The organism is Rathayibacter sp. AC182, assembly GCF_979253875.1.
The window spans coordinates 54564-497457 of record NZ_CEEDEK010000005.1 but is presented as its reverse complement, the minus strand read 5'-3'; the positions used below and the strand labels follow the sequence as shown (position 1 = coordinate 497457).

The following is a 442894-nucleotide window of genomic DNA, read 5'->3' as shown; positions in this document are numbered from 1 at the left end:
CATCGAGCACGGACGGTTCTATTCGAAGCTGTTAGCACTGCAGATCGCGGCGCAGGAAGCGGGGAGTCCTCTCGCGCCCGTGACCGCCCGAAGCGCGGCGTGAGCGGCGGCTGGCGCCGTCGACGCGCCGTGATCACCTCGAAACGTCTTATCTGGCGCAGTGCCCCAGACTGTCACTTCGCGGCTGGGCGCCGACGATGTGACAGCCTTCGGGCCCTCTGCTTCAGCCATGGTCAGCCGGTCAGTCCCGCGCCGACGGCTCGGGTGAGCCGGTGGAGCGCATCGGCGTCGAAACGGGCGTGGTCGGGGCTGGGCGCCGATCGAAAGCACTGGCAGTCGACGTCGCGCAGCAGTGCGGTGAGGGCCGTCGTGAGTCGCCAGTTGTCGTCGCGACGGAGCTGCGCCCGGCCGTGCTGTCCGCGATCGGCGCGTCCATGAAGTCGTGCACGCCGACGTCGACGTGCACGAGGTATGTCTCCCCTCGCCGATCCCATCCCACGCGGCGGTCGCAGCGTCGACGGGCGCCGCGAGTGAGGTCGGCCTGGGCGATGATGCGCCGCAAGTCGCTGCTCGGTGACCCTGTGCCGTTTCCCTGTCGGTGCTCTCTCGCGGGATCAACCGACGAAAAATGAGTGCGGTTTTTTTTTTTTTTTTTTTTCGGTCGGGAACGAGGAGCGACTCCACGTCGAGGATATTGAGGAGTTCGGGCTCGGCGCCTTTCAGGGCCAGCGCGTGCGCGACCCCCGCCTGAATCTGCAGCACCGGCCTTCGTGCTAGACCGGATTTTCCTGTCGTAGTGACGGTCGAGACACACCCGCCTCCTGGTCGTGCCCCGCGCGGTGTGCGCGCCCGAGCGCGCCGAGCGCCGGTGTCGCAGCAGCAGTGCTCGAGGCCGTCGCGACACCTGAACTACAGTGTCGGGACGGGTGCAGGATCGTCGACGGGCCGGAATCAGGCGCTTCTAGCGGTGCGGCTGGACGGATCGGTCGTCGACAGCCGCCTCACGGTCGGCCTCACCGCGCGGGACCAGCCGGGAGAGGGCGGCACCGACCACAACCATGCCAGCGGGGACCAGGAAGCGCGGCATGTCCGGCCGCTTCTCCGGATGAAATCCGCGAGGCCGGCGGACCGACGAGAAAAGCCACGTATCCGATCGTGGCGGTCACCGCAACACGCTGGGCCTGGCCAGGGCCTGGAGTCGCCGGCGGCGGACAGCGCGACCGGGAAACCGAGGGCGACGCCAAGTCCCCAAAGGATGACCGGACGCTCCCGCAACGATTCGATCATCGACGAAGATGATGCCGAGATGAGCCCGGCCGCGGCGGCCAGCGCACTGTACGCGTCAGAATCGCGGAGCGCCCGTACCGTTCAACGAGCCTCCCTCCCAAGAAGCGCGCGACCATCATCGACAGCGAGAAGATCGCGCAGATGGCGGAGCCTGGCAGGCGGCGCCGGAAGCCGCGACTCAATCGACCATTGGGAGGGGCAGCCAGTCGTCGGCGGAGCCTTCAGCGGATAGCCATGGCCAGCACGACTCCGCCGATCACCAGGAGAACGGGATCGCGGAGCGGTGCCGAACACCCGCGCGGAAGAAGCATCCTGAGCGTCGCTGCGGCCGGCCACCGCCCGATCGACACGCGGAATATGGGCGGGCGATCGTCGATAGGAGGACCGATCCCACCACCGCGACCAGAGCGAGGTGAAGGACGACCGGTACATCGAACGCTGCGGGAGATGATTCCGGCGGCCGCTCCGATGCAACCGTTCCCGGTGGCCGAGCGAACCCATGAAGCGCGGGAAGCACCGACCGACCGAGGAGGGACTCGATCTCCGCCCCTTCGACGTTCATTGCGACCTCGCCTCCGCCCATCCCGAGGCCGCCGAAGAGACCGAGCCCGATCGCGGCCAGGAGCGGCGATCCCGCACCAACGTGGCGGACGCCGATCATCACCATGCTGAGGGCGATGCTGCTGACGCCCGCCGTGATGACCACGCGCGCTCCCCATCGCGAGACGAGCGGCCCGGAACACAGGATGCCGAGCATTGGAGCCGACCGAGAGTCCGAAGAGGATCAAACCCATCCTCGGCAGTCGTCGCGCCGAGTCGATCCCCTGCACATCGGGCGTCCGGGCCACCCATGATGCGAGACCCGATCCTGGAACGAGGAAGAGCGCAACAGCCTGACGGCGACGAAAGGTGGCGGCGATCACGAGTGTCCTCCCTGGCGTGTACATCCACAGACGAATCCGTGTACGGGAATGTACATGCCTCATCTGGTTCAACGGGCTGCCAGATGAACGAGGCGACGATCGAGGAGGAATGCAGATGGTGGCAGCGGTCTCGGACTCGACACGACCCCAAGTCATCATCGTGGGCCACCTCGCGTGATCATCGAGCACGGTGTGCACCACACGACACCGACTGATCGCCGAAGCCGCGGAGGTCCTGCCCGGGTCGGTCACCACTTCGCGTCACCGAGATCCTCCGACGTGAAGCTTTCCGCTCGCTCATGGAGTCGATGTCGGCGCAACTCGAATCCGCTCCTCAGCGGCGCGCGCGATCGAGGAATCCTGCATTCGCATCCTGGCCGATCTGATCTTCGACAGCGACTACGTCGGCGCCGAGTCGATGGCGCGCTGTATGAGATGTACTCGTTGGCATCCCATGATCCCGCGGTTCGGCGAGTTGTCCTGCACGTGGCTTCGTGTCCGGCGCGCAAGCTGGAGCAGCACTGATCCCGTGACCAGCGCGTCCATTGATGCGTTCGTCGAGGGGTGGCTATTCACCAGTTCGCCCGCGAAGCCTTCGCGCAGAGGTTGATACGGTGCTCCGCAGAGTTGCTGCGCCCGAGCTGAGTTCCACGGAAGCCCCACATGATAATGATCGGCCACGAGGCGGCCGGCCGAGTCGAGGACTCCACGGCTGTCCTGATGGGTGTCGATGCCCGGCGACGATCTCGCGGACGACTGCGCTTCGAACGGTGTTTGTTGTCGCTGACACGTCCTGGGCGGTCACGCGTCCGATCAGGGTGATGGACAAATCGGTGATGAGACCACAGGCCGCTGGGCTTCATCAAGTAATGACTGCCGATCGGACGCTTCAAACGGTGTCGGGTTCGATAATTCAGACCAAGACAGCCCGGCTAGCGCCGATACGCGATCGAGCCGAACCCCCGCGACACCACCAAGGCAATCACCGATATTGCTGCGCGGCTACTCGACCAGCAGGTACCTTGCTGATCGAGGGCAGTTCGCGCAGCGGGCGTCCGGAGATCCGCCCTCCCGGCGACGGCGTGCTGGGCGCGCAGCGCCAGGAACTCGTCGGCCATCGCCAGCTGCTCCTCGAGCTTCAGCTCGGCGGGCGGCGCGGCGATGAAGGCGTCGAGGCGCGGATCCCGGCCGCCTCCTCCGGGGTGGCTGCGCCCGAGGCTGTCGGCGACGCGCAGCAGCTCGGCCATCGCGTCGAGCGAGAAGCCCAGCGGCTTCATCCGCCGGATGAGCAGCAGGCGGTCGACGTCGCGCTCGGTGTAGAGGCGGAACTCCGCCGACTGTGCGCCCACTGGCCGCAGCAGCCCGATCTCGCCGTAGTGGCGGAGGGTGCGCAGCGAGCGATCGAGGAGCGGGTCGGCGAGCTCGCCGATGCGCAGGGTCGCCTCGACCTCCCTGGCCGTCCGCTCGTCCGTCATGCGCTCCGCCGCCGCCCCGGGGTGCGCCCGCACCTCCCCCACGCCGCGGGGTCGCGCCGATCCGCCCCGCCCCCATTCTCCGGCATTGCCGGAGCGCTCCCGCGCGATGTGGCGCTCCTCCCCGACAACCGCTCGACAGAGCTGACCCGCCCCGGAGCCACCCCATGGCCTCACCGCCCCCAGCCCAGCACTGGGCCGTCACCGTGCTCGACGCGCTGCGCTCGCCGCGGCAGCTGTCGCGCGAGGTGCTCGCCGGTACGGCGACGACACTCTCGCCCTCGTGCCCGGTGATCTCGCCCTCGGTGGTCGCGGATCCGATGGTCAGCCTGGTCTCGTCGACGATCGTGCTCGCGCTCACCATGTCGATCCTCGGCGGGCGGCCCGGAGTGATCACGGCGGCGGCCGGATCCGTCGCGCTCGTCATCGCCCCGCTCGTGAGCGAGAACGGGGTGCAGTACGTGCCGCTGACCGTGATCCTGGCGGCGATCCAGACCGTGTTCGACCGCGGCCTCGCGCGGCTGATGCGGTTCATCCCGCGCTCGGTGATGATCGGCTTCGTCAACGCGCTGGGGATCCTGATCTTCCTCGCGCAGGTGCCGCACGTGATCGGGGTGCCGTGGGTCGCGCACGTGCTCGCGGTGACGATCGCGATCATCCTGGTGCTGCCGCGCTTCACGCGGGCGGTGCCGGCTCCGCTCGTCGCGATCGTGGTGGTGACCACCGCGGACGTCGCCGGCCTGGACGTGCCGGACGTCGCCGACGAGGGTCCGCTCACCGGCCAGCTGCCCGGCATCACCCTGTTCCTGGTGCTGCTCACGCCTTCGAGACGCCGCAGCTGATCCTGCCGACCGCGCTGAGCGTGGCGTTCGTGGGCCTGGAGACCCTGCTGACGGCGAAGCTCGTCGACGAGATGACGGACACCCTGTCGCACAAGGGCCGCGAGTCGTGGGCGCTGGGCGTCTCAACATCCTCGCGGGCTTCTATGGCGGCATCGCGGGCTGCGCGATGATCGGGCAGACCGTGCTGAACGTGAAGACGGGGCGCGGCGCAACCCGCCTCTCGACGATCGTCGCGGCGTTCCTCCTGGCGCTCGTGACCGGGCTGAGCCTGCCGATGGGGCGGATCCCGATGGTGGCGCTCGCCGCGGTGATGATGGTCGTGGCGATCACACGGTCGACCGGCACAGCCTGTCCGTCGACGCTGCGGGAGGATGCCGGCTCCGGAGACGCTTCCATGGTGGTCACGGTGGTCGTCGTGGTGGCGACCGACAACCTCGCGCTTCGGCGTGCTGGTGGGAGTGGTGCTGGCCGGCGATCCTGTTCGCCCGCCGGGTCGCCCACGTGATCGCGGTCGAGCGCGTCGTCGCGGAGGACGGCGGGTCGGTGCGCTACGACGTCACCGGTCCGCTCTTCGGCAGCAACGACCTGGTCGACTGCTTCGCCTACGCCGACGACCTGGCGCACGTGGTGGTCGACCTCCGGCACGCGCAGATCCGGACGCCCGACTGCCGCGGCGCTTCCACCCTGGACGAGACGCTACCGCGACCACGGCGCGACCGTGTCGATCGAGCGCTGGACGAGCGCAGCATTTATTCCACCAGGCCGAGCCGGACGCCCTGGAGCAGGGTCAAGCCCCTGGGGCCGCGCCGTCGGAGCCGCTGGATGGTCGGGAACGGAAGGAGCACCATGTCGACCGAACCCTCCCGAGGAGCCGCTGCCCGACTGGAACGACATCCCGCTCGGCACGATCGCCGAGCGCATCCGCCCCTGGACGAGGACGGCGCCTACCGCCCCGCCGAAAGCTGAAGCAGGCGGCGCACGGACCGCGCGCCGATCATCCTCCGCTCAAGTGGCTCGTTCAGCTCCGCGAGGGCGCCGAGCCCGCCGGCCGCGTCTGGAGTCGCTGCCCGAGACGTCGCAGGGGTCCACCGGGTCGCCGGTGTCGCCCGCCACCGGGCCGCCCATCAACTCCGCCGTCGCACGGAGGCCGTGATCATCCCGGCGCAGCCGCGCTGACTGCACACGGTCCGCCTGAAGCAGCCGCCAGAATGGGGACAGCCGATGACGGCGACCGGACGAGGGAGCAGTACCTGGACAGCGACAGGACCGACCTCGATGGTCGCCGCGTCCTTGATCGCCCTCGTCGTCTCGGAGTCCTTCGAAGCCGTGCGGGCCACCGCCTCGGCAGGTCGGAGGGCTTCACCCGCGTGGGCCTGACCGCCCTCGGCGTCGCGGTGGTGGCCAGCGGCCGCCGGCTCGGCGATGGAGCTGCCCACCGGCACCGCCTACGCGGTGTGGGTCGGGATCGGGGCCTCGCCGACCGTGCTGTACGGCGCATGTCCTTCGGCGGCGAGGGCTTCGCTCGCTCGTGCGCACGCTGCTGGTGTTCGGCATCGTGGCGTGCGGATCGGCCCGTGTCCCGCACCGATCCCGGCGATGCCACTCCCGGTGCGCGACACGCCGGGGAGGCGTACCGAACCGGCATCTCGCTGCGCGCACCCGGGGGATGGTTGCAGTGGAGCGCACGGGCTCGTAGGCTCGTGTCACTCAGGGAGAACGGTCGTTCTACCGTTCTGCTCTCCCGTCTTGAGGAGGAACCATGCCTACCGTTCTGCATCAGCACCGCCTGAACGGCTCGCCCGAGACCGGCGAGGGCCGAAGTCGAGCCCGAGCTCGAAGTCGGCACCTACGACGTCTCGTTCCCCAAGCGCGCCGCCGACGACGCCAACGGCGCCACCAGCCCCGAGGAGCTCCTCGGCGCCGCGCACTCCGCCTGCTACGCCATGCAGTTCTCGGCCGTGCTCGGGCAGGCCGGCGGCACCGTCGAGGCCCTCGACGTCCGCGCCGACGTCTCGCTCGGCCCGACTCCGTGGGCGGCTTCCGCCGACCGATCCACCTCGTCGTCAGCGGAGAGGTCTCCGGCATCGACGAGGCCGCCTTCAAGGCGGCCGACGAGGCCAAGGCCACGTGCCCGGTCTCGAAGGCGCTGACCGGAGTCGAGATCACCCTCGACGCCACCTTCGAGAGCTGAGCCCCGGCTCCACGCACCCGAGCACCCCGTCGCGCACCGCGGCGGGTGCTCGCACCAGGCTCCGCGTGCTGATCGAGCAGCCCGCCCCGCGGGCGTCCGGAGACTCGCCGAGGATGCGTGCCGTTCCTCCCGGGCAGCTCGGTCTCGGTGCCGCCTCGCGGGTCTCGGTACGCGCCCCTGCGGGGCTACTCGACCAGCGGAACGGGGTGTCGTCGACTCCGGCAAGGAGCCCGCCCGCGCCGGACAGGGAAGACTGTGCAGATGCCTCCCGATGACGAGCGACGAGAGCGGTTCGAGGCGCTCGTGGCCCGGACCGCGATCCGGTGCGCCGCCACCTCCGGGCCGCCGGACCGACGAGGCGACGGCCGACGACGTCCTGTCCGAGACGATGATCGTGCTCTGGCGGCGGATCGACGCCGTGCCCGAGGAGGAGATCGCCTGGGCGATCGGGGCCGCGCGCCTGCAGCTCGCCAACGCCGAGCGAGGCCGCCGCCGGCAAGGACAGCTGGCGCACCGCATCCTGGTCGTCGATCCGCGCGAGGCGTGGCCCGAGGTCGACGACGGCACCGCCGACGCGCCGGCCCCGCGCGCGCTCGCGCAGTTGACGCCCGCCGACGCCGAGCTGCTCCGGCTCGGTGTGGGAGGAGCTCGCGCCCCGCGAGATCGCGCAGGTCCTCGGAGCGACTCCGGCGCCGTCTCGGTGCGGCTGTACCGGGCCCGCGCCAGATTCGCGGCTCTCTGGAGGGCACCGGCGGCGCCGGACATGCAGGAGGAGGGGAGCGGACGACCGATCCCGACGCGCAGGAGCTGCGCCGGCTGATCCGCGCCGCCGACCCCGCCTCGTCGCTCGCGCCCTTGCGCGACGACCAGCTCGCCCGACTCGCCCAGCACGCCATCGCGGAGGACGCCATGACCCAGAAGCCCGCCATCACCCTGCCCGCCCGGCCGCCCGTCGCCGGGCGCCCTCGACTCGGCGCGCCCGCCGGAGGGCTCGCGGCCGCCGTCGCGCTGACCCTCGCGCTCGGCCCCGGTACCGCGCCGACCCGCCTCGACCAGCCGCTGGCCGGCAGCGGCCTCAGCGCGATGTGCGCCGTGGTCACCGCCGAGGCGATCGCCGACCTCGACACCGCCCGCGCCGAGGCGACCGGGATCGACGGCGACGTCGTCACCCTGTCGGTCCTCGACGTGCTGCACGGCGACGTCGGCGACACGGTCACCGCCACGCAGGGCGGCGGCATGGCGACGACGGCGAGCCACGGTTCGACGAGGGGATGACCTATCTGCTCGCCACCCGCGACGGCGTGATCTCGACGTGCGGCCGAGCGGCGAGGATCGCCCGAGCCTTCATGCAGGCCGCACACGGAGGCGTTCCTGGGCTGACTGCCTGACGCGGGTTCACAGTAACGAAGGAAGGCGATGCGGCGTAGCCCCCGGGATCCGCGTGATCCGAGCGGCGGACGCGAATCCTTCCTTCGTCGTGAACGCCGCCCCGGCCCTCAGCTGTCCGGGCGCAGTGGCGAATCGCGCTTCCACCGGCCGATGATCCGCGGCATCGGGACCTGCACGTTCGCCGATCGCCGCCAGGACGCCATGACCGCCGCACCCTCCTCCGCGCCGCCACCCTCGTCGGGACGGGCGCGGCCGTCGCCCACCCCCACGCGCAGGTCCCTCGCCACCCGCGCCGACGTGCGGATCGTCGCGGCCGACGACGCCGATCCGGCCCGCGCCGCCGAGTTCGCCGCCGAGCGCTACGGCATCGCCGCGCACGGCACGAGCATCGACGACCTCCCCGGAGATCGACGCCGCGCCGGCCTCTGCGCCCTGCCCGTCCACGCGGCCCAGGCCGAGGCGGCCTTCTGCGCGGGACGCCGGCACGTCGTCGTCGAGGAAGCCGCCGGCGCTCTCGCTCGCCGAGGTCGGTCGGGATGTCGAAGCCGCGGCCGACGCCGCCGGCCGCCCTCCTCGCCGTGGTCTTCCAGCAGCGCACCGGCACCGCCGCTCGCGCACGCGAAGCGGCCGCTCGACCTCCGGAGCGCTCGGCCGGGTGCTTCGTCGCCCGCCGCGACACCCTCTGGTACCGCGACCCCGCTCTACTTCGCCGTTCCCCTGGCGCGGCACCCGGGGAGTTCGGAGCGGCGCGGCACCACGCCCGGCCACGGCATCCACCAGATCGACCTGCTCGCGCACCTCGTCGGCGACGTGGTCGAGGTGACCGGCCAGGCCTGGCGCGAGGCGCGCGACATCGAGACCGAGTGACGTCTCGACCGGCGTGCTCCGGTTCGCCCCCGGAGCCGTCGCCTCGGTGCTCACGTCGGCGGTCTCGCCGCGCGAGGTCAGCGCGATCCGGGCCTCGACACCGAGCGCGCCACGATCGAGGTCGAGCACCTCGACGGCCACGGCCGCACCCACTGGCGCATCACCCCGTCGCGCGAGGTCGCGCCCGAGGAGGCGGGAGGCCTGGGCGTTCCCCGACGGCGAGGACGTGGCCGAGCGGCCATGCGCCGTACCTCGACGCCGTCTACGACGCGATCGCGACCGGTGGACCGCTGCCGGACAGCCGCCTCCGGACCGGCCTTCGTGCTCGCCCGAGATCGTCGCGGCGCTGTACCTCGAGCAGCCGCGGCTGCGCCTGGTGCGGATCGACTGAGCTGGCCGATCCCGCCCTCCGCGGCCCGATGCGCGCCAAGCCGTGCAGGACCAGCGTCCGCGAGCGCCGTCGAGCTCGCCGCCGGCCTCGGGACGCTCGTGCTCGCGGAGGACGCACCGCGCCACGTCGAGTCGCCGCGGCCCTTCGTGCATCCGCTGCGCACCCTCCGGCGCGGTGTGTCTCGGACCTGCGCCCGCCGGATCACGACTGGCACCACGGCCTCTCCCTCGCGGTGTCGAACATCCGCGTCGGCGACGACCCCGACGAGATCAACCTCTGGGGCGGCGTCACCTGGGTCACCGGCGACGGCTACCGGCAGCTCGACAACGGCTCGCAGCTCGTCGAGTCGGTGACCCGCGAGCACGACTCGGTGCGCCTGCGCCTGGGCTGGTACGACGCGCACGGCCGGCGGTTCCTCGAGGAGGAGCGACGCTTGAGTGTGCACGAGGGCTCGACGGCGACGCTGCTCGAGATCGTCAGCGAGTGGACGTCGCTGACCGACCGTCCGCTCGGCTTCGGCTGCGACCACGGCCGGGCGGCCGGGTGCGGCTACGGCGGGCTGTTCCTCCGTGCCGCACCGCGCCTCGAGGGCGCCCGCGTGCTCGCTCCGCACGGCGAGAGCGACGAGGCGATGGGCCGATCGGAGGAGTGGCTCGCGCTGGTCGGCGCGGGCGTCACCGTCGCGATGCGCGCCGATCCCGAGAACCCGGTGGCGCCGACCCGTGGTTCGTGCGCAGCGAGGGCACGCCGATGCTGTGCGCCGCGCCGTTCTTCCACGAGGTCTGGACCCTGCCGCCCGCCTCCTCGGCGCGCTGGCGCTGGCAGGTTCTCGTCGCCGACGGCGAGCCCGAGCCGCCGCGATCGGGGCCGCCTGGTGACGGCGCTGCGCCCCGACGCCTTCAGCACCCCTACGAGGATCCGCTGCTCGACGGCCCGACCGACCCCGTCGTCGTGCCGGCGCCCGACGGCTCGTGGCGCCTGTTCTACACGCAGCGCCGGGCCGCCCTCGATCTGCCGGGCGTCGAGTGGGTGCACGGCACGCGCATCGGAGTCGCGGAGTCGGCGGACGGCGCGCGGCGGTGCGCGGTCACGGTCGACGGCCTCGATCCCGCCGGCGCCCCCGGATCCGTCGACGCAGTGGGCGCCCGACATCGTGCGGATCGACGGCCGCTACCTGATGACGCTGAGCTGGATCGAGGGCGTGCGCCCGGACTGGACCGGCCGCGCCTCGCTCGTGCAGTTCGCGAGCGACGACCTGGCCCCGTGGCGGCGCCTGGGCACGATCGACGTCGGCTCGGACCGGGTCATCGACGCGGCGATCGCCCGGTGCGGCGACGGCCGTTGGCGGCTCTGGTACAAGGACGAGGAGCAGGACTCGACGACGCGGGCGGCGGTGTCGGACGACCCGTTCGATCCGGAGTCGTGGCGCGTCGAGGGGCTTGCGATCGGCGGCCGGCCGCACGAGGGGCCGAAGGTGTTCGTGCTCGGCGGGCGCTACTGGATGATCACCGACGAGTGGCGCGGGCTGGCCGTGCACTCCTCGCGAAACGGGGTCGGCGGCTGGGAGCGGCGGGGCTGATCCCGACGGCGCCGGAGCGGGCTCGACGGGCGTCCGGCGGTGGGGCGCCACGCCGACGTCGTGACCGCTCGACGCGGAGTCGGCGCTGATCGTGTACTTCACCCATCCGGGGTGGGACGGGTCGAGCTGGCCGATGCGCCGGCCGACCGCTCGCGGCGCCGCAGCCACGTGCGCGCGGCGGTGCTGCGGGTCGACGCGGGAGTGCTGCGCTGCGACGCGGACTGAGGCGCCCCAGGCCGGGAGACCTCCGGCTCGCGGGTTCTCGCGAGCCGGAGGTGATCCCGGAGGTCAGGCCGGGGTCGCTGCCCGGTACCGGAAGCCCGCGCCCAGGTGCTCGGACGGCAGGCGGTCGCCGCGCCCGTGCAGCTTGTTGCGGAGGCTCCCCGACGTACTCGTCGGGTACGCGCCGCGGCGGCGCAGCTCCGGCACGATGAACTCCACGACGTCCTCGAAGGTGCCCGGCGTGATCGCGTAGGCGAGGTTGAAGCCGTCGACGTCGGTGTCCCTCGACCCACTCCTGCAGGTGGTCCGCCACCTCCGTCGGCGAGCCGACGACGAACGGGCCGAGTCCGCCGATCACGCTGAGCTTGGCGATGTCGCGGACCTTCCACTCGCTGCCGTCCTCGTTCGCCTCCTGGAAGTTGGCGACGGCCGACTGGATCGCGTTGCTCTTCACGTTGCCGATCGGCTCGTCGAGGTCGTACTGCGAGAGGTCGATGCCCATCCAGCCCGACATGAAGACCAGCGCGCCCTCCTCGCTCGTGTACGAGAGGAAGTCGCGGTGCTTCACGTGCGCGGCCTTCGCTCGTCTCGGCGGTGATGATCGTCAGCAGCGTGTAGATCTTGGCGGAGTAGCGGTCGCGGCCCGCGGCTTCGAGCGCGTCGCGGATCCTCGAGACCGTGGCCTTCAGGCCGGCCTTCGTCGAGGACGCGACGAAGATCGCCTCCGCGTTGCCCGCCGCGAAGCGGATGCCGCGCGGCGACGCCCCGGCCTGGTAGATCACCGGGGTGCGCTGCAGCGACGGCTCCGAGAGGTGGATGCCGGGCACGGTGAAGTTCTTGCCGCGGTGCCCGATCTCGTGCACCTTCGACGGGTCGGTGAAGACTCCGGAGTCGCGGTCGCGGATGACCGCGTCGTCCTCCCAGGAGCCCTCCCACAGCTTGTAGAGCACCTCGAGGTACTCGTCGGCCACGTCGTAGCGGTCGTCGTGCTCGAGCTGGTCCTCGTGGCCCATGTTGCGGGCGGCGCTGGGCAGGTAGCCGGTGACGACGTTCCAGCCGACGCGGCCCTTGGTCAGGTGGTCGAGCGTCGACATGCGGCGCGCGAACGGGTACGGGTGCTCGTAGGCGGTGCCGGCGGTGATGCCGAAGCCGAGGTGCTCGGTCGCGGCGGCCATCGCCGACACGAGCAGGATCGGGTCGTTGACGGGGACCTGCGCGCCGTGGCGGATGGCGGCCTCGTTGGAGCCTCCGTACACGTCGTAGGTGCCGAGGACGTCGGCGATGAAGATGCCGTCGAAGGTTCCGCGCTCGAGGAGCTTCGCGAGCTCCGTCCAGTACGAGAGGTCCTTGTAGCGCCAGGACTGGTCCTGGGGGTGGCGCCACATGCCGGAGGACTGGTGGGCGACGCAGTTCATGTCGAAGGCGTTGAAGCGGATCTGGCGGGTCATGGGCACGATAGTGCCCGACGCTCCGGAGGACTCGGCTGGTGCCCGACGCGGGGCGTCATACAACGACGAGTGTCGGGCGTCGGTGGTGCGTCCACAACCCGAATCATCGCCCGAGATAATTCGGGTTGTAGAGTCAACCCGAATCATCTCCCGCGATGGTTCGGGTTGTGAGAGGGCGTGTCCATGGCACTGACGACCGAGTGGCCCGCGCATCGATACGAGACGCGGCCGTGGCGGCAGGCCGCTCGCGCCGGATCGCGCGCGGGACAGGACGCTGTCCGAGGTCGTCGTCTCGCTCCCGCCGCTCCTCGCCGGGCTGACCTGGGACGCCGGAGTCGAGCTGCAGCAGGAGCTCGACGCGGCGCGTCGGGCCATCATCGGTCTCGACGCCCGGCACGGGACCTGTCTCGGAGCACTCGGCCGGCTCCTGCTGCGCACGGAGGCCGTCTCGTCGTCGCGGATCGAGCGGGTCGACGCGTCCCTGGAGGACTACGCGCGGGCGACGGTCGGCAGTCGTGCGAACGCGGGAGCGCTGTCGATGGTGGCCGCGACGGAGGCGCTGACGACGATGGTCGACCGTGCGGGCCGCTCCGGCGCGATCGAGGAGGAGGCCCTGCTCGCGGCGCACGGGACGCTCCTCGCGGACGATCCGATGGACGGACGGTACGCGGGCGCCTACCGGACGATGCAGAACTGGATCGGCGGGAGCGACTACTCGCCCCGCGGCGCGATCCACGTCCCTCCGCCTCCGGGGACCGTGCCCGAGTACATGACGGATCTGCTCGCCTTCGCCAACAGGGACGACGTCGACCCGATCGTCCAGGCGGCCGTCGCCCACGCGCAGTTCGAGTCGGTGCATCCCTTCACCGACGGGAACGGGAGGATCGGCCGGGCGCTGATCACCGCGATCCTGCGCCGACGGGGTCTGACGACCGTGGTCGTCGTGCCGATCGCGTCCGCGCTCGCGGCTCGGCGATCGCGGTACTTCTCGCTGGTGAACGAGTACCGCCAGGGATCCCTCGCCCCGTTCGTCCAGGAGCTCGCGACCGCGGGTCTCGTCGCAGCGGAGGAGGCGGGCCGCACCCCGCCGAGCAGATCGAGCGGCTCCCCGATCTCTGGGCTCGGGAGGTCGCTCCGCGCGCAGCGAGCTCGGCGGCGCTCCTGCTCGACGCGCTCCTCGACGACCCCGTCCTGACGACGGTGCGCGCACGGGCGATCACCGGTCGGGCGGCGTCCAGCGTCGGCTCCGCCGTGAAGCAGCTCGTCGACGCCGGAGTCCTCCTCCCGGCTCACCGAGAGGACTCGCGATCAGGCGTGGGTCGCCACCGACGTCCTCCTCGAGCTCTCGGATCTGGAGGAGCGGATCGGCGCTGCGATGCGGCTCCGGGCGTCCCCCTCGACCCCTCAGCCCAGCTGACGCCCGAGGAACGCGATGTGCTCCGCGATCTGGAACGCCTCGCCCTGCTCGTGCCCGTTGTACGGGTAGATCCGCATCTCGCGCGGGCCGGTGTAGCGGTTGTAGGAGGCGTAGACCGTCGAGGGGCGGGCAGATGTCGTCGAGGAGGCCCACCGAGAACATCGCGGGGATCCGCGCGCGCGGGGCGAAGGACGTGCCGTCGAAGTAGGCGAGGGTGGCGAAGACGCGCTCCTCGGAGCCGCGGTGGATCCGCAGGTACTTCACGATCTCGCCGTAGGGCATCGTGTCGATGATCCGCGTGGCGTGGCGCATGTGGCTGAGGAACGGCACGTCGATGATCGCGGCCTGCGCGGAGTCCGACTCGTCGAGCATCCCGAGGATGCCCGCAACGGCGAGGCAGATGCCGCCGCCCTGGCTGCCGCCCGAGATCGCGACGCGCGACGGATCGACGGCCGGGTGCGCCCGCAGCACGTCGAGCGCGCGCACCGCGTCGGTGAAGATGCGACGGTAGTAGTACTCCTCGGGCGAGGCGATGCCCTGGGTCATGAAGCCGTTGGCGTGCGGTCCGCTGCCGACGGGGTCGGGGGTGTCGCCGGTGCGGTGCCCGGTGCCCTGGCCGCGCGGTGTCCATCACGAAGTGCGCGTAGCCGGCGGCGCCTCATGGTGGTCCACTCGGTGAGGTGCCCGCGCCCGCCGCCGTAGCCGATGTAGCTCACGAGGGCGGGGAGGGGCCCCTCGATGCCGCGCGGGAGGATCAGCCAGGCGCGGATGGGGTGGCCGCCCCAGCCCGAGAACGTGACGTCGAAGGTGTCCAGCAGCGGGAATCCGGCGTCGACCTGCTCGAGGACGGGCTCGGTCGCGAGGGCGCGGCCTCGGCCACGGTGCTGCGCCAGAACTCCGCGAAGCCCTCGGGCTCTGCGAGTTCGGGCGCGTACTCCTCGAGGAGCTCGAGGGGCAGGTCGAACTGGGGCATCGGGGTCTCCTTCCGCGGTGCGGCGACGGTGCCGCGGATCCGCTACTTGACGTCCATCCGATATCGAACCTATCGTAGGCAAACGCTTTCCCGGAACGTTTCACATGCCGATGCGAACCCCCGACAGATGTCGGGTAGGTTCTCCTCGAATGCTCCGGGACTGGAACGAGGAAGTTCACGAGAGGACGATGATGTTCAGCACCAAGCGCACACGACTCGCCGCCGCGGCGATCGCCGCCGCCGCCGCGATCAGCCTGACGGCATGCTCCGGAGGGTGCTCCGGCTCTCCACCGTCGACCCCGACGAGGAGATCACGCTCGACTACACCTTCTGGGGCAACGACGACCGGGCCGCCCGCTACGACCAGGCCATCGCGCTGTTCGAGGAGGAGTACCCGAACATCACGATCAACTCCACCTTCACGGACTACCCCGGCTACTGGGAGAAGCGCCAGACCGAGGCCGCCGGCGGCGGACTCCTCGACGTGATGCAGTTCGACTACACCTACCTCCGCCAGTACGGCGACAACGGCCTTCTGGGCGACCTCAGCGAGTACTTCGGCGGCGTCGTCGACGAGAGCACCATCTCGGAGGACCTCCTCGCGACCGGCGAGCTCGACGGCGCGACCTACGCGATCCCCACCGGCTACAGCGCCTGGGCGGTCTTCCAGAACCAGGACCTCCTCACCGCGAACGGCCTCGAGCCCTACGCGGGCGGCGGGAGCTGGGAGGACTACGCGGCCTACGTCGCGGACGTCACCGAGAAGACCGGCGGCGCCGTGTACGGCGGCACCGACTACACCGGCCGCATCCAGAACTTCGAGCTGCAGCTGCGCGCCGAGGGCAAGGAGCTGTTCACCGAGGACGGCGAGCTCGGCTTCTCCGAGGACGACCTCGCGGCGTTCTGGGAGCAGGGCGACGAGATGCGCACCACGACCGGTGTGCCGGCCGCGCGCCTCCAGGAGCTGCTGCCCAAGTCCGGCTTCGGCGCCGGCATCGCCTCCAGCGAGATGAGCTGGAGCAACTTCCTCGGCGGCTACATCGGCGACCTCGGGAGCCTCCGAGATCGTCATGACCGCTCCGCCCACCGCGGACGAGGGGTCGAAGGACCTCTACCAGAAGGTCGGCCTGATGCAGGCGATCTCCTCGGCCACCGAGCACCCCGAGGCCGCGGCGACGTTCCTCGACTTCCTCATCAACAGCCCCGAGGTCGGCGAGATCTTCGGCGCCACGCTCGAGCATCCCGGCCTCGTCGGCGCAGCTCGAGGGCGCGAACCTCGAGGGCCCCGACAAGCAGGTCGCGGACTACCTCGAGTCGGTCTCGGACCGCATCGGAGAGGCCCCGGCCGCTCCGGTCGCCGGCTACGGCGCCATCGAGGCGAACTTCCTCGACCTCGGCACCAGCCTCGGCCTCGGCGCCGTGAGCGTCGACGAGGCGGTCCAGCAGTTCTTCGACGAGACCGCCGTCACGCTCGACAACTGATCCCCTAGACGGCCAGGAAAGGCATCTCTCATGACGACGACGTCGACCCCGAGCGGCACCGCCGCAGCCGGTCGCGTCGCGCCCACCGCCGGCCGGACGAGCACTCCTCGTCCGGCCGGTGACGGGCCGCGGCGCCGCCCGAAGAGGGACACCCTGGCCGGATACGCCTTCCTGTCCCCTGGCTCATCGGCTTCGTCGGGCTCACGCTCGGCCCGATGCTGATGTCCCTCTACTTCGCCTTCACGGACTACAACCTCTTCACGGCGCCGGAGTGGGTCGGCCTGGCCAACTTCGAGCGCCTGATCGGCGACCCGAAGTTCCTCCAGTCGGTGCAGCTGACCCTCGCGTACGTGTTCATCGGGACGCCGGTCAAGCTCGCGGCGGCGCTGCTCGTCGCGATGCTGCTCAACTACTCCGGCCAAGGGCACCGGATTCTTCCGCTCGGCCTTCTACGCTCCGTCGCTGATCGGCGCGAGCGTCAGCATCGCGATCGTCTGGCGCGCGATGTTCTCGACCGACGGCCCCGTCGACTCCGCGGCCTGCAGGTCTTCGGCATGGACTTCGGCGGCTGGGTCGGCGTGCCGGCCCTCATCCTGCCGATGATGATCATCCTCGCGGTGTGGCAGTTCGGCGCCCCGATGGTCATCTTCCTGGCCGGTCTCAAGCAGGTCCTGGCCGAGCTCTACGAGGCCGCGATGATGGACGGCGCGGGACCCTGGCGCAAGTTCAAGAGCGTCACCCTGCCGATGCTCTCGCCGGTCATCTTCTTCAACCTGCCGCTCGAGATGATCAACGCGTTCCAGGTCTTCGCCTCGGCGTACATCATCGGCAACGGCACCGGCGGCCCCGCCGGGGCGACCAGCTTCTACACGGTGTACCTCTACACCCGTGCGTTCACGAACAACCAGATGGGCTACGCGTCCGCGATGGCCTGGGTCCTCCTGCTGTTCGTCGGGATCCTCGCCTTCGTCCTCTTCAAGACTCAGAAGAGCTGGGTGCACTACTCGGGAGACACGCGATGACCACGTTCGACACCACCCTGCCCTCGGCCGACACCCAGGTGCTGACCGAGCCGGCGCCGCGCAGGCGCCCCGCCCGCAAGCGCCCGAAGCCGGCGACGATCGTCTGGATCGTCGCGATGATCGCCCTGACGGCGATCGTCCTCTACCCGCTGGTCTGGATGGGCGCCGCGGCCTTCGGCCGAACAGCGAGTTCGGCGGTCCAGACCTCGCTCCTGCCGCAGAACCCCACGATCGACAACTTCGTGAAGGTCTTCGCAGGGGTGGGAGGAGTTCCGCTCTGGCAGTTCTTCCTCAACTCCACGATCCTCGCGGTCGGGTCGGTCATCGAGTCGTGATCTCGTCGTCGATGGCGGCCTACGCCTTCGCGCGGCTCGACTTCCGCGGCCGTCCGCTCTACTTCGCGCTGATGATCGGCACGCTGCTGCTGCCGATGCACGTGCTGCTGATCCCGCAGTGCACGATCTTCCGCACGCTCGGCATGATGGACACCTACTGGCCGCTGCTGATCGGGAAGTTCCTGGCGACCGAGGCGTTCTTCGTCTTCCTGATGGTGCAGTTCATCCGCAACCTGCCCCGCGAGCTCGACGAGGCCGCGCGGATCGACGGGGCCGGCCACGTCCGGATCTTCGGCTCGATCACGATCCCGCTGATCCGCCCCGCGCTGATCACGTCGTCGATCTTCGCGTTCATCTGGAGCTGGAACGACTTCCTCGGCCCGCTGCTCTACCTGAACACCCCCGACAAGCAGCCGCTGCCGCTGGCGCTGCGCGTCTACAACGACCAGACCTCGGCGTCCGACTACGGAGCGACGATCGCCGTCTCGGTGCTGGCGCTGCTCCCGGTGCTGATCTTCTTCATCATCTTCCAGCGCTTCCTCGTCGACGGGGTCGCGACGCAGGGTCTGAAGGGCTGACATGACGCTCCAGCGAGGGGAGTCGAAGCGGCGCTCGCGCGCGACGGCATCGGCCCGGCGCGCGGCGGCCGACGGCAGCGGGCTGCGCTGGCCCGGCGCCGCCGACCGCTTCGCCCTCCTCGCGGAGGTCCTGTTCACGGGGCTGATCGTCGCGGTCGTCTCCCTGGGGGGTCGTCACGATCCCGCTCGCGCTGGCCGTGGGCATCCGCCACCTCCGCCGCTTCGTGCTGGCCGAGGCGACCGGGCTCGCGCTGGTGTGGGCCGATGTGCGTGCCGGATTCGTCCGGGCGCTGCCGGTGGGCGCGGGTGTCGCGCTGGCCGCGCTGGTGCTCGGAGCCGACCTCGTGCTGATCTCGTCGGGCGTGCTGCCCGGCGGAGTCGCGGTCGCGGTCGTCTGCACCCTGCTGCTCGCCGCGATCGCGGTCGCGGTGCTCGTCGCCGCCACCGACTGGGAGCCGGGGGAGCGCTGGGCGCTCGTCCGCGCGGCGGCGCGGCGCTCGGTGCGCGACGTGCGCGGCTCCGCTCTGCTGGCCGGAGGGCTGCTGATGACCGTCGTGTCGGCGTGGCAGCTCGCTCCGCTCGTGGTGCCGGCGCTGGGCTGCCTGGTGTTCGCGGCACTGGCCGTGCGGCTGTCGGCGGAGGCCCGCTCGCGCTGACCCTGGGTGCCGGGTGGAAGATCCCCGGGATCGGGAACACCTCCGGACCCTGCGCGTTGAAGCCCGTATGACGACTTACGGAATCATCGGAGCAGGCAACATCGGCAGCCAGATCGCCCGCGCGGTCATCGGCCAGTGGCGACGACGTGGTGATCGCGAACTCCCGCGGACCCGAGACCCTCGCGGACCTCATCGCGGAGCTCGGCCTGAAGGCGCGCGCCGCGACCGCGCAGGAGGCCGCCGAGGCGGCGGACGTCGCCGTCGTGACGGTGCCGCTGAAGAACCTCGACCAGGTGCCGGTCGCGCCGCTCGCGGGCAAGATCGTGCTCGACACGAACAACTACTACTTCGAGCGCGACGGGCGCATCGAGGCGCCTCGACCGCGGCGAGACCACGACGGCCGAGATGGCGCAGGCGCACCTGCCGGAGTCGAAGATCGTGAAGGCGTTCAACCACATCATGGCCGCCGACATCACGACCGACGGCTTCCCCGCGGGCGACCCGCAGCGCCGCGCGCTCGTCGCGTCGAGCGACTACCCCGAGGCGCTGCACTTCGTGACCGACCTCTACGACCGGCTCGGCTTCGACACCGTGACCGTCACTCCGCTGTCGGAGTCGTGGCGCGTCGAGCGCGACCGCCCCGCGTACGGCGTGCGCCAGTCGAGCGCGGAGCTCGAGGCGAACCTCGCCAAGGCGCCGCGCACGGTCTAGGCACGACCCGGCGCCGTCCGGTCCGAGCCTGCGCGGCTCTGCCGCACCCTCCTGCGAGAGTAGAGGGGGCGCTGACGAGCCGCCCGGCTCGGACCGGAGGGAACCGCCATGTCATCCGACGCCCGTCGCACCCGCACGAGAGGCGCGCTGTCGCGGCGCGGCATCGTGCTCGGCCTGACCGCGCTGCCGGTCCTGCCGCTGCTGAGCGCCTGCACCCCCGGCGCCGACGGCGGCGAGCGGCAGCCGTCCGACACCGCTCAGCGCCCTCCGGACCACGACCGCGGCGCCCGCCGGGCCCGTCGTGCTCGCCGCGGATGCCGCCGCGACCAGCGCCGCATTGTTCACGAGCGCCCCGCTGGTCGTCGTCGTCGAGGAGGCGCCGACGTCGGTGGTCCTCGCCGCGCAGCTCGCGATCACGTGGGGCGTGCCGCTGCTGGTGGCGCCGGCCGCGGCGTCCACGACCGCCTCCGCTTCCCCCGGGCCGGGGCCGCTCGACGCCGAGCTCGCTCGCCTGGGCACCTCGCGGGTGGTCGCCGTCGGCTCGGTCGCGGCACCCGCGGACATCGAGACCGTGCAGACCGAGGCGACGCCCGAGGCGATCGCCGAGGCCACCGGAGTCGAGGTGTCGGCTCTCGCGATCGCCGACCTCGCCGGGTTCGCTCCCGGTCCGTCGGCCGAGCCGCCCTTCGGCGCCGTGCCCGAGCGAGCGGAGCCGCTCACCGGCGTCCTCGCGCTCGCGCAGCCGGTCGACGCCGACGTGCCCGCGCTCGCGACGGCCCGCGCCGCCGGGGTGCCGGTGACGCTCGTCGAGGGCGCCGACCTCCTCGCCTCGGGAGCCGCGGTCACGGCCGTGGCCGAGGCCGCCCCGACGGCGACCCTGCTGCTGGGTGCCGGGCTCGCCGCGCAGACCGCGCCGGAGTGGTCCCTCCGGGCCGCCGCGACCGGCTGGCAGCTGCCGGGCGGCGGGCAGCGCCTGTTCGGCGGGCACCTGTTCGTCGCGATCTACGGCACTCCGGGCGCCCCGGTGCTCGGGATCCTCGGCGAGCAGGGCCTGGAGGCGACCATCGAGCGCGCCGCGACCGTCGCCGAGCCGTACCGCGCGCTCACTCCGCTGCAGGTCGTGCCGAGCCTCGAGATCATCACGACGGTCGCGGCGGGCAGGTGCGGGCGGCGACGGCGACTACTCCAACGAGCTGCCGCCCGACGGCATCCGCCCCTACATCGACGCGGCGGCGGCGGCCGGCATGTACGTCGTGCTCGACCTGCAGCCGGGCCGCTCCGACTTCCTGACGCAGGCCCGCGCCTACGAGGAGCTCCTGCGGCTGCCGAACGTGGGCCTCGCCCTGGATCCCGAGTGGCGGCTCGCCCCCGACGAGGTGCCGCTCGTGCAGATCGGCCGCGTCTCGGCCGCCGAGGTCGACAGCGTCACGACGTGGCTCGCCGACCTCGTGCGCGACGCCGGGCTCCCGCCGAAGATGCTCGTGCTGCACCAGTTCCGCTCGTCGATGCTGCAGGACCGCCCGAGCATCCGCCGCGACCGCCCCGAGCTCGAGTTCCTCGTGCACGTCGACGGCCAGGGGGCGCAGCCGGACAAGCAGGCCACCTGGAACGCGCTGCACCGCGACGCTCCGGAGGACTTCGCCTGGGGCTGGAAGAACTTCTACGACGAGGACCTGCCGATGCTCACCCCCGCCCAGACCATGGCGGAGGTGTCGCCGCTGCCGGACCTGGTCACGTACCAGTAGTGCGCTCCGGCGCTCAGCCGGTGACCAGGAACGCGTCCAGGAGCAGGGTCCGTCCCTCGGGCCGCGGGATTGCGGTCGGCGGTGCTCCGGATCGAGACGGTGTGCACTCCGGCGGGCAGTGCGGCACTGGTCCACACCGTCTGCCGGTACTTCGTCGTGCTGCTGTACCGGTCGATCCGGGCGACCTTCCACGCCGTCGACGAAGACCTCGTTGATCCCACCGGACGGCGAGAGCCGGCTGATCCACTGCACTCCGGTCCCGGTGAACGTCAGCGTCGCCGATGCGGTGGACCTCGGAGCTGTAGGCGGAGCCGCCTCCGTCGTCGGCGGAGGCGCTCAGAGCCGTCCACGTGCCCGAGTACGCGACGGCGGAGGACGTGTTCTGGTACCGCCCGGGTCCGTTGGTGCCGGAGCCGGCGTGGCGGTCGGCCGGGGCGTGAGAGTCGGCGTCGGCGTGGGCGTGGCGGTCGGCGTGCGGGTGGGCGTGGGCGTGGCGGTCGGTGTGCGGGTCGGCGTCGGCGTGGCGGTGGGAGCCGCGTTGGCGATGGTGAAGCGGACGGTCGGGCTGACACCCGTGTTGCGGGCGGGATCCTTCGCCTTGGCGGTCATCTGGTACGAGCCGTCGGCGTACGCCCTCGAGTCGAACGAGTAGGTGTAGCTGCCGTTCGCGCCAGGGACGCCTCGCCCGATCGCCGTCGAGCCGAGGTAGAAGCTCATGCTGTGGATACCGGAGGCATCGGTCGCCGTCGCGGTGAGTGCGACCGTGCCCGACACCGTCGCGTTCGCCTGCGGAGCGAGCAGGACGACCTTCGGCTTGACGGTGTCCGGCGCTGCGGGCGCGGTCGACGTCGGGGTGGCCGAGGGCGTGGCGCTGGGTGCGGCCGTCGCCGTCGCGGTCGCAGTGGGCGTCGGCGTCGGCGTCGGTGTCGGCGTCGGCGTCGTTCTGGTTAAACGCCGCGATCGCGCTCCCGGCGAGCAGGAACGCTCCCACGCAGAAGGGGGGCGAGTCGGTGAGCAGGTGCCGGTCGAGGCGGCTGTCGGCGCGGTCCGGGGAGCGGCGGCCGTGTAGTTCCGCGCGGGCTGGAACCCGACGGCCTGGCCAGCCGCTCACGAAACCGCTCGGCTGCAGCGAGACGGTGGTCAGTCCCTCCCACGCCCGGGTGACGGACGGCAGGTACGTCGCCCGGTCGAGGGTCCCGGACGGATCCCGGCGGCGAGGGCGTAGGGCGGTGAGCGCGGTGACGCTGGTCTCGGGAGCAGGGAAGAGGGCGGTGTTCAGCAGGCTCGATCGCCAGAGTCCGTCCGAACCCTGCAGCCCGACCATGCGGGCGGCCATCGTCCGCAGCATGTCCTCGTAGGGATCGGCGCGGGAGTCTCCGGCGGGCAGCGCTGCGATCACGTCGGCCATGCCGGCCATCACCCAGGCGTTGCCGCGTCCCCAGAAGACCTTGCCGCCGCTGGAGTCGGTGGCGCCGACGTACCGGCAGTCCCGGTACCAGAGGTCCCTCCGCGGCGTCGAAGAGCCCGGGCTGCGGGACCGCTGCACCCGCGCAGCGGTCGCTCAGACCGCCTTCGTCGCGCGACCACCGGTAGAGGGCGTCCATCTTGTCGAGGTAGGCCGGGTCGCCCGTGCGCTTCGACCAGTAGGCCCAGTTGGCGAGGCCCATGAAGTGCGCGTCCGACCAGTCGTACTGGTCGATCGGGAGGGTCGCCAGGCTCCCGCGCCATCCGGGCGTCCATCGAGGTCAGCGAGGCGCGCGGATCGAGGCGTTGAGGAGTGGTGGACCTGGCCGGCCTTGGCGGTCGTCGGGATCCAGTCCGGAGGTCGAGATCTTCCACCGAGGTGAGGCCTCCCCAGGTCATGCCGTCCGCGAGGTAGGCCGGCTCGCGGGTCTGGGCGTAGAGCGCGTTCTCGCCCTGCGCGAAGGTCGCCCACGACCAGCCGGGGAGGCTCAGCGGAGGCGCGAGGTGGATCATCGGGCGGTAGTAGTCGGTCGCCAGGGCCGTCGACGACAGGATCGTCGAGGAGGCGGGCAGCAGTCGCCGCGGCAGCGGGCGCGGCGGCCGAGAGACTCCGCCAGCAGCACGGGCGCGAGGAGGATGGCGAGGGCGGTGCGCGCAGCTGTCACGGTCGGTCCAGACGTCGAGCTCGATCGGGCGGATCGGCCCTGATCCGCTCGGGTGCCGACGGTGCGTCCGCGGCGATCCCAGGTGATCGCGCGACGTCGGGGAGCCGGCGAGCCCGACGTTAGTCCTCGCCGTCGTCGACCGCGTGTCCCCGCCGCTGGGTCACCTGCCCGTCCCGCGCGCTCGCGCTCAGACCGGCGCGTCGACCAGCGTCGGCGCGGGCAGCTGCACGGAGGCATCGGCGCTCCACGCGGCGAGGACGCGCGCGGCCCGAGGTCGGCGCTCGCCGCGAAGCCCGCGTCGAAGCGGATCGCCGACAGCGCGAACGTCGTGCCGTCGACGTCGAGCGGCTCCCAGTCGCCTCCGGTCGCGGCGAGCGTCGTCGACCGCGTCGAGACCGCCTCCATCGTCGCGCGGTTCTCGGCCCGGGACCCGGCGAACACCGTCGTCTCGAACAGCAGGCCCTCGACGGCCAGCGTCGCGGTGCTCACGCGATCCGTGCGGGTCCCCAGGACGACGCCGCGCACCCACCGCGTCCCGGTGCGCTCCATGGTCCGCAGCACGACGCCGTCGAACGCGACCGACACGTCCGTCAGCCGTCCGTCGTCCTCACTGCCGCCCACGATCTCCAGGGACGGTCGACGGGGACGAGGATGCGCACCGTCGCATCCTGCCACGTCGTGCGGCGGGGTCGGCCGGGCAGCCGCGCCGTGATCTCGGCGGCGGCCACGACCGCGCGCTCGTACGCGGCCCGCGCCGAGAACAGGGCGTGGGCCAGAACAGGAGCGTGGGCCAGAACAGGAGCGTGGGCCAGAACAGGAGCGTGGGCCAGAACAGGAGCGTGGGGGAGACGAGCAGGAAGTCCAGCGGCCGCGGCGGGTTCTCGTCGGTCCACACCGCGATCCGCTCGTCGTTCACGGAGAGCACGTAGTACATCGAGGACGCAGAGCGCGGAGCCTGCGTCTCGGAGACGGTCGGTGAGGTCCTTCGCCCCCGTGTCGCTCGTCGACTCGTGATCTCGGGCCGAGAACAGCACCGCTGCGGGCAGGAGCGCGCCGAGCCGACGCTCCGTCGGTCGGGACTGCGCGTCGGAGGAGGTACCAGAGCACCCCGCCCAGGATCAGCCCGCAGAGCGCGGCCGCCCAGCGGGCGCGGCCGACGGCGAGCAGTGCCAGAGCACCCGCGACCACCGGCAGGCAGATCGCGAGCGTCGCCCAGCGCTCGATCCGCTCGCGTCGCGAGGAGGACGCGGGGCCGCTCGTCGGCGTGCGACCACGCCACCGGTGCAGACGCCCGCGCCGAGCTCCTCGAGGGTGCGGGAGGCGGATCCGCCGGTGGTCGCGGTAGGAGAGGTCGCCCGGCGATCCTGGCAGGTCGGCGAGCCCGCTCGGAGGGTGGTGGCGGCGGAGGTGCGCGTCAGCGCACCGCGCGCGTCGACGCCCGCACGATCAGCTCGGGCTCGAAGCCCGCCGACCGCACGTCCGCGTCGCCGCGGATCGCCGCGATCAGCAGCTGGGCCGCGCACTCGCCCATGCGGTGGGTGGGCTGGCGCACCGAGGTCAGCGGCACGACGGCCGCGTCGGCGAACGGGATGTCGTCGTAGCCGACGATCGCGATCTCGCCCGGGATCGAGACTCCGCCGCGGACCAGGCTCTGCATGACGCCCAGCGCGAGCTCGTCGTTGGCCGCGAAGATCCCGTCGGGCCGCTCGTCGGCGGGCATCGCCAGGATCCGCTCGCCCAGCTCGCGTCCGAGCCCGGGGCCCATCGACACCGTCTCGATCGAGGAGAACGCGGCACTGGAGGGCCGGACCGCCTCGACGAACCCCTCGAAGCGGTCGCGCACCTGGGGGATCCGGAAGGTCCCGCCGAGGAACAGCAGGCGTCGGCACCCGCTCGCGAGCAGGTGCTCGGCCGCCGTCCGGCCGCCCAGGACGTCGTCGAGCGCGACCGACAGCAGCTCGCCCCGCGGGTCGACCTGGTCGACCAGCACGACCGGCACGCCCGCTGCGCGAACGCGTCGAGGTGGTCGAGCGAGGAGGCGATCGGAGCGAGCAGCACCCCGTCGACCCGCTGGCGGGCGAAGAGGTCGAGGTAGCGCAGCTCGCGCGCGGCCGAGTCCTGGGTGGCGCCGAGGACGAGGGAGTGCCCGCCTCCTCGGCGCCGTGCTCCGCCCCGAGCGCGAGCTCGGCGTAGAACGGGTTGCCCAGGTTCACGACGGCCATTCCGACCGCCATGCTCTTGCCCGCCCGCAGCTGCCGCGCCGCCACGTTCGGGATGTACCCCAGCTCGGCGACCGCGTCGGCGACCGCCGCCATCGCCGCGCTGGAGACCCGGCTCGGGGCGGTTCAGCGCGTACGAGGCGGTGGTCACCGAGACGCCGGCGCGGGCGGCGACGTCGCGGATGCCGATCTGGGGCACGGTGTCAGTCCGTGCTCGAGGAGCGGCGGCGGGAGTGCACCAGCAGGGCCGCACCGCCGAGCAGGAGCGCGAGCACCCCGGCCGGGAGGAGCGACAGGTCGACGCCCGTCGAGGCCAGACCGGTGCCCGAGCCCGTGCCGGAGTGCGATCCGCCGGAGGCGCCGGGCGCCGCGGTGTGCGTCGGAGCGGCGGTCGGCTCACCGGGAGCGGAGCGGGAGCGGGAGCGGGCGCCGGCGCGGTCGCCGTCGGCTCGGGAGTCGGCTCCGCGGTCGGTCCGGGAGTCGGCGCGGTGGTGGGCTCCGTGGTCGGCGCGGTCGTCGGCTCCGGAGTCGGCCCCGGGTCCCCGGCTGCGCGAGCACCGGCACGGTCGACCAGTCGATGTCGCTCGCCAGGCCGTACGAGGTGTACGACGGCTGGTTGTACGCCGTGTTCTGGCGCGCGACCTCGACCCGGTACTGCGGGTCGTGCATGAGCGTGGTCAGCTTGCGGTCGGTGACCTCGGTGCTCGAGTAGACGCGGATCGCGCTCGAGTCGGCGGTCGGCAGCAGGAGCTCCTCGCGCCAGTCGCCGAGCACGTCCGCGACCAGCGACGGGTTGCCCTTGGTGCCGTTGTTGGTGACGGTGCCCTCGGCCGAGAGCAGCACCTCGCCGTCGCCCGTGACGATCGTCGGGGTGACCGGAGTGGCGTCCTGCATCGTCGTGCTCGCGACGATCTGCGTGGTCACGTCGGCCGCCCAGCGGATGCTCTGGTTGGTGCCCGGCTGCGTGTCCGAGAGCGGCTCGCCGCTGCTCGAGAACTCGCCGACCGCCCAGACCTCCTGGCCCGGCAGGGCGGGGTCGATGTCGCCGATCATGCCGCGACCGGTGTCCTTGCCGGTGTAGCCGCCGAAGAGCAGCTCGCCGGTGGCGGCGTCGCGCATTGCGTAGCCGTAGGGGGCGTAGGCGCCGCCCTCGTGCACCGTGAAGATCTCGAGACCGGGGTTCGCGGGATCGATGTCGGTGACGTGCATCGCGTCGCCGTGGCCGAGCTTGGCCTCGACGCCCGGTCGGCGCTGCCCTCGGGCAGCGTGTCGTAGGAGCTGTAGAGCAGGCTGCCGTCGTCGTCGAGGGTGGCGGAGCCGTAGACGATCTCCTGGCGCCCGTCGCCGTCGACATCGGCCGCGCTGAGCGAGTGGAAGCCCTTGCGTGGTCAGGCGGCCCCACTCCTCGCTCGTGCCCTCGCGGCCGTGCGGGCCGTCGTTGAAGGGGTTCGTCATCGGCACGCGGCCGCCGTCGGCCTTCCAGCGCTGGGTCAGCTCGCGGCCGTCCCAGTCGTAAGCGACGACGACGGCGCGCGTGTAGTAGCCGCGGGCGAAGACGGCCGACTGGGTCTCGCCGTCGAACGACGCGACTCCCGCGAGGAAGCGGTCGACGCGGTTGCCCGGCTCGATGCGCGACATCGCGTAGTCGCCCCAGAGCAGGCCGTCGTCCCCGCGACCCGGCTCGTAGGCCGCGGTCTCGAGGCTCGGCTCCGGTCTCGCCGTCGAACACGGTGAGGTACTCGGCCCGGTGAGCACGAAGCCCTCGAAGGTGGTGAGGTCGTTGCGGTCGCTGCGGCCGGTGCGTAGACGTCGATGAAGTAGTCGACGAGCTCTTCGGCGCCGGCGCGGTCGAGCGGGTACTCGTGCGTCGGAGCGGTGCCGAACGCCTCCTCGAGGGTGGCGGGCCACTGCCTCGCTCGACCATCCTCGCGCTCGCCCCAGCCCTGGAAGACCCCGACGAGGTGCTCGCGGTAGTCGGCGGCGGACATCCGGTAGTCGTCGTCGGCGGTGACGCCGGCCGCGACGTCCTCGGGCAGCAGAGTGATCGACTCGGCCTCGGAGGCGTCGCCACCGGGCAGCACGCGGGTGCCGGGTGCCGTCTTGGTCATGATCTCGGAGCGCGCCGTCGCCGTCGAAGTCGGACACCATGAACTGCGTGTAGTGCGCACCCGAGCGGATGTTGACGCCCAGGTCGATGCGGTGCAGCAGTGTGCCGGTCGGCCTCGTAGGTGTCGAGGTAGGTGCTCCCGGTGTAGCCCTTCTGCGAGACGTCCTTGGCGTTCGAGGGGTACCACTTCACGACGTACTCGTAGTCGCCGTCGCCGTCCATGTCGCCGACGCTCATGTCGTTGGCGCTGTAGGTGTACGCCTCGCCGGCCGGAGTGACCCTGTCGGCGGGCTTCTGCAGCGGCAGGGTCTCGAAGGCATCGGCCGACGCGGTGGCGGGCGCGCTGGGCTCGCCCGGCTCGCCGTCGACGATCGGCACGACGCGGTACTCGTCGCCTGGAGCGCCGTCGGCATCGTGCAGGTTGGTGCTGTCGGTGACGACTCCGACCTTCTCCGCTCCGCGGAAGACGGCGAAATCGGCGCCGACCATGCCGCTGTCGGAGGAGCCGGTGACCTCGGTCGCCAGCAGGCGCCAGCTGACGAAGACCCCTCCGTCGGGCGAGGCGAGCGCCACGACGCCGCGGTCGAGGTCCTCGAGCTGCGCGGTGAGGACGGGGCTGCCGGACGCGGCGTCGAGCGGCGCGGCCGAGGCGGGGATCGCCGCGGCGAGCGAGACGCCGGCGACGAGGGCGAGGCAGACGCCGGAGCGCACCGCCCGCCGGGAAGGAGCGTGACCGGACGAGGTCGCGCGCGGACGTAGGAACGAATTCGGCATTGAATCCCTCGGCATCGATGGACCAGGGTGCTGGAATGCGTTTTCCTGGCGGTCCGCCAGCCTAGGCGACCCCTTTCGCAGGGGTCAACAGCCCGCCGACAGGTGGCGGACAGCCCGCGTCGTCTCGCGCCGACCGGCCCGCGGCGCAGGCGGCCGGGCGCGGCCACCCCGTACCGTGGGGCGGATCGTCCCTCGTCCGGTGCAGGCGGCGGTCACCGATGATCGGAGCACCACAGGTGTCAGCTGTTCCCTCTCTCCCCGCGGTGCGACGTTCCGCGGCGACCTCCTCGCCGAGCTGACGCGGCTGGAGGACTCCCAGGTCGAGGGCTGCATCCTCGTCGAGGGCATCACCTTCACCGACGACTCGACCGGGCTCGCCCTCGCCTCGCGACGATCCGTCGACGTTCCGGCCTTCATCAGCGCCGACGGGCTCTACCGGGTGCTCCGTCCGCACCTGGATCTCCGGCCCGTCAGCGAGAGGAGCTGGTCGAGCTACCCGGACGCCTCCGTGCACGGGCACTGGCGGATCCTGCTCTACGACCTCGCCCTCCCCGAGAGCAACATGGCGGAGGAGGTGCCCGGTCTGCACTACACATCGGTGGTCCGGGACGGTGAGGAGGCCACGGTCTCCGGTCGCGGTCGGGCCGCACCGGCAGCGGCTGGCGGTGCCGCTCACGACGCATCCGCTGGGCGTCCCGATCGATCTCGCGCACGCCGTGATGGAGGCACACGCCACACCCGACCGCGCCTAGCGGCCGGCGACCTCTCGTGCGAGGACGCCGCCCTCAGAGGTCGGCGAGCAGCCTCTTCGGGGCGCGGGCGCGGAACGCCTCGTGCAGCACCTGCTCGAGGTCCCCGACCGAAATGCTCTCCAGCCGGACGATCACGCTCGCGTGCCCGTCGTAGTGCGGAGTCGTCGTGAACGTCTCCGGGTCGCGGTGCAGCAGCGCCTCGCGCTCGGCGAGATCGGCGCACCAGCAGAGCAGGTCGCCGGGCGTCCCGAGCAGTCGCGCGAAGATCGAGCGACCGGCGTACCAGGCGGGCGTGCCGCAGGAGGTGCGCTCCTGGACGCCGGGCAGCGCGAGCGCGATCCGCCGGGCATCGTCTTCGGTGCTCATGTCTCGGCGCTCACGCCTTCGTGCTCAGCGCGCCCTCGCGCAGGCCCTCCTCCTTGGCCTCGCGGACGAGCTCCGCGACGCGGCGGCGCGAGCGGAGGCGGCCGGCGAACAGGGCGCCGAGGATCAGCAGCACGCCGAGCAGCGAGAGGAGCTGCGGCACGGGGATCGCCGTCACGGTCGCCGACTGCGAGACCGGGGCGATCTCCACGAGCTCCTCCGATGGGGTGACGACCGTCGGGGCGACGGTGAAGTCGACTCCGACCGCGAAGAGCGGCCAGACGCCGTCGAGCACGACCGAGACCGTGCGGCGGTCTCCCGGGAGCAGCTCCTGCTGCGTGCCCTCCTCGGGCACGAGCGGGGCGGAGGCGCCGCCGGCGCTCACCGTGCCGTCGAGCAGCAGCCGGACGTTGCCCGTGTTGACGATCTCGGCGTCGACGGCCACGGAGCCGGGGTGCAGCGGGTTCCAGTCGAGGCGGTAGTCGCTCCGCACGTTCTCGACGGCGACGCCGGGGGAGACCTCTCCGCTCACGCGGGTCATCACGCGGAAGCCGACCCGGCTCTCGACGCCCACGGAGGCCGCCGCCCTCCTCGGTGCCGACGGAGGTGATCGAGGCGGCGATGCCGGCGGCGTGATCGCCCGGCTCGGCGTCCTCGGGAACGGTGACGGTGAAGGGGACGACGGCCGTCGCGCCCGGGTCGACCGTGACGGACTCGGGAGCGTCGATCCAGGTGCCCGCCTCGACGGAGGGCTCCGAGGACGGGAGCATGCTGAAGCGGCCGGTGTCGGTGAAGTAGCCGTCGGCCGCGGTGATGCGGAAGGTGACCGTCTGAGCGCTGAGATTGCTGACCGCGGCCTCCTCCTGCACCTCGGCGCCCGGATCGAGCTCGAGCTCGATCCACGAGCGCTTGTCCGCCTCGCCGCCGGAGGCGGGGCGCATGGCCCAGGAGACGTCGCCGGCGGTCTCGGCGGAGGCGGGCGGAGCCGCGGCCAGCGTCGGCACGGCGAGGGCCAGCGCGAGGAGGGCGAGGAGCGCGGCGCGCGGCCGACGGGAGGATCGTCGCTGATCGGTCATGAGAATCCCAGGATGTCACGTGCAGAACAGGGAGGCGCGGCCGAGCGGATGCCCGGCCGCGCCTCCCACGGGTCACTCGAAGAGCGACAGGGTGAGGGTGGAGGAGTACTCGCCGGCTTCGACGGTGGGCTCGGTGCGGAGGAACAGGTCGGCGTTCGCGGTGAAAGGCCCGGTGGGAGCCACCTCCGCGGACTCGTTCGTGAGGAACAGGAGCTCCTTGTCGACGAGGCCGACGTTGTTCGGGCCCTCGTCGATCGCGGTGTCGACGCGGTCGCCCTCGGCGACGAGTCCGGTGTCGCCTCCGTCGATGACGTTCGGCTGCCAGCCGAGGTTCTCGGCGCCGATGACGTCGCCCTCGGCGTTGGTGAAGTCGGACGCGGTTCCGACGACGTACCAGCCGGGGGTGGCGGGGATGTCGGCGGGATCGCGGGTGTCGGTCACCGTGACGGTGGGGAGGGTGCCGGTGAACTGGCGGATCACGGCGGCGGAGCCGCTCCGACCAGTTCTGCGGAGGTGCCGGCGACGGTCATCGAGCGCGCCTCCTCCGGGCAGAGGGGCGATGTCGACGTTGACGTCGACGTCGTCGTTGCCGTACTCGAGTTCGGCCGCCATCGCGGTCTCGGCGGTGCCGAGCAGGAGCAGGCCACCGGCGAGGCCGGCGGTGGTGCGGATCAGGAGCGATCGGGTGTTCATTGCGGGTGTTCTCCGTTCTCCGCGGCGGCGCCGTCGCCGCCGCGGTTCTGTGTGTCGGTCGGATCCCGTGGTCAGCCGCAGCTGGCCGCGGAGGTGGGGGTCGTGGTGGTCGCCGAGGCGGGCTTGCCCGCGACGAACGCCGTCGAGGTGGTGGTGGCCTCACCGGCAGGGACGCTCGCCGTGCGGGCGGTGAAGGCCGCCGTGACGGTCTTCCCGGCGCCGACCTCGGCGAAGGACTTGGAGCCGTGGGCCGTGGTGATCGTCGTCTTCACCGGGAAGGCGTTCGGGTTGGTCGCGGTCACGGTGACCACGATCTTCCCGCGACGCAGCGGGTGCTGGTCGTGGTCGTCGCCCCGACGATCCCGGCTGTGCCGGTGACCGCGCTGGTCTGCGCCGTCGCCGTGGCCGGCGACCAGCCGGGCTTCGTGGCCGTCACCGCGACCGAGACCACGGTGCCGCGGTCGGCGGCGGTGAGGACGTACGACGACGCGGTCGCGCCGGCGATGTCCACCCCGCCGCGCTTCCACTGGTACGCCGTGGCGGTCCAGGGGGAGGAGGCGGTCGCGGTCAGCGTGCTGCCGACGGTCGCCGCTCCGGTGATCGCCGCTCGCAGCGGCGCCGGGTCGGTGATCGTCTGCGCGGGCACACTCTCGAGGGTCGGCGTCACCTTCTGCATCAGCCCGGTCGTCGCGTCGAAGGTGACACGGTCGATCGTGGTCTCGCGGTGCTGGCCGTCTCCGCCCGGGATGGCGAAGCGGTGGTAGGCGATGTACCAGTCGTCCGTGCCGGGGACGTTGACGATCGAGTTGTGACCGGTGGCGAGGATCCCCAGCGCCGGGTTCTTCTCGAGGATCACACCGCGGTAGGTCCACGGGCCGTCGACGCTCGTCGAGGTCGCGTAGCCCACCTTGTAGTTCTCGGATCCGGTGTCGTCGATCGAGTACGTGAGGTGGTACAGCCCCTGGCGGTAGTTGACGAAGCTGCCCTCGCGGTAGTCGGTCAGGCCGCTCATCCGCTTGATGGTGCCCGCCTTGATCGAGAGCATGTCGTCCGAGAGCTCGCCGTAGACGGGCGATCCGTTGCCCCAGAAGAGGTAGCTCTTGCCGGTGGCGGGGTCGGTGAACGCGGCCGGGTCGATGGCCTGACCGGACGTCACGGACTCGCCGTTGGTGATCATCGCGGTGGGCTGCGCGGTGAACGGGCCGACGGGGCTGTCGGCGACGGCCACTCCGATCGTCTTGCGGTCGAGCGACGCGTTGTGGCCCGAGAAGTAGAAGTAGTACTTCCCGCCCTTCTCGGTGATCGTCGGCGCCCAGGCGTTGCCCACGGCCCACGGGACGTTCCCGTTCGCGCCGTCGAGGGTGAGGATCGGCTGCGCGGAGCGCGTCCAGTCCACGAGGTTCTTGGACGACCAGACGTAGAAGGTCTTCCCGCCCCAGCCGGGGAAGCCGTCGGACGTCGCGTAGATGTAGAAGGTGTCGCCGAACGCCGCGATGTTGGGATCGGCGTAGAGACCCGGGATGACCGGGCTCTTCATCTCGATGGCCTTCATCGTCCAGGTCGCGGTCGCGCCACCCGCCGCCGTCAGTGTGTAGGTGACGGGCGTGCGAAGGTCGCGCACGGTCCCGGAGGCGGGGAGGCGGTCGTGCCGGTCGCCGTGGTGAACGTCGGGGCCAGCTTCGAGCGGTCGGTGCCGGGCTTCACCGCGAAGGTGACGGTCCGAGCGGCCGAGTCGACGATCGGAGCGACCTTCAGCACGTCGGGCGTGGTGAGCGAGACTCCGGCGATCTGGTCGGCCGACCCGGAGCGGGTCAGCACCTCGCTCTCGGTGAGGGCGCGGTTCCAGAGCGCGAACTCGCGGTACTCGCCTGTGAAGAGCTTGTCGCCGCCGTAGAGCGAGCGGCCGAGGTGGTTCGCCGTGGTGCGTCCGCCGCCGAGGTCCGCCGGCACGGTGGTGACTCCGGTCTTCGTCGCGACCTTCGCCCCGTTCAGGTAGATCGTGGCGGTGCCGTTCGAGAGCGTGTAGGTCAGCTTCGCCCACTGCCCGCGGGGCAGGTTCGAGCCGGAGCTCGCGGTCTGCTCGGTCGTGTAGTTCCCGGAGGCGATGCTCGTGCGGTACGCGTTGCCCGTGGTGAACAGGTAGCCGTCGCCGGCGTTGTTCGACGAGTTGCCGAGTCCGTAGAGGAAGTACGGCGTGCCCTGGGCGGGGTCGATCTTCACCTCGGCCTCGATCGTGATGTCCTCGACTCCGGCCAGGACGTCGTCCGGCAGGTCGACGTGGTCGTCGACGCCGTCGAACGCGAGGGCGCCGGACCTCCAGGCCGCGCCGCCGACGATCGTGCCGTCGCGGTCGTTGCCCGAGACGTCCTCGAGCGTCGTGCCCGAGCCGTTGTCGAAGGAGTAGCGGAGGATCTCGCCGGCCGCGTTCGCGGTGACCGGGGTCGGTCCGGCGGGCTCGGCCGCACGCAGCGCGGCGAGCTCGGTGGCCGTCACCGGGAGCACCGTGCCGTGGCGCGGGCTCGCGGGGAGGTCGTAGTCCGGGGCGACCTGCCAGTTCGGCGCGTTCAGGTCGGCGGTCTGCAGCGGGATGTAGCCGCGTCCGCCGTACTCGTCGACGAAGAGGTAGTTCTTCTGCCCGTTGACGTCGCCGGGGTTGGCGGCGAAGGCGGTGGGGCCCTCGACGGCGCCGGTGCCGGCGTCGCGGCCGATGCAGCTGTCGACGGTGGTCCAGCCGGTGAGCGGCGCGCGGAGCGACGTCGACTTCTCCTGGATGATGTCGGAGCAGCCGGTGCCGCTCGCGCCCTCGTCCTTCGTGAAGCGGTGGAAGGTGCCGTTCTGCTCGAGCACCGTGGAGTCGATGCGCGAGGTGTTCTGCCAGACCTGCGGGGTGCTGAAGGTCGTGAAATCGCGGGTGGTGGCGTACATCATGACGTTGTTCACGTTGCCGGTGTGGTTCGGGTCGTTCTCGGCGTAGAGCTTCGAGGCCCAGTAGACGACGTACGCGCCGATGCTCGCGTCCCAGTGCGCCTCGGGCGCCCAGGTGTTGCCGGCGGTCTCGGGCGAGACCAGCACGTGGCGCTGCTCGGACCAGTTCACGAGGTCGTGCGACTCCCAGACCTCGAGGTAGCGGCTGCCCTGGCGCTGCGAGCGGTCCCAGTCGCCGTTGCGGCCGATGGAGAGGTCGGTCGCGATCAGGTAGAAGGTGTCGCCCTCGGGAGAGCGGAGGAGGAACGGGTCGCGCAGGCCCTTCTCGCCGAACGTCGAGGTCAGCGTCGGCTGCCCGCCGTTGAGCTCGTCCCAGGCCAGGGCGTCGTTGCCCTTGCTCGCGGCGAAGAAGATGTTCTCGCCCTCGACGCTGTTGCCGGTGAAGTACGCGAAGGCGTAGCCCTCGAGAGCGCCGAGCTCCTTCGAGGCGCGCACGGTGGCGACGAGGTCGCGCGTGGCGGTGGCCGAGTTCTTGGTGACCGTGGCGCGGAGCGTGACGGTGCGGTCGGCGGACTGGCGGGTGACGACTCCGGTGGTCGAGATCACGGCCGGGTCGCTGGAGGTCCAGCTGATCGACGTGCCGGCGGGAGCCGCGGGGATCGTGATGTTGCCGCGCACGTCGCCGAGGTCCGGGATCGCGAGGCCGGCGGCGGCCGCGTCGACGACCTGCTGGTCGCCGGCCTGCGAGAGCACGGTGGCGGTGAACGCCTTCGTGCGCGACTCGGAGCCGCTCGTGATCGTCGCGGTCAGGGTGACGGTCGCGTTGCCCGCGGAGGCGGCGGGCCGGGTGACGACTCCGCTCGTCGAGATCGTCTGCGGAGCGCTCGAGGCCCACGTGATCGTGGATCCGTTGGCGCCCGTCGTGGGCAGTGCGAGGTTCGCCTGGACGGCCGAGAGGTCGCCGAGCGCCAGCGCGGACGCGTCGCGGGCGGCCTTCGTCGCCGCGGTCGGCTGCAGGGCGGCGACCTCGGCGGCGGTGAGCGCGTTGTCGTAGATGCGGAAGTCGCGCACGCTGCCGGCGAGCGTGCGGTCGGCGGCGTAGTTGGAGCGGCCGATGAAGTTCGCGGTGGTCGTGCCGCCGCCGATCGAGGCGGGGTCGTGGTGACTCCCGTCTTCACGGCGACCTGGCTGCCGTCGAGGTAGAGGCGCGCGGTGTCGCTCGCATCGTCGAGCGTGTAGGTGAGGGTCTTCCAGACGCCGCGGGAGAGCGGCGACGCGGTCTCGACGTTCTGCTCACCCTGCCAGTTGCTCGGCGTGATCGTGGTGCGGTACCGGTTGTCGGCCAGGGTGGCGAGGTAGCCGGCGCCGGAGTTGCTCGTCGCGGCGGTGCCGAGCCCGTAGACGAAGTAGTTGCCCGTCTGCTCGGGACGCACCAGCACCTCGGTGCTGACGGTGATCGAGTTCAGCCCGGCGAGGACGTCGTCGGGCAGCTTCACGTGGTCGTCGGTGCCGTCGAGCCGCAGGCCCGCGTCGCCGCCCGGGGTCGCTCCGCCGACGATCGTGCCGTTGCGGTTCCTGCCCGAGCTGTCGACGGCGACGGTGCCGCTGGTCTCGGTCAGCTGGTAGCGCAGGACGAGGTTCTCGGGGTTCGCGGCGGCCTGGGCGGGCGGCGAGGAGAGGAGGGGGACCGCCAGGGCCACGGCTGTCGCCATGACGAGGGGTCGTAGGAAGGGCTTCATCGCGCTTGCTCCTAGGTCGGCACCATTGCTGAGTGGAGGGGGCCGACACACGTCGGCGTGTTCACGGTAACACGATGTTGACGTCAACGTGAAGGGGTGCGGGCACCTCCGGCGCACTCTAATCCGCAGCGCTCGCAGCACAACGACGAACGGCACCCCCGGACCCGTGAGGGGCTCGAGGGTGCCGTCGGAGTCGGTGCGTGGAGGGTGCGCGCTACGTCCTGCTGCGCCGCATCACGGCGCGCTGCAGGAGGACGAACACGAGGAGGATGCCGCCGGTGATGATCGTGGTCGCCTCGGGCGGGATGCCGCCGTCGCGGGTGATCAGGACGTTCATCAAACCCAGGACCAGCGCGCCGACGACCGAGCCGAGCACGAAGCCGACGCCTCCGGTCAGCAGCGTGCCGCCGATGACGGTCGCCGCGATCGCGTCGAGCTCCCATCCGGTGCCGGTGATGTTCTGGGCGCTGCCGAGGCGGGCCGTGCAGACCACTCCGGCGAGACCGGCGAGCGTGCCGCTGATCACGTAGATCGAGAGCTTGGTCCGCAGGACCGGGAGGCCCATGAGCGCCGCCGACTGCTCGGAGCCGCCCATCGCGTAGACCGTGCGGCCGAGCCGCGTGCGGTGCAGGACGAAGAACGCCCCGGCCACGACGAGCAGCGCGATGACGACGCCCGGGCTGATGACGAAGTCGTTGACCTTGGGCCCGTCGATCAGCTTGATCGGCGTCGCGAGCGAGAGCACCGCCGAGTCCTCGGGGAGGCGCTCGGGCACGGTGCTCAGCATCGAGGCGAGCCCCCGCGCCAGGAACATCATCGCCAGCGTCGCGATGAACGGCTGGACGTCGAAGTACTGGATCAGGATGCCCGAGATCAGGCCGAACGCGGAGCCGATGACGATCATCAGGACCATGACGATCCAGGGGTTCCAGCCGGCGTTGATCAGCAGCACGCCGCTGACGCTGCTGAAGGCGATCACGGCGCCGACCGAGAGGTCGATGCCCCCGGTCAGGATCACGAAGGTGAGCCCCACCGCGAGGATGATCAGGTGCGCGTTGTTGACCAGGAGGTTCGACAGCGTGCTCGCCTGGAGGATCCGGCCGTAGGCCGCCTCGCCGTAGACGATCATGCCGACGAAGATGACGAGCGCCGCGAGGGTCGGCAGCTTGTCGAGGTGCTGGCTGAAGAAGGACCGGGCGCTCGTGCGCTCGGAGCTCGCCGGAGGGGCGGAGCGGGTCAGCAGGGCGCTCATGCGGGGATCGCCTCTTTCTGCGGGGCGCGACGACGCGCTTCGCGACGGTGGGAGAAGGCGGAGCGGACGCGCTCGGACTGCAGGAGGCAGAGAGCGACGATCACGATCGCCTTGAAGGCCGGCGTCGCGGAGGAGGAGACGCCGAGGAAGACCACGGTCTTGTCGAGGGTCGCGATCAGGATCGCTCCGACCGCGGCTCCGGCGATGTTGAACTTGCCGCCCGCGAGCGACGTGCCGCCGATGACGACCGCGAGGATCGCGTCGAGCTCGAGCTGGTACCCGGTGCGGGAGGTGTCGACGGTCATGACGCTCGCGGTGGCGAACACGCCCGCCACTCCGGCCAGCACGCCGCTGCTGATGTAGGCGGTGAGGAGGAGGCCGCGGCGGTTGATGCCCGCGAGGCGGGCGGCCTTGGCGTCCATGCCGATGGCCTCGATCATGAGGCCCAGCGCGCTGCGGCGGACCAGGAGGCCGACCGCGACGACGATGGCGATCGCCAGGAGGAAGACGACCGGGAGGCCGAAGACGTAGCCGTTGGCGAGCCAGCGGAACGGCTCGTTGGTGGCGGCGGTGTTCTGGCCGCCGGTGATCACCTTGGCGAGACCGCGGCCGGCGAGCATCACGACGAGCGTGCTGATGAAGGGCTGGAGGCCCACCACCGAGACGAGCACGCCGTTGACCGCTCCGAGCACTGCGCTGACGAGCAGCGCGAGGCCGAAGGCGGCGGCCGCGGCGCCGAGGGAGTCGGGAGCGCCCTGGGCGTTCAGGAACTCCATCGAGACGGCTCCGGCGACGACCATGATCGAGCCGACCGAGAGGTCGATGCCGCCGGTCGCGACGACCAGGCACATGCCGACGGCGATCATGAGGATCAGAGCCGCCGCTCGGGCGATGTCGATGACGTTGCCGACGAGGTAGCCGGTGGTGGGGCTCATCGAGACCGCGAGGTAGCCCGGGTCCTTGACGACGTTGATCAGCAGGAGGAGGACGATCGCGACCGCTCCCCAGAACCACTGCCTCCGGATGAGGCCGGTCAGGAACGAGGTCCTGCCGGCTCGGGTGTCGCTGCTCATGATGCGGCCTCCTGCGTGGCGCCTTCGAGAACGACGACGTCCTCGTCGACGACTCCCTCTGCGGCGATGGTAGTGACGATGGACTCCGCTGTCACCGCGGGTCCGTTGAGGATCTCGGCGATGACCCGGTGATCCTTGAGCACGATGATGCGGTCGCTCAGGCGGACCACCTCGTCGAGCTCGGAGGAGATGAAGATCACGGCGACGCCCTCGCCGGCGAGCGCGACGACCTTCTCCTGGATCTCGGCCTTGGCGCCGACGTCGATGCCGCGGGTGGGCTCGTCCAGGATGAGGATCTCGGGGTGCGTGGCGAGCCAGCGGCCCAGGAGGACCTTCTGCTGGTTGCCACCGGAGAGCTTGCTGATCGGGCGATCGGGGTCGGCCGGGCGGACGTTGAGCTCGACCAGGTACTTCGCGACGATGTCGTCCTTCTCCTTCTTGGAGAGGGGACGGGCCCAGCCGCGCTTGGCCTGGACCGCGAGGATCAGGTTCTCGCGGACCGAGAGGTCGCGGATGATTCCCTCGTCGCGGCGGTTCTCGCTCGAGAACGCGATCTTGTGCGCGAGGCCCGCGGTGGGCGTCGGCACGTCGATCTTCTTGCCGTGCAGCGTGATCTCGCCCGTCTCGGGCTTGTCGACGCCGTAGATCAGGCGCGCGAGCTCGGTCCGGCCGGAGCCGAGGAGCCCGGCGAATCCGACGACCTCTCCGCGGTGCAGGGTGAGGTCGGTGGGCTCGATCGAGCCCTTCCGGCCGATCCCCTTGGCCGTGTAGAGCGGCGCGTCGCGGTAGAGGTGGTCGCTGTTCTCGCGCTCGGAGTCGAGGGAGCGCAGCGCCGCGATGTCCTTGCCGATCATCTTCGAGATGAGCGAGGTGCGGTCGAGATCGGGCGTGAGGTACTCGCCGATGAAGGTGCCGTTGCGCAGCACGGTCAGGCGGTCGCTGATCGCGTACACCTGGTCGAGGAAGTGCGAGACGAAGAGGATCGCGACGCCCTCGGCCCGCAGGCGCCGGATGACGGTGAAGAGGTTCTCGACCTCGTTCGCGTCCAGGCTCGAGGTCGGCTCGTCGAGGATGAGGACCTTCGAGTCGCTCACCGTCGAGCGGCTGATCGCGACCAGCTGCTGCATCGCGATCGAGAGCGAGGAGAGCGACTGGCGCGTGTTGAGGTGGTCGAGCCCGAGCTTGCCGAGGGCGACCTTCGCCGCCGCGTGCGTGGCCTTCCAGTTGATGCCGAAGGGGCCGCGGACCTCGTAGCCGAGCATTACGTTCTCGCCGATGGAGAGGTTCGTGACCAGGTTCACCTCCTGGTACACCGTCGAGATGCCGGCCGCCTGCGCGTCGGCGGTGCCGCCGAGGCGCTTGGGGGAGCCGCCGACCAGGATCTCGCCGCTGTCGATGCGGTAGACGCCGGTCAGGGCCTTGATGAGCGTGGACTTGCCGGCGCCGTTCTCGCCCATGAGCGTGTGGACCTCGCCCGGGAAGAGGCGGTCGACGCCGTCGAGCGCTTTGACACCGGGAAGCTGATCGAGATGTTCTTCATCTCGACGATCGGAGGCGAGCCTGTCATGTCGCGTCCTTCCGTTCTCGAGCAGGGCGGACCGGAAGCGGTGACGCCGAGGGATGGAGACGCGGGGCCCGGAGATCGTCCGGGCCCCGCGTGTTCCGCAGGGGAGGGTGTGAGCCCTAGGGCTGCGGTCGGGCCCTAGAACTTGCGGTCGGGCAGGACCTCGGCGGCCACCTCGGGCGAGTCGAAGGTCTCGCTCGGGACGACGATGGAGGACTCGACGGTCTCGCCGGCCAGCGTCTTCTCGACGGCGTCGAGGGCGGTCTCGCCGAACAACGGGTTGTACTCGGCGACGAAGCTGAGCTCGCCGTCGGCCAGGGCCTGCAGCGCGTTCTTGGTGCCGTCGATCGTGGCGATCTTGACGTCGGTGCCGGGGGTGAGGCCGGCCTCCTGGACGGCCTGGACGGCGCCGAGGCCCATCTCGTCGTTCTGGGCGAAGACGAGCTGGACGTCGTTGTTGTTCGACTTCAGGACGGTCTCGAAGACGCTCTTCGCCTCTTCGGTCGACCAGTTGGCGGTCTGCGCGCCGAGCTTCACGAACTTCGAGTCGGCGCCGATGACCTCGTCCCAGCCCTCGTTGCGCTCGTTGACGACCGAGACGCCCGCGGGGCCCCTCGAGCGTGAAGTAGTTCGCGCCGTCGGGGAAGGTCGTGGTGGCCCAGTCGGCGACCGAGGTGCTGACCGCGATGTTGTCGGGCGCGATGCGGGTGACGTAGAGGTCGGAGTCGTCCGGCTCGATGCCGCGGTCGATCAGGATGACCGGGATCTCGGCCTCCCGAGCGCGCTCGAGCGAGTCCTCCCAGCCGGAGCCCTCGGTGGCCGACAGCAGGATGATGTCGACGCCCTCGTCGACGAACGACGTGAAGGAGTCGATCTGGGACTTCTGGTCGCCGTTGGTGGCGGGGGCGTACTTGAGCTCGTAGCCGGCCTCCTCGGTGAACGTGTCCTCGATGTTGGTCTCGTTCGCCTGGCGCCACGCGCCCTCGGGGCCGACGGCCACGAATCCGATGGTGGTCAGGTCGCCCTCGCCGCCGGCTCCCGCCTCCGAGTCGCCGCCGGAGCAGCCTGCGAGGCCGAACGCCATCGCGCCGACCGCTGCGAAACCCAGGAACTGGCCGATACGCCTCTTCGTGGACATGTGTCTCCTCCTTGAGACCGCGGGCGCGCCGAAGAGCGCCCGGGATGGGGTGGGCGCGAAGGCCCGGTGGTGGTCGGGCCTAGCGGCCCGAGGTGCAGTGAGTGCAGGATGTGCTGTGGACGCCGAGTGATCGCGTCCTCTGCTCGGATGTTACCGTGAACAAAACTTGTGACGCAACAGCGTCCTCGCGCTGCCGTGTAACGATCCGGTACCCCGGTGCGGCGGGCTCGCTCCTCCCGACGGCGCCGCTGCACCCCTGCGCCCCGCTGCCGGGTCGCGCTGCCGCACTTCGCCCCTGGATTCCGCCGCCGCGTCTCGCCGCGTCTCTCCGCGGCGGCGCCTCACCGCCTCTCTCCGCCACCGCCCCTCGCCGCTTCGCCGCCGCCGCCTCTCACTGCCACCGCCCCTCGCCGCTTTTCCGCTGCCGCCTCTCGCCGCCCCTCCGTCGCCTCGCCTCGCGTGGCCGCCTCTCTCCGTCGTCGCGCCTCGCCGTCGCGCCTCGCCGTCGCGGGGGTCGACCGGTCAGAACGGCGGCGGGGCGTCCTCGAACCTCGGTCCGCCCGAGAACGCGCGAGCGGCGCCGGGGACCGGGGCCGGACGGGTGGTCACGCGCCGTCCGGTGGGAGTGGTCCAGTCGGCGGTGCCGTCGGGATGCAGGACGTAGGTCCAGCGGTCGCCGTGGCGGACGTGGTGGTGGGCGACGCAGAGCGACGCGAGGTTGTCGAGCGCGGTCTCGCCGCCGTGGCGCCATTCGATCGTGTGGTCGGCCTCGGCGGTGGCGGCGGAGCGGGTGCAGCCCGGGAATCGGCACGTCCGATCCCTCAGCTGCAGGTGGAGCCGCATCCGAGCGGGCGGGACCCGGTGGGTGCGGCCGACGGACGCGACACCGCCGGACACCGGATCGACCAGGACCCGGGTGAAGGAGGCCGCCGTGCCCACCAGCTCCCGCGCAGCACGGGCGGAGATCGGTCCGTAGCCGTCGAGGTCGGCCGGAGCGTCGTCGAGGCCCGCGGCGGTGCTCGCGGCGATCGTGAGGCGCACCTCGGCGCGCACCCCCGGCACGAAGGCGCGTGAGGCGACGACCCCCTCCTCGGTCGGGGCGGTGCCGGAGACGTCGCCGTCGCAGAGCAGATCGGCGAGCGCGTCGGCCCGCAGCTGCGAGAGCGTGCGCTCGTCAGTCTCCGCGCCGGCGTCGGCGTGCCGGACGTCGCTCCCGGGGCGCCGTCGCGGAGGGTCCGTGCGATGCGATCCAGGCGGGCGAACGCGCCCAGCGCGACCGGTGCCGGGAGGAGCGCGCACAGGGTCGCCATGCCGTCGACCTCGGGCACGATCCAGACCGCCCTGTCCTCGCGAGCGCGGACGTGCCGCCGCTCGAGGGGCTCCTCGTGCACCTCCTCGCGGAGCCGTGCGACGGCGCGGCGCAGCTGAGTGGGGGTCATCGAGACGGCGAGCCCCGCCGCCCGCTCGTCGAAGACCGCCCGGGAGGAGGAGGGCAGGGTCTGCGCGACGGCGCAGATCAGCCGCCCCGCCTCCCAGCGGATGAGCGCTGCGGCCAGCGCGGCCTGCGTGCACGGCAGCTCCTCGACCAGCAGCTGCGCCTCGTCGAGCTCGCGCGACGCGACCCGCTCGGACACGCCCAGTGCGACTGCGAACTCCGCTCGGATCGACCGCTCCACCAGCTCGTCGGTCTCGCTGCGCGACAGGCCCCGGGCGAACGCCTCCGGGTGTGCGAGTGCCGCCCGGTACCCCGCGTGCAGCTCCTCGGCCGCCGCCAGCAGGACCGGTGCCGCGGAGCGCGCGAGCGCGCCGGCGCGATCACCGCGCTCCTCACCTCCGCGAGCGCCGACTCGGAGGGATCGTCTTCTCGAGTTTCTCTCATGTCCACGAGTCAACACGCGACCACCGACATCCTCGTCCGCCCGGCGGTGAGCGGGGGACGGATCGGACGCGGGCACCCTGGGGAGGAGGGGGACTGCGGGTCGGCCCTCCGATCCGCGATCCCGGCGGAGGTCAGGACTTCTGCAGCATCAGCAGCGAGGGAGCCCGTCCCTTCTCGATGTGCGTGAAGGCGATGGATTCCGCGAGGCGGTCGTTGCCCGACCGGATCGCCTCGAGGAGACCGTGGTGCTCGTCCGACCGCTGTCGCTGGTCACGGGCGCTGGTGAGGTAGAAGAGCCACGTCATCCTGCCCGTGACCGCGCGCATCAGCGAGGCGAGGAGGGCGCTCCCGGCGACTTCGACGACGGCCTCGTGCACGACGGTGGAGGTCTCGGCGACGTCGAGCCAGTCCTCGCTGTCGAGCGCGCGGTGCTCGGCCTCGATCGCCTCGAGCAGGGGCTGGAGGGACGCGCCGGCCGCGACCGCGCGGGCCGCGAGACGCGCGGCGAGCGTCCTCGAGGCTGAGGCGGACGTCGAAGAGCTCGACCACGTCCTCCTCGCTCCACTGGGCGACGCGGGTCGAACGGCGGGGGGACATGCGCACGAAGCCCTCGTTGGCGAGCTGCGGGACGGCCTCCCGGACGGGGAGGCGCGAGACGTGCAGATCGGCGGCGAGCGACGCTTCGACGAGTCGCGAGCCCTGCGGATAGTGGCCGAGGATGATCCGCTTCCGGAGCGACCGGTAGGTCTGGCTCGCCAAGCGATTCCTCGGGGGTGACGAGGGTCATGGGGTCCTCCTAGCGACGGCCGCTCCATTCAACACGCTCACCCGCCCGGCCAGCTCCGCGCCTTCGGAAGAGGACGGGCGTAACTGTCGATCCGGCTGGTGCCCAGACGGTGGCGGACCAGTGTCTCGACGAGGGCGGCCGCGGCGGCGACACCGTCCACGACCGGCACGGGCAGGCGTGCGCTGACGTGCTCCTCGAGTCCCGCCATCCCCGCGCAGCCGAGGCAGATCACCTCGGCGCCGCGGGCGACGGCGCGCACGCCCGCGGCCACGAACGCCTCGAGGGTAGCCTCCGGGTCGACGTCGAGCCCGAGGACGCCCAGCCCGGTGTCCTCGATCGCAGCGCAGTGCGCGATCAGTCCGGCGGTGGTGAGGCTGTCCTCGATCTGCCCGACCGCGCGGCGAACGGTGGTGACCACTCCGTAGCGACGGCCGAGCAGCATGGCGAGGTGCGCGGAGGCCTCGGTGATGTCGACGACGGGGACGTCGAGCAGCTCCAGGCCCTCGCGGCCGTGCTCGCCGAAGCCCGCCATCACGACGCCGTCGATGTCGGCGGGGAGGCGCTCGAGGGTGTGCAGGACGGCCGCGGCGCTCAGGGAAGCTGTCGTACCAGCCCTCGGCCGAGGCGACTCCCAGCTCGGGGTGACCGGGACGATCTCGGTGCCGGGCCCCACGGCGAGCCGGCACGCGCCGCGGCCGTCTCGGTCATGGACTCGGTGGTGTTGCAGTTGACGACGGCGATGCGCATCAGGACCATCACCGCCGCGGGCGAGAGGCGGATCTCGGTGCCGACGTCGCGCAGGCGCGCGAGGTCGATCCAGTGCTGCCGCGACGGCGAGGTCCTGGGCGGCGAGGCCGACAGAGTCGAAGACGGTGATCTCCTCGACGCTCGTGCGGCCCGGAGCGGTTCCGACGACGACGTCGCCGAGCTCGCGCAGCTCGGCGACCGGGTCGATCGCGCCCTCGGCGGTCGCGCGGACGAGATCGCCCGACTTGGCGCGGGCGGTCGCCGCACTGTCGACGACGAGAGTCCCGATCGTCATCGCCGCCGAATCGAGCTCGCGATGCTCCGGTCGGGGCCGGGCGCCGACGGCATTCACGTGCTCACCGGGGTGGAGCCACTCCGCGCACGATCGGGTCGATCGAGGGCGTGAGCGTGCAGAGCACATCGCAGCGCTCGGCCACGACCTGAGGAGACCCGGCGAGCGTCACCGGCCGCCCGACCGCCTCCGAGAACCGGTCGAGCGTCGCCTCCGACCTCGACCAGACGACGATCTCGTCGACGTCCATGACCGCGCTCAGTGATCGAACGTGCTCGACGGCCAGGTTGCCGGCGCCGACGAGCCCGAGGATCCGGCTGCCCGTCCTCCCGAGGTGGCCGCGTGGCGACCGCCGATGCAGCGGCGGTGCGGGCCCCGCGTGATCAGCGCACCGTCCAGCACTGCGACGCACTCGCCGGTCTGCAGGGAGGTGACCAGGATGGTCGAGCGCTGAGTGGGGAGTCCCGTGCCGCATTCGCAGGCAGGTCCGCCATGAGCTTGACGGCGGCGAGTCCGAGGGCGTCCGAGCGGGCCGCCATGGGGAGGACGAGTCCGTCGTCCTCCCAGGAGGTGCTGTCGGGGCCGGCTGACTCAGAATCCCGGACCCCAGGTCGGCGAACACCTGCTCGACGGTCCCGAGGACGTCGACAGCGGGGAGCAGTGCGGCGATCTGCTCGGAGGCGAGGACGAGCGTCATCAGCGGGCGCCGACCACGGCGGTCCCGGTGAGCTCCGCGAGCGAGGGTGCCCTGGTGACGAGGCCCGCCTCGGCGAGGATCCTCATCCACCTGTCGGAGGCGGCCTCGTCGATGACGGTGGTGTCCGCAGACACCGCCCGCCGCCATCTCGTCGGCCGCTTCGCGCAGCAGCACCGGATCCTGGTCGGGCCAGCGAGCGGCGAGCACCGCGTCGATCTCGGGCCCCGCCTCGCCCGCGGTGATCTTCTGCATGGCCGTCTCGATCGCGTCGACGAAGCGCTCGGTGCGGTCGGCGAGCTCCGCGACCCGCTCGGTGCGGGTGTAGTAGACGCTGTTGGGCATCACGCCCGTGTCGAGGTGCTGGAACACGATCCGACCTCCCCTGACGCGACCAGCTCCTTCGCCGAGAGCAGGTCGAGCACGATCGCGTCCCCGAGGCCGCCGCGGTAGAGCTCCAGCATCATGGCCGTCGACAGGTCGCGGGCCCAGCGGGTCGCCGAGGAGTCGAGCCCGGCCTCGCGGATCAGGCCGGCGGTGTACTCGTACGGCGCGCTGCCACCGGCGCCCGGGGCGAGGGCCACCTTGCCGGCGAGCCAGTCGAGTCCGACGGGGCCGGGCGCGTCGCGGGCGACGATCGTCATGGGGAAGCGGTGGTTGAGCTGACCGACGACGGTCAGCTCCCGACTCGTGCCTGCGTACATCCCGGGCACCCAGAGACCGCCGAGGGCGAGGTCCGCTGCGCCGGAATCGAGGTCGTCGAGCACGCCGGTCCAGGGATCGCGCGCCGTGGCGGTGACGGAGAGACCTCGGTCGGCGAAGAGGCCGCCGACGTCGGCGACGTACTCGGGGAGGTAGTTGAGTCCGTTGGCGGTGGCCGAGACGGTGAGGGTGTCCATGGTGCTCCTTGTGGGTTCGCGCCCCGGCGCCGGAGCGCCGGGGGCGTGGGTCAGTGGGCGGCGGCGATGGCGTTCTCGTTGACGTCCTCGAGCGAGCGCCCCGTGTCTCCGGGGCGAATCGGGAGGCGACCACCAGCACCGCATACATCACGGCGGCGAGTCCGAAGACGCCGGCGAAGGCGAACGAGCCGTACAGTGCGACAGCGAGGAACGGCATGACCGCACCGGCGATGTTGCCGATGCCGTTCACGATCGAGGCTCCGGAGGCGCGGATCGCGGTCGGGAAGATCTCCGCGGTCCACGTCGCGAGAGTGGTGTTGGTGACCATGGTGAAGAACTGGAAGAGGACGCCGAGCACCAGGATCGCCCCGGTGCCGCTGCCGAAGCCGGCGAAGGCGAGCGCGGTGAGACACCCCAGCACCTCCTGCGGCGCCCACTGCGGTGCCGCCGTCCGACGCGGCCGGCGATGAGGGCGGCAGTCGTGGCTCCGAGGAGCGATCCGATGTTCATGATCATCGTGTAGAGCAGGCTCTCCGAGACGGAGTAGCCGCGCTCGACGAGCAGGGTGGGCATCAGGAAGTTCAGCGTCACCTGCGAGCCGAAAGCCATCCACGACGCGACGCCGAGGGCGGCGGTGCGGCGGATCACGGGACGGCTGAAGACCGCGGCGGGGGAGGCGGACATCTGCACGGGCGGCAGATCCGCCTGCGTCAGCTCGATCGGCGGACGGGCGCCGGTAGGGGTGAGCGAGTTCGAGGAGAGGATCGCGAGCGAGCGGTTGGCATCCTCCGTGCGACCCTGCGAGAGCAGCCAGCGCGGCGTCTCCGGCAGCTTGCGGCGGTAGAAGACCACCAGCAGTGCGGGGACGGCCAGGATCACGAACGACCAGCGCCAGACCGTGTCCGGCCCGCCCAGGGGCGTCTCCAGCGGTCCGAGCAGCAGGAGGAAGAGACCGTAGGAGAGGAAGTTGCCCAGCCCACCGGCGCCGACGTTGACGGCGCCGATCGCGGTGCCGCGGAAGCGGGTGGAGACCATCTCGGACAGCATGACGAGGCCGATCATGAACTCGCCGCCGATGCCGATGCCGACGATGAGCCGGCTGACCAGCAGCATCTCGTAGTTCATCGCGAGGGCGCTGATCAGGCCGCCGAGCGTGTAGATCAGCAGGTTGAGGCTGAGCGAGAAGCGGCGGCCGTAGCGGTCGGCGAGGTAGCCGGCGAGCACACGGCCGATCAGTCCGCCGATGACCGTGGCGGTGTTGATCGTCGTGAGCTGGATGTCGCCGATCTGCAGCGTCTCCTTGATGTGGCTGCCCATGGCGCCCACCGAGTTCTGCTCGAGCGTGTTGAAGAACTCCCCGGCCAGGATCAGCAGGAACACCCAGAACTGCGCACGGGTGAAGCCGATGGAGTCGAGGACGGAGGCGACCGTGTGGCCTCGAAGCGGGCGGAGCGGTGGTGCGGGATACAGCAGTCATGTGTAGCTCCCAGCAGGGCGAGGGGTGAGGCGGCTCCAGAGTGGTGGTCACCGCGAGGACTCCTCGTTTGTATCCCAAATGCTGTTCCGGCAAGTTTCAACCATGCTACATCTTCTGGCAGCCCCGTTAATATGGGCCATCTGCGGCGCCGCCACTGGGTGTCCGGTCAGATCGGTATACAGAATTACGTCGCGCGGAGCGGCGAGCCCCACCGCTCTGTACCCTCTCGAAGCCGGTTGTGCGGGCTCCGCCGAGGACGGCGGTGCGATGCGCAGCTCCGCCTGCAGTCGGTCGCGCCGTCATCGCTCGAGCGCGCTGCGGCATGGCGGATCACCGTGCGACCCTGCGCAGTGAGGGAGGATCCCGCCTCAGTACCCGTCGTCCTCGTCCGCGTCCGGCTCCGCGTCGGCCGCGATCATCTCGACGATCGTGTCGACCGTCAGCCACGGGCCGTTGCTGACCTCGCCGATCTTCTCGCGGTCCTTGAACACGACGATGCGGTCGCTGAGGCGCACCACCTCCTCGAGCTCCGAGGAGATGTAGACGACCGAGACGCCCTCCTTGGCGAGCTGCGAGATGTGGGCCTGGATCTCGACCTTCGAGGCCACGTCGATGCCGCGGGCGGGCTCGTCGAGCACGAGCAGCCGCGGCCGGGTCGCGAGCCAGCGCGCCAGGACCACCTTCTGCTGGTTGCCTCCGGAGAGGTACTTGACCGGGAGGTCCGGGTCGGCCGGCGTGATGTTGAGCGCCTCGATGTACGTCGAGACGAGGTCGTCGGTCTCGGCCGCTGAGAGGGTGGGCCCAGCCGCGCAGCGCCTGGATGCCGAGCACGATGTTGTCGCGGAGGGAGAGGTCGCCGATGATGCCGTCCTCGCGGCGGTTCTCGCTCGAGTGGGCGATGCGGTTGCGCAGGCCGGAGCCCGGGTCGGTGATCAGCGCCGGCTCGCCGTCGATCAGCACGCGGCCGGTGTCGGCGCGGTCGACGCCGCTGAGCAGCGACGCCAGCTCGGTGCGCCCGGAGCCGCGCAGACCCGCGAAGCCGACGATCTCGCCGCGGTGCAGCTCCAGATCGGTCGGGGCGACGGCTCCGCGGCGGCCGAGGCCGAACGCCCGGTAGATCGGCGGGCCGCTGGGCTGGCGGCGGTGCTCGCGGCGGTCGGAGCCGATCTGCCGCAGCGCGTCGATGTCCTTGCCGATCATCTTGGCGATCAGCTCGGCGCGGTCCATGGAGTGCGCCGGGTACTCGCCGACGGTGCTGCCGTCGCGCAGCACGGTGAGGCGGTCGCTCAGCGTGAGGACCTGCTCGAGGAAGTGCGACACGAAGAGGATCGCGACGCCTCCGTCGCGCAGCCGCCGCAGCACCGCGAAGAGACGGGCGACGTCGCCGAGGTCCAGGCTCGAGGTGGGCTCGTCGAGCACGAGCACGCGCGGCCGGTCGACCATGGCGCGGCTGATCGCGACGAGCTGGCGGATTGCCGGCGAGAGCGAGCGGAGGGGGAGCCGCGGATCGAGATCGCCGAGGCCGAGCTCGCCGAGCATCTCGGCGGCGCGCTGATGGGTGCGCGACCACGAGATGCCGAAGCGGCCGCGGATCTCGTGGCCGATCATCATGTTCTCGCCGATGCTGAGGTTGTCGGTCAGCCGCTCGTCCTGGAACACCGCGGTGATGCCGGCGGATTTCGCGTCGGCGGGGCCGGTGAAGCTGCGCTCCACCCCGTCGATCACGATCACGCCGGCCTCGGGCCGGTGGATGCCGGTCAGGGTCTTGATCAGCGTCGACTTGCCGGCGCCGTTCTCGCCCATGAGGCCGTGGATCTCGCCGGGGAACAGGCGGAAGCGCACGTCCTCGAGGGCCGGTCCGGACGCGAACGACACGGTGATGCCCGACATCTCGACCACGGGAACGGCTCCGCGCTCCGTCGTCCTCGACTGAACTGCCACGTGCCGCCCTCGGTTCGTGTCGCGCGCGAGTGCCTGCCTCGACGCTGATGGGTGCCGCCGATGATACGCGAGCACGGGGACCGGGGTGGTCCCGGAAGGGTCACGACCGGGGCGGCGCCGTCGACTCGCGCACGACCAGCTCGGTGGGGATCCGCGTGCGCTGCGGGATCTCCTGGCCGCGGATGCGGGCGTGGATCACCTCGGCGACGGTCGAGCCGAGCTTGTCGAAGTCCTGCTTCACCGTGGTGAGCGGAGGGAGGAAGTGCCGCGCGGTCGGCAGGTCGTCGAAGCCCACGATGCTGACGTCCTCGGGCACCCGGATGCCGCGCGAGACCAGGCCGTGGATCACTCCGAGCGCCATCTCGTCGTTCGCGACGACCATGGCGGTGAAGTCGGGGACCGAGCGCAGGCTCGTGGCGAAGTCGTAGCCGGAGTCGGGGTCCAGGTCGCCCACGACGATCGGCCGCTCGTGCATGCCCCACGCCTTCGCGCGGGTGTGGAAGGCGCGCTCCCTGGCGCGCGCGTCGAGCCAGTCGAGGGGGCCGGACATGTGCAGCACGTCGCGGTGCCCGAGCGAGGCGAGGTGGTCGACCGCCTGGGCCATGCCGCCCTGCTGGTCGACCGAGACGGTGAGGAAGTTGGGGTCCTTGTCGGACTTGACCACCAGGGTCGGCACGCCGATCCGGACGGTGCGCAGCGTCGCGACGGAGGAGGAGCGCGGGGCGATGACGCAGAGCGCGTCGATCCCGAGTCCGGTGAGGTGGTTGATCGCGTCGACCGCCGTCATGTCGGCGTCGCTGCGCAGGGCCACCGAGGTGATGGAGTAGCCCTTCTCGCGGGCCGCGCGCTCGATCGCCCGCAGCGTGCTCGAGGGGCCGAACTCGGCTCCGCTCTCGACCATCACGCCGATGCGGTCGGTGCGCTGGGTGACCAGCGAGCGCGCCGCGATGTTGGGCCGGTAGTTGAGCTCGTCGACCGCCTCGAGGACCTTCTGCCGGGTCGACTCCTTGATGTTGGGATGACCGCTCAGCACCCGCGACACCGTCATGTGCGAGACGCCCGCGACGGCGGCGACGTGGCGCAGGTTGGGCCGGTCGGCCATGTGCACCCCCTCCGGTCCCCGGGCATCGGAGTCGCGAGCCCGCGACCGGCGAGGGCTCGCGGGTCGTAGGTGCTGACAAGCATAGTCAGGCGGTGCGGCGGGGAGCGGCAGGGCGGGGTCGCGCTCTCACGGCGGCTCCGGACGGGGTGCGGGCTGCGCCCCGCGCTCAGCCGGACCCGGCGAGGAAGCGGCCGCGCTCCTCGATGAGGCGGCGCAGGTGGCGCGCGAGGACGGTGTGCTCGACGAGCCGGCCGAGGGGGCCGAGCGGCGCGGTGAACTCGATCCGGTCGGTCATGACGCAGCCTGCTCCCGTCCGCCTCGAAGAGGTGCTCGTGGCGGAAGCGGGCGAAGGGGACCGCGGACCTGCTCGTCGACGAAGCGGTGCGGGGCGTCGAACGCGGTGACGCGGCTCGTGAGCGAGAACGGGAGGCCGAAGTGGCGGGCCCGCCACGTCACCTCCTCGCCCGGTCCGATCAGGCCGGTGACGACTCCGCCCACCGCCCGCTCGCCGGCGGCGGCCTGCGAGGCCGTGTGCACGCCGATGTCGCGGGCGAGGTCGAAGAGCTCGGCGGGCGAGCGGGAGGAGCGGGTGCGGCACTCGAACGACACGGTCACGGAGTCGATCCTCGCGCAGGCGGGTCCGAGTCGCTCCCGCGGTGGAAGCGGCATACCCTCGGAACGCACGCGCCGTCGCAGCCCGCGGGCACCGAGGTCCGCGCCCCCGAGGGCGACCGCGGCGGCGTCACCGGGATGATCCATGTCTGCTCGCACTCCTCCTCCACCCCGTCCGGTCCCTCGCGCGTCGAGCGGTCGCGGCGGTGCTGGCCGGCCTCCTCGTGCTCGCCCTCGCGCCGACGACGGCGGCCGCGGCGCCCGCTCCGGCGGCGTCCGCTCCGGTCGTCGACCTCGACGCCATGCGCGAGCGGATCGTCGCGGGCCTCGTCGGGACGGTGCCCGGGAGCGACGCCGTGGGCGACCTGTCGGCGGCGGCGGAACGGGTGGCCGAGCAGGCGCGCTCGTACCGGGCCGCGCTGGACCCCGCGGGCACCGAGCCGTGGGCCGACCTCTCGACGGGGGAGTCGATGATCGAGGTGTGGCGGGCGTACCAGCGCCTGGTGGTGCTGGCGCGGGCGGTGAAGACCCCCGGCTCGTCCCTCTTCGAGGACCGGGCGCTGATCCGGGACGTCGTCGCCACTGCCGACCGGCTGCACGCGACCCGCTACAACGAGGGCACCGTCGCGGACTCGAACTGGTGGCAGGCCGAGATCGGCGTGCCGAGGGAGCTCAACCACCTCGTGGCCCTGCTGCACGACGACCTCTCGGACGAGCAGGAGCGGGCGTACCTCGGGGCGGCCGCGCACTTCTCGGACTCCGTCCAGCGCACGGGGGCGAACCGGGTCTGGTCCGCCTCGGTGCTCGCGCTGCGCTCAGTGCTGCTCGGGCAGGCGGACCGGATCGGCGAGGCCGTGGAGGCCGTCGCGCCGGCGCTGCGGACGGCTGCGGGCGGTGACGGCTTCCACGCCGACGGCTCGTTCGTGCAGCACGGCGTGTTCGCGTACACCGGGGGCTACGGCCTCTCGATGCTCGAGACGCTCGCCGAGCTGCACTCGGTGCTCGACGGCTCGCCCTTCTCGATCCGCGGCCAGGACGGGTCGACGATCCACGATCGCGTCCTGGACGCGTTCGGACCCGTGACGTGGTGCGGAGCCCTGATGTCGACGGTCCGCGGGCGGGAGATCGCCCGCGCCGACCAGGAGGACACCGAGGCGGGGGTGCGGGTGCAGGCGGCCGTGCTCCGGCTGGCCGACAGCGCCGGGCCCGCTCTGCAGTCGAGGCTGCGCGCCCTCGCGAAGTCGTGGCTCGAGTGCGCCGGCGACCGCGCCGCGACCGTCGAGTCCCAGGGCGGAGTGGCCGATGTGGTCCGCGCGCGGCTGGTGCTCCAGGACGCGGCGATCGAGCCGGCCCCGATCGGATCGGGCGCGGTGTCCTTCACCGGCATGGACCGCTTCGTCCGCAGCACCGACGACTGGGCCTTCGCGGTCGGGATGTCGAGCGAGCGCATCGCCGGGTTCGAGACCCTGAGCGGGGAGAACGGGACGGGGTGGAGCACCGGGAACGGGGCGACGTACCTCTACTCCGGGTCCGCCGAGCAGTACGACGGCGGCTACTGGGCCACGGCGGACCCCTACCGGGTGCCGGGCACGACCGAGGACACGATCGTGCGCGCGCCCGGAGACGGCGGGAACGAGACCGTCCCCGGATCCGCGGCCGGGAGCATCGCGACGGCGTCCGAGGCGGGAGTCGCCGCCTTCGTGCACCGCGATCCGGCGACCGGCCTCGTCGCGCAGAAGGCGTGGTTCGCGTTCGACGACGAGATCGTGGCGCTGGGCTCCGGGATCACGTCGACGGGGATGACCGGCACGGGCTGGGACGGCGCGCCGCGGCGCGTGGAGACGACCGTGGACTCCCGCCGCGCGCTGGGCGAGGACGCGGTCCTGCGGGTCGACGGTGCTCCGGTGGCCGCGGGCTCCTCGTCGACGACGACCGCCCGCTGGGCGTCGATCACCGGATCGGGCGAGTCGGTCGGGTACGTGTTCCCCGAGCCGGCGTCCGTCACCGCCCTCGACGAGACCCGGTCGGGAGAGTGGTCGGGCGAGGACCGCTCCCCGGCGGCCGCCCGCTTCGACACGCTGACCCTCGACCACGGCACCGACCCGACGGACGCGGGCTACGCCTGGACCGTGCTGCCCGGCAGCGACGAGGCGGCGACGGCGGCGTACGCGCTCGACCCGGACGTCGACGTGCTGGCGAGCACCGCGCAGCTCGGCGCGGTCCGGGACGGCCTCGAGCGGGACCGTGAGCGCGGTGACGTGGAGCGACGAGCCCCAGCGGATCGTCGCCGACGGCCGGACCTGGGGCGAGATCGACGGCCGCGCGCTCGTCAGCGTGCACGAGGACGAGCGGACGATGACCGTGACGGTGAGCGATCCGGCGCAGCTCGGCGGCGGCGCCGCGGGGCTGACCGCGCCCGTGACCGTCGACCTCGCGCGCGACACCTTCGGCACGGTCGGAGGAGCCGATGCGGCGGTGAGCGTGTCGGCGTCGCCCGGGCACACGGTGGTGACCGTGGCGCCCTCCGGTGAGCGCGGCGCGACCGCGTCGATCACGTTCGAGAAGGAGCCCCGGTCGTTCGCCGAGCTCCCGGTGATCGTCCTGCTGGTGCTGGCGATGCTGGCGCTGCAGCTGCTGCTCGTCGAGCGGCCCGGGTCGGCGAGGCGCCGCGGGCGGCACGCGGGGTGAGGCGTCAGCCCTCGGACGGGAGGACCGCGAAGAGCGAGTGGATGTTGCCCTCCGGATCGGCGAAGAAGCCGGTGAGGTGGCCCCAGTCCTGACGCACCGGTTCGGCGATCGCGACGGCTCCGGCGGCGACGATCGCGGCGAACTCCTCCGGGAGCTCGGCCGCGCTCGCGCACTCGAAGTTGAGCTCCACGGCCTGGCCGCCACGCGGTGCGCGGAAGGAGGTGGTCGCGGGTGTAGCGCGCCGAGACCGGCGCGGTGGAAGACGGCGAGGCGGACGCCCTCGTTCTCGAGCTGCACGTACGACTCCTCCCGCACGACGACGGCGAAGCTCAGCGCGCGCTCGAAGAAGGCGGCGAGCCCCTGCACGTCGTCGGCGAGCAGGGTGATGCCCTCGAGGGCGATGCGGGTCATGGTCGAGGACGGCAGCAGCCGGGTCGGACGCCGGAGGGCGGCGCGGTCCGGCCTACCGCCTCGCCCGGGCGTCTGCGAGGCTCGCCGGATGACCGCTCCTCCCGTCTTCGCCGACCCGCGCCGCACGGGGGCCCTGATCGGGCTGGCCGGTGCGGCGGTGTTCGTCTTCTCGTACACGCCCGCCGGGCCGCTGCCGCTCGTCGTCCGGGTGGGGGTGGTGGCGGTGATCGCCGCGACGCTCTGGTTCCTCTTCGTGCGCCCCCGCGATCTCGGTCCGTTCGTCCCTCCGAGCCGCGTCGGCATCGCCGTCTACCTCGCGTGCGTCGCCGGGGAGCTGGCGCTGATCGCCGCAGGCACGCGCCTGCTCGAGGGGCGGGTGCCGGCGAGCTGCGCCCCGCCCTGATCGCGCTGGTCGTGGGACTGCACTTCCTGCCGTTCTCGTGGGCGTTCCACGAGCGCATGTTCGCGCTGCTGGGCGGGCTGCTCGTCGTGCTCGGTGCGCTCGGGCTGGTGACGGGCGCCGCCGAGGCGCTGGCGGTCGCGTCCGGAGCAGTGATGGCGCTGCTGCTCCTGGCGTACAGCCTCGGGCTGTTCGGCGCCGACGCTGACTCCGTCGGGTGGGGGCGGGGTCGACCCTGGACGACCCCGCCCGGGGACGGCCCGGTCGGAGCGGCGTACCCGAAACGCGTGCTCGACCCTGAGGCCCGTCCCGATCTCGGAGACGCGGGGTCCGCCGTCGTCCGGGAGCTGGAGGCGAGACGGGTCCGGGTCTCGTGATGACGTTCAGGATGCCGGAGAGGAGGGGCGTGTCCAATCGCGCGGCTGGCCCGACGGAGCCGGGCGGGCGTGCATCCGGCTCAGGGATCCTTCGTAGACTCGGGATCCGCTCCGGATGAACGCCGCGTCCTGAAGTGACGTACCTCCTCGACGGACCGACCGGTCCGCGATCGAGGAGGTGCCGATGGCATCCGCGGCACCACTGGCGCGACGACACGAGGAGCCCGCGATGACCCGGTCCTCCCGCGACCGCGATCGCGCGCCCGCCCCGGTCGCCCGACTCCGACCTGGACCGGCTTCGACCTCGCCGAGGCCTTCGACGCGCACGGCTCGGCCCTGCTCGGCTTCGCGGTGAACGCGCTGCGCGACCGCGGACTCGCCGAGGACTGCGTGCAGGAGACGTTCCTGAGGGCGTGGCGCTCGCAGGCGAGCTACTCGCCCGAGCGCGGCAGCCTGCGCACCTGGTTGTTCGCGATCGCGCGGAACGTCGTCGTCGACGTCCACCGCTCGATGCAGCGGCTGCCCCGCCTGGTCGCGGCGGACGTGCTCGAGGACGTCCCCGGCGACGAGCGCGACCCCTCGATCCGCTCGCGATGGCGGAGGCGCTCGCGCGGCTGTCGGAGCCGCACCGCGCCGTCGTGGTCGCGATCCACCTCCGCGGCGAGAGCTACTCCGAGCTGTCCGCGGCGACCGGGGTGCCGGTGGCGACCCTGCGCACCCGCGCCTTCTACGCGCTGCGGGCGCTCCGCGACCACCTCGCGGCGCCCGACGGCATCGATTCGACCGACCCGACCGACCAGGAGCGACCGGCGACAGGCACCGAGCAGTCCGGCGGACGCCGCGAGGAGCTGATCGCCGCGGCTTCGCGGGCGAGCTGTCCGCGGGCGAGGCGGCCGAGCTCGACCGCCTGCGGTCCGAGGACCCCGCGATCGATCGCGAGCTCGCCTCCTTCGGAGTCGTGCTCGAGGGCCTCGGAGCGATCGGCGGGTGGGAGGAGCCGGAGGCCCTGGCCGCGCTCCGCTCGCGGGTGCTCGGCCTCGCGGACCAGCCGCCGACGCGCGACCGCGTCCGCCGCGCGGCCCTCGCCGTGGGAGCGGCTGCGGCGTGCGTCGCGATCGGCGCCCTCGGCGCGACGGCGCTGCAGGGCACGGAGGAGCGACCCGTCGCGGGTCCGCCCGGGACGCTCGGCGCGGTCGAGACGATCGCCTTCGAGGAGTCGTCGGCGATCGATGTCGAGGGCTCCGTCATCGCCCACACCTGGGGCACCGAGACCGTGCTGCGCGCCTCCGGCTTCACCGCGGGGGAGAGCTTCGACCTCGTCCTGGTGACCGACTCGGGCGAGCGCCTGGCCTCGGGGTCGTTCCTCGGCAGCGCGGTCGAGATCGACTGCGAGATGAACGCGGCGGTGCTGCGCGAGTCGGTGGCCGCCGTCGAGATCGTCGCGACCGGCGGCGCTGTGGTGGCGAGCGCGGAGCTGCCCGTCGTCGAGAGCTGAGGGCGGCGCTCCGGGCCTGCAGAAGCGAGGCTCAGCGGGCGTTCCGCGCGAGATCCGTGGATCCTGAGCCGTTCAGCCTTCGTTGCGACGGCGTCCGCCGCGCGACGCCCACCGAGTGCCCGCCCAGAACGCGAGCACGAGCAGACCGAGGACGGCGAGCGCCGCGGCGACGAGCTGCTCCCAGCGCACGAGGAGCGTCCCCGGCGGCGGGAAGAGGCTGTCCGACAGCGGGGCGTAGGCGAACCAACCGAACGAGATCTCGCGCGGAGTCGCCAGCGCGACGACGACTCCGGCGGTCAGCAGCAGGACGCCGAGGGCGGGGACGAGGATCGCGGGCCTCCGACTCACCCCGGGCCCCACTTCTCGAGGAACTCCGCGGTGGTCGTCGTCTCGAGGTCGAGCCGCACCAGACCGAGCAGGTCGTGGGGATCGCCGATGTCGGCCGCGGTGCGGATGACGACGCCGCCCGTGTCCAGGCGGGTGACGACGAGATCGAACACGGTGATTACGCCGCCGCCCAGCGCGGCGTCGAGGAGTCCTCGGAGCCGGCCGCCACGGGTGTACTGCAGGTCCGCAGCCAGGTGATCGGCCGCGACCTCTGGCTCCTCGCCGTGCTCCGTCTCCACCCCTCGACGCTACCCCGGGTCGCTCGCGTAGGGTCCCCTGATGACCTCTCGACCTGTGCAGGCGTGGCGGGCCGCGACGGCCGGGCCGCGACTCCTGCTCGCCGCGAAGACCGCCGTCGCGGTCGGCCTCGCCTCGGGCGATCGCGCCGCACGTGCCCGGGGTGGCCGAGCAGTACCCCTACTACGCGCCGCTCGGGGCGCTCGTCAGCATGTACCCCACGCTGATGGGCTCGGCCCGCACCGGCCTGCAGACGCTCGCCGGGCTGGCGACCGGGATCGGTCTGGCCGCGCTGGTGGTCGCGACGGTCGGGCCGACCTGGTGGACGATCCCGCTGATCGTCGGGATCGGCGTGCTCGTCTCGGGCACGGGCTGGTTCGGCGCCGGCAAGGAGTACGTGCCGATGGCGGCGCTGTTCGTGCTGATCATCGGCGGGGCGCGGGCCGAGGACTACTCGCTCGGCTACCTGGTGCAGATGGCGGTCGGAGTCGTCGTCGGGCTGCTCGTGAACCTGGTCGTGGTGCCCGGGCTGACGAGCGAGGCGGCGTCGGCGCGCGTCGACGAGTTCCAGGAGCGGCTCGCGGGGGTGCTGCGCGACACGGCCGTCGCGCTCGCCGAGCCGTGGCCGCCCGAGCAGTCGTCGTGGGCGAGCACGGGGAAGGAGCTGGCCGCGACGTCGGAGGACGTGCGCGCCGCTCTGGTCGAGGCGGACGAGAGCCGCAAGGGCAACCCGCGCGCACTGCTGCACCGCCGCGACTCCGGCTCGGACCACGCCCGGCTGGCCGCGCTCGACACGATCCTCTTCCACGTGCGCGACCTGACGGCGGCGCTCGCCGACACGATGTGGGACCGGCCGGGCGCCCTGCGGTTCGACGCCGAGCTCACGCATCCGCTCGCCGAGGCCTGCCGGGCCGTCGGCGACGCGATCGACCGGCACGGCGACGAGACCCTGGAGGCGCACCGCCGGCTCGGCGAGGCGGTCCGCGCGGTCAGGATCCTCGTGCAGGCGGTCGACGAGCGCTCGGTGGCGGCGGGGAGCGCGCTCGGGCCCGGTGTGCTCGTCGCGCTGCACCTGCGGCGCATCGTGGTGCTGCTGGCGCACCGCGGGGACGAGGAGCCGAGCAGCTAGGGCCTGGCGAGCGCGAGCACGCCCGCGAGTCCCTCCGGGGTCCCGCTCCAGTGCCGGCGGATCGCGTCGGTGCCCGAGCGGCGGATCGCGAAGCGCAGCACGAGGGCGACGACGATCACGTCGTCGGCGATCCCCAGCACCGGGATCACGTCGGGGATCAGATCGATCGGGAGGAGCAGGTAGCCCAGCAGCCCGATCAGCGACCAGCGGACGGAGCGCGGAACGGTGCCGTCCCGGATGAGCGCGCGGAGCAGGCGCACGACGTCGGGGACGAGGCGCAGCGCCTCCCGCCAGTCGACCGAGCGGCCCATCCGCCTCTGCTGGATCCAGAGGACGGCGAGCAGGGCGCACCAGACCAGCGCGAGGCCGCCGAGCACGGCGAGGGCGACGCCCCACCAGCTGTCGGGCGTCACGGGTGCGGGTCTCGGTGCGGGTCATCCGGCCACCGTAGCCGCGCGGTCTGCGGGTGCTCGCGCGGTCTGCAGGTGCTCGCACGGTCTGCAGGTGATCCGCGCGGGAAGGCGCTCGCCGCCGGATCGAGCGGTGGGGTGGGCGGAGGATCCCCTGCAGATCGCACGGCGGAGCCCCGGCGGTGCGCCCGGGCGGGCCAGCGGCGGTGCTACTCCGCGTCGCCGTCGAGCCGGTCGCGGATCGAAGTCTGCACGTCGACGCGCTCCTTGTCGACGGAGTCGGTCACGGTCCGCATCTGCACGATCCGGTCGACGAGCACGCTCACGCGCTCGGTCGGCACGATGCGGGTGGTGAGGACCGGCTGCTCGGCGTGGAGCACGAGCGTGATCGGCGCGGGCGGCTCGGAGTCGTCGGCCTGGATGGGGGCGTCGAGCGGCTCGCGCTCGATCACGAGCTCTTCGCGGCGCAGCTGCACCGTGATCGTGCGCTCGTCGGTGACGACGACCTTGCGGATCCGCACCCTCTCGGTGGCGGTGCGGACGGTCGTCGCGCTGAGCCGCTCCTCCGAGCGGATCACGCTCACGCTGTCGTCCGGGGGAGGTCGGTCGAGGATCGGCTGTCGGGCACGGGGCTCCTCACGAGCGCAGGGGGTCGGGGTGCCGGCGGCGGGTGGGGGTCTCGCCGCCGGCGGGGTGGATCAGAGACCGTCGCGGTCGCGGCGCGTGGTGGTGCCGTCGTCGTCGACCTCGATCTCCTCGTGGCGGACGTCCTCGGTCACCTGCTGCTGCTCGGTGACCGTCTCGGTGCCGAGCGAGACGCGCTCGACGGGGACCGTCTCCTTCGCGGCGACGACGCGGTCCTCGGTGAGGACGACCTCGTGCTCCTCCTCGCTGAGGTCGGGTCCGGCGGTGGCCGAGTCGACGTTCGCGTCGGTGATCGGCTCGCGGACGACCCGGACCTCGTCGTGCGAGACGGGGACGGTGACGCTCTCGCGCTCGGTGACGATGTGCTTGCGCAGGCGGGCGCGGCCGGTGGTGACCTGCTCGGTGCCCACGTGCAGCTGCTCCTCGGAGCGGGTCATCGCGTCGTCGGTGGTCGGCCCGGAGGTGTCGCGTCCGACGTTCGTGTCGACTCCGGTGGTGCCGGTGCCGGTCGTGCCGTCGGTGTAGCCGGCCGAGCTGTCGACGTTGCCCGAGCCGGAGTAGGAGGCGGCGCCGGAGAGGTTGTAGTAGCGGTACAGCTCGGCCTCCTCCTCCTCGGTGAGGGCGCCGTCGGCGTCGATGCGCGGCGCGTCCTTGACGAAGGACTTGTCGTAGGAGACGGTCAGGCGGTCGCCGTCGAACGAGGCGCCCTCGAGTGGGACGAACGACTCCTTGGTGCCGAAGAGACCGGTGCGGACGGTGGCCCAGACGGGGGTTCCGGTGTCGTCGGCGAGATAGACCTGCTCGACGGAGCCGATCTTGTCGCCGTCCGATCCGTAGACGTTCGAGCCGTAGATGCTGTCGATAGCGGTGGTGTCGATCATGGGACTTCCTTGCTTCTCGAGTACCGGTTGGGGGCGGTCGAGGAGGGCCGGGGTGGCCGACCTCGCGTCCGACGCTAGGCACAATGGCCGTCGAGCGAACGCCCATTGACAGCGCGCGAGAGCAGGGGAGTATGCTCCCGCGCCTGCCCGTGGGGCGAGTGTCGCGGAGCGCAACCCTCTGGAGCGCGTCCGGCGAGCCGCGCACACTGTCCAGGAACGATCGCGGCGACGTGTCGACCGATCCCGTCGACCGATCCCGCCATCACCCGATACCGCCGTCCACCGATCCCGCCGTCAGGAGGACCCGATGCCCCTCTCCGTCGCCGACCGGCACCCCCGGATGAACGACGGGCCGGCTCCTCCGAGGTGGAGGGCCGGCCCGTCGGGGAGAGCGGACGCTACTTGAGCGTCACGGTCACGGGAGCGCTCGCCGTGGTGTTGCCCGTGGCGTCGGTCGCCCGGGCGGTCAGCGGAAGGTGCCCCGCATGCCTCCCGTGCTCGTGGTCAGCGACCAGGTCGACCCGGTGGTCCGGACGCCGTCGCCGACCTTGAGGCTGCCGATGTAGAACGCCACGCCGGTCACCTCGGTGTCGTCGGTGGCGCTGACGGTGGCGGTCGTCGTGCCGCTCAGGACGGCGCCGGGCAGCGGCGAGGTGATCGCGACGGTCGGCGCCGTGGTGTCGGCGACCGGTGCGGCGGGCTCGTCGGGCTCCTCCTCCTCGGCGGGCGCCTCGTTCCCGGGAGCGGTCGGCGAGGGCGTCGGCGTCGCGGTCGGGGCCTCGGTCGGCGTCCCGGTCGGAGTCGGCTCCGGGGTGATCTCGGGCGAGGGGGCCGGAGTGGGCTCGACGGTCGGCTCCGGGGTCGGCTCGGGAGTGCTCGGCTCCTCGATGTCGTCCCAGATCGCGGCGAGGTACGCCGTGGTGGGCGGCGTGCTCATCGCGTCGAGACCGGCGGCGGTCGTCGAGGAGAGGGTCGGGTCGACGGTGAAGCCGCCCGTCCTCGCCGTCTTGCCGGCCATGTTCGTGCGCGTGTTCACGACGCTGTCCCACACGGGCTGGAGGGAGCCGATGAGGGTCGAGTCGGAGGCGTCGACGTTGCCGCCGCCCGAGCCCTGGACGGCACTGAGGCTGCCCGGTCCGTTGATCGCCCCCGCGGCCCGGCGCCGCCCCGCAGGAAGGGGTAGCGCTGCACGGTGGTGCTGCCGCCGACGACGAGCGACTCCTCGAACGCGACGTTGCGCACTCCGCCGATGATGACGGCGCTGTTGTTCGAGCTGAACACGACGGTGTCGCGGAGGGTCACCTGGCCGGTCACTCCGCCGCCCTCGATCTGGAGGGTGTCGGTGTGGGGTCGCGCCGGGCTGGATCCGCCGTACAGCGCGTCGACGTAGTAGGACGGGGCGAGGTACGCGCCCTCGACCAGCACGTCGCTCATCACGTTGGGAGCGAAGGCCTTGATCTGGGCGGTGTCGCCGCTCTTCACCATGGACTGCGGCACGACGACCTCGATGAGCTCGACGTCGCGCACGGGGACGTTCGCGGAGGCGGCGAGGCCGATCCAGTTCTCGTTGATGCGCAGTCGGGCGAAGGAGGAGGGGTGGCGCCCTTCACATCGAGCGAGTCGATGTCGAAGCGCAGGAGCGTGATGCCGGTGACCGCCCGGAGGGCCCAGTCGCCGCCGGTGACCGACTGGAAGCCGTCGCGCGCCGTGACCAGCACCTTGGTGGCGCCGGTGTTGCGGTAGCCGCTGACCGCGGACAGGTCGGAGATGTGCCCGGGAGCGACCCCGATGACGGCTCCCGCCGCGATCTCGGCCGGCTTCAGGGCGTCGAGCGCCCGGCGGATCGCGGGGCCCGACGCGGCGACGTCGACGACCGTGAAGCCCTCGAACCCGGAGCGGATGTCGGGGGTGTCGGACGGGCAGTGCGTGCCGTCGGGCCCGAAGGCGGTCTCGGCGGCCGAGGCGGCCGGAGCGCTTCCTGGAGGGACAGACCCGTCACGGCGATCGTCACCGCGGCGGTGAGCGCCAGGGCCCGCAGCAGGGTGGTCTTCGCGCGACCCGCGGTGCCGAGGGAGAAGGCGTCCGCGCTCGGGACGGGCGGCGGCAGGGTGTTGGACGGGGTGGCTCTGGCCATGGGTGACTTCCGATCGGCTCGTGCTGCGGGGACGGGGCGCCCGGAGCACGTCGCGGCGGGCGCCTCGACACTCCACGGACCGGGCCCCTCCACAAGGGAGTGCCGCGGCTGCACGCGTCGCTGCGTTCCGGGCTGATGGTGCGGGGAGCAGCGGTGGTCGGAGCGCTGCTGCCGCCGCAGGAGGCCTCTGCGACGACGGTGCACGTCGCCTCGGCCGGACACGGCTGCAGCTGCTGGACGAGCGCTCCGCGGCTACAGCCGTGACGCTATCCGTCAAGGGGTTGTCTGCGGCCCGGATGAACGGAAGCTCCGCTGACCGGGCCCTCGAAGAAGGGTGGTGGTGGAGTGGGAACGCCCCCTGCCCGCCGATCGGGCGGAGAGGGGGGCGTCGACGTGCGTCAGCGCGGCTACTCGTTGACGGTGAAGCCCTGCGAGGCGCCGTAGGTCACGAGGTTCTCCTGCCACGCCTCGAGGCCGGCGTTGAGGTCGGTCCCGTTCGCGTAGGCCTGGCCGACGGTGTCCGGGAACACGCTGTTCGCGTAGACCTGGAAGGGCAGGTACTCGAAGCCCTCGACCACGTTCTCGGAGGCGTCGACGAGGACCTTGTTGATCTCCTGGCCGCCGAAGTACTCGGGGGTCGCGTTCAGGAACTCGTCGTCGTTCAGCTGAGCGGTGGTGGAGGGGAATCCGCCGCCGTCCAGGAACACGCCGATGCTCTCGTCGGAGTTGTTCAGCCAGCGGAGGAAGGCCGCCGCGAGGGCCGGGTCATCGGTCTGCTCGATGACCGACTGCGCGCTGCCGCCGTTCTCGGCGGTGGCCGCCGAGCCGTCGTAGCTGGGCAGCGGCGCGACGCGCCAGTCACCGGCTCCGTCGGGCACGGAGCCCTCGAGGATGCCGGGCATCCAGGCGCCGGTGATCAGCGTGGCGATCGTGCCGTTGCCCAGCGCCGTGAACCAGTCGTCCGACCAGGTCGGGATCGGCGAGAGCAGGCCGGGCTCGTGGAGCTCGTTCCACGTGTCGGCCCACTTCTTCGAGCCCTCGTCCTGCAGGTCGATGGTGACGTTCGTGCCGTCGGTCGTGAAGGGCTGCCCGCCCGCCTGCCAGATCAGCGGGTCGGCGAAGCCGGGGTCGCCGGCGTCGTTGGTGATGAACTTCGACGGGTCGGCGGCGGTGAGCTTCGCGGCCTCGGCGATGTACTCGTCCCAGGTGGTGGGCACGGCGAGGCCGTACTGGTCGAAGATCGCCTGGTTGTAGAGCATCACCATGGGGCCCGAGTCCTGCGGGAGGCCGTAGAGGCCGCCGTTGAGGTTGACGGCGCTCCACGTCGACGCGGTGTAGTCCTCCTCGAGGTCCGCGAGCCCGTAGGGCGTCAGGTCGAGCAGGCCGTCCGACAGGGCGAACTGCTGCATCGCGTAGTACTCGATCTGGGCGACGTCGGGGGCGCCCGAGCCGGCCTTGATCGCGTTCTGCAGCTTGGTGTACTCGTCCGTCGCGGTGCCGGCGTTGACGACCTCGACCTCGACGTTCGGGTACTCCTCCATGAAGGCGGCGGCCTGGTCGGCGCCGGTGGGCGTCCAGGTCCAGTAGGTGAGCTCGCCGCCGCGCTCGAGGGCGGCGTCGAGGTCGGCGGCCGACCCAGAGGAGGCGGATCCGGTTCCGGAGTCGGAGCTGCAGGAGACGAGGGACATCGCGGAGATGCCGGCGACGACGAGCCCGGCGAGCACGCGGCTCCGGGTGCCTCGGCGGAGTTCGAACATGGTGGTCCTTTCACTTCTTCGTGGTGGGGAGGGAGTGCTGTGCGGGAGGGTGGTGCAGGTGCGCGGGGCGGACCGGGGGTCAGCCCTTGACGCTTCCGGCGCTCAGGCCCGACTGCCAGAAGCGCTGGAGGAACAGGAAGATCACGACGATCGGGACGATCGTGATCAGGGAGCCGGTGATGACGAGGTTGTAGATCGGCTCGGCCGAGACGCCGCTGGCCTGCGAGCTCCACTGGTTCAGACCCACGGTGAGCGGGTACCAGGTCGGGTCGCTGAGCATGATCAGGGGCAGGAAGTAGTTGTTCCAGGTGGCGACCACCGAGAACAGCGCGACGGTCACGACTCCGGGGTCAACAGCTTCAGCGAGATGGTGAAGAACGTGCGCATCTCGGTCGCGCCGTCCAGCCGGGCGGCCTCGAGCAGCTCGGTCGGAACGGAGTCGATCGTGTAGACCCAGACCAGGTACAGCCCGAACGGCGTGATCAGCGACGGCAGGATGATCGCCCACGGCGTGTTCGTCAGGCCCAGCTGGCTGAAGAGCAGGAACGTCGGCACGGCCAGCGCGGTGCCCGGCACGGCGACCGCGCCCAGCACGACCGCGAAATAGGCCTTCTTGCCCGGGAACCGGAACTTCGCGAGACCGTAGCCGCCGAGGGTGGCGAGCAGAGTCGCTCCGCCCGCGCCGACGACCACGTAGAGCAGCGTGTTGCCGAGCCAGCGGAGGAAGATGCCGTCGTCGTAGGCGAACGTCGCGACGATGTTCTCGCCCAGCACGAAGCTGTCGCCGAAGCCGAGTCCGAAGGAGCTGAAGAGGTCGGCCTGCGTCTTCGACGCGTTGATGACGAGCCAGAGCAGCGGCACGAGCGCGTAGAGGAGGAACGCCAGCATGACGAGCGTCAGCGCGACGGACTTGCGGGGCCGGCTGATCGAGCCGGCGCGGCGGACCCGCGGGTTCAGGGTGCGGAGGGTGGTGCTCACTGGTCTTCCTTCCGGCTGCCGCGCAGCTGCACGACGTAGGCGATCGTGGCGGTGATGACGCCCATGACGATGGCGACCGTGGCCGCGGTGTTGAACTGCTGGCCGGCGAACGAGAGGTTGTAGGCGTACATGTTCGGAGTGAAGTAGGACGAGATCACGTTCTCGGCCAGCGGCTTCAGCACGTTGGGCTCGTTGAAGAGCTGGAAGCTGCCGATGATCGAGAAGATCGTCGCGATGACGATCGCGCCGCGGGCGGCGGGCAGCTTGATCGCGGTGATGACCTGGAAGCCCCGGGCCCCGTCGATCTCGGCGGCCTCGTAGAGCTCGGCGGGGATCGTCTTCAGGGCGGAGTAGAAGATCAGCATGTTGTAGCCGATGTACTCCCAGGTGACGATGTTGCCGATCGAGGCGAGGATCCACTGGCTCGAGAGCGGTCGCAGCACCTCGGCCCCGAGCAGGTCGTTGATGTTGGCCGTGAGCCCGAAGTTGTTGCCGTAGAGGAAGCCCCAGATCAGCACGGCGACGACGGCCGGCACCGCGTAGGGCAGGAAGATCACCATCCGGAACAGCCCCGACGCGTAGAGCCGCGCGCTGTCGATGGCGAGGGCCGCGATCAGCGAGAGGAGCAGCATGACCGGCACCTGCACGAGGAGCACGATTACGACCCGGACGAAGCCGTCCCAGAACTGCGGATCCGAGAGCACCGCGACGTAGTTGTCGAGGCCGACGAAGCTGTTGCCGCCGATGATCCGGTTCTGGAACAGGCTCAGCCAGAGCGCGTAGGCCAGCGGGGCGAGGAACACGAGCACGAACACGGCGGCGAACGGGCCGACGAACTGCCACCCGCGCCAGTCGCGCGTCGCACGCGCGGGTGTCGGAGGCGACTGCCGCCGCCGCGCGTCGGTCGTCCCGAGGCGCTCCATCATGGTGGTCATCGGCCGGTCTCCTCTGCCTCGGTGCGGAGCACCCGGACGTCCCAGGGCTCCAGGTCGACGCTCGTCCCGGCGTCGAGCTCCGCTCCGGAGAGCGCGTCGACCGCCGCTCGCCGCAGCGTCGCGGTGCGGGGGGTCCAGCCCCAGTTGAAGACGAAGGTGAACCGCGATCCGGAGGCGGTGCCCGAGGACACCGTCACCGCGCGGTCCTCCGCCGTGACGACGGCGTCGGGCTCCGGGAGTGCGAAGCGCACGACCTCCCGGGCGAGCTCCGGGTCCGGGATCGTCCCGACGACCGTGAGGTCGCCACGGCCGTAGCGCGCGGTGGTCACGGCCGGGAAGTCGCCGAACCGCGGGTGCTCGTAGGTCGCGAGCGTCACCGCCCCCGTCGAGCGGAGTCCGTCGATCCACAGGGTGGCGTGCGCCGCGGACGACAGCGGCAGGGCTGCGGAACCCGTCACGCGGACGGGCGTGCTCACGGTGCTGAACTCCTCGTAGCCGACCTGCGCCGGTCCCGCGAGGCGGGCGGGTGCCCGCTCGATGCGGGCTCGCGCCTCGTCGTCGCCGTAGGCGGTGCGCGGACCCAGGACGAGGTGCCCGCCTAGCGCGGCGTAGTCGCGCAGCAGCTCGAGGTCGTCGTCGGTGCAGACGTAGAGCGCGGCGGCGACGATCACGGGGAAGCGGCGCGCGAGCTCCGCGGCGCCGAGGTCGCGCGCCTGCTCGACGTGGAGGAAGCGCGACTGCCCGCCGGCGTCGACGATCCCCCGCGAGAAGGAGTCGACGATCCGCTCGTAGGACTCCTCGTCGGGCCGGCCGTCGCGCGAGAGCGGAGGCATGAACTGCAGCGCGTACCGGCTCGAGGTCGACCAGAGCACGGCGGCGTCCGCATCCGGGACGTAGCCCTCGAGCGCGTCGCCGAGGGCGGCGAGGTCGCGTCCGATCGTCGAGACCTCGGAGTAGACGCGGCCCGGGACGAGGCTGTGGGAGGACCCCGCCCCAGTAGGTCTCGGCGCCGAAGGGCAGCGTGTGCCAGTGCCAGTACTCGATCATCGCGGCGCCGCGCGAGACGAACGCGAGGGCCGACTGGCGCAGCTGGCCCGGGTAGGGCGGGAGGTTGTTGTCGGCCGTGTCGATCGCCTGCGCGTTCGTCTCGGTGACCAGGTAGCGCTGCTGGCGCGAGGCGTAGAGGCGGTCGGCCTGGCGGAGCAGGCCCGGGACTCCGGAGGTCGTCCAGTAGTTCGGGTGCTCGTGCTCGACCCCGATCTCGAGGTGGTCCTGCATGCCGTAGTAGGGGTTGCCGGCGGCGATGTCGAGCGCCTCGAACACCGCGCGCTCGTCGACGCCGCGGCGCGGGTACTGGAGGCAGGTGGTGACGAACTGGTCCTCGCGGGAGTACTCGCGGACGAGGCCGGCCTGCCACGAGATGAAGTCGGTCGTGACCGCCGACTGGTAGCGGCGCCACGCGAGGTCGTACTGCGGGAAGGTGTTGCCGTCGGGACGCCAGAGCTCGCTCCAGTCGTCGATGCGGTGGGACCAGTAGGTGAGGCCCCACTCGCGGTTCAGGGTCTCGACGTCGCCGTACTGCTCGCGGAGGCTGCGCACGAAGCCGGTGAACACGCCGTGGTTGTGCAACAGCTCCAGGCCCGGCTCGTTGTCGACCTGGTAGCCGATGATCGCGGGGTGCGAGGCGTAGCGGCCGATGATGCGGCGGATCACGCGCTCGGCGTGGAAGCGGAACGCGGGGTGCGAGTAGTCGACCTCCTGGCGGGCGCCCCAGGCGATGCGCTCGCCCGTGCGCCGCTCGCCGGCGATCTCGGGGTACGCGGTCTGCAGCCACGGCGGCACGGCATAGGTGGGGGTGCCGAGGATCACCCGGATGCCGCGCTCGTGGGCCTCGTTGAGCACCCGCTGCATCCACTCGAGCTCGAAGCGGCCGTCGCTGGGCTCCCACGTCGACCAGACGGACTCGCCCACCCGGATCACCGTGATGCCGGCCGCGACCATCAGGTCGAGGTCCTCGATCAGGCGGTCCGTGACGTGGTACTCGGGGTAGTAGGCGACGCCGAGCAGGATCTGCGGCGGGAGGGACTGCGGGGCGGCGGTCATGACGTGAAGCACTCCATCGTGGTGAACTGTTCTCGATAACAGTTGGCAGGAGCGATTGTGATCGACAACATTGGGAAAAGCAAGACCGAGCCGATGAGGACCCCATGACGAGCGACCCCGCGCCCACGACCGGCACGATCTACGACGTCGCCCGGGTGGCCGGCGTCTCGCACGCCTCGGTGAGCCGCTACATGCGCGGGCTCGACATGCGCGCCTCGACGAAGGAGAAGATCGAGGCCGCCCTGACGACCGTGCACTACCGGCCGAATCTCACGGCCCGTGCGCTCATCTCGGGCCGGTCGATGCGGATAGGTGCCCTGACGCACGCGGTGGACCAGGTCGGGCCGAACCGGATCATCCAGGCCGCGACGACGGCGGCCCGCGAGGCGGGGTACCTCCTGGACGTCGTGACCCTCGACATGGCCGACACCGCGGAGGTGCAGAGCGCACTCCAGCTGCTGACCCGGCACGATCTCGCGGGACTGCTGGCGTTCGCCTCGACGGACAGCGTGCGGGACGTGCTCGAGCACACCGGTTTCGGGGTGCCGGTGGTCATCGCCGCGGAGGCGGAGGCGGACGGGGAGGGGCCCGACTCCGGGATCGGAGCGCTCGTGGACCACCTCGTCGGGCTCGGGCACGAGGAGTTCGTGCACATCGCGGGCCCCGAGACCTGGTCGGCGGCGAGGAACCGGCTGCGCGCCGTGCACGCCGCTCTCGAGCGCCACGGTCTGCCGCCCGCGAGGATCCTGCACGGGGACTGGTCGGCGCGCTCGGGCCACGAGGCGGTCGCCGCCCTCGAGGACCTGCCGACGGCGATCCTCGCGGCCAACGACCAGATGGCCCTCGGTGCTCTGCACGCCCTCGACGCCCGCGGTGTCCGCGTGCCCGGCGACATCAGCGTGACCGGGGTCGACGACACTCCCGAGGCGGCGTACTTCACGCCCGCGCTGACCACCGTCCGGCTGGACTTCGACGCTCAGGGACGGGAGGCGCTCCGGGCGCTGCTGGCTCGGATCGACGACCCGGCCGCGGAGTTCGGCGCCGAGGGCCGCGCCCCACGCTGGTGCTCCGCTCCTCCTCCGGTCCGGCGCGACGGCGGGCGTGAGGGCCCGGGGTCGGTGGGGAGCGGGTCCGGAGGAGCGCCGCTGCACGAGCTCGGCGGCGAGCGTCACGTGCGGTGCGGCGACGGTCCCGTCGATCAGCGCGAGCAGTTCGGCCAGCGCCGAGCGGCCCTGGCCCGGGAAGTCGACGCGGAGCGTGGTCAGCGGGGGTCCGAAGTACGCGGCCTCGGGGATGTCGTCGACTCCGGTGACGCTGACGTCCTCGGGCACCCGCAGTCCGCGGTCCGCGAGGGCGAGGATCGCGCCGAGCGCCATCTGGTCGTTCGCCGCCACGATCGCGGTGGCGTGGACGTCCGGCAGAGCGCGGATGAGCTCGTAGCCGGAGCGCGCCGACCAGTCGCCCTCGAGGACGCCGGTCGAGTGCAGGCCGTGCTGCGCGACGGCGGCCTCGTAGGCCCTGCGGCGGTTGCGGGCGGCCGACCAGGCGGAGGGGCCTGCCAGGTGCAGGATCTCGCGGTGCCCGAGGTCGGCGAGGTGCGCGACGAGGGCCGGGAACCCTGGGTCGTCAGCTGCGACGGTGAGCGGGTCGCGTCGTCGTCCTCCTCGACGGCCAGGTGCGCCGGGACGCGGAAGCGGGTGGTGCGGAAGGCGCGCGTCATCTCGTCGGTCGACGCGAGGGCGAGCACTCCCGCGAGCTCGTGCTGCGTGACGAGGTCGAGCGCCTCCTCGATCGCGGTGGAGTCGCCCATGTCGAGCGAGACGATGTCGAGCACGTAGCCGGCCTCGCGGGCGGCGGTGCTCGCTCCCTGCAGGATCTTGCTCGGCCCGACCTGGTCGATCTCGTGGGTGAGGGCGCCGATGCGGTGCGAACGGCGGGCGCGCAGCGAGCGCGCGGTGAGGTTGGGTCGGTAGTCGAGCTCGGCCAGTGCCGCCTCGACGCGGGAGCGGGTGGCGGGACGGATGCCCTCGAAGCCCTGCAGGAAGCGGGTGACGGTCTGGTGCGAGACGCCTGCGACGCGGGCCACGTCGTAGATCGTCGCCTGGCGACCGGTCTCGCGTGCCGGTGCCGATTCCTCCGCCATGGACTTCCCCTCCGCCGCCGCCCCGCGGGCCGATGCCGAACCAGTGTGCCGCGAAGGCTTGCGCTCACCCGCGCTGTTGTCGATAACATCGACGAAAGCCCCGCGAAGTGATCGACAACATCGCGCGGCAGAGGGACTCAGGGGCGAGGACCGGGCCGGCGACGACTCGAGCTCCGCTTCGTCCGCCAGCCACGACCGAAGGAACGAGAACGATGAGGTTCACCACGAAGTCCCGGCGCTCCGGGATGCTGCTCGGAGCCGTGGCGGTCGCCGCCGCGCTGCTCGCGGGCCCGGCGATCACGGCCCAGGCGTACACGCCGCAGGGAGGCGTCGTCTACGAGCTCGGGAACGAGCCGTGCCTGAAGGGGCGCGGCAACTGCATCGTGTACCCGAAGTCGGTCCAGCTGCCGAGCGGGCGGATCGTCGCCGCGTTCGAGAAGGCGACCGTCGTCGACTACCCGGCACCGGACTCCATCGGCGGCGCGATCGGCGAGAAGATGCCGATCTACAAGAGCGACGACAACGGCGACACGTGGCAGCCGCTGACCGAGCTCGGCTCGCCCGCCGAGCTCTCGAGTGACCCGGCCATGGACAAGTACTCGAGCAACTGGACCAACCCCTACTTCTACGTCATGCCCGAGACCGTCGGGGACATCGCCGCCGGCACCCTCCTCCTGGCGACCGTCGTGTCGGGCGAGGACGAGTTCTACCGCGAGCAGAAGGCGGCGAACCCCGCGTGGGTGCCCGACAACGACGGCGACCGCCGCGATGTGTCGATCGCCCTCTACGCGAGCACCAACGAGGGCGCCGACTGGCGGTTCGTCAACATCGTCGCCGCGGGCGGCTGGCAGGGCGGCAGTGCCGGTGCCGGCGGCCGCAACGTCTCGCAGGCGAACGCCACGCGCCAGCAGGATCCCCTGTGGGAGCCGCACCTGCGCGTGCACCAGGGGAAGCTCCTCGCCTACTACTCGGACGAGAACGACTACCTCGACTACGACCGCGCGACGGGTGTGCCGATCGGCACCTCCGACAACGCGACGGGGCGCGACGACCAGAGCCAGATCCTCGCTCACAAGACGTGGGACGGCCGCTCGGCGTCCTGGAGCGCTCCCGTCGTGGACGTCTCGGGTCCGAGCTTCTCGTTCGACGGCCGGCAGCACATCGGATTCGCGCGCCCCGGCATGACCACCGTCGCTCCCACGAACGACGGCAAGTGGATCATGACCTTCGAGTACTTCGGCGGCGGCGACAACGTCCGGTACAAGATCGCGGACGATCCCGAGCGGTTCTTCGCCGACGGCGACCCGGACGGCACGGACATCAGCCAGCTCCCGGTCACCCCGGGCTCCAGGCCGCTGTCGACCGGCGGCAGCCCGGTGCTGATGCACCTGCCCGACGGGCGGATCGCCTACAACGCGGCCGGCAGCGGCAACGTCTGGGTGAACGACGGCGCGAGCTTCGGCCGCTGGACCGAGTACCAGACGCCCCTCGGCGGCGGCTACAGCCGCAACCTCCAGTACGACAGCGAGACGGGCCGCGTTCTCATCCTGCAGTCGGCCTGGGGCGGACCGACCGAGCAGCCGGTGATCCGTCACGCCGATGTCGACTTCGGCCGCTCGGCGGGCGAGTACTACCAGCTGGTCAACCGACGAACCGGGCAGGTGCTCGGAACGAACTCGAACACCACCGACGCCGTGATCGGCAACGGCGACCAGCCGGACGTGCGCGCGGAGGCGGCCGACTCCGCCGCGAACCCCGCCACCCAGCTCTGGCACCTCACCGCCAAGCCGGCCGGCGGCACGACCCTGCTCAACAAGGCGGGCGGGCGCGCGGCGACCGTGTGGACCGGCAATGCCACGACAGGCCAGAGGATCGGCCAGTGGATCGACGACCGCGCCGAGGGGCAGTGGAACATCGTGCAGGTCGACGGCACCCACGTCCGGCTCCAGTCGCGGCAGAACACGTCGCTGTTCCTCACGGCGGCCTCGGCAGGATCTCCGGCAACGCTCCAGGCCTCGGTCGCCGACCAGTCGCAGGAGTGGCGGCTCGTGCCCCAGGGGCAGCTCGCCGGCAACGCCCGGCTCGTGAACGCGAACAGCGGTCTCTGCGCCGACGTCCTCGGCGCGAGCCAGAGCGACCGGGCCGCCGTGAACCAGTGGACCTGCAACGGCGGCGCCAACCAGCAGTGGCGGGTTGTCCCGCGCGGGACGAACGTGGCGCTGGTGAACGCGAACAGCAGCAAGTGCCTCGAGGTCTACGGCTTCAGCACCCAGAACGGCGCCGCCGCCACGCAGTACTCCTGCAACGGCGGAGCCAACCAGCTCTGGACGCGCACCGTCGCCGCCGACGGGACCTCGACCTACCGGAACGCGCACAGCGGCCTCTGCCTCGAGGTGCAGAACCGCTCGACCGTCAGCGGTGCGGCCCTGAACCAGTGGACCTGCAACGGAGGGACCAACCAGCAGTGGCGCCCGTGATGCGGTGAGAGCAGCCGCGCCCGTTCGGGTCGGGCGCGGAAGGACGGCCGTCGGGTTCCCGGCGGCCGTCCTTCGTCGTCTGCGGGAGGCCGTGCGCTCAGCCGTCGATCGAGGCCATGTTGGCATCGTCGTGACGGGCGCCCGCGGCGGGCTCGAGCTCCTCGAGGCGGGTGATCTGCTCCGGAGTGAGCTCGACCGCGTCGGCCGCGGTGTTCTCCTCGACGCGAGCGACCCGACGGGTGCCCGGGATCGGTGCGATGTCGTCGCCGCGGGTGAGGATCCAGGCGAGCGCCGTCCGAGCGGGAGTCGCGCCGATCTCGGCTCCGATGGCCCTGACCTCGTCGGCCAGCGCGAGGTTGCGCTCGAAGTTCTCGCCGGTGAAGCGCGGGTTGGACTTCCTCCAGTCGCCGTCGGGGAGGTCGGCGGCCGAGCGCAGCTGCCCGGTGAGCAGCCCGTGGCCCAGCGGCGAGTAGGGGACGAAGCCGATGCCCAGCTCGCGCAGCAGCGGCAGGATCTCGTCCTCCACGTCCCGGGTCCACAGCGAGTACTCGGTCTGCAGCGCCGAGACGGGCTGCACGGCGTGCGCGCGGCGGATCGTCTCGGGCGAGGCCTCCGAGAGGCCGAAGTGCAGCACCTTGCCCTCGGCGATCAGCGCGGCGACGGCTCCCGCGGTCTCCTCGATCGGCGTGCTGCGGTCGACCCGGTGCTGGTAGTAGAGGTCGATGTGGTCCGTGCCCAGGCGCCGGAGGGATCCCTCGACGGCTGCGCGGACGTTGGCGGCGCTGCTGTCGATGGTGCCGGGGCCGCCGCCGGAGTGCGAGACGAGTCCGAACTTGGTGGCGACGACGACGTTGTCGCGGCGGCCGCGGAGGGCGCGGCCCACCAGCTCCTCGCTGTGGAACGGTCCGTAGATCTCGGCGGTGTCGATGTGGGTGACGCCGAGGTCGAGGGCGCGGTGGATCGTCCGGATCGACTCGCCGTCGTCGAGGCCGCCGCCGGTCGTGTAGGTGCCGGCCATGGTCATGGCGCCGAGGCCGATGCGGGAGACGCGGAGGCCTCCGAGGTGTGCGTTCTTCATGCTGTCGGGTCCGTTCGAGGTCAGGCCTGCGAGGTGGGCATGGCCCACAGCTCGGCGATGGAGGAGCGGCGGTTCCGGGTGACCATGTAGAGGATGCTCTCGGCGATGTCCTCGGGCTGGAGCCGCTCCGGGATCGCCTCCGCGTCGGAGGCGGCGAGCTGCTCCTGGATCTGATCGCTGTTCTGCGCGACCAGCTCGGTCGCCACGGCACCGGGCTGCAGCAGTCCGACGCGCACGTTCTTCTTCGTGACCTCCTGGCGCAGCGCCTCGCTGAAGCCGGACACGCCGAACTTCGTCATGGAGTACGCGGCGAAGTCGGCCCAGGCCTGTCGCCCGGCGATGGAGGAGATGTTGACGATGTCCGCGACACCGCGCAGGTCGTCCTCGGCAGCCGCCAGGAGGTGGGGGAGGGCCGCCTTCGTCGTGTAGAGCAGGCCGAGCTGGTTGATCGCGATCATCCGCTCCCACTCCTCGACGTCGGTGCCGGCGACGGGGCCCAGCAGCATGAGGCCGGCGTTGTTGACGAGCACGTCGAGGCGGCCGAAGCGCTCGACGACGGTCGCGATCGCGGCGTCGACCTGCGCGCGGTCGGCGATGTCTGCCGGGAGGGCGAGCGCGGTGCCGCCCAGGCCCTCGATCTCGGCGACGAGCTCGTCGAGGCGGTCCTTCCTCCGGGCCAGGACGGCGACCGAGGCGCCCTCCGCGGCGAGTGCGCGGGCGGTGGCGCGGCCGATTCCGCTGGAGGCGCCGGTGACGACGGCGACGGTTCCGGTGAGGGTGGAGGTCATGGGTGAGTCCTTCCTGTCGGTGCCGGCGTGCGGGGAGCGGGCCGGGACGGGGCCGGCTCCTGCCGACCGCCTCCACTCTCCGCCGGGCGCTCGAGAAGGTGGGAGTCCCTGCCGGAAGGGTCACCAGCGGGGCCCCTCTGACCGTCCGGGGCGCCCGTACGGTCGACGGCATGGACACTCCGATCCAGATCAGGGACTTCCTGGTCTCGCGCCGCACCCGGCTCTCGCCGGAGCAGGCGGGACTGCCGGACTTCGGCGGTCGACGGCGGGTCCTCGGTCTGCGCCGCGAGGAGGTCGCCCTCCTCGCCGGCCTGAGCGTCGAGTACTACCTCCGCCTCGAACGGGGCCGCGTCGGGCGGGTCTCGGAGGACGTCCTGGACGGACTCTGCCGGGCGCTGCAGCTGGACGACCCGGATCGGGACCGGCTCTTCGAGCTGGTCCGCACCGCCAACGGGGGCGAGCCGCCCCGGCGTCGTCGAGCGGCACCCCGACCCGTCGGTCTGCGGCCGCTGGTGCAGCAGCTGCTCGACGCGATGGGCGACGTGCCCGCGCTCGTGCAGAACGGACGCCTGGACGTGGTCGGCACCAACGCCCTGGGGGCCGCCCTGTTCTCGGCCGCCCTCGAGCGCCCCGGGCCGAATCTCGGACGCTTCGTCTTCCTCGACGAGCGCGCCCCGGTCTTCTTCCGCGACCGGGACCGGATCGCGCGGCAGTGCGCCGCTCTGCTGCGGGCGGAGGCCGACCGGCGTCCGTTCGACCGCTCGCTGACCGACCTGGTCGGCGAGCTCTCGACGCGCAGCGAGTGCTTCCGCCGGCTCTGGGCCTCCCGCGAGGTCGGCGAGCACGCCGCAGGGCCGACGCTGCTGCGCCACGCGGTGGTGGGCGACCTCGACCTCGACCGTGAGGTGCTGGAGCTCACGAGCGCTCGCGGGCTGCTCCTCGCCGCCTACTCCGCCGCCCCGGGCTCGCGGTCGGCCGAGAGCCTGCGGCTGCTGGCGAGCTGGGCCGCGGCCCCGGCGCCGGGCGAGCCGCTCTGACTCGGCGGGACGCGGTCGCCCGCACGCGGAGGGAGGGGAGCGAGCGTGTGAGGGGTCAGCGGCTGGCGGAGGCGCTGGTCGCCGTCAGGCTGCCGAGGAGCCGCAGAGCGTCGTCCGAGGCGCTGCCGGGCTCGGCGGTCCAGCCCAGGAGCAGCAGGCCCGGATCCCCGGTGAGCTGCAGCGCCTCGTAGCCGAGGTCGAGGTCGCCGACATCCGGGTGGCGCAGGCGCTTCGCCCCTGTGCCGTGCTCGTCGACGTCGTGCTGTGCCCAGAGGCCGCCGAATTCGACGCTCTCGGCCCGGAGCTCCTCGATCAGCGCGACCAGGACGCCGTCCCGCGGGGAGCGGCCGCTCTCGGCGCGCAGCAGCGAGACGATCTGCCTGGCGGAGTCGTCCCAGTCGCGGTAGAAGTCGCGCGCCCGGAGGTCCAGGAACAGGAATCGCGCGAAGTTCGCCGGCCGGCCCGGTCGGGCGTCCAGCCCCGTGAACAGCGCGCGCCCCAGCGCGTTGATCGCGACGACGTCCATCCGCCCGTTCTGCACCAGTGCCGGAACCCCCGTCATCGCGTCGAGGAGCCGCTGCACACCGGGTCCGACCCGCTGCTCGTGCGCCGGTGCGCGGCGCCGGGACGATCGGGCCCCTCCGTCGCGGCCCGCACGAGGTCGTCGAGGTGCCGTCGCTCGGCGGCGTCGAGCTGCAGCGCCCGGGCGATCCCGTCGAGGATCTCGACGGAGACGCCGAGCGCGTTCCCGCGCTCGAAGCGGACGTAGTACTCGACGCTCATCCCCGCGAGGAGGGCGACCTCCTCGCGGCGCAGCCCGGGAACGCGCCGCCGACCGCCGTAATCGGGGAGGCCGGCCTGCGCCGGCGTCAGTCGGGCGCGCCTCGTGGTGAGGAACTCGCGGATCTCGGCGGCGGCGTCCATGCCCTGACGCTACGGCAGGGCGTCGGTTCCAGGGGGACCCTGCTGGTGACCCTCACGAGCGGGTCTGTCTCGACCCGTCGCGCCCCTCGTTGACTGGCCTCAGCGCCCGGCCGACCCCCGGTCGGGCCCGCACGGAAGGACACACGAGCATGGCTGACACGAACGTCTGGTTCATCACCGGAGCAGGACGAGGACTGGGCGTCGATCTCGCCCGCGCCGCCCTCGCCGCAGGGCACGAGGTGGTCGCGACCGGTCGCGACGCCGACCGCGTGCGCACCGCGATCGGCGAGCACGAGAACCTCCTCGCAGTCGCCCTCGACATCACCGATCCCGCCGCCGCCGAGAAGGCCGTCGCGGCGGCCGTCGAGCGCTTCGGCCGCGTGGACGTGCTCGTCAACAACGCGGGCAACTTCTACGCCGGCTTCTTCGAGACCCTCAGCGACACCCAGATGCGCGCGCAGTTCGAGACGAACTTCTTCGGAGCCCTCTCGGTCACCCGCGCCGTCCTGCCCCTCCTCCGCGCACAGCGGTCGGGGCGGATCATCACGGTCACCTCGACCGCCGGCCTGGTCGGGGGCGGGTTCACCTCGGCGTACGCCGCCTCCAAGTTCGCGCTCGAGGGCTGGATGGAGTCCCTCCAGCCCGAGGTCGCGCAGTTCGGCGTCTCGACGATGTCCGTCGTGCCCGGCTTCTTCCGGACCGACCTGCTCGTGGAGGGGTCCTCGACGATCCACCCCGAGATCGCGATCGACGACTACGCGGAGGCGACCGAGCAGACCCTCGCCGCCTTCTCCGGCATGAACGGGCAGCAGCCCGGCGACCCCGCGAAGCTGGCGCGCGATCGTGACCCTCTCCGACTCCGGCGACCTCCCCCTGCGCTTCGTCGCGGGAGCGACGCGGCGGCGTCGATCGAGCAGAAGCAGGCCCTGGTCCAGCAGCAGATCGACGCGCACCGGGAGCTCTCCGAGTCGCTCTCGCACGACGCCTGATCCGGCGACTCCGCACGACGACCCGCATCACGAAGGACACCACCATGAGCACACCCTCGGCATCATCGGCTCCGGAGCGATCGGCGGCACGCTCGCGCGTCTCGCGATCTCCGCCGGCCTGGACGTCGTCCTCAGCAACTCCCGCGGGCCCGAGAGCCTCGCCGCACTCGTCGAGCAGCTCGGGCCCCGCGCTCGCGCGGCCACCGTGCGGGAGACGGCGGAGCAGGCCGACGTGGTGATCGCGGCGATCCCGCTCATCGCGCACACCGACCTGCCCGCCGACGCCCTCGCCGGCAGGATCGTGCTGGACACCACGAACTACTACCCGCAGCGCGACGGCCGGATCGCCGCGCTGGACGGCCGGGAGTCGACGGCCAGCGAGCTCGTCCAGGCGCACCTGGCCGACTCCTCCGTCGTGAAGGCGTTCAACAGCATCACCTTCGCGAGCCTCGGCAACGGAGCTCGCGCAGCGGGAGATCCCGAGCGCAGCACCCTGCCGATCGCGGGGAGGACGCCGCAGCGAAGGCGCGGGCCACGGAGATCCTCGATGCCCTCGGCTACGACGCGCTCGACACCGGCGGTCTCGCGGAGAGCTGGCGCAGCGAGCCCGGGACCCCGATCTACTGCGACCCGTACATGCCGGCCTGGCCGGCGGAGACGCTGCCGTTCGACGAGCTGCTCGCCTGGCTCCTCGCGGCGCCGGTCGTCCCGGTGTCGAGGAGCGCGCGGCCGAGCTGATCGCGAGCGCCGTCCGCGGCCCGGCGGGCGGGTACTTCCCCGAGACGGCGTGAGACGCCCGCCGTCGGATCAGAGCGCCGCTCTGCTCGATCCGGCGGCGGTGTCGGCGAGGCCGACGGGATCGCTCTCTCCGGCCCAGCTGCCGAGCAGGGTGAGCGCGTCGTGCGACGCGCTCCCGGGCGCCGCCGAGAACACGATCATCTGCAGGCCGCGCTCCGAGGCGAGGTCCATCGACTCGAACGCGAGGTCCAGGTCGCCGACCAGCGGGTGGTGTAGGCGCTTCACGCCCGTCCGGTGCTCCTTGACGTCGTGTGCGGACCAGATGCCGCGGAAGGTCTCGCTGCGGGTCGAGAGCTCGCCGATCAGCGCGGTGAGCCGCCGGTCGGAGGGGTCCCGCCCGGCTTCGCGGCGCAGGAGTGCGACGGACTGCCGTCGCGAGTCGGCGAGGTCGCGGTAGAACGTCTCGGCACGCGGGTCGAGGAAGCCGAAGCGCGCCGCGTTCATCGGCGCCTGCTGGTCGGCGAACATCTCCGAGAACACCGCGCGGCCGAGCCGGTTCGTCAGGACGCAGTCCAGCCGTCCGTTCTGCACGTAGACCGGCACGGTCGACATCGCGTCGACCATCTGCTGGACGGAGGAGCGGACGCGGGTGGTCCGCGGTGCCGCCCGGCGCTGCATCGGGTGCGCGATCGAGTTCGCCGCGCGCACCAGATCGAGGAGGTGCTCGTGCTCGGCCTCGGTCAGCTGCAGGGCCCGGCTGATGCCCTGGAGGACCGACTCGGAGACCCCTGCGGCATTGCCGCGTTCGAGGCGTTTGTAGTACTCCGAGCTCATCCCGGCGAGCAGCGCCACCTCCTCGCGGCGCAGGCCGGGCACGCGCCGGCGCCCGCCGAAGTCGGGGAGCCCCGCCGCCTCGGGCGTGAGCCTGGCGCGTCTGGACGTGAGGAACTCGCTGATCTCGGCGTGGCTGTCCATGGCAGCGACGCTACGCGCCAGGGCGGCCGGGAGGGGGTCCCTCCCGTTAACCCCCGCAGCAGGGTCCCGCCGGGGCACCTCACGGGCGGGACTGGCTGGGATCCGGCGGTGCGGATCGACTGGTGGCATGAGAAGAATCACCGCCGTCCTCGCCGCGACCGCAGTCGTCGCCCTGCTCTCCGCCTGCTCGACCGGATCGACGGACGAGGGGGCCGGCATCCTGTCCACTCCGACCACCGCGACCAGCCCGGGCGCGACGACTCCCGACGCGACGACGCCCACCGAGCCCGCTTCCGCTGCGACGACTCCCGCTGCCGACGCTCCTGCGGGGTCGACCGCGATCACCCTGACCGCGGGGGACGAGGTCGTCACGGCTGTGCTGAACGACAGCCGGGTCTCACAGGACCTCCTCGCGATGCTCCCCGCGCAGCTGCCCTGGTTCCGCAACCTCGGCATCGAGTACATCACCGAGCTCGACGCGCCCCTCACCGAGACCGGCCCGTTCTTCACCGACGTCCAGCCGGGCGACATCGTCTACTACAACCCGGCCGACAGCCTCACGATCATCTACGAGGAGACGAGCTCGGTGCCGACGCTGACGCTCATGGGCGAGGTGACGTCCGACCTGTCGGTGCACCGGAGTCTGCCCGACGACGTGGTGTTCACGGTCGAGGTCGCGGAGTAGGACTGCGCGGTGCCCGCCGTCCGCCGGCCCGGTCGCGGCGCCGAGCGCAGCGGACGGGGCGCCGAGGAGGCCGTGGCCCGCTGTCGGGAGGGGCTCAGCCGACCTGGACCTCGGCCGTCTCGGACCGGCTCCGCGCAGCTCTCGCTGCCAGGTAGGCGTCGGTCTCGTCGCGCACGTCGTCCAGGAGCGACCGCTCCACCGTGCGATGGCCCCGTCGATGTGGTGGCGGACGACGCCTTCGAGGTCGATCCCCGGATCGACGAGCCAGCCGAGCTCGACGCCGTCGAGCACGCCGATCATCAGCCTGACCTCGCGTTCGATGAGACCGGGGAGAGCGGACCCACCGTCCCGTCGTCCACGAGGCGCTGGAGCTCGCCGGTCATGACGCGGTGGGTGCGCTGCTGGCGTGCGCGCATGAAGGGCCGTGCCGGGTGGTCCTCCTGCGTCGCCTCGGTGGACATCGTGAGGAACAGCTGGATCAGGCCGGGATGCGCCACGTGGTACCGCATGAGCGGGATGTTCGCCCGGAAGTAGTCGAGCCCTCGCTCGCCCTCGGACTGCGAGCTGACGACGTTCCAGTTCTCGAGCACCGCGACCAGGAGCAGCTCCTTGCTCGTGAAGTAGCTCACCAGGGTCGCCGGGGTCGTCCCCACCATCTCGGCGATGGTGCGCAGGGATCCGCCGTGGTAGCCGTACTGCCCGAAGACCACCGTCGCCGCTTCGACGATCTCGCGGCGGCGTCTGAGCCCGTTCTTGTAGGGCCCTCTCGGCTTCGTTCCCCGGTCCTCACGCGATGTCATCGGCTGCCTCCGCAGTCAGTGTATTCGGTCGTTGCTTAAACCTGAACGCAGATGTATGTTTCATGAAACGTGACCGGTCGATCAACTTTCGACCGGCGCGCTCGACGACGAGGAGAACCGATGCCGAGACCCAGGAGCGACCTCGCGCCGTCGCCGAGCCCGTGCGTCGGGCTCGAACGCGTCGACGGAGTCCGCACGTGATCGGCGTCGGGATCCTCGGCGCCGGCCCCGTCACGCAGGCGATCCACCTCCCGGCGCTCGCGCGCCTCACCGAGACCTTCCGGGTGGTGCGCGTCATGGACGTGAGCGCCGAGGTCGCCCGCGCCGTGGCGTCCTCGAGTGGGCGCGGCCTGGACGACCGACGTGGAGCAGCTCCTGTCCGACCCCGCGGTCGAGGTCGTGGCCATCTGCTCCCCGCATCGGTTCCACGCCCAGCAGGTGATCGCCGCGTGCCGCGCCGGGAAGAAGGCGGTCCTCTGCGAGAAGCCGTTCGCAATGACGAGCGAGGAGGCGGAGCGGATCGCCGCCGTGAGCGCGGAGACGGGCGTGCCGATCCTGGTCGGCGCGATGCACGCCTACGATCCCGCGTGGCTCGCGGTGTCGGACCGCCTCGCCGTAGGTGACGTGCACACCCTCCGATCGTCGATCGTCCTGCCGCCGAACCCGCGCTTCGAGGACGTCGCCACCGAGGTGGAAGGCCGACCCGAAACGGGGGAGGCGGCTCGATCCGGACTCCCGAGGAGGCGGCTGAGGACCTCGTGGGCGGGGTGATGGGTCTCGCGATCCACGATCTCCCGCTGATCCGCGCACTGGTCGGCCCCGGCTGGGACGACATCGCGGTGCACTCGGCCGAGCTGCTGGAGCCGTTCGGCTACCTCATCGTGCTGACGGCAGGCGAGGTGCAGATCGAGCTGCATGCGCTGATGAGCGACAACTGGGCCCTCGACTGGCGTCTGACCGCGATCGGCGACGACACGATCGCTGAGATCGAGTTCACTCCCTCCTATGTCCAGGCAGGCTCGGGGACCGCCTCCGTCGTGCGGGGCGGCGTCGTGCAGACCTTCCTTCCCGCTGATCACAACGGCTATGAAGGCGAGTGGCGCGAGATCGCGCTCGCGGTGGACGGCGCCCCGCCTCGGATCGCGCTGGACGCGTTGATCGACGACCTCCGCTTCGCTCTGGAGATCGCTCGCCGTGCCGGCGATCGCGTCCGGGCGGGGGAGGGGATCCTCGTATGACCGCCCTGTCTCTCACCGCCGCTGGTGCTGCGCGCCAGACGGGAGCGGTCGAGGCCGTCGTCGCGTCCCTCCCGGTCTCGCTGGCCTTCGGCCGCGGAGCTGTGGACCTGATCGCGGTGGACGGCTCATCGGGATGGACCGCCGAGGTCCTCCGAGCTCGCGACGTCGGCGCTCGAGGCGTGCTGGTCGTCGATCCCGTCGCGGAGGACGTCCGTCCGCTGCTCGCTCTCGATCTCCCGGTCGTGCTCGACCGTCCTCTCGCCGGGAACCCCGGTGTCCATCAGGTCAGGTCCGCTCTGATCGGCTTCGACGCACGCGCCCTCCTCGAGGCCCGCGTCGTCGTGCCCCCCGCTACGGCTCTCCGACACGCCCTGCTCGAGCAGCTCGCCCTCGTCCGCACCGCGCACGCGCCGCTCGAGTCCGCCGTCGTCCTGCTCAGCACCTCGCACGGATACACCGTCCGGGGCCGCCTGCGCACAGGTCGCGCCGTCCTCCTCACCTGCACCGTGACCGACGCCGTCCCAGGATCCGCCTCCCTCCGAGCCGTCGGTGCCGACGCGATCGTCGACGCCCGCATCCCCTCGCCCGAGGCGGCTCGGCCGCTCCGGGCGACGATCACGACTCCGACCGGCCAGACCGTGCTCCCGACTCGCTACGAGACCTCCCACCGGTCTAGCTGGCGCCGTCTGGTCGATCTCGTGCGGACGGCGGGGTCCTCCAGTGACCTCGAGGACTTCGCGGCGGATCTGCGCGTCGTCGCCTCGCTCCAGCTCCGACCCGCGCCCCCCGCGCCTTCCACCGACCCCTCACTCAAGGAGACATTGCAATGACGCAAACACACATCTTCCAGAGCTCGGCCTTCTCGCGCCGCGGCTTCCTCGGGGTCGCCGGAGGCGCTGCGGCCCTCGCGACCCTCGCTGCGTGCTCGTCCGGCGGCGGGAGCTCGTCCTCCGATGCCCTGAAGTTCTGGGACATGCCCTGGGGGCCGGCGGAGTACAGCACGGCCGCTCAGCGACTCACCGAGTCCTACGCTCCGAGCGGTTCTCTCCCGCCGCCGAGTACCAGGTGATCCAGTGGTCGAACTTCTCGCAGACGTTCTCGTCGGCCATCGCGTCCAGGACCGGCCCGGCAGTGTCCACGGGCGGCGGCTTCCAGGCGTTCCAGTTCGCCGAGCAGGGTGCGATCGCCTACGCCGACGATCTGCTCGAGAAGTTCAAGGCCGACGGCACCTACGACGACTTCCTCCCCGGGACCGTCGAGAGTCTCAACACCCCCGACGGCTACGCGGCGATCCCCTCCGCTCTCGACATGCGCGTCTGGTGGTACAACAAGCGCATCTTCGACGAGAACGGCCTCACCGTCCCGACGACGTGGGACGAGTACTTCACCGTCGCCCAGGCGCTCAAGGCGCAGGGCCACTACGCCTTCGGCAGCGGAGCGGGCGCGAACAACAACATCGGCCTGCACAGCATGCTCGTGATGATGATCAACAACGGCGGTGGTCTCTACAACCCCGACGGCGAGCTCGACGTCGTGAACGAGCGCAACATCCAGGCGATGGAGTTCGTCCGCCAGCTCTCGCTGGAGGGCATCATCGACCCCGCTTCGCCGAGCTACTCGACCGACAACCTGACCGCGCAGTGGGCGAACGGCACGATCGCGATGGGCATCAACACCCCGGGGCTGAACGCGACCCTCGGCGACACGAACGCCGACGTGGTCGTCGCCGAGCCGATGGCCTCGCCCAGCGGCGAGCAGGGCACGCTCCAGTTCGTGAACAACCTGATGATGTACGCGAACACCCCCTCCCAGGAGGGATCGGAGGAGTTCCTCACCTACTGGATCAAGAACATGACGCCGCTGTTCCAGCAGAACCTCCAGTCGAACCTGCCCATCCTCAAGTCGCTCACCGCTCTCCCGGAGTTCCAGGCGGACACCGAGAAGACGAAGATCATCAACGACTGGCAGCCGGTCGCCAAGACCTACGCCGCCCGGTCCTCGTTCGTCGACGCGCGACTCGCGTCCATCGACGGCGGCCAGGGTCTGCGCGCCTTCGCGCAGACCATGCTCGCCGGACAGACCGACCCGCAGGTCGCCCTCGAAGCACTGGGTGCCTCGCTCGGCGAGCTGTAGGCGAGCACGATGACCTCCACCAGCATCACGTCATCGCTCAAACGAGCGGCGACCGGCGTCGGCGCGAGCGGGCGGGGGCCTCCCAGCCCCTCCGCCCGCGGCGCCGCCGCTCCCGCGGAGCGCTGACCCTGGTACTCCTGGTCGCACCGTCGGTGTTCCTGCTCCTGCTGATCAACGCCTACCCCGTGGTCTACGCCGGGATCCAGTCCGTGCACAACGGCTCCCTGATCGCCACGGGGGACTTCGTCGGCCTCGCGAACTTCACCGACGTGCTCCAGGCGCCCTCGTTCTGGAAGGCGGCCGGCTTCACGCTGGTCTTCACCGTGGTCGGCGTCTTCGGGTCGTGGGTCATCGGGCTGGCCCTCGCGCTCCTGCTGCGGACGCGGGTCCCAGGCGCCGGCACTTTCAAGGTCCTGCTCCTGCTCCCCTGGATCATCCCGGTGGTCGTCTCGGCGACCGCCTGGAACTACCTGGTCGCGACGCCGGACTCCCCGGTCCCCGCGATCTTCCGGGCACTCGGCTGGGGGACGCCCCTCTTCCTCGCCGATCCCGCACTCGCGGCGGTGATGGTGTGCGTCTTCAAGGTGTGGGTGTCGTTCCCGTTCATGATGCTGATGACGTCCGCGTCGCTGGCGGCTGTGGACGGGAACGTCTACGAGGCATCGGGGATGGACGGTGCCTCGAAGTGGCAGCAGTTCCGGCTGATGACGCTTCCGCTGATCGCCCGGTCGACGTACATCTCCTGGATCCTCATGACGATCTTCTGCGTCAACGACTTCCCGACCATCTACCTGCTCACCGGCGGTGGCCCGGTCGACGCGACGACCTCGCTCGTCGTCCTCGCGTACCGGAGGGTCTTCCAGGACTTCCAGACAGGACCCGGGGTCGCGATCGCCTTCCTCATGACGATCACCCTCGTCATCGTCTCCGTCGTCCTCTACCGCCAGATCAGAAAGTCGGCCATCGAATGAGCACGTCGATCCTGCACGAGAACGTGCGCGCAGCGCCGTCGCCCGCACGCCGGCAGAAGGCCGCCGTTGCGCAAGGTGACCGCGGCAAGTGGGGCGCTTCGCGCTGCTGCTCGTCGTCACCGCGATCATCCTCATCCCGATCATCGTGACGCTCATCCTCTCCGTCCGACCGGGAACCTACTCGAGCGGAACCGGCTTCACCCTCGAGAACTTCACCTACGTCTTCACCACGACCGCCACCCTCACCTGGCTGGGGAACTCGGTCGCCGTGACGCTGGCCTCGGTGCTGATCTCGGTCGCAGTCGCGGCTCCCGCCGGCTACGTGCTCTCGCGCGGGCGCAGCAAGCTCGTCTCCGGCTACTCGCTGCTGCTGTTCGTCGTGCAGTCGCTGCCGGTCATCACCTCGGTGGTGCCGCTGTTCATCCTGTTCGCGAACTTCGGCCTGGTCGACAACCTCGTCGGCATCACGATCATCTACGTCGGATCCGCGATGTCGGTCGCCACGTGGATGATGGCGGCCTACTTCGACACCATCCCTATGTCGCTCGAGGAAGCGGCCTGGATCGACGGCGCCTCGGTCTTCGGCGGCTTCATCCGCGTCGTCCTGCGCAACTCCCTCCCCGGGATTCTCTCGACCGCGATCTTCACGTTCTTGCTCGCCTGGAACGACTACCTCGTGGCGATCGTCTTCCTGCGCTCGACGGACACCTTCACTCTGCCGATGGGCGTGCAGTCCTTCTTCCAGCAGAACGCGACCGACTGGGGATCCGTCATGGCCGTCGCCGTCGTGATGATGCTGCCGCCGGTGATCATGTTCGCCTTCCTCAACCGGTACTTCTCCGTCGGCGGGATCGGAGGGTCGCTCGCGGGCCGCTGATCGCGGCGGGAGCAGCGGATCCGGGTCCGGCGGTCGAGTCGGAGCCGGGTCGGCTCCGACCGTCGTCGGCGCGAGCCCCGCTGCGGGAGGATCCCGGCGTGACCGCTCGGTCGGGGAGCCTTCCGCGCAGCACGGAGGCCTGAGCCGACGGTCCTCACGATCGCCGTCGTCGCATCCGCACCCCCATCGGCCCGGGGAAGGCCGCGTTCCTCTCTCGGCGTCCTCTTGCGAACGAGCCCTCGGCCCGGGATACTCAAAACCGCACGCTGCTAGGTTTTGCATCCTGATCCTCCGCGGCGTCGGCACTCGACGGTGAGAGGAACCGGACATGACCACTTCCAGCGGATCCGCGGCGGGAATGCCCTCGGGCATGACGACGTCCACGGCGACAGTGCGGAACCACGCCTGGTTCCCCGAACCGACGGAGCCTGCGAAGAAGGGCTACGTCTTCTGGCTGCTCGCCGCGCAGCTCGTCTTCTTCATCGCCCTGCTCGGGCCGGCGATCGTCGGCATCGGCCTGAAGATCCAGTCGCTCGTCGACGCGGGCGAGATCGCGCAGGACGGCGCCACCGGAGCGGCCGCGGTGCTCGGCGGGTTCGGCGCCCTGTTCGCGACCATCGCCAACGTCGTCTTCGGCCGGCTCTCGGACCGCACGACCAGCCGCCTCGGGCGGCGCCGCGTCTGGATCGTGACCGGCACGGTCATCATGACCGCCGCGTTCGCCATCATGGCGCTCGCTCCGACGCTGCTCGTCGCGACGATCGGCTGGTCGCTCGCGCAGCTCGGCGCGAACATGACGCTCGCGCCCTTCATCGCCACGATCGCCGACCAGGTGCCCCGGTTCCAGCGCGGCAAGGTCACCGCCGCGCTCGGCATCGCGCAGAACGTCGGCATCCTCGGCGGCACCTACGTGGCGCAGGCCTTCGTCGACCAGCTGCTCGTCATGTTCGTGGCGCCGTCGATCCTGGCAATCGTCGTGATGGTCGTCTTCGCCGTCGTGCTGCCCGACAAGCGGCTGCCCGTCGCCCCGCCGAGGGCGACCCTGCGCGACTGGGCCGAGACCTTCTGGGTCAGCCCGGTGAAGAACCCCGACTACGCGCTGGCCTGGTGGTCGCGCTTCCTGATCACCTTCGCGAGCTTCGGCTTCACGACCTTCCGCTTCTTCTACCTCCTCAACCACATCGGAGTCGAGGAGAGGGACATCCCCGCGGTCATCACCACCAGCGTGCTCATCTACACCGTGGCGCTCATCGCGGCCAGCTACTTCGCCGGCTGGCTGTCCGACCGGATCGGGCGCCGCAAGGTGTTCGTCTGGAGCTCGACGGCCCTGTTCGCGATCGGCACGTTCGCCCTGATCTTCGTGCAGGACGTCGGCGCCTTCTACGTCCTCGAGGCGATGCTGGGCCTCGCCTACGGCATCTACGTGGGCGTCGACCTGGCGCTCGTCGTCGACGTGCTGCCCAACCCGGACGACTCCGGGAAGGACCTCGGCGTGTTCAACATCGCCAACGCCCTGCCGCAGACGCTCGCTCCGCTGGTCGGCGGGATCCTGGTCTACGTGAGCGATCCGACCGGCAACAACTACGCCCTCTGGTTCTCCGTCTGCGCGATCGCGGCGGTCATCGGAGCGATCGTCATCTTCCCGATCAAGAAAGTGCGGTAGACCGGGAAGGACGACATCGATCCGCACCCGGTGCGCGACGACCGCCGCACCCGGGACGCACGCGACGACCGGCCCTCCCTCTCCAGCTGCTCCACCCTCCGAACGAAAGCGATAGAGACCATGACCCTTCCCCTGGCTTCCGTCCAGCTGTACACGCTGGCCGAGCAGTTCTCCGAGGACCCGCACGGGTCGCTCGACAAGCTCGCGGCCATCGGCCTCCGGAACGTCGAGGCGTTCGACTTCGTGGGCCGCCCCGCCGAGATCCGCGCCGCCCTCGACGCGAGCGGTCTCGCCTCTCCGACCGGGCACGCCCCGCTGCTCTCGGACGAGCTGTGGACCCCGGACGGATCGATCCCGACGCCCGCGCCCGAGGTCGTCTTCGAGGCGGCCGCGCAGATCGGCATCCGGACCGTCATCGATCCCTTCGTCCCGGTCGAGCGCTGGCTGACCGAGGACGGCGTCGCCGACATCGCCGACCGCCTGAACACGGCCGCCGAGATCGCCGCCACCTTCGGCCTGAAGGTCGGCTACCACAACCACGCGCAGGAGTTCATCGCCTCCTTCGACGGGCAGACCGCGTACGAGCGCTTCATCTCCATCACCGACGAGCGCGTCGAGATCGAGCTCGACCTGTTCTGGGCGCTGACCGGCGGCCAGGACGTCGCCGCGCTGGTCTCGACGCTGGGCTCGCGCCTGGTCGCCGTGCACGTCAAGGACGGCGTCGCTCCGGCCGAGAACCCGTTCGCTCCGGGCGCCGCCGCGTTCGGCTCGGACACCCTCGACCAGCGCCGCCCCGGCGAGGGCGACGTGCCGCTCGTCGAGGCGCTGAAGGCGGGCGAAGGGTCGATCGAGTACGCCGTCATCGAGTACGACAACGCCCCCGGCGACGTGTTCGCGGACATCCAGGCGAGCTACGACTTCCTCGTGAAGGGCGGGTACGCGGCATGAGCGGCCCCATCGGCATCGGCGTCATCGGCGTCGGAGTCATCAGCGACACGTACCTCGAGAACCTGGCCTCGTTCCCGGACGTCGAGGTGCTCGTCGTCGGCGACCTGATCCTCGACCGGGCGAAGAGCCAGGCCGAGAAGCACGGCATCCCCGCGTGGGGCTCGGCCGAGGACGTCCTCGCGCACCTCGATGTGCAGGTCGTCGTCAATCTGACGATCCCCGCCGCCCACATCGAGGTCTCGGCCGCCGCGATCGCCGCCGGCAAGCACGTCTGGAGCGAGAAGCCGCTCGGCCTCGACCGGGCCGCCGCCGCGCAGCTGCTGCAGGACGCCGCGGAGAAGGGCCTCCGGATCGGCTCCGCGCCGGACACCGTCCTGGGCCCGGGCTTCCAGACCGCGAAGCGCGCGATCGCCCAGGGCGTCATCGGCGAGCCGATGTTCGCCTCCACCACGTTCCAGACCGTCGGACCGGACCTCTGGCACCCGAGCCCGGCGTTCCTCTTCGCCCAGGGCGCCGGCCCGCTGCTCGACATGGGTCCGTACTACTTCACCGGCCTCGTCAGCCTCTTCGGACCGGTCGAGCGGGTGGCGGCCCTCGGGCGCAAGAAGCTCGAGGAGCGCATCATCCGCTCCGGTCCCGACGCCGGCACGACGTTCCCCGTCGAGGTGCCCACGTCGCTGCAGGTGCTGACTTCGTTCGCCGCGGGCCAGCAGGCGTCGAGCCTGCTGAGCTTCGACTCGGCGCTCGAGCGCCACGGCGTCTTCGAGATCCACGGCACGGAGGGGTCCCTCGTGATCCCCGACCCGAACCAGTTCGAGGGCCGGACGGCGTTCGTGAAGGCCCCGACCTCGATCGCCGACGGCGCCTGGGGCGAGCAGGAGTGGACCGAGGTCGAGCAGGAGGGCACGGTCGTCGGCCGCGGTCTCGGGCTGCTCGACATGGTCCGCGCCATCGCCGAGGACCGTCCGCACGTGGCCACGGGCGAGCTCGGCTTCCACGTGCTGGACGTCATGCTCTCGGCGCAGGAGTCGGCCGAGAGCGGTGAATTCGTCGCGGTCGGCAGCACGCTGTCGGCGCCGGTGCCCGCGGTACCGGTCGACTTCGACCCGTTCGCGCAGACCCTCTGACGCACGTGAGCCGCTCCCGCGCGACGCGCTGACCGGCTCTCCACCATCGATCGGCCCGCGACCACCTCCTCCAGGTGTCGCGGGCCGTTCGCGTGCTCTCCCCACCCCCATTGACCCGCCGCGCGCACCGCTGTTACCGTGAACAACGCCGGGACTCCGCACCGGGAGACGCGTCGACGACGACGTCGATCCCGCCAGCCGGAGGCCCCTGACGATCCGCCTCAGCGAGCCGCGGCCCTCCGATCGGGCCGTCGTGATCGCGCCTTCTCGACGATGGAGTCACCCATGAGCGCTGCCCCGTTCCGCCCGAGCACCTGTCCGCGGGAGGTGGCCGCGTGCTGACGTCCGTCCGCCGGCGTCTGACCGCCGGGCTCCTGATCCTGCTCGCGAGCGTCGTGGCACTGCCGCTGCTCGCCGCCTCGCCGGCCGCCGCGATCGGCGAGCCGACCTTCACCAATCCGATCGAGCCGGACACCGCCGACCCGACGATCGAGTTCCACGACGGCAACTACTACATGGTCGCCACGACGTGGGACAACCGCGTCGTGATGCGCAAGTCGCCCACGCTCGCGGGCCTGGGCACGACCACTCCGGTCACCGTCTACACCGACACCGACCCCGGCCGGAACGCCAACATGTGGGCTCCGGAGCTGCAGCGCCTGAACGGGCCGAACGGGCCCCGCTGGTACCTCATGTACACGATGGGCACCGCCGGGAACTTCGATCGCCAGCACCTGCAGGTCATCGAGAGCGCCGGCGACGACCCCATGGGCCCCTACACCTACAAGGGCCGCCCGATCCCGACCGACGACTGGAACATCGACGGTGCGTACCTCGAGCTGAACGGCGAGCTCTACATCACCTGGTCGGCCTTCACGCCCGAGCCGAACCGGCTGCAGAGCAACTTCATCGCGAAGATGTCCGACCCGTGGACCGCGACCGGCCCGCTGAACGTGCTCTCGCAGCCCGTCGAGCCGTGGGAGACGATCGGGATCCCCGTGAATGAGGGTCCGATCCCGCTGCAGAAGGACGGCCGCACCTGGATCGTCTACTCGGCCAGCTTCTGCGGCACCGAGGACTACCAGCTCGGCACCCTCGAGTACGACGGCACCGGCGACCCCGTGCTCGCCTCCTCCTGGACCAAGAGCGACGGGCCGGTCTTCTCGAAGGCCAACGGCGAGTTCGGCACCGGGCACAACGACTTCTTCGACTCGCCCGACGGCACCGAGACCTGGAACCTGTACCACGCGAACCCCGGCCCGAACGACGGCTGCAGCCGCCAGCGCTCGGCCCGCGCGCACATCGTCGACTGGACCGCCGAGGGCGAGCCCGACTTCGGGACTCCGCTCGGCACCAGCGCGCAGATCCCCGTCCCGAGCGGCGAGAACGCGCCGATCACGGCCCGCGTCGAGGGTGCCCCGTGGCAGCTCGTCAGCCGCAGCACCGGCCAGTGCGCGACCGTCTCGCCGACCGCGAGCGGCGACGGAGCCGCCGTCGTGCAGGGCTCCTGCTCGACCCCGCGGGCGAACTGGAAGCTCGACAGCACGGGCGACGGCTTCGTGCGCATCGTGAACGCCAGCAGCGGCAAGGCCCTCGGGGCGGTCGGCTGCTCGACCACCTCGGGCGCCGCGATGCAGCAGTCCTCGTGGCTCGCGACCGGCTGCCAGCAGTGGAGCGTGAACCCGGGGACTGGCGGGTACTCGACGCTGACCTCGCGCACGAGCGGCCGACTGCTCGAGGCGTCGGGCACCTCGGTGCGGCAGGCGACCGCGTCGGGTGCGGCCGCGCAGGAGTGGTCGCTGCGACCCTCCGGAGCGGTCGCCGTGAGCTCGCTCGCCACCGGCAAGACGTTCGACCTGCCGAACTGCTCGACCGCCGACGGTGCGGCCCTGCAGCAGCGGGAGTGGACCGGCGCCGCCTGCCAGCGCGTCACGTTCACGCCGACCGGCGCGGGCGACGTCGAGATGCACCCGGTCACCGCCGCGGGCAAGTGCCTCGCGGTCACCGGAGGCTCCACCGCGAACGGCGCGACCGTCACGCAGGGCGCGTGCGGCGTCACCGGGAGCGCCTGGCGCCTGCGTCCGGCGAACGACGGCACCGTCGAGCTGCGCGCCGTGCACAGCGGCAAGGCGCTCGACCTGTTCAACTGCTCGGCGCAGGACGGGACGTTGATCGGCCAGTGGGACGTGCTGAACAACGATTGCCAGCGCTACCGCCTCTCGGTCGGCGCTCCGGAGTCGACGACGGCGCTCACGGTCACGGCGACCACCACGGCGCGGTGCATCTCGAGCAAGGCGGTGCTGACCACCACGGTCCGCAACTCCGACGACCTGCCCGCGGACGTCACTGTCGCCTCGGCGTCCGGGACGAAGACCCTGTCGGCGCTGGGCGGCGGGAAGACCGCGACGGCGAGCTTCACGACGCGCCAGGCGGCTCTGCCGGCCGGCTCGACCACGGTCACGGCGGCCGGGATCGACGACTCCGGGCGCACGGCGACGGTGCAGTCCGGGTACCCGGCGCTGACCTGCGGCTAGGCCGCGCCGCTCTCCCTCTGCTGATCGAGCAGGCGCGCAGCGGCCGTATCGAGATCCCCGTCCTCTGGACTACGTGGGTCTCGATACGCCGCCTGCGGCGGCTACTCGACCAGCGGGGAGGGAACCGCCTCCTCTCCCTCTGCTGATCGAGTAGGCCGCGCAGCGGCCGTATCGAGATCACCGTCCTCTGGACTACGTGGGTCTCGATACGCCGCTCCGCGGCTACTCGACCAGCGGCTCTCCCTGCTGATCGAGCAGGCCGCGCAGCGGCCGTCTCGAGATCCCCCTCGTGCGAAGGAGCACACCATGCCCACCACCACCAGGCGCGCACCGCTGCGCGCCGCCCTCGCGACGCTCGGCCTGGGGGCGGTGCTGCTCTCGGGCCTCGTCGTCCCCCCGGCCGCCGCCGCGGAGCCCTCGCAGATCCCGCAGTCGGGACTGCTCGCGGAGTACCGCTTCACCCAGGCGACGGGCGCGAGCGTGCCCAACACGGCGGCCTCGGCCGTGGGGCCCGCGCGCGTCGTGAACGGGACCGACTCCCTGTGGACCGGCACGTCGCTCCGTCTGCCCGGCGGCGCCAAGACGAGCGCCGCGCCCTGGGTCGAGCTGCCCGACGACCTGCTGACCGGCCGCTCCTCGGCGACCGTCACGGTCGAGACCCGCGCCGACGCGTCGATGCTCTCGACCTTCCACTTCCTCTGGAACATCGGCAGCGACAGCACGAGCCAGTACTGGTTCGCGTCGGTCCGCGACCGCGTCCGCACGGCGATCACGACGAACGGAGGCGGGGCCGAGAACAACGCGCGCGGCGCCTCGGGCATCGCCGCCGACCGCTGGTACAGCCTCACCTCGGTGATCGACGGCGGCGCCGGCACGATCTCCTTCTTCGTCGACGGCGAGCGGGTGGCCTCGGCCCTGACCGCGCTGCGTCCGTCCTCGGTGACGGACCAGTCGCTCAACACGATCGGCCGCGCGCCTTACCCCGACCCCTTCTACAAGGGCGAGGTGTCGACGTTCCGCGTCTACGACCGGGCGCTCACCGGAGCCGAGGTCGCCTCGGTCTCGACCGCCGACGCGCAGCTGCACGCGAGCACCTTCGCACCGCTCGCCGCCGCGGTGCTCGACGGAGTCGCTCCGCTGACCGTCGACGACTCGACCACGAACCTGCCCGACTACGGGGGAGCGGTGACCTGGAGCTCCAGCGACCCCGCCCTGCGGATCGCCGCCGACGGCCGCACCCTGAGCGCCGACCGACCGGCGGCCGGCCAGCAGGCGCGCACCACGACGCTGACCGCGACGGCGAGCATCCGCGGAGTCGCCGCCACCCGTCAGGTCGCCGTCACCGTCGCCCCCCAGGTCGGCGTCGACACCCCCTACGGCTACCTGATGGTCCACTTCCTCGAGGACGCGCAGGGCTACGCCGAGAAGATCTACCTCGACGCCTCGCGCGGCGACGACCCCGAGAAGTGGGACCCGCTGAACGGCGGCAAGCCGATCCTCGCCTCCGACCTCGGCACGACCGGCGTCCGCGACCCGTACCTCACCTACAACCCCGAGACGAAGAAGTACTACATCATCGCCACTGACCTCCGGGTCTTCGGCGGCGACAGCGGCACCGGCTCCTGCACCTCCTGGTGCTACTGGACCACCCAGGGCAGCGTGACGATGAACGTCTGGGAGTCCACGGACCTCGTGTCGTGGAGCGACCTGCGCCGGTTCGACGTGTCGCTCGACGACGCTGGGCAGCGGGCCCTCGAGGCCGGCATGATGTGGGCGCCCGAGGCGACCTGGGTCGACGACTTCGACGGGCAGGGCAACGGCTCGTTCGTCCTCTACTGGTCCTCGACGGTGTACCCGACGGCCGCGCACACTCCGGGTACGGGGAAGTCGCGGATCCTCTGGGGCTCGACGACCGACTTCACCCAGGAGACCTACTCCTACGGCGGCACCTTCGTCGACACCGGAGCCGACGTCATCGACACCACGCTGATCCAGGACGGCGGCACGACGTACCGCATCTCGAAGGACAACGGCACGGGCCGCGGCATCTACATGGAGTCGACGACCGCCTCCCAGTGGTGGCTCCCGAGCGCGTCCTGGACCCCGATCCAGGACCGGATCGGAGCGGTCTGGACCGGCGGCAACGCGGGCGGAGTCGAAGGGCCCGCGGTGTTCAAGGACCACGACGAGGACCGCTGGTACCTCTACGTCGACGTGATCCCCTCGACCGGCTACCGGCCGATGGTCACCACGGACCTCGATGCGGGCTGGACCCAGCTCACGGATCCCGGCTTCTCGATGGCCCCGTCGACCAAGCACGGCGGCATCGTGTCGCTGACCGCGGGGCAGTACGACGAGGTGCGGAAAGCGGATGCGGCGTCGGCCGTGCGCGCCGATCTGGGCGACGTGAGCGTCGCCTCCGAGGCTGCCGCCGACGCGGTCGCCGCCGCGCTGCCCGCCCGGACCGACGTGGTCCTCGCCTACGGCCGCGGCACGGCGTCGCAGCCGATCACCTGGGACACGTCCTCGGTGCGCACGTCGACCCCGGGTCGCTACCCCGTGACCGGAGTCGTCCGCACGATCGGTGCGAACGAGAACCAGTGGGTGGGCGCCGGCGGATCGACGGCGTGGAACGCGACCGGCAAGGTGCTGTCGAGCTCGACCGCGGTGCGCGTCACGGCGACGGTCGTCGTGCAGGCGCCGGCCGTGTCGGCGACGCTCACCGCCTCGACGCGCTGCATCGGCGGCAAGGTCGTGGTGAGCGGAGTGGTGAAGAACACGGGACCCGCGCCCGCGAGCGTCGTGCTGCGCTCGGCCTGGGGCACGTCGCCGGTGCTGACCGCGGCTCCCGGAGCGAGCGCGACCCACGCGTTCACCACCCGTGCGGCGTCGGTCGCGGCGGGCTCGCTGAGCGCGACCGTGACCGTCGGAGGCTCCTCCACCGTCCTCGACGCGCCCTACGCGGCCCGCCGCTGCTGAGCGCTGCCTGCTGATCGAGCAGTCCGCTCGCTCTCTGCTGATCGAGTAGGCCGCGGAGCGGCCGTATCGAGATCCGCGTCCGCTGTACTTCTGGTGGATGCGGGTCTCGATACGCCGTTGCACGGCTACTCGACCAGCAGGGAGCTGCTGATCGAGCAGTCCGCTCGCTCTCTGCTGATCGAGCAGTCCGCTCGCTCTCTGCTGATCGAGCAGTCCGCTCGCTCTCTGCTGATCGAGCAGTCCGCTCGCTCCCTGCTGATCGAGTCGGCCGCTCGCTCCCTGCTGATCGAGTAGGCCGCGGAGCGGCCGTATCGAGATCGACGTCCGCTGTACTTCCGGTGTCCGCGGGTCCCGATACGCCGCTGCGCGCCTGCTCGACCTGCGGGAGTCAACGGCGGATCCGGACACGCTGCCGCCCGCCGGGGTCACTTCCGCGGTGCGGTCGGTCTCGGACGGCGCGGGCTCCTCCGTGACTCGCGAGTCGGTGAGCGAGAGCGAGCCGATCGTCGCGATCAGGCCGACGAGGACGGCGACGGCCACGTAGGCGATCCGCTCGCCGGCGAAGAAGGTCTGGACGAGGTCGGAGCTCCAGGCGCCCGACGGGAGCGTCTTCGTGACCAGCGCGGCGATGAGGGTGCCGACGACGGCCGTGCCGATGCTGGTGCCGACCTCCTGGGAGGTGTCGTTGAGGGCGGCGCCGATCGAGGTGCGGTTCTCGTCCATCGCCTCGATGAGGGCGACCGCGCAGATGGTCATAATCGTCCGCAGGCCGATCGTCAGGAGGATCATCATCGCGGCGATCGCGAGGTAGCCGTGGTCCACCGCCCAGGCCGTGCCGAGGAGCGAGCCGACGAGCAGGACAGTGCCGACGAGGCAGGCGAGGCGGTGGCCGAGGTGCGAGGCGAGCCGCTCGGCGATCGGCGTCGCGGCGATCATGGTGACGATGATCGGCAGGTTCGCGATGCCGGCCTGCATCGGGCTCCAGCCGTACGCGTACTGGAAGTGCAGGATCAGGCCGAACAAAACGCTCGCGAAGGCGATCGAGGCCGCGAGCTGGGTGAGCGCCGCGCCTCGGACCGGTCCGGTCCGGAAGAGCGCGAGGTCGATCATCGGCGAGGCCGCGCGCCGCTCCCGGACGATGAAGCCGACGATCGCGGCGACCGTGCCGAGGGCGCAGGCGAGGGTGGCGAGCGAGAGCCAGCCGTCCTGGACGCCACTGGTGAGGGTGTAGCAGCCGAGCCCGATGGCCGCGACGGTCAGGGCGGCGCCGGGGAGGTCGAGCCGCTCGGAGGTGAGATCCGCGCGCCGGTCGGCCTGCACGCCGACGCGGACGCCGATCCAGGCGAGGAGGGCGATCGGCGCGTTGACGATCAGGAGCCACTGCCAGCTGAGGTGGCTGAGGACCGAGCCGCCCAGGATCGGGCCCAGCACGAATCCGGACATGCCGACGATCATCACGATCGTGATCGCGCGCATGCGCAGCGTCGCGTCCTCGAAGAGGCGGAAGATCAGCGACATCGTGACCGGGGCCATGGCTGCCGCGGCGCCGCCGAGCAGCGCCCGCAGGGCGATGAGCTGGCCGATGTCGGCGACGAGGACGACGGCGAGGCTGATCAGGCCGAAGGCCGCGAGGCCGCTCAGCAGCACCCGGCGGCGGCCGAACCGGTCGGCGGCCGAGCCGGCGATCAGCAGCAGGCCGCCGAAGGTGAGGGAGTAGGCGCCCGTCACCCATTGCAGCCCGGCCGTGCCGCTGTCGAGCGACCGGCCGATCGTGGGCAGGGCGATGGAGAGCAGCGTGTTGTCGACCATCTCGACGAAGAAGGCCAGGCAGAGCGCGGCCAGGGGGAGCGCTGCGGCGCGCAACGAGGTGTAGACGGGGGGCTTGGTGGGCGTGACGGCGAGGGTGCTCATGGGGACCTTCCAATCGAACGCCGTACGAGTATCGGACGACGTTCGATAACATAGAACGACGTTCGATAACATGCAACACATGCCTGCAGATCGATCCGAGAAGACCGCGCGCACCGGTGCGGCTCCCGCCCGTGCGCGGGGTCGCCAGCGGGCGTCCCACTCGCTCGACACGGTGCTCGCCGAGGCGATCGCGATCCTCGACGAATCGGGGGAGCCGGCGCTGACCTTCCGGGCGCTGGCGGCGCGGCTCGGCGGAGGAGTCGCGAGCATCTACTGGTACGTGGCGAGCCGCGACGAGCTGCTCGACCTGGCGACCGAGGAGGTGATGGGCCGGGTCCTCGAGGACGGCGAGCCGCTCACCCACGGCCCCGACCCCGTGGCGAACCTGCGCGCCCTGGCCCTCGCGCTCTTCGACGAGTTCGTCCGCAGGCCGTGGTTCGGCCAGTTCATGCTCCGCAACAACGGGCTGCAGCCCAATTCGATGGCGATGCATGAGCGGATCGGCCAGCAGCTGATGCGGCTGGACCTGACGCCCCGGCAGCGCTTCCACGCGGCGTCGTCGATCGTGAGCTACGTCGTGGGTGTCGCGATCGACCTCGCGCAGCCGCCGCCGAAGGAGTTCCTCGAGAGCGGACTGGGCCGACTGGAGTTCCTGGCGCAGTTCGCCGACCGCTGGCGTGCGCTCGATCCCGAGGAGTTCCCGTTCGCGCATCAGGTCGCGGACGAGATGGCCACGCACGACGACCTCGACGTCTTCCGCTCCGGGCTCGACCTGCTGCTCGACGGACTCCGGCTGCAGGCCGGACTCGGGCCGTCGTGCTGATCGAGTAGGCCGCTCGCGGCCGTATCGAGATCCCCGCACCCCGCCGCCTCGCTCGGCGGGCGCCCATCGGGGGGTGGAATGCTGAGCGGATGCCCGCCCCCGGAACGACGTCCCCCTCCGCCCTCGACCGGGTGCGCGTGCGCGGCGCCCGCGAGAACAACCTGCAGAGCGTCGACGTCGACCTCCCGCGCGACGCCCTCGTCGCCTTCACCGGCGTCTCGGGATCGGGGAAGAGCTCGCTCGCGTTCGGCACCCTCTACGCCGAGGCCCAGCGCCGCTACTTCGAGTCGGTCGCCCCCTACGCCAGGCGGCTGATCGACCAGGTCGGCGTTCCCGACGTCGACTCGATCGACGGACTCCCGCCCGCCGTCGCCCTCCCGCAGCGCCGCACCGGCGGATCGGCCCGCTCCACGCTCGGCAGCGCCACCACGCTCTCGAGCGTCGTGCGCATGGTCTTCTCGCGCGTCGGCACGTATCCGGAGGGGGCGCCGATGCTCCTCGCGGAGGACTTCTCGGCCAACACCGTCCAGGGAGCCTGCCCGACCTGCCACGGCATCGGCCGGGTCTACGACGTGCCCGACGAGCTGATGGTGCCCGACGACTCCCTCACCATCCGCGACGGCGCCCTCACCGCCTGGCCCACCGCCTGGCACGGCAAGCAGCTGCGCGACAGCCTCATCTCGCTCGGCTACGACATCGACGTGCCGTGGCGCACGCTCGCTCCGGAGGACCGCGACTGGATCCTGCACACCGACGAGTCGCCGCAGGTCCCCGTCTTCACCGATCGCGGGCCGGCCGAGGTGCGCGCCGCCGTCGCCGCCGGAGTCGAACCGCGGTACATGAGCACGTTCCTGGGGGTGCGGCGCTACGTCCTCGACACCTTCGCCGGCTCCAAGAGCGCCCGGATGCGCGAGCGCGCGGCCGAGTTCCTCGTCAGCGTCGCGTGCGGCACCTGCCACGGCCGCAAGCTGAAGCCCGAGGCGCTCGCCGTCACCTTCGAGGACCGCGACATCACCGAGCTCGCCGCCCTGCCGCTCGAGGACCTGCAGGTCCTCCTCCAGCGCGTGCTCGAGCCCGGCTGGACGCCCACCGGCGCGCGCGTCCTCGCCCCCGAGACCCGGCTCGCGGCGCAGCGTCTCGTCGCCGACCTCCTCGCCCGCATGTCGCCGATCATCGACCTCGGCCTCGGCTACCTCTCGCTCGACCGGTCGACGCCGACCCTGTCCTCGGGCGAGCTGCAGCGGATGCGCCTGGCCACCCAGGTGCTCTCGCGCCTGTTCGGCGTCGTGTTCGTCCTCGACGAGCCCTCGGCCGGCCTGCACCCCGCCGACACGGAGGCGCTGCTCGGCATCCTCCGCACGCTCCGCGCCACCGGCAACACGGTCTTCTTCGTCGAGCACTCGCTCGACGTGATCCGCGAGGCCGACTGGATCGTCGACATCGGCCCCGCCGCGGGGACCGGTGGCGGCTGCGTCGTCTACTCCGGTCCGCTCGACGGGCTCCGCGACGCGTCCGACTCCCTCACGCGCCGCTACCTGTTCCCGGGGGCCGTCCCTCCGCTGCGCGAGCGCCGGGCGTCCGAGCTGTCGATCGACCTGGTCGGAGTCACCCGCAACAACCTGCGCGACCTCGCGGTCTCGTTCCCGGTCGGCGCCCTCACGGCCGTGACCGGCGTCTCCGGCTCGGGCAAGTCGACCCTGGTGAACCAGGCACTGCCGGATCTGCTGCGCGCGAGCCTGCGTTCCGACCTCGCCGGGGACCCGCCGGCCGAGTCGGAGGAGCGCTCGGGAGAGGATCCGCTGCTCGACCGGGCCGCCGAGGTGACGCAGGGGGCGGCGTCCGGGCCCGCGGAGCGCCTCCGTCGCGTCGTGCAGGTCGGGCAGGCCCCGATCGGCCGCACCTCCCGCTCCAACGTCGCGACCTACACCGGGCTGTTCGACCGGGTGCGCGCGCTGTTCGCGGCCACTCCGGAGGCGAAGCGCCGCCGCTTCGGCGCGAGCCGCTTCTCGTTCAACCTGCCCAGCGGCCGCTGCCCGGTCTGCAAGGGCGAGGGCGTGATGGAGGTGGAGCTGCTGTTCCTGCCCACCGTGCAGGCGCCGTGCACCACCTGCGGCGGCACGCGCTACAACCCCGAGACGCTCGAGGTGACGCTCGACGGGCGGAGCATCGCCGATGTGCTCGCCCTGAGCGTCACGGCGGCCCGGGAGGCGTTCGCGGGGGAGACCGAGGTCGCCCGGCACCTCGACGCGCTCATCGATGTCGGACTCGGCTACGTCTCGCTGGGCCAGCCGGCCCCGGAGCTCTCGGGCGGCGAGGCGCAGCGGGTGAAGCTCGCCTCGGAGCTGCGCCGCGCCCAGCGGGGCGACACGCTCTACCTGCTCGACGAGCCGACGTCGGGACTGCACCCAGCCGACGCGGACCGGCTGATGGAGCACCTGCAGCGCCTCGTCGATGCGGGCAACACCGTGATCGTCGTGGAGCACGACATGCGCATCGTCGCCGACGCCGACCACGTGATCGACCTCGGCCCCGGAGCGGGGCGGGCCGGCGGGACGATCGTCGCGACGGGCGCGCCCGAGGAGATCGCCCGAGCCGACGGCAGCCGCACGGCGCCGTACTCTCCGGGCGGCGCTGGAGAAGCGCGTGGCCTGACGCGGCGGGTCCGGCGGGTCTCGATACGCCCCTGCGGGGCTACTCGACCAGCAGGGGGTGGCCTCTGCTGATCGAGTAGCCCGCGCAGCGGGCGTATCGAGATCCGCCCGCCCCGCCGCGCATTGTTCGAGCCCCCTCAGCCCGTCCGCCGAAACCTCACCGAAAAGTAATTGTTAACGGTAACATTCGGCTCATCCCCGTCCGCGACGCCTCCCCCGGGGCCCGGACGACGATCTCAACGACGAGAGGCACCACGAATGACGACCAGACGACGGACACCGATCGCAGTCGCGGCGGTGATGGCGCTCACCGCAGGACTCCTGTCGGTCGGAGCGCCCGCGAACGCCGCTCCGAGCACCTCGCTCGACGCGAAGAAGGTGCTCGAGCTGCCCTTCGACGGCAGCCTGACCGACACGAGCGGCCGCAGCACCCCCACGGGCATGCAGAAGGGCACCGCGGGCTACGCCCCCGGCCTCTCCGGGCAGGCCTTCGCCTTCGACGGCTCCAACGCCGTGAGCCTGGGCACCTCGGCCGCCCTCCAGCCCGCCGACCTCACGGTCTCGTTCTGGTACAACCCGAGCGTCGCGATGACCGGCGAGCAGGTCTTCACCTGGAACAAGACGGCCTACAACTCCGACGGCTGGTACCTCACCTCCGAGGGCGACGGCACTCCGCTCGCGCTCTCGATCGGCCCCTCGAGCGGGCAGCCCTACAAGGTCGCCGTCGAGTCCCCGCGCGCCTCCTTCTTCCCGACCAACACCTGGACCCACGTCGTCGCCACCTACGACAAGGCCACCAAGCAGGTCGCCTTCTACCGCAACGGCGTCAAGCAGCCCAGCGCGGTCAAGACCGCGCCCTCCACCTCCGCGACCGGCGTCCTCGGCTCCGAGGGCACGTCGACCAAGACCATCGGCTTCAACGGCCCGCAGTACAACGGCGCGCACCTGCGCGGCCTGCTCGACGAGTACGTCCTCTACAACGGAGTCGCCACGACGACCGACGTCGTGACGCTCACCAAGGCGGGGAACCCCTCCTTCGACGCCGCCGCGGTCGCGAAGAGCGACCTCGACGCGGTCGCGCTGCCCTCCAGCACCGTCCTCGACTTCCCGGTTCCGACCACCGGGGCCAAGGGCTCCACGTTCTCGTGGACCTCCTCGGACCCCGCGCGGATCGCGATCGACGGCGGCAACGCGGTCGTCACTCCTCCCACCGGCTCCACCCTCCTCCGTGACCCTCACCGGCTCGGCGAGCTACGGTGGCAGCGTGCCGGTGACGAAGACCTTCACGGTCCAGGTCCTCCCCGAGGGCCTCGAGAGCTCGATCTACCTGCTCGAGGCCGGTCTCTCCGACGTCGACGTCGAGGACCCCTACCTCGAGAACGGCGAGAAGCAGACCGTCGAGTACCTGCTCAGCCTCGACCCCGAGCGCTTCCTCTACTCCTTCTACCGCGAGGCCGGCCTCGCCCCCACGACGACGTCCGGATACGGCGGATGGGAGCGCGACAGCAACGTCCGCTTCCAGGGCCACTTCTTCGGCCACTACGTCTCGGCGCTCTCGCAGGCCTACTCGACCGCCGAGGACCCGACCACGAAGGCGTCCCTGCTCGCCAAGCTGACCGCCTCGGTGGACGGCCTCAAGAAGGTCCAGGACGCCTACGCCCTCAAGGACCCGACCAACGCGGGCTACGTCTCGCCGTTCCCCGTGTCGTACCTCCCGTCGGGCGCCGACGGACTGCTCGTGCCGTTCTACAACCTGCACAAGGTGCTCGCGGGCCTCCTCGACGCCCAGAAGTACGCGCCCCGCGACGTGTCGGCCAAGGCCCTCACGGTCGCCGACGGCTTCGGCACCTGGATCCGCAACTGGGGCGGCCGCCAGGCCGACCCGACGCTGCTCCTGCGCACCGAGTACGGCGGGATGAACGAGGCGCTCTACAAGCTCTTCGAGCTCACCGGAAAGTCCGAGCACAAGCGCGCGGCCGAGTACTTCGACGAGAAGGCCCTGTTCGAGCGCCTCGCGAACAACGAGGACGTGCTCAACGGACTCCACGCGAACACGACGATCCCCAAGCTGATCGGCGCGCTCAAGCGCTACACGGTGTTCACCGACGACCCGGCGCTGTACGCCACGCTGACCGACGCCGAGAAGGCCGACCTCGGCATGTACCGCCGAGCCGCGGAGAACTTCTTCCGCATGGTCGACGAGACGCACACCTACGCCAACGGCGGCAACAGCGAGTCCGAGCACTTCCACGCCCCGGGCACGCTGTACCAGTACGCGACGAGCGGCCGCACCTCCGGATACGGCGAGAACTCGACGTCCGAGGGCTGCAACATCTACAACATGCTCAAGCTCTCCCGGGCGCTGTTCCAGGTGACGAAGGACGTCAAGTACGCCGACTTCTACGAGGACGCGTACATCAACGGCATCCTCGCCTCGCAGAACCCCGAGACCGGCATGGTCACCTACTTCCAGCCCCAGACCGCCGGCTACGCCAAGGTCTTCGGCAAGGAGCAGGACGAGTTCTGGTGCGACCACGGATCGGGCATCGAGAGCTTCACCAAGCTCGGCGACTCGATCTACTTCGAGGGCGAGCGCACGGTCTACGTGAACCTCTTCCGCTCCTCCGTCCTCAGCTCGCAGGCGTCGAACCTGAAGCTCACGCAGACGGCCGACATCCCCGACACCGACACCGCGACGTACTCGATCGCGGGCCTCGACGGCGGCGCCGTCGCCGAGGGCACGACCGTGCGCCTGCGCATCCCGTCGTGGGTCGACGGAGCACCCACCCTCACCGTGAACGGAGCACCGCGCAGCATCGCCTCGATCACCGAGGGCGGCTACGTCGTCGTCCCCGTCGCCGCCGGCGACACCCTCACCTGGAAGCTCCCGGCGAAGGTGACCGTCTCGGCCGAGACCGAGAACGCGAACTTCGCGGCCTTCAAGTACGGGCCCGTGCTGCTCGCGACCGAGCTGAACCGGAACAACGTCGAGGCCTCCTACCCCGCGGGCGTGCTCGTGCAGATGGGCGTCGCCGACAAGTCGGTCAACGCCAGCGTGACCGTCGCCGACGCGAACGCCTGGAAGGCCGGCATCCGGGACAACCTGGTGCGCCTGCCCGACGCCGTGAACAACAACGGCATGGAGACCATGCGGTTCGGCATGAAGAACGTCGACGCCGCCTCCGCGGCCCGCGTCTTCGAGCCGTACTACAGCCTCTACGACGCCCGGTACGCGACGTACCTCACGCTGATCGCCCCCGACTTCCCGGAGGCGCAGGCGCTGATCCTCAAGGAGAAGCAGCAGCTGCGCACCGACGAGACGACGATCGACTCGCTCACCTCGTTCGACAACAACAACAGCGAGGCCGACAAGAACTACAAGTACAACCGCTCGAGCGTCGGGACCTGGCGGGGAGAGGGTTACCGTGACGGCGAGCGCTCGCCCGAGGCGTGGTTCCAGTACGACATGATCGTCGACCCGACGCTGCCGAAGAACTACCTCGGTGTCCGCTACTACGGCGGCGACGCGGGGCGCACCTTCGACGTCCTCCTCAACGGCGTGAAGCTCAAGACCGAGGTGGTCTCGGGCGCGGCCGGATCGACGAACTGGTACATCCAGTACGACGAGATCCCCAAGGCGGTCCTCGACGGGATCGCCGCGCGGGACGGCTACAAGCGCGACCTCGCCGGCAACTACGTGCTCGACGCGAAGGGCCAGAAGGTGCCGGTCGTGACCGTGCGCTTCCAGGGCATCAACACGACGAGCAACGTCGGCGGCGTCTTCGGCGTCTACACGACCGAGTCGACCTCGTTCGGCACGAACGCCGAGCTCGCGAAGATGACGTCGGACGTCGGGACCCTCGCTCCGGCGCTGGCGACCGGTGTGCGCGACTACACGCTGACGGTGCCGGCCTCGACGACGAGCGTCTCGCTCGACCTCGACCCGGCCGTCGCGAGCGGACTGGTCCGCGTGGACGGCGTGCTGATCGACGACACCGAGCTGCGCACGGTGCGCCTGGCCGCGACGGGGACCACGAACGTCGTGATCACCTCCGCCGCCCAGGACCACACCACCACGGCGACGTACCGGCTGGCCATCGTGAGGGAGAGCGCCCCGGCGCTGAAGACCACGGTGAGCACGTCGTCGCGCTGCATCTCGGGCAAGGTCGTGCTGACCGTGACGGCGCGCAACGACTCGACGGTCGCGACGGGTCTGACCATCGCCTCGTCCTTCGGGTCGAAGGCGTTCACGGGAGTCGCTCCGGGGAAGACGGTGACGCACTCGTTCACGACCCGCGCCGCGTCGATCCCCGCCGGCACCGCGACGGTCACCGCGACCGGCACGGTCAACGGGTCGCCCGTGACCACGTCGACACCGGCGCCGTACACCGCGCGCACCTGCTGAGCGCACAGCACTGAACAACGGCGGCCGTCGGGGAGCACCTCCGGCGGCCGCCGTCCGTCCCGCCCGTCGTCCCGAGGAGGAGCCGATGACCGTTCTGACCGCGCCGCCGCCGGGGGCGGGGACCAGGGCCCGGCCGCCCCGGATGCTCGTCGGCGCGGGCCTCCTGACCGCGTTCCTCGTGCTGCGCGTCGTCGCCCCGCCCGAGGCGGCGCTCGCCGACACGGCGCGCGACTTCGCGACGCTGTCGATCAGCATCGTGATCGAGTCGCTGCCGTTCGTCTTCCTCGGCATCCTGCTGTCGATCGCGGTGCAGCTCTGGGTCCCCGAGCGCGTCCTGCTGCGGGTCCTGCCCCGGCGGGCTCTGCCGCGGAGGATCGTGATCTCGCTCCTGGGCGTGCTGCTGCCGGTGTGCGAGTGCGGCAACTGCCGCTCGCGCGCGGCCTGGTCGCGAAGGGGCTGAGCGTGTCGGAGTCGGTGACCTTCCTGCTCGCCGCGCCGATCCTGAACCCGATCACCGTCGTGACGACGTACCAGGCCTTCGGCTGGGCCGACGGGATCCTCGTCTCGCGGGTGGTCGGCGGCTTCGTGATCGCCAACCTCGTCGGGTGGCTGCTCAGCCTGCACCCGCGGCCGACCGAGCTGCTCACCCCCGTCTTCCGCGCGGTCTGCGCCGCGGGCGACGCGGCGCGCGGCTCGGGAGCGACCCGGGTGCGCCGGGGCTCTCGACGCTGGCGGACGAGACGAGCGCGATGCTCCCCGCGCTGTTCGTCGGAGCCGCGATCGCGGGGCTGATCCAGGTCGGCGTCTCGCGCGACCTGCTCACGACGCTGGGCGCGGATCCGCTCTGGTCGGTGCTGGCCCTGATGGTGCTCGCGTTCGTCATCTCGGTCTGCTCGAACGTCGACGCGTTCTTCGTGCTCTCCTTCGGCGGCACGTTCCTGCCCGGCGCGATCGTGGCGTTCCTCGTCTTCGGGCCCATGATCGACATCAAGATGCTGGCGCTGCTGCGCACGACGTTCACAGCGGGGGCGCTGGTGCTGCTCACCGCACTCGTGGCGCTCTGCGCCGCGGCACTCGGCTTGGCGGTGAACCTTGCCGCGTGAGGGCGGGCGCGTGGACGCGTTCGCCGGCCTCGTGCAGCGCTGGCAGGGCGTGGTCCTCAGTCTGATCGCGCTCGCGGCGACCCTGTGGCTGGCGGCGACCGGCCGGCTCGGGCTCTACATCCATCCGCGGTACTTCGTCTTCACGACCGTGCTCGCGGTGATCGCGGCGGTGCTGGTGGTGGTGGCCACGGCGGTCGTGCGGCCGGGCGGGCAGGGGCACGACGGGCACGACGGGCACGACGGGCACGACGGGCACGACGGAGCGGGCGAGGCGCCCGGCCGCTCCCGCCGGGGCCGCTCCGCCCTCGTCGCGGTCGGCGGCTCGGCGGTCGTTCTCGGCGCCCTCGTGGCCCTGCTCGTGCTGCCGCCGGCGACGCTGACCACCGCCACGGCGAGCTCCCGGCAGATGAACACCGGCGCGATCGAGGCGTCCGAGCCGACCGGCGAGTACGCCGACTACTCGGTGAAGGACTGGGCGGCGCTGCTGGCGCAGGGCGAGCCGGAGCAGTTCTTCGCGGGCCGCTCGGCCACGGTGAGCGGCTTCGTGACTCCCGACGAGGACGACCCCGAGAACGTGTTCTACGTCGCGAGGTTCGTGGTCACCTGCTGCGCCGTCGACGCGCAGCCGGTGGGCGTGCCCGTGCACCGGCCGGGCTGGCAGCAGGAGTACGAGGTCGACTCCTGGCTCGAGGTCTCCGGCGGGTTCGCGACCAACCCGAGCGCGACCAGCGCCGAGTCGATCGTGCTGGATCCCGATGTCCTCACCCGATCGCGGAACCGGCGATGCCCTATGTCTACTGAGCCCCGTCCGACCGACGGCGCCCCTCCGATGGACCGGCCGATGCGCCGCTACCGGCTCGTGCTGCGCTCGGCGGTGGGGGTGCTGCTGCTCCTCGTGGCCTCGCTGACGGTGGCGACCACGCGCCAGGGACCGCAGGTGACGAGCGTCCAGGTGAGCCCCGTCGGCGTGGTCGAGCGCGACGGGGCGCGGCTGCGCCTGCGGCTCGACCGGCCGGTGGACGGCTCGGTGGCCGAGCGCGTCTCGATCGAGCCGGCGGCCGGGTCCGAGGTGACGGTGGTGGGCTCCGAGATCACCATCGCCTTCACCGAGCTGCTGCGCTACGGCACCGAGTACACGGTGTCGATCGCCGACGTCCGCTCCCGCACCGGAACGACGTCGGATCTCGTGACGCGGTTCACGACGGCCGAGCCCGAGATCCTCGCGCTCGAGACCTCGGCCGACGGGCCGGATCGCATCACGGGCCGGCCGCTCGACGGCGGCGAGGAGCGGGTGCTCGTCGAGTCGAGCTCCGTGTCGGCCTACGCCGTGAGCGGCACGGTGCTGGCCGCGGTGGTGGAGGAGGGCGGCACGGTGCTCCTCGAGACGGTCGACGTGGTCACCGGCGCCCGGCGCACCGTCCCGATCCCCTCGGTGCCGATCGAGATCCGCGGCTCCTCCTCCGCACCCCGCATCGGCTACACCGTCGAGACGGCCGACGGACCGGTGCTGCGGACGCTCGACGTCTCGGACCCCCAGGCGGAGCCCGCCGTCGTCGCCGGGGAGGACGGCGCCCCGCTCACCATCGCGCAGTGGGCCTTCGAGCCCGGATCGACGTCGCTCGCGGCGCTCACGGAGGACGGCGTGCCCTGCGCGTGGACGCCGGCGCGGAGGCGCCGACCGTCCTCGGCGAGCACGCGGAGTTGCGCGGGTTCGTGCCCGGCACGTCCGATCTGGTGGTGTCGGACCCCGGCGGGGAGCGGTGGTGGATCTGCGCACCGGCCGCACGGCTCCGCTCGATCTGCCTGCCCGGGCGGACGGTGCGGCGTCGAGCGAGGAGCGGCTGCTCGACGGCTCCTCCTACCTGCGGACCGTCACGGACCGCTCCGGAGGCGCCTTCGACGTGTCGAGCGCCGTGGTCCTCTTCGACGGCTACGCCGAGCGCGAGCTCTTCCGCCCGGCCGAGGGCGCGACCCTCGTCGCGACCTGCCTGTCGCCGAACGGCCAGTACCTGACGGCGCTCACCGCCCCCGCCGGATCGACCGTGGTCGACCGCTCGGTGCTGATCGACGTCGAGACGGGTGCGTCCGATCAGGTGCTGGCGGGCGCGTCGCTCGACTGGTGCTGATCCCCGGCGGATGCGGGTGAAGCGTTACCGAACCGTTACAGGATCGGGGTCCGGGTGACCAAACCAGGGGTACCCGGCGAACGGGCAGGTCAGGGGCGAAAACTGCACCTATGAACGAGACAGCGGGACCCGTGCGCCAGAGGCGATTCCTCCTTCTCGCCGCCCTCGCAGGAGTCGTCACCGCCGGTGTCCTCCTCGCGGTCGCCGAGCTGGTCGCCCTCGCCGTCGCCCGGACGGCCAGCCCCGTCCTCGCGCTCGGCTCCTTCGTCGTCGACATCGTGCCGCGGCCCCTCAAGGAGTTCGCGATCACGACGTTCGGCGAGAACGACAAGATCTTCCTGCTCGCCGGGATCGGAGTGGCGGTCCTCGTCGCCTCGGCGCTCGCCGGAGTGCTGCAGCTGATCCGCCCGCCGCTCGGCCAGCTGATCCTCGTGCTCGCCGGCGTCCTCTCGATCGCCGCCATCGTCACCCGCGCCGGAGCGACTCCGCTCTCGGCCGTGCCGACCGTCGTCGGCCTCGTCGTCGCGATCGTCGTGCTGCACCTGCTCACCTCGCGTCTGCGCCGCTGGCGCTCGGCCCGCGCCGCGGAGGCGCAGGGCCGGGTCCCGGCGCACTCCGCCGGCCTCGAGCGCCGCGGCTTCCTCCGCGTCTCGCTGATCGCCGCCGTCGGCGCCGTGGTCGTGGGCGCCGGAGCCCGCGTCGTCAGCGCCGCCACCTCCACCATCGCCGGCGTCCGGGAGGCCCTGCGCCTGCCCAGTCCGCGCACCACTCTCACCGTGCCCGCCGGCGCCGAGCTCGACATCGACGGCCTCTCGCCGCTCTACACGCCCAACGCCGACTTCTACCGCGTCGACACCGCACTGACCGTGCCCAGCATCGATCCGTCGACCTGGACCCTGACCATCACCGGCATGGTCGACGAGGAGGTCGTGATGAGCTTCCAGGACCTCCTCGACATGGGCCTGGACGAGTACGGTGTGACTCTGACCTGCGTCTCGAACGAGGTCGGCGGCAACCTGGTCGGCAACGCGAAGTGGCTCGGAGTCCCGATCCGCGACGTGCTCGCCCGTGCGGGCGTGCAGTCCGGCGCCGACATGGTGCTGTCCCGGAGCGTCGACGGCTACACCGCGAGCACACCGCTCGGTGCCCTCACCGACGACGGTCTCGACGCGATCCTCGCTGTCGCGATGAACGGCGAGCCTCTGCCCCTGGAGCACGGCTTCCCGGTGCGGATGGTCGTGCCCGGCCTCTACGGCTACGTCTCGGCGACCAAGTGGCTGACCGAGCTGAAGGTGACCACCTTCGCCGCGGACGAGGCCTACTGGACGCCGCGCGGCTACTCCGCCGAGGCGCCGATCAAGATGTCGGCCCGCATCGACACCCCGGATCGACGCGGCCATCCCCGCCGGCCCGACCAAGATCGCCGGCATGGCGTGGGCCCAGACCGTCGGCATCGACAAGGTCGAGGTCAGCATCGACAACGGCGACTGGCAGCCCGCCACCCTCTCGACCCCGGTCAACACCGACACCTGGGTGCAGTGGTACGTCGACTGGCAGGCCGAGTCCGGCTCGCACTACGTCGCCGTCCGAGCGACGGACGCCAACGGCGAGCTCCAGATCGAGGAGCGCGCCCCCATCGCCCCCGACGGCTCCTCCGGCTGGCAGCGCACCCTCATCCGCGTCAGCTGACCCCGCTTGCACCGCTTCCGCGGTCGGAACCTCGGCCAGGAGTGGCCGTCGGGCGGCATGCTGGCCGGGCCGCGCTCCCGGCCGAGGTTCTGCGCGGTCCACCCGGCAGGAGGCCGGTGACGGACCCGCGCAAGCAAGGCTCATCGGCCCGATCCGGCGATTCTCGCGAGGATCGACCCTCTCAGCCTTCGTTGTGCGGGTCGAGGCGTTCGCAACCGAGGTCGGGAGCGGCTGCGCGGGCCGGAAGACCGTCAGCGGCCACTCCCGACCTCGGTTGCGGACAGGACTACTCGGCGCCCGCCGGCCGGAAGGACGCCGCGTGGTGCTCGGGAGCCAGGTGCGGACCCGTGCCGAGCATGCGCTCGCGGAAGGTCGCGCCGACCGGCTCCGGGTCGAGGCGGCCGCGGCGGCGCAGCTCCGGCTGCACCAGGGTCACGAAGTCCGAGAGCGATGCGATGCCGAACACCGCCTCGAGCATGATCCCGTCGAGGTCGGTCTCGTCCATCATCCGCTCGAGCTCGTCGGCCACCTCGGTGGGCGAGCCCGTCACCGCGAAGCCGCGGGTGCCCTTGCCCTTGAGCTCGTCGAGGATCTCGCGCACCGTCGGCGCCGTGCCGTCCGGGCGGCGGAGGAACCGCTCGATGTTGCTCGTGCCCATCTGCTCCGCCTGGTCGTCGAGCACGAGCTGCTCGGCGAGCGTGCGGTCGGGGTCGTACTGCAGCAGGTCCACTCCGGTGTTGCCCGCGTAGTAGTGGGCGGCCAGCTCGTCGGTCTGCAGCGCGTCGAACTCGGCCCGGAGCCGCGCCGCGTCCTCCGAGGTCTCGCCGACCACGACCGTCACCCCCACCATCACCTTGAGCGACGCCGGGTCGCGCCCGTTCTCGGCGGCCCGTCGACGGATGTCCGCGATGTCCGACGCCACCTTCGCGTACGTCGATCCCTGCACGAACACGCACTCCGCGTTCTTCGCCGCGAACGCCCGGCCCACGGGAGAGGTGCCCGCCTGGAACAGCAGGGAGAGCGCTGCGGCGACGGCGGCAGCGTGTGGTACCCCTCGGAGCGGTAGAACTCGCCCTCGAACGACACCGGACGGATCCGGGTCGGATCCGCGAAGACCCCGTTCTCGTGGTCGAGCACGATGACGTCGTCGTCGAGCCCGCCCTCCCAGAACGAGTACGTCACGTCGACGTACTCCTGCGCCGCCCGGTAGCGCTCGTCGTGCGGCACCATCGGCTGGCCGAGCATCGCGGCCATCGTGTTCTGGGAGGCGCCGGTGACGATGTTCCAGCCGATGCGGCCGCGCGTCACGTGGTCCAGCGTCGAGAACTTGCGCACCGCGTGCAGTGGGTGATCGGCTCCGGTGGTCGAGGTGACCACGAAGTTCAGCCGCTCCGTCACGACCGCGAGGGCGGGGATGATGTACGCCCCGTCGAGCGCGAAGGTCATGCCCGCCTCGATGAGCGTCGTCGAGAGCTCGCCGCGGCGGGAGGAGTAGCCGAAGGAGCCGCCCGCGAAGAAGAGGAAGTCGAAGCCGGCGTCGTCCAGCAGCCGCGCCATGCGCATCCAGTACTCGATGTCGCGGAAGTCGCCGTCGCGGCTGCGCTCGTGCGACCAGCTGATGGTGCCGCCGACGTGCGGGGTCCCCGCCTCGAACACTCCCAGAACGATCCTCTTCGGCATGCGCATCCCTTCGTCGAGTACGGCGATCGCCGCCCGTCCCTGAGGGACGAGCGGCGATCTGAACCAGTCGGTTCACCGTAGCGGAGCGAGGGCCGCGCGTCAGCCTCCCGACACCCCCGACACTCCGAAGCGGAACTCCAGACGGCCGTCGCGCGGCCGCACCAGGTACTCCGGATGCGTCCGCGCACCCCAGGAGTCGTCGCCCGCCACTCCGCGCCGCACCAGCGCCGGCCGCAGCACCGTGCGCTGCACGGGCGGCAGCTCGTTCGGGTGCCGCGCGTTCTCGACCTCGAACGGGGTCCAGTGCAGCGCCGAGAACTCCATCCCGCCGTCGCAGTCGAGACGCAACCCCCAGCCGTCGTCGCCGGTCACCTCGGCCCAGCGCACCCCGGTGCGGCTGCCCGACTCCTGGGGTTTGAGGTAAGGGGTCAGCTCCCGCGCCACGTCGCTCTCCCAGACGTCCAGTCGCGCGCCGAGGCGGCGGTCGGAGTAGCACTCGTCGGGTCCGTCGCCGTACCAGCGGAGGCGGTGCGCGTCGGCGCCCGTCGTCCACTGCATCCCGAACTCGGGCAGATCCGGCAGGCCGTCCGGCACGTCCATCGCGACGGTCACCTCGATCCGCCCGTCGCCGGTCACCCGGTAGTCGACGTCGCAGGTGGTGCGCGGCGTCGTCGGCAGCTCGTAGGTGAAGCCCACGGTGACGGCCGAGTCGTCGGAGGAGACGCGCGCGGTCCGCAGCGCCCCGCCCGCCGCACGGGCGTACCGGCTCGCGAGCAGCCACTGGCCGTCCTCGAACGGACCACCCCAGCCGCGCTCGTTCGACGTGGGCGCGTGCCAGAACGACGGCATCGGCATCGAGTCGAGCAGCTCGCGCCCGCCCTCCGGCCCGCCGCCCCAGCGGTACGACTGCAGTCCGCCGTGCAGGTGCGAGAAGAGGACGCTGAAGCCCTCGCCGCGCACGCCCACGTTGTGCGTGCCCTCGACGACCTCGGGCCGCGGGTGCCGCTCGGGGTGCGGTCGACCCTTCACCTCGAGCACGCGCTGGCCGCGGGCCACGACGTGCCCGGCCGGGGCCCAGCGCGTCGACGACGCCAGCCGCAGCTCGACGTCGAGCGTGTACTCGCCCGGCAGCTCGGGCACCGGCACCGGGCTCGCGAGGACCCCGCGCTCACCCGGCTGCACCGCGGTCTCGAGCGTCTGCTCGGCCAGCACGCGGCCCTCGCGCCGCAGCACGACGACCGCGTCGAAGTCCGACGACGGAGTCGACAGCAGTCGGTTCTCGATCGCGATCCCCTCCTGGGTCATCTCGATCCGGAACGGCTGGTAGAGGAACGCGACCTCCTGCAGCTTCGGCGTCGGCGCGCGGTCGGCGAACAGGATGCCGTTGCCGCTGAAGTCGCCGTCGTGCGGCGCCTCGCCGTGGTCGCCCTCGTAGCCGAAGAAGGGCACGCCGTGCCGGTCGACCATCGCGATCGCCTGGTCCGCGAAGTCCCAGATGAAACCGCCCTGGAACAGCGGCTCGCGGTCGGCCAGGTCGAGGTAGCGGTCGACCGCGCCGAAGGAGTTGCCCATGGCGTGCGCGTACTCGCACAGCACGAACGGCTTGTCGCGGTGCTCGCGCAGGTACTCCTCGACCTCGGCGGCCGGCGTGTACATCTGGCTGACGACGTCGGTCGTGTCGGGGTAGCGGGAGTCCCAGTGCACGCCCTCGTAGTGCACGGGGCGGTCGTCGACCTCGCGGAACCAGTCCGCCAGGTCGCGCAGCACACTGCCGCCGAACGACTCGTTGCCCAGCGACCACATCACCACGCTCGGGTGGTTCTTGTCGCGCTCGACGAGGCTCGTCGCGCGGTCGCGCAGCGCGGCGGCCCAGCGGCCGTCGTCGCCCGGCACCGCGTCCTCGAGCGGAGCATCGAGGTAGCGGACCCGGTCCCACACCCCGTGCGTCTCGAGGTTCATCTCGTCGACCACCAGGAACCCGTACTCGTCGGCGAGCTCGTAGAAGAAGGAGTTGTTGGGGTAGTGGCTGGTGCGGATCGCGTTCACGCCCGCGCGCTTGAGGATCCGCAGATCCTCCTCGGTCTGCTCGCGCGTGACGACGCGCCCGTTCGCGCCGAACTCGTGCCGGTTCACTCCGAAGAACACGACGCGGCGGCCGTTGAGCTTCAGCACTCCGTCCTCGATCGCGAAGCGGCGGAGGCCCACCGACTGCGGCACCACCTCCGTCTCGGCGCCCTCCGCATCGTGCACGCGCACGACGAGGCGGTGCAGGTGCGGGTCCTCGGGGCTCCACAGCCGCGGGTCGGCCAGCCGGATGCGGTGGCGCCCGTCCTCGTCCTGCCGCAGCACTCCGACTCCCTCGAGCTCGACGACCGCCGTGCCCTCGCCGTCGAGGCTCGGCTCGACGACGATCTCGGCCGACCCGTCCTCGACGAGAGTGCTCACGCGCAGGTCCTCGAGGTGCGTCCGCGGCCGGCGCAGCAGCACAACGTCGCGGAAGATCCCCGAGAAGCGGAAGAAGTCCTGGTCCTCGAGCCACGATCCGGCGCTCCACTTGACCACCTGTGCGGCGAGCACGTTCTCGCCCGCGACCAGCAGCTCGGTGAGGTCGAACTCGGCCGGCGAGAAGCTGTCGGCCGAGAAGCCGAGCCAGCGGCCGTTCAGCCAGAGCGCGATGGCGCTCTCGGCGCCGCGCACGTCCAGCGCGATCCGCTCGCCCGGCGCCGGCGGCGCGTCGAGGGTGAACACCGTCCGGTACGACGCGACTGGATTGAAGCGCTGCGGAGCCTGCCCGGGCGCGAGGTCCTCGTGCCCGTCCCACGGGTACTGCGTGTTCACGTACTGCGGGCGGTCGTAGCCGTGCAGCTGGATGTGCGCGGGGACCGGGATGGTGTCCCAGCCGGCAGCGTCGAAGTCCGGCTGCTCGAACCCGGGGACCGTGCCCGCGAGGTCGGGCGAGTAGTGGATCCGCCAGAGCCCGTTCAGCGACTGCTCGAACGAGCTGACGCCCGTCGCGGCCTCGTCCACCGACCGGAACCAGCGGTGATCGGAGTGGGGCGGGCGCCGGTTCTCGGCGAAGTAGCCCGGGTCGGACAGCCGCGAGGGGTCGAAGCCCGGGGCGGCCGGGGCGGCGGGCCGAGCCTCGTGCGCGAGGCTCACTTGATCGCCCCCGTGATGCCCTCGGCGAACGAGCGCTGCAGGATCATGAAGACGACCATCGTCGGCACCGAGGCCAGCAGCACGGCCAGCATCAGCACTCCGTAGTCGGTCACGTACCCGGCGGCGAGGTTCGAGATCAGCATCGGCATGGTCTGGAAGTCGTTGTTGACCAGGATCACCTTGGGCCAGAGGAAGTTGTTCCAGGCGGTCATGAAGGTGATGACGGCGGCGGCCGCGTAGGTCGACTTCATCGACGGCAGGTAGATGCGGGCGAAGATGCCCAGCTCGCTCACCTCCGTCGATCCGGGCGGCCTCGATGATCTCGTAGGGGAACGAGCGCGACGCCTGGCGGAACAGCAGGATCAGGAACGGGGTCGAGATCGCCGGGATGATGACCGCGGCGAGCGAGTTGACCATCCCGACCTCGGCGAAGACCTGGAAGAGCGGGATCATGGTCGCCGCGAACGGGATCATGATCGCGATCAGGAGGATCGCCATCACGAGGTCCTTGCCCCGCGAGTGGAAGACCTCGAAGCCGTAGCCGGCGATCGAGCAGACGATCAGGGCGAGGATCGTGGTGCCGATGGCGACGGTGGCGGAGTTCCACATCGCTCCGCCGACGTCCTGCAGCCCCGAGAGCTTGGCGAAGTTCTCGAACAGCTGCGTGCCGGGCAGCATCCGCGAGTCGAGCACGTCCTGGCTGGTGTTGGTCGCCGAGACGGCCATGAAGTACAGCGGGAAGATCGAGAAGATCGCGAAGACCGTCAGGAACGCGTACTTCGGCACCGCGCGCAGGCGCGAGGCCACCGGGACCGAGCGCTTGGGCGGGGTCGTGGGCCCAGAGGACTCCGTCTCGGGGAGCGAGAGGACGGGGTCCGTCACGGGGAGGGTGCGGGCGGGGTCAGTCACGCTTGTCACCGACTTTCAGCTGGGCGAACGCGAGGACCGCGACGAGGATGAGGATCACGTAGGACAGTGCCGACGCGTAGCCGAAGTTCGGGTTCTTGAGGAACGAGACCTCGTAGAGGTAGTGCGACATCGACATGGTCGTGTACGCCGGTCCGCCCCGGGTCAGCGCCCACGACTCGTCGAAGAGCTGCAGGGTGCCGTTCGTCGACATGATCGCGGTGAGCAGGATGATCGGCTTCAGCTGCGGGATCGTGACGTGGAAGAAGGTCTGCAGCGAGCTCGCGCCGTCCATCTTCGCCGCCTCGATGCTCGAGTAGTCGACGTTCTGCAGGGCCGCCAGGTAGAAGACCATGTTGTAGCCGGTCCAGCGCCAGAGCAGTCCGAGGATGATGACGAAGCGCGCGGTCTCGGGGTTGCCGAGCCAGTTGATCGGGCCGTCGATCAGGCCGATTCCCAGCAGCACGTCGTTGACGAAGCCGTCGTTCGCGAAGATCGTGCGGAACACCAGCGAGTACGCGACGAGTGAGACGGCGCAGGGCAGGAAGATCGCGGTGCGCCAGAAGGTCTTGTACTTCAGCGTGCGGTCGTTGAGCAGGTTGGCGAGCACCAGCGCCATGATCAGCATCACCGGCACCTGGATGAGCAGGTAGATGAAGGTGTTCTGCAGCGTCAGGCGGAAGATCTCGTCCTGCAGCAGCCGCTCGTAGTTGAGCCAGAAGGGCTGCGCGAACGAGAGGTTCGCGCCGCGTCCGGTCTGCAGCGAGAGCAGGAACGCCTGCGCCATCGGCAGGAAGCTGACCAGCAGGATCAGCAGCGAGGCCGGCAGGAGGAACGCCCAGCCGGTGAGGCTGCGGCGGCGCTCGCCGGTCATCCTCACGGGTCGGCGGGAGTCGCGCTGCCTCTGCGGAGGAGTGCGGGGTCGGGTGCGCGGTGGCGCGGAGGTCGTCACGGGGTGCTCGCAATCTGCAGGAGGAGGGGGAGAGGGGGCCGGGCCGGGGCTCGCGCCCCGGCCGGCCGAGGGCCTGCTGGACACGAGACCGCCGTCGCGAGCACGGCCTGATCGTGCGAGCTGCAAGGAGCGGATCGAAGGCCAATGCGGGGCATTGGACGAGATTCGCGACGCCGCAGATCGTGCGATCAGGACGAGCGGAGCACGCGGGATCGTGTTCAGCGAGGCCCTTGCGGTCAGCTCATCGCGAACTCGACGTTCGCCTGCGCCTCCTCGAGCGCCTTGGCCGGGTCGGCGCCTCCGATGATCTGCGTGATCGCCGCGCTGACGGAGTCGCGGCCCTCGTAGTAGTACGCACCGGTGTTGTTGCTGGGCACCTCGGCGCCGAACTGCGCGACCTCCGAGAAGATCGGCTGTCCGCCGAAGTACTCGCTGGGCTGCTCGTACGCGGCCGAGGACGCGGCGGGGAGCCAGTTGGCGACGGCGCCGGTGGCCGGGAGGATCGTGTCGTACAGCTCGGTCGAGCCGGCGAAGGTCGACGCGAGGAAGTCGGTCGCGAGGTCGACGTCGGCGTTCGAGCTGATCGTCCACGACGATCCGCCGTTGGCGGTGTAGTTGGTCGCACCGTCGACGCTGTCGAGCGACGGGACGTTGGTGACCTGCCACTTGCCGGCCTGGTCCTCGGCCGCCTGGATGGATCCGACGATCCAGATGCCGTTGATCGTGCCGCCGACCGAGCCGTTCACGAAGGTGCCGAGGTACTCGTCCCACGAGTTGACCTCGACGAAGACGCCCGACTCGACGAGCTGCTTGTAGGTGTCGATTGCGCTGAGCAGCGCGTCGTTGTCGCTGATCGTGGGCATGCCCTCGTCGTCGAAGAGGCTCGCTCCCGCGCTCTGCAGCATCATCATGATCATGTCGGCGGAGCCCGCCTGGCCCGACAGCAGCGGCGAGCCGGTCTTCGCGAGGACATCCTTGCCCTTGGTCAGGAACTCGTCCCAGGTGATGTCGGTGAAGTCGGCGACGGTGTACCCGGCCGCCTCGAGGACGTCGGTGCGCAGCGCGGTGACCGCGGTGCCGGAGTCGAACGGGACGCCGTAGTTCACGCCGTCGACGGTGGAGTACGCGGTGACGGCCTCGGGGAACTCCGAGAAGTCGACGGCGTCGGTCGAGATCTCGCTGAAGATCTCGGGGAAGTTGAGCGCGTTCTTCTGGAACGCGTTGTTCTGCATGAGGAAGATGTCGGGCAGCTCCTCGTACTGCCGCGACTGGGCGAGGGTCGTGAGCTTGGGCTGCAGGTCCTCCCACGGCGTCTCGATGATGTCGAGCGAGAAGTCGGGGTTGTCCTTCTGGTAGATCTTCTCGGCCTTCCTCGAGCGCGGCGATGTTGAACGCCGGGTCCCAGGCCCAGACGGTCAGGGTGTTGTCCCCGTCCCCTCCGCCGTCGCCGCCGGAGGACGAGCCTCCGCCGGAGCAGGCCGTCAGGGCGAGGGCGAGCGGGAGGGCGACGGCGACGGCGGTCGTGACCTTCTTGGAGAGAGTTCGCACGGTGTCTGTTCCTTGTCTGTGATGCAGGTGCTGGTGGTGGGTGCAGGGTGTCTGGCGGGTCGTGGAGGCCGTCGGAACGGGCGGATCGGGGTGGGATCCGCCCCGTCCGGGGACGGCGGGGAGCGCGCTCGGGGGTCCGAGCGCGAGCGGTGAGGAGGTCAGCGCAGCGGCTGCGGAAGGGCGCGTGAGGCGCCGGCGGCCGCAGAGAGGGGAGCGCAGCGGCGGGGGAGTCCGCGGCGGAAGCACCGGCGACGGCGAGGATCATCGCAGCGGGAGCGGAGATCACCGGGTGGTCGGGCTGGGAGGCCCGAGCGGCGGCGAGGACGCCGTTCCGCCATCGGAGCGCCGGGCTCGTCGCCGGGCGGGTGGTCGATCGGTCGATCGAGCGGGTCAAGGGAGTCCTCCGTCATCGCAGGTCCTGCGTGGTACAGCGCTGTACCACGGGGGCGAATCTAGACCGCGGGATGCTCCGACCGCAAGAAGCGTTTTCCGCCGGGCCTCGTCGTGGCGCGCTCGATGACCCGCGAGTGGCCGTAGTCGGTCGTCGTCGGCCCCGCCTCGCGGTCGATGCGGGCGATCAGCCGGTCCAGCGCCGTCTCGGCGATCCACGCGATCCGCGAGTCCATCGTCGTGAGGGGCGGATTCAGGTACGCCGACTCCTCGACGTCGTCGAAGCCGATGACCTGGACGTCCTCGGGGATCCGCAGCCCGCCCTCGCGCAGGGCCGAGACCGCTCCGATGGCGAGGCCGTCGTTCAGGCACACCAGGCCGTCGAACGGGATCCCCGACTCGACGAGGTCGCGCGTCACGCGGAACCCCGAGCCGATCGTCCAGTCGTAGCCCGAGACGCCGACCAGCCGCGGATCCAGCACGCGTCCCCGACGCCCGCACCTCCTCGAGCACGCCGCGCAGCCGCAGCTCCGCGTTGCCCTCGCGGGCGGCTCCGATGCTCGCGGCGTCGAACGGCACGTGCGCGCCCACCACCGCGATCGACGTGCTGCCCCGCTCGAGCAGGTGCGCGGTGGCGGTGCGGGCGTCGTCGACGTCGTCCGTGGTCACCCGATCGGTCAGACCGTAGGTGTTCCGCGAGCCGAGGCAGACGAGCGGGTACGGCACGTCCAGCGCCTCGCGATCGAGCGTCTCGTGCTCCGACAGCGAGAGCAGCAGGCCGTCGGTGAGCTGCGAGTTGAACTGCTGCAGCAGCCTGCGCGGAGCCGGTGCGGCCCTCGTCCGGATACGTCGTCACGTAGACGACGAGATCCCTCCGGCGCGCGGTGTCGACGACGACCTCGGCCAGTTCGGCCAGGTAGGCGGCCCTGAGCTGGGGACCGCGAGGGTGACGGAGTCGGTGCGCCCGCGCGTGAGGTTCCTCGCGGCGACGTTGACGGTGTAGCCCAGCTCGTCCACCGCTGCCCGCACGCGCTGGCGGGTCTCGTCGGCCATGCGGCCGGTGCCGTTGACGACGTTCGACGCGGTCTTCAGCGACACTCCGGCGCGCTCGGCGACGGCCACGAGCGTGGCCTTCCTGCGAGGCGGTGCCATCGCGTCCCCCTCCGGTGCTGCGTCGTGCTCCTGCACATGGATACACCACGGCTCGACGCCCGCGTCCCCCCTTGCCGATACGCTGACGCGGGTCCGGCCGAGGGGAGCGACGCGATGACGACCGCTTCGACGAGGCGCGCGCTGCTGCTCGAGAGCATCGTCGACCACATCCTGGAGCACGGCGTGGCGAACGTCTCGCTGCGCGCCCTGGCCCGCGCGGCCGACTCCAACAACCGCATGCTGCTGTACTACTTCGGCTCCCGCGCCGAGCTGCTGTCCGAGGCGCTCGTCGCGCGCCGCGCGGCGCTTCCCCGACATGCGGCGCGCGGCCGACGAGCTGCTCGTGCCCGGGCGCCCGCTCGCCGAGCGGCTCGACCGCGCGTGGGAGGGCGCTCGCGTCGGCCGGCAACCGCCCGTACCTGCGCCTGTTCTTCCAGGTCTTCGGGCTCGCCGCGTTCGAGCAGGCCGAGGAGTGGCGGGCGATGCGCGGCCGCTTCGACGAATTCCTGCAGCCGGAGCTGCGCCGGGCGCTCGCCGAGTCGGGCGTGACGCCCGAGGACGTGCCCGTGCTCGCCCGCGAGATCGTGGCCTTCTGGCGCGGGCTCGAGATCCTGCTGATCTCGCTCGACGACGACGCGGGCGTCGACGCCGTGCGGGTGCGCGGGCACGCGGACCTGCTGGCACGCCTGCCGCTGGATCGTCAGCAGAACCAAGGCTGAGGGGCTCGATCCGCGCTGATGCGACGGATCGGCTGCGCTGAGCCTTACTTCTGCGGGTCGGGGCGCTTCGAGTCGCCTTCGCGCTCGCCCAGCAGCCCCGCGATCGCCGCATCGAACTCTTCCCGCAGCCGCGCCTTCTGCTCCGGAGGGAGGAACGCCGCCTCCACTCCGTTCCGTGCGATCGTGCAGGCGTCCTCGATCCCGAGGCCCAGCGCTGGGAGGGCCTCGCGGTACTCGCGGACAATGTCGGTGCGGAAGAACACCGCGTCGTCCGTCGACACCGTGACCCGGAGTCCGGCGCGCACCATCGCCGCGATCCGGCAGCTCCGGATCGAGCGTCCAGCCCGAGCAGATCGTCGTCGAGATCGGGGTCGTGGTGAATCCGATGCCGGAATCTCGCGCCCGTTCGACCAGCGCCGGGTCGTCGAGGATCCGGTAGCCGTGGTCGATGCGGTCGACCTGCAGCACGTCCAGCGCGATCCGGACGGAGTCGGGCTCGGACCGGTCCGTCTCGCCGACGTGGGCGGTGAGGGCGAGACCCGAGCGGCGCGCGAGCGCGAACGCCTCGCGGAACCGGCCGGGATCCTCCGTGCCTTCGGGCGTCAGATCGTCCATGCCGAGGGCGACGACCTCCTCGCGCGGGTGGCGGCCCACCGTCTCGACGAGCTCGACGGCGCTGCTCGCCGACTCCTCCGGTTGACGGCCACGACCATCCGGAAGCCCACCTCCGAGGTCGACCTCGGCGGCCCTCAGCCCGTCGAGGATCGGATCGAGCACGTCGGCGTAGCCGAGGCCGTCCCGGCCCAGGTAGTGCGCGTCGGCGAAGTACTGCGGATTGATCGCGTACTCGCGGTAGCGGAGACCCCGCGCCGCCGCCGCGCGGACTCCGTCGTAGGCGACGGTGGCGAGGTCGGCCGGAGTCCGCAGCACCCGGTGCGCGGCGCGGAAGGCGACGAGGAACTCCTGCAGGTCCGCGAAGTCGAACAGCGTCGCCGGATCGGTGGACGGCAGCTCGACCCCGTACCGGTCGGCCGACGCGATCAGGTGCGCCGCGCTCATGGTGGAGGCGAAGTGGCAGTGCAGCTCCGTCTTCGGCAGCCGCCGCAGCACCTCGTCGTCGTCGATCGCGTTCCCGGGTGCGCCCATTCCCCCATGCTGCCACCGCCGTGACCCCCTCCGCTGGTCGAGTAGCGGCCGCAGGCCGCGGATCGAGACCCCCGTGCCCGGCGGGTGGATCGGCCACAGCCCGCTCCGCGGACTACTCGATCAGTGCAGAGGGGGCGTCGCTCGCGGCGCGAGTCGTCGCGAGCAGGGTCGCGCGCATCCGTCGGACCCCGCTTCGCGTCCAGTCGTCGCACCTGCAGGCCGCGACTGGACTCGTGACGGGCCCCGCGTGCTCTGCGGACCCCGTTTCGCGTCGACTCGACTGCCCCTTCGCCCCTTCCGCTGGTCGAGTAGCGGCGGCACGCCGCGTATCGAGACCCTCGTGTCCAGCGGGGTGGATCTCGATACCGCCGCTGCGCGGGCTGCTCGATCAGCAGGTGAGGGGAGCTGCGCGCACCGCTCGATCAGCAGCACGCCCTGCCGGCGCGCGAGCCGCCGCGTCGAGCGCCGCACCACCAGCCGCGCCGACACCGAGGTGCTGCTGGCGCTCGCCCGCGCGGATCTGCTCCGCGAGCATCCGCAGCGCCGTCTCGCCGAGCGCCTGGTGGTCGAGGTGCATCGTGGTGAGCGGCGGCGAGAAGTACTCGGAGTCGGGCATGTCGTCGACGCCCACGATCGAGTAGTCGTCGGGCGCGATCCGGCCGCGCTCCGCCATCGTCTGCAGGAATCCCAGCGCGATCTGGTCGTTGGCCGCCGACACTGCCGTGAACGACTCCGGGTCCACGGTCCGGGCGTGCTCGGCGCCCGATCCCGCGTCCCACCTCGCGGCAGCGCAGCACCTCGAGCGCGGGACGCTCGCGCTCGAGCGCCGCCTGGTACCCGCGCTCCCGCTCGACCGCCTCGTTGCGGTCGCGCGGACCCGCGAGGTGCAGGATCCGGCGGTGCCCGAGCCCGAGCAGGTGGCGCGTCCCCAGGTAGCCGGCGCCGAACGAGTCGGCGGAGGTCGAGTCGACGGAGGCGTTGTCGTGCTCGGAGCGGGTCACGACGGGACCGACGGCGATGTAGTCGAGCAGCTCGTCCAGGCCCTCGTACGGCGTGCCGACGATGATGCCGTCGACCTGGAACGAGAGCAGCTTGTCGACCGCGTGCCGCACCTCCTCGGGCGAGCTCGGCACCCCGGGATCCGTGTCCAGGAGCGCGGTGATCAGCGAGAGGCCGGTAGCGCGGGCGGCGCGGCTCACTCCGGTGAGCAGCTCGGCGTTGCCGTAGTTGAGGGGTCCCATCGCCAGGAAGCCGATGGTGTCGGTGCTCTGCACCCGCAGGTTGCGGGCGACGCGGTCGTGGCGGTAGCCGAGCGCGGCGATGGCCGACTCGATCCGCTCGCGGGTCGCGGGGGCGACGTAGCCGCCGGTGAAGAAGCGCGAGACGGTCTGGGCCGAGACCTCGGCGCGGCGTCCGACGTCGGCCATGCTCGGCCGCGCGCGGGAGGAGGCGTCTCCAGGCATCGGCACCCCCTCCGCTTCGTCCGCGGCCCACTCTACGAGTCCCGGAGCCGTTATCCGATCGTGATCGGTCAACCGGTTGGACTGCTTGCCGACCGAATGTGTTATCGATAACGTATCTCCCATCCACCGCCTGGGCCGATGCGAATCGTGCTCGGGGCGGACCAGACGTCGACGTCGCATCGCCGCGGTGTCGCGCAGTGAAAGGACGCGAAGATGCGTGCTCTGCCTCGATCCGTCGCCTTCGTGACGGGTGCCCTCCTCCTGGCCGGCCTCACCGGATGCTCCGCCGGCGGCGGCGCCGGTGACGGATCCACCGAGATCACCTGGTTCAAGCTCACCGAGTCCGCCGACTCCGCCAACGCGACGATCGACGAGATCGTCGCCGACTTCGAGGCGGCCAACCCCGACATCACCGTGAAGGTGGAGCAGCGGGCCGTCGACGCGCACAAGGACGCCTCCGCACGACGCTGGGCACCAGCGGCGCTCCCGACGTCTTCTTCCTCGTGGGCCGGACCGGGCCTCGGCGGCGAGTTCATCGACGCCGGGGCGAGCCTGGACCTCGAGGAGTACTACGACGAGTACGGCTGGGCCGACCGCTTCTCCGAGACCACCCTCTCGACCGTCACCCAGTACGGCGGCTACGACGGGGTGCCCTACACCCAGCGCACCGAGGCCGTCTTCTACAACAAGGACCTCTTCGCCGAGGCGGGCATCGACGCGGCTCCCACCAGCTACGACGAGCTTCGTCGAGGACGCGGCGGCGCTCAAGGCGGCCGGGATCACGCCCTTCGAGTTCGGCGGCACCGTCAACTGGCACGTCATGCGCCTGCTGGACAGCCTGCCCGAGACCCAGTGGAGCCGACGGCTACCAGGCGCTCGTCACGGGTGAGGCCGACTGGTCGGAGGAGTCCTGCGTCACCGACACCTTCACCGAGTTCGCGACCTGGACCGCCGACTACGTGAACCCGGGCTTCATCTCGATCAACAACGACGAGTCGAGCTCGCTGTTCTTCAGCGGCAAGGCGGCGATGGCGATCGAGGGCGACTGGTTCAACCAGCAGATCCGCGACAACGGCATGAGCGAGGACTCGGTGGGCATCTCGCCTTCCCGACCGGCACCGAGCGCATCTACGGCTTCAACGAGAACAACTACATCTCGGCGAACTCCGAGCACCCCGACGAGGCCGCGAAGTTCCTCGACTACCTCACCTCGCCCGAGGCGCAGCAGAAGTTCATCGCGACCTTCGGCAGCCGCTCGGTCAACGTCGACGTGCAGGCCGAGGACCAGAGCGAGTTCGACGCCTCGTGGACCCCGATCGTGGAGGCGGCCACCGGCGTCTACATGAACAACGACCAGAACCTCTCCCAGTCGCAGACCACCGAGTACTGGCGCATCCAGAACCTGGTCGCGACGGGCGAGCTCGACCCGGCCGACGCCGGCGCCGAGTTCCAGAAGTTCCTCGACCAGCAGTGACGCAGCGGGCGGAGGCGGCAGCGCGCCTCCTCCGCCCGACCCGCGCTGCGAGGCGCCCCCGTGATCCCGTGTCCGAGACGCCCGAGAGGTCCGACATGACGACATCCACCCCCGCCCGCCCCCGGCCGACGAGGTCCGAGCCACCCCGCCCGAAGCGGCGCCGGACGCTCGCCCGCCTCGGCGGCACCGGCTTCCTCGCCGCCCTGCCGTTCCTGGCTCCGGCGCTCGCCGCCTACCTCGTCTTCGTGGTCGGCCCCTCGCTCGGAGTCCGTGCGGCTCAGCTTCTTCGAATGGACCGGCTTCCAGGGCGCTCCCCAGGTCTTCGTGGGCTTCCAGAACTACGTCCGCATCTTCACCCAGGACCCCGTCTTCTGGACCGCCTTCTCGAACACCCTCATCTGGGTCGTGCTGTCGCTGCTCATCCCGGTGGGCCTGGGCCTCGTGATGGCCCTGGCGCTCAACCGCCCGCTCTTCGGGCGCAACGCCTTCCGCTCGCTGTTCTACATCCCGGGCGTCCTCGCTCCGATCGCCATCGCGAACATGTGGCGCTGGATGTACAACCCGAACTACGGCGTCGGGGTGAACCTCGCGCAGCTGTTCGACCTGCCCTGGCTCGCCGAGGTGCAGTGGCTGGGCGACAAGAACCTGGCGCTCTACTCGATCTTCGCGGCGTTCGTCTGGCAGATCGCGGGCACGAACATGGTGCTCTTCCTCGCCGGCCTGCAGAGCGTCTCGCCCGACCACGTCGAGGCCGCCCGGCTCGACGGCGCCAACGCGTGGCAGGTGTTCCGCAACGTCACGCTGCCGGCGCTGCGGCCCACGACGGTCATCGTCGTGGTCCTCACGATCATCAACTCGATCAAGGTCTTCGACCTGATCGTCGGCATGACCGGAGGCGGCCCCGCGCAGCAGACGCAGGTGCTCGCGCTCTGGTCGTTCCAGCAGTCCTTCAACAACCACGAGTACGGGCAGGGCAACGCGATCGCCACGGTCCTGCTCGTGATCACCCTCGTCATCGTCGTCCCGTACATGGTCTGGACGGCACGTCAGGAGAAGAACTCATGAGCGTCACGACATCCCGACCAGCGCCCCCGGACTCGTCGCGGCGCCGAAACGCGAACGGCGCCCCGTCGGCGGCCGCGACTTCGTCCGAGCCGGTCTCTGGATCGGCCTCGTCTTCGCGGTCCTGATCTGGGCCGTGCCGCTGATCTTCATGGTGTTCACCTCGCTCAAGAGCGAGGCCGACATCTTCAGCACCCCGGCGTTCGTCCCGCCGTGGTCGCCGGACTTCGGCAACTACGTCGAGGCGCTGGACCGGGGCAACCTGCTGACCGCCGGCGGGAACAGCCTGATCATCGCCCTGATCAAGGTCCCCGTGGGCCTGTTCATCTCCGCGGCCGCCGCCTTCGCTCTGGCCCGCATGAGGTTCCGCCGTCAGCGCCTGCTGATGGGGATCATCGCCCTCGGCGCCATGGTGCCGATCCAGGTCGCCATCGCCCCGCTCTTCCAGGTCATCAACGGCCTGGGACTGCTCAGCACCAACGTCGGCATCATCCTGCCGTACATCGCGTTCGGGCTGCCGTACCAGACCTTCATCCTGTACGGCTTCTTCCGTCAGATCCCGGAGGAGATCGACGAGAGCGCGCGGATCGACGGAGCCGGCAACTGGCGCCTGTTCCTGACGATCATCCTGCCGCTGGCCCGTCCCGCCCTGGCCGCGCTGTTCATCCTCGACTTCGTCTCGACCTGGAACGAGTACTCCATCGCTCTGGCGCTCCTGCAGAGCCAGGACTCGTGGACGATCCCGCTCGCGCTGCAGGGCTTCCAATCGCAGTTCACCAGCTCCTACGGGCCGCTGAACGCCTTCACCATCATGTCCGTGTTCCCCGTGCTGATCGTCTACCTGATGTTCCAGCGCTACTTCGTCGAGGGTGCCTTCGCCGGCGCCGTGAAGGGCTGGACCGTGCCGCACGCCACCACCACCGAGCGCTTCTCGCGGGCCACGCGCCTGTACGAGGTCCTGCACGACCCCCGCGGGCACGCCGTCGTCGAGCGCCACCTCCCGGGCCTGGTGCGCTCGTCGATCCTGCACACCCTGCACAGCTATCCGATCGGCCTCGTCGTCGACACGGAGGAGTCGCTCGACGAGGCCGCTCGCGAGGCCCTCCTCGCCGAGATCGCGGCGATCCCCACCGAGGAGCCCGCTCCCCTCCGCGAGCAGGAGCTCTTCGTCCTGCCCTCCGCGTCGTACGAGGGGGCGGAGATCCCGCTCGGGTCGGCCGCGGTGCTCGCACCGGCGTCGGTGCCGGTCTTCGAGCGCTTCGAGCTCGAGCTGCGCGGCCTGTCGCACGGCAACCCGTTCGTCGACGTGGAGCTGTCGGCGATGATCGACGGCCCCGACGGCTCGGTCCGGGTGCCGGGGTTCTACGACGGCGACGGGGTGTACCGCCTGCGCTGGATGCCCGAGGCCGTGGGGGAGTACGCCTGGACCACCTCCAGCAGCGCCCGCTCTGCTCGACGGCGTCACCGGCTCGGTGTCGGTGACCGCTGCTCGGGACGGCCGGCACGGACCGGTGCGCGTCGCGGGGTCCTTCCACTTCGCGCACGCCGACGGCACCCGCCACCGGCCGATCGGCACCACCGCCTACGCGTGGACGCACCAGGGCGACGAGCTCGAGGAGCGCACGCTCGCGACCCTCGCCGAGGCGCCCTTCACCAAGATCCGCATGTGCGTGTTCCCCAAGTCGTACCTCTTCAACGAGAACGAGCCCGAGCGCTACCCGTTCGAGGGCTCGCCGGAGCAGGGCTTCGACTGGCAGCGGCCGTCGCCGGAGTTCTGGGCGCACCTCGAGCGGCGCGTCGAGCAGCTGGGGGAGGTCGGCATCGAGGCCGACCTGATCCTCTTCCACGCCTACGACCGGTGGGGCTTCTCGACCATGGACGCCGTCGCCGACGACCGCTACGTGCGGTACGCCGTGGCACGGCTCGCGTCCTACGCGAACGTCTGGTGGTCGCTCGCCAACGAGTACGACCTCCTGTTCGAGAAGACGGAGGAGGACTGGGAGCGCCTCGCGCGGATCGTCACGGCCGACGACCCCTCGCGGCACCTGCTGTCGATCCACAACTGCCGCGACTTCTACGACTACTCCCGGCCCTGGATCACGCACGCGAAGCATCCAGCGCCAGGACGTCTACAAGACCGCCGAGATGACGACGGAGTGGCGCCGCTGGGGCAAGCCCGTCGTGATCGACGAGTGCGCCTACGAGGGCGACATCGACCAGGGCTGGGGCAACATCACCGGCGAGGAGCTGGTGCGCCGCTTCTGGGAGGGGCGCTGCGCGGCGGCTACGTGGGCCACGGCGAGACGTACGTGCACCCCGACGACGTGCTCTGGTGGGCGAAGGGCGGGGAGCTGCGCGGCACGAGCCCGTCTCGCATCGCGTTCCTCGATCGCATCCTCGAGGAGGGGCCGTCCGCGGGGCTCGAGCCGATCCCGCTCGACTGGGACATCCCCCGCGCAGGCGTCGAGGGCGAGTACTACCTGTACTACTTCGGCTTCGACCGGCCGACCTACCGCCGCTTCCTGCTCGAGCCCGACGTCTCGTACACCGTCGACGTGATCGACACGTGGGGCATGGCGGTGGAGCGGCTGCCGGGCACGTACTCGGGCCGCTTCCGCATCGACCTGCCGGGCCGCCAGTACATCGCGGTGCGCCTGCTGCGCTCGGACGCGTAGCGGGCCTCCTGCTGGTCGAGTAAGGGCTCCGCCCTCCTGCTGGTCGAGCAGCCGCCGCCGACCCTGCTGGTCGAGTAGCGGCCGCAGGCCGCGAGTCGAGACCCCCGTGCCCAGGTCGCGCAGATCTCGGCACGGCCGCTCCGCGACCTACTCGATCAGCAGGGGCCGGGCGAGTGGACGCGAACCGGCCCCTGCTCGTTCCGCAGACCCCATCGCGCGCCCACTCGCCGCGTCGGCGGTCCGCGAGTGGACTCGGGACGGGCCCTGCCCCGCCCTGAGGACCCCTCCCGTGTCCGCTCGCGGGCCTCCGCGGCGCCATGCCCCGGACCCTCGTCGTTCCTCCGCCTGCCGCACGGAGTTTATCCAGCGCTCGAATCAATTCGACTAGGCTTCGGGCATGACAGAGATCACCCCCGAGCTCCGGGTCGGCGTCGTCGGCCTCGGCTTCGCCGGCACCACCCATCTCGACGCCTCCAGGCCCTGCCGGGGGCGCGGGTCGTCGCCCTCGCCGGTCAGGAGGAGGCGCGCCTGCGCGAACTCGGCGCGACGCGCGACGTCCCCGACCTCTACTCCGACTGGGAGGACCTCGTCGCCCGCGACGACCTCGACGTCGTCTCCGATCGGAGTGCCGAACCACCTGCACCACCCCATCGCGGTCGCCGCGCTCGAGAGCGGCAAGCACGTCTTCTGCGAGAAGCCGCTCGCGACCACCGCCGACCTCGCCGCCGAGATGGTCGAGGCCGCGCGGGCGGCCGACCGCGTGCTCGAGATCGCCTACAACCACCGCCGCCGCGCGGATGTCGCCTATCTGCGCCGCTACCTCGACGACGCTCCGCTCGGCGACGTCTACCACGCCCGTGCCAGCTGGCAGCGGCGCACCGGCATCCCCGGCATCGGCTCCTGGTTCACGAGCAAGGCGCTGGCCGGCGGCGGTCCGCTGATCGACCTCGGCTCGCACGTGCTCGACATCGCCCTGCACCTGCTCGACGAGCCGCGGGTGACCAGCGTCTCGGCCGTCGCGTACGGCGAGATCGGGCGCCTGGACGCGGCGGCCGCCCGTACGGAGTCGCCGCGACCGGCACCCACGCCTTCGAGGTGGAGGACTTCTCCAGCGCGCTCCTGCGTCTGGACAACGGGCGCAGCCTCCAGCTCGACGCCTCCTGGGCCAGCTACTCCAAGGTCGACGAGGACATCGAGGTCGAGCTCCTCGATCCGCGGGCGGCGCCCGCCTCCACGTCGCCGACTACGCGACCGAGGGCACCGTCACGCTCTACTCCGAGGTCGCCGGCGCACCGACCACCTCGCGCCCCAGCATCCCGGTGCCGTCGGGCCACCACCGCTCGGTGATCGCCGAGTTCCTCGACGCGATCGCGTCGGGAGCCGAGATCGCGGCCGGCGAGCCCCGCTACTCCGGCCACTACGGCGAGTACGCGCTGCACCGCAGCCGCGTGATCGACGCGATCTACCGCTCGGCGGCCGAGAAGAAGGAGGTGGAGGTCGCGTGAGCGCTCTCGAGACGACCACCGCGACCACTCCGACCGGTCCCGTCGAGGTCCTGGTCTGGAACGAGTTCCGCCACGAGACCCGCGGCGACGAGACCGTGATGAAGCACTACCCCGAGGGCATCCATCGCGTGATCGCCGACGGCCTCGCCGAGTCGCTCGGCGACCAGGTCGCGGTGCGCACCGCGACGCTCCCCGAGCCCGAGCACGGACTGAGCGAGGAGGCGCTCGCGCGCACCGACGTGCTCCTGTGGTGGGGCCACATCGCGCACGGCGAGGTGTCGGACGAGGTGGTGCAGCGCGTGCTGCGGCACGTGCAGGAGGGGATGGGGATCCTGGTGCTGCACTCCGGCCACTACTCCAAGATCTTCCAGGCGCTGATGGGCACGACGTGCTCGCTGAAGTGGCGCAACGACCAGGACCGGGAGCTGGTCTGGACCATCGCGCCGACGCATCCGATCGCGCAGGGCGTTCCGAGCCCGATCGTGATCCCGCAGCAGGAGATGTACGGCGAGTACTTCGACATCCCGGTGCCGGAGGAGACGGTGTTCCTCTCGACGTTCACCGGCGGCGAGGTGTTCCGCTCGGGAGTCACCTACACGCGCGAGGTCTCGGGAAGGTGTTCTACTTCTCGCCCGGCGACCAGGACTACCCCGTCTACCACCACCCCGACATCAAGCGGGTGCTGGCGAACGCGGTCCGCTGGGCGCGCCCGACCCGGGTGCGCACGCCGCTGACGGCCGACCACCACCCCCGGGGCTGGTTCGAGTCCTGAGAACCGCTCTGCTGGTCGAGCAGCCCCGGCAGGGGCGTATCGAGACCCTCGTCCGGAAAGGGCGTCGATCTCGATACGCTCTCTCCGAGGGCTACTCGATCAGCGAGGTCGCCTGCGAGCGACGCCGCTCCACCGCGCTCAGCACCACGAAGCCCACGGCACCCACCACGAGCGCGGTGATCGGCGTGCGGAGCGACACGGCCGGCAGGAGCAGCGCGGTGCGGAACACCTGCTGCCCGTAGTCGAGCATCTCGAGCGGGTACTGCGCGAGCACCCTCGAGCCGGCCGCCGCCGACACCGCCGTGAAGAGGGTCGGCCCGATCCAGAGGACGGCCAGGCTCACCACCCACGCGGCGACCCGGCCGATGGAGGGTGAGACCGCACCACGCGAGACCCGCCCCGGCGAGGATCCCGGGCAGCCACTGCACCAGGTCGAGCAGCGTCAGGTCCACACCGGTTCCTCCCGAGCTGAGCGGAGCGACGAGGCCCGTGACCCAGCTCCCCGCGGCCACCGCAGCGAGCGAGGTCCCGATCGCGGCTCCGGGGCGGGGCGCCGTGGCGATCAGCAGCAGCACGACCGCGCCGACGGCGATCGCGGCGACCGAGCCGCTGACCAGGGCGGCCAGGTAGACGTCCGAGGCCGTCCCCTCCGCGAGTCCGCCCGCGACCACGACCGCGGTCTGCACGAGCGCGATCAGCTGCACGACGGCGACGCCGAGTGCGGCGGCTCCCGGATGCACTCCCCGCGCCCGCCCGAGGCGCGCGGCGAGGCCGGCGAGCGCCCAGCCGGTCACGAGCACCGCGACGATCAGCGTCAGCGCGTACTGGCTGAAGGGCAGGAGCGCGAACGGCATCGCCGTCGTCTCGGTCGCCCAGAGGTTCTGCAGCGGCAGTCGCATGCCGGTGACGACCCAGGGGAGCAGGCCGAGCACGGCGGCGACGGCGCCGACTCCGATGCTCGGCAGGACGCGGCGCGGCAGGATCGGATCGGTGTCGGTCACCCGTCCATCCTCCGTGAGGCGGGGGCGATCCGGGGTGGTCCTCCCCGGTCCTGTCGCGACTCGGCGCCCTAGGAGTGCGACCGTGACCGATCTGCTCGATCTCGAGGCCCGCGATCCCGACGCCGTGCTGAGCTACGGACCCGCGCCGCAGCAGATCGCGGACCGCTACCGCCCGACGGCTCCCGAGCGCGGCGCCGTCGTCCTGGTGCACGGCGGATTCTGGCGCGCCCGCTGGGACCGCGCCCATCTGCGTCCGCTCGCCGCGGCGCTCGCCGACCGCGGTCACGACGTGCTGCTGCCGGAGTACCGGCGAGTCGGCGATCCCGGCGGCGGCTGGCCGGGCACGGGCGACGACGTCCGCGCGCTCCTCGCGGCGCTGCCCGTCCTGCTCGGCGGCGACCCGCGGGCCGTCCTGGTCGGCCACTCCGCCGGTGGGCAGCTGGCCGTGTGGTCGCAGGCCGCCCATCCGTCGCCGTCCGTGCGCGCCGTGGTGGCGCTCGCCGGAGTCGTCGACCTGCAGGCCGCCGCCGATCTGCACCTCAGCGACGACGCCGTCGGCGAGCTCCTCGGCGTGGAGCCGCTCGCGGCGGCCGACCCGCTGCGGCAGCCGACCCCGCCGGTCCCGGTGGCGCTCGTGCACGGCGACGCCGACTCCGACGTGCCGATCGCGCTCAGCCGCGCCTACGCCGCGAGGCACCCGAGGGCGCGGCTGCTGGAACTGCCCGGAGCCGACCACTTCGACCTCGTCGACCCGCGCACCCCGGCTTTCGAGGCGCTCCTGACCCTGCTGCGCTGATCGCGAGATGCCTGTCCGGTCCGCGGCACGCCTTCCGAGGCGTACCGGACTGGCGTCTCGAAGGCGCCCCCGGGGCTACAGCGCCGGCGGGTACAGGAAGAGCGGCACCTGCGCGGTCGGGAACGTGCGCGTCACGTAGCTGTGCCTGCCGCCGTAGTTGTACTCCTCGAGGAGCACGGTGCCGTCGTCGTTCACCTTCTGCACGTACGAGACGTGGTTGTAGGTCCACCACGCGACGCAGCCCGCGATCGGCACGCTGCTCGTGGCCCAGCCCTTGGCGGCCCAGTTGTCGGGCCACTCCCACGCGCTGCCGCCCATCGGGGTGATGTTCCCCCACGTGTACGTCCACGGGGCCGCGGTCGCGCCGGCGTCCCGGTTGAGGCGCCAGGCGACGAAGTCGACGCACTCGCGGTAGTAGTAGCCCAGCGGGGAGAGTCCGCCGCCGTCGTCGTCGATGGTCTCGTACGGCCACGGGTAGTCGTCGCCGACGGCGCGCGTCTGCACGGTGGTGAACTCGCCGCCGTTCGAGCTCGAGAGCACGGCCGCCTGGCGGCTCGCCTCGTCCAGCTGCGCCTGCGTCGGCGCGGCGAAGGCGTCGCGCACCGCGGTCTGGCCGGCCGCTTCGGAGGAGACGGTGAGGTTCTGCAGGCCCGTCCGGTCCGCGACGGCGCCGCCTCCGGTGGCCGCACCGGTCGACCGGGCGCCGTAGGCGGGGATGGCCGTGGTGGCGACGAGGCCGCCGACGATCGAGAACGTCGCGAAGCCGAGTGCGCGCCGGCTGAGCGAGGGGGTGCTCGAGGCGGGGCGGGCGGGGGTCGACGGGCGTGCGGGAGCGGCCGAGCGGGCCCGGGCGGCAGGGGAGGGGGCGATCGGAGCGGGGGTGGCGGGAGCGGGGGTGGCGGCAGCGGGGGTGACCGCAGCCGCAGCAGCAGCGGCCTCCGCCGCACGCGCCTCACGCCGGGTGGGCAGGGCGGTCGAGCCGTCGCGACGCTCCGTGGACTCGGGAACGTCGGGGTCCGTCACGCGCGCGCACTCCTCTGACAGGTCGATCCGCGGGGCGTCGGGACGCCTGCGGGGCCGGTCGGGCACCGGCGAGGAGCGAGTCTAATCCCGGGGTCGCTGATAACGAAAGGATCACGGCCCACCGGGTCGGTGCCGGTGCCAGGATGGACGGGCAAGGGAAGGAGCCGTCCATGACCGAATCCACCCCCACCGGGCCCGTCCTCGTCGGCGTCGTCGAGGGCCAGCGGCCCGAGGTCCTCCGCACGGCTGCGCGCTTCGCCCGCGAGCTCCGCGCGCCGCTCCTCGTGCTCTACGTCGCCCCCGACCCCTATCTCGTCGGCGACTACGTCGATCCGATGACCGGCGGCATCCCCGTCGGGGTCGTCACCGACTCCGGCCCCGCCCGCCCGTCGGCCCCGCCGAGCCTCGTGCACGAGGTCGAGTCCGTCCTCGACGGCGTCGAGCACGAGTTCCGCGTGTCCGAGGGCGAGCCCGCGCTCGCGCTGAGCGACGTCGCCGAGCAGACCGACGCGCGGATGATCGTGGTCGGCACCCGCGACGCGGGCGTCCTCGCCAGCATCGCCGAGTTCCTCAGCGGCAGCGTGGCCGTGCACCTCGCGCACCGCCAGCACCGCCCCGTGATGGTGGTGCCCTGCGCCGAGCGCGACGCCTCGCGCCCGGCGCCGTGGGACCTGGCGGAGTGACGCGGCCGCTGCATCTGCGCCCGGGTCCCCTCCTCGTCGTCGCGGCGGGCGGCTCCGTCGGGACCGCCGGCCGGTACGCGATGGCGCTCGCCCTGCCGCCGGTGGCCGCGCTGCCGATCGCCACGATCGCGGTGAACCTCGTCGGCGCCTTCCTGCTCGGCGTGCTGCTCGAGTCGCTCGCCCGGCGCGGACCCGACGAGGGCCGCCGCCGCACCCTGCGCCTGCTCCTGGGCACGGGCGTGCTCGGCGGATTCACCACCTACAGCACCTTCTCGCTCGACACCGTCTCGCTGCTCGAGACGGGCCGCGTCGGCGAGGCCGCGCTCGTCGCCGCGATCACCCTCGTCCTGGGGACAGGCGCGGCGGTCCCCGGCATCGCCCTGGCGGGTCGGCTCCGGTCGACGGAGGCGGCGGAGTGACTCCGCCCGCCCTCTTCCTGGGCGTCGCACTCGCGGGCGGCGTCGGCTCCGCGGCCCGCTTCGCGATCGACGGAGTCGCGCGCTCGCTCGTTCCCGCGCGCTGGCCCGTCGGCACCTCCGCGATCAACGTGATCGGCTCCCTCCTGCTCGGGATCCTCGCGGGACTGGCGCTCTCGGGCGCCGTCGACGAGCAGTGGCGCACACTCGTGGGCACGGGGTTCCTGGGCGGATTCACCACCTTCAGCACCGCGAGCGTCGAGGCGGCGCGGATGCTCCTCGAGCGGCGGTGGGCTGCCGGGCTCGCGTACGGCCTGGGCACCCGGGCGGTGGCGCTCGTCGCGACCGTGCTCGGTCTCGCTGCGGCGGCGGCGCTCGTCCAGGCGTAGGCACCGCCTCCGGGCCCGGGTCGCGCGAGCACCGATCCACGAGTCGACACCGGCCGGGCGGCGGCCCTCCTGCAGCGCCCGGAGGGGTCCTCCCAGGTTGGCAGCCGGTCGCCGGACGACCGCACCCGGCCCGCGGCGGCCGTCCGCAACCCTGGAACGGGTGACGAAGCAGGGCGCGGGATGGGCGAGGATGTTCCCGTGACATCCGTGGGGGGCGTGCGAGATCTCAGGTTGGCCGTCGTCGACGACCAGCCTCTCTTCCGGCAGATGCTGACCACGATGCTCCGGACGGTGCCGGGGGTGCGCAGCGTCGTCGAGGCGGGATCGGTCGCCGAGGCGCGCGAGAAGCTGCGGCCCGCCGCCCTCGACGTCGCGATCCTCGACATCGAGCTCGGCGACGGCGACGGCATCGAGCTGGGCCGCGAGCTGCGCGCCGGCAACCCCGAGCTCGCCCTCGTCCTGCTCTCGGCCGTCGACGCCATGCACCGCTTCCTCCGACTGGACCGGTCGGAGGCACGCGGCTGGAGCTACCTCTCGAAGACGTCCTCGCTCTCGACGCCGGCGCTGCTGACCGCGATCCGCGCCACCTCCGACGGCCGCACGGTCCTCGATCCGGCGCTCGTCGCCGCCCGCACGGCCCGCCGCAACTCGCCCGTCGCCGCGCTCAGCCGCCGCCAGTACGAGGTGCTCACCTGGCTCTCGGCCGGTCTGACCAACGCGGCGATCGCCGAGCGGCTGGGCATCGCCGTCCGCTCGGTCGACAACCACGTCAACGCCCTCTACGCCGGACTGGGGCTGCGCTCCGACGGCACCCGCAACCCGCGCGTCGAGGCGACACTGCAGTTCCTCGAGCACACCGCATGACCCTCGTCGACGACACGCGCCGGACGCTCCGCGGACGTCCGTCAGGACAACCGGATCCTGGTCGGAGTCGTCGCGCTGCTGGGCACGGTGCTCTCGATCCTCGCGGCGCTGCAGGCGGTCTTCGCGCTCGGCATGCTCTCGCAGACGACCCGCGGCGTGGAGGGCGGGGCCGGTCCTGGACGTGGTCGTGCGGGTGCTGGTCAACGTCACGGCGGTCGCGGTCGCGGTGCTGGTGCTCTCGGTCCTCAGGCCCGAGCGCTTCGAGCGCCGCCCCCGCGTCCCTCGCGGCTCTCGCCGTCGCGTTCGGCGTGGCGCTGCGCGCGCTGCACGCTGCAGGTGATCGCCGGCGTGTACCCGCTCGCCGCCCTCGACGCGCTGGTCGTCGAGCTGGTCGTCGGAGCGATGGTGTTCGGCCTGGTGACCGGCTTCGGTCTGCTGTTCGTCCGGACCGCGCGCCGCGTCCGCGAGAAGGAGCGCGAGCACGCCCGCGTGCTCCTCCAGGCGGTCCAGGCCGTGCAGGCGCTGCAGAAGGAGGAGCTGCGCGTGCGGCGCGAGGTGGCGCAGAACCTGCACGGTCGACTCCAGAACACGCTCGTGGTCCTGACCGCCGAGCTGCAGGCCGTGGCGGAGGCATCCGCCGATCGCGAGCGCCTCCTCGGGATCGCCGCGCGCCTGGACGAGCTGCGCGAGCGCGAGGTGCGGGCCGCGAGCGGCGCGCTCTACCCCGTCGACATCGAGCACGGCCTGGTGCCGGCGGTCCGCGACCTCTTCGCCCGCCTGCCGGTCGAGATCGCGGTCGACCTCGACATCGACGACCGCTACCTCGAGGTCGAGGAGCGCGGCGTCCCGCTGGATCAGCGCGTCCTGCTCGTGCGCACCGTCGAGGAGGCACTGACCAACGCCCTGAAGCACGGCGGCGCGAGCGCGGTGCGCCTGAGCCTGGACGTCGACTGCGCGGCCGCCCGCCCGGCCGTGATCGTGCGACTCGACGACGACGGCCGCGGGCTCGGCGGTGACCCGGAGTGGAGCGGCCTCGACCGCCTGTCGCGCCAGTTCGCCGTGTACGGAGGAACGCTCGAGCTGTCGCCGTCGTCCGCCGGCGGGGCGCGGCTCGCCGCCCGTCTGCCGCTGCAGCGCGCCTGACGCTCGTCGCGCCCGCCGTGATCGGGCGCTCAGCCGTGCCCGGACGCGCACCGGGCCCGTTCCGCGTCCACTCGGAGGGGCGCGTCCCGCGCTCGAGAATCCCCCGCCGAGCAGAACTGCTCTCCCCGAGAGGGGGTGTTCTCGGCCTCCGCAACCCTGTCGTGCGCCGAATCACCGCGGAATCGTCAGCGTCACTGAAATCCCCTACGGGGGCTACCCCCGAACTGGACCTTTGCTAGGCCCGAGGACGCGACCACGATGGGGGGGACACGGATCGACCCGGTACCTGACGTGGTCGGCGTCCCACCTCGCTCTCACCCGGAGTCCACTCGATGATGCGTAGTCGCCTGCTGTCCCTCGCCCTCACCGCCTCCCTGGCGCTGGGGGCCGCTCTCGTCCCGACGGCCACCGCGGTCCGCGGGTCCGGCCACCGCCGACCCGGCCCACCCGATCGAGATCGGCGGGGTCGCCCACCCCGACGACTGGGCCCCGCCGGCTCCGGCTGCGCAGAGTCGACTGGCCGCTCCGGAGGCGCTCGCCGCCGTCGCTCCGCCTGCGAACGACGACCTCGCGAACGCGACGACGATCGCCTCGCTCCCGTATTACGGGTCCGGGCTTCCCTACGCCGGAGCGACTCTCGAACCGGGGGAGCCAGGGACCTGCCGGACGACCGATCCCGACTACAGCGAGTACTTCACCGATGTCGTCACGTCGGTCTGGTTCTCCTACACCTCCACGGCCCGTCAGACGCTGACCTTCTCCGGCCAGATCGCCGGTCACGACACGAACGTCATCAGCTATGAGGCCGGACCGATCGACGAGCTCGCGCGCATCAGCTGCACCGACACCGAGTACCGCGGCGAGAACCACGTGCAGGCGGAGGCCGGAACGACGTACCTCTTCCAGGTGGGGGACTTCTACGACGGTGCACCGGTGACGGACGACCAGAAGGTCCAGTTGCGGATCACCGCCAGCGCTCCGGTCTCCGGCACGACGCCCGCGGACGCCGTCGCGATTCCCGCGCTGCCCGCCACCGTCTCCGGTTCGACGATCAAGGTCGACTCGAACTGGGGCGAGCCCTCCTACAGCTGCGACGGCGGGGACACGCGTGCTGATGGGAAGCATCTGGCACCGCTTCCACCGCGACGACCACGGGCTCCGTCCTGGTCGACCTCCGTGACAGCTTCGTCGATTCGGTCGGCGTGGTATGGGCGTCGGACGGTTCCGCGCCCACCGGTGCGATCGGCTGCACCCCCATCGGCCCGAGCATGCAGTTCGGCGGCGATCCCTTCATCCGCGCGAACGCGAAGACGACCTTCAGCGCCACGGCGGGGAGGACCTACTTCATCCAGGTGGGCGGCGATGGCTGGAAGGAGGGCGACTTCGTTCTCAAGGTCTTGAACGTCGGCACCCTCGGCGTCCGCGACTCCGACGATCACAGGCACCGCGGGTGTCGGGGCGACGCTCACCGCGAATGCCGGCACCTGGGGTCCCGCACCCGTCGCCCTGAGCTATCAGTGGAAGGACAGCAGCGGCTACCCGATCCCGGGCGCGACGGGGCAGACCTTCGTGCCGACGACGGAGCACGCGGGCGGCTCCGTCTCCGTCTCGGTCACCGGCCGCAAGACCGGCTACGCCGACCGCACCGTGGACAGCGCGCCCCTCGTCGTGCCGTACCTCCGGTTCAGCGCTGCGCCGACTCCGACCATCGCCGGTACTGCGGCCGTCGGGCAGACCCTGACTGTGCAGACCGGGACGTGGACGCCGACTCCCGAGGTCTTCAACTACTCCTGGAAGCGCAACGGCGAGCACATCCCCTCCGGCTACAGCACGTCCTACGTGGTGACCGAGGCCGATCGCGGCACCGCGATCACCGTCACGGTCGACGCCTACCGCTCGGGCTACGGCTCCGTCCAGCGCACCAGCGCCCCCAGGACCGTCCCCGCCCCGCTCCAGACCCTCATGCCCACCCCCACCATCACCGGCAGCACCACCGTCGGCTCGACGCTCACCGCGAACCCGGGCACCTGGGACGCGGGCACGACTCTCGCCTACCAGTGGAAGAAGAACGGCGGCATCTACCTCGTCGGCGCGACCGGCAGCACCTACGTGCTGAAGTCGACCGATCTGGGCGCCACGATCACCGTCTCGGTGACGAGCACCAAGCCCGGCTACGCGCCCGCAACCAAGACGAGCGCGACCACCGCGGCCGTCACCAACGGCACGACGACGGCGATCACGGGCCCGACTCCGACCATCACGGGCACCGTGCAGGTGGGGAGGACGGTCACGGCGAACCCCGGCCCATGGTCGCCCGCTCCCGTCGCCCTGGCCTATCAGTGGAAGCGCGGTGGTGCCGCGATCACCGGAGCGACCGCCTCGACCTACACGCTGGTCGCCGCGGATGCCGGCGCGAGCCTCACGGTCTCGGTCACCGGCTCGAAGTCCGGCCTCACCCCGGTGGTGCAGGACCAGCGCCGCCTCGACCGTGACGCCGGCACTGCAGACGCTGATGCCGACCCCCACCGTCACCGGCACGCTCAAGGTCGGATCGACCCTCACCGCGAACGCGGGCACCTGGGACGCGGGGACGACCCTCGCGTACCAGTGGAAGAGGAACGGCGGCACGTACATCGTGGGCGCGACGAAGTCGACCTACGTGCTCACCGGCTCCGACGCCGGCGCCACGATCACCGTCTCGGTGACGAGCACGAAGCCCGGCTACTCGCCCGCGACCAAGACCAGCGCCACCATAGCGGCCGTCGCAGTCGGGACGCTCACGAGCGCGACTCCGACGATCACCGGCACGGCCGCGGTCGGAGCGACGCTCACCGCGGTGCCCGGAGCGTGGCCCCCGCGCCGGTGGCCTACGCATACCAGTGGAAGCGCGGCACCACGGTGATCACGGGCGCCACCGGATCGACGTACGTCCCGGTCGCGGGCGACCGCGGCGCGGCGATCAGCGTCACGGTGACCGGCACCAAGGCCGGCTACACCACCGTCGCGAAGGCGAGTGCCGCGAGGACGGTCGTAGCGGGCACGCTCACCGCACCCACTCCGACGATCACCGGCACCGCGGCGGTCGGCTCGAGGCTGACCGCGGTCCCGGGCACGTGGGGACCGGCGCCCGTCGTGCTCACGTACCAGTGGCTCCGGGCGGGCACCGCGATCTCGGGAGCGACGGCCGCGACCTACACGCCGGTCGCCGCCGACAGGGGCAAGGCGCTCACCGTGCGGGTGACCGGCGCGAAGACCGGGTACACGACCGCGTCGAAGACGAGTGCGTCCCGCACGATCGGCTGAACGGCGCCCGCCGTCCGGATCCCGCACTCGGGGTCCGGTCCGTCGCACTCGTCTGCGAGAGTGGGAGGACCCGCGCCTCGGCGGGACGCCCGGGGGGTCGAGTGAGTGACGCACTGAGCGCAGGCGACGCGATCGTGCTGCCGGAGGGCACCCCGCCCGCCTCTCCGGGCGGGTCCGCGCCCTCCGCCTCGGAGTCGGCGCCGCGGGACTCCTCCTCACCCTCGTTCTGCTCGTGCCCAACGCCACCGCCCTGCCGGCGCTGGTGCCGCCCTTCGCCCTGCTGCTCGCGGCCCTGTGGATCACGGCGTCGTTCCGGCTCGAGCTCTCCTCCGGCATCGGCACGGTGACGTTCGGAGTCGGAGTCTCGGTCCTCGCGTTCGTCGCGCAGGACGTCCCCCACCCCCGCGCCCTGCTGCTCTGGGTCCTGGCGCTGGTGGTGTTCCTGCTGCTCCGGCGACGGCCCTGGACGGTGATCGCCTACCTCACCGGGCTCGCGAGCCTCTCGGGCGGCGCGTTCCTCCTGGTGCTCTCCCTCTTCCCGGGCACCGGGTGGTGGCCGGTGCTCGCGGCGGTGCCCGCGGTGCTCGCGTACGGCGCGCTGTCGATCGGGGCGGAGTACCTGCAGGCGCGGCTGACGCTCGCCGAGGTCCCGGATGCTCCGACTCCGACCCTGCGCCCGGACCGCGTCGCTGTGGTGCTCGCCCTGAACGTCGGACTGGTCGCGCTCGCCTACGGCGCCCGGCTCTCCTCCGGGATCGAGCGGATCGAGCTGGGGGTGGGGCTCGACATCCGCTCGGCGAACACGCTGCTGATCGTGGCGCTCGCGATCGCCGTCGTCAGCCAGCAGCTGCGCCGAACGCGCGTGGAGCGCAAGCTCGACGGACTCGTCGAGGCGTCGCTCGCGCTGCCGTGGGGCGACCAGGCGGCGATCTTCGCGACGCTCCAGGCGGCGGCTCGCTCGGCGATCCCCTCCGCGAGCATCCGCCTCTCGGAGCAGCCGGGCCGGACCTTCGAGCTGTCGGCGCCCGTGACGGCGCCGGGCGCGGGCGTCCGCCACGTCGTCCTCACGCGCCGCCCCGACTCCGACGGCTTCTCGCCGCTCGAGCACCGGACGCTGCTGGCCCTCGCGCACATCGCCACCCAGGCGCTCCACGACCGCCGCACCACGCGAGCCCTGCGCGACGCCGCGACGACCGACACGCTGACCGGGCTGACGAACCTCCGCGGTCTGTACGAGGAGTTCGACGCGCTCCCCGACCCGTCGCGCCGCGCGATGCTCTTCATGGACCTCGACGCGTTCAAGGCCGTGAACGACACCTACGGCCACTCCACCGGCAACGTCGTCCTCGAGGAGGTCGGCCGCCGGATCCGCGAGAGCGTGCGCAGCGACGACGTCGTCGCGCGCATCGGCGGTGACGAGTTCGCCGTGCTCCTCGACTCCGCCACGGCGGCCTCCGTCACCCTCCGCATCACGCGCGCCGTCGAGCAGCCCCTGCTTGTCGGCGGCGTCACGCTCCACCCGCGCATCAGCATCGGCGCTCCGGTCGCCGTCGACGGCGGCAGCTTCGACCGCACCATGCAGGAGGCCGACGAGCGGATGTACGCGTCCAAGCAGGAGCGCCGGGGCGGGGCGGGAGACGCGGACGGCGCCGACCTGGTGTCCGAGATCCGCGCGGCGGTGCAGGAGGGGGCGGTGGAGGTCGCGTTCCAGCCGGTCATCGACGTCGCCGAGCGCCGCATCCTCGGCTTCGAGGCCCTCGCCCGGTTCACCCGCCGCGACGGCACGCCGCTGAGCCCGCTGACCCTCGTCGACGTCGCGCGCTCCCTCGGGCTGCTCGACCGGCTGACGGTGCAGATCGTCGACCGCGCCGTCGCCTCGATGCTCGAGTTCCGCGAGATCGACGCGTCGGTGTCGTTCCTCAGCGTCAACATCGAGGCCGAGCAGCTCCTGCGCGACGAGGTCGTCGACCACGTCCGCGCCCTGCGCACGTCCGATCTCGGCATCCAGCTCTGCCTCGAGCTCACCGAGGCCTCGATCGGCCACGTCGACGCCGACGTCGTCGACCGGGTGCGGCTGCTGACGGAGGAGGGCATCGCGATCGCGCTCGACGACTACGGCCAGGAGCATGCGGCGGCCGCGGCACTGCTGACGGTTCCGCTGAGCATCGTGAAGATCGACCGCGTGTTCCTCGCCGACGAGCAGAACCCCCGGCACTCCACGATCCTGCGCTCCATGATCGCCCTGGTCTCGGATCTGGACATGGGCTCGATCGTCGAGGGCGTCGAGACCCGCACGGCGCACGACCTGCTGGCATCGCTGCAGGCGGAGCGGGCGCAGGGCTACTTCTACGGCCGCCCGCAGTTCCCAAAGGACGTGAAGGACCGGCTGCGCGCGACCGGCACGGCGGCGCTGCCGGACCAGGGGCGCTGAGGACGGACGTCGTCAGGGGCGGACGGGCTCCGACCGGTCCGCCTCCGACCGCCACTCCGCCCGCAGCACCTCGACCCCGTCGAGCAGCACGTCGAGCCCGGTCTCGAACTCGGCGTCGTAGTCGTAGCCCTCGCGGGCCAGCTCGACGACGACCTCCACCAGGTACGGGTACAGCGCCGCGGCCTCGGCCGGCTGGGAGCGGTGCGTGGCGGCCGCGGCCTCCGCCGACTCCTCCGGGGTCTCGAACGAGAGCGTCTTCTGCTGCAGGGCGAAGCCGTACACGTACGCGTCCAGGAGCGACGTGACGTGGACGGTCGTGCGGAACGAGAAGCCGCTCTCGCGCAGGCACCCCATCATCGCGTCGTGCTGGCGCAGGTTCTCGATCCCTGGCCGCCCGTGCGCCTCCATCAGCCCGACGGCCCAGCGGTGCCGGGTCAGGGCGGCGCGGAGGGACGCGGCGCGCTCGCGCATCGCCGGCTTCCAGCCGCGCGCCGCATCGGGCAGGGCGACCTCGCTCCAGACCAGGTCGACCATGCCGTCGAGCAGGTGCTCGCGGTTCTGCACGTGCTTGTAGAGGGCCATGGGGACGACCTCGAGCCGCTCGGCGAGCGTGCGCATCGTGAAGCCGTCGATCCCGACCTCGTCGGCGAGCTCCACTCCGGCGCGCAGGACCGTCTCGCGGTTCAGGCGCGGTCGTCGGGGGTCTGCGGTGTCTGCTCGGGCACGCGTTCCTCCCGTCGCCTCTTGACGAAGTGTACGCCCTACACCTAGCCTCCAGATCGAAGGTGTACGCCGTACACTACGAGTCGGCCTCGCCACCGGGAACAGGACTCCCATGCCCTCCGTCGATCGGACCGCCCGCCTCACGGGCGTCCTCTTCCTCCTCACCTTCGCCTCGGCCATCGCCGGAGCCGTGCTCTATCTGCCGCTCCTCACCGACCCCGACAACGTGCTCGGACCCGGCGCCGACACCCGCGTGCTCATCGGAGTGGTCTGCGAGATCGTCCTCGTGATCACCAACCTCGGCACGGCGCTCGTCCTCTACCCCGTCCTCCGCCGGCACCACGAGACCGCCGCCCTCGCCTACGTCGTCGCGCGGATCATGGAGTGCGCCCTGATCGTCGTCGGCCTCCTCGCTGTCGTCTCGGTCGTCGAGCTGCGGCAGGCGCAGGCGGGAGCCGACGCCGACTCCTCCCGGGCCGTCGCCCAGGCGCTGGTCGCGGTCCACGACGCGACCTTCCTCCTCGGCCCCGGCTTCGTCGTCGGCCTCGGCAACGGCCTGCTGCTGGGGTTCCTCCTCCACCGCGCGCACCTCGTGCCGCGGCCGGTCGCGCTCCTCGGCCTCCTGGGCGGCCCGCTGATGTCGCTCTCGGGCCTCGCCGTCCTCTTCGGCGCCTACGAGCAGACCTCGGTCTGGTCGGGCCTGCTGACACTGCCCGAGATCGCGTGGGAGCTGTTCCTCGGCGTGTACCTGACGGTGCACGGCTTCCGGCGTGCGACGGTGCCCGCTGCGCCTGCCGCGCGGGTCGGCGCGGAGGGCTAGCCCCTGCGGTCGCTCCTCCGCACGCGTTCCTCGCCGCCATCGGACGCTTTCGCTGCTCTCAGCGCTCCGGAGCAGCAGAAAACGCCCAACGGTGCCGCTGGACTGGCGACGGGCGGGCGATCACCTGACCCGTGCGGCCTCGGCGGGGTGCCGTATCGAGGCCGACGGGCGGGGCTGCGGTCGACGCGACCGGTCGGCCAGTGCGATCGCGGTCGCGGCGAGGAGGAATCCTGCGGTGAGGAGTACGGCGAGCGTCGCACCGAGGGTGGGACGCCCTGCGATGGTCTCGGTCCCGCCCACCCCGTAGTAGAGCATCAGCGCGAGGGCCATCCCGATCGCCGACCCCACCCGTTGCGAGAACTGGATCATCGAGCCGGCGACGCTCGAGCGGTAGTCCGGGACCTCGACGAGCACGCGCGCCTGGTTGGCGGGTGCGGCGACGGCGACTCCGAAGGTGTTGACCACGAGCACGGCGCAGACCGCGAGGGGCAGGGCGGCCGCGGGGGCGACGCCGAACGCGGTCGCGACCAGTGCGAGTCCGACGGCGCCGAGTCCGGCGCCCCAGGCGATGACCCGGTAGCCGGTGTCGAAGGGGAGGCGCGCGGCGATCCACGACCCGGCGAGCGCCGCGAGGGCCGCGGGCAGCATCCAGAGCGCGGTCTCCAGGGGAGTGAGGCCTGCGAGCTGCTGCAGGCCGATGGTGATGATGAGGGTTCCGGCGGTGCCCGCCGCGTGCAGGAACCCCGAGACGACGACGCCGGGGACCAGATGCGCGAATCGGAACAGGCCGGGGTCGACGAGCGCCTGACGTCCCGAGGCGGTTCGGCGGCGGAGGTGCAGGACGAAGAGCGTCGTGAAACCCACCCCGGCGGTGATGAGTCCGGCCGTCCAGATCGACGGCGGGTTCGCCTCGGAGACAGCGCTGAGCGGAGCGATGGTCAGTACGACCGCGGGCACGAGCAGCGCGACGCCGACGCCGTCGAAGCCGGAACGCCGCTCGCCACCCGGATCCCGCACGAGGACGGCAGCGAGGGGCAGCACCACGACGCCGACCGCGACGTTGATCCAGAAGAGCGCGCGCCACGCCTCGACGGTACCGACGAGCTGCATCACCACGCCCGCGAGCACAGGCCCGAAGAGGGAGGTCGCCGAGAGGATCGCGGCGAGGGTGGCGAGGGGCCGGGTGCGCTCCTCGGCGGGGAACAGCCGCTGGATGAGGCCGAGGACCTGCGGCATCAGGATCCCCGCCCCGGCTCCCTGGATGATGCGGCCGGTGACGAGCCACGTGATGTCGGGCGCGAGCGCGCAGACGACGCTCGCGCCGACGAAGGCCAGGCCTCCGACCAGGAACACCGTCGAGCGGGGGAGCACGTCGCCGATCCGGCCGGAGGGGAGCAGGAAGGCGGCGTAGGCGATCGTGTAGCCCACGAGCATGACCTGGACGGTGCTCCCGGACCCGCCGGTCGACTCCTGGATGGCGGGCAGGGCCACGCCGACCTTGGAGACGTCGAGGATCGTCAGTGCAGCGGTGGCGGCCAGAACGCTGAACGTCGCCCAACGGCGACGGGAGTCCGTGCTCTTCGCGGGATGTGGCACTCGTCCTCCGACCGAAATGAAGCTGTAACACCAGTACAGTAGACCATTATTGGAGTATAAAAAAGAAGTAACGGATCGAGAGATCCCGAGAAGGAGGACCGATGAGCACTCGGACCGCTGTCGTCATGGTCGACATGCAGAACATGTACCTGGAGCAGGACCGCCGCGACCTCTACGGCTGGCCGCCGATCTGGGAGTTCGATCGCGTCGTCGCGGAGTGCGCCGCGCTCCTCGCCGAGGCGCGGGCGCAGGGCGTCCCCGGTGATCTACACGCGGCAGGTGAGCCGCCCGGACGGCGCCGACATGACGCCCAGCATGAGGCGCCTGCTCGCGACCCTGCCCGACGTCTCGGCGGCGGTCGACACTCGTCCTGAGGGCTGGGCGTCAGAGATCCTGGACGCCGTGGCGCCGCAGCAGGGGGACATCATCATTCAGAAGCTGCGCTGGGACGCGTTCTTCGGAACCGAGCTCGACAACATCCTCCGCAATCTCGGCGCGCAGCGCCTGGTCGTCGCCGGACTGCAGACCAACGTCTGCGTCGAGACGACGTCGCGCACCGCGCTGATGAAGAACTAGCGACGTCGCCGTGCCGGAGGACGCCGTCTCGACCGACGGGCGAGCCCTCCACGTCAACGGCCTCGACGCCCTGCGGGTGCTCTACGCCGAGGTCGCACCGTGGCGCGAGCTGCTCGCGCCGGATGCGCCCTGGGACCGTCACCTCACCACGCCGCACTACGGCCGGCCCGAGAACGCGGCGGTCTGAACCTCTCCGCCTTCGGAGGTGCCGCCGCGGCCGGCCGCACCGACCCGGTCAGACCCGATCGGTCGACCGGTGCGCCGGCCAGTGGCGCTCGAGCACGGCCGGGACCGGCTCGTTGCTGCGGAGGACGTCACGCAGGCCGTCGAGCCAGCCGAGGGTCAACTCGGTCTGGGCGAGCCACAGCGTGTAGAGCGCGCGCCTGTTCCGCCAGACTCGGGGAGTCCTCGCGCACGGCGTCCCACGTCTCGAGCAGGTGCGACAGGCTGAGCTGCTCTTGCGCTGGTACGAGACCTCCGCGTCGATGAGATAGCCCGCTGTCGTGTCGTCGAGCACCCACAGGGTCACGAGCCGGAGCATCGAGTCGTCGCGGATGCTGTGGTCGGGCTCGTCGTGGACGAGCCAGCGGCGCAGTTCGTCGAGGCCTGCATCGGTGATCGCGTAGCTGGTCCTGCCCCGCTCGGTGCGCTCGCTGATCCGGATCAGACCCTTGCCCTCGAGCTTCGTCAGTTCCGAGTACACCCGCGACGGGCTCGGTGCCAGGCGCGGTCGGCGTCGTCGGTGAAGCTCGTGTTCAGTTCGTAGCCGGTGGGGACGCCGCGCGAGAGCGCGGCGAGGATCGCGTGTCGTAGAGCCAAGGGGCCTCCTTCGAGAGGGGGCGGTCGTCCTCGACCGCGGGTCCAGAGCAATCCGATCGCGGACTACCGGACTTGGTATCACGACCCGGCGGGCGGCGGACTGTCGAGCAGACGGTCGTCCTCTTGCATTCACGGAATCGAAATACGTCCGAAACAGTAGTCCCGATACTCTTCCACTATGGAGTACAAAACCCGACATGCCAGGTTGCTGCGGTTCATCGGCGCACGCCTGCTCCTCACCGCGGTCACTGCGCTCTTCGTCGCCGCGGTGGTCTTCCGCCGTCCGGGCGATCCCGGGCGACCCGGCCCTGACGATCCTGGGCACCGACAGCAGTCCCGGGGAGAGCGAGGAGCTGCGAGCGGTCATGGGGCTGGACTCAGCCCGTCCCCGTCCAGTTCGTCCTCTGGCTCGGACAGCTCGTCCGGGGTGAGCTGGGCTACTCCTACAGCCAGGGCCGCCCGGTCGGCGAGATCCTGGGCCCGGCGCTCACCACGACGCTCCTGCTGGGCGGCGTCGCGAGCGTGCTCGCGATCGCCATCGCCCTGGTCATGGGCAACCTCGCGACCTCGCCGTCGCGTCCTCCGGCGCGTCGTCGACGGAGTCGAGGCCTTCTTCCTCTCGGCACCCCAGTACACCGTCGCGTTGCTCCTCCTGCTCTTCTTCGCGGTCCTCGCGCCGGTGTTCCCCGCCGGCGGCCTCAGCACGCGGGGCGACGGAGGACCTGCCGACGTCCTGCTCCACCTCGCCCTGCCGGCCACCGCGCTGGCCCTCGCCCCGGGAGCCCAGATGGCCTCGATCGTTGAAGACGTCGCTGTCGACCCTGCAGTCGACCGACCTGCTCCCGTCGTTGCGGGCCCGAGGACTCGCCCGCGCTCCGGATCGCGGTGCACGCGCACCACAACGCGCTGCCGCCGATGATCACCGTCCTGGGGATCCAGGTCGGCTCGATGCTCGGCGGAGCGCTCTTCGTCGAGAACATCTTCAGCCCCCGAGTCGGGGTCCTCGTCGTCCAGTCGGTCGCGCTCAGGGACTACACGCTCATCCAGGCGGTCTCGCTCGTCGTGGCGATCGTCTTCGTCCTGGTCCTCCTCCTCGCCGACGCGGTCAATGCACTGATCGACCCGCGCATCCGGGTGGCCCGCGCATGACCGGCGACCCGCGCCGCCGCGACCGCCCGGCCCTCGTGGTGCGGTTCCGGCGACGATCGCTGCTCAGCCGTCTGCCGGTCCGCTCGCAGATCGCGCTCGGTGTGCTCGGCCTGATCGTCCTCGTGGGCCGTCGCCGCGCCGATCCTGCCCTTCGCCGATCCGCTCGCCGGATCGCTCTCAGAGCGGCCCCTGCCGTTCTTCTCCGACGCGCACGTCCTCGGGACCGACTCCCAGGGCCGCGACATGCTCAGTCGGCTCGTCTACGGCACGCGCATCTCGCTCGTGGCGGGCGTGCTGCCGATCGTCATCGCCACCCTCATCGGTCTGGCGATCGGCACGCTCGCCGGTCTGGGCGGCAAGGTGCTCAACACCGTGCTGATGCGCGGAGTCGACATCCTGTTCGCGTTCCCGGGCGTGCTGCTCTCCCTCCCTGCTCGCGATCACCCCGGGCATCGGTCTCGGCACCCTCGTGCTCGCCCTGACGCTCGTCTGGATCGCGCCTGTCGCGAGGATCGCCGAGACCGAGGTGTCGCGGATCCGGGAGCTCGACTCCGTGCTCTCCGCGCGAGCGAGCGGAGCCGGTCCCGGAGCGATCCTCCTCCGGCAGATCGTCCCGGTCGTGCTCCCCGCCGTGCTGGCCTACTCGACCTCGCTGGTCGGGGCGAACATCGCGATCGCCGGCGGACTCGGGTTCCTCGGCCTGGGCGTGCCCTCGCCGACTCCGGAGCTCGGCTCGATCCTGCAGGAGATGCAGGCCGCGATCTACACCGACCCCACTCTCGCGGTGACACCCGTCGTCGTGATCCTGGCGCTGTCGATGCTCTTCCCGCTCGTCGGGGACGGACTCCGCGACGCCCTCAGCGGACGGGAGTCCGACTCATGACGATCAGCAGCCCGGCCATGGGCGGCAGTCTGCCCACCACGGTCCCTTCGTGCTCGACGCGACCGGCGTCTCGGTGTCGTTCCGGGCCGCCCGCGGACGTGCCACCGTCGTCGACTCTGTCGGGCTCGGCCTCGAACGTTCGCAGGTCACCGTTCTGCTGGGCGAATCCGGCAGCGGGAAGACCGTCTTCGCTCGGACGATCACGGGCATGGCGCCACGGTCCGCGCAGGTGAGCGGTTCCGCAGTGTTCGACGGTGTCGATCTGCTCCACGCGTCCCGACCGTCCCTGCGCGCGCTGCACGGCGAGCGCATCGGCGTCGTCCCTCAGGACCCGAACAGCTCGCTCGACCCCATGCGGCGGATCGGCGGTCAGATCACCGAGACGCTGCTCCAGCACGGCGCGGGTCGCCGACAGGGCCGCGGCGCGGCTGCGGGCGGCCGAACTGCTCGAACTCGGTGAGCATCTCGGACCCCGAGCGCGTCCTGCGCGCCTACCCGCACGAGGTCTCCGGAGGGGATGCGGCAGCGGGTCGCCATCGCGATCGCCATCTGCTGCGATCCCGAACTGATCGTCGCCGACGAGCCCTCGAGCGCCCTCGACGCCTCGGTGGGGGTGGGAGTCGTGCGCCTGCTCGACGGGCTGCGCGCCCGGCTGGGAACCGCGATCCTCTTCATCACCCACGACGTGGGCATCGCCGCGCTCATCGCCTCCCAGCCGGAGGACCGCGTCGCCGTGATGCTCGGAGGCCGGATCGTCGAACTCGGGTTCGCCGCGCAGGTGCTCGGAGCGCCGGCGCACCCGTACACGAGGGCCCTTCTCGCCGCGGAGCCGTCGGCCGACGCTCCGCGGGGCGGTCTCGCCGTCGTTCCCGACGACATCCGCCACCGGCGCGACTGGGGGCCGCTCGTCGACATCGCGCCCGGGCACGCCGTGGCCGAAGCGAACGGAGGAGCACTGCTGAGTGTTCTGGCTGCAGGGGGCATCGTCAAGCGCTTCGGTCCCTTCACCGCCCTGGACGGAGTCTCCTTCCGACTCGAGAAGGGGCGCACGCTCGGAGTCGTGGGCGAATCGGGCAGCGGCAAGTCGACCCTGGGGCGCATCGTCATGCGGCTCATGTCTCCGGACGCCGGTACTGTCCGCCTCGGATCCGATGACCTCTTCGGTCTCGACCGGCGAGCGCTGCGGGCCGCGCGACGGCGCATCCAGCTGGTGCCGCAGGACCCGCGGCACGCGTTGAACCCGAGCATGACCGTGCGCCGGACGCTGGAGTTCCAGATGGCGGCGCACGACTTCCTCGGAGCACCTGGTCCGGACTCGCCGCGGACCTCCTGTCGCGGGTCTCGCTGCCCGCCGACTATCTGCACGCGTGCTCCCGCACGAGCTCTCGGGCGGTCAGGCGCAGCGCATCGCGATCGCCCGCGCGATCGTCGGCGAGCCCGAGGTGCTGGTCGCGGACGAGGCGGTCAGCGCGCTCGACAAGTCGGTTCAGGCGCGGGTCCTCAACACCTTCGCCGAGCTCCAGGCCGACCTGGGCGTCGCGCTCTTCTTCATCAGCCACGACCTCGCCGTCGTCGAGCACATGAGCGACGACATCCTCGTGCTCAACCGGGGACGGTCCGTCGAAAGCGGTCCCACCGCGGACGTCCTGGCGTCCCCGCAGGATCCGTACACGCGCGAGCTCCTCGCGGCGCGGCACCCCGTCCGAACCTCCTAGACCCGCACTCACCACTCGAACCCGCATCATTCGAACCCCCACCCCGAGGAGTCCCATGCACCGCACCCACCGGATCGGACGACGGCCGCTGGCTCTCGTCGCCGCACTCGCCGTGTCCGCTCTCGCTCTCGCAGGCTGCTCAGGAGGCGGAGCGAGCGCTGCCGACGAGCAGGAGCTGATCATCGCCTCGCAGATGGCCGCCTTCCCCAGCCTCGACACCGGAGCCATCACCACGGCCGGCTACGAGGGCCAGCGCCTGATCGGTAACCTCGTCTACGAGGGTCTGACCAAGCGCGACGTCTCGGACCCGGATGCGCCCGCCGGCGTCGCACCGGCGCTCGCAGAGTCGTGGGAGATCTCGGAGGACGGCCTCACCTACACGTTCGCTCTGCAGGGCGGAGTGACGTTCCACGACGGCACCGACTGGAACGCGGACGCCCTCATCGCGAACATCGGCCGGTACACCGACGAATCCGACCCGAACTACGACCCGGTCCTGATCACGTACTACACGGTGCTGAACTTCGTCGATTCGGTCGAGAAGGTCGACGACATGACGGTCGCGTTCACCCTGAACGCAGCCGTTCGCCTTCTTCCTCGCCGACCTCTACAACGTCTACTTCGCGAGCCCCACGAGCCTGGAGGAGTCGGGGCGGCCGGTCAGGCGAAGAACCCGGTCGGCACCGGGCCGTTCGTCTTCGACTCGCTCGCCGAGAACCAGTCGATCTCGTTCGTCCGCAACGACGACTACTGGGGCCAGGTGCCCGAGCTCGACCGGTTGAGCGTCGAGCTCATCCCCGACCCCGCCGCCCGTACCGCGGCTCTGCGCTCGGGACGCGTCGACTGGATCGAGGCCGCGCAGCCCGACGACTTCGCGAGCCTGGAGGCCGACGGCTACGTGACGACGGGCAACTCCTTCGACTGGGAGTGGTCGTGGCAGCTCTTCCCCGAGGAAAAGCCCTTCGACGACATCCGCGTCCGTCAGGCGATGAACTACGCCATCGACCGCGAGTCGATCGCCGAGGACCTCCTCCACGGCACCGCGTCTCCCGCCTACCAGATGTTCGCCCCGGCCAGCCTCTACTACGACGAAGCCGACGACATCTACTCCTACGACCCCGAGAAGGCGAAGTCGCTCCTGGCGGAGGCCGGCTACCCCGACGGCGTCGACGTGACGGTCGGATACATCACCGCGGGCTCCGGATCGATGCAGGCGAAGGCGATGAACGAGGCCCTCCAGGCCCAGCTCGCCGAGGTGGGCATCGGCGTGACGCTCGAACCGGTCGACTTCGCCGGCATGTACGGTCAGCTCGGCGAAGGCGACACCGGCTGGCAGGCCGCGAACCAGGCGTTCAGCCTGGAGCAGCCGTCGAGCTGGAACGGCTTCTGGTTCGGCTGCGAGGGCAACTTCTTCGGCTACTGCAACCCGGACGCGGACGCCCTCTACCAGCAGGCGCTCGTCACCACCGACGACGCCGAGCGCGCCGCCCTGCTCACGCAGGTCGGCCACCTGGTGACGGAGGACGCCGCCTGGATGTTCGTCGTCAACGACACCGCACCGCGGGCGATGTCGGACCGCGTTCAGGGCTTCGAGCAGCCCAAGAGCTGGTGGATCGACTTCACCGGCGTGTCGATGGCCGACTGACGCTCTGACCGGAGGGGGCGGCGCTGCGGCGCCGTTCCCCTTCCAGCTGCGTCCTGTCACCTCCGTCCGATGAACGGGTGAGGGTCTCAGCGCTCCGGAGCAGCAGAAAGCGCCCTACGGTGCGGCGCTATTCCGCCTCCCAGGGGAAGCGGGCGTCCTCCTGGGGGCCGAGCCAGACGAGGAGGAGCACCGCGCACACGAGGATCGCGGCGGTCACCCCGCTCGGAGCCAACGACGTCGTGACCAGGCGCACCGCGGTCGAGATCGCAGCCCAGATCGACAGGGGTATCAGCATCAGCGAGGAAGCCGACCCGCGTGATCATGCGCGCGTCGGCCCCTCCGAGGAACGCGTTCACCGAGGCGAGCACGGCGGTCAGTGCGGCGAGGAAGCCCAGGATCCCGAGCATGATGCCGCCGGCGGATTTCGAGCTGCCCGATCAGGCCGTCGCTCGCGCTCGATGACACCTGTGCGCTCTCGCGCTCGAGAAGCGCACGCTCCTCCTCGAGCAGCTGCTCGAACGCCACGAGCGCCTGCTCCTCGACGCCCAGATGGCCCTCGGGCAGCAGGATCAGCCGCTGGACCCGCTCCCGGGTCGCGTCGCCCGTCCTGGCGACGGACCGGGCGAAGAGCCGCCGCTCGAGTTCCGTGGACCCGTCGGGGACCAGCAGGCCCCAGCGGCCGGCCTGGTCCAGATGGTCGTCGGAGCGGTACGACTCCGCGAGCTCCGAACGCACGGCGAGATCGAGAGGCTTCCGCACCAGTCGCGCCCGCAACCGCTCGCGCTCCCGGCGCAGCTCCCGCCACTCGGCCCGTTGCTCCGCACCCACCTGCTGAGTATGGAGTGCTGCCGGACGGACCGCTCGCAGCGCCTCACGAGCAGGTGTAGGTCACCCCGCCCACCACGTGCACGCCCGTCCCCAGCTCCGCGCACGTCGCGAAGAGGTTCCCGAACACCGCGACCAGCGCGATCACTCCGGCCGTGTACAGCACGATCGTCACGGCTGCGACGATGATCCCCGCGACGGCCAGCCCCGCGAGGACCGCCGTCACGGCGACTCCGGCGCAACGCCAGGATGCTCAGCACGAGTCCCGCGACGTCGAAGCCCGGGAACAGCGCGAGGACGAGCCCGGTGACGGCCAGCACCACCGTCGTCGTGTACGCCGACGAGGCGGTGGGAGCGTCCGAGCTCACGCCCGCCCCTGCAGGATCAGGTTCCAGTACACCCACGGCAGCACGAACCGGTCGGCGAGGAACGTCGCCCGACGCTCCTTCGCGAGCCCCTTCCAGAACGGGATCGTGGGCTGGGGCCGGTAGCGGTCGTCGAACTCGGCGAAGACGACCGTCTTCCGCGAGACGACGAACGGGCAGACGGAGTAGCCGTTGCAGGTCATCGGCAGCGGCTTCCCCTTCCGCGCGGCCACGAGGTTCTTCGCCAGCGTCTTCGCCTGCGGGCGCAGCGCGCCGCCCGACTTCGAGTTGGTCGTCGCGGCGGCGTCGCCCAGCGACCAGACGTCCGGGAAGCGGACGTGGCGCAGGGTCAGCGGGTCGACCTCGACGAAGCCGCCGTCGGTCAGGCCGGAGCCCTCGAGGAAGGCGGCGCCGACTGCGGAGGGACGACGTGCAGCACGTCGTAGGCCAGCGTCTCGCGGTGGTCGCCCTCCAGCCCCTCCGAGCGAGGTCGAGTGGTCGGGCCCGAGCAGCGCCGCGCGGCGGTCCTCGCCCGCCAGCTCGATCGTCTGCGAGGCGGCGTCGACCTCGACGAGCTCGCGGTCGTAGTGCACCTCGATGCCGTACTCGGCGACCTTGCGCTCGAGCTCGGCGTCGATCAGCGGCATGCCGAACAGGGTCGGCGTCGGCACCACGAGCACGACGTGGATGTCGTCGAGCACCCCGGTCTTCCGCCAGTAGTCGCACGCCAGGTACATCGGCTTCTGCGAGGCGCCGGAGCAGGTGGCCGGCCCGCTGGGCTGCGTGAAGACGACGGTCCCCGAGCGCACGTCGCGCAGCACGCTCGACGCCTTCCGGGCGTACTCGTACTCGTAGTTCGAGATGCCGACCGGCGACTCCATCGCCTCGACGAGGCCGGGCACCGCGTCCCAGTCCTTCCGATGCCCGGGCACACCACGAGCTGGCCGTAGCCGACCGCGCGCCCGCCCGAGCGTCACCGTCTTGGCGACGGGATCGATCGTGGCGACGCGGTCCCGGATCCACGTCACGCCCTTCGGCGTCACCTCGCCCTGCGGACGGGTCGCCTCGAGGCCGGAGCCGTGCCGCCGGCGACGTGCGAGAACATCGGCTGGTAAGTGGGTCGTCCGCGGCTCGATCACCGCGACGTCCGACACTCCGTAGCGCCGCAGCCGCCCGGCCACCGAGAGCCCGGCGTTGCCGCCGCCGATGACGAGCACGTCGTGGTGCAGGGCGGGCGCGGGGAGTCGGTCATGCTCACCGTAGGCGGCAGGTCCGACAAGGGCCACGGGCGAGGGGACCCTTGCGCTTCGGCGCGAGGGAGCGCTGTCTCCTGGCGCGATCCCGCCCTCGGAGGCGGCGTGGCACGGCGGGAGGGCCGCGAACGGACGTCCCGCGCCACCGGGACACGCGCCGATCACCGCGGGTTACGGTTCTCGCCGTCCACGCCCCCGAGCAGAAGAGGCCCCCTGTGATCCGTCGGCGACTGTCCGTTCTCGTCCTCCTCCCGCTGGCGTCCGTCCTGGCGCTGACCGCGTGTTCCGCGCCGGACGGCGCTGACTCGCCGCAGGAGACGTCGCCGCTGACCGAGTACCTGGGCGCTCTATGGCTCCGATCAGAGCCCGGAGCAGCAGCAGGAGGAGTTCGCCGAGCAGGAGCGGGCCCGTGAGGACCTCGTCGCGGCGTGCATGAAGGAGCAGGGGTTCGACTACACGCCGAACCCGCAGAGCGGCGCCTTCCTCTCCGCCGGCAGCGAGGAGTGGGAGCCGGAGGATCGCGAGTGGGTCGCCCAGTACGGCTACGGAGTGGTCGACTACCCCGGCCGCGACGCGCCGGACGAGGCGGACGAGGAGTACGTCGATCTCAACGCCGACTACACGGCGGGCCTGTCCGACTCCGAGCGGGCGGCGTACGAGAGGCCCTGAGCGGTCCTCCCGTGACGGAGGAGCAGGCCGGCGAGGACGGCCTGTACGAGTACGACTGGGCGGCGTCCGGCTGCTACGGCTCCGCCCAGCACGAGCTCGACTCCCGGGATCCGGTGCGTACGAGCGAGCACCAGCCGCTGATGGACGCACTGAACGAGTTCTACTTCGAGCCTGCAGACGGCACTCCGAGCTGGCCGACCTGAACGCGGAGTGGTCGTCGTGCATGACCGAGGCCGGGCACCCCGGGTTCGCGGTCCAGTACGACGCGCAGAGCTCGGTCGACGCCGAGGTGAGCGCGTTCCACGAGGCGTCCGACGAGCCGATCGAGGACTCGGACCCGGAGATGGAGAAGCTCGGCGAGAAGGAGATCGCCCTGGCGCTCGCCGATCTCGACTGCCGCGAGAAGACCGACTACCGCGCCGAGCAGAAGAAGGTCCAGGACGAGCTGGAGCGGCGGTTCATCGCCGACCACGAGGCGGAGCTGAACTCCCTGAAGGCCGACGCCGAGCAGGGGGACTGAGTGCGCGAGCGCGGATGTCAGCAGGGCGACCACGAGACGCCCGACGCGCCCGCCTCCCTGACGGTCGACGACCAGGAGGAGGGAGGCGCGGCGACCGGGCCGGTTCGCCGGGATCGGCGCGGTCGTGGCGCGGAACCGCCTCCTCTGGATCGTGGCCGCCGCCGCGCTGGTGAGCCTGGTCGCGGGCCTGGTCATCGGCCGGTTCGCCGTCTCGCCGGAGGACGCGGCCGCCGGTGCGGCGCCCCCGGCTCGGGCTCATCACGGCGCCGGTCGGGTTCGGCGCCCTGGCATCGACGTGTCCCTCCGGGCGAGGTCGCGTTCGCCGATCCCGTCGAGGTGACCGTCGACACGACGACGATCCAGGGGGCCGCCGTGGTGACGGGCGGGTGCCCGAGGCGGGCGCGAGCCGCGCCCCTGTCGATCGCGCTGGAGGTCGCGGGTCGCCCGGTGATCGTGCTGCCCGGCGAGCTGCCGGCGTACCGGACCCTCCGGTTCGGGGTCTCCGGGCCCGACGTGGTGCAGTTCAAGACGGCGATGCGCAGCATCGGGCTGGACGCGGGAGATCCGACCGACGAGGAGTTCGACGAGGCAGCGGCGGAGTCGGTCGTCCAGCTGTACGCCCAGGCGGGCCACGCGGCAAAGCCGGCGATCGAGGACGGGGACGGAGTGGTCAGTGCCGCGGAGGAGGCGGTGGCCTCGTCGGAGCAGGCTCTGGCGGCGGCTCGGAAGGCGAGCTGTCCGCGGCGCAGGCCGGACCTGCCGGCGGTCGCGGTGCGCGAGGCCGACAACGCGGTCGCGAGCGCCCGCCGCGAGCTCGACGCCGCGCGCGCCGCCGACCCCCAGGACGGGAACGAGGCCGCCGATCTGCAGGACGCCCTCGCCCTGGCCGAGCTCACCGGGCGCAGCTGGGCACGGTCGCCGACACGGGTGTCCAGCGCGCGGCCGTCGAGTCGGCGCAGTCGCAGGTGACCCGGGCAGAAGAGGACCTCGCGCGCCCGGCAGTCCGTCCTGCCCGCCCTCCCCGCCGGTGAGGTGCTGTTCCTGACCGACCTCCCGCGACGGGTGGACACGGTCGCGGCGAAGCGCGGCGCTCTGCTCTCCGGGGCCGCGATGACGGTGTCGGGAGCGCAGCTGGCGCTCTCCGGATCCGCGGCGGAGGCCTGACGCGCGGCTCGTCGCCGTGGGGCAGGAGGCCTCGTTCGAGCTCCCGACGGGGCTCTGCACCGAGCCGCGGTCTCGGCGGTGGCGCCGGGAGCGACCCCCGCCGAGCGCTGGACGATCACGCTTCACCCCGATCCGCTCTCGCCCGAGCAGATCGAGCAGGTGAAGGGCACGAACGTGAAGGTCTGATCTCGGTCGGCGCGACGGCGGGGAGGTGCTCTCGGTTCCCGTAGCGGCCCTCTCCGCCGGTCCGGGGGAGAGAGCCGCGTGGAGGTCGTGGACGGGGACCCGCGCGATCCCGCCGCGACCACCCGGCTCGTCTCCTGCGGACGACCGGGCTCGCCGCGGCCGGGGCTGTCGAGGTCTCTCCGACGGAGCGCTCGCCGAGGGCGACCTGGTCGTGGTCGGCCGGTGAGCACTCCTCTGATCGAGCTGCGCGGCGTCACCCGCTCCTTCCCCGGTCCGCCCGAGGTGCGGGCGCTCGAGGGCGTCGACCTCGCCGTCGACGAGGGCGACTACGTGTCGATCGTGGGGCCCAGCGGATCGGGCAAGTCGACGATGCTGAACATCCTCGGCTCCTCGACCGTCCCACTGCCGGCGAGTACCGGTTCGACGGAGCCCTCACGGGGGATCTCGACGAGGACGCGCGCGCGGCGGTCCGCGCCCAGCGCATCGGATTCGTCTTCCAGGCCTTCCACCTGATGCCCCGGCGCACCGTCCTCGAGAACGTCGTGCTCCCCATGCTCTACAGCGGCACGCCCCGGGCGGAGCGGGAGAGCCGCGCTCTGGACGCCCTGCGGCGGGTCGGACTCGGCCACCGCCTCGGCTCCCTGCCGACGACCCTGTCGGGAGGGAGCGCCAGCGGGTGGCCGTCGCCCGTGCCGTCGTCGTCGGGCCGCGGCTGCTCCTCGCCGACGAGCCCACCGGCAGTCTCGACGGCTCCACCACGACCGATGTCATGCGCTTCTTCGAGGACCTCACGAGCACGGGGCTCACCCTCGTCGTCATCACCCACGACCGGGCGGTGGCCCGGCGGGCACCGCGGAGCGTGCGCATCACCGACGGCCGGCTGCAGGAGGCGACGGCATGGAGCAGGCTCCTCCCGCGGCGACGGCGCCCGTCGAGCCAGGAGTCGGCGACGCCGCTCGTGAGCCCGATCCGGCCCGCCGACCGCTTCACCGCCGCCGACCTCCTCGCCGAGGCCACGTCCGATCTCGGCACCCGACCCGGTCGCCTGGTCATGACCCTCCTCGGCACTGTCCTCGGCGTCGGCGCCCTCGTCGCCACCGTGGCCTTCGCCCAGACCACGGCCGGGCAGCTGGCCCGCCGCTTCGACGCGTTCGCCGCGACCCAGCTCGTGGCCCGGCCCGCCGAGGCCCGCACCGCAGGCGGGGAGAGCGTCGCCACGGCGCGCCTGCCGGGACTCCGTCGAGCGCCTCTCCCGGCTCGCCGGGGTCGAGGAGTCGGCCCTGATCGGCGAGGTGCCGCTGCGCGAGGGCGCGAGCGTCACCGCCGTGCCGGTCGAGGACCCCTCCGCGCCGGCCGTCGCCCCGCCCCGGGTCCTCGCGGCGTCTTCCGCCCCTCATCGAGACCCGAGGGGCGGATCACGGTCGGCCGCATGTTCGACTCCGGGCACGACGCCCGCGCCGACCGCGTCGTCGTCCTCGGCTCCCGCGCCGCGGAGCGGCTCGGTGTCGGGCGGCTCGACTCGCAGCCCTCGATCCTGATCGACGGCGTCGGCTACTCGGTCTCGGGTCTTCGACGACGCGCGAGGGGGGAGCCTCGACGCCGTCGTCCCGCCCACCGGCACGGCGCGCGCCGACCTCGCGCTCGGCGCTCCCGGCGAGGTCCAGGCGAGGATCGGCATCGGCGCAGGGCCGCAGCTCGCGGCGCAGATCCCGCGCGCACTGCTCCCCGACGTCCCCGACTCCCTCGCCGCTCCCGCACCCGGCGGTGCGTCCGATCTCGCCGGGGAGGTCCGCGCCGACGTCGATCTCGTGCTCCTCGTGCTCTCGGTGATCGTCCTGCTCGCGGGCGGGGTCGGCATCGCGAACGTCACCACGCTCTCCGTCATGGAGCGGATCGGCGAGATCGGCCTCCGGCGGGCGATCGGCGCCACCCGAAGGCAGATCGCTCAGCAGTTCGTCGTCGAGTCGGTCGTCCTGGGCCTGCTCGGCGGCCTCCTCGGCGCGGCGGCGGGTGTGCTGGCGGTGCTCGCCGTCTCGCTCGCCCAGCACTGGACACCCGTGCTCGACCCCCGTCGCCTCTCGGCGGCACCCTGCTCGATCCCTCATCGGACTGCTCGCCGGTAGCGTCCCCGCGCGCCGCGCCTCCCGCATCGAACCCGTCGCCGCGCTCCGCGGCTCGTGACGAGTGCTCACACCGCGTACAGCGCCACCGGTTCCAGCACGAAGCCGACCTCGACCCCCGGCGCCAGCTCGCGCCGCGCCGCCTCGGCCGGAGTGACATCCGCCGCGAGCAGCCGCCCGCGCACCCGCACGGCGTCGCCCCGCGGCTCCAGGTCGACGATCGCCTCCCGCAGCCCGCCTTCGCCGATCCTCACCGCGGAGGGAGGCACCGCGGCGGCCACGGCGGACCCGACCGGCGCCTCCGAGTACCCCGCGATCTCGCGCCCGTCCTCGATCCGCAGACCGCCGGAGGTGCGGACGCCGCGCACGAGGCACAGCCCGGACAGCTCGGCGGTGAAGGCGGTGCGCGGACGCTCGAGCACGTCGGCGGTCGGCCCCTCCTCGACGACGCGGCCCTCGTGCAGCACGACGACGCGGTCGGCGAGGGTCCACGCGTCGAGCACGTCGTGGGTGACGAGGATCGTGGTGCGGTCGGCGAGCACGGTGCGGAGCATCCGCCGCAGCACCGGCGCGACCCGCACGTCGAGCGCCGCCATCGGCTCGTCCAGCAGCAGGAGCCGCGGATCCGTCGCGAGGGCCCGGGCGAGCGCCACCCGCTGGGCCTGCCCGCCCGAGAGGGTGGCGGGGCGGCGGTCGGCGAGGGGGAGTGCGTCCACGTCCGCGAGGCGGCGCTCGGCGCGGGCGCGCGACTCCGCTCGGCCGGCACCGGTGCTGCGGGGGCCGAACGCGGCGTTCTCGCGCACGCTCAGGTGCGGGAACAGCAGCGGATCCTGCGCGAGCAGGGCGACTCCGCGGCGGTGCGGAGGGGTCCAGACGCGCGAGTCGAAGAGGACGGAGTCGCCCAGTCGCGCGCTGCCCGAATCGGCGCGCACGAGTCCGGCCAGCAGCTCGACCAGGGTCGACTTGCCGGCGCCGTTGGGCCCGAGCACCGCCACGGTCTCGCCCTCGGCGACCGTCAGCGCCACGTCGAACCCGCGCGAGGCCAGCTGCGCGTCGAACCGCAGCGTCACGAGCGGGCCCCCGTCGGACGCCGGCCGTACGCCAGGCCGATCACCAGCACCGCGACGACCACGAGCACGAGGGCCAGCGCGACCGCGGCATCCGGATCGCTCTCGCGCTGCAGGTAGACCTCGAGCGGCAGGGTGCGCGTCACGCCCTCGAGACTCCCGGCGAAGGTGAGCGTCGCGCCGAACTCGCCGAGCGCGCGGGCGAACGACAGGATCGCGCCGGACACCAGCCCGGGCAGGATCAGCGGCAGCGTGACCCGGCGCAGCACCGTGCCCGGCGAGGCTCCGAGCGTCGCGGCCACCGCCTCGTACCGCGCGCCGGCACTGCGCAGCGCCCCCTCGAGGCTCAGCACCAGGAACGGCAGCGCCACGAACGTCTGCGCGAGCACCACGGCGGTCGTCGAGAACGCGATGCGCACGCCCACCGCCTCGAGCGCGCCGCCCAGCAGGCCCATCCGGCCGAAGGTGTAGAGCAGCGCGAGTCCGCCGACGACCGGAGGCAGCACCAGCGGCAGCAGCACGAGCGGCGCAGCGAGGCGCTGCCCGGGAACGACGTGCGGGCCAGCACCAGCGCCATCGGCGCACCGAGCAGCACGCACAGGAGGGTCGCCACGGCCGACGTGCGCAGACTCAGCAGGGAGCGCCGCGACCGACGAGTCGGAGGTGATCAGCGGCACGAAGCGCGGCCAGTCCACCCGCGCGAGGATCGCGACGAGCGGAAGCAGGACCAGCAGCGCGCCGACCGCGGCGAGCGCCACGACCCAGCGCGGCGGCGCGGATCCGGTGCGCATCAGGTGCGGGGCAGCGGCGTCTCGACGATGACGGTGGTCGCCTTCACCACCGCCGTGGCGGGGGAGCCGGGCCCGAGGCCGAGCTCGCGCACCGCCTCGCTGCTCATCAGCGACACCACCCGGTGCGGTCCGCACTGCAGCTCGACCTGCGCCATCACCGTGTCCATCACGATGCTCGTCACGATGCCGACGAAGCGGTTGCGGGCCGATCGTGCGACGGGCGACGGATCCTCCGGCAGCACCGCGTTCGCCCGGGCGAGCTCGGCGACGGCCAGCCCGTCGACGACCAGGCGCCCGGAGGCGTCCTTCGTGCTCTCGAGGACCCCGTTGTCGATCCAGCGGCGCAGGGTGTCGTCGCTCACTCCGAGGGCGGCGGCGGCGTCACGGATCCGGATCTGCGGCATGGGGAGGAGCTCTACGACCGCGGACGCGGATCCGAGCTGCGTCGGCCACTCAGGGCCGGGCACTGGCAACCCCCTTCATCCCGGCCGGGAGCACGACGGAGGCTGTCGGCGTCGAGGAGGAGGACGCATGCGAGCCATGACCTACCGGGGTCCGTACAAGATCCGTGTCGAGGAGAAGGACCGGCCCCGCATCGAGCACCCGAACGACGCGATCGTGCGGGTGACGCTCGCCGCGATCTGCGGCTCCGATCTGCACTTGTACCACGGGCTCATGCCCGACACGAGGATCGGCCACACCTTCGGCCACGAGTTCATCGGAGTGGTCGACGAGGTCGGCTCGTCGGTGCAGAACCTGAAGGTCGGCGACCGCGTGATGGTGCCGTTCAACATCTACTGCGGCACGTGCTTCTTCTGCGCGCGCGGCCTCTACTCCAACTGCCACAACGTGAATCCGAACGCCACGGCCATCGGCGGCATCTACGGGTACTCGCACTCGACCGGCGGCTACGACGGCGGGCAGGCCGAGTATGTGCGCGTGCCCTTCGCCGACGTCGGGCCGAGCGTGATCCCGGAGTGGCTGCCCGACGAGGACGCGCTGCTGCTGACCGACGCGTTCTCGACCGGCTACTTCGGCGCGCAGCTCGGCGACATCGTCGAGGGCGACACGGTCGTGGTGCTCGGGGCCGGCCCGGTCGGCCTCGCCGCCGCCCGCTCCTCCTGGCTCATGGGCGCCGGCCACGTGATCGTCGTCGACCAGCTCGAGTACCGGCTCGCCAAGGCTCGCGAGTTCGCGCTCGCCGAGACGGTGAACTACCTCGAGCACGACGACATCGTCGTGCACCTGAAGAAGACGACCGGCGGACTCGGTGCCGACGTGGCTTCATCGACGCGGTCGGCGCGGAGGCGGACGGAAACCTGATCCAGCACGTCACCTCGGCCAAGCTCAAGCTGCAGGGCGGCTCGCCCGTCGCGCTCAACTGGGCGATCGACGGCGTGCGCAAGGGTGGCACGATCTCGGTGATGGGCGCCTACGGCCCCCTCTTCAGCGCGGTGAAGTTCGGCGACGCGATGAACAAGGGCCTCACGCTCCGGATGAACCAGGCGCCGGTGAAGCGCCAGTGGCCGCGCCTGCTCGAGCACATCCGGGCGGGGTACCTGAAGCCCAGCGACATGATCACGCACCGCATCCCGCTCGAGCACATCGCCGAGGGGTACCACCTGTTCTCGTCCAAGCTCGACGGCTGCATCAAGACCGTCGTGGTGCCGTAGGAGGTCACCGTGCCGTACACCGCCGACAAGCCGATCCAGCCGCCGACCGCCGAGGAGCTGCGCGCCCGCATCCCCGGCTGGGGAGCCGATCTCGACCCGGCCGACCGGCCCTCGTTCCCGCGCGAGCGCTTCGACCTCGAGACCGGGGCGCACTGGCACAAGCCCGAGCCGATGGATCCGGGGGAATACCGCGAGAAGAGCATCGAGCACGAGGAGCTGCCGCCCGTCTTCGGCACCGCGCAGCCGCTGCACGGGGTCTCCGGAGCGATCCGCCGCTACGCCTACGACCGGTTCAGCGAGGGGCGCGCGGCGCACTGGCTGCTGCTGGTGCTGGGCGACCGGGTCGACGCGACCGGAGCGCACCTGCGCTCCCTCGCGACGCTGCGACCGGACGACCCGATCACCGAGACCGGCGTGCTGAGCGAGCTGAAGGCGCATCCGATCGCGTCGCGGCTCGGCCGCTCGGACGTGCGGCACCAGGTGCTGGATCCGCTGCTGGTCGCGGGGCCGTGGGTGCTCGGCGGGCTCGCGGCGGTGGCGCTGGGGCGGCGGCTGCTGCGCTGAGGCGGGTGCCGGTCCGGGCGCTCAGGAGCGCCTGGTCGGGGAGCGCCGGGTCGGGGAGCGCCGGATCAGGGAGCGCCGAAGCCGGCGGCGTCGAGCACGGCGCGGCCCTCGTCGCCGGTGACGAACGCCGTGAACGCGGCTGCCGCCTCCGACTCCGTGAGCGGGGCGATCCAGGTACGTGGTGACGGCCTGCTCCGCCTCGGCGAAGGGGACTCCCTCGACCGCGTCGCCCGCGGTGCGCACGTCGGTGACGTAGACGAGCCCCGCATCCGCCTCGCCCGAACGCACCTTGCCGAGCACGTCGGTCACCGACGACTCCTCGCTCACGGGTTCGATGGCCAGCCCGGCGGCCGACTCGACCGCGTCCGCCGCGGCTCCGCACGGCACCTGCGGAGCGCAGACGACGACGGCCACGCCCGCGCGGGTGAGGTCGGCGAGGGTCCGGACGCCGGCGGGGTTGCCCGGCGGCACGGCGATCTCGAGGGTGTTCGTCGCGAACGCGACGAAGTCCGCGGAGGTCAGCCCCGCCTCCTTCACCCGCTGCATCGTCGCGGTGTCGGCCGTGGCCAGGACGTCGGCGGGGCGCCGTTCTCGAGCTGGGTCGCGAGATCGGAGGAGCCGGCGAACGAGAGCTCGACCGCGGTGCCGGGGTGAGCGGCCTCGAACCCGTCGGCGAGCTCGGTGAAGATGCGGCGGTGAGCGAGGCGGCGGCGAAGACGGTGACGGTGCCGGGCGCCTCCTGGGCGCTGCAGCCGGCGAGGGACCCCGCCAGGACGACCGCGGACAGGGCAGCTAGCGGGCGGATGCGGCGCATGGAGATCCTCAGGTCGGAGCGGTTCCGCATCTGCGGGTCTGAGGCGACTCTACGTCCTCGTCCGCGTCTGAGGCCGCCCTGGGAGCTCGGTGCGCATGGACGGGTCGGGCCGGGTGCGCTGCAGAACCTCAGCGGAGAGGGGTCCGACGGCTGACAGCCGACAGACCCCCTCCTCAGCTGATGTTCTGCGCGCACCCCGTTCCGGAACCGCAGGGTCGGCTCGGAGCAGGCACGGACAGCGGGCCGGGCATGGCATCGTCGAGGACGGACGCTCCGGATCCTTTTCCGCTCTCCTGTCCGACCCGCACACTCCGCAGAAGGGCCACCATGACCTCCGACCGCCTCCGCGTCGTCGCCGCCACCCCGATCAGCGACGAGCTGATCGCCCGGATCGTCGAGCTCGAGCCGCGCCTCGACGTCGTCGCCGACCAGAGCCTGCTCCCGCCCATGCGGCACCCCGGCGACCACCAGGGTGACCCGGGCTTCGAGCGCACACCCGAGCAGCAGTCGGCGTTCGACGAGCTCGTCGACCTCGGCCGACGTGCTCTACGGGATCCCGGACGAGTCGCCGTCGGCCCTCGCGCGCACCGTGGCCGCGAACCCGTCGCTCCGCTGGGTGCAGACGATGCCCGCGGGCGGCGGCGGGCGGGTGAAGGCGGCGGGGCTGGACGCGGAGGCGCTCGAGCGCATCGCGTTCTCGACGAGCGCGGGCGTCCACTCCCAGCCGCTCGCCGAGTTCTCGGTGTTCGGGCTGCTGGCCGGCGCGAAGTCGCTGCCGAGGCTGCAGGAGCTGCAGCGCCGGAAGAAGTGGGGCGCGCGCTGGACGATGGGGCTGATCTCGGAGCAGACGATCCTGATCGTGGGGCTCGGCACGATCGGCCGCGCCACCGCGCAGAAGCTGACGAGGCCTCGGCGCCCGGGTGATCGGCACGAAGCCGGCACGAGGACTCCGTCGAGCACGTCGACGAGATCGTGCGGCCCGAGGCGATCGCCGACGTGGCCGAGCGGATCGACGGGGTCGTCGTGACTCTTCCCGGCACCTCCGCGACCGAGAAGCTGGTCGGCGCCGGCTTCTTCGAGGCGCTGCGTCCGGGAGCGACGCTCGTCAGCGTCGGCCGCGGCACCGTGATCGACGAGGAGGCGCTCCTCGCGGCGCTGGACGACGGCCGGGTCGGCTGTGCGGTCCTCGACGTGGTCGCGCAGGAGCCGCTGGCCGAGGACAGCCCGCTGTGGACGCATCCCGGCGTTCTGATCAGCCCGCACACCGCGGCGCTGAACGCGGCCGAGGACCGGCTGATCGCGGAGCTGTTCGCGCGGAACGCGACCCGCTTCCTCGACGGCGAGGAGCTGATCAACCGCGTCGACACGGTCGAGTTCTACTGACGCGCCGGGCCGGATTCCCGCCGCGGACCTCCGAAACGCCTCCACAACGGCCCGGATCGGCTACGATCCGGCCGATCCGGGCGATGCGGCCACCGCGGAGGCCCTCGACGGCCTACCGTTGCCCTATGGCGTCAACCGGAAACACCGATACCGCCCCCGAGGCTCAGAGCGCGTCCGACGCTCAGAACGCCCCCGAGGCTCAGACCACCTCCGAGGCCCCCGCCGCCCCCGCGGCCGCGGCCTCCGCTCCCTCCGACGAGCCCCGCTCGCTCACCTTCTCCGACCTGGGCCTCAGCGAGCCCGTCCTCAAGGCTCTGAAGGAGGTCGGCTACGAGACGCCCTCGGCGATCCAGGCCGCGACGATCCCGTCCTCCTCTCCGGCCGCGACGTCCTCGGCGTCGCCCAGACCGGCACCGGCAAGACGGCCGCCTTCGCGCTGCCGATCCTCTCCCGGCTCGACCTCTCGCAGAAGACCCCGCAGGCCCTCGTCCTCGCGCCCACCCGCGAGCTCGCGCTCCAGGTGTGCGAGGCGTTCGAGCGCTACGCCTCGGCCCTGCGCGGAGTGCACGTGCTCCCCGTCTACGGCGGCCAGGGCTACGGCACCCAGCTCTCGGCGCTGCGCCGCGGCGTCCACGTCGTCGTCGGCACGCCCGGCCGCATCATGGACCACCTCGAGAAGGGCACGCTCGACCTCTCGGCGCTGAAGTACCTGGTGCTCGACGAGGCCGACGAGATGCTCAAGATGGGCTTCGCGGAGGACGTCGAGACGATCCTCGCCGACACCCCGGTCGAGAAGCAGATCGCGCTGTTCTCGGCGACGATGCCCTCGCAGATCCGCCGCATCTCGGGCAAGTACCTCAAGGAGCCCGAGGAGATCACGGTCAAGAACAAGACCACGACCTCGGTCAACACCACCCAGCGCTACCTGATGGTGTCGTACCCGCAGAAGGTGGACGCCCTCACCCGCATCCTCCGAGGTCGAGAACTTCGAGGGGATGATCGTCTTCGTCCGCACCAAGAGCGAGACCGAGACCCTCGCCGAGAAGCTGCGCGCCCGCGGCTACACCGCCGCCGCGATCAGCGGAGACGTCGCCCAGGCCCAGCGCGAGCGCTACCGTCGAGCAGCTGAAGTCGGGCAAGCTCGACATCCTCGTCGCCACCGACGTCGCCGCCCGCGGTCTCGACGTCGAGCGCATCAGCCACGTCGTCAACTACGACATCCCGATCGACACCGAGTCGTACGTGCACCGCATCGGCCGCACGGGCCGTGCGGGGCGCAGCGGAGCGGCGATCAGCTTCGTCACGCCGCGCGAGCGCCGCCTGCTCGCCGCGATCGAGAAGGCCACCCGTCAGCCGCTCACCGAGATGCGCATGCCCAGCGTCGAGGACGTCAACGTCACGCGCCTCTCGCGCTTCGACGACGCGATCACCTCGGCGCTCGCCGACTCCGAGCGCCTGCAGCGCTTCCGCGACATCATCGGCCACTACGTCGAGCACCACGACGTCGTCGAGTCGGATGTCGCCGCGGCCCTCGCGATCGTCGCCCAGGGCGAGGAGCCGCTGCTCCTCTCGCCCGACGACCCCCGCTTCGCCCGCCGCGAGCGCGAGGAGCGCGAGCCGCGCCCCGACCGCGACCGCGGGGATCGCGGCGACCGGGGCTTCGACCGTGACCGGGGCGAGCGCCCCGAGCGCCGCCAGCGCCCGGCGAACAGCAACCTCGCCTCCTACCGGATCGAGGTGGGCCGTCGTCAGCGCGTCGAGCCCCGCCAGATCGTCGGCGCGCTCGCGAACGAGGGCGGCCTCAACCGCGGCGACTTCGGGCACATCGACATCCGCCCGGACTTCTCGATCGTCGAGCTGCCGGCCGACCTGCCTCAGGACGTGCTCGACCGCCTCGCCGACACCCGCATCAGCGGGCAGCTGATCGAGCTGAAGCCCGACCGCCGTCCGAGCCGTGCCGGCGCCGACCGCGGCGGGCGCCCGTCCGGTCCGTCGCGCTCGACCGAGCGCCCGGAGCGCAAGCCGCGCTACTGGCGGTCGCGCCTCGAGGGGCCGGTCCGTCGACGGAGGAGCTGCAGCTCCCCCGCCGGTGGCCCGGCCCCTCCGTCGTCCGGCGGTGGTGGTGGATCTCGATACGCCCGTTGCGCGGGCTACTCGATCAGCAGGGGACGGCGCATTGCGTGGGCGCGGCGGCGCGCATTCCTGCTGGTCGAGTAGCGGCGGCACGCCGCGTATCGAGACCCCCGTGTCCAGGGGGTGGATCTCGATACGCCCGCTTCGCGGGCTACTCGATCAGCAGGGGACGGCGCAGAGCGTGTGTGCAGCGGCGCGCATTCCCTGCTGGTCGAGTAGCGGCGGCACGCCGCGTATCGAGCCCCGCGCCTCGAGAAGCCCGCACGTCCTACTCCGGGTGCCGCCGCGGGGCGGCCGAACAGCAGGGCGGTCGTCGCCGCGACGACGGCGCCCGCGGCGAGGGCCGCGGCGAGCACGGCGAGCTGGAACCGAGCGGCCTCGAGCGGCGACGCTCCCGCGAAGACCGCGCCGACGAAGGCTCGGGCAGGGTGACGAGGCCGGTGGTGCGGGTCTGGTCCGTCGCCGGCATCAGAGCCGTCGAGGCCGCCGCGCGCACCAGCCGCAGGGCCGCGCGGCGCCGGAGTGGCGCCCAGCGCCAGCCAGCCCTCCACCTCCTCCGTGCCTGCGGCGAGGCCGGCCCGCAGCTGCCGCCCCATCAGCGAGGCGGCGGTCATCGCGCCGCCGATGACGATGCCGCCGGTCGCGAGCAGGTAGCGCGGCTCCGATCCGACCGCCCCGGTCGCGACGACGACCGCGAGCGGGAGTCCCGCCGCGCGCGAGCAGGACGACGGAGGTCCGGAGGCCGCTCCGGCCCAGGCCCGCGCGCTTCCGCACCGTCCACGTCGCCGCGACGAGCATCAGCACCAGGAACGCCGAGACCAGCCGAGCATCCTCGATGATGCCGTGCAGCACGAGGCTGAGCAGTCCGAGCTGCAGCGCCGCCCGCGCGATGGCGAGCGCCTGAGCGCCGGGGCGCTCGAGTCGCAGCGCGGCCACGATCGTCGTCGTCACCAGCGCGAGCACCAGCACGGCGACGATCGTCGGGACGGTGGCGGAGGTCATGGTGCGACGAGCCTACGAGGCGCGGGGCCGCGCACTCGGACCGGCCCCGTCACTCCGCTTGCCCGTCAGCGCCGCAGCACCCGCCGCGCCAGCACGTTGCCCAGCAGCTGCACGAGCTGCACGATCACGATGATCACCAGCACCGCGCCCCACGTCACGACCGGCTCGAACTGCCGGTAGCCGTACTGGATCGCGAAGTTGCCCAGGCTCTCCCGCGCCGATGTAGCCGGCGACCGCCGACATGTCGACGATGGCGACGAAGACGAAGGTGTAGCCCAGGATCAGCGGGCCGAGCGCCTCGGGGAGCAGCACCGTGCGCACGATCCGCAGTCGGCTCGCTCCGACCGAGCGCGCGGCCTCGATCACGCCGGGCTGCACGGTGAGCAGGTTCTGCTCGACGATGCGACCGATGCCGAACGCGGCCGCCAGCGACAGAGAGAAGATGATCGCGTCGGTGCCGATGCCGGAGCCGACCACGAGGCGCGCGAGCGGCTGCGCGGCGGCGATGAAGATGATGAACGGGATCGGCCGGAAGACGTTGACGATCACGTTGAGCAGTCCGTACACGAGGCGGTTCGCGAACAGCGCGCCGCCGCGGGTCAGAGCGCAGGCCGAGGCCGATCAGCAGGCCGCCGAGCCCGCCGAAGAGCAGGCTGAACGCGACGATGTAGAGCGTCTCGCCGGTGGCCTTCGCGAGCTCCGGGAGCAGTTCGATCAGGGCGTTCATCGGGGCACCTCCGAGAGGGCGACGCGAGCGCCGAGGCGGGCGAGGAGGGGATCGACGACGTCGTCCGACGCGTCGAGGGCGACGGTGAGGTGGCCGAAAGCGCGTCCGCGGACGTCGGTGATGCCTCCGTAGACCAGCTCGAGCGGCACGCCGGCCGCCGCGATGTCGGCGAAGACCTCGCCCTGCGAGGCGGAGCCGTCCGAGAACGACAGCGTGACGAGCCGTCCGCGGTGGCGCTGCCGCAGCACGGCCGCCTCGGCGGGGAGGGCACCGAGCGGACCACGGTCGAGACGAAGCGCCGGGTGACGGGTTCGCGCGGCGCCGAGAACACCTCGAACACGTCGCCGCGCTCGACGATCCGGCCCGCCTCCATCACGGCGACCTTCGTCGCGAGCTGCTGGATCACGTCCATCTCGTGCGTGATGACGAGGATCGTGACGCCGAGCTCCTCGTTGATGCGCCGCAGCAGCGCCAGGACCTCGCCCGTTGTGTCCGGGTCGAGCGCGCTGGTCGCCTCGTCCGCGAGCAGGATGCGGGGCGAGGCTGCGAGTGCGCGGGCGATGCCCACGCGCTGCTTCTGACCGCCCGAGAGCTGCTCCGGGTGGCTGCGCGCCTTGTCCGAGAGGCCGACGAAGCTCAGCATCTCGTCGACGCGGGCCTTGAGCTCGGCGCGCGGCGTGCCGGCGACCTGCAGCGGGTAGGCCACGTTCTGCCACCACCGTCTTCGAGGCCGAACAGGTTGAACTGCTGGAAGATCATGCCGATGCCGAGCCGGATGCGGCGCAGCTCCCGCTCGGGCAGGCCGACGATGTCGCGGCCGTCGATCTCGATGCTGCCCGAGGTGGCGGGCTCGAGCGCGTTGACGAGCCGCGCGAGGGTGCTCTTGCCGGCGCCGGAGTAGCCGATCACGCCGTGCACGTCGCCGGCCTCGATGTCGAGGCTGTACGCGGTCGACCGCCGTCGAGGCGGCGGCACCGCGGGAGAGGGGCGGGTAGACCTTGCTCACGTCGGTGAGGCGGATGAGCGGCACGGCGCTCCCTTCGAGGGGTGAGGGCGGGGGAGCCGGTGTCCCGGCGGACGGACGGGATCCCCCGCCGGAGCTGGGGATCCCGTCGCGGGGAGAGGGCGGATCAGCCCTGGGCGGCGGTGTCCGCCTCGACGGTCTCGAGCGAGGCCTCCAGCTCGTCGGCCGGCGTCTTCACGAAGATCGCGGTGCCGCCGGACTGCTCGGACACTCCGTCGAGCACGGCCTGCGTGCTCTGGTAGATGTCGACGAGCTCCTGGTACGTCTCGTTGTCGGCGTCCTCGGAGCGGGCCGCGAACACGTTGACGTAGGGCAGCGCGTTGGGGTCGCTCGGGTCGTCCTGCGCGATCGCGTCGGTCGCGCTCAGGCCCGCGTTCTCGATGAAATCGTTGTTGATGATCGCCGCGGCGACGTCCGGCAGCGAGGTCGGGGTCAGCGACGCCTCGAGAGCGGTCACCTCGACCTTAGACTTCGCGGTGTCGACGTCGTCGACGCTCGGGAAGATGCTGCCGCCGTCCTTCCAGCTCAGATCAGGCCGGCCGACTGGAGCACGAGCAGGCCTCGGGCCTGGTTGCTCTCGTCGTTGGGGACCGCGACGGTCGAGCCCTCGGGGATGTCCTCGACGCTGTCGTACTGCGTGGAGTAGAGGCCGAGCGGGTAGATCGCGGTCGCGCCGATCGGCACGAGGTCCTCGTCGGCGGAGGTGTTGTACTGCGCCAGGTAGACGATGTGCTGGAACTGGTTGAGGTCGATCTCGCCCTCGCTCAGCGCCGGGTTGGGCTGGTTGTAATCGCTGAAGTCGACGATCTCGACGTCGATCCCGGCGTCGGCCGCGGCCTCCTCGTAGGTGGCCCAGTAGGGATCGCTCGCGCCGACGACGCCGATGCGGACGGTGTCGCTCTCGCCCGCCGAGGCGGAGCAGCCGGCGAGGAGGAGGGCGGAGGCGGTGATCGCGGTGGTCGCGAGGAGCGTCGTGCGCAGGGACATGCTGTGTGGATCCTTCCGTGGGGAGGATCCGGGCGGTGCTTCCCGCGGACGGTGCTGCGACCGCGGGCGGTGCTGATCACCGCCGGCGCTGCGACCGGCCTCCGATCGCACGACGCCGCGTCGACGCGGATCCCGGGGACCACGGTACGGACGTCGCGCACGGGACGCGAAACACGGTCGTAACGCGACGACTCGCGAGTCGTCGGGTCTGTGGCAACGCACACGGCGACTCGTGAGTCGCCGGTCGGGTCAGCCCGCGAGCGCCTCGGCTTCGGCCGCCTCGTGCTTGGCGAGGCGCTTCGCGATCGCATCGCGCTCGGCCCGGAGCGACGCGATGGTCGGCTGGTCCAGGCGCGGGTCCGCGAGGTCGGCGAAGGGGCTCGCGGTGCCGGTGCGCGCCGAGACGAGCGCGGCGTAGGCCTTGGTCGCAGCGCGCAGCTCGGCGCCGGCGCGCTCGACCTTGCGGGCGCTCGACTCCTTGTCCGAGACCAGGCGGGCGTGCTTGTCGAGGGCTGCTACCAGTGCCTGGTGGGCCGCGTCAATCTTCTTGCTCATAGGCGCATTATGGCGCAAGCTCGCCTCGCGAGGCGAGACGCAGAAGGGGGTCGAGCGCCTCCGCGCCCTGAACAGGCGCTCGCCGGGCGCGCGTCGGACCGAGCCCTACTCAGGGGGTTCTGCCGCTGCGGCCGGGCGGAGGCGGGCGCCTAGCGTGGTGTGCGTGCCCCCTCCCGCCGCGCCCTCGTCTCCCGCTCCGCGTGGGCACTCCCCGTCGTGACGCTGGCCGTCGCCGCTCCGGCGGCTTCCGCCTCGGAAACGCCCGTCGTGGATCTCGGCGCCTTCCGGTTGGCGGGTCAGTGCCCGATCCCGAGCATCCGCACCGCCGGCTTCGTCCTGACCGCCGGCGACGTCCCCTCCCCGCCGGCTCCTCGGTGGCCCTCAGCAGCACCGGCTCGTCCCGGCGCCTCGTCTCGTGGAGCCCCAGCCCCGCGGAGGCGGTGCAGCTCGTGGCGGCCGGCGTCACCTCCGCGTGGGAGCTGACGGTCGACCTTGCTCCGGGCGCCTCGATCACGTTCCGTGCGACGGGGAGCATCCAGAACCCGTTCGAGTTCACGGGAACCGTCGATCCGGCCGGGGACGCGATCGGCACGGGCTCCCGGTCGACGGCGACGATCACCACGGACTTCATCGGGGGATGCGCGGCCACCTGACGCTCGTCAGCGCGCGTGCCCTCAGGCCGCTCCGTCGAGATCCACTCCGTCGAGATACGCTCCGTCGAGATCCGCGAGGTCCAGGACGAAGCGGTAGCGCACGTCGTTCGCCTCCAGCCGCGCCAGCGCCGTGGCGATCCCGGTCGACGGCAGCACCTCGACGTCGGCCGTGATGCCGTGCTCGCCGCAGAAGTCGAGCAGCTCCTGGGTCGCGCGCCAGCCCGCCGCTGCCGCCGGAGGTCAGGCTCTTGCGTCCGATCAGCAGGTCGAGGACCTCGACCGTGACCGGCCCGAGCGCGCCGAGGACGCTCAGCGCGCCGTCGAGGGCCAGCACGTGCAGGTAGGGCGCGACGTCGTGCCGGCGCCGAGATCGTGTCGAGCACGAGGTCGAACCGTCCGCGTTGTGCGGCCATCGCGCCGGGGTCGTGCGACACGACGACGTCCGTCGCCCCCAGGGCGAGAGCGTCCTCGGTCTTGCCCGCGCTGCCCGTGAAGACCGTCACCTCGGCGCCGAGCGCGCGGGCCAGCTTGACGGCGAGGTGCCCGAGCCCGCCGAGCCCGACCACGGCGACCCGGATGCCGGGGCCGACTCCGCGGCGCGGAGCGGCTCCCAGACCGTGATGCCGGCGCAGAGCAGCGGAGCGACCGCGGCCAGGTCGAGTCCGGCCGGTGCGCGGTGCACGAAGCCCTCGCGCACGACCTGCTCCCGCGACCAGCCGCCCTGGGTGCTCGAGCCGTCGCGGCGGTCGACGCCGCCGTACGCGAGGGTCGGGAACTCGCGGCAGAAGTTCTCCTGGCCCGCCGTGCACAGGTCGCACTCGCCGCAGGAGTCGACGATCGTGCCGACCGCGACGGCGTCGCCCACCGCGAAGCGGCTGACCGCCGATCCGACCTCGGTCACCGTGCCGACGAGCTCGTGCCCCGGGACGAGAGCGGCGGAGCCGTCGAGCGAGTGGAGCGCGTGCAGGTCGCTGTGGCAGACGCCGCAGTAGTCCACCCGGATCGCGACGTCGTCGTGCCGCAGATCCCTCCGCTCGATGCTCGCGCGGACGGGTGCCGGGGCGGTGGCCGTCACGGTATAGGCCGGGGTGCTTCTCATGCCTGCTCCTCGAAAATACCAACTGGTTTGTTCTCGGAATGGTAGCAGGGGAAGAGTCCAGAGAACAGACCGGTTGGTAGCATCTCGGGCATGACTCCGATCCCCGCCACCGGCAAGGGCGAGGCGACCCGGCGCCGCATCATGGACGCGGCGACCGCCGAGTTCGCCGAGCACGGCATCGCGGGAGCGCGCGTCGACCGCATCGCGGCCGTCGCGGCCTCGAACAAGGCGCAGCTCTACGCCTACTTCACGAGCAAGGAGCTGCTCTTCGACGCGGTCTTCGAGGCGTCGCTCGACCTCATCGTCGACGTCGTGCCGATCGACCCGTCCGACCTCGCCGGCTGGGCGGTGCGCCTCTACGACGAGTACCTCGTAAGGCCGGACCTCATCCGGCTCGCCACCTGGGCCCGGCTCGAGCGCCGGCCACCGAGCACCTGGTAGCGGGGTCGGAGGCGCGCGATCGCGAGCAGGGCAAGCTCGAGGCGATCCGCTCGGCGCAGTCGGACGGCCGGGTCGCCGTGGGGGCCGATCCGTTCGACGTGATGGCCATGGTCATCGCCATGTCGATGGCGTGGTCACCGGTGAGCAACGTCTACGCCGCGTTCGCCGCGGAGGAGCAGCGCGAGCACGACCGGCGCCGCGCCTTCCTGCGCGAGGCGGTCCGCCGCGCCTTCCCCGCCGCCTGAGCGCGTCCGCCCCCGCTACGGTGAAGGCCGAACGGAGGCTCCATGATCTGGCAGCTCGAGACGATCCCCTACGACCACCCCGACGCCGACGCCCTGCGCGCCGCTCAGCGCGTGGAGCTCGACGAGCGCTACGGCAGCACGGATCACGAGCCGGGGAGTGCCGCCGTCGGCCGCCGACGTGCCCGTGTTCGTCGTGGCCCGCGCGCCGACGGGGTGGCGCGCGCCTGTGGAGGCCTGCGCCCCTGCCCGAGTCGGTGCTCGGCCCGGATGCGATCGAGGTCAAGCGGATGTACGTGGATCCGTCCGCGCGCGGAACCGGGGTCGCGACGCTCGTCCTCCGCCGGCTCGAAGGAGCTGGCCGCCGGGCTCGGAGCGGCGCGCCTCGTGCTCGAGACCGGCACGAAGCAGCCGGACGCCGTGCGCTTCTACGAGCGCGAGGGCTACACGGGCATCCCGCTCTTCGGCGACTACATCGGCGGCGAGTTCTCGCTCTGCTTCGCCCGCGACCTCTGACACACAGGAGGGGCGCCCCTCCCGGGACGCCCCTCCGCTTCCGTCGGCCACCGCCGACGGGCCGCGCTCAGCCCTCGAGCGGCAGCAGGATGCCCTTCACCGTCTCGTCGGTCGCCAGGAACTCTTGCACCGCCGGGTCCTGGAACGCCTGCACGAGCTTCTTGATGTTCTCCGTGTCGGCGTAGCGGGAGCCGATCGTGAGCTGCCCGGCGAAGTCGTCGGGGGCCGTCGAGGCGAAGATCTGCTTCTCGATGGGGATGTCGGCGGCGAGGTAGTACTCGGTGTAGCCGACGGCCGCGTCGAGGTCCGGCAGCGCGCGCGACTGGGCCGCGAAGTCGAGCAGGGTGAACTTCAGGTTCTTGGGGTTCTCGGCGATGTCGTTCTGCGTCGCCGTGCCGGGCTCGGTGCCGGGCTTCAGCGTGATCAGGCCGGCGCTCTGCAGCAGCCACAGGCCCTGCGCTTCGTTCGCCGGGTCGGAGTAGAGCGAGATCGTGCCGCCGTCGGGGATCTCGGAGACGTCGCCGTACTTGTCGCTCCAGAGCCCGAAGCCCCAGCGGAACACGGGGGTCGCGGCCTCCTCCTCGAAGTCGGGGTTCGACTCGAGCACCTGGCCGAGCCAGAGCTTGTGCTGGTAGACGGTCGCGGCGACCTCGCCCTCGCTGACCGCTCGATTGATGGTGTTGCTGTCCGAGAGGCCCTTGAACTCGACCTCGATGCCGTACTCCGGCGCGACCTCGTCGGCGATGAACTGCACGAGGGCCTGCTCGAACGCGTTGCCCTCGGCGGTGGCGACGTAGAGCGTCGCTCCCTCGGTCTCGTTCGCCGACACGGAGGGCGAGAGGAGCGGGACGGCGATCGCCGTGCCGGCGGCCAGCACGACGGCCGTGCCTCCGGCGATCCAGGGCCAGCGGCGCTTGCTGTGCTTCAGCTCGAAGCCGAGCGTGCTCTCGGGCGAGCGGGTGCTGTCGGGGGTGTTCTCGGTGCTCATGGGAGTGCCTTCCAGGGTGCGCGCGCCGGTGCCCGGGCGCGGGAGAGGGACGCGGCGGCGGGAGCCGGGCGCGGGGGAGGACGCCGCGGCGGGGGCCGGGCGGGAGAGGAGGAGGAGCGGTCGGGCCGCGACGGCGACGCGCTCGGCACGCCGCGAGCGCGAGGCGCTCGGCGTCGTGGCGCGCACGAGGGCGTCGCCCATGAGCTGCACGAGCGCGACCGTGGCGACCAGGATCACGATCGTCGCGAGCATCACCGTGTTGTCGAACCGCTGGTAGCCGTAGGTGACCGCGACGTAGCCGATGCCGCCGGCTCCGATCGTGCCCGCGATGGCCGAGTACTCGATCATCGCGATGGTGTTGATGGTCAGGCCGCCGATGATCTGCGGCACCGCCTCGCTGAGCTGCGCCGAGCGGATGACCTGCAGCCGCGACGCTCCGGAGGCACGGGCCACGCGGGTGAGCGCGATCGGCACGCTCCGCAGCGCGTTCTCGACGATGCGGGTGAAGAACGCGATGCCGGCGATCGACATCGGCGCGACGGCGGCCGCGATCCCGATGTTGGTGCCGGTGATCAGCCGGGTGAACGGCATGATCGACGCCATCAGGATCAGGAACGGCAGCGAGCGGCCGATGCTGATCACCCAGCTCAGGGTCTGGTGCGCGGCGCGGTTCTCGAACAGCCCGCCGGGCGCCAGGTTGTGCACGGCGGCCCCGAGCGGGATCCCGACGAGCACGACGATCGTCATCACGATGCCGACCATGATCAGCGTCTCGCCGAGCGCGGGCAGGACGAGGGCGGGGATCTCGGCGATCGGCACGCGGTTGTCGAGGTGCAGGGCGCTCATGCCGCGACCTCCTCGGCGAGGGCGACCGGAGCGGAGGCGCCGCGGGAGGGGCGGGACGGACTGAGAGCCCGAGCAGGCCGGCCGCGTCGACGAGGCGGCGCTCGTCGACGCCGTCCAGCGCCACGGTGGCGTGGCCCACGGCCCGCCCGCCAATGGTCTCGATCGCGGCGCCCAGCAGTGACACCGGTCCGACGGAGTCGGCCGAGCCGCGCGATCCAGTCGGCCGGCACGTCGGGGCGCGCGTAGCCGAGCACCCACTCGGTGAGCCCGGGCGCCGGAGCGGCGGCGGGTCGCAGCGGGTTCAGGGCCAGGCCCACGGCGAGCGAGGCGTCGCGGAGCAGGTCGACGAGGCGCCCCGACTCCACGATGCGGCCGTGGTCGAGCAGGGCGGCGGAGTCGGCGACCTGGCGCACCGTCTCCATCTCGTGGGTGATGAAGAGGATCGAGGCCCCAGGTCGTCGCGCAGCTCCTTGAGGAGCGTCGTGATCGCGGTGGTCGACGCCGGGTCCAGGCCCGAGGTGGCCTCGTCCGAGAGCAGCACGCTGGGGCGCAGCGCCAGGGCGCGGGCGATGCCGACACGCTGGCGCTGGCCGCCTGAGAGCTGGTGCGGGTAGTGGCCGGCGCGCTCGAGGCCCGACGCGGTCGAGGAGCTCGGCGACGCGGCGCTTCGTCTCGGCCGCGGTGACTCCGAGGTACTCGAGCGGCAGGGCGACGTTCTGGGCCGCGGTCCGGCGGCTGAAGAGCCCGTCGGACTGGAAGACGGTGCCGATGCGACGGCGGGCGACGCGCAGCTCCTGCTCGGACAACTGCGAGAGGGCGTCCCCGTTGACGACGACCGAGCCCGAGGTGGGGCGCTCGAGCGAGGTTCACGCACGCTGCGAGCGTGCTCTTCCCGGCACCGCTCGGCCCGACGACGGCGAAGATCTCGCCCGTCGCGACCGAGAAGTCGAGGCGGTCGAGCACGGTGACGGCGGCGTCGCCGTGCCCGTAGGCCTTGGTGAGCTGCTCGAGGCGGATCATGCCTGGTGTCCTTCCGGGACGGTGCGGAGCGGGCGCCGTCGGCGCACGGGACGATGATGGAGCATCGTCGTCGCCTCGCGTCGGCCGCGTGACGTCCGCCGTAACACTGGGCGGCGGCCCACCCCGGAAGGGTCTCGCTCGAGTACACGAACCAGCGCAGCCAGTCGCGGTTGTGGGCGTGCACCAGCGCCAGGAACACCACGACGTCGAAGAGCAGGTGCACGCAGATCACGTAGGTCAGCGACTTCGTCTTCGAGAAGATCCAGCCCTGCAGCAGGGCGAACGGGATCGTGAACGCCGGCGCCCACTCGCGGTAGCCCAGCTCCCAGAGGAACGACACGAACACCACCGCCTCGCAGGATGTTGGCCCACCACAGCGGGAGGTGGCGGCGCAGCACCGCGAAGACGACGCAGATGAAGAACAGCTCGTCCCAGATGCCCACGAAACCGACGCCGACGAACAGGCGCGCGATCTCGTCCGGAGCGTGGATCGCCGGCCAGTTGAGATAGGCGCCCGAGCGGATGAAGTAGAACGGCGGCAGGATCCAGCCCAGCACGACCACGGCCGGCAGGTACGACTTCTCCAGCGGCGTCCGCTTCTGCCCGGTGCGGATCGGGAACCGGATGAGCCGCCGCTTCGTGCCGTACCGGTCGATCGCCCAGGGCACGGCGACGGCCGCCGAGAGCACGACACCCATCAGCGCCATGTTGGGGTAGTCGAGGTTCGCCTCCACCGAGATCGTGCTGACGATCACGAGGCCCGCGGCGATGAGGGAGAGGTCGACGGCGAGGACGCGGTCGATCGCCAGGGCGAGCAGCAGGCTCGCGGCCAGCACGAGGTAGCCCGCGAGGGGCAGCCGCAGTCCGAAGAGGAGCACGGCCGAGGCTGACAGGCCGGCGGCGGGAGCGAGAGCGGAAGGCACGGGTTCAGGGTAGGCGCGGCGGGGGCCGGGGAGCCTGGTCAGCCCAGCGCGTCGAGGGCGATCGCCGCGGCCCGGGCGACGAGGGCGTCGTCGTAGTCCTGGGCGGGATCGTCCCGCTCCGTCAGCACCGCGATCACGATCGGGGCGGCGTCCGGCCGCTCGACGAGGGCGAGGTCGGTGCGCAGCCCGCCCGCCCCTCCGGACTTGTCGAGGACGGTCCAGCCCGCGGGTGCGCCCGCTCGCACGAGCGCGTCCCCGGTCGCGTTGCCGCTCATCCACTCGCGGAGCAGGTCGCGGTCGTCGGGATCGAGGGCGCCGCCGAGCAGGAGCGCGCGCAGATCCGCGGAGAGGGGCGCGCCGTGCCCGTGTCGAGCCCGTCGGGGGTGCTCGTGTTCAGCTCGGGCTCCGAGGCGGTCGACGCGGGTGACGTCGTCGCCGAGCCCGCGCAGCGCCTCCTGCAGTCCGGCCGGACCGCCGAGCTCTTCGAGCACCGCGTTGTGCGCGGTGTTGTCGCTGACGCGCACGGCGGCCTCGGCCACCTCGCCGAGCGGCAGACCGAGGCGGTCGCCGGGCCCGTGGACGGGGGAGTGGTCGACGAGCGTCGCTCCAGGTGACGACGCGCGCGAGATCCTCGGGCCCGGTGCGCGCGAGCAGCGCCGCCGGCCGCGAGGCCTTGCTCGAGGAGGCGAAGCGGAAGCGCTCGTCGGCGCGGTGCTCGAGGATCCGCTCGTCGCCCGTGTCGACGGCGACGAGCCCGATGCGGGCGTCGTACTCGGCCTCGAGGGCGTCGAGGCGCGGCTCCGATCGGCGGCACGACCGGGGACGCAGGCGCCGAGGCCGACGCGGGTGCGGTCGCCGCAGGCACCGGCTCGCTCGTCGAGCAGCCCGTCGTCGTCGCCGCGAGCGTCAGGAGGATCGCCGAGACGGCGGCGCGCCGGCCCCTCATCCGGATCCACGCGGTCGCGAGCCGCGTGACGAGCCGCGTCGCCCACTGATCGGCCCCGATCCACGCGAAGCGCCACCACAGCACTCCGACCGCCCAGACGCCGAGCACCAGGAGGAGCGCCCCGGCCGGGTCCTGCACCCCGCGCACCGCGCCCGAGGCGAGCAGGGCGACCACGACGCCCACCTGCAGCACGTAGACCGAGAGGGCGAGCGATCCGGCGGCGCGGAACGGCGTGAACACGGCGGCGATGATCGGGCGGGCGCGCGGCGACCGAGACCGTCGCGAGAAGCACGACGGCGACGTGGGCGGCAAGCACCAGGCCCAGATCGTGCAGCGTGTCGGCGTGGCTGCCCGACACCGGAGTCGACGCCGAGCGCACGCTCGACCAGCGGCCGCACCGCGTAGGCCGGCAGTGCGACGGCGGCGAGGGCGACGAGGGCCGGTCGCGGCGGAACCCGTGCCGCAGCAGCAGGGCGCCGAGCAGGAAGAAGGGCAGCAGGCTCGTCACGCGGTAGTGCGGATCGAGGAAGACCCAGCGGACCGCGAAGCCGAGGGGCGACTGCTGCCCGAGCAGGACGGGGTCGACGGCCGAGGCGACCGCGGTGTTCACCGGCGCTCCGACGACCGCGAGCACCACGGCGACGACGGCCACGACCCGCGAGGACAGCAGGAGGATCGGCGTGCCGACGACCAGCACGATCCCGAGGAACGCGAGCACGATCGCGATCCAGCTGCCCCACGTGGCGAGCCACAGGCCCAGCGCCACGAGGACTGCCCCGCGGATCAGGTTCTGCACCAGGACGCGAGCGGGCGAGGCGCCCGGCCGGGCGAGCACGATCGACGCCGACATGCCCATGACGAGGGCGAGGACGAGGGCGAGGCGAGGTCGTTCACGTTGCCGGCGACGAAGCTCGCGGAGCGCGAGGCGGACACGGCGGGCAGCAGCGGCATCGCGTGCGCCACGAGCATCGCCACGATCGCGACGCCGCGGAGCACGTCGGGCACGACGACGCGGTCCGGCTGCAGGCGCGGGGTGGAGCTGCGCATCGCGGTCGCGGAGGTCGGGGACGCAGGCATGGCACGAGGGTACGGCCCTCCACGCGTCTTCGCGAGCGGCCCGCTGCGCGTCCTCCACGACCGGGATCGGGCCGACTGGACGCGAACTGGGCTGCGGGACGCGCCTCAGACCGTTCCGCGTCCACTCGCGGCCGGAGTCGGTGGCGAGTCGCCTCGACACGGGGGCGGGGGCGTGCGCAGGCCCGCTCGGCGTCGAGTCGCAGGTCGCGGTCCGCGTCCAGGCGCGGGGCGGCGACGGGTGAGCCCGTGGCGCGCTCCGCGCCGATCCCTAGAGGGCTCACGGGCTCGGCGGGCATGCTGGAGGGATGACCGACGCCACCGCCTCCGCCGTCCCGACCGCTCCCACCCGTCCCCGCGGGAGCGCCCCGTCCGCACCCAGCACGTGCTGACCGTGCTGCGGACGCAACGGCTGACCGAGCACCTCGTGCGCGTGCACCTGGGCGGACCCGGCTTCGACGCGTTCGCCGCGGAGGCCGATCCCGCGACGCTCGCCACGACCGACAAGTACGTGAAGCTCCTGCTGCCCCGTGCCGGCGTCGACGTGGAGCCGCTACGACCTCGACGCGCTCCGGGCGACCCTCGCCCCCGAGGACCTGCCCGTCCGCCGCACCTACACCGTGCGCTCCGTCGACCTCGACCGGCGGAGCCTCGCGATCGACTTCGTCGTGCACGGCGACGACGGGGTGGCGGGCCCGTGGGCCGCCTCCGCCGCTCCCGGCGACCGCCTCGCGTTCAACGAGGCCGAGGCGCGTGGGCGCCGAGCGCGGAGCCCGGCGCGTTCCACCTGCTGCTGGGCGACGACTCCGCCCTCCCCGCCGATCGCCGCGGCGCTCGAGGCCGTGCCCGCCGACGCGCGCGGGCTGGTGCTGCTCGAGGTGCCGGGAGCCGCCGATGAGCAAGCGCCGCTCGCCGTTCCCGCCGGGGTCGAGCTGCGCTGGCTGCACCGCGGCGTGCTCGAGGCGGGGCGGGCGCTCGTCGCGGCCGTGCGCGCCGAGCCGCGTCCCTCCGGGGTGCTCGACGTCTTCGCGCACGGCGAGCGCGGGGCGATGAAGGAGCTGCGGCGGATCCTCCAGGACGACTGGGGTCTGGAGCGCCGCTCGCTGTCGCTGTCGGCCTACTGGGCGCTCGGCCGGGCGGAGGACCGCTTCCAGGCCGAGAAGCGCGAGCCGGTCGGCGAGATCTTCGCCGACTGACCCCGCTCCCGCGGGCGACGAGGGCCCCGGTGCACTGCACCGGGGCCTCGTCGTGCTCAGCGGAGGATCAGACCCGCTTGAGCGCGATCGTCGCGCTCGTGGTGGAGGCTGCCCGCCGCGTCGGTCGCCTTGGCGGTCACCGAGGTAGGTGCCCACTCCGAACGCCGCGGTGTTGACCGGGGCTGCCACGTGCCGTCGGCGGCGAGGGTCGCGTCGCCGAGCTTCGTCGTGCCCACCCAGTAGCTCACTCCGGTGACGCCCACGTTGTCCGAGGCGCGCGCGGCCAGCACGATCGTGCCGGACACCGACGCGCCGACGTCGGCGACACGATCGCGACGGTCGGCGCGGTGCCGGTCGGCCACCGGGGCGGTGGTCGGCGTCGCGGTCGGCGCCGGAGTGGCGGTCGGCGCCGGAGTGGCGGTCGCAGTCGCGGTCGGGGCGGGAGTCGCGGTCGGCGTCGGCGTCGCGGTCGCGGTGGGCACGGGGGGTCGCGGTCGGCGTCGCGGTGGGGGTGGCCGTGGGCGTCGCGGTCGCGGTCGGCGTGGCGCTGGGCGTCGGAGCGACGGTCCCGCCGACCTGGTCGGCGCCCGCGGTGCGGCTGCCGAAGGTCTGGCCGTCGATGTCGGTGCGGGCGCCGGTCAGCGAGCCCCATCCCAGGATCTGGGTCTGCGCGCCGTCGAGCACGTGCAGGTCGCCCGCGGCGGAGGAGACGGAGGCCGGGGCGCCCTGCACGTTGCCCTGCTGGTTCAGCAGCGTGGGCGTCTTGCAGAGCTTCGTGTTCCACGCCTCGACGATGGTGTTCGTCATCGGGCTGGTGCAGGAGGAGAGGTAGCTGACGATGTTGCGGTCGAAGACGGTGTTCGCCGCTCCGCCCACGCGCAGCGCGCCGTTCTCGAAGGTGTTGTTGCGGATGTAGAGGTTGCTGGCGGTGACCTCGCGGAAGTCGGCCACGGAGCCTCCGCGGCAGTCGGCCGTGACGACGATGCAGCCCGAGACGAAGTTCGACTCGACCGTGATGTCGCTCATCCCGTCGCCGGCGCCCGGCGAGACTGGATGCCCGCGTTGTAGCAGTTCTTCAGGACGTTGCCGCGCAGCACCACCTTGGTGCTCTCGAAGACCTGGATGCAGTCGGCGTGCAGGCCGTTGTCGATGTTCTGGTCGTAGTTCTGGACCCGGTTGTTCTCGATCAGGCCGTTGGTGGTGCCGCCGACCTGGATGCCGTCGATCGACGAGCCGTTCTCGAAGGTCGAGTTCTGCACGATCACGTTCGCGCTGCGCACGAAGATGCCGGAGCCGTCGATGTGCATGCGGTCGACCGTGATGCCCGAGCCGTAGGTGTAGAAGGTGCTGCGGGAGTAGATGTCGTTCCACACCGTGTTCGCCGCGTAGACCTTCGTCGACCCGAGCACCGGCGAGGCGCCGGGTGCGGGCATGACGACGACGGGAGCGGCGACGGTCGCCTTCCCGGCCTTGATGGTCACCGTCGGGTAGGTGCCGGAGGTGAGCAGCACGGTGTCGCCGGGGGCGGCGTTCTGCACCGCGGTCACGAGTGAGCAGGGCGCGGCGGCGGTGCAGACCGTGCTGGTCCCGGTGGGGAGGCAGCGGTTCGCCGCCGCGAAGCTGGGCGCGGCCGCGAAGAACGCGGCGATCACGACCAGCAGTGCGGCGAGAGTCGCGCTGAGCGTTCGAGTCATGGGCGTGGGGTCCAATCGGGGAAGGTGTGAGCGGGGACTCGGGGCGGGGAAAGGAAGGAGGGGCCGTGGCCGCGAGGCGTATCGGCCGAAGGGGGGACCGACTCCGTACACTGGGCGCGGCGGGAGCGTCCCCGGCGGTCGACCACCCTGGGGGACGAGCGCTCGAGCGCCCGCCTGGACCAACCGGAGCGGCGAACGCCCGCACCGGCGTAGGACGAGGACGGCTCCGAGACGGGGCCGGGAACGGCAGTGCTGTGAGCGGAACGGGTTCGCGAGTCCGGACGATCCTCGGAGGCGTGCGCAAGCGCACGGCTCCGCTCCTGAAGAGCCCGGCGGTGCTGTCGCTCGGCGCCCGGGCCGTCTTCGTCGACGCCGCCCGCCTGCGCCGGGCGCGCCGCGCTCCGCAGGCCGCGGCCCAGGGTCGCGCGATTCTGATCGCGCCCCCGGTGCCGGCAACATCGGCGACGCCGCGCTCGTCGGCGCGTTCCTCGAGAACGTGGCCGGTCCGATCACGGTCATCACCCGCTACCCGGGCGACATCCGCGTGCCCGCCGAGCACGCCGACCGCGTCGAGATCGTCTCGCTGGGCACTCTGCTCTACGGCGGACTGCCGAGCTTCGTGCGCGACCTCCGCCGCTTCCGCTCGATGCTCCCGGGCACCGCGTCCGTCTCGATCGTCGGCGCCGACATCATGGACGGCGCCTACAACTTCCGCGCCTCGACCAGCCGCGCGGTCGTCGCGCAGCGCCGCCTCCGCGGGCGTCGACACTCGCGTGCTCGGCTTCAGCTGGAACGGCAAGGCGCACCCGGCGGCGCTCGCCGAGCTGCGGGCGGCCGACCGCGCCGGCACCACGCTCTTCCTCCGCGACCCGCTGTCGGTCGAGCGCGCCCGACGCGACGGACTCGACGCGCAGGCCTCCGCGGACATCGTCTTCTCGGCCCGCTCCGTCGACAGCGAGCGGGCGAGCACCGAGCTCGACGCCCTCGACACGAGCGCCGGCATCGCGATCGTCAACGTCTCGGGCCTGATCGACACCGATCAGACCGGCGCGTACGTCGAGATCATCGGCGGCCTGCGCGCGCGCGGCCTCGCCGTCGTGCTGCTGCCGCACGTGATCAAGCACGGTCCCGACGACCTCGCGGCCTGCCGCAAGGTCTACGCGGCGCTGCCCGACACGACCGGCGTCGCCTTCGTCGAGGACGTCCTGAGCCCGGCCGAGGTGCGCGGCTTCACCGAGCGCGCCACCGTGACCGTCACCGGTCGCATGCACCTCGCGATCATGTCCCTGATGAAGGGCGTGCCCGCGATCACCCTCGCCACGCAGGGCAAGGTCGAGGGCCTGATGGCCATGTTCGAGCTGCCCTACCTGTGCGTCGAGCCCGGCGACGGGCTCGCGACGCGCGTCGGCGAGGCGCTCGAGCGCGTCCTCTCGGACCGCGACGCCGTCTCGTCCGCGATCCTCGCGAAGCTGCCCGCCGTGCAGGAGCTCAGCGCCGCGAACTTCGCCGGCCTGCCCGCACCTGAGCGGTGCGGGCGGCGGCTCGCGGGGGTCGTCGGCACGGGGCGTCCTTCTGGGCGTCGAGGTCGGGTGGAGGACCGCTCCGATCCGCGGCACTGCGGGGACGTCGGGCCTCTGGGGCAACGGCCGGACACGTCTCCGGCGCTTCTGCAGCGACCATAATCGCGGCCTTCGAACGCATGTTCCCGATGAGCGTTCCTCCGGATCGCTGACCCCCTTGACGGGGCGCGGGCCGATCGGACGCGCCGTGGCTGCTCGGAGCGGCGCCGCGAGCAGGTGATCCGGACGGGCGCACGCGCCGTCGAGCCGCCCTCGGCCGGCGCGATCCTCCAGGGCTCGCGGAACGGCGTTCGGCTCGCGGGATCCGGGGATCCTGCGAGCCGAACGGGCTCCTGCGAGCCGGAGGTGGGAGTCCGGTCGCGGCGTCGACCAGGCGCCGCCCGCTGAAGCGGTCGATCGACGCCTCGCGCGCCATCGCCCTCTCGTACATCCGGTGGAACGGCTCCGTGAGCACCCCGTTGGTGGCGTCGAGCGAGTCCTGCCACGCGACGATGTCGCCCAGCTGCGCCGTCAGATCCGCGCAGCGCCCTCTCGTCGACGGTGGTCGACTCGCCGCCCGAGACCACGACGCGGCCCGCCACGATGACCGTGTCGATCGACGAGCCGTTCTCGGAGTAGACGAGCTGGTTCTCGAGGCGCTGGCGCGGTGTGAAGTTCAGCGTCTCGAGGTCGAACAGCACGAGGTCGGCCTGCTTGCCACCTCGATGCTGCCGGTGACCCCGTCGAGAACGGCGCTCCGTGCGCCCTCGATCGTGCCCGCCGTCAGCACCTCGGCGACCGTCGGCCACGAGGCGAGATCGGGGTCGGTCACCTTGTGCAGGCAGCGCCGCGGCCTTGATCACGTCGAGCATCCGCGGGGAGTCGCTGCTCGAGCAGCCGTCGGTGCCCAGGCCAGGTTCACTCCGGCGTCGTGCAGGGCGCGCCAGGGTGCGATGCCCGAGCCGAGCTTGAGTTCGAGAGCGGGTTGTGCGAGATCGAGGTCCCGGCGGCGGCGACGCGGTCCATGTCGGAGTCGGTGAGCCAGATGCCGTGCGCGAACGTGGTGTTCGGCGGAGGGCCCCGATCCGCTCCATGTACTCGACGAGGGTGCCCCGTACGACTCCCGCCCGGTGACCAGCTGGGTCTTCGTCTCGAGGACGTGGATGTGGCACTCCGCGCCGTGCTCGAGCGCGAGCTCGGTCGCTCCGACCAGCAGCTCGGGCGCGACCCGCTGGGGCGCGGAGGGGCGACCATAGCGAGCGCAGCCGCCCGCCGCCCCGTCCGTGCTGGGTCGCGAAGGCCTCGCGGCTGAACGCGAGGTACCCGTCGGTCGTCGGCCGCGACGCCGCCCGCGCCGACCTCCGAGGACGTCGGCCGGCAGCAGCTCCTCGAGGAACGGCATGGTCTCGAAGAAGGGCTTGCTGATCACATGCCCCGAGATGTTCGCCCGGATCCCGATCTCGTCGTACGCGTCGAACACCGCGGCCAGCTGCGCCGCGTCCTGATCCGGGTTCTCGAGCACGTCGTCGACCAGCGTCGTCACGCCCGCCTTCAGCGACTCGAGCGCGAACAGCAGACGAGCGCAGCCGCACCAGGTCGGGAGCGACGCGACTGTCGCCCAGGATCGGGTACGAGAGCAGCATCCACAGCTCGAGCGGCAGGTTGTCGTAGCGCCCCTTGTAGAGGTACTCCCACGAGTGGGTGTGCGCGTTGACGAAGCCGGGGGTGACCAGGCGGTCGCGGCCGTCGATCACCTCGTCGCCCGGCTCCGGCGCGAGCCCCGGGCCGATCGCGGCGATCACGTCGTCGACGATGCGGATGCTCGCCGTGATCGGCACGGCACCCGAGACCGGGTCCATGGTGATGACGGAGGCGTCGGTGATGAGCAGCGGCATGGCGGTTCCGTTCGTGGTGCGGTGGTGCGGATCGTGGAGGAGAGAAGAGAGGAGCGGAGTGACGGGGCCGGCTACCCGAGGACCGGCTCGCGCCGCGCGCGGCGACCGCTCCAGGGCCTCGCGGCGCTGCACCCACTCGTCGGCGTCGCCGCGTCCGAGCAGCAGGTAGGCCAGACCGGCCGAGACGGCTCCCGCCAGCCACGAGACGTCGATGCCGCCGAGAGCGGTCGCGGCCGGGCCCTGCAGCGCCGGCACCGAGCCGTTCATGAACATCCAGGTCAGCGTCGCGCCGATCGCGAACGAGAGCAGGGCTCGCCAGCGCACGTCCGGGAGCAGCGGCGAGCCGACCGGGGCGAAGAGGTGGCCGAACAGAGCGCACGCGCTCTCGAAGACCGCGTAGTGCACGAGCACGATCGCGCCCCACGGAGCGACCCAGCCGACGAGTCCGACCAGCCAGGCGTCGAGCGTGGTCGCCAGGTCGTCCTGGAAGACGAAGAAGACGGAGGCGGCGAACGCGAGCACGCCGACGATCAGGCTCAGGGTGCGGCGGCCCAGGCGCACGTCCAGGGCCTGGGTGGCCATGCTGAACGAGTAGATGTTGAGGACGTTGGTGGCGATGGGGCCGTGCACGACGAGCAGGAGCACCGGGATCGCGAGGGCGCCGAAGTTGTCGACGATGAGCTCGCCCGGGTCCACGCCGCCGTTCTTCGTCGCGAGCGTCGCGCCGAGCAGGCCGAGCCAGACGACCGGGATGAACTGGCCGAGCACGCATGGCGAAGTAGAGCTTGGGCCGCGAGGCGCGCGGGCTGACGAAGCGGGAGTAGTCGCCGGCGTAGGCGAGCCAGGTGAGGCCCCAGCCGATGCCGATGGCGGTCATCACGATGGACATCGCGGCCAGGCGGTCACCGCCGGTCAGAGCGCCCTCGGCGGGTCCGGCGTAGGACCAGTCGATGTCGAGGAAGAACCACGCGACGATCGACATCACCGCGAGGACCACCAGGGTCGGCGGCACGGTCCAGCGCTCGAACGCGGCGATCGCGCGGTAGCCCAGGAAAGAGATCGCGACCTGGATCGCCATGATCACGGCCGCGACGGCGATCCGCCAGCCGACGTTCGACGCCTCGGGATCGACCAGACCCACCGAGCCGAGCAGGGCGATCACGAGGTCGAGCACGATCCAGGTGTTGATGGCGCACCATCCGATCACCACGACCGCCTGCACGGCGGCGGGGGCGTAGTTCCCGCGGCGGCCGAAGACCGCCCGGCCCAGCAGCATGCCCGTCACGCCGGTGCGCTGGCCCAGCAGCACGAAGAAGCCGAAGACGGCCATGCCCACGACGTTGCCGAGCACGAGCACGGTGACGGTGTCCCAGAGGCCCAGGCCCATGTTCACGCCCAGCGCGCCGAGGACCCAGTTGATCGGGGCGATGTTCGCCCCGGCCCAGATCCAGAACTGGCCGTCGATCCGGGCGGTGCGCCGGGAGTCGGGGAGGGCGCGAGCGCTCTCCTCGGAATCGGTGGTGCCGTGCAGGGCGTCGGTGCTCATGGCGGGTCCTCTCGGAGTGAGGTGGAGCAGGAGGGGCCGGGCGGCGGGGAGCGTGCACGCGGTCGGCGGATGAGCCCACTCTGCTCCCGAGCGGTTTCGCGCGCCGCGCACCCGTGTAAATTCGCCGTGACGCGAGAGGACGTTCTGCATGGCCTACCTGCTCGCGGATGCGCTCCGCGACCCCGCCTGTCGGCCGCCCTGCCCGTCGTGGTCGCCGGAGGCCCCCAGGCGCAGCGCTCCCTGATCCGCTGGGCGCACGCGAGCGAGCAGCTCGACGTGGGGCCGCTCCTCCTGGGCGGGGAGCTCCTGCTCATGGAGGGCGTGAACCTCTCGCTCGAGCAGGATCCGGCGGAGTGCCGGCGGTACGTGGAATCCCTGGTCGCGGCTCGGATCGGGGCCCTCGCCATCGAGCTGTCGACCCGGCTCCTCCGTGCCGGCACCGCTCGTGGCCGCCGCCCTCGAGCACGGCCTGCCCGTGCTCTCGCTCTCCCGCCGCGTCCCCTTCGTCCAGGTGTGCGAGAGCATCAACACGGCGCTCACCGAGCAGAAGTTCCGGAGTCTGCGCCTGGCGGACAGATTGTCCGGTCTGCTCGGCGAGGCTGCCGCCGCCGAAGCGGGCGTCGAGGAGCTGCTGCAGGTCGTCGCCGCGGAGACCGGAGCGAGTGCCTCCCTCGTCTCGCCGACCGGCGAGCCGATCGCGCGGGCCGAGCCCGGCCGCGGCGTCGACACGACGCGCACGGCGGGCGCGTTCTCGGGCGTCCTTCGGGCGGGCGACTCCCTGCTGGGCACCCTCTACCTCCGGGCGCACGCCGACGCGGACGTGCACCCGGTCGCCGTCGCGCTGGATCGCGCCCCTGACGTGCTCGCGATCGCGGTCCTGCGGCACCGGCCGCCCGCGATCGCCGAGCGCCTCGCGGCCCAGCTCGTTGCCGTGCTCACCGCGACCGAGCAGCCGCCGTCGGTGGACCTCCAGGTCGACGCGTTCCTCGAGCGACTCGGCGCCGGCGGGCGCGAGCGCTACCTCGGGGTGTCGGCCGACGCCGGGCACGACGAGCGGTCGCTGCAGGAGGTGCGCGGCGCGCTGCGTGCCGTGGCCGAGTCGGAGCCGGTGCTGAGCGTCGTGGGCACCGAACTGCTGGCCCTGCTGCCCTTCGCGAGCGCGGCGGCGATGGAGGCGGCCCGAGCGGTGCTCCTGGAGGGGGTCGAGGGAGCGGGGCCCGTGTGCGTGGGCAGCGGCATCGGCGATCAGCGCTCGCTCGCGCGGGAGCTCGCCGAGGTGCGGGGAGTACGGGAGTGGGCGCTCCCGGGCCGCGTCGTCGACGCGCGGCAGCACCGGCTCGAGCGCTTCGCGAGCACACTGCGCGACGCTCCCGCCGCCGACGACTTCGTCGAGGACCTCCTCGGCCCCCTCCTCGCCCAGCGGCCCGACCTGCTGGCGACGCTCGGGACCTACGCCTCGCTCTGGGGCGGCAAGACCGCCACCGCGGTGGCCCTGGGCATCGGAGGCAGACCCTCTACGACCGGCTCGAGCGGATCGAGAGCATCCTGGGTCCGCTGGACGCGTCCCCCGCGCGCACCCGCGCGATCATGACGGCGGTGTTCCTGCACCGGGCGAGGGCGGCGCTCCCGCGCTGAGGGTGCGGCGCGGGAGCGGTGCCGTCACTCCTCCTCGGCGACGATCTCCGTGTCGGTCTCGTCGGCGCGCTCCCGCAGCTCGTCGGCCATGGCGCCCGCGCCCTCTGCTCCGTGGTCGTGGTCGACCTGCTCGACGAGGCCGCTCAGCTTCTCGTCGTTGCTCGCGTCCTCCGCGCCGTCCATGACGGGACCGGTCTGCTCGTTCTCGCTCATCAGTGGCCTCTCTCGCCGCGTCCTCGGAACGGCCGCGGGACTCCGACGCTACGGCTCGCCTCCGCTGCGCGCTCGACCTGACGGGCGGAGCGGGTCGTGGGAGGGGACGCCGAACGGCCCGGCCCGCTCCGCAGGGAGGGGACCGGGCCGTTCGCCGGGACGCCGCGCTAGCGGAGCGTGATGGTGACCGGAGCGCTGATGCCGGTGTTGCCGGCGGCGTCGGTCGCCCGGGCGGTGAGCGGGAAGGTCCCGCGCAGGCCGGCCGTGGTCGTCGTCAGCTCCCAGGTGGTGCCGGTCGTGGCCGTCGCGTCGCCGACCTTCAGGCTGCCGAGGTAGAAGGCGACAGCCGTGACCGGCGGTGTCGTCCGTCGCGGTCACCGTGGCGGTGGTGATGCCCCGGATCACCGCACCCGAGACGGGCGACGTGATCGCGACCTCGGGAGCGGTGGTGTCGACGGCGGGCGGCTCGGTCGCTCCGGGCTCCTCGGTCGGGGCCGGGATCGGCGTGGTCGACGTCGGGACCGGCACGGGGACGGTCGAGGTCGGCGTGGGCGTCGGGGTCGCGGTCCGGAGTCGCGGTCGCCGTGGGCGAGGCGGTCGGGGCGGCGGTCGCCGTCGCGGTCGCCGAGGGGGTCGGCGCGGGTCCGCCGGCCTTCGCCGCGTGGGCTCCGGCAGTGTTCCGCGAGAAGGCGGAGCCGTCGATGTCGCGCGCGGCGGGGCCGTGGATCCCCAGCCCTCGACGAGCGCCTCGTCGCCGTCGACGAGGCGGAGGTCGCCGGTGTCCTCGGAGACGAAGCGCGGGCTGCCCTGGATGTTGCCCTGCGCGTTCCGCAGCGCAGGCGCCTTGCAGAGCTTCGTGTTCCACGACGACACGATGGTGTTCGTCATCGGGCTGTCGCACGCGGCCAGGTAGCTGACGATGTTGCGGTCGAAGACCGTGTTCGTCGCGCCCCCGACGCGCAGCGATCCGTCGACGAAGGTGTTGTTGCGGATGAGCAGGTCGCTGGCCGTGACCTCGCGGAAGTCGGCGGCCGAGCCTCCGCGGCACTGCGCGGTCTTGACGACGCAGCTCTGCACGAAGTTCGACTCGACGGTGATGTCGCTCATGCCGTCCCCGGCGCCCGGCGAGAAGATGATGCCCGCGTTGTAGCAGTTCGAGAGGGTGTTGCCGCGGAGGGTGACGCCGGTGCTCTCGAACACCTGGATGCAGTCGGCGTGGAGGCCGTTGTTCTTGTCCTGGTCGTAGTCGCGGACGGTGTTGCCCTCGATCAGCACGTCGGACGCTCCGCCGACCTGGATGCCGTCGATGGAGGAGCCGTTCTCGAACAGCGAGTCGCGGACGACCGCGCCGTCGTTGCGGACGAAGAGCCCGCCGCCGTCGAAGTGGGCGGACTCGATGCTCTGGTTCGCGCCGTAGAGGTAGAACGTGGTCGACACGGCGATCTCGGACCAGACGATGTTCGCCACGTAGCTCTTGACGCGGGTGAGCACGGGCGAGGCCCCGGGAGCGGCGGTGACGACGAGGGGCTGGGCCGCGGTGGCCTTGCCGCCGCGCAGGGTCGCGTCGGGGTAGGTGCCGGTCGTGAGGCGGACGGTGCTGCCCGCGGGGGCGCTCTGCACGCCGGTGGAGAGGGCGCACGGCGCGGCCTGGCTGCAGGCGGTGCCGGTGCCGGTCGGGGACGTCCAGCGGTCGGGCACCGCCGCGGTGGCAGCGGGAGCGGTGACGAGCGCCGCCACGAGGACCACGAGGGCGAGGAGGGCCGCGCTCAGGGATCCGCGCGGGGAGGTTCTGGACGGTGCTGTTCTGGACAGGGCGGGTCCGGACAGTGCTGTTCGGGAGTGGGCTGCTCTGGGCATGGGTGTCGTCCGATCGACTCGTGAGGGCGAGGGCGGTGCCCGGGGAGCGAGGGGAGGACCTCGTGATCGTTCGGCGGCCCGGGGCCGCCCCGGTGAGGGTGCGGCCCCGGCGTGCGCGTCACTGCGTTCCGGGCGGGCGGTGCGAGTGGCTGTCGTGCGGTGGAGGGGCTGCGCACTGTGCTGTCAGTGCTGGTCGTGCTGGTCGTGGGCGTGCGTGCACCGGGTGCATCGGGTGGGGAGGATGCGCCGGGCCGCTGTCGGGCGGTCGTGAGCGCCTCGTCGGCAGCGAGGGCCGACGACCGTCCGGTTCGGGGCCGGACGGAGGAGTGGAAGTGGGCTTCGAGCGCCTAAGTTAGCGGCGCGAGGTTTCCACTTCGTGACGAACAGGGGCCGATCCCGCACCGACACGCCGAGGCCGTACCCCCAGAACGAGGCGATACGCCGCGATCGTGGAGCGCGCGATGGCGTCCCACTCCGAGTTCCGCCAGATCGGCCCGCTCGGGGGCCTCACGCGTGTCGAGCCACTCGAGCGCCTCGTCGAGGACCGGGCGGTCGAACGTGCCGCGGTAGAGGCGCACCCACTCCGGACCCACGAGGGCCGCCAGCTCGTGCATCGACCCGAGATCCGGGACGAGGACGGGGCGGTCGGCCGAGACGGCCAGGATCGCGGATCCCGAGTTCTGGATCGCCGAGTAGGGCAGCACGACGAGGTCGCTCGCGCGCAGCCAGAGCGCGATCCGCTCGTCGCTGAGGAACGCGAGCTCCAGGCGGATGCGGGGGTCGCCGCCGACGGCCTCCTCGATCATTCCGCGCAGTGGTCCGCGCGCCGGATTGCCGGCGACCGCGAGCAGCGTGCCGTCGTCCTCTCGGGCGCGGAACTGCTCGATCAGGGTCGGGATGTTCTTGTACGGCCGGATCTGGCCCACCGACACCACGAGGCGGGCGTCGGGGTCGAGCCCGAGCTCCGCGCGCGCCTCGGCGCGGCTCGGCGAGAAGTCGTAGTCGTGGCGGTAGTGCCCGTGCGGGGTGACGAACGCCGGCACGTGGGCGAGCTCCGGGTACGAGACGCGGATCGCCGACACGCCCTCCTGGGAGAGGCAGATGATCGCGTCGAGGTTCTCGGTCAGCAGTCGCCGGTACCAGTTCCGCAGGAACGGGGTCGCCCGCTCCTCGTGCGAGGTCACGTTGTGCGCGGTCCAGATCAGGCGCGTGCCGCGGAGCCGGGCGATGCGGAGGAAGCCGAAGAAGAAGACCAGGCGGGCGACGACGCGGTAGCGGCGGATCCCGCTGAGGAACGTGAGGTCCGGCCAGTGCAGGTGGACGATGTCGATCTTCGAGGTCAGCAAACGGAACCACGAGAGGTCGCGCACGAGCGCTCCCTCGGCCGTCATCGCCGTGTAGAGGCGCTGCGTTGCAGGGGTTCGCGTACCGGGTGCGGAACGCGGGCTCCGCCTCGACGACGAGGCGTCGGCTCACGGCGCTCTCGGGCGTGAGGAGGCCGCGCAGCCGGGTGCGCAGCCGCGAGCGGAGGGTGCGGGTGCCGCCGGCGATCATCGGGCCGCCTCCGTGGCCGCACCGGTGCCGGGGACGCGGCCGAAGAGCGTGCGCTCCGCCTCCGGGTACCCCACGCGCCAGTCGGCGCGGCGCTGCCAGACCTCGGTCCAGGCGCGACGCTTGCGCCGCGTCGCCGTCCCGAGAACCGTCCGCACGAGCGCACCGGCCTGGAGCAGGGCGATGCCCGCGCGGGCGGGCAGCGGCTTCCAGGCGAGACGGATCATCGTGGCCTTGCCGGCCATCACCATGCACATCTTGCGGCCCGAGTTGCCCTCGGTCGCGGCGTCGCGCGTGGAGGCTCCGACGTCGTGCACGATCACGGCGGTCGGCACGATCACGGGTGCCAGGACCCGCACGGCGGGCGCGAATCGAGAACTCGGCGTCCTCGCCGTAGAGGAAGAAGCGCTCGTCGAGACGGCCGACGCGCTCGTACTGCGCGCGCTCCATCAGGAGCAGGCAGCCGGTGATGATCGGCACCTCGCGGACCGTGTCGCGCTGCCAGCGGCCGAGCGACTCCGGATCCAGGAGCGGGTTGCCGCGGAAGGCGGTGGAGAGCATGGTCGCGTAGGTCAGGAGCGACCACAGGCTCGGGGCGCCCCAGCACGAGGACGGATCGACCGCGCCGTCCGGTCGCAGGGTGCGTCCGCCGTAGACCCCGTAGCGGGGGTTCGCGACGGCGAAGTCGAGCAGCGCGCGGAACGAGGCCGTCGAGCACGAGGGTGTCCGGGTTCAGCAGCAGCACGTAGCGCTCGGTCGCGGCCGCGACTCCGCGGTTCACGCCGCGCGCGAAGCCGAGGTTGTCGCCCGCCTCGATCACGGTGGCCTCGGGGTGCGCTCGCGCGGATCGCCTCGGCGCTGCCGTCGGCGGAGCCGTTGTCGACCACGATCACGTGCGGGGGCGTCCGGAGCGTCGCCGCGGGGGATCGAGTCCAGGCACGCGAGCGTCTTCTCGCGGGTGTTGTAGCTGACGACGACGATCGCCAGGCTCGTGTCGACGGCGGTCGCGCTCGCGGACCCCGTCGTGCTCGCCGACTCAGGCACCGGTCGCCTCCGGTCGCTGCCCGATGACCTTGGCGGGGACGCCGCCCGCGATGCAGTTCGCCGGGAGGTCCTTGGTGACCACCGCTCCGGCGCCCACGATCGCGCCGTCGCCGATCGTCACTCGGCCGTGACGACCACGTTCGCTCCGAGCCACACGTCGCGGCCGATGACGATGTCGCGCTCGACCTTCGCCTGGTCCATCACCGGGGTGCCCTGCACGATGCCGTAGTTGGACGCGGTGACCGTGACGTTCGGCGCCAGGAGGCACTTCTCGCCGAAGGTGATGCGGCCGGTCGCGTTGCCGGCCCACACGAGCGAGTTCTCGCCGATGTAGGTGCCGGCGCCGATCGTGATCCGCTCGGCGTTGCGGAACGACACGTTCGGCGCGAACGACACGTCGGCACCGCGCGTGAGCCGCGGGACCTGGTCGGCGTGGCTGTACGCGTGGAGTGCAGCAGGCGCACGGCCTGCAGGTAGGTGCGCACCTTGGTGAGGGTGCGCAGCGGTCCGCCGCCCTGGCTCATCGGGTCGTTCCGTTCTCGGAGGAGGGAGTGGTGGTCGTGCCGGGGAGCTGCCCGCGGGCGCCTCCTCGGGCCAGTCGACCGGCGGCACGCCGAGCTCGTGGAGCGAGCGCACCACCGAGTCGACGAAGGCGCGGGAATCGAGGTCGGCCCTCACCTGCACGGCGAAGTCGAGGCGCTTGAGGTAGGAGCTCGAGAAGAGCGCCGCCTCGTCCGAGGGCTCGGTGGTGGGCCACAGGGTGAACGCCTCGACGAGGGCGTGCCCGAAGTAGCGCGGGCGGAGGAAGACGGGCAGGTAGGACGCGTAGCCCTGCCAGTCGCGGACTCCGCGGGTGATCCCGGACTCGCCGGTGATGCTGGCCTGCTGGATCTGCTCGTGCACCGAGGCGATGCTCTCGTGCAGGCCGAGGCCGACGGGGATCGAGACGCGCGCCATGGTGATGTGGTTGCGCTTCTCGGCCGTGCGGTCGCGCTGGGGCGAGATGGGCACGAGGGTCGCGATCTCGCTCCGCTCGGGGTGCATCGCGGCGAACGCGTGCAGCCCTAGGGCGACGGTGAGGTCCGAGAGCGTCCCGCCCGCGCCCCGGGCGGCCGCCTTCGCGGCCTGCACGGGCACGGTGATGATCGCCGCGTCCTTGGGCTTCACGGTGCGCTGGACGAGTCCGGACCGGCGGATCCACACGTCGCGGGGGCTGCGGATCAGCCGGCCGCCGACGCGGCGCAGCCGCTTCTTCAGGGGCTTCCGCTTCCAGTCCGCCCACTCGTCGGCGAAGGAGTCGTAGGACGAGGCGATGGTGCGCCGCGCGGCGATCGCGAGGCCCAGCGGCCCGCGCGGAGCCGGGGGATCGTCGGGGAAGCACAGCGGGTGCCCGCCCGACGGCGCGACGTCGTACGGCTTCTCCTCGGTGAAGGTCGTGAAGAGCATCAGGCCGAACATGCCGTCGCCCATCACGTGCTGGATCCGCATCGGGAACGCCAGCTGCCCGGTCGAGAGCTCGACGACGAGGATGTCCCAGAGCGGGCCCTTCGGGTCCATCGGACCGTTGAAGAGGCCGGTCAGCAGCTCCGTCCGGCGCGGGTCCCACTCGACGACCCCGGGGTGGAAGCGCACGTGGTCGCGCACGTCGACGGAGTCGGCGAAGACCCAGGAGGGGGTGAAGAGGCCCAGGGGCGCCCGCACGAGGCGCTGGCGCTGCGCCGGCGAGGCGACGATGAACCGCTCCCACGCGGTGAGGACCAGCTCGCGGTCGAGCGAGCCGTCCTCGCGGCGGAAGGGCGCGCTCTCGACGACCATGGTCGCGACGGGCGGGCGGCCTCGAACGCGATGGCGTTGCTGACGAACTTCTCGTCGAGCGTGCGCAGGGGCTCTGCGTGCGCTCGACCGGATCGACGGGGGTGCGGGTCATGATCGGGCTCCCTGCGGGCGGGTCGGAGTCGGGTCGGTCGAGCGCGTCGTGCTCACCCGGCGTCGGGCGCGGTGCTCGCGGCGGCGGGCAGCCGGAGGGGGTCGGCGGGAACTCGTCGACGAAGACCGAGCCGGACAGGCGCAGGTGGCGGGAGCGGAGGTAGCCGCGCAGGATCCCGTCGAGCATTGCGAGCTCGTCGCGCGCCCCGCGTCCTCGGCGCTTCGCCGAGCGGAGAGTCGGCGCCCGCTGCGGACGGCCAGCGTCGCCGGTCAGGCGCGCGCCGATCAGCGGTGACAGGCGCCACCACTTGCCGACGAGGGCGCCGAGCCCGAGTCCGTAGCCCGCATCAGGCGCCGGTAGGCGGACGGATTGCGCGTGTTGACGTGCAGCACGACGCTGTCGGGCACGAAGACGGCCGTGCCGCCCGCCTTGAGCGCCCGGCAGAAGATGTCGAGGTCCTCCGCTCCGGCGAGGAACCGGCCCGCGCCGAGCACCTCGTCGAAGCCGCCGAGCGAGAGCAGCGTGCTGCGGCGGAAGGCCATCACCGCGCCGTGGCCGGCGTCCAGACCCCTCACCGCGGTGCGGTAGACGATCCGGTCGGTCGGCGGCACGTCGGTGCCGACGAGCGTGTGGTCGAGCATCCGGCCGGTCGCGACCGTGACCCGAGGCTCGGCGAACGCGTCGATCAGCGCCTCGATCCAGCCCGGAGTCGGCGAGCAGTCGTCGTCGGTGTAGACGAGGATCGCGCGCTCGCTCGCCGCGAGGCCGACGTTGCGGGCGATCGAGAGGCCCTTCACGTCCGTCCGCACGTAGCGCGCGCCCGGCGGCGAGGGCGACCTCACGGGTGCGGGAGTCGGTCGAGGCGGAGTCGACCACGATCACCTCGACGGCGGGGTCGGTGCCCGCGGCGATGGCGGCCAGCGCCTCGCGGAGCATGTCCGGCCGCTCGCGGGTGCAGAGGATGATCGAGACGTCGCTGGGGCTCACGGGCGGTCGTTCCTCGGGTGCTCGGTGGGTGGGGCGGAGTCGTCCTGCACGAGCCGGATCGCCGCGCGGTAGGCCTCGACGAGGTCGATGCTCGCCCGGTCCCAGGTCAGCTGGCTGCGGTTCGCGAGGGCGGCGCGGCGCATCCTCGCCAGCAGCTCGCGATCGGAGGAGACCAGGTCGAGGTGCGCGGTCAGCGCCTCCACATCGCGCGGCTCGTGCACGAGTCCCTGCACGCCGTCCTCGAGGTTCGCCCCCGCGGCGGAGGAGACGAGCGGCACGCAGCCGGCCGCCCTGCGCCTCGGAGGTCACGAGCGCGCTGCCCTCCTCGATGGTCGGCAGCACCAGCACGTCGGCCTCGAGGAACACGCCCGCCGCGTCGGGGGTGAAGCCGCGCAGCTCGACCGAGGGCTGATCGAGCAGGCCCGCCAGGCGGTCCCGGTACCCGGGGTGAAGTCGCCGTAGACGAGGAAGCGCCCGACGCCGTCTCGCCCGGGAGGCGCGCCACGCCTGCAGCGCGTAGAGCAGGCCCTTCCGCGGCTCGATGCGGCCCATGTAGACCGCCGTGAAGACGTGGTCGGGGTCGTCCACGCGGATCCGGATCGATCACGCGCTCGGTGTCGACGAGCGCGCCGGTAGCGGTGGCGCAGGAGCTTGCGCGGGGAGAAGCCCTTCTCGAGGAAGGTCTGCTCGACGGAGGCGGACGGCACCAGGATCGCGGTGGCCGAGGACCACTCCCGCTCCTCGCGGCGCAGCCGCACCGCGTTGTACGTGTGCGGGGAGCCGGGCGGCGGCGTGATGCCCAGCCGCTCGTACTCCTCCATGACCACCTCGAAGGCGTGCGCGGTGTGGGTGTTCGGCGCCTCGCGGACGGAGGGCACGCCCCGGCGGACGGCCTCGTCGAACGTCCGGGCCGAGCCCCACGGCCAGCCGTGCACGACGTCGTACTCGCCCTCGGCGAGGATCCGGGCGGTGACGCGGTCGTGGTGCGCGATCGAGCGGCTGCGCCCGAAGAGGCGGTGCGGGAGCCGCACCCCGCCGACGGTCAGCGTGGTGACGGCGCGCGCGACGGGGCCCGGAGGGCCGCGATCGAGGCGGCGACCACGGTGACGCGGTGGCCCGCGTCGGCCAGGGCCCGCACCTGGTGCAGGGCGGTCCAGCCGATCCCCGGCGAGCCGATGGCGTGCGGGAACAGAGTAGAGGATCGACAGCGTCGGCTCGGTACCGCGGGCCGTCACGGGACGAGCGTCGGCCGCGCCGTCGCCAGGGGTCGCGGAGCGGTCCTCACGGGTCGCTGGGCGGTCGTGGTGGTCTGCGGCAGGCATGGAGCACTGGTGCTCATCATCCATGCGTCTCCTGTCGTGAGGGCGGCGCGCTCAGGAATGAACAAGGACTACCATCCTCGTCCATCTGAGAGGGAACGCAAGTCCGCACCCGGCTCGGCGGGTCGGACGTCGGCCAGACTTGGCACAGTCGCAATACTTCCGGCATCGCTGTGCGGTGGGTTATGGTCACAATGAGTGTGTCGGGGCACCGCACTCGCGGGGTCCCGGTTCTCTGCCCGTTCCGACCCACTTGCAGGCATGCCCGGAGGACGGCGCGGAGTCGAGCCCACCCGGTACCGCCCCGGTGCGGTGCCGTCGCCCCGTGCGACACCCTTCAGATCCGCCACACGCACCAGGTCCGTCCTCGTCTCCAGACGTCGACAGCCACACCACACCGTTCCGCCATTACCGCCGTGATGGACGGAGGCGTTGCTCGCATCGTTTGCAGCAGCAGTGCAACCTCCGAGCACGCGGCGCGTCGCCCGAGGTCCCACACCTCGCCGTCTGGAAGTCGAGACCGAGATGTCCGTCCCCCTTATCTTCGAGTGCTCTGGAGCTACAAATGGCTCCTCGCCTTCGGCATCGTCGTCGCCGTGCTGGCCGCGATGGTGGCCGGCTACACCGTCAAGGACGGGGAGGTCGTCTCGCGCGCTGAGGCCGCGTACCGCTCCGACACCACGATCCTCCTGGGCGGTGGCCCGCAGAACCCGTTCGCGGCGATCGAGCCCGGGGAGCCGATCACCGAGGAGCCAGTCCGAGGCCCAGCAGAACGACCTCACCAACACGGCGGTCATCTACGCCTACCTCGTCAGCGGATCCGAGATCCGCGCGCAGGTCGAGGCGGCCATGGGCCTCACCGACACGGAGGCGCTGAGCGCCGTCCGCACCGCACCACTCAGCCGGCCGGCACCGAGCAGAACCCGGGCCGCTTCAGCCTCCCGATCCTCTCGATCGTCGGCGAGTCGACCGACCCCGACCGCGCCGTCCTCATCTCGCAGACCGCGTCGCAGATCTTCCAGGCCTACGTGGGCGCCCAGCAGGACGCCGCGGAGTCGCTCCCGAGCAGCGCGTGACCCTGTCGGTCACCGACCAGGGCACGGCCGTCGAGCAGGAGGGGTCGAACCCGATCATCCCGATCGCCATCACCGGCATCGGCGTGTTCCTCGCGTTCATCGCCCTCGCGTTCATCCTCTACAACATCCGCATCTCGCGGGAGCGCGTCACCGCGAACCGCCAGAGGCCCGCGTCGCGGCGAGTCCTTCCGCCGCGGTCCGGCGCTGACCGGCGCCCCCGAGGGCCAGCGCTCGGCCGGTGCCATCGGCTCGGCCACCGAGAACCCCGCCGGGGCGGGTGAGCTCGCCTCCTCCGGGAAGCGCAGCGCCACTGACGCGGACTCCTCAGATGAGCACCAGCACGAGAACGAAGCCGGTGAAGGGGCCCCGCTCCCGATCCCGGGCAACGACGACCCCTACGCGGGCGAGATCCTCGTCCGCCGGACGCTACGATCCGAGCGGCCATCGCGACCCTGCTCCTGGCGGGGGTCGCGGTGGCGGCGGTGCTACTACCTCAACCCGCTCATCGCGGGAGCCGCCCTCTTCGGGATCTCGTTCCTCTACCTCACGCGCAAGCTCGTCTTCAACTGGACCGGCGCGTTCATCGTGCTGCTCGGCGTGATCATGTTCATCCCGGTGCGGTACTACTCCCTCCCGATCCCGATCGGCTTCGCTCTCGAGCCCTACCGGCTCGTGATCGTGCTGATGGTCGTCGCGGCGATCGTGGCCCTCCTGATCGACCCGGCGTTCGTCTGGCGCCCGGCGGCGTTCGGCTGGCCCCTCGCGATCTGGGTGGGCACGAGCCTGCTCTCGATCGCGGCGAACGTCGAGTTCATCGCCGAGGGCGGCCTCGGCAGCGGCGTGGCCGGTGCGATCGTCACCGACGTGCTGATGCTGTCGGTGTACTTCGTCGCCCGTCTGATGATGCGCAGCGAGCACCTCGTCGAGGGGGTCCTGACCTTCCTCGTGTGGACGGCCGTCCTCGTCGCGTTCTTCGCGGTCCTCGAGCGCGCCACGCAGCAGAACATCTTCACGCGCCTGGACCAGTTCCTCCCGCTCGAGCGCCTCGGCGCCGAGCAGGAGGCGTACCGCGCGGGCGGCTACCGCTCCTTCGGCTCGTCGCAGCACCCGATCGCTCTGGCGGTCATGTTCACGATGATGATCCCGATCGCGGTCTACCTCTCGAAGTGGGCGCGCTGGCCGCTGAACGAGATCAACCGCCGCATCGTCTACTACGGCGCGATCCTCGCGCTGCTGCTGGGCGTCGTGACCGCGGTGTCCCGCACCGCGATCGTCACCCTCGGCGTGATGTTCCTCATCACGCTGATCCTGCGGCCGAAGGTCGGCGGGTACCTCGCACTCGGAGCGATCCCCGTGCTGGGCCTGGGCTTCCTCGTCATCCCGAAGATCCTGACCGACATGATCGGCTCGTTCCTCGACCCCGAGGCCCTCATCGCGTCGCAGTACACGTCCGCCGGCATGGCCGGAGCGGGCCGCCTCGCCGACCTCGAGCCGGCGATGGCGATCGTGCGCGAGCACCCGTTCTTCGGCACCGGCGTCGGCAGCCGCATCGTGGTGGGCGACGACAAGAACGCGTTCATCCTCGACAACCAGTGGCTCGGCACGCTGATGGACGCGGGCGCCGTCGGCGTCATCGGACTGGCGGTGCTGTTCCTGGTGCCGGTCATCATGCTGCTCCGCTACTCGTTCACGAAGACCAGCACGCCGCAGTACGCGAGCCTCGCGTTCGCCATCGCGATCCTGCTGATCGGCTACACGATCGCGGCGTACTTCTACGACGCGTTCGGTTTCTACCAGGCGTTCATGCTCTTCTGGGTCTTCCTCGCCATCGGGGCGTGGACGCTCACGGAGGCGCCGCGGAGCACTCCGCGCCGGCGCCTGGCACCCGAGGACGCGGGGCACGTGTCGGCCTTCGTCCGGCCCCGGCCGCAGCCCGAGAACGGACCCGCGATCGGGCCCCGCCTCGGCGGCCCCTCGTCGGACCACGTGGTGCGCAGACCCGCTCCCATCGAGTCGTGAGCATGCGCGTCAGCGTGGTCGTGCCCGCGCACGACGAGGCGGCGGTGATCGGACGGCTCCTCCGGGTGCTCGTGGACGGCGATCCCGAGGGGCGCCTCGAGATCGTCGTCGGAGCGAACGGCTGCACCGACGGCACCGCCGAGGTCGCCCGCGCCGTGGATCCCCGGATCCTCGTCGCGGAGACCTCGACGGCCTCCAAGACCGCCGGGCTCAACGCGGCCGACGAGCTCGCGACGGTGTTCCCGCGGATCTACGTGGACGCCGACGTGAGCGTCTCGGCCCAGACGCTGGTCGCGCTGGGCGACGAGCTGGCCCGCTCCGGCGGACCGCTCGTCGCCGCACCGGAGTTCCACGTGGACACCGAGGGTGCGTCGTGGCCCGTCCGCGCGCACTACTCGATCTGGGAGCTGTCCGACTACCGCGTGAGCGAACTGGTCGGCTCCGGGATCTACGGCCTCTCCGAGGAGGGGCGGAGCCGTTTCGGCGCGTTCCCCGACATCATCGCCGACGACCGGTTCGTGCAGCAGCTGTTCGCTCCCGAGGAGCGGCTGACCCTTGCGGGTCGCTCCTTCTCGGTCAAGGCTCCGCGCCGCATGCGCAACCAGATCAAGCGCACCGTGCGCATCGCCATCGGCAACGCGCAGCTCGCCGCGTCCGGCCTGGTGCCCGACCGTCCCGCTCCGGCGGGCGGCGGCATCGCCGCGCTGGTGAAGCGCGTCGTGCGCCGGCCCGCTCTGTGGCCGGCCTTCCCCATCTACTGCTACGGCTATCTGCGACCGCGCCTCGAGGCCCGGTCGATCATCGCTCGAGGAGGCGTACCCGAATGGAACCGCGACGAGACGACGCGCGCGTGACGGGGTCGACCCCCGCAGGCGGCTCCTCCGCCCGGCCCCGCGCCACCGACGACCAGATCGAGGCGGCGATCGACGACACCGCCCACACGACCGAGACCCTCGCCACCGACGCCATCGCGCAGTCGCCCACCGTCGGCGACGGGCCGAACCTGCCGCCGAAGAAGCCCGACTCCCTCGGGCACAAGGCGAGCCGCGGCGTCATGCAGACCCTCGGCGGCCTGTGGGGCAAGACCGCGATCCAGATGCTCTCGACCATCGTCCTGGCGCGACTGCTCGCGCCGAGCGACTTCGGTCTGCTCGCGATGGTCACGGCGATCGTCGGCGTCGCCGACCTCGTCCGCGACTTCGGCCTCACCGGCGCGATCATCCAGTCGAAGAAGATGAGCGACACGGTCTGGCGCTCGGTGCTGTGGCTGTCGGTCGCCCTCGGGATCGTCGGCACGATCGTGATCGCGGCCTGCGCGCCCCTGATCGCCGCCCTCTACAACGAGGACCGACTGATCGTCCTGACGCTCGCCGTCGCGCCGACCCTGCTCATCAACAGCCTCTGCATGCCGCTCCAGGCGCGCGTGCAGAAGGAGATGCGCTTCGGCCTCATGGCGAAGATCGACGTCATGTCGATGCTCGTCGGCGTCGTGGGCTCGATCATCGCGGCGTTCCTCGGCTGGGGCGTGTGGTCGCTGATCGTGCTCCAGGGCGGGGCGCTCGTCTACCGCTTCATCGCCCTGTGGGTCGCCGCGCGGCCCAAGTTCGGCCGTCCGCGCATCGCGCGCGAGGTCGTCCCGCTGGTCACCACCGGCGGCAGCATCTTCGGCGTTCAGCTGCTCAACTACGCGGCCCGCAACCTCGACAACGTCATCATCGGCCGCCAGCTCGGCGACGGCGTCCTCGGCCAGTACTCGCGCGCCTACTCGCTCTTCCTCCTGCCGCTGCAGCAGCTCAACGGCCCCCTGGGCCGCGTCGCGCTGCCGGTGCTGTCCTCTCTCCAGGACGACGGCGAGCGGTACCGCCGCTACATCCGCGGTGCCCTGCTGGTCGTCGGCTACCTCACGCTGCCGACGTTCGGCGTCCTCGCCGCCCTGTCGGGTCCGCTCGTCGAGCTCCTGCTCGGCCCGCAGTGGACCGCCTCGGCGACGATCCTGTCGCTGCTGTCGATCGCCGGCATCGCGCAGGGCATCGGCAACGTGCAGGGCTGGATCTACATCTCGCTCGGCCGCGTGCACCGCCAGCTCGTGTACTACGTGGTCACCCGCCCGATCGTCATCGGCTCGTTCTTCGTCGGCATCTGGTGGAACGGCGTTGAGGGTCTCGCGCTGCTCTACGGCCTCACGACCCTGACCCTGCTCATCCCGGGCTTCTACCTGGCGATCCGCGGCACCTTCATCACGGGCTCCGACATCGTGGTGCCGGTCCTTCGCCCGGTGCTCGTGGTGCCGTTCATGTTCGCGGCCGCGTGGATGATGGGCCAGTACACCGACCTGCCTGCGATCCTGCACCTGATCGTCGGCGGACTCGCCTCGCTGGTGCCGCTGGCCGTGGCGATGCTGATCCCCGCGTACCGCCGCGACCTCGACCAGATCCTGGCGTTCGTGAAGCAGGTCAGGAAGCCCAAGCCCAAGGGCCCCAAGACCCCGGCGCCCGCTCCCGCCGCCGAAGGAGGCGCCGCATGACCCGCTCCCTCCGTCCGCTCCGGCTCGTCGCCGCGGTCGCCGTGGCCGCCGCGCTGCTCGCCGGCTGCACGTCGTCGCCGGCGCCCGAGGAGTCGAGCGGGCCCGCGCCCGCCGGCGCCCTGCCGTTCGAGGCGGGCACGATCGTCGCGATGGGCGACTCCATGACGGCGGCGGTCGCCGCGTGCGGTCAGAACAAGCCCTGCCCGAGCGCCTCGTGGGCCACGGGCGAGGACGAGTCGGTCGACTCCATCGCGCGCCGGGCCGGCGAGGCCGTCGGCGCGGTGCCGACCATCGAGAACGTGGCCGCCAAGGGCGCGACCTCGGCCGAGATGCCGCGTCAGGCCGAGAAGGTCGTCGCGGCCGATCCTGACCTGGTGCTGTTCCTGATCGGGGCCAACGACGTCTGCCGCAAGCGCAGCAGCGAGATCACGACCCCGGAGGCGTTCCGCGCCGCCGTGGACACCAGCCTCGCCACCCTCGCCTCGGGAGCCCCGGAGGCGACCGTGTTCGTGTCCTCCATCCCGGACCTGCTCTCGTTCTTCGAGGTCGAGCGCACGAACCCCGAGGCCGTCGAGCGCTGGAGCGGCAGCTCGAACTGCAACTCGCTCCTGTACGAGCCCGCGAACGACGACGCCGAGTCCGTCGCGCGCCGCGCCAACGTCGACACCACCATCGACGCGTACAACACGGCGCTGTCCGAGGCGTGCGCGGCGGTCGCGAACTGCGTCTACGACGGCGGAGCGCTGCACGACTTCGACGTCACGCCCGAGGACCTCTCGGACGTCGACCACTTCCATCCGTCCCTCGCGGGCCAGGGCCGCATCGCGGACACGGCCTGGACGGCGCTGCTAGCGAACGCGGGCTGAGCGCCCGCACCACGTCGAACGCCCCCGACCGCTGCGAGCGGGCCGGGGGCGTTCGTCATGGGTGCCGGAGGAGCGGAGTGCCGCCCCCGACGCGTCAGGTGGTCGTCTGGCGCGTCGCGGCGCGGCTCCCGAGGACGGGTGCCGTCCGGCCCTTCCGAGCGCGCGCACGGCCGGGAGTGAACCGGAACGGCGCGACGTCCTCGACGCGGCCGGTGGTCGCGCTGGCGGCCCGCAGCAGCAGCTCCGGCGTGAGCTCCTCCGGTGCCGCGGCGATCGCGAGTCCGCGACGGTCGAGCTCGCGGGCGATCTGGATCTGGTGGTCGTCGATGTGCTCGCCGCGCGCGACGAGTCGCGGCACCAGGATCGGCACCTTGCCCGCCTCGATGGCGGTGACGGCCGCTCCCGTGCCGGCGTGGGCGATGACGACGTCGGCCTCCTCGACGGCCTCCTGCAGCTCGTGGTGGGGCACGCTGGCGCGGCCCTCGATGCCGTACGACGAGACGTCGGCCAGACCCGTCTGCCAGAGCACGTCGGCGCCCGTCAGGAGCGGCACGGCGGCGGCGATCAGCCGGTCGAAGGGGTAGAGGTCCTGGGTGCCGACCGAGATGACGGCCTTGCCGATCGTCTCGACGGGCCGGATCGGCCCGGTGGTGAAGGCGTCGAAGATCGAACCGCCGAACTGCCAGCGCTCATCGGCCCAGACCGGGTACTGCGAGTAGGTGTTGACCCCCGGGAAGCGCGAGACGATGCGGCCGGTGATCGAGGGGCCGTCGGCGCGGGCCGCACTCTCGATGTAGTGGCACTCGATCCCGCGGAGGGACGCCTCCGGCATGAAGGAGACGGCGGGGCTGGATCCGGTGCTGAAGACGGCGGAGTAGTCGCCGCGGTTCAGGATCTTGTGCGCCATCAGCGCGTTCTGCGCGATCGGCATCGCGTCGCGCGGAGCGGCGAAGCGGCTGAACGTGACCCGGCGGTCCTCCAGGAGCGAGCGGCTGAGGCCGTTGTCGAAGGTCACCCGGTGCTGGTCAGCGGGATCGATGCCGAAGCGGGACGCCAGCGTGAAGAGCTGTTTCAGGTGCCCTCCACCGGAGCAGACGAACAGGAACTGTGACATGGGGACCCTTCTCCTGACCGGGGGAGCCTGCTGGGCTCGGCGTCCGGAGGATGCTGTGTGTGGCGGCAGTGCGGGGGTGGGGCGGTGTCGCGGTGTGCGGGAGCCGGGGCTCCACTGCTCTCTTCGGAGCCGTCGCACCACCGGAGGGTTCCGGCGCGGGCCGGAGCGGCGCTCAGGGCAGGGGGGTGGGCCTGCGCTGCGGGGCGGTACTGGTCGGGTTCGGGTGGTGCCCGTGTCGGGCGGGTTCGCTGGGGGCGACGTCAGGGTTCGACGCTGGCGGGCGGGTGGCCGTCCGGAGACCGCTCGTCCTGGGGTGCGATCGCGCATCGGGACGCGGATCGGACGGGCGGGCGGCGATGCCACCCCCACGATATAGAGGGCCCGACGAGATGTGCTACTCGGCTCCCTCCCCCGCTAGGGGGATTTACCACACACCCGATCGGGTCACACTGCGGACGCGTGACCCGATCGCGCACCGTCGCGGTCGAGGAGGATGTCGAGGACCGTCGTGTGGCGCGCAGCCCACGAGTTGGCGTTCACCCAGCCCATCCGCTCCTCCTCGGTGGCGCGACCGGCCGCCAGGGCCTCGTCGATCACGGCGGCGAACTCGCCCATCGTCGGCACGATCCTGATGCGGTCGCTGATGCCGTGGATGGGCGGGAGGTCGACGGAGATGACCGGGCAGCCGCTCGCGACGTACTCGTAGAGCTTGGAGGGCTCATCGCCTCGGTCAGCGGAGTGCGCCGGTGCGCGAGCAGGCAGAGCTCCACGTTGCGCATCGTCGCCACGAGCTCGCGCCGCCCGACGGAGTGGTGCAGGTGGACGTTGCCGAACCGGGCGAGCGGAGTGAGGTACCCGGGGTCGGGCTGCGGCCCCATCAGGACGATCTGCAGGTCCGGGTGCGCCGTCGCGACCGCGACGATGCCCTCGACGTCCAGGCGGTCGTCCAGGGTGCCCACGTGGAGGGCGCGGGGACCTGGGATCCGCTGCAGCCACTCCGGCGCGTCGGGCACCGGTCCGCTCCACTCCTCCGGAGCCACTCCGTTGGGCACGACCGCGTGCGGCCCGGTCGGCGCGATGCGGTCGATGATCTCCTGCGAGACCGCGGTGACGGAGCGGCCGCTCGTCGCGACCCGTCGGTACGCCTCCTGGAACGCCGGCCAGTGGCTCTTCCAGCGGGTGGAGGTGGTCCAGTCGTCGCGGGCGAAGAACATCACGTGCTCGGCCCACTCGAACGGCGCGAAGCCGGCGACGACGGGCTCGTGGTGACCACGACGGGGCGCACCATCTCGAGCTCGTCCGCGAGCTTCGCGAGGCCGCGGTCGTAGGCGGCGTACTCGCGCTCGAGGATCCGGCGATGTCGGTCGGATCGGTCCTGCGCATCCGCAGCGGCGAGTGCAGCACCTCCAGCGGCGTCCCGGGGAAGGGCGCCTCCTTGCGCAGCGCCGTGCGCGCCAGCGACGTGGGGAGGAAGCGGAACGGGTTGGCGACGATGAGGCGGCCGACTTGAGGGCTCTCGCGGAGCGTCCTGAGGATCCGGTCCGGCGGGCGCATCATGCCCCGCGCCGCCGCGTCCGTGTAGGTCTCGTACGAGAAGGTGAAGATCACGTCGCGCACGACGGTGGTATCGCTCACAGGGGGCGTCCTCACGCGAAGGTCCGGATGACGCGCGCCGGGACCCCGACGGCGACGGAGTAGTCGGGCACGTCCTCGCGGACGACGGCGTTGGCGCCGATCACGGCGCCGCGGCCCACGGTCACGCCCGGCATGATCACGGCGTTCTCGCCCAGCCACGCGCCGCGGCCGATGCGCACCGGGGCGATGCGGTCGACCGGCTGGTCGCGGATGAATCTCTCGGGGTCCGAGAACCCGTGCGAGTGGTCCGAGATGTAGACGCCGCGGGCGATGCCCACGCCGTCCTCGATGATCACGCTCTGGACCGCCGTGATGGCGGTCATGTTCATCCGGACGCGGTTCCCGATGATCAGCGCCGGGGTGGGCGCGTCGTCGGAGGGGACCATCAGCATGCAGTTCGCGCTGATCAGCACGTTGTCGCCGATCGAGATGCGGCGGCCGTGGCCGGGACCGATGCGGAAGGGGAGGCAGATGCGCGACCCCTTGCCGAAGCGGTGGAAGCCGCCGGCTACCAGCTTGCTGAAGGCCAGATCGCGGGCTCGCTGAGCGAGGATCGCGAGATCCAGTCCGTTCACGGCATCAACTCCAGGGTTCGTGGGGCGGCGGGGCGGTGGGGGGATCCGGCCCGCGCCAGAGGGGTGAGGGAGCGGGCGGCGCGACAGACGCGACCGCACGCGGAAGGGGTCGGCCCCACGATGGCGAGGGGGGACCGGACGGCACGAGCCCGTGCAGGAGTGCTCAGGTCTTTTACGCTGCCGAAACAGACCGGCGCCGAACCTCTGAGGGAGCGCTCCCGCACCCCTTCCGCCTGCGGGATGGCCGAGCATCCGGCCGTCCCACGGCCTCTCGGCGCCCACCGCGCCCGGGGACGCGTAAAATCTTCAGCGTCCGCGTTCTCGATCCTCCCCCGGGCGGGTCCCGCTGCGTCGGACCCGGCGGCGTCGCTCGGTCCGCTCGCCTCCCGCGGACCTCCGACCCACCGCACCATCAGAGAGGCTCGATCGTGGCCGATGCCGCCGACACCGCCGAGAGGGCGAGCCGCTCCTGGCTCCTCGTGCTCGGCCGCGCGATCGTCGCAGCCGCGGCCGGCTGCGTGGTCACCTTCTCGCCCGACCACAGCCCGTCCCTCGGCCTCGCCGTCTTCGGGGGCTTCGCGCTCCTCTCCGGCTCCGCGTCGCTGGCCCTCGGGCTCCGGTCCGTCGGCCCCGCCCGCACGCCCGCCCTCGTGGCGGCCGGAGTGACGCTCCTCGCCGGCGTGCTCGCGCTCGTCGCCCTGCCGGTGCCCTCGCTCCTCCTCCTCATCGCGCTCGTCTCGGGCTGGGGCTCGTCGCGGGCACCTTCGAGCTGGTCTCGGGCCGCCGCGGCAGCGGGCTCGCCGCACGCGACGCCGTGGTCGTCGGGGCCGGCACCCTCCTGCTCGGAGCGGTGTTCGCCGTCCTCCCGCCGCACCCCGTCGTCTCCGTCGGGCTCCTCGGGGCCTACGCCGTGATGGTCGGGGTCTACCTCGCGATCGCGGCGTTCTCGCTCAAGTGGGCAGGCGCCTCCGACGCCGTCGCGCCCTCCACACCGACCACCGGAGGAGACCGATGACCGCCCCCGAAGGCCCCACCCCCGAGCCCGGCTCCGACGACCTCGGTCCCCGCACCTTCCAGCCGACCCGGAAGGACCGGCTGCGCCCCCTCGAGCTCATCGGCTTCTCGGCCGTCATGGCGCTCTTCGTCGGCGGCGTCGTGCTGCTCTCGACCCGCGAGATCGTCGTGGGCCTGATCTCGTTCGGGGTGACGTTCATCGTCGTGCTCGTCGCGATCGCGATGTTCTCCCTCACCTTCAAGCCCGACGATGCCGAGATCGCCGACATCGACGAGCAGGACCGCGGGCACGGAGCCTGACGCCGGCGCCCGCGGTCGTCGTGTCGGAGGTGCGGGCTAGCGTGCCGCCGTGGCGGAACCGATCGGACGATGGTGGCGGAGGCGGCGCTTCTCGCGCGGAGCGGAGGTGCCCTACGCGGTCGGCACCTACCGCGAGGCCTGGCGGTCGTACCCCGTGCTCGTGCGGCAGTACCGGCCCGAGTACAGCGAGGGCATCGTCCTGAGCCAGATCCCGCCGGCCGCCGACGTCTACCTCTGCTGGCTCTGCGATGCGGGGCACGTCTTCGTCGCGACTCCCGATGAGCAGCGGATGCGCCCCGGGCGCGAGCGGCGCCTGTCGTCCTGGTGCCCTGAGTGCGCCGAGGCGGCGGCCCCGCGGGGGCCACGGGCGGCTCCGATGCGCCTCGCGGGGAGGAGAGGCGCCGCCACCGGCCCCCGTGCCTCCGCGCCGCCCGACCCCCGGCCGGACCGTCTGCACGAAGACGCCCGCTCTCGCGGTCGGCGAGCCGTTCGCGAGCCGGTGCGCGCCTCCTCCCGCGTCGGCCGTCGAGGCGCGCCTGCGGGCTCTGCTGGCCGAGCGGCTCGAGTTCGAGGCGGGGCTCACGGCGGTCCGGCTGTCGCGCCCGTTCTTCGACCACCTCGAGGCGTGGCCCGACATCGTCCTCGGCGAGCTGCGCGTCGCGATCGAGTACGACTCCACGGGGCGGCACGGGCTCGAGCACGTGGGGAAGCGCGAGGAGGCCGACCGGCGCAAGGATCGCGCGCTGCGGGCGGTGGGCTGGGAGGTGCTGCGGGTGCGCACGGGGCGGCTCGCTCCGCTCGGCCCCTTCGACCTGGAGGCGTCGTCGGTCACCGCGGCGCTGGCCGATCGGGTGCTGGAGCGGCTGCGCGAGATCCGGGGACCGCTGCTGGTCGGCGCGTGGTGCCGGTGAGCGGAGTCCGCTCGGGGGAAGGGGTCAGGTGCGCAGCGCCAGTGCCTCGCTCACCCACCGGCGGTGCAGCGCCCACGGGTCGGGCTCGCCGGCCCGCACGGTCTCGACGTGCCGGTCGAGCGCAGGACTCCGCGTGAACCACTCGGTGCGCTCCAGCCGCTCGGCCGCGAACCGGGCGTGCCGGGCCTGCTCGAGCGGGCGGCCGCCCCGCTCGAACGCCAGCAGCTCCTCGTGCCGCAGCCGGTGCAGCCGCTGGCGGGGGTTGGCGCTCGTGCCGATCTTGAGGCGCTCGCCGAAGCGGATGTAGTACACGACCTCGACGCGCGGCGGCCCCAGCTCGCCGTCCGGCACCTCGCCGTGCCGCCACTCGCACGCGGCGCACAGCCACGCCGAGGGCAGGCGCACGCCGAGGCGGGACCCGCAGACCGGGCACGGCGACGGCAGGGCGTCGACGACTCCGTCCTCCTGCGCCACCCAGTCGTGCGCGAGGCCGAGGTGGGCCGGGCAGAGCGCCACGGGGGCGCCCGCCTCGGCCCGGGAGGCGCATCCGTCGATCGAGCAGGCGCGGGCGGCGGATCGGGGCATGCCCCGACGCTAGGCGCGACGACCGACACGCGGTCGCGCGCCCCGCGGCGGAGCTCAGCCCAGGCGGTCGACCAGGGCCGAGGCCGCACCCGTGTAGCCGGCGGGGGTCAGCGCCAGCAGGCGCGCCTTGGCGGCGTCGCCGATGTCGAGCGCGCCGACGAACGCCGCGAGGTCCTCGGCGCCGAGGCGCTTGCCGCGGGTCAGGTCCTTGAGCATCGCGTACGGGTCGGTGATCGTCGAGCGCCCGGCGGTGACCTCCGCGCGGATCACGGTCTGGATCGCCTCGGCGAGCACCTCCCAGTTGCTGTCGAGGTCGGCGGCCAGCGCTCGCGGGTCGAGGTCGATCTCGAGCAGGCCGCGGGCGATGTTGTCGAGGGCGAGCAGCGAGTGGCCGAAGGCGACCCCGATGTTGCGCTGCGTCGTCGAGTCGGTGAGGTCGCGCTGCAGGCGCGAGGTGACGAGGGTCTGCGCGAGCGAGTCGAGCAGTGCGCTGGAGAGCTCGAGGTTGGCCTCGGCGTTCTCGAACCGGATCGGGTTGATCTTGTGCGGCATGGTCGACGAGCCCGTCGCTCCGGCCTGCGGGATCTGCCGGAAGTAGCCCATCGAGATGTAGGTCCAGACATCGGTGCAGATGTTGTGCAGGATCCGGTTCGCGTGGGCGGCCTTGCCGTAGAGCTCCGCCTGCCAGTCGTGCGACTCGATCTGGGTGGTGAGCGGGTTGAAGTCGAGTCCGAGGGACGTCACGAACTCCTCGGCGAGTCCCGCCCAGTCGACGTCGGGGTCGCTCGCGAGGTGCGCGGCGAAGGTGCCGGTCGCTCCGCTGAACTTGCCCAGGTACTCCGTCGCGTCGATCTGCGCGAGCACCCGCTCGAGGCGGTAGGCGTAGACCGCGAACTCCTTCCCCATTGTGGTGGGCGTGGCGGGCTGGCCGTGGGTGCGGCTGAGCATGGCCTCGTCGCGGTAGCGCACGGCGAGCTCGCGGAGGGAGTCGACGACCGAGCGGAGCTTGGGCTGCCAGATCTCGCCGACGGCCTGCCGCACGACGATCGCGTAGGAGAGGTTGTTGATGTCCTCGCTGGTGGCGGCGAAGTGGGTGAGCTCGGCGATGCGCTCCAGGCCCAGGTCGGCGAGCCAATGGCGCACGAGGTACTCCACGGCCTTCACGTCGTGGCGGGTGGTGGCCTCGAGCGTCGCGAGCTCGTCGATCTCGGCCTGGCCGAAGTCGCGGGCGCGGCGGCGGAGCTCCTCGGCGGCGGCCGCGTCGACCGGCTCGGAGCCGAAGAGGCGGCGATCGGTCAGAGCGAGCAGCCACTCGACCTCGACGTGCACGCGCGCGCGGTTCAGTCCCGCCTCCGAGAGGTACTCGCCGAGCGAGGAGACGGCGGAGCTGTAGCGGCCGTCGAGCGGGCTGAGCGGCTGGAGGGGGAGCGTCATGCGGTGGTGCCTTCCGGTTCTCGGGAGTCTGTCTCGGTCAGGACGGTGCGGTTGCCGCGCAGCCCCGGTTCGATCTGGGCGAAGAGCGACTCGCAGGCCCGCTCGATGAGCGCGAGCACCGAGTCGAACGCCGCCGCATCGGAATAGTAGGGGTCGGGCACGTCGCCCTGCGGTGAGAGGCCGGGCTCGAAGGCGAGCAGTCGGCGCACCTTCTGCCGGTCGACGTCGGTGCGCGCCCACGAGCGCAGCGCCCGCTCGTGGCCCTGGTCGAGCGCCACGACGAGGTCGAACTCGGCGAACCGCGCCGGATCGAAGAGCTGCGCGCGGTGCCGCTCCCCGTCGAGGCCCCTGCGCTGCAGGGCGTCGAGAGCCCGGTGGTCGGCCTGCTCGCCGAGGTGCCACTCGCCGGTGCCCGCGGAGGAGATCTCGATGGCCGACGCGAGGCCCGCCCGCTCGGCCAGGGACCGGAGCACCGCCTCGGCCATCGGCGACCGGCAGATATTGCCGGTGCAGACGAAGCACACGGCGAACGCCGAGGGCGCGAGGGGGCGGGGGTCACCCGCTCATTCTGGTGCACAGGGGCTCCCTCACACCCGGTCGATCCAGGACCTCCTCCCCGATCCCGCCCTCCTGCGTCCCGGCGGCGGTGCGGCGCGGCGATGCTCTCCACGGGGGCGGACTGCGGGGGTGGAGGGCGGAGGCGAGCACGGTGATCGAGCAGGACGCGACGGGGGCGGGAGCGCTGCTCCGGGCTCTCGCGAGCAGGGTCGGGGTGCTGAGGGCGCAGAGCGGCGGACTCCTGCCCGACGCCGACTGGGAGGACGCGGCGGCGAGGGGCTACGCCGAGCGGGCCGCGGAGCTCCTCGGGGGCCTCGCGGCGGCGGAGGCGGCAGCCGAGACACTGGCACTGGGAGCGCCGTGACCGCCCGGGTCGAGACTCTCGAGCTCGAGGAGCGGAGCCGGATCCTCGAGGCCCTGGAGGAGGGCCTGGCCGCCTGCGCGGCCGACGCCGACGCCGCCGCACCCGTCGTCTCGGTGCACTCGCCCGAGCGCGCGGGCGAGCTGGCGCACCTCGGTGCTCGGCTCCGGCTGCTCGAGGCCGACGCCGGGACCCTCCGCCGGAGCCTCGGGCTCGCCGTCGTGTCCTACGCGGGCGCCGAGTCGTCGGCCCTGCCGCTCCTCGCCGGACCGGCGCTCGCCGCGACGAGCTGGGGGCTGCGGGCGGTCGAGTCGGCGGAGCACCGTTCGCCGACCGCCCTCGAGGACGCGGCGGCCCTGGTGGGCGCGGTCGTCGGGGCGGTGCAGGGGTCGGCGGAGGCGCTCCTCCCGGGTGGCGACCGGTCGGCGCTCGCCCGGGAGCGCGACGAGCTGGTGCGGGCACTCCTGGGCGACGCCCTGGTGGTCGAGGGCATCCGCGCCCTGATCTCGTCGATCGGGCTCGGCACCGAGATCGGAGTGCTCCTCGTGCCCCCGCCGGTCGCGGCGGTCCTCGGTCGGCCGCCGGCCGAGGACCTCATCGGCAGCGGTGTCGGCTCGGCGAGCGGGGTGCTCGTCGTGCTCGGGACGCTCTTCGGCGTCCTCCCGGCGCCGGGCGAGCGGCGGCTGCGCGTCGAGGAGGCGGCACCCCCGCCGCTCCCGTTCGGCTCGGTGCAGGCCCCGCCGCGCGGCTGGGGCGAGCTCGCCGGCCGCGTCCCGCCGAGCGACCCCGACGGCCCGCAGGTCGTGATCGAGCGCTACGGAGCGGAGTGGCTGGTCGCCGTCTCCGGCACGACCGACTGGAGCGGGGATCCGGGGCAGGCGTTCGGAGCGGCGGCGAACCTCGAGGCGATGAGCGGGGGCGCGGGGACCTCGGTGCGGGGGACGCTCGCGGCGATGGAGGCGGCGGGCATCCCTCCGGGGGCGCCCGTCACGATCGTCGCGCACTCGCAGGGCGGGCTGGTCGCCGCGCGCGTGGCGCAGTCGGGCCGCTACGACGTCCACGACGTGGTCGCGTTCGGCAGCCCCGTCCGGGGCCTCGACCTGCCCGCGGGCACGCGGACGGTGTCCGTCGAGCACTCGGACGACCTGGTGCCTGCCCTCGCCGGCTTCGGGCGGTCGGGCTCGCTCGAGCCGGGCGTCGTGCTCATCGAGCGCCCGTCCGACCCGGGCGCCACGCGGCAGGAGGGCGCGGTGCCCGCCCACGCGCTCGACTCCTACCTCGCCACCGCGCGCGGCCTCGACGCGGAACCCCGGCCGGCCGCGGCGGGGGCCGCCCTGTTCGCGCTCTGGCGCGCGGCCCCGGACTCGCGGGTCGGAGTCCGCCTGACGACGGTGCCGGTCAGCTCTCGCGCGAGCGCGCGAGCGGCCGCACGAGGAGCCCGATGAACCAGTTGACGATCGCGAGGACGAGCGCGCCGAGCACGCCCCACCAGAACCCGTCCACCTCGGAGTCCGAGGCCGAACAGCCCGCTGACCCACGCGGTCAGCAGCAGGAGCAGCCCGTTGACCAGGAACGAGATCAGACCGAGCGTGAGCAGGTACAGGGGGAAGGCGACCACTCGGATCACACCGCCCACCACGGCGTTCACGACGCCGAAGATCACCGCCACCAGGAGGTACGTGAGGATCGCGGCGGTGGGCCCCTCCTCGTACGGGTCGACGCGCACGCCCGACACCACCAGCGTGGTGAGCCAGATCGCGACGGCGTTGGTCAGGAGGCCGAGGAGGAGTCTGCGCATGACTCCACTCTCCCAGTCCCCACCGGGGGCCCGCGAGAGGGGCGCGCCCGCACGGGCGGTCAGCGCTCGGTCTCGCCGATGGACGGGACGGGGACGGGAGGGCACAGCCTCGGGTCGGTGCTGCAGTCGGGCAGCGGTGGGAGCGGCGGCCGGGTCGTGGTCGGCTCGGGCTGCGGCGCGGGCGGCGCGGTCGGCAGCGGCACGGGCTCCACGGGAGCGGTCGTCGCGGGCGGCGGCTCCGGGGCGGGCTGCTCGGGGGCGGGCTGCTCGGGGGCGGGCTGCTCCGGCGCCGGCTGCTCCGGAGTGGGCGCCGGTGCGGGAGGAGGCGGCGCGGGCGCCCGCGTGGTACGGGGCGGGGAGGGCCCCCGCTGCCCGGGGGCGGGATGAGCGGGTTCCGGGCGTCGAGCAGCGCCTTCACGGGTGCGGCGAACCCGCTGCCCGCGGCGACCGCGGCCTCGAGTTGCGCGACCGCCTCGCGGAGGGCGGAGCGCCGCGCGCCGGAGCCCGCACCGGAGGCGAGAGTCGCGGCGCCCAGGCCCAGGACCCGCTCGGCGACGACGCGCTCTGCCTCCGTCGCCTCGTCGGCCGCCGTCGTGAGCGCCTCGGCCCGGACGCCGGCGAGAGCGGCGTTCAGGGCCGGCACCGCGGCGAGGAGATCGGCACGAGCCGAGCCCTCGACCACCGAGTCGGTCGCCGCGAGCAGCGCGAGCACGTCGTCGCGCACGGCGGTCGCTCGGTCCTTCGCCGCCGTGAAGTCGGCGGGCGGGGCCACGTCGATCGACGTCTCCCGCACGGTGGGGGCCGGCGACGGAGCCTCGGAGCGGGGAGTGCAGGCGGCGAGAGACAGCGCCAGCAGACCCGCCGTCACGGCCGCGGCGACGCGCGAGGGCCGCCGCCGCCCGGGGCGGCTCCGTCCGGTTCGCCGTCGAGTCCGCATAACGGCACCTTATCGGGGGACAAAGCGGGAGTCCGCCCCCGGGAAGGGTGGTTGCCGCAGGTGCAGTGGTGTGCGTGTGCCCTCCCGTCCTCGTGCGGCCCGCCGCCTACCATGGGCGGGTGACCGACCAGCCGGCTCCCCCGTCCGCCTCCGCCCCGAGATCCTCGCCCTTCCGGCCTACCGCCAGGGCCGAGCGGCCGCCGCCGACGCGTTCAAGCTGTCGTCGAACGAGAACCCGTTCGATCCGCTGCCCTCCGTCCTGCACGAGGTGCAGTCGGTGCAGGACTTCAACCGCTACCCGGACGCGGCGGCCACCGCGCTGAGGACGGCGCTCGCCGAGGAGTACGGCGTCGGGATCGACGAGGTGATCGTCGGAGCGGGCTCCGTCGCCGTGATCGCGCAGCTCATCAGCGCCGCGGCGGGAGCGGGCGACGAGGTCGTCTACGCGTGGCGCTCGTTCGAGGCGTACCCCTCGCTCGTCACGACCGCCGGAGCGACGAGCGTGCGCGTCCCGCTGCGCGCCGACGACACGCACGACCTCGACGCGATGGCGCAGGCCGTGACGGAGCGCACGCGGCTCGTCATCGTCTGCAGCCCCAACAACCCCACGGGCACCGTCGCCACCGCGGACGACGTCGAGGCGTTCCTCGAGCGCGTCCCGCGCGACGTCCTCGTCCTCCTCGACGAGGCCTACGCCGAGTTCGTCGACGACGAGCGGGCCGTCGACGGCACGGCGCTGCTCGGCCGCCACCCCAACCTCGTGATCGCGCGCACCTTCTCGAAGGCCTACGGGCTCGCGGGCCTCCGGGTCGGCTACGCGATCGGGCACCCCCGCATCCTCGACGCCGCGCGCTCGGCCGCGATCCCGCTCTCGGTCACGCGCTTCGCCGAGACGGCCGCCGTCGCCTCCCTCCGCCACCGCGAGGAGCTGCTCGAGCGCGTCGACCGCATCATCGCCCAGCGCGACGAGGTGCAGCGGGCCCTCCTGGAGCAGGGCTGGACCGTTCCCGACTCGCAGGCGAACTTCCTCTGGTTCGACACGCGCGACGAGACGGAGCGGGCGGCGGCGGTCTTCGAGCGCGCAGGAGTCGTCGTGCGCGCCTTCCCGCCCGAGGGCATCCGCGTCTCGATCGGGGAGGCCGGCTCTGTCGAGAAGCTCCTCTCGGCGGCGTCCGAGATTGTGGGGACCCTCCCCCAGGGCCATCCCGCGAGGCGGATAGGTTAGTCGGGTGGTAGTCACCAGCAGCCAGTCGCCGACGGTCCAGTTCCTCACCGCGGACGGGCGGTTCGCCCCGACCCCGCGGCCGAGGAGTACGTGCCGTTCCTCGAGGGCGTCGGCGAGGAGCAGCACCGCTCCTTCTACCGCGAGATGGCGGTCGTCCGCCGGTTCGATCGGGAGGCCGCGAACCTCCAGCGGCAGGGCCAGCTGGGGCTCTGGGTGCCCAGCCACGGCCAGGAGGCCGCGCAGGTCGGCTCCGCGTTCGCGATGCGCCCGCAGGACCACGTGTTCCCCTCCTACCGCGAGCACGTCGTGGGCAAGATCCGCGGCATCGACCTGCTGAACGTCCTCGCGCTGCTGCGCGGCACGACGCACGGGGGATGGGACCCGGCCGATCCCGCGAACGGCAACTTCCACCTCTACACGCTCGTGCTCGGCTCGCAGGCCCTGCACTCCACCGGCTACGCGATGGGCCTGACCTTCGACGGGGCCACCGCCACCGGCGATCCCGAGAAGGACGCCGCGGTCGTCGTCTACTTCGGCGACGGCGCCTCCAGCCAGGGCGACGTCAGCGAGGCGATGGTCTTCGCTGCGAGCTATCAGACCCCCCAGGTCTTCTTCCTGCAGAACAACCACTACGCGATCTCGGTGCCCGTCGCCACGCAGTCGCGCAGCCCGCTCTACCTCCGCTCCTCCGGCTTCGGCATCCCCGGCGTGCAGATCGACGGCAACGACGTGCTCGCCAGCTACGCCGTCACCGCGAAGCACCTGCAGGACGCCCGCTCCGGCGGCGGCCCCCAGTTCATCGAGGCGCTCACGTACCGGATCGGCGCGCACACCTCGAGCGACGACCCGACGAAGTACCGCACCGACGACGAGCTCGCCTCGTGGGTCGCGAAGGACCCGATCACGCGCCTCGCCGCGTACCTGCGCTCCGAGGGCGTGCCGCAGTCGTTCTTCGACGGGATCGACGAGGAGGCGGAGGACTTCGCCTCCGATGTCCGCCGCCGACTGCTCGAGCTCGAGGCGCCGCCGACCGGGGTGATCTTCGATCACGTGTACTCCGAGCCGCATCCGCTGGTGACGGAGCAGAAGGCGTGGCTGCAGAGCTACGAGGACTCGTTCGGAGGCGACCCGCGATGACGATCGACACGAGCACCACGGCTGCGCAGCCGCACCTCTCCGAGGAGCAGCTGCAGTCGATGTCCATGGCCAAGGCGCTGAACGCCGGCCTCCGCCGCGCGATGACCGAGAACGACCGCGTCCTGATGATGGGCGAGGACATCGGTCCGCTGGGCGGCGTGTTCCGCATCACCGAGGGCCTGCACGCCGAGTTCGGGCCGAAGCGCGTGCTCGACACCCCGCTCGCCGAGTCCGGCATCGTCGGCACCGCGATCGGCCTCGCGATGCGCGGGTTCCGGCCCGTCTGCGAGATCCAGTTCGACGGCTTCATCTACCCGGCCTTCGACCAGATCACGTCGCGGCTGGCCAAGATGACCAACCGGCACGAGGGCCTGCTGAGCATGCCCGTCGTGATCCGCGTGCCGTACGGCGGGCACATCGGCGCGGTCGAGCACCACCAGGAGAGCAACGAGGCGTACTTCGCGCACACCGCAGGGCCTCCGCGCCGTCAGCCCCTCCACTCCGAACGACGCGTACTGGATGATCCAGGAGGCGATCGCCTCGGACGACCCCGTGATGTTCTTCGAGCCCAAGAGCCGCTACTGGCCCAAGGGCGACGTCGACCTCCGTGCTCCCGCCGCCCCGCTGCACGCCACGCGCGTCGTGCGCCCGGGCACCGAGGTGACCGTCGTCGGCTGGGGCCCGATGGTGGCGGTGCTCCTGCAGGCCGCCGAGGTCGCCGCGGAGGAGGGGACGAGCATCGAGGTCGTCGACCTCCGCTCGCTCTCGCCCATCGACTGGGCGCCGCTGCTCGAGTCCGTGCGCCGCACGGGCCGCCTGATCGTGGCCCAGGAGGCCTCGGCGAACGTGAGCCTCGGCTCCGAGATCGCGGCGACCGTCACCGAGAAGGCGTTCTACTCCCTCGGAGGCGCCCGTGCTGCGGGTCGCCGGCTTCGACACCCCGTTCCCGCCCGCCAAGGTCGAGAAGCTCTTCCTCCCCGACGTCGACCGCGTGCTCGAGGCCGTCGACCGCTCCCTCGCGTACTGACGCATCCGCGTCCTCCAGCGTCAGGACGCCCCGCGTCCCCCAGCGTCAGAAAGCAGAACCAGACGATGACCGAGCAGTTCCTCCTCCCCGACGTCGGCGAAGGCCTCACCGAGGCCGAGATCGTGGCGTGGAAGGTCAAGGTCGGCGACGAGGTGGCCGTGAACCAGGTCCTCGTCGAGATCGAGACCGCGAAGTCCCTCGTCGAGCTGCCCTCGCCGTTCAGCGGCACCGTCGTCGACGTCCTCGTCGACGAGGGCCAGACGGTCGACGTGGGCACCCCGATCATCACCGTGCAGGCCGGAGCCGGCACGGTCGGCTCCGAGGTGCCGGCGATCCCCGCCCACCCCGCGCAGGCGGCTCCGCCCGCCCCGTCCACGACCGAGCCCGGAGAGGGCTCGGGCGCCACACTGGTCGGCTACGGCACCGCGGGCGGCCAGGTCGCCACCCGCCGCCGCCGGTCGCAGGGCGCTCCCGCCACCCCGGCGGCCGCGCCCGCGCGCACCGCCCTGCGCGCCCCACCTCGGTGCCCGCCTCCGCCGCGCTGCCCGTGATCGCCAAGCCGCCCATCCGCAAGCTCGCGAAGGACCTCGACGTCGACCTCCTCGAGGTGCAGGCCACCGGACTCGCCGGCGAGGTCACCCGCGACGACGTCATCCGCCACGCCTCGCAGGCCAGCGTCTTCCGCAACATCCAGACGCCTGCCTGGGCCGATTCTCGCGAGGAGCGGATCCCGGTGCGCGGCGTCCGCAAGGCCATCGCCGCGGCCATGTCGCAGAGCGCGTTCACCGCGCCGCACGTCAGCGTCTTCGTCGACGTCGACGCGACCCGCACGATGGAGTTCGTCAAGCGCCTGAAGAACTCGCCCCGACTTCGCCGGCACGAAGGTGTCGCCGCTGCTCATCATGGCGAAGGCCATCATCTGGGCGGTCCGGAGGAACCCCACCGTCAACTCGGCGTGGACCGACTCCGAGATCATCGTGCGCCACTACGTGAACCTCGGCATCGCCGCGGCCACGCCCCGCGGCCTCATCGTGCCCAATGTGAAGGACGCGCAGTCGATGAGCCTGCTCGAGCTGGCGCAGGCCCTCGAGAAGCTCACCCTCGACGCCCGCGACGGCAAGACGGCGCCCGCCGACATGCAGAACGGCACCATCACGATCACCAACATCGGCGTGTTCGGGATGGACACGGGCACCCCGATCCTCAACCCGGGCGAGGTCGCGATCATCGCGCTGGGCACGATCAAGCAGAAGCCGTGGGTCGTCGACGGCGAGGTCCGCCCGCGCTACGTGACCACGGTCGGCGGGTCCTTCGACCACCGCGTCGTCGACGGCGACGTCGTCAGCCGCTTCGTCGCCGACGTGGCGAGCGTGCTGGAGGAGCCGGCGCTGCTGCTCGATTGAGCGGACTCCTCCTTCGTCGTCGTCCGCTCCGCGGTCGGCTCTCGCAGGGGGTCGCTGTCCGCAGAGCGGGGAGCGTTCCGCTACGGCGATCCGCTGGCACGCGGATCACCGGTTCGTTGGGCGGTGCTCGGGTGGTCGACCGCTGGTTCGCTCGGCTCGTGCGGACGACGAGGGCCAGGTGCTCCTGCTGGTGCTCACCCGCGGCGGCGGAGCCGACGGCCGGGTCTTCTCGTCGTCGATGCGAGGAGGAACAGCGTCGCTGCGGCCGCAGCCCAGGGTCCGGTGAACACCAGCGCCAGCCCGACCGGTCGCCACATCGGTGCGACCAGTCCGCCGAGCACCAGCCCGGCGGCGCCGCCGATCAGGGCGTGGGCCACAGCTCCGGCAGCGAGGCGCCCGCCTGGACCGAGCCACACCCGCTCGACGACACGGTCGAGGAGATACGTGATCACCGCGACGGGCACGCTCGCGATCGCGGCAGCGGACACGAGTACGCCGATGGCGATCACCGTGAAGCCCGGGTCCGCCGCGAGCGGTGTCGGACCCCGTCCGTTCACCGCCTCGATCAATCGGCCGAGCGAGAACGGCACCACCGCGAGGAGCGACCCCGACAGCGCCAGGAGCACGCCGGCGCGCAGCCGAGCACCCGGCACCCGATCGCCCGTCTCCTCGGCCGGTCCACCGAGTCGAACCGCGGAGATCAAGAGGTCGTCCTGTCCTGCGATCCGCCCTCCTCGTTCCCGCCCCGCCTCGACGGCGTCACCGCGGGAGCGAGCCCGCCGACGGAGAAAGGCGGAGAGACGTTCGGAGTCGTCGTGAGCGAGCGGATCGGTCCCCATCGGAACAGTGTGGTCCTGCAGCGCGCGGATGTCCTCCGCGAGATTCTCGAGATCCGAGGACCGAGGAGTGGGGTCGGCGTCAGAACGGGGGCGGCGGGTCGGTGAATCGCGGGCGCGGGGCCGGGCGCGGGCGGGGTGGGGCGCCCGGGACCGGGGCCGGGCGGGTGGTGACGCGGCGCCCGGTGGGGGTGGTCCAGTCGGCGGTGCCGTCGGGGTGGAGGACGTAGGTCCAGCGGTCGCCGTGGCGGACGTGGTGGTGGGCGACGCAGAGCGACGCGAGGTTGTGCAGGGCGGTCTCGCCGCCGTGGCGCCACTCGACGGTGTGGTCGGCCTCGGTGCCCGACGCGGAGCGGGTGCAGCCGGGGAAGCGGCAGGTCTGGTCGCGCAGCTGCAGGTGGAGGCGCATCCGCGGGGTGGGACGCGCAGCGTGCGTCCGACGGAGACCACCGTGCCGGCTTCCGGATCGGTGAGGACTCGAGTGAAGGAGGCGCCGCGGTCGACCAGCTCGCGGGCGACGTCGGCCGGCAGAGGGCCGTAGCCGTCGAGGTGGGCGGGGCCGTCGTCGAGACCGGCGGCGGTCGTGGCGGGCAGGGTCAGGCGGATCTCGGCCTGCACTCCGGGGACGAACGTGGCGGCCCCGCGCTCACCGGGCCGGCCGGGCGAGGTGCCCGACACGTCGCCGTCGCACAGCAGGTCGGCCAGGGCGTCGGCTCGCAGCTGCGCAGGGTGCGGTCGTCGCGCGGCTCGGCACCGCATCCGTCGCTGTCGGCACGGCCCTCGCGGAGGGTGCGGGCGATGCGGTCGAGCCGGGCGAACGCTCCGATCGCGACGGGAGCGGGGAGGAGCGCGGACAGGGTCGCCATGCCGTCGACCTCCGGCGTGATCCACACGGCTCGGTCCTCGCGGGCTCGCCGGTGCCGCTCGGCGAGAGGCTGCTCGTGCAGCTCCTCGCGGAGCCGCGCCAGGGCTCGCCGCAGCTGCGTGGGGGTCAGGGAGGCGGCGAGGTGCGCGGCGCGCTCGTCGAACGCGGCCCGGGAGGCGACGGGCAGCGTGGCGGCGACGGCGCAGACGATGCGTCCCGACTCCCAGAGGATGCGAGCGCCGGCCAGCGCCGCCCGGGTCTGCGGCAGGTCTTCGACGAGCAGCTGCGCCTGCTCCAGCGAGCGCGAAGCGGACGCCTCCGAGACTCCGAGGGCGACCGCGAACTCCGCGCGGACCGAGCGCTCCACGAGGTCGCTCGACTCGCTGCGCGACCGGCCGCGGGCGAACGCCTCGGGGCGTTCGAGGGCCGCGCGGTAGCCCGCGTACAGCTCCTCGGCCGCGGCGAGGTGGAGCGGAGCGGCCGAGCGGGCGAGCACGGCGGCGCGGTCGCCGCGCCCGCGGACCTCCGCGAGCACCGCCTCCGTCGTACCGATCTCCGTCATGCGAGAAGTGAACCGGCGACCACTGACATTCCCTCGACTTCGAGGCGCGGAGGTGGCGCGCCCGGGCTACGCCCCCAGCCCGAACTCCGCGTCCAGCGCGTCGAGCTCCGCCACCGCCGCCGCGCGCAGCCGCGCCTTCTCGCCCGCGGGCAGCCACGACGCGTCCACCCCGGTCAGCGCCATCTCGCGCAGCTGCGCGTGCGTCGCTCCGATCGGTCCCGCGGCGATCCGGTACTCGTCGGCGAGCGTCGTCGGGAACATGCCCGGGTCGTCGGAGCAGGGGGTGACCCGCAGACCGGCGTCGAGCATGGCGCGGATCGAGGCGCGGCGCCACGGGCGCCAGGAGCGGCGGGAGGTGGTCGACGCGACCGTGAAGACCACGGCGTCCTCGCGCATCCGCTCGACGACGGTGGGATCCTCGAGCACGAAGTAGCCGTGGTCGATGCGGTCGCAGCCCAGGAGGTCGAGGCAGGTGATCGTGTTGGCGGCGGTGGGCGCGTGCTCGGAGGAGTGCGCGGTGCGGCCCAGGCCCGCGCGGCCGGCGAGCGCGTAGGCCTCGGCGAAGCGCTCGGGCGGACCGGCGGTCTCGAGGTTGTCGAGGCCGATGCCGGCGACGTATTCGTGCGGGGAGTCGACGACCTGCTGCACGAGGGCGAGGGCCTCCTCGCCGCTGCGGCTGCGGTCGATGCCGGCGATCATCCGCCCGGTCATGCCGAAGTCGCGCTCGGCCGCGCGGATGCCGTCGGCGTAGGCCTCGACGCTGCCGCGGTACCCCAGGCCGGCGAGGTGCTCGGGGACGCCGTCGAAGAAGAGCTCGAGGTGACGGGTTCCGCTGCGCTGATGCGCGTCCTCGAAGGCCTCGTAGACGATCCGCGTCAGGTCCTCGGCCGAGCGGAGCACCTGCACGACCCACTCCGAGACCTGGAAGAGCGAGTACGAGACCTCGGGCTCGCCCGCCGAACGCCCCTGCGGCACCGGCACGACCGTGTCGCGGTAGAGCGCGGGGTCGGGCGGGAGGGAGTTGATGTCGGCGAAGATCCGCTCGGGGTCGGCGGGCAGGGCGAGGCCCTCGCGACGGGCGAGCTCGGCGAAGGTGCTCGCCCGCACGGTTCCGATCAGGTGGCAGTGCAGGTCGACCTTGGGGATCCGGCGGATCCACTCGTCGGGGACGACGCCCGCGGACGTGGTGACGGCGGTCTCGGTGCTCATGGCGGTCTCTCCGGGTGGTGCGGGCGGTGCGGGGGTCGAGGGCCCGTGCGCGGCGCGTCGGCCGCGCACGGGCGGGCCGCCTGCTGGGCGGTGACCTCGCGGGCGAAGCGGTCGACCCACTCCGAGCGGGTGGGGACGAGCTCGGTCGGGTCGAGGGTCTCGTAGCCCGCGGCGGTCGGGTCGGCGGCGATGTCGCCGACGACGGCGGTGATCGACTCCGGGACCTGCGCGGCGAGGTTCACGGGCAGGTCGCCCACGATCTCGGCGGAGGAGGTCTGCGCCTCGACCGAGAGGAGGTAGTCGATGAACTGCTCGGCGGCGTCGGTGTTCGCCGCGCCCGCCGGGATCATCGCGCGGTTGGTGGCCATGTAGCGGCCCGTGGCGGGGAGGGTCCAGGCGATCGGCTCGCCCGAGGCGACGAGGTCGGTGGCGAAGCCGCTCAGGGCGTCGGCCGCGGTGATCTCGCCCTGCGTCAGCAGGTTCGTGACCTCGGTCGAGGAGCTGTAGAACTGCAGCACGCCGGGCGCCCAGCCGGACAGGGTGTCGAGCGCCGTGTCGATGTCGTAGGGTCCGTCGCCGTAAGTCGCCGCGACTCCGCTGATCATCAGCTGGCCCGCGGTGACCGAGATGTCGGGCAGTGCGACCCGGCCGGCGTTCGCGGAGTCGCCGTAGAGCTCCCAGTCGGCGGCCTGCTCGGCCGAGAACGCGTCGGTGGAGTAGAGCGTGCCGTTGAGCTGGTAGCTGTAGGCCGGGCCGAGGTACACGTCCTCCTTCGCGAAGTCGGCGATGTCGGCGATCGCGGGCACGGCGTCCGCGTCGACCTGCTCGAAGAGGTCGTCCTCCTGGCCGAGTGCGGCGTAGTAGTCGCTGATCAGCATCACGTCGACGCCGGGGTCGTCGCCGCCCGCGAGCTGCAGCTGCGAGAGCCGGTCGGAGTTGGAGCCGGTCTCGACCTCGACCTCGATGCCGGTCGCCTCGGTGAAGGGGTCGATGACCGCCTCCTGGAACTGCTCGACGCCGAAGGGGAAGGTGCTGACGACGAGCGTCTCGGAGGCGCCCTCGGCGCTCTCGGAGTCGGAGCCGCCGGAGCAGCCGGCGAGGGCGAGGGCGCCGATGACGGCACCGGCGGTGAGGGCGACGGCGCGCCGGGGAGGGGTGCGGGACATGGCGGTTCCTTTCGAGGGGAGCTGCGGAGGAGGAGGAGCTGCGGAGGAGAGGGAGGAGAGAAGGGGAGCGGGAGTAGGCGCGCCGCTCAGTCGCGGGCGAGCGCGACGATCCGCGACGCCGCGGCCGAGACGACCACCGCGTCTCCGGGCGCCACGCGCGCGGCGGAGTCGGCGCGCACGTCCGACACCAGCCGCACCGAATCGCCGGCGGGATCCGTCGCCTCGACCGTCACCAGCACGTCGACCCCGCGGTACGCGACGTCGACGACGACCGCGTCCAGCGACAGCGCGCCGGAGGGGGCGGCGGCCCCGCTCGTCACCGCGAGGTGCTCGGGGCGCACCGTCACGAGCGACCCGTCGGCGAGGCCGAGGAAGTTCTCGTAGCCGAGGAAGTCGGCGACGAAGCGGTTCGCCGGAGCGCCGAAGACCTCGGCCGGCGCGCCCTGCTGCATGATGCGCCCGGCGCGCATGAGCACCATCTCGTCGCTCATCTCGAGTGCCTCGTCCTGGTCGTGCGTGACCAGCACGACGGTCAGCCCCGTCTCGGACTGGATGCGGCGGATCTCGGAGCGCATCTGCACGCGGGCCGCGCATCCAGGTTCGACAGCGGCTCGTCGAGCAGGAGCAGCCGGGGGCGGATCGCGACGGCGCGGGCGAGGGCGACGCTGCTGCTGTCCGCCCGAGAGGCGTCGCGGTCGGCTCGCTGCGAGGTGCGCGAGCCCGACCATCTCGAGGCTCTCGGTCACCCGCTGCGCCCGCTCGGCGCGTCCGAGACCGCGCAGCTTGAGGCCGTAGCCCACGTTGTCGGCCACGCTGAGGTGCGGGAACAGCGCGTACGACTGGAACACCATGCCCAGCCCGCGCTTCTCGGGAGCGAGCCGGGTGCTGTCGACTCCGTCGATCAGGATCCGGCCCGAGGTCGGCGTGGAGTACCCGGCGAGCATCCGCAGCGACGTGGTCTTGCCGCATCCGCTGGGCCCGAGGAGGGTGGTCAGCTTCCCGGACGGGATCGCCAGGTCGATGCCGTCGACCGCGGTGAAGTCACCGAAGACCTGACTGACGTCGACGAATTCCGCTGCTGCGCTCATCGGTTGATGCCTCCGAAGATCTGGGCGAAGCCGACGCTGCGCTCGGCGATGATCGCGATGACGACGGTCGCCGCGAGGATGAGGGTGGACGTGGCGGCGACCATGGGGTCGTAGCTCTGCTGGACGTAGTCGAGCATCGTCACGGGGAGGGTCCTGGCGTCGCGGCTCTGCAGGAGGAGCGACAGCGGGACGTTGTTGAACGAGGTCACGAATCCGAGCAGCGCGGCCGAGAAGACCCCGGGGCGCAGGATCGGGAGCGTGACGGTGAAGAAGGTGCGCAATGGTCCGGCCCCGAGGCCGCGGGCGGCCTCCTCGAGCGCCGGGTCGCTGGTGGCGAGCGAGGCGCCCGTCACGCGGACGGCGTACGGGAGCAGGAGCGCCGTGTGGCCGATCAGCAGCACGGCCGCGTTGTCGACGTCGAGCGTGACGACGAGCTGCTGGAACAGCGCCAGGCCGACGACGAGCTCGGGCACGATCAGCGGCGAGAGGAAGAGCCCCTCGATCAGCGAGCGGCCGGGGATCCTGCCGCGGTAGATCGCCAGGGTGGCGGGGATGCCGATCAGCAGCGCGATCGCCGTCGAGAGCACGGCGAGCTGCGCGCTGGTCGCCAGCGACTCCAGGAACGGGTCGTACGAGAGCGCCTCGCCGAACCAGCGGAACGAGAGCCCCTCCGGCGGGAAGCGGAGCGTGGATCCGGCGGTGAAGGCCGTGGCGACGACGAACAGGATCGGCACGATCATGATCACGTAACCGGCGACCGCGAGCGACGCGGCGACGGGGCGGCGGGTCCTCATGAGACGGCTCCCTTCCGGGCGACGAGGGAGGAGAGCCCGGAGACCAGGAAGACGAGGACCGTCATGACGATCGCGGTGGCGGAGGCGCCGGCCCAGTCGATCGTGACGCTGGAGTAGGAGAACAGCTGGGTGCTCAGCATCCGCTGGCTGGACCCGCCGAGCAGGTAGGGCGTGGTGTACGCGGTGACGGAGCCGGCGAAGACGAGCGTCGCGGCGACGACGACACCGGGCAGCGAGAGCGGCACGACCACGTCCCAGAAGGTGCGGGTCGGGCTCGCGCCGAGTCCGCGGGCGGCGTCGTCGAGGCCGGCGTCGACCTGCGAGACGGCGGAGTAGCAGGAGATGATCGCGAGCGGCAGGAAGAGCTGGGTCAGGCCGAGCACGATCGCGAGCTCCGTGTAGAGCAGCTGCGGGGCCTCGGACACGACGCCCAGGCCCACGAGCAGCTGGCCGATCGCGCCGTTCGAGCCGAGCACGACGAGCCAGCCGAAGGTGCGGACGACGTTGCTGAGCAGCAGCGGGAAGATCGCGAGGGCCAGCAGGACGCCCGACCAGCGGGACGAGGAGCGCGCCAGCAGGTAGGCGATCGGGAAGCCCAGGACGACGCAGATCAGCGTGACCACGAGCCCGATGCCGACCGTGCGGCCGATGATGCGCAGCTCGTAGGGGTCGGTGAGCATCTCGCCGACCCGGGCGATCACCTCGAGGGGCCCCGTTCCGGGAGGGGCGAAGAGCATCACCAGCGAGGGGACGACGAAGAAGAGCAGCAGGAAGCCCAGCCCGGGCAGGAGCAGGAGGGGAGCGGTCCTCGACCTCACGAGAACCTCCGATCGGACGCGTCGGGCGGCGTCGTGGGAGGCCGCGGAGTGGATGTAACCGGTTGCATCGACAGTAGACCGGCGACGCTACTCCGTTCGATTCGCGCGTGTAAACACTGTGTTTCGTGATCCCGCGTCGGTGCACGTCCTCGATGCGAGCGGTTGCAGACCTGGCCCTATGATCACGGGAGAGTCGGAGGGGGTACGCATGGCCACGCTCGCCGACGTCGCCGCCCTCGCCGGCGTCTCCAAGGCGACCGCGTCGCGCACGCTCTCGCGCCCCGAGGTCGTCTCGCCCGATACGGCCGCGCGGGTGCTCAGCGCCGCGGCCAAGCTCGGCTTCATCCCCAACTCGGCGGCCCGCCAGCTGGCGCGGGGCCGCACGGGCGTCGTCGCGCTCGTCGTGCCCACCCTCGACAACGCCTTCTTCACGCCGATCATCGGAGGCGCGCAGCGCCGCGCCGACGAGGACGGCCTGCAGCTCCGGTGGCCGTGCACCCGCTCGAGGCGGTGCGCGAGCTCGGAGCGTTCGACCGGCTCTCGCGCCAGGTCGACGGCTTCATCGTGGTCGCGCCGCGCGGCGGCGACGAGCTGCTGCTCTCGGCCGGCTCGCACAAGCCGACCGTGCTGGTCGACCGCGAGGTCGACGGGATGGCGTCGGTCGTCGCCGACACCGCCTCGGCGTTCGGCGCGCTCGTCGAGCGCTTCGCGGCCGACGGGCACGAGCGCGTGCTCTACGTCGGCGGGCCGGACGGATCGTGGCAGGACGGGCAGCGCACGGCCGCGGTCCGCGAGGCGGCGCGCCGCGGGAGTGGAGCTCACCGTGCTGGGCCCGTTCCCCGCCACGTTCGCGGCGGGAGTGGGCGCCGCGGTCGCGGTGCGCGACTCCGGAGCGACGGCCGTCGTGCCGTACGCGACCGCGCTGGGCCTCGGCGTGCAGTACGCCCTGCTGTCCTCGGGCGGCCTGCCGGAGGGGCTGGTGGTGAGCTCCGAGCGCTCGATCGTCGACGCGCTCGGCCTGGTCGGGGTGCCCGCGGTCGACGTCGACGGCGAGCAGCTCGGGCGGGCGGCGGCCGAGCTGCTCATCGAGCGGCTGGCCGACCGGAGCGCGGCGCCGGAGCGGCGGCGGCTGCCGGTGCCGGTGCAGTGGCCGGCGGGCGGCTGAGGGTTCCTGCCTGCTGGTCGAGCGGCCGCCGGCGGCGGCGTCTCGAGAACCGCCGCCGCCGGAATCGGCGCTACGCCGTCAGCGCGACCGCCGTCCACGAGACCGGGGGCAGCGTCACCGTGAGGGTGCCGCCCTCGAGGGAGGGGTCGACCGCGTCGCGCAGGCCCACGCGCTCCTGGTCGTCCTTCGTGTTCTTCGCGTACGGGTCCTCGTCGAAGAGGGCCACCGCCTCCGCGATGCTCGAGACGCCCAGGCCGGACACGTCGACCGTGACCGTGATCGACTCCGTCTGCGAGCGGTTCACGAGGAACACCGACGAGCGGTCGCCGTCGTGCGTCGCGACCGAGTCGACGAGCGGAGCCTCGCCGTGGCGGGCGGTGGAGTAGGTGCCCGCCTCGATCCGGGGCTTCAGCACGCTGCCCGAGGCCAGACGCGCGGTCGTGGAGAACGGGAAGAACGTGGTCTGGCGCCACGCCGCTCCGCCCGGCTCGGTCATGATCGGCGCGATCACGTTGACGAGCTGCGCGAGCGAGGCCGAGGTGACCCGGTCGGAGTGCTTCAGCAGCGTGATCATGAGGTTGCCCAGCACGACCGCGTCGGCGACCGAGTAGACGTCCTCGAGCAGGCGGGGGGCGTAGGCCCACTCGCGGGTGCTCTGGTCGCCCTCGGCGTCGGCCTTCTCCTTGGCCTGCCACTCCTCGAGGTACCAGATGTTCCACTCGTCGAAGGACAGCATGATGTCCTTCGTCTTCTTGAGCTTGTACTTCACGTGGTCGGCCGTCGCGACGACCGTGGCGATGAAGTACTCCATGTCGAGGGAGGAGGCCAGGAACGAGCCCAGGTCTCCGCCGTACTCCTGGTAGTAGGCGTGGCACGACACGTACTCGACGTCGTCGTAGGTGTGCTCGAGGACGACGCGCTCCCACTCGCCGAACGTCGGCATGCCCGATCCGGAGGAGCCGCAGACCACGAGCTCGAGCGACGGGTCGGCGATCTTGAGCGCCTTGGCGGTGCGGGAGGCGAGCTTGCCGTAGTCCTCGGCGTTCATGTGGCCGACCTGCCAGGGGCCGTCCATCTCGTTGCCGAGGCACCACATGCGGATGTCGTAGGGCTCGGTGCCGCCGTTGGCGATGCGCTGGTCGGCGAGGGCGGTGCCGGCCGGTCCGTTCGCGTACTCGAGCACGTCGAGCGCCTCGAGCACGCCGCGGGTGCCGAGGTTGACCGCGTACATGATCTCGCTGCCGGTGAGCTCGGCCCAGCGGGCGAACTCGTCGAGGCCGACCTCGTTGGTCTCGAGCGAGTGCCAGGCCAGGTCGCGGCGGCGGGGGCGCTCGGAGCGCGGGCCCACCCCGTCCTCCCAGCGGTAGCCCGAGACGAAGTTGCCGCCCGGGTAGCGGATGGTCGTGCTGCCCAGCTCCTTCACCAGATCGACCACGTCGAGGCGGAAGCCGTCCTCGTTGGCCGTGGGGTGGCCGGGCTCGTAGATGCCGTCGTACACGCAGCGGCCGAGGTGCTCGACGAACGAGCCGAAGATCCGCGGATTCACGGGGGCGACGACCGCGGTGGGATCGAGGGTGATCCGTGCCGAGGAGGTGGGGGAGTCGGACATGGCGGGCCTTTCGAGCAGGACGGTACCGGGGAGAGGGTTCGGCTGCTCGCAACGGGAGCGCCGTCTACAACGTTGGAGACAACGTTGTAGAGACGATCATGCGGACCGGGCGAGCGCACTGTCAAGCACGAGCCCGCGGCTCCCGTCCAGAACCCCGTGATGGAATCGTCGAGTGGGGACGACCGATGCGTGCGCGATGCTGGCCGACCGGGTGGAGGCCCTCGCCTCCTCGTCCCCCGACCCACGGGCCCTCGTGCGCGCCGTCGCGCGCGACGTCGCCGGGATCCGCGGTGGCCTGCTCGGTCCGGTCGATCTGCTGAGCGGTGGCAGCAACCGGATCCGCGGTCGGGGATTCGACGGGCCGTACGACGACGGCACCCGCGGCCAGGCGCGGCACTTCGCCGGGGTCGCCGGCGCGACGCTCTACCTCGGTGGCCACGTCGCGCACCTGCTCATGCGCACGGCGGGCCGGGACCGTGCGGGGAGCGCCGACGACCGGCTCACCCGACGGGCGATCGAGTGGAGCCGACAGCTGCGTCGGGGCCGGCTGCCGGTCGCGGAGGCGGGGAGTGGATCCGCCGCGAGATCTGCGACTGCCGCTGATCCGGTCTGCTCAGGCCTCGCTCGACTCCCTCGCCACCAGCGAGAACTCGGCCTCGTGCACGCGGGGCGGGTCCGTGAGGGTGCCGTCGATCCGCCCGCGCAGCACGTCGACCGCGGTCCGCGCGATCTCCTCGCGGCCGGGCGCGATGCTCGGAGGCTCGGGACCGAGTAGCGCGAGTCGTCGACGTCGTCGAAGCCGACGACCGCGACGTCGGCCGGAACGCGCAGCCCCGCCTCCTGGAGGGAGCGCAGGGCGCCGAGCGCGAGCGTGTCGTTGAAGGCGAAGACGGCGTCGAACGGGACGTCCGACTCGATCGCACCGCGCATCGCCTCGGCTCCCCGACCCGGCGCCAGGGTCCAGAGTGGACGACGAGGCGCTCGTCGACCGGGACGCCCGCCTCGGCGTGCGCCTCGCGGTAGCCCTGCAGGCGGAGGGTCGCCGATCCGATGGTCTCGCCCTCGTGCGCGCCGAGCGCGACGATGCGGCGGCGGCCGCGGTCGAGGAGGTGCGCGGTGGCGGCCCGAGCCGCGGCGACGTTGCGCATGGTGACGTGATCGATGCGATCGGAGAAGATGCGCTCGCCCAGCAGGACGAGGGGGTAGTCGACCGCCAGCGTCGACTCGTCGTCGGTGCTGAGCGCCAGCGGGCTGAAGAGCAGGCCGTCCGTGAGCTGGCGGCGGGGGGAGCGGAGGACGTCCCGCTCGCGTGCGGGGTCGGCTCCGGTCTGCTCGATCAGCACGGTGAGGCCGTGCCGGTCGGCCGCGCGCATGACGCTGTCGGCGAGCTCGGCGAAGTACGGGAGGCTCAGCTCGGGCAGGGCGAGGCCGATCACCCCGGTGCGGCCGCGGCGGAGGCTGCGCGCCGAGAGGTTCGGGCTGTACCCCAGCTGCGCGATCGCCGCCTCGACCCGGGCGCGCGTCTCGGGGCGGATGTGCGGGTAGTCGTTGACGACGTTGGAGACGGTCTTGATCGAGACCCCGGCGGCCCGGGCGACGTCGTGCAGCGTGACGGCCATCGGTCCTCCTCCGCTCACGGCTGGCGTACAACGTTGTATCACCGTTGCCGGTGCCTCGTCCGATCAGGAGGAGGCGCCGGCCCCGACGGTCGTGTCGCGCCCGATCAGGGAACGCCTCATCCCCCACCCTGGACTCTCGACGAGAGGAGCCGCGATGGACGCGCGCGAGCACGAGGTCCGCCGGCGGATGGACGCCCACGAGCTGTACACCGACGCCGGTGACGGGCTCGAGGCGCTCGAAGAGGAGCGGATCCGCGGCAAGGAGCTCGCGCACGCCTACAACGCGACCGGGCCCCGCGAGGCGGAGGAGCGCCGCCGCCTGCTGCACGAGCTGTTCGAGGCGGTCGGCGAGGAGTCTGGGTGGAGCCGCCGCTGCACGTCGCCTACGGCAACCGGGTGCGGCTCGGCGAGAACGTCTACGTGAACTTCGGCCTGACGCTCGTCGACGACGTCGAGGTCGTGATCGGCGACCGGGTGATGATCGCGCCGAACGTCACGATCAGCACGACCGGGCACCCGGTGCATCCGGAGCTGCGCCGCGACGGCACGCAGTTCTCGGCGCCGGTCGTGATCGAGGACGACGTGTGGATCGGGGCGGGCGCGATCCTGCTGCCGGGCGTCGTGGTCGGCGCGGGGTCGGTGGTGGCCGCGGGGGCGGTGGTGACGGCGAGCGTGCCTCCGCTGGTCGTCGCGGGAGGAGTGCCCGCGCGCGTGCTGCGGGCGATCGGCGACGGCGACCGCGAGTGGGAGTACCGCGCGCCGCGGACGCTGGGCTGACCCCCTGTCGACGAGGTGCGGCACAGCTCGCTGCTGGGGCCGTCGTCCTGTCTGCAACCGAGGTCGGGAGCGCGTGCGGCGACCTCTCGAGCCGTCCGGGCGGCTCCTGACCTCGGTTGCGAACGGCTCGGCCTGCAGAACGAAGGCTGAGCGCGCCGATTCGAGCGGGAATCCCGGGATCCCGTCAGGGAGCCTTCCTTCCGAGATCCGCCCGGGGTCGTGCATCCCAAGCTGCACGGGGCGTGCTCCGCGGGGCTCGGTAGGCTCCGCGGGTGACCCGCTCCCGACTGATCCTGCTCGACATCGACGGAACGCTGATGGACGACGGCGTCGTCGCCCCCTCGGCCGCAGAGGCGGTCGCCGGCGCCCGCCGCAGCGGCCACCTCGTGCTGCTCGCCACCGGGCGCTCGCGTCCCGAGATCCCGCAGAAGGTCCTCGACCTGGGCTTCGACGGGGTCGTCTCGGCGGCCGGCGGATTCGTCGAGCTCGACGGCGAGCTCGTCGCGCGGCGCACCATGCCCGCCGACGCCGTCCGCGAGATCGTCGCGTTCTTCGAGGCGCACCGGATCGAGTACACGCTCCAGTCGCACGACGCCGTGTTCACGAGCGGGGGGCTCGCCGCCCGCGTCGCCGAGCTGCACGCGCGGCGGGGCGAGGCGGTGGAGCCGGTCGTCGAGACTCCCCGGGGTCCTGCGCCGACCGAGGGGATCGCGAAGGCGACGTTCTTCGGCGATCACGACGACACGTTCGCCGTGGTGCGCGACGGCCTGGGCGAGCGCTTCCACGTGGTCACCGGCACCATCCCGTACCTCGGCCACGCGGGCGGCGAGGTGAGCATCCCCGGTGTCGACAAGGGCGCGGCGCTCGTCGCGCTCGCCGAGCGGCTCGGGCACCCGGTCGAGGACACGGTCGCGATCGGCGACAGCTCGAACGACGTCGAGATGATCACCGCCGCCGGTCTCGGCATCGCGATGGGCAACGCCACCGACGACGTCCTCGCGGTCGCCGACGACGTGACGACCTCGGTGCACGAGGACGGGGTGCGGACGGCGTTCCTCCGTCACGGCCTGATCTGAGCCGGCCCCGGCTCGTCGGAACCGGGGCCGACGGCGATCAGGTGTACCAGGAGGGCTCGGGCACGTCGCCCAGCAGGGCGAAGACGCCCACTTCGCGCCGCTTGTAGGCGATCGGATCGTGCAGCGAGTGGGTGCGCAGATTCCGCCAGTAGAGGTCGAGCCCGACCGCGCTCCCGGTGGCGCGCGCGCCGGTCAGCTCGAAGACGCGGGTCGCCGTTTCGAGGCCGTCCTCGACGATGCGGGCCTTGGCGGCCGCGATCCGCACCGCGATCTCGCCGCGTCGGCGGGGGTGAGCTCCTCGCGCGGGGCGTGCAGCACGGCCGACAGCTCGGCTCCGGTCGCATCGATCAGCGCCTCGGCCGCCCACAGCTTCGCCTGCAGATCGCCGTAGCCCTCGAGGAGGTACCACTCGTCGGTGGCGCGCTCCTTGTCGTCCCCGCCGTACGGCCAGGCGCGGGTGCGCTCGCGGGTGTACCGGGCGGCGTGCTCGAGCGCGCCCTGCGCGATGCCGAGGTAGAACTCGGCGAAGACCTGCTGGATCGTCGGCACGTTCAGGGAGTTGTAGACGAGCGGCTGGAACTCCCGGTCGACGAAGCCGGCGGCCGCGGCCACGGCACGCGCACGTCGCGGATCTCGACCGAGCCCGACTCCGTGAGCCGCTGCCCCAGGCTGTCCCAGTCGCGGCCGAAGACGATGCCGTCCTGCGCGGTCGGCACGATGGCGAAGACGTGCGTGTCCGTGCCCTCGAGGATCCCCTCGAGCACGGTCAGGTCGCTGACCACGCCTCCCGTCGAGAACGACTTGCGGCCCGAGAAGACGAGCTCGTCGCCCTCCTCCCGGATCGACAGATCGCTGTCGCGCGGATTCACGGCGCCGCCGTAGAGCAGGTCCCCCTCGGTGGCGAGCTGCTCCACCGCCGCGATCTGCTCGGGGGTGCCGACCAGGCGCGCCGCCCACGCCCAGAGGTAGTGGTAGCCCAGGAGCTGGCCGATCGAGCCGTCGGCGCGGGCGACGGTGCGGATCACGCGCAGGGCGGTGGTCCACTCCTGCCCGCCGCCGCCGTGCTCGAGGGGGCCGAGGAGCGTGACGAGCCCGGCGTTCTTCAGCAGGGCGACCTCGGTGAACGGCGCGGCACCGGCGCGGTCGCGCTCGAGGGCGTCGACGGCGAGGACCGAGGCGACCTCCTCGGCGCGGGCGATCCACTCGGCCGGGGAGGAGGGGCGCGCGGCGCCCGACCAGCGGTCGGTCAGCGGGTCGCCGAGCGCGGTGGCGCGGGCGGCCGGCTCGTGGCCGGCGGCGGACGGGGTCGCCGGGGCGGCGGCGGACGGGGGCGGTGCGGTGCTCACGGTGGTCCTCTCTCGAACGGTCCGGCGACTCTCGCAGCCCGAGCAGGCGCCCGCCTCGAGTGCGTCGAGGGGTGACGGCGTGTGACTCCGCGTGTCGACGAGGAGACTCCGCGACACGGCCGCGCCGGTCCTCCTGTCGACTTTGACAATCGTTATCAATAGTCGCTACGGTGAAGCATTCCGACCGTCCGACTCCGGACTCAGATTGGCTCTCCGTGACGATCCGCACCGCACGCACGCGCTCCCTCTCCGCCGCCGCCCTCGTGGGCGCGGCGGCCCTCGCCCTCTCGGCCTGCTCCGGCTCCGGCGCCGCGTCCGGCGCGAGCGGCGACTCCGGTCTCGTCTCGGTCGTCGCCTCGACGAACGTCTACGGCGACCTCGCGCAGAGCGTGGGCGGGGACCTCGTCGAGGTCACGAGCATCATCGACAGCCCCGAGAAGGACCCGCACGAGTACGAGGCCACGGCGCGCGACCAGCTCGCCGTCTCGGACGCGCAGCTCGTGATCGAGAACGGCGGCGGCTACGACCCGTTCGTCGACACGATGATCGACGCATCCGGTTCCGAGGCGCCCGTCGTCACCGCGACGGTCGTCGCCGGGCTCGAGGACGAGCACGCGCACGAGGAGGAGGGCGCCGAGGAGGAGCACGCCGAGGAGGAGGGCCACGGCCACGCCGCCTACAACGAGCACGTCTGGTACGACCTCACCGTCGCCCGCGACGTGGCGACCGAGATCGCCGACCGGCTCTCGAGCATCGACCCCGGCAACGCCTCGACCTACGCGTCGAACGCCGAGTCCCTCACCGGCGACCTCGACGCGCTGATCGAGCGCGAGCAGGAGCTGAAGGGCACCGTCGAGGGCCGCTCCATCGCGATCACCGAGCCCGTCCCGCTGTACATGACCGAGGCGCTCGGCCTCGTCGACGCGACTCCGGAGGAGTTCAGCGAGGCGATCGAGGAGGGCACCGACGTGCCCGCCACTCTGCTGCAGGAGACGCTCGCCCTGTTCTCGGACGGCACGGTCGACGCGCTCGTCTACAACGCCCAGACCTCCGACGCGCAGACCGAGGCCGTGCTCGAGGCGGCGCAGTCCGCCGGGATCCCCGAGGTCGCGGTCACCGAGACACTGCCCGACGGTGACGGCGGGTACGTCGGCTGGATGACCGCGAACCTCGACGCGATCGAGGGGCGCTCTCGTCGTGACGCCCCCGTCCCCGATCGATCGGCCCGCCTCCCCGGAGGCGGGCCTTCCGGCGTCTCCGGCCGTGCTGCGGATGCGCGACGCGAGCCTCCGCTTCGGCTCCCGCGAGCTGTGGAGCGGCGTCGACCTCGACGTGCAGGCGGGCGAGTTCGTCGCCGTGCTCGGCGCGAACGGCTCCGGCAAGACCAGCCTGCTGAAGGCGGTGCTGGGCCAGCAGCCGCTCAGCACGGGCGAGCTGCAGGTGCTCGGGTCGCCGGTGCACCGCGGCAACCGCCGCATCGGCAATGCGCGCATCGGCTACATACCCCAGCAGAAGCTCGCCGACGACGGCACGCCGCTGCGCGCCCGCGACCTCATCGGCCTCGGGATCGACGGCCACCGCTTCGGGCTCCCGCTGCCCTCGCGCGCCCGCCGCGCCCAGGTCGACGCGCTGCTCGCGGCGGTCGGAGCGACCGACTACGCCGACGCTCCGCTGGGCAGCCTCTCGGGCGGCGAGCAGCAGCGGGTCCGCGTGGGCCAGGCCCTCGCGGGCGATCCCGCGCTCCTGCTCTGCGACGAGCCCCTGATCGCGCTCGACCTCGCGCACCAGCGCGCCGTCAGCGAGCTGATCGACCGGCACCGGCGCGAGCGGAACCTGGGCGTGCTCTTCGTGACGCACGACGTGAATCCGGTGCTGCGGATGGTCGACCGCGTGCTCTACCTCGCCGGCGGCCGGTTCCGCATCGGCACCCCGACGAGGTGCTGCGCTCGGAGGTCCTGAGCGATCTCTACGACGCGCCGGTCGACGTGATCCGCGCCCGCGGCAGGATCATCGTCGTCGGCGCCCCGATCACTCCCACGTGCACGAGCACGAGGGCGAGCACCGGCACGAGCACCGCCACGAGCACTCGGAGGATCGAGCCTGATGGACGACGTCTGGTCGCAGATCTTCGACTTCTCGGACTACGGCGCCCTGCTGTCGCTGCTGATGAACTCCGTCATCGCGGGAGCGGTGCTGGGCGTCGTGGGCGGCCTCATCGGCGTCTTCGTGATGTCGCGCGACATGGCGTTCGCGGTGCACGGCATCAGCGAGCTGTCCTTCGCGGGCGCCTCCGCGGGGCTCCTGCTAGGGATCGGCGTGGTGCAGGGCTCGATCATCGGCTCGCTCGTCGCGGCGCTGCTGATCGGCCTGCTCGGCTCGCGAGCCCGCGACCGCAACTCGATCATCGCCGTGCTCATGCCGTTCGGCCTGGGCATCGGGATCCTCTGCCTCGCGCTCTACCCGGGGCGCAGCGCCAACAAGTTCGGGCTGCTCACCGGCCAGATCGTCGCCGTCGACGACCCCCAGCTGGGCTGGCTCATCGCGATCTCGGTCGTCGTCGTGATCGGCCTCGCGCTGATCTGGCGCCCGCTCACCTTCGCGAGCGTCGACGCCGACGTGGCGGCCGCTCGCGGCGTGCCGACCCGTGCGCTGTCGATCGTCTTCATGCTGCTGCTCGGGCTCGCCGTCGCGGTCTCGGTGCAGGTCGTCGGCTCGCTGCTGGTGCTCGCGATCCTCGTCACCCCGGCGGCCGCGGCGCTGCGGGTCTCGGCGTCGCCGGTCATCGTGCCGCTGCTGAGCACGCTGTTCGCGGTCGGCGCGCTGGTGGGCGGGATCCTGCTGGCGCTCGGCGGCTCCGTGCCGATCAGCCCCTACGTCACGACGATCTCGTTCACGATCTACGTCGTCTGCCGGATCATCGGCCGCAGAGGAGTCCGCCGCCGGCGCTCCCCGGCGCTCGTCGGGGCGGGGGTATAGCGTGGCCCGGGTCGTGAGACGGGAAGGTGGTCCGGTCATCAAGCGGAACACGTGGCAGAGGAAGCGGTGCGCGAGGCGCTCACCGGTCGCGACGACTTCGTCAGCGCGCAGGGGCTGCACAGCGCACTGCACGCCTCCGGGTCGCCGATCGGACTCGCCACGGTCTACCGGGCGCTGGCCGATCTCGCGGTCGAGGGCGAGGCCGACTTCTCTGCAGTCGCCCGACGGCGAGAGCCTGTACCGCGCCTGCACGCCCGGCACGCACCACCACCACCTGATCTGCCGGCGCTGCGGTCTGACCGTCGAGATCGCGGCCGACGAGGTCGAGACCTGGGCGCACTCGGTCGCGGGGCAGCACGGCTTCACGGACGCGCACCATGTGGTGGACGTGTTCGGCCTGTGCGCGGAGTGCACGCGGGCGACCGCGGGCTGAGGCTCCTCGTCGGGCCGGAGGAAGATCCCGGCGGCGCGGTCCTTCACGACCGCTCCCGCGGGCAGCACCCGGCCGCTCATGGCGAGGTAGACGCCCGGCGGCAGCAGCTGCACGGCCGCCACGGCCACGCCGAGGTTGAAGGAGGCGTCGCTGTCGCGCATCCGCGCGGGCTGCATGGCACCCGTGAGCACGACGACGCGGTCGCGCACCGTGCCGATGGCCTCGGCGGTGGCGGTCATCGTGTCGGTGCCGTGGGTGAGGACGATGCGGTCCTCCTCGGCCTCGAGCACGCGGCGCCGGATGAGGGCGCGGTCGTCGTCGTCGAGATCGAGGCTGTCCTTCGCGAGCACCTCCTCGACGCGGAACTCGAGCGTCGAGAGCACGGGCTCGAGCAGGCGCGGCACGGTCGGCGCTCCGATGACGAGCTCGCCCGAGAGCGAGTACTCCTTGTCGATCGTGCCGCCGGTGGTGAGGACGAGGATGCGATCTGTCACTCCTTCACCCTAGGCCGGTCCTCCGACACGGCGCCGGGCGCACGTCCGTGCGGATGCTCCTGAGCGGTCGGCGCGCACCGGGTCGCCGCGGCACGATGGGGGGATGTCACGCGTCTCCGCCCTGTCCGCCGCCCGCACCGGGGCCAAGCTGCTGCTCGGCTCCGCCCTCGTCTTCGCGGGGGTGAGCCACCTGACCCGCGCCCGCGAGGAGTTCCAGGCGCAGGTGCCGGAGTGGGTGCCGCTGGATGAGGACACGGTCGTGCTGGCCTCGGGCGTGGTCGAGATCGGCCTCGGAGCGGCGCTCGTCGTCTCGCGCCGGACCTCGCCCCTCGTCGGGAACGCCGCGGCCGCCTTCTTCACCGCGATCTTCCCCGGCAACATCTCGCAGTACGTCACGAAGACCAGTGCCTTCGGTCTCGACACCGATCGCAAGCGCGCGGTGCGGCTGCTCTTCCAGCCGGTGCTCGTCGCCTGGGCGCTCTGGTCGACCCGGCGCGGCTGAGCTCAGTCGGCGCTGAGGGCGCGGAGGAGGCGCTCCAGCCCGAACGTCCACGCGTCCTCGACGTCGCCGCCGAGGGTGAAGCCGCCGTTGATCTCCATGCTGATGAATCCGTGGCCCAGGCGGTGAGGGTCCGCGCGGCCTCGAGCGCCTGCTCGGGGCCTGCGAGCGCCTCCATCGCCCGCAGGAGCGACGTGCTCGCCGCGACCCGGTACTCCTGCGCGGCCACCGGCGTCCCCGCTGTCGGCGTCATCACGAGCTGGAACGCGGCGGGCCGCTCGTGCCCGAAGCGCCTCAGCTCGTCCGCGATGCGCGCCGGATCGCTCTGCGCGCCCAGCCGGTCGGCGTAGTCGCGCAGCGTCGCCTCCGCCACCGAGCGGATCAGCGCCTCCTGCTCTCGACCCGCTTGTAGAGGGAGGGCGCGCGCACGCCCACCCGCTGCGCGACGGCCTGCATCGTGACTCCCGCGAGCCCCTCCTGCTCGAGGAGCTCCGCGGCGGCGGTGACGATGGCGTCGTGGGTGGTGCGGTCCGGAGTGGGCATGCCCTCAGCATAGCTATTGGACAGTAGCCATCGATGGCTAACTAGCGTAGCCATCATGGAACTCACCCCCTCGCTCCACCGCCTCGGCTCCGACATCGTCGCCTCCTACCTCGTCTCGGTGCCCGAGGGCATCACCCTCATCGACGCCGGGCTCCCCGGCCACTGGTCCGACCTCCTCGCCGCACTGTCCGCCCTCGGGCGCCCGATCGAGGACGTGAAGGGCGTGGTCCTCACCCACGGCGACTCCGATCACATCGGCTTCGCGGAGCGCTTGCGCCGCGAGCACGGCGTCCCCGTCTTCGTGCACGCCGCGGACGCGGACCGCGCGAAGGGCGGGAAGAAGCCCGCGAACGGCAAGCAGACGATGCGGCTGGGCGCGATGGCGGGGTTCCTCGCCTACTTCGCGCGCAAGGGCGGTCTCTCCGCATCCTCCGCTGACCGAGGTCGTCGAGGTGGCCGACGGCGACGTGCTCGAGCTGCCGGGGTCGCCCCGGATCATCGGACTGCCCGGCCACTCCGCCGGCAGCATCGCGGTGCACGTGCCCGTCGTCGACGCCGTCTTCGTGGGGGACGGGCTGACCACGCGCCACGTCCTCACCGGGCGCTCGGGCCCGCAGCCCGCTCCTTCACCGACGATCCGGAGCAGGCGCTCGCGTCGCTGCGGCTCCTCGTGCCGACCCGGGCGGCCTGGGTGCTCCCGGGGCACGGCGCTCCGTGGAGCGGGGAGTGGACGCGGCGGTGTCGGCGGCCGAGGAGGCGGCCCGCGGCTGAGCCGAGCGCTCGGAACGCCGCTCAGGAGGCCGGGACGAGCTCCCAGCGCGCGGCGAGCAGCTGCAGCGCCTGATCGAAGACTCCGGTCCAGGCGGTCGCGTCGTGCGCGCTGTCCGGCACCTCGAGGTAGGTGGTCTGCATCCCCGCCGCTGCCGCGTCGGCGTGGAGGGTCCTGACGCCGTCCAGGAACGTCGTGTCGTCGGCGCCGACTCCGAACACCGCGACCGTGTCGGCGTAGGGGGCGTGCGCCGCGAGGATGCTCGCGGGCTTCGCGGCCTCGTAGGCGCTCGCGCTGCCTCCGAAGCCCTTCTCGATCGTCGTCGCGTCGTCGCCCAGGGTCGGCGCGAGCTCGCCCGAGGCGTCGACGATCGCGCCGAAGAGCTCCGGATGAGCGGCGCCCAGCTGGATCGCGCAGGTGCCGCCCTGCGAGAGGCCGCCGATCGCCCAGTCGTGCGCGTCGGGCAGGACGGGCAGGTTCGCGCGGATCCACGCGGGCACGTCGACGGTGAGGTACGTCGCCGAGTTCCCCAGCGGCGAGTCGACGCACATCGGGTTCGTGTCCGGGTCGCCCAGCTGGTCGGGCGAGACCACGATCGGCGCGAGTCCGGCGTGCGCGGCGGCGTACGCGTCGAGAGCCTGCTGCAGTTTCTCGGTCGAGAGCGGGTCGGACGGGGAGCCGGGCTGGCCCGAGAGCATCACCATGACCGGCAGCAGCGGGGGAGCGGCGGTGAGGGCGGCCGGGGGCAGGTAGACCACCGCGTCGCGCGCGGGGAATCCGGAGGCGGTCGCGGGGATCGTCACCGAGGACACGCGGCCGGCGGTGGGCATGCCGGCGGGGGCGGTCCAGTCGGCGAGGGCGGGATGAGCGCCGCTGGTCGAGGCGAGCGGGGAGTCCGAGACGGGGTACTCGCTGATCCCGAGTGCGCTGCGGAGCGTGGGGTACTGCCCGAAGTCGATGTTCACCGTCATCGCGGCGGTCACGGCGACCAGGAGTGCGACGCCGACCGAGGCGACGCGCGTCGAGCGCGTCGACGGGCGAGGGCGTGGACGAGCACGAGGGCGGCGACGCCGAGCCCGCCGAGGGCGAGTCCCGCCCAGAGGCGGGTGACGGCGGTGAAGTCGACGCCGAACGGGCCGTCCGTGCCGTCGAGCAGTGCGGCCAGGGCGGCTCCTCCGATCGTGCCGACGAGAAGCACTGCCGCGACGGCCGCGGATCGGCGGGTCCGGCCTCCGGGGCGCGAGCGCGCGTAGCCGACGGCGAGCCCGGCGAAGGCGAGGGCCGCGACCGCGTACACGGTCACGACGAGGGGGCCCGAGGAGAGGCTCAGCCCGAGGAGTGCGTTCATGGGTGGTTCCGGTCGTCCGGTCGCCGGGTGCGGCGGCGGGCGCCAGTCTCGACCCGTGATCTGGACCGTCACTGGAGATCTCCTGGACGTCTGGGAAGGCGGAGGGCTCCGACGCCTCCCGCAACGCTCCTCCCCAGGCGGGGATGCTCCGAGTGCTCCACGGCACCGGCGCAAGCCCGCGCGGACGGGCTCCGACGCGCCTACCGTGGAAGGAGAAGGACACGCAGACCGCGCCCTCACGAAGGAGCTCGACCCATGACGCAGATCCCCACCACCGCCACGCCCGCCAGAGGTGCCCGCGCACGCCGAGGAGCCCGCGCATGAGCCGCGGCGTCGCCGTCGTCACCGGAGGCACCGCCGGACTCGGTCGCGCCACCGTGCGCGAGCTCGCGAAGCGCGGATGGGACGTCGCGGTGCTCGCCCGGGGCGAGGACGGGCTCGCCGCGACGGTCTCCGAGATCGAGCAGGCGGGTCGCCGGGCCCTCGGGGTGCCGACAGATGTCGCCGACCGCGAGGCCGTCGAGGCCGCCGCCGACCGCATCGAGGCCGAGCTCGGTCCGATCGAGCTGTGGGTCAACGACGCGATGGTGGGGGTGTTCGGCGAGTTCCTGTCGACCGAGCCCGCCGACTTCGACGCGCCGTCGCCGTCAACTTCTTCGGCTTCGTCAACGGCACGCGCGCGGCGCTCTCGCGGATGACCCCGCGCGGCCGCGGTCACGTGATCCAGGTCGGCTCGGCCTCGCGCACCGCGGCATCCCGCTCCAGGCTGCGTACTGCGCCTCGAAGTTCGGCGCGCGCGGCTTCACCGAGGCGGTCACGGCCGAGCTCCCGCACTCCAAGAGCGCGATCAGGCTGTCCGAGGTCGACATGCCGGCGCTGAACACCATCCAGTTCAACTGGGTGAAGTCGCAGCTGCCGCACCACCCGCAGCCCGTGCCGCCCATCTACGAGCCCGAGGTGGGGGCGATCGCCATCGCCGACGTGGCCGACGAGGCCGCGCCGGCGCACCTGGGTCGGCGAGCCGACCGCGGGCACGATCCTCGGCGACCGCTTCGCGGGCGGCTTCCTCGACTGGTACCTGGCGCGCAACGCCTTCGACGGGCAGCAGGCTCCCGACGTCACGGAGCCGATGCTCGCCGAACAACGTCTACGAGCCGGTGCCCGGCGACCACGGCGCGCGCGGCCTCTTCAGCGACCGCGCGCGCACCATGACCCCGCAGATCTGGATGATCCGCCACCGCGCGGCGAGAGCTACGCGGGGGCCGGCCGTCGCGGCGGCGGCCGGCGTGGTCGGCGTCGTCGCGGCTCTGCGGAGGAGGTGGACCGTGACCGACGTCGACGTGGTCGTCGTCGGGGCGGGTCCGAACGGCTCCGCCGCGGCGCTCACCCTGGCTCGGGCGGGCCTCTCGGTCTCGCTGTTCGAGCGCAACGAGCGGATCGGCGGCGGCGCGCGGACGGCCGAGCTGACGCTGCCCGGCTTCCACCACGACGTCTGCTCGGCGGTGCATCCGATGGCCCTCGCGTCGGAGTTCTTCCGGCGCTTCCGGCTCGACGAGCGGATCGACCTGCGCGTCCCCGAGATCTCGTACGCGCACCCGCTCGACGGCGGGCGGGCGGGGATCGCCTACCGCGACCTCGAGCGCACGGTCGAGGCCCTCGGCCGCGACGGGGCCGCCTGGCGCTCGCTGATGGGCCCGCTCGCCCAGCGGGCCGACCGCGTCGCCGGCTTCACGAACGACGCGCTGCTGCGCGTGCCCACCGATCCGAGCGCGTCCTCGTGCGGTTCGGCCTGCGGGTGCTCGAGCAGGGCTCGCCGTTCTGGAACCTGCGCTTCAGAGAGGACGTGGCCCCGGCCATGCTCGCCGGCGTCGCCGCGCACTCGATCCGCCCGATGCCGAGCCCGTCGACGGCCGCGGCGGCGCTCGCCCTCGGCACCTACGCCCACGCGCGAGGCTGGCCCGTGCCGGTCGGCGGCAGCCAGTCGATCGTCGACGCGATGGCCGCGGATCTCCTCGCGCACGGCGGCACGATCGAGACGGGCGTCGAGGTGACCTCGCTCGAGCAGCTGCCGAGCGCCCGGGCGACGCTCTTCGACCTCACTCCGGAGGCGCTGCTCCGCCTCGCCGGCGACCGGCTGCCCGCGGCCTACGCGAAGGCGCTGCGGATGTTCCGCTACGGCAACGGCGTGGCCAAGGTCGACTTCGCCCTCGACGGACCGGTGCCGTGGACGAACCCCGAGCTCGCCCGCGCGGGCACGCTGCACGTGGGCGGCACCCGGGCCGAGATCGCGCGCAGCCGAGCGCGACGTGGCGCAGGGCCGCCACAGCGAGAACCCCTACGTGCTCGTCGCGCAGCCCTCGCTCGCCGATCCGGGTCGCGCGCCCGAGGGCAAGCAGGTCCTCTGGGCCTACACGCACGTGCCCCGGTACTCGCCCGCGCACCAGAAGGAGGCGATCACCGCGCAGATCGAGCGGTTCGCGCCGGGCTTCCGCGACCGCATCCTCGGCGTGTCCTCGATGACCGCGCGCGACATGGAGCAGTACAACCCCAACTACCTCGGTGGCGACATCGCGGCCGGAGCGGCGAGCGTCGCGCAGCTGGTCTCGCGCCCCGTGCCGTCCCCCGATCCGTGGCGGACGCCGGCCGAGGGGCTCTACCTCTGCTCGTCCTCGACCCCTCCGGGTCCCGGTGTGCACGGCATGGCGGGCTGGCACGCCGCCCACAGCGCCCTGCGGCACGAGTTCGGGATCCGCGCGGGCGCCCGATCTGGCACCCTGAAGGACGGAGTGGCCCCGCCGGGCGCGCTCCACCGCCCGCCGAGAGCCCACGAAGGAGCCCGCGATGTCCCGCAACACCCGCGTCTTCCACTGCCCGCCCGAGTCCGTCTTCGCCGCCCTGTCCTCCGGGTGGCTCTTCCCCTCGTGGGTCGTGGGCGCCTCCCGGATGCGGAAGGTCGACCAGTGACTTCCCGCACGTGGGCTCGCAGCTGCACCACTCGTTCGGGCTGTGGCCGCTCGTGATCGACGACCGCACCACGGTGCTCGAGTGGGACCCGCCGCACCGCTTCGTCATCCAGGCGGCCGGTTGGCCGATGGGCGAGGCGCGGGTGCGGATCGAGGTGGAGCCGCACAAGGACGGCTGCCGCGTGCGCATGCACGAGACGGCCGTGAAGGGGCCGGGCACCCTCATCCCGAAGCCGCTGCTGCGCTCGTTCCTCTGGGTGCGCAACATCGAGGCGCTGCAGCGCCTCGCGCACATGGCGGAGGCGGGTGCCGGCGGACGCGTGCTCGCCCCGAGCGCCCTGCCGTCCCCGCGCGACCGCGAGGGCGTCGACACTCCGAAGCACCTCGTGCCGCGGCTGCTCGGCACCGTCGCCTCGGTCGCCGTGGGCTCCCTGGCGCTGCGCGCGGTGCGGGCGGCCGTGCGGCGCGCCGCGCCTAGGGTCAGACGATGCGCTCGATGAGCCGCACGTGGTGCACGGCGACACGCGTCGGCTCGCCCTCGAAGGCGGCCGCGCGCTCGGGCGAGTCCAGGTACGTCTTCTCGATCGCGAGGAACGACTCCGCGTCGCCCGGGGTGCTCACCGCCCAGACGAACTCGTTCACCTCGCGGTCGGCGTAGGCGAACTCGATCCGGAAGCCCAGCGCCTCGCGCGCCGGCACGATCCTCGCCCGGAACCAGGCAAGGAAGTCGTCGATCACCCCGTCGACCAGCTCGTAGCGTCGGAGTTGGATGGTCCTGGTTCTCGGCGGCGTCGCTCATGCGATCGACGGTACCGGACACGGGGTCGCCGCATCCCGACGTCTACGCCGCACTCCCACCCGACCGGCCGCACCCCGCCGCACCCCGCCCGCCACCGCCGAGGAGGCACCCCCTGGATCCCCGCCGCCACCGCGCCCTCGCGCTCCTCGTCGCCGGCTGCTTCTTCATGGAGAACCTCGACGCGACCATCGTGACCACGGCGGCTCCCGCCATCGCGGCCGACCTGGGCGTCGACTCCGCCGCGATCGCGATCACCGTGACCGCGTTCCTGCTCACCGTCGCGGTCCTGATCCCGGCCTCCGGCTGGCTGAGCGAGCGCTTCGGCGTGCGCCGCGTCTTCGCCCTGGCGATCGCGGTCTTCACGCTCGCGTCCCTGCTGTGCGCCCTCAGCCCGACCCTGCCGGCGCTGATCGCCGCGCGGGTGCTGCAGGGGGTCGGCGGAGCGCTCATGGTCCCGGTCGGCCGTCTCGCGGTGCTGCAGGTCACGCCGCGCGAGCGCATCATCGAGGCCATCGCGATCCTGGTCTGGCCGGGGCTGGTGGCGCCGATCGTCGCTCCGTTCGTCGGCGGGCTGCTCACGACGTACGCCTCGTGGCACTGGATCTTCCTGATCAACCTGCCGCTCGGGGCGGTCGCGTTCGTCCTGGCGCTGCGCATCGTCCCGGTGGCAGGGAGGCGCACCGCCTCCTGGACGTCGTCGGCCTCGTGCTCGTCGCCGTCGGACTCGGCGCGCTCGTCGGTGCCTCGGGACTGGTCGCCGCCTCCGTCTCGGACCCGCGGGCGCTGACGCTCGCCGTCGCGGGCCTCGCGGTGACGGCGGTGGCCGTGCGGCACCTGCGCCGCGCGCCGCATCCGCTCGTCCGCCTCGACGCCTTCCGCTTCGCGACGTTCCGGGTGGCGAACGCGAGCGGATCGCTGTACCGGGCGACGATCAACGCTGTCCCGTTCCTCCTGCCGCTGCTGTTCCAGGACGCGTTCGGCTGGAGCCCGGTGCAGGCGGGATCCGTCGTGCTCGCGCTGTTCGTCGGCAATCTGGCGATCAAGCCGGCCACCACGTGGCTGCTGCGGACGCTGGGGTTCCGCACCGTGCTCGTCGTCTCGAACGCGATCGGAGTCGCGTGCATGGCGGCGATGGCGTTCCTCACTCGGAGGTGCCGATCGCCGCGGTCGTCGCCCTGCTCGTGCTCAGCGGCGTCGCCCGCTCAGCCGGCTTCACCGCCTACAACACCGTCACCTTCGCCGAGGTGCCGGCCGAGGAGATGTCGGGCGCGAACACGCTGAGCGCGACCACGCAGCAGGTCGCGGCGGGCTTCGGCGTCGCGGTGGGCGGCGTCGCCCTCGCGGTCGGCACCCTGCTGGGCCCGGACCTCGTGCCCTACCGCTTCGCCTTCCTGGTGATCGCGGCGCTGACCCTGGTGCCGCTCGTGGCGGCGGCGCGCCTGACCCGCGACTCCGGCAGCGAGCTGACCCGCTGACGGAGAGGGCCGCCTGCGGCGGAGGGTCGGGCGGGTGGGGTCAGAGGGCGCCCTGCTCCGGTGTGCCCGCGGGGATCGGGACGAGGCGCACGATGCGCGGCGGCTCCTGCAGCAGGCCCTCGAGCGAGGCGTTCAGGCGCGCGACCGGCTCGCCTGCGCCGTGGGCGTCGAGCTCGGCCGCGCTGGTCCACTTCTCGATCATCACGACGGTGCCGTCGGGCGCGTCGTGGATCGAGTAGAGCTCGCAGCCCGGCTCGCCGTGCACCTCGGCGATGCCCGCGCGCAGGGCGTCGACCATGCGCTCGCGAGCGCCCTCGGCGGGGGTGAAGACGACGTGGACGACGACGGGAGCGGTCATGGCGGGGTTCCTCACGGTGGGCGGGGCGGGAGCGTCCACGCTACTCCGCCGGGCTACTCCGCCGGACCGGTGCCCTCGCCGAGGCCGAGCGCCATGCCGTCGAGGAGGTCGTGCGCGGTCGACGTGACGGAGTCGAGACCGGGCGAGGCGCTGCTCGCGGCGCGCAGGACCTCGCCCCAGATCAGCGCGCCGGCGGCGATGACGTCCTCGCGGCCGGCGCGCAGGTAGGGCAGCGCCGAGGCCTCGGCCGGGGAGAGCCGGGCGAGGCCGTCGCGGGCGGCGAGCACGTCCTCGAGCGGCAGGGTCGCCTCGAGCGCGTCCCGGTCGTACGCGCGGAGGCCGAGCGCGTGCGCGGTGACGGTCAGCACCGTGGCGGCGACTCCGACCACGCTGCGAGCCTGCGAGAGGTCGACGGACGAGGCGGCTGCAGCGCGGTGCGGACGTCCGACCGCATCGCCTCCCGCTCCTGCTCGCTCGGCGCCTCGGCCCGGCGGTGGCGCTCGGTGAGGCGGACGCTGCCGACGTCCATCGAGTGCGCCTGCTCGGGCGCCGCATCGCCCAGGACCAGCTCCGTCGATCCGCCGCCGAGGTCGACGACGAGCACCGGGCGCGCGCTGTCGACGGCGCCGGTGGCGCCCCGGAAGGAGAGCGCGGCCTCCTCCTCGCCCGTGATCGTCTCGGGGCGCACCCCGATGATCCGCTCGACCGCGTCGAGGAAGGCGTCGCGGTCGGCCGCGTCGCGGGTGGCGGAGGTCGCAGCGAAGCGCAGCCGCGTCGCTCCGGCGTCGCGGACGAGATCGGCGTAGTCGCGGGTGACGGCGAGGGTGCGCTCGAGGGCCTCCGGGTCGAAGCGGCCCGTGCGGTCGACTCCGTGCCCGAGGCGGACGAGCTCGGTGCGGCGGAGGACGTCGACGAGGCGCCCGCCCTCGACGTCGGCGATCAGGAGGCGGAGGAGTTCGTGCCGCAGTCGAAGGCGGCGACGCGCGTGGAGGCCATGCCGCCATCCTCCCGGACGCTGCTCGGGCGCCCGGGAGCACCGCCGCTAGCCTGGGAGGACGAGCCGAAGGAGCCCCCGTGCACGATCACCACGTCCGCGTCCACCGCGGCGAGGAGAACCTCGCACCGCACGGGTCAGCTGGCCCACGCGCTCGCCGGCCTCGCGGTCTGACCCCGTCGCCGTCGACGACGAGGTGGCCGAGATGGTCGTCAACCGGGTCATCGACAACGCCGCCGTCGCGACCGCCTCCCTGCTGCGCCGCCCCGTCGTGGCCGCGCGCTCGCAGGCGCTCGCGCATCCCGCCTCCATCGGGGGAGAGGGTGCGGTCGTCGTCGGAGTGGATCCCGCCCGCCGCGTCTCGCCCGAGTGGGCCGCCTGGGCCAACGGCGTCGCCGTGCGCGAGCTCGACTACCACGACGACGTTCCTCGCGGCCGAGTACTCGCATCCGGGCGACAACATCCTCCGCTCGTCGCGGTCGCCCAGCACGCCGGCATCGGCGGCGCGCAGCTCGTGCGCGGCATCGTGACCGCCTACGAGGTGCAGGTCGACCTGGTGAAGGCGATCAGCCTGCACCGGCACAAGATCGACCACGTGGCGCACCTCGGCCCGTCGGCCGCCGCGGGGCTCGGCACGCTGCTCGGTCTCGACGTGGCGACGACGGAGCAGGCGATCGCGCAGGCGCTGCACACCACCACCGCCACGCGGCAGTCCCGCAAGGGCGAGATCTCGAGCTGGAAGGCGTACGCGCCGGCCTTCGCGGGCAAGATGGCGATTGAGGCCGTCGACCGGGCGATGCGCGGCGAGACCAGCCCGTCGCCGATCTACGAAGGCGAGGACGGGCGTGATCGCCTGGCTGCTCGACGGCGCCGACGCGTCGTACGACGTGCCGCTGCCCGACCGCGGCGAGGCCAAGCGCGCGATCCTCGACACCTACACGAAGGAGCACTCCGCCGAGTACCAGGCGCAGGCGCTGATCGACCTCGCCCGCCGCCTGCACCACTCCCACCCCGAGGCGGCCGACCCCGAGCGCGTCGAGCGCATCGTGATCCACACCTCGCACCACACCCACTTCGTCATCGGCTCGGGTGCGAACGACCCGCAGAAGTACGACCCGGCGGCCTCCCGCGAGACGCTGGACCACTCCGTGCCGTACATCTTCACGGTCGCCCTGCAGGACGGCGCCTGGCACCACGTTCGCAGCTACGCCCCCGAGCGGGCGGCGCGGGCCGACACCATCGCGCTCTGGCACCGCACGACGACCGAGGAGGACGCGGAGTGGACGCGCCGCTACCACTCCGAGGACCCCGCCGAGAAGGCGTTCGGAGCGCGCGTCGAGATCCTGCTGACCGACGGCACCACGATCGTCGACGAGATCGCGGTGGCGGATGCGCATCCGCTCGGCGCCCACCCGTTCTCGCGCGAGCAGTACGTGTCGAAGTTCCGCACGCTCGCGGCCGACGTGCTCGAGGAGCGCGAGATCGAGCGGTTCCTCGACCTCGCGCAGCGGCTGCCGGAGCTGACGCCCGAGGAGGTCGGTCGGCTCACGGTGGTGGCGGCGCCGGGTGTGCTCGCGTCGGTAGAGTCGCCGCGCGGCCTGTTCTAGCCGGTCGTGCAGCGGCGTTCCGAGACGTGTCCGGCTGTGGTGGATCTCGATACGCCCTCTGCGAGGGCTACTCGATCAGCAGAGGGAGGGTCCTCGCGAGGGCTACTCGATCTGCGGAGAGTCGCTGGTCGAGTAGCCGCAGAGCGGCGTATCGCGACCCGCCGTCACCGGGAGGGTGGATCTCGATACGCCCTCTGCGAGGGCTACTCGATCAGCAGAGGGAGGGTCCCCTGCGAGGGCTACTCAATCTGCGGAGAGTCGCTGGTCGAGTAGCGGCGGAGTGGCGTCTCGAGACCCGCCGCGTCAGAGCAGGGCGTCGGTCAGGTGGTCCGGGGTGCCGAAGCGGTGGGCGGTGATCGAGACGGCCTGCTCGCGGACGAACGGCAGCAGCTCCAGGCGTCCCGACTCCGTGACCGCCCCCGCGTAGACGGCGAGGTCCGGACGGCCGCCGGTGACCGCGGTCACGGTGGAGGCCGGCGCGCCGAGCAGGCGCACCCGGCCCGCTCCGTGCGCACGGACCCGCCGCGACCAGGCGGCGTCGTCCTCCACGACCACGTCGGCGACCGCAGCCGTTGCGGCGGCGACCTGCGGAGGCAGCGACGTCGTGCTCGACACGACCACCGCTCCTCCGACGCCCGCCGCCGCAGCGACGACCTGCACGAGCGAGCCCACCGGCTCGCCCTCGGCCAGGCGCACCAGAACGGGGGAGCCGTACGCGAGCCGCCGGAACACGTTGCGCTCGGCCGCGAGCCCGGTCACGTCGCGGGGCGCGTGCTCCGCGAGCGTCTCGGCCGCGCTGCGCGCCGTCCGCTCGACGGCCTCGGCCTCTGCCGCGGACAGCTCCGCCCGGGCTGCCGCGACGAGTCTCGCCGCGGCAGCAGGCACCTCCGCCGTCGCCCTCGACGCGCGGGGCGTCCACGTGCCGAGTCCGAGCAGGTAGTCCGGCCCGCCCGCCTTGGTGCCGGGGCCGACCGCCGACTTCTTCCAGCCGCCGAACGGCTGCCGCTCGACGATCGCGCCGGTGATGCCGCGGTTCACGTACAGGTTGCCGGCCTGGATACCGCCGAGCCAGGTGCCGATCTCGGCGGGGTCGAGCGCGTGCAGGCCCGAGGTCAGTCCGTAGTCGACCTCGTTCACGAGCGCGATCGCGTCGTCGAGCGTCGGCGCGGTCATGATGCCGAGCACCGGTCCGAAGTACTCGGTGCGGTGGTACTCGGAGCCGCGGCGCACGCCGTCGCGGACCCCCAGGCTCCACAGGCGTCCGGAGTCGTCGAGCTTTCTCGGCTCGAGCAGCCAGCTTCTCTCCGGCGCCCAGCTCGGTCAGCCCGCGCAGCAGCTTTCCGGCGGCGGGCTCGATGACCGGCCCCATCCGCGTCGCCGGGTCGGTCGGGTAGCCCACGGTCAGCGAGGCGACGGCGTCGAGCAGCTGCGCGCGGAACCGCTTCGAGCGGGCCACGGAGCCGACCAGCACGACGAGCGACGCGGCCGAGCACTTCTGGCCGGCGTGCCCGAACGCGCTCGAGACGACGTCCTTGACCGCGAGGTCGAGGTCGGCCGAGGGAGTGACGATGATCGCGTTCTTGCCGCTGGTCTCGGCGAGCAGCGGGAGGTCGTGCCGGAACGAGCGGAACAGCTCCGCCGTCTCGTACGCGCCGGTGAGGATCACGCGGTCGACGGCGGGCGAGGCGACGAGATCCGCGCCGAGCTCCTCCTCCGGGAGCTGGAGCAGCAGCAGGGCCTCGCGCGGCACCCCCGCGGCCCAGAGCGCCTCGGCGACGACCGCGCCGCAGCGCACCGTGGGTCCGGCCGGCTTGAGCATCACGGCCGACCCCGCGGCCAGGGCGGCGAGCACACCGCCGGCCGGGATCGCGACCGGGAAGTTCCAGGGCGGCGCGACGAGCGTCAGCTGCGCCGGATGGAACTCCGCGCCGTCGACAGCGTCGAGCTCGCGGGCGCGCTCGGCGTAGTAGTGCGCGAAGTCGATCGCCTCCGACACCTCCGGGTCGCCCTGGTCGAGCGTCTTGCCGGCCTCGGCCGCCATCACCTCGAGCAGGTCCGCCCGGCGCGCCTCGAGCTCGTCGCCCGCGCGGTGCAGGATCCGGGCGCGCTCGTCGGCGGGGACGCGACCCCAGGCGAGCCCGGCCTCGCGCGTCGTGGTGAGCGCCGACTCCAGCTCGGGGAGGGCCCCGATCGTGGCGGATTCGATGCTGTCGATGCCGAGCCGGGAGGAGGGGACGCGCGAGAGGATCGCGTCGGCCCAGTCGCGGTTCGCGGCGACGGAGGGGTCGGTGTCGGGCGTGCTGCGGAAGTCGCCGAAGCCGGGTCGGCCGCTCGCGGCGAAGCGGTCGGGGACGCGGTGCGCCGGCGGGACCGCTCCGTCCAGCGCCGCGACCGAGGCGCGGAACCGCGCCTCCTCCCGGGCGAACAGCTCGGGCTGCGCCTCGAGCTCGAACACCGCCGACATGAAGTTCTCGCTCGACGCGCCCTCCTCCAGCCGGCGGATGAGGTACGCGATCGCGACGTCGAACTCGGCCGGGGCGACGACCGGCGTGTAGAGCAGGAGCGACCCCACGGTGCGGCGGACCGCCTCGGCCTGGCCCTGCGCCATGCCGAGCAGCATCTCGTACTCGACGCCGTCGCGGACCCCGCGCTCGCCCGCCAGCAGCCACGAGTAGGCGACGTCGAAGAGGTTGTGGCCGGCCACGCCGACCCGCACATTGCGGATGCGCTCGGGGTGCAGCGCGTAGTCGAGCACGCGCTTGTAGTTCGTGTCCGAGTCCTGCTTGGTGCCCCAGGTGGCGAGCGGCCAGCCGTGCACCGAGGCCTCGACCTGCTCCATCGGCAGGTTGGCGCCCTTGACCACGCGCACCTTGATGCCCGCACCGCCGCGGGCGCGACGGCCGGCGCTCCACTCCTGCAGCCGGATCATCGCCGACAGCGCGTCGGGCAGGTAGGCCTGCAGCACGATGCCGGCCTCGAGGTCGTGGAACTCGGGGCGGTCGAGCAGGCGGGTGAAGACCGCGATCGTGAGGTCGAGGTCCTTGTACTCCTCCATGTCGAGGTTGACGAACTTCGCCGGAGTCGCGGTCGCTGCGCGGGCGAACAGCGGAGCCAGCTCGTCGACGATGTCGTCGACCGCCGCGTCGAAGGCCCACGGGTTGTGCGGGGCGACGGTGGAGGAGACCTTGATCGAGACGTAGTCGACGTCGTCGCGGGCGAGCAGTCGGTGCGTGCCCTCGAGGCGGCGCTGCGCCTCCTTGCGGCCGAGCACGGCCTCGCCGAGCAGGTTCATGTTGAGGCGGACGCCCTCGCGGCGGATCTTCGCGATCGCGGGGCCGAGCTTCGCGTCGGTCGCGTCGATGATGAGGTGCCCGACCATCTGCCGGAGCACACGGCGGGCGATCGGAACGACGACGTCGGGGAGGATCGAGGCCATCGCGCCGCCCAGGGCGACCGCGCCGCGCATCGGGGCGGGCAGGAACCGGGGCACGCCGCCCGCGATCGAGCGCAGCGCCGCAGCGGCGACCCGGGTGTCCTCGGGGCGGACGACCCCGTCGACGAAGCCGACGGTGAAGTCGAGGCCGGTGGGGTCCTTCAGCACGCCGGCGAGCTGCGCGCCGGACGCGTCGGTGGGGATGCCGGCGGCCTCGCGGAGCCACCGGCGCACGAGCGCGACGCTCGCGTCGACGAGCCGGGGATCCACGGAGTCGGCGGACGGCGCGGTGGTCGCGGCGGGACGTGCGGCGAGGTCGGTCACGGTGGTGCCCTTCGGCTCGTGCGCCGAGGGGTGGGCGGCGTCTCCCCTCAGTATTCGACCGGGTACCGTTGAGCAGAAGCGATCATTCCTGACCGGTACCGGTCAGCTGAGCTGATGAATTGGAGGGTCGCCGTGCTCGACGTCCGCCGCCTGGTCCTGCTGCGCGAGGTCGCCGTCCGCGGCACGCTCGCCGCCGCCGCCGAGGCCCTCGCCTACAGTCCGTCCGCCGTCTCGCAGCAGCTCAGCGTGCTGGAGCGCGAGACCGGAGTGGAGCTCCTGCGCAAGGTCGGGCGGCGGGTGCAGCTCACTCCGCAGGCCGAGATCCTCGTCGAGGCGGCTGGGGAGGTGCTGGCGCTGCTCGAGCGGGCGGAGGCGGCGCTCGCCGCGTCGGGGGAGTCGGTCACCGGACGCGTGCGGGTCGCGGTCTTCCAGTCGGCCGCCCTGGCGCTGATGCCTCGGGCGCTGCGCTCCGCGGCCGAGCGGTTCCCCGAGGTGCGGGTCGAGATGGTGCAGCGCGAGCCGGAGGGGGCGCTGCACGAGACGTGGGCGCGCGAGTTCGACCTCGTGATCGCCGAGCAGTACCCCGGCCACTCGACCTCGTGGCTGCCCGGTCTGGTGCGGGCCGACCTGACCAGCGACGCGATCCGCCTCGCGGTGAGCCGCGACCTCCGCCGTGCGGAGCCTCGCCGACGCTCGCGACGAGGCCTGGGTGATGGAGCCGCGCGGCACCGCCAGCCGCCACTTCGCCGAGCAGCTCTGCCGGGTCGCCGGCTTCGAGCCCGACGTGCGCTTCGAGACGGCCGACCTGCAGGCGCAGATCCGCCTGGCCGCCTCGGGCAACGCGGTGGCGCTGATGCCGGACCTGGTGTGGGCGGGCGGCGAGCCGGACTGCCGCCTGCTCGAGCTGCCGGGAGCGCCCCGGCGCACGATCTTCACGGCGCAGCGCGAGGCGGGGCTGGCGACACCGGCGGTGCGGGTGGTGCGGGAGTGCCTGGAGGAGGCGGCGAGCGCGTACGCGTGAGGAGGAGCGCTGCTCCTCCGCATCCGCTCGCCGCTGACCGCCTCCACTGATCTCGGGGACCCGGCTGCCCGGATCGCCGGACGCTGCTTCACTGCGGGCATGACATCGGACGGAGAGACCCCCGCGCCGGAGGCGCTGCTCGGTGAGGTGCGCGAGCGCGGGGATCGGGCGGCCGAACTGGCGCGCGCGGCGTCGCCGATCCTGCTCGCCTCCGCGGAGGAGCTGTACGCGGGGCACCGGACGGCGATGGCGCGGCCGGAGTCCTTCGCCCGCGGGCTCGCCGATCCCGCCTCGGACGATCTCGCCGAGCGATCGGTCAGAGCCGAGTTCGCTGTCGCCCTCGGGGTGTCCGAGCGGGCGGTCGCGCGGGAACTCGAGCATGCGGCGCTTCTGATCGAGGACCTCCCGCTCACTCGGGCGGCACTGGCGGCGGCCCGGATGCGCTGGGAGGCGGGGCAGATCATCTGCGCGATCGCGGCGACGCTGCCCGTGCAGTCCCGGCCCACCTTCGACGAGAGCGCCGCCGACCTGGCCGTGGCAATCACTCCGACGCAGCTGCGACGCGCGCTCGCCCGTCTGCGCGAGGAGCTCCACCCGGAGCCGCTCACCGAGCGTCACGCTCGGGCGCGCGAGAACCGTGCCGTGTGGATCACCCCGGAGACCGACGGCATGGCGATGCTGTGCGCGCACTTGCCCGCGACGGTCGCGCTGGGCATGCACAGCAGACTCGACCGCATCGCCCGGACCCTGCGCGACGGCGTCGATCCCGACGGCGCCTCCGGCGACCCGCGGACCCTCGCGCAGCTGCGGGCCGATGCCCTCGCCGACCTCGTCTGCGACGGAGACCTCGTCGACACCACGCCCTCACCCGACCCCGAGACCCGGCGGCGCGCCGTCGTGCCGGGGGTCCGTGCTCAGGTGCAGCCTCACGGTCGCGGCGAGCACCGCCCTCGGCCTCGACGACGCGCCGGCCGAACTGGACGGCTACGGGGCCGTGCCCGCCGACTCCGCTCGTGCGCTGCTCGTCTCGACGCTCACGCGGGTGGTGACGGAGCCCGACACCGGCGCCGTGCTCTCGGTCGGGCGCACCCATCGGCTCCCGCCCGAGCGCATGCGGCTCTTCGTGCAGCTGCGTGACGAGACCTGCCGGTTCCCCGGCTGCACTCGCCCCGCCTCATCGGCCGAGGCCGACCACACCGTCGAATGGCGCCACGGGGGTGAGACCGGGCCGCACAACCTGGCCTCGCTCTGCACCGCGCACCACCACGTCCGTCACGGCGACCGCTGGACCTACGTCCTGCATCCCGACGGCACCGCCGACTGGACCACTCCGACCGGTCGGCGGGTCGTCACCCGACCGCCGGGCTACGCCCTGCCCGCGATGCGCCGCTCGTTCCGCCGCCGGCGTCGCGCCCGTCGCTCGCCGGTGAGGACCCACCGGTTCTCTGACGCGCCTCGAGGCGCGGAAGCGTCCTCCCCTGCTTGCTCGCGGGGCCGAGCCGGCCGCGGGTGCTCGTGGGTGGAGATCCGTCTCGCCGCCGGTTTCCGGCTCGCGCCTCACGCCGGCGCGTGCACCAGCTCCGAGACCCGGCGCTTGTACTCGTTGAACTCCGGTGCGGTGACGTCGCGCTCGCCGGTGAGGTCGATGGGCACGATCTCGCTGATGTGCCCGGGGACCCCGTGCGAGGCGCCGCCCGTCATCACGACGACGCGGTCGGCGAGGTAGACCGCCTCCTCGATCGAGTGCGTGACGAAGAGGACCGTGGTGCGCGTCTCGCGGTGGATGCGCTTGAGCTCGATCTGCAGGTCGGAGCGGGTGAGCGCGTCCAACGCGCCGAACGGCTCGTCCATCAGCAGCACCGAGGGCTCGTTGGCGAGGACTCGGGCGATCGCGACGCGCTGCTGCATGCCCCCGGAGAGCTCGCCCGGGTACCGGTCGGCGAAGCGGGTGAGCCCCACCGCCTCGATGAAGCGGTCGGTCACCTCCGGCACGGCCGCCTTGGACAGCTTCTGCGCCGCGGTCCGTACGCCACGTTCTCGCGCACGCTCAGCCAGGGGAAGAGACCGTAGTCCTGGAACACGACGCCGCGATCGGGTCCGGGCGCCGAGACCGGGGTGCCGCCGACCTCGACGACGCCCTCGGTCGCCTCCTCGAACCCGGCGAGGATCCGCAGCAGCGTGGACTTGCCGCAGCCGCTCGCTCCGACGACGGCTACGAACTCGCCGGAGGGATGTCGAGCGTCACGTCGGCCATAGCCAGCACGCCGCCGTTCGCCGTCTCGTAGCGCTTGACGAGGTCGAGCACGTGGACGTCCGCAGTGCGGACAGCGGGGGTCGCGACGGTCATCGGGCACCTCTTCTTCGAACGGGTCGTCGGACGGGCCGTCGGACGGCTCGTCGGGAGCGCGCTCACCGTCGGCAGCCCCTCACGAGATCAGCGGCCGGCGGCCGAACAGCAGGCGGAACACCAGCAGCAGCAGCCGGTCCGAGGCGAATCCGGCGATCGCGATGCAGATCATCCCGACCACGATCAGATCGGTGCGCACCACGTCGCGGGCGAGGAAGATCGTCGAGCCCAGCCCAGTGCTCACCCCCGTGGTCTCGCTCAGCACGAGCACCACCCACGCGAGCCCGAGCCCGACGCGCATGCCGTTGACGATCGCGGCCGCGGAGGCCGGCAGCACGACCCGAGCGAGCACGCCCGCGGTCCCGGTGCCCAGCATCCGTGCCGCCTCGATCAGCCGGGGCGGCACCTGGCGCGCGCCGCTGATGGTGCCGAGCACGATCGGGAAGAACGCCGACAGCGTGGGATCAGGAAGATCGACGCCTGGTCGCCGTAGCCGATCAGGAGCGCCACGAGCGGCACCCACGCGGTCGCGGGCACCGGGCGGAACAGGTTGATGAACGGATCGAACAGCGAGTTCACCGTGTAGTAGCGCCCCATCAGAACGCCCAGCGGGATCGCGAGGAGCGTCGCGAGCGCGAAGCCGCCGAACACGCGCCCGGCGCTCGCCCCCAGATCGGTCCACAGGAGCCCGCTGAACGCGTCGTTCGAGCCCGCCGAAGGCGTAGTCGATCAGCGAGACCAGGACGTCGCCCGGGTAGGGCAGGAACGCCATCCGGATGCCGAACGGCAGCTCCCACTCGCCGGCCCGCCCGAACTGCCAGAGCAGGACGAACAGGATCGGCACCGGCAGGCCGAGCAGGAAGGTCCGCAGACCGCCGCGCCCGGGCTGGCGCCGGCGCTTCGTGGTCGAAAGCCGCTCGGTGGCGGTCGAGGGCTCCAGGGTCGTGGTCATCGCGCGGCCGATCAGGACGTCGGCGCGAACGTCGTGTCGACGACGTCCTCGATCGCGGGCGCCTCGTCGATGAAGCCGAGCTCCTGCATCTGGCCCGCGAGCGCCTCGAGCTGGCCCTGGTACTCCTCGGTCAGATCGGAGCGGAGCCAGAAGTTCTCGAGCGCCGACTCGAGCACGTCCTGGTCGCCGCCGAACTCGGCGATCATGTCGGGCAGCCACTCGTCGACGTTCTCGCTCATGTGCTCGGTGGTCGCCGCGTGCGTGTCGACCACCTTCTGCACGACCTCCGGCTGCTCCTCGATCATCGCGCCGGTGGTGACGAGCCCGATGTTGACGCGGCCGATCGGAGTCGCGTACGGGTCGGCGATCTCGGTCGCGCCGGCCGCCTCCGCGATCGAGACGCCGATCTCGACGCCGAAGAAGGCGTCGATCGAGCCGCTCGTGTAGGCCGACGCCATCTCGGGCACGGGGATCGTGGTCAGCTCGAGGTCGGAGTCGGTGAGGCCCGCCTCCTCGAGGTAGTAGCGCAGGGCGACCTCCTGGGCGCCGCCCTGGATGTAGCCGACCTTCTTGCCCGCGAGGTCCTCGACGGAGGAGATGCCCTCGCCGCCGAGGAAGCCCGACCCGCCGTCGGCGGCGGAGGCGACGATCGTCAGGTCGCGGTCCTGGGCGACGGAGGAGATGGTCGGGGTCACACCCGAGATCGCGAAGTCGATGGTCCCGGCGACGAGGGCGTCCGAGAGGGGCGGGCGTGGTGTCGAGGGTGATCACCTCGAACTCGACGCCCTCCTCGGCGAACTGCTCGTAGAGGAAGGGCTGGTAGAAGTGCGGCTGGCCGCGCAGGGTGCCGACCGTCACGGTGACGCTCTCGCCGCCTCCGTCACCCGAGTCGGTGCCGGCGTCGCTCGCGCCGGAGCAGGCGACGAGCGAGAGGGTGGCGGCCAGGGCGCTGCCCAGCGCGAGGGCGCGGACGGCGGTGCGGGAGGTGGTCGGGCGCATGGGCGGGCTCCGTCGAGGTGGGGATGGCGCGGCCCGCCGTGCTGTCGGCGGGGCGGCCGGGTCGCCTCCTACTCAACCGCCCGCAGATGCTGGGGGGTTTCTGAGGGGTTTCGGATGTGTAAAACCCGGCCGCGTTCATCGAGGCCACCCCCGTTCGTCACCGCCCCGACCTTCTGGGAGAGGCCTCCGCAGCGCTACGGTCGCGGCATGGAGCAGGCGCGGCGCGGCGAGGTGGTGGCTCTGCCCGTCGCGGCGCTCGTGTTCGCGGCCGGCGCGGCACTGGCGTTCGGTCTGGGCGATGCCCTCGAGGCCGTCTCGGACGAGGCGTTCGCGCTGTCCTGGATCCTCGGCTGGGCGCTGCTGGCGTGGTCGGCCCTGCTCGGCGTCCTCGCCGTCGCGCTGCTCGCCGCGCGGCGACCGCCTCGCGGGCGGGCCTGGGAATCTGCGTCGCCGCGGTCGCGGTGATCGTGGTCGTCGCGGCGACGCATCCGCTCGTCGGGTCGGGCGCCGGCACCGGCTGAGGCGTCGCGGGTCAGACTCCCCAGTTGACGAAGGGCGCGCGGATGCCCGACACCGTCACCTCGTCCTCCGCCAGCACGCCCACGGTGTGCGTCAGCTCGAAGCCGTCGAGCGTGCCGACCGGTGTGGTGTCGAAGTCGAACAGCCCGGGGGCGCCCTCCTGGACGCTGTCGGGGTGCTCGGCGCGCACCTCCTCGGCGGCGTCGCCCACCGCCACTCCGGCGAGGGTGCTGATCGCGACGTCGCCCACCGCGGGGGCGTTCGCGGCGAGGAGGAAGTCCGGCTCGGGGTACTTCGTCTCCGGACCCCCGGCGTCGTAGACCTCGGTGTCCTTGAAATCGAAGCCGGGCCAGCTCGAGTTCCGGGTGCGGTAGCCCTCGTAGGGGATCTCGTCGGATTCCGCGGGGGCGCTGCCGAAGGCCTCGGTGAGAGCGGCCACCGCACCCGTGCCGTCGCGGTACTCCCACGTGCCCAGCTCGGTGCCGTCGGCGTCGACCAGCGAGAACGAGGTGGGGCCGATCAGCAGGCTCGCGGCGTCCGCAGCGGTGGGCGTCGGGATCGCGGTCGGCGTGGCAGATGCAGTCGGGCCGGCGGTGGGCGTCGCGGTCGATCCCGGTGCGGTCGATCCCGGCGCACCCGTGGCGGAGCCGGTCGGCTCGGCCACCGGATCGGCGGAGGGGGTGCAGCCGGTCAGGCCGGTCAGAGCGGCGAGTGCGGCAGCGCCCAGGAGCGTGCGGGAGCGGAGGTGCATGGCGGAGGACCCTCGGGAGCGGACGACGGAGGCGCGGACCGTCCCCCTGACCTCATCCTCGGTCCTGTCGCGGAGAAGTCGGCACCGGATCCCGTAACGATCCGGTGCATCGGATCCCGTAACGATCCGGTGCATCGGATCCGCCGTCCACCCCTGTCGCTGCGAGCGGGCACGCGGTCGACTGGCTGCGGCTCGCGCTCCGCGGGCACTGCGAGGAAGAAGGACCGCATGACCACCTGGCTCATCACCGGCTGCTCCACTGGACTCGGGCGCGCGCTCGCACAGGCCGTCCTGGCGCACGGCGACAGCGTCGTCGTCACCGCGCGCGACGTCGACTCCGTCCGGGACATCGCCGAGCCGTATCCCGGAACCGCGCTCGCCGTCGCCCTCGACGTCACCGACGAGGCGCAGGTCGCCGCCGCGGTCCGTGCCGCCGAGGAGCGGTTCGGGCAGGTCGACGTGCTCGTCAACAACGCCGGCTACGGCTACCGCGCGGCCGTGGAGGAGGGCGACGAGGACGACGTGCAGCGCCTCTTCGACACGCAGCTCTTCGGCTCCGTGCGCACGATCAAGGCGGTGCTGCCCGGGATGCGCTCGCGCCGCTCCGGCACGATCGTGAACCTCTCGTCGATCGGCGCGCGGATCTCGCCGGAGGGGTCGGGCTACTACGCCGCCGTCAAGGCGGCGATCGAGGCGCTGACGCCTGCTCCGCAAGGAGGTCGCGCCGCTGGGGATCCGCGCCTTCTCGGTCGAGCCCGGCGGCTTCCGCACCGACTTCGCGGGGCGCTCGCTCACGCAGTCGGCCGAGCCGATCGCCGACTACGCCGAGACGGCGGGCAAGCGCCGCAAGGAGCACGACACCGTGCACGGCACCCAGGCGGGCGACCCGGAGCGGGCCGCGGCCGCGCTGATCCGGGTCGTCGGATCGGAGTCGACCCCGTCGCTCCTCCTGCTCGGCAACGATGCGCAGGACGCGTTCCGCGCCGCACCTCGACGCGCTGCGCGCGGACGCCGACGAGTGGGAGCAGCTGAGCCGGAGCACCGACTTCGACTGACGGAGCAGCGGCTCCGAGCCGGCAGAGCCGTCAGCCCGTCGCCTCCGAGAAGGGGAGGACGAGCAGGGTCGAGGTGGCCGTCGCGACCAGGCGCCCCTGGGAGTCGGTGACCCGCGCCTCGGCGAACGCGACGCGCCGGCCCGGCTTCACGACCGTGCCGATCGCGAGCAGCTCGCCGCTGTCGCGGTGCACGCCGCGGAGGTAGCTGACCGTCAGGTCGAGCGAGGTGTAGCCGACTCCGGCGGGCAGCGTCGACTGCACGGCGCAGCCCGCGGCGGAGTCGAGGGCCGTGCAGACGAAGCCGCCGTGCACCAGCCCGATCGGGTTGTAGTGCGACTCGTCCGGTCGGCAGCGGAAGACGACGCGGCCCTCCTCGACCTCGGCCAGATCGGTGTTCATCAGCGCGGTGATCGGCGGGGGCGGGATCGTGCCGTCCTTCATCGCGCGGAGGTGATCGAGTCCGCTCATCCGCCTCGCCGCCTCCGCCGTGGCCATCGGATCGTGCCAGGTGATCGTCCTGCTGCGCTGGTCGCTCATGCTCGTCCCTCCTCGCCACGTCGTCGTGGGTCGCGATCGCACCCTACGCCCGCGACCGCGCCGCTACGCCGACTCGCGTCGGACGAACTCCGTCGCCAGCTGCACGTGGGCCGGCTGCTCGCCGTCGATCTCGGCGAGCAGCAGCCGGGTCATCTCGCGCGCGATCCGCTCGAACGGCTGGCGCATCGTCGTGATCGCGGGAGTCGCAGCGCTCGCCGCGGGGCTGTCGTCGAAGCCGCCGACCGCCACGTCCTCGGGCACGCGACGGCCCGACGCGAGCAGCACGGCGATCGCGCCCGCGGCCATCCGGTCGTTCGCGGCGAAGACGGCGTCGACGCCGGGGGAGGAGTCGAGCAGCCGGGTCATCGCCTCGGCGCCGCTGCGCTCGGACCAGTCGCCGTACTCCACCCGTCCCGCCGCCCCCTCGCCGAGCGCGTCCCGGTAGCCGTCCACCCGGAGGGAGGCGCCGAGGCGGTCGTCCGGCCCGGCGATCATGACGGGGCTGCGGCGGCCGAGGCTCAGCAGGTGCTCCGTCATGCGGCGGGCGCCCTCGCGATCATCGGCCGCGACCCAGCCCGCGCCGCCGCCGCGGCGGTCGGGAGTGCCGCAGCAGACGACGGGCATGCCCGCGGCGCGCAGCTCGTCGAGGAGGGTGAGGTCGCGGCTCCACGACACGAGCATCACTCCGTCGATCTGCCCGGTGCCGAGGAAGTCGAGGGCGTGCCGCTTCGAGGCGTCGTCGGCGGCGAGGAGGAGGACCATCGCGTGGCCCTGCTCCGCCAGCGCCTTCGAGACGTGGGTGAGCAGGACGGCGACGTTGGGGTCGGCGAAGAGGCGCTCGACGTCCTCGCCGAGCACGGAAGGCGATCGCTCCGGCGCGGCGGCGGCGCAGGCCTCGGGCATGGGCGTTGGCCCGGTAGCCCGTGCGCCGCACGGCCGCGTCGACGGCGCGCTGCGCGTCGGGACTCACCCACTTGCCGCCGTTCAGTGCGCGCGAGACGGTGCCGCGGGAGACGCCGGCGGCGGCGGCGACGTCGTCGATGGTGGGGCGCCGCGGAGGATCGCCGACGGGGGTCATCGCCCCAGTGTAGGCACCGGGCGCACTCCTGGAAACGATCACAGTCACCGCGCAGTCATCGGCACGGCTGGCGCCACCGAATCGGGCTTTCGACACTGGGAGCGATGACAGCTAGCCTGACCGGGCACCCGCCGCTCACCGCGGGCAGCGAGCCGATCCGAAGGAGCATCAGGGATGACCGACCGCGCCGACACCGCCGACCGTTCCGACACCGCCGGCACCGGCACCGCCGCCTCCGCTCCGGGGCTCCTCGCCGAGACCGCCACCGTCCGGCACGTCCCGTGGGAGCGCGAGCGGCACGAGCCGCCGATGAGCACCGTCGAGGACCCGCACTCCCGCTACCGCCTCACCGATCGGTCCGTCCTCCGCGACGGCCGCCCCTTCGTCCCGGTCTCGGGCGAGTTCCACCTCACCCGCGTGCCGCGCGAGCGCTGGGAGGAGCGCCTGCGTCTGATGCGCGCGGGCGGCGTGAGCGTCGTCGCCTTCTACGTCATCTGGATCCACCACGAGAGCGTGCGCGGCGAGCGCCGCTTCGACGGCGACCGCGACGTGGCCGCCTTCGTCGACCTCTGCGCCGCGATCGGCCTCGACGTCGTGCTGCGCATCGGGCCGTGGGCGCACGGTGAGGTCCGCAACGGCGGCTTCCCCGACTGGGTGCAGGAGGCGCCGGTCGCGCACCGCACCGACGACCCGGAGTACCTCGCGCTGGTCGAGCCCTGGTACGCCGCGATCGGCGAGCAGCTCGCCTCCCGCTGCGGTCCCGACAGCCCGGTCGTCGCGATCCAGCTCGAGAACGAGCTCTACGACCAGCCCGAGCACTTGCGCACTCTGAAGCGGATGGCGCGCGCTGCCGGTCTCTCGGCTCCGATCTGGACCGCGACCGGCTGGGGCGCCGCGGACCTGCCGACCGACGAGGTCATGCCCGTGTTCGGCGGCTACCCCGACGGCTTCTGGCTCGATCACGACCAGCCGTGGGACGACACGTTCCGCGAGCACTTCTTCTTCTCGCACGTCTGGGACGACCCGGGCATCGGCGCCGATCTGCGGCAGGGCGTCGCGCTCGAGGCGCCGCGCACCCTGTCGGAGCTCTATCCGGCCGCGACCTGCGAGCTCGGCGGCGGCATGGCGCTCGCGTACCAGCGCCGCCCGCGGGTCGAAGCGCTCGACGTCGCCGCGGTGGCGCACGACAAGATCGGCAACGGCTCCGCCTGGCAGGGCTACTACATGTTCGCCGGCGGCCGGAATCCGGGGCCGGACCTGCAGGAGTCGCAGGCGACGGGCTACCTGAACGACATGGCCGTCTTCGACTACGACTTCCGCGCGCCGATCGGAGCGACGGGCCGCACGTCCGCGAGCTTCGGCCTGCTGCGCCGTCAGCACGCGATGCTCGCGGCCTTCGGCGAGACGCTCGCCGAGATGCCGTCGAGCCTGCCCGACGTGCGGCCGGAGGGGGTGCGCGATGCGACGACGCTGCGCTGGGCCCTGGCGGAGCGACGGCACGAGCGGTGTCGTCCTCATCACCTGGCACCAGCCGCACGAGCCCCTCGCCGATCACCCGGGGGTGCGCTTCGAGGTCGTGCTGGAGGAGCGGACCGTGCTCTTCCCGGCCGAGCCCGTGCGGATCCCGGTCGGCACGATCGCGCACTGGCCCGTCGGGCTCGTGCTCGGCGGAGTCGAGCTGGAGTGGGCGACCGCGTCGCTGCTCACGGTGCTCGAGGGCGAGCGGCCGACGCTGGTGCTCGTCGCCGAGGAAGGCGTCGCCCCCGAGCTGCGCTTCGCGGACGGGACGGCCCTGATCGTCGACGGCACCGCGGTCGACGGTGCCGCGGTCGACGGTCCGCTCCTCCGTCTCGACGGCGACGAGCCGGTGCTCGTCACCGCCGACGGCGCACTCGACGTCCTCGTCCTGCCCGCCGCGATCGGCGCCGAGGCCTGGGCGCTCGACGGCGACTCGGGGGTGCGGCTCGTGCTCAGCGCGGAACCGCTGTGGACGGACGCCGACGGGCGGCTGGTCTCGGACGGCGCCGCCGTGCGCCCGGCACCGCGCGAGTACCGCGACGGGACGTTCGTGGCGGCGACCGGCTCCGTCGACGCCCCGGCGGACGCGCCGTCGGTGCGACCCGTGGTCCTCGAGGAGCTGCGCCCGGCGGGCTCGCCGCCCGCGTCCTACGGCGGTCGCGACGGCCGCGCCGCGGCGCCCCGCGACTCCGACTTCGCCGCCCACGCCTCGGCTCACCGCCTCGTCCTGCCCGACCCGTCGGCGCGGGCCGTCCGGCGGGAGCTCGAGATCGACTGGGCGGGCGACGTCGCCCGGGTGCTCGTCGACGGCGTCCTGCGCGCCGACCGCTTCTGGAACGCCGACGGCTGGGTCCTCGACCTGGACGACCTGGGCGTCGGCCCCGACTCGGAGGTCGTCGTCGAGATCCTGCCCCTCGCGCGCGGCGCCGAGGTGCGGCTCCCGGACGACGCCGAGGCCCTCCGCGGGGCGTCGGAGGAACCCCTGCACGAGCTCGGCGCGGCGCGGGTGGTCGACGTCTTCCGGTGGACGCAGGCCTGAGCGGAGTGACGCGGGGCCTGCCCACACACGATCGTCGATATTATCCGTTCATGACGACAGAAGCAGCTGCTGTCCTGAAGGATGCGCGACAGCGGTCCGGTCTGCAGCAGGCTGAGCCCGCGGCGCGGGCCGGAGTCCCTCAGAGCATGATCAGCGCCTACGAGAACGGACTGCGCGAGCCGACGCTGCCGACGTTGCGCCGCCTCCTCTCCGCAGCCGGATTCGGGCTCGCCCTCGCCCTCGAGCAGGATCCCTCCTCCCCGGCGCCGCTCTCCGGTCCCGTCGGTCGGCGGGTGCGGCAGCGGCGTGCGCAGATGAGGCGGGTGCTGCGCGACCGCGGCATCGTCGGGGCGCGGATCTTCGGCTCGACCGCCCGCGGCGACGACCGCTCGGACAGCGACGTCGACCTGCTGATCGAGGTGCCGGCAGGGATGGGGCTCCTCGCGCTGCTGTCGCTCCAGCACGAGCTCGAAGACATCGTCAGGGCTCCGGTCGACCTCGTGCCGACCGACGGTCTCAAAGAGCACCTGCGTCCTGCGGTGGACACTGATTCGATCCCGCTGTGAGCCGGGAGCCGCTGCACCGGCCCGAGGACGTCCTCGTCGCCGTCTCCGCGATCGAGGACCATCTGTCCCGCGGAGATCTGGACGACGGCCTCGTCTTCGATGCTGTGCGGATGCGCCTGGTCGAGATCGGCGAGGCGGTGAAGGATCTGCCCGCCGATCTCCTCGCCACCGAGACAGGAGTGCCCTGGCGCGAGGTCACGGGAATGCGCGACCGGCTCGCACATCGTTATTTCGACACGACCCACGCGGTCGTGCGGGCGACGGTCGACTCCGAGCTCCTCGCCCTGCGGGCGGCGGTCGAGCGGCTGATGTCGACAGCCGACCCGAGCAGCACCTGACGCCCGCTCAGGCCGCGAGCATCCGCTCCGCCGTGCGCAGCGACAGCGCCATCGTGGCCAGCGCCGGGTTCGCGATCAGCGCGCTCGGGAAGACCGAGTTGTCGCAGATCCAGAGGTTCGGCACGTCGAAGCTGCGGCCGTCCGGATCGACCACCGCGTCGGCCGCATCGGACCCCATCCGGCACGTGCCGAGGGTGTGCGCGGTGCGGGCGAGCACGCGCGTGCTCGTCGCTCCTGCCGCCTCGACGATGGCGGTGAGCGTGCGGATCGCGTGCCGGTCGATCGCCTCCTCGTTCGTGCCCGGTGAGAACGAGATCAGCGCCTTGGGAACGCCGTGCTCGTCGAGTTCGCCGGTCAGCTCGAGGCGGTTGCCGTCCGACGGCAGGCACTCGGCGTTGATCCCGACGCCCGCCAGGAACCGGTAATCGTCGAGCGCGCCCATCAGGTCGCGCCCCCACAGCCCGCCGCCGCGCACGAGGGTCGTGGCGAGGGTGAGCGGCATCACGCCCAGGCTCTGGACGAGGTACCCGCCTGCGAAGTCGGCGTCGGCCGGCCGCACGGTGTCCTCCGAGATGACGGAGGAGGGGTAGCCGCGGTAGCTGCGCATCTCGTTCTCGAAGGTGCCCCAGACCTGCACCGCCCCGTGCGCGAGGAAGTTCCGGCCGACCTGGCCGCTGCTGTTCGCGACTGCCGTGTGCAGCAGCAGGCGCGGCGTCTCGATGCCGCCGGCGGCCAGCACGAGGGCGGAGCAGCGCTGCCGGCGCTCGACCCCGTCCGCGGTGTAGAGCACAGCGCTCACGCGACCGGCGGCGTCGAGCTCGATGCCGTGCACGAACGAGTCCGCCTCGGATCTCGGCACCGGCCCGCACCGCCGCGGGCAGGTACGTCGTGTCCATGCTCGCCTTGGCGCCCGTGCGGCAGCCCTGGTGGCACTGGCCGCAGCCCACGCATGCGGGACGCTCGCCGTGGTCCTGCTGGTGCCTGCTCTCGCTCAGGACCGCCGCCGGGGCGTCGACCGCCCGCATCCCGAGCTCTGCGCAGCCGCGCAGCATCATGTCGGCGGACGCGTTGCGGTCGACGGGACCCTGCAGATAGCGCCGCGACGGGTCCCACGGGTAGTCGGCGGGCCCCGAGACTCCGATCGTCGCCTCCACCCGCTCGAGGTACGGGGTGAGCTCGGCGTGCGCGATCGGCCAGTCGCGGCCGAGGCCCGACTCCGTCCGCAGCAGCAGGTCGCGCGGGTCGGGGCGCGGAGTGAAGGCGCCCCAGTGCAGCGTCGATCCGCCCACGCCGCGGCCGCTGTTGTTCGGGCCGAAGGCGGTGGGAGCGTCGCCCCCGCTCAGGCGCTCCTGCATCCAGTTGATCTCGGTCGCCACGGTCTCGTCGGACGTGTGACTCGTCGCGTCGAGGTTCGGGCCGGCCTCGAGGGCGACGACGCGCAGGCCCCGGGCGGCGAGGGTCGCGAGCAGCGGGCCCCTCCGGCGCCGGTGCCGACGACGACGACGTCGACCGTCTCGTCGAGATCGAAGCGGCGCATGCCGGTGGTGTTCATCGCGGGCTCCTCGCCGTCGGCTCCCAGTCGTCGCGCTGATCCGCACCGAGGGAGCGGAAGCCCGTGAGGGGGAGGGTGTCGCCACCGGAGGCGTAGCCGTCGTAGCCGACGCGCGCCATGCTCGCCGGGTGGGCGAGCCACTGGCGCACGAGGTCGACGCGGCAGTCCTCGAACCAGGCGGCGAGCTGCTCCGGAGTGAGGGTGCCGGTGGGGCCGGAGCCGTCGGCGACCGCGGTCAGCAGAGCGTCCTGCTCCGCAGCGGGGAGCGACGCGAGGGAGGCGAGCGCGTCGAGCCCGTGCGCGTACGCGATCGGGTCCGCGGGCAGTGCGGCGTTGCGCCAGCCGTCGCCGAGACCGTCGGCCAGCTGCGTGTCGACGCGGGCGGCGAGGTCGATGCGGCCCGGCCGGTCGTCCTGCGGCACCACCCGGTCGGCCACCGCCCGCAGCGTCGCGAGCCGGTCGTCCGAGAGGGAGCGGGGCGCGTACTCCGGATCGTCGGCCAGCAGGCGCTGGGCGAGCAGGGCCCGCACGCGGGTGCTGGTGCGGGCCGAGGCGATGACGCGGGAGACGTCGGGTCGGCACGGCGGGACCGGTGCCCGCCCGCTCGAGCCAGAACGCCCGGATCGCCGCCCCGGCAGACGGCGTGCCCGCCTCGAGGGTCAGCGTCGGCACGGCGGCCGGGACGTCGTCCTCGGCGTTCGCAGGGTCCTCCCGGGCGCCGGGGAGCAGCACGAGCCCGGCGAGTCCGAAGAGCCCCGATCGTCCCGAGAGCGTGCGGGAGGCGACGACCGAGGCGGTCCGCGCCGCTCGGCCCCCGCCCGCGATCATCCATCGGGGCGAGCCGTGCTCGCGGATCGCGCGGATGACCGCGGCAGTGGTCGCGGGCGCCCTCGAGGGCGACGACGTCGACGTCCGCGGCGAGCTCCTCCGTGAGACGGCCGACTCCCGGGACGCCCGGATCGAGCACGACGAAGAGGGTGGCGCGCGCGAGTGCTGCGCTCGAAGGCATGGGGCTCCTGGTGGGGTGGGAGGGGGTGGGGGATCCGAGGCGGACCGCTCGCTCACCCGGACTCTCATGCGACCACAGTCCCGCCGTTCGCGTCGGCACTTGCGGACGGCCCCGAGTCGTGCCAGGGCGGTCGGCTCCGAGTCGTGCCGGGCGCAGGAATCGGAGTGCCCCGGAGGGGTTCCGACGATCCGAGGAGGACGGACCGGGCGCCCCGCGGCACCCTGGGGGCATGACCTCGCGGATGATCGACCCCTCCGTCCCCCCGAGCGGCCCGGGCTGCGTCGAGTGCGAGCGGACCGGCTCGTGGTGGCTGCACCTACGCCGGTGCGCGCGGTGCGGGCACATCGGCTGCTGCGACGACTCGCTGAACCGGCACGCCACCGCCCACTGGCGTGCGACCGGCCACACGGTCATCCAGAGCTTCGAGCCCGGCGAGGACTGGTTCTGGGACTTCGGCGCCGACGACTGGACGGCGGGTCCGCGCCTCGCCGACCCGCAGAGCCGTCCGGCGGGGCAGAGCACTCCGGGGCCGGCCGACCGCGTGCCGCGCGACTGGCAGGAGCGCCTCGCGGAGCGCGGCTGAGCCCGGGTGCGCGGGCCGCGGGCTCACGCTTGCTCGAAGCCGTCCAGAGCCTCCGCCTCGGCGATCCGCAGGCGCATCTGCCGGTAGCGGTGGAACTGGTAGACGCCGTGCAGCACGGCCAGCAGGAGGGCGGCGGCGATCCCGGCCGCGATCGCGCGCGACTCGTCTCCGCCTCCGACGGCCAGGGCCAGGGCCGCTCCCGCTCCGGCGACGATCGAGTTCACGACGCCGATCGCCGACGACATGGTGAAGAAGATGCCGCGCCAGCTGCGCCTCCGGCCGATCTCGAGCAGCTCGTTCGGAGCATGCGGGCCGCGCGGCATCGTGAAGTAGTTGCCGGCGCCCGGCAGCAGGGTGCCGTAGTAGCGGCGGATGCGCTGGATCGCCGTGAGCGCGGCGATGTCCTCCATCGAGGTCTGCACGAGCCGCTCGTAGGTGAAGACGCCCAGCAGGACGACGACCGGGATGATCACCGCCAGGAATCCGAGCGCGTACGGGGTGGGCGCGAGGAAGCCGAACGCGACGAGCGAGCTCGACAGCATCGTCAGGTAGAGGGACGCCCTGCTGCTCGACTCCGTCACGGTGATGCCCCTGGCGGACTCCAGGACGAAGTGCTCGGTGACCAGCGCGGTGAGGAACGCGGCGGGCCGGTCGGGCAGCGACGCGGCCGACACCGCCGCCTCGGACAGCGGGTCCGACGGCGGCTCGTCGACGCGATCGCCCGAATCGCGGTTCACGACGTCTCCTGCAGGTGGCGGTGGGCGAAGGTCACGGCCATGGCGCCCTCGCCGACCGCGGAGGCGACGCGCTTGACCGAGCTGCGGCGCACGTCTCCCGCCGCGAACGACCCGGGGACGCTGGTCTCGAGGTAGAACGGGGCCCGCTCGAGCGGCCAGTCGGCCGCCGCGTGGTCACCCGTGAGGTCGGGGCCCGTGACGAGGTACCCGGAGGCGTCGCGGACGATCCCGGTCCCCTCGGCCCAGGAGGTGTCGGGCGCGCCGCCGATGCAGACGAACAGGTGCGAGGTGGCGAGGGCTCTGCGCGCACCGGTCGCGGTGCTCTCGACGTCGATCGACTCGAGTGCCGCGTCGCCGTGCAGAGCGCTCACCCGCGAGTCGAGCGCGACCGTCACGTTCGGCTGCCGGACGACGCGGTCGGCGAGGTACGACGAGAGGCTGTCGGCCAGATCGGGCCCGCGCACGAGCATGGTGACGTGCCGCGCGTGGGCGGCGAGGTTCATCACCGCCTGGCCCGCCGAGTTGCCGCCGCCGACGACGACCACGTCCGCGCCCTCGCAGAGCGGCGCCTCGCTGGTCCCGGCTCCGTAGTAGACGCCGACGCCGAGGAGCTCGTCCTCGCGGTCGAGGCCGAGTCGGCGCCACTCGATGCCGGTGGCGCAGATGTTCGAGCGGGCGACGACGGTCGACCCGTCGGCGAGCCGGGCGTGGATCCGGTCGTCGGCGAAGCGCGCCCGGATCCCCTCGCGCATCATCAGCAGCTCGGCGCCGAAGTCGACGGCCTGCTGCCGGGCGCGCTCGGCGAGGTCCGCGCCCGCGATGCCGTGGGGGAAGCCGAGGTAGTTCTCGATGAGGCTGCTGTAGCCGGCCTGCCCGCCGATCGCGGACCGCTCCAGGACCACCACCCGCAGCCCCTCGGAGGCGGCGTAGACGGCGGCCGAGAGGCCCGACGGCCCCGCTCCGTAGATCGAGAGGTCGTACTCGGTGAGCCTCGGTGCACTGATCCAGCCGAGCCGGGCGGCCACCTCGGCGATGCCCGGGTCCCACGCCCGCGTCCCGTCCGGGAAGACGACGAGGGGAGGGCCGCCCGGCGAGCGGCCTGCCCGCGACGGCCAGGCACTGCTCGTCGGTGTCCAGCGGCGACCAGGTGAACGAGACGACACTGCGCGAGAGGAAGTCGCGGATCTCCCACGCGTCCCGGCTCTCGCGCCGCCCGTACAGGCGGACCTGCGGCAGCCTGGGATCGAGCGCCGAGCGGCCCGGAACCGGTGTCGTCACGAGGCCCGCCGCCGCTCGTGGCCGCCGCGGAACCGCATCAGCTTCAGGCACAGGTGCAGCGCGCTGCGGGCGAGGCCGTCGTCGAGCGCGGCCCGGACGGTGGGCGGCAGGTTGTCCAGCCGGTAGTAGAGCGTGGTGCGGTGGATGTGCAGGATCGCGCACGCCTCCCGCACGCTGCCGCGCACGTCGAGGTAGGCCTCGACGGTCTGCCGCTGGACGTCGTCGCCCTTCTCGAGCAGCGTCGCCGCGGCGGGCGACAGCACCGCGAGCTGGGAGCTGTCGGCGGCGACGGAGGACAGGAGCACCCAGGCGCCGAGGTCGGCGATGTCGCCGCGGTCGCGGCCGTCGGGCAGCGAGCTGACGATGCTCGCCGCGAGCGAGGCGTGGTCGGCGGTCGGTCGGAGATCGTCGTCCTCCCGCCGATGGCGGGCCGAGCCGATGGCGAGGACCCGCGCGCCGTGGCGGTGCGCCTCGGCGCGGAGCACCGCGTCCGTCTCGTCCGCCGGGCCCGCTCCCGGCTCCTCGGTGCCGACGAACAGCAGCATCCCCCGCTCGTCGCCCAGGAGCACCAGGCCGGTGGAGGGGGAGGCGTCGAGACGGTGCGCGAGCGACGCCCTCCGCAGTGCTCCGCCCGCACCCTCCAGCAGCACGGCGCGGACGACGGTGCGCTGATCGCGGCGCAGCCAGTGGCGCTCGACGGCCTCGGCGAACGCCGCCCGGCGCCGCGCCTCGTCGGGCGCCAGCAGATCCGAGAGCAGCTCAGCGCGCCGCGAGGTCCCGGGGGTCGGGGTCGACGGGCTCAGGATGCGGCGGACCGTGTCGACCGCCGCGCCGATGAGGGAGTAGTGCTCGGGAGTCAGCGGCGGCAGCTGGTCCTGCCCGACGCGGAGGACCGCGAGCCGGCCGCGGGGGTCGCTGACCGGGAACACGCAGCGCCGGGCGTCCGGCGCGCCGAGGCGGAGGGGCTCCTCTGGGACGAGCGACGGCGGGCGCTGACCGCTCGGGCGCCCGGTGCTCGCGGCGAGGACGCGGGCGCGGGCGTCCTCGATCGCTATCGGCCGGCCGAGTGCTCCGGCGAGCTCGTCGACCACGTCCTGCAGGGTCATCGGCCGAGATCCGGAGGAGGGGTCATGCGGCGATCCTCGTGGACGGTCCCCTCCGCTAGCGTGACCCCTTCCAGGGCCCCCTTCGCTCCCGTGCCGGACGTCACGCGCTCAGGCGTCGAGGGTCCACTTCGGTCGGACCCAGTGGCACGTGTAGCCGCCGGGGTGCTTGCGCAGGTAGTCCTGGTGCTCCTCCTCGGCGTCCCAGAACTCGCCCACCGGTTCGACCTCGGTGACGACCGGACCGGGCCAGCGGCCCGACGCGTCGATCTCGGCGATGGTCTCGCGGGCGACCCTCTCCTGGTCGGGGGACAGGAAGAGGACGACGGAGCGGTACGCGCTGCCGATGTCGTTGCCCTGGCGGTTCCTCGTCGTGGGGTCGTGCACCTGGAAGAAGAACTCGAGCAGGTCGCGGTACGGGAGCTGCTCGGGATCGAAGTCGATCTCGACCGCCTCGGCGTGGTCGCCGTGGTGGCGGTAGGTCGCGTTCGGCGTGCTGCCGCCGGCGTAGCCGGCCCGGGTGCCGAACACACCGGGCATGTCGCGGAGGAGCTCCTGGAGCCCCCAGAAGCAGCCGCCGGCGAGGATCGCGCGCTCCTCGGCCATCAGGCGCCGACCCTCGGGTCGTGCGCGGGAGCCTCGCGAGGCAGGGAGGTCGCTGGGAGCAGTGGATCGGTCATGGGAGCAGTCCATCACGGACGAGGAGGCGCCGGTGCGCGTCGGAGGACACTCCGAGCAGCTTCGTCCCTGGCCCTCCGACAGCCACGCTCGGGCGAGGGCCGCTCGTTACCGTGAGGGGCGTGGACGACGGACCGGATGTGCCGCGGGAACAGGGCCGAGCCCTGCCCGCCCCGTGGGCGGAGCAGCCCGCGGTGCTGCTCGACCGCCACCTCCGGGTGCTGTCCGCGACCCTCTCGCGCAGGCCCTCTCCCCCACTTCCTCGAGGGGGCCGATCTCGCCCGCTCCACCTTCCTCGACGCGCTCGCGCTGCAGGACCTGCCCTGCTGGCGGGACGCTGCGGAGCAGGTGACGGCGCTGCTGAGCGCCTCGCTCGATCGGCACGACGGCGATCGGGAGTTCCGGAGCATCGTGGGGGAGCTCTCCGTCAGCAGCCCCGCCTTCGCCGCGGCCTGGGCGCGCGACGCTCCGGCGCGGGAGAGCGGATCCGTACGCTTCCGCGGCACCGCCGTGGGCACCGTCCCGCTGGACTACCGCCTGCTGCGTCCCCCGCAGGACGACGAGTGCACGCTGCTCCTGTTCGAGCCCGCCGACGCCGCCGCTCGGCGCGCACTCGAGCGTCTCGCCGTCACCGTCCGGGAACCGCCGCGTTCGGGGTGACGCGCCTCCGCTCGGCGAGCAGCGGGCCGGAGCGACGCGAAGTGGTCGACCGCTGCGGCGGCGGGAGACCCCGCTCGGGCGAGGTAGGTCACGACGAAGCGGCCCGGCGCCACTGCGGATTCGAACGTCTGCATGTCGAAGTCGAGCCACCCGAACGGGGCGACGTCGATCCGCAGCGCCCTCTGCGTGATCGGCCGGACCTCGTACTCGGCCCAGACCGACCGGAAGAGCCGGTAGCGGACGGAGCACTCGCCGACGATCTCCTGCAGGCGCGCGTCGTCGGGATCGCTGTAGAACCGCAGGGCCGCGATCAGCTCGCGGAAGATGCTGTCCCACACCTGCAGCTGGTCCTCCGGGATGCCGTCCTCCTGAGCGCTCGCGTACCCCTCGGCGACCGAGAGGAGCAGGTTCGCCCCCGGCACTCCCTTCTCCGGGGCGATGCACCGCAGGAGGTCGTTCGTCGCCAGCACGTCGAGGTTCCGGTCGAACGCGAACGCCGGCGTCATCGGCCAGTGCTCCAGCAGCGCCTCCATCGACGGGTGAGAGCGCGAGGAGGCGGCCCGCGGAGGCAGCGGCCTGGCGACCCGGAACAGGTAGGAGCGCTCGAACTCGTCGAGATCGAGCGCCTGGGCCAGAGCGCCGAGCACCTGGTCCGAGGGCGTGATGTCGTGACCCTGCTCGACGCGGAGGTAGTAGTCGCGGCTGATCCTGGCGCGGTCGGCGACCTCCTCCCGGCGCAGACCTGGGACCCTCCGCCGGGTCCCGGCGGTCGTCAGCCCGATCCGCTCCGGTCGCAGCGCCGCACGCCTGGCGCGGAGGAAGTCGGCGAGGGGAGTGCGGCTGCTCATCGTCTGACTCCGTCGGAGGATCCGCCGGAACGAGCGGCGGGCGGCTGGGGGCGACCCGATCCGCCTGCTCCGCGATCGCGCTCTCGGCCTCGAGCATCGACCGGCGGGAGGACGGCGCCGGGTCGGCTCCAGTATGGCTCCCTCCGGCCCGATCGTGAGAGCGCTCCCGTCCAGGAGTTGCACCACCCGCAGCGGGCGACCTCGCCGCCCCAGCGCGTCACTGCGCGGGGGCGGCACCGCCGCTCGGGCTCGGGGACGGGGTCGTGCTGGCGAAGTAGTGCCTTCGAGCGGCTCGCCCTGCACATGGGCCAGCGCTGCCGTCCGGATCTCGCGGTCGCGGCCGGTGAGGCGCTGGGTCTCCTGCCGCCGGAACTCGCCCCAGGACGGCACGACGAAGGTCCCGAGCTGCAGGCCGGCCTCCTCGCCGCTGCGGTAGAGGGCCCACCTCGAGGCGCCGGTGCGGCGGCGGAAGCTTTCGACGCGCCGCATCGCGGTGCGGAACGCGGCGAGGGAGTCGGTGTCGACCCGGTAGGAGACGGTCACCAGCACAGGCCCGTCCGCGGGCTCCGGCTCGAACACCAGGGTGGGTGCGGGCCACGACATCGAGATGCTGCGATCGATCCTCCCCGTTCCGGGCAGGAGGTGGAGCATCCGCACGCTGGCCGCCACCACGAGCAGCAGTCCGGCCGACGCCGCGTAGGCGGTGGGGGTGCCGAGCGCCTGCGCCGCCAGACCCCAGCCGATCGAGCCGACGGCCATCGCTCCCATGAAGACGAAGAGGTAGATCGACGCGCCGCGAGACCGCACCCACTGGGGCAGCGTGAGCTGCAGAGCCGCGTTCAGCACGGTGAGGGTTCCGATCCAGGCCAGTCCCGCGACCACGAGCAGGATCAGCGTCGGCGCGAACGGGAGGAACGCCGCGGCGAGGGTCCCCGCGGAGAAGAGCACGGCGCTCGTCGTGATGACGACGTTGTCGGAGGAACCGGCGCCGGGCCGACGGCAGGGCGAAGACGCCGATCACGGCACCGGCGCCGAGGGCTGCGAGGAGGAGGCCGTACCCGCTCGAGTCGAGGCCGAGGCGCTTCGCGGTGAGGGGCAGCAGGGCCCACAGAGCACTGGCCGGCAGCGCGAAGAGCGCCGATCGGAGCAGGATCCGGCGGACGAGGTGCGCCGAGGCGACGTACCGGATCCCCGCCTTCAGAGCGGTGCCGAACCGCTCGCGATCGTCGAGGCCGCTCTGGGCGGGCCGCTTCCACCAGAGGAGCGCGATCACGGCGAGGACGAAGCTCAGCGCGTTGATGCCGAAGACGACGGGGGCTCCGAACGCCGACAGGACGACTCCCGCCAGTGCGGGGCCGATCGCTCGTGCGCCGTTCACCGTCACCCCGCCGAGAGCGGACGACGCGGCGATCAGGTCGCGGGGCACGAGCTCCGGCTGGATCGCCTGCCACGCGGGCGAGGTCAGGGTGGAGGTGATGCCGAGCAGGAAGGTGAAGGCCAGGATCGTCCACGGCGACAGAGCACCGACGGCCGCGACGACGGTCAGAGCGGCCGCCAGCAGCGCGCTGGCCGAGGATCCCCAGATCAGCAGCCGTCGCCGGTCGAGGGAGTCGGCCAGCACGCCCGCCGGCAGGGCGACCAGGAGCGAGGGCGCCAGGCTCGCCGTCTGCACGAGGGCGATGACCACCGCGCCCGCGGCGGCCTCGACCAGGTACCACTGGGCTCCGACGGTCTGCATCCACGTGCCGATGTTGCTGCCCAGCTGGGCGAGCCACAGCACCCGGAACGCGGTGATCGCCAGGGGCGCCCAGGCCGACGGCCGAGCCGGTGGAGGGGAGGCGGGTGACGTCATGCTCGGACCCTACGAAGCCCTCGCCGGTCCGCGCACCGCCGAGCCCGGAGGACTCGACAGATGACGGAAGCGGGCTCCTCCGCGGTCCAGCCTCGTCGGCACGACGAGCGCAGGTGCCCCGGAGTGTCCGGCGCACCTGCGCAGCACAGTGCCCTCCCGGTTCCCGCTACTCCCGGATGAACGCCAGGAGGTCGGGGTTGATGACGTCGGCGTGGGTCGTCAGCATGCCGTGCGGGTAGCCCTCGTAGATCTTCAGCGTCGAGTTCTGCAGCAGCTCGTGCTGCTTCAGGGCGGCGTCCTCGTACGGCACGACCTGGTCGTCGTCGCCCTGCATCACGAGGACCGGCACGGTGATGGCCTTGAGGTCCTCGGTCTGGTCGGTCTCGGAGAAGGCGGCGATGCCCTCGTAGTGCGCCAGCGCGCTGCCCGTCAGGCCCTGGCGCCACCAGTTCGCGATCACCGGCTCCGAGACCGTCGCGCCCGGTCGGTTGAAGCCGTAGAACGGTCCTGAGGCGACGGCCTGGAAGAACTCGGCGCGGTTGGCCGCGAGCGCCTCCCGGAAGCCGTCGAAGACGGAGAGCGGCGTGCCCTCGGGGTTCGGCCTCCGTCTGCACCATGAGCGGAGGCACCGCCGACACGAGGACCGCCTTCGCCACGCGTCCCTGCGGCTCGCCGTACTTCGCGACGTAGCGGGCGACCTGGCCGCCGCCGGTCGAGTGGCCGATGTGGACCGCGTTGTGCAGGTCGAGGTGCTCGACGACGGCGTTCACGTCGCTCGCGTAGTGGTCCATGTCGTGGCCGGTGCCCACCTGGGTGGACCGTCCGTGCCCGCGGCGGTCGCTCGCGATCACGCGGTAGCCGTGCGCGTGGAAGAACAGCAGCTGCGCGTCCCAGTCGTCCGAGGACAGCGGCCAGCCGTGGTGGAACACGATCGGCTGCGCGTCCGCGGGCCCCCAGTCCTTGTAGTAGATCTCCACGCCATCGTCCGTGGTCGTGAACGGCATGATTCAACCTCCGTGGTCAGGTCGACGCCGAGCCCGGCCCGGGTCGAGTGCAGGGTCATCCTCTCCCAGGGGTGGGAGCGGTTCCACGCTAACGGCGGGCCTCGGCGGGGCCGGCGGTGCGGATCGATGTTCCTACTTTTGTCCAGACCCTCCTCACGGCGGAGCGCTCCCGGCCGCCCACCGGGTTCAGCGCGTCCGCAGCGCCTCCAGCAGCGCGGCCGGCGTCTCGGGGTCGCGCAGGCTGATCGCGAACTCGCGCTCGCGAGTGGTCCGCACCACGAGCCCGGGGCCCGCGTTCAGGATGAGCGCCGAGCGGCCCGGCATCATCCGGTAGCCCCAGCCGCCCCACTCCGCCGGCCGCAGCTCGGCCGTGCCGACCGAGGCGATCGTCCCGAGCGGGATGCGCCGCAGCGGGATCCCGAGCACCCGCGACACCACGCGCAGCCCGCGACGGTCGGCCGTGACGCGCAACCGCGTGAAGCCGAGGACGACGATCGCGCTCGCGCCGAGGACCACGGCCATCGCGATCGCGGGGCCCGTCGAGCCTCGGCCAGGAGCGTCGACACCGCGACGGCCGCGGCGACCGCCAGGACGGCTCCGACGACCGCGAAGACCCGGCCCGTCACGGTGTGCGACCAGGCGCCCGACTCCGAGTCGCCGAGCGCCATCCGCTCGACGCGGGTGCTCGACTCCGGAGCGGCTGCGCGGAGCGAGGGCGCCCGGCACCGCCGCGTAGGCGAGGCCGCCGAGCAGCACGATCAGCCAGCCGCCCAGCTGCGCCCCCTCGGCCGAGCCCGCCGCGAGCGTCGTGCCGACGGACGTCGCCCAGGCCGAGGCGCCGAGGCCCGCGACGAGTCCGAGGCACGAGAGCAGTATCCGCGAGCCGCGCCCGAGCAGCGCCGCGCACGATCCCCGCCACCGCGGGAGCGCCCGAGAGGACGAGCGCCAGGGCCAGCAGCGCGCTCGTCGGAGCCGTCTCGTCGGCGGCGCCGGTCGAGGACCAGTGCGAGGCGAGCACGGGCGGCACGTCGAGCGCGACCCGCGAGACGAGCACGGCGATCGCGGGCAGCAGGAGGGAGGCGGCGGCCAGGAGGGAGCGGGAGCGGTCGGTCACGGGGTGGTCCTCCTCGATCAGGCGGATGAGGTCGGCGGAGCTGATCCCGCTGCAGCGGGCCTCGGCGACGAGCTGGTCGACGAGGGCGGTGACGCGCACGAGTCCGGGGCCGGCGGACTCGGCGACCCAGGCGCCCTGGCCGCGGCGCATCTGGATCAGGCCGTCGTCGCGGAGCGCCGCGTAGGCGCGGAGCACGGTGTGCATGTTGATGTCGAGCGACTGGGCCAGCTCGCGCGCCGGGGGCAGGCGGTCGCCCGCCGAGAGGGCACCCTCGGCGACGGCTGTGCGCACCTGCGCCTCCAGCTGGTCGGCGAGGGAGCGCGGCGAGGAGTGGTCGACGCGGAGCAACATGTTCGCAATGTTAGTAGAACAACTGCTCTGGACGCCAGGGACGGGGTACCGTGGAGGGACTCGACCCCGGGGAGGGGATCCCGATGACCGCTTCGTCGTCCGACCGCGCGCTGGTCACTCCAACCGCCGCCTCGCGGGCCGCGACCCTCCGTCTGGCGGGGATCCTCGTCGCCGCCGCGGGTCTGCTGCAGATCGCGGCGTGGTTCCTGCCGCTGGATCTCGCGGTCACCGGCCTCGGTCGCCTCGGCGCGCTGATCGCCGCCGCCCTCCTCGCCGCAGCCGCCTCCGCCCTGGCGCGGGGCTCGGACGCGAAGGGCGGCATCGCCGGGCGGACGGGTGCGGCGGCGTTCCTCGCCGTCGCGGTGCTGGTCGTCCTCCGACCCTCGTGGCGTGGTTCTCACCGAGCGGAGCCGAGCCGGCGCGGGGGATGGCGCTCGCCTCCGCCCTCGTGCTCGTGATGGGCGCGGTCGCGATCGTCGCGGCGGTCGTCGGACTCGTCGCCCTGCACCGGGCGCGCACGGCCCGGACCTCGGTCACCGTCGTCGGGCTCGTCGCGGTCGTCGCCGCGGCAGCTCAGGACTACGTGCCCTCTCTCGGGCTGCTCGTCGACTCCTCGCCGAGCCAGGAGCTCCTGATCGCCCTCTGGACGATCGGCTCGTTCGCCGAGGCGCTCTCGCTCGTCGCCCTCGGCGCGGTGATGCTGCTCGCCTCCCGCTCGATCGGCCGCGAGGGCCGGTAGCGCCACCGGTCAGTGCGCCACCCGTCAGTGCACCACCGGCCAGTGCGCCTCGCGTCAGTGCGACAGCGCCAGCGACACCGCCAGCACCACCATCACGACCGCCACTCCCGCGTCGAGCACCCGCCAGGCCGTGCGGCTGCGGAACAGCGGACGCAGCGCCCGCGCCCCGAATCCGAGCGCCGTGAACCAGAGCACGCTCCCCACAGCCGCTCCGGCGCCGAACCACCAGCGCTCGTCGCCGTGCGTGTTCGCCACCGACCCCAGCAGCACCACCGTGTCGAGGTAGACGTGCGGATTCAGCAGCGTCAGCGCGAGGCACGTCGCGACCGCGGTGCGCAGCGACGTGGAGGCGCCGGCCGGGTCGCCCTCGAGCGTGCCGGGCGCGGCGCCCGCTTCGCGGCGAGGAACGCGTAGCCCAGGAGGAACGCGATGCCGCCCCAGCGGGATGACGACGAGCAGCCAGGGCGCCGACTCGAGCACGGCGCCGATCCCCGCGATGCCCAGCACGATCAGCGCCGCGTCGCAGAGCGCGCAAATGGCGACGACCGCGAGCACGTGCTCGCGGCGCAGGCCCTGCCGGAGGACGAAGGCGTTCTGCGCGCCGATGGCGATGATGAGCGAGAGGCCGAATCCGAGACCGGAGGCGGCTGCGAGGAGGGGGACACGCTCCCGACGGTAGAGCGCTCCGTACCTGTAGACCAGCTCACGCTCCTTCAGTACCGTAAGCAGAACTGATGGGAGCGAGCCGATGCTGACCGATGATCTCGACCTCTCCCGCCTCCGCGCGCTGGCCGCCGCCGTGCGGCACGGCTCCTTCAGATGCGGCCGCGCGGGCCCTGCACGTGACTCCCTCCGCTCTCAGTCAGCGGATCAAGGCGCTCGAGACCGCGGCGGGGCGGGTGCTGCTCGTCCGCTCGCGCCCGGTCGTCGCGACCGAGGCGGGGGCCGGCCTCCTCCGCCTCGCGCGGCAGATCGAGCTGCTCGCCGAGGACGCCGTCCGCGCCCTCGGCGGCGAGGGAGGCGGAGGGCGCGGGCCCCGTGTCCCTCGCCCTCGCCGTCAACGCCGACTCCCTCGCCACGTGGGTGCTGCCGGCGCTCGCCGGCGTGCCGGGCGTCGTCTTCGAGCTGCACCGGGAGGACCAGGAGCACACCACCGCGTTCCTCCGCGACGGCACGGTGATCGCGGCGGTGACGGCCGAGTCGGAGGCGGTGCTCGGCCGCTTCGTCGCCCGCTCGGCGTCATGCGGTACCGGGCGATGGCGGCGCCCGCGTTCGCCGATCGCTGGTTCGCCGACGGCGACCTCGACGGGCTGGCCGACGCTCCCGTCGTCGTCTTCGACGAGAAGGACCGGCTGCAGGAGCGGTTCCTCGCCGCGCACGCACCGCACGCCGCTCCGCCGCAGCACCGGGTGCCCGGCTCGACCGACTTCGAGGCCGCGGTCCGCCTGGGCCTGGGCTGGGGCATGCTGCCGGAGCTGCAGGCCCCGGTCGGCGACCTCGGGGCTCGTCACCCTGGGCGGCGAACCGGTCGACATCCCCCTCTACTGGCAGCAGTGGTCGCTGCGCACGCCGAGCCTGGACGCGGTGTCGGCCGCGATCGCCGACGCCGCCCGCGCGAGTCTGCGCTGACCGGACCCGGCGGGCGGCACCGACGCCGTCAGACCGCGAACACGTCGCGCAGCGTCACCGTCTCGAGCGAGCGCTCGCGCAGGAGGTCCACCAGCTGCGCGTACACCTGCGTCACCGGGTCGAAGTTCGCGTGCCCGATCACGATGCGCTGCGGCCGGAACCACTCGTCGGCGAAGCCCAGCAGCTGATCGGTCGTGATGAGGCCGGAGTCCGACAGCGAGCCGTACCAGAGCGTCGTCGCCGTGTAGCCGATGCCCGCCGCGGCGGCCCGGCTCGCGCTGTCGGTGTAGCCGAACGGCGGACGGTAGAAGGGAGCGGCCTCGACGCCGTAGGTGGAGCGGATGAACTCGCCGTTGCGGCCGAGCTCCTCCCGCACGCCGTCGGCACTCAGGCTCGTGAGGTCGACGTGCGACCAGGTGTGGTTCGCGAGCTGCACCTGACCCGAGGCGACGAGCGGTGCGAGGGCGGGTGCGCAGACGGTCCAGGAGTCGTACTGCCCGTTCAGGAAGAAGGTGAGCCGGGTGCCGGTGTCCGCCGCGAACTGCGCGTAGGCGGCGACGACCTCGGTGTCGGCGCCGTCGTCGACCGTCCAGGCCATCAGGCCCTCGCCGGGCAGCTCCGTGATGACGCCCTCGGGCAGGGGCACGCGGGCGCGCACGGGAGCGGCGGCCGCGGTCGCGGTCGGCACGGGCCGGGGCGGTGGGGTCGGTGTCGGGGACGTGCTCGCCGCGACCGGAGCGGCGGTCAGCGGGGTGGCCGGGCGTCGGCGGTGCAGCCGCTCAGTGCGGCCGCCGCCGACGCGATCCCCAGCAGCAGCGCGCGACGCCTCACCGATCCCATGGTCCCCCCTCGTCGGCGCGCCGATCCCCCCGGAGCGCCCGAGCGACCGTATCGCGACGCCGACCGCGGCCGCACGACGAGGCGTGCGGCGCGGCGGGGTGGTGCCCCCGCCCGCGGGCGCGCGAGGATGGACGCATGTCTGGGAAAGCACTTTCCGTGGAGGAGATCGTCGACGGGCGCCATCCGCTGCGCAGCGTCGTGGGCCTGCTTCGGAGGCGCCCGCGCCGCATCCTCGCCGCCGTCGCTTTCTTCGCGGTGAAGGACACCCCGCTGTGGTTCCTCCCGGTCGTCACGGCGCAGGTGATCGACATCGTCGTCGCGGGCGGACCCGGCAGCGGGCTCCTGCTGTGGTCGGTGATCGCACTGGTGCTGCTCGCGCAGAACTACCCGAACCACGTCATGTTCGTGCGGCTGTTCATGGGCACGGTCCGCGACATGGGCGCGGATCTGCGGAAGGCCATCGCGAACCGCCTGCAGCTGCTCTCGATCGGGTTCCACGCCCGGGCGAACAGCGCGATCGTGCAGACCAAGGTCGTCCGCGACGTCGAGAACGTCGAGACGATGCTGCAGCAGACCGCGAATCCGCTGCTCTCGGCGGTGATGGTGCTGATCGGAGCCGTCGCGATGACGGCGATCAACGTGCCCGCGTTCCTCCCCGTCTACGCCCTCGCGATCCCGCTCGCGGTGCTGCTCCGGCGCATCCTGCAGCGGCGGAGCATGCGCCGCAACGAGCAGTTCCGCCGCGAGGTCGAGCGCTTCTCGGCGACCGTCGGGGCGATGGCGACCCTGATGCCCGTCACCCGCGCGCACGGTCTCGAGCAGACGGCGGTGCGCACCGTCGCCACCGGGGCGGAGGGCGTGCGCGAGGCCGGCTTCGAGCTCGACCTGCTCAACGGCCGCTTCGCCTCGCTCTCGTGGGTCAGCCTGCAGCTGCTCGGAGTCGGCTGCCTGGTGCTCGCCGCGTGGGTCTCGATCTCGGGATGGCTCCCCGTCACCCCGGGCCAGGTCGTGCTGCTGAGCAGCTACTTCGCGCTCCTCACGTCCTCCATGACCAACCTGCTGATGCTGCTGCCCCTCGCCGCCCGCGGCTTCGAGTCGGTCCGCTCCATCGCCGAGGTCCTCGAGGACCCCGACCTCGAGCACAACGAGGGCAAGCGCCCCGTCGGCGAGGTGCACGGCCGCCTCACCCTCGAGCGCGTCGACTTCCGCTACGGCGACGACGGGCCCGCTCTGCACGGCATCGACCTGGACCTCCGACCGGGCGAGACGGTGGCGTTCGTCGGCGCGTCCGGATCCGGCAAGTCGACCCTGCTCAACGTGGTGCTGGGCTTCCTCCGCCCCACGTCGGGGCGGATCCTGCTCGACGGCGTCGACATGGAGACGCTCGACCTGCGCACCTTCCGCCGCTCGGTCTCGGTCGTGCCGCAGGAGTCGGTGCTCTTCGAGGGCACGATCCGCGACAACATCGCCTACGGCCTCGGCGACGTGTCCGACGAGCGGATGGAGGCGGCGCTGCGCGACGCGAACGCGTGGGAGATCGTCGAATCGCTTCCCGACCACTGGCACTCCGTCGTGGGGGAGCGCGGCGCCCGCCTCTCGGGTGGGCAGCGCCAGCGGCTCTCGATCGCCCGCGCCCTCATCCGCGACCCCCGCGTGCTCCTGCTGGACGAGGCGACGAGCGCGCTGGACCCCGAGTCGGAGGCGCTGATCAAGGACGCCCTCGGCCGGCTGACCGAGGGGCGGACGACCCTGGTCGTCGCCCACCGCTTCTCCACGATCCGCTCGGCCGACCGCATCGTCGTGCTCGACGCCGGCCGCATCGTCGAGTGGGGCTCGCACGACGAGCTGCTCTCGGTCGGCGGGCACTACGCGCGGATGCACGCGGCGCAGTCGGGCTGAGGCGCTCTTGCCCGCCGCCCGCCGCATCACGTAAGCTACTCAGGTTGCGTGCATCTGCACGCGCTTGCGTGCTGCCCGAGCGGCGGAGGTTCCGACCTCCACGACGAGCGGGCGGTATGCCGACAAGTGACCTTGGGTGGGTCGAGCGGGGCCGAGTGCCGCGTGCGCCCCACGGTAACCACACATGGAGGAAACCATGGCAGCAGTCTGCCAGGTGACCGGAGCCGTTCCCGGCTTCGGGCACGCCATCTCGCACTCGCACCGGCGCACCAAGCGCCGCTTCGACCCGAACGTGCAGAAGAAGACGTACTACGTCCCCTCGCCCGCCGTAACGTCACCCTGACGCTGTCGGCCAAGGGCATCAAGGTCATCGACGCCCGTGGCATCGAGTCCGTCGTCAAGGACATTCTCGCTCGTGGGGTGAAGATCTAATGGCAAAGCAGCAGGACGTCCGTCCCATCATCAAGCTCCGTTCGACGGCAGGCACCGGTTACACCTACGTGACCAAGAAGAACCGTCGCAACGACCCCGACCGTCTCGTGCTGAAGAAGTACGACCCCGTAGTGCGCAAGCACGTCGACTTCCGCGAGGAGCGCTAGAAATGGCCAAGAAGAGCAAGATCGCCCGCAACGAGCAGCGCAAGGTGATCGTCGACCGCTACGCCGCCAAGCGCCTGGAGCTCAAGAAGGCCTCTCGTCGACCCGGCCGGCACCGACGAGTCCCGCGAGGCCGCCCGCGTCGGCCTCCAGAAGCTCCCCCGCAACGCCTCGCCGGTCCGCGTCCGCGGCCGCGACGCCGTCGACGGCCGCCCCCGCGGCAACCTGTCGAAGTTCGGCATCTCGCGTGTCCGCTTCCGCGACATGGCGCACCGCGGCGAGCTGCCCGGCATCACCAGGTCGAGCTGGTGATTTCCGGCGCGCAGCGCCGGTAATCACCAGGCGTTGCTGCTCACACGCAGCGGGCCTCGCGATCTCACGATCGCGGGCCCTTTGCGTGTTCCCGTGCTCGGAGTGCCGTCGGCACTCCGAGCCGCAGTCGGCTTCCCGCAGACGGGCGCGTTCCGCAGAGCGTCCCGCGTAGCGCTCCGCGGAATCGCTTGGCACGCGATTCCGCGATGCGCTCGGCCTTGCGCGACGGGCTCCAGAGCTCGCGGTTCGCGTCGCGGTCCCTGCCTGCTGGTCGAGGAGCCCCGGAGGGGCGTATCGAGACCCGCTGTCGCCGGGGTCTGAGTGCGGACGGCTCGCGTCCGTGGTGGGGGATCTCGATACGCGAGCTGCGCGGGCTACCCGATCAGCGAGGGTGGGCGGAGGTGTCGGCCTGCTGCGCCTGCCTGCTGGTCGAGTAGCCCCGGAGGGGCGTATCGAGACCCGCCGGAGCCGGAGGTGCGGTGTCGGCGGGTCCCGGCCGCAGGTGGATCGGCAGGTGCGACCGGAGAGGGCGTCTGCGACTGGTCGCCGCGGTCGCGATCCGTCGTGAACGATCGTCCGGGGTGAGTGATCCGTCGAGAACGGTCGCCGAGAGCCATTCGGCAGAGCCGTCCGCGACGGATCGGCGTCACCCGGCACGTCCGCGCGCGCAGGACACCCGGGTAAAATCGAGTGCATGAGCACCCCCAGCCTTCCCAGCGTCGCCGAGATCGCGGCGCCCATCGACCACGCGATCCTCAAGCCCGAGCTGACCCGGGCCGAGGTCGACGCGCAGCTCGACGAGGCCCGGGCGTCGGGGGTCTTCAGCGTCTGCGTCCGCCCCTCCGACATCGCCCACGCCGTCAGCCGCCTCGAGGGCTCGGGTGTCCTGGTCGGCACCGTCATCGGCTTCCCGCACGGCACCACCTCCACCGCCGCCAAGGTCGCGGAGTCGCGCCAGGCCCTCGCCGACGGCGCGAGCGAGCTCGACATGGTCGTCAACATCGGGCGCCTGCGCAGCGGACTGCTCCAGGACGTCGAGGACGACGTCCGCGCGGTGGTCGAGGCGGCCGACGGACACGTCGTGAAGGTGATCCTCGAGACCAGCCTCCTCGACGACGAGCAGGTCGTCGCCGGCAGCGAGGCGTCCGAGCGCGCCGGCGCGGACTTCGTCAAGACCGCCACGGGCTTCGGCGGCGGCGGCGCCAACGAGCACGATCTGCGCCTGATGCGCGGCGCCGTGTCGGACGCGGTCCAGGTGAAGGCGTCCGGAGGCGTCCGCGACCTCGACACGCTGCTCGCCTACCGCGGACTCGGCGTCACCCGCTTCGGCACCAGCGGCTCCGCGACGATCCTCGGCGACCTGGCCGCCCGCCTCGCCGGCGACTCCTCGGCCGCGCGCGTCGACTCCGCCTCGTACCTCGACGTGGCGCCGCGCCCGGGCGGCCCGATCGCCCGCTGGACCGCGCACACGCGCCGCCCGCTCGAGGAGAGCGCCCGGGCCCTGAAGGAGCGCGTCTACGCGACCTTCACCGGGCTCGCCGTGATCATGATCTACGCGGTCGGCGACCACCCCGACGCCGGTCACGCGCTGCGGAGCCTCGTCGTCTCGATCGTCGGCATCTCGGCGGCGGGCTTCACGGCCGAGGTCATCGCGCACCAGGTCACCCACGCCGCGCTGCCCTCGAGGGCGGAGCTGCGCGTCAGCGCCCGCATCGCCGCCGGCGCGCTCGCCTCCGCCTCGGCTGCCGGTGCTGGCGCTGCTCGCGGCCGTGCTGGGCTGGGTCGAGGCGACCACCGCGCTGTGGATCGGCGTCGGGATCTACGCCGGCGTCCTCGCCGCCATCGCCCTGATCGCGGTGGGCCGCGCGGGGCTGACCTGGCGGCAGGGCCTCGTCTCGCTCGCCTTTCTCCTGGGTCTGGGCGCCCTCGTGGTCGGCGTGCTGGCGCCTCGCGCACCTGAGTGCGGCGTAGGCTCGGAGGCGATGTCGTCACGCACCTGGGTCGCGCTCGGCCGCCGCGAGGATCTGGGCGCCGACTGCGCGAACTGCTTCGGGCTTCTGCTGCGTCGCGCTCGCCTTCGCCCGCTCGCGCGACTTCCCCGTCGACAAGCCCGCGGGGAGCCCTGCACGAACCTCGACTCCGAGGACGCGTGCACGATCCACCGGTCCTCCGCCCGCAGGGCTTCGTCGGCTGCACCGTCTTCGACTGCTTCGGCGCCGGTCAGAAGGTGTCGACGCACACGTTCGGCGGCGTCTCGTGGCGCGGCGACGCAGAGGTGCGCGAGCGGATGTTCTCCGTCTTCCCGCTGGTCCGTCGACCCACGAGCTGCTCTGGTACCTCGACGTCGCGCTCGCGCTCGACGAGGTCGATCCCGACACCCGGACGGCGTGCGCCGCCGCTTCGACGCGGTGCACGCCCTCACCCTCGCATCGCCGGAGGAGATCCTCGCGGCCGACGTCGACGGCGAGTTCGCCGCCGCCCGTCCGCTCCTGATCGCCGCGAGCGCGGCCGCCCGCGCCGGGGTGCGCTCCCGACCCGACCGCAGGCTCGTCCCCGGCGCCGACCTGCTCGGAGCGGATCTGCGCGCAGTCGACCTCCGCGGCGCCGATCTGCGCGGCGCCCTGCTCATCGCGGCCGATCTGCGCGGAACCGACCTCGGCCGCTGCGACGTGCTGGGCGTGGATCTGCGCGACGCCGACGTGTCGGGCGCCGATCTCTCGAGCGCCCTCACCTCACCCAGGCGCAGGTCTCGAGCACGCGCGGCGATGCCGCGACCGCGCTCCCGCCGCACTTCGACCGGCCCTCGCACTGGTCGAGCACGACCTCACCGATCGCTGCGACGCCGCCCGCCCCCGCAGAACAGGACGACGACGATGACCTCGACACCCCCGACCCCGATCCGCTTCGCGATCGTCGGCTCCGGCTGGCGCACCGGCTTCTTCCTCCGCCTCGCCCGCGACGTGCCGGAGGCGTTCCAGGTGACCGGGATCCACTCGCGCTCGGCGCGCCGCGACGAGGTCTCGGCGCGCTGGGGCGTGCCGGCCTTCGCGAGCATCGACGAGCTGTCGAGCACGGCGATCCCGAGTTCGTGCTCGTCACGGTGCCGGTCGCGGCCGCCTCCGGCATCACGGCCGATCTCGTGCGCCGCGGAGTCCGCGTGCTCGAGGAGACGCCTCCGGCGCTCGACGTCCCGGCTATGCGGCGGATGTGGGTCGAGGTCGGCGGCTCCGGACTCGTCCAGGTCGCCGACCAGAGCCTCCTTCATGCCCGCGCACAGCGCCCGCTGGCGCGCGGTCCGCTCGGGGTGATCGGTACTCCGACGCACGTGCAGGTGTGCTCGAACCATCTGTACCACGCCGTCTCGATCATGCGCGGACTCCTGGGCGACACCGGCGATGCGACCCGGGTGAGCGCCCGCGACTTCCGTGCACCGCTCCTGGACCCGCTGACGACGCACGGCTGGACCGACGCGACCGAGGCCCAGGAGCGGACGACCACCCTGGCGACGCTCGACTTCGGCGGCGGACGCTCGGGGCTGTACGACTTCGTCGACAACCAGTGGTTCTCGCCGGTGCGCCACCGCCGCCTCACCATCCGCGGGTCGCACGGCGAGATCGACGGCGACAGCGTCGTGCGGATGGCCGGCCCCGCGCTCGGTGGTGGAGTCGCGGATCACCCGGCGGCAGACGGGGATCGACCACAATCTCGAGGGCTTCCACCTCGACACGATCGCGCTGGACGGCGACGTGCTCTTCCAGAACCCGCACCCCGCGGCGCGGCAGTCCGACGAGGACATCGCCGTCGACGCCCTCGTCGGGGCGACCGGCGCCTGGGCACGGGGCGAGGGACCCGCCCCCTATCCGCTCGCCGACGGTCTGCAGGACCACCTGCTGGGTCTGGCGATCCGCGAGTCGGCCGACTCCGGGGCCGACGTCACGACCGCCCGGTGCCGTGGGCCGATGCCTCACGACGGAGTCGGTGTTCCGCTGACGTCGTCGGGCACGCCCTCGATCACCTCGCGGTGGAGCAGGTGCGCTCCGTTCCAGCACTCGATGATGCAGCGCGGAACGCCTCGCGGTCGGGGGAGCGGAGCCACACGGTCGCGGCCTCGCGCGCCCACGCGTCGGAGGCGTAGACGCCGATGACGTCGGTCCGGTCCTCCCACGGGGAGGCCGTCGACAGCACGAAGTGATCGCCGGACATGGCTGCTCCTCGGAGTGGGGGACGTGCCGGACGGTGTCGGGATCGATCGGCGCCGGTGCGGTCGCCTCCACGCTAGCGGGGCGGAGTCCTCCGGGTCAGCCGATCGTGCCTGCGGAGCCGCTCGTTCAGAGCGCTCAGCGCGGCCGCGAGCTCGTCGAGGTCGGCGCCGGGAGCACGCTCCCGCCCTGCTCGAGGCCCGGCGGAGCAGATCGGTCTCGCGGTCGGGCAGGCCGCGGGAGGCCAGCAGTCCTTCGAGGGTCGCGAGGACCGCGGACGAGGGCGACGGCGTCGTCGACGTCGAGCGGTCGGGCGCAGGTGTTCTGCATGCGGTGCTCCGTTCGCGATCGGGACCGGGGGATCCGAATCGGGTGAGGCCGGAGGTGCCCCGCCGCCGAGGGCGGCGGGGCACCGGGACGCGGGTCGCGTCAGTTCTTGAAGACGTCCTTGACGTCCTCACCGGTCTTCTTGAGGTCGGCCGCGTGCTGGTCGCGACGACCCTCCTCGACCTTGCCCTCGTCGCCCTGGATGTTCCCGAGAGCCTCCTTCGCCTTGCCGGCGAGGTCCTGGGCGGCGTTCTTGATCTTGTCGTCGAGTCCCATGCGGGTCTCCTTCCACTGGTGTTCGGATCGGCCGGGCGGGTGCACCGGCCGGGGAGGCCGGCGACCGGGGAGCGGTCGCCGGCGGGGGTCGTGAGGGTCGCCTAGGCGACGCGCGGCTCGGCCTCGGGCGCGTCGTCCTCGGGGATGAAGACGTCCTGGACGGTCACGTTGATCTCGGCGACGTCCATGCCGACGATCTCGCGGATCGCCTCGGCGACGGCCGAGCGGACGCCCCCGCGACGGACTGCAGCGCAGCGGGGTACTCGGCGACGATCACGACGTCGGCGGCGACCTGGCGCTCACCGACCTCGACCTTGACGCCCTGGCCGCGGTCGTCGCTGCCGATGGCGCTGCGGATGGCGCCGATCGCGCGGGCCGCTCCTCCGCCGAGCGCGTGGACGCCGGGGACAGCGCGGCGGCGATGCCCGCCACCTTGCGATGACGGCGTCGTCGATGACGGTGCGCCCGACTCCGGTGCCCGTCGTGGTGGTCGCGATGCTGTCGGCCATGGTCTCCTCTTCCGCTTCGTGCCCGATCCGGTCGATCGTGGCGTTCTGGGAGTAGGACGCGAGCGGGCGCGCCGGATCGTCGCCGTTGCGACCGGACCCTCAGCGAACCGCCAGAGAGACCGCTCGCCGCGTCACCGGGCGGTCATGCGTTCCGGTGGAACGCGAGCGTCCGCTCCAGCGCGAGGCGCGCGTCGGGGAGTCTCGAGGTGGAGCCCTGGTACTCGCGCCCCGTGCTGCCGCCTCGGTGGCCCGCGCCCCAGAAGAAAAGGTCCGTGACCAGGACGCCGAGAGCGAGCGCAGGTGCGCGGCGAACGGACGACTGCCGGGCCGTGAGGGCGCCGGCGTTTGCCTCCGCCGATGAAGACACGGGAGGGAATCGGGGCGTCACGTGCTCGATCGTCGACATCTGCTCTCCCGGCGGCCGAGGTCCGACCAGCCGCGGTGGCCGGTGTAGGCCCAGAGCGCGGCGCGGAACGCCCAGCCCGCCACTCCGGCGATTCCTTGGAGACACCGGAGAGATCGAAGACGCCGCAGTGCGGGATGACCGCGCGCAGCGCATCGACCGGGAGCGTCGTGGTGAGGCCGGCGTCGCGGGCGTAGGAGGGGGTCTTCGTGACGGCCGTCGCGAGCTGGCTGGCGAGCTGCGCCCCGGCGGAGTCGCCCGGCGAGGACCATGCCGTCGCGTGCGATCCCCAGGCGGCCGGCGTGGCGGCGCAGGTGCTCGAGGGCGGCGACCAGCTGCTTCGGCGCGCGGTCGGGTAGACCGCTTCGGGGCCGCGTCCGTCGAGGCCGACCGCCGCGCAGCCGGCGTCGGCGGGGAGGCGGAGGTGGGGCTCGACGTCGCGCCGGTGGCCGAGATCCACGCCCCGCCGGCGGATCCAGAGCACCGTCGGGCGCGAGCCGGGGCCGGGGAGCGGAACACGTCGACGGTCGTGGCCGGAGCGCCGTCGCGCGCGGGCGCGATCTCGGCGACGCGCGTGATCCCCTCCGGGACGAAGGGGCGCATCTCCTCGGCGGTGCGCCGCGCCTCGCGCTCGAACACCGCCCGGATCGCGAGCGCGGACGGCCACGGGGTGGCCTGGGCCACCGCGCCGGCCGCGGCCAGCACGCCTCCGGCGCCCGCGATCGCTCCGGTGGTCGCGGTCGTGCGCTTCATCGTCGTCCCCTCCCGGCGCCGGGGCGCCCGAGCCCCTCGGCGCGGCGCCGCGTCGCTGCAGGTCGAGGGCTACGCACTCGATGTTTCGCCCGTGCGACGGGATTCGCCCGCGGAGCGCTCGCCGTGGTGCGATGGGGGAGTGACGGACGACGCGAACGCCCCCCGGCTGCCCCGGCTGCTCCTGCGGACGACTCGGCGACGCCTCCGCGGAGCACCCGGCAGTACCTGCTCCTCGGACTGATCGGCGCCATCGGCGGCGTCCTCTCGGGGGCGTTCGGCGTCGGCGGCGGCATCGTGATGGTGCCCATGCTGGTCGCCTGGGCCGCGATGGACAGCGGCGCCGCGCCTCCGGCGACGTCGCTCCTGGCGATCGCCCCCACCTCGGTGGCCGGCGCCTTCGCCTACGCGCTCACCGGGCAGGTCGCGTGGCTCCCGGCGGCGGTGATCGCGGCCGCCGCTGGTCCTCGGCGGCGCTGCTGCGGCTCGTGGCTCCTGGCCCGGCTCCCCTGGGGGTGCTGCGCTGGCTCTTCGTGGCCCTGCTGGTGCGCCGCCGCGGTCCGGATGGCCGTCTTCGGTTTCTCGAACGAGACCGGCGACGTCGCAGAGGGCTGGGGCGTGTGGCCGGGGTTCGCGGGTTCTGGGCGCCGCGATGGGGATCGCATCGGGGCTCTTCGGCATCGGAGGAGGGGCCATCGCGGTGCCGGTGCTCGTCGGCGCGTTCGGGCTCGCCGATCTGCTGGCGAAGGGCACGTCGCTGGCCGCGATGATCCCGACCGCGATCAGCGGATCGATCGCCAACGCGCGGAGGGGTCTGCTCGACGTGCGCGCGGGCCTCGCTGTCGGCCTCGCCGCGACCGCCTTCTCGTTCGCGGGCGTCGCGCTGTCGTTCCTCCTGTCCGCGCGGCTGTCCGGGATCCTCTTCGCCGCGCTGCTGCTGCTCGCGCGGGCGCTGCAGCTGGCGCTGAAGGGGCTCCGAGCCGCGCGCGGGTGGCGACTGCCCGATCCGGTGCCCCGCGGTCAACGCCCTTCTCGCGCGCACGTGACGCGGCTCCGAAGCGTCCAGGCAGGCGGTCCGGCGGGCGTGGCGCCGGGAGCGGAGGAGACGACCGCTGACGCGGCGCACTACGCAGCGCAGCGGGGCGAGGGCAGGCGGAGCGCACCCCGCGGAGGACCGGCGTTCGTCCGCGACGTCGGCCTCGGGGTGCACCGGATCGAGCACGCCTACACGAACCTCTACCTGATCGATGGCGGCTTCGGGCGTGATCACCCTCGTCGATCGCCGGCCAATTGCCCCGCACCTGGTCGCGCACCTGCTGCGCGCGCTGGAGGTGCTGGGCCGCGGGCTCTCGGATGTGGACGCCCGTCGCCGCGCACGCGCACTTCGACCACGTCGGCGTCGCGCGCCGGCTCGCCGAGCGCGGCGTCCCGGTGCTGCCTGCGCCTCGACGCCCTGCTCGCGGCGCACCCTTACTCGTACCGGCGGCAGCGGACGCCGTTCGTGTACCGCTGCTGCACCCCTCGGCGATCCCGTGCTCGGCGCGATGGCGCGCGCGGGCGCGCGCTGGCCGTGCCTCCGCTCGCGACCACGGTGGCCCTGCACGAGGGCGGGACGCTCGACGTCCCGGATCGCCCGTCGTGCTCGCCCACCCGTGGTGCACACCGACGGGCACGTCTCGCTGCACCTCCCCGAAGGCGCGGGCGCGCGGTGATCGGCGGCGACGCCCTCGTGACGCTCGACCTCGCCACTCCGCCCGCACCGGCCTGCACCCTCGCGGCGCGCGGCCGCGCCGACGGCCGACCGCTCGCTCGCCTCGCTCTCGACGTGCTGGCGGCGACCGGCGCGCAGGCCCACGCTGCTCGGGCACGGCGAGCCGTGGCGGCTCGGAGTGCGCGCCGCGGCCTCGCGGGCGCGACGGAGCGCCGATCGCCTGAGGGGCCGATGGCCGGACGCGCCGACCGCCCAGCGCGCGCCGGTGGCGTGACGTGCCGACCGCCTGACGCGCTCGGCCCGCGCGATCGGCGCGGTGAGCCGGTCCGCGACCCGCTCCGATCGACGACTGCGCGCCGAGGGTGACCAGGCGAGGCGATGCCCCGGAACCGGGTGGCGCCCGGAGCGGCGGCTCTGCGCCGGTCGAACGCCAGCCGCCAGGCCCCGACCGCCGAGACGCACTGGCCGATGACCGAGCTGAGCGCCATCCGCACGTGGTCGGCGGCGGCGGGACCGGGGCCGACCAGGAGTTCGTCGCGACGGCGATCGCGACCGGGACGACGATCATCGCGAGAAGCCCGAGCAGGACGGCTCGGGGAGGTGCTGCAGGGCGCGGCGCCGCTCGTGCGGGTCAGCGCGCTCGTCGTGCTCGTGGCTCCGTCTCCCGTCGGCGCCGGGCGTGGCCCGGCCCTCCCGACGCTACCGTCCCCGTCGCGCCCCGCGCCCGTGGGAAAATCGAGTCCGATGTCCCCTCGAGGGTCGCATGAGCGCGGTTCACCTATCTGGCCGCGTCGATCCCCCTCCGCGCTCGCGAGCGCGGGCATGGTGGTCGCCCTCCCCGTCCTCGCCGTCGAGCGGCTCGACGACGTCGCGCTCGGCGGTCTGCTGACCGGTGCGGCGCTGTTCCCGAGCGTCGTCGCGGCGCCGCCTGGTCGGCACGGTCCTCGACCGGGTGCGCGGCATCCGCGCCTGCCTGCTGGTGGCCTCCGCGATCGCGACGGCCGCGGCGTTCTCGGTCGCGGCGTTCCTCGGCGACGTGCCCTGCCGTGCTCATCGCCGTTGCTCCTCGGCGCTCGCCGGGCTCTCGACCCCCGTCTCGATGGGCGGGATGTCGAGCCTCGATCACCAGCGTGATCCCGGACGCGCGCCGCGCCTACGCGCAGGACTCGCTCTCGTACAACGTGGCGTCCATCGGCGCGAACCCGGCGCTCGCTGGCCTGGCTGTCGCCGTCGCCGACGCGCGGGCCGCGATGCTCGTGATGGCCGCCCTCGCCGCTCAGCGGCGTGCTCGGCTCGCGCTGGCGCTGCGGATGGACGCGCGCCCGGCTCTGACCGTCGGCGTCCGCCGCACGATCGCCGCGGGGATCACCCATCTCGTCCGGCACCGTCCGATCGCGGTCGTCACCCTCTCGGGCACCCCGAGCCAGATCGGCGGAGGCGCCGCCGTGTGGCCGCCATCGCCCTCGCTCCCGAGCGGCTGGGCACGACGGCCGGCGCCGCCTGGATCCTGACGGCCTTCGCCGCGGTCGGCGGCCTCCTGGGCGCCGTCGCGGTGGCCGCCTCGCCGCTGGACGCGGCGACCGCCGTCGTGGGTGATGGGGGCGGGATTCGCCGCGACCGGCGCCGCGCTGCTGCTCGCCGCACCGGATCTGGGCATCGTCGTCGTGATCGTCGCGCTCGCGGTCGCCGGCGCCCTCACGGCACCGGCCAACGCGGCGATGCTGCTGCTGCGCGATCTGCGGGAGAGCCCGGCGGCCGTGCGTTCGCAGGTGTTCGCGATCGGCGCGGGGCTCCGGGCGGCCGCCGCCGCGGTGGGGGCGGCCCTGGCGGGCGCGGCCTCCGGCCTCGGCGCGGGCTGGCTCGTGATCTGAGGATGGCGTCGATCTGGATCGTCTCGGGAGCGCTGCTCCGGGCCTTCCCGCGGCCCGGCCCGGCATCCGTGCCGCAGAACGCGTCGCCCGAGAGGGTCCCTCCGCTGACAGCCGGGAGACCCCCTCGTCAGCCGACGTTCTGCGCGCGGATCAGGCCGCGACGCTCCGCGAGGCTGCCCGTCGTGAGCCCCTCGGGGTCGGTGATCAGGCAGTTGATCGTCCTGTCTCCGCTGCCCCAGCTCTCGGAGGTGGGGTAGTAGTAGCTGAAGATCGTACTTCGGACTCCCGGCAGGTCAGCCCGACGAAGGCGTCCTAGGCGGCGCAGGGCAGCCGTCCTCGGCCTGCTGCGTGGTCGCGTCCTCGCCCGGGTACTCGTCGGCCTCGGCCATCGTGGTGTTCTGGAAGACCTCGTAGCTGTGCGGGTCGGTGCACGGCACGGTGGGCACGTCGGTGACCTCCGTCGCCTCCTCCGATCAGCTCGTCGCGTTCCAGGCCCTCGCCGACGCGCGGCTGGAAGACGTCGGTGGTGCCGCCCTCGGTGGTCTCCCCCGACTCCTCGTCGCGGGCCCCGCCGCCGGCGAGGCTGTTCAGCTCGAGCAGCCGCCCGGGCCGAGCGCGAGGGCCGCTGCCGCGACCAGGACGAGGGAGGAACGGCGGCGGTTCATGGAGGACTCCTGGTTCTGCGGGGCGCGTCGTCGCCCGCGGGACAGCGGACTCCCCCCAACCTAGGGCTCGGGCGACTCCGACTGCGGGGGGATGCGGGAGGCGACGTCCAGGCAGGGGGAGTCGAATGGGGGCATGGCTCAGAAGACGGTCGCGGACCAGCTCATCGCCCAGCTCATCGACGCCGGGGTCTCCCGGATCTACGGCATCGTCGGGGACTCCACCAATCCGATCGCCGACGCCGTGCGCAGAAGCGGCGGCTCGGCGGAAGGAGGGCATCGACTGGATCCACGTGCGCAACGAGGAGGCCGCGGCCTTCGCCGCGGGTGCCGAGGCCCGGCTGACAGGCAGGCCGCTCTGCCCGGCGCGGGCAGCTGCGGACCGGGCAGCCTGCACCTCATCAACGGCCTCTACGACGCTCACCGCTCCGGCGCCCCGGTGCTGGCCATCGCCAGCCACATCCCCAGCGGCGAGATCGGCTCGTCGGCCTTGCCAGGAGACGATTCCGATCCGGTTGTTCGTCGAGTGCTCGAACTACCGCGAGCTCGTGTCGACCGCCGCGCCGAGCGCCGCGCGTGGTGAACGCCGCGATGCGCAGCGCGGTCGCGCGCTGGGAGAGCGTGGCCGTCACCCTGCCCGGCGACGTGGCCGAGTTCGAGGCGCGGGGGAGTTCCCCGCGTTCGTGCTGCCGTCGCCGGCGGTGCTCGTGCCGGATGAGGGCGACGTGCGGGCGCTCGCCGAAGCCGCATCGACGCCGCCGAAGACGGTCGCGATCTTCACCCGGGCGGGCGCCGGAGGCCGGAACGCGCACGACGAGGTCGTCGCCGCTACGCCGAGTCGTCGGAGCGCCCGTCGGGCACAGCCTCCGCGGCAAGGAAGTGGATCCAGTACGACAGCCCGTACGACGTCGGCGCGACGGGCCTCCTGGGCCAGCGGAGCGCGCGCGCGGGCATCCACGACGCCGACCTGCTGATCCTGCTGGGCACCGACTTCCCCTACGAGCAGTTCCTGCCCGGCGCGTCCGAGGTCGTGATCGCGCAGGTCGACACCGACGCGTCCAAGCTCGGCCGCCGGGTCAGCGTCGCGCACCCCGTGCACGGGGACGTCGGCGGCGCGACCCTGCGCGCCCTCCACCTCGCTCGTGCAGCGCAAGGGCCACCGGTTCCTCGAGAAGACGCTGAAGAAGCACGAGAAGCTCGTCACGCGGGGTCGTCGGGAAGTACACGGAGGTCGAGAAGCGCCGACCGATCCACCCCGAGAAGCTCGTCGCCTCGACGCTCGACGGACGCGATCGTCACCGCCGGCATACCGGCATGGGCAACGTGTGGCAGGCGCGGTACATCACTCCCAACGGCGCGCGCGCAGTCGACTCCTGCCGGCTCCATGGCCGGCGCGCTGCCGCAGGCCGAGCGCCAGCTCACTGGGCGCCGGGTCGTCTCGGCACTGGCGGCGACGGCGACCTCGATGATGGGCGAGCTCGTGACGGTGGCCGCGTACCCGCCGGTCGATCGTGGTCTTCAACAACTCCACGCTCGGGCTGGTGAAGGTCGAGATGCTGGTGGACGAGTTCCCGGACTTCGCGGTCGACGTGCCGATGGTCGACTACATGAAGGTGGCCGGGCCGGTCGGCATCCGCGGCATCCGGGTCGAGGATCCGAAGGACGTCGAGGCGCTGCGCGAGGCGCTCGAGGACAGGCCGGTCCTGGTCGACGTGGTGACGGATCCGCTCGCCCTGTCGCTCGCCACGGTCACCGGTGCGCAGGTCAAGGGCTTCGCGCTGGCGATGTCGAAGATCGTGATGAACGGCGGAGCCGGCGAGGCGATCGCCTGGCGCCGAACGTGGGCGCCACGCGCTGCCACGCATCGAGGGGCTGGCGAGCGGCACCTGGTTCGTCCGCAGCTCGAAGCCTGCCGCTGTGGCGGGGAGGAGGGGGGGTGGCGATCACCCCCATGCGCCGCTGCCGGCGGCGGAACAGGCGTCTCGTCAGCTGGCGCGGCCGGCGCTCAGGCGCGGCACGTCGTCGGTCTGGACGCCCCCGATCCCGACGATTCCGACGGCTTCCAGCAGCGTCAGGCCGAGCGCTGTCGCGCGCAGCCGCTGGTCGTTCGTCGCGGCCGACGAGGCGGCGGGCGGAGCGCTCACCCATTCGCCACGCAGTTCACCCCGGCGGGGTGGACGTGTACGTCCGCGACGCGCATCCCGCTCCCAGGGTGCTGGCGGCCGCGCTGCGGGCGTGCGCGGCGGATCCGCGGACGGCGGCGCTGCGGCCCGGATGTTCGAGGTGGCGCCGTAGGGCGCGCGCGCCGCCGGAGAGCGTCGCCCGCCAGCGACGCCGAGTCGGCGTCCATCCGCTCGCCGCACTCGGCGCAGTGCCCATGCACGGGATCCAGGCGGGCGCCGCAGCGGGTGCTAGGCGCAGGCTGCACGGCGGACGGCCGCGCGCCCAGCGCTCTCCCAGGAGGCGAGGGCGATCAGCGCGGGCACGGCGTCGCGCTCGGCCCTCGGTGAAGCGGTACTCGAAGCGGGGCGGCTGTACGCTCGAGGTAGGCGACGCGCTCGATCACCCCGTCGCTCCTCGAGGGTGCGCAGCCGCGCCGGTGAGGACGTCCCGCGGCGCACCGGTGAAGGCCCGGATGCGGTCGAAGCGGTGCTCGCCGAACGCGATCTCGCGCAGCACCAGCAGGCTCCAGCGCTCGCCGAGCACCTCGAGTCCGGCGGCGATGGGGCTGAGCAGGCGGAGTGATGCCGTCGGCGCTCGCGGGATCTCCACTCCGGCGCGTCCTCCGCGCCTCGACGAGTGCGCCGGGAATTCAACCCGCTTTGCTCCGATGTTGCCGCCTGCAGAGGTCGTGCAGTCACCGCGACCCGCGGAATCGGGGCTTCCACCATGCCATCACTCCACCCGGAGCCGTCGTCCTCGTCACCGGAGCGAACGGACGGGCTCGGACCGAGTTCGTCGCTCAGGCCCTCAGCGCGCGCGGCGCGGCCAAGGTCTACGCCGCCGCCCGCCGCCCGAAGGAGTGGGGCGACGAGCGCATCGCTGCCGCTCGTGCTCGACGTGAACGACGCGGAGTCGGTGGCCGCGGCCGTCGAGGCGGCCACGGACGTCACTGGTGCTGGTCAACAACGCGGGCGTCGCGGGGCGAGCTACAGCCTGCTCGCGCTCTCGACCCAGGAGCTGCGCGACGTGATGGAGACGAGCTTCTTCGCTCCCGTGCTGCTGGCGAAGGCGTTCGCGCCGCGGCTGTCCGAGGCCTCGCGCGCGGCAGATCATCGACGTCCACTCGGCCCTCAGCTACGAGTTCGCGGTGGCCGGCGGCTACAGCGCCTCGAAGGCGGCCCTGTGGTCGGCGACGAACTCTGCCATCCGCCTGGAGCTGGCTCCGCAAGGGCGTGCACGTGCTGGGGCTGCACGTCGGCTACGTCGACACCCCGATGGCGGCGGGCGCCGAAGGTCCGAAGGCGAGCCCCGTCGACGTCGTCGGCCAGACCGACGACGGGGCTCGAGTCGGGCGCCTTCGAGGTCCTCGCCGACGGACGAGCCGCCAGGTAAGTCCGGGCTGACGGCACCCCTCGGGACCGTCTACCCGCAGCTCACAGGCGCCTGAGGTCTGCAGAACGTCAGCCGGGAGCGGTCCTCGCGCACGATGGTGGCTGAGGACCGCTCCTGGCTGACGTTCGATCGGCTACTCGCCGAGGGCGATCGCCTGGGCCTCGACGAGCTCCGGCTCCGCGCCGTGGGCGTCCGCCCGGGCGAGGGTCCGGCAGCCGAGGGCACGGTGTGCGGCCACGAGCACGGCGCCGGCGGCGGCGTACATCGGGAACGCGGGCGAGATCGCGGCGGCGAGGCCGAGGCGGCGGGCGGGGCGATCGCTCCGCCCGAGGAACCGCACGCCCGAGTAGGCGGAGGAGGCGACCGAGCGGGGCAGGTCGGTCGCCTCCATCACGCACTCGGTGAGCACGGTGTTGACGACGCCCAGCAGCAGCCCGCCGACGATGATGCAGACGATCAGGCCCACGCGCGACGAGATCGCGAGTCCGCCGGCGACGAGGTCGATTGCCAGGAGCACCAGCACCGAGCGCAGCACCACGGTGCGCGGCAGGCGCGCGGTGAGCAGCGGAGCGGCGAAGACCGAGGTGATCGCGACTCCCAGGCCCCAGCCGAAGAACGTGAAGCCCAGGCCCATCTCGTCCAGCCCCAGCGGGTAGGGCGTGTAGGCGAGCAGCACGAAGAAGCCGATGTTGTAGAAGAGCGCGGCACCCGCGAGCGTCCGGATCGCGGGGACCGCGCAGGGCCGTGAACGGTGCCAGGAGCGGAGTCGGGGTCGGCCAGGGTCCGTCCTCGCGCAGGAGCGTCGCGATCGCGATGAAGCCGACGGCCATCAGCACCGCGGTGCCGAAGAACGGCCCGCGCCACGAGACGCTGCCGAGCAGGCCGCCCAGCAGGGGGCCGATCGCGATGCCGACGCCCAGCGCGGCCTCGTAGAGCACGATCGCGGCGGAGCTGCCTCCGCTCGCCGCTCCGACGATGGTCGAGAGCGCGGTCGAGATGAAGACGCGTTGCCGAAGCCCCAGCCCGCGCGGAAGCCGATGACGCCCTCGACGCTGCCGGCCGTGCCTGCCAGCGCGGCGAACACGACGATGAGCACGAGCCCGATCATCAGCGTCTTCTTGGCGCCGATGCGGCTCGAGGCCAGCTGGGTGAAGAACATCACGACGCCGGTGATGACGAGGTAGCTGGTGAACAGCAGCGACGTCTCGGTCGGGGTGGCCTCGGGGCTCTCGGCGATCGCCGGGAGGATCGGATCGACCAGGCCGATGCCCATGAAGGCGATGACGGCCGCGAAGGCCACGGCCCAGACGGCGAGCGGCTGCCGGAGGATCGAGCCGCCGGCGGGGAGTGGGCGGGAGTGGACACGGAGGGTCCTTTCGGGAGGGGGTCAGGAGATGCGCCGCACGCGCTCCTCGACGAGGGCGGCCGCGCGCTCGAGCACGCGCCGGTCGTCGTCGTCGAGGTCGTCGAACAGGGGCGCCAGGGCGGAGTCGAGGCGGAGGCGGTGCTCGCCGAGGGCGATGAGGCCCGCGTCGGTGGCCTCGATGAGCCAGGCGCGGCCGCCTCGCTCGTCGTGCACGCGGCGGATCCAGCCGGCCTCGTCGAGCCGGGCGATCAGCCCGGTCATCGTGGGCTGCGTCACCCGCACGCGCTCGGCGAGCTCGCCGAGGCGGAGCGGAGGCCGAGGTGCGCAGTTCGGCGAGCGTCGACCAGACCGCTCCGGACTGCGCGCCGAGCCCGTCGCTCCGCTCGAGCGGCCGGCGTACCGCGCGAGGGCGGTGGCGGCGGAGGCGAGGCGCACGGGGGCGGAGGGGGTGGGCACGGAGATAAACATAGCACGCCTATGTAATTAGGCGGGGGAGTGCCGTCGTCCTGTCTGCAACCGAGGTCGGAACGGCCCGCGGAGTCCGTTCGAGTCGTCCGCGCGGCTCCTGACCTCGATTGCGAGCGGCTCGGCCGGCAGAACGAAGGCTGAGTGCAGAGATCCGAGCGGGGAATCTCCGGATCGCGTCGTGGAGCCCTGCTTCTGAGATCCCTCCGCCTCACCACCCTTTTCCTCCGTCCCTGTGGCAAAATGATCCGCAATCCCTCGCGAATGCTCGGGATCACCGACGGAACGAGTTGTCATGTCCCGAATCGAGCGCGACGTCGTCGTGATCGGAGCAGGCGCCACCGGGCTCACCGCGGCCCTGCGGCTCCACGAGGCGGGGCGCACCGTGGTCGTCCTCGAGGCGCGCGACCGCGTCGGCGGCCGTCTCGAGACCCGCGAGATCGAGGGCCAGATGCTCGAGCTCGGCGGCCAGTGGGTCTCGCCCGACCAGACCGCGCTCCTCGAGACGCTCGACGAGCTGGGTCTGGGCACCTACTCCCGCTACCGCGACGGCGAGAGCGTCTACATCGGCTCCGACGGCCGCGCGCGCCGCTTCACGGGCGACATCTTCCCCGGAGCGGCGATTACCGAGGCCGAGATCGCCCGGCTGATCGACGTGCTCGACCGCCTCGTGGCCGAGACCGACCCGGCCGCGCCGTGGGCGCATCCGCTCGCCGCCGACTACGACCGCATCAGCTTCAGCGCCTGGCTCGAGCAGCAGACCGGACGATGCGGAGGCGCGCGCGAACATCGCGCTCTTCGTCGCCGACGCCATGCTCACCAAGCCCGCCCACTCGTTCTCGCTGCTCCAGGCGCTGCTCATGGCCGCGAGCGCGGGGTCCTTCAGCCACCTCGTCGACGCCGACTTCATCCTCGACAAGCGCGTGCTCGGCGGTCTCCAGCAGGTGCCGGTGCGGCTCGCCGAGCGGCTGGGCGCCGAGCACGTCCTGCTCGGCCGCCCGGTCCGCTCGATCCGGTGGAGCGGCGACGGCGTCGAGGTGCGCACCGACGACACCGTCGTCGTCGCCCGGCACGCGATCGTCGCCGTGCCGCCGAACCTCGTCGGCCGCATCGACTTCGATCCGCCCCTCCCGCGCCTCGCGCCAGCAGGCCCTGCAAGCACCAGTCCGCTCGGCCTCGTCATCAAGGTGCACGCCACCTACGAGACCCCGTTCTGGCGCGCGGACGGACTCTCGGGAACCGCCTTCAGCCCGCACGCCCTCGTGCACGAGGCGTACGACAACTCCAACGCGGGGGAGGAGCGCGGCACGCTCGTGGGCTTCGTCTCGGACGAGAAGGCCGACCGGCTCCTGGCGCTCCCCGAGGCCGAGCGCAAGGCGCGATCCTCGACTCCCTCGCCGCCTACTACGGACCCGCCGCACTGGATCCGGTCGTCTACTACGAGAGCGACTGGGCCGCCGAGGAGTGGACGCAGGGCGCCTACGCCGCCAGCTTCGACCTCGGCGGGCTCACCCGCTACGGAGCGCTCCAGCTCGAGCCGGTCGGGCCCCTCCGCTTCGGGTCGAGCGATCTGGCCGCCGAGGGCTACCAGCACGTCGACGGCGCGATCCGCGTCGGGCGCCGCCCGGCGCAGGAGATCCTGGACGAGCACGCCGTCACCGCCGCCCCCCACCGCGAAGGAGCACTCCCCGCATGAGCACCCACTACGCCGTCATCGACCCGGCTTCCGGGACGACCCTGAGCGAGTACCCGTCGATCACCGACGCCGAGCTGATCGAGGCGATCGAGGCCGCGCACGACGCGTACTCCACGTGGTCGCGCACCGTGCCGGTCGCGACCCGCGCCGCCCTGATCGCCCGGGTGGCCGACCTGCACGTCGAGCGCGCCGACGCGCTGGCCGAGATCATCGTGCGCGAGATGGGCAAGCCGCTCGACCAGGCGCAGGGCGAGGTCGGCTTCGCGGCCGACATCTACCGCTACTACGCCGACAACGGCGAGGCGTTCCTCGCGGACGAGCCCATCGAGCTCTCCGACGGCACCGGTTCGGCCTTCGTCCGCCGCGCGGGCCTGGGCGTGCTGCTGGGCATCATGCCGTGGAACTTCCCCTACTACCAGGTCGCCCGTTTCGCCGGCCCGAACATCGTCGCCGGCAACACGATCCTGCTCAAGCACGCGCCGCAGTGCCCGGAGTCGGCCGCAGCCATCGCGGACATCTTCGCGACCGCCGCGCGGGAGCTCGGAGCGCCTGCCGGCGTCTACGTGAACCTGTACGCCGAGCAACGACCAGGCCGCCGACGTCATCGCCGACCCGCGGGTGCAGGGCGTGTCGGTCACGGGCTCCGAGCGTGCGGGAGCCGCCGTCGCCGAGATCGCGGGCCGCAACCTCAAGAAGGTCGTGCTCGAGCTGGGCGGCTCCGACCCGTTCGTGCTGCTGTCGACCGACGACCTCGACAAGGCGGTCGACGACGCGGTCGCCGCCCGCCTGGACAACAACGAGCGTCCTGCAACGCCGCCAAGCGCTTCATCGTGATCGACGACCTCTACGAGGAGTTCGCCGCGAAGTTCACCGAGGCCTTCACCAGGGCGCAGCCCGCCGATCCGTTCGCCGAGGGGACCCTGCTCGGCCCGCTCTCCTCCTCCGCCGCGACCGAGCGCCTCGAGCAGCAGCTCGCGACGGCCCGCGAGCAGGGCGCGACCGTGCGCGCGAGCGGCGAGGTGACCGGCAACTTCTTCCCGCCCGCGGTGCTCGAGGACGTCACTCCCGAGATGAACGCCTACCGCGAGGAGTTCTTCGGCCCGGTCGCCGCGCTCTACCGCGTCCACGACGAGGACGAGGCGATCGCGCTGGCGAACGACACCCCGCACGGCCTCGGCTCCTACCTCTACACGACCGATCAGGAGCAGGCCCTGCGTCTCGCCGACCGGATCGACGCCGGCATGGTCTGGATCAACCTGGTCCTCGGCGACGCCGCCGAGCTGCCCTTCGGCGGAGTGAAGCGCTCGGGCACCGGCCGCGAGATGGGCCGCAGCGCCCTCGAGGAGTTCGTCAACAAGAAGCTCATCCGCATCGCGTAGCGGCGCGCTGCTGATCGAGCAGCCCGCGTAGCGGGCGTCTCCATCACTGCTGATCGAGTAGCCCGCGTAGCGGGGTATCCGAGATCCCCCACCGCCAGCGGTCCACCGGTCGTCCCGTCGTGGTTCGCGGGTCTCGATACCGCCCCTGCGGGGCCGCTCGACCAGCGGGATCGCCGCGGGCGTCTCGAGATCCGCCGCCGTCAGCGAGGCTGGCCGTCCCCGGTCGTGGTCCACGGGCCTCGATCCGCCCCTGCGGGCATACTCGACCAGCGGGATCTCCGCGGGCGTCCCGAGATCCGCCACCCCGGGCTGGCAACCGCGAGCGGGTGCCCCGCGCGCTCACTAGGGTCGAGGGCGGCGTCCGCCGCCGCCCACCCGGAAGGTCCGTCAGTCATGCGCGTGTTCGGCTGCCCCCACTGCGAGGCCCGCGTCGAGTTCGAGGACGCCGAGTGCCTGCGCTGCGGCACCGCGCTCGCCTATGCGCTCGAGACCGACGAGCTCGTCGAGGGCCGCGGGCCGCCTGCTCTGCCGGTACCGCGGCACGATCGGCTGCACCTGGCTCCAGGAGGAGCGGACGGGTGGCGCCTGCGCCTCCTGCGCCTGACCGGCGAGCGCCCGGTCGTCTACGACGCCGCCGTGCTGAGCCAGCTGACGGTCGCCGAGTTCGCGAAGCGGCGCCTGGTCCGCCAGCTGCACCACCTCGACCTGCCCGTGCGCCGCCGCGAGAACGGCTCGGGGCTCTCCTTCTGGCTGCTGTCGTCGGCGCAGCTCGGCTCGGTCACGACCGGGCACGCCGACGGAGTCGTCACCGTCGACCTGTCGGAGGGGAACGACGCGCACCGCGAGGCGCTCAAGGCCCGTCTGGGCGAGCCGTACCGGACGGTCCTCGGCCACTTCCGCCACGAGATCGGGCACTACTACTGGCAGGAGCTCGTCGAGGGCACCGAGCTGCTCCCCGCGTTCCGCGCGCTGTTCGGTGACGAGCGCACCGACTACGGCGCCGCCCTCGACGCGCACTACGGCGGGGCGACCGGAGCGGACCGGGCCCGCGATCACATCTCGCAGTACGCGACCACGCACCCCGTGGGAGGACTTCGCCGAGACCTTCGCCCACTACCTGCACATCGCCGACGCCCTCGAGACGACGGCGGCGGTCGGCCTGGCCGTCGACGGACCGCAGGGCCGCGTGCCGGAGTCGCTCGCGGACAGCGTGAGCGCGTCCGGAGCCGAGCGGGTCGCCGGGCTCGAGATGCCCGAGATCCTGCGCCGCTGGCACGGGCTCTCCCTCGCTCTCAACAGCGTCAACCGCTCGATGGGCAAGGACGATCTGTACCCGTTCGTCATCACTCCGGTGATCGCCGAGAAGCTCGCCTGGGTGCACGAGCTCGTCCGCCGGGGCGGCTGACACCCTAACAGGAGGGGTGCCCGGCTCGGAGTCGGGCAAGCGCTGTCACACTCCGGTCTACCGTGGGACGGTGCGAAGACGACTCCGCCCGCTCGCCGCCGCCGCCGCGGTCGCCCTCCTGGCCGGCTGCTCCAGCGATCCCGAGGCGGCCGCCGCCGCGTCGTCCGGCCGGCCTCGTCGATCGTGCCCGAGCAGGGCGCCCTTCTCGGCGTGAATCTCGACTGGGACGCCCGCACCCTCAGCGACTACAGCACGGCGCTCGGCCGTCCGCCCGCGGTCGCGGTCGCCTTCGCCGACGTGCCCTTCGCCGGCGACGACCGCGCCGGGGTGCGCGAGGCGGCCGAGCAGCTGCGCGCCGTCGGCGGCACGCTCCTGCTCACCCTCGAGCCGGCGGAGGGGCTGGCCGCGGTCACCGAGGAGGTCGCCGACGAGGTCGCCGCGCTCCTCGCCGATCTCAACGACGCGGGCGTGCCGTCGTGCTCCGCTTCGCGCACGAGATGAACGGCTCCTGGTACGCGTGGGGCCAGCAGCCCGCCGAGTACGTCGAGACGTTCCGCAGAGGTGGCCGCCGCGGTCCACGCGGGGGCACCCGGCTCCTCCCTGATGTGGGCGCCCAACAGCGCCGAGGGCTATCCGTTCGAGGGCGGGGCGTCGGCCGCGCAGCCGGGGACGAGCGGCTTCGCGCTGCTCGACACGACGGCCGACGGCGTCCTGACCTCCGAGGACGACCCCTACGCGCCGTACTACCCCGGCGACGACGCGGTCGACTGGGTCGGCATGTCGCTGTACCACTGGGGCTCCGCGTACCCGTGGGGCGAGAACGAGCTGCCGGAGGAGGGCAAGTTCGCCGCCCAGCTCACCGGCACGTACGACGGGGCCGCCGGCGACGAGACCGCGGCGCCCGACTTCTACACGACCTACGGGGTCGAGCACGGCAAGCCCGTCGCGATCCCCGAGACGGCCGCGCCTGTCGTCCCGCGCGGCGACGCCGCCGGAGAGCTCGCGATCAAGCAGGCGTGGTGGCAGCAGGTGCTCTCGGCCGAGACGGCCGAGCGGTTCCCGCAGCTCAAGATGATCAACTGGTTCGAGTGGGACAAGTTCGAGCCCGAGGTGCAGGACACCCCGTCGACTGGACCGCCGTCAACGACCCGGCCACGCGGGAGGCGTTCCGCGGCGACCTGCCGGAGTGGCTCGTCGCAGCCGACCTCGACGACCGGTGCACGGCGCGCACGGTGACGGGCGAGGCGCCGGACCCGGCGCCTCGCCCGTCACTTCTTCGTCAGCGACGACTCCTTGTGCGCGGCTTTCGCGTCGGTCTTGTCGCTCTGCACGATCCAGTAGGGCTCGTCGTCCGAGGCGTTGAACTTCTGGCCCTCGAAGTGGAACTCCTTCGTCTTCTTCTCCACCAGCTCGCCGTGGGTCTCGCCCTGCGAGGTGTTCCAGCTGATCTTGTCGCCCTTCTTCACGAGGCACTTCCTTCTCGGTCGTCGCGCACGAGCGCGGGTGCTCCACCGCGCGGCAGCGCGATGGTGGTGGTGACGTCGACGATCGCCGGAGCGGCGGGCGCCGACGGGAAGCCGAAGCGGACGGGAGGCGAGAGCGGCCGGAGGCCCCCCAGGTCCTCTCCGTCCAGGCGACGCGGTGACCCCGAGCACGCTCCGGATCGTGCGGACGCCGTAGTACTCGCGCCGCCCGCCGCCCGCGCTGCCGGCGGTGCTGACGCCGCGCACGAGCAGGGAGGCGACGGGGGAGACCGCGGTCAGCCACGCGGGGCTCTCGGCGATCGGCCGCGGCACGATCCGCAGCAGCCGGCCCAGCGGAGTGACCCCGCCCAGTCGCAGCGCCACGTCGAGGCCGCCGGCGGTCACCGTCAGACCACCGGTGATGCGCCGCGTCGCGACCGGCGCGACGACGACCTCGTCGAACTCGTACGTCGAGGCGATGAAGTCCGCGACCTCGCGCGTCGGAGCGAGGAGCATCCGGTGCCGTCGGCCCGCTCGATCATCGCGTCCGAGAACGCGCCGAACGGCGTCCGCTCCCAGAGTCCCAGCACGAGCCGGGTGCCCGAGGCCGTGCCGAGCCCCGCGATGCGCCCGCCGAAGCGGAGGCGTCGCGAGGCCCGGCCGGCGCTGCTCATCAGGCCGAGCGCAGCAGGGTGAACGAGGCGTCGCGGACGATCAGCGTCGTGACCTCTCCGGACACGACCTGGTCGGGGTCGCTCGAGCAGGCGAGCTCCCACTCGCCTCCGGCGCCTTCGGCACCGTGAACTCCACACCGTTCTCGGCCGCGTTCAGCAGCAGGGCGAACGACGCGCTGCCCTCGTGCTCGAACACGAACGTGATCGAGCGGGCGTCCGGGTTGTCCCAGTCCTCGTCGGCGAACCCCTGCGCGTCCGAGCGGAGGATGTCGACCGTGTCGGTGCCGCCGTCGCCCGGAGCGCGGCGGAACCACTTGGGCTTGAGCGCCGGCTCGGCCGCGCGCAGCGCGATGAGCTCGCGGGTGAAGGCGAGCAGCTCGCGGTCGGCGCCCTCCCAGTCGAACCACGAGATCTCGTCGTCCTGGCGGTACCGTTGTTGTTGCCGCCCTGGGTGCGGGCGATCTCGTCGCCGCCCAGGATCATCGGCACGCCGGCCGAGAGCAGCAGGGTCGCCAGGAAGTTGCGGCGCATGCGGTCGCGGCGCTCGTTGACCGCCTCGTTCTCGGTCGGGCCCTCCGCGCCGTTGTTGGAGGAGCGGTTGTCGCTCTCTCCGTCGTTGTTGTCCTCGCCGTTGGCCGCGTTGTGCTTGCGCGAGTAGGCGGTGAGGTCGGCGAGGGTGAAGCCGTCGTGCGCGGTGACGAAGTTCACGCTCGAGAGCGGCGAGCGCTTGTCCGCCTCGTACACGTCCGGCGAGCCGAGGATGCGCTGCGCGGTCGTGCCGAGCACCGAGTCGGCGCCGTGCCAGAAGTCGCGCACGTCGTCGCGGAACTTCCCGTTCCACTCGGACCAGTCGGCGGGGAAGCCGCCCACCTGGTAGCCCGCGGTGTCCCAGGGCTCGGCGATCATCTTGACGGGGGCGAGCACCGGGTCCTGCGCGATCAGGTCGAGGAACGCGCTGTGCACCTCGGCCTCGCCCGTCCGACGGGTCAGCGTGGTCGCGAGGTCGAAGCGGAAGCCGTCGATGTGCATCTCGGTCACCCAGTACCGCAGCGAGTCCATGATGAGCCCGAGCGCGGCGGGGTGGCTGACGTTGAGGCTGTTGCCGGTGCCCGTGGTGTCGAAGTAGTTGGCGCGGTCCTCCTCCACCAGGCGGTAGTAGGACCCGTTGTCGATGCCCTTGAACGACAGCGTCGGGCCCTTGTCGTTGCCCTCGGCGGTGTGGTTGTAGACCACGTCGAGGATCACCTCGAGGCCGGCCTCGTGGAACGCCTTGACCATGGCCTTGAACTCGTCGACCTGCGCCCCGTCGTCGCCCGCGTGCGAGTACTCGTTGTGCGGGGCGAAGAAGCCGAGGGAGTTGTAGCCCCAGTAGTTGCGCAGGCCCTTCTCCTCGAGGTGCGAGTCCTGCACGAACTGGTGCACGGGCAGCAGCTCGACCGAGGTGACGCCCAGGTCGGTGAAGTGCTTGATCGACGCGGGGTGCGCGAGGCCCCGGTAGGTGCCGCGGATGTCCTCCGGCACGTCCGGGTGCAGCTTCGTGAAGCCCTTCACGTGGACCTCGTACACGACGGTGTCCTCGAGCGGGATGCGGGGGCGCCTCGTCGGTGCCCCAGTCGAAGGAGGCCGGGTCGGTGACGACGCAGCGCGGCACGGAGGGGGCGGAGTCGGAGTCGTTGCGGCGCTCGGCGTCCTCGTAGTACTGGCCGAAGACGTCCTCGCTCCAGCGGTAGGAGCCCTCGATGGCGGTGGCGTGCGGGTCGAGCAGGAGCTTGTTCACGTTGTGGCGCAGACCGTTCGCGGGGTCCCAGGGGCCGTCGACGCGGAAGCCGTAGCGCGTGCCGACGCGCATTCCCGGCACGATGCCGTGGAAGACGTGGCCGGTGCGGTCGGTCAGGGTGACACGGGTCTCGGCGCCCGTCTCGTCGAACAGGCAGACCTCGACGCTGTCCGCGGTCTCGGTGTAGAGGGCGACGTTCGCGCCGGCGTCACCGCGGAGGGAGACGCCGAGCGGATAAGGGAAGGAACGGGAGGATGCGGGCATGCGACCATCCTGACGGGGCCCGCCCGCGAGCTCGGGGTGCTTGTCGGACGGCCCGAGTCCCGGTACTGTTCCGGGCTCGTTCCGCACCCCGGCGTGCAGGAGCCGGTCAGTCCAGCGGAGCCGCGTCGCCGGCGGTGAAGACGATCTTGCCGATCGTGCGATCGGTTCCGGCCGAGCGCCCGGACAGCACGTCGACGATCTCCTCGAGCGGATGGACGGCGCCGGGGTCGGCGTCCAGGTCGCCGGAGGCGGCTGAGCGCGATGGCGCGCCCGATCCGCTCGGCCGTGGCCACCACGATCAGGTTCCGCACCGGCGGGCGGTCGCGCCGCAGCACTGCGACCGCCTGGGCGCCGAGGGCCGGGCCGCTGGGCACGAGGGTGACGAAGCGCCCGCCCTCCGCGAGCAGGATCGCGGCGTCGTCGACCGGGAGGTGCCCGGAGACGTCGAGCACCGCGTCGAAGCGGCCCGCGAGCACGCCGAGATCGAGCGCGCGGTAGTCGTGCGGCTCGGCGCCGAGGCTCCGCAGCACCTCCGCCGAGGCGGCGGACCCGGTCGCGGCGACCTCGCAGCCCGCACGGACCAGGAGCTGCACGGTCAGCTGCCCGATGGCACCGGAGCCGCCGCCCACCAGGACTTTCTCGCCCGCGCGGACGCGCAGAGCGTCGACGACGCCGACGGCCGTCCCTCCGGACATCGCGAGAGTGACGCCCTGCACGAAGTCGAGGGAGTCGGGCAGGGGCACGAGCGCGCGGTTGCGCACCAGGCACGCGTCGGCGAACGCGTCGCCGTCGCGGGTCATGCCGACCACGCGGTCGCCGACCGCGACGGTCCGCACTCCCGGCCCGACGGCCTCGACGGTGCCCGCGACGTCGAGTCCGAAGCCGAGCGGCCTGGATCGGCCGACGGCCATGACGCGGGCCGCGCCCGACAGGATCTTCTCGTCGGTGGCGTTGATGCTCGCCGCGCGGGTGCGCACGAGCACCTCGCCCCGACCCGGCATCGGCACGGGTGCGTCCCGCCACGAGAGCACGTCCGGTCCGCCGAACCGTTCGTATCCCAGTCGTCGCATCGTGCTCCCGTCGTCCGCGGCCGGCGCCGCACTGCGTCGAGCCTAGGCGCTGATCCCCCGGTCGAACCGTCGCTCCCGCAAGGGCTCGGACGCCCGCAGCCCCGGTGCTACCGTGGCGCGCATGAGCGCAGACACGAGCCCCGAGTTCTCCGGCTGGACCGGCGAGGGCCAGAGCGGTGCCGACCCGTCGGGTCCCGTCACCGACGCCGATCGCCCCGACGACGTCCGACCCGCCGACGCCGAGATCGAGGAGAGCACGACTCCCGACGAGAGCCGCGACCCCGACCACCCCTACGACTCGATGGGCGAGAGCGGCACCGAGAACGCTCCCGAGGACGAGGTGTCCGACTCCGAGGACGAGGAGGGCCTGCTGCCCCCGGGCAGCACCGCCGAGGGGAGCGGCACCTCGCTGGGATCCGTCCCGGCCGAGGCCTCCCGCGAGGCCGAGCCGCTCGGCACCCACGAGGGCGAGGGGACCCCTGGCCAGCTGGCGGACGAGCGCTGGCGCACGAACGGCGTGAATCCGCTCGGCTGATCCGCGACCGGGGTCGCTTCGAGGCCCGCAGGAGGGTCGACCTCTCACCCACGAGCACCTCGCGTCCAGGTTCTCCCCCGGTGGCTCGGAGGTGACCCCCGGCTGGCGCCGTAGCGTGCCGGGAGCGCGGGGACCTCCCGCGCGGACGGGGAGTCCCATGTCGTTGTTCCAGAACCGCACCCGCGAGATCCGGTGGACCCCGGACGAGCGGCGGGCGCTCGCGGAGGCGGTCGCCGAGGACCGCGCCGACGTCTGGCGCGGCATCGGCGAGCTCGACCGCACGGTCGTCGTCTCGACGGAGGATCCGGGCACGCGCGGTGGAGCCCGCTGGCCCACCGATCACCGCGCCTTCCTGCGCGTCGAGCGCGGCGACTCGATCGTGCTGGCCACCGACGGTCTGAGTGACCCCTTCGACCGCCTCAGCCGGCCCGGCACGGAGCTGGGCCTGGAGCTGTGCCTCGAGAGTTCCGCCCTGCTCGGCGTCCCCGCCGCGGAGCTCTGGAACCACTGGCAGTTCCGCCTGCTCTACGAGGCCGCTCGCCGCGCGGCCCTGCAGGGCGTGTGCTGCCGCACCGGCGTCGACGTCGCGCGCCTGGCGCACGCCTCGGCCCCGCCGGCCTGGGTCGGCGAGGACGGCTCGGTCGGCGTGCTGCTCGGGCTCCGGAGCCCGCGGCTCCCCGAGCGCATGGAGCTCGCGACCGGAGACGTCGAGCTCGTCACCCTCACGCCGCTGTGGCCGGAGGAGTACGAGTCGGCCGCCGTCGACGATGCCGCGTGCGCCGAGGTCGCGGCACGGCTGGTCGGCCTGCCGCACGACGAGCTGGTGCACACCGCTCGCCCGCGCGTGGTCTGAGACGTCCCGGGCGGCGGGACGCCCCGGGCAGCGGGACGACCCCGGCGGCGGGTCAGCCGTCCTGCGGCTCCGGTACCACCAGCATCTCGCCGGTGTTGTTCGCGCTCGGAGACGAACTGCTCGATCCATGCGCGGTTCAGCGCAGGGCGCTTGCTGCCGAAGAAGCGGAAGTGCAGCGCCGTGGTGGGGTGGATCCAGATCGAGCTGCGGCCGTAGCCGCTGGACTCGGGCTCGGCCCACGACAGGCTGAACGACTCGTTGCGGCGCATCTTGGTGAACATCGCCACCTTGAGGTGCGCCAGCATCCGGTCCTCGAAGTCGATCTCGAGCGATTGCGGTCCGTAGATCAGTCGTCCCATGGTCTCCACCCTGCGTCGTGCCGGCGCCGGAGGATGCACGGGGCCGTGGGCTCCGACGAGCACGGGGAGCCTCTCCGTCGAGCCTACCCAGGGTGCGACGGGCCACAGGACAGGCTGGTGTCCCTCGATCGAGGGGTCCGATCGGGATCACGGCCCCGGGGAACGACGAACGCCCCGCCGACCGGATCCGAGGATCACGGCCGACGGGGCGCTGCGGATTCGTGACGAACCCGAGGAGTCGGGAATTACTCGCCGACGCCGCGGATGTTCGCGGCCTGCAGGCCCTTGCGGCCCTGCTCGACGTCGTACTCGACGTGCTGGTTCTCGACGAGCTCGCGGTAGCCCTGCTTCGCGATGGCGGAGAAGTGCGCGAACACGTCGGCGCCTCCGTCGTCGGGAGCGATGAAGCCGAAGCCCTTTTCGGAGTTGAACCACTTAACGGTGCCAGTAGGCATTTCTTTCCTTATGTGTTAATGAGCGCCTGCCGGAGCGGACGTCGTCAGATCCCGCACGAGTGTGCGGTACCCGCTCGACTCCTCCTCCGCGCGGATGAAACACGCGTCGGCCGGGAGTCGGTCGGGTCGTCTTGGGGGCGGAGGGGACCTCCGCGGGGAGAACGTCCCGCGTTCCGACGGAGTCGGGGGTGCGGGGGTCGAACGAGGAACGGCGCGGCTTCCGCGGCGTCCTGTGAAGGGCGGTACCCGCCGGCGAGGCGGGCGTTCGAACCGCTGGATCGAGGTCGATGCCGTCGATCCGTGCTGCCGGTGAGAGCAGTGCGGTCTCTATCAGGGGCTGAGTCTCTTCGTCGTCTCCAGCGAGTGCGTGCTGGTGGTGGCGACTTCTCAGCCGTGGAATTCGGGCGATCGCCCGGGAGATGTCTCCAGCCTACGGGATCGGACGCCCCGAGCGCGACAGCGGCGCGGGAAACGCTGCGCGATCCGTCGCTCGGCGGCCGAGCGGACGTCGGGGCCGACCCGTCGTGTGGCACCATTCAGGTCATCGGCGCCGCCTCCTCGGCGCCGCGCCCCATCCGCCCCTCCCGTTCTCGCGCCCCTCGAGGCCGGGGCCCGCCCGCGCGAGGCCCGACCGCGATGCTCCCCTCGACGACCCCGGCTCCTCCTCCGCCCCGGAGCGCACGGAGCTGCGCCGCGAGCAGGACGAGATCGGCCGTCGCTGCGCCCGCCGCGGCTCCGCGCTCTTCACCGGGGCGTCGGCACTGCACCTCGTCGCTCTCGCTCCGGCCGACCTCGTCCGCACGCTGCCGGTCCTGGCGCTCCTGGCCGCGGCGACCGTCGTCGTGCTGTCGTGGCGCCGCGGCCGTCCGTCCACGAGCGCCGCGCCGATCGTCGTCGCGGCGGTCCTCGGCCTGACCGCTCTCGCGCTCTTCGCCGTGTCGGACGTCGACGCCCGGCTGCCGGCCGTCCTGGGCTCCGTCACGATGCTGGCGTCGATGGCGCTGGCGACCCCGCTCCTCGCGATCGGCGCCTCCCGCCGCCTGCCCCTGGTCGCGGGCGCGGCGCTGCTGCCGGTCCTCGCGCTGAGCACGACGGCCACCGCGCCGTCGGGGCGCACGTTCTTCGTGGGCCTCGCGGTCGTCATCGAGTTGGGCCGGGGCCTTCGGCATCGCGCGGTGGGTCGCCGCGAGCGTCGCGCGCGCCGACGACGGCACCCGGCGGCTCCTCACGGCGCACGCCGCCGAGCGGCGATCGAGCGAGGACGAGGCGCGCCGCCGCCACGACGCGCGCCTCCTGCACGACACGATCCTGGCGACCCTGACCCTCGTCGCGCACCGCGGCGAGGGTGCCCGCCGCGACGCTGCGCGAGGCGCTGCCGCCGACCTCGAGCTGCTGCGGGCGCTCGACGGGCCGGTCTCCGCCGAGCGCCCCGGCTCCTGCGCCGAGCTCCCCGACGAGTTCGCCGCCGTCGACCGCCGCTTCCGCGCGCTGGGCCTGGAGATCTCGTGGCACCTCGGCCGGGGCGACGTCGCCCCGGACGCGCTCGCGGCGCTGGTCGGCGCGACCGGCGAGTGCCTCGGAGCGATGCGGAGGCACTCCGGGGTGCGCGCGGTCGACGTCACCGTCGAGCACGGCGCGGGCGGCGTCCGCGTCGCCGTCTCGGACGCCGGTGCGGGCTTCGATCCCGCCGCCGTCCCCGTCGACCGCCTCGGGCTCGTGGAATCGGTGCGCGGACGCCTCGAGGTCGGTCGGCGGAGCCGCGAGGGTCTTCTCGGCGCCGGGTGCCGGCACGACCGTCCTGATGAGCGTGCCGCGATGAGCGCGCCCGAGCCGCGGGACGCGACGTCCGGGACGCTGCTCGCCCTCGTCCGCGCGGCCGAGGCCGGGCCCCGCTCCCTGCAGTCCGTGCGCTTCCGGATCCGCCGCACCCGCCAGCTGACCGCGAGCTACCTCGGCCTCGGCTTCCTCACGGTCGCCGGTGCTCGTGATGGTCCGCGGAGGTGTTCTCCTACGCCTGGGCGCTCGACGCCGGCTCCTCCGGCTGGCTGACGGGCGCCGCCTGGGTGGTGGTGGTGCTCGCCTTCGCCGCCGGGGCGATGACCGCGCTGCTGCGGCGGGGGGAGCTCCCGTCGCCCGTGCTCGTCCTCGTCCTGGTGGTCGACGCGGCGGCGCTGGCGCTCGAGATCCTCGACTCCGCGCTCCCCTCCTCCGGGGGCGTCTACTACCCGACCGTCTGCGTGGGCGTCGGCGCGACCCTGCTGGGGCTGATGCCCTTCCACCCGCTCCGGCGCACCTGCACGGCGCTCGGCCTGCTCGCCGCGGTGAGCGCGGTGACGCTCCTGGCGGAGAGCGGCGGTGTTCCCGGCGGGCTCGGGATCGGCACGACGATCCTCCTGCTGGCGCTCGTGCCGACCGCGTTCTGCGCGGTCATCCTCGCGACGGTCGACGAGCACGTGCGCCACCGGCTCGACCGCACGATCTCCGACAGCACGATCGACGGGCCGGGCACGGGTCCGGGCAGCCTCGCGGCGTCCGAGCTCTCGCGGATCGACGCCCGGATCGAGGAGCTGCTCGAGCGGCTCGCGCGCAGCGCTGCCGCTCCACTGGACGCGGAGACGGGGGAGAGGGGCCGGGCGCTCGGAGACGAGCTGCGCAGCGCGCTCGCCCGCAGCCACGATCGCACCTGGCTCCGCATCGCCGTCGACGAGTCGGCCCACCTGTCGGGAGCGGTGGTCCTGACCGATCCCGACGGACTCGCCGCGCACCTGCTGCCGCCCGACCGCGCGCGGCTGCTCTCGGCGCTGTGGCTGCTCGCCGCACCCGGCTCCGCCGCCCGCCCGGGTGTCGAGGCGGCCCTCGCCGCCGCTCCGACGGGCCGCGGATCGATCGCGATCTCCCTCGAGGTCGCGGGCCGGCGCTCCCGCGACCTCGACCCGGCCGTCTGGGGCATCCTGGGCGAGCTGGGGGCTCCGCGCGTGCAGAGCAGCGGAGCGGGCACCCGCGTGCTGATCGAGCACGTCCCCGAGAGCGCTCCCGAATCGAGGAGGACCCCGTGAGCACTGCCAGCGGCCGATCGCCGGCGACCGAGGGGCGGACGATCTCGCTCGCCATTCTCGACGACCACCCGATCCTCCTCCGCGCCCTCGCGGAGTGGATCGCGCTGCTCGGGTGCGCCCGTCCGCGTGGTCGCGACGGCGTCGAGCTGGGTCGGCCTGCTCGCCGATCCCGCGTTCCCGAGCGACGTGGTGCTCCTGGACATCGACCTCGGCGACGACCTCGACCTGGCGATGAAGATCCGCGACGCTCACCGCCGCGGGCTCGGCCGTGGTCATCATCAGCACCCACGCCCAGCCGGCGACGATCGAGCGGGCGCTCGAGGCCGGAGCGCGCGGCTACCTCGTCAAGAGCGAGCCGACCGAGGTCATCATCGAGGCGATCCGCACCGTCGCGAGCGGCGCCGTGTTCCTCACCGGGCCCACGCGCGGCCTCCTCGGGGGATCGGCCGCCGACACGCTGACCGCTCAGGGAGCGACTCGTCGTCGGCCTCTTCGCCGAGGGCCTGCCGCTCAAGCAGCTGGCGGCGGAGCTGCGCATCACGCAGGACGCCGCGCGCAGCTGCCTGCGCAGCGCCCGCGCGAAGTACCGCGAGGCGGGGGTGGAGGTCGGCGGCCGCATCGCCCTGCGGCGCCAGGCGCTGCGCGACGGCATCATCGTCCGCCGCTGAGCGGGGGCTCCGGCTGTCCGGAGCCCCCCGCACCTAGACCGTCTCGGGCCGCTTCTGCCGCGCGGGCTCCGCGGGCCGGTTCCGCACCGTTCCACACCGAGATCACTCCCCAGACCACCGCGGCGATCGGCACGGCCACAGCACGGCGCCGACGATGCCCGCGAGCACGGTGCCGATGGTGAGGGCGACGAGCACGATCAGCGGGTGCAGCTTCAGCGAGCGGGCCATCAGCACCGGCTGGAGGAAGTTGCCCTCGAGCTGGTTGACGGCGATGACGACCAGGATCACGATCAGCGCGGGGATCGGGCCGTTGGCCACCAGTGCGACGAGGGCCGCGAGGATGCCGGCGGCGGTCGCTCCCACGATCGGGATGAAGGCGGTGAGGAACACGATCACCGCGAGCGGGATCGCCAGCGGGACGCCGATGATCGCCAGCGCGATCCCGATGCCGATCGCGTCGACGGCCGCGACGGTCGCGGTGCCGCGCACGTAGTCGCCCAGCACGTCGACCGCCTTGGTGCCGACGCGCTTGGCGCGGTCGTAGCCTCTCGCCGACGAAGGGGCGCAGGAGGAACTCCCAGATCTTCGGGCCGTCCTTCATGAAGAAGAAGAGCACGACGATCATCAGCACGAGGCCGGTGACGAAGTTCGCGGCGGCCGCGGCTCCCGCGAGCGCGCCGGAGCCGAAGCTGCTCGACGTGAGGAAGTCGACGACCGTCGTGCGGGCGTCTTCGATCTGCTGCTCGTCGATCTGGAACGGCGAGTGCTGCACGTAGTCCTGGGCGAGGCGATGCCGTCGGAGGCGCGGCTGACCAGGTCGTCCCACTGGTTGCGGACGGCGACCGTGATGAGCCAGCCCACGGCGCCCAGGACCGCCAGCAGGCCCAGGAGGGACAGCCACGTCGCGAGGATCGAGGGCACGCCCTTCTTCCGCAGCCACGACAGCAGCGGGTGGATCGCCGAGGCCAGGATGATCGCGATCATCACCGGGATCAGCACCAGGGTGAGCTGCGTCATGGCGAAGACCAGGACCGACGCGAGAGCGAGGATCACGATCACCTGGAGGCAGCGCAGCGCGAAGCGGCCGAGGCCGTCGGTCCAGACCGTGCGCCGCGGCTCGGGGCGGGCGGGTGCGGGAGCGGGAGCGGAGGCGGGTGCGGGAGCGGGGGGCGCGGGGTGGCGGCGGTCGAAGAAGCCCATGGGGGAAAGGTACGGGACGCGGCGTCCACCCCGCGGTGGCTTGACGCCGGGCCCGACGGCCTCGCGGCCGGCCTCGGGAGGCGGTGATCCGGCCGTCGCCGGCCGACCCGGTCGTGGGCGGAGCTCTGCGCCGCGGTCTTCGGATTCCGTCGCTCCCGGAACGAGAAGCGCGGGAAAATTACCAGTTCCGGAGCGAATGCGGCCGTCTTCGACGTCATTCCATTGCCAACGCGACGGATCGCGCACTAGGGTCGGCACGTCCATGCAGGCGCATGGGGTGCGGCACCCGAAGCCGCTGCTGCAACCGCGCCCGCTGAACGGCCTCCCGCGGGCGGGAACCCGAATCCCCGCCCGCGTCGGGCACAGCGCCTCGCCGCGAGAGGCCCGAGACGTCTCGCGGCCCGCGGCCAGGAACCCGAAGCTCCCGACCGCTCCGCGGCGCAGCACCCGTCCCCCGGAACACCCCCCTCCTGGAGTACCCGCATGTCCCGCACCCCCTCGGGGGTGACTCCGGAGCGTCCTCGCGCGCTCCAGAGCACTTCCCGCGCGCTCTCGAGCGCCCCGTCCCTCGACCGCCGCTCGCTCGTGACCGCCGCCGCCTGGAGCGCGCCGGTCGTCGCGATCGCCCTCGCGGCGCCGGCGGCGTCGGCGTCCCAGCCCGCGCCCGCCCCGCGCACCTCCGACTCCACCCTCTCGTTCGACACCCTCTCGGGCTGGGGGACGTGGGGCGCCACGGGCGTCACGGGCGCCGAGACGATCGTCCAGATCCAGAACTGCTGGGCGCACGGCGCCGAGTCGGAGCGCCGGTCCACGAGCTGAGCGTCGTCGTGCGCTACCCCTCGACGGCGACGCTCGAGTCGACCGCCGTCAGCGTCTCCGGAGCGGGCTGGGCCTTCGTCGCGCACCGTCGACGCGAGCGGGGCCGTGGACCTCGTCTTCCGGTGGGCGGGCGACCGGGCCCTGGGCCCGGCCACTCCGCTGCGCAGCTCCGCTACTCCGTCTCCGCGCACTTCTCGGCGCCGACGGTCCTGACCGGAACCGTCTCGGCCCCGAACGCCGACGCCGCGACCCGGACGGGCGACGGCTCGATCGGCTGACGCCGCCCCGTGACGACGCAGGCCGCCCACCCGGAGGGGTGGACGGCCTGCGAGCGCGCGGGAGAGACCTACGCGGGCACCCGGACGGTGAGCCCGCCGGGCTCGATCCACGTGCGGAACGCCGAGGTCGAGCCGAAGGGGTCGCCGTCGAGCTCGATCTCCTGCGCCTTGTCCAGGCGCACGATCAGCTCCTTGCCCTTCACGTACCGCAGGGCCGCGACCTCCTTGGTCAGGCCCATGAGCTTCTGCCCGACGACGCCGGTGCGGCGCAGCACGCCGTTCTCCCACACCACCTTGAAGATGATCTGCACCCAGCCGAAGAACCCCTCGGGGCGCAGCAGCACGATGTCGAACTCGCCGTCGTCCACGGCCGCGTCCGGCAGCAGGAGGATGTTGGCGGGCAGGGCGCCGCAGTTGCACGATGATCGTGTGCGCGCGCACCTTGCGGGCCTTCTGCCCGTCGAGCCGGTAGCGGAACTCGAGCTGGTTCTTGTCCAGCAGGGCCTTCCGCAGGGCGTCGACGTAGGCGAGCCAGCCGGCGCGCTTCTTGAGGTCGTCGTCGGTGTTGGCCAGCATCTTCGCGTCGATGCCGAGGCCGGCCATGACGACGTAGGCGCTGGCGGGCGCGGCCCTCGCCGGTCTCGATGTCGATCATGCCGATGTCGATCGGGCGGTCGGTGCCCGAGAAGGCGACGGTCAGTGCGTTGTCGACGTCGTCGAGGGTGAGGTTCAGGTTCCGGGCGAGCAGGTTGCCGGTGCCCGAGGGCAGCAGGCCCAGCGGGATGCCCGAGCCGTGCAGCGCCTCGGCGACGACGCGGACCGTGCCATCGCCTCCCGCCGCGATCACCATGTCGACCCCGGCATCGAGCGCCTCGCGCGTCTGCCCGGCTCCGGATCCTCCACGGAGGTCTCCAGCCACAGGGTCCCGTCCCAGCCGGCCTCGCCGGCGCGCGTCACCGCGGCCTTCAGCGGCTCCAGGTCGACCTTGACGGGGTTGTAGATCAGTGCGGCGCGTCGCTGCTCAGTCATCGAGGCCGTCCTCGTCGTCCTCGACGCGCCCCAGGCGCACGGCGGCGTCCTCGCGGATGTCGATGCGGGTGTCGCCCGCCTCGGTCGTCGAGACGTCGATGCGCGGTGCGGCATCCGCCTCGGACGCCTGCGGGGCGCCGGTCAGCTGGTCTCGGCGATCGTCCGCCGTCTGGTCGCTCATCCCCGGAAGCTAGCAGGGCGGATGCTGAACGCGCGCGGCTTGCGCCGGGCCGTCCTCACCCTCGCGAGCGGGCGGCCTCGAGGCCCCAGAGCACCAGCGGGACCTGCAGCGGCAGGCGCAGGAGGTGATCGTCCGGGTTCGCGGACGCCGCGCGTCCCGTGCCATCTGCACGTTGCCGGGGAACACGGCCGCCATCAGCGCGGCCGAGGCGAGGCCGCCGATCCTCCGTGTGGAGGGCCGCAGCATCGACGCGGCGCACGCGAGCTCCGCGACGCCGAGACGAGCACCCAGGCGCGGGCCGACCCCGGCATCCCGCGCGGCACGACGGCGTCGAAGGTCTGCGGATGCGCGAGGTGCACGACCCCGGACACCGCCAGGGCCGACGCGAGGACGCGCGGTCCGGCGCCGAGTCGTGCGGCGCGCCGCCTCACCGTCCCTGCGCCCCGCGCTCGAGCTGGAGCGACATGGTCGAGGATCCGGCGCCACTCGCGCACCAGGGCGAGACGGCCCGTGCCGGCCACGCTCGCGGTGCGCGCGTCGGCGAGGCGCCCGCGGAACCAGCGCCCGTCCTCGGTCCCCGCGACCGGGTCGTGCTCGCCGTTCACGATCAGCACCGACGCGGTGACCGCGTCGAGCTCGTCGGCCCAGCTCCCGTCGCGGAGCGCGGCGAGATCGGTCGCGGCTCCCAGCGGGCCCTGGCGCCAGCCCTCGCCGAGCATCCGCTCGAGCCGGTTGCGCAGTCCGCGCGTGCCGGCGAGCACCGGATCCTCGGGATCGACGCCGAGCGCGGTCAGATCCGGCGTGCCCTCGGGCAGGGTCCCCGCCAGGGTCCCGGCCCCTCGCCGAGCAGCACGTCGCGGCGCTCCCAGGCCGTGGTCGGCTGCCCGAGCACCCCGGCCTGGGGCGGCGCGGGAGTGCTCCGACGATCGCGAGGCGGTCGACCAGATCGGGGTGCCGCGCCGCGGAGAGGGCGGAGACGCCTGAGCCCTCAGCCCACCACGCCGACGCTGCCGAACTCGGCTCCGTCGATGGTCCGCGCGGTCCGCTCGGAGCGGCGGAGGTACTCGGCGAATCGTCGGCCCGGTCCTGCACGCGGGCGTGCCGCGGATCGACGGGGTCGGAGGCGCCGTAGCCCGGGCGGTCGAGGATCATCAGGTGCAGGCCCCAGGGCCCCGTGACGAGGGGATCGGGGTCGAGCGCCCGCTCCCGGCGTCGGGTGGCAGAGCACGACCAGACGATCGGCGACCGGATCGCCCACCGCCGAGGACTCCGTGCCGCGACCCGACCGCAGCTCGAATCGATGGTTCGCCATGTGACCTCCCCCGGGCGCGCCGACGATCGGCGACCTCCCGGTCAAGCGGAGAACGCCCCGCGCCCGCTGGCCCTTGACCGCGGAGCAGGTGCCTCCCGTGCCGCTGCGGCGTATCGTGACGCCATGGCTGATCAACGACCGATCGGATACTGGCTGACCCTGGTGGAGCGCCTCGTCGACGAGCGCTTCGCCGTCACCCTCGAGGAGCACGGCGTGACGCGGAGGCAGTGGCAGCTGCTGCAGCAGCTGCAGCGCGGGCCGTCGGCGCTGGCCGAGCTCGACCGCGCCCTCGCCCCGTTCCTGCGGGCGCCGACCGCGGAGGACCCGGCGGGGGAGTCGGCGGCCGAGCAGCTCGCCGAGCTCCTCGAGAGCGGCTGGGTCGTCGTCGAGTCCGAGCTCTACGCGCTCACCGAGCGGGGCGGAGTCGCGACCGCGCGGCTCGAGGAGGTGGTCGCCGAGCAACGCTCAGCCGCCACCGCCGGAGTGGGCGAGCGGGAGTACGCCGTCACCGTCGCGACGCTGCGCACGATCGCCGGCAACCTCGGCGCGGCCGAGTCCTCCTGACACGTCGGTCCGGTGCCCGCTACCCCCTGCCGTTCGACGCGGTCCGGGGGCAGAGTGCGGGTCTCGGCGCCCCGCCGAGACGAAGGGAGAGCAGCATGAGCAGCGACCGCACCACCGACGAGGACGTCGAGAAGACCGAGGAGCTCCCCGACGGCACCGGGACCGACACGTCCGAGGGCGGCGGCGACACCGACACCGTCTCGGGCGGCGACGCCGACGACGAGTAGACCTCGCACGACGCAGAAGGGGCGGGCCGGATACCGGCTCGCCCTTCTCGTCGTCCCGTCGGGACCGACGTCCGCCGATCAGATCAGCGGGCCGTCCGGTCTCGCTCGTGCGACGGGTGACCTGCTCACCGCTGGCCGGGTCGACGGCCGAGCGGGTGGTCGCGACGGCCTGGCGACGGCGCGTCATCAGGACCAGGCCCAGGATCAGGCCCACCAGTCCGGCGGCCATGAGGATGTAGCCGATCAGCGTCAGGTCGACGCCGGCCAGCTGGACGTCCACGGCGAAGGCCAGGACCGCGCCGACGACGAGGAGGAAGATCCCTGCTCCGATGCTCGTACGTGCTCCTTCTGACGACCGCCGGTCGGCGCAGGGGCGCACGAGGGCACCGGCGTGCGATCGCCCCACGGTAGTGCGCGCCGGGTGAGGACCGGAGGCCCTTCCGGTGACGGGCGCGGGGGTGTAGGACTCAGGAGATCCTCCAGCATCACCCTCGTGCGGTCGCCGCGGCTGACGAGGCGCTCGATCACCATGAACACGCGGTACTCGAGCCGGTACTTGCCCAGGAACACCCGGCCCAGCCGCTCCACCGTGTCCTCGTCCGACACGATCCGGGCGCTCGCCTCGACGACGGGGCCCCCTCCTTCACGCGGCCGCGGCGGTCGCACGGCACCAGGGTCACCCGCGGGTCGTTGCGCAGGCGCTTCACCTTGCCGCTGGTGCGGGGAGTGGTGACGATCAGGTCGTCGCCGTCCCGGGCGATCCACACGGGTCGAGGACCCCGACGCCCGTCTTCCGGAAGGTCGTGAGCGAGACGAAGGAGGCGCTGGTCAGGTCCGCCAGGGCGGGGAGAGGGTCATCCTCGAACAGTAGGGGCGCACGGGGCCGCCTCCGCACGCCTCGCCGAGCCTCCGGCTCGGGCCCGGGCGGCGGACGTAGTGTGGAGGCATGACCGACCCGACGCCCCTGATCGGTCCGACCGAGGCGCCCGAGCTGCACGTGATGACCTACAACATCCGTCGGCGGATGCCGCGCCTCACCTCGCGGGCGATCGACCTCTGGGATCGTCGGCAGCCGCTGGTGCGGCGCCTGCTCGAGATCGAGCGCCCGTCGATCCTCGGAGTGCAGGAGGCGCTGCCCGACCAGGCGGCGTTCGTGCAGGACGTGCTCGGCCCCTCCTTCGAGGGCATGGGCTTCGGGCGCGATCCCGACCGCGGAGGAGAGCGCGTGATGCTCTTCGTCGACCGCCGCCGCTTCGCCGTGCGCCACTGGTCGCAGATCGCCCTGTCCGACACCCCGGACGTCGCGGGATCGCGCAGCTGGGGCAACCGGATCCCGCGCACGGCGGTGATCGCCGAGCTCGTCGACCACGCGACGAACCGCGAGCTGACCGTCGTGTCGACCCACTTCGACCACCTCTCGCCGGAACTCCCGACTGCACTCGGCCCGGCTGCTGGCCGAGCGGGTCGTCGCGCTCGATCGCCCGGCGATCGTCATGGGCGACGCGAACACGGATGCCGGCTCCGCCCGTATCGGGCGCTGCTGGACGGGGTCGGCTCGCCGACTCCTGGGTCGTCGCGGGCCGCCACCTGACGCCCGGGTGGGGCACCTACTCCAACTACCGCGCTCCGCGCCCGGGCCGGCGCATCGACTGGCTCGCGGTGACCGCCGGCGCCTTCGAGGTCGTCTCGACGGGCGTCAACGCGGTCCGCTACGACGGAGCCGCCGCCTCCGACCACGAGCCCGTCCAGGCCGTGCTGCGGTTCACGGCACCGTGAGCGCCGCCGTCCTCGTCGACACGTTCCTCCAGCCGCCGCGCACCCGCGGCGAGTGGTTCGCCGACGCCGTCCGGATGCTGGGAGCGGCGAGCATCGTCGCGGCGGGCATCGGCTGGGGCTTCGTCGATGTCGCCGTGTTCGCGCTGTCGTCGATCGGGCTCGTGCTCACGCGCTTCCTCGGCATCCGGCCCGCGCTCGACGCGGCGTTCGGCGTCTCGCTCCTCGTCGCCTCCTGGAGCAGCGTGCTCGAGCTGTACCAGGCGTGGGCGGCGTGGGACCTCGTGGTGCACTTCACCCTGAACGGGCTGGCGGCCGCGGTCGCGTACATCGTCGCGGCGCGGGCCGGAGTGGTGCCGACCGTCGCGGGGGAGCGCGGGCGCTTGCTCCGGCGATCGTGCTCTGCGCGTGCTTCGGCACGACGGCGGGAGTGCTGTGGGAGTGGGGGCGAGTGGGCGGGCCACCGCTTCGTCGACGAGTCGATCTTCGTGGCCTACGAGGACACGCTCGCCGATCTGGCCGCGGGGGCCCTCGGCTCGATCCTCGCCGGAGCGCTCATGCGGTTCTGGTCGGCGAAGAGCCGGGTGCCGGTGCGGGAGCACGCGGCCGCCCTCTAGGACCTGGTGAACAGGATCTCCGCGTGCGCGACGGTGATCTCCTGTTCGACAGGCCCTAGTCCACGGCCTCGGCTGCTCGGGGCCTCACGTCCCGCAGAGCCTCGAGGACCAGGGTCCGCGCCGGGCTGCCCCGGCTCGAGCGGCGCCAGGCCGCCGACACGACCCGCGTCGAGACCGGGATCCACGGCGGGGACGGCGACCACCGCCTCCGGCAGCGGCTCGCGGCCGAGGCGTGGCACGGCGCCACGGCCGCCCCCGCCTCGACGAGTGCGATGTGGGTGCTGAAGTCCTCGTCGTAGTAGGCGATGTCGGGCAGGCGGCCGGTGCCGGCGAAGGTGCGCAGCAGCCAGGCGTGGCAGATGGCGCCCGCCGGGATGCTCACCCACGTCTCGTCCGCGAGGCGGCTCGAGCGAGCGCCGGACTCGAGGCCAGCGGGTGCTCCCGGTGGATCAGGACGTCGGCCCGGTCCTCCAGCAGCGTCTCGGTCTCGATCGACGAGGGAGATCGAGCGAGAGGCCGGCCAGTCGTGCAGAACCGCGAGATCCGCGGCGCCGCGCTCGAGCCGCTGCGCCGCCTCCCACGGGTCGAGCTCGTCGAGCGTGATCCGCAGTCCGGGCGCGCGCCTGCGGATCACGGCCAGCGCGGGCACGAGCAGCCCGCGCATCGCGGTCGAGAACGCGGCGATGCGCAGCGTGCCGGTCACCTCCTCGGCGGGCGCGGCCCCCAGGTGCTCGAGCGCCTCGAGCTCGGCCAGGAGGCGCTCGCCGCGGTCGGCCGGCGAGCGACCGTGCTCGGTGAGGAACACCGAGCGCCCGGCGCGCTGAGCGACCGCGCCGCCCGACTGCCGTTCGAGCCGCTTGAGCTGCTGCGACACGGCGGACGGAGTGAATCCCAGCGCCTCCGCCGCTGCGGCGACGGTCCCGCAGTCGCGCACGGCGATCAGGGCGCGGAGGGCGGAGGGCTCGATCATGAACGCACGCTACCGGGTCGGCGGTAGCGACCTGCGTGGTGCTGTCGAATCGGGTGCGCTTGTCTGGAGCCATGACCCGCAGGCACACCCTCCTCGCCCTCCTCGTCGTGCTGCTCTGGGGGCTGAACTTCGTCGTGATCGACGTGGGCCTCGTCGACGCCGCCCCTGCTGTTCCTCGCGCTGCGCTTCGTCGTGGTCGCCGTGCCGGCCGTCTTCCTCGTGCCCCGGCCGAGCGCGCCGCTGCGCACGATCGCCGCGATCGGGCTGTTCATGAGCCTGGGCCAGTTCGCGCTGCTGTACCTCGCGCTCGCCCTCGGGATGCCCGCCGGGCTCGCCTCGCTCGTCCTCCAGGCGCAGATCGTGCTGACCGTGGTGATCGCGTCGGTCGCGCTGCGCGAGCGGGCCGACTCCCGCCAGGTCGCCGGGCTGCTGGTCGGCGTCGCGGGGCTCGTGGTGGTGGCGGTCTCGCACGGGGCGAGCGCCCCGTGGCTGCCGTTCGTCGTGACCCTCGCCGCCGCGCTGTCGTGGGCGATCGGCAACGTGCTGACCCGCCGGGCGAAGGGCGCCTCCGGACTCTCGCTCGTCGTGTGGTCGGCGCTGGTGGTCCCCGTCCCCGCCCTGGCGCTCTCGCTGGTGGTCGACGGGGGGCCGGCCGTCGCGAGCGCCCTGTCGAGCCTCTCCGTCGCCGCGATCCTGAGCACGCTCTACACCGCCGTCTTCGCCTCACTCGTCGGCTACGGCATCTGGAACTCGCTCCTCGCCCGCTACCCGGCGGCGTCGGTCGTGCCGTTCACCCTCCTGGTGCCCGTGATCGGGGTGCTCTCGGCGTGGGCGCTCCTGGGCGAGGCGCCGTCGATCGGCGAGCTGATCGGAGGCGCGGTCATGGTCGCGGGGCTCGCCGTCGCCACCATCCGCCGCACCCGCCGCGACCCGCTCCTGGCCGCCGTCGGTCCTGCGGCGTAGCGTTCGCATCATGTGCGGACGATTCGCGATGGACTCCACGACCGACGAGCTGATCCGGGAGTTCGTCGCGGCCGGCGGGAGGGCCGCCGACTGGGCGCCCGATCTCAGCGTGGCCCCGACCGACTCCGCGCCGATCGTGCGCGAGCGCCAGCACGACGACGAGGTGCAGCGCGAGGTCGAGCTCGCGACCTGGGGCTTCACGCCCTCGTGGGCGAGGGGAAGGGCCCGTCCCCCATCAACGCGCGGCTCGAGTCGGTCGCCTCGAACGGGCTCTTCCGCAGCGCCTTCGCCAAGCAGCGCGCGATCGTGCCGATGCGCGGCTACTACGAGTGGGAGGCGCGCGCCGACGGCAAGCAGCCGTGGTTCCTGCACGGGGAGGAGCCGATCCTGGCGGCGGCCGGCCTCTACACGGCGCGCAAGGAGGGGGACGAGTGGCGGGTCTCGTTCACGATCATCACCCGCGAGGCGCGCGACGCCTCGGGGGAGGTGCACGACCGGATGCCGGTCTTCCTCACCCCGACGTCCGCGACGAGTGGCTGCGCCCCGAGCCGCTCGGCTCCGCGGAGGAGATGCTCGCGACCCTCGATCGGGCCTCGGTCGCGATGGCCTCGACGATCACGGCGTACCCGGTCGACCGGCGGGTCAACAACTCCCACTGCGGTCGACCGTCACGACCCGTCGGTGCTGGAGCCGGTCGAGCTCTAGCGGACGGGGACTCAGGCCTCGAGCATCGAAGATCATGCCGTTCGGCATGACCGGAAACGGCTTGCCGTTCAGGTGCACCTCGCCCGGGGGCACCTCGACGTCTCCGACGTCATCCGGTCCGCCGGTGCCGGGCACGGCCCTGACCTCGGCCTCGCCCGAGACCTCGGTCGCGCTCGTCCGGAGCGCTGTCCTGCTTCGCCGCGGTCTCGCGCTCGCTGCCGGGCGACTCCGTCATGTCCTTCTCGATGGTCTCGCTCTCGCTCGACGTCGGCGCCGCGGCTCCGTCGGGCTTCCCGATGGTCGACCCCTGGTCCTCGAGGGTCGATCCGTGGTCGTCGTCGTGCGTCGATCCCTGGCCGTCGTGGTGCGTCATGCTGTTCCCTCCGTTGGATGGTCTCGACGTTACGTCCGCCCCCGGAGGCGGGGCACCCGCTTGACAGCGTCCCGTGGCCCCTACGGCCCACAGGCGCGACGTACTACCTGGAACGACGGTCGCACCGGGGGCGCGGCAGAGCCGCACGCCCACCGCGCGAGGAGGAACCCCGTGGCATCGCACCGAACGGGCGAGACCCGTGTCGTCGGAACGACGGTCGGCGACCGGTACACGATCGAGGAGCTGATCGGCCGCGGCGGCATGGCCACCGTCTACCGCGCGCGCGACGAGATCCTCGGCCGCTCGGTGGCCCTGAAGATGTTCGCGGCCGGCATCGACGACGCGCAGGACCTGCGCGCAAGTCCTCCGAGATCCAGGCTGCTCGCGGCTCTCAACCATCCGGCGCTGGTCACCCTCTACGACGCGCACGACGGCGGCGACGACACCGGGGGCCAGGCCTACATGGTCATGGAGCTCGCCGAGGGGCCGAGCCTGTCCGAGCGCCTCGCCACCGGCCCGGTCGCTCCCAACGACGTCGCCGCGATGGCCGCCGATCTCGGTGAGGCGCTGCACACGGTGCACGCCGCCGGAGTGGTCCACCGCGACGTGAAGCCGTCGAACGTCCTGCTCGTGCCGAGCCCGCTCACGAGCCGCGAGTTCCGGCCCAAGCTCGCCGACTTCGGCATCGCCTACCTGATCGACGCGACCCGCATCACCTCGCCGGGCACCCTCATCGGCACCGCCGCCTACCTCGGCCCGGAGCAGGCCCACGGGCAGCCGCTCACCGCGGCGAGCGACATCTACTCCCTCGGACTCGTGCTGCTCGAGTCGCTCACCGGCAAGCGCCCCTTCACGGGCACCGCGATCGAGGTCACCCTCGCCCGCCTGCTGCGCGACCCCGAGGTGTCGGCGTCGCTGGGCAGCGGCTGGTCGGGGCTCCTGGGTGCGATGACGCGAGCGCGAGCCCGACGAGCGCCCGACCGCGCTCGAGGTGGCCGAGTCGGCGCGCAAGCTCATCGACCCCCGCCGTGACGGGCCGCCGACGGCGATCGTCCTGCCCGATGTGCCGCCAACCGCGGTGCGCACCGAGCCGGTCGGCACCACCGAGGTCATCGGCACCACCGAGCTGATCGGCACGACGGAGCTGATCGGCACGACGCCTGACGCCACCGCGGTCTACCCGGTGCACGAGGGGGCAGACGGAGCGACGTCCGTGCTGCCCGTCGGCACGGGACGACCCCGGCGCCCGTCGCAGGTCCTCCGGCGACCGCCGCCGTCCGCTCCGCCGCGCCCCGCAGCGCCGGGGCGGACCCAATCCGTGGCTGCTCGTGCTGGTGCTGGCCCTGGTGGCGATCGCCGTGGGCCTCGCCGTCGTGCTGCTCGGCGGCGACCAGCAGACGCCGCTCCCCGCCGTCGACGGCGAGCTCGGCGAGCACCTGCAGCGCCTGCGCGAGAGCATCCGCTCGTGATCGCGCGCCGCTCCTGGCCCGCCGCCGTCCTGGCCGCGGTCCTCGTCCTCTCGGGCTGCTCCGCGTCCGACTCCTCGATCGACGACGCCACCGCGCAGACGCTCGACGACGCGGTCGTCGCCGTCGCGGAGCGAGGCCTCCGTCGACGACTTCGCCGGCGCCCTGAGCGAGCTCCGAGGCCCTGCAGGCCGCTCTGAACGCCGCTCTCGAGGCGGGCAGCGTGACCGCCGAGCGCGCCTCGGCCGTGCAGGCCGAGATCGAGGTCGTGCGGAGCGACCTCGCGGCCGCGATCGCCGCGGTCCCGACTCCCGCGCCCTCTCCCGAGGAGACCCAGGAGGAGGAGCCCGCCGAGGAGGCTCCCGTGGAGGAGGCTCCCGTCGAGGAGGAGCCCGCGCCGGTCGAGACCGAGGAGGCGCCCGCCCCTGTGCCCGAGGAGACCGCTCCTGTCGAGGAGGAGTCCCCCGAGGAGGAGGCTCGGAGCCCGCGGAGTCGGAGCCCGCCGAGGAGCCGCCGGCCGAGGAGCCGCCTGCCGGGAGTCGCCGGAGCAGCGGCAACAACGGCAGCGGCAGCAGCGGCGGCAGCGGCAACAGCGGCGGCGGCAACGGGAACAGCGGCAGCAACGGGAACGGGAACGGGAACGGGAACGGCTGATCGCCCCCGCCCGCTCCGGCGTCAGTCGTTCGTCGCGACCACCGCGAAGTCGGTGTCGAGGTCGACGTCCACATCGGTGCCGTCGTCGCGCGTGACCTCCACGTCGTAGGCGTGGTCGGCGTCGTCGCTCCGCTCGGCCTCGGTCACGGTGCCCGTGCCGACGGCTGCGAGCGCGGCCTCGGAGGCGCGGGCCAGCTCGTCGCCGGTGAGGTCGTCGGGGTCGACGGCTCCCGCGGCGGGAGCGGCGGGTGCGTCGGAGGCGTCCGAGCCGGTGCCCGCGGCGCCGCCCGTGACGGCGCGGCCGTCGTCGTCCGCGTCCGCGGACAGCACCTCGAACGAGTCGTCGAGCCGCACGTCGTACTCGAGTCCGTCCTCTCCGCGCAGTTCCAGCTCGTAACCGGGGGCGCCGTCGTCCTCGCGCTCGGCCGACGTCACGGTGCCGCCGCCGATCTCGGCGAGCGCGGCCTCGCTCGCCCGGTCCAGGTCCGCTCCGGTGAGCCGGTCGGACCCCTCGAAGCCGTCGGTCGCGGCGTAGGCGATCCCGGTGCCGGCTCCGAGGAGCACGAGGACTCCGGCCGCTCCGGCGATGATCGTGGTCTTCTTCTGCATGACGATCGGCTCCTTCTCCGGCGCCGTTCCTCGACGCCGTGACCACTCTGCGAGCCACCGCTGAAGCCAGCCTGAAGCGCGGGACCGTGCGCGAGCGCCTCGGATCCTCCCGAGGTGCCGCGGGTCGTCCGCCGCCTCCACCGGATCCGCGTGCGAGCGGCAGACGCCGCCACCCGGGTCGGCGCAGCCGCGACCGGTCCGAGCTCAGCGCTCCCGGGGCACCCGCACCGCCACGCGCGCCCCGCCCAGCGGCGCGTCCTCGATCGTCACGGTCCCGCCGTGCGCCCCCGCGATCTCCGCCACGATCGCGAGCCCCGAACCGGATCCCCCGGCGTCCCGCGCGCGCCCCTCGTCGAGCCGCACGAACCGCCCGAGCACCCGCGAGCGCTCGGCCGCGGGGATCCCCGGGCCGTCGTCGTCCACCACGATCAGGGCCCCGTCGCCGTCGACCCGCGTCGCGAGAGCGATCCGCTCCGAGCGGTGCCGCACCGCGTTGTCGACCAGGTTCCACCAGCGCCCGTGAGAGCAGGACCTCGTCGGCGACGACCTGCACGGGCGAGACGCCGCTCGCGTCCACCTCGACGCCGGAGTCGCGCAGCCGCCGCACCTCGCGCAGCGCCAGGTCGTCGAGGTCGACCGGCGCGCCGGCGATCGCCGAGCCGCGCCTCGTCGGCGCGGGCGAGCAGCAGCAGTCCCTCGATCAGCCCGCCCATCCGCACCGACTCCTCGGCGACGGTCGTGGCGAGCCGGGCGGAGTCGAGGCGGTCGGGATGCGCGAGCGCCACCTCCGCGGTCTGCCGCAGTGCCGCGACGGGGGAGCGCAGCTCGTGCGAGGCGTCCGAGACGAAGCGGCGCTGCCGCTCCTGCGCGCTCTCGAGACGCTCGAGCATGCGGTTGAGGGTGCGCGCGAGCCGATCGATCTCGTCGCCCGAGCCGGGCTCCGCGACCCGGCGGTCGAGCTCTGCGGCGGTGACCGCCTCGGCCTCGGCGCGCATCCGGTCGACGGGGCGCAGCGCCCGCCCGACGACCACCCAGCAGAGAGAGCCGCGACGAAGGCGACGAGCAGCGGGACCGCCACGGCGAGCAGCGCGATCGTGGTCGCGACCGCCTCCGCCCGGCCCTCGTCCGGCACGCCGACCACCACCAGCGACCGGTCGTCGAGCTCCTGCGCGGCGACGACCAGCGGATCCTCGTCGTCGACGGCCACGGTGACCGGGTCCTCGCCCTCCTCGGTCGCCAGCGCCGGCAGGTCCTCCGCGTCCTCGCTCACCGCGACCACGCGGCCGTCGACGATGAGCTGCACCACGCCCTCCGACGCGCGGACCCGCCTCCGCTCGGCGCTCTCGACGAGGGAGACCGCGCGCTCGGCCTCCGTCTCGGCCGCGGTCGAGGCGCTCGCCGCGAGGACCCAGGAGAGCACCAGGGTGAACACGACGCCGCCCAGCACGCCCGCGAGCGCGACCACGGCGGCGGCCGCGAGCGTGATCCGGGTGCGCACGCGTCTCACGGCGCGACCAGCGAGTAGCCGGCGCCGCGCTGCGTCCGGATGGTCTCGACTCCGAACGGCCGGTCGATCTTGTTGCGGAGCGTCCGGACGTAGACCTCGACGATGTTGGGGTCGCCGTCGAGGTCGAAGTCCCACACGGCGCCGAGGATGTCCCGCTTGGAGACCACGTCGCCGGCGCGCGAGACGAGGTACTCGAGCACGCTGAACTCCGCGTGGTCAGCGGGATCGGCACGCCGCCCCGCTCCACGCGCCGCGAGGCCGGGTCGAGCACCAGATCGCCCACCACCCGGACGACGGGCCGCTCGGCCGCGCCCCGGCGGATGAGCGCCCGCAGCCGGGCGACGAGCACGGGGAACGAGAAGGGCTTGGTGAGGTAGTCGTCGGCGCCGGTGTCCAGCGCCTCGACCTGGTCCAGGTCGCCGTCCTTGGCGGTCAGCATCAGGACGGGCGTCCAGTCCTCGGCGGCGCGCAGGCGCTCGCAGACCCGGAACCCGCTGACGTCGGGGAGCATCAGATCGAGCACGATCGCCGCGTACTCCGCCTCCTGCGCGAGCCAGAGGGCGTCCGTGCCGGTGGTGGCCGTGTCGACCGCGAAGCCCTCGGCCTCGAGGCCCGTCTCGAGGCGCGCAGCAGGTTGATCTCGTCGTCGACGACCAGGATGCGGATGGCGTCCTCCGAGCACGTCCCGCGACGCAGCGCGGCTCGGGCCAGGCTACGGCCGCCGCGCTGAAGCCCGGCTGAAGCGCGATCGGAGAGGCCGCGACACCTCCCGTTCCCCTCGGTGCTGTAGAAGTGTCCGGTGACTCCGCCCGCCTCCCTCGCCCGCCGCCTCGGAACCGGTGACGCCGTCGTCATCGGGCTCGGCTCGATGATCGGAGCCGGCGTCTTCGCCGCCTTCGCCCCGGCCGCCGCGGCCGCCGGACCGTGGCTGCTGGCGGGCCTCGCCCTCGCGGCGCTCGTGGCCTTCGCGAACGCGTCCTCGTCGGCGCAGCTCGCCGCGCAGTACCCGCGCTCGGGCGGCACCTACGTCTACGGCCGCGAGCGCCTGGGCGAGTGGCCGGGGTTCCTCGCCGGCTGGGGGTTCGTCATCGGCAAGACCGCCAGCTGCGCGGCGATGGCGCTGACCTTCGCGGCCTACGCGGCTCCGACCGGCTGGGAGCGCCCCGTCGCGGTGCTGGTCGTCGCCGCGCTCGTCGGCGTCAACGCGCTCGGCGTGACCCGCACCGCCCTCGCCACCCGGATCATCGTCACGATCGTCCTGGCGGTGCTCGCGCTCGTGGTCGTCGCCGCCCTCGCCTCCCGCCCTCGACGGCGCCCGTGCCCGCTGGAGCCGGCACGATCGGCCCGCTCGGAGTGCTGCAGTCGGCGGGCCTGCTCTTCTTCGCCTTCGCCGGCTACGCGCGCCTGGCCACCATGGGGGAGGAGGTGCGCGACCCGGCGCGGACGATCCCGCGCGCGATCCTCGGCGCTCTCGCCCTCGCCGTCGTGGTCTACGCCGTCGTCGGCGCCGCGCTGCTGCTGGCGCTCGGGCCGGAGCGCCTCGCCGAGCTCGACCGAGCCCCTCGCCGAGGCCGCCGCGGTCTGGCCGTGGACCGGACCGGTCGTCCGCATCGGCGCCGCCGCCGCATCCCTCGGAGCCCTGCTCGCCCTGATCGCCGGCATCGGCCGGACGAGCCTGGCCATGGCCCGCGAGGAGACCTGCCCCGGATGCTCGCGCACGTGGACCCGGTGCGGCAGGTGCCCCGCCGGGCCGAGATCGTGCTCGGCGCCGTGGTGATCGTGCTCGTCCTCGTCGCCGATCTGCGCTCGGCGATCGGCTTCTCGTCCTTCGGCGTGCTGCTCTACTACCTGGTCGCCAACGTCTCGGCGCTCACGCAGGAGCGCGGATTCCGTCTCTACCCCCGCGTCGTCGCGATCGGAGGGGCGCTCGGCTGCGTCCTGCTCGTCGCGACCCTGCCGCTGCCGTCGATCCTGGCGGGCGCGGCCGTCTTCGCGGTCGGAGCGGCGTATCGGCTGGTCCGGCTCGGGATCGCCGGGCGGGCCCGCGCGGCCGGGGGTGACTCCCGGCCGCCGCGCGCTCACTCGTCGCGGTCGGTGTACTCGCCCTCGGCGTCGGAGTCGGGCCCCGCAGTGTCGGAGTCGACGTAGCTGCCCTCGTCGGTCGACGTCTCCTCGTGCACCGAGGTGTCCACGTAGCTGCCGCGGTCGTCGGTGGCGGTGTGCGAGACGCCGTCGGTCGAGGTGTACTCGCCGTCGGGGGTCTCGGTCGTGTTCGCGGACTCGGCCGCGTGGCGGCCCCGTCGCGCCTCGGTGGCGGTGCCGGGGGTCTCGTCGTCGTGTGCCATGGCGGTTCCTCGCTTCGTCGCGTCCGAGGCGCACCGAACGGCCGCCTCGGAGGTCGAGGAACTCCATCCCGCCGCGCGGTGCAAGGCGTTGCGCCTGCACATCCGTGCCGGTGCGCGCCGACCGTTCCCGGCCGCACGACGACTCCGCCGTCCGGCGCAACTCCTATCCGCTCCCGGATCGCGCGCCTAGCGTGACGGGCATGAGCATCCCCACCCGCACCCGCTGGAGCGTCATCGGCCAGCTCGGCCCGCTGTTCGACGACGGCGGCCCGATGCTGCTCGTCGAGGCGCGGTCGGCCTTCGGGCGCCGGCCGATGCACCGTGCGAAGGCGCAGCTCTGGCTCTCGGCGCTGCGGCACCGCGCCCGCGAGCTCGGCGACCGCGTCGAGTACGTGCGCGCCGGGACGTTCGCCGAGGCGCTCGAGGGCCGCGACGACCTCGAGGTGATCGATCCGCCCACCCGCGGCGGCCGCCGCCTGGCCCGGCGCCTGGGCATGAGCGTGCTCCCCAGCCGCGGCTTCGTGACCGAGGAGGAGGACTTCCGGGAGTGGGCGCTCGCGCGGGCCGGCTCCCGGCTCCTGCTCGAGGACTTCTACCGCTGGAGCCGCAAGCGCACCGGCGTGCTGATGCGCGGCGACCAGCCGGAGGGCGGCACGTGGAACTACGACCACGACAACCGCCAGCCGCCGCCCAAAGGCGCGGCGAGGCTGGGACTGCCGGATCCGTGGTGGCCGGTGGAGGACGACATCGACGAGGAGGTCCGCGCCGACCTCGCCCGCTGGGAGCGCGAGGGCGCCGTGCACCTCGTCGGCGAGGACGGCCCGCGGCGCTTCGCCGCGACGCCCGCCGAGGCGCAGGAGGCGCTCGCCGACTTCGCGTCGTCGCGCCTGCAGGACTTCGGGCCGTACGAGGACGCCATGCTCTCGGGCGACTGGACGATGGCGCACTCGCTCCTGAGCGCCCCGATGAACCTGGGCCTCCTGGACCCCCGCGAGGTGATCGACACCGTCGTCGCCGAGCACGCCGCCGAGGGCGCGCCGCTCGCGGGCGTCGAGGGCTTCGTCCGGCAGATCATGGGCTGGCGCGACTACGTCTGGCACCTCTACTGGCACCTGGGCCCGGAGTACCGCACGCGCAGCAGAGGCCCTCGGCGCGTCCGCCCCGCTGCCCGCCGCGCTGCTCGAGCTCGATCCGTCGGGCATCGAGGCCAACTGCCTGCACGAGACGCTGGACGACGTCCGGCGCCACGGCTGGGCGCACCACATCCAGCGCCTGATGGTGCTGGGCAACTGGGGCCTCCAGCGCGGCTGGGATCCGGCGGAGCTGAACGACTGGTTCGTCGACGTCTTCGTCGACGGCACCGAGTGGGTCATGCCGGCGAACGTGATCGGCATGTCGCAGCACGCCGACGGCGGAGTGGTGGCCACCAAGCCCTACGCCTCGGGCGGCGCCTACATCAACCGCATGTCGGACTACTGCGGCGGCTGCCGGTTCGACCCGAAGGTGCGGCTCGGCGAGAACGCCTGCCCGGTGACGGCCGGCTACTGGGCGTTCCTCGACCGCGTCGAGCCGGTGCTGCGCACGAACCACCGCATGGCGCAGCCGCTGGCCGGGCTCCGCCGGCTCTCGGACCGCGCGGCCGTCGTCGATCAGGAGCGCCTGCGCGAGGTCGTACTGACTCTCATCCCCGGAGGAACACCGACACCGTCACCGCGACGGTCACCTCCGTGGGCCCCTCGAGCCCCGCCAGTGCCGCGTCGAGCACCGCCGCGTCCACGTGGTGGGCGCTCAGGCCCATCAGCACCTCGGCGCGCAGCTCGGACGGCGACATCGGCACCGCGTAGTCGAGCTCGCGGCGCTCGGCGAGCGCGAACCCGGCGAGCTGCTCGTCGAGCCGCTCGGCCTTGCCCGCGTCGATCCCGAGCATCCCGAAGACCGGGCGGATCTCGCGCAGGTGCCGCTCGCGCGGAGTGACGACGACGGCGGTCCCTCCCTGCCGCAGCGCACGGAGCATCTCGGGGGCGTTGCGCGGGGCGAAGACGGTGAGCAGCGCATCGGCGCAGCCGTCGACCAGGGGGAGGGGCTGCCAGAGGTCCGCGGTCGCGATCGCGGCGCGGGGTGCGCCCGAGCGGCGCGGCGGGCGGCCGGCGCCGAGAGGTCGAGTCCGAGTCCGCTCGCCTCCGGATGCGCGTCGAGGACCGCCGCGAGGTACGCGCCCGTCCCGCAGCCGAGGTCGACGACGAGCCGCCCACCGCCCGGCACCGCCGCCGCGACGGCGTCCTGGATCCCCCGGTAGTGCCCGGAGGCGAGCAGCTCCTCCCGCGCCTGCACCATCGCGGCGGTGTCGCCGGACGTCGCGTGCTTCCCGCGCAGGAGTGGGGCGTAGCCCTGCCGGGCGATGTCCGCGCTGTGCCCGTTCGCGCAGCGCAGGAGCGAGGGCCGGGGCAGCGCGTCGGGCGCGAGTCCCGCCCCGCACACCGGGCACGCGAGCGCGGGCAGCACCGCCGATCCGGGCGCCGCGGCCGGATCGAGGGGGTGGGCGCTCACGCCGCGGTCCGCTCGCGCAGAGCGGCCGACCGGTCCCGCATCGCCGTGACGCCGGAGTTGACGGTCGCGATCACCGGCACCGCGAAGAGCGCGCCGGCCAGCCCCGCCACCTCGAGCCCGGTGGCCACACCGAGCACGACGGCGAGCGGATGCACCTTCACCGCCGAGCCGAGGATCAGCGGCTGCAGCACGTGCCCCTCGAGGAGGTGCACCACGATCACCACCCCGACCATCACGAGCGCCGCCACCGGCCCGATGAACAGCAGCGCGACCAGCGCCGCGAGCGCTCCGGTCACGATCGCGCCGAGGAACGGCACGAACAGGCCCAGGAACACGGTCACCATGATCGGCACGACGAGGGGGAGCTGCAGGGCGAGCGCCCCGATGCCGATGCCGGTCGCATTGATCGCGGCGACGGCGAGCTGCGCGCGCACGAACTGGGTGAGAGCCTCGAAGCCGGCCGCGGCGCCCGTGAGCAGCGGGGCCCGGGCGGGGAGCGGCAGCAGGCGCAGGGCCCACGACCAGATCCGCCGCCCGTCCAGCAGCAGGAAGATCAGCGAGAAGAGGGTGAGCAGGGTGCCGGCGAAGACCTCGGCGACCTGCGAGCCGACGGCGAGGGCTCGGAGGCGAGCGTCGCGGCCTGCGCATCGGCCCAGGTGATCCCGCTCTGCGCCCAGTCGCTCAGCTGCACCTGCGTGAATCCGAGCTCCCGCACCCACTCCTCGACGTCGTCCACCGCGTCGAGGGTGCGCTGACCGATGCCGCCGAAGCCGGCGCGGGCCTGCACGACGACGAGGGAGATCAGGCCGGCGAGCGCCAGCAGCAGCGTGAGGATCGAGACGAGCACGGCGAGCCCGCGCGGCAGGCGCAGGCTCTCGAGCCGGTCGCGCAGAGGGGTCAGCAGCGCGGTCAGCAGCAGCGCGACGAGCACCGGCACGACGACGACCGGCACCAGCGAGACCAGCTTCACGACGAGCCAGAGGACCGCGGCGACCGCGAGCACCCGCCAGGACCAGGCGGCGGCGATGCGCAGGCCCGGGGTGACGTCGTCGGCGTCGGAGCGATCGGGTGCGGCGTCGACGGCCGGAGCGGTCGCCGGCGAGCCGAGACTCCGCTCGTTCCTCCGGCGTCCTCGCATGACCCCTCCCCGTTCCCTCGCAGTGTACGGCGGGGCGCGCGGGCGGGGCGGGGAGGGAGCCGAGGGCGCCGCGGCGACGGGCTGATTCGACGGATCCGGTTGCAGAAACCTGTGATCACTGACTGAATGGAAGCATCATGCCCCGATCGACGACCGTTTTCGAACGTGATGCCCCGTCCTCCTCCGCGATCGACGCCTCCCTCTCCGGCTCCCGTCACGGCGTCTACTGGCTCGAGGACGCTCCGGCGCCCCGTCCGCGCCTGACCGGCGCGAGCCGCGCCGACCTCGTGATCGTCGGCGGCGGTTACACCGGCCTCTGGAGCGCGCTGCGGGCGAAGGAGCGCGAGCCCGACCGCCGCGTCGTCCTGCTCGAGGCGCGCTCGATCGGCTGGGCCGCCTCCGGCCGCAACGGCGGCTTCGTCGAGTCGAGCCTCACCCACGGACGCGAGAACGGCCTGGCCCGCTGGCCCGAGGAGGCCGGGCTCGAGCGTCTGGGCGTCGAGAACCTCGACGGGATGCAGGAGACGATCCGGAGCCGCGGCGTGGACTGCGACTTCGAGCGCACCGGCTCGCTCTCGGTCGCGACCGAGGAGTACCAGGTCGCCGGGCTGGCCGAGGCCGACGGGGTCGCGGGTGCGCGCTTCCTCGATGCCGCCGGCATCCGCTCCCTCGTCGACTCGCCCACCTACCTCGCGGGACTGGTGGTCCCCGCCGAGCAGTGCGCGCTCGTGCACCCGGGGAAGCTCGTGCACGAGCTCGCCCGGGTGGCCGAGGAGCTCGGCGTCGAGATCCACGAGGACAGCCGCGTCCTGGGCCTCGAGCGGACCTCGGCGGGCGTGCGCGTGCGCACCGCGGAGGGATCCGTCGACGCGGCCCGCGCGATCCTCGGCACCAGCGCCTTCCCCTCCTCCTCGCGCGCACGCGCCTGATGACGGTGCCGGTCTACGACCACGTCCTGATGACCGAGCCGCTCGACGCCGCGGCGCTCGACGCGATCGGCTGGCGGGGGCGCGAGGGCGTCAGCGATGTGGCGAACCAGTTCCACTACTACCGCCGCACCGCCGACGACCGGATCCTGTGGGGCGGCTACGACGCGGTCTACCACCCGGGAGGGCGCATCCGCTCGCGCTACGAGGACCGCCCCGAGACCTACCGCGCCCTCGCCTCGCACTTCCTCACGACGTTCCCGCAGCTCGAGGGGGTCCGCTTCAGCCACCGCTGGGGCGGGGTCATCGACACCAGCACGCGGTTCGCGGCGTTCTACGGCACGGCACTGGGCGGCCGGGTCGCCTACGCGGCGGGCTACACGGGGCTCGGAGTCGGCACGACGGCCTTCGCGGCGGACGTGCTGCTCGACCTCCTGACAGGGCGGCCGACCGCCCGGACCGAGCTCGAGATGGTGCGCTCGAGGCCGCTGCCCTTCCCGCCCGAGCCGTTCGCCACGGTGGGGATCCAGGCGACCCGCTGGTCGCTCGACCGCGCCGACCACGACGGAGGGCGCCGCAACGTGCTCCTGCGCTCGCTCGACGCGCTCGGCCTCGGCTTCGACTCCTGAGGGCCGGCCCGCGGATCCGTCGTTCCGCGACAGCACCGCGCCTGGCGCACCGCGTCGGGTAGCGTCCCGTGCGGAGCACCGGCGGCGGTGCACGAGGAGGACGGATGCTCGCGGTGCTGCTCGCGCTGGCCGGCTGGTGCGCCGGTACCGTCCTCGTCGTCAGCGGAGCGCTCAAGCTCGGCCGGACCGAGCGGTTCCGCGACTCGCTCCGGGCCCTCGGACTGCCCGCCCTCCTCTCGCGCTCCCCGCTGTTCGCTCGCACGGTCCCGGTCGCCGAGATCGCCCTGGGCCTGGCCGTCGTGCTGCTCCCCGCGCCGCTGCACCGCGCCGCCCTCGCCGCCGCACTCGTCCTCTACGGCGCGTTCCTCGTCGTGGCGATCCGCGCCGCTCGGGCGCCGGAGCCCGTCGAGTGCGAGTGCTTCGGCGGCCTGGGCGAGTCGCGGATGAGCGGGCGCACCGTCGCACGCAACTCCGCTCTCGCCGCCCTCGCCCTCGCGGGCCTCCTCGGTCCCCTCGCGCCCGGCACCGTGCCGGTGGTCGGCATCCCGGCCGTTGTCTCGGCGGCGCTGGCCGTCGCGCTCGTCCTGGTGCGCGACCGGCGCGCGGCCGCCTCCGTCCCGATCGACGCCTCCTCCCGGCTCGCGCTCCTCACCGCCTCGGGGGAGCGGATCCCGCTCGCCGAGTTCGCGTCACCGCCCACCCATCTCGTCGTCTTCTCGCCCTCCTGCATCTCCTGCCACGAGCTGGTCGAGCGCTTCCGCTGGTGGCCCAACGGGCTGCGCGAGGGCGAGGAGCTCGTGCCCGTCTTCCTGGGCCGTCCCGAGGACTTCGCCGCCCACGAGGTGTTCGCCCCGCTCGTCGAGCATGCGCTGTACGACCCCGACCGCTCGGTGGCGGCGGCCCTCGGGCGCGGCGCCACTCCGGGGCACGTGCTCCTCGATGCCGAGAACCCCCTCGGCTCGGGCTGGACCTCCGGCTGGTTCGAGATCGAGCGGAGCGTGCTGAGCGCGGAGTTCTTCACCGGCGTGCACCAGGGCCGCATCGTGCCGGACCCCGAGGTGCTCGAGCGCGAGGCCTCCGAGCGCGCCGCGCAGCAGGGCGATCCGGCCGCGCTCTGAACCGCGGCGGCGACGGCGCACCACGGCCTCGACGACGCCGATCCCGCCGACTGCGTCCTGGTCGCCGGTTCCCGGGCCGGTCGTCGAGGGGCTCGGCCTGCCGACGGCCGTCCGACACCCCCGCACCTCCGCCGCCTCCGGGCAACCCGTACCTCCCCGAAACATGAGCGCCGTACGGTGGGCGCATGCGCGCAGAACTCACACTCGGCGCGGAGGAAGAGCTCCACCTGATCGACCTCGAGACGAAGCAGCTCTCCGCGCACGCACCCCAGGTGCTGGCGCGCCTGCCGAAGGACAACTTCTCGGCGGAGCTGCAGCGGACCACGGTCGAGACGAACACGCCGGTCGTCGACTCGCTCGACGGACTGCGCGAGCAGCTCCTCTCCCTCCGCAGGGCCGTCATCGACGCCGCCGCCCCCGACGGCATAGGCATCGCCGCCGTCGGAACGGCCCCCGGTCCGAGCACACGGACTTCGAGCTCACGAGCACCGGCCGCTACGGCCGCATGCAGGAGCAGTACCGGATGCTCGTGGACGAGCAGCTGATCTGCGGCACGCAGATCCACGTCGGCGTCTCGGACCGCGAGCTCGCCGTGCAGATCGCGCAGCGCATCGGCCGCGACCTGCCCGTGCTGCTGTCGGCCAGCGCGAGCAGTCCGTACTGGAACGGCCAGGACACCGGCTACGCCAGCATCCGCACGATCATCTGGCAGCGCTGGCCGAGCGCGGGGGCCACCGGCCCGCTCGCCTCCGCCGCCGAGTACGACCGCCTCCTCGACGACCTGATCGCGACCGGCGTGATCGCCGACTCGAAGATGGCCTACTTCGACGTGCGCCCCTCCTCCCACGCGCCGACCCTCGAGCTGCGGGTCTGCGACGCCATGCCGCTCGTCGACGACGCGGTCCTGATCGCGGGTCTCTTCCGCGGACTCGTCCGCTCCGCCGAGCTCGACATCGAAGCGGGCCGGCCGTTCCGCTCGACCCCTCCGCCGATCCAGCGGGCCGCGACCTGGCAGGCCGCGCGCGGAGGGCTCGCCGGCCAGCTCCTGGACCACACCGAGCACCCGCGCCCCGTTCCCGCCGCGGAGGCGCTGCGCAGCCTGATCGCGCGGCTCCAGCCCGCGCTCGACGAGCTCGGCGACCTCGAGCAGGTGCGCGCGCTCGCCGAGGCGCTGATCGCCCGCGGCAACTCGGCCGACCGCCAGCGCGCGGTCTTCGCCGAGCACGGCACGCTCGAGTCGGTCGTCGACTCCGTCGTCGCCGAGACCCACGGGCCCTCCAGCGGTCCCACCCTCCCCGCGCCGAGCCTGCGCACCTACCGCGTCCGCGCGGGCGACGAGGCCGTGGCGACCGGCGGGCGTCCGCGCACCGCCTACCAGCCGATCCTCGAGCACTTCCGCGGTCTCGGGCCGGAGCGGCTCGTCGAGCTGCACGGGGCGCGCGATCAGCGCGTGCTCGACGCGGGCATCACCTTCCGCCTCGGCGACGAGGACCGGCCCTTCCCCGTCGACCTCGTCCCGCGCGTGCTGCAGGCGCACGAGTGGAGCGAGCTGGCCGCCGGCCTGGAGCAGCGCGCCCGCGCCCTCGAGTGCTTCCTGCAGGACGTCTACGGCGAGGGCCGCGCCGTCCGCGACGGCGTCGTGCGCCGACCCGCGGGCACTGCGGGCTGGCGGGAGGAGGCGACCCGGCTGCCGCGCGGCGCGGTGCGCGGACCGGTCATGGGCTTCGACCTGGTGCGCAACGAGTTCGGCGGCTGGCGCGTGCTGGAGGACAACCTCCGCAACCCCAGCGGACTGGCCTACGCGATGGGCATCCGCTCCCTGCTGGACGACCTCGTGCCCGATCTGCCCCGCCCCGCCGGACTCGTCGATCCCGCCGGCGCGCTCGACGACCTGCGCCGCACCCTCGCGGCCGGATCCCGGCGCTCCGACGGCCGCGACAGCGTCCTCGCTCTGCTCTCGAGCGGCCCCGGGAGCGCGGCGTGGTTCGAGCACCGGCGCCTCGCCGAGGGTGCCGGCATGCTCCTGCTGGAGCTCGGCGATCTGGACGTGGTGGACGGCCGCGTCGTCGCCTCCGGCACGCAGGTCGACGTGCTCTACCTGCGCCTGGACGACGAGCTCGCCGACCTCGCCCTGGGCGGCCGGCCGCTCGGCCGCGAGATCGTCGGCGTCGCGGCCGAGGGCGGGGTGTTCCTCGCGAACGCGCCCGGCAACGGCATCGCCGACGACAAGGCGCTGTACTGCGCGGTCCCCGAGCTCATCGGCTACTACCTCGACGAGCGCCCCCTGCTCGAGTCGGTCCCGACCTACCGGCCCGAGGACGAGGCCGAGCGCCGCATCGTCCTCGAGCGCGTCGGCGAGCTGGTCACCAAGCCGGTCGACGGCTACGGCGGTCGCGGCGTGATGATCGGCCCCTCCGCTCCCGCGGCCCGCGTCGCGGAGCGCCGAGCGGCGATCGCCGCGGATCCCCGCGGCTGGGTCGCGCAGGAGGTCGTGCGGCTCTCGTCGCTGCCGTCCTTCTCGGGCACCGAGCTGCAGCCCCGCCACGTCGACCTGCGCGCGTTCGTCTTCGTCACGGGCACCGGAGCCGCCGACGTGCGTCTCGCGGACCTGGCCCTGACCCGCGTCGCGGCCGAGGGCAGCATGATCGTCAACTCGTCCCGCGGCGGCGGCGCGAAGGACACCTGGATCGTGAGGGCCTGACATGTGCGGACTCGCGGGCGAGATCCGGCTCGACGGCCGCCGGGCCGAGGTGGCCGCGGTCGACCGGATGAGCGGATGCCTGACCCATCGCGGTCCGGACGGCGACGGCGTCTGGGCGCGCGGCCCGGTCGCCCTCGCGCACCGACGGCTGTCGATCATCGACCTGTCGGTCGCCGGCTCCCAGCCGATGGTCGACGCGGCGCTCGGGCTCTCGATCGTCTTCAACGGCTGCATCTACAACCACCGGCAGCTGCGTGCCGAGCTGGAGGCGAAGGGGCACCGCTTCTTCTCCCACTCCGACACGGAGGTGATCGGGAAGGCCTACGCGCAGTGGGGCGAGGACTGCGTCGACCGGTTCCTCGGCATGTTCGCCTTCGTGATCGTCGAGCACGAGTCGGGGCGCGTCGTGATGGCCCGCGACAGGCTCGGCATCAAGCCGCTCTACCTCGACGAGACGCGGGAGCGGATCCGCTTCGCCTCCACGGTGCAGGCGCTGCTCGCGGGTGGCGTCGCCGACACCTCGATCGACCGCACCGCCCTGATGCTCTACCTGAGCTTCCACTCGGTCGTGCCGGCTCCGCGCACGATCCTCGCCGGAGTGACGAAGCTGCCCCCCGCGACCGTCCGCGTGATCGAGCCCGACGGCACGAGCCGCGAGCGCGTCTACTGGGAGCCCGTCTTCACCCGCGATCCCGAGCGCGCCGACTGGTCGGAGCGCGACTGGCAGGAGGCGCTGATCGCCTCGTTCCGCACGGCGGTCGAGCGGCGGATGGTCGCCGACGTGCCCGTGGGGGTGCTCCTCTCGGGCGGCATCGACTCGAGCCTCGTGGTCGCCCTCCTGGCCGAGGCGGGGCAGTCCGGACTGCAGACCTTCTCCATCGGCTTCGACTCCTCGGGCGGCGAGTCCGGCGATGAGTTCGAGTACTCGACGCTCGTCGCCCAGCGCTTCGGCACCGATCACCACCGCATCCGGATCGACTCGTCGAGGCTCCTGCCCGGCATCGACGGAGCCGTCCGCGCGATGAGCGAGCCGATGGTGTCGCACGACGCGGTCGCGTTCTACCTGCTCAGCCAGGACGTGGCGCAGCACGTGAAGGTGGTGCAGTCCGGCCAGGGCGCCGACGAGGTGCTCGGCGGCTACGACTGGTATCCGCCGCTCGCCGGCGTTCCGCGCGCCGAGGCGGCCGAGGCCTACGCCTCGGTGTTCTTCGATCGCCGCTTCCCCGAGTTGCAGGCGCTGCTGCGGCCGGAGTGGCGGGGCGAGGACGCGGCGACCGCCTTCGTCGCCGAGCGGTTCGGCCGCCCCGGTGCCGACACCTCCGTCGACGCCGCGCTGCGCAACGACACCACGGTCATGCTGGTCGACGACCCCGTGAAGCGCGTCGACAACATGACGATGGCCTCGGGACTTCGAGGCCCGCGTGCCGTTCCTCGATCACGAGTTCGTCGAGCTGGTCGGGCGGATCCCTCCGGAGCTCAAGCTCGCCGACGGCGGCAAGGGCGTGCTCAAGCGCGCCGTCCGCGGCATCGTCCCGGACGAGGTGATCGACCGCCGGAAGGGCTACTTCCCGGTGCCCGCGATCCGGCAGCTCGAGGGCCCGTACCTCGAGCGCGTCCGCGCCGCCCTCACCGATCCGTCGGCCCGCGCGCGGGGATCTTCGACCCGGCCGTCGTCGAGGCGCGCCTGGCCGCGCCGAACGAGACCCGCACTCGGCTGGGCTCGAACGAGCTCTGGCAGCTCGCCCTCCTCGAGATGTGGCTGCAGGAGCACGGCGTCGGCTGACCCGCGCGCCGTCGACGCAGTGTTCGCGCGGCGTTCGCCCCTCGCGGAACACCCGTCGCCGCCCGTGCCGGAGGATGGAGGCCATGACCTCCACCGCGACATCCCGGCTCGTCGCCGCAGAGCACCTCGGTCTCGACCTCGTCCACGCCTGGGGCAGCTGGGGCCCGACGATGACCCCGGACGCCGCCCGCACCGCGTTCATCAGTGATCGCGGCGGCGCCCCCGAGGTCTGGGTGCAGGACGTCGTGATCGACGGCGAGCCTCCGGAGGCGCACTGCATCCGCTTCACGGAGGACCCGGTGCTCGAGGTCTCGTGGTCGGCCGACTCCGCCTGGCTCGCCTGCCTGGTCGCCACCGACGGCGGCGTGCGCACGCAGGTCTGGGTGGTCCGCCCCGACGGCTCCGACGCCAAGCGCATCGCGGGCTCGCGCGACGCCCACGCCGAGCTCGGGCCCTGGACCAGGAGCGGGCACCACGTCGTCGTGACCGTGCCGTCCGCCGAGCCGGAGCAGCCGACCCGGTCCTTCCTCGTCGATCCGGTCACCGCCGACCGCCGCCCGCTCGTCGACGGCGACCTCATCTCGGTCCTCGACCTCTCGACGGAGGAGCGGCTCGTCGTGGTCCGCGACGGCCAGCGCGGCCATCAGCGCTGCTCCGTCGTCGACCGCCTGACCGACGAGAACCACCCGCTGCTGCCCGATTCCGGCACCGGATCCACGGACGTCGCGTTCCTGCGCCCCGCTCCGCTGAACGACAACGAGAGCCCGATCGTGGCGTACCTCGCGACCGACGTCGACCTGCCGCGGCGCCAGCTCGTCGCGATGCCGCTGGGGCCCGACGGCTGGCGCGGGCGCATCCGCCGCCTCGCCGCCCGCGACGACGCCGAGCTCGAGGGCCTGGATGCGGACGACGCCGGGCACCTGCTGATGCTCGTGTGGAACGTGGCCGGGTCCAGCGAGATCGAGCTGTTCGACACCCTGACCGGTGAGCGCGTCCCCGTCTCGGGTCTGCCCGGCCTGGTCGCGACCACTCCGGTCCTCTCGCGCGACGGCAGCTCGGTGGTCCTCGGCGTCGAGGGTCCGGAGCGACCGCGCGAGCTGTGGCGGATGGACACCGCGACCCACGAGTGGTCGCGCATCACCCGGGTGCCGCCGCTCCCGGCCGCGGCGCTCGTCGTGCCCACCCTCGAGCGGTTCACCGGCCGCGACGGACTCGAGCTGTCGGGCTGGCTGTACCGCGCACCCGGTGCCGAGGGCCCCGGTCCCGCGATGCTGAGCCTGCACGGAGGACCGGAGTCGCAGGAGCGGCCGACCTTCTCGGCGCAGCACCAGGCGGTCGCCGCCTCGGGCGTCTCGGTCTTCGCCCCGAACGTGCGCGGCTCCTCTGGCTTCGGCCGCGACTTCGTGCACGCCGACGACGTCGAGCGCCGGTACGGGGCGTTCCAGGACGTGCTCGCCGCCGCCGACCACCTCGTCGACTCCGGAGTCGCCGCCCGCTCGCGGATCGCCGTCACGGGCCGTTCCTACGGCGGCTACCTCACGCTCGCCTCGCTCGCGTTCTCGCCGGGGGTCTTCGCGGCCGGGGTCGACATCTGCGGCATGTCGCACCTCCTCACCTTCTACCGGGACACCGAGCCGTGGATCGCCTCGGCCGCGGTGACGAAGTACGGCCACCCGGAGTACGACGCCGAGCTCCTCGAGGAGCTGTCGCCGCTCGGACGGGCGTTCGCCATCGACGTGCCGCTGCTCGTGGTGCACGGCGAGCTCGACACCAACGTCCCGCTGGGCGAGGCGACGCAGATCGTGGCCGCCCTCGAGGCGCTGGACCGGCCGGTCTCGTACCTGCAGCTCGACGGCGAGGGCCACGAGTACCGCCGGGCCGACTCGAAGGAGCTGCTGCTGCTCTCCCTCGTGCGCTTCCTGCACGCGTCGCTGCTGCCGGCGGACGAGTCGCTCGAGTCGGACGAGTCGCTCGAGGCCGTCGCGGGCTGAGTCCCGGCCCGAGCGGCGATCGGAGCGGCCGCGGGGCGCGGACGGGCGTCAGCGCCGCTCGAACTCCTCGGCGAAGGAGCCGTGGATCGGCTTCTCCGGATCGTCGCCGACCGCCCGTGACGGGTCCTCGATCTCGACCGCGCGCGCGAGGTCGGGTGCGGGGCGCGCACTGCGGCTCCGGCAGCGGCGAGGTCCTCGGGCACGTCGTCGAGCAGCTCCTCGGCGATCCGGCTCGACAGGCCGCTCCGCTCGCCCGGTCCGGGGTCGCTCACCGGATCGGCGGGAGCGTCGAGGGCCTCGCCCAGTCCCTCGCCGAGTCCTTCGCCGAAGCCGGCGCCGAGCCCGGCCGGCACCCCCGCGGAGCGTCGTGCCCCGTGATCTCGTCCTGCATGCCCTGCTCCTGCCTCGTGCGCACCGGCCGCGCCGGGCGGCACGCTCCGTCCTGGGATGAGGAGAGGATACCGCCGGCCGGATCAGTCGAGCAGGAGCCAGGAGTGGCCGCCGACCTCCACGCCGCCGACGCTCGCCGCGTCGTCGCCCAGGTTCAGCGCGAGTCGGGCGGACTCGCCGTCGGGTCCCTCCGCGGCGAGGAGCACCGCGGTGTTCGTCAGATCGACGGCCCGGGTGCGCGAGTGCACGAGCCACGGGTGCCGGCGCCGGAACGCGACGACCTCCTGGTGGGCCCGGTACGCCTCGCCGCCCGGCGCGCTCGCCGGATCGGCCGGGAAGGCCGGTCGGATCGCGTCGTCGCCTCCGACGCGCTCCTCCTTTACTCCTCGAAGCCCCGCTCGTCGCCGGAGTAGATGCTCGGCACGCCCCCGACGAACCCGAGGATCGCGACCGCGTGGGCGTGGTGGCGCTCGTCCGTCACCGCGCTCGCGATCCGGGTCACGTCGTGGTTGCCGACGAAGGTGAGGGGAGGAAGACGTCGAGGAACTCGTCGTGCCGCTTCAGCGACCAGGCGAGCTCGAAGAGGTTGAGCTCCTCGAGGGAGTTGCGCACGGCCTTCCAGAGCTCGTACTGGGTCACGGAGTCCAGGCCCGACTCCCGCACGTACCCGGCGTAGTCGCCGTGGATGACCTCGCCGACGAACCACGCCTCGGGGAACCGCTCCCGCACCGGGTCGATCGCCGCATGCCATGCGGCGGGGGCGACCGCGTACGCGGCGCTCGAGCCGCCAGCCGTCGATCCCGCGCTCGAGCCAGTGCGCGAGGACGGAGGAGACGTACGCCGAGACCTCGGGGTTCGAGTGGTCGAGCTCGACCAGCGCCTCGTGCCCCTCGAAGACGTCGACGCGCAGTCCGTCGACCTCGCGGGCGGAGTCGCTCCGCGAGAACCGCGCGGCCGCCGCGGACCGGGACCCGCCGCCACCGCCTCGCGCCACCACGGGTGCTCGCGCCCGACGTGGTTGAAGACCCCGTCGAAGAGCACGCGGATGCCGCGCTCGCGGCAGGCGGCGAGGAGTGCGTCGAGGTCGCCCTCGTCTCCCAGGCGCGGGTCGACCCGGAAGTGGTCGACGGTGTCGTACCCGTGGGTGCTCGAGGCGAACACCGGGCCCAGCAGGAGCCCGTTGCAGCCGAGGGCGAGCAGGTCGTCGAGCCAGGGCAGGAGGGCGGGGAGCCGGTGCTGCGCGGCCTCGGGAGCCTCGGCGGCCGTGGTCTCGGCGCCCGTGAACCCGAGCGGGTAGACCTGCCACCAGATCGCCGTCGTGATCCAGCCGTCCGTCGTCTGCGCCATCCCTGCCGCCCTCCCGCCGCGCTCGGCTGCGCGACGTCGCGAGTGTACTGACGCCTCCTGGCCGCGCCCCGAGCCGTGGCCGGGGAGCGAGCCGTGCGCGAGGCCGGGAGGAACGACCGTGCGAGGCGTGCGCGCGCTCACGGGCGCAGGCTCCCGATCCAGGCGAGGACGGCGGCAGCGCCCTCGAGGGTGGCGGGCACCGTCACCGACGCGATCGCGAGCGCGAGGAGCGCCGCCGCGGCGCCGACCGCGCCCTGCCGCCGCTCCCCGGCGCGCAGCAGCGCCAGCACGGCCACGGCGATCGCCCCGACCGCGAGCCCGATCGACGGGACGGTCCAGAGCGGATGCACCGAGGAGGTGAGGGCGAGCAGCCCCAGGCCCAGCGCCGTGAGACCCGGCTCGCGCGGTGGACCGAGCCGCGCGAGGAGCGGGGCCCGCCGGGACGCAGCGACCGCGTACGGTCGGGCGACGGCGGTGGAGGAGGGGAGCAGGGGCAGGAGGCTGATCGACATGGCCCGATCCTCGCGAGGCGGCGGAGGGTGCGAAGCCCTTGCTCGCGGATCGGTGGAGGCGCACCGCGATCGGGCGCCTGGGGAGGGCGAGGAGCCCCTCCGCGGGCCACCGGAGGCGCCGATCGGCGTGATTCCGGGGTTCTCGGCCCCGGAATCACGTGCATTGGCGGGTCGGGCTGGTAGGTTACGGACGGTCCGACCGGTTGAGGGAGTCCGTCCCCGGCCGAGGACGATCCACAACCACCAGCTGTTCCGAACAGCACGAACGTCCTGGGAGGACACTCCAATGGCTGACAAGTCGCTCAACCGCACCGAGCTCGTCGCGAAGATCGCCGCGGACTCCGGCCAGAGCCAGGCCGCCGTCAACGGCGTCCTCGACTCGCTCTTCTCCACCCTCGCCGACTCCGTCTCCAACGACGTGAAGGTCACCATCCCCGGCTGGATCGCCGTCGAGCGCACCTCCCGCGCCGCGCGCACCGGCCGCAACCCGCAGACCGGTGAGACCATCCAGATCGCGGCCGGCCACTCGGTCAAGGTCTCGGCCGGCACCAAGCTCAAGGCCGCCGCGAAGTAGCACGGCTCCACGACGAGGGCCCCGGCATCGCGCCGGGGCCTTCGTCGTCTCCGGAACCGGTGCGACGCGGCTCGCGATCAGCCGGGGAACGTAGGCTTGACGGGTGAATCGAACCGTCCGGATCGCGGGGCCCGCGCTGCTGCTCGTCGCGGCCGCGCTCCTCGCCCTCCTCGCGGCACTCGCCTTCGGCCGGGGAGCCGCGGCCCCCTCCTGAACGACCCGGGTCCCGTGGTCCGCTACGGCCTCCCCGTGGCGAAGCTCGCGGTCAACCTCGGCGCCGCCGGGATGATCGGCGCCCTGGTGCTCGCGCTCTTCGCGCTGAGCCCGCGCGCGAGCGCGACGCGCGCCTCCCGGTCCGCCACCCCGAGGGACCCGTCGAGCAGCGCACCGAGTACACGGTGGCCCTCGACGTCGCCGCCGCCGGCGCCGCCTTCCTCGCCGCCGCCGCGGCGGTCACCGGCTTCTTCACCTTCCTCAACGTCACGCAGACGCCGCTGAGCTTCGACCGCGACTTCGGCACCAAGCTCAGCTACTTCATCGGCAGCATCGAGGTCGGCCAGGCCTGGCTCGTCACCACGCTGCTCGCCGCCGTCGTCACGGTGCTCTGCTTCGCCGTGCGCAACCAGACGGCGCTCGTCTTCGTCACCGGGGTCGCGCTGCTCACCCTCCTGCCGATGGCGCAGCAGGGCCACGCAGCGGGATCCGCGGGGCACGACGCCGCGGTCACGGCGCTCGGCCTGCACCTCGTCTTCGCCGCGATCTGGCTCGGCGGTCTCGTCACGATCATCGTGCTGAGGCCCCTCCTCGACGGCGCGCGCCTGCTCCCCGTCGTCCAGCGTTACTCGAGTCTCGCGCTCGTCAGCTTCGTGGTCGTGGCGGCGTCGGGCTACCTCAGCGCCGAGCTGCGGCTCGCGACCCTCGACAACATCCTGACGGGCTACGGGATCCTCGTGCTCGTGAAGGTCGCCGCCCTGATCGCGCTGGGCCTCTTCGGCGTCGTGCAGCGCCGCGTCCTCATCGAGCGGATGCGCACCGCCGGCGGCGCGGGCGGCCGCAGCTTCTGGTGGCTCGTCGCGGCCGAGGTCGCCTTCATGGGCATCGCGTCCGGAGTCGCGGCGGCGCTCGCCCGCACCGCCACTCCCGTCGACCAGGTCGCCGCCACGCAGCTGACCGACCCGACCCCGGCCGAGCTCCTCACCGGCGAGCCGCTCCCGCCCGCCCCGAGCGCGCTGAACTTCGCCACCCTCTGGAACGTCGACCTGATCTGGCTGCTCGTCTGCGGCTTCGGCATCGCCTTCTACGTCGCCGGCGTCCTGCGCCTGCGCCGCCGCGGCGACTCCTGGCCGATGCTCCGGACCGTGCTGTGGATCGCGGGGATGCTCCTGCTGGCGTACATCACCAACGGCGGCGTGAACGCCTACGAGAAGTACCTGTTCAGCGCGCACATGCTCTCGCACATGGTGCTCACCATGGCCGTCCCGCTCCTGCTGGTGCCCGCGGCCCCCGTGACGCTCATCGCCCGCGCGGTCGTCCGCCGCACCGACGGCTCCCGGGGACCTCGCGAGTGGGTGCTGCTCGCGGTCCACTCGCGCTTCGGCACGATCGTGTCGCATCCGATCGTCGCCGCCCTGCTCTTCGTCGGCTCGCTCTGGGCGTTCTACTACTCGCCGCTGTTCCGCTGGGCGACCACGGACCACATCGGCCACGAGTGGATGATCGTGCACTTCCTGATCACCGGCTACCTCTTCGTGAGCGTCCTGATCGGCGTCGACCCGTCCTCGCACCAGGTGCCCTATCCGATGCGGCTGCTGCTCCTGCTAGGCACCATGGCGTTCCACGCGTTCTTCGGCCTCGCGCTGATGACCGGCGAGGGGCTGCTCCTCGCCGACTGGTACGGAGCGATGGGCTGGGGCACGAGCGCCCTCGCCGATCAGCAGGCGGCCGGCGGCATCGCCTGGAGCATCGGCGAGATCCCCACGCTCGCACTGGCGATCGTCGTCGCCGTGATGTGGAGCAGGTCCGACGACCGCGAGACCAAGCGCCGCGACCGCCAGGCCGACCGCACCGGGGACGCCGAGCTGAACGACTACAACGAGCGGCTCGCCGCGCTCGGCAAGCGCCGCTGACGCTCCTCCCCAGGGGGACGGCGCCCGGAGCCGCCTCCGTCCCCGATCGCGGCCCCACCGCCGCGGGTACAGTGGACCGGTGACCCAGCCGACCCTCTCCGACGAGCAGCAGCGGGTGTTCGACCTCATCGAGAACACCCGCGAGCACCTGTTCGTCACCGGGCGCGCCGGCACCGGCAAGTCGACCCTGCTGAACCACCTCAGCTGGCACACCGGCAAGCAGATCGTCATCTGCGCTCCCACGGGGTCGCGGCGCTGAACGTCGGCGGGCAGACGATCCACTCGCTGTTCCGACTGCCGATCGGCGTGATCGCCGACTCCGATCTCGATCAGACCCCCGAGCTGCGCAAGCTCCTCAACACCATCGACACCCTCGTGATCGACGAGATCTCGATGGTGAACGCCGATCTGCTCGACGGCATCGACCGCAGCCTCCGCCAGGCCCGGCAGCGCCGGTCCGAGCCCTTCGGAGGCGTCCAGGTCGTCCTCTTCGGCGACCCGTTCCAGCTCGCTCCCGTTCCGGGCGACCCCGAGGAGCGCGCCTACTTCGCCGACCGCTACCGCTCCCTGTGGTTCTTCGACGCCCTGGTCTGGCAGGAGGCGCCGCTGCGGATCATCGAGCTCGGCCGCATCCATCGGCAGAGCGACGAGCGCTTCAAGTGGATGCTCAACGCGGTGCGCTTCGGGATGGTGACGAAGGAGATCGCCGACGTCCTCAACGAGGCGGGCGCCCGCACTCCGCCGACCGACGGCTCCATCACCCTCGCGACTCGCAACGACACCGTCAACCGGATCAACCAGACCGCGCTCGCACGCCTCAAGGGCCCGCTCAAGACGGCGACGGCCGAGATCAGCGGCGACTTCGGCGGCAGGACCTATCCGGCCGACCAGAACCTCGAGCTCAAGATCGGCGCGCACGTGATGTTCCTCCGCAACGACGCGGAGCAGCGCTGGGTGAACGGCACGATCGGCATCGTCACGAAGGTGGCCGGCACCGTCTGGGTCGAGGTGGACGGCGAGGTGCACGAGGTCGAGCCGGCCACGTGGGAGCGCTACCGCTACTCCTATTCGGCGGCGACCAAGAAGCTCACCCGCGAGATCGTGGCCGAGTTCGCGCAGTTCCCGCTGCGCCTGGCCTGGGCGGTGACGATCCACAAGTCGCAGGGCAAGACCTACGACTCCGCGGTCGTCGATCTCGGCCAGCGCGCCTTCGCGCCCGGCCAGACCTACGTGGCGCTGAGCCGCATCACGAGTCTCGAGGGGCTCTACCTCACGCGGCCCCTGCGGCCCAGCGACATCATCGTTGACAAGGACGTGCTGCGCTTCATGTCCGAGCGGCGCGCCGAGCCGGCCGCCGTCGCGACGCCGGAGGGCGACTCCACCACCGCGTGACCCGTCGGCTCGAGGAGCGGCGGTCAGGCCGCGACGCGCGAGCGGGCGAGGTCGCGGAACAGCTCGGTGGTGAGCCGGTACGCCTCCGCCACTTCGGCGATGACGCGGTCGCGCTCGGCGTCGTCCCAGTCGACCGCGTCGAGCTGCTCGCGGTAGACGGCGCGGAACTCCGACGGCGTCGCGATCTCGCCGTAGAGGTAGAACCCGACTCCGTTGGTCTCGAAGCCGAACCGGCGCTGGAGCAGGGCGCGCACGATGCTGCAGCCCGACATGTCGCCGAGGTAGCGCGTGTAGTGGTGCGCCACGAATCCGCCGCTCCAGCCGCTCGCGACGGTCGTGATGCGCTCGACGTAGGCCGCGGTCGAGGGGAGGGGGCGGATGCGCTCGCGCCAGTCCTCGCCGATCAGGAAGCGGAGGTCCTCGGCGATCGCGGGAAGGCGGGTGAGCTTGGCCGAGATGAAGGGCGCCGCGACCGGGTCCTCGCTCATCCGGTCCGCGACGGCCTCGAGCGCCTCGTAGACGAAGTAGTGCTGCGAGACCAACGCGATGTAGTCGTCGCGGCTGCCTGCACCCGTCATCAGGGCGGTCATGAAGGCGGCGCCCTCGTCGTCGACGGCTCCGGACTGCCCGATGCGCTCGCGGAGCGCCTGCGAGAACGGGATGACGTTCGACACGACGGCCTCCGATCGGCTTCTTAGGTTGGCCTAACCTTAGCCGAGAGGGAGGGCGGAGACCAGAGTCCGCGCCCGACGGAGTCCGTGCCCGTCAGTGCCCGTGCCCGTCCTCCACCACACCGTGCATGCCGCCCATGCCGCCGGAGCCGCCGGCCGTCGCTGCCATCGAGGGCGTCGCGAGCGCGGAGACCACCAGGGCGCCGGCCAGCAGCCCGATCACGGTGCGGCCGGCGGGGACCTGCCGCTCGGGGGCTGCGGTGCGGCGGAGGGAGAGTGCGACGATCGCCGCGGCGGCGAGCTGGAGGACGCCGCCCGCGAGCGCGGGGAGGGGATCGCGGACGAGCCCGGCCGTGACCGCGAGGATCGACCCGGCCACCGTCGCCGAGACGACGACGAGTGCGATGCGCGGAACCACGATCCGTCCGCGACCGAGGACGGCGAGGGCCCACACGAGCTCTCCCGCCCCGAGCAGGACGAGCGGCACCAGCGCGGCGTCGTCGCGCACCGAGGCGAGGGAGAGGTGGACGAGACCGGCGCCGAGAGCGCCGAAGGCGGCCCAGCCGCGGACGATCGGGTTCACAGCAGCCTCCGGAACGAGAGGGGCCCCGGATCGACACACCGCATCGTGTCGTCCGGGGCCGTGGAGTCCGTCCGCCGCGGAAAACGGCGGGCCCGCGGCGGACGGAGCTGGAGGGGGCGGCGGATGCCGCCCGGGTCAGACGGTCGCTGCTCGCGACCGCGTCGTCTTCTCGGTGCCGAGACCGACTCCGAGCAGCACGATCGCGCTGCCGAGGTGGAGGAAGTGGTCGGCGGTGTTGAGGGCGAGGACGTTCACGGCGGTGTTCTCGACGAAGAAGCCGACGATTCCGAGCAGCAGGTACGCGGCTCCGACGACGGTGTTGACGGACTTCGCCGCGGGAACGCTCGAGAGGCCGCCGATCAGCAGCGCGCCGCCGATGAGCAGGTGCGCGATGTTGTGCAGCGGGTTCACCTCGAAGATCCCGAGGAGCAGACCGCCCTCGGTCGCGAGGAACTCGACGCCGCCGGTCACGACGAAGCCGAGCAGTCCGACGAGCACGTACACCGCTCCGAAGAGGGTGGCGAGCAGACGATTGGGGGATCTGCGCATGATGACTGGACCTCCTTCGCATGACGGCCCTGTGCCGACACCCTCTCTTCGTAGCCCGGCTCCGGATGGTTTGGAAACGGGGTGGACTGCTCGCATCACGGTCCGGACACGAACGCGCGGGGCGCGCGCAGTCGTCTCCTGGGCAGCGGATCGCGCACGTACAGTGGGGTCCGTTCCAGAGGATGTCCGGGGGAGCCGAGGGTCATGGTCGTGCGTCGCAAGCGGAGACGGGTCGCGGCTGCCGTCGTGCCCGCACTGGTCCTGGCGCTCGCCGGGTGCACCGGGGGACCCCCTCCGTCGTCGAGGACGCGCAGCCCGGCCCGGTGCCGGACGAGCTCGCGGTCGCCCTCTCGGGGTTCCTCGAGGAGGCCCGCGGAGCCGCGGGAGCGACGGGCGCGGTCGCGGGGGTCTGGTCGCCCTGGGCGGGCGGCTGGGAGGGCGCGATCGGAGTCGTCGGCGACGGCGATCCCACTCCTCTCACCACCGAGGCGCACGTGCGGCTCGGCACGGGCGGCACCGAGGCGATGACCTGCGACGTCGTCGTGGCGCTCGCCGAGGAGGGCCGGGTCGAGCTCGACGCCGACATCACCGAGTCGCTCACCTCGCTCCCGGGCCTGGAGGGGCTGACCCTCCGCCAGCTCTGCTCCCACACCTCCGGGCTCGCCGACTTCCGCGCGTCGCTCTGGCCCACGATCGTGCAGAACCCGAAGCGGGAGTGGCCGACGATGGAGCTGATCTCGGCGGCGCAGGTGCACTCCCCGTCCGCCGCCCCGGGAGCCGCCTGGTCCGACTCCTCCACCGGTTCGCTCCTCGCCGGTCTCGTCGTGTCCGAGCGGACGGGCCGCAGCGTCGCCTCCCTCTACGACGAGTATCTCGTGCCCCGCTACGGCCTGCGCAGCACGACCCTCCCCTCCGCCGGCGACCTCGTGCTGCCCGCCCCCGCGCCGCGCGGCTACGCGGCCGCGATAGACCCGGGCAGCGGGCGGTGCGGTGCGACGTGCGCCGCGATCTCACCGAGGCCTCGCCCTCGGCGCTGGGCGCCGCCGGGGGAGCGGTGACCGACCTCGAGGATCTGCGCCGGCTCGCGACCGGGATCGCCGCCTCCCCGTCGGGCGACGCGGTCTGGGCCGACGCCGTCCCGCAGGGGCAGGGGCGCCCCGCGTGGCTGCTCGCCGGACTCGGCGGCCACCAGGTCGGTCCGTTGAGGGGCTTCTCGGGCATCGCGCCCGGATTCGTGACGGCCGCCTACTCCGATCCCGCATCGGGACTCACCGTCGCCGTGTCGTTCAACAGCTCGACCCCGGGAGCCGACTTCGCCGCGAACGCCGCGCGCGCCCTGGCCTCGATCGCGGTGGACGCGGGCGCTGCGGCGGGAGCGGCGGACCTCCCCGGTCTTCCCTGGACCGCCGAGAGCGAGCGGACCGCGACCCTCACCTCCCACGCCCGCTGCTGAGCGCGGTCGAGGGTGGCAGGAGGGCGTCGCGGCGTGACCGTCCGTCGCCGCCCCGTGTCGGCGGGGCGGCCTACCCTGGGCTCATGCCGATCACCCCCGACACCAAGGACTGGACCTGGGCCGCCGAGCGCCCCTGCCCGAGTGCGGCTTCGACGCCTCACTCGTCGACGCGTCCGAGGTCCGCACCTCATCCGCGAGAACGCCGCCGCGTGGCCGTACGTGCTCGAGCGCGACGACGCCGTCGGGCGGCCCGACGACGAGACCTGGTCGCCGCTCGAGTACGCGGCGCACGTGCGCGACGTGCACCGCATCTACCGCCTGCGCCTGGGCCTGATGCTCGAGGGCGACGACCCGCTGTTCCCGAACTGGGACCAGGACGTCACCGCGGTCGAGGACCGCTACTCCGAGCAGGACCCGGCGACGGTCGGCCGCGAGCTCGTCGAGGAGGCCGGCCTCATCGCCGGTGTCTTCGAGGGCGTCCGGGGTCGTCAGTGGCAGCGCCCCGGTCGGCGCAGCGACGGTGCGACCTTCACGGTCGAGACGATGGCCCGCTACTACCTGCACGACGTGCAGCACCACCTGCACGACGTCCGCGGCTGAGCGCCCCCAGGCTCAGTAGTCGATGAGCTGGGGATTCAGGAACGACACCGTCCGGGCGTAGGCCAGGGCGGCGGAGGAAGGGGTCGACCGCGTCGCGCAGCGTCCCGTTCGCGAAGTGCCGCACCGTGCCGGCGTACGTGTGCGCGGTGACCGGGGTGCCCGCGTCCTTGAGGCGTCCGACGAACGACTCCGGGTCGTCGCCGTCCGGCCACTCGTCCCTCGCCGCGTAGTGCAGGAGGGTCGGGCAGGGCACGAGGGCGTGCTCCTCCTGCCCGAGGGTCGCGTAGTAGGCGACGACGGCGTCGACGAGCCCGGTCGCGGCGGCGAGGAGCCCGAGTCGGCCGCCGAAGCCGAAGCCCACGATGGCGCTGCGCTGCGCTCCCTCGGCGGCTCCGGAGCGGATCGCCTCCGCGATCGCGGCCATCGCCCGGTCCTGCGCGGTCATCGCGGCGAGATCGCGCGCGTCCTCCGGAGCGAGCGTCGCCCATCCGTCGTAGAGGTCGGGGACGAGCACGTGGTAGCCGTGCTTCGAGACGGCCTCGGCGAAGGGCTCCATCCACGGCAGCCGGCCGAACACGTCGTGGAGCACGACGACGACCGGGCGGCCGGGGCGCCCGTACTCGAGGGCGACGCCCGGCGACGGGATCTGGACGAGCTCTGTCACCCGTCCAGCCTGCACCGGTGAGGCTCCGAATCCGCGTGACTGCGGCGATCGCGTCGGCGTGTCGCCCGAGAACGGTCCCCAGAACAGGCGGGGGAGGGGCGGGGAGGTGGAGCGAGTGACGGGAATCGAACCCGCGCCATCTGCTTGGGAAGCAGAAGTTCTACCATTGAACTACACTCGCGCGTCGCCTCGGAGGCGCACTCGATCATCGTAGCAAGCCCCGTGCTCACCCCACGTCGCGGCGAGCACCGCACGCCCTAGGATCGCCTCGTGCTGCTCTCCGATCGCGACATCCAGACCGAACTCTCCTCCGGCCGGGTCGGACTCGAACCGCACGATCCGGCGATGATCCAGCCGTCGTCCGTCGATGTGCGCCTCGACCGCTTCTTCCGGCTGTTCGACAACCACCGCTACCCCTACATCGACCCCGCCGAGGACCAGCCCGATCTGACGCGTCTGGTCGAGACCCCGAAGGGCGAGCCGTTCATCCTGCACCCCGGGGAGTTCGTGCTGGGATCGACGTACGAGGCGGTCACGCTGCCCGACGACATCGCCGCGCGCCTCGAGGGCAAGAGCTCGCTCGGACGCCTGGGGCTGCTCACCCACTCGACCGCGGGCTTCATCGATCCGGGATTCACCGGACACGTGACCCTCGAGCTCAGCAACGTGGCGACGCTGCCCATCACGCTCTGGCCCGGCATGAAGATCGGGCAGATGTGCTTCTTCCGGCTTCAGCTCTCCCGCCGAGAAGCCGTACGGATCGGCGGAGTACTTCTCGCGCTACCAGGGGCAGCGCGGCCCGACGGCGTCGCGCTCGTCGCTGAACTTCCACCGCACGGACGTCTACGGCGACTGACGCGGCAGCGCCGGTCGCCGCCCCGCTCAGCCCAGCAGGCGCGGCAGCTGCAGCACGAGCCAGGGCGAGAACGCCCACGGGGCGGCGCGCACGGCGGCCAGCGTCGCCTCGGGGTCGACCCACTCGTGGTCCATGACCTCGTCCGCGCGCGGTGCCAGCGCCTCGCGGCTCGACAGGGTCGCGGTGTAGACGGGGCAGATCTCGTTCTCGACGATCCCGGAGGCGTCGATCGCGCGGTAGCGGAAGTCCGGCAGCGCGACTTCGAGCGTCTCGAGGCGGGCGCCGAGCTCGCGCTCCGCCCGACGGACGACGGCGTCCTCGATCCGCTCGCCCGGCGCCGGGTGGCCGCAGAACGAGTTGGTCCAGACGCCGGGCCAGGTGCGCTTGCCCAGCGCGCGGCGGGTCACGAGCAGAGCGCCGTCGGGCGCGAACACGTGGCACGAGAACGCCAGATGCAGGGGCGTGTCGGTGTCGTGCACCGTCGCCTTGTCGGCCACGCCGACGGCGTCGCCCGTCTCGTCGAGCAGGACGACCTGCTCGATCTCGTCCTCGCGCACGGCGATTCCTCCCGAAGTCATGGCTGTAAGTCAAGCACGACCGCGGAACTCAGCCGGCTTAGTGCTAGACAAGCGAACTTGTTAGCCTCTGAACCGTGGATACACGCGACCCCGTGGTTCTCTCCCGGAAGCGGCAGGAACACGTCGATGCCGTGCTCGACCGGTTCTTCTCCCTGGCGCGCGCCCGGGCGGAGCGGCTCGGGACGCGGTACACGACCCTCTGGCACACCCTCGAGGCCAACACCCGCGGAGGCAAGCGCTTCCGCCCCCTCATGGTCATCTCGGCGTACGAGGCGCACGGCGGACGCGACTCCGAGGCTGCCGCCCACCTCGGCGCCGCGTTCGAGCTCCTGCACACCGCGCTGATCGTCCACGACGACGTGATCGATCGCGACTTCGTGCGCCGCGGCGGCCCCAACGTCTCGGGCAGCTACCGCGACGAGGCGACGACCGCCGGTCTGTCGATCCCGATCGCCGAGCACCGCGGCACGTCGGTCGCGGTCATCGCCGGCGACCTCGCCCTCACCGGCGCCCACCGCCTGGTCGAGGGCGTCGGAGCCGACGACGCTGTGCGCGCGCGCCTGCTGACCCTGCTCGACGAGGCCGTCTTCGCCTCGGCCGCCGGCGAACTCGCCGACGTCGACTTCTCGCTCATGCCCGGCATGCCCTCGGTCGAGGAGGTGCTCGAGATGGAGCGCCTGAAGACCGCGGTCTACTCGTTCGAGGCTCCTCTGCAGGCCGGGGCGATCCTCGCGGGCGCCTCCGACGAGGCCGTCGAGGCACTGGGCGAGTTCGGCCGGTGCATCGGCATCGCCTATCAGATCGTCGACGACCTGCTCGGGGTCTTCGGCTCGGAGGGGCAGACCGGCAAGACCACGCTCGGCGACCTCCGCGAGGGCAAGCGCACCGTCCTGATCGCGCATGCGGCCGGCACCGACTGCTGGCCCGAGATCGAGGGCCTGATCGGCGACGAGCACCTCGGTACCGAGACCGCCGAGCGCGTGCGCCGGATCCTCGAGGAGTGCGGAGCCCGCGGCTTCGCCGAGTCCCTCGCCGGCGACTTCGCGAGCCGCGCCTGGGAGGCGCTCGGAACACCCGCCGTGTCGGAGGAGTTCCGCGCCGAGGTGCGCCCGCTCGTGGCGAGCGTGCTGGGGCGCACCCGGTGATCCCCGCTCCGCCGGGCCGCCACGCGCGGCCCGCCGCCCCGATGACCGCACGCACGCCCACGACCCCTACGGTGGCACGATGACCCGGCAGAGCGAACTGTACGACCGAGTCGCGCACGAGGCGTCGGCGCAGGTGATCCGGAGCTACTCGACGTCGTTCGGGCTCGCCACGCGGCTGCTCGGCCGCGGCGTGCGCGAGCGGGTCGAGGACGTCTACGCGCTGGTGCGCGTCGCCGACGAGATCGTCGACGGGGTCGCCGAGGCCGCCGAGCTCGACCGGACCGCCGTCGAGGAGGCCCTCGACGCGTTCGAGGCCGAGACCGACCGCGCGCTCGCCTCCGGCTACAGCTCGAACCTCGTGGTGCACGCGTTCGCCCGCACGGCCCGCGCCACGGGATTCGGCACCGAGCTCACCCGGCCCTTCTTCGCCTCGATGCGCGCGGATCTGCGCGAGACCGTGCACACTCCCGAGTCGTTCGAGCGCTACGTCTACGGCTCGGCCGAGGTCGTCGGCCTCATGTGCCTGCACGTGTTCCTCGCGGCGGAGGATGCGGGTCACGTCTCCCCGGTCGCCCGCGAGCGCCTCGTGGCCGGCGCCCGCCGCCTGGGCTCGGCGTTCCAGAAGGTCAACTTCCTGCGCGACCTCGCCGCCGACGTGGACGGCCTCGGCCGCAGCTACTTCCCCGGCATCGATCCGCGCGCCTTCACGGAGGACGACAAGGCGGTCCTGCTCGCCGACCTCGACGCCGACCTCGACGAGGCCGCCGCGATCATCCCGGAGCTGCCGCGCTCGAGCCGCCGCGCGGTCGTGCTCGCGCACTCGCTCTTCCAGGCCCTCGCCGATCGCATCCGCGAGACGCCCGCCGACGAGCTGCTGCGCGCCCGCGTCAGCGTGCCGACGGCGACGAAGGCCGCGCTCGCCGCCCGGGCGGCCGCCTCGACCCTCGCGCCCCGGCTGGGACGGGGCCCTGCCCGGGCGAGCCGCTCGGCGGCGGGTCCGCACCGCGCGGTCGTCATCGGCGGCGGCATCGGCGGGCTCGCCTCCGCCGCCCTGCTCGCGCGGGACGGCTGGAGCGTGACCGTTCTCGAGAAGCGCGAGGTCGTCGGCGGCCGCGCCGGGTCGTGGGAGCGCGACGGATTCCGCTTCGACACCGGACCCTCGTGGTACCTCATGCCCGAGGTCTTCGACCACTTCTTCCGACTGATGGGCACGAGCGCCGACGAGCGCCTCGACCTGGTGAAGCTCGACCCCGGCTACCGCGTCTACAGCGAGGGCGTCGACGAGCCGATCGACGTCCTGGCCGATCTCGAGTCGAACATCGCCCTGTTCGAGAGCGTCGAGCCCGGCTCGGGTGAGAGGATGCGCGCCTACCTCGAGTCGGCGCGCGACACCTACGAGGTCGCCAAGCGCCGCTTCCTCTACACCAGCTTCGCCTCGTTCCTGCCGCTGCTGCGCAAGGACGTGCTGACCCGCACGGCGACGCTCGGGAAGCTCCTGCTGACTCCGCTCGACTCGCTCGCGGGCACGGCCGTCAGCGACAACCGGCTGCGCCAGATCCTCGGCTACCCGGCCGTGTTCCTCGGCTCCTCGCCGTACGACGCTCCGAGCATGTACCACCTGATGAGCCACCTCGACCTGGCCGACGGCGTGCTCTACCCGATGGGCGGATTCACGCGCCTGATCGAGGCCGTCGCCGAGGTCGGCGAGGAGGCGGGCGTCACGATCCGCACGTCGTCGCCGGCCACGCGGATCCTGACGGCCCGCGCGCCCCGAGGCGGCCGCCGCGGCGCCGAGGTCGTCGGAGTCGAGTTCGAGGGTCCGGACGGCGTCGAGCGCCTCCCCGCGGAGCTGGTCGTCAACGCGTCCGACCTCTTCACGACCGAGCAGTCCCTCCTGCCCGACGAGCTGCGCACCTTCCCGCCCGAGTACTGGGAGGACCGCAACCCCGGCCCCAGTGCCGTTCTCGTCCTGCTCGGCGTCCGCGGCGAGCTGCCGCAGCTCGAGCACCACACCCTGCTTTTCACGCAGGACTGGCACGACAACTTCGACCGCATCTTCGGCGAGAGCCCCTCGGTGCCCGATCCGGCGTCGATCTACGTGTGCCGTCCGAGTGCGACCGACCCGGGCGTCGCTCCGGAGGGGCACGAGAACCTGTTCGTGCTCGTCCCGATCCCCGCCGACACCTCGATCGGGCACGGCGGCGTCGACGGCGGGGGCGACGCCCGGGTCGAGGCGATCGCCGACGCGGCGATCCGCCAGATCGCGACGTGGACGGGAGCGACCGACCTGGCCGAGCGCGTGGTCGTCCGCCGCACCATCGGACCGGCCGACTTCGAGAGCGATCTCGGAGCGTGGCGCGGCTCGATGCTGGGTCCGGCGCACGTGCTCAAGCAGAGCGCGTTCTTCCGCGCCGGCAACGCGAGTGCCCGCGTCGACGGACTCCTGTTCGCCGGCAGCTCGACGATCCCCGGCATCGGCCTCCCGATGTGCGTGATCAGTGCCGAGGTGATGCTCAAGCGGGTCCGCGGCGACGTGTCCACCGAGCCGCTCCCGGTGCGCGGGGCGCCGGGGGCCCCGTGGCTCCGAGCGTCCGATCCGAGGTGCGCGACGCCGTGCTCGCGGACGCGGGGGAGTAGCCGGTGGGGGTCGTCTACCTGCTCGCGCTCGCCGTCTCGATCACCGGGATGGTCGTGCTCGACGGGCGCTTCGGGCTGTTCTTCTGGAACGACGCGCGCAAGGCCGCGATCGTGCTCCCCGCGGGCGTCGTCTTCTTCCTGATCTGGGACCTGTTCGGCATCGGGCTCGGCGTGTTCTTCCGCGGCGAGACCCCGTACATGACCGGGCTCCAGCTCGCTCCCGAGCTGCCGATCGAGGAGGTCCTCTTCCTCACGCTGCTCTGCTACCTGTCGATGGACGTCTACGGGGCCCTCTCGAAGCGGGCGGAGGCGGCCGCATGACGTACCTCGTCCTGAACGCCGTCTTCCTCGCGGTTGTCCTGGTGGTCCTCGTGATCGCCCTGCGCCGCGGGCGGCTGCGCCTCGGCGCCCTCGCGGGCACGCTCGTCGTGCTGCTGGTGATGACCGCGGTGTTCGACAACGTGATGATCGGAGTGGGACTGCTCGTGGCCTACGACGACTCCCTGATCTCGGGCCTGCGGATCGGCGTCGCGCCGATCGAGGACTTCGCCTACGCGATCGCCGCGGCCGTCGCCCTGCCCGCCCTCTGGTCGATCCTCCCGGACCGCCGCCGTGCTGATCGGAGCCCTCGTGAACCGCCTGCGCGCGCTCTTCGTCTCGAGCCGGCCGCTGAGCTGGGTCAACACCGCCTATCCCTTCGCGGCCGCGTACCTGCTGACCACGCGCGAGATCGACCTCGCCTTCGTGCTCGGCACGCTCTACTTCCTGATCCCGTACAACCTCGCCATGTACGGCATCAACGACGTCTTCGACTACGAGTCCGACCTTCGGAACCCCCGCAAGGGCGGCGTCGAGGGCGCGGTCCTCGACCGGAGCGAGCACCGCGCGACGCTGATCGCCGCGGTCGCGACGAACGTGCCGTTCCTGATCGCTCTTCGTGCTGCTCGGCTCGCCGCTCTCGTGGCTCGTGCTCGCGGTCAGCGTCTTCGCCGTGATCGCCTACAGCGCACCGGGACTGCGTTTCAAGGAGCGCCCGTTCGTCGACTCCCTCACCTCGGCGACGCACTTCGTGAGTCCCGCCGTGTACGGCATCGCGCTGGCGGGCACGACGGTGACCGGGCCCCTGGTGGCGCTGCTCGTCGCGTTCTTCCTGTGGGGGATCGCCAGCCACGCGTTCGGAGCGGTGCAGGACATCCTCGCCGACCGTGCCGGGGGCATCGGGTCCATCGCGACCGTCATCGGAGCGAAGGCGACCACGCGGTTCGCCATCGGCGCGTACGCGGCGAGCGGGCTGCTCCTGCTGCTCCTGCCGTGGCCCGGCACGCTCGCCGCCCTGCTCGCGGTGCCCTACGCGGTGAGCATCTGGCCGTACCGCTCGCTGAGCGACTCGGAGGCCGAGCGGGCGAACGCGGGCTGGAAGCGGTTCCTCGCGCTGAACTTCCTGACCGGGTTCCTGGTCACGCTGCTGCTGATCGTCTTCTGGCTCGCGACCTGAGCGCCGGCCGGACGGCCGGTGCGCCTCAGAACAGCTGGTGGGGCGCGACGATGAGCGCCACGACGACCGCGAGGCCGGCGAGGAGCGCGACGACGAGGGCGGCGTAGCCGATCCGCTTCGTCGTCTTCGCGAGTCGGACCCGACGGGAGACGCGGCGCTTCTTCTTGACGCGGATCGGCGCCGGACGGTCGGCGGCGGCCTCGCGCGCGGGAGTCGCGGGGGCGACCGGCCAGTCGTCGGCAGGGCTGGTGAGGGGCGCGTCGACCGCGGGCTCGGCACTGCGGCTGTGCCGCTCGGGTCCGCGTCGTGCGGCGTCGTCGTCCGTGGTGCGCCGCGACATGCCGCTCCTCCGCTGGTCGGGCCGACGGAGCCGGCGCTGCACCGTCGGGCGACGGCTCAGACACTCTAGGGGAGCGGAGCGCCCTGCTGCGCGGACGGCGCGGCGGGCGCGCCTCGCCGGAGGCCGGCGGACGGGCAGGAGGAGGACCAGCCCGACCGCGAGGACGAGGACGAGGCCGAGGATGCCCCAGTACTGCACGTTCGACTCGTCGCCGCCGGAGGCCGCCGCGGCGATCGAGACGAAGGCCGCGAAGGCGGCCGGGGCGAGGAAGGACGCGGCGCGGCCGGTGGTCGCGTAGAGCCCGAAGATCTCGCCCTCGCGGCCCTCCGGGATCAGACGGGCGAGATAGCTGCGGCTGGCCGACTGGGCGGGCCCGACGAAGAGGCAGAGCAGCAGTCCGAAGATCCAGAAGACGGTGGCGCCGCCGTCGTGCAGGACGAAGACCGCCGTGCCGCAGACGACGAGCCCGACGAGCGAGGCCACGATGACCGTCTTGGGGCCGAGCCGGTCGTCCAGAGCCCCGACCGAGATGGTGGCGACTCCCGCCACCACGTTCGCGGCGATCGCGAAGAGGATCACCTCGCCGGCGCTGAAGCCGAAGGTGCCCTGGGCGAGGACGCCGCCGAAGGTGAAGACGCCGGTCAGGCCGTCGCGGAAGACCGCGCTGGCGATCAGGAACGCGACGGTGCTGCGGCTCTCGCCCCAGAGCGCCCGGATCTGGCGGAACAGCGCGCGGTAGGAGGCGATCACGCCGATCCGCTCGCGCCCGCCGGCCCGCGCCGGCAGCTCGGGGACCGAGACGAGCACCGGGACCGCGAAGACCGCGAACCAGACTCCCGCGAGCAGGATCGAGACGCGGACGTCGAGTCCGTCCTCGCCGGTGACCTCGAAGAGCCCCACCTCGGGCGAGATGAAGCCGAAGTAGACGATCAGCAGGAGCACGATGCCGCCGACGTAGCCCATGCCCCAGCCGAAGCCCGAGACGCGGCCGATCGTGGCGCGCGTCGAGACCTGGCTGAGCATGGCGTTGTAGTTGACGCTCGCGAACTCGAAGAAGACGGTGCCGACGGCGAGCAGTCCCAAACCCAGCCAGAGGTACGCGGGGTCGGGGCGCACGAAGAACATCAGCAGGATGCACGCGACGACGACCGCGGAGTGGATCCCGAGCCAGAGGCGGCGGCGTCCGCCCAGATCGGCCCGGCGTCCGGTGAGCGGGGCGATGAGCGCGACCACCAGGCCCGCTCCGGCGAGCGACCAGCCCAGCGCGGCCGAGACTCCGCTCGGAGTGCCGAACAGGCCGTCGGTGGTGAGGTAGACGGTGAAGACGAAGGTCGTCACGACGGCGTTGAAGGCGGATCCGCCCCAGTCCCACAGTCCCCACGCGAGGACTGTCCTGCGGCCGGTGCGTTCGGTCATGCGCTCACCGTAGGGCGTCCGGGTGAACGGCGGGAAGCGGGCCCTGAGAGTTGAGCCGACTCGACTCAGGTTCTCGGCTCCCGGCTTGACTCCAGGATCGACCTGCATAAACTTGAGTGTGCGGGGCTCAAGTCCCGCGGAGGTTTGCACCACTCACGTCAGCACCACTCACGACAACTGATCGACCCCCTCACGGACGGCCGGTCGCGAAGGAGAAACACGCTATGTCCCGTGCCGTAGGCATCGATCTGGGAACCACCAACTCGGTCGTGGCCGTCCTCGAGGGCGGCGAGCCCACCGTCATCGCGAACGCCGAGGGCTTCCGCACTACCCCTCCGTCGTCGCGTTCACGAAGGACGGCGAGGTGCTCGTCGGCGAGACCGCGAAGCGCCAGGCCGTCACCAACGTCGACCGCACCCTCGCCTCGGTCAAGCGCCACATGGGCACCGACTGGACCTTCGGGGTCGAGGACAAGAAGTACACGCCGCAGGAGATCTCGGCCCGCATCCTGGGCAAGCTCAAGCGCGACGCCGAGCAGTACCTGGGCGAGAAGGTGACCGACGCGGTCATCACCGTCCCGGCGTACTTCAACGACGCCGAGCGCCAGGCCACGAAGGACGCCGGCGAGATCGCCGGACTGAACGTCCTCCGCATCATCAACGAGCCCACCGCGGCCGCCCTCGCCTACGGCCTCGACAAGGGCAAGGAGGACGAGCTCATCCTCGTCTTCGACCTCGGTGGCGGAACCTTCGACGTCTCCCTCCTCGAGGTGGGCAAGGACGACGACTTCTCGACCATCCAGGTGCGCTCGACCTCGGGCGACAACCGCCTCGGCGGCGACGACTGGGACCAGCGCGTCGTCGACTACCTCGTCAAGCGCTTCAAGGACTCCACCGGCGTCGACGTGTCGAAGGACAAGATCGCCCGCCAGCGCCTCAAGGAGGCCGCGGAGCAGGCCAAGAAGGAGCTCTCCTCGAGCACCTCGACCAGCATCCAGCTGCCCTACCTCTCGCTCACCGAGAACGGCCCGGCGAACCTCGACGAGACGCTGACCCGCGCCAAGTTCGAGGAGCTCACCAGCGACCTCATCGAGCGCACCCGCAAGCCGTTCACCGACGTCATCGCCGAGGCGGGCGTGAAGGTCGACGACATCGCGCACGTCGTGCTCGTCGGCGGGTCGACCCGCATGCCGGCCGTGGCCGAGCTCGTCAAGAAGCTCACGGGCGGCAAGGAGCCCAACAAGGGCGTCAACCCGGACGAGGTCGTCGCCGTCGGCGCCGCGCTGCAGGCCGGCGTCCTCAAGGGCGAGCGCAAGGACGTCCTCCTCATCGACGTCACCCCGCTCTCGCTGGGCATCGAGACCAAGGGAGGGATCATGACCAAGCTCATCGAGCGCAACACCGCGATCCCGACCAAGAGGAGCGAGACCTTCACCACGGCCGACGACAACCAGCCGTCCGTCGCGATCCAGGTCTTCCAGGGCGAGCGCGAGTTCACCCGTGACAACAAGAACCTGGGCACCTTCGAGCTGACCGGCATCGCGCCGGCGCCGCGCGGCATCCCGCAGGTCGAGGTCACCTTCGACATCGACGCCAACGGCATCGTGCACGTGTCCGCGAAGGACAAGGGCACCGGCAAGGAGCAGTCGATGACGATCACCGGCGGCTCGTCGCTGCCGAAGGACGACATCGAGCGCATGGTGCGCGAGGCCGAGGAGCACGCCGCCGAGGACAAGGCCCGCCGCGAGGCGGCCGAGATCCGCAACAGCGCCGAGACCCTCGCGTACTCGATCGACAAGCTGATCAAGGACAACGAGGACAAGCTGCCCGAGGACGTCAAGTCCGAGGTGCAGGGCGACGTCGACGCGCTGAAGACCGCGCTCGCCGGAGACGACGACGCGGCCGTCAAGACCGCGTTCGACGCCCTCAACGCCTCGCAGACCAAGATCGGGCAGGCCATCTACTCGCAGGACCAGGCCGCGCAGAGCGCCCCGCAGGACGCGCCGGCCGAGGACGAGAAGAAGGACGACGAGGACATCGTCGACGCCGAGGTCATCGACGAGGACGAGCCGAAGGACACCAAGTAGCGATGGGCAAGCACAACCAGGAGCCGACCGAGGGCGTGCCCGAGGACGAGCCGACCACCGGAGCCGAGGCGGCCGAGTCCGCCCAGGACACCGAGGGTCTGATCGAGGCCGAGGGCCCCGACGTCGAGACGACGCTCTCGGACGCCGACCTCTCGTTCCTCTCGGGCCAGTCCGACGCCGAGACGCTCGCAGCGGAGCACCTCGCCGACCTCCAGCGGGTCACCGCGGAGTACGCGAACTACCGCAAGCGCACGGAGTCGAACCGGCAGGTCGAGAAGGAGCGGGCCATCGGCGATGCGGTGAAGGTCATCCTCCCCGTGCTCGACGACCTCGACCGCGCCGAGAAGCACGGCGACCTGCAGGAGGGCGGTCCGTTCACCGCCATCGCGCAGAAGCTGCGCGGCGGGATCGAGAAGCTCGGGCTGGTGAAGACCGGAGCCGTCGGGGACCTGTTCGACCCGAACATCCACGAGGCGATCTTCCAGCAGCCCACCCCGGGCGCCGAGACCTCCACGGTCGCGGACGTCGTCGAGGCGGGCTACTACCTCGGAGGCTCGCTGCTGCGGGCCGCCAAGGTGGTCGTGGCCGTCCCCGCCGACTGACACCCTCCCGCACCACCGCGAGGGACCCCGTCCCGCACCCGGTCCGCCCCTTCGGGCGAGGCCCGGTCGGGGCGGGGTCCCTCGCCGCACTCGACACAGGAAGAGGCACATGGCCAGCCAGGATTGGTTCGAGAAGGACTTCTACAAGGTCCTCGGCGTGTCCAAGGACGTCTCCGCGGCGGATCTGAAGAAGACCTACCGCAAGCTCGCCCGGCAGTTCCACCCGGACTCCAACCCGGGGGACGCCCGGGCGGAGGCGCGCTTCAAGGAGATCAGCGAGGCGTACACCGTCCTCTCGGACGCGGATCAGCGCAAGGAGTACGACCAGATCCGCGCGATGGGCGGTGGCGCGCGCTTCACCGCCGGCGGCCAGCCCGGCGGGTTCGACGACGTCTTCGGCGACGTGTTCGGCCAGGGCGGGCGCCCCGGTGCCGGCAGCAGGCAGGGCCCCCTCCCGGATTCGAGGACCTCCTCGGCGGGATGTTCGGGGGAGCGCCGGGCGGCAGCCGCTTCGGCCAGCCCACGGGCGGCTTCCGCGGTTTCGGCGGACCGCAGAAGGGGTCCGACGTCACCGCCAGCACGACCATCGACTTCCGCACCGCGACCCGCGGCGACACGGTGCAGCTGCAGACGGGCGAGGGCCGACCGCTCTCCGTCCGCATCCCCGCCGGCGTCGCCGACCAGCAGAAGATCCGCGTGCGCGGCAAGGGCGCCCCAGCCCCGACGGCGGCGAGCCGGGCGATCTCGTGCTCACCGTGGCCGTCCGCAAGCACCCGGTCTTCGAGCGCGACGGACTGAACCTCCGCGTGAACGTCCCGGTCACCTTCGTGGAGGCCGTGTTCGGCGCCACGATCGAGGTGCCGACGCTCGGGGGCGATCCCGTCAAGCTGCGGGTGACGCCCGGCACGCCGAGCGGACGGGTGCTGCGGGTCAAGGGCCGCGGCGTCGAGACCGGCAAGGGCACCGGAGATCTGCTCGCCGTCATCCAGGTGGCGGTGCCCGATCACCTGTCCTCCGCCGCTCGGGCGGCGCTCGAGGCCTACGCGGCCGCGGAGCCCGCCGAGAACCCGCGCGAGGACATCCTGGAGAAGTCCCGCTACTAGGCGCGGGCGCGACGGCGTCCCTGCGGACGCGACAGGCCCGACCGGCCGGAGAGGAGGCGACGATGGACGAGAACACCCCCGTGTTCGCGATCGCCGTCGCCGCCGACCTCGCCGGCATGCACCCGCAGACGCTGCGCCAGTACGACCGGCTCGGACTCGTCCGACCGACGCGGACCGCGGGCAAGTCGCGCCGCTACTCGATGCGCGACGTGGTGCAGCTGCGCGAGGTCGCCCGGCTGTCCTCCGAGGGCGTGTCCCTCGAGGGCATTGCGCGGATCCTCCAGCTCGAGAACCAGGTGCAGTCGCTGTCCGCCCGCGTGCGCGAGCTCGAGTCGGCCCTGGCCGACGAGCTGCTCAACCGTCCCGGCCGTCGCGTGTTCGCCGCGGGCCTCGAGGGAGACGTCGTCACGCTCCGCCACGGCACGCGTGCCCAGCGGCGGACGGAGGTCGTCGTCTGGCGCCCGATGCCGCGCCGGAGCGACGCGGACGAGCTCGACGCCCCGTGACCGGGGTACGCTGACCCTCGCGCCCGGCACCGTCGCCGGTCCGCCCGCTCCGTCGCCACGGCAGCGGTGACACGAGGAGGACCGATGGCCCAGCCCAGCGAGCACGACGAGCCCGTCCGGAGCGACGCCTCGACCGAGCGCACGACCCGCGCCGAGCACCGCTCGCCGGTCGTGCCCGACAACGGCTACAGCCGCGAGTCGTACGCGATCCACGCCACGCGCACCGAGCTCCCGCTCTTCTCGAACGCCCTGCACGGCAGCCGCGACGACGCGCGGTGGCTCTCCTCGCTCTCGGGCGTGCTCTCCTCGGGCGACCCCGAGGCCGCGGCGACCGCCGCCCAGGCCGCCATCGAGCGCCGCCGTCGCCGGTCGGGCGACTCCGACTCCGACTCCTAGCCCGAGCGACCGCGATCGACCCGGGCGTTCCGCGCCGGCCGGAGCGTTCGCCGCAGACGCGGGTCAGTCGCGTGCGCGGACGCTCGCGTAGCGGCGGTCCAGCCGCGTGCCGAGGCGGCCGCCCGTCGACCGCTGCAGCAGATCGGAGCCGCGCGACACGAGTTCGCCGCCGAACGGCAGCCCGCGCACAAGCCCGCGCACCGCCACACGCTCCGAGTCGGTGTAGCCGAGCAGCACGTAGAGGCCCACGACCGCCATCGCGGCGATCGTCGCGACCCGGCCCGGCAGCTGATCGAGGATCCCGCCGTTGCCCTCGACCGGCTCCGCCAGGGTCACGCACATCAGGAAGATCGTCGCGTAGACGGCGAGGTGCACGTGGACGCTCCGCCACGGACGCGCGAGGGCGGCGATCGGCAGGATCCAGAGCGCGTACCAGGGGTGGATCGCGGAGGAGGCCGTGACGAACGCCAGCAGCGCCGTGGAGAGCCGCGCCAGGGGGTCGATCGCTCGGCGGGTCAGCAGGAGCCAGGCGGCCACGGCCCCGGCGAGCGTCAGGGCGAGCAGCTTGACTAGCGTCACGGCCGCCGCCGGGTCGTGCCCCGTCAGCTCGACCGACGACGAGACCAGCACCGCGACGAGCGACATCGGCGCGTACCAGTGCAGGATCGTGCCGGGCACGATCATCGCGGCGACCCAGCCCACTCCGACGCCCGCCGCGAAGCCGAGCGCGACGACGAGGCCCAGCGCTCCGAGCCCGGTCCAGAGCCAGCCGCGCAGGCGCTCGCGCACTGTCGCGTCGTGCCGGAGCCAGAGCAGGGCGAGCACCGGCAGTGCGATCACGGCGACCGGCTTCACCGCGATCGCGGCGCCCATGAGCACGACCGCGAGGACGTGACGGTCGGTGCATCCGTAGTAGAGCGAGGCGAGGATGAGCGCCAGCATGAGCGAGTCGTTGTGCCCGGCGACGACGAACAGGATCAGGGTCAGCGGATTCGCCACGACGATCCAAGCGGTCAGCGGAGTCGACAGGCCGCGCAGTCGGGCCAGTCGCAGCGCGTAGACCGCGAGGGCGATCACCCCGGCCACCGAGACGGCGCGCAGCATCGCGACCGAGAGCTCGGGCGAGGACCAGCCCGCGAGCTGCACGGCCGTCCGCTCGATCAGGAGGAACAGAGGCCCGTAGGGGGTCGGCGTGTCGGCCCAGACCGGGTCGACGCCGAGCAGGAACCAGCCGGGCAGGGTGGCCACCCCGTGGGAGTACGGATCGATGCCCTGGGTCATCAGGCGGCCCTGAGCGACGTACGAGAACATGTCGCGGCTGAACAGCGGCACCGTGATCAGCAGCGGTGCGCACCACGCGGCGGCCGCGACGAGGATCGTGCGCAGCGCACGGGGTCCTCGCTCCGGGCGAGCGTGCGCAGCCGGAGCCAGGCGAGCAGGAGCAGCAGTCCGCCGCCGAGCACGAGGATCGCGCTGATCTCGGTCAGCGATGCGGTCGAGCGGATGGCGGCGATGAGCGGCCACTCGCGCAGCGGCGAGTCGCCGGGCAGGTAGCCGACGCCGAGCGAGCCGAGGAGGATCGCGCTGGTGGCGACCGTGCCCATCGCCAGGGGCGCCACGCGGACGGCCCGCTCCACGAGGCGGCGGGCCCGGAGGGGCACGCGTCGCGCCCGCTCCGACGCCAGGACCGTGTCCGGTCGTTCCGTCGTCAGCTGAGCAGTCATCGACGGCCACGCTAGGCGACCGCACTCCGAAACGGATGGACGTGGCGTGAACGGTTGACCTCTCCGCTTCTCAGGCGCTAGTCGGCTCCGGCACGGCTTCCGCGAAGCGGAGCTGATTGCCGAACGGGTCGATCACCTCGAGCGAGAAGCCGAACGGCGAGCGCGTGATCCGCGGATTGAGATAGGGATAGGCCTTGGCGTCGAGCTCGGCGTGCAGCTCGCGCACGCCGCGGAGCGACACGTGCAGCGCGGCTCCCGGGCTGCCGTCGCGGTGGTGCTCGCTGAGGTGCAGGCGCAGTCCCGAGCGCGACACCTGCAGGTAGAGCGGAGCGTCTCGGCCCGCGCGGTGCTCCCAGTCAACGGTGAAGCCGAGGTAGTCGACGTAGAACTCGCCCGCCTTCGCGACCGAGAAGATGCGCAGGATCGGCACGGCCGCCTCCATCCGCACGGCCTCGAGCCGCAGGGGCTCTCCCGGCAGCGGCTGGTCCCTGGCGCGTCGTCTCGTCTCCACGGCACGAGGGTAGCCGCCGCCGAGCGGCGGCCGCCGGGGCCGCCGTCAGTCGGCGCGACACGGCGGGCGGTCCGGGCGCGTCGCCGGGTCAGTCGACCAGGTCGAGGGCGCGGAGGTGCTCGAGGACGGCGACGCCGGCGGGAGGGCAGCGGTGGGCCTCGGCGGTGCCGATCCAGTGCAGCGAGTCGATCTCGCCGCTCGCCGCGGGCTCCCCGGCGAGCTCGGCGAGGAAGACGCGCATGTGCACCTCGCGGCCCTCCGGCTCGCCGTGGGCCTGGGTGCGGACGACGACGAGCTCCTCGAGCCGCGTGGTCGCGGTGCCGAGCTCCTCCTCGGCCTCGCGCGCCGCCGCCTCCTCGCCCGTCTCGCCCGCATCGACCTTGCCGCCCGGCAGGTAGACCACCTCGCGGCCCCGCGCCGTCACCATCAGGACGCGGCGCTCCCGGAGGACGACGACGGCGGAGACGACGATCGGCGCGAGGCTGCTCATCCGGCCATCCTGCCCGCTCCCGGGCGGCCCGAGCGCCTCCCGGCACCGTTCGGCGTCCTCGACCCGCGGCTACCATGGGGGCACACATCACAGGACGCGCGCAGCCGGCGCGCGTCGGGGCCCCGTGCGCCCGAACAGCTGAGGAGCAACCCGTGGCAGAACCCACCACCCTCGACAGAGTCGTCACTCTCGCGCAGCACCGGGGGTTCGTCTTCCCCTCGGGTGAGATCTACGGAGGCACGCGCTCGGCGTGGGATTACGGGCCGCTCGGGGTGGAGCTCAAGGAGAACATCAAGCGCCAGTGGTGGAAGGCGTTCGTGCAGGGCCGCGGCGACGTGGTGGGCCTGGACTCCGCCGTGATCCTCCCGACCGCGATCTGGAACGCCTCGGGCCACGTCGGAGTGTTCTCGGACCCGCTGACCGAGTCGCTGATCACCCACAAGCGCTACCGCGCCGACCACCTCTTCGAGAAGTACGAGGAGGTCAACGGCCACCCGCCCGTGAACGGCCTCGCGGACATCCCGGATCCGGAGCACCCCGACAAGGTCGGCCAGTGGACCGAGATCAAGCAGTTCTCCGGGCTGATGAAGACCTACCTGGGCGTCGTCGACGACGAGTCGGGACTCCACTACCTCCGCCCCGAGACCGCGCAGGGCATCTTCACCAACTTCGCCAACGTGCTCCAGAGCGCCCGCAAGAAGCCGCCGTTCGGCATCGGCCAGATCGGCAAGGCGTTCCGCAACGAGATCACCCCCGGCAACTTCATCTTCCGCACCCGCGAGTTCGAGCAGATGGAGCTCGAGTTCTTCGTCGAGCCCGGCACGGACGAGGAGTGGCAGGAGACCTGGATGCAGCTCGCCTGGGACTGGTTCGTCGACCTCGGCATCGATCCCGAGAACATCCGCCAGTACGAGCACCCGAAGGACAAGCTCTCCCACTACTCCAAGCGCACGGTCGACATCGAGTACCGCTTCTCGTTCGCCTCGGGCGAGTGGGGCGAGCTGATGGGGGTCGCGAACCGCACCGACTTCGATCTCAAGACGCACATGGAGCACTCGGGCAAGGACCTCTCGTTCTTCGACCAGACCCGCAACGAGCGCTTCGTGCCGTTCGTGATCGAGCCGTCCTTCGGGCTCACCCGCGCGCTGATGGCGTTCCTGGTCGACGCGTACGAGGAGCAGGAGCTGCCGCCGAACGCCAAGGGCAAGGTCGAGACCCGCACCGTGCTGCACCTCGACCCGCGCCTGGCGCCGGTCAAGGTCGCCGTTCTGCCGCTCTCGCGCAACGAGGCCCTGTCGCCGCTGGCCCGTCAGGTGGCCGACCGGCTCCGCCAGCTCTGGAACGTCGACTTCGACGACTCCGGAGCGATCGGACGCCGCTACCGCCGCCAGGACGAGATCGGCACGCCGTTCTGCGTGACGGTCGACTTCGACTCGCTCGAGGACGACGCCGTGACCGTGCGCGACCGCGACACGATGAAGCAGGAGCGCATCCCGCTCGACCGGCTCGAGGCGCACCTGTTCGCGGGGCTGCGCGGAGCGTAAGTCTGCCTGCCTGCTGGTCGAGTAGCCGCGGATCGGCGTATCGAGACCCCCGTCTCCAGCGGTGGTGGATCTCGATACGCCCCCGCGCGGGCTGCTCGATCAGCAGGGCCGCGGCTTGATCAGCTCACGGTGCGGTGCTCCCGCGCCAGCAGCGCGTAGACGAGGGTCGACGTCCACTCGTCCTTGCAGTACTCGTCCTCCACGTGGTGCGCCTCGCGCCGCATGCCCAGGCGCTCGCAGAGGCGGGCGGAGGCGGTGTTGCGGTCGTCGAGCTGCGCGATCGCGCGATGAGCGCCGAGCCGGTCGAACGCGAGGTCCAGCAGAGCGCGCGCCGCCTCGGTCGCGAGCCCCGCTCCCTGTGCGTCCGGGTGCAGCACCCAGCCGATCTCGACGGCGCCCTGCTCGAGCGAGGACGCGATGAGGGTGAGGTCGCCGACGACGTGCCCGGAGAGCGGGCCCTCGCGCGGCACCATCGCCAGGACGACCACGTCGCCGTCGGCGGCCAGCCGCGCCGAGGGCAGCCGGGTGAGCAGGTGCGCACGCGACTGCTCGGGGTGCGCACCGGCCAGCGGAGGTAGCGCACCGCCTCGGGGTGACCCTGGTAGCGGGCGTGGTCGGCGGCGTCCTCGACGCGCAACGGCCGGAGCAGGAGCCGGTCGGTGAGGATCGGCTCTGCGTCGTAGGGAGCCTCAGGCGCACGACCGGCTCAGGCCGTGGCGGCGGAGTCGTCGCTCTGCGGCCGCGCGACGGCGGGCTCGGCGGGCACCTCGATGCCGAAGAGCGCCTCGAGGCCCGTGAGGTACGCCTCCTGAGCGCCGGCGCGGGCGTAGTCGCGGGCGCGGACGCTCGGAGTGTGCAGCAGGACGCCGGCGAGGTGGCGCAGCGCCTGCTCGGTCCGTCCGTCGTCGTCGCCGCGCGAGCGGGCGCGCTCGATCTCGGCGTCCAGGGCGTCGAAGACGTGCGCGCGGAGGGCGACGACGGCCGGAGTGAGGCTCTTCTCGTCGGCGACGTCCGAGAATTTGCGGGCGGCCTTGTCGACGAGCGCCCGCGCCTTCTCGGAGGCGTCGAGCACCTCGAGCGGGGCGTGCAGGCTGATGGTCTCGAGGTCGAGGAGCTCGACGCCCGAGACGCTCGTCACGTCGGCGGCGACGTTGCGGGGCAGGCCCAGGTCGATGACGAGCTGGCGCTCGCGGGCGGCCGCGTGCAGGCGCCCGTCGATGAGGAGGGCCGCGTCGAGCACGGGCGTCTCGGTGGTGGTGCAGGTGATCACCACGTCCGCCGCGACCGCCTCGGCGGCGAGGTCGGCACCGTCGATCGGGCGCAGGGCGCGACGGACGGCGAAACCCTCCGCGCGGCCGGAGGGGAGTGCACGGCGATGTCGACGACGCCGCGGTCGCGCAGGGCGGCGACGGTGGCGCGCGCGTAGCTCCCGGTGCCGATCAGGAGCACCCGGGTCGCACGCCAGTCGGTGACGCGGCTGGAGGCGAGGTCGAGGGCGAGCCGGACGATGGAGCGGCCGGCGCTGCCGAGGCCGGTGCGGTTCTTGATGCCGCGGGAGGTCTGCGAGGCGCGCTGGAACAGGCGCTCGAGCTCGGAGGACGTCGTGCCCAGGCGGCGGGCCTCCTCGAGGGAGCGGCGCACCTGGCCGGCGATCTCGCCCTCGCCGACGACGACGGACTCGAGTCCGCTCGAGACGGCGAACAGGTGCTCGGCGACGCGATCGCCCGAGACGACGTCGACGCTGCCGCGCAGCTGCTCCTGCGCGACGCCGGTGGCGGCGCTGACCGCGGCCGTGGCGGCCTCGACGGCGACCGCGCGGGCGGCCGTCAGCGGCTCGTCGATGTCGAGGTAGGCCTCGAAGCGGTTGCAGGTGGCCACGACGACGGCCCCCGAGACGAAGTCGATGCCGTCCGCCAGGGCCGAGGCGACGGCGGAGGAGTCGACGGAGAGCTTCTCGAGGAGATCGAAGCTGGCGTTCTTGTGCGACGCCGTCAGACACAGAAGCACCCCAGCAGTCTACGCGCCGTCCCGGGGCGGTGGGCCCGGGATCCGGGAGGAACGCTCGGGAAGCCTGGAATAATGCGGCGGTGACCTCCCCCTCGACGGCCTGCTCGATCCGCTGCACCCCTCTCCGCCGGGCGCACCGCCGATTCCGCGCTCGTGCGCGCCTACCGCTCCGAGCGCCCCGAGCGCACGCCGGTCTGGTTCATGCGCCAGGCAGGGCGGAGCCTGCCGGAGTACCGGGCGCTGCGCACCGACACCAAGATGCTCGACGCCTGCCTCGACCCGGCGCTGGCGAGCGAGATCACGCTCCAGCCGGTGCGCCGGCACGGCACGGACGCGGGCATCTTCTTCAGCGACATCGTGATCCCGCTGCGACTCGCAGGGGTCGCGGTCGACATCGTCCCCGGCCGGGGCCCGGTGCTCGAGAAGGCCGTCCGCACGGCGGCGGACGTCGAGGAGCTGACCGCGATCGATCCGGCCGTGCTCGACGAGAGCCTCGAGCCGATCCGCGAGGGCGTGCGCCGCACCGTCGCGGGCCTGGGCGGCACCCCGCTCATCGGCTTCGCCGGAGTCCCCTTCACCCTCGCCGCGTACCTCGTCGAGGGCGGGCCGTCGAAGGACCACATCCGCGCCCGCACCCTCATGCACGCCGATCCCGACGCGTGGGCCCGCCTGATGGAGTGGACGGCCGAGGTCACCGGCCGCTTCCTCCGCGCGCAGGTGCTCGCCGGCGCCAGCGCCGCGCAGCTGTTCGACTCCTGGGCCGGAGCGCTGTCGCTCGCCGACTACACGGCCCGCGTCGCCCCCGCCTCCGCCCGCGCCCTCACCCACGTGCGCGATCTGGCCTTCGACGCGGGAGGCGTCCGCCGCAACGTGCCGATCGTGCACTTCGGCGTCGGCACGGGGGAGCTGCTCGGAGCCATGCACGCCATCGGCGCGGACGTCGTCGGGGTCGACTACCGGATCCCGCTCGACGAGGCGAACCACCGGCTCGGCGGCTTCGTGCCGGTGCAGGGCAACGTCGATCCGGCGCTGCTGTCGGCGCCCTGGGAGGTGCTGGCCGCGCACGTCGACGACGTCCTCCGCCGCGGCCTCAGCGCCCCCGCCCACGTGCTGAACCTCGGCCACGGCGTACCGCCCGAGACCGACCCGGACGTGCTGACGCGCCTCGTCGCCTTCGCGCACGACTGGCGGCCGTGACCTCCGGGCGGAGCCCCGTCGACCACGACGTCGCGGTCGTCGGCGGAGGGGTCGCGGGTCTCGCCGCCGCGGCGGAGTGCCTGCGGATCGGCCTGAGGGTCGTCGTGCTCGAGGCGGGGGATCGCGTGGGCGGCTCCGTCGCCCCGCTCGAGCTCGCGGGTACCGTGCTCGACGCCGGTGCCGACAGCTTCGCCACCCGGGGCGGCCACGTCGAGAAGGCGCTCGCCGCCCTCACCCTCGAGGGCACGCCGCTCGCCGAGTCGATCGTCGCGCCCAGCACGGGAGGGTCCTGGCTGCATCTGGCGGGCGGGCGCTCCGTGCCCTCGCCCCGGGCGGGGATCCTCGGGATCCCCAGCACGCCCCTGGCCGCCGACGTGGTCCGCGCGATCGGCCGTCGGGCCGCCGCGCGCGCGTGGCTGGACACCCTCATGCCCGTGCTGCGCATCGGGCGGGCGCACTCGCTCGCCGAGCTGGTGCGCACGCGGATGGGCGCGAGGGTGCTCGAGGACCTGGTCGCCCCGGTCGTCTCGGGCGTCTACTCCTCGCGGCCCGAGGACATCGACGTCGACCTCGCGGCGCCCGGTCTGAACGGGGCGATCACCCGCCGCGGCTCGCTCGCGGGCGCCGTCGCGGCGCTCCGGGCCAACGTGCCCGCCGGAGTCGCGGTGCGCGGTCTCGACGGCGGCATGCACCGCCTGGTGGCGGCCCTCGTCGAGCGGATCGACTACCTCTCGGGCGAGATCCGCACCGGCATCGGTGTCGCGGGCCTCGGCCGGGCGGACGACGACGGCCCCTTCTCCCTCCGCCTCTCCGACGGCTCCGGCCTCACCGCGCACGCCGTGATCGTCGCGACCCCCGAGCACGACGCCCGCGCCCTGCTCGCCGACCTCGTGCCTGCCGCTCGCGACGAGGGCGAGCCGGGAGAGGACTCGGTCGAGCTCGTGACCCTCGTCGTCGACGACGCCCGCCTCGACGCCGCCCCGCGCGGCTCCGGAGTGCTCGTCGCGCCGACCGCGGACGACGTCGTCGCGAAGGCCCTCACCCACGCCACCGCCAAGTGGTCGTGGCTCGCCGCCACCCTGCCGCCAGGACGCCACGTCCTGCGGCTGTCCTACGGGCGACCCGGCGAGCACCCGCCGCTCGCCGGCGCGAGCGATGCGGAGGCGTCCGCCGTCGCGCTGGCCGACGCCTCGACCCTGCTGGGCGTGCCCCTGGACCCCTCGACCCTCGTCGATTCGGCCCGGGTGCGCTGGGCCAACGTCCGCCCGGCCGCCGCACTCGGCCGGCGCGACCGGCTCGAGGAGTTCCGCGGGGCGCTCGCCCCCGTCGCAGGACTCGCCGTCACGGGCACCTGGATCGCCGGGACCGGGCTCGCCTCCGTGCTCCCGCACGCGGCGGAGGCGGCCGCCCTTATCCGCCGCCGCCTGGTGCGTCAAGGCGTCGGGATCGCGCACGAAGAACGGCACGGCGACGGCTACTCTGGGTCGCAGGCACCCGCATGAGTGCGGGTTGCACCGGCACGAGTGGTCATCGACCGCGTGAACGAGCCGCGAGAGCGGCCCAGGACGAGGAGTAGGCGTGAAGGGCAAGATCATCTTCGTGGCAGGAGCCGCAGCCGGATACGTGCTGGGAGCACGTGCGGGCCGCAAGCGGTACGAGCAGATCGCCGCGGCGGCCAACCGGTTCTGGCAGACCCAGCCGGTGCAGGACGTCGCGGGAGCGGTCGGCGGAGCGGCGAAGACGCAGCTCGACACCGTGTCGGACAAGGCGTACGAGCTCGTCCGCACGGTCGTCTCGAAGGCGGTCGCCGGCGGGAAGAAGTCGCGGGGCTCCAGCGACGCCGAGGCCACCGCTGCGGCCCGTCGCGCCGCCGCGAAGGTCGACGAGGCCGCGGCCTCGGCCGGCTCGGGGGGCTCGGCGTCGTCGACCCCCACGAGCAAGGCCTAGTCCCCATCCGCTCGGCCCCATCGACCGGTGCCGGGCCGGCACGTCCCGACCTCGAGGAGCTCCCGTGGTGAACGAACGCAATCCGAAGAACGCCCGATCACTGGGCGAGCTCGTCGGCGACCTCCCGGGGCTCGTCGTCGAGCTCGTGAAGGCCGAGCTCGCCTCCCTGAAGAACGAGCTGTCCGGCAAGGCCAAGAACGCGGGTCTCGCGGTGGCGCTGTTCGCCGTGGCGGCCTTCCTCCTCCTGACCGCGTGGGCCACGCTCGTGACTTTCGCGATCATCGGCATCTCGTCGTGGCTGCCGGCCTGGCTGTCGGCCCTGATCGTCACCGTGTTCTTCCTGATCGTGGCCGTGGTGCTCGCCCTGGTCGGCGTCAAGTCGATCAAGAAGGCCGTCCCGCCCGTCCCGCAGGACTCGATCGAGAGCATCAAGAAGGACGTCCAGGCGTTCAAGGGAGTCGGAACCTATGACCACTGACGTGAGCACCACCACCCCCGCTTCGTCGACCCGGCCGAGCTCAAGCCCGACCAGCTGAAGGCCGACATCGAGCGCGCGCGCACCGAGCTCGCCGCCACCCTCGACGCCATCGAGTACAAGATCAACGTCCCCCGCAAGGTGAAGGACGCGCAGCGCACCCTGGAGCGCAAGTTCCGGGTCGTGAGCCGGCAGAACCCGTCCGCGCTGATCGCCGGTGCGGCGGGCGTCGCGGCGGCCGTCGGACTCCTCGTCTGGGGCGTCGTCAAGCAGGTCACCGAAGACTGAGCCACTCCGCACTCCGCAGCGGCCGTCCCTCCGGGGGCGGCCGCTCGTGCGTGCGCCACCGCTAGCGTTCCGGAGCCCCGGGCGCCAGAGCCGTCGACGCTTTTGTGCATCCGCGCGAGCGGAGGGATGATGGATCAATGACCGATCAGACCGCCGGAACGGCGGGTCCCGTTCAGTCCGCCCGCGAAGAGAACGCTGCCGCTCCTCGCCGCAGCCCCCGCCGATCAGGCCCCCGCCGATCAGCCCCTGGGATACACGCTCTGGGCGGTTCTCCGCAGGGACCCCGTACGTCCGCTCACCCTCTCCGACGACGCCCTGGCCCCGGCCGCCGAGCAGTACGAGCGCGTCGTCGCCCGGCTCGCGGAGGAGGGCGTCACCGTGCGCGGCACGTACGACGTCTCGGCCCTGCGCGCCGACGCCGACATCATGCTCTGGCTCGTCGGCTCCGAGCCCGAGGAGCTGCAGCGCGGCTACCGGGTCCTGCGCCGCACCGACCTGCTCGCGGGTCTCGCTCCCACCTGGAACGCCATGGGCGTGCACCGCGACGCCGAGTTCAGCTCGAACCACCTGCCCGCGTACATGCGCGGCAAGGATCCGGCCCGCTGGCTGACGGTGTACCCGTTCGTCCGCTCTTACGAGTGGTACATCCTCCCCGAGGAGGAGCGCCGCTCGATGCTCGCCCAGCACGGCCGTCAGGGCTCGCGCTTCCGCTCCGTCCTCACGAACACGGTGGCGTCCTTCTCGCTCGGCGACTACGAGTGGATCCTCGCGCTCGAGGACGAGGAGCTCGTCAACCTGGTCGACCTGATGCGCGACCTGCGCGCCACGGAGGCGCGCCGTCACGTGCGCGAAGAGGTCCCGTTCTTCACCGGTCGGCGCATCGAGGCCGACCAGATCGCAGAGGTGCTCCGATGAGCGACACGACCCCCGACTCCCCGACGACCGACGGCGTCCTGGTCCGCGGGGCCACTCCGCCCGCCGCGTCCGGACCCGAGCACGTCGAGGTGCCCGTCGCCTACGACGCGATCCTGCTGGCAGGCTTCGGCGGACCGGAGGGGCAGGACGACGTCATCCCGTTCCTGCGCAACGTCACCCGCGGCCGGGGGATCCCGGAGGAGCGCCTCGAGGAGGTCGCCCACCACTACCGCCACTTCGGCGGCGTCAGCCCGATCAACGCGCAGAACCGCGCGCTGAAGGCGGCCCTCGAGGCCGAGCTCGAGAAGCGCGGCATCGACCTCCCCGTGATCTGGGGCAACCGCAACTGGGCCCCCTACATGAGCGAGGCGGTGGCGGAGGCGAAGGAGCGCGGCTTCTCGAACCTGATCGCCATCGCGACCAGCGCCTACTCCTCCTTCTCGTCGTGCCGTCAGTACCGCGAGGACTACGCCGCGGCGCTCGACGCCACCGGCCTCGGAGGGCGAGCTGCGGATCGACAAGGTGCGCCAGTTCTTCGACCACCCGGGCTTCGTCATGCCGTTCGTCACGGCCGTGCACGACGGTCTCGAGGAGCTGCAGGGGCGCCTCCCGGGCATCGACCTCGCCACCGAGGTGGAGGTGCTGTTCTCGACGCACTCGATCCCCATGGCCGACGCCGAGCGCAGCGGACCGCACGAGCGCCACGACGACGGCACCGTCGTCGACGTGCACGGCTTCGGTCCGGGCGGCGCCTACGAGGCGCAGCACCTCGCCGTGGCGGAGGTCGTCATGGCGGCGGCCACCACCGTGGACGTGCCGTGGCAGCTCGTCTACCAGTCGCGCTCCGGCCCGCCCACGCAGCCGTGGCTCGAGCCCGACATCAACGACGCGATCGCCGAGCTGCCCGCCCGGGGCCGCAAGGCCGTCCTCATCGTGCCGCTGGGCTTCGTCTCGGACCACATGGAGGTCATGTGGGACCTCGACAACGAGGCGCTCGAGACGTCCGAGGAGAACGGGCTCGTCGCGATCCGCGTCGCCACCCCCGGCACCGACCCCGTCTACGTGTCCGGCCTCGTCGACCTCGTGCTCGAGCGCGTCAACGGCACTCCGACCGAGGAGCGCCCGTCGATGACGGCGCTCGGCCCCTGGTACGACGTCTGCCGCCCCGGCTGCTGCGAGAACGTCCGCGCCGGCTTCAAGCCCGCGCTCGCGGGAATCGCCCCGTGACGGAGGTGCGTCCGTGAGCATCCGGGTGGGCACGCGCGCGAGTGCGCTCGCCGTCGCCCAGACCCGCATGACGGCCGACCGCATGGCTGCCGCCGCGGGCGTGCCCGTCGAGCTGGTGCGGATCGAGTCCGACGGCGACCGCATGACGGGCTCGCTGGCGTCCCTCGGCGGCACCGGCGTCTTCGTGAGCGCCCTGCGGGACGCGCTGCTGGCGGGGCGCTGCGACGCGATCGTGCACTCCCTGAAGGACCTGCCGACGGCTCCCGTCGAGGGGCTCGTCCTCGGCGCCGTCCCCGAGCGCGAGGATCCGCGCGACGCGCTCTGCGCCCGTGACGGCCGCACGCTGGCGACCCTGCAACCGGGAGCGCGCGTCGGCACGGGCTCCCCGCGGCGTCGCGCCGCGCTGCTGTCGGCCCGCCCCGATCTCGAGATCGTCGACATCCGCGGCAACATCGACACGCGCCTGCGCCGGGTGACGGAGGAGGGCGACTCGGCTCTGGACGCGATCGTGCTGGCGGTCTCGGGGCTCACCCGGCTCGGCCGGACCGAGGCGATCACCGAGCTGCTCGACTTCGACGTCTCGCCGCATGCGCCCGGACAGGGCGCTCTGGCGATCGAGGTCCGCGACGAGGAGCCGTCGGACGAGCTGCGCGCGGCCCTCGCCGCCGTCGAGCACACTCCGACCCGCGCCGCGATCACGGCCGAGCGGAGCCTGCTCGCCGCGCTGGAGGCCGGCTGCGCCGCTCCGATCGGCGCCACCGCCTCGGTCGCGGGGGACGAGGTCGTGCTGCGCGGCGTCGTCTTCTCGACCGACGGCTCCGCCTCGCTCGGCCGCGAGGTGAGGGAGCGGGTCGGTAACGGTTCGATCGGCGGAGGTCGACATTCGGCGGATCCGCAGTATGGTGGTCGCGAACTGCCCGTCGTCGATGCCGCGTTCCATTGCGGCTCCCTGCTCGCTGACGCGCTCCTCGGTGCGGGTGCCGCCGACCTCGCACCCCTGGGAGCCCCTTCGTGATCGTCCCCGCCGCCTACTCCCAGTGGGAGAAGCCGTTGCAGGGCTGGCGCGTGCTCGTCCCCCGCGGCGGTCCGTGGGGCGACGGCGTCGCCGCGGCCCTCCGCGCCAAGGGCGCCTCGCCCGTCGTCGCGCCCATGATCAACTTCGCTCCGACCGACGACTTCCCGGCGCTCGAGCAGGCCCTCGCCGACCTCGAGGCCGGTGCCTTCGACTGGATGACCGTCACGAGCGCGACCACCGTCGACGTCCTGTCGCTGCTGCGCACCACGGTTCCCCCGGCGACCCGCGTCGCTGCGGTCGGCGAGACCACGGCCGCCGCGCTCGTCGCCGCCGGCTACGCCGTCGACCTCGTCCCGTCCGAGGACAACTCCGCTCGCGGTCTCCTCGCCGAGTGGGAGGAGGCGACCGGCGGCAAGCACCCGCTGCGCGTCCTCACCCTCCGCTCCGAGATCGCCAAGCCGCTGCTGACCGAGGGCCTCACGCGCATCGGCCACGACGTCCGCTCGGTCGTCGCGTACCGCACGGTCGGCGTCCCCGTCGAGGACCGCGTCGTCGCCGATGTCGCGAGCGGCGCGGTGCACGCGATCCTCGTCACGTCGGGGAGCGTCGCCGAGCAGGTGCAGAGCCAGCTGGGCCCGATCCCGGAATCGACCCTCGTCGCGGCCATCGGCCCGCAGACAGCCAAGGACGCGCGCGCCTTCGGCCTCCGCGTCGACATCGTCGCCGACGAGCGCTCGGCCTCGTCCCTGATCGACGCGGTCGCCCGCGTCGCCGCGGAGCACGCCGGCCGCTGACCGCGGCGGTCGTCGCGGAACATCAGCCGAGAGCAGGGGGTGCCACCCGACAGCGGAGCAACCCCTCACTCAGCAGAGTTCTGCTCCAGGAGCCGCTCATCCGAGCGGAGTTAGGCTTGGAGCATGACCGCCATCCGTCCGCGGCGACTCCGCACCACCCCGGCGATGCGCCGGCTCGTGCAGGAGACCCGCATCCACCCGGCCCAGCTCGTCCTCCCCCTCTTCGTCGCGGAGGGCATCACCGATGCCCGTCCGATCGGCTCCATGCCGGGGGTGATGCACCACTCGCTCGACAGCGTCCGGGGAGCGGTGACCGAGGCGGCCGAGGCGGGACTGGGCGGCGTGATGCTGTTCGGCGTGCCCACCACCCGCGACGCGGTCGGCTCGGGCGCGACCGATCCCGACGGGATCCTCAACGCCGCCACCCGCGCGGTGGTGGCGGAGGTCGGCGACGCTCTGGTCGTGCAGACCGACCTCTGCCTGGACGAGTTCACCGACCACGGGCACTGCGGGGTCCTCGACGAGCACGGCCGGGTCGACAACGATGCGACGCTCCTGCGCTACGAGGAGATGGCGCTCGCGCAGGCCGAGGCGGGGTCGCACCTGCTCGGGCTGTCGGGGATGATGGACGGCCAGGTCGGAGCGATCCGCGGTGCGCTGGACGAGTCGGGTCACCTGGACACGGCGATCCTCGCCTACTCGGCGAAGTACGCGTCGAGCTTCTACGGGCCGTTCCGCGAGGCCGTCCAGTCGACGCTCGAGGGCGATCGCCGCACCTACCAGCAGGACCCGGCCAACCGCCGCGAGGGTCTGCGCGAGGCGACGCTCGATCTCGCCGAGGGCGCCGACGTCGTGATGGTGAAGCCCGCGATGAGCTACCTCGACGTGCTGGCCGATGTGGCCGCCGTCTCGGACGTCCCCGTCTGGGCGTACCAGGTGTCGGGGGAGTACGCGATGATCGAGGCCGCCGCCGCGAACGGCTGGATCTCGCGCGAGCCGGCGATCCTGGAATCCGTCACGGGCATCCTCCGTGCGGGCGCGGACGCCGTGCTGACCTACTGGGCGGTCGAGATCGCTCGCGATCTGCTGAAGCGCTGATCGCCCGCGATCTGCTCGAGCGCTGATCGCCGCCCCTCCTCGTCCACCGGGCGCGCAGCGAGCGCGCCGTATCGTGGAGGGTGACTTCCCCGGTGAACGCCGTCTCGGCGAACGACAGCCTGTACGAGCGTGCCCGGCACGCGATCCCCGGCGGCGTGAACTCGCCCGTCCGCGCCTTCCGCTCGGTCGGCGGCACGCCCCGCTTCATGGTCTCGGCCTCGGGTCCGCACATCACGGACGCCGACGGGCGCGAGTACGTCGACCTGGTCTGCTCGTGGGGCCCGGCCGTGCTGGGCCACGCCCACCCCGAGGTCGTGGCGGCGGTGCAAGAAGCGGCCGCGCGCGGCTCTCGTTCGGTGCGTCGACCCCGGCCGAGACCGAGCTCGCCGAGCTCGTCGAGGCGCGGATCACCGCGGGCGGCGTCTCACCGATCGAGAAGCTGAGGCTCGTCTCGACCGGCACCGAGGCCACCATGACGGCGATCCGGCTCGCCCGCGGAGTCACCGGGCGCGATCTGCTGATCAAGTTCTCGGGCCACTACCACGGCCACTCCGACGGGCTCCTGGCCGACGCCGGCTCCGGACTCGCCACCCTGTCGCTGCCCGCCTCGGCCGGTGTCACGGCCGCGACGGCCGCGCAGACGATCGTGCTGCCCTACAACGACCTCGACGCCGTGCGCGCCGTCCTCGCCGAGCGCGGCTCCGGAGATCGCCGCGGTGATCACCGAGGCGGCGGCCGCGAACATGGGCGTCGTCGCTCCGAGGCGGGCTTCAACGCGGCCCTCGCCGATCTCGTGCACGCCAACGGCTCGCTGCTGATCATGGACGAGGTGCTCACCGGGTTCCGGGTGAGCGCCGGCGGATGGTGGGGCCTCGAGAACCGCGACGCCGAGACCCCCTACCGGGCCGACCTGTACACGTTCGGCAAGGTCATCGGGGGCGGCATGCCGGTCGCCGCGCTCGGCGGCCGAGCGGACGTGATGGACCACCTCGCTCCGCTGGGACCCGTGTACCAGGCGGGCACGCTGTCGGGGAACCCGGTCGCCGTGGCCGCGGGCATCCGCACGCTGCAGCTGGCCGACGACGCGGTCTACGCCGCCCTCGACGCCACCGCCGCGACCCTCCAGCGCGAGGTGTCGGCCGCTCTGTCGGCCGAGGGGGTCGCGCACACCGTGCAGACGGCGGGCAACCTGTTCAGCTTCGTGTTCACCGACCTCGGGCGACCGGTGCGCGACTACGCCGAGGTGCAGGCGCAGGACGCGTTCCGCTATCCGGCGTTCTTCCACTCGATGCTCGACTCGGGGGTCTCGCTCCCGCCCTCGGTCTTCGAGGCCTGGTTCGTGTCGGCCGCGCACGACGACGCCGCGATCGGGCGCATCGTCGACGCCCTGCCCGCGGCGGCGAAGGCGGCTGCGGCGGCGCGTCCGTAGGGACTCCTGCGGGGCGGCGGCGCCGCCCCGCAGGAGCCCTCAGCGGCGCGAGACCGACTTCGGCAGGACGAACACCAGCGCGAAGGCCGCGACGGCCATCAGGGTGCTGAGCAGCATCGCGGGTGCGGCGGCGTCGAGGAACCCGGAGGCCACGGTGTCGGGTCCGGTGATGACCAGCCCTCCGAAGAGGACGCTGCCGATCACCGCGATGCCCACGGCCGAGCCGATGCGCTGGATGGCCGAGATCACTCCGCTGGCCGCACCCGCGTCCTGCGGGTCGACGGTGGCGACGATGAACTGCACGTTCGGGGCGATGAAGAAGCCGTTGCCCAGTCCCGCGATCAGCAGGGGAGCGAGCAGCTGCCAGTTCGTGATCGAGTCCGGAGTCGCGGTCAGCAGCACGAGCCACACCCAGGCCAGGCCGATCGCGAGGAGGCCGCTGCCGAGGACGAGGACGTTGCGCCCCAGACGCGCGGTGAGGCGGTTGCTCTGCGAGGAGCTGATGATGCTGCCGATGGCGAAGGGGATCGAGACCAGTCCGGACTCGAGTGCCGTGTGGCCGAGACCCGACTGCCAGAGCAGCGAGATCGTGAAGAAGATGCTCGTGAAGGCCGCGAAGTAGACCAGGGCCAGGATCACGCCTCCGGTGAAGGCGGGGTGGCGGAAGAGCGACGGCGGGACCAGCGGCGTGCGTCCGCGGCGGACGTACCAGGACCTCCCACGCGCCGAAGGCGGCCAGCAGCACGGCGCCGCCGGCGATCGAGAGGATCGTCCAGAGCGGCCAGCCCTCGTCCTCGCCCTGGATCAGCGGGACGAGCAGTGCGACGAGTCCGCCCGAGACCAGGACGAGGCCGAGCCAGTCGACACCGCCGCTCGGTGCGCGGGGGCCCGACTCGAGCTCGCGGCGGGCCGGGAGCAGGCGCGCCGCGGCGATCAGCGTCGCGACTCCGATGGGCAGGTTCACCCAGAACACCAGGCGCCAGCCGTTCTCGTCGCCGAAGGCCTGGATGATCAGGCCGCCGATGATCGGGCCGAGCGCCGACGAGACGCCGAGGACGGCGCCCATGATCGCGAAGGCCCTGCCTCGCGACGGACCGCGGAAGAGCAGCTGGATGTAGGCGTTGACCGCCGGCACGAACATGCCTCCCGCGAGGCCCTGCACGACGCGGGCGACGACGAGCTGGACGTCGTCGGCGGCGAGGCCGCAGGCGAAGCTCGCGACGGTGAAGAGCGCGACTCCGCTGACGAAGACCCACTTGTGGCCGAAGCGGTCGCCGAGGCGCCCGGCCGGGATCAGGGCGAGGCCGAAGGCCAGCGCGTAGCCCGAGATGATCCACGACAGGGTCGACTCCGAAGGCGTCGAGCGTGGTGCGGATGGTCGGCAGCGCGACGTTGACGATCGTGGTGTCGAGCAGGGCGATGAACATGCCCGCGAGCAGGACGACCAGCGAGCGCCAGGCCCGGCGGTCGGGAGCGGGAGGGCGCCGGTCGCGCCGCGGTCTGTCGACGTCTCGGTCATGGGGTGGGCCTTTCGAGCGGAAGTGGAGGAGCGCACGGGACGCACCGCGGAGGCACGGCGGCACAGGCACGGCGGCACAACCTGCGAACTCTCGCAGACGCACCCGCGCTTCCCCGAGCCGCTGACTGTGCACGCCCTCAGACGAGGGCCAGCAGACGAGGGTCGGCGCATGAGGGCCAGCAGACGAGGGTCGGCGCATGAGGGGCCGGCGGACGAGGGCCGGCGGACGAGGGTCAGCGCGAGCGCTCGGCCCGCCGTGCGCAGTCGATGCAGAGCTCCGCGGTCGGGCGGGCGCCGAGGCGCGCCGACCCGATGGGCCGCCCGCACGAGGCGCAGTCGCCGTAGCCGCCCTCGCCGACCCGGCGGCGGGCCTCGGTGAGCTCTCGTTCCGTCCGCGTCAGAGCGTCGCGCACCCCGGCCATCCGCGACCACTCCGCCGAGAGCGGCGTGCCCTCCGGGTCGTGCTCGTCGTCGGCCGTGCCGTCGCTGCGGGCCAGCAGCAGCTCGGCGAGGGCCTCGTCGAGGACGGCCGCCTCGCGGCGCGCCTCGTCCTGCCGCTCGGCCAGCAGCGCGTCCAGGCGTCGCAGCTCGTCGGGATCCATCGGCATCGCTCCATGGTCGCACCGCCGCGCGATCCGCGGGGACTCGGGGCAGACTAGAGGCATGCCCGTCGTGACCGTGCTCCCCGACCGCCTCGAACTGCGCCTGACGAGGGCCGAGCGCCTGCTCGCCTTCCATCGCGGAGACGTCGTGATCGATCGCGAGCATCCGCTCGGCGACGGTCACCGAGGACCCGTGGATCTGGGTCCGCGGCATCCGCGCCCCGGGCACGGCCGTACCGCTCACGATCGCGGCCGGCACGTGGAAGTTCCACGGCGGCAAGGACTTCCTGCTGATCAAGCGCACGGCCGCGGCCGTGGTGATCGATCTCGTCGACGAGGACTGGTCGCGCCTGATCATCAGCACGAAGCACGCTCCCGAGCTCATCGCGGCCCTGCAGCTCGGCCCGACGACGGCGGCGATCCCGATCATCGAGACCGACGACCTCGTCGTGGTCCCGGAGGTCGCGGAGCAGGCCGCGGCGCGGCTGGCGGCGGCGGACGAGGCGGCGGTCGCCCGCGAGACAGAGGCGGCCGGAGCGGCCGAGGCCGACCGAGCGAGCGTGCCGCCCGCATCGCCCGCCGAGGACGCGGCGCTGGACACTGCTCAGGCGGTGGCCGAGACGTCCGCGGCCGCCGAGGCGGTGGCCGAGAAGAAGGCCGTGCCGAAGAAGCGGCCGCCGGCGTCGAAGCCGACCTCGCAGGAGGGCGCCGCCGGGAAGGCATCGTCGAAGCCCGCTCCGAAGCCCCGCACTCCTCGCGCTGACCCCTCCGTCGGCCACGCCTCGGCAGAGCCCAGCGGCGCCACCGAGGCCGCCGAGTAGCACCCGGATCGGCGACCCCGCCGTCAGAGCTTCAGCCGCACCGCCGTCTCGAGGGCGGCCTCGATGCTGAGCCGCCAGCCCTGCGCGAGGCGCTCCTTCGTGCCCGAGTACAGGCTCGCCCCGTCGACCAGGTTGCTCGAGCAGGCGCAGACCATGCCCGCACGGAGCCCGCGGAGCCGGGCCACGACGTACAGCGCGCTCGACTCCATCTCGACGTTGAGGATCCCGTGGCGCTCGAGCGTCGCGATCCACTCCGGGGTCTCGGCGTAGAAGGCGTCGTCGCTCGCGTTGATCCCCGAGTGCACCGGCACGCCCTCGCGCTCGGCGATCTCGCGCGTCGCCTCGAGCAGCGCCGACGTGAGAGCGAGATCGGGCACCGCGGGGAAGCCCGGATGCGCGTACGCGGCGGACGTGCCGTCGTTGCGCAGCGTGCCCTCGCTCACGAGCAGCGCGCCGGGCTCGATGCCGGGCTGCGTCGCGGCCGAGCTGCCGACCCGGATGAAGGACGTCACTCCGACCCGCGCGAGCTCCTCCACCGCGATCGCGGTCGAGGGGCAGCCCATCCCGGTGCTGGTCGCGGTGATCGGGTGGCCCTTGTAGGTCCCCGTCATCGTGAGGTGCTCGCGGTTGTGCGCGACCTCGCGCACGTCGTCGAGGAACTCGGCGATCATCGGGACGCGGAACGGATCGCCCGGCAGGAGGGCCACGGTCGACACCTCTCCCGGTGCGATCCCGATGTGGTACCTGCGCTCACTCCCATCGGCGCTCGCCGATGCCGGCTGAGCTCGTGGCGACCGGTGCTCATGCGGCCGACCCTACGCAGGCCCTGTTTCGGCGCGGTTACCCGCTCCGGTGCGATCGCGCGGTCACGCCCGGACGTCGACGAGCGTTCGGCCGCGCACCTTCCCCGCGAGGACGTCCCCGGCGATGTCGAGGGCGCCGCTCAGCGACACCGTCGTCGTGAGCTCGTCGAGCAGCTCGAGATCGAGGTCGTGCGCGAGGCGCCGCCAGGCCTCCTCGCGGAGCTTGCGCGGCGCCTCCACCGAGTTGACGCCCGCGAGCGTCACTCCGCGCAGGATGAACGGCATCACGCTCGTCGGCAGGTCCGGGCCCTGCGCCAGTCCGCAGGCCGCGACGGCGCCGCCCCAGCGGGTCTGCGCGAGCGCGTTGGCGAGCGTGTGCGAGCCGACGGAGTCGACGGCGCCCGCCCAGCGCTCGGACTGCAGCGGCTTGCCCGCGTCCTGCAGTTCGGCACGATCGACGACCTCCGCGGCGCCGAGGCGGCGCAGGAAGTCGCCCTGCTCGACGGAGCGGCCCGAGGACGCGACGACCTCGTGGCCCAGCCGCGCGAGCAGCGCGACGGCGATCGAGCCGACTCCGCCCGCCGCTCCCGTGACGAGCACGGGCCCGGCGCCGGGTCGGATGCCGTGCTTCTCCAGCGCGAGCACCGCGAGCATCGCGGTGAAGCCGGCGGTGCCGATCGCCCCGGCCCTCGCCGAGGAGATCGCTCCCGGCAGGCGCAGGAGCGAGGCGGAGTCCGACACGGGCCCTCTCGGCGAGCCCCCCGTCGACCCGCTCGCCGAGCCCGGCGCCGTTCAGCACCACGCGGTCGCCGGAGTCGAAGCGCTCGGCCGCCGCGCCGTCGGCGTACTCGACGGTGCCGACGAGGTCGATCCCGGCGACCAGCGGCGGGCGCCGGACGATGCCGGGACGGCCTGCGAGTGCGAGGGCGTCCTTGTAGTTGACGCTCGAGTACTCGACGGCGACCACCACGTCGCCGTGGGCACGATCGGGTTCGTCGCGCTCGACGAGCGAGGCGCGGTTCGGGACGGCGGTGTCGGAGGAGTCCTGCTGCTCGACGACGATGGCTCGGAACATGGGCCCACGCTACGCCCGGGAGGGCGCCCCCGTCCCGGAAGGCTCAGGCGGTGCTCAGTTCAGCGCCCGCGTGCCCTCGGGCAGCGCGCCGCCGGAGTAGAGGGCGCTCGCCGTGTCCTGCAGGGCGGTCAGCGCCACGCGCTGCGTCCACGGACCGTACGAGATGCGGGCGACGCCCCACTCCTCGAAGCGGGCGGGGGACTGCGACCCCGGAACGCCGATCACGCTGATCCGCTGCCGGCCGAGCGCGGCGACGAGCGCCTCGATCTCGGCGTCCTGGAGCAGGCCCGGCACGAAGAAGCAGGTGGCGCCCGCGTCGAGATAGGCGCGGCCGCGCTCGACGGCGTCCGCGAGGACCTCGGAGCGGTCGCGGTCGCCCGCGCGCAGGAACACGTCGGTCCGCGCGTTCAGGGCGAAGGGCACGGCCTCCTCCTCGGCGGCCGCGACGGCCTTCTCGACGGAGCGCAGCGCGTCGGCGAGCGGCTTCGCCTGGTCCTCGAGATTCGCGCCGACGACGCCGACCTCGATCGCGCGGCGGACGGTCTCGCCCGCGTCGCCGTAACCGGCCTCGAGGTCGGCCGAGACCGGGACCTCGACCGCGGCGACGATGCGGGCGATCATGCCCAGGTGCAGATCCAGCGGGATCCGCTCGCCGTCCTCGTAGCCGAACGTCGCGGCGATGGAGTGGCTCGCGGTCGCGAGGGCGCGGGTGGCGGGCAGGGCCGCGACGGTGGACGCCGAGACCGCGTCCCAGACGTTCACCACGCTCAGCAGCTCGGGGTCGGTGTGGAGGTCGACGAGGGTGCGTCCGCGCGCTTCGATGCTCATGCCCCGACCCTGAGGGTCTGCCCGGTGCCGCGCGCAGGCGAGCCCGTCGCACTCCCCGCACACCACCAGCTGGGCACGGCGGGCGGGATCGGAGCAGTTGCGCATCCGGCTCGTCGGGGCGGCGCACCCGGCGCAGCGCCCGATCACCTCGGCGTCGGGCGAGAAGGTCAGCGACCCGCGGCCGTCGAAGACGTACAGCGCTCCGCGCCAGAGCCCGGAGTCGCGTCGCGCCTCGCCGTACCGGGCGATCCCGCCGTCGAGCTGGTACACCTCGCCGAAGCCGCGCGCCGTCATCAGGCTCGAGAGCACCTCGCAGCGGATGCCCCCGGTGCAGTACGTGACGACGGGGCGGCCCTTCAGATGGTCGTAGACACCGGAGTCGAGCTGCTCGACGAAGTCGCGCGTGCTCGCGACGCTGGGCACCACGGCGCCGTCGAAGCGGCCGATCGCGGCCTCGAAGGCGTTGCGGCCGTCGAAGAAGACCACGTCGTCGCGCTCCGCGACGAAGCGCGTCGAGCTCGTCGGGCTGCAGCTTGACGCCGGTGCCCACGACGCCGTGCTCGTCCACGCGGAGCTCGTCCGGAGCGCCGAACGAGACGATCTCGTCGCGCACCTTGACCGAGAGCCCGGGGAAGTCGACGCTCGCGCCGTCCTCGTCCAGGCCGGACCCCTCACTCCACTTCGCGTCCAGGCCCCGGAACGCCGGATGCTCCTTCGTGCGGCGGAGGTAGCGCTTGAGCGCCCCCATCTCGCCGCCGAGCGTGCCGTTCAGCCCGTCCTTCGAGACGAGCAGCCGACCGCGCAGGCCCAGCGACTCGCACAGCTCGCGCTGCCAGAGCCGGATCGCCTCGGGGTCGGCGAGCGGCACGAAGCGGTAGAACAGCAGGATCTTCGGCAGCACCGGCACATCCTACGAGGGTGCGGCCGCTCGGGAAACGGTGCCGCAACACGGCTGTGGCAGCATCGGCGGGTGACCGACGCCTCCGCCACCCTGCCGCATTCCCGGATCGAGGACGTCTTCGGGCTGGTGACCGGAGCGTTCGTCGTCTCGCTGGGCCTGTTCCTCCTGCGGGCGAGCGAGGCCGTCACCGGCGGCACCGCGGGGCTGGGCGCTGCTCCTGGGCTATCCGCTGCCGATCCCGTTCGGCGTGATCCTCGTGGTCGTCAACATCCCGTTCCTCGCGCTGTCGCTGTGGAAGAAGGGCTGGCGCTTCACCCTGCGCACGATGTTCTCGATCGTGCTCGTCTCGGTGCTGGCGGGACTGCATCCGCTCGCGTTCGGCATGCTGAGCATCGAGCCGGTCTACGGAGTGCTCACGGGCGACGTTCTCGCGGGCATCGGCCTGCTGATCCTGTTCCGGCACGGCTCGAGCCTGGGCGGCTTCAGCATCGTCGCCCTGATCGCGCAGGAGCGGCTCGGCTGGCGGGCCGGCTACGTGATGATGGCGCTCGACGCCTGCGTCGTCGTGGCCGCGCTGCTCGTGGTACCGCCGGTGAACGTGCTGATCTCGGCGGCCGGGGTCGTGGTGCTCAACCTCGTGCTCGCGTTCAACCACCGGCCCGGACGCTACCTCGGCTCCTGAGCAGGTGCTCCGCAAGCCCTGGCCCTCGTCGCGTGCGTTCGTACCCTGGAGAGGGCCCGCGATCGCGGGTCGCCCCGTCCGAACGGAGACCCGATGTCCGACTGGAACTACGACCCCTACGCCCGCCTCGAGGAGGTGCCGTCCTTCACCCTCACCAGCGACGACGTCGCCGACGGCGCCCCGATGGCCGCCCGCCACTACGGCGAGGGCTTGGGCGGCGAGGACGTCTCCCCGCATCTCGCCTGGTCGGGAGCGCCCGAGGAGCACGAAGAGCTTCGCGGTGACCGTCTTCGACCCGGACGCGCCGACGGGCTCGGGCTTCTGGCACTGGGCGCTCTACAACCTGCCCGCCGCCACGACCGAGCTGCCGACGGGCGCGGGGGCGGCCGGCTTCGAGCTGCTGCCGCACGGCGCGCAGACGCTGCCGAACGAGATGCGGCTGCGCCAGTTCATCGGAGCGGCGCCGCCGGACCGCGAGCACCGCTACTTCTTCGTCGTGCACGCCCTCGACGTCGAGCGCCTCGACCTCGACCCGGAGTCGACGCCGGCGATCCTGGGCTTCAACGTCCACTTCCACACGCTGGGCCGCGCGCAGATCGTCGCGACGGCGACACCGGACGGCGCGAAGGGCTGACCCTCCCGTCGCCTCGACCCCGTCGGGGAGGCGGCGCCGCTCAGCCGAAGAGCGTGCGCGCCTCCTCGTACCGGGAGTCCGGCACGGTCTTGAGGGTGCCGAGGGCCTCGGCGAAGTCGACGTGGTAGATGTCGGTGCCGCGCAGCGCCACCATGCGGCCCCAGTGCTCGGCGACGACGGAGTCGATCGCGGCCATGCCCAGGCGGGTCGCGAGGACGCGGTCAAACGCGGTGGGCGTTCCTCCGCGCTGGATGTGGCCGAGCGTGGTGGCGCGGGTCTCGATGCCCGTGCGCTCCTCGATCATGGGGGCGAGCATCTCGCCGATGCCGCCCAGGCGCGGGCGGCCGAAGGCGTCGAGGCCGCGCTCGGAGTGGGCGTCGTCCATCGTGTCGAGCGAGAAGCCCTCGGCGACGACGACGAGCGGCGCACGACCGCGGTCCTGTGCGCTCTGCACCCACTCGACGATCTGATCGATCGACGTGCGCTTCTCGGGGATGAGGATGACGTGCGCGCCGGCGGCCATGCCGGAGTGCAGCGCGATCCAGCCGACGTGGCGGCCCATGACCTCGGCGACCATGCAGCGGCCGTGCGAGTCGCCCGTGGTGCGGAGGCGGTCCATCGCGTCGGTCGCGATGCCGACGGCGGTGTCGAAGCCGAAGGTGTAGTCGGTGGCGCCGAGGTCGTTGTCGATGGTCTTGGGGACGCCGACGATCTTGAGACCCGCGTCGGTCAGGCGCTTCGCCGCGGCGAGCGTGCCCTCTCCGCCGATCGCGATGATCGAGTCGATGCCGTTGCGCTCCATCATCGCGGCGATCTTCTCGGGGCCGCCGTTCTCGCCCTCGAAGGGGTTCGTGCGGCTCGTGCCGAGGATCGTGCCGCCCTGCTTCGCGATGCCCTGGATGTCGGAGCGCTCGAGCGGCATGATGTCGCCGTCCACCACTCCCCGCCAGCCACCGCGGAAGCCCACGAACTCCTGGTCGTACACCTTGATGCCCTTGTAGACGGCACCGCGGATGACGGCGTTGAGGCCGGGGCAGTCGCCCCCGGAGGTCAGGATCCCGATCTTCACCCGCTCAGAGTAGAGGACGCCGGAGTCCGCGGTGCACCTGCGGGGCCGAGGGAGGGCCGGCCGCCGGTCCGGACGCGACGACGGGCCCCTCCTCGCCGCCTCGAGGAAGGGCCCGTCGTCGTGCAGTGACGGTGGACTAGCCGGCCGAGCTCGCGTTGAGCTCGCCGTTGACTCCGTTCGGGAAGAACCCGCCCTTGGTGGTCGCCTTCGGGTTCAGGTAGACGATGTTCAGCACCTGGCCGGGGCTGCGGCTGAACGCGATGCCGTTGGCGTCGGTCGGCTGGATGTTCGCCGCGCCGTTCACCTTGATGCCCTGGTCGAGATCGGTCGCCGCCCCGTCGAGGAGTCGCGGGCGTCCGAGAGCTTGCCCGCGGCGACGTCGAGTCCGAGCGCGTAGAGCGACGAGCGGATGGTGCCCGCGTGGTAGGCCTCGACCGCGAGGATGCCGGCGGCCGCCTCCGAGGTACGTCGGCGAGTCGATCAGGGAGCGGCGCCCTTGTACGCCGTGACTCCGACGTCCTCGAACACGAACGCGCCGAGCAGGAAGTTCTGCTCGTTCAGGAACGGGTCGAAGGTGCCTCCGGGGCGATCAGTCCGGCCGCCGCGGCGGCGGCGTTGAAGCTCGCCTGGAGGTTGATCGCGGAGTCGCGCGACACGAGGTGCCGATCGCCTTGCGGAGGAACTTCACGTGAGCCCGCTCGTCCTGGGCGATCTCGGTCGCGACCGACTTGAGCCACGGGGTCTTGAACGGCACGGCGCGACCGCCGGTGACGGAGCCGGGGGTGCCGACACCGGTGGCATCGGCGGCGTCCAGGCCCCGGCCGGTGACGGCGCGGAGGTAGAACTCGGCCTCGAGGTACTCGAGGTTGAGGGCGAAGTTCAGGATCGAGCCGTCGCTCGGTCCGCCGGGCGCCTGGTCGGCAGCGGCGGCGGAGGGGGCGGCGCAGTGCGGCCGCGCCGATGCCGAGGCCGGCGACGCCGGTGGCCTCGAAGAAGCGGCGACGGTCCAGAGCGGTCTCGGAGCTCCTGACGATCGCCTTGCGGATGAAGGTCGTGTCGAACATGTGCGCATCTCCAGTGATAGGCGGATGCCGGACGACTGAACGCCGTCGCGACAGCGCGAAGCTACGCCCGTGAAGAGGCCTCTGACCAGCGGAATCGGCGAGAAAAATCTGCGCATGTGGTCATCGGTCCTGATCCAATCCGGGCATCGCGCCGGCTCCGAAGAGTCAGTGCGGAGGGGCTGTCGCCGCCCTCGCGGCCGAGCTCGTCCGGCGGTGTCGGAGGGCGCGATTAGCATCGCTGCGTGACATCCGCCCCTCCTGCTCCCGAGCCCGTCCGGGCGACGGTCTACGCGCCCGCCGTGCCGGTGAGCCTCGCGCTCACCGTCCGCACGCTGCTGCGCGGCACGGAGCGACCCACGTGCTGATCGACGCCTCCGGCTTCTGGAAGGCCTTCCGCACGCCCCACGGCGCAGGCACCCTGCAGCTCGTGCAGGCGGTCGACGGCTCGGTGCGCGCACGGGCGTGGGGCGAGGGTGCGGAGTGGCTGATCGCGCAGGTGCCCGAGCTCCTGGGGCACGGCGACGACTGGAGCGGCCTCGACCTCTCCTCGCACCGGCCCCTGGCCGACGTGCTGCGCCGGGTCGAGGGCCTGCGGCTCGCCCGTGCCGGGCTGGTCTTCGAGATGCTGGCGCCGTCGATCCTCGAGCAGAAGGTGACGAGCACCGAGGCGTGGCGGGCGTACCGGGCGCTGGTCCGCCGCTACGGCGATCCCGCCCCGGCCCGGTGCCCGTGCCCCTGCACGTGGCGCCGACGGCCGAGCAGTGGCGCCGCATCCCGTCGTGGGAGTGGCACCGCGCAGGAGTGGATCCGCGCCGCTCGCGCACCCTGCTCACCGCCGCGCTCGTGGCGCCGGGACTCGAGCGCACGCTGACCCTCGGGCGCGGCGGCGCGCAGGTCGAGTCGCGACTGCGCTCGGTGCCCGGGATCGGCGCGTGGACCGCCTCCGAGGTGATGATGCGCGCGCACGGTGATCCGGACGCGGTCAGCGTGGGCGACTACCACCTCGCTGCGGCGGTGGGCTTCGCCCTCACCGGCCGCCTCGGAGTCGACGACGACGGCATGCTCGAGCTGCTCGAGCCGTGGCGCGGGCACCGGCAGCGGATCATCCGGCTGATCGGCTGCAGCGGTGCGCGGAAGCCGCGCCACGGGCCGCGGATGACCATCCAGGACCACCGGTGGCACTGAGGGCGTGACGTCCCGGCGCCACGCGCCCGATGATCACGCCCATCCGGAGGATCAGGCACGTCGAGGATCAGGCCCGTCGAGGATCAGGCCCGTCGAGGATCAGGCCCGTCGAGGATCAGCCGCCTCGAGGATCAGGCGCCGAGCTCCTCCAGCACCGCCATCGCCGCGTTGTGCCCGCCGAGTCCCGAGACGCCGCCGCCCCGCCGTGCTCCCGCACCGCAGACCAGCACGCGCGGATGCGCGGTCGCGACGCCCCAGCGCGCCGGAGTGTCCAGCGGCTCGTCGTCCTCGGCGAACGGCCAGGAGAGGGGTCCGTGGAAGATGCTGCCGCCCGGCAGGCCCAGGCTCTCCTCGGATCGTGCGTGGTGCGCGTCTCGAGGCACGGGGCCTCGTCGGCGTCGAGCAGGATCAGGTCGCGGATCGGCTCGGCGAGCACCGAGTCGATCGAGTCGAGGATCTCCTCCTGCAGCCGCTGCCTGGTCGACGCGTTGTTCTCGGCGGTCAGCCAGCGGTCGGGGGTGTGCAGGGCGAAGACGGTGAGGGTGTGCGCTCCCGAGGCGGCCAGCTCGGGCGAGAGGATCGTCGGGTCGGTCAGCGAGTGGCAGTAGATCTCGCACAGGATCGGGGTGGGCGTGCGGCCTGCCCGCCGCGCGGAAGGCCGACTCCAGGGCGTCCCAGCCCTCGTTCACGTGGAAGGTGCCGCCGAAGGCCGCCTCCGGTGAGACGCTCTCGTCGCGCAGCCGCGGCAGGCGCCGCAGCACGAGGTTGATCTTGACCTGGGCGCCCTCCGGCGGCGGGCCGCCGACGCCCGACCCGCCGTCCATCAGCCGGTCGAGGACGAAGGGCGCCACGTTCGAGAGCACGAACCGCGCACGGACCCGGCGGCTGCGCGGGCCCCGGCGGTAGACGACGTCGCCGTCGGCTCCGATCGCGGTCACCTCCGCCCCGGTCAGGATCCGGGCGCCGGCGTCGCGGGCCGCGCGGTCCAGGGCGCCCGAGACCGAGCCCATGCCGCCGACCGGGACGTCCCAGTCGCCCGTCCCGCCGCCGATCACGTGGTAGAGCAGGCAGCGGTTCTGCGCGAGGTCGGCGTCGGCCGCGCCGGCGAAGGTGCCGATGAGGGCGTCCGTCAGCAGGACGCCGCGTGCGAGGTCGTTCTCGGCGCTCCGCTGGATCGCCTCCCCGATCGGGCGCTCGATGAGCGCACTCCAGACGGAGTCGTCGGCCACGAGCCGCCGCGCCTCCTCGCGTCGCAGCAGCGGCTGGGTGAGCGTCGGCCAGAGCGCCGTCGCGGCCGTCGAGGTGAGGCGCGAGAAGCCGGCGAAGCCCTCGGCGTCGGCCGGGGAGCCGAGCCGGGCGAAGGAGGCGGCGGTCGCCTGCGCGTCGTGCGTGTCGACGAGCAGGCCGCGGGTGGGGTCCGCGGGATCGGGGGTGTAGGAGGAGTAGCGGCGCCGCACGAGCGGCACGTCGATCCGGAGGTCGTCGAGGATCGCACGCGGCAGCAGGCTCACCAGGTAGGAGTAGCGGCTGAGCCGGGCCTCGACGCCGCGGAACGGGTACTCCGACACGGCGGCACCGCCCGTGCGCGCGCTCCGCTCGAGGACCAGCACGTCGAGTCCGGCCTGCGCGAGGTAGGCCGCGGCGGCCAGGCCGCCGTTGTGGCCGGCGCCGACGATCACCACGTCGACCGCCGGATCGGACGGCGGCGCGGCGGGACGCCGGGCCGGGCGCGGTGCCGCTGCGCTCGCGGTCCGAGACGTCCAGGGGGCCGGTGCCGATCGCGTCGGACTGTGCTTCGCGCCATGCAGGCCAGTGTGGTCGGCCCGGAGGCGGGACGCGAGTCCGGCGCCGCGGGGGCGACGGCCCCGCTCAGTCGGCGTCGCTGCGCAGCGCCTCGGTGACGAACTCGCGCAGCGAGAAGAGGATCTCCTCGCTCGAGCGCCCGCTGGACTCGGCCAGGCGCCCGGTCAGCCAGGTGAGGCAGATGACGGAGGCTCCCGCCACGTCGACGCGCGTCGGCGACGGCACTCCGTCGGCGTCGACCACGCCCTCCTCGATCGGGCACAGCGCGCGCTCGGGGACGGCCCGGGATTCATCGGGCCGGTCGCCTCGCCGTCGAAGGCGGCCGTGCTGTCGATCAGCGCCTGCTGCGCGGCGATCATCGCGGCGCACGGGACGGGCGGCGGATCCATCGGGTCTTCGATCGCGAGCGGGGTGTTCGGAGTGCGCCCATCGTCCCGCTCGCCCCCACCGGCGTCCACCACACCCCGACGGGAAGGGGGAGTCTTCCCAGAGGTCAGCTTCCCGGACGTCTCTTCCCCGAGGAGTCCGGTACGAGGGGGCGACACGCCCCGCCTGGCCGCCGCCTCGGGCGCTAGCCTCGTGGGATGGAGCAGTCGACGTCCTCAGCCGTGCCCGGGAACGACCCGGAGCACGAGGTGCCGATCGACGCGCCGGAGGCCGGCGAGGAGCAGGCCGAGCACTCCGCGCCCGAGGACCAGCAGCCGCAGCAGCGCGAGCAGCGCCGGCAGCCGCGCTCCGAGGGCGCGCCCGGTGCGCGTCCCGTCGATCGGGGCGCTCTGAGCGAGACCGGCCAGTACCACACCGGCGAGGCGCTGCGTCTGCCGCGCCGCAAGCCCGAGTTCGACGACGTGGAGCCGATGCTCGAGCGCGTCGAGAAGCTCGCGCGCCGCTGGCTCATCCGCAGCCGCGCGCGTTCGAGGCCGACCCCGCCGCCCGCCGCCTGGCCGGCGTGCTGCAGGACCTGAACGGACTCGACTCTGGCCGGCTTCGTCGACGGCGTGGCCCGACCGGAGGACCTCTCGGTCGCCGCCGAGGACCTCGCGGCGCTCACCCCGAGACCCCCGCCTTCCTCCCTCCGTACCTCCGCGCGGCGGTCGCCACGGGCGGTGCCGTGGGCCCCGTCCTGCCCTGGATCGTCGTCCCGGCGGCCCGGCGCGTGCTGCGCTGCCCAGCTGGTCGGCCACCTGGTGGTCGACGCCTCCGACGCCCGCCTCGGCTCGGCGATCGCGTCGCTGCGCGAGGGCGGCGGCCGGCTGAACCTCAGCCTCCTCGGCGAGGCCGTGCTCGGCGAGCGCGAGGAGCGCCTGCGGCGGCTGGAGGGGACGAGGTGCCTCCTCGAGCGCCCCGACGTCGACTACGTCAGCATCAAGGTCTCGAGCATCGCGAGCCAGCTCTCGATGTGGGCCTTCGACGAGGCGGTCGAGCGGATCGTCGAGCGGCTCGCTCCGCTCTACGAGACGGCGGCGGTGATGAGCCCGACCCCAAGTTCATCAACCTCGACATGGAGGAGTACCGCGACCTCGACCTCACGGTCGCCGTCTTCCGCCGCCTCCTCGACCACCCGAACCTGCTCGGGCTGGAGGCCGGCATCGTGCTGCAGGCCTACCTGCCCGACGCCCTGGGCGTGCTGCAGGACCTGACCGCCTGGGCGACCGGGCGCCGCGCGCGCGGCGGGGCGCGGATCAAGGTGCGCGTGGTGAAGGGCGCGAACCTCGCCATGGAGCGGGTGGACGCCGCGATCCACGACTGGCCGGTCGCGACCGTCCGGGAGCAAGGCCGAGGCCGACACCAACTACAAGCGCCTGCTCGACTGGGCGTTCGACCCGGCGCGCACCGACGCCGTGCGGATCGGGGTCGCCGGCCACAATCTGTTCGACGTCGCCCACGCCTGGATCCTCGCGAACGAGCGGGGCGTGGTCGAGGCGGTCGACATCGAGATGCTCCTCGGCATGGCGACCGGGCTCGCGCGGGCGATCCGGGAGGACGTCGGGCAGCTGCTCCTCTACACGCCCGTGGTGCACCCGCGCGAGTTCGACGTGGCGATCTCGTACCTGATGCGGCGCCTGGAGGAGAACGCGAGCCCCGAGAACTTCCTGTCGGCCGTCTTCGAGCTCGAGGACGAGAGCGTCTTCCAGCGCGAGCTGGAGCGGTTCCGGCTCTCGCTCGAGGCGCTCGGCGACCGCCTGCCGGCGCCGAACCGCACGCAGGACAGGCTGCGCGCGGTGGTCGTCGGGATCCGGGTCGGCGCCTCTACGTGCAGGGAGCACGCGCGCGCCGGCGAAGCACTCCGTCGACCCCGCGGCCGCCGGGCTCGCCGAGGCGGTCCTCGGGCTCAGCCTGCGCGGCGCCGGAGCGGCCGCAGGCGACGCCGGGTTCCGCACCGAAGCCGGACACCGACCCGTCTCTGCCCCGGCAGCCGCCGCTGGGCGCGCCACGATCGCCGAGGCGGCTCGCCGCGCACCACGATCGGCACCGCCACGGCCGACGCCGCGCGGATCACGGCTCCGGAGGCGCTGCAGGAGCTGCTGCACGCACCGTCGAACGGCAGGCTCAGCGATGGGGCGAGCGGCTGGGCTACGACCGCGCGGCGATCCTCGACCGCGCCGGGCTCGCGCTTCGCCGCGAGCCGCGACCGGCTCCTCGGAGTGATGGCCTCCGAGACCGGCAAGACCATCGCCGAGGGCGATCCCCGAGGTCTCCGAGGCGATCGACTTCGCCCACTACTACGCCACCCGCGCGCGCGAGCTCGACGCGGTGACGGGCGCCACCTTCGTGCCGGCCCGCGTCACGGTCGTCGCTCCGCCGTGGAACTTCCCGGTCGCGATCCCCGCCGGCTCGGTGCTCGCGGCGCTCGCCGCGGGATCCGGAGTCGTGCTGAAGCCCGCCCCGCAGGCGCGGCGCTCGGCGGCGGTGCTCGCCGAGGCGCTCTGGGACGCCGGCGTCCCGCAGGACCTCCTCGCCCTGGTCGACCTCGACGAGGAGTCCCTGGGCCGCGCGCTGATCACGGATCCGCTCGTCGACCGCGTGATCCTCACGGGCTCGTACGACACCGCCAAGCTCTTCCGCTCGTGGCGGCCGGACCTGCACCCTGGTCGCCGAGACGAGCGGGAAGAACGCGATCGTGGTGACGCCCCACGCGGACTACGACCTCGCAGTGGCCGACATCGTGAAGAGCGCATTCGGGCACGCCGGGCGAGGTGCTCGGCCGCGTCGCTGGTGATCCTCGTCGGGTCGGTCGCCCGCTCGAAGCGGTTCCGCGCTCAGCTCGTGGACGCCGTCACCTCGCTGCGCGTGGGGTACCCCGAGGACCCGGCCTCCGTCATGGGACCGCTGATCGAGAAGCCGACCGGCAAGCTCGCGCACGCCCTCACCACGCTCGGTGCGGGGGAGTCGTGGCTCGTCGAGCCGCGGCAGCTGGACGACAGCGGTCGGCTCTGGTCGCCGGGAGTCCGCGAGGGGGTGACCGAGGACAGCTACTTCCACCTCACCGAGTTCTTCGGTCCCGTCCTCGGGATCATGCACGCGGCCACCCTCGAGGACGCGATCCGGATCCAGAACGGCACCGACTACGGGCTGACCGCCGGGCTGCACTCGCTGCACGCCGACGAGCTCGCCGTGTGGCTCGACTCCGTCGAGGCCGGCAACCTGTACGTCAACCGCGGCATCACCGGCGCGATCGTGCGCGGCAGCCGTTCGGCGGCTGGAAGCGCTCGTCGGTCGGCGGCGGCGCAGAGAGCGGGCGGCCCGAACCACCTGATCGGCCTGGGCTCGTGGAAGCCGTCGCCCGCCCGCCCGTCGTCGACGCTGCACCTGCGAGGCCTCGACGACCGGGCCCGCCAGTTCATCGAGGCGGCGCAGTCGTCGCTGCAGTTCAGTTCGACCTGCTCCGCCGCTCCGCCGCTCTCGGACCAGCTCGCCTGGGCGACCGAGTTCGGAGTGGTGACCGACATCTCGAAGGTCGGCGTCGAGCGCAACCTGTTCCGCTACCTGCGGGTGCCGATCGCGCTGCGCCTGGCCGACGAGGGCGACCTGGGGGAGCTGCTCCGCGTCATCGCCGCGGGTCTGCTCACCCGGTCGAGGATGGACGTCTCGACGTCGATCCCGCTGCCGCCGCGGGTGCTCGCGACTCGCGGGCGACGAGCTCGCCGAGATGGCGGGGCTCGTGCCCAAGGTGGTCGTCGAGTCGGACGCGCAGTGGCTCGAGCGGGCGGCGGCCGGGCGCATCACCGCGTCGCGCATCCGCATCGTCGGCGACATCGTCTCGGACCGGGTCGACGAGTACGCCGGCCCCGGGGGCGGCGCCGCGGCGTCGCCCGGATTCGACGGCGAGGAGGCGCTCGCCGCCCGCAGCGCGACGCGGTCCTTCACCGACGTGGTCACCGGCATCACCCGCGGCAGCACCGGCAAGCCGATCCCGCTGCAGCGCGCCGACGGGTCGCGGATCCCTCTCGCCTCCGCGCTCGCGGAGGCCCTCGGCGGAGTCGCCGGACGTCGCGATCCGCGAACCCCGTCACCCCGGCCGGCCGCGTCGAGCTGCTGCCCTTCCTGCGCGAGCAGGCCGTCTCGATCACCAACCACCGGTTCGGCACGCCGATCGCGCTCTCGGACGACGTGATCTGAGCGGACGGTCCGGGCGCGGTGACCCGACAGAGGTTGTCGCTGCAACGAAAGGTGTAGGGTGACGTCATGCCTCCCGGATCCCCGACGCCCGCTGCAACGCCGACGCCCGACGGATCCCCGAGCGAGCCCCGGTGGCTCACGCCCGAGCAACTGGGTGCGTGGATCCGCTTCATCGCGGTCGTCGAGCTGCTCCCAGGCGCGCTCGACCAGCAGCTCCAGCGCGACGCCGGCCTCACCCACTTCGAGTACATGACCCTCGCGATGCTCTCGGAGGCGCCCGACCGGACGCTGCGGATGACCACGCTCGCGACCCGCACGAACGCGACGCTGCCGCGGCTGTCGCACGTCGTCACCCGGCTCGTCGCGCGCGGCTACCTCGAGCGGCGGCCGTGCCCGACGGACGGGCGGGCGACCAACGCCGTCCTCACCGAGGAGGGGCTGGCGAAGCTCGTCGCGACCGCTCCCGGCCACGTGGCCGCGGTGCTCGCCGACGTGATCGACCCGCTCGACGCCGAGCAGATCCGCAGCTCGCCGACATCATGGCGCGCATGCTGACCCGTCTGGATCCCGACGGGCGCATGACGGTCGACGCCGTCCGCTCGGCGCTCGGTCCCTCTGCTGAGGACCCCGATGGAAACCGGTCCGCCGGGAGTAGCTTCCGTCATGCGCTTCTCGACGACGATGCACCAGGTCGGCCGCACCACCGGGATCGAGGTCCCGCCGAGGTGATCGCCGCCCTGGGCGGCACCCACGTCACCGCGATCGAGGGGCGGAGGCCGACGCCACCCGCGCGCGGCGCGTCGCGGGCGTCGTCGAGAAGCTCGCCGTCCCCCTCCCTCCTCTCGGGGATGACTCCGCGGCGCCGCCTGCCGAGTCCCGCACTCCACGCGCCGGAGCCTGGATAAGGTTCACCTCAGTGCCCCACGGGGGAGCACGCGAGCGCGGTGCGCGGAGTCGGGGGACGAGATGAGTGCGGTTCGACGTTGGGCTGTTCCCGATCGTGTGGATGGTGATCATCGGAGCGGCGAGCATCGCGCTCGTCAAGATCGCCTTCTTCCCGGACAGTGCGGCCGAGGCCGATCCGACCGTCCCGTCCGGCGAGCTCACCGAGCCGGTCGTGACCGTCGCCCGCGGCACCATCACCAGCGACCTCACCCTGCAGGGCTCCGTCGCCGCCGACCCGGCCGTGCCGCTCAAGGCCACCGCCGTCGGCACCGTCGACGACGTGTACATCGAGCAGGGCGCGACGGTCGCCGAGGGCGACCTCGTCTACGACATCCGCGTCGAGACCGTGCGCGACCCGGTCGAGACCACCGCGGCCGACGGCACCGTGAGCGTCTCGCAGCCGCCCCGGCGGTGCGCTTCGAGCGCGTGTACGCCGAGGCCGACGGCGTGCTCAACGCCCTCGGCGTCATCCACGACCAGGCCGTGACGGTCGGGGAGGTGACCGGCCAGGTCGCTCCGCCCCGCTTCTCCGTCACGGGATCGATCGACGCTCAGCAGCTCTACCGGATCCAGGACCGCCCCACCGAGGCGCAGGTCTCGATCACCGGAGGCCCGGCCGCGTTCACCTGCACCGGCCTCGCGATCACCACGCCGCTCGCGGGCGAGGGCACCGGAGAGGCGGCGGGCGGCGAGGCGGCTCCGACCGGCTCCGGCACGGCTTCCGCTGCCAGGTGCCCGCAGAGGTCACCGTGTTCCCCGGCCTCGCCGCTACCGTCACGCTGGCCGGCGGCCTGGCCGAGAACGTCCTGGTGGTGCCGACGACCGCCGTCGAGGGCACTGCCGAATCGAGTCGTCTTCCGGCTCGCCGAGGACGGCTCGACCGAGGAGATCCCGGTGACGCTCGGGCTCACCGACGGCTCGAGCGTCGAGATCACGGGAGGCGTGGACGAGGGCGCGGAGCTGTTGCAGTTCGTGCCGGGGGCCACCGCGAACGACGCCGCCGTCGAGGGCGGCGAGTGCGTGCAGAGCCCCGACGGCTCGGTGTTCTGCCCGTGACGATCCTCCGGCTCGAGGGGATCGGAAGGTCGTCCCGCTGCCCGACGCGCCCCCGCTGACGATCCTCGACGGCGTCGACCTCGAGGTGGGGAGGGCGATCACGTCTCGGTCGTCGGCCGCAGCGGCTCCGGCAAGTCCACGCTCCTGAACATCCTCGGCCTGATCGACGAGCCGACCGAGGGGCGGATGCTGCTCGAGGGGCGGCCGACCGAGACCCTGTCCTCGCGGGCGCGGGCGCGGATCCGCGGCGGCAGCATCGGCTTCATCTTCCAGCAGTTCAACCTGCTCGACGGCCGCACCGCCCGGGAGAACGTGATGACCCCGCTGCTCTACGCCTCCGGACGCGAGTTCTGGCGCCGCCGCGAGATCGCGGCCGAGATGCTCGAGCGCGTGGGCCTCGGGCACCGCGTCGACTCCTCGCCCGGGCGGATGTCCGGCGGCGAGCAGCAGCGCATCGCGATCGCGCGCACTGGGTGCCGTCCGCGGCTGATCCTGGCCGACGAGCCCACCGGCGCACTCGACACCGACACGGGGGAGACCGTGATGAGCCTGCTCGACGAGATCGCCCGCGAATCGGGCTCGGCTCTCGTGACCATCACGCACGACCCGGCGATCGCCTCCCGCGCCGAGCGGCACTACCGGCTCGACCGCGGCCGGCTGGACACGGCGTCCTCGGCGGGGACGCTGCACGACCCGGTCACCCGCGCACGCCGCGCCCGCGGCCGACCCCGAGGCGCGCTCTGATGGGCGGCCTGGTCGGCATCGCCGGCGCGTCGTCGAGGCGTGGACCGAGCTGCGCATCCACCGCGGCCGCGTGCTGCTCTCGCTCATCGGAGTGGCGGTCGCCGTCGCGGCGCTCACCGGAGTCGTCGCAGCCGGCGGCATCGCCCGCCAGGCGAGCATCGAGCAGGCCGAGCGCTCGGGCGGGCGACCCCGCCAGCCTCTGCGTCAGCGCCTACACGACGAGCGGCGACGGCGTCGTCGACCCCGCGGCGCTCCAGACGGCGTGGGAGACGGTGCTCGAGCGCTACGGCATCGCGTGACAGCCGCACGACCTACGGATCCGCGCGCGTGCAGTTCGCGGACGAGGCCGTGGACGTGCCCGTCACGGCGGTCGACCAGCCGTACGCCGAGATGCACCGCCTCGAGGTCGAGGAGGGCAGCTGGTTCACCGAGCGCGACGGCTCCGACTCGCTCCCGCCGTCGTCGTGAGCGAGATCTTCTGGGACCGCCTCGGGCGACCCGACCTCGCCGCGCACCCCACGGTCACCCTGCTGGGTGCCGAGCGCTACCGACCGCGGTCGTGGTGGGGGTGACCCCGGTGACCCAGTGGGAGACCGAGCCCGATGATGATGCTCGCCGACGGGTACGCGGGCGTCGCCGAGGAGCCCGCCGTCGAGGACCCGTTCGGCGGCGGAGCGATCCCGAACTACGAGATGTGGGTGCCGCTGGACATCGCGGAGCCGCTCGCCCAGGCGGTGCAGCGCGACATCGCGGCCGCACTGGGCCCGGGGATCGACGCCGACGTGAGCCGCCAGGACTACCTGACGTACGACTCGGATCCGTTCGGGGTGCTGACCTGGGTGATCGGCGGCGTCGCCGGACTGGTGCTCGCCCTCGGGGCGCTCGGGCTCCTCAACATCGCCCTCGTCACGGTGCGGCAGCGCATCCGCGAGATCGGGATCCGGCGCAGCTTCGGCGCCTCCTCCGGCCGCATCTTCTTCTCGATCATGATGGAGAGCGTGGTCGCGACGGTGGTCGCCGGCGTCGTCGGGGTGGCGATCGCTGTGATCCTCGTCACGAACCCGATCACCGTCGGCTTCATCCAGCAGAACGGCATCGAGGACATCCCGCCGTTCCCGGCGGAGGCGGCCTGCTCGGTCTCGGCGCGGCGACCCTCGTCGGGGCAGCTGGCCGGTCTCGTCCCGGCGATCGTGGCCGTCCGGGTCAAGGTCATCGACGCGATCCGGTACTGACGTGCGGGGGCGAGCGCGGCGAGGCGGCGGCGGGTCTGCTCGCGGCGGTGGTCCTCGCCCTCGTGGGCTGCACGGCGCCGCCCACGGGCTCCCAGGACGCGCTGGACGCGCTGGCGGAGCGCGTCGGCGCGGTGGAGGGTGTCGACTCCGTCACGAGCTCGCTCGACCAGGCGGACGTCGAGGACCGCCCGGACGAGTGGATCGCCGTCGTCGAGGTCGGCGCCGGAGGCGGCGACCTCCGGACCGCCTCGGCGGTGCAGGTCGCGCTCGGCGCGGGGGTCGTCGGAGCGGACCTGCGGGTGAGCATGAGCGTCGGTGCGGGGGAGGGCCTCGCCCCCGTGCACCTCGATCCTCGCCGCAGGGCGGACGTCGCTCTCGCGGAGGACCTCCGCTCGCTGCCGGTCGTCGACCGGGTCGACCTGGTCTCGGGACGGACCGCGTCGCTCACGGCGGACGCGGACCTCGCCGATGCCGTCCCCGTCATCCGTCCGCTCGCCCCGCTCCCGGACGAGCGCGGCGCGCTCTCGCTCTCGACCGGGACGAGCCTGATCGGAGTCGACGGCACGCGTCCGGCGCGGCCCTGCTCGCGCGCCTCGACCGGCTCGACGAGGACCCCGGGATCGACGAGGTGCGGACGGGCACCGGTGCTCCCCTGGCGCTCCGGGCCTCGGTCGACGTCGTCGCGGAGGACGTCCCGGCGGTCGCCGCGCTGCTCGCTGCCACGCCGGACGAGGCCGCCGACGCGGGCACGCACCCGCGGACCGCCTTCACCGTCTCGGCGCCCGGGTACGGCGGGACGACGAGCGGGTTCCTGGGGCTCCCGCTCGGCTCCGCGGGCCGGACGATCTCTCGCGGGCGGGGGAGCCGCCGGTGGATCCCTCGGAGACGGCCGAGAGGATCGCGGTGGGCGAGGCGGGCGTGCGCGCGGTCCTCGAGTCCGCCGCCGCCGCGACCGGCGTCGCCGCCGAGGTCGCCGTGCGTGTCGAGGAGTGCCCCGACGGGCGGGGGACGCGGGTGGCGGGCGGTGCGGTGGTACCCGTCTTCACGGTGTTCGACAGCCCGCAGGAGCCCTTCGACGCGATCGTCGCGCAGTGGGCCGAGGCGGGCTTCGAACAGGTCGACCGGACGATGGGCCGCGACTACTGGGCCTCGAAGGCGCGGCGTGAGAGCTCCGTCGACTCGGTGAGCATCCGCGGCACCCAGGAGGGGCTGAGTCTCACCGCGACCGCGGAGTGCGTGCGGCCGTGACGCGCAGCGCCGCAGGCCAGGGCGCCGTCGAGCGCCGCACGACGAGCTCGGGCTGGAACACGGTCTGCCGGGGATCAGCTCGGGGTCGGCGGCCTCCTCGAGCAGCACCCGCAGCGCTGTGCCACGATCGTGGTGCTCGGCTGGCGCATCGACGAAGGCGGCACGGCGGCGGCGGCGGCGAAGGCGATGTCGTCGAAGCCGATCAACGCGATCTCGTCGGGCACCAGCATCCGCCCGTTCGCGGCCGGCGGCACTGCAGCGGCCCGAGGGCGAGGAGGTCGTTCGCGGCGAAGACGGCGTCGGGGCGCTCGCGGCGGGGCCGGGACGCCAGGCGCTCGCCCGCCGCGACCCCCTCGGCCACGGTGAGCGCCGAGGTGGCGACCACCTCGATGTCGACGAGGGTCTCGCTGTCCTCCGCGGCGACCCGCGCTCCCGCCAGCCGGTCGACGACCTGGCGGATCTCGAACAGGCCGCCGACGAAGGCGAGGCGCCGCCGGCCGGTGGCGATGAGGTGGTCGACGGCCATCCGCCCACCGGCGACGTTGTCGACCGAGACCGAGCTGAAGCGCCCGTCGCCGCTGAAGCGGTCGACGAGCACGGCGGGGATGCCGCGCTCGCGCAGGCGCTCGAGCCGACGGGTGATGTCTCCGTGCGGGGAGACGAGCACGCCGCGCACCTGCTGCTCCTCGAACAGGTCGAGGTAGTGCCGCTCGCGGGCGACGTCCTGGTCGGTGTTGCCGTGCAGCACAGCGATGCCGTGGCGGGACGCCTCGTCGACGGCCCCGTGGACCACGTCGCCGAAGAACGGGTTGCGGCCGTCGAGCACGACGAAGCCGACGGTCGAGCTGACGCCGTTGCGGAGCTTGCGGGCCGCGTCGTTGCGCACGTAGCCGAGCTCCTCGATCGCGGAGTTCACCCGCACGAGGTTCTCGGCCGAGACCTCGTCCGGGCGGTTGAGCACGTTCGAGACCGTGCCCACCGAGACGCCGGCGTGCTGCGCCACGTCGCGGATGCTCGCTGCCACTGTTCCCCTCCGTCACGACCGCGCAACGAGCGGCACTGCTCGTCTTGACCGACCCGGTCGTCGTCCCTAGAGTATGCCTGAACAGCGGATGAATCGATTCAGGTTCTGACGTCCCCGTCCTCCGCGGCGGCAATCCGCCACTCCGCTCGCCCCACACCCCCTGCCCTCGACGAGGAGGCACCTCCGTGACAGACACCGCGCCCGCCCCGGCGCTCGGGCTCGCCCGGGTGGTGAAGTCCTTCGGCGCCGTCGTCGCGCTGCGCTCGGGCACCCTGACCCTGCACTCGGGCTCCATCCACGCGCTGATCGGCGAGAACGGCGCGGGCAAGTCGACGCTCGTGAAGATCATCGCCGGGGTCCACCGCCGCGACGCGGGGAGTTCCTGCTCCACGGCCGCGACGTCGACTTCACCTCGACCGCGCAGTCCAAGGCCGCCGGCGTCGCCGTGATCTACCAGGAGCCGACGCTCTTCCCCGACCTCTCGGTCACCGAGAACATCTTCATGGGCCGCCAGCCCACCGACCGCTTCGGTCGGATCGACCACCAGGCCATGCGCGCCGAGGTCGAGCAGCTCATGCGCCGGCTCGGCGTGGCGATCGATCCGGAGCGGCCCGCCGAGGCCTGCTCGATCGCCGACCAGCAGATCATCGAGATCGCGAAGGCCATCTCGCTCGACGCCTCCGTCCTGGTGATGGACGAGCCGACGGCCGCCCTCTCGGGCGTCGAGGTCGAGCGCCTCTTCGCCGTGGCGCGGAGCCTGCGCGACGAGGGCCGGGCGCTGGTGTTCATCTCGCACCGCTTCGACGAGGTCTTCGCCCTCTGCGACACGATCACCGTGATGCGCGACGGCTCGTACATCGCGACGACGCCGACCACCGAGGCCACGATCGACGGGATCGTGCGCCAGATGGTGGGCCGCGACGTGACCGAACTGTTCCCGAAGCAGCCGGCCGAGATCGGCGAGGTCGTCCTCGCGGTCCAGGGCCTCACCCAGCCGGGCGTCTTCCACGACATCTCGTTCACCGTGCGCGCGGGCGAGATCGTCGGTCTCGCCGGGCTCGTGGGCGCCGGTCGCGGCGAGGTCGCCCGGGCGGTCTTCGGAGTGGACCCGTACCAGAGCGGCACCGTCACGCTGAACGGGGCCCCGCTGCCCCCGGCGCGACCCGGCCGGTGCGATGCGCGCCGGGGTCGCCCTCGTGCTCGAGGACCGCCGCAAGCAGGGCCTGGTGCTCGACGCCTCCGTCTCGAACAACATCACCACGGCGATCCGCCGCGGCCTGACGAAGGGCGGCCTGCTCACCCGCGGAGCCGAGAACTCGGCGGCGCGGATCTGGGCCGGGCGCCTCGAGGTGAAGACCAACGCGCTCGACACGGTCGCCGGCACCCTCTCGGGCGGCAACCAGCAGAAGGTCGTCCTGGGCAAGTGGCTCGCCACGAACCCGAAGGTGCTGATCATCGACGAGCCCACCCGCGGCATCGACGTCGGCACCAAGTCCGAGGTGCCGGCTGCTCTCGCAGCTCGCGGGCGAGGGCATGGCGATCCTCATGATCTCCTCCGAGCTGCCCGAGGTGCTGGGCATGGCCGACCGCGTCCTGGTGATGCGCGAGGGCCGCCTGACCGGCGAGCTGCCGCGCGCCGAGGCGACCAGCGAGGCCGTCATGCTCGCCGCGACCGGCGGCACCGGCGCGATCGCCGCCGATCCGACCGCCGCGGGCACGTCCGCCCGCGGCACAGAAGGGAGCGCCAGCACGAGCGCCGCCACGACCACCGGACCGCGGACGGGCCGGCCGACGCCCTCCTCGGGCGGACTCTCCCGCGGACTCCGCGGCTTCGCGACGGCGCGCGAGACCGAGCATCCTGCTCGCCATCGTGCTGCTCGTCGCGGTGACGACGGTGAAGAACCCGTCCTTCCTCTTCTCGCCCGACGGCTGGCGCGACCTGCTGCTGACGCCGTCGATCCTGGTGCTCGTGGCCGTGGGCCAGGCGATCGTGGTGATCACCCGCAGCGTCGACCTCTCGGTCGGCTCGATCCTCGGGCTCACCGCGTACCTCACCGGCCGGCTCTTCCTCGACGTGCCGGGTCTGCCGATCATCGTCGTCTTCGTCGCGGGGATCCTCTTCGGGTCGCTGCTGGGCACTCGTCAACGGCGCGCTGGTCGCCTTCGCGAAGGTGCCCGCGCTGGTCGCCACCCTCGGCACGCTGTACGCCCTGCCGCGGCATCAACGTGGCCTGGGCGGGCAGCGACCGCGTGAACGCCTCCGACATGCCGAAGGACTTCCTGGCGCTGGGCACGGGGCAGATCCTCACCATCCCGATCCTCACGATCATCGCGCTCGTGGTGCTGGTCGTCGCCGGGTACTGCATGCGCAACCTGCGGGCGGGGCGCGAGTTCTACGCCATCGGCTCCGAGCCGGACGCGGCCCGCCTCTACGGCCTGCCGGTCACCCGGCGGATCCTCACCGCCTTCGTGCTGAGCGGCGCGCTGACCGGTCTCGCCGGCGTGCTGTACGCGAGCCCGCTACGGCGCAGATCGACTCGCAGGCCGGCTCCGGCTGGGGGCTCGACGCCGTGGGCGCGGCGGTCATCCGGAGGCGTCGCGATCTTCGGCGGCTCCGGAACCGCGGTCTGGGGGCGGCGCTCGGCGCGGTCCTGCTCCTGACCGTCAGCCGGGCCCTCCCGATCCTGGGCGTGCAGGACTTCACCGGCAGCGCGCCGTCGTCGGCGTCCTCATCATCGGCGCGATCGTGCTCGACCGCGTCCTCTCGATCCGGCAGTCCCGCCGGCTCCTGGCAGAAAGGGACGACGCGCGATGAAGCTCTCTCCGACCGAGACGACCGCCGTGCACGCACGGCGCGGACCTACCGCGACTACGGTCACGGATCCACTCCGCCGCATCCTGCTCGCCCGCGAGACCGCGGAAATCATCGCGCTGCTGGTGCTCGTGGTGCTCGTCGCCTCCGCCACCGTGCGGAACTTCGACCGCCCGATCACGGTGACCTACCTCCTCACTGGACATCGCCCCCGTGCTGCTGATCGCCCTGCCGATGACGCTGATCATCGTGACGGGCGAGATCGTGCCCTCTCCGTCGCCTCGACGGTCGGGCTGGCGAGCGTAGCTGACCGGCATCCTCACCCAGGCGGGCGCTCCGTTCGCGGTGGCCGCGCTCGTAGCTCTGCTGGCGGGCGCCGTGGGAGGAGCGCTGAACGGGTTCCTGATCACGGTGGTCGGCCTGCCGTCGCTGGCTGCGCTGACCATCGGCACGCTCGCGCTGTACCGCGGGCTCGCCGTCGGACTGCTGGGGACCACGGCGGTCACCGACTTCCCCGAGTTCTGGACCGACCTCGCGACGTCCAAGATCGGCGACTCCCCGATCCCGAGCGGAGTCGTCGTGCCGATCGTCGATCCTGGCGATCGTGTTCTGCGGTGCTGCCTGCACTTCACGTCCTTCGGCCGCGCGGGATCTACGCGATCGGCCTGAACGGCGAAGGCCTCGACCTTCTCGGGCGTGAACGTGAACCGGACGAAGTTCGTCCTGTTCCTGCTCTCGGGCGTGGTGTCGGCGTTCGCCGGCGTCTACTTCACCCTGCGCTACGGCTCGGCTCGCGGCGACAGCGCGACGGGCCTCGAGCTCCAGGTGATCGCCGCGGTGCTGCTCGGCGGGGTCTCGATCTTCGGCGGTCGCGGTGCTCTGCACGGAGTCCTCGCCGGCGTCGTGCTGATCGGGATCCTCGCCGGCGCACTGCGACTGGCCAGCGTCACTGCTCCGACGTCCACATCAGCATCATCACCGGAGTGCTCCTCGGTGTTCTCGGTGGTGTCCACCAGCCTCCTCGGCTGGGTGCAGGAAGAAGCGCACCCGGCCCGGGACACCCCGATCGGCCCCGGGCCCGCGCCCGTAGTGACCGATCCGCACCGACAGCACCTCCCGCACCGGGCCGGCAGGAGGCGGTTTCCCGCACTCCGATCGAAAGGACGAAACGATGACGTTTCCCACGAAGGGCCGCGCGCTCCGGCGCCTGGGCTCCGTGACGGCAGCGGCGGTGGCGTTCGCGCTCGTCGCGACCGGCTGCTCCGCCATGGCGGCTCCGACTCCGGCTCCGGCTCCGAGGGTGGAGGCGACGCGAACTACGCGATCACCGTCCTCCCCAAGGACCTACGGCAACGCGTACTTCGACACCTCCGACGCCGGAGGCGAGAAGGCGATCGAGGAGTTCGGCGGCACGTACGCCGAGGTCGGGCCGTCGGAGGCGACCCCCGACGCGCAGGTCTCCTACATCAACACGCTCTCCGCAGCAGGGCGCCCGGAGCGATCGTGCTCCTCGGCGAACGACCCGAAGGCGATCTGCACCCGCGATGCGCTGAACGAGGCCCGCGACAACGACGTGAAGGTGGTCACCTTCGACTCCGACACGAACGCCGACTGCCGCGACCTCTACATCAACCAGGCCACCGCCGAGGAGATCGCCAAGGCGCAGGTCGACCTGATCACCGAGCAGATCGGCGACTCCGGCGAGATCGCGATCCTGTCCGGCTTCGGCGAAGGCGCCACGAACCAGAACGCGTGGATCGAGCTGATGACCGAGGAGCTCGGGGCGAAGACCACCCCGACGTGACCCTCGTCGACACCGTCTACGGCGACGACGACGACCAGACCTCGTTCGACAAGACGGCGGCGCTGCTGCAGTCGCACCCCGACCTCAAGGGCATCGTCTCGCCCGACGGCCAAGGCGCCGCGGCGGCCGCGCGCTACCTCTCGACCTCGGACTACAAGGGGAAGGTCGCGCTGACCGGTCTCGGCACGCCGAACCAGATGCGCGAGTACGTCGAGGACGGCACCGTCACGGCGTTCGCGCTGTGGAACCCCGGGAGACCTCGGCTACCTCGCTGCCTACGCCGCGAAGGCCCTGATCGACGGCGACATCTGCCGGCGAGACCGGCGACTCGTTCGAGGCGGGCGACCTGGGCACGTTCGAGGTGGGCGAGGACGCGACCGTGCTCCTCGGCGACCCGTTCGCCGTGGCCGACGGCCGAAGAACATCGCGGACACCGACTTCTGAGTCGCATCTGCACTGCGGGCCCTCGCCTGATCACTCGGATCGGCGGGGGCCCGTTCTCGTCGGCCAGGTCCGCTCTCGTCAGCCCAGCGTGATCAGGAGCTCGTCACCGTCGGGGCCGACCAGGGCGATCGGAGTAGTGCGCGATGCGGGGGAGCCCCTCGGTCGTCGGGCTGTCGTGCCCGCCGACGACGACGGTAGCGCGCATCCCGGCGGCGAGCCCCGAGCGGATGCCCGCCTCGGCGTCCTCGAAGACGACGGCGTCCGCGGCTGAGACGCCCAGGCGCTCGGCGGCGGCCAGGTATCCGTCGGGGGCGGGCTTGCCGCGCAGCACGTCGTCTGCCGTGACGTTGACCACGTCGGGGGAGCGGGCACCCCGGCGGCCATAGCGAGGCCGGCCGGCAGCGAGGGCGGGGCTCGCCGAGGTGACGAGTGCGACGCAGGGGCGGGGCAGCGCCGCGAGGAACGCGACCGCGCCGGGGATCTCGACGGTCCCCTCCGTGTGCTCGAGCTCGTACGCGTTCAGCTCGGCGACGATCGCGGCGACGTCGCTGCCGGGCAGGGCGAAGCGGCGCACGCTGTCCTCGGCGCGCACCCGGTACGCCGAGGCGAGGATCATCGCGCGGTCCAGGCCGAAGCGGTCCGGCGAAGTCGCGCCAGGATGGTCTCGACGACCGCGGTCGAGTCGACCAGCGTCCCGTCCATGTCGAAGAGGGCGGCGCGGGCGCGGATCAGGTGCGGCATGCGTCCATCCTGGCCCAGGCCGGACGCGGGGCTCAGACCAGCCGGTTCTCGTAGGCGTGCACGACGATCTGCACGCGGCTGCGCAGCCCCAGCTTCACCAGGACGCTGCGCACGTGGGTCTTCACCGTGGCCTCGCTGATGAAGGAGGCGCTCGCGATCGCCGCGTTGCCGAGCCCCTTGGCGACGAGTGCGTAGATCTCCGCTCGCGCGGGAAGCGCGGCGAGCACTCCTCCGCCCGGCGCTCGCCGTGCGCGCCGGCGAAGCGGCGCGCGACGCGCCGGCGTCGACGGGCGGGGCGTCGCCGACCGCCACGGCGCGGACCGTCGCGAGCAGCTGCTCCGGAGTCGCGTCCTTGGTGAGGAAGGCGGCGGCGCCCGCGCGGAGCGAGCGGAACCACGGCCTCCTCCTGCCGGAAGGTGGTGAGGACGACGACCTGCGGGCCTCCGGTCCGCTCGGCGCCCTCGCCGCCGGTGATGCGCCGCGTGGCCTCGAGGCCGTCGAGCAGCGGCATGCGGATGTCCATGAGCACGACGTCGGGCTGCTCGGCGGCGGCCGGCGCCACTCCCGCCTCCCCGTCGGAGGCGGTGCCGGCGAGACGAGATCCGGCTGCGACTCGATCAGCATGCGCAGACCGTGCACGAACAGCTCCTGGTCGTCGACGAGCGCGACGCGGACGGCCGCGCTCATGCGGCGACCCCCTCCGCGAGACCCCGTGCGGTCGCGGTCGTGGGGAGGAACGCGGTGACGAGGAACGAGCCGCTCCGGATCTAGGCCGGCGCTCAGCCAGCCGCCCGCCAGCCGGGCGCGGTGCTCCATCCCGGCGAGGCCGAAGCCGCGGTGGGCGGAGCGGGCCGCGGGCGCGGCGTCGCCCGGGCGGCTCGGGACGGTGAGCAGGAGCCCGGGTCCGTCCCAGGCGAGGGAGACGGAGGCGACAGGGTCGGTGCCGCCGTGCTTGAGCACGTTCGTCAGGCTCTCCTGCACGATGCGGTGCACGGCGAGCTCCTGCGCGGGGTGAGACCGCCGCGCTCGCCGAGCTCCCGCAGCTCGACGTGCACCCCCGTGCCCTCGAAGCGGCGGACGAGATCGGCGAGGTCGGACAGTCCGGGCTGGGGCCGGTCGGTCTCGTCGGTGAGCCCCTCGATCAGGCCGCGCAGGTCGACCAGGGCCGACCGGGACGTCTCGGCGATGCGCAGGAGTGAGGAGTCGGTCGACTCGGGATCCGTGCGGCGGAGGAACCGGGAGCCGTCGGCCAGCGCGATCACGACGGCGAGGGAGTGCGCGAGCACGTCGTGCACCTCCTGGGCGATCTCGGTGCGCTCCTTGAGCGCCCGCAGCTCGTAGCCCGCGATGAGGAGCTCGCGCTCGGTGAGCTCGATCCGCTCGTCCGCCGCCTCGTTCCTCGCGGCGAGGCTCAGCGCCGTGCCCGCGCTCCACGAGACCGCCCAGAGCAGGGCGTGCACGGCGGCGCAGGGCCGCTCGCCCAGCCGAGCGCGAGAGCGGGTGGTCCCACGTCTCGCCGATGCCGATCCAGCTCAGCCAGCCGCCGGAGTAGACGAGGGAGAAGCCGACGGCCGTCGCCCAGACCGCCCCGGTGAGCAGACCGACCCAGCGGAGCCGGGCGGGTCCGGACCGGGCGACGGACGAAGGCCACCACGAGGGAGCCCTCGAGGATCGGCCAGGTCGTCGATCCGGCGAGCGCGAGAACCGGTCAGGTGCACGAGGGGGACCGCGGCCACGAGTCCCAGGGCGAGCGCCGGGCGGGCGATGCACAGCGCGATCGCGATCGCGATGGGCACGAGGACCACGGCGAGGTCGAGCATCTGCCGGGCGGTCGCGAGGCGGCCGATCTCGGCGGACCACCAGAACGCGGCGAACAGCGCGCCGAGCGCCAGTGGAGCGAGCAGGAGGAGGGAGCGGCGGCGGCTGGACATGGCCTCACCGTAGGCGAGCCCCGCGGCCCCGCGACACGATCGCGCGGCGATCTCCTCCCTCGTGATGAGGCGCCGCCCTCCGCCCGCTCATCGGCGTCCTCATCCGGATGCTCGCCGCCCGTGCTCAGGCGCCCCGGGACCGGGCGACGCTACCCTTCAGGAGGAATGCGGGCACGGCGCCCGGAGGGGAGCGGAGAACGCGATGAGCGACGAGAACGAGCGCACGGCGGCCGAGTCGACCGCGGGCGGAGGCGAGGCCGGGGCCTCGTCCGGACCGCGCGCCGGCTGGTACCCCGACCCCGCCGGATCCCCGCGCAGCTGGTGGGACGGTACCGGCTGGACCGAGTCGCTGCGCGACGCTCCAGCCGCGACGCCCGTCGCCCCCGTTCCTCCTGTCGCTCCGCGGCGCCCGTCGCTCCGCCGGCGCCGCCGCTCTACGGCCAGACCTCCAGCGGGCAGCCGACGAGCTACGGGCAGTCGGCGTCGGGTCGGTCGGCCTCCGGGCCGGCGGCTCCCGGTCCGGATCGCTCCCGGTCCGATCGCCCCCGGTGCGGTGCCCGGCCAGCAGGCCCCGCCACCGCCGCAGTACAGGCCAGCAGTCTCCGACGCAGCCGCAGTACGGCCAGCAGACCCCGTACGGTCAGCAGAACCCGTACGCCGCGCAGTCCCCGCAGCCCTACGCCTCGCACCCGGTCGGCCGCCCCGCAGCCCCGCGACCCGAGCATCGTGAGGGCTCGACGCCGTGGATCTGGGTCGTCGTCCTGCTTCCGCTGCTCTCGGCGCTCTCGATCCTGCTGCTCCCGCCGGACCTCGTCGTCGAGCTCGGCGATGGAGCTCGGCCTACGGCCCGACGTCGTCGATGGGCGTGTCGACCCGCGTACCTCCTCGGCCTCGGCGCCGTGCAGGTCATCGGCTTCCTGATCTACGCGGCCGAGGTCGTCTTCGCGTTCCTCGACTGGCGCCAGCTCAAGAGGGCGGGATCCAGCGGCCCTTCCACTGGGCTTGGGCCTTCCTCGCGGCGCCCTACGTCTACGTGATCGGGCGCAGCGTGGTCGTGAAGCGCGTGACCGGCGGCGGGCTGCTGCCGCTGTGGATCCTCCTCGGCGTGATCGCGGTGTCGTTCATCGTCGGGATCGCCTGGGCCGGCGCCCTCCTGTCGGAGATGTCGCAGTCCTTCCCGTCGATGATGTACTGATCCCATGCCCTCGACGGGTCCGGTGAACGGCGACGTCTCGTTCTGGTGGTCCTCGATCGGCCGGTCGGGCCCGCGTCCCGCGCTGCCCGGACCACTCGACGTCGACGTGTGCGTCGTCGGCGCCGGCTACGGGTCTCTGGACCGCCTACTACCTGAAGAAGGCCGCGCCCGGGCTGCGGATCGCGGTGCTGGAGCAGCGCTTCGCCGGCTTCGGCGCGTCCGGTCGCAACGGCGGCTGGCTGACGAACGAGATCACCGGGGGCGTCTCCTCCTACGCCTGACGACGGCCGCGACGCGGTCCGACGAGTTCCAGCTCGCGGTGAACGGGACGGTCGACGAGGTGATCGCGGTCGCGCGCCGCCGGGGGATCGACGCCGACATCGTCAAGGGCGGCCGAGTACCAGGTCGCCCGCGGCCCGGCGCAGAAGCGGCGCCTCGAGGCCGCGGTCGCCGCCGCGCAGGCGCGCGCCCACACCGACGTCGAGATGCTCGGCGCCGCGGAGGCGTCGGCGCGCATCGCGGTGAGCGGCACCTCGGCGGGCATGTGGCACCCGCACTGCGCGCGCATCCACCCGGCGAAGCTCGCCGCCGGCCTCGCCCGCACCGTGGAGGCGCTCGGGGTCGTGATCCACGAGGACACGAGGGTCGACGAGATCCGTCCCGGGGCCGCCGTCACCGCACGCGGGACCGTCCGCGCCGGCGTCGTGCTGCGCGCGACCGAGGGCTTCACGGCGCAGCTCTCCGGCCACCGCAGGAGTGGCTGCCGATGAACTCGTCCCTCATCGCGACCGAGCCGCTGCCGGCCGCCGTGTGGGACGAGCTCGGCTGGGCGGGGCGCGAGACGCTCGGCGACCTCGCGCACGCCTACATGTACGCCCAGCGGACGGCCGACGACCGCATCGCGATCGGCGGCAGGGGTGCCGTACCGCTACGGCTCCGGCCTCGACGTCGACGGGGCGACCGACCCGCGGACTCTCGAGGAGGCTGCGCGAGGTCCTCCCGGGCTTCTTCCCGGTGCTGCGGGGCGTACGGATCGAGCACGTCTGGTCGGGCGTCCTCGGAGTGCCGCGCGATTGGCACGCGACCGTGGGCCTGGACCGGGCGACCGGACTCGGCTGGGCCGGCGGGTTCGTCGGCACCGGCGTCACGGCGACGAACCTCGCCGGGCGGACCCTGCGCGATCTGGTCCTCCACCACCTCGGCGCCGGAGAGCGCACGCCGCTGACCGGTCTGCCGTGGGTCGACCACCGCGTGCGGAAGTGGGAGCCCGAGCCGCTGCGCTGGCTCGCCGTGACGACGCTCTACACCGCGTACAGCCTGGCCGACGCGGCGAGGCACGGGGCGAGCGACGACGTCGCCGCTGGCGACCCTCGCCGACGTCGTCGCGGGCCGTCGACTGAGATCGGCGCACGAGCCGGGGAACTACGCCTCGCCGCGCTGGATGAGGCGCGAGAGCACGATCGCCGACCTCGTGTGGTCGACGTTCGGGGCGATGCGCACCTTCTCGAGCGCGAGCTCGGGCTGGGGATGTCGCGCGAGCGGATGTGCACGATCGCGTCGGCCGAGCCGGTGACCGTGCCCGCGTCGACGACCTCGGGGACGGCGGACAGGATCCGGCGCAGCTCGTCGGGGGCGACGGTGCCCCGGCAGAACAGCTCGACGTACGCCTCCGTCGCCATGCCGTCGACCGCGGGGTCGACCTTGATCGTGAAGCCGCGGATCACGCCGTCGGCCACGAGCCGGTCGACGCGGCGCTTCACGGCGGAGGCGGACCAGGCCGACCACCCCGCCGATGTCGCCGTAGCCCGCCCGGGCGTTCTGGCGCAGCAGATCGAGGATCTTCCGGTCGATGTTGTCCATGCGTCGAGCCTAGAGCGGAGCGGCCGGCGCTCCGGTCGCGCCTCAGGAAGTGAGGGTAGCCTTGCCTCTGCACGCGCACCGAGCAGGAGGAGGAGGAGGCCCCGTGCCCGCATTCCTCAGCGAGCTGGGCTTCGTGGAGCTGCTCGCCGCCCTGTTCGCCATCAGTCTTCCTCCGCGCCCAGGCCACCTACTGGCTGGCCCGCGCGATCGTGGCCGGCGCCGCCTCCCGCCGCTGGGGCCGGTGGCTCGAGTCGCCGCCGATGCGCCGCGCCTCGGCCGTCCTCGCCCGCTACGGTGCGCCCGCGGTCACCGTGAGCTTCCTGACGGTGGGCTTCCAGACCGTGCTGAACGCGGCGGCCGGAGCGGCGCGGATGCGCTTCCCCGTCTACCTGCTCGCGATGGTCCCGGGATGCCTCGCCTGGGCGCTCGTCTACGCGACCGTGGGGTTCGCGGTGCTGTGGGCGGTCGTCGGCGCCGCCGCCGGGTCGCCCGTCGGAGTCGCGGTGCTCGCGGCGCTCGCCGTCGCCGCGGTGACCGCGGTCGTGGTCCTGCGCCGCCGCGGAGCGTCCGCTCCTCGCGCTGAGTCGTTGCGGCGCCCAGCGTGGTCGTCGGCCACGGCGTCGACCGGGTCGCTCCGCGACCCCGGGACCGCTGCGGCGATCACTCCGGCGATCACTCCTGCGACCCCCTGGCGAAACCCCGCCCGGCTATATAGTTGCAGAAGGTCAATAGTTGATCCTCATCAACCAAGACCGCAGATGTCGAATCGAGGAGCCGTATGTCCCGCGCACAGCGCATCGCTCCGGAGGCCGCCGCCCCGGACCGTCACACCCCGCAGGCCCCGACGGGGCCATGTCGCACCGCCAGGTGCTCGAGTCGCTCAGCGGCCTGCTGCTGGGCATGTTCGTCTCGATCCTCGCCGGCACGGTCGTCTCGGACCTCGCTGCCGCTGATCATCTCGGACCTGAAGGGCGACCAGAACGCCTACACCTGGGTCGTCACCGCGACCCTCCTGGCGACCACCGTCTCGACCCCGCTCTGGGGCAAGTTCGCCGACCTCTTCAATCGCAAGCTGCTGATCCAGCTCGCCCTCGCGGTCTTCGTGATCGGATCCGCGGCCGCCGGCTTCTCGCAGGACACGAACATGCTGATCGTGTTCCGCGTCTTCCAGGGCCTGGGCGCCGGCGGTCTCGCCGCGCTGAGCCAGATCATCATGGCCGACATCATCAGCCCCCGCGAGCGCGGCAAGTACGCCGGCCTCTTCGGCGGCGTGATGGCCGTCGGCACCGTCGGAGGCCCGCTGCTGGGCGGCGTCGTCACCGACGCGTTCGGCTGGCGCTGGAACTTCTTCATCGCGCTGCCCGTCGCGATCGTCGCGATCGTGCTGCTCCAGGTGACCCTCCGCCTCCCGGCGCACCCCAGCGCACTGTCAAGATCGACTACTTCGGCGCGGTCCTCATCGCCGCCGGCGTCTCGCTGCTGCTGATCTGGGTCTCGCTCGCCGGCAAGAACTTCGAGTGGGCCTCGTGGGAGACCGCGCTCATGGTCGGCGGCGCCGTCGTGCTGCTGGTCTCCGCGGTGATCGTCGAGCTCACGGTCGACGAGCCGATCATCCCGATGGGCATGTTCACGAACCGCACCTTCAGCCTCGCGGTCGTCGCGAGCGTCTCGGTCGGCGTCTCGATGTTCGGCACCGCGGTGTTCCTCGCGCAGTACATGCAGCTCCGCGCGGAGCCACCCCGACGCAGTCGGGACTGCTCCACGATCCCGATGATGGCGGGTCTGCTGATCGCCTCGACGATCTTCGGCGGCATCATCTCGCGCACCGGCAAGTGGAAGGCGATCATGGTCTCGGGCGGCGTGCTCGCGGTCGTGGGCACCTACCTGCTGAGCACCCTGCGCTACGACACGAACCTGGTCCTCGTCGGGATCTACATGGCCGTCCTCGGCGCCGGCTTGGGCATGCTGATGCAGAACCTCGTCCTCGTGGTGCAGAACTCGATCGAGGTGAAGAACCTCGGAGTGGCGACCAGCGCGGTCACCTTCTTCCGCGCCTCGGCGGCGATCGGCGTCTCGGTCCTCGGCTCGATCCTCGGCACCGTGATCACCGATCGCATCGGCAGCGGCATCGCGGGCCTCGAGCCCGCCGACCAGGCGATCGCCGCCCAGACCCTGGGCAGCGGCACCATCCCGCAGGTCGCGACTCTGCCCGAGCCGATCCGCATCGTGGTCGAGAGCGCCTACGGCATCGAGGTCGGCGACGTGTTCCTCTTCAGCATCCCGCTCGCGGTCATCACCCTGATCGCCGTGATCCTGCTCCCGAACGTCGACCTCGGCACCAAGAACGCGATCCAGCTGAAGTCGGAGCCGACGAGCCCGTCGACCCGCACCGTCGAGGACGCGGAGGACGCGCTCATCGCGACCGCCGACGGCCAGGCGGGGCTGCGTCCGGTCGGCCAGGCCCGTCCGACCGGCTCGATCGACGTGGTCGAGCGCCACTGATGACTCCTTCCGGAGTCCTCGACGCCGCGCCGGGATCCGCTCCCGGCGCGGCGGTCGGCCCGCGCGCTGGCCGAGGTCGAGGAGCAGATCACCGCGCTCGCCGTCCAGGTGCGCAGCGCGGTGCGCGACGCGGCGGCCGCGATCGACCCGTCCCTGCCTCCGTTCGGCCTGCGGCTGCTGCGGATGCTGGAGCGCTGCGGCCCGGTGCACGCGAGCGTGGCGGCCGAGCGCCTCGGCGTCGATCGGAGCGTCATCAGCCGCCAGGTGCGGCAGCTCGCCGAGCTCGACATGCTCGAGATGACCGTGGACCCCGCCGACGGGCGCGCCCGGTTCCTCGCGCTCACCGCCTCAGGTCGCGAGCGCATGGCCGACCTCGGCGGAGAGCAGCGGCAGCGGATGCAGAAGGCGCTGCAGGCCTGGCCCGAGGCGGATCTGCTCGCCTTCGCCGGCTACCTCGAGCGGCTCACGACCGCGGAGTGACCGGGGGAGCCGCCGGGGGAGCCGCGATCAGCGTCGCGACCTGCACCACGAAGGCCCGGCGCCGCTCGCGCACGCCGTCGCCGCTCGAGCGGTCGGTGAACGGCGTCAGGTGCCAGATCTCGCACAGCCCGAGCAGGGCGATGAACACGTCGTCCGGTGCCCAACCCGCGTCGACCACTCCCGCCGCCTGCCACTCGCGCACGCGCGCCTCGGGCGCGGGGGTCGCGCCGAGCCGCTGGCTCGCCTCCTCCCAGCAGCCGGGGCCCTCGAGCCGCGCCCAGGTGAGCAGGCGGAGGAACTCGGGGTGCTCCCACACGTGGTCGAACATCCGCTCGGCGAGATCGGGGAGATCGACCGCCTCGGCCAGCAGGACGGTGTCGAGCTCCTGCAGTGCGCCGACCACCGACGAGACGAAGAGTCCGCGCTTGCCGCCGTAGTAGGCGTAGAGGCGCTCCTTGTTCAGCCCCGCGGACGCCGCGATGCGGTCGATCCGGGCGCCCGCGAAGCCGTGCGCGGCGAACTCGGCGATCGCGGCGCGCAGGATCCGCTCGCGGGCGGGCTCGAGAACCGCCTCGGACTTCTTCGCGCTCATGGGAACACCTCCGGCCGCTCGAACGTTACACTCGTCCGTGCCCAACCAACCAGTTGGGGTGGTTCGGCCTCGACGACGCGGCCCGGATCCGGACCCGCCGGTCCCGCTCCTGCCCCGTCCGAAAGGCTCCCTTGACCTCGCACGCCCCCTCCGCCGCCCCGGCGCCGTCGACCACTCCGCCGACGACCGCGCAGGCGCCCTCCCGCCGCTGGTGGGTCCTCGTCATCCTCGCGCTCACCCAGCTCGTCGTCGTCCTCGACGGCACCATCGTCAACATCGCGCTCCCCGAGGCCCAGCGCGACCTCGGCCTCTCCGGACGTCGAGCGCCAGTGGGTCGTCACCGCGTACGCCCTGGCCTTCGGCGCCCTGCTGCTGCTGGGCGGCCGCATCGCCGACTACACCGGACGCAAGCGCACCTACCTCATCGGCATGGTCGGCTTCGGCGCGGCGTCCGCGTGGGGCGGTCTCGCCTCCTCCGGCACCGAGCTGATCGCGGCCCGCGGTCTGCAGGGCGCGTTCGCCGCGCTCCTGGCCCCCGCCGCCCTCGCCCTGCTCACCGTCACGTTCCCCGGCGGGCGCGAGCGGGCACCGCGTTCGCCGTCTTCGGCGCGGTCGCCGGTGCCGGTGCCGCCGTCGGCCTCGTGCTGGGCGGCCTGCTCACGGAGTTCGCCGACTGGCGCTGGTGCCTCCTGGTCAACGTGCCGTTCGTCGTCGCGGGTGTCGTCGCCGGAGCGCTGCTCGTGACCGAGAGCCGCGCCGAGGGCCGCAACCGCTTCGACATCGCGGGCACGATCGTCGTCGCCCTCGGCCTCTGCGCCGTGGTCTACGGCTTCACCCTCGCCGAGCAGGGCTGGCTCCGCGTCGACACGATCGGCTTCCTGGTCGTCGGCGTGCTGCTCCTCGCGCTCTTCGTCCGCATCCAGGCGCGCTCCGATCACCCGTCGCTGCCGCTGCGCATCGTGGCCGACCGGGTCCGCGGAGGCGCGTTCCTCATCCAGGCCATCGTCGGCAGCGTCATGATCGGCTCCACCCTCTACCTGACGCTGCACCTGCAGATCGTCCTGGGCCTGCCTCCGCTGGAGGCCGGTCTCGCGAGCCTCCCGATGACCCTGACGATCATGGTCGTCGCCGGCATCGCGACCCGTCTGCTCCCGGTCGTCGGACCCCGCCTGCTGATGATCGCCGGGCCGATCATCGCCGCCGTCGGACTCCTCTACCTCGGCCGCATCACGGCCGACGGCGCCTACCTCGTGCAGGTGCTGCCCGCGCTGATCGTGCTCGGCGTCGGCATGGCCATGATCTTCGTGCCCGTGCAGAACCTCGCCCTGACCGGAGTCGCCGCGCACGACGCCGGTGCCGCCGGAGCGACCGCGAACGCCGCCATGCAGATCGGCGGCTCGGTGGGCCTCTCCATCTTCACGACGATCTACGCCGGCGCCGTCGGCTCCGCGCCCTCGCCCGCCGCCTTCGTCGACGGCTACTCCGCGGTCTTCCTCACCGCGGCCATCGGACTCGTCTTCGCGGCGGTCGTCGCGGCAACGATGATCCGGGTGAAGAAGGAGGAGTTCCTCGCGCAGGCTCCGAAGGAGGCCGTGGCCCACCTGGGCTGAGCCTCGGCCGAGCCCTCGGCTAGGGTGCTGCAATGCTCCCTCTGACCGAGGACGCGGTGCGCGCCTCCTTCGTGAACGCCTCGCGCAAGGAGGTCGCGGACCTCTCGCTGCCGGCCGGCTTCGACTCCCTCGACTGGGACTCGATCGATCTTCTCGGCTGGCGCGACAAGAAGATCGGGCGTCGCGCGTACGCCAGTCGTGCCGCTGGACGGCCGCGTCGTCGGCGTCCTGCTCAAGCAGGCCGACGCGCTGCCCCGCTCGCGGGCGCAGTGCTCGTGGTGCCGCGACACCCGGCTGCCGAACGAGCGTCGTCTTCTTCGGCGCTCGGAAGGCCGGCGCCGCGGGTCGGGCGGGCGACGCGCTCGGCACGCTCGTCTGCTCCGACTTCCAGTGCTCGGCGAACGTGCGGGCGCGTCCTCCGATCGCGTACGTCGGCTTCGACGTCGGAGGCAGCCAAGGCCGAGCGGATCGAGACGCTGCGTGCGAGATCCGCCGGTTTCGTGCGCGAGGTGCTCGCGACGGAGTAGCGCGCCTCAGCGCTCCGGGCGCCGCGTCGACGCCCGCACGTGCATCCGCTCGCCCTGGCGTCCGAACAGCGACAGGAACTCGACCGGCCTCTCGTCCGCCCGGCCGAACCAGTGCGGCACGCGCGTGTCGAACTCGGCGGCCTCGCCCGGGGGCGGCACGAGGTCGTGCTCGCCGAGTCGCAGCCGGAGCCGCCCGCTCAGCACGTAGAGCCACTCGAACCCCTCGTGCGTGCGCTGATCGAGGTCCTCGACCGGCAGCGGCAGCGGCCCGCCCGGGATCGTGTGCTTGAACGCCTGGAGCCCGCCGGCGTCGCGGCTGAGCGGCTGGATGAGCATGCCGTGCCGCCGCATCGGCCGCCCGTGCACGCGCGGATCCTCGGGCGCCGCTCCGACCAGCTCGTCCAGCGGTGCGCCGAGGGCGCGCGCGATCGGCAGCAGCAGCTCGAGCGTCGCGCGCCGCGCCACCGCTCTCGAGGCGCGCGACAGCGTGCTCGACGAGATGCCCGTCTCGGCCGACAGCGAGGCGAGGGTGCGGTCGCGCCGCACGCGGAGCCGGCGCAGGCGCGGGCCGACGGCGGCCAGCACCTCCTCGTCGGACGGCGGAGTGCTCTCGATCGGTTCGGCCATGCGACAGATCCTGGCAGAGACGCCCGCCGGTCTTGCCGGAACGGCACGGATTCCGGCCTCGGAGCCGAGGAGGGCGCACTCTCCGGAGCATGACGCACACCGACGCCCCCTCCGCCCGCCACCGCCCCGCCGACGTCCTGATCGTCGGCGCCTCCTTCGCCGGCCTCGCCGCCGCCACCGCTCTGGGCCGGAGCCTCCGCGACGTCGTCGTCATCGACGGCGGCCCTCCCCGCAACGCGCCCTCGCCCGGGGCGCACAACGTCCTCACCCGCGACGGCACGTCGCCCTCCAGCTCGCCCGGCTCGCCCGCCTCGAAACCGAGGGCTACGGCGCCCGCGTCGTCACCGGCGAGGTCGTCGCCGCCTCGAGCACCGACGACAGCGTCTCGGCGACCCTCGCCGACGGCACCGTGCTGCACGCCCGGCGGCTCCTGCTCGCGAGCGGAGTCGCCGACCGGCTCCCGGACATCCCCGGCCTCGCCCCGCGCTGGGGCCGCGACGTGCTGCACTGCCCGTACTGCCACGGCTTCGAGGTGCGCGGCCGGAGGATCGCGGTGCTGGGCAGCTCCTTCGCCCCGCACCAGGCGCAGATGTTCCGCCAGCTGAGCCCGCACGTCTCGATCCTGCTGAACGGCGACGAGGCACCCGAGGGGGAGGAGGCGCTCCGTCTCGCGGCCCGCGGCATCGACCTCGTCGCGGGCGCGGTCGAGGAGCTCCGGATCGAGGACGACCGTCTCGTCGGCGCCGTGGTCGACGGACGCCTCCTGCCGCTCGACGCCGTCGTCGTCGCTCCGGACGTCGCGGCCGCCTGCCGTCCGGTCTGGGCCTCGAGGCTCGTCGACCACCCCCTCGGACGTCGCGCGGCACCTCCCGGCCGACCCCATGGGCCGCACCGGCGTCGACCGCGTCTTCGCCGCCGGCTCGCTCGTCGAGCCGATGGCGCAGGTGATGGCGGCCGCCGCCGACGGCCTGCGGGTGGGCGCCGCGATCAACCACGACCTGATCGAGGAGGAGATCGCCCTGGCGCTGAGCGAGCACGCCGCCTAGCGCCGCCGGTACTCCAGCTCCGGCCGCCCGGCGAGCCGTGGCGCGGCGCGCGCTCCGCGACTCCGGTGTCGGCCAGGTGCTCGAGGTAGCGCCGGGCCGTGACCCGCGAGATGTCGAGGCGGGTCGCGAGCTCGGCCGCCGAGAGGCCGACCTCGCCGAGCAGCGCGGTGCGACTCGAGGGTCTGGGCCGAGGCGCCTTGGCCAGGCCCGGCGCGTTCGAGGTCCGCAGCGCCGCGAACGCGCCGTCGACCTCGTGCTGGCTGGCGACGGCCGAGCCGTGCAGTCGCCCCCGGTAGGAGCGGTAGCTGGCGAGCTTGCCGCGAACGTGCTGAAGACGAACGGCTTGATCAGGTACTGCACGATCCCGGCGGCGACGGAGGCGCGCACCACGGCCGCGTCGCGCACGGCCGTGATCGCGATCACGTCGACGTCGAGCCGCCGCGCACGGCACGGCAGAGGTCGAGCCCGCCCATGTCCGGCAGGTTCATGTCGAGCAGGATCAGCGCGATGGCGGAGTCGGCCCGCAGTGCGCGGATCGCCTCGGCTCCGGTGCCGGCGACCGCCGCCACCTCGAAGCCCTCGACCCGGCGGACGTAATCGGCGTGCGCGCTCGCGGTGAGCGGCTCGTCCTCGACGACGAGCACCCGGATCGGGTCGGTGCCGGTCACCGTGCCGCCTCCGCCACGCGCGCGGGCAGCGGCAGCTGCGCCGTGAACACGGCTCCGACGTGCCGCGACACCTCGATCGTCCCGCCGAGGGGCGCTGGACGACCTGCTGCACGAGCGCGAGCCCGATGCCGCGGCCGAACTCGTCCTGCTCCTTCGTCGAGTAGCCGCGCGCGAAGACGTCCGCCGTCTCCTCGACTCCCGGGCCGCTGTCGGACACCTGGATCACCAGCTCCTGCTCGCCGCCCGCGCCCTCCGCGTGGCCGAGGTAGACCTCGACCCACGGCTCGTCGGCGCCGTCTGGAGCCGCGGCCGCGTCGAGCGCGTTGTCGATCAGGTTGCCCAGCAGCGTCACGAGGTCGCCCGGGTCGAAGCCCTGCGTGCCCGGCTCGAGGTGGGTCTCGAGGTGCAGCTCGACGCCCCGCTCGCGCGCCTGCGCCGTCTTGCCGAGCAGGAGCGCCGCGATGACCGGCTCCTGCACCGAGGTGATCAGCCGGTCGGCGAGCCGCTGGCTGAGTGTGAGCTCGCCGGCCGCGAACGACAGGGCCTGCTCGGGCCGGCCCAGCTCGATGAGCGAGGCGATGGTGTGCAGGCGGTTCGAGAACTCGTGGGTCTGCGAGCGCAGGGCGTCCGAGAGGGTGCGCATCGACTCCAGCTCGCCGGTCATCCGCTGCAGCTCGGTGCGGTCGCGCAACGTCGTCACCGTGCCCAGCGGCCGCGCACCGGCGGAGGCGGCCGGCTGCTCCGTGACCACGAGGATCCGCTCGTGGGCGACGACGAGGCGGTCGGTCACCGGCTCGTCCGAGCGGAGCAGCTCGCGCAGCGCCTCGGGGATGTCGAGGTCGGCGATCGGCACCGGGGTGCGGACGCCCTCGAGGCCCAGCAGCTCGAGCGCGTGGTCGTTGGCGAGCACCGGCGCCCGCGGTCGTCGACCAGCAGCAGTCCCTCGCGCACCGAGTGCAGCACCGACTCGTAGTAGGCGAACACCTGGCTTCATCTGCTCTGACCGCGCCCGCCGGTCACCCGCCGCAGATAGCGGGCCAGGAGCCAGGAGCCGAGCCCGCCCAGCAGGACCGCGCCGAGCGCGCCCCACGCGACGACCTGCACCCGGTTGCCGAACGAGGCGTCCACCGCCTGCAGCGTGACTCCGGCCGAGACCAGCGCGACGATCTCGCCGCTCCCGTCGAGGATGGGCGCGACCGCGCGCACCGACGGCCCGAGCGTGCCCGGTGTAGGTCTCGGTGAAGGTGCGGCCCTCGAGCGCGGGGGAGATCGTGCCGATGAACGGCTGCCCGATCCGCTCGCGGTCGCGGTGCGTGTACCGGGTGCGGTCGGGGTTCATGATCGTGAGGAAGTCGACGCCCGTGTCGGCCATGATCGCCTCGGCGTACGGCTGGAGCGAGCGCGACGGATCCGGCTCCTGCGTCGCCTCGACGACGAACGGGTTGTCGGCGACGGTGCGCGCCACCACGAGGCTGCGCTCGGCGGCGTCCGCTCCGGCACGACCGCGCGCGTCGACGGCGAGGACCGCGACCGCAGCCGCGGCGATCAGCAGGATGCACAGCAGCTGCACCGCGAAGAGCCGGGCGGCGATGCTGCCGCGGGGTCCGCGGTCGCTGCGGAGGCGCGGGGTGCGCTCTCGGGGCATCGCGACCTCCTCGTCACGTCTCGCGGCGTCCGCACCGATGCGCGTGGTCGCGTCGATCCGCGTGAACAGTATGAACGCAACCGCGGCCCCGGACTCCGGCGGGGCCACCATCGGAACGTCCCGGAGCGCTCGCCGCACCGGCCCCCCACCTCACGGACACCGCACGACCCTCCCTCGACGAAGAGACAGGACACGCTCATGGCGAAGACGCCCGGACGCCCCTCCGACCGGTCCGGCAGTGACCGGCTCAGTCCCGCGGTCACCCCCGCGAAGACCCGCAAGCGGATCGACCGCAACCACTGGCTCTACATCGCGGTCATCATCGCGGTCGTCGCCGGCGTCATCGTGGGTCTCGTCGCCCCGGCCTTCGCCGCGACGCTCGAGCCCGTCGGCAAGGCCTTCGTGGGCCTGATCAAGATGATGATCGCGCCGATCATCTTCTGCACGATCGTGATCGGAATCGGCTCGATCGCCAAGGCCGCGACGGTCGGCAAGGTCGGCGGACTGGCGCTGGGCTACTTCATCGTGATGTCGACCTTCGCCCTGGCGATCGGCCTGGTCGTCGGCAACATCCTGCACCCGGGCGAGGGCCTGGACATCTCGGGCGCCGAGTACGACACGAGCGACCTGAAGGCCGAGACCACGTCGGAGTTCGTCCTCGGCATCATCCCCGTCTCGCTGTTCTCGTCGCTGGTCGACGGCAGCATCCTGCAGACCCTCTTCGTCGCCCTCCTCGTCGGCTTCGCGCTGCAGAAGATGGGCGCCAAGGGCCAGCCGATCCTCGGAGCGATCAAGCAGCTCCAGGTTCTCGTGTTCCGCATCCTCTCGATGGTGCTCTGGGTCGCCCCCATCGGCGCCTTCGAGCTGATCGCCGCGGTCGTCGGCAAGACCGGCTGGGGTGCGGTCGTCGCCCTCGCCACCCTGATGATCGGCTTCTACGTCACCTGCGCGATCTTCGTGATCGTGATCCTGGGCCTGCTGCTGCGCCTGGTCACCGGCGTCAACATCTTCTCGCTGATGAAGTACCTCGGCCGCGAGTACCTCCTGATCGTCGGCACCTCCTCCTCCGAGGCCGCCCTGCCGCGTCTGATCGCCAAGATGGAGCACCTCGGAGTCTCCAAGCCCGTCGTCGGCATCACGGTCCCGACCGGCTACTCCTTCAACCTCGACGGCACCGCGATCTACCTGACCATGGCGTCGCTCTTCATCGCCTCGGCCACCGGCTCGCCCATGTCGATCTCGAGCAGATCGGGCTGCTCCTCTTCATGATGATCGCGTCGAAGGGAGCGGCGGGCGTCACCGGCGCCGGCCTCGCCACCCTGGCCGGCGGCTCTGCAGTCCTTCCGCCCCGACCTGGTCGACGGCGTCGGAGTCATCGTCGGCATCGACCGGTTCATGTCGGAGGCCCGTGCGGTCACCAACTTCACCGGCAACGCGGTCGCCACCCTGCTCGTCGGCACCTGGACCAAGCAGGTCGACACGACCCAGGTCCGCGAGGTCCTCGCCGGCCGTGCTCCGTTCGACGAGGCCTCCCTTGGCGCCGACGACCACGACGCCCCGGCCGCCTCCGGCACCTCGATCACCGAGGGCATCGCGTCGATCGACGCCTCGGAGCGCGCCCAGCTCGCCGGCAAGCGCTAGGCACCGCGCGCCCCACGACGACCGCCCCGCTCGAGGAACCGACCCCCTGGGTTCCTGGAGCGGGGCGGTTCGTGCGCAGGCGGCGGCTCGGCAGTGGTGGATCCCGATACCGCAGCTGCGCGGGCTGCTCGATCAGCACCAGTGGGCGCGAATCGACTCGAATCGGGCCGCGCGCGGCCGTCAGCCCCGAGTCGCGACCACTCGCCATCCCTGTGCTGGTCGAGCAGCGCCCTGCGCGAGGGTCGATCCCCACCTGCTCCCGGACACGGGGATCCCGATACCCCCGCTGCGCGGGCTGCTCGATCAGCAGGGGATCGTCAGTCCGCGCGCCGCCCCACTCCGAGAAGCGGCAGCGTCACGGTGCAGAGCGGGCCGATCAGCACCGCGAAGGCGAGGGTGCCGAACCCCACGTTGCCGCCGAGCGCCCAGCCGATCAGCAGCACCGTCGCCTCGACTCCCGAGCGGCCCACTCCAGATGGGCAGCCCCGTGCGCCGGTGCAGCCTCGTCAGCGAGCCCGTCGCGCGGGCCGGGGCCCAGGTGGGCGCCGATGTAGATCCCGCTCGCGACGGCCAGCAGCATCGAGTCCCGCCGAGAAGAGCAGGATCTGCCCCCACAGCGCCGCGGGCGTCGGGATGAGCCACATCCCGAGCTCGATCGCGGGCCCCACCGTCAGCACGTTCAGCACCGTGCCCAGGCCCGGACGCTGCCGGAGCGGGATCCACAGCAGCAGCACCAGCAGGCCGATCACGTTGGTGAGCAGTCCGATTCCCAGTCCGGTCTGGCGCGAGAGGCCCTGCGCGAAGACGGTCCACGGATCCACGCCGAGCGACGCCCGGATCATCAGCGTCGGCGACGCCGTAGAGGACGAGCCCGGCCATCAGCCGGGGAACGGCTCGGATCCGCCACTGTCCGAGCGGAACGGGAGCGTCGAGGGGCGCCGGGGCGGTGAGGGGCGGGAGGCGGGCGAAGCGGTCACAGGGCCATCCCACCGCAGGATTGGCCTTCCGCGCGCGGTCCAATCCGGCTACCTTGGACGCATGGCTGATGTCCACTTCGGCGTGCGCGCCCTGCAGACCCTCCTCGGCGACTGGCGGGAGCAGCGCGGCACGCGCCCCGCGTACCTGGCGCTCGCCGACCGCATCCGCCTGCTCGGCATCGACGGCCGCATCCCGGCCGACAGCCGCCTCCCCGCCGAGCGCAGCTCTCGGCCCGCCTCGGGGTGAGCCGCACCACGGTCGCGGCCGCGTACCGCGAGCTGCGCGAGAGCGGCTACCTGGTGAGCGTGCGCGGCTCCGGCGCGTGACCCGCCTCCCCGGAGCCGCGGTGCACGCGGTGCCGACCCTCGCACCCGACTTCCTCGACTTCACCAAGGCCGCGCTGCCGGCGGTCCCCGAGCTCGGCGAGGCCTACGTCCGCGCCGCCCGTCCGTGCCCGAGCACTTCGACGAGGGCTCCTACGACACCGTCGGGCTGCCGTCGCTGCGCCGCGCGATCGCCGAGCGCTACACGAAGAGGGGGCCTGCGCACCGAGCCCGGCCAGATCATGGTGACCATCGGAGCGCAGCACGCGATCGCCCTGGTCGCGCGCACCCTGCTCTCGCGCGGCGATCGTGCGCTGATCGAGGCGCCCACCTATCCGCACGCCTACGAAGCGCTCCGCCTCGCGGGCGCCCGGCTCGTCCCGGTCAACGTCGACGGCGCCGACGGCTGGGACGACGAGGGGCTGATCGCCGCGCTGCGCGGCACCAGCCCGACGCTCGCCTACCTCATGCCCGACTTCCACAACCCGACGGGCCGGTCGATGGCTCCGGAGCTGCGCGAGCGCGCGATCGCCGCCGCCGCCCGGCAGGGCACGGTGATCATCGCCGACGAGACCACCGCCGAGCTCGACATCGACCGCCGCATGTCGCCGCTGCCGTTCGCTTCGTACGGGCCGGAGGGCACGGTGATCTCGATCGGCTCCGTCGGCAAGACGCTGTGGGGCGGCATCCGCATCGGCTGGATCCGCGCCGACCGCGGCACCATCCGCAAGCTCGTCGCGGCTCGCTCGGCCGGCGATCTCGGCAGCCCCATCCTCGAGCAGCTCCTCGTCACCGACATGCTCGGCCGGATGGAGGGCGTGCTCGAGCTGCGCCGCGCCCGGCTGCGCGCCGGGCGCGACCACCCGCAGAGGCGGCGCTCGCGCGGGCGATCCCGGAGCGGGAGCGTCCCGCGCGTCTCGGGCGGACTCTCGACCTGGGTCGGTCTCGGCCGCCCCGCGAGCTCGCAGCTGGTCTCGCCGCCCGCACCTCGGGGCTGCTCATCACGGCGGGCCCGAGGTTCGGGATCGACGGAGCGTTCGAGCGGTTCCTCCGCATCCCCATCGGCTACTCGCCCGAGACGACGGACCGTGCGGTCGAGGCGCTCGCCGAGGCGTGGGCGCAGGTCGCGCGGCACCCGGTGGCCGACACGGGGTACCTGGCCGACGTCGTGTGAGGACGCTGTCGTGCGAGGGCGCCGTGGGAGCGCTCTCACCGGCTGGGAGCACACCCGCATCATCCTGAGGAACGACGAACACTCAGTCGGCTGATGGAACACTCGAGGGGTGCATCTCCTCGCGGTCCTCAGCATGAAGAACCGGGCCTCATCGCCCTCGTCACCGTCGTCGTCGCCGTGTTCGAGGCGTCGCGCTCACCGGCTTGAAGCAGGAGCTGGCGCCCTCGATCTCGTTCCCGCAGCTCGCGGTCGTGTCCAGCTACCCGGGCGCCGCGCCGGAGGTGGTCAACGACGACGTCTCGACGCCGATCGAGACGGCGATCCAGGGAGTGCCGGGCCTGGAGACCACCAGCGCGACCTCCTCGACGAACTCGTCGCTCATCTCGGCCTCCTTCACCTACGGCACCGACCTGGCGACCGCCGAGCAGAAGATCCTGCAGGCGATCAACCGCATCAGGAGCACCCTGCCCGAGGGCGTGGACCCGCAGGTCGTCACGGGGTCGTTCGACGATCTGCCGGTGCTGCAGCTCGCCGTCTCGAGCGACGGCGATGCGAAGGCGCTCGCGAGCCGCCTGCGCGAGAGCGTGATCCCCGACCTCGAGAAGGTCGACGGGGTCCGCGAGGTCGCGCTGGTCGGCGAGAGCGCCCAGCGCGTGACGATCACCCCCGACGACGCGCAGCTCGCCGCCACCGGAGCGACCGCGAACGACATCCGCACGGCCCTGCAGCAGAACGGCGTGCTCGTGGCGGGCGGCGAGATCACCCAGGACGGATCGACGTTCTCGGTGCAGTCCGGTCATGAAGCTCGGCTCGACCGACGACATCGCGTCGCTGCCGCTGCTGCCGTCGTCGACGGCCTCCGCCGGAGCCGCACCGGGAGCTGCCGCTCCGGGAGCAGGAGTCGCCCCCGGAGCCGTGCCCGCCGTCCCCGCCGCCCTCCCGACCATCGGCTCCGTCGCCTCGGTCGCGGTGACGGACGCCCCCATCACCTCGATCTCGCGGGTCAACGGCCAGCCCGCGCTCACCCTCTCGATCACGAAGCTGCCGGCCGCCAACACGGTCGACGTCTCGACCGGCGTCACCGCGCTCCTGCCGGATCTCGAGGCGTCGCTCGGCGACGGGGTGACCTTCACCTCGGTCTTCGACCAGGCCCCCTACATCCAGGAGTCGATCGCGGCGCTCGCCCAGGAGGGCGCCCTGGGCCTCGTCTTCGCCGTGCTCGTGATCCTCGTGTTCCTGCTGTCGGTCCGCTCGACGCTCGTCACCGCGATCTCGATCCCGACCTCGGTCCTGATCACCTTCATCGGCCTGCAGACCGCCGGCTACACCCTGAACATCCTCACCCTCGGCGCGCTGACCATCGCGATCGGCCGCGTCGTGGACGACTCCATCGTCGTGATCGAGAACATCAAGCGGCACCTCGACGCGGGGAGGAGCGGGCGGGCACCATCGTCCGCGCCGTCCGCGAGGTCTCCGGAGCGATCACCGCCTCGACCATCACGACCGTCGCGGTGTTCCTGCCGATCTCGTTCGTCGGCGGCACCACCGGCGAGCTGTTCCGCCCGTTCGCGCTGACCGTGACGATCGCGTTGCTCGCGTCGCTGCTCGTGGCGCTCACGATCGTGCCGGTGCTCGCGTACTGGTTCCTCCGACCCTCGAAGCGGCCGGGCGTCCGCGAGGCCGCGCGGGCCGCACTCGACGAGGAGCGGACGGCCTCGGGTAGACCGCGGTCGCGCCCATCGTGCAGCGGGCGGCGCAGCAGGAGGGGCAGCAGGAGGGGCAGCAGGAGGGGCAGCAGGAGGGGCAGCAGGAGGGGCAGCCCCACGGCCACCACGCCGCCCACGCGGCGCCGCGCAAGGCCTCCGCGCTGCAGCGCGTCTACGGCCCGATCATCGCCTGGACGCTCAAGCACTCCGTCGTCACGGTCCTGCTCTCCCTGCTCGTGCTGGTCGGCACCGGAGCGCTCTACCCGCTGATGAAGACCAACTTCCTCGGCGCCAGCGGTCAGGACACCTTCACGGTGACCCAGACGGTGCCGGTGGGCCAGAGCCTCGACGCGCAGGACGTCACCGCCCAGGCCTCGAGCACCGCGATCCTCGACGTCGAGGGCGTCGAGACCGTGCAGCTCGCGATCGGGTCCTCGGGCGGCGGCCTGCAGAGCGCGTTCGGCGGCGGGGGCGGCGACTCCATCAGCTACTCCGTCACCACCGACGACTCCGCCGACCAGGAGGTCGTGCAGTCCGAGGTCCGCGACGCGCTGGGCGCGATCGCCGACCCCGAGGACATCAGCGTCTCGGCCTCCTCCGGCTTCGGCGCCTCCTCGGACATCGAGGTCGACCTGACGACCGCGTCGCAGTCCGACCTGCAGAGCGCGAACGACGCGCTGCTCGAGGCGCTGCGCGGAGCCGACGGCATCAGCCAGGCCGAGTCGAACCTGTCCTCCTCCCTGCCGTACGTCGCGGTGCGCGTCGACCGCGCCGCCGCGGCGCAGGCGGGGCTCAGCGAGGTCGCGATCGGCACCCTCGTCAGCCAGGCGCTGCAGCCTTCGCAGGCGGGCTCGGTCGTCATCGAGGACCGCACGCTCTCGATCTACCTCGCCGACGCGCAGCCGCCGGCGACGATCGACGAGCTCGCGGCGCTCGAGATCCCCACGCTCGCCGGGCCGGTCGCCCTCTCGACCCTGGCGACCGTCGAGCAGACGAACGGACCGGCGAGCATCACCACCGAGCGCGGTCAGCGCACGGCCACGATCACCGTGACCCCCCAGGGCGACGACCTGGCCTCGGCCAACGTCGCGGTGCAGAGCGCGATCGACGGCACCGACCTGCCCGCCGGGGTCTCGGCCGAGCTGGGCGGAGTCACCGCCGACCAGACCGAGGCCTTCTCGCAGCTGGGCATCGCGCTCCTGGTCGCGATCCTGATCGTCTACGTGGTGATGGTGGCGACGTTCCGATCGCTGCTCCAGCCGCTGCTCCTGCTCGTGTCGGTGCCGTTCGCGGCGACCGGAGCGATCCTGCTCCAGGTGATCACGGGCGTCCCGCTGGGCGTCCCCTCGCTCATCGGCGTGCTGATGCTGATCGGCATCGTGGTGACGAACGCGATCGTGCTCGTCGACCTCGTGAACCAGTACCGCGAGCGGGGGATGCCGGTGCGCGAGGCGCTGCTGCACGGCACCGAGCGGCGACTGCGCCCGATCCTGATGACCGCGCTCGCGACGATCTTCGCGCTGCTCCCGATGGCCCTCGGCATCACCGGGCACGGCGGCTTCATCTCGCAGCCGCTCGCGATCGTGGTGATCGGCGGACTCGTCTCGTCCACGGTGCTGACCCTGGTCGTCCTGCCCGTCATCTACAACCTGGTCGAGGGGTATCGTGAGCGGCGGCGTGCCGCTCGCGCCGGGAAGGCGTCGGCATGACGATCGATCAGGACACCACTCCTCCCGACGAGGCTCTGACCATCGGCTCGCGCTGGCGCAGCGGTCCCGAGCGGGCCGAGGCGGCGCTCGCCGAGGTGGGGGCCGAG

General features: G+C 72.6%; 433 protein-coding genes, 1 tRNA gene, 121 pseudogenes and 1 riboswitch (1 of these 556 running past the window's edge). Of the genes and pseudogenes, 294 read left to right on the top strand and 261 right to left on the bottom strand.

The genetic code is table 11. The annotated features are described in order from the left end of the window. The first annotated feature begins 2293 nt into the window (after positions 1–2293). Positions 2294–2425, top strand: a complete 132-nt coding sequence (locus AC0CII_RS12990; protein ID WP_465229668.1) for a hypothetical protein — start codon at positions 2294–2296, stop codon at positions 2423–2425. Positions 2426–3142: 717 nt separating this feature from the next. Here AC0CII_RS12990 and AC0CII_RS12985 read toward each other — a convergent pair. Beyond that, positions 3143–3718 carry a MerR family transcriptional regulator gene (locus tag AC0CII_RS12985; protein WP_465229667.1) on the bottom strand — a complete coding sequence of 192 codons (576 nt, stop codon included), beginning with the start codon at positions 3716–3718 and terminating at the stop codon, positions 3143–3145. Positions 3719–3849: 131 nt separating this feature from the next. Between AC0CII_RS12985 and AC0CII_RS12980 the strand changes: the two genes are divergently transcribed. The 11 genes and pseudogenes from AC0CII_RS12980 (at position 3850) to AC0CII_RS12930 (ending at position 10941) form a co-directional block, all read left to right on the top strand. Further along, a complete protein-coding gene (locus AC0CII_RS12980) occupies positions 3850–4524 on the top strand; it encodes a hypothetical protein (protein WP_465229666.1) in 675 nt (224 codons plus the stop codon). A 29-nt stretch (positions 4525–4553) separates the two neighbouring features. Further along, positions 4554–4694, top strand: a complete 141-nt coding sequence (locus AC0CII_RS12975; RefSeq protein ID WP_465229665.1) for a hypothetical protein — start codon at positions 4554–4556, stop codon at positions 4692–4694. Continuing rightward, positions 4691–5029 (top strand): hypothetical protein, encoded by a 339-nt coding sequence (locus tag AC0CII_RS12970; protein ID WP_465229664.1) that lies wholly within the window; start codon positions 4691–4693, stop codon positions 5027–5029. The genes AC0CII_RS12975 and AC0CII_RS12970 overlap by 4 nt, the downstream gene beginning before the upstream one ends. Continuing rightward, a complete protein-coding gene (locus tag AC0CII_RS12965) occupies positions 5026–5490 on the top strand; it encodes a hypothetical protein (protein ID WP_465229663.1) in 465 nt (154 codons plus the stop codon). The genes AC0CII_RS12970 and AC0CII_RS12965 overlap by 4 nt, the downstream gene beginning before the upstream one ends. 246 nt (positions 5491–5736) lie before the next feature. Further along, positions 5737–5801: riboswitch (guanidine-III (ykkC-III) riboswitch) on the top strand. Positions 5802–6283: 482 nt separating this feature from the next. Continuing rightward, on the top strand, positions 6284–6715 hold the full coding sequence (locus tag AC0CII_RS12960) for a hypothetical protein (RefSeq protein WP_465229662.1): 432 nt from the start codon (positions 6284–6286) through the stop codon (positions 6713–6715). A gap of 271 nt (positions 6716–6986) precedes the next feature. Next, entirely contained in the window at positions 6987–7535 is a 549-nt protein-coding gene (locus tag AC0CII_RS12955; RefSeq protein WP_465229661.1) for an RNA polymerase sigma factor, read from the top strand. Positions 7536–7624: 89 nt separating this feature from the next. Then, positions 7625–7990 (top strand): hypothetical protein, encoded by a 366-nt coding sequence (locus AC0CII_RS12950; RefSeq protein ID WP_465229660.1) that lies wholly within the window; start codon positions 7625–7627, stop codon positions 7988–7990. A gap of 264 nt (positions 7991–8254) precedes the next feature. Further along, entirely contained in the window at positions 8255–8971 is a 717-nt protein-coding gene (locus AC0CII_RS12945; protein ID WP_465229659.1) for a hypothetical protein, read from the top strand. A gap of 13 nt (positions 8972–8984) precedes the next feature. After that, positions 8985–9362, top strand: a complete 378-nt coding sequence (locus tag AC0CII_RS12940; protein ID WP_465229658.1) for a hypothetical protein — start codon at positions 8985–8987, stop codon at positions 9360–9362. A 28-nt stretch (positions 9363–9390) separates the two neighbouring features. Next, positions 9391–10154 (top strand): annotated as a pseudogene (locus tag AC0CII_RS12935) (DUF6807 family protein); the annotation flags it as partial. 385 nt (positions 10155–10539) lie between these two features. Beyond that, positions 10540–10941 carry a glycoside hydrolase family protein gene (locus AC0CII_RS12930; protein WP_465230900.1) on the top strand — a complete coding sequence of 134 codons (402 nt, stop codon included), beginning with the start codon at positions 10540–10542 and terminating at the stop codon, positions 10939–10941. Between the two features lie 98 nt (positions 10942–11039). On the opposite strand, the gene AC0CII_RS12925 is transcribed toward AC0CII_RS12930, so the two are convergent. Further along, a complete protein-coding gene (locus AC0CII_RS12925) occupies positions 11040–12611 on the bottom strand; it encodes an NtaA/DmoA family FMN-dependent monooxygenase (RefSeq protein WP_465229657.1) in 1572 nt (523 codons plus the stop codon). 538 nt (positions 12612–13149) lie between these two features. On the opposite strand from AC0CII_RS12925, the gene AC0CII_RS12920 reads away from it, so the two are divergent. Beyond that, on the top strand, positions 13150–13806 hold the full coding sequence (locus AC0CII_RS12920) for a Fic family protein (protein WP_465229656.1): 657 nt from the start codon (positions 13150–13152) through the stop codon (positions 13804–13806). A 21-nt stretch (positions 13807–13827) separates the two neighbouring features. Here AC0CII_RS12920 and AC0CII_RS12915 read toward each other — a convergent pair. Then, positions 13828–14589: pseudogene (locus AC0CII_RS12915) on the bottom strand (acetylxylan esterase); the annotation flags it as partial. Then, positions 14571–15083 (bottom strand): acetylxylan esterase, encoded by a 513-nt coding sequence (locus AC0CII_RS12910; protein ID WP_465229655.1) that lies wholly within the window; start codon positions 15081–15083, stop codon positions 14571–14573. The gene AC0CII_RS12910 and the pseudogene AC0CII_RS12915, both read right to left, overlap by 19 nt. Before the next feature lie 192 nt (positions 15084–15275). Here AC0CII_RS12910 and AC0CII_RS12905 point away from each other — a divergent pair, with 192 nt between their 5' ends. The 6 genes and pseudogenes from AC0CII_RS12905 to AC0CII_RS12880 all read left to right on the top strand — a co-directional run bounded on the left by AC0CII_RS12905 (position 15276) and on the right by AC0CII_RS12880 (position 19785). Further along, entirely contained in the window at positions 15276–16424 is a 1149-nt protein-coding gene (locus AC0CII_RS12905) for an ABC transporter substrate-binding protein (protein WP_465229654.1), read from the top strand. Positions 16425–16698: 274 nt separating this feature from the next. Then, positions 16699–17505, top strand: a complete 807-nt coding sequence (locus tag AC0CII_RS12900; protein WP_465229653.1) for a carbohydrate ABC transporter permease — start codon at positions 16699–16701, stop codon at positions 17503–17505. Then, positions 17502–17840 (top strand): hypothetical protein, encoded by a 339-nt coding sequence (locus AC0CII_RS12895; RefSeq protein ID WP_465229652.1) that lies wholly within the window; start codon positions 17502–17504, stop codon positions 17838–17840. Before AC0CII_RS12900 ends, AC0CII_RS12895 begins: the two co-directional genes overlap by 4 nt. Then, the gene (locus AC0CII_RS12890; RefSeq protein ID WP_465229651.1) at positions 17837–18418 is read left to right on the top strand and encodes a carbohydrate ABC transporter permease; all 582 of its coding nucleotides are present in this window, start codon (positions 17837–17839) and stop codon (positions 18416–18418) included. The genes AC0CII_RS12895 and AC0CII_RS12890 overlap by 4 nt, the downstream gene beginning before the upstream one ends. 197 nt (positions 18419–18615) lie before the next feature. Continuing rightward, entirely contained in the window at positions 18616–19074 is a 459-nt protein-coding gene (locus AC0CII_RS12885) for a Poxvirus protein I5 (RefSeq protein WP_465229650.1), read from the top strand. 67 nt (positions 19075–19141) lie between these two features. Further along, positions 19142–19785, top strand: a pseudogene (locus AC0CII_RS12880) (NADPH-dependent F420 reductase). Between the two features lie 111 nt (positions 19786–19896). On the opposite strand, the gene AC0CII_RS12875 reads toward AC0CII_RS12880, so the two are convergent. Beyond that, positions 19897–20631 (bottom strand): hypothetical protein, encoded by a 735-nt coding sequence (locus AC0CII_RS12875; RefSeq protein WP_465229649.1) that lies wholly within the window; start codon positions 20629–20631, stop codon positions 19897–19899. 41 nt (positions 20632–20672) lie between these two features. Here AC0CII_RS12875 and AC0CII_RS12870 point away from each other — a divergent pair, with 41 nt between their 5' ends. Continuing rightward, entirely contained in the window at positions 20673–21530 is an 858-nt protein-coding gene (locus AC0CII_RS12870) for a hypothetical protein (RefSeq protein WP_465229648.1), read from the top strand. 336 nt (positions 21531–21866) lie between these two features. On the opposite strand, the gene AC0CII_RS12865 is transcribed toward AC0CII_RS12870, so the two are convergent. The 10 genes and pseudogenes from AC0CII_RS12865 to AC0CII_RS12820 form a co-directional block, all read right to left on the bottom strand. Next, positions 21867–22304 carry an Ig-like domain-containing protein gene (locus tag AC0CII_RS12865; protein WP_465230899.1) on the bottom strand — a complete coding sequence of 146 codons (438 nt, stop codon included), beginning with the start codon at positions 22302–22304 and terminating at the stop codon, positions 21867–21869. Positions 22305–22701: 397 nt separating this feature from the next. After that, positions 22702–23076, bottom strand: a pseudogene (locus AC0CII_RS12860) (glycoside hydrolase family 88 protein); the annotation flags it as partial. A 427-nt stretch (positions 23077–23503) separates the two neighbouring features. After that, entirely contained in the window at positions 23504–24280 is a 777-nt protein-coding gene (locus tag AC0CII_RS12855; protein WP_465229647.1) for a hypothetical protein, read from the bottom strand. Further along, positions 24267–24584 (bottom strand): hypothetical protein, encoded by a 318-nt coding sequence (locus tag AC0CII_RS12850; protein ID WP_465229646.1) that lies wholly within the window; start codon positions 24582–24584, stop codon positions 24267–24269. Before AC0CII_RS12850 ends, AC0CII_RS12855 begins: the two co-directional genes overlap by 14 nt. Continuing rightward, entirely contained in the window at positions 24572–24847 is a 276-nt protein-coding gene (locus AC0CII_RS12845) for a hypothetical protein (protein ID WP_465229645.1), read from the bottom strand. Before AC0CII_RS12845 ends, AC0CII_RS12850 begins: the two co-directional genes overlap by 13 nt. Positions 24848–25073: 226 nt before the next feature. Further along, positions 25074–25658: a substrate-binding domain-containing protein gene (locus tag AC0CII_RS12840; RefSeq protein ID WP_465229644.1), complete on the bottom strand. Its 585-nt coding sequence runs from the start codon at positions 25656–25658 to the stop codon at positions 25074–25076. A 616-nt stretch (positions 25659–26274) separates the two neighbouring features. Further along, positions 26275–28056: a rhamnogalacturonan lyase family protein gene (locus tag AC0CII_RS12835; RefSeq protein WP_465230898.1), complete on the bottom strand. Its 1782-nt coding sequence runs from the start codon at positions 28054–28056 to the stop codon at positions 26275–26277. Continuing rightward, positions 27983–28759: a rhamnogalacturonan lyase family protein gene (locus AC0CII_RS12830; protein ID WP_465229643.1), complete on the bottom strand. Its 777-nt coding sequence runs from the start codon at positions 28757–28759 to the stop codon at positions 27983–27985. Before AC0CII_RS12830 ends, AC0CII_RS12835 begins: the two co-directional genes overlap by 74 nt. A gap of 785 nt (positions 28760–29544) precedes the next feature. After that, positions 29545–29877, bottom strand: coding sequence for an MmcQ/YjbR family DNA-binding protein (locus tag AC0CII_RS12825; protein WP_465229642.1), 333 nt, complete (start codon positions 29875–29877; stop codon positions 29545–29547). Positions 29878–29887: 10 nt separating this feature from the next. After that, positions 29888–30448 carry a hypothetical protein gene (locus AC0CII_RS12820; protein WP_465229641.1) on the bottom strand — a complete coding sequence of 187 codons (561 nt, stop codon included), beginning with the start codon at positions 30446–30448 and terminating at the stop codon, positions 29888–29890. Between the two features lie 95 nt (positions 30449–30543). Between AC0CII_RS12820 and AC0CII_RS12815 the strand changes: the two genes are divergently transcribed. After that, positions 30544–30672 carry a hypothetical protein gene (locus tag AC0CII_RS12815; protein WP_465229640.1) on the top strand — a complete coding sequence of 43 codons (129 nt, stop codon included), beginning with the start codon at positions 30544–30546 and terminating at the stop codon, positions 30670–30672. A 350-nt stretch (positions 30673–31022) separates the two neighbouring features. Here AC0CII_RS12815 and AC0CII_RS12810 read toward each other — a convergent pair whose 3' ends face one another. The 23 genes and pseudogenes from AC0CII_RS12810 to AC0CII_RS12700 form a co-directional block, all read right to left on the bottom strand. After that, complete coding sequence (locus AC0CII_RS12810; RefSeq protein ID WP_465229639.1) at positions 31023–31643, bottom strand: hypothetical protein; 621 nt, start codon at positions 31641–31643, stop codon at positions 31023–31025. A 71-nt stretch (positions 31644–31714) separates the two neighbouring features. Beyond that, on the bottom strand, positions 31715–31945 hold the full coding sequence (locus AC0CII_RS12805) for a hypothetical protein (RefSeq protein WP_465229638.1): 231 nt from the start codon (positions 31943–31945) through the stop codon (positions 31715–31717). Then, positions 31942–33264 (bottom strand): family 43 glycosylhydrolase, encoded by a 1323-nt coding sequence (locus AC0CII_RS12800; protein ID WP_465229637.1) that lies wholly within the window; start codon positions 33262–33264, stop codon positions 31942–31944. The genes AC0CII_RS12805 and AC0CII_RS12800 overlap by 4 nt, the downstream gene beginning before the upstream one ends. After that, a complete protein-coding gene (locus tag AC0CII_RS12795; protein WP_465229636.1) occupies positions 33228–35639 on the bottom strand; it encodes an immunoglobulin-like domain-containing protein in 2412 nt (803 codons plus the stop codon). Before AC0CII_RS12795 ends, AC0CII_RS12800 begins: the two co-directional genes overlap by 37 nt. 134 nt (positions 35640–35773) lie before the next feature. After that, positions 35774–36280 (bottom strand): annotated as a pseudogene (locus AC0CII_RS12790) (LamG-like jellyroll fold domain-containing protein); the annotation flags it as partial. Positions 36281–36521: 241 nt separating this feature from the next. Beyond that, positions 36522–37559: an ABC transporter permease subunit gene (locus tag AC0CII_RS12785; RefSeq protein WP_465230897.1), complete on the bottom strand. Its 1038-nt coding sequence runs from the start codon at positions 37557–37559 to the stop codon at positions 36522–36524. Next, on the bottom strand, positions 37556–38632 hold the full coding sequence (locus tag AC0CII_RS12780) for an ABC transporter permease (RefSeq protein ID WP_465230896.1): 1077 nt from the start codon (positions 38630–38632) through the stop codon (positions 37556–37558). The genes AC0CII_RS12785 and AC0CII_RS12780 overlap by 4 nt, the downstream gene beginning before the upstream one ends. Continuing rightward, a pseudogene (locus tag AC0CII_RS12775) lies at positions 38629–40199 on the bottom strand (sugar ABC transporter ATP-binding protein). The gene AC0CII_RS12780 and the pseudogene AC0CII_RS12775 overlap by 4 nt, the downstream one beginning before the upstream one ends. Positions 40200–40334: 135 nt before the next feature. Then, a complete protein-coding gene (locus AC0CII_RS12770) occupies positions 40335–40754 on the bottom strand; it encodes a substrate-binding domain-containing protein (RefSeq protein WP_465230895.1) in 420 nt (139 codons plus the stop codon). A 118-nt stretch (positions 40755–40872) separates the two neighbouring features. Further along, positions 40873–41280, bottom strand: a pseudogene (locus tag AC0CII_RS12765) (substrate-binding domain-containing protein); the annotation flags it as partial. Between the two features lie 576 nt (positions 41281–41856). Then, a complete protein-coding gene (locus AC0CII_RS12760; RefSeq protein ID WP_465229635.1) occupies positions 41857–42177 on the bottom strand; it encodes an HNH endonuclease signature motif containing protein in 321 nt (106 codons plus the stop codon). Then, positions 42156–43229 carry a DUF222 domain-containing protein gene (locus tag AC0CII_RS12755; protein WP_465229634.1) on the bottom strand — a complete coding sequence of 358 codons (1074 nt, stop codon included), beginning with the start codon at positions 43227–43229 and terminating at the stop codon, positions 42156–42158. The genes AC0CII_RS12760 and AC0CII_RS12755 overlap by 22 nt, the downstream gene beginning before the upstream one ends. Before the next feature lie 115 nt (positions 43230–43344). Then, on the bottom strand, positions 43345–43668 hold the full coding sequence (locus AC0CII_RS12750; RefSeq protein ID WP_465230894.1) for an FCD domain-containing protein: 324 nt from the start codon (positions 43666–43668) through the stop codon (positions 43345–43347). A gap of 175 nt (positions 43669–43843) precedes the next feature. Next, a pseudogene (locus tag AC0CII_RS12745) lies at positions 43844–43972 on the bottom strand (GntR family transcriptional regulator); the annotation flags it as partial. Between the two features lie 65 nt (positions 43973–44037). After that, positions 44038–45316 (bottom strand): annotated as a pseudogene (locus AC0CII_RS12740) (aspartate/glutamate racemase family protein); the annotation flags it as partial. A gap of 761 nt (positions 45317–46077) precedes the next feature. Continuing rightward, entirely contained in the window at positions 46078–46632 is a 555-nt protein-coding gene (locus tag AC0CII_RS12735) for an ABC transporter substrate-binding protein (protein ID WP_465230893.1), read from the bottom strand. A gap of 127 nt (positions 46633–46759) precedes the next feature. Continuing rightward, a pseudogene (locus tag AC0CII_RS12730) lies at positions 46760–46990 on the bottom strand (MFS transporter); the annotation flags it as partial. Beyond that, positions 46879–48012, bottom strand: coding sequence for an MFS transporter (locus AC0CII_RS12725; RefSeq protein ID WP_465229633.1), 1134 nt, complete (start codon positions 48010–48012; stop codon positions 46879–46881). The gene AC0CII_RS12725 and the pseudogene AC0CII_RS12730, both read right to left, overlap by 112 nt. 465 nt (positions 48013–48477) lie before the next feature. After that, positions 48478–48864 carry an ATP-binding cassette domain-containing protein gene (locus AC0CII_RS12720; protein WP_465230892.1) on the bottom strand — a complete coding sequence of 129 codons (387 nt, stop codon included), beginning with the start codon at positions 48862–48864 and terminating at the stop codon, positions 48478–48480. 184 nt (positions 48865–49048) lie between these two features. Beyond that, positions 49049–49912, bottom strand: a pseudogene (locus AC0CII_RS12715) (ATP-binding cassette domain-containing protein); the annotation flags it as partial. Between the two features lie 238 nt (positions 49913–50150). Continuing rightward, positions 50151–51152 (bottom strand): LacI family DNA-binding transcriptional regulator, encoded by a 1002-nt coding sequence (locus tag AC0CII_RS12710; protein ID WP_465229632.1) that lies wholly within the window; start codon positions 51150–51152, stop codon positions 50151–50153. Positions 51153–51318: 166 nt separating this feature from the next. Then, positions 51319–51447: a hypothetical protein gene (locus AC0CII_RS12705; protein WP_465229631.1), complete on the bottom strand. Its 129-nt coding sequence runs from the start codon at positions 51445–51447 to the stop codon at positions 51319–51321. Further along, positions 51444–51767, bottom strand: a complete 324-nt coding sequence (locus AC0CII_RS12700) for an SRPBCC family protein (RefSeq protein WP_465229630.1) — start codon at positions 51765–51767, stop codon at positions 51444–51446. Before AC0CII_RS12700 ends, AC0CII_RS12705 begins: the two co-directional genes overlap by 4 nt. A 299-nt stretch (positions 51768–52066) precedes the next feature. Here AC0CII_RS12700 and AC0CII_RS12695 point away from each other — a divergent pair. The 3 genes and pseudogenes from AC0CII_RS12695 to AC0CII_RS12685 all read left to right on the top strand — a co-directional run. Then, a pseudogene (locus tag AC0CII_RS12695) lies at positions 52067–53896 on the top strand (polysaccharide lyase 8 family protein); the annotation flags it as partial. 112 nt (positions 53897–54008) lie between these two features. Further along, positions 54009–54089: pseudogene (locus AC0CII_RS12690) on the top strand (hypothetical protein); the annotation flags it as partial. Between the two features lie 189 nt (positions 54090–54278). Beyond that, positions 54279–54452 (top strand): hypothetical protein, encoded by a 174-nt coding sequence (locus tag AC0CII_RS12685; protein ID WP_465231104.1) that lies wholly within the window; start codon positions 54279–54281, stop codon positions 54450–54452. Positions 54453–54456: 4 nt separating this feature from the next. On the opposite strand, the gene AC0CII_RS12680 is transcribed toward AC0CII_RS12685, so the two are convergent. Then, positions 54457–54642, bottom strand: coding sequence for a VOC family protein (locus tag AC0CII_RS12680; protein ID WP_465229629.1), 186 nt, complete (start codon positions 54640–54642; stop codon positions 54457–54459). A 309-nt stretch (positions 54643–54951) separates the two neighbouring features. On the opposite strand from AC0CII_RS12680, the gene AC0CII_RS12675 reads away from it, so the two are divergent. The 6 genes and pseudogenes from AC0CII_RS12675 to AC0CII_RS12650 all read left to right on the top strand — a co-directional run bounded on the left by AC0CII_RS12675 (position 54952) and on the right by AC0CII_RS12650 (position 57135). Then, a complete protein-coding gene (locus AC0CII_RS12675) occupies positions 54952–55266 on the top strand; it encodes a hypothetical protein (RefSeq protein ID WP_465229628.1) in 315 nt (104 codons plus the stop codon). Between the two features lie 11 nt (positions 55267–55277). After that, entirely contained in the window at positions 55278–55640 is a 363-nt protein-coding gene (locus AC0CII_RS12670; protein WP_465229627.1) for a hypothetical protein, read from the top strand. A 178-nt stretch (positions 55641–55818) separates the two neighbouring features. Further along, positions 55819–55995: a hypothetical protein gene (locus tag AC0CII_RS12665; protein ID WP_465229626.1), complete on the top strand. Its 177-nt coding sequence runs from the start codon at positions 55819–55821 to the stop codon at positions 55993–55995. Further along, positions 55992–56126 (top strand): annotated as a pseudogene (locus AC0CII_RS12660) (RNA polymerase sigma factor); the annotation flags it as partial. The gene AC0CII_RS12665 and the pseudogene AC0CII_RS12660, both read left to right, overlap by 4 nt. Before the next feature lie 107 nt (positions 56127–56233). Next, a pseudogene (locus AC0CII_RS12655) lies at positions 56234–56329 on the top strand (RNA polymerase); the annotation flags it as partial. A gap of 269 nt (positions 56330–56598) precedes the next feature. Next, a complete protein-coding gene (locus AC0CII_RS12650; protein WP_465231103.1) occupies positions 56599–57135 on the top strand; it encodes a hypothetical protein in 537 nt (178 codons plus the stop codon). 72 nt (positions 57136–57207) lie between these two features. Here the strand turns inward: AC0CII_RS12650 and AC0CII_RS12645 are convergent, their stop codons facing one another. Continuing rightward, positions 57208–57483: a hypothetical protein gene (locus tag AC0CII_RS12645; RefSeq protein ID WP_465227508.1), complete on the bottom strand. Its 276-nt coding sequence runs from the start codon at positions 57481–57483 to the stop codon at positions 57208–57210. Next, the gene (locus AC0CII_RS12640) at positions 57480–57761 is read right to left on the bottom strand and encodes a hypothetical protein (protein ID WP_465227509.1); all 282 of its coding nucleotides are present in this window, start codon (positions 57759–57761) and stop codon (positions 57480–57482) included. The genes AC0CII_RS12645 and AC0CII_RS12640 overlap by 4 nt, the downstream gene beginning before the upstream one ends. Positions 57762–57913: 152 nt before the next feature. Here AC0CII_RS12640 and AC0CII_RS12635 point away from each other — a divergent pair, with 152 nt between their 5' ends. Continuing rightward, positions 57914–58888, top strand: coding sequence for an aromatic acid exporter family protein (locus tag AC0CII_RS12635; RefSeq protein ID WP_465229625.1), 975 nt, complete (start codon positions 57914–57916; stop codon positions 58886–58888). On the opposite strand, the gene AC0CII_RS12630 is transcribed toward AC0CII_RS12635, so the two are convergent. The 6 genes from AC0CII_RS12630 to AC0CII_RS12605 all read right to left on the bottom strand — a co-directional run bounded on the left by AC0CII_RS12630 (position 58885) and on the right by AC0CII_RS12605 (position 63007). Further along, the gene (locus tag AC0CII_RS12630; protein ID WP_465227511.1) at positions 58885–59301 is read right to left on the bottom strand and encodes a YkvA family protein; all 417 of its coding nucleotides are present in this window, start codon (positions 59299–59301) and stop codon (positions 58885–58887) included. The two genes, AC0CII_RS12635 and AC0CII_RS12630, sit on opposite strands and share 4 nt — an antisense overlap. A 206-nt stretch (positions 59302–59507) precedes the next feature. Then, on the bottom strand, positions 59508–59882 hold the full coding sequence (locus tag AC0CII_RS12625) for a YsnF/AvaK domain-containing protein (protein ID WP_465229624.1): 375 nt from the start codon (positions 59880–59882) through the stop codon (positions 59508–59510). 114 nt (positions 59883–59996) lie between these two features. Continuing rightward, entirely contained in the window at positions 59997–60824 is an 828-nt protein-coding gene (locus AC0CII_RS12620) for a DUF2382 domain-containing protein (RefSeq protein ID WP_465227513.1), read from the bottom strand. Positions 60825–61290: 466 nt separating this feature from the next. Then, positions 61291–61860: an Ig-like domain-containing protein gene (locus AC0CII_RS12615; RefSeq protein WP_465229623.1), complete on the bottom strand. Its 570-nt coding sequence runs from the start codon at positions 61858–61860 to the stop codon at positions 61291–61293. Then, the gene (locus AC0CII_RS12610) at positions 61857–62351 is read right to left on the bottom strand and encodes a hypothetical protein (protein ID WP_465229622.1); all 495 of its coding nucleotides are present in this window, start codon (positions 62349–62351) and stop codon (positions 61857–61859) included. Before AC0CII_RS12610 ends, AC0CII_RS12615 begins: the two co-directional genes overlap by 4 nt. Next, positions 62303–63007, bottom strand: coding sequence for a hypothetical protein (locus AC0CII_RS12605; protein WP_465229621.1), 705 nt, complete (start codon positions 63005–63007; stop codon positions 62303–62305). Before AC0CII_RS12605 ends, AC0CII_RS12610 begins: the two co-directional genes overlap by 49 nt. 50 nt (positions 63008–63057) lie before the next feature. On the opposite strand from AC0CII_RS12605, the gene AC0CII_RS12600 reads away from it, so the two are divergent. After that, positions 63058–63222 carry a hypothetical protein gene (locus AC0CII_RS12600; protein ID WP_465229620.1) on the top strand — a complete coding sequence of 55 codons (165 nt, stop codon included), beginning with the start codon at positions 63058–63060 and terminating at the stop codon, positions 63220–63222. Positions 63223–63365: 143 nt separating this feature from the next. On the opposite strand, the gene AC0CII_RS12595 is transcribed toward AC0CII_RS12600, so the two are convergent. From AC0CII_RS12595 to AC0CII_RS12575, 5 genes and pseudogenes are all read right to left on the bottom strand, one after another. Continuing rightward, a complete protein-coding gene (locus AC0CII_RS12595; RefSeq protein ID WP_465227515.1) occupies positions 63366–64715 on the bottom strand; it encodes an ABC transporter substrate-binding protein in 1350 nt (449 codons plus the stop codon). Positions 64716–64794: 79 nt separating this feature from the next. After that, positions 64795–65603 (bottom strand): annotated as a pseudogene (locus AC0CII_RS12590) (carbohydrate ABC transporter permease). An 86-nt stretch (positions 65604–65689) separates the two neighbouring features. Further along, positions 65690–66616 (bottom strand): carbohydrate ABC transporter permease, encoded by a 927-nt coding sequence (locus AC0CII_RS12585; RefSeq protein ID WP_465230891.1) that lies wholly within the window; start codon positions 66614–66616, stop codon positions 65690–65692. Positions 66617–66624: 8 nt separating this feature from the next. Then, complete coding sequence (locus AC0CII_RS12580; protein WP_465230890.1) at positions 66625–67461, bottom strand: beta-galactosidase trimerization domain-containing protein; 837 nt, start codon at positions 67459–67461, stop codon at positions 66625–66627. Between the two features lie 202 nt (positions 67462–67663). After that, positions 67664–68629: pseudogene (locus AC0CII_RS12575) on the bottom strand (beta-galactosidase); the annotation flags it as partial. Positions 68630–68835: 206 nt separating this feature from the next. Here AC0CII_RS12575 and AC0CII_RS12570 point away from each other — a divergent pair. Then, positions 68836–69750 (top strand): annotated as a pseudogene (locus AC0CII_RS12570) (LacI family DNA-binding transcriptional regulator); the annotation flags it as partial. 174 nt (positions 69751–69924) lie between these two features. Here AC0CII_RS12570 and AC0CII_RS12565 read toward each other — a convergent pair. Together AC0CII_RS12565 and AC0CII_RS12560 are read right to left on the bottom strand one after the other, a co-directional pair. Next, positions 69925–70293 (bottom strand): annotated as a pseudogene (locus AC0CII_RS12565) (substrate-binding domain-containing protein); the annotation flags it as partial. 410 nt (positions 70294–70703) lie between these two features. After that, positions 70704–70874: pseudogene (locus AC0CII_RS12560) on the bottom strand (LacI family DNA-binding transcriptional regulator); the annotation flags it as partial. A 212-nt stretch (positions 70875–71086) separates the two neighbouring features. On the opposite strand from AC0CII_RS12560, the gene AC0CII_RS12555 reads away from it, so the two are divergent. Next, positions 71087–73351, top strand: coding sequence for an RICIN domain-containing protein (locus tag AC0CII_RS12555; RefSeq protein ID WP_465227519.1), 2265 nt, complete (start codon positions 71087–71089; stop codon positions 73349–73351). A 97-nt stretch (positions 73352–73448) separates the two neighbouring features. Here AC0CII_RS12555 and AC0CII_RS12550 read toward each other — a convergent pair whose 3' ends face one another. Together AC0CII_RS12550 and AC0CII_RS12545 are read right to left on the bottom strand one after the other, a co-directional pair. Next, positions 73449–74429: an aldo/keto reductase gene (locus AC0CII_RS12550; protein WP_465229619.1), complete on the bottom strand. Its 981-nt coding sequence runs from the start codon at positions 74427–74429 to the stop codon at positions 73449–73451. Positions 74430–74449: 20 nt separating this feature from the next. After that, the gene (locus tag AC0CII_RS12545; RefSeq protein ID WP_207407200.1) at positions 74450–75217 is read right to left on the bottom strand and encodes an SDR family oxidoreductase; all 768 of its coding nucleotides are present in this window, start codon (positions 75215–75217) and stop codon (positions 74450–74452) included. A 170-nt stretch (positions 75218–75387) separates the two neighbouring features. Between AC0CII_RS12545 and AC0CII_RS12540 the strand changes: the two genes are divergently transcribed. Beyond that, complete coding sequence (locus AC0CII_RS12540; RefSeq protein ID WP_465229618.1) at positions 75388–76254, top strand: helix-turn-helix transcriptional regulator; 867 nt, start codon at positions 75388–75390, stop codon at positions 76252–76254. A 55-nt stretch (positions 76255–76309) separates the two neighbouring features. Here the strand turns inward: AC0CII_RS12540 and AC0CII_RS12535 are convergent, their stop codons facing one another. Beyond that, on the bottom strand, positions 76310–76837 hold the full coding sequence (locus tag AC0CII_RS12535) for an MmyB family transcriptional regulator (protein WP_465229617.1): 528 nt from the start codon (positions 76835–76837) through the stop codon (positions 76310–76312). After that, the gene (locus AC0CII_RS12530; RefSeq protein ID WP_465229616.1) at positions 76813–77178 is read right to left on the bottom strand and encodes a helix-turn-helix domain-containing protein; all 366 of its coding nucleotides are present in this window, start codon (positions 77176–77178) and stop codon (positions 76813–76815) included. Before AC0CII_RS12530 ends, AC0CII_RS12535 begins: the two co-directional genes overlap by 25 nt. 149 nt (positions 77179–77327) lie before the next feature. Here AC0CII_RS12530 and AC0CII_RS12525 point away from each other — a divergent pair, with 149 nt between their 5' ends. Next, positions 77328–78167: an SDR family NAD(P)-dependent oxidoreductase gene (locus tag AC0CII_RS12525; protein ID WP_465229615.1), complete on the top strand. Its 840-nt coding sequence runs from the start codon at positions 77328–77330 to the stop codon at positions 78165–78167. Further along, positions 78052–78456 (top strand): annotated as a pseudogene (locus AC0CII_RS12520) (NAD(P)-binding domain-containing protein); the annotation flags it as partial. The gene AC0CII_RS12525 and the pseudogene AC0CII_RS12520, both read left to right, overlap by 116 nt. A 518-nt stretch (positions 78457–78974) precedes the next feature. Here AC0CII_RS12520 and AC0CII_RS12515 read toward each other — a convergent pair. After that, positions 78975–79880, bottom strand: a complete 906-nt coding sequence (locus tag AC0CII_RS12515; protein ID WP_465227524.1) for a helix-turn-helix domain-containing protein — start codon at positions 79878–79880, stop codon at positions 78975–78977. Between the two features lie 127 nt (positions 79881–80007). Here AC0CII_RS12515 and AC0CII_RS12510 point away from each other — a divergent pair, with 127 nt between their 5' ends. Further along, positions 80008–80565, top strand: coding sequence for a cyclophilin-like fold protein (locus tag AC0CII_RS12510; protein WP_465227525.1), 558 nt, complete (start codon positions 80008–80010; stop codon positions 80563–80565). A gap of 299 nt (positions 80566–80864) precedes the next feature. On the opposite strand, the gene AC0CII_RS12505 is transcribed toward AC0CII_RS12510, so the two are convergent. Then, positions 80865–81365 carry a TetR/AcrR family transcriptional regulator gene (locus AC0CII_RS12505; RefSeq protein WP_465229614.1) on the bottom strand — a complete coding sequence of 167 codons (501 nt, stop codon included), beginning with the start codon at positions 81363–81365 and terminating at the stop codon, positions 80865–80867. A 363-nt stretch (positions 81366–81728) separates the two neighbouring features. On the opposite strand from AC0CII_RS12505, the gene AC0CII_RS12500 reads away from it, so the two are divergent. From AC0CII_RS12500 to AC0CII_RS12435, 14 genes are all read left to right on the top strand, one after another. Beyond that, complete coding sequence (locus AC0CII_RS12500) at positions 81729–82136, top strand: Gfo/Idh/MocA family protein (RefSeq protein ID WP_465229613.1); 408 nt, start codon at positions 81729–81731, stop codon at positions 82134–82136. Continuing rightward, a complete protein-coding gene (locus AC0CII_RS12495; RefSeq protein ID WP_465229612.1) occupies positions 82124–82603 on the top strand; it encodes a hypothetical protein in 480 nt (159 codons plus the stop codon). Before AC0CII_RS12500 ends, AC0CII_RS12495 begins: the two co-directional genes overlap by 13 nt. Further along, positions 82600–83433 (top strand): hypothetical protein, encoded by an 834-nt coding sequence (locus AC0CII_RS12490; RefSeq protein ID WP_465227528.1) that lies wholly within the window; start codon positions 82600–82602, stop codon positions 83431–83433. The genes AC0CII_RS12495 and AC0CII_RS12490 overlap by 4 nt, the downstream gene beginning before the upstream one ends. Then, on the top strand, positions 83430–83672 hold the full coding sequence (locus tag AC0CII_RS12485; protein WP_465229611.1) for a hypothetical protein: 243 nt from the start codon (positions 83430–83432) through the stop codon (positions 83670–83672). Before AC0CII_RS12490 ends, AC0CII_RS12485 begins: the two co-directional genes overlap by 4 nt. Next, positions 83669–84736, top strand: coding sequence for an ABC transporter substrate-binding protein (locus AC0CII_RS12480; protein ID WP_465229610.1), 1068 nt, complete (start codon positions 83669–83671; stop codon positions 84734–84736). The genes AC0CII_RS12485 and AC0CII_RS12480 overlap by 4 nt, the downstream gene beginning before the upstream one ends. A gap of 152 nt (positions 84737–84888) precedes the next feature. Further along, positions 84889–85707 carry a carbohydrate ABC transporter permease gene (locus AC0CII_RS12475; protein ID WP_465227530.1) on the top strand — a complete coding sequence of 273 codons (819 nt, stop codon included), beginning with the start codon at positions 84889–84891 and terminating at the stop codon, positions 85705–85707. Beyond that, positions 85704–85856: a hypothetical protein gene (locus AC0CII_RS12470; protein ID WP_465229609.1), complete on the top strand. Its 153-nt coding sequence runs from the start codon at positions 85704–85706 to the stop codon at positions 85854–85856. Before AC0CII_RS12475 ends, AC0CII_RS12470 begins: the two co-directional genes overlap by 4 nt. Beyond that, positions 85796–86584 (top strand): carbohydrate ABC transporter permease, encoded by a 789-nt coding sequence (locus tag AC0CII_RS12465; RefSeq protein ID WP_465229608.1) that lies wholly within the window; start codon positions 85796–85798, stop codon positions 86582–86584. Before AC0CII_RS12470 ends, AC0CII_RS12465 begins: the two co-directional genes overlap by 61 nt. A gap of 328 nt (positions 86585–86912) precedes the next feature. Beyond that, positions 86913–88247: an MFS transporter gene (locus AC0CII_RS12460; RefSeq protein ID WP_465227532.1), complete on the top strand. Its 1335-nt coding sequence runs from the start codon at positions 86913–86915 to the stop codon at positions 88245–88247. Positions 88248–88367: 120 nt separating this feature from the next. Further along, positions 88368–89195 (top strand): sugar phosphate isomerase/epimerase family protein, encoded by an 828-nt coding sequence (locus AC0CII_RS12455; protein ID WP_465227533.1) that lies wholly within the window; start codon positions 88368–88370, stop codon positions 89193–89195. Beyond that, entirely contained in the window at positions 89192–90322 is a 1131-nt protein-coding gene (locus AC0CII_RS12450) for a Gfo/Idh/MocA family protein (RefSeq protein WP_465229607.1), read from the top strand. The genes AC0CII_RS12455 and AC0CII_RS12450 overlap by 4 nt, the downstream gene beginning before the upstream one ends. A 335-nt stretch (positions 90323–90657) precedes the next feature. Beyond that, positions 90658–92856 carry a family 43 glycosylhydrolase gene (locus AC0CII_RS12445; RefSeq protein WP_465227535.1) on the top strand — a complete coding sequence of 733 codons (2199 nt, stop codon included), beginning with the start codon at positions 90658–90660 and terminating at the stop codon, positions 92854–92856. Positions 92857–93162: 306 nt separating this feature from the next. After that, positions 93163–95835 (top strand): LamG-like jellyroll fold domain-containing protein, encoded by a 2673-nt coding sequence (locus AC0CII_RS12440; RefSeq protein WP_465229606.1) that lies wholly within the window; start codon positions 93163–93165, stop codon positions 95833–95835. Between the two features lie 117 nt (positions 95836–95952). Next, positions 95953–96129: a hypothetical protein gene (locus AC0CII_RS12435; RefSeq protein ID WP_465229605.1), complete on the top strand. Its 177-nt coding sequence runs from the start codon at positions 95953–95955 to the stop codon at positions 96127–96129. Between the two features lie 186 nt (positions 96130–96315). Here the strand turns inward: AC0CII_RS12435 and AC0CII_RS12430 are convergent. Beyond that, positions 96316–97644: pseudogene (locus tag AC0CII_RS12430) on the bottom strand (MFS transporter); the annotation flags it as partial. Positions 97645–97816: 172 nt separating this feature from the next. Between AC0CII_RS12430 and AC0CII_RS12425 the strand changes: the two are divergent. From AC0CII_RS12425 to AC0CII_RS12415, 3 genes and pseudogenes are all read left to right on the top strand, one after another. Further along, entirely contained in the window at positions 97817–98569 is a 753-nt protein-coding gene (locus AC0CII_RS12425) for a TetR/AcrR family transcriptional regulator (RefSeq protein WP_465229604.1), read from the top strand. An 89-nt stretch (positions 98570–98658) separates the two neighbouring features. Further along, positions 98659–101292 (top strand): excinuclease ABC subunit UvrA, encoded by a 2634-nt coding sequence (locus AC0CII_RS12420; RefSeq protein ID WP_465229603.1) that lies wholly within the window; start codon positions 98659–98661, stop codon positions 101290–101292. Positions 101293–101478: 186 nt separating this feature from the next. Continuing rightward, positions 101479–102165: pseudogene (locus AC0CII_RS12415) on the top strand (LamG domain-containing protein); the annotation flags it as partial. A 29-nt stretch (positions 102166–102194) separates the two neighbouring features. Here AC0CII_RS12415 and AC0CII_RS12410 read toward each other — a convergent pair. Continuing rightward, entirely contained in the window at positions 102195–102422 is a 228-nt protein-coding gene (locus AC0CII_RS12410) for a hypothetical protein (protein WP_465229602.1), read from the bottom strand. Positions 102423–102448: 26 nt separating this feature from the next. Between AC0CII_RS12410 and AC0CII_RS12405 the strand changes: the two genes are divergently transcribed. The 5 genes and pseudogenes from AC0CII_RS12405 (at position 102449) to AC0CII_RS12385 (ending at position 110543) form a co-directional block, all read left to right on the top strand. Then, the gene (locus AC0CII_RS12405) at positions 102449–105625 is read left to right on the top strand and encodes a beta-L-arabinofuranosidase domain-containing protein (protein WP_465229601.1); all 3177 of its coding nucleotides are present in this window, start codon (positions 102449–102451) and stop codon (positions 105623–105625) included. An 85-nt stretch (positions 105626–105710) separates the two neighbouring features. Next, positions 105711–106417 (top strand): annotated as a pseudogene (locus tag AC0CII_RS12400) (permease). Further along, complete coding sequence (locus AC0CII_RS12395; RefSeq protein ID WP_465229600.1) at positions 106375–106728, top strand: permease; 354 nt, start codon at positions 106375–106377, stop codon at positions 106726–106728. The pseudogene AC0CII_RS12400 and the gene AC0CII_RS12395 overlap by 43 nt, the downstream one beginning before the upstream one ends. A gap of 10 nt (positions 106729–106738) precedes the next feature. Next, complete coding sequence (locus AC0CII_RS12390) at positions 106739–108874, top strand: TIGR03943 family putative permease subunit (RefSeq protein WP_465229599.1); 2136 nt, start codon at positions 106739–106741, stop codon at positions 108872–108874. Between the two features lie 90 nt (positions 108875–108964). Then, positions 108965–110543 (top strand): annotated as a pseudogene (locus AC0CII_RS12385) (molybdopterin-dependent oxidoreductase). 286 nt (positions 110544–110829) lie between these two features. On the opposite strand, the pseudogene AC0CII_RS12380 reads toward AC0CII_RS12385, so the two are convergent. The 6 genes and pseudogenes from AC0CII_RS12380 to AC0CII_RS12355 all read right to left on the bottom strand — a co-directional run bounded on the left by AC0CII_RS12380 (position 110830) and on the right by AC0CII_RS12355 (position 120366). Further along, positions 110830–112100 (bottom strand): annotated as a pseudogene (locus tag AC0CII_RS12380) (NtaA/DmoA family FMN-dependent monooxygenase). A gap of 222 nt (positions 112101–112322) precedes the next feature. Then, positions 112323–116291 (bottom strand): beta-galactosidase, LacZ type, encoded by a 3969-nt coding sequence (gene lacZ, locus AC0CII_RS12375; RefSeq protein ID WP_465229598.1) that lies wholly within the window; start codon positions 116289–116291, stop codon positions 112323–112325. Beyond that, the gene (locus tag AC0CII_RS12370; RefSeq protein ID WP_465227548.1) at positions 116284–117162 is read right to left on the bottom strand and encodes a carbohydrate ABC transporter permease; all 879 of its coding nucleotides are present in this window, start codon (positions 117160–117162) and stop codon (positions 116284–116286) included. The genes lacZ and AC0CII_RS12370 overlap by 8 nt, the downstream gene beginning before the upstream one ends. Positions 117163–117476: 314 nt before the next feature. Continuing rightward, complete coding sequence (locus AC0CII_RS12365) at positions 117477–118559, bottom strand: extracellular solute-binding protein (protein WP_465230889.1); 1083 nt, start codon at positions 118557–118559, stop codon at positions 117477–117479. A gap of 681 nt (positions 118560–119240) precedes the next feature. Further along, positions 119241–119711 (bottom strand): annotated as a pseudogene (locus tag AC0CII_RS12360) (substrate-binding domain-containing protein); the annotation flags it as partial. A gap of 319 nt (positions 119712–120030) precedes the next feature. Then, a complete protein-coding gene (locus AC0CII_RS12355) occupies positions 120031–120366 on the bottom strand; it encodes a LacI family DNA-binding transcriptional regulator (protein ID WP_465229597.1) in 336 nt (111 codons plus the stop codon). Between AC0CII_RS12355 and AC0CII_RS12350 the strand changes: the two genes are divergently transcribed. Further along, positions 120367–120879, top strand: coding sequence for a TetR/AcrR family transcriptional regulator (locus tag AC0CII_RS12350; RefSeq protein WP_465229596.1), 513 nt, complete (start codon positions 120367–120369; stop codon positions 120877–120879). Beyond that, positions 120813–121049 carry a hypothetical protein gene (locus tag AC0CII_RS12345; RefSeq protein WP_465229595.1) on the top strand — a complete coding sequence of 79 codons (237 nt, stop codon included), beginning with the start codon at positions 120813–120815 and terminating at the stop codon, positions 121047–121049. Before AC0CII_RS12350 ends, AC0CII_RS12345 begins: the two co-directional genes overlap by 67 nt. Positions 121050–121093: 44 nt before the next feature. On the opposite strand, the gene AC0CII_RS12340 is transcribed toward AC0CII_RS12345, so the two are convergent. From AC0CII_RS12340 to AC0CII_RS12325, 4 genes and pseudogenes are all read right to left on the bottom strand, one after another. After that, complete coding sequence (locus AC0CII_RS12340; protein WP_465229594.1) at positions 121094–121357, bottom strand: hypothetical protein; 264 nt, start codon at positions 121355–121357, stop codon at positions 121094–121096. A 40-nt stretch (positions 121358–121397) separates the two neighbouring features. After that, positions 121398–122195: pseudogene (locus AC0CII_RS12335) on the bottom strand (adenosine deaminase family protein); the annotation flags it as partial. A 388-nt stretch (positions 122196–122583) separates the two neighbouring features. Then, positions 122584–123036, bottom strand: a pseudogene (locus AC0CII_RS12330) (substrate-binding domain-containing protein); the annotation flags it as partial. Further along, a pseudogene (locus AC0CII_RS12325) lies at positions 123026–123622 on the bottom strand (LacI family DNA-binding transcriptional regulator); the annotation flags it as partial. The pseudogenes AC0CII_RS12325 and AC0CII_RS12330, both read right to left, overlap by 11 nt. Positions 123623–123871: 249 nt before the next feature. Here AC0CII_RS12325 and AC0CII_RS12320 point away from each other — a divergent pair. From AC0CII_RS12320 to AC0CII_RS12285, 8 genes and pseudogenes are all read left to right on the top strand, one after another. Further along, on the top strand, positions 123872–124621 hold the full coding sequence (locus AC0CII_RS12320) for an extracellular solute-binding protein (RefSeq protein ID WP_465229593.1): 750 nt from the start codon (positions 123872–123874) through the stop codon (positions 124619–124621). Continuing rightward, positions 124554–124892, top strand: a pseudogene (locus tag AC0CII_RS12315) (extracellular solute-binding protein); the annotation flags it as partial. The gene AC0CII_RS12320 and the pseudogene AC0CII_RS12315, both read left to right, overlap by 68 nt. 84 nt (positions 124893–124976) lie before the next feature. Then, positions 124977–125132: a hypothetical protein gene (locus AC0CII_RS12310; RefSeq protein ID WP_465229592.1), complete on the top strand. Its 156-nt coding sequence runs from the start codon at positions 124977–124979 to the stop codon at positions 125130–125132. 270 nt (positions 125133–125402) lie between these two features. Then, positions 125403–126197, top strand: coding sequence for a carbohydrate ABC transporter permease (locus AC0CII_RS12305; protein WP_465229591.1), 795 nt, complete (start codon positions 125403–125405; stop codon positions 126195–126197). 148 nt (positions 126198–126345) lie between these two features. Continuing rightward, positions 126346–127572, top strand: a pseudogene (locus tag AC0CII_RS12300) (ABC transporter permease subunit); the annotation flags it as partial. 94 nt (positions 127573–127666) lie between these two features. Continuing rightward, positions 127667–128869, top strand: coding sequence for a DUF5605 domain-containing protein (locus AC0CII_RS12295; protein ID WP_465230888.1), 1203 nt, complete (start codon positions 127667–127669; stop codon positions 128867–128869). 397 nt (positions 128870–129266) lie between these two features. Further along, positions 129267–129827: pseudogene (locus tag AC0CII_RS12290) on the top strand (Gfo/Idh/MocA family protein); the annotation flags it as partial. 645 nt (positions 129828–130472) lie between these two features. Next, positions 130473–131146 (top strand): annotated as a pseudogene (locus AC0CII_RS12285) (ThuA domain-containing protein). On the opposite strand, the gene AC0CII_RS12280 reads toward AC0CII_RS12285, so the two are convergent. Continuing rightward, the gene (locus AC0CII_RS12280) at positions 131029–132147 is read right to left on the bottom strand and encodes a hypothetical protein (RefSeq protein WP_465229590.1); all 1119 of its coding nucleotides are present in this window, start codon (positions 132145–132147) and stop codon (positions 131029–131031) included. The pseudogene AC0CII_RS12285 and the gene AC0CII_RS12280 sit on opposite strands and share 118 nt — an antisense overlap. A gap of 82 nt (positions 132148–132229) precedes the next feature. On the opposite strand from AC0CII_RS12280, the gene AC0CII_RS12275 reads away from it, so the two are divergent. Then, a complete protein-coding gene (locus AC0CII_RS12275; RefSeq protein ID WP_465227559.1) occupies positions 132230–132943 on the top strand; it encodes an alpha/beta hydrolase family protein in 714 nt (237 codons plus the stop codon). A gap of 75 nt (positions 132944–133018) precedes the next feature. On the opposite strand, the gene AC0CII_RS12270 is transcribed toward AC0CII_RS12275, so the two are convergent. Next, positions 133019–133966, bottom strand: coding sequence for a CHAP domain-containing protein (locus AC0CII_RS12270; protein WP_465229589.1), 948 nt, complete (start codon positions 133964–133966; stop codon positions 133019–133021). A gap of 170 nt (positions 133967–134136) precedes the next feature. Here AC0CII_RS12270 and AC0CII_RS12265 point away from each other — a divergent pair, with 170 nt between their 5' ends. The 5 genes from AC0CII_RS12265 (at position 134137) to AC0CII_RS12245 (ending at position 137461) form a co-directional block, all read left to right on the top strand. After that, positions 134137–134649 (top strand): universal stress protein, encoded by a 513-nt coding sequence (locus AC0CII_RS12265; protein WP_465229588.1) that lies wholly within the window; start codon positions 134137–134139, stop codon positions 134647–134649. Then, positions 134646–135068, top strand: a complete 423-nt coding sequence (crcB, locus tag AC0CII_RS12260) for a fluoride efflux transporter CrcB (protein WP_465229587.1) — start codon at positions 134646–134648, stop codon at positions 135066–135068. Before AC0CII_RS12265 ends, crcB (AC0CII_RS12260) begins: the two co-directional genes overlap by 4 nt. Continuing rightward, on the top strand, positions 135065–135454 hold the full coding sequence (gene crcB / locus AC0CII_RS12255) for a fluoride efflux transporter CrcB (protein WP_465229586.1): 390 nt from the start codon (positions 135065–135067) through the stop codon (positions 135452–135454). The genes crcB (AC0CII_RS12260) and crcB (AC0CII_RS12255) overlap by 4 nt, the downstream gene beginning before the upstream one ends. Positions 135455–135652: 198 nt before the next feature. After that, positions 135653–136318, top strand: coding sequence for a response regulator (locus AC0CII_RS12250; protein ID WP_465229585.1), 666 nt, complete (start codon positions 135653–135655; stop codon positions 136316–136318). A gap of 87 nt (positions 136319–136405) precedes the next feature. Continuing rightward, positions 136406–137461, top strand: coding sequence for a sensor histidine kinase (locus AC0CII_RS12245; protein ID WP_465229584.1), 1056 nt, complete (start codon positions 136406–136408; stop codon positions 137459–137461). 917 nt (positions 137462–138378) lie between these two features. Here AC0CII_RS12245 and AC0CII_RS12240 read toward each other — a convergent pair. Then, on the bottom strand, positions 138379–138516 hold the full coding sequence (locus tag AC0CII_RS12240) for a hypothetical protein (protein ID WP_465229583.1): 138 nt from the start codon (positions 138514–138516) through the stop codon (positions 138379–138381). A gap of 514 nt (positions 138517–139030) precedes the next feature. Between AC0CII_RS12240 and AC0CII_RS12235 the strand changes: the two genes are divergently transcribed. Then, a complete protein-coding gene (locus tag AC0CII_RS12235) occupies positions 139031–140764 on the top strand; it encodes a hypothetical protein (protein ID WP_465229582.1) in 1734 nt (577 codons plus the stop codon). A gap of 232 nt (positions 140765–140996) precedes the next feature. Then, entirely contained in the window at positions 140997–143195 is a 2199-nt protein-coding gene (locus AC0CII_RS12230; protein ID WP_465229581.1) for an EAL domain-containing protein, read from the top strand. 12 nt (positions 143196–143207) lie between these two features. Here the strand turns inward: AC0CII_RS12230 and AC0CII_RS12225 are convergent, their stop codons facing one another. Beyond that, on the bottom strand, positions 143208–143852 hold the full coding sequence (locus tag AC0CII_RS12225) for a TetR/AcrR family transcriptional regulator (RefSeq protein ID WP_465229580.1): 645 nt from the start codon (positions 143850–143852) through the stop codon (positions 143208–143210). A 178-nt stretch (positions 143853–144030) separates the two neighbouring features. Here AC0CII_RS12225 and AC0CII_RS12220 point away from each other — a divergent pair, with 178 nt between their 5' ends. Next, positions 144031–144738 (top strand): DUF4386 domain-containing protein, encoded by a 708-nt coding sequence (locus AC0CII_RS12220; protein ID WP_465227569.1) that lies wholly within the window; start codon positions 144031–144033, stop codon positions 144736–144738. 120 nt (positions 144739–144858) lie between these two features. On the opposite strand, the gene AC0CII_RS12215 is transcribed toward AC0CII_RS12220, so the two are convergent. Further along, positions 144859–146334: an MFS transporter gene (locus tag AC0CII_RS12215; RefSeq protein ID WP_465227570.1), complete on the bottom strand. Its 1476-nt coding sequence runs from the start codon at positions 146332–146334 to the stop codon at positions 144859–144861. Between the two features lie 101 nt (positions 146335–146435). Here AC0CII_RS12215 and AC0CII_RS12210 point away from each other — a divergent pair, with 101 nt between their 5' ends. From AC0CII_RS12210 to AC0CII_RS12200, 3 genes are read left to right on the top strand one after another with little or no spacing between them, the layout of a single operon-like run. After that, entirely contained in the window at positions 146436–146708 is a 273-nt protein-coding gene (locus AC0CII_RS12210; RefSeq protein ID WP_465229579.1) for a hypothetical protein, read from the top strand. Continuing rightward, complete coding sequence (locus AC0CII_RS12205; RefSeq protein WP_465230887.1) at positions 146650–146910, top strand: cysteine hydrolase family protein; 261 nt, start codon at positions 146650–146652, stop codon at positions 146908–146910. The genes AC0CII_RS12210 and AC0CII_RS12205 overlap by 59 nt, the downstream gene beginning before the upstream one ends. A gap of 10 nt (positions 146911–146920) precedes the next feature. Then, positions 146921–147097 (top strand): hypothetical protein, encoded by a 177-nt coding sequence (locus tag AC0CII_RS12200; protein WP_465229578.1) that lies wholly within the window; start codon positions 146921–146923, stop codon positions 147095–147097. A 48-nt stretch (positions 147098–147145) separates the two neighbouring features. Here the strand turns inward: AC0CII_RS12200 and AC0CII_RS12195 are convergent, their stop codons facing one another. Further along, on the bottom strand, positions 147146–147613 hold the full coding sequence (locus AC0CII_RS12195) for a hypothetical protein (protein ID WP_465229577.1): 468 nt from the start codon (positions 147611–147613) through the stop codon (positions 147146–147148). Then, on the bottom strand, positions 147598–147780 hold the full coding sequence (locus AC0CII_RS12190) for a hypothetical protein (protein ID WP_465229576.1): 183 nt from the start codon (positions 147778–147780) through the stop codon (positions 147598–147600). The genes AC0CII_RS12195 and AC0CII_RS12190 overlap by 16 nt, the downstream gene beginning before the upstream one ends. Positions 147781–147934: 154 nt before the next feature. Between AC0CII_RS12190 and AC0CII_RS12185 the strand changes: the two genes are divergently transcribed. The 8 genes and pseudogenes from AC0CII_RS12185 (at position 147935) to AC0CII_RS12150 (ending at position 153121) form a co-directional block, all read left to right on the top strand. Continuing rightward, positions 147935–148648 (top strand): hypothetical protein, encoded by a 714-nt coding sequence (locus AC0CII_RS12185; RefSeq protein WP_465229575.1) that lies wholly within the window; start codon positions 147935–147937, stop codon positions 148646–148648. After that, positions 148645–148878: an ABC transporter permease subunit gene (locus AC0CII_RS12180; RefSeq protein WP_465229574.1), complete on the top strand. Its 234-nt coding sequence runs from the start codon at positions 148645–148647 to the stop codon at positions 148876–148878. The genes AC0CII_RS12185 and AC0CII_RS12180 overlap by 4 nt, the downstream gene beginning before the upstream one ends. Beyond that, positions 148875–149360 carry a hypothetical protein gene (locus tag AC0CII_RS12175; RefSeq protein ID WP_465229573.1) on the top strand — a complete coding sequence of 162 codons (486 nt, stop codon included), beginning with the start codon at positions 148875–148877 and terminating at the stop codon, positions 149358–149360. Before AC0CII_RS12180 ends, AC0CII_RS12175 begins: the two co-directional genes overlap by 4 nt. Continuing rightward, a complete protein-coding gene (locus tag AC0CII_RS12170; RefSeq protein WP_465229572.1) occupies positions 149348–149761 on the top strand; it encodes an ABC transporter permease subunit in 414 nt (137 codons plus the stop codon). Before AC0CII_RS12175 ends, AC0CII_RS12170 begins: the two co-directional genes overlap by 13 nt. 49 nt (positions 149762–149810) lie before the next feature. Continuing rightward, positions 149811–150221, top strand: coding sequence for an ATP-binding cassette domain-containing protein (locus tag AC0CII_RS12165; protein ID WP_465229571.1), 411 nt, complete (start codon positions 149811–149813; stop codon positions 150219–150221). A 57-nt stretch (positions 150222–150278) separates the two neighbouring features. Beyond that, a pseudogene (locus AC0CII_RS12160) lies at positions 150279–150989 on the top strand (ATP-binding cassette domain-containing protein); the annotation flags it as partial. A 139-nt stretch (positions 150990–151128) separates the two neighbouring features. After that, positions 151129–151476, top strand: a complete 348-nt coding sequence (locus AC0CII_RS12155; protein WP_465230886.1) for an ATP-binding cassette domain-containing protein — start codon at positions 151129–151131, stop codon at positions 151474–151476. A gap of 55 nt (positions 151477–151531) precedes the next feature. Next, the gene (locus AC0CII_RS12150; RefSeq protein ID WP_465229570.1) at positions 151532–153121 is read left to right on the top strand and encodes an ABC transporter substrate-binding protein; all 1590 of its coding nucleotides are present in this window, start codon (positions 151532–151534) and stop codon (positions 153119–153121) included. 127 nt (positions 153122–153248) lie between these two features. On the opposite strand, the gene AC0CII_RS12145 is transcribed toward AC0CII_RS12150, so the two are convergent. From AC0CII_RS12145 to AC0CII_RS12130, 4 genes are all read right to left on the bottom strand, one after another. Beyond that, entirely contained in the window at positions 153249–153416 is a 168-nt protein-coding gene (locus AC0CII_RS12145; protein WP_465229569.1) for a hypothetical protein, read from the bottom strand. After that, the gene (locus AC0CII_RS12140; protein ID WP_465229568.1) at positions 153416–153949 is read right to left on the bottom strand and encodes a DUF6584 family protein; all 534 of its coding nucleotides are present in this window, start codon (positions 153947–153949) and stop codon (positions 153416–153418) included. Before AC0CII_RS12140 ends, AC0CII_RS12145 begins: the two co-directional genes overlap by 1 nt. A gap of 43 nt (positions 153950–153992) precedes the next feature. Beyond that, a complete protein-coding gene (locus AC0CII_RS12135; protein ID WP_465229567.1) occupies positions 153993–154172 on the bottom strand; it encodes a hypothetical protein in 180 nt (59 codons plus the stop codon). A gap of 138 nt (positions 154173–154310) precedes the next feature. Further along, positions 154311–155597, bottom strand: a complete 1287-nt coding sequence (locus AC0CII_RS12130) for an NAD(P)/FAD-dependent oxidoreductase (protein WP_465229566.1) — start codon at positions 155595–155597, stop codon at positions 154311–154313. Positions 155598–155996: 399 nt separating this feature from the next. On the opposite strand from AC0CII_RS12130, the gene AC0CII_RS12125 reads away from it, so the two are divergent. From AC0CII_RS12125 to AC0CII_RS12085, 9 genes and pseudogenes are all read left to right on the top strand, one after another. Further along, positions 155997–156233, top strand: coding sequence for a hypothetical protein (locus AC0CII_RS12125; RefSeq protein WP_465229565.1), 237 nt, complete (start codon positions 155997–155999; stop codon positions 156231–156233). 11 nt (positions 156234–156244) lie between these two features. Continuing rightward, positions 156245–156436, top strand: coding sequence for a hypothetical protein (locus AC0CII_RS12120; protein WP_465229564.1), 192 nt, complete (start codon positions 156245–156247; stop codon positions 156434–156436). A 20-nt stretch (positions 156437–156456) separates the two neighbouring features. Then, on the top strand, positions 156457–156753 hold the full coding sequence (locus AC0CII_RS12115; protein WP_465229563.1) for a hypothetical protein: 297 nt from the start codon (positions 156457–156459) through the stop codon (positions 156751–156753). A 124-nt stretch (positions 156754–156877) separates the two neighbouring features. Then, positions 156878–157093 (top strand): hypothetical protein, encoded by a 216-nt coding sequence (locus tag AC0CII_RS12110; RefSeq protein ID WP_465229562.1) that lies wholly within the window; start codon positions 156878–156880, stop codon positions 157091–157093. Continuing rightward, on the top strand, positions 157090–157722 hold the full coding sequence (locus AC0CII_RS12105) for a hypothetical protein (protein ID WP_465229561.1): 633 nt from the start codon (positions 157090–157092) through the stop codon (positions 157720–157722). The genes AC0CII_RS12110 and AC0CII_RS12105 overlap by 4 nt, the downstream gene beginning before the upstream one ends. Before the next feature lie 63 nt (positions 157723–157785). Continuing rightward, positions 157786–157917 (top strand): hypothetical protein, encoded by a 132-nt coding sequence (locus AC0CII_RS12100; protein ID WP_465229560.1) that lies wholly within the window; start codon positions 157786–157788, stop codon positions 157915–157917. 408 nt (positions 157918–158325) lie between these two features. After that, a pseudogene (locus AC0CII_RS12095) lies at positions 158326–158992 on the top strand (ABC transporter ATP-binding protein); the annotation flags it as partial. A gap of 162 nt (positions 158993–159154) precedes the next feature. Next, positions 159155–159610, top strand: a pseudogene (locus tag AC0CII_RS12090) (ABC transporter permease); the annotation flags it as partial. A 301-nt stretch (positions 159611–159911) separates the two neighbouring features. After that, entirely contained in the window at positions 159912–160226 is a 315-nt protein-coding gene (locus AC0CII_RS12085; RefSeq protein ID WP_465229559.1) for an ABC transporter permease, read from the top strand. 65 nt (positions 160227–160291) lie between these two features. On the opposite strand, the gene AC0CII_RS12080 is transcribed toward AC0CII_RS12085, so the two are convergent. The 3 genes and pseudogenes from AC0CII_RS12080 to AC0CII_RS12070 all read right to left on the bottom strand — a co-directional run bounded on the left by AC0CII_RS12080 (position 160292) and on the right by AC0CII_RS12070 (position 162485). Beyond that, on the bottom strand, positions 160292–161293 hold the full coding sequence (locus AC0CII_RS12080; protein WP_465227586.1) for a sulfate/molybdate ABC transporter ATP-binding protein: 1002 nt from the start codon (positions 161291–161293) through the stop codon (positions 160292–160294). Then, positions 161290–162081 (bottom strand): annotated as a pseudogene (locus AC0CII_RS12075) (ABC transporter permease). The gene AC0CII_RS12080 and the pseudogene AC0CII_RS12075 overlap by 4 nt, the downstream one beginning before the upstream one ends. After that, the gene (locus AC0CII_RS12070; protein WP_465229558.1) at positions 162081–162485 is read right to left on the bottom strand and encodes a TOBE domain-containing protein; all 405 of its coding nucleotides are present in this window, start codon (positions 162483–162485) and stop codon (positions 162081–162083) included. The pseudogene AC0CII_RS12075 and the gene AC0CII_RS12070 overlap by 1 nt, the downstream one beginning before the upstream one ends. A gap of 127 nt (positions 162486–162612) precedes the next feature. On the opposite strand from AC0CII_RS12070, the pseudogene AC0CII_RS12065 reads away from it, so the two are divergent. Both AC0CII_RS12065 and AC0CII_RS12060 read left to right on the top strand, forming a co-directional pair. Further along, positions 162613–163754 (top strand): annotated as a pseudogene (locus AC0CII_RS12065) (zinc-dependent alcohol dehydrogenase). A gap of 9 nt (positions 163755–163763) precedes the next feature. Beyond that, positions 163764–164318, top strand: a complete 555-nt coding sequence (locus AC0CII_RS12060; protein ID WP_465227590.1) for a hypothetical protein — start codon at positions 163764–163766, stop codon at positions 164316–164318. A gap of 65 nt (positions 164319–164383) precedes the next feature. On the opposite strand, the pseudogene modA reads toward AC0CII_RS12060, so the two are convergent. Beyond that, positions 164384–165132, bottom strand: a pseudogene (gene modA, locus AC0CII_RS12055) (molybdate ABC transporter substrate-binding protein). 472 nt (positions 165133–165604) lie between these two features. Here modA and AC0CII_RS12050 point away from each other — a divergent pair. From AC0CII_RS12050 to AC0CII_RS12040, 3 genes and pseudogenes are all read left to right on the top strand, one after another. After that, a complete protein-coding gene (locus AC0CII_RS12050) occupies positions 165605–166159 on the top strand; it encodes an NAD(P)-dependent oxidoreductase (RefSeq protein ID WP_465229557.1) in 555 nt (184 codons plus the stop codon). After that, a complete protein-coding gene (locus AC0CII_RS12045; RefSeq protein ID WP_465229556.1) occupies positions 166105–166515 on the top strand; it encodes an NAD(P)-dependent oxidoreductase in 411 nt (136 codons plus the stop codon). Before AC0CII_RS12050 ends, AC0CII_RS12045 begins: the two co-directional genes overlap by 55 nt. Positions 166516–166640: 125 nt before the next feature. Next, positions 166641–168732: pseudogene (locus AC0CII_RS12040) on the top strand (DEAD/DEAH box helicase). Positions 168733–168916: 184 nt separating this feature from the next. Here the strand turns inward: AC0CII_RS12040 and AC0CII_RS12035 are convergent. From AC0CII_RS12035 to AC0CII_RS11995, 9 genes and pseudogenes are all read right to left on the bottom strand, one after another. Continuing rightward, entirely contained in the window at positions 168917–169117 is a 201-nt protein-coding gene (locus AC0CII_RS12035) for a hypothetical protein (RefSeq protein WP_465231102.1), read from the bottom strand. A gap of 109 nt (positions 169118–169226) precedes the next feature. Further along, a pseudogene (locus tag AC0CII_RS12030) lies at positions 169227–169280 on the bottom strand (hypothetical protein); the annotation flags it as partial. A 160-nt stretch (positions 169281–169440) separates the two neighbouring features. Beyond that, positions 169441–169650 (bottom strand): annotated as a pseudogene (locus tag AC0CII_RS12025) (hypothetical protein); the annotation flags it as partial. 65 nt (positions 169651–169715) lie between these two features. Continuing rightward, positions 169716–170377 (bottom strand): annotated as a pseudogene (locus AC0CII_RS12020) (methionine ABC transporter permease). Then, positions 170374–170625 (bottom strand): NIL domain-containing protein, encoded by a 252-nt coding sequence (locus AC0CII_RS12015; protein ID WP_465230885.1) that lies wholly within the window; start codon positions 170623–170625, stop codon positions 170374–170376. Before AC0CII_RS12015 ends, AC0CII_RS12020 begins: the two are co-directional and overlap by 4 nt. Before the next feature lie 317 nt (positions 170626–170942). Continuing rightward, positions 170943–171071: pseudogene (locus AC0CII_RS12010) on the bottom strand (methionine ABC transporter ATP-binding protein); the annotation flags it as partial. Continuing rightward, entirely contained in the window at positions 171014–171295 is a 282-nt protein-coding gene (locus AC0CII_RS12005; protein WP_465229555.1) for an ATP-binding cassette domain-containing protein, read from the bottom strand. The gene AC0CII_RS12005 and the pseudogene AC0CII_RS12010, both read right to left, overlap by 58 nt. A gap of 212 nt (positions 171296–171507) precedes the next feature. Beyond that, positions 171508–172388 (bottom strand): annotated as a pseudogene (locus tag AC0CII_RS12000) (MetQ/NlpA family ABC transporter substrate-binding protein). A 249-nt stretch (positions 172389–172637) separates the two neighbouring features. Continuing rightward, positions 172638–172943: a hypothetical protein gene (locus AC0CII_RS11995; protein ID WP_251945541.1), complete on the bottom strand. Its 306-nt coding sequence runs from the start codon at positions 172941–172943 to the stop codon at positions 172638–172640. A gap of 299 nt (positions 172944–173242) precedes the next feature. Between AC0CII_RS11995 and AC0CII_RS11990 the strand changes: the two genes are divergently transcribed. Next, positions 173243–173596, top strand: coding sequence for a hypothetical protein (locus AC0CII_RS11990; protein WP_465231101.1), 354 nt, complete (start codon positions 173243–173245; stop codon positions 173594–173596). 21 nt (positions 173597–173617) lie between these two features. On the opposite strand, the gene AC0CII_RS11985 is transcribed toward AC0CII_RS11990, so the two are convergent. The 3 genes and pseudogenes from AC0CII_RS11985 to AC0CII_RS11975 form a co-directional block, all read right to left on the bottom strand. Further along, positions 173618–173752, bottom strand: a complete 135-nt coding sequence (locus AC0CII_RS11985; RefSeq protein WP_465231100.1) for a hypothetical protein — start codon at positions 173750–173752, stop codon at positions 173618–173620. Positions 173753–174012: 260 nt separating this feature from the next. Next, positions 174013–174099, bottom strand: a pseudogene (locus AC0CII_RS11980) (hypothetical protein); the annotation flags it as partial. After that, the gene (locus AC0CII_RS11975; protein ID WP_465229554.1) at positions 174096–174695 is read right to left on the bottom strand and encodes an alcohol dehydrogenase catalytic domain-containing protein; all 600 of its coding nucleotides are present in this window, start codon (positions 174693–174695) and stop codon (positions 174096–174098) included. The gene AC0CII_RS11975 and the pseudogene AC0CII_RS11980, both read right to left, overlap by 4 nt. A gap of 90 nt (positions 174696–174785) precedes the next feature. On the opposite strand from AC0CII_RS11975, the gene AC0CII_RS11970 reads away from it, so the two are divergent. From AC0CII_RS11970 to AC0CII_RS11960, 3 genes are read left to right on the top strand one after another with little or no spacing between them, the layout of a single operon-like run. Continuing rightward, on the top strand, positions 174786–175136 hold the full coding sequence (locus AC0CII_RS11970; RefSeq protein ID WP_465229553.1) for a TetR/AcrR family transcriptional regulator: 351 nt from the start codon (positions 174786–174788) through the stop codon (positions 175134–175136). Beyond that, the gene (locus tag AC0CII_RS11965; protein WP_465230884.1) at positions 175037–175381 is read left to right on the top strand and encodes a hypothetical protein; all 345 of its coding nucleotides are present in this window, start codon (positions 175037–175039) and stop codon (positions 175379–175381) included. Before AC0CII_RS11970 ends, AC0CII_RS11965 begins: the two co-directional genes overlap by 100 nt. A gap of 42 nt (positions 175382–175423) precedes the next feature. Further along, positions 175424–175894: a GNAT family N-acetyltransferase gene (locus tag AC0CII_RS11960; protein WP_465229552.1), complete on the top strand. Its 471-nt coding sequence runs from the start codon at positions 175424–175426 to the stop codon at positions 175892–175894. Between the two features lie 67 nt (positions 175895–175961). On the opposite strand, the gene AC0CII_RS11955 is transcribed toward AC0CII_RS11960, so the two are convergent. The 7 genes and pseudogenes from AC0CII_RS11955 to AC0CII_RS11925 all read right to left on the bottom strand — a co-directional run bounded on the left by AC0CII_RS11955 (position 175962) and on the right by AC0CII_RS11925 (position 181694). Continuing rightward, positions 175962–177728 (bottom strand): MetQ/NlpA family ABC transporter substrate-binding protein, encoded by a 1767-nt coding sequence (locus tag AC0CII_RS11955; RefSeq protein ID WP_465230883.1) that lies wholly within the window; start codon positions 177726–177728, stop codon positions 175962–175964. A gap of 301 nt (positions 177729–178029) precedes the next feature. Continuing rightward, positions 178030–178302, bottom strand: a pseudogene (locus tag AC0CII_RS11950) (hypothetical protein); the annotation flags it as partial. Between the two features lie 115 nt (positions 178303–178417). Next, positions 178418–178534 (bottom strand): annotated as a pseudogene (locus AC0CII_RS11945) (methionine ABC transporter ATP-binding protein); the annotation flags it as partial. Positions 178535–178637: 103 nt separating this feature from the next. Beyond that, positions 178638–178748 (bottom strand): annotated as a pseudogene (locus AC0CII_RS11940) (methionine ABC transporter ATP-binding protein); the annotation flags it as partial. Then, entirely contained in the window at positions 178745–179671 is a 927-nt protein-coding gene (locus tag AC0CII_RS11935) for a hypothetical protein (RefSeq protein WP_465229551.1), read from the bottom strand. The pseudogene AC0CII_RS11940 and the gene AC0CII_RS11935, both read right to left, overlap by 4 nt. Before the next feature lie 38 nt (positions 179672–179709). Further along, a complete protein-coding gene (locus AC0CII_RS11930; protein ID WP_465229550.1) occupies positions 179710–181467 on the bottom strand; it encodes a serine hydrolase in 1758 nt (585 codons plus the stop codon). Then, positions 181401–181694: a hypothetical protein gene (locus tag AC0CII_RS11925; protein ID WP_465229549.1), complete on the bottom strand. Its 294-nt coding sequence runs from the start codon at positions 181692–181694 to the stop codon at positions 181401–181403. The genes AC0CII_RS11930 and AC0CII_RS11925 overlap by 67 nt, the downstream gene beginning before the upstream one ends. A gap of 527 nt (positions 181695–182221) precedes the next feature. Here AC0CII_RS11925 and AC0CII_RS11920 point away from each other — a divergent pair. Beyond that, on the top strand, positions 182222–182887 hold the full coding sequence (locus AC0CII_RS11920; RefSeq protein ID WP_465229548.1) for a siderophore-interacting protein: 666 nt from the start codon (positions 182222–182224) through the stop codon (positions 182885–182887). A gap of 56 nt (positions 182888–182943) precedes the next feature. Here AC0CII_RS11920 and AC0CII_RS11915 read toward each other — a convergent pair whose 3' ends face one another. Next, on the bottom strand, positions 182944–183369 hold the full coding sequence (locus AC0CII_RS11915; protein ID WP_465229547.1) for an Ig-like domain-containing protein: 426 nt from the start codon (positions 183367–183369) through the stop codon (positions 182944–182946). A gap of 23 nt (positions 183370–183392) precedes the next feature. Here AC0CII_RS11915 and AC0CII_RS11910 point away from each other — a divergent pair, with 23 nt between their 5' ends. Beyond that, complete coding sequence (locus AC0CII_RS11910; protein WP_465229546.1) at positions 183393–183719, top strand: hypothetical protein; 327 nt, start codon at positions 183393–183395, stop codon at positions 183717–183719. A gap of 190 nt (positions 183720–183909) precedes the next feature. Here AC0CII_RS11910 and AC0CII_RS11905 read toward each other — a convergent pair whose 3' ends face one another. After that, positions 183910–184581, bottom strand: coding sequence for a right-handed parallel beta-helix repeat-containing protein (locus tag AC0CII_RS11905; RefSeq protein ID WP_465229545.1), 672 nt, complete (start codon positions 184579–184581; stop codon positions 183910–183912). A 296-nt stretch (positions 184582–184877) separates the two neighbouring features. Between AC0CII_RS11905 and AC0CII_RS11900 the strand changes: the two genes are divergently transcribed. Beyond that, complete coding sequence (locus tag AC0CII_RS11900) at positions 184878–186263, top strand: polysaccharide pyruvyl transferase family protein (RefSeq protein WP_465229544.1); 1386 nt, start codon at positions 184878–184880, stop codon at positions 186261–186263. A 553-nt stretch (positions 186264–186816) separates the two neighbouring features. On the opposite strand, the gene AC0CII_RS11895 is transcribed toward AC0CII_RS11900, so the two are convergent. Genes AC0CII_RS11895 through AC0CII_RS11885 form a run of 3 tightly spaced genes read right to left on the bottom strand, consistent with a single transcriptional unit; the run spans position 186817 to position 189581 of the window. Then, positions 186817–186972, bottom strand: coding sequence for a hypothetical protein (locus AC0CII_RS11895; protein WP_465229543.1), 156 nt, complete (start codon positions 186970–186972; stop codon positions 186817–186819). 27 nt (positions 186973–186999) lie between these two features. Next, entirely contained in the window at positions 187000–187683 is a 684-nt protein-coding gene (locus AC0CII_RS11890; RefSeq protein WP_465229542.1) for a hypothetical protein, read from the bottom strand. 8 nt (positions 187684–187691) lie between these two features. Further along, positions 187692–189581, bottom strand: a complete 1890-nt coding sequence (locus AC0CII_RS11885) for a cytosine permease (RefSeq protein ID WP_465229541.1) — start codon at positions 189579–189581, stop codon at positions 187692–187694. Positions 189582–189650: 69 nt separating this feature from the next. Here AC0CII_RS11885 and AC0CII_RS11880 point away from each other — a divergent pair. Then, positions 189651–189986: pseudogene (locus AC0CII_RS11880) on the top strand (PucR family transcriptional regulator ligand-binding domain-containing protein); the annotation flags it as partial. A 25-nt stretch (positions 189987–190011) separates the two neighbouring features. Next, positions 190012–191172 carry a helix-turn-helix domain-containing protein gene (locus AC0CII_RS11875; RefSeq protein ID WP_465231099.1) on the top strand — a complete coding sequence of 387 codons (1161 nt, stop codon included), beginning with the start codon at positions 190012–190014 and terminating at the stop codon, positions 191170–191172. Positions 191173–191240: 68 nt separating this feature from the next. On the opposite strand, the gene AC0CII_RS11870 is transcribed toward AC0CII_RS11875, so the two are convergent. The 12 genes and pseudogenes from AC0CII_RS11870 to AC0CII_RS11815 form a co-directional block, all read right to left on the bottom strand. After that, a complete protein-coding gene (locus tag AC0CII_RS11870) occupies positions 191241–191429 on the bottom strand; it encodes a hypothetical protein (protein ID WP_465227613.1) in 189 nt (62 codons plus the stop codon). 48 nt (positions 191430–191477) lie between these two features. After that, positions 191478–193286 (bottom strand): right-handed parallel beta-helix repeat-containing protein, encoded by a 1809-nt coding sequence (locus tag AC0CII_RS11865; RefSeq protein ID WP_465229540.1) that lies wholly within the window; start codon positions 193284–193286, stop codon positions 191478–191480. Positions 193287–193633: 347 nt separating this feature from the next. Continuing rightward, positions 193634–194677 carry a glycosyltransferase gene (locus AC0CII_RS11860; RefSeq protein WP_465229539.1) on the bottom strand — a complete coding sequence of 348 codons (1044 nt, stop codon included), beginning with the start codon at positions 194675–194677 and terminating at the stop codon, positions 193634–193636. 159 nt (positions 194678–194836) lie between these two features. Continuing rightward, positions 194837–195178: a hypothetical protein gene (locus tag AC0CII_RS11855; RefSeq protein WP_465229538.1), complete on the bottom strand. Its 342-nt coding sequence runs from the start codon at positions 195176–195178 to the stop codon at positions 194837–194839. Next, a complete protein-coding gene (locus AC0CII_RS11850; RefSeq protein WP_465229537.1) occupies positions 195175–195657 on the bottom strand; it encodes a hypothetical protein in 483 nt (160 codons plus the stop codon). Before AC0CII_RS11850 ends, AC0CII_RS11855 begins: the two co-directional genes overlap by 4 nt. After that, positions 195654–195881 carry a hypothetical protein gene (locus tag AC0CII_RS11845; RefSeq protein WP_465229536.1) on the bottom strand — a complete coding sequence of 76 codons (228 nt, stop codon included), beginning with the start codon at positions 195879–195881 and terminating at the stop codon, positions 195654–195656. The genes AC0CII_RS11850 and AC0CII_RS11845 overlap by 4 nt, the downstream gene beginning before the upstream one ends. Next, positions 195874–196002, bottom strand: a complete 129-nt coding sequence (locus AC0CII_RS11840) for a hypothetical protein (RefSeq protein ID WP_465229535.1) — start codon at positions 196000–196002, stop codon at positions 195874–195876. Before AC0CII_RS11840 ends, AC0CII_RS11845 begins: the two co-directional genes overlap by 8 nt. Then, positions 195999–197696, bottom strand: a complete 1698-nt coding sequence (locus AC0CII_RS11835; RefSeq protein ID WP_465229534.1) for a wax ester/triacylglycerol synthase domain-containing protein — start codon at positions 197694–197696, stop codon at positions 195999–196001. The genes AC0CII_RS11840 and AC0CII_RS11835 overlap by 4 nt, the downstream gene beginning before the upstream one ends. A 396-nt stretch (positions 197697–198092) precedes the next feature. Next, positions 198093–198650, bottom strand: coding sequence for a glycosyltransferase family 2 protein (locus tag AC0CII_RS11830; RefSeq protein ID WP_465229533.1), 558 nt, complete (start codon positions 198648–198650; stop codon positions 198093–198095). Between the two features lies 1 nt (position 198651). Continuing rightward, positions 198652–198795: pseudogene (locus AC0CII_RS11825) on the bottom strand (glycosyltransferase family 2 protein); the annotation flags it as partial. After that, positions 198792–199073, bottom strand: a complete 282-nt coding sequence (locus AC0CII_RS11820) for a glycosyltransferase (RefSeq protein ID WP_465229532.1) — start codon at positions 199071–199073, stop codon at positions 198792–198794. The gene AC0CII_RS11820 and the pseudogene AC0CII_RS11825, both read right to left, overlap by 4 nt. A 73-nt stretch (positions 199074–199146) precedes the next feature. Further along, a pseudogene (locus AC0CII_RS11815) lies at positions 199147–199347 on the bottom strand (hypothetical protein); the annotation flags it as partial. A gap of 1315 nt (positions 199348–200662) precedes the next feature. Here AC0CII_RS11815 and AC0CII_RS11810 point away from each other — a divergent pair. The 6 genes from AC0CII_RS11810 (at position 200663) to AC0CII_RS11785 (ending at position 206599) form a co-directional block, all read left to right on the top strand. Further along, complete coding sequence (locus AC0CII_RS11810) at positions 200663–201190, top strand: hypothetical protein (protein ID WP_465229531.1); 528 nt, start codon at positions 200663–200665, stop codon at positions 201188–201190. Then, positions 201187–201471, top strand: a complete 285-nt coding sequence (locus tag AC0CII_RS11805) for a hypothetical protein (protein ID WP_465229530.1) — start codon at positions 201187–201189, stop codon at positions 201469–201471. Before AC0CII_RS11810 ends, AC0CII_RS11805 begins: the two co-directional genes overlap by 4 nt. 304 nt (positions 201472–201775) lie before the next feature. After that, positions 201776–203209: an O-antigen ligase family protein gene (locus tag AC0CII_RS11800; RefSeq protein WP_465229529.1), complete on the top strand. Its 1434-nt coding sequence runs from the start codon at positions 201776–201778 to the stop codon at positions 203207–203209. A 2-nt stretch (positions 203210–203211) separates the two neighbouring features. Next, positions 203212–204063, top strand: a complete 852-nt coding sequence (locus AC0CII_RS11795) for a glycosyltransferase (protein WP_465230882.1) — start codon at positions 203212–203214, stop codon at positions 204061–204063. Beyond that, the gene (locus AC0CII_RS11790; RefSeq protein WP_465229528.1) at positions 204060–205733 is read left to right on the top strand and encodes a lipopolysaccharide biosynthesis protein; all 1674 of its coding nucleotides are present in this window, start codon (positions 204060–204062) and stop codon (positions 205731–205733) included. The genes AC0CII_RS11795 and AC0CII_RS11790 overlap by 4 nt, the downstream gene beginning before the upstream one ends. Then, a complete protein-coding gene (locus AC0CII_RS11785; RefSeq protein WP_465227625.1) occupies positions 205730–206599 on the top strand; it encodes an SGNH/GDSL hydrolase family protein in 870 nt (289 codons plus the stop codon). Before AC0CII_RS11790 ends, AC0CII_RS11785 begins: the two co-directional genes overlap by 4 nt. Positions 206600–206693: 94 nt before the next feature. On the opposite strand, the gene AC0CII_RS11780 is transcribed toward AC0CII_RS11785, so the two are convergent. The 4 genes from AC0CII_RS11780 to AC0CII_RS11765 form a co-directional block, all read right to left on the bottom strand. Next, positions 206694–207713 carry a glycosyltransferase gene (locus tag AC0CII_RS11780; RefSeq protein ID WP_465229527.1) on the bottom strand — a complete coding sequence of 340 codons (1020 nt, stop codon included), beginning with the start codon at positions 207711–207713 and terminating at the stop codon, positions 206694–206696. A gap of 444 nt (positions 207714–208157) precedes the next feature. After that, entirely contained in the window at positions 208158–208328 is a 171-nt protein-coding gene (locus AC0CII_RS11775) for a hypothetical protein (protein ID WP_465229526.1), read from the bottom strand. Further along, positions 208307–208930: a glycosyltransferase family protein gene (locus AC0CII_RS11770; RefSeq protein ID WP_465229525.1), complete on the bottom strand. Its 624-nt coding sequence runs from the start codon at positions 208928–208930 to the stop codon at positions 208307–208309. Before AC0CII_RS11770 ends, AC0CII_RS11775 begins: the two co-directional genes overlap by 22 nt. A 429-nt stretch (positions 208931–209359) precedes the next feature. After that, positions 209360–209923 carry an acyltransferase gene (locus tag AC0CII_RS11765; protein ID WP_465227628.1) on the bottom strand — a complete coding sequence of 188 codons (564 nt, stop codon included), beginning with the start codon at positions 209921–209923 and terminating at the stop codon, positions 209360–209362. Between the two features lie 428 nt (positions 209924–210351). Between AC0CII_RS11765 and AC0CII_RS11760 the strand changes: the two genes are divergently transcribed. The 3 genes from AC0CII_RS11760 to AC0CII_RS11750 all read left to right on the top strand — a co-directional run bounded on the left by AC0CII_RS11760 (position 210352) and on the right by AC0CII_RS11750 (position 212148). Beyond that, positions 210352–210837, top strand: a complete 486-nt coding sequence (locus AC0CII_RS11760; protein WP_465229524.1) for a hypothetical protein — start codon at positions 210352–210354, stop codon at positions 210835–210837. 97 nt (positions 210838–210934) lie between these two features. Continuing rightward, entirely contained in the window at positions 210935–211237 is a 303-nt protein-coding gene (locus tag AC0CII_RS11755; RefSeq protein ID WP_465227630.1) for a hypothetical protein, read from the top strand. Between the two features lie 416 nt (positions 211238–211653). Then, the gene (locus AC0CII_RS11750) at positions 211654–212148 is read left to right on the top strand and encodes a hypothetical protein (protein ID WP_465229523.1); all 495 of its coding nucleotides are present in this window, start codon (positions 211654–211656) and stop codon (positions 212146–212148) included. A 24-nt stretch (positions 212149–212172) separates the two neighbouring features. Here AC0CII_RS11750 and AC0CII_RS11745 read toward each other — a convergent pair whose 3' ends face one another. Genes AC0CII_RS11745 through AC0CII_RS11735 form a run of 3 tightly spaced genes read right to left on the bottom strand, consistent with a single transcriptional unit; the run spans position 212173 to position 214691 of the window. Continuing rightward, positions 212173–212733, bottom strand: a complete 561-nt coding sequence (locus AC0CII_RS11745) for a GIY-YIG nuclease family protein (protein WP_465227631.1) — start codon at positions 212731–212733, stop codon at positions 212173–212175. Positions 212734–212787: 54 nt separating this feature from the next. Continuing rightward, positions 212788–214167, bottom strand: coding sequence for an adenylosuccinate lyase (gene purB, locus AC0CII_RS11740; protein WP_465227632.1), 1380 nt, complete (start codon positions 214165–214167; stop codon positions 212788–212790). Continuing rightward, positions 214164–214691: a low molecular weight protein-tyrosine-phosphatase gene (locus AC0CII_RS11735; RefSeq protein ID WP_465227633.1), complete on the bottom strand. Its 528-nt coding sequence runs from the start codon at positions 214689–214691 to the stop codon at positions 214164–214166. Before AC0CII_RS11735 ends, purB begins: the two co-directional genes overlap by 4 nt. 185 nt (positions 214692–214876) lie before the next feature. Here AC0CII_RS11735 and AC0CII_RS11730 point away from each other — a divergent pair, with 185 nt between their 5' ends. After that, positions 214877–215089, top strand: a complete 213-nt coding sequence (locus tag AC0CII_RS11730) for a hypothetical protein (RefSeq protein WP_465227634.1) — start codon at positions 214877–214879, stop codon at positions 215087–215089. A 905-nt stretch (positions 215090–215994) separates the two neighbouring features. Further along, positions 215995–216186: pseudogene (locus tag AC0CII_RS11725) on the top strand (alpha/beta hydrolase); the annotation flags it as partial. Between the two features lie 173 nt (positions 216187–216359). Here the strand turns inward: AC0CII_RS11725 and AC0CII_RS11720 are convergent. Further along, a complete protein-coding gene (locus AC0CII_RS11720; RefSeq protein ID WP_465229522.1) occupies positions 216360–216884 on the bottom strand; it encodes a phage holin family protein in 525 nt (174 codons plus the stop codon). Between the two features lie 117 nt (positions 216885–217001). Between AC0CII_RS11720 and AC0CII_RS11715 the strand changes: the two genes are divergently transcribed. From AC0CII_RS11715 to AC0CII_RS11695, 5 genes and pseudogenes are all read left to right on the top strand, one after another. Next, complete coding sequence (locus AC0CII_RS11715; RefSeq protein WP_465229521.1) at positions 217002–217271, top strand: hypothetical protein; 270 nt, start codon at positions 217002–217004, stop codon at positions 217269–217271. Between the two features lie 626 nt (positions 217272–217897). Beyond that, positions 217898–219046, top strand: coding sequence for a histidinol-phosphate transaminase (gene hisC / locus AC0CII_RS11710; protein ID WP_465230881.1), 1149 nt, complete (start codon positions 217898–217900; stop codon positions 219044–219046). 4 nt (positions 219047–219050) lie between these two features. Then, a pseudogene (locus AC0CII_RS11705) lies at positions 219051–220183 on the top strand (thiamine pyrophosphate-dependent dehydrogenase E1 component subunit alpha). 59 nt (positions 220184–220242) lie between these two features. Further along, positions 220243–221210: pseudogene (locus tag AC0CII_RS11700) on the top strand (alpha-ketoacid dehydrogenase subunit beta). Positions 221211–221275: 65 nt separating this feature from the next. Beyond that, positions 221276–222613, top strand: a pseudogene (locus tag AC0CII_RS11695) (dihydrolipoamide acetyltransferase family protein). A 194-nt stretch (positions 222614–222807) separates the two neighbouring features. Here the strand turns inward: AC0CII_RS11695 and AC0CII_RS11690 are convergent. The 8 genes from AC0CII_RS11690 to AC0CII_RS11655 form a co-directional block, all read right to left on the bottom strand. After that, entirely contained in the window at positions 222808–223317 is a 510-nt protein-coding gene (locus tag AC0CII_RS11690) for a hypothetical protein (protein ID WP_465227641.1), read from the bottom strand. 214 nt (positions 223318–223531) lie between these two features. Continuing rightward, positions 223532–223858: an HNH endonuclease signature motif containing protein gene (locus tag AC0CII_RS11685; protein WP_465229520.1), complete on the bottom strand. Its 327-nt coding sequence runs from the start codon at positions 223856–223858 to the stop codon at positions 223532–223534. A gap of 187 nt (positions 223859–224045) precedes the next feature. After that, a complete protein-coding gene (locus AC0CII_RS11680) occupies positions 224046–224876 on the bottom strand; it encodes a DUF222 domain-containing protein (RefSeq protein WP_465229519.1) in 831 nt (276 codons plus the stop codon). Between the two features lie 66 nt (positions 224877–224942). Next, a complete protein-coding gene (locus tag AC0CII_RS11675; RefSeq protein ID WP_465227643.1) occupies positions 224943–226085 on the bottom strand; it encodes an adenosine deaminase family protein in 1143 nt (380 codons plus the stop codon). Beyond that, positions 226082–227251 (bottom strand): ABC transporter substrate-binding protein, encoded by a 1170-nt coding sequence (locus tag AC0CII_RS11670; protein WP_465229518.1) that lies wholly within the window; start codon positions 227249–227251, stop codon positions 226082–226084. Before AC0CII_RS11670 ends, AC0CII_RS11675 begins: the two co-directional genes overlap by 4 nt. An 86-nt stretch (positions 227252–227337) precedes the next feature. Then, the gene (locus AC0CII_RS11665; RefSeq protein WP_465229517.1) at positions 227338–228339 is read right to left on the bottom strand and encodes an ABC transporter ATP-binding protein; all 1002 of its coding nucleotides are present in this window, start codon (positions 228337–228339) and stop codon (positions 227338–227340) included. Next, positions 228336–229133 (bottom strand): ABC transporter permease, encoded by a 798-nt coding sequence (locus tag AC0CII_RS11660; RefSeq protein WP_207407070.1) that lies wholly within the window; start codon positions 229131–229133, stop codon positions 228336–228338. Before AC0CII_RS11660 ends, AC0CII_RS11665 begins: the two co-directional genes overlap by 4 nt. Continuing rightward, positions 229130–229951, bottom strand: coding sequence for an ABC transporter permease (locus AC0CII_RS11655; protein ID WP_123703877.1), 822 nt, complete (start codon positions 229949–229951; stop codon positions 229130–229132). The genes AC0CII_RS11660 and AC0CII_RS11655 overlap by 4 nt, the downstream gene beginning before the upstream one ends. 208 nt (positions 229952–230159) lie before the next feature. On the opposite strand from AC0CII_RS11655, the gene AC0CII_RS11650 reads away from it, so the two are divergent. Continuing rightward, entirely contained in the window at positions 230160–231116 is a 957-nt protein-coding gene (locus AC0CII_RS11650) for a LacI family DNA-binding transcriptional regulator (RefSeq protein WP_465229516.1), read from the top strand. Between the two features lie 70 nt (positions 231117–231186). Here the strand turns inward: AC0CII_RS11650 and arfA are convergent, their stop codons facing one another. Next, a complete protein-coding gene (arfA, locus tag AC0CII_RS11645; RefSeq protein WP_465227649.1) occupies positions 231187–232725 on the bottom strand; it encodes an arabinosylfuranosidase ArfA in 1539 nt (512 codons plus the stop codon). A gap of 613 nt (positions 232726–233338) precedes the next feature. Further along, positions 233339–234344: pseudogene (locus tag AC0CII_RS11640) on the bottom strand (LacI family DNA-binding transcriptional regulator). 154 nt (positions 234345–234498) lie between these two features. Here AC0CII_RS11640 and AC0CII_RS11635 point away from each other — a divergent pair. The 3 genes from AC0CII_RS11635 (at position 234499) to AC0CII_RS11625 (ending at position 236197) form a co-directional block, all read left to right on the top strand. Beyond that, on the top strand, positions 234499–234768 hold the full coding sequence (locus tag AC0CII_RS11635; RefSeq protein ID WP_465229515.1) for a maltose acetyltransferase domain-containing protein: 270 nt from the start codon (positions 234499–234501) through the stop codon (positions 234766–234768). Next, the gene (locus AC0CII_RS11630; protein ID WP_465229514.1) at positions 234705–235121 is read left to right on the top strand and encodes a DapH/DapD/GlmU-related protein; all 417 of its coding nucleotides are present in this window, start codon (positions 234705–234707) and stop codon (positions 235119–235121) included. Before AC0CII_RS11635 ends, AC0CII_RS11630 begins: the two co-directional genes overlap by 64 nt. A 272-nt stretch (positions 235122–235393) precedes the next feature. Next, positions 235394–236197, top strand: coding sequence for an HAD family hydrolase (locus tag AC0CII_RS11625; protein ID WP_465229513.1), 804 nt, complete (start codon positions 235394–235396; stop codon positions 236195–236197). Between the two features lie 37 nt (positions 236198–236234). Here the strand turns inward: AC0CII_RS11625 and AC0CII_RS11620 are convergent, their stop codons facing one another. From AC0CII_RS11620 to AC0CII_RS11610, 3 genes are read right to left on the bottom strand one after another with little or no spacing between them, the layout of a single operon-like run. Next, positions 236235–236462: a hypothetical protein gene (locus AC0CII_RS11620; protein WP_465229512.1), complete on the bottom strand. Its 228-nt coding sequence runs from the start codon at positions 236460–236462 to the stop codon at positions 236235–236237. After that, positions 236390–236809 carry a hypothetical protein gene (locus AC0CII_RS11615; protein WP_465229511.1) on the bottom strand — a complete coding sequence of 140 codons (420 nt, stop codon included), beginning with the start codon at positions 236807–236809 and terminating at the stop codon, positions 236390–236392. The genes AC0CII_RS11620 and AC0CII_RS11615 overlap by 73 nt, the downstream gene beginning before the upstream one ends. After that, a complete protein-coding gene (locus AC0CII_RS11610) occupies positions 236749–237543 on the bottom strand; it encodes an acyl-CoA dehydrogenase family protein (RefSeq protein ID WP_465229510.1) in 795 nt (264 codons plus the stop codon). The genes AC0CII_RS11615 and AC0CII_RS11610 overlap by 61 nt, the downstream gene beginning before the upstream one ends. A gap of 170 nt (positions 237544–237713) precedes the next feature. On the opposite strand from AC0CII_RS11610, the pseudogene AC0CII_RS11605 reads away from it, so the two are divergent. From AC0CII_RS11605 to AC0CII_RS11590, 4 genes and pseudogenes are all read left to right on the top strand, one after another. Next, positions 237714–238667: pseudogene (locus tag AC0CII_RS11605) on the top strand (metal ABC transporter solute-binding protein, Zn/Mn family); the annotation flags it as partial. A 73-nt stretch (positions 238668–238740) separates the two neighbouring features. Beyond that, a complete protein-coding gene (locus AC0CII_RS11600; RefSeq protein ID WP_465229509.1) occupies positions 238741–239502 on the top strand; it encodes a metal ABC transporter ATP-binding protein in 762 nt (253 codons plus the stop codon). Positions 239503–239646: 144 nt separating this feature from the next. After that, positions 239647–240519, top strand: coding sequence for a metal ABC transporter permease (locus tag AC0CII_RS11595; protein WP_465229508.1), 873 nt, complete (start codon positions 239647–239649; stop codon positions 240517–240519). Positions 240520–240556: 37 nt separating this feature from the next. Further along, positions 240557–240952: pseudogene (locus AC0CII_RS11590) on the top strand (Fur family transcriptional regulator). A 92-nt stretch (positions 240953–241044) separates the two neighbouring features. Here AC0CII_RS11590 and AC0CII_RS11585 read toward each other — a convergent pair. Further along, positions 241045–241446, bottom strand: a pseudogene (locus AC0CII_RS11585) (asparaginase domain-containing protein); the annotation flags it as partial. Positions 241447–241549: 103 nt separating this feature from the next. Between AC0CII_RS11585 and AC0CII_RS11580 the strand changes: the two are divergent. Then, positions 241550–241948 carry a DoxX family protein gene (locus AC0CII_RS11580; RefSeq protein ID WP_465227656.1) on the top strand — a complete coding sequence of 133 codons (399 nt, stop codon included), beginning with the start codon at positions 241550–241552 and terminating at the stop codon, positions 241946–241948. 110 nt (positions 241949–242058) lie between these two features. Beyond that, positions 242059–242295, top strand: coding sequence for a hypothetical protein (locus AC0CII_RS11575; protein ID WP_465229507.1), 237 nt, complete (start codon positions 242059–242061; stop codon positions 242293–242295). A gap of 31 nt (positions 242296–242326) precedes the next feature. Here AC0CII_RS11575 and AC0CII_RS11570 read toward each other — a convergent pair whose 3' ends face one another. Further along, positions 242327–242488 carry a helix-turn-helix domain-containing protein gene (locus tag AC0CII_RS11570; protein ID WP_465229506.1) on the bottom strand — a complete coding sequence of 54 codons (162 nt, stop codon included), beginning with the start codon at positions 242486–242488 and terminating at the stop codon, positions 242327–242329. Between the two features lie 55 nt (positions 242489–242543). Between AC0CII_RS11570 and AC0CII_RS11565 the strand changes: the two genes are divergently transcribed. Then, positions 242544–243332 (top strand): MBL fold metallo-hydrolase, encoded by a 789-nt coding sequence (locus tag AC0CII_RS11565; RefSeq protein WP_465229505.1) that lies wholly within the window; start codon positions 242544–242546, stop codon positions 243330–243332. On the opposite strand, the gene AC0CII_RS11560 is transcribed toward AC0CII_RS11565, so the two are convergent. Then, a complete protein-coding gene (locus AC0CII_RS11560) occupies positions 243281–244240 on the bottom strand; it encodes an alpha/beta hydrolase (RefSeq protein ID WP_465229504.1) in 960 nt (319 codons plus the stop codon). The genes AC0CII_RS11565 and AC0CII_RS11560 overlap by 52 nt on opposite strands. Then, entirely contained in the window at positions 244237–244605 is a 369-nt protein-coding gene (locus AC0CII_RS11555) for a hypothetical protein (protein ID WP_465229503.1), read from the bottom strand. The genes AC0CII_RS11560 and AC0CII_RS11555 overlap by 4 nt, the downstream gene beginning before the upstream one ends. 320 nt (positions 244606–244925) lie before the next feature. Between AC0CII_RS11555 and AC0CII_RS11550 the strand changes: the two genes are divergently transcribed. The 5 genes and pseudogenes from AC0CII_RS11550 (at position 244926) to AC0CII_RS11530 (ending at position 248068) form a co-directional block, all read left to right on the top strand. Further along, positions 244926–245303: an SDR family NAD(P)-dependent oxidoreductase gene (locus AC0CII_RS11550; RefSeq protein ID WP_465229502.1), complete on the top strand. Its 378-nt coding sequence runs from the start codon at positions 244926–244928 to the stop codon at positions 245301–245303. A gap of 169 nt (positions 245304–245472) precedes the next feature. After that, the gene (locus tag AC0CII_RS11545) at positions 245473–245817 is read left to right on the top strand and encodes a hypothetical protein (protein ID WP_465229501.1); all 345 of its coding nucleotides are present in this window, start codon (positions 245473–245475) and stop codon (positions 245815–245817) included. Positions 245818–245930: 113 nt separating this feature from the next. Continuing rightward, positions 245931–247383: pseudogene (locus AC0CII_RS11540) on the top strand (phytoene desaturase family protein). 63 nt (positions 247384–247446) lie between these two features. Beyond that, positions 247447–247569 carry a hypothetical protein gene (locus AC0CII_RS11535; protein ID WP_465229500.1) on the top strand — a complete coding sequence of 41 codons (123 nt, stop codon included), beginning with the start codon at positions 247447–247449 and terminating at the stop codon, positions 247567–247569. Between the two features lie 10 nt (positions 247570–247579). Further along, entirely contained in the window at positions 247580–248068 is a 489-nt protein-coding gene (locus tag AC0CII_RS11530; RefSeq protein WP_465229499.1) for an SRPBCC family protein, read from the top strand. Here the strand turns inward: AC0CII_RS11530 and AC0CII_RS11525 are convergent. Next, positions 248049–248306 carry a hypothetical protein gene (locus AC0CII_RS11525; protein ID WP_465229498.1) on the bottom strand — a complete coding sequence of 86 codons (258 nt, stop codon included), beginning with the start codon at positions 248304–248306 and terminating at the stop codon, positions 248049–248051. The genes AC0CII_RS11530 and AC0CII_RS11525 overlap by 20 nt on opposite strands. Before the next feature lie 59 nt (positions 248307–248365). Between AC0CII_RS11525 and AC0CII_RS11520 the strand changes: the two genes are divergently transcribed. From AC0CII_RS11520 to AC0CII_RS11510, 3 genes are read left to right on the top strand one after another with little or no spacing between them, the layout of a single operon-like run. Next, positions 248366–249154, top strand: coding sequence for an MFS transporter (locus AC0CII_RS11520; protein WP_465229497.1), 789 nt, complete (start codon positions 248366–248368; stop codon positions 249152–249154). Next, positions 249073–249648: a hypothetical protein gene (locus tag AC0CII_RS11515; RefSeq protein WP_465229496.1), complete on the top strand. Its 576-nt coding sequence runs from the start codon at positions 249073–249075 to the stop codon at positions 249646–249648. Before AC0CII_RS11520 ends, AC0CII_RS11515 begins: the two co-directional genes overlap by 82 nt. Further along, positions 249627–249842, top strand: coding sequence for a hypothetical protein (locus tag AC0CII_RS11510; RefSeq protein ID WP_465229495.1), 216 nt, complete (start codon positions 249627–249629; stop codon positions 249840–249842). Before AC0CII_RS11515 ends, AC0CII_RS11510 begins: the two co-directional genes overlap by 22 nt. Before the next feature lie 40 nt (positions 249843–249882). On the opposite strand, the gene AC0CII_RS11505 is transcribed toward AC0CII_RS11510, so the two are convergent. Genes AC0CII_RS11505 through AC0CII_RS11495 form a run of 3 tightly spaced genes read right to left on the bottom strand, consistent with a single transcriptional unit; the run spans position 249883 to position 251140 of the window. Further along, entirely contained in the window at positions 249883–250200 is a 318-nt protein-coding gene (locus AC0CII_RS11505) for a putative quinol monooxygenase (RefSeq protein WP_207407413.1), read from the bottom strand. A 53-nt stretch (positions 250201–250253) separates the two neighbouring features. Beyond that, positions 250254–250589 (bottom strand): hypothetical protein, encoded by a 336-nt coding sequence (locus AC0CII_RS11500; RefSeq protein WP_465229494.1) that lies wholly within the window; start codon positions 250587–250589, stop codon positions 250254–250256. Beyond that, complete coding sequence (locus tag AC0CII_RS11495) at positions 250562–251140, bottom strand: Ppx/GppA phosphatase family protein (RefSeq protein ID WP_465230880.1); 579 nt, start codon at positions 251138–251140, stop codon at positions 250562–250564. The genes AC0CII_RS11500 and AC0CII_RS11495 overlap by 28 nt, the downstream gene beginning before the upstream one ends. Here AC0CII_RS11495 and AC0CII_RS11490 point away from each other — a divergent pair. The 3 genes and pseudogenes from AC0CII_RS11490 to AC0CII_RS11480 all read left to right on the top strand — a co-directional run bounded on the left by AC0CII_RS11490 (position 251072) and on the right by AC0CII_RS11480 (position 252801). After that, positions 251072–251368 (top strand): hypothetical protein, encoded by a 297-nt coding sequence (locus AC0CII_RS11490; protein WP_465229493.1) that lies wholly within the window; start codon positions 251072–251074, stop codon positions 251366–251368. The genes AC0CII_RS11495 and AC0CII_RS11490 overlap by 69 nt on opposite strands. Positions 251369–251399: 31 nt before the next feature. Continuing rightward, positions 251400–251981: pseudogene (locus AC0CII_RS11485) on the top strand (MmgE/PrpD family protein); the annotation flags it as partial. A 58-nt stretch (positions 251982–252039) separates the two neighbouring features. Beyond that, positions 252040–252801, top strand: coding sequence for an MmgE/PrpD family protein (locus AC0CII_RS11480; protein WP_465229492.1), 762 nt, complete (start codon positions 252040–252042; stop codon positions 252799–252801). Positions 252802–253104: 303 nt separating this feature from the next. Here AC0CII_RS11480 and AC0CII_RS11475 read toward each other — a convergent pair. Beyond that, positions 253105–256558: pseudogene (locus AC0CII_RS11475) on the bottom strand (bifunctional proline dehydrogenase/L-glutamate gamma-semialdehyde dehydrogenase). Positions 256559–256690: 132 nt separating this feature from the next. On the opposite strand from AC0CII_RS11475, the pseudogene AC0CII_RS11470 reads away from it, so the two are divergent. Both AC0CII_RS11470 and AC0CII_RS11465 read left to right on the top strand, forming a co-directional pair. Next, a pseudogene (locus tag AC0CII_RS11470) lies at positions 256691–257579 on the top strand (LysR substrate-binding domain-containing protein). A gap of 99 nt (positions 257580–257678) precedes the next feature. After that, on the top strand, positions 257679–258716 hold the full coding sequence (locus tag AC0CII_RS11465; RefSeq protein ID WP_465229491.1) for a DUF222 domain-containing protein: 1038 nt from the start codon (positions 257679–257681) through the stop codon (positions 258714–258716). Positions 258717–259136: 420 nt separating this feature from the next. On the opposite strand, the gene AC0CII_RS11460 is transcribed toward AC0CII_RS11465, so the two are convergent. The 4 genes from AC0CII_RS11460 to AC0CII_RS11445 all read right to left on the bottom strand — a co-directional run bounded on the left by AC0CII_RS11460 (position 259137) and on the right by AC0CII_RS11445 (position 261573). Next, complete coding sequence (locus AC0CII_RS11460; RefSeq protein WP_465229490.1) at positions 259137–259571, bottom strand: ABC transporter ATP-binding protein; 435 nt, start codon at positions 259569–259571, stop codon at positions 259137–259139. Continuing rightward, entirely contained in the window at positions 259559–259933 is a 375-nt protein-coding gene (locus tag AC0CII_RS11455) for an ATP-binding cassette domain-containing protein (RefSeq protein WP_465229489.1), read from the bottom strand. Before AC0CII_RS11455 ends, AC0CII_RS11460 begins: the two co-directional genes overlap by 13 nt. Positions 259934–260005: 72 nt before the next feature. Further along, a complete protein-coding gene (locus tag AC0CII_RS11450) occupies positions 260006–260878 on the bottom strand; it encodes an ABC transporter permease (RefSeq protein ID WP_465229488.1) in 873 nt (290 codons plus the stop codon). 11 nt (positions 260879–260889) lie between these two features. Beyond that, positions 260890–261573, bottom strand: coding sequence for an ABC transporter substrate-binding protein (locus tag AC0CII_RS11445; protein ID WP_465229487.1), 684 nt, complete (start codon positions 261571–261573; stop codon positions 260890–260892). Here AC0CII_RS11445 and AC0CII_RS11440 point away from each other — a divergent pair. Then, positions 261560–262342, top strand: a complete 783-nt coding sequence (locus AC0CII_RS11440; protein WP_465229486.1) for a hypothetical protein — start codon at positions 261560–261562, stop codon at positions 262340–262342. The two genes, AC0CII_RS11445 and AC0CII_RS11440, sit on opposite strands and share 14 nt — an antisense overlap. Before the next feature lie 67 nt (positions 262343–262409). Here the strand turns inward: AC0CII_RS11440 and AC0CII_RS11435 are convergent, their stop codons facing one another. Beyond that, positions 262410–263147, bottom strand: coding sequence for a hypothetical protein (locus AC0CII_RS11435; protein WP_465227669.1), 738 nt, complete (start codon positions 263145–263147; stop codon positions 262410–262412). A gap of 228 nt (positions 263148–263375) precedes the next feature. On the opposite strand from AC0CII_RS11435, the gene AC0CII_RS11430 reads away from it, so the two are divergent. Further along, on the top strand, positions 263376–264179 hold the full coding sequence (locus AC0CII_RS11430) for an SDR family NAD(P)-dependent oxidoreductase (RefSeq protein ID WP_465229485.1): 804 nt from the start codon (positions 263376–263378) through the stop codon (positions 264177–264179). 53 nt (positions 264180–264232) lie between these two features. On the opposite strand, the gene AC0CII_RS11425 is transcribed toward AC0CII_RS11430, so the two are convergent. From AC0CII_RS11425 to AC0CII_RS11415, 3 genes and pseudogenes are all read right to left on the bottom strand, one after another. Beyond that, positions 264233–264739, bottom strand: coding sequence for a PaaI family thioesterase (locus AC0CII_RS11425; protein WP_465227671.1), 507 nt, complete (start codon positions 264737–264739; stop codon positions 264233–264235). A gap of 63 nt (positions 264740–264802) precedes the next feature. Further along, a complete protein-coding gene (locus AC0CII_RS11420; RefSeq protein ID WP_465229484.1) occupies positions 264803–265597 on the bottom strand; it encodes a LacI family DNA-binding transcriptional regulator in 795 nt (264 codons plus the stop codon). A gap of 109 nt (positions 265598–265706) precedes the next feature. Then, positions 265707–265817, bottom strand: a pseudogene (locus AC0CII_RS11415) (LacI family DNA-binding transcriptional regulator); the annotation flags it as partial. Positions 265818–265991: 174 nt separating this feature from the next. Here AC0CII_RS11415 and AC0CII_RS11410 point away from each other — a divergent pair. Further along, entirely contained in the window at positions 265992–268940 is a 2949-nt protein-coding gene (locus AC0CII_RS11410) for a beta-galactosidase (RefSeq protein WP_465229483.1), read from the top strand. Then, positions 268937–269278 (top strand): HepT-like ribonuclease domain-containing protein, encoded by a 342-nt coding sequence (locus tag AC0CII_RS11405; RefSeq protein ID WP_465229482.1) that lies wholly within the window; start codon positions 268937–268939, stop codon positions 269276–269278. Before AC0CII_RS11410 ends, AC0CII_RS11405 begins: the two co-directional genes overlap by 4 nt. Before the next feature lie 7 nt (positions 269279–269285). On the opposite strand, the gene AC0CII_RS11400 is transcribed toward AC0CII_RS11405, so the two are convergent. The 4 genes and pseudogenes from AC0CII_RS11400 to AC0CII_RS11385 all read right to left on the bottom strand — a co-directional run bounded on the left by AC0CII_RS11400 (position 269286) and on the right by AC0CII_RS11385 (position 271360). After that, positions 269286–270110, bottom strand: coding sequence for a GMC oxidoreductase (locus AC0CII_RS11400; protein WP_465229481.1), 825 nt, complete (start codon positions 270108–270110; stop codon positions 269286–269288). Between the two features lie 70 nt (positions 270111–270180). Next, positions 270181–270633, bottom strand: a pseudogene (locus AC0CII_RS11395) (GMC family oxidoreductase); the annotation flags it as partial. Next, positions 270618–270830, bottom strand: a complete 213-nt coding sequence (locus tag AC0CII_RS11390) for a hypothetical protein (protein WP_465229480.1) — start codon at positions 270828–270830, stop codon at positions 270618–270620. The pseudogene AC0CII_RS11395 and the gene AC0CII_RS11390, both read right to left, overlap by 16 nt. Beyond that, a complete protein-coding gene (locus AC0CII_RS11385; protein ID WP_465229479.1) occupies positions 270827–271360 on the bottom strand; it encodes a gluconate 2-dehydrogenase subunit 3 family protein in 534 nt (177 codons plus the stop codon). Before AC0CII_RS11385 ends, AC0CII_RS11390 begins: the two co-directional genes overlap by 4 nt. Before the next feature lie 720 nt (positions 271361–272080). Here AC0CII_RS11385 and AC0CII_RS11380 point away from each other — a divergent pair. Then, positions 272081–272422: a UBP-type zinc finger domain-containing protein gene (locus AC0CII_RS11380; RefSeq protein ID WP_465229478.1), complete on the top strand. Its 342-nt coding sequence runs from the start codon at positions 272081–272083 to the stop codon at positions 272420–272422. A gap of 23 nt (positions 272423–272445) precedes the next feature. Here AC0CII_RS11380 and AC0CII_RS11375 read toward each other — a convergent pair whose 3' ends face one another. From AC0CII_RS11375 to msrA, 4 genes are all read right to left on the bottom strand, one after another. Continuing rightward, complete coding sequence (locus tag AC0CII_RS11375) at positions 272446–273159, bottom strand: hypothetical protein (RefSeq protein WP_465229477.1); 714 nt, start codon at positions 273157–273159, stop codon at positions 272446–272448. Beyond that, the gene (locus tag AC0CII_RS11370) at positions 273156–274184 is read right to left on the bottom strand and encodes an NAD(P)/FAD-dependent oxidoreductase (RefSeq protein ID WP_465229476.1); all 1029 of its coding nucleotides are present in this window, start codon (positions 274182–274184) and stop codon (positions 273156–273158) included. The genes AC0CII_RS11375 and AC0CII_RS11370 overlap by 4 nt, the downstream gene beginning before the upstream one ends. 249 nt (positions 274185–274433) lie before the next feature. Then, complete coding sequence (locus tag AC0CII_RS11365; protein ID WP_207406891.1) at positions 274434–275543, bottom strand: PucR family transcriptional regulator; 1110 nt, start codon at positions 275541–275543, stop codon at positions 274434–274436. Between the two features lie 108 nt (positions 275544–275651). Then, entirely contained in the window at positions 275652–276146 is a 495-nt protein-coding gene (msrA, locus tag AC0CII_RS11360; RefSeq protein WP_465227680.1) for a peptide-methionine (S)-S-oxide reductase MsrA, read from the bottom strand. 210 nt (positions 276147–276356) lie between these two features. On the opposite strand from msrA, the gene AC0CII_RS11355 reads away from it, so the two are divergent. Then, positions 276357–276878: an MmyB family transcriptional regulator gene (locus AC0CII_RS11355; RefSeq protein ID WP_465229475.1), complete on the top strand. Its 522-nt coding sequence runs from the start codon at positions 276357–276359 to the stop codon at positions 276876–276878. 62 nt (positions 276879–276940) lie between these two features. Here the strand turns inward: AC0CII_RS11355 and AC0CII_RS11350 are convergent. The 5 genes and pseudogenes from AC0CII_RS11350 to AC0CII_RS11330 all read right to left on the bottom strand — a co-directional run. Next, positions 276941–278674: pseudogene (locus AC0CII_RS11350) on the bottom strand (MFS transporter); the annotation flags it as partial. Positions 278675–278714: 40 nt separating this feature from the next. After that, positions 278715–279578: pseudogene (locus tag AC0CII_RS11345) on the bottom strand (MFS transporter); the annotation flags it as partial. A 166-nt stretch (positions 279579–279744) separates the two neighbouring features. After that, positions 279745–280582: pseudogene (locus tag AC0CII_RS11340) on the bottom strand (alpha/beta fold hydrolase). A 186-nt stretch (positions 280583–280768) separates the two neighbouring features. Continuing rightward, positions 280769–281104 (bottom strand): hypothetical protein, encoded by a 336-nt coding sequence (locus tag AC0CII_RS11335; RefSeq protein ID WP_465229474.1) that lies wholly within the window; start codon positions 281102–281104, stop codon positions 280769–280771. 100 nt (positions 281105–281204) lie between these two features. Beyond that, positions 281205–282047, bottom strand: coding sequence for a GntR family transcriptional regulator (locus AC0CII_RS11330; RefSeq protein WP_465229473.1), 843 nt, complete (start codon positions 282045–282047; stop codon positions 281205–281207). Between the two features lie 50 nt (positions 282048–282097). Between AC0CII_RS11330 and AC0CII_RS11325 the strand changes: the two genes are divergently transcribed. Both AC0CII_RS11325 and AC0CII_RS11320 read left to right on the top strand, forming a co-directional pair. Then, the gene (locus AC0CII_RS11325; protein WP_465229472.1) at positions 282098–282505 is read left to right on the top strand and encodes a hypothetical protein; all 408 of its coding nucleotides are present in this window, start codon (positions 282098–282100) and stop codon (positions 282503–282505) included. Further along, complete coding sequence (locus tag AC0CII_RS11320; RefSeq protein ID WP_465229471.1) at positions 282475–282786, top strand: hypothetical protein; 312 nt, start codon at positions 282475–282477, stop codon at positions 282784–282786. The genes AC0CII_RS11325 and AC0CII_RS11320 overlap by 31 nt, the downstream gene beginning before the upstream one ends. A gap of 54 nt (positions 282787–282840) precedes the next feature. On the opposite strand, the gene AC0CII_RS11315 is transcribed toward AC0CII_RS11320, so the two are convergent. Continuing rightward, the gene (locus AC0CII_RS11315) at positions 282841–283356 is read right to left on the bottom strand and encodes a LysE/ArgO family amino acid transporter (protein ID WP_465230879.1); all 516 of its coding nucleotides are present in this window, start codon (positions 283354–283356) and stop codon (positions 282841–282843) included. Here AC0CII_RS11315 and AC0CII_RS11310 point away from each other — a divergent pair. The 3 genes and pseudogenes from AC0CII_RS11310 (at position 283342) to AC0CII_RS11300 (ending at position 284415) form a co-directional block, all read left to right on the top strand. Next, entirely contained in the window at positions 283342–283521 is a 180-nt protein-coding gene (locus AC0CII_RS11310) for a hypothetical protein (protein ID WP_465229470.1), read from the top strand. The genes AC0CII_RS11315 and AC0CII_RS11310 overlap by 15 nt on opposite strands. Positions 283522–283544: 23 nt before the next feature. Beyond that, positions 283545–283673: pseudogene (locus tag AC0CII_RS11305) on the top strand (LysR family transcriptional regulator); the annotation flags it as partial. Between the two features lie 151 nt (positions 283674–283824). Beyond that, positions 283825–284415, top strand: a complete 591-nt coding sequence (locus AC0CII_RS11300) for an ArgP/LysG family DNA-binding transcriptional regulator (protein WP_465231098.1) — start codon at positions 283825–283827, stop codon at positions 284413–284415. A 28-nt stretch (positions 284416–284443) separates the two neighbouring features. Here the strand turns inward: AC0CII_RS11300 and AC0CII_RS11295 are convergent, their stop codons facing one another. Beyond that, positions 284444–285103, bottom strand: coding sequence for a polysaccharide deacetylase family protein (locus AC0CII_RS11295; RefSeq protein WP_465229469.1), 660 nt, complete (start codon positions 285101–285103; stop codon positions 284444–284446). 287 nt (positions 285104–285390) lie between these two features. Here AC0CII_RS11295 and AC0CII_RS11290 point away from each other — a divergent pair, with 287 nt between their 5' ends. The 7 genes and pseudogenes from AC0CII_RS11290 (at position 285391) to AC0CII_RS11260 (ending at position 292197) form a co-directional block, all read left to right on the top strand. Beyond that, on the top strand, positions 285391–287154 hold the full coding sequence (locus AC0CII_RS11290) for an ABC transporter ATP-binding protein (protein ID WP_207406878.1): 1764 nt from the start codon (positions 285391–285393) through the stop codon (positions 287152–287154). A 196-nt stretch (positions 287155–287350) separates the two neighbouring features. Further along, positions 287351–287586, top strand: a pseudogene (gene rpmB, locus AC0CII_RS11285) (50S ribosomal protein L28). Next, a complete protein-coding gene (rpmG, locus tag AC0CII_RS11280) occupies positions 287586–287753 on the top strand; it encodes a 50S ribosomal protein L33 (protein WP_027692168.1) in 168 nt (55 codons plus the stop codon). The pseudogene rpmB and the gene rpmG overlap by 1 nt, the downstream one beginning before the upstream one ends. A gap of 2 nt (positions 287754–287755) precedes the next feature. Continuing rightward, a pseudogene (gene rpsN / locus AC0CII_RS11275) lies at positions 287756–288062 on the top strand (30S ribosomal protein S14). Positions 288063–288756: 694 nt separating this feature from the next. Beyond that, a complete protein-coding gene (deoC, locus tag AC0CII_RS11270) occupies positions 288757–290022 on the top strand; it encodes a deoxyribose-phosphate aldolase (RefSeq protein WP_465229468.1) in 1266 nt (421 codons plus the stop codon). Between the two features lie 22 nt (positions 290023–290044). Beyond that, entirely contained in the window at positions 290045–291370 is a 1326-nt protein-coding gene (locus AC0CII_RS11265) for a pentapeptide repeat-containing protein (protein WP_465230878.1), read from the top strand. Continuing rightward, positions 291259–292197 (top strand): hypothetical protein, encoded by a 939-nt coding sequence (locus AC0CII_RS11260; protein WP_465231097.1) that lies wholly within the window; start codon positions 291259–291261, stop codon positions 292195–292197. The genes AC0CII_RS11265 and AC0CII_RS11260 overlap by 112 nt, the downstream gene beginning before the upstream one ends. A gap of 202 nt (positions 292198–292399) precedes the next feature. Here AC0CII_RS11260 and AC0CII_RS11255 read toward each other — a convergent pair whose 3' ends face one another. From AC0CII_RS11255 to AC0CII_RS11235, 5 genes are all read right to left on the bottom strand, one after another. Then, a complete protein-coding gene (locus AC0CII_RS11255; RefSeq protein ID WP_465229467.1) occupies positions 292400–292591 on the bottom strand; it encodes a hypothetical protein in 192 nt (63 codons plus the stop codon). A 99-nt stretch (positions 292592–292690) separates the two neighbouring features. After that, on the bottom strand, positions 292691–292864 hold the full coding sequence (locus AC0CII_RS11250) for a CsbD family protein (RefSeq protein WP_465227695.1): 174 nt from the start codon (positions 292862–292864) through the stop codon (positions 292691–292693). Positions 292865–293027: 163 nt separating this feature from the next. Next, on the bottom strand, positions 293028–293222 hold the full coding sequence (locus tag AC0CII_RS11245) for a hypothetical protein (RefSeq protein WP_465230877.1): 195 nt from the start codon (positions 293220–293222) through the stop codon (positions 293028–293030). Further along, complete coding sequence (locus tag AC0CII_RS11240) at positions 293164–293373, bottom strand: hypothetical protein (protein WP_465229466.1); 210 nt, start codon at positions 293371–293373, stop codon at positions 293164–293166. Before AC0CII_RS11240 ends, AC0CII_RS11245 begins: the two co-directional genes overlap by 59 nt. A gap of 142 nt (positions 293374–293515) precedes the next feature. Then, positions 293516–293761, bottom strand: a complete 246-nt coding sequence (locus AC0CII_RS11235) for a hypothetical protein (RefSeq protein ID WP_465231096.1) — start codon at positions 293759–293761, stop codon at positions 293516–293518. 224 nt (positions 293762–293985) lie between these two features. Here AC0CII_RS11235 and AC0CII_RS11230 point away from each other — a divergent pair, with 224 nt between their 5' ends. The 7 genes and pseudogenes from AC0CII_RS11230 (at position 293986) to AC0CII_RS11200 (ending at position 298108) form a co-directional block, all read left to right on the top strand. Continuing rightward, a complete protein-coding gene (locus tag AC0CII_RS11230) occupies positions 293986–294135 on the top strand; it encodes a hypothetical protein (RefSeq protein WP_465231095.1) in 150 nt (49 codons plus the stop codon). A 65-nt stretch (positions 294136–294200) separates the two neighbouring features. Further along, entirely contained in the window at positions 294201–294770 is a 570-nt protein-coding gene (locus tag AC0CII_RS11225; protein WP_465231094.1) for a hypothetical protein, read from the top strand. Next, positions 294653–294928, top strand: a pseudogene (locus AC0CII_RS11220) (TSUP family transporter); the annotation flags it as partial. The gene AC0CII_RS11225 and the pseudogene AC0CII_RS11220, both read left to right, overlap by 118 nt. Positions 294929–295178: 250 nt before the next feature. Then, positions 295179–296603 (top strand): sulfite exporter TauE/SafE family protein, encoded by a 1425-nt coding sequence (locus AC0CII_RS11215; protein WP_465229465.1) that lies wholly within the window; start codon positions 295179–295181, stop codon positions 296601–296603. Between the two features lie 12 nt (positions 296604–296615). After that, complete coding sequence (locus AC0CII_RS11210; RefSeq protein WP_465229464.1) at positions 296616–297371, top strand: hypothetical protein; 756 nt, start codon at positions 296616–296618, stop codon at positions 297369–297371. Continuing rightward, positions 297368–297748 (top strand): hypothetical protein, encoded by a 381-nt coding sequence (locus AC0CII_RS11205; protein WP_465229463.1) that lies wholly within the window; start codon positions 297368–297370, stop codon positions 297746–297748. The genes AC0CII_RS11210 and AC0CII_RS11205 overlap by 4 nt, the downstream gene beginning before the upstream one ends. Positions 297749–297829: 81 nt before the next feature. Next, positions 297830–298108, top strand: coding sequence for a hypothetical protein (locus AC0CII_RS11200; protein ID WP_465229462.1), 279 nt, complete (start codon positions 297830–297832; stop codon positions 298106–298108). 293 nt (positions 298109–298401) lie between these two features. Here AC0CII_RS11200 and AC0CII_RS11195 read toward each other — a convergent pair whose 3' ends face one another. Continuing rightward, positions 298402–298554 (bottom strand): hypothetical protein, encoded by a 153-nt coding sequence (locus tag AC0CII_RS11195; RefSeq protein WP_465229461.1) that lies wholly within the window; start codon positions 298552–298554, stop codon positions 298402–298404. Between the two features lie 4 nt (positions 298555–298558). Between AC0CII_RS11195 and AC0CII_RS11190 the strand changes: the two genes are divergently transcribed. The 5 genes and pseudogenes from AC0CII_RS11190 (at position 298559) to AC0CII_RS11170 (ending at position 301280) form a co-directional block, all read left to right on the top strand. Further along, positions 298559–298837, top strand: coding sequence for a hypothetical protein (locus AC0CII_RS11190; protein WP_465229460.1), 279 nt, complete (start codon positions 298559–298561; stop codon positions 298835–298837). A gap of 69 nt (positions 298838–298906) precedes the next feature. Next, the gene (locus tag AC0CII_RS11185) at positions 298907–299353 is read left to right on the top strand and encodes a thiamine pyrophosphate-binding protein (protein WP_465229459.1); all 447 of its coding nucleotides are present in this window, start codon (positions 298907–298909) and stop codon (positions 299351–299353) included. Positions 299354–299518: 165 nt separating this feature from the next. Beyond that, positions 299519–299842 (top strand): annotated as a pseudogene (locus tag AC0CII_RS11180) (hypothetical protein); the annotation flags it as partial. A gap of 70 nt (positions 299843–299912) precedes the next feature. Further along, positions 299913–300239: a hypothetical protein gene (locus AC0CII_RS11175; RefSeq protein ID WP_465229458.1), complete on the top strand. Its 327-nt coding sequence runs from the start codon at positions 299913–299915 to the stop codon at positions 300237–300239. A gap of 42 nt (positions 300240–300281) precedes the next feature. Beyond that, positions 300282–301280, top strand: a complete 999-nt coding sequence (locus AC0CII_RS11170) for a thiamine pyrophosphate-dependent enzyme (protein ID WP_465229457.1) — start codon at positions 300282–300284, stop codon at positions 301278–301280. 52 nt (positions 301281–301332) lie between these two features. Here the strand turns inward: AC0CII_RS11170 and AC0CII_RS11165 are convergent, their stop codons facing one another. Next, a complete protein-coding gene (locus AC0CII_RS11165) occupies positions 301333–301542 on the bottom strand; it encodes a winged helix-turn-helix transcriptional regulator (protein WP_465229456.1) in 210 nt (69 codons plus the stop codon). A gap of 279 nt (positions 301543–301821) precedes the next feature. Here AC0CII_RS11165 and AC0CII_RS11160 point away from each other — a divergent pair, with 279 nt between their 5' ends. Next, entirely contained in the window at positions 301822–302325 is a 504-nt protein-coding gene (locus tag AC0CII_RS11160; protein WP_465229455.1) for a hypothetical protein, read from the top strand. A 68-nt stretch (positions 302326–302393) separates the two neighbouring features. On the opposite strand, the gene AC0CII_RS11155 is transcribed toward AC0CII_RS11160, so the two are convergent. The 3 genes from AC0CII_RS11155 to AC0CII_RS11145 form a co-directional block, all read right to left on the bottom strand. Beyond that, on the bottom strand, positions 302394–303263 hold the full coding sequence (locus tag AC0CII_RS11155) for an MFS transporter (RefSeq protein ID WP_465229454.1): 870 nt from the start codon (positions 303261–303263) through the stop codon (positions 302394–302396). Next, positions 303155–303625 carry an MFS transporter gene (locus AC0CII_RS11150; protein WP_465229453.1) on the bottom strand — a complete coding sequence of 157 codons (471 nt, stop codon included), beginning with the start codon at positions 303623–303625 and terminating at the stop codon, positions 303155–303157. Before AC0CII_RS11150 ends, AC0CII_RS11155 begins: the two co-directional genes overlap by 109 nt. Positions 303626–303712: 87 nt before the next feature. Further along, complete coding sequence (locus AC0CII_RS11145; RefSeq protein ID WP_465229452.1) at positions 303713–304159, bottom strand: MarR family winged helix-turn-helix transcriptional regulator; 447 nt, start codon at positions 304157–304159, stop codon at positions 303713–303715. A gap of 292 nt (positions 304160–304451) precedes the next feature. Between AC0CII_RS11145 and AC0CII_RS11140 the strand changes: the two are divergent. The 8 genes and pseudogenes from AC0CII_RS11140 to AC0CII_RS11105 all read left to right on the top strand — a co-directional run. Then, positions 304452–304934 (top strand): annotated as a pseudogene (locus AC0CII_RS11140) (flavin monoamine oxidase family protein); the annotation flags it as partial. A gap of 34 nt (positions 304935–304968) precedes the next feature. Then, positions 304969–305852: pseudogene (locus tag AC0CII_RS11135) on the top strand (flavin monoamine oxidase family protein). After that, positions 305849–307231: pseudogene (locus AC0CII_RS11130) on the top strand (NAD-dependent succinate-semialdehyde dehydrogenase). The pseudogenes AC0CII_RS11135 and AC0CII_RS11130 overlap by 4 nt, the downstream one beginning before the upstream one ends. Before the next feature lie 393 nt (positions 307232–307624). After that, positions 307625–308305, top strand: a pseudogene (locus tag AC0CII_RS11125) (putative zinc-binding metallopeptidase); the annotation flags it as partial. After that, positions 308208–308636: a putative zinc-binding metallopeptidase gene (locus AC0CII_RS11120; protein WP_465230876.1), complete on the top strand. Its 429-nt coding sequence runs from the start codon at positions 308208–308210 to the stop codon at positions 308634–308636. The pseudogene AC0CII_RS11125 and the gene AC0CII_RS11120, both read left to right, overlap by 98 nt. Before the next feature lie 16 nt (positions 308637–308652). Next, entirely contained in the window at positions 308653–308850 is a 198-nt protein-coding gene (locus tag AC0CII_RS11115; RefSeq protein WP_465229451.1) for a hypothetical protein, read from the top strand. Beyond that, positions 308820–309137, top strand: coding sequence for a hypothetical protein (locus AC0CII_RS11110; protein WP_465229450.1), 318 nt, complete (start codon positions 308820–308822; stop codon positions 309135–309137). Before AC0CII_RS11115 ends, AC0CII_RS11110 begins: the two co-directional genes overlap by 31 nt. Before the next feature lie 60 nt (positions 309138–309197). Continuing rightward, positions 309198–309872, top strand: a complete 675-nt coding sequence (locus tag AC0CII_RS11105; RefSeq protein ID WP_465229449.1) for a hypothetical protein — start codon at positions 309198–309200, stop codon at positions 309870–309872. A gap of 32 nt (positions 309873–309904) precedes the next feature. Here AC0CII_RS11105 and AC0CII_RS11100 read toward each other — a convergent pair whose 3' ends face one another. From AC0CII_RS11100 to AC0CII_RS11085, 4 genes and pseudogenes are all read right to left on the bottom strand, one after another. Next, complete coding sequence (locus tag AC0CII_RS11100) at positions 309905–310615, bottom strand: hypervirulence associated TUDOR domain-containing protein (RefSeq protein WP_465229448.1); 711 nt, start codon at positions 310613–310615, stop codon at positions 309905–309907. A 311-nt stretch (positions 310616–310926) separates the two neighbouring features. Beyond that, a complete protein-coding gene (locus tag AC0CII_RS11095; RefSeq protein WP_465229447.1) occupies positions 310927–312339 on the bottom strand; it encodes a glycogen debranching protein in 1413 nt (470 codons plus the stop codon). Between the two features lie 241 nt (positions 312340–312580). Continuing rightward, a pseudogene (locus tag AC0CII_RS11090) lies at positions 312581–312724 on the bottom strand (hypothetical protein); the annotation flags it as partial. Then, positions 312664–313815, bottom strand: coding sequence for a quinone oxidoreductase family protein (locus tag AC0CII_RS11085; RefSeq protein WP_465230875.1), 1152 nt, complete (start codon positions 313813–313815; stop codon positions 312664–312666). The pseudogene AC0CII_RS11090 and the gene AC0CII_RS11085, both read right to left, overlap by 61 nt. A 190-nt stretch (positions 313816–314005) precedes the next feature. Between AC0CII_RS11085 and AC0CII_RS11080 the strand changes: the two genes are divergently transcribed. After that, on the top strand, positions 314006–314419 hold the full coding sequence (locus tag AC0CII_RS11080) for a hypothetical protein (protein ID WP_465227713.1): 414 nt from the start codon (positions 314006–314008) through the stop codon (positions 314417–314419). Positions 314420–314576: 157 nt separating this feature from the next. Then, positions 314577–315272 carry a hypothetical protein gene (locus AC0CII_RS11075; RefSeq protein WP_465231093.1) on the top strand — a complete coding sequence of 232 codons (696 nt, stop codon included), beginning with the start codon at positions 314577–314579 and terminating at the stop codon, positions 315270–315272. Between the two features lie 158 nt (positions 315273–315430). Here AC0CII_RS11075 and AC0CII_RS11070 read toward each other — a convergent pair. From AC0CII_RS11070 to AC0CII_RS11055, 4 genes and pseudogenes are all read right to left on the bottom strand, one after another. Further along, a pseudogene (locus AC0CII_RS11070) lies at positions 315431–315577 on the bottom strand (DUF7882 family protein); the annotation flags it as partial. Positions 315578–315876: 299 nt separating this feature from the next. Then, entirely contained in the window at positions 315877–316086 is a 210-nt protein-coding gene (locus tag AC0CII_RS11065; protein ID WP_465229446.1) for a cold-shock protein, read from the bottom strand. Between the two features lie 536 nt (positions 316087–316622). Then, positions 316623–317255 (bottom strand): hypothetical protein, encoded by a 633-nt coding sequence (locus AC0CII_RS11060; RefSeq protein ID WP_465229445.1) that lies wholly within the window; start codon positions 317253–317255, stop codon positions 316623–316625. After that, positions 317227–317718 carry a hypothetical protein gene (locus tag AC0CII_RS11055; RefSeq protein ID WP_465229444.1) on the bottom strand — a complete coding sequence of 164 codons (492 nt, stop codon included), beginning with the start codon at positions 317716–317718 and terminating at the stop codon, positions 317227–317229. The genes AC0CII_RS11060 and AC0CII_RS11055 overlap by 29 nt, the downstream gene beginning before the upstream one ends. Between AC0CII_RS11055 and AC0CII_RS11050 the strand changes: the two genes are divergently transcribed. Genes AC0CII_RS11050 through AC0CII_RS11040 form a run of 3 tightly spaced genes read left to right on the top strand, consistent with a single transcriptional unit; the run spans position 317689 to position 319603 of the window. Further along, the gene (locus AC0CII_RS11050) at positions 317689–318135 is read left to right on the top strand and encodes a hypothetical protein (RefSeq protein WP_465229443.1); all 447 of its coding nucleotides are present in this window, start codon (positions 317689–317691) and stop codon (positions 318133–318135) included. The genes AC0CII_RS11055 and AC0CII_RS11050 overlap by 30 nt on opposite strands. Beyond that, on the top strand, positions 318087–319142 hold the full coding sequence (locus AC0CII_RS11045) for a hypothetical protein (RefSeq protein WP_465229442.1): 1056 nt from the start codon (positions 318087–318089) through the stop codon (positions 319140–319142). The genes AC0CII_RS11050 and AC0CII_RS11045 overlap by 49 nt, the downstream gene beginning before the upstream one ends. Continuing rightward, on the top strand, positions 319139–319603 hold the full coding sequence (locus tag AC0CII_RS11040) for a hypothetical protein (protein WP_465229441.1): 465 nt from the start codon (positions 319139–319141) through the stop codon (positions 319601–319603). Before AC0CII_RS11045 ends, AC0CII_RS11040 begins: the two co-directional genes overlap by 4 nt. 309 nt (positions 319604–319912) lie before the next feature. Here the strand turns inward: AC0CII_RS11040 and AC0CII_RS11035 are convergent, their stop codons facing one another. Beyond that, the gene (locus AC0CII_RS11035; RefSeq protein ID WP_465229440.1) at positions 319913–320314 is read right to left on the bottom strand and encodes an AI-2E family transporter; all 402 of its coding nucleotides are present in this window, start codon (positions 320312–320314) and stop codon (positions 319913–319915) included. A 120-nt stretch (positions 320315–320434) separates the two neighbouring features. After that, positions 320435–321010 (bottom strand): AI-2E family transporter, encoded by a 576-nt coding sequence (locus tag AC0CII_RS11030; protein WP_465229439.1) that lies wholly within the window; start codon positions 321008–321010, stop codon positions 320435–320437. A 483-nt stretch (positions 321011–321493) separates the two neighbouring features. On the opposite strand from AC0CII_RS11030, the gene AC0CII_RS11025 reads away from it, so the two are divergent. After that, positions 321494–321829 (top strand): hypothetical protein, encoded by a 336-nt coding sequence (locus AC0CII_RS11025; RefSeq protein ID WP_465229438.1) that lies wholly within the window; start codon positions 321494–321496, stop codon positions 321827–321829. A gap of 8 nt (positions 321830–321837) precedes the next feature. After that, complete coding sequence (locus AC0CII_RS11020) at positions 321838–322107, top strand: hypothetical protein (protein WP_465229437.1); 270 nt, start codon at positions 321838–321840, stop codon at positions 322105–322107. Between the two features lie 68 nt (positions 322108–322175). On the opposite strand, the gene AC0CII_RS11015 is transcribed toward AC0CII_RS11020, so the two are convergent. The 6 genes from AC0CII_RS11015 to AC0CII_RS10990 form a co-directional block, all read right to left on the bottom strand. Continuing rightward, the gene (locus tag AC0CII_RS11015) at positions 322176–322382 is read right to left on the bottom strand and encodes a hypothetical protein (protein WP_465229436.1); all 207 of its coding nucleotides are present in this window, start codon (positions 322380–322382) and stop codon (positions 322176–322178) included. Then, positions 322337–322957: a diacylglycerol/lipid kinase family protein gene (locus AC0CII_RS11010; RefSeq protein WP_465229435.1), complete on the bottom strand. Its 621-nt coding sequence runs from the start codon at positions 322955–322957 to the stop codon at positions 322337–322339. Before AC0CII_RS11010 ends, AC0CII_RS11015 begins: the two co-directional genes overlap by 46 nt. Next, complete coding sequence (locus AC0CII_RS11005) at positions 322951–323136, bottom strand: hypothetical protein (RefSeq protein WP_465229434.1); 186 nt, start codon at positions 323134–323136, stop codon at positions 322951–322953. Before AC0CII_RS11005 ends, AC0CII_RS11010 begins: the two co-directional genes overlap by 7 nt. Beyond that, positions 323129–323317 carry a multidrug transporter gene (locus AC0CII_RS11000; protein WP_465229433.1) on the bottom strand — a complete coding sequence of 63 codons (189 nt, stop codon included), beginning with the start codon at positions 323315–323317 and terminating at the stop codon, positions 323129–323131. Before AC0CII_RS11000 ends, AC0CII_RS11005 begins: the two co-directional genes overlap by 8 nt. Positions 323318–323511: 194 nt before the next feature. Further along, positions 323512–324078, bottom strand: a complete 567-nt coding sequence (locus tag AC0CII_RS10995; RefSeq protein WP_465229432.1) for an alpha/beta fold hydrolase — start codon at positions 324076–324078, stop codon at positions 323512–323514. Between the two features lie 227 nt (positions 324079–324305). Further along, positions 324306–324629 carry a hypothetical protein gene (locus AC0CII_RS10990; protein ID WP_465229431.1) on the bottom strand — a complete coding sequence of 108 codons (324 nt, stop codon included), beginning with the start codon at positions 324627–324629 and terminating at the stop codon, positions 324306–324308. Positions 324630–324752: 123 nt separating this feature from the next. Here AC0CII_RS10990 and AC0CII_RS10985 point away from each other — a divergent pair, with 123 nt between their 5' ends. Continuing rightward, positions 324753–325193, top strand: coding sequence for a MarR family winged helix-turn-helix transcriptional regulator (locus tag AC0CII_RS10985; protein ID WP_465227721.1), 441 nt, complete (start codon positions 324753–324755; stop codon positions 325191–325193). A gap of 95 nt (positions 325194–325288) precedes the next feature. Then, on the top strand, positions 325289–325420 hold the full coding sequence (locus AC0CII_RS10980; RefSeq protein WP_278250006.1) for a hypothetical protein: 132 nt from the start codon (positions 325289–325291) through the stop codon (positions 325418–325420). A gap of 205 nt (positions 325421–325625) precedes the next feature. On the opposite strand, the pseudogene AC0CII_RS10975 reads toward AC0CII_RS10980, so the two are convergent. The 3 genes and pseudogenes from AC0CII_RS10975 to AC0CII_RS10965 form a co-directional block, all read right to left on the bottom strand. Further along, positions 325626–325700 (bottom strand): annotated as a pseudogene (locus AC0CII_RS10975) (DUF6458 family protein); the annotation flags it as partial. After that, positions 325670–326008 (bottom strand): hypothetical protein, encoded by a 339-nt coding sequence (locus tag AC0CII_RS10970; protein WP_465231092.1) that lies wholly within the window; start codon positions 326006–326008, stop codon positions 325670–325672. The gene AC0CII_RS10970 and the pseudogene AC0CII_RS10975, both read right to left, overlap by 31 nt. Next, positions 325945–326187 (bottom strand): hypothetical protein, encoded by a 243-nt coding sequence (locus AC0CII_RS10965; RefSeq protein ID WP_465229430.1) that lies wholly within the window; start codon positions 326185–326187, stop codon positions 325945–325947. The genes AC0CII_RS10970 and AC0CII_RS10965 overlap by 64 nt, the downstream gene beginning before the upstream one ends. A gap of 179 nt (positions 326188–326366) precedes the next feature. Between AC0CII_RS10965 and AC0CII_RS10960 the strand changes: the two genes are divergently transcribed. From AC0CII_RS10960 to AC0CII_RS10950, 3 genes are read left to right on the top strand one after another with little or no spacing between them, the layout of a single operon-like run. Then, positions 326367–327011 (top strand): exonuclease/endonuclease/phosphatase family protein, encoded by a 645-nt coding sequence (locus AC0CII_RS10960; RefSeq protein ID WP_465229429.1) that lies wholly within the window; start codon positions 326367–326369, stop codon positions 327009–327011. After that, positions 326933–327196 (top strand): hypothetical protein, encoded by a 264-nt coding sequence (locus tag AC0CII_RS10955; protein ID WP_465229428.1) that lies wholly within the window; start codon positions 326933–326935, stop codon positions 327194–327196. Before AC0CII_RS10960 ends, AC0CII_RS10955 begins: the two co-directional genes overlap by 79 nt. Then, complete coding sequence (locus AC0CII_RS10950; RefSeq protein ID WP_465229427.1) at positions 327193–327810, top strand: hypothetical protein; 618 nt, start codon at positions 327193–327195, stop codon at positions 327808–327810. Before AC0CII_RS10955 ends, AC0CII_RS10950 begins: the two co-directional genes overlap by 4 nt. A gap of 55 nt (positions 327811–327865) precedes the next feature. Here the strand turns inward: AC0CII_RS10950 and AC0CII_RS10945 are convergent, their stop codons facing one another. Next, positions 327866–328780, bottom strand: a complete 915-nt coding sequence (locus AC0CII_RS10945) for a LysR family transcriptional regulator (RefSeq protein WP_465229426.1) — start codon at positions 328778–328780, stop codon at positions 327866–327868. Positions 328781–328851: 71 nt separating this feature from the next. Between AC0CII_RS10945 and AC0CII_RS10940 the strand changes: the two are divergent. Next, positions 328852–329743: pseudogene (locus AC0CII_RS10940) on the top strand (EamA family transporter). A gap of 10 nt (positions 329744–329753) precedes the next feature. Next, positions 329754–330448 (top strand): annotated as a pseudogene (locus AC0CII_RS10935) (SOS response-associated peptidase). Between the two features lie 109 nt (positions 330449–330557). Here the strand turns inward: AC0CII_RS10935 and AC0CII_RS10930 are convergent. Further along, on the bottom strand, positions 330558–330821 hold the full coding sequence (locus AC0CII_RS10930) for a hypothetical protein (protein WP_465229425.1): 264 nt from the start codon (positions 330819–330821) through the stop codon (positions 330558–330560). Positions 330822–330992: 171 nt separating this feature from the next. Here AC0CII_RS10930 and AC0CII_RS10925 point away from each other — a divergent pair, with 171 nt between their 5' ends. The 3 genes from AC0CII_RS10925 to AC0CII_RS10915 are packed head-to-tail and all read left to right on the top strand — an operon-like array spanning position 330993 to position 333050. After that, positions 330993–331853, top strand: coding sequence for a serine/threonine-protein kinase (locus AC0CII_RS10925; RefSeq protein WP_465229424.1), 861 nt, complete (start codon positions 330993–330995; stop codon positions 331851–331853). Beyond that, positions 331813–332487: a hypothetical protein gene (locus AC0CII_RS10920; protein ID WP_465229423.1), complete on the top strand. Its 675-nt coding sequence runs from the start codon at positions 331813–331815 to the stop codon at positions 332485–332487. The genes AC0CII_RS10925 and AC0CII_RS10920 overlap by 41 nt, the downstream gene beginning before the upstream one ends. A 23-nt stretch (positions 332488–332510) precedes the next feature. Next, positions 332511–333050, top strand: a complete 540-nt coding sequence (locus AC0CII_RS10915; RefSeq protein WP_465229422.1) for a hypothetical protein — start codon at positions 332511–332513, stop codon at positions 333048–333050. Here AC0CII_RS10915 and AC0CII_RS10910 read toward each other — a convergent pair. From AC0CII_RS10910 to AC0CII_RS10895, 4 genes and pseudogenes are all read right to left on the bottom strand, one after another. Then, positions 332963–333550, bottom strand: coding sequence for a PepSY domain-containing protein (locus tag AC0CII_RS10910; RefSeq protein WP_465227731.1), 588 nt, complete (start codon positions 333548–333550; stop codon positions 332963–332965). The two genes, AC0CII_RS10915 and AC0CII_RS10910, sit on opposite strands and share 88 nt — an antisense overlap. A gap of 204 nt (positions 333551–333754) precedes the next feature. Further along, entirely contained in the window at positions 333755–334039 is a 285-nt protein-coding gene (locus AC0CII_RS10905) for an ATP-binding protein (RefSeq protein WP_465229421.1), read from the bottom strand. After that, positions 333979–334545 carry a histidine kinase dimerization/phospho-acceptor domain-containing protein gene (locus AC0CII_RS10900; RefSeq protein ID WP_465229420.1) on the bottom strand — a complete coding sequence of 189 codons (567 nt, stop codon included), beginning with the start codon at positions 334543–334545 and terminating at the stop codon, positions 333979–333981. Before AC0CII_RS10900 ends, AC0CII_RS10905 begins: the two co-directional genes overlap by 61 nt. Before the next feature lie 508 nt (positions 334546–335053). Then, positions 335054–335723: pseudogene (locus tag AC0CII_RS10895) on the bottom strand (response regulator transcription factor). A gap of 133 nt (positions 335724–335856) precedes the next feature. On the opposite strand from AC0CII_RS10895, the pseudogene AC0CII_RS10890 reads away from it, so the two are divergent. Then, a pseudogene (locus tag AC0CII_RS10890) lies at positions 335857–337097 on the top strand (APC family permease); the annotation flags it as partial. Between the two features lie 38 nt (positions 337098–337135). Here the strand turns inward: AC0CII_RS10890 and AC0CII_RS10885 are convergent. Beyond that, on the bottom strand, positions 337136–337402 hold the full coding sequence (locus AC0CII_RS10885) for a hypothetical protein (RefSeq protein WP_207403117.1): 267 nt from the start codon (positions 337400–337402) through the stop codon (positions 337136–337138). 200 nt (positions 337403–337602) lie between these two features. On the opposite strand from AC0CII_RS10885, the gene AC0CII_RS10880 reads away from it, so the two are divergent. Continuing rightward, on the top strand, positions 337603–339246 hold the full coding sequence (locus tag AC0CII_RS10880; protein ID WP_465229419.1) for a cryptochrome/photolyase family protein: 1644 nt from the start codon (positions 337603–337605) through the stop codon (positions 339244–339246). 699 nt (positions 339247–339945) lie between these two features. Here AC0CII_RS10880 and AC0CII_RS10875 read toward each other — a convergent pair. Together AC0CII_RS10875 and AC0CII_RS10870 are read right to left on the bottom strand one after the other, a co-directional pair. Then, complete coding sequence (locus tag AC0CII_RS10875) at positions 339946–340503, bottom strand: AI-2E family transporter (protein ID WP_465230874.1); 558 nt, start codon at positions 340501–340503, stop codon at positions 339946–339948. Beyond that, positions 340503–341087 (bottom strand): AI-2E family transporter, encoded by a 585-nt coding sequence (locus AC0CII_RS10870; protein ID WP_465229418.1) that lies wholly within the window; start codon positions 341085–341087, stop codon positions 340503–340505. Before AC0CII_RS10870 ends, AC0CII_RS10875 begins: the two co-directional genes overlap by 1 nt. Positions 341088–341224: 137 nt before the next feature. Between AC0CII_RS10870 and AC0CII_RS10865 the strand changes: the two are divergent. From AC0CII_RS10865 to AC0CII_RS10840, 6 genes and pseudogenes are all read left to right on the top strand, one after another. Then, positions 341225–342642 (top strand): annotated as a pseudogene (locus tag AC0CII_RS10865) (NAD(P)/FAD-dependent oxidoreductase). Positions 342643–342746: 104 nt separating this feature from the next. Then, a complete protein-coding gene (locus AC0CII_RS10860; RefSeq protein ID WP_465227737.1) occupies positions 342747–343760 on the top strand; it encodes a MauE/DoxX family redox-associated membrane protein in 1014 nt (337 codons plus the stop codon). 185 nt (positions 343761–343945) lie between these two features. Continuing rightward, positions 343946–344949 (top strand): annotated as a pseudogene (locus AC0CII_RS10855) (carboxylate-amine ligase); the annotation flags it as partial. A 153-nt stretch (positions 344950–345102) separates the two neighbouring features. Beyond that, complete coding sequence (locus AC0CII_RS10850) at positions 345103–346461, top strand: circularly permuted type 2 ATP-grasp protein (RefSeq protein ID WP_465230873.1); 1359 nt, start codon at positions 345103–345105, stop codon at positions 346459–346461. A 1-nt stretch (position 346462) separates the two neighbouring features. Further along, positions 346463–348244: an N-acetylglutaminylglutamine amidotransferase gene (locus AC0CII_RS10845; RefSeq protein ID WP_465229417.1), complete on the top strand. Its 1782-nt coding sequence runs from the start codon at positions 346463–346465 to the stop codon at positions 348242–348244. Positions 348245–348327: 83 nt separating this feature from the next. Next, positions 348328–350235 carry a S9 family peptidase gene (locus AC0CII_RS10840; RefSeq protein WP_465227740.1) on the top strand — a complete coding sequence of 636 codons (1908 nt, stop codon included), beginning with the start codon at positions 348328–348330 and terminating at the stop codon, positions 350233–350235. A 473-nt stretch (positions 350236–350708) separates the two neighbouring features. Here the strand turns inward: AC0CII_RS10840 and AC0CII_RS10835 are convergent, their stop codons facing one another. From AC0CII_RS10835 to AC0CII_RS10820, 4 genes are all read right to left on the bottom strand, one after another. Further along, a complete protein-coding gene (locus AC0CII_RS10835) occupies positions 350709–350873 on the bottom strand; it encodes a hypothetical protein (RefSeq protein WP_465229416.1) in 165 nt (54 codons plus the stop codon). Positions 350874–351004: 131 nt separating this feature from the next. Then, positions 351005–351127 carry a hypothetical protein gene (locus AC0CII_RS10830; protein ID WP_465229415.1) on the bottom strand — a complete coding sequence of 41 codons (123 nt, stop codon included), beginning with the start codon at positions 351125–351127 and terminating at the stop codon, positions 351005–351007. Then, complete coding sequence (locus tag AC0CII_RS10825) at positions 351124–351972, bottom strand: alpha-amylase family glycosyl hydrolase (protein WP_465229414.1); 849 nt, start codon at positions 351970–351972, stop codon at positions 351124–351126. Before AC0CII_RS10825 ends, AC0CII_RS10830 begins: the two co-directional genes overlap by 4 nt. 137 nt (positions 351973–352109) lie before the next feature. Continuing rightward, positions 352110–352484 carry a hypothetical protein gene (locus AC0CII_RS10820; RefSeq protein ID WP_465227742.1) on the bottom strand — a complete coding sequence of 125 codons (375 nt, stop codon included), beginning with the start codon at positions 352482–352484 and terminating at the stop codon, positions 352110–352112. Positions 352485–352770: 286 nt separating this feature from the next. Here AC0CII_RS10820 and AC0CII_RS10815 point away from each other — a divergent pair, with 286 nt between their 5' ends. The 4 genes and pseudogenes from AC0CII_RS10815 to AC0CII_RS10800 all read left to right on the top strand — a co-directional run bounded on the left by AC0CII_RS10815 (position 352771) and on the right by AC0CII_RS10800 (position 356576). Further along, positions 352771–353058 carry an HU family DNA-binding protein gene (locus tag AC0CII_RS10815; protein WP_055786347.1) on the top strand — a complete coding sequence of 96 codons (288 nt, stop codon included), beginning with the start codon at positions 352771–352773 and terminating at the stop codon, positions 353056–353058. Positions 353059–353286: 228 nt separating this feature from the next. After that, positions 353287–353556, top strand: a complete 270-nt coding sequence (locus AC0CII_RS10810; protein ID WP_465229413.1) for a hypothetical protein — start codon at positions 353287–353289, stop codon at positions 353554–353556. Continuing rightward, entirely contained in the window at positions 353457–355184 is a 1728-nt protein-coding gene (locus tag AC0CII_RS10805) for a bifunctional copper resistance protein CopD/cytochrome c oxidase assembly protein (RefSeq protein ID WP_465229412.1), read from the top strand. Before AC0CII_RS10810 ends, AC0CII_RS10805 begins: the two co-directional genes overlap by 100 nt. A gap of 79 nt (positions 355185–355263) precedes the next feature. After that, a pseudogene (locus AC0CII_RS10800) lies at positions 355264–356576 on the top strand (ATP-dependent DNA helicase). A gap of 23 nt (positions 356577–356599) precedes the next feature. Here AC0CII_RS10800 and AC0CII_RS10795 read toward each other — a convergent pair. The 3 genes from AC0CII_RS10795 to AC0CII_RS10785 form a co-directional block, all read right to left on the bottom strand. Continuing rightward, on the bottom strand, positions 356600–357250 hold the full coding sequence (locus tag AC0CII_RS10795; protein WP_207403102.1) for a biliverdin-producing heme oxygenase: 651 nt from the start codon (positions 357248–357250) through the stop codon (positions 356600–356602). 91 nt (positions 357251–357341) lie between these two features. Further along, on the bottom strand, positions 357342–357830 hold the full coding sequence (locus tag AC0CII_RS10790; RefSeq protein ID WP_465227744.1) for a hypothetical protein: 489 nt from the start codon (positions 357828–357830) through the stop codon (positions 357342–357344). A 135-nt stretch (positions 357831–357965) separates the two neighbouring features. Continuing rightward, positions 357966–358379, bottom strand: a complete 414-nt coding sequence (locus AC0CII_RS10785) for a DUF4383 domain-containing protein (RefSeq protein ID WP_251944949.1) — start codon at positions 358377–358379, stop codon at positions 357966–357968. A gap of 275 nt (positions 358380–358654) precedes the next feature. Between AC0CII_RS10785 and AC0CII_RS10780 the strand changes: the two genes are divergently transcribed. The 3 genes from AC0CII_RS10780 to AC0CII_RS10770 are packed head-to-tail and all read left to right on the top strand — an operon-like array spanning position 358655 to position 360432. Continuing rightward, complete coding sequence (locus AC0CII_RS10780; protein ID WP_465229411.1) at positions 358655–359437, top strand: serine hydrolase domain-containing protein; 783 nt, start codon at positions 358655–358657, stop codon at positions 359435–359437. Continuing rightward, positions 359434–359832, top strand: a complete 399-nt coding sequence (locus AC0CII_RS10775; RefSeq protein WP_465229410.1) for a hypothetical protein — start codon at positions 359434–359436, stop codon at positions 359830–359832. The genes AC0CII_RS10780 and AC0CII_RS10775 overlap by 4 nt, the downstream gene beginning before the upstream one ends. 33 nt (positions 359833–359865) lie before the next feature. Continuing rightward, positions 359866–360432, top strand: coding sequence for a DinB family protein (locus AC0CII_RS10770; RefSeq protein WP_465229409.1), 567 nt, complete (start codon positions 359866–359868; stop codon positions 360430–360432). Here AC0CII_RS10770 and AC0CII_RS10765 read toward each other — a convergent pair. Next, complete coding sequence (locus tag AC0CII_RS10765) at positions 360362–361096, bottom strand: dienelactone hydrolase family protein (protein ID WP_465229408.1); 735 nt, start codon at positions 361094–361096, stop codon at positions 360362–360364. The genes AC0CII_RS10770 and AC0CII_RS10765 overlap by 71 nt on opposite strands. Before the next feature lie 107 nt (positions 361097–361203). Continuing rightward, positions 361204–361277, bottom strand: a tRNA-Gly gene (locus AC0CII_RS10760). Between the two features lie 89 nt (positions 361278–361366). On the opposite strand from AC0CII_RS10760, the pseudogene dcd reads away from it, so the two are divergent. After that, positions 361367–361952 (top strand): annotated as a pseudogene (gene dcd / locus AC0CII_RS10755) (dCTP deaminase). A 26-nt stretch (positions 361953–361978) separates the two neighbouring features. Here dcd and idi read toward each other — a convergent pair. Further along, positions 361979–362509, bottom strand: a complete 531-nt coding sequence (idi, locus tag AC0CII_RS10750; protein ID WP_465229407.1) for an isopentenyl-diphosphate Delta-isomerase — start codon at positions 362507–362509, stop codon at positions 361979–361981. Between the two features lie 152 nt (positions 362510–362661). On the opposite strand from idi, the gene AC0CII_RS10745 reads away from it, so the two are divergent. From AC0CII_RS10745 to AC0CII_RS10725, 5 genes and pseudogenes are all read left to right on the top strand, one after another. Next, entirely contained in the window at positions 362662–363675 is a 1014-nt protein-coding gene (locus AC0CII_RS10745; protein ID WP_465229406.1) for a polyprenyl synthetase family protein, read from the top strand. Positions 363676–363754: 79 nt separating this feature from the next. Then, positions 363755–366454 (top strand): phytoene desaturase family protein, encoded by a 2700-nt coding sequence (gene crtI, locus AC0CII_RS10740; protein WP_465229405.1) that lies wholly within the window; start codon positions 363755–363757, stop codon positions 366452–366454. Beyond that, positions 366361–366633, top strand: coding sequence for a lycopene cyclase domain-containing protein (locus AC0CII_RS10735; RefSeq protein ID WP_465229403.1), 273 nt, complete (start codon positions 366361–366363; stop codon positions 366631–366633). Before crtI ends, AC0CII_RS10735 begins: the two co-directional genes overlap by 94 nt. Continuing rightward, a pseudogene (locus tag AC0CII_RS10730) lies at positions 366630–366842 on the top strand (lycopene cyclase); the annotation flags it as partial. The gene AC0CII_RS10735 and the pseudogene AC0CII_RS10730, both read left to right, overlap by 4 nt. 82 nt (positions 366843–366924) lie before the next feature. Beyond that, positions 366925–367807: pseudogene (locus AC0CII_RS10725) on the top strand (prenyltransferase). 25 nt (positions 367808–367832) lie between these two features. Here the strand turns inward: AC0CII_RS10725 and AC0CII_RS10720 are convergent. After that, positions 367833–369563: an MFS transporter gene (locus AC0CII_RS10720; RefSeq protein ID WP_465229402.1), complete on the bottom strand. Its 1731-nt coding sequence runs from the start codon at positions 369561–369563 to the stop codon at positions 367833–367835. A gap of 224 nt (positions 369564–369787) precedes the next feature. Between AC0CII_RS10720 and dnaK the strand changes: the two are divergent. From dnaK to AC0CII_RS10695, 5 genes and pseudogenes are all read left to right on the top strand, one after another. Then, positions 369788–371649, top strand: a pseudogene (dnaK, locus tag AC0CII_RS10715) (molecular chaperone DnaK). Between the two features lie 2 nt (positions 371650–371651). Beyond that, positions 371652–372251, top strand: a complete 600-nt coding sequence (locus AC0CII_RS10710; RefSeq protein WP_207403086.1) for a nucleotide exchange factor GrpE — start codon at positions 371652–371654, stop codon at positions 372249–372251. Positions 372252–372360: 109 nt separating this feature from the next. Next, positions 372361–373354 (top strand): annotated as a pseudogene (locus AC0CII_RS10705) (DnaJ C-terminal domain-containing protein). A 62-nt stretch (positions 373355–373416) separates the two neighbouring features. Then, a complete protein-coding gene (locus tag AC0CII_RS10700) occupies positions 373417–373860 on the top strand; it encodes a heat shock protein transcriptional repressor HspR (RefSeq protein WP_207403084.1) in 444 nt (147 codons plus the stop codon). A gap of 84 nt (positions 373861–373944) precedes the next feature. Next, positions 373945–374256 (top strand): hypothetical protein, encoded by a 312-nt coding sequence (locus AC0CII_RS10695; RefSeq protein WP_207403083.1) that lies wholly within the window; start codon positions 373945–373947, stop codon positions 374254–374256. A gap of 63 nt (positions 374257–374319) precedes the next feature. Here the strand turns inward: AC0CII_RS10695 and mptB are convergent. From mptB to AC0CII_RS10680, 3 genes and pseudogenes are all read right to left on the bottom strand, one after another. Further along, positions 374320–375860 (bottom strand): annotated as a pseudogene (gene mptB, locus AC0CII_RS10690) (polyprenol phosphomannose-dependent alpha 1,6 mannosyltransferase MptB). Between the two features lie 190 nt (positions 375861–376050). Further along, positions 376051–376422, bottom strand: a complete 372-nt coding sequence (locus AC0CII_RS10685) for a glyoxalase superfamily protein (protein ID WP_242682904.1) — start codon at positions 376420–376422, stop codon at positions 376051–376053. Positions 376423–376579: 157 nt separating this feature from the next. Beyond that, positions 376580–376981: an NUDIX domain-containing protein gene (locus tag AC0CII_RS10680; protein WP_465227756.1), complete on the bottom strand. Its 402-nt coding sequence runs from the start codon at positions 376979–376981 to the stop codon at positions 376580–376582. A 152-nt stretch (positions 376982–377133) separates the two neighbouring features. Here AC0CII_RS10680 and AC0CII_RS10675 point away from each other — a divergent pair, with 152 nt between their 5' ends. Next, entirely contained in the window at positions 377134–378525 is a 1392-nt protein-coding gene (locus tag AC0CII_RS10675) for a glycine--tRNA ligase (protein ID WP_465227757.1), read from the top strand. A 119-nt stretch (positions 378526–378644) separates the two neighbouring features. On the opposite strand, the gene AC0CII_RS10670 is transcribed toward AC0CII_RS10675, so the two are convergent. The 3 genes from AC0CII_RS10670 to AC0CII_RS10660 all read right to left on the bottom strand — a co-directional run bounded on the left by AC0CII_RS10670 (position 378645) and on the right by AC0CII_RS10660 (position 380532). After that, positions 378645–379013, bottom strand: coding sequence for a GNAT family N-acetyltransferase (locus tag AC0CII_RS10670; RefSeq protein WP_465229401.1), 369 nt, complete (start codon positions 379011–379013; stop codon positions 378645–378647). A 218-nt stretch (positions 379014–379231) separates the two neighbouring features. Then, complete coding sequence (locus AC0CII_RS10665) at positions 379232–379798, bottom strand: glutamyl-tRNA reductase (protein ID WP_465229400.1); 567 nt, start codon at positions 379796–379798, stop codon at positions 379232–379234. Beyond that, the gene (locus AC0CII_RS10660; protein WP_465229399.1) at positions 379792–380532 is read right to left on the bottom strand and encodes a glutamyl-tRNA reductase; all 741 of its coding nucleotides are present in this window, start codon (positions 380530–380532) and stop codon (positions 379792–379794) included. Before AC0CII_RS10660 ends, AC0CII_RS10665 begins: the two co-directional genes overlap by 7 nt. Before the next feature lie 117 nt (positions 380533–380649). On the opposite strand from AC0CII_RS10660, the pseudogene hemE reads away from it, so the two are divergent. The 12 genes and pseudogenes from hemE to AC0CII_RS10600 form a co-directional block, all read left to right on the top strand. Continuing rightward, positions 380650–381729: pseudogene (gene hemE / locus AC0CII_RS10655) on the top strand (uroporphyrinogen decarboxylase); the annotation flags it as partial. Further along, positions 381726–383231, top strand: coding sequence for a protoporphyrinogen oxidase (gene hemG, locus AC0CII_RS10650; protein ID WP_465227759.1), 1506 nt, complete (start codon positions 381726–381728; stop codon positions 383229–383231). The pseudogene hemE and the gene hemG, both read left to right, overlap by 4 nt. Before the next feature lie 76 nt (positions 383232–383307). After that, the gene (locus tag AC0CII_RS10645; protein WP_465229398.1) at positions 383308–383676 is read left to right on the top strand and encodes a hypothetical protein; all 369 of its coding nucleotides are present in this window, start codon (positions 383308–383310) and stop codon (positions 383674–383676) included. 64 nt (positions 383677–383740) lie between these two features. Further along, complete coding sequence (locus AC0CII_RS10640; protein ID WP_077224022.1) at positions 383741–384154, top strand: phage holin family protein; 414 nt, start codon at positions 383741–383743, stop codon at positions 384152–384154. 54 nt (positions 384155–384208) lie between these two features. Then, the gene (locus tag AC0CII_RS10635; RefSeq protein ID WP_242682899.1) at positions 384209–384439 is read left to right on the top strand and encodes a DUF3618 domain-containing protein; all 231 of its coding nucleotides are present in this window, start codon (positions 384209–384211) and stop codon (positions 384437–384439) included. 195 nt (positions 384440–384634) lie between these two features. Further along, positions 384635–385354 (top strand): hydrogen peroxide-dependent heme synthase, encoded by a 720-nt coding sequence (gene hemQ / locus AC0CII_RS10630; protein WP_465230872.1) that lies wholly within the window; start codon positions 384635–384637, stop codon positions 385352–385354. Then, positions 385351–386581 (top strand): annotated as a pseudogene (locus AC0CII_RS10625) (ferrochelatase). The gene hemQ and the pseudogene AC0CII_RS10625 overlap by 4 nt, the downstream one beginning before the upstream one ends. Positions 386582–386594: 13 nt before the next feature. Next, positions 386595–387596, top strand: a complete 1002-nt coding sequence (gene hemC, locus AC0CII_RS10620; RefSeq protein WP_465227762.1) for a hydroxymethylbilane synthase — start codon at positions 386595–386597, stop codon at positions 387594–387596. Beyond that, positions 387596–388390: a uroporphyrinogen-III synthase gene (locus tag AC0CII_RS10615; protein WP_465228128.1), complete on the top strand. Its 795-nt coding sequence runs from the start codon at positions 387596–387598 to the stop codon at positions 388388–388390. Before hemC ends, AC0CII_RS10615 begins: the two co-directional genes overlap by 1 nt. 123 nt (positions 388391–388513) lie before the next feature. Further along, positions 388514–389488: a porphobilinogen synthase gene (hemB, locus tag AC0CII_RS10610; RefSeq protein ID WP_207403072.1), complete on the top strand. Its 975-nt coding sequence runs from the start codon at positions 388514–388516 to the stop codon at positions 389486–389488. A gap of 206 nt (positions 389489–389694) precedes the next feature. Further along, positions 389695–389778: pseudogene (locus AC0CII_RS10605) on the top strand (hypothetical protein); the annotation flags it as partial. After that, positions 389763–390917: a glutamate-1-semialdehyde 2,1-aminomutase gene (locus tag AC0CII_RS10600; RefSeq protein ID WP_465229397.1), complete on the top strand. Its 1155-nt coding sequence runs from the start codon at positions 389763–389765 to the stop codon at positions 390915–390917. The pseudogene AC0CII_RS10605 and the gene AC0CII_RS10600, both read left to right, overlap by 16 nt. Positions 390918–390956: 39 nt before the next feature. Here the strand turns inward: AC0CII_RS10600 and AC0CII_RS10595 are convergent, their stop codons facing one another. The 3 genes and pseudogenes from AC0CII_RS10595 to AC0CII_RS10585 all read right to left on the bottom strand — a co-directional run bounded on the left by AC0CII_RS10595 (position 390957) and on the right by AC0CII_RS10585 (position 393044). Next, positions 390957–391601 carry an MFS transporter gene (locus AC0CII_RS10595; RefSeq protein WP_465230871.1) on the bottom strand — a complete coding sequence of 215 codons (645 nt, stop codon included), beginning with the start codon at positions 391599–391601 and terminating at the stop codon, positions 390957–390959. Positions 391602–391698: 97 nt separating this feature from the next. Continuing rightward, positions 391699–392436: pseudogene (locus AC0CII_RS10590) on the bottom strand (MFS transporter); the annotation flags it as partial. Between the two features lie 233 nt (positions 392437–392669). Next, positions 392670–393044 (bottom strand): TraR/DksA family transcriptional regulator, encoded by a 375-nt coding sequence (locus tag AC0CII_RS10585; protein WP_465227765.1) that lies wholly within the window; start codon positions 393042–393044, stop codon positions 392670–392672. 308 nt (positions 393045–393352) lie between these two features. Here AC0CII_RS10585 and AC0CII_RS10580 point away from each other — a divergent pair, with 308 nt between their 5' ends. Continuing rightward, positions 393353–393859, top strand: coding sequence for a hypothetical protein (locus AC0CII_RS10580; protein WP_465229396.1), 507 nt, complete (start codon positions 393353–393355; stop codon positions 393857–393859). A gap of 23 nt (positions 393860–393882) precedes the next feature. On the opposite strand, the gene AC0CII_RS10575 is transcribed toward AC0CII_RS10580, so the two are convergent. From AC0CII_RS10575 to trhO, 4 genes and pseudogenes are all read right to left on the bottom strand, one after another. Continuing rightward, positions 393883–394566, bottom strand: a complete 684-nt coding sequence (locus AC0CII_RS10575; protein WP_465227767.1) for a nucleoside phosphorylase — start codon at positions 394564–394566, stop codon at positions 393883–393885. 159 nt (positions 394567–394725) lie between these two features. Continuing rightward, positions 394726–395737: pseudogene (locus tag AC0CII_RS10570) on the bottom strand (MDR family oxidoreductase). A gap of 54 nt (positions 395738–395791) precedes the next feature. After that, complete coding sequence (locus tag AC0CII_RS10565) at positions 395792–396565, bottom strand: isocitrate lyase/PEP mutase family protein (protein WP_465227769.1); 774 nt, start codon at positions 396563–396565, stop codon at positions 395792–395794. Positions 396566–396589: 24 nt separating this feature from the next. Beyond that, positions 396590–397472, bottom strand: a pseudogene (gene trhO / locus AC0CII_RS10560) (oxygen-dependent tRNA uridine(34) hydroxylase TrhO); the annotation flags it as partial. 45 nt (positions 397473–397517) lie between these two features. On the opposite strand from trhO, the pseudogene AC0CII_RS10555 reads away from it, so the two are divergent. Both AC0CII_RS10555 and AC0CII_RS10550 read left to right on the top strand, forming a co-directional pair. Continuing rightward, a pseudogene (locus AC0CII_RS10555) lies at positions 397518–398148 on the top strand (YitT family protein). Positions 398149–398241: 93 nt separating this feature from the next. Further along, a pseudogene (locus AC0CII_RS10550) lies at positions 398242–398782 on the top strand (YbhB/YbcL family Raf kinase inhibitor-like protein). Positions 398783–398822: 40 nt separating this feature from the next. Here the strand turns inward: AC0CII_RS10550 and AC0CII_RS10545 are convergent. From AC0CII_RS10545 to AC0CII_RS10530, 4 genes are all read right to left on the bottom strand, one after another. Continuing rightward, complete coding sequence (locus tag AC0CII_RS10545; protein WP_465227772.1) at positions 398823–399851, bottom strand: 6-phosphofructokinase; 1029 nt, start codon at positions 399849–399851, stop codon at positions 398823–398825. A gap of 136 nt (positions 399852–399987) precedes the next feature. Beyond that, positions 399988–400155: a hypothetical protein gene (locus AC0CII_RS10540; RefSeq protein ID WP_465229395.1), complete on the bottom strand. Its 168-nt coding sequence runs from the start codon at positions 400153–400155 to the stop codon at positions 399988–399990. Positions 400156–400331: 176 nt separating this feature from the next. Further along, complete coding sequence (locus AC0CII_RS10535; RefSeq protein ID WP_465230870.1) at positions 400332–400394, bottom strand: hypothetical protein; 63 nt, start codon at positions 400392–400394, stop codon at positions 400332–400334. A gap of 46 nt (positions 400395–400440) precedes the next feature. Beyond that, on the bottom strand, positions 400441–400923 hold the full coding sequence (locus AC0CII_RS10530) for a ferritin-like domain-containing protein (protein WP_465229394.1): 483 nt from the start codon (positions 400921–400923) through the stop codon (positions 400441–400443). Positions 400924–401157: 234 nt separating this feature from the next. On the opposite strand from AC0CII_RS10530, the gene AC0CII_RS10525 reads away from it, so the two are divergent. From AC0CII_RS10525 to AC0CII_RS10515, 3 genes are read left to right on the top strand one after another with little or no spacing between them, the layout of a single operon-like run. Continuing rightward, a complete protein-coding gene (locus AC0CII_RS10525) occupies positions 401158–401280 on the top strand; it encodes a hypothetical protein (RefSeq protein WP_465229393.1) in 123 nt (40 codons plus the stop codon). Further along, the gene (locus AC0CII_RS10520; protein ID WP_465229392.1) at positions 401274–401786 is read left to right on the top strand and encodes a DNA glycosylase family protein; all 513 of its coding nucleotides are present in this window, start codon (positions 401274–401276) and stop codon (positions 401784–401786) included. Before AC0CII_RS10525 ends, AC0CII_RS10520 begins: the two co-directional genes overlap by 7 nt. After that, complete coding sequence (locus AC0CII_RS10515; RefSeq protein WP_465229391.1) at positions 401759–402100, top strand: hypothetical protein; 342 nt, start codon at positions 401759–401761, stop codon at positions 402098–402100. The genes AC0CII_RS10520 and AC0CII_RS10515 overlap by 28 nt, the downstream gene beginning before the upstream one ends. A 131-nt stretch (positions 402101–402231) precedes the next feature. Here AC0CII_RS10515 and AC0CII_RS10510 read toward each other — a convergent pair. Continuing rightward, a pseudogene (locus AC0CII_RS10510) lies at positions 402232–403782 on the bottom strand (phytoene desaturase family protein). A gap of 187 nt (positions 403783–403969) precedes the next feature. Next, positions 403970–404272, bottom strand: a complete 303-nt coding sequence (locus AC0CII_RS10505; protein ID WP_465229390.1) for a hypothetical protein — start codon at positions 404270–404272, stop codon at positions 403970–403972. Between the two features lie 239 nt (positions 404273–404511). On the opposite strand from AC0CII_RS10505, the gene AC0CII_RS10500 reads away from it, so the two are divergent. From AC0CII_RS10500 to AC0CII_RS10440, 13 genes and pseudogenes are all read left to right on the top strand, one after another. After that, entirely contained in the window at positions 404512–404868 is a 357-nt protein-coding gene (locus AC0CII_RS10500) for a hypothetical protein (RefSeq protein WP_465229389.1), read from the top strand. A gap of 536 nt (positions 404869–405404) precedes the next feature. After that, positions 405405–405608, top strand: a pseudogene (locus AC0CII_RS10495) (proline dehydrogenase family protein); the annotation flags it as partial. 97 nt (positions 405609–405705) lie between these two features. Further along, positions 405706–405942, top strand: a pseudogene (locus tag AC0CII_RS10490) (proline dehydrogenase family protein); the annotation flags it as partial. 646 nt (positions 405943–406588) lie between these two features. Further along, positions 406589–406900 (top strand): annotated as a pseudogene (locus tag AC0CII_RS10485) (aldehyde dehydrogenase family protein); the annotation flags it as partial. Positions 406901–407024: 124 nt separating this feature from the next. After that, complete coding sequence (locus tag AC0CII_RS10480; protein WP_465229388.1) at positions 407025–407123, top strand: hypothetical protein; 99 nt, start codon at positions 407025–407027, stop codon at positions 407121–407123. Beyond that, positions 407120–407524 (top strand): annotated as a pseudogene (locus tag AC0CII_RS10475) (aldehyde dehydrogenase family protein); the annotation flags it as partial. The gene AC0CII_RS10480 and the pseudogene AC0CII_RS10475, both read left to right, overlap by 4 nt. A gap of 1065 nt (positions 407525–408589) precedes the next feature. Continuing rightward, complete coding sequence (locus AC0CII_RS10470; protein ID WP_465229387.1) at positions 408590–409078, top strand: MarR family winged helix-turn-helix transcriptional regulator; 489 nt, start codon at positions 408590–408592, stop codon at positions 409076–409078. A 415-nt stretch (positions 409079–409493) separates the two neighbouring features. Next, positions 409494–409955 carry a hypothetical protein gene (locus AC0CII_RS10465; RefSeq protein WP_465229386.1) on the top strand — a complete coding sequence of 154 codons (462 nt, stop codon included), beginning with the start codon at positions 409494–409496 and terminating at the stop codon, positions 409953–409955. Then, on the top strand, positions 409895–410524 hold the full coding sequence (locus AC0CII_RS10460) for a hypothetical protein (protein WP_465229385.1): 630 nt from the start codon (positions 409895–409897) through the stop codon (positions 410522–410524). Before AC0CII_RS10465 ends, AC0CII_RS10460 begins: the two co-directional genes overlap by 61 nt. 144 nt (positions 410525–410668) lie before the next feature. Then, positions 410669–411268: an ABC transporter ATP-binding protein gene (locus tag AC0CII_RS10455; RefSeq protein WP_465230869.1), complete on the top strand. Its 600-nt coding sequence runs from the start codon at positions 410669–410671 to the stop codon at positions 411266–411268. Then, positions 411268–411567 carry a hypothetical protein gene (locus AC0CII_RS10450; protein ID WP_465229384.1) on the top strand — a complete coding sequence of 100 codons (300 nt, stop codon included), beginning with the start codon at positions 411268–411270 and terminating at the stop codon, positions 411565–411567. The genes AC0CII_RS10455 and AC0CII_RS10450 overlap by 1 nt, the downstream gene beginning before the upstream one ends. Positions 411568–411595: 28 nt before the next feature. After that, positions 411596–411736 carry a hypothetical protein gene (locus AC0CII_RS10445; protein WP_465229383.1) on the top strand — a complete coding sequence of 47 codons (141 nt, stop codon included), beginning with the start codon at positions 411596–411598 and terminating at the stop codon, positions 411734–411736. A gap of 134 nt (positions 411737–411870) precedes the next feature. Next, the gene (locus AC0CII_RS10440) at positions 411871–412500 is read left to right on the top strand and encodes an ABC transporter permease (RefSeq protein ID WP_465229382.1); all 630 of its coding nucleotides are present in this window, start codon (positions 411871–411873) and stop codon (positions 412498–412500) included. Here AC0CII_RS10440 and AC0CII_RS10435 read toward each other — a convergent pair. Beyond that, positions 412478–413254: a hypothetical protein gene (locus AC0CII_RS10435; RefSeq protein WP_465229381.1), complete on the bottom strand. Its 777-nt coding sequence runs from the start codon at positions 413252–413254 to the stop codon at positions 412478–412480. The genes AC0CII_RS10440 and AC0CII_RS10435 overlap by 23 nt on opposite strands. Positions 413255–413370: 116 nt before the next feature. Between AC0CII_RS10435 and AC0CII_RS10430 the strand changes: the two genes are divergently transcribed. Continuing rightward, complete coding sequence (locus AC0CII_RS10430; RefSeq protein WP_465229380.1) at positions 413371–413748, top strand: hypothetical protein; 378 nt, start codon at positions 413371–413373, stop codon at positions 413746–413748. 74 nt (positions 413749–413822) lie between these two features. Here the strand turns inward: AC0CII_RS10430 and AC0CII_RS10425 are convergent, their stop codons facing one another. Together AC0CII_RS10425 and AC0CII_RS10420 are read right to left on the bottom strand one after the other, a co-directional pair. Further along, positions 413823–413978, bottom strand: coding sequence for a hypothetical protein (locus AC0CII_RS10425; protein WP_465229379.1), 156 nt, complete (start codon positions 413976–413978; stop codon positions 413823–413825). Then, positions 413951–414772: a LacI family DNA-binding transcriptional regulator gene (locus AC0CII_RS10420; RefSeq protein WP_465229378.1), complete on the bottom strand. Its 822-nt coding sequence runs from the start codon at positions 414770–414772 to the stop codon at positions 413951–413953. The genes AC0CII_RS10425 and AC0CII_RS10420 overlap by 28 nt, the downstream gene beginning before the upstream one ends. Before the next feature lie 185 nt (positions 414773–414957). Here AC0CII_RS10420 and AC0CII_RS10415 point away from each other — a divergent pair. The 8 genes and pseudogenes from AC0CII_RS10415 to AC0CII_RS10380 form a co-directional block, all read left to right on the top strand. Beyond that, positions 414958–415868, top strand: a pseudogene (locus AC0CII_RS10415) (sugar ABC transporter ATP-binding protein); the annotation flags it as partial. A 79-nt stretch (positions 415869–415947) separates the two neighbouring features. Continuing rightward, positions 415948–416661: an ATP-binding cassette domain-containing protein gene (locus AC0CII_RS10410; protein ID WP_465229377.1), complete on the top strand. Its 714-nt coding sequence runs from the start codon at positions 415948–415950 to the stop codon at positions 416659–416661. Then, positions 416643–417026 (top strand): ABC transporter permease subunit, encoded by a 384-nt coding sequence (locus AC0CII_RS10405; RefSeq protein WP_465229376.1) that lies wholly within the window; start codon positions 416643–416645, stop codon positions 417024–417026. Before AC0CII_RS10410 ends, AC0CII_RS10405 begins: the two co-directional genes overlap by 19 nt. Before the next feature lie 11 nt (positions 417027–417037). Next, on the top strand, positions 417038–417433 hold the full coding sequence (locus tag AC0CII_RS10400; protein WP_465229375.1) for an ABC transporter permease subunit: 396 nt from the start codon (positions 417038–417040) through the stop codon (positions 417431–417433). Further along, complete coding sequence (locus tag AC0CII_RS10395; protein ID WP_465229374.1) at positions 417343–417807, top strand: hypothetical protein; 465 nt, start codon at positions 417343–417345, stop codon at positions 417805–417807. The genes AC0CII_RS10400 and AC0CII_RS10395 overlap by 91 nt, the downstream gene beginning before the upstream one ends. A gap of 122 nt (positions 417808–417929) precedes the next feature. Then, complete coding sequence (locus AC0CII_RS10390) at positions 417930–418253, top strand: hypothetical protein (RefSeq protein WP_465229373.1); 324 nt, start codon at positions 417930–417932, stop codon at positions 418251–418253. A gap of 27 nt (positions 418254–418280) precedes the next feature. Beyond that, positions 418281–418523, top strand: a pseudogene (locus AC0CII_RS10385) (ABC transporter permease subunit); the annotation flags it as partial. Between the two features lie 232 nt (positions 418524–418755). Then, a pseudogene (locus tag AC0CII_RS10380) lies at positions 418756–419924 on the top strand (substrate-binding domain-containing protein). An 11-nt stretch (positions 419925–419935) separates the two neighbouring features. On the opposite strand, the gene AC0CII_RS10375 reads toward AC0CII_RS10380, so the two are convergent. From AC0CII_RS10375 to AC0CII_RS10350, 6 genes are all read right to left on the bottom strand, one after another. Next, positions 419936–420448 (bottom strand): HAD-IA family hydrolase, encoded by a 513-nt coding sequence (locus AC0CII_RS10375; RefSeq protein WP_465229372.1) that lies wholly within the window; start codon positions 420446–420448, stop codon positions 419936–419938. Next, a complete protein-coding gene (locus AC0CII_RS10370) occupies positions 420445–420573 on the bottom strand; it encodes a hypothetical protein (protein ID WP_465229371.1) in 129 nt (42 codons plus the stop codon). The genes AC0CII_RS10375 and AC0CII_RS10370 overlap by 4 nt, the downstream gene beginning before the upstream one ends. A 32-nt stretch (positions 420574–420605) precedes the next feature. Then, a complete protein-coding gene (locus AC0CII_RS10365; protein WP_465230868.1) occupies positions 420606–420713 on the bottom strand; it encodes a LuxR C-terminal-related transcriptional regulator in 108 nt (35 codons plus the stop codon). Further along, positions 420695–421102: a hypothetical protein gene (locus AC0CII_RS10360; RefSeq protein ID WP_465230867.1), complete on the bottom strand. Its 408-nt coding sequence runs from the start codon at positions 421100–421102 to the stop codon at positions 420695–420697. The genes AC0CII_RS10365 and AC0CII_RS10360 overlap by 19 nt, the downstream gene beginning before the upstream one ends. 436 nt (positions 421103–421538) lie before the next feature. Next, complete coding sequence (locus AC0CII_RS10355) at positions 421539–422033, bottom strand: sensor histidine kinase (RefSeq protein ID WP_465229370.1); 495 nt, start codon at positions 422031–422033, stop codon at positions 421539–421541. A 72-nt stretch (positions 422034–422105) separates the two neighbouring features. After that, positions 422106–422504: a hypothetical protein gene (locus AC0CII_RS10350; RefSeq protein WP_465229369.1), complete on the bottom strand. Its 399-nt coding sequence runs from the start codon at positions 422502–422504 to the stop codon at positions 422106–422108. A gap of 64 nt (positions 422505–422568) precedes the next feature. Here AC0CII_RS10350 and AC0CII_RS10345 point away from each other — a divergent pair. The 4 genes and pseudogenes from AC0CII_RS10345 to AC0CII_RS10330 all read left to right on the top strand — a co-directional run. Further along, positions 422569–422868, top strand: a pseudogene (locus AC0CII_RS10345) (DUF2510 domain-containing protein); the annotation flags it as partial. 184 nt (positions 422869–423052) lie between these two features. After that, complete coding sequence (locus AC0CII_RS10340) at positions 423053–423541, top strand: hypothetical protein (RefSeq protein WP_465231091.1); 489 nt, start codon at positions 423053–423055, stop codon at positions 423539–423541. After that, complete coding sequence (locus AC0CII_RS10335; protein WP_465231090.1) at positions 423538–423699, top strand: hypothetical protein; 162 nt, start codon at positions 423538–423540, stop codon at positions 423697–423699. Before AC0CII_RS10340 ends, AC0CII_RS10335 begins: the two co-directional genes overlap by 4 nt. 4 nt (positions 423700–423703) lie before the next feature. Beyond that, positions 423704–424924: a hypothetical protein gene (locus AC0CII_RS10330; RefSeq protein WP_465229368.1), complete on the top strand. Its 1221-nt coding sequence runs from the start codon at positions 423704–423706 to the stop codon at positions 424922–424924. A gap of 197 nt (positions 424925–425121) precedes the next feature. On the opposite strand, the pseudogene AC0CII_RS10325 reads toward AC0CII_RS10330, so the two are convergent. Continuing rightward, positions 425122–425559: pseudogene (locus AC0CII_RS10325) on the bottom strand (Lrp/AsnC family transcriptional regulator). Between the two features lie 209 nt (positions 425560–425768). Here AC0CII_RS10325 and AC0CII_RS10320 point away from each other — a divergent pair. From AC0CII_RS10320 to AC0CII_RS10305, 4 genes and pseudogenes are all read left to right on the top strand, one after another. Continuing rightward, positions 425769–425945 (top strand): annotated as a pseudogene (locus AC0CII_RS10320) (DedA family protein); the annotation flags it as partial. Positions 425946–426337: 392 nt separating this feature from the next. Next, positions 426338–427045: an MFS transporter gene (locus AC0CII_RS10315; RefSeq protein ID WP_465229367.1), complete on the top strand. Its 708-nt coding sequence runs from the start codon at positions 426338–426340 to the stop codon at positions 427043–427045. 56 nt (positions 427046–427101) lie between these two features. After that, a complete protein-coding gene (locus AC0CII_RS10310) occupies positions 427102–428061 on the top strand; it encodes an MFS transporter (protein WP_465229366.1) in 960 nt (319 codons plus the stop codon). A 108-nt stretch (positions 428062–428169) separates the two neighbouring features. Continuing rightward, positions 428170–428541, top strand: a complete 372-nt coding sequence (locus AC0CII_RS10305) for a MarR family winged helix-turn-helix transcriptional regulator (RefSeq protein ID WP_465229365.1) — start codon at positions 428170–428172, stop codon at positions 428539–428541. Here the strand turns inward: AC0CII_RS10305 and AC0CII_RS10300 are convergent. After that, positions 428525–429133: a TetR/AcrR family transcriptional regulator gene (locus tag AC0CII_RS10300; RefSeq protein ID WP_465229364.1), complete on the bottom strand. Its 609-nt coding sequence runs from the start codon at positions 429131–429133 to the stop codon at positions 428525–428527. The genes AC0CII_RS10305 and AC0CII_RS10300 overlap by 17 nt on opposite strands. A 351-nt stretch (positions 429134–429484) precedes the next feature. Between AC0CII_RS10300 and AC0CII_RS10295 the strand changes: the two are divergent. From AC0CII_RS10295 to AC0CII_RS10285, 3 pseudogenes are all read left to right on the top strand, one after another. After that, positions 429485–430743, top strand: a pseudogene (locus tag AC0CII_RS10295) (MFS transporter). Positions 430744–430775: 32 nt separating this feature from the next. Next, a pseudogene (locus AC0CII_RS10290) lies at positions 430776–430925 on the top strand (FBP domain-containing protein); the annotation flags it as partial. Next, positions 430877–431116: pseudogene (locus AC0CII_RS10285) on the top strand (hypothetical protein); the annotation flags it as partial. The pseudogenes AC0CII_RS10290 and AC0CII_RS10285, both read left to right, overlap by 49 nt. 160 nt (positions 431117–431276) lie before the next feature. Here AC0CII_RS10285 and AC0CII_RS10280 read toward each other — a convergent pair. Next, positions 431277–431897, bottom strand: a complete 621-nt coding sequence (locus AC0CII_RS10280; RefSeq protein ID WP_465229363.1) for a cupin domain-containing protein — start codon at positions 431895–431897, stop codon at positions 431277–431279. On the opposite strand from AC0CII_RS10280, the pseudogene AC0CII_RS10275 reads away from it, so the two are divergent. Beyond that, positions 431896–432627 (top strand): annotated as a pseudogene (locus tag AC0CII_RS10275) (FAD-dependent oxidoreductase); the annotation flags it as partial. The gene AC0CII_RS10280 and the pseudogene AC0CII_RS10275 sit on opposite strands and share 2 nt — an antisense overlap. Before the next feature lie 257 nt (positions 432628–432884). On the opposite strand, the gene AC0CII_RS10270 reads toward AC0CII_RS10275, so the two are convergent. The 3 genes and pseudogenes from AC0CII_RS10270 to AC0CII_RS10260 form a co-directional block, all read right to left on the bottom strand. After that, positions 432885–433394, bottom strand: a complete 510-nt coding sequence (locus AC0CII_RS10270; protein WP_465229362.1) for an HTH domain-containing protein — start codon at positions 433392–433394, stop codon at positions 432885–432887. Next, the gene (locus AC0CII_RS10265; protein WP_465230866.1) at positions 433363–433587 is read right to left on the bottom strand and encodes a response regulator; all 225 of its coding nucleotides are present in this window, start codon (positions 433585–433587) and stop codon (positions 433363–433365) included. The genes AC0CII_RS10270 and AC0CII_RS10265 overlap by 32 nt, the downstream gene beginning before the upstream one ends. Before the next feature lie 175 nt (positions 433588–433762). Beyond that, a pseudogene (locus AC0CII_RS10260) lies at positions 433763–435256 on the bottom strand (sensor histidine kinase); the annotation flags it as partial. 198 nt (positions 435257–435454) lie between these two features. Between AC0CII_RS10260 and AC0CII_RS10255 the strand changes: the two are divergent. Next, a pseudogene (locus tag AC0CII_RS10255) lies at positions 435455–436897 on the top strand (cation:dicarboxylate symporter family transporter). A gap of 317 nt (positions 436898–437214) precedes the next feature. Here the strand turns inward: AC0CII_RS10255 and AC0CII_RS10250 are convergent. After that, entirely contained in the window at positions 437215–437340 is a 126-nt protein-coding gene (locus AC0CII_RS10250; RefSeq protein WP_465229361.1) for a hypothetical protein, read from the bottom strand. A gap of 63 nt (positions 437341–437403) precedes the next feature. Beyond that, positions 437404–437739, bottom strand: coding sequence for a DUF6198 family protein (locus AC0CII_RS10245; protein ID WP_465229360.1), 336 nt, complete (start codon positions 437737–437739; stop codon positions 437404–437406). A 196-nt stretch (positions 437740–437935) separates the two neighbouring features. Between AC0CII_RS10245 and AC0CII_RS10240 the strand changes: the two genes are divergently transcribed. The 5 genes and pseudogenes from AC0CII_RS10240 to AC0CII_RS10220 form a co-directional block, all read left to right on the top strand. Beyond that, positions 437936–438121 carry a hypothetical protein gene (locus AC0CII_RS10240; protein ID WP_465229359.1) on the top strand — a complete coding sequence of 62 codons (186 nt, stop codon included), beginning with the start codon at positions 437936–437938 and terminating at the stop codon, positions 438119–438121. After that, complete coding sequence (locus tag AC0CII_RS10235) at positions 438118–438201, top strand: hypothetical protein (RefSeq protein ID WP_465230865.1); 84 nt, start codon at positions 438118–438120, stop codon at positions 438199–438201. The genes AC0CII_RS10240 and AC0CII_RS10235 overlap by 4 nt, the downstream gene beginning before the upstream one ends. Then, the gene (locus tag AC0CII_RS10230) at positions 438198–439466 is read left to right on the top strand and encodes an aminotransferase class I/II-fold pyridoxal phosphate-dependent enzyme (RefSeq protein WP_465229358.1); all 1269 of its coding nucleotides are present in this window, start codon (positions 438198–438200) and stop codon (positions 439464–439466) included. The genes AC0CII_RS10235 and AC0CII_RS10230 overlap by 4 nt, the downstream gene beginning before the upstream one ends. Positions 439467–439481: 15 nt before the next feature. Then, a pseudogene (locus AC0CII_RS10225) lies at positions 439482–442787 on the top strand (efflux RND transporter permease subunit). Beyond that, positions 442784–442894, top strand: the beginning of a protein-coding gene (locus tag AC0CII_RS10220) for a Dabb family protein (RefSeq protein WP_465227797.1). It continues 408 nt past the right edge of the window; the window shows 111 of its 519 coding nt (coding positions 1–111); its start codon is at positions 442784–442786; its stop codon lies beyond the right edge, outside the window. The pseudogene AC0CII_RS10225 and the gene AC0CII_RS10220 overlap by 4 nt, the downstream one beginning before the upstream one ends.

Excerpts from the sequence above, each read along its gene's own strand:
- AC0CII_RS11745 (WP_465227631.1), bottom strand. The coding sequence starts at position 212,733 with ATGCCCCGATCCGCCGCCCGCGCCTGCTCGATCGACGGATGCGCCTCC.
- AC0CII_RS11680 (WP_465229519.1), bottom strand. The coding sequence starts at position 224,876 with ATGACGGAGATCGGTACGACGGAGGCGGTGCTCGCGGAGGTCCGCGGG.
- AC0CII_RS10885 (WP_207403117.1), bottom strand. The coding sequence starts at position 337,402 with ATGGCACACGACGACGAGACCCCCGGCACCGCCACCGAGGCGCGACGG.
- AC0CII_RS10565 (WP_465227769.1), bottom strand. The coding sequence starts at position 396,565 with ATGAGCATCGAAGCGCGCGGACGCACCCTCGTCGACCTCCACACCGAC.
- AC0CII_RS10990 (WP_465229431.1), bottom strand. The coding sequence starts at position 324,629 with ATGGCGAACCATCGATTCGAGCTGCGGTCGGGTCGCGGCACGGAGTCC.
- AC0CII_RS11290 (WP_207406878.1), top strand. The coding sequence starts at position 285,391 with ATGTCTGGGAAAGCACTTTCCGTGGAGGAGATCGTCGACGGGCGCCAT.
- AC0CII_RS10450 (WP_465229384.1), top strand. The coding sequence starts at position 411,268 with ATGGGCGGCCTGGTCGGCATCGCCGGCGCGTCGTCGAGGCGTGGACCG.
- AC0CII_RS11320 (WP_465229471.1), top strand. The coding sequence starts at position 282,475 with ATGGCGCTCGCCTCCGCCCTCGTGCTCGTGATGGGCGCGGTCGCGATC.
- AC0CII_RS10985 (WP_465227721.1), top strand. The coding sequence starts at position 324,753 with ATGGCTGATCAACGACCGATCGGATACTGGCTGACCCTGGTGGAGCGC.
- AC0CII_RS12350 (WP_465229596.1), top strand. The coding sequence starts at position 120,367 with ATGGATACACCACGGCTCGACGCCCGCGTCCCCCCTTGCCGATACGCT.
- AC0CII_RS12920 (WP_465229656.1), top strand. The coding sequence starts at position 13,150 with ATGGTGGCCGCGACGGAGGCGCTGACGACGATGGTCGACCGTGCGGGC.
- AC0CII_RS12460 (WP_465227532.1), top strand. The coding sequence starts at position 86,913 with ATGACCACTTCCAGCGGATCCGCGGCGGGAATGCCCTCGGGCATGACG.
- AC0CII_RS11030 (WP_465229439.1), bottom strand. The coding sequence starts at position 321,010 with ATGGGCTTCTTCGACCGCCGCCACCCCGCGCCCCCCGCTCCCGCACCC.
- AC0CII_RS12960 (WP_465229662.1), top strand. The coding sequence starts at position 6,284 with ATGCCTACCGTTCTGCATCAGCACCGCCTGAACGGCTCGCCCGAGACC.
- AC0CII_RS11960 (WP_465229552.1), top strand. The coding sequence starts at position 175,424 with ATGATCTGGCAGCTCGAGACGATCCCCTACGACCACCCCGACGCCGAC.
- AC0CII_RS11650 (WP_465229516.1), top strand. The coding sequence starts at position 230,160 with ATGGCCACGCTCGCCGACGTCGCCGCCCTCGCCGGCGTCTCCAAGGCG.
- AC0CII_RS11510 (WP_465229495.1), top strand. The coding sequence starts at position 249,627 with ATGTCGGGCGCGAACACGCTGAGCGCGACCACGCAGCAGGTCGCGGCG.
- AC0CII_RS12035 (WP_465231102.1), bottom strand. The coding sequence starts at position 169,117 with ATGCCGGCGACGGACCAGACCCGCACCACCGGCCTCGTCACCCTGCCC.
- AC0CII_RS12895 (WP_465229652.1), top strand. The coding sequence starts at position 17,502 with ATGACCACGTTCGACACCACCCTGCCCTCGGCCGACACCCAGGTGCTG.
- AC0CII_RS12145 (WP_465229569.1), bottom strand. The coding sequence starts at position 153,416 with ATGCTGATACCCCTGTCGATCTGGGCTGCGATCTCGACCGCGGTGCGC.
- AC0CII_RS10945 (WP_465229426.1), bottom strand. The coding sequence starts at position 328,780 with ATGATCGAGCCCTCCGCCCTCCGCGCCCTGATCGCCGTGCGCGACTGC.
- AC0CII_RS12550 (WP_465229619.1), bottom strand. The coding sequence starts at position 74,429 with ATGAAGAACGCACACCTCGGAGGCCTCCGCGTCTCCCGCATCGGCCTC.
- AC0CII_RS11380 (WP_465229478.1), top strand. The coding sequence starts at position 272,081 with ATGATCGACCCCTCCGTCCCCCCGAGCGGCCCGGGCTGCGTCGAGTGC.
- AC0CII_RS10785 (WP_251944949.1), bottom strand. The coding sequence starts at position 358,379 with ATGCGCAGATCCCCCAATCGTCTGCTCGCCACCCTCTTCGGAGCGGTG.
- AC0CII_RS11435 (WP_465227669.1), bottom strand. The coding sequence starts at position 263,147 with ATGCACCTCCGCTCCCGCACGCTCCTGGGCGCTGCCGCACTCGCCGCT.
- AC0CII_RS12955 (WP_465229661.1), top strand. The coding sequence starts at position 6,987 with ATGACGAGCGACGAGAGCGGTTCGAGGCGCTCGTGGCCCGGACCGCGA.
- AC0CII_RS12930 (WP_465230900.1), top strand. The coding sequence starts at position 10,540 with ATGACGCTGAGCTGGATCGAGGGCGTGCGCCCGGACTGGACCGGCCGC.
- AC0CII_RS11210 (WP_465229464.1), top strand. The coding sequence starts at position 296,616 with ATGCCCCGGAACCGGGTGGCGCCCGGAGCGGCGGCTCTGCGCCGGTCG.
- AC0CII_RS11100 (WP_465229448.1), bottom strand. The coding sequence starts at position 310,615 with ATGCTCCTCGCTCCGACGCGCGAGGTCGCGGACTTCATCGCCTCGACG.
- AC0CII_RS11410 (WP_465229483.1), top strand. The coding sequence starts at position 265,992 with ATGACCGACCGCGCCGACACCGCCGACCGTTCCGACACCGCCGGCACC.
- AC0CII_RS11995 (WP_251945541.1), bottom strand. The coding sequence starts at position 172,943 with ATGAGCAAGAAGATTGACGCGGCCCACCAGGCACTGGTAGCAGCCCTC.
- AC0CII_RS10930 (WP_465229425.1), bottom strand. The coding sequence starts at position 330,821 with ATGACGCACCACGACGGCCAGGGATCGACGCACGACGACGACCACGGA.
- AC0CII_RS11685 (WP_465229520.1), bottom strand. The coding sequence starts at position 223,858 with ATGCGCCTCCACCTGCAGCTGCGCGACCAGACCTGCCGCTTCCCCGGC.
- AC0CII_RS12970 (WP_465229664.1), top strand. The coding sequence starts at position 4,691 with ATGATCGGGCAGACCGTGCTGAACGTGAAGACGGGGCGCGGCGCAACC.
- AC0CII_RS11145 (WP_465229452.1), bottom strand. The coding sequence starts at position 304,159 with ATGTTTATCTCCGTGCCCACCCCCTCCGCCCCCGTGCGCCTCGCCTCC.
- AC0CII_RS11955 (WP_465230883.1), bottom strand. The coding sequence starts at position 177,728 with ATGAGCGCCCTGCACCTCGACAACCGCGTGCCGATCGCCGAGATCCCC.
- AC0CII_RS11005 (WP_465229434.1), bottom strand. The coding sequence starts at position 323,136 with ATGACTGAGCAGCGACGCGCCGCACTGATCTACAACCCCGTCAAGGTC.
- AC0CII_RS11260 (WP_465231097.1), top strand. The coding sequence starts at position 291,259 with ATGCGGCGGATGTGGGTCGAGGTCGGCGGCTCCGGACTCGTCCAGGTC.
- AC0CII_RS12515 (WP_465227524.1), bottom strand. The coding sequence starts at position 79,880 with ATGGACAGCCACGCCGAGATCAGCGAGTTCCTCACGTCCAGACGCGCC.
- AC0CII_RS11365 (WP_207406891.1), bottom strand. The coding sequence starts at position 275,543 with ATGACCCTGCAGGACGTGGTCGACGAGCTCGCCGGAGCACTCGGCCGG.
- AC0CII_RS10825 (WP_465229414.1), bottom strand. The coding sequence starts at position 351,972 with ATGGCGCAGACGACGGACGGCTGGATCACGACGGCGATCTGGTGGCAG.
- AC0CII_RS11925 (WP_465229549.1), bottom strand. The coding sequence starts at position 181,694 with ATGCCTGCGTCCCCGACCTCCGCGACCGCGATGCGCAGCTCCACCCCG.
- AC0CII_RS12125 (WP_465229565.1), top strand. The coding sequence starts at position 155,997 with ATGAAGGAGCAGGGGTTCGACTACACGCCGAACCCGCAGAGCGGCGCC.
- AC0CII_RS10860 (WP_465227737.1), top strand. The coding sequence starts at position 342,747 with ATGCTCGCGGTGCTGCTCGCGCTGGCCGGCTGGTGCGCCGGTACCGTC.
- AC0CII_RS11060 (WP_465229445.1), bottom strand. The coding sequence starts at position 317,255 with ATGCCGAAGGCCCCGGCCCAACTCGATGACGACCGCGAGGCCCACGAA.
- AC0CII_RS11835 (WP_465229534.1), bottom strand. The coding sequence starts at position 197,696 with ATGGTCGTCGAGAGCGCGCCCTTCCGCCGCGAGGACGGCTCGCTCGAC.
- AC0CII_RS10400 (WP_465229375.1), top strand. The coding sequence starts at position 417,038 with ATGCCGAAGGACTTCCTGGCGCTGGGCACGGGGCAGATCCTCACCATC.
- AC0CII_RS11775 (WP_465229526.1), bottom strand. The coding sequence starts at position 208,328 with ATGGGCGAGTTCGCCGCCGTGATCGACGAGGCCCTGGCGGCCGGTCGC.
- AC0CII_RS11795 (WP_465230882.1), top strand. The coding sequence starts at position 203,212 with ATGCGCGTCAGCGTGGTCGTGCCCGCGCACGACGAGGCGGCGGTGATC.
- AC0CII_RS12530 (WP_465229616.1), bottom strand. The coding sequence starts at position 77,178 with ATGGACGCCGCCGCCGAGATCCGCGAGTTCCTCACCACGAGGCGCGCC.
- AC0CII_RS11075 (WP_465231093.1), top strand. The coding sequence starts at position 314,577 with ATGTCGTTGTTCCAGAACCGCACCCGCGAGATCCGGTGGACCCCGGAC.
- AC0CII_RS10280 (WP_465229363.1), bottom strand. The coding sequence starts at position 431,897 with ATGGCCGAACCGATCGAGAGCACTCCGCCGTCCGACGAGGAGGTGCTG.
- AC0CII_RS12735 (WP_465230893.1), bottom strand. The coding sequence starts at position 46,632 with ATGGACACCCTCACCGTCTCGGCCACCGCCAACGGACTCAACTACCTC.
- AC0CII_RS12220 (WP_465227569.1), top strand. The coding sequence starts at position 144,031 with ATGCCCTCCGTCGATCGGACCGCCCGCCTCACGGGCGTCCTCTTCCTC.
- AC0CII_RS12455 (WP_465227533.1), top strand. The coding sequence starts at position 88,368 with ATGACCCTTCCCCTGGCTTCCGTCCAGCTGTACACGCTGGCCGAGCAG.
- AC0CII_RS11255 (WP_465229467.1), bottom strand. The coding sequence starts at position 292,591 with ATGCAGAACACCTGCGCCCGACCGCTCGACGTCGACGACGCCGTCGCC.
- AC0CII_RS12440 (WP_465229606.1), top strand. The coding sequence starts at position 93,163 with ATGCCCACCACCACCAGGCGCGCACCGCTGCGCGCCGCCCTCGCGACG.
- AC0CII_RS11430 (WP_465229485.1), top strand. The coding sequence starts at position 263,376 with ATGACCACCTGGCTCATCACCGGCTGCTCCACTGGACTCGGGCGCGCG.
- AC0CII_RS11595 (WP_465229508.1), top strand. The coding sequence starts at position 239,647 with ATGGACGACGTCTGGTCGCAGATCTTCGACTTCTCGGACTACGGCGCC.
- AC0CII_RS10410 (WP_465229377.1), top strand. The coding sequence starts at position 415,948 with ATGCGCGCCGGGGTCGCCCTCGTGCTCGAGGACCGCCGCAAGCAGGGC.
- AC0CII_RS12115 (WP_465229563.1), top strand. The coding sequence starts at position 156,457 with ATGACCGAGGCCGGGCACCCCGGGTTCGCGGTCCAGTACGACGCGCAG.
- AC0CII_RS11390 (WP_465229480.1), bottom strand. The coding sequence starts at position 270,830 with ATGAACACCACCGGCATGCGCCGCTTCGATCTCGACGAGACGGTCGAC.
- AC0CII_RS12510 (WP_465227525.1), top strand. The coding sequence starts at position 80,008 with ATGAGAAGAATCACCGCCGTCCTCGCCGCGACCGCAGTCGTCGCCCTG.
- AC0CII_RS12420 (WP_465229603.1), top strand. The coding sequence starts at position 98,659 with ATGCCCGCCCCCGGAACGACGTCCCCCTCCGCCCTCGACCGGGTGCGC.
- AC0CII_RS11675 (WP_465227643.1), bottom strand. The coding sequence starts at position 226,085 with ATGAGCACCGAGACCGCCGTCACCACGTCCGCGGGCGTCGTCCCCGAC.
- AC0CII_RS12070 (WP_465229558.1), bottom strand. The coding sequence starts at position 162,485 with ATGCCGCAGATCCGGATCCGTGACGCCGCCGCCGCCCTCGGAGTGAGC.
- AC0CII_RS11335 (WP_465229474.1), bottom strand. The coding sequence starts at position 281,104 with ATGGCCGTGGTCCTCGGCGCGAGCGCGATCGTCGTCCTCGGCTTCACG.
- AC0CII_RS10315 (WP_465229367.1), top strand. The coding sequence starts at position 426,338 with ATGTCCCGCGCACAGCGCATCGCTCCGGAGGCCGCCGCCCCGGACCGT.
- AC0CII_RS12525 (WP_465229615.1), top strand. The coding sequence starts at position 77,328 with ATGGCTGACACGAACGTCTGGTTCATCACCGGAGCAGGACGAGGACTG.
- AC0CII_RS12825 (WP_465229642.1), bottom strand. The coding sequence starts at position 29,877 with ATGAGCACCGAAGACGATGCCCGGCGGATCGCGCTCGCGCTGCCCGGC.
- AC0CII_RS12760 (WP_465229635.1), bottom strand. The coding sequence starts at position 42,177 with ATGCGGCTCCACCTGCAGCTGAGGGATCGGACGTGCCGATTCCCGGGC.
- AC0CII_RS11865 (WP_465229540.1), bottom strand. The coding sequence starts at position 193,286 with ATGCCCAGAGCAGCCCACTCCCGAACAGCACTGTCCGGACCCGCCCTG.
- AC0CII_RS12265 (WP_465229588.1), top strand. The coding sequence starts at position 134,137 with ATGACCGAATCCACCCCCACCGGGCCCGTCCTCGTCGGCGTCGTCGAG.
- AC0CII_RS10960 (WP_465229429.1), top strand. The coding sequence starts at position 326,367 with ATGACCGACCCGACGCCCCTGATCGGTCCGACCGAGGCGCCCGAGCTG.
- AC0CII_RS10955 (WP_465229428.1), top strand. The coding sequence starts at position 326,933 with ATGCCGGCTCCGCCCGTATCGGGCGCTGCTGGACGGGGTCGGCTCGCC.
- AC0CII_RS11635 (WP_465229515.1), top strand. The coding sequence starts at position 234,499 with ATGGACGCGCGCGAGCACGAGGTCCGCCGGCGGATGGACGCCCACGAG.
- AC0CII_RS10980 (WP_278250006.1), top strand. The coding sequence starts at position 325,289 with ATGAGCAGCGACCGCACCACCGACGAGGACGTCGAGAAGACCGAGGAG.
- AC0CII_RS12395 (WP_465229600.1), top strand. The coding sequence starts at position 106,375 with ATGCTCCCCGCGCTGTTCGTCGGAGCCGCGATCGCGGGGCTGATCCAG.
- AC0CII_RS12320 (WP_465229593.1), top strand. The coding sequence starts at position 123,872 with ATGCGTGCTCTGCCTCGATCCGTCGCCTTCGTGACGGGTGCCCTCCTC.
- AC0CII_RS11440 (WP_465229486.1), top strand. The coding sequence starts at position 261,560 with ATGGTCGGGGTCACACCCGAGATCGCGAAGTCGATGGTCCCGGCGACG.
- AC0CII_RS12950 (WP_465229660.1), top strand. The coding sequence starts at position 7,625 with ATGACCCAGAAGCCCGCCATCACCCTGCCCGCCCGGCCGCCCGTCGCC.
- AC0CII_RS12180 (WP_465229574.1), top strand. The coding sequence starts at position 148,645 with ATGATCACCGTCCTGGGGATCCAGGTCGGCTCGATGCTCGGCGGAGCG.
- AC0CII_RS10870 (WP_465229418.1), bottom strand. The coding sequence starts at position 341,087 with ATGCGAGGACGCCGGAGGAACGAGCGGAGTCTCGGCTCGCCGGCGACC.
- AC0CII_RS11505 (WP_207407413.1), bottom strand. The coding sequence starts at position 250,200 with ATGACCGCTCCCGTCGTCGTCCACGTCGTCTTCACCCCCGCCGAGGGC.
- AC0CII_RS12925 (WP_465229657.1), bottom strand. The coding sequence starts at position 12,611 with ATGACCCGCCAGATCCGCTTCAACGCCTTCGACATGAACTGCGTCGCC.
- AC0CII_RS11670 (WP_465229518.1), bottom strand. The coding sequence starts at position 227,251 with ATGTCCCGCACCCCTCCCCGGCGCGCCGTCGCCCTCACCGCCGGTGCC.
- AC0CII_RS11570 (WP_465229506.1), bottom strand. The coding sequence starts at position 242,488 with ATGCCCACTCCGGACCGCACCACCCACGACGCCATCGTCACCGCCGCC.
- AC0CII_RS11870 (WP_465227613.1), bottom strand. The coding sequence starts at position 191,429 with ATGAGCGAGAACGAGCAGACCGGTCCCGTCATGGACGGCGCGGAGGAC.
- AC0CII_RS11970 (WP_465229553.1), top strand. The coding sequence starts at position 174,786 with ATGACTCCGATCCCCGCCACCGGCAAGGGCGAGGCGACCCGGCGCCGC.
- AC0CII_RS11780 (WP_465229527.1), bottom strand. The coding sequence starts at position 207,713 with ATGTCACAGTTCCTGTTCGTCTGCTCCGGTGGAGGGCACCTGAAACAG.
- AC0CII_RS11215 (WP_465229465.1), top strand. The coding sequence starts at position 295,179 with ATGGGGATCGCATCGGGGCTCTTCGGCATCGGAGGAGGGGCCATCGCG.
- AC0CII_RS10245 (WP_465229360.1), bottom strand. The coding sequence starts at position 437,739 with ATGATCCGGGCGTCGCTCGGCGTGGATCCGTGGACCGTCTTCGCGCAG.
- arfA (WP_465227649.1), bottom strand. The coding sequence starts at position 232,725 with ATGTCCGACTCCCCCACCTCCTCGGCACGGATCACCCTCGATCCCACC.
- deoC (WP_465229468.1), top strand. The coding sequence starts at position 288,757 with ATGAGCACCCCCAGCCTTCCCAGCGTCGCCGAGATCGCGGCGCCCATC.
- AC0CII_RS11240 (WP_465229466.1), bottom strand. The coding sequence starts at position 293,373 with ATGGCCGACAGCATCGCGACCACCACGACGGGCACCGGAGTCGGGCGC.
- AC0CII_RS10900 (WP_465229420.1), bottom strand. The coding sequence starts at position 334,545 with ATGCGCGCCGAGGCCGAGGCGGTCACCGCCGCAGAGCTCGACCGCCGG.
- AC0CII_RS11660 (WP_207407070.1), bottom strand. The coding sequence starts at position 229,133 with ATGAGGACCCGCCGCCCCGTCGCCGCGTCGCTCGCGGTCGCCGGTTAC.
- AC0CII_RS12705 (WP_465229631.1), bottom strand. The coding sequence starts at position 51,447 with ATGACCGACCGGATCGAGTTCACCGCGCCGCTCGGCCCCCTCGGCCGG.
- AC0CII_RS12620 (WP_465227513.1), bottom strand. The coding sequence starts at position 60,824 with ATGATCGACACCACCGCTATCGACAGCATCTACGGCTCGAACGTCTAC.
- AC0CII_RS11330 (WP_465229473.1), bottom strand. The coding sequence starts at position 282,047 with ATGTTGCTCCGCGTCGACCACTCCTCGCCGCGCTCCCTCGCCGACCAG.
- AC0CII_RS10845 (WP_465229417.1), top strand. The coding sequence starts at position 346,463 with ATGTGCGGACTCGCGGGCGAGATCCGGCTCGACGGCCGCCGGGCCGAG.
- AC0CII_RS11065 (WP_465229446.1), bottom strand. The coding sequence starts at position 316,086 with ATGCCTACTGGCACCGTTAAGTGGTTCAACTCCGAAAAGGGCTTCGGC.
- AC0CII_RS12545 (WP_207407200.1), bottom strand. The coding sequence starts at position 75,217 with ATGACCTCCACCCTCACCGGAACCGTCGCCGTCGTCACCGGCGCCTCC.
- AC0CII_RS12810 (WP_465229639.1), bottom strand. The coding sequence starts at position 31,643 with ATGAACACCCGATCGCTCCTGATCCGCACCACCGCCGGCCTCGCCGGT.
- AC0CII_RS10300 (WP_465229364.1), bottom strand. The coding sequence starts at position 429,133 with ATGAGCGCGAAGAAGTCCGAGGCGGTTCTCGAGCCCGCCCGCGAGCGG.
- hemB (WP_207403072.1), top strand. The coding sequence starts at position 388,514 with ATGACCGCCATCCGTCCGCGGCGACTCCGCACCACCCCGGCGATGCGC.
- AC0CII_RS11025 (WP_465229438.1), top strand. The coding sequence starts at position 321,494 with ATGTCCCGCACCCCCTCGGGGGTGACTCCGGAGCGTCCTCGCGCGCTC.
- AC0CII_RS10240 (WP_465229359.1), top strand. The coding sequence starts at position 437,936 with ATGGCTGATGTCCACTTCGGCGTGCGCGCCCTGCAGACCCTCCTCGGC.
- AC0CII_RS12780 (WP_465230896.1), bottom strand. The coding sequence starts at position 38,632 with ATGAGCAGCGACACCCGAGCCGGCAGGACCTCGTTCCTGACCGGCCTC.
- AC0CII_RS12345 (WP_465229595.1), top strand. The coding sequence starts at position 120,813 with ATGCGCGGCCGCTTCGACGAATTCCTGCAGCCGGAGCTGCGCCGGGCG.
- AC0CII_RS12900 (WP_465229653.1), top strand. The coding sequence starts at position 16,699 with ATGCTGATGTCCCTCTACTTCGCCTTCACGGACTACAACCTCTTCACG.
- AC0CII_RS12205 (WP_465230887.1), top strand. The coding sequence starts at position 146,650 with ATGAGGCGCCTGCTCGCGACCCTGCCCGACGTCTCGGCGGCGGTCGAC.
- AC0CII_RS12980 (WP_465229666.1), top strand. The coding sequence starts at position 3,850 with ATGGCCTCACCGCCCCCAGCCCAGCACTGGGCCGTCACCGTGCTCGAC.
- AC0CII_RS12675 (WP_465229628.1), top strand. The coding sequence starts at position 54,952 with ATGACCGCTCCTCCCGTCTTCGCCGACCCGCGCCGCACGGGGGCCCTG.
- AC0CII_RS12595 (WP_465227515.1), bottom strand. The coding sequence starts at position 64,715 with ATGTTCGAACTCCGCCGAGGCACCCGGAGCCGCGTGCTCGCCGGGCTC.
- AC0CII_RS10350 (WP_465229369.1), bottom strand. The coding sequence starts at position 422,504 with ATGTCCAGCCGCCGCCGCTCCCTCCTCCTGCTCGCTCCACTGGCGCTC.
- AC0CII_RS11450 (WP_465229488.1), bottom strand. The coding sequence starts at position 260,878 with ATGACCACGACCCTGGAGCCCTCGACCGCCACCGAGCGGCTTTCGACC.
- AC0CII_RS12210 (WP_465229579.1), top strand. The coding sequence starts at position 146,436 with ATGAGCACTCGGACCGCTGTCGTCATGGTCGACATGCAGAACATGTAC.
- AC0CII_RS12540 (WP_465229618.1), top strand. The coding sequence starts at position 75,388 with ATGGACACTCCGATCCAGATCAGGGACTTCCTGGTCTCGCGCCGCACC.
- AC0CII_RS12150 (WP_465229570.1), top strand. The coding sequence starts at position 151,532 with ATGCACCGCACCCACCGGATCGGACGACGGCCGCTGGCTCTCGTCGCC.
- AC0CII_RS11860 (WP_465229539.1), bottom strand. The coding sequence starts at position 194,677 with ATGACGGCCGAGGGAGCGCTCGTGCGCGACCTCTCGTGGTTCCGTTTG.
- AC0CII_RS12990 (WP_465229668.1), top strand. The coding sequence starts at position 2,294 with ATGAACGAGGCGACGATCGAGGAGGAATGCAGATGGTGGCAGCGGTCT.
- AC0CII_RS10735 (WP_465229403.1), top strand. The coding sequence starts at position 366,361 with ATGGTCGTGCTCGACGGGCGCTTCGGGCTGTTCTTCTGGAACGACGCG.
- AC0CII_RS10330 (WP_465229368.1), top strand. The coding sequence starts at position 423,704 with ATGCCCTCGACGGGTCCGGTGAACGGCGACGTCTCGTTCTGGTGGTCC.
- AC0CII_RS12450 (WP_465229607.1), top strand. The coding sequence starts at position 89,192 with ATGAGCGGCCCCATCGGCATCGGCGTCATCGGCGTCGGAGTCATCAGC.
- AC0CII_RS10700 (WP_207403084.1), top strand. The coding sequence starts at position 373,417 with ATGGACGAGAACACCCCCGTGTTCGCGATCGCCGTCGCCGCCGACCTC.
- AC0CII_RS11930 (WP_465229550.1), bottom strand. The coding sequence starts at position 181,467 with ATGTCGGCGTCGATCGTGCTCGCCCGGCCGGGCGCCTCGCCCGCTCGC.
- AC0CII_RS11355 (WP_465229475.1), top strand. The coding sequence starts at position 276,357 with ATGTGCCGCGGGAACAGGGCCGAGCCCTGCCCGCCCCGTGGGCGGAGC.
- AC0CII_RS10375 (WP_465229372.1), bottom strand. The coding sequence starts at position 420,448 with ATGATCCTCGCCTCGGCGTACCGGGTGCGCGCCGAGGACAGCGTGCGC.
- AC0CII_RS10710 (WP_207403086.1), top strand. The coding sequence starts at position 371,652 with ATGGGCAAGCACAACCAGGAGCCGACCGAGGGCGTGCCCGAGGACGAG.
- AC0CII_RS11080 (WP_465227713.1), top strand. The coding sequence starts at position 314,006 with ATGAGCGCAGACACGAGCCCCGAGTTCTCCGGCTGGACCGGCGAGGGC.
- AC0CII_RS10425 (WP_465229379.1), bottom strand. The coding sequence starts at position 413,978 with ATGCTGGTGCCCGACGAGATCGCGTTGATCGGCTTCGACGACATCGCC.
- AC0CII_RS10680 (WP_465227756.1), bottom strand. The coding sequence starts at position 376,981 with ATGAGCAGCCTCGCGCCGATCGTCGTCTCCGCCGTCGTCGTCCTCCGG.
- AC0CII_RS11465 (WP_465229491.1), top strand. The coding sequence starts at position 257,679 with ATGACATCGGACGGAGAGACCCCCGCGCCGGAGGCGCTGCTCGGTGAG.
- AC0CII_RS11250 (WP_465227695.1), bottom strand. The coding sequence starts at position 292,864 with ATGGGACTCGACGACAAGATCAAGAACGCCGCCCAGGACCTCGCCGGC.
- purB (WP_465227632.1), bottom strand. The coding sequence starts at position 214,167 with ATGACGCTCCCCCTCCAGCCGCTCAGCCCGCTCGACGGCCGCTACAGC.
- AC0CII_RS10695 (WP_207403083.1), top strand. The coding sequence starts at position 373,945 with ATGGCCCAGCCCAGCGAGCACGACGAGCCCGTCCGGAGCGACGCCTCG.
- AC0CII_RS11905 (WP_465229545.1), bottom strand. The coding sequence starts at position 184,581 with ATGACTCGAACGCTCAGCGCGACTCTCGCCGCACTGCTGGTCGTGATC.
- AC0CII_RS11085 (WP_465230875.1), bottom strand. The coding sequence starts at position 313,815 with ATGCCGGGTCGGGGCGAGGTGCTCGTGCGCACCCGCGCGGCGAGCATC.
- AC0CII_RS12175 (WP_465229573.1), top strand. The coding sequence starts at position 148,875 with ATGACCGGCGACCCGCGCCGCCGCGACCGCCCGGCCCTCGTGGTGCGG.
- AC0CII_RS10585 (WP_465227765.1), bottom strand. The coding sequence starts at position 393,044 with ATGCCGATGGATCCCGACGAGCTGCGACGCCTGGACGCGCTGCTGGCC.
- AC0CII_RS10370 (WP_465229371.1), bottom strand. The coding sequence starts at position 420,573 with ATGCCGCACCTGATCCGCGCCCGCGCCGCCCTCTTCGACATGGACGGG.
- AC0CII_RS11000 (WP_465229433.1), bottom strand. The coding sequence starts at position 323,317 with ATGAGCGACCAGACGGCGGACGATCGCCGAGACCAGCTGACCGGCGCC.
- AC0CII_RS10470 (WP_465229387.1), top strand. The coding sequence starts at position 408,590 with ATGCCTCCCGGATCCCCGACGCCCGCTGCAACGCCGACGCCCGACGGA.
- AC0CII_RS11425 (WP_465227671.1), bottom strand. The coding sequence starts at position 264,739 with ATGAGCGACCAGCGCAGCAGGACGATCACCTGGCACGATCCGATGGCC.
- AC0CII_RS11520 (WP_465229497.1), top strand. The coding sequence starts at position 248,366 with ATGCGATCGACGGTACCGGACACGGGGTCGCCGCATCCCGACGTCTAC.
- AC0CII_RS10685 (WP_242682904.1), bottom strand. The coding sequence starts at position 376,422 with ATGGAGGCGGCCGTGCCGATCCTGCGCATCTTCTCGGTCGCGAAGGCG.
- AC0CII_RS10820 (WP_465227742.1), bottom strand. The coding sequence starts at position 352,484 with ATGTCGATCAGCCTCCTGCCCCTGCTCCCCTCCTCCACCGCCGTCGCC.
- AC0CII_RS10440 (WP_465229382.1), top strand. The coding sequence starts at position 411,871 with ATGATGATGCTCGCCGACGGGTACGCGGGCGTCGCCGAGGAGCCCGCC.
- AC0CII_RS10310 (WP_465229366.1), top strand. The coding sequence starts at position 427,102 with ATGGTCGGCGGCGCCGTCGTGCTGCTGGTCTCCGCGGTGATCGTCGAG.
- AC0CII_RS12710 (WP_465229632.1), bottom strand. The coding sequence starts at position 51,152 with ATGGCCGACCGGCCCAACCTGCGCCACGTCGCCGCCGTCGCGGGCGTC.
- AC0CII_RS10840 (WP_465227740.1), top strand. The coding sequence starts at position 348,328 with ATGACCTCCACCGCGACATCCCGGCTCGTCGCCGCAGAGCACCTCGGT.
- AC0CII_RS12945 (WP_465229659.1), top strand. The coding sequence starts at position 8,255 with ATGATCCGCGGCATCGGGACCTGCACGTTCGCCGATCGCCGCCAGGAC.
- AC0CII_RS11535 (WP_465229500.1), top strand. The coding sequence starts at position 247,447 with ATGTCCCGCAACACCCGCGTCTTCCACTGCCCGCCCGAGTCCGTCTTC.
- AC0CII_RS10720 (WP_465229402.1), bottom strand. The coding sequence starts at position 369,563 with ATGACCGAACGCACCGGCCGCAGGACAGTCCTCGCGTGGGGACTGTGG.
- AC0CII_RS10815 (WP_055786347.1), top strand. The coding sequence starts at position 352,771 with ATGGCTGACAAGTCGCTCAACCGCACCGAGCTCGTCGCGAAGATCGCC.
- rpmG (WP_027692168.1), top strand. The coding sequence starts at position 287,586 with ATGGCAAAGCAGCAGGACGTCCGTCCCATCATCAAGCTCCGTTCGACG.
- AC0CII_RS11565 (WP_465229505.1), top strand. The coding sequence starts at position 242,544 with ATGGAACTCACCCCCTCGCTCCACCGCCTCGGCTCCGACATCGTCGCC.
- AC0CII_RS11885 (WP_465229541.1), bottom strand. The coding sequence starts at position 189,581 with ATGAGCACCGACGCCCTGCACGGCACCACCGATTCCGAGGAGAGCGCT.
- AC0CII_RS12555 (WP_465227519.1), top strand. The coding sequence starts at position 71,087 with ATGAGGTTCACCACGAAGTCCCGGCGCTCCGGGATGCTGCTCGGAGCC.
- AC0CII_RS11755 (WP_465227630.1), top strand. The coding sequence starts at position 210,935 with ATGACCGCCCCCGAAGGCCCCACCCCCGAGCCCGGCTCCGACGACCTC.
- msrA (WP_465227680.1), bottom strand. The coding sequence starts at position 276,146 with ATGGCCGAGGAGCGCGCGATCCTCGCCGGCGGCTGCTTCTGGGGGCTC.
- AC0CII_RS11580 (WP_465227656.1), top strand. The coding sequence starts at position 241,550 with ATGTCACGCGTCTCCGCCCTGTCCGCCGCCCGCACCGGGGCCAAGCTG.
- AC0CII_RS12485 (WP_465229611.1), top strand. The coding sequence starts at position 83,430 with ATGACGCAAACACACATCTTCCAGAGCTCGGCCTTCTCGCGCCGCGGC.
- AC0CII_RS10530 (WP_465229394.1), bottom strand. The coding sequence starts at position 400,923 with ATGCGCACATGTTCGACACGACCTTCATCCGCAAGGCGATCGTCAGGA.
- AC0CII_RS12490 (WP_465227528.1), top strand. The coding sequence starts at position 82,600 with ATGACCGCCCTGTCTCTCACCGCCGCTGGTGCTGCGCGCCAGACGGGA.
- AC0CII_RS12830 (WP_465229643.1), bottom strand. The coding sequence starts at position 28,759 with ATGCCGAATTCGTTCCTACGTCCGCGCGCGACCTCGTCCGGTCACGCT.
- AC0CII_RS12585 (WP_465230891.1), bottom strand. The coding sequence starts at position 66,616 with ATGGAGCGCCTCGGGACGACCGACGCGCGGCGGCGGCAGTCGCCTCCG.
- AC0CII_RS11265 (WP_465230878.1), top strand. The coding sequence starts at position 290,045 with ATGTCGTCACGCACCTGGGTCGCGCTCGGCCGCCGCGAGGATCTGGGC.
- AC0CII_RS11720 (WP_465229522.1), bottom strand. The coding sequence starts at position 216,884 with ATGCGCAGACTCCTCCTCGGCCTCCTGACCAACGCCGTCGCGATCTGG.
- AC0CII_RS12425 (WP_465229604.1), top strand. The coding sequence starts at position 97,817 with ATGCAACACATGCCTGCAGATCGATCCGAGAAGACCGCGCGCACCGGT.
- AC0CII_RS10910 (WP_465227731.1), bottom strand. The coding sequence starts at position 333,550 with ATGCAGAAGAAGACCACGATCATCGCCGGAGCGGCCGGAGTCCTCGTG.
- AC0CII_RS10880 (WP_465229419.1), top strand. The coding sequence starts at position 337,603 with ATGAGCATCCCCACCCGCACCCGCTGGAGCGTCATCGGCCAGCTCGGC.
- AC0CII_RS12470 (WP_465229609.1), top strand. The coding sequence starts at position 85,704 with ATGAGCACGTCGATCCTGCACGAGAACGTGCGCGCAGCGCCGTCGCCC.
- AC0CII_RS12785 (WP_465230897.1), bottom strand. The coding sequence starts at position 37,559 with ATGAGCGCCCTGCTGACCCGCTCCGCCCCTCCGGCGAGCTCCGAGCGC.
- AC0CII_RS11010 (WP_465229435.1), bottom strand. The coding sequence starts at position 322,957 with ATGGTGATCGCGGCGGGAGGCGATGGCACGGTCCGCGTCGTCGCCGAG.
- AC0CII_RS12580 (WP_465230890.1), bottom strand. The coding sequence starts at position 67,461 with ATGCCTCCGCTCTCGCGCGACGGCCGGCCCGACGAGGAGTCCTACGAG.
- AC0CII_RS11545 (WP_465229501.1), top strand. The coding sequence starts at position 245,473 with ATGCCGGCGCTGAACACCATCCAGTTCAACTGGGTGAAGTCGCAGCTG.
- AC0CII_RS12505 (WP_465229614.1), bottom strand. The coding sequence starts at position 81,365 with ATGACATCGCGTGAGGACCGGGGAACGAAGCCGAGAGGGCCCTACAAG.
- AC0CII_RS11185 (WP_465229459.1), top strand. The coding sequence starts at position 298,907 with ATGGCTCAGAAGACGGTCGCGGACCAGCTCATCGCCCAGCTCATCGAC.
- AC0CII_RS11975 (WP_465229554.1), bottom strand. The coding sequence starts at position 174,695 with ATGAGAAGCACCCCGGCCTATACCGTGACGGCCACCGCCCCGGCACCC.
- AC0CII_RS11785 (WP_465227625.1), top strand. The coding sequence starts at position 205,730 with ATGACCCGCTCCCTCCGTCCGCTCCGGCTCGTCGCCGCGGTCGCCGTG.
- AC0CII_RS11555 (WP_465229503.1), bottom strand. The coding sequence starts at position 244,605 with ATGAACGCACTCCTCGGGCTGAGCCTCTCCTCGGGCCCCCTCGTCGTG.
- crtI (WP_465229405.1), top strand. The coding sequence starts at position 363,755 with ATGACCCGGCAGAGCGAACTGTACGACCGAGTCGCGCACGAGGCGTCG.
- AC0CII_RS11665 (WP_465229517.1), bottom strand. The coding sequence starts at position 228,339 with ATGAGCGCAGCAGCGGAATTCGTCGACGTCAGTCAGGTCTTCGGTGAC.
- AC0CII_RS12370 (WP_465227548.1), bottom strand. The coding sequence starts at position 117,162 with ATGACCGGCGAGCGCCGCCGCAGCCTCACCGGCTGGGCGTTCCTCCTG.
- AC0CII_RS11550 (WP_465229502.1), top strand. The coding sequence starts at position 244,926 with ATGAGCCGCGGCGTCGCCGTCGTCACCGGAGGCACCGCCGGACTCGGT.
- AC0CII_RS12340 (WP_465229594.1), bottom strand. The coding sequence starts at position 121,357 with ATGGTGCGCGCCGGACTCCGGGTCACGGTGTCGACGGACGACGCGGTG.